Origin of the sequence: Ectopseudomonas khazarica (assembly GCF_017915135.1) — a bacterium.
GTDB lineage: Bacteria > Pseudomonadota > Gammaproteobacteria > Pseudomonadales > Pseudomonadaceae > Aquipseudomonas > Aquipseudomonas khazarica.
Genome location: NZ_CP068551.1, coordinates 1,026,266 through 1,478,411, shown reverse-complemented (window position 1 = coordinate 1,478,411; position 452,146 = coordinate 1,026,266). Strand labels below are relative to the sequence as shown.

At 65.0% G+C, this 452,146-nt stretch carries 416 protein-coding genes, 4 tRNA genes, 2 other RNA genes and 9 pseudogenes (2 of these 431 cut by a window edge); 205 read left to right on the top strand and 226 right to left on the bottom strand.

The genetic code is table 11. The features are described 5' to 3' along the window. A protein-coding gene (gene gap, locus JLK41_RS06810; RefSeq protein WP_175253154.1) for a type I glyceraldehyde-3-phosphate dehydrogenase crosses the window boundary here: on the top strand, positions 1-157 show its end. Its footprint begins 845 nt before the window's first position; 157 of the gene's 1,002 nt are visible here — the last part of the coding sequence; its start codon lies beyond the left edge, outside the window; its stop codon occupies positions 155-157. 13 nt (positions 158-170) lie between these two features. Further along, positions 171-635 carry a methylglyoxal synthase gene (locus tag JLK41_RS06805; protein ID WP_134677377.1) on the top strand — a complete coding sequence of 155 codons (465 nt, stop codon included), beginning with the start codon at positions 171-173 and terminating at the stop codon, positions 633-635. 8 nt (positions 636-643) lie between these two features. On the opposite strand, the gene arfB is transcribed toward JLK41_RS06805, so the two are convergent. Then, on the bottom strand, positions 644-1,057 hold the full coding sequence (arfB, locus tag JLK41_RS06800; protein WP_037047351.1) for an alternative ribosome rescue aminoacyl-tRNA hydrolase ArfB: 414 nt from the start codon (positions 1,055-1,057) through the stop codon (positions 644-646). A 131-nt stretch (positions 1,058-1,188) separates the two neighbouring features. On the opposite strand from arfB, the gene JLK41_RS06795 reads away from it, so the two are divergent. Both JLK41_RS06795 and JLK41_RS06790 read left to right on the top strand, forming a co-directional pair. Further along, complete coding sequence (locus JLK41_RS06795; RefSeq protein ID WP_210390644.1) at positions 1,189-2,253, top strand: metal-dependent hydrolase; 1,065 nt, start codon at positions 1,189-1,191, stop codon at positions 2,251-2,253. A 45-nt stretch (positions 2,254-2,298) separates the two neighbouring features. Continuing rightward, positions 2,299-4,134: an ABC transporter ATP-binding protein gene (locus JLK41_RS06790; protein WP_210390643.1), complete on the top strand. Its 1,836-nt coding sequence runs from the start codon at positions 2,299-2,301 to the stop codon at positions 4,132-4,134. Between the two features lie 210 nt (positions 4,135-4,344). Here the strand turns inward: JLK41_RS06790 and JLK41_RS06785 are convergent, their stop codons facing one another. Further along, positions 4,345-5,670 carry a DEAD/DEAH box helicase gene (locus tag JLK41_RS06785; RefSeq protein WP_037047343.1) on the bottom strand — a complete coding sequence of 442 codons (1,326 nt, stop codon included), beginning with the start codon at positions 5,668-5,670 and terminating at the stop codon, positions 4,345-4,347. 186 nt (positions 5,671-5,856) lie between these two features. On the opposite strand from JLK41_RS06785, the gene JLK41_RS06780 reads away from it, so the two are divergent. Both JLK41_RS06780 and JLK41_RS06775 read left to right on the top strand, forming a co-directional pair. Then, the gene (locus JLK41_RS06780; RefSeq protein ID WP_210390642.1) at positions 5,857-6,288 is read left to right on the top strand and encodes an anti-virulence regulator CigR family protein; all 432 of its coding nucleotides are present in this window, start codon (positions 5,857-5,859) and stop codon (positions 6,286-6,288) included. A 98-nt stretch (positions 6,289-6,386) separates the two neighbouring features. Continuing rightward, positions 6,387-6,956 carry a dihydrofolate reductase family protein gene (locus tag JLK41_RS06775; protein WP_037047338.1) on the top strand — a complete coding sequence of 190 codons (570 nt, stop codon included), beginning with the start codon at positions 6,387-6,389 and terminating at the stop codon, positions 6,954-6,956. Between the two features lie 5 nt (positions 6,957-6,961). Here JLK41_RS06775 and rarD read toward each other — a convergent pair whose 3' ends face one another. From rarD to JLK41_RS06755, 4 genes are all read right to left on the bottom strand, one after another. Next, positions 6,962-7,849 (bottom strand): EamA family transporter RarD, encoded by an 888-nt coding sequence (gene rarD / locus JLK41_RS06770; RefSeq protein ID WP_037047335.1) that lies wholly within the window; start codon positions 7,847-7,849, stop codon positions 6,962-6,964. Next, entirely contained in the window at positions 7,849-8,712 is an 864-nt protein-coding gene (locus JLK41_RS06765; RefSeq protein ID WP_210390641.1) for a carboxylate/amino acid/amine transporter, read from the bottom strand. Before JLK41_RS06765 ends, rarD begins: the two co-directional genes overlap by 1 nt. Before the next feature lie 159 nt (positions 8,713-8,871). Next, positions 8,872-9,471, bottom strand: a complete 600-nt coding sequence (locus tag JLK41_RS06760; RefSeq protein WP_175253149.1) for an FMN-dependent NADH-azoreductase — start codon at positions 9,469-9,471, stop codon at positions 8,872-8,874. A 135-nt stretch (positions 9,472-9,606) separates the two neighbouring features. Beyond that, entirely contained in the window at positions 9,607-9,921 is a 315-nt protein-coding gene (locus JLK41_RS06755; RefSeq protein ID WP_037047329.1) for a hypothetical protein, read from the bottom strand. Positions 9,922-9,995: 74 nt separating this feature from the next. Here JLK41_RS06755 and JLK41_RS06750 point away from each other — a divergent pair, with 74 nt between their 5' ends. The 3 genes from JLK41_RS06750 to JLK41_RS06740 are packed head-to-tail and all read left to right on the top strand — an operon-like array spanning position 9,996 to position 12,299. After that, positions 9,996-10,922, top strand: coding sequence for a PA3225 family LysR-type transcriptional regulator (locus JLK41_RS06750; protein WP_037047327.1), 927 nt, complete (start codon positions 9,996-9,998; stop codon positions 10,920-10,922). A gap of 10 nt (positions 10,923-10,932) precedes the next feature. Beyond that, positions 10,933-11,739, top strand: coding sequence for an alpha/beta fold hydrolase (locus JLK41_RS06745; RefSeq protein ID WP_175253148.1), 807 nt, complete (start codon positions 10,933-10,935; stop codon positions 11,737-11,739). A 5-nt stretch (positions 11,740-11,744) separates the two neighbouring features. Then, positions 11,745-12,299 (top strand): peptidylprolyl isomerase, encoded by a 555-nt coding sequence (locus JLK41_RS06740; RefSeq protein ID WP_037047323.1) that lies wholly within the window; start codon positions 11,745-11,747, stop codon positions 12,297-12,299. A 57-nt stretch (positions 12,300-12,356) separates the two neighbouring features. On the opposite strand, the gene fpr is transcribed toward JLK41_RS06740, so the two are convergent. Continuing rightward, positions 12,357-13,136: a ferredoxin-NADP reductase gene (gene fpr / locus JLK41_RS06735; RefSeq protein WP_037047321.1), complete on the bottom strand. Its 780-nt coding sequence runs from the start codon at positions 13,134-13,136 to the stop codon at positions 12,357-12,359. A 114-nt stretch (positions 13,137-13,250) separates the two neighbouring features. Here fpr and JLK41_RS06730 point away from each other — a divergent pair, with 114 nt between their 5' ends. After that, a complete protein-coding gene (locus JLK41_RS06730) occupies positions 13,251-14,177 on the top strand; it encodes a LysR family transcriptional regulator (RefSeq protein ID WP_037047319.1) in 927 nt (308 codons plus the stop codon). Positions 14,178-14,189: 12 nt separating this feature from the next. On the opposite strand, the gene erdR is transcribed toward JLK41_RS06730, so the two are convergent. Further along, complete coding sequence (gene erdR / locus JLK41_RS06725; protein ID WP_037047317.1) at positions 14,190-14,837, bottom strand: response regulator transcription factor ErdR; 648 nt, start codon at positions 14,835-14,837, stop codon at positions 14,190-14,192. Positions 14,838-15,040: 203 nt separating this feature from the next. On the opposite strand from erdR, the gene JLK41_RS06720 reads away from it, so the two are divergent. Beyond that, on the top strand, positions 15,041-15,967 hold the full coding sequence (locus JLK41_RS06720; RefSeq protein ID WP_210390640.1) for a DMT family transporter: 927 nt from the start codon (positions 15,041-15,043) through the stop codon (positions 15,965-15,967). Here JLK41_RS06720 and JLK41_RS06715 read toward each other — a convergent pair. Beyond that, complete coding sequence (locus tag JLK41_RS06715; RefSeq protein WP_210390639.1) at positions 15,927-16,649, bottom strand: tRNA-uridine aminocarboxypropyltransferase; 723 nt, start codon at positions 16,647-16,649, stop codon at positions 15,927-15,929. The genes JLK41_RS06720 and JLK41_RS06715 overlap by 41 nt on opposite strands. Before the next feature lie 544 nt (positions 16,650-17,193). On the opposite strand from JLK41_RS06715, the gene JLK41_RS06710 reads away from it, so the two are divergent. Then, complete coding sequence (locus tag JLK41_RS06710) at positions 17,194-17,595, top strand: quorum-sensing-regulated virulence factor family protein (protein WP_037047310.1); 402 nt, start codon at positions 17,194-17,196, stop codon at positions 17,593-17,595. Positions 17,596-17,608: 13 nt separating this feature from the next. Here the strand turns inward: JLK41_RS06710 and JLK41_RS06705 are convergent, their stop codons facing one another. Beyond that, entirely contained in the window at positions 17,609-17,803 is a 195-nt protein-coding gene (locus tag JLK41_RS06705; RefSeq protein WP_037047308.1) for a hypothetical protein, read from the bottom strand. 314 nt (positions 17,804-18,117) lie between these two features. Here JLK41_RS06705 and JLK41_RS06700 point away from each other — a divergent pair, with 314 nt between their 5' ends. Then, entirely contained in the window at positions 18,118-19,521 is a 1,404-nt protein-coding gene (locus tag JLK41_RS06700; RefSeq protein ID WP_047592718.1) for an MBL fold metallo-hydrolase RNA specificity domain-containing protein, read from the top strand. Between the two features lie 82 nt (positions 19,522-19,603). After that, a complete protein-coding gene (locus JLK41_RS06695) occupies positions 19,604-20,683 on the top strand; it encodes an LOG family protein (RefSeq protein ID WP_210390638.1) in 1,080 nt (359 codons plus the stop codon). A 73-nt stretch (positions 20,684-20,756) separates the two neighbouring features. Here the strand turns inward: JLK41_RS06695 and nadA are convergent, their stop codons facing one another. The 16 genes from nadA to aspS form a co-directional block, all read right to left on the bottom strand. Continuing rightward, the gene (gene nadA / locus JLK41_RS06690) at positions 20,757-21,815 is read right to left on the bottom strand and encodes a quinolinate synthase NadA (protein ID WP_210390637.1); all 1,059 of its coding nucleotides are present in this window, start codon (positions 21,813-21,815) and stop codon (positions 20,757-20,759) included. A gap of 141 nt (positions 21,816-21,956) precedes the next feature. After that, a tRNA-Lys gene (locus JLK41_RS06685) sits at positions 21,957-22,032 on the bottom strand. 58 nt (positions 22,033-22,090) lie between these two features. Continuing rightward, the gene (gene queC, locus JLK41_RS06680; protein WP_210390636.1) at positions 22,091-22,765 is read right to left on the bottom strand and encodes a 7-cyano-7-deazaguanine synthase QueC; all 675 of its coding nucleotides are present in this window, start codon (positions 22,763-22,765) and stop codon (positions 22,091-22,093) included. Positions 22,766-22,767: 2 nt separating this feature from the next. After that, complete coding sequence (queE, locus tag JLK41_RS06675; RefSeq protein ID WP_210390635.1) at positions 22,768-23,415, bottom strand: 7-carboxy-7-deazaguanine synthase QueE; 648 nt, start codon at positions 23,413-23,415, stop codon at positions 22,768-22,770. Positions 23,416-23,636: 221 nt separating this feature from the next. Continuing rightward, the gene (gene ybgF / locus JLK41_RS06670) at positions 23,637-24,446 is read right to left on the bottom strand and encodes a tol-pal system protein YbgF (RefSeq protein ID WP_210390634.1); all 810 of its coding nucleotides are present in this window, start codon (positions 24,444-24,446) and stop codon (positions 23,637-23,639) included. Positions 24,447-24,452: 6 nt separating this feature from the next. After that, the gene (gene pal / locus JLK41_RS06665) at positions 24,453-24,950 is read right to left on the bottom strand and encodes a peptidoglycan-associated lipoprotein Pal (RefSeq protein WP_037047296.1); all 498 of its coding nucleotides are present in this window, start codon (positions 24,948-24,950) and stop codon (positions 24,453-24,455) included. A gap of 55 nt (positions 24,951-25,005) precedes the next feature. After that, positions 25,006-26,304, bottom strand: coding sequence for a Tol-Pal system beta propeller repeat protein TolB (gene tolB, locus JLK41_RS06660; protein ID WP_179553686.1), 1,299 nt, complete (start codon positions 26,302-26,304; stop codon positions 25,006-25,008). 5 nt (positions 26,305-26,309) lie between these two features. Continuing rightward, positions 26,310-27,284, bottom strand: coding sequence for a cell envelope integrity protein TolA (tolA, locus tag JLK41_RS06655; RefSeq protein ID WP_155294661.1), 975 nt, complete (start codon positions 27,282-27,284; stop codon positions 26,310-26,312). Then, positions 27,281-27,733 (bottom strand): protein TolR, encoded by a 453-nt coding sequence (tolR, locus tag JLK41_RS06650; RefSeq protein WP_037047288.1) that lies wholly within the window; start codon positions 27,731-27,733, stop codon positions 27,281-27,283. The genes tolA and tolR overlap by 4 nt, the downstream gene beginning before the upstream one ends. 15 nt (positions 27,734-27,748) lie before the next feature. Beyond that, positions 27,749-28,444 carry a protein TolQ gene (gene tolQ / locus JLK41_RS06645; protein ID WP_037047286.1) on the bottom strand — a complete coding sequence of 232 codons (696 nt, stop codon included), beginning with the start codon at positions 28,442-28,444 and terminating at the stop codon, positions 27,749-27,751. 20 nt (positions 28,445-28,464) lie between these two features. Beyond that, a complete protein-coding gene (gene ybgC / locus JLK41_RS06640; RefSeq protein WP_037047284.1) occupies positions 28,465-28,899 on the bottom strand; it encodes a tol-pal system-associated acyl-CoA thioesterase in 435 nt (144 codons plus the stop codon). Between the two features lie 53 nt (positions 28,900-28,952). Continuing rightward, positions 28,953-30,005 carry a Holliday junction branch migration DNA helicase RuvB gene (ruvB, locus tag JLK41_RS06635; RefSeq protein ID WP_037047282.1) on the bottom strand — a complete coding sequence of 351 codons (1,053 nt, stop codon included), beginning with the start codon at positions 30,003-30,005 and terminating at the stop codon, positions 28,953-28,955. An 84-nt stretch (positions 30,006-30,089) separates the two neighbouring features. Next, on the bottom strand, positions 30,090-30,695 hold the full coding sequence (gene ruvA, locus JLK41_RS06630) for a Holliday junction branch migration protein RuvA (protein ID WP_134677349.1): 606 nt from the start codon (positions 30,693-30,695) through the stop codon (positions 30,090-30,092). An 18-nt stretch (positions 30,696-30,713) separates the two neighbouring features. Next, positions 30,714-31,238 carry a crossover junction endodeoxyribonuclease RuvC gene (gene ruvC / locus JLK41_RS06625; RefSeq protein ID WP_210390633.1) on the bottom strand — a complete coding sequence of 175 codons (525 nt, stop codon included), beginning with the start codon at positions 31,236-31,238 and terminating at the stop codon, positions 30,714-30,716. Positions 31,239-31,387: 149 nt separating this feature from the next. Further along, the gene (locus tag JLK41_RS06620; RefSeq protein ID WP_037047274.1) at positions 31,388-32,137 is read right to left on the bottom strand and encodes a YebC/PmpR family DNA-binding transcriptional regulator; all 750 of its coding nucleotides are present in this window, start codon (positions 32,135-32,137) and stop codon (positions 31,388-31,390) included. Between the two features lie 169 nt (positions 32,138-32,306). After that, positions 32,307-34,082 (bottom strand): aspartate--tRNA ligase, encoded by a 1,776-nt coding sequence (gene aspS, locus JLK41_RS06615; protein WP_210390632.1) that lies wholly within the window; start codon positions 34,080-34,082, stop codon positions 32,307-32,309. A gap of 192 nt (positions 34,083-34,274) precedes the next feature. Here aspS and JLK41_RS06610 point away from each other — a divergent pair, with 192 nt between their 5' ends. The 4 genes from JLK41_RS06610 (at position 34,275) to JLK41_RS25535 (ending at position 38,148) form a co-directional block, all read left to right on the top strand. Continuing rightward, positions 34,275-35,393 (top strand): HD domain-containing phosphohydrolase, encoded by a 1,119-nt coding sequence (locus JLK41_RS06610; protein ID WP_037047269.1) that lies wholly within the window; start codon positions 34,275-34,277, stop codon positions 35,391-35,393. 341 nt (positions 35,394-35,734) lie between these two features. Continuing rightward, on the top strand, positions 35,735-36,205 hold the full coding sequence (locus JLK41_RS06605) for a Dps family protein (RefSeq protein WP_037047267.1): 471 nt from the start codon (positions 35,735-35,737) through the stop codon (positions 36,203-36,205). A gap of 96 nt (positions 36,206-36,301) precedes the next feature. Then, a complete protein-coding gene (locus JLK41_RS06600; RefSeq protein ID WP_197738824.1) occupies positions 36,302-37,369 on the top strand; it encodes a GGDEF domain-containing protein in 1,068 nt (355 codons plus the stop codon). 173 nt (positions 37,370-37,542) lie between these two features. Next, entirely contained in the window at positions 37,543-38,148 is a 606-nt protein-coding gene (locus JLK41_RS25535; protein ID WP_037047261.1) for a cold-shock protein, read from the top strand. 40 nt (positions 38,149-38,188) lie between these two features. Here JLK41_RS25535 and JLK41_RS06590 read toward each other — a convergent pair whose 3' ends face one another. Further along, on the bottom strand, positions 38,189-38,395 hold the full coding sequence (locus JLK41_RS06590; protein WP_037047258.1) for a SlyX family protein: 207 nt from the start codon (positions 38,393-38,395) through the stop codon (positions 38,189-38,191). Beyond that, entirely contained in the window at positions 38,392-38,823 is a 432-nt protein-coding gene (locus JLK41_RS06585; protein ID WP_175253139.1) for an HIT family protein, read from the bottom strand. Before JLK41_RS06585 ends, JLK41_RS06590 begins: the two co-directional genes overlap by 4 nt. Before the next feature lie 655 nt (positions 38,824-39,478). Between JLK41_RS06585 and JLK41_RS06580 the strand changes: the two genes are divergently transcribed. Further along, positions 39,479-40,732, top strand: coding sequence for an OprD family porin (locus tag JLK41_RS06580; RefSeq protein ID WP_047592689.1), 1,254 nt, complete (start codon positions 39,479-39,481; stop codon positions 40,730-40,732). Positions 40,733-40,801: 69 nt separating this feature from the next. On the opposite strand, the gene JLK41_RS06575 is transcribed toward JLK41_RS06580, so the two are convergent. Then, a complete protein-coding gene (locus JLK41_RS06575) occupies positions 40,802-41,209 on the bottom strand; it encodes a PaaI family thioesterase (protein ID WP_134677430.1) in 408 nt (135 codons plus the stop codon). A gap of 143 nt (positions 41,210-41,352) precedes the next feature. Between JLK41_RS06575 and JLK41_RS06570 the strand changes: the two genes are divergently transcribed. Together JLK41_RS06570 and JLK41_RS06565 are read left to right on the top strand one after the other, a co-directional pair. Then, complete coding sequence (locus tag JLK41_RS06570; RefSeq protein WP_037047250.1) at positions 41,353-43,068, top strand: proline--tRNA ligase; 1,716 nt, start codon at positions 41,353-41,355, stop codon at positions 43,066-43,068. Positions 43,069-43,088: 20 nt separating this feature from the next. Then, entirely contained in the window at positions 43,089-44,045 is a 957-nt protein-coding gene (locus tag JLK41_RS06565) for a hypothetical protein (protein WP_037047249.1), read from the top strand. A 26-nt stretch (positions 44,046-44,071) separates the two neighbouring features. Here the strand turns inward: JLK41_RS06565 and JLK41_RS06560 are convergent, their stop codons facing one another. After that, complete coding sequence (locus JLK41_RS06560) at positions 44,072-44,893, bottom strand: aldo/keto reductase (protein WP_210390631.1); 822 nt, start codon at positions 44,891-44,893, stop codon at positions 44,072-44,074. Between the two features lie 64 nt (positions 44,894-44,957). Then, positions 44,958-45,638, bottom strand: coding sequence for a class I SAM-dependent methyltransferase (locus tag JLK41_RS06555; protein WP_037047246.1), 681 nt, complete (start codon positions 45,636-45,638; stop codon positions 44,958-44,960). 171 nt (positions 45,639-45,809) lie between these two features. Between JLK41_RS06555 and JLK41_RS06550 the strand changes: the two genes are divergently transcribed. Both JLK41_RS06550 and JLK41_RS06545 read left to right on the top strand, forming a co-directional pair. After that, positions 45,810-48,908 carry a transglycosylase domain-containing protein gene (locus JLK41_RS06550; RefSeq protein ID WP_210390630.1) on the top strand — a complete coding sequence of 1,033 codons (3,099 nt, stop codon included), beginning with the start codon at positions 45,810-45,812 and terminating at the stop codon, positions 48,906-48,908. A gap of 95 nt (positions 48,909-49,003) precedes the next feature. Continuing rightward, positions 49,004-49,888, top strand: coding sequence for an alpha/beta hydrolase (locus JLK41_RS06545; RefSeq protein WP_210390629.1), 885 nt, complete (start codon positions 49,004-49,006; stop codon positions 49,886-49,888). 6 nt (positions 49,889-49,894) lie between these two features. Here JLK41_RS06545 and JLK41_RS06540 read toward each other — a convergent pair whose 3' ends face one another. The 3 genes from JLK41_RS06540 to JLK41_RS06530 form a co-directional block, all read right to left on the bottom strand. Next, complete coding sequence (locus JLK41_RS06540; protein ID WP_037047239.1) at positions 49,895-50,107, bottom strand: VF530 family protein; 213 nt, start codon at positions 50,105-50,107, stop codon at positions 49,895-49,897. Between the two features lie 103 nt (positions 50,108-50,210). After that, positions 50,211-51,695, bottom strand: a complete 1,485-nt coding sequence (putP, locus tag JLK41_RS06535; RefSeq protein WP_037047237.1) for a sodium/proline symporter PutP — start codon at positions 51,693-51,695, stop codon at positions 50,211-50,213. A gap of 410 nt (positions 51,696-52,105) precedes the next feature. Next, entirely contained in the window at positions 52,106-53,239 is a 1,134-nt protein-coding gene (locus tag JLK41_RS06530; RefSeq protein WP_210390628.1) for a GNAT family N-acetyltransferase, read from the bottom strand. Between the two features lie 103 nt (positions 53,240-53,342). On the opposite strand from JLK41_RS06530, the gene JLK41_RS06525 reads away from it, so the two are divergent. Beyond that, positions 53,343-53,948, top strand: coding sequence for an inorganic diphosphatase (locus JLK41_RS06525; RefSeq protein WP_210390627.1), 606 nt, complete (start codon positions 53,343-53,345; stop codon positions 53,946-53,948). Positions 53,949-54,004: 56 nt separating this feature from the next. Here the strand turns inward: JLK41_RS06525 and JLK41_RS06520 are convergent, their stop codons facing one another. The 8 genes and pseudogenes from JLK41_RS06520 to JLK41_RS06490 form a co-directional block, all read right to left on the bottom strand. Continuing rightward, positions 54,005-54,934, bottom strand: coding sequence for a ParB/Srx family N-terminal domain-containing protein (locus tag JLK41_RS06520; RefSeq protein WP_175253134.1), 930 nt, complete (start codon positions 54,932-54,934; stop codon positions 54,005-54,007). Positions 54,935-55,020: 86 nt separating this feature from the next. Then, on the bottom strand, positions 55,021-56,112 hold the full coding sequence (locus JLK41_RS06515) for an OprO/OprP family phosphate-selective porin (protein WP_416359243.1): 1,092 nt from the start codon (positions 56,110-56,112) through the stop codon (positions 55,021-55,023). Beyond that, a pseudogene (locus JLK41_RS25530) lies at positions 56,112-56,319 on the bottom strand (porin); the annotation flags it as partial. The gene JLK41_RS06515 and the pseudogene JLK41_RS25530, both read right to left, overlap by 1 nt. Positions 56,320-56,478: 159 nt before the next feature. Further along, complete coding sequence (locus tag JLK41_RS06510; RefSeq protein WP_210390626.1) at positions 56,479-56,811, bottom strand: YnfA family protein; 333 nt, start codon at positions 56,809-56,811, stop codon at positions 56,479-56,481. A gap of 9 nt (positions 56,812-56,820) precedes the next feature. Continuing rightward, the gene (locus JLK41_RS06505) at positions 56,821-57,249 is read right to left on the bottom strand and encodes a hypothetical protein (protein WP_037047227.1); all 429 of its coding nucleotides are present in this window, start codon (positions 57,247-57,249) and stop codon (positions 56,821-56,823) included. 72 nt (positions 57,250-57,321) lie between these two features. Next, positions 57,322-58,455 (bottom strand): MFS transporter, encoded by a 1,134-nt coding sequence (locus JLK41_RS06500; RefSeq protein WP_037047224.1) that lies wholly within the window; start codon positions 58,453-58,455, stop codon positions 57,322-57,324. Between the two features lie 130 nt (positions 58,456-58,585). Then, entirely contained in the window at positions 58,586-59,398 is an 813-nt protein-coding gene (locus tag JLK41_RS06495) for an SDR family oxidoreductase (RefSeq protein WP_037047221.1), read from the bottom strand. 119 nt (positions 59,399-59,517) lie between these two features. Then, positions 59,518-59,847, bottom strand: coding sequence for a DHCW motif cupin fold protein (locus JLK41_RS06490; protein WP_037047219.1), 330 nt, complete (start codon positions 59,845-59,847; stop codon positions 59,518-59,520). A 198-nt stretch (positions 59,848-60,045) separates the two neighbouring features. On the opposite strand from JLK41_RS06490, the gene JLK41_RS06485 reads away from it, so the two are divergent. From JLK41_RS06485 to JLK41_RS06470, 4 genes are all read left to right on the top strand, one after another. Continuing rightward, positions 60,046-60,267 carry a DUF2061 domain-containing protein gene (locus tag JLK41_RS06485; protein ID WP_037047218.1) on the top strand — a complete coding sequence of 74 codons (222 nt, stop codon included), beginning with the start codon at positions 60,046-60,048 and terminating at the stop codon, positions 60,265-60,267. 169 nt (positions 60,268-60,436) lie between these two features. After that, entirely contained in the window at positions 60,437-61,735 is a 1,299-nt protein-coding gene (locus JLK41_RS06480; RefSeq protein ID WP_037047207.1) for a type 1 periplasmic-binding domain-containing protein, read from the top strand. Beyond that, positions 61,728-62,495 carry an MlaA family lipoprotein gene (locus tag JLK41_RS06475; protein WP_210390625.1) on the top strand — a complete coding sequence of 256 codons (768 nt, stop codon included), beginning with the start codon at positions 61,728-61,730 and terminating at the stop codon, positions 62,493-62,495. Before JLK41_RS06480 ends, JLK41_RS06475 begins: the two co-directional genes overlap by 8 nt. Positions 62,496-62,611: 116 nt before the next feature. Beyond that, entirely contained in the window at positions 62,612-63,466 is an 855-nt protein-coding gene (locus tag JLK41_RS06470; protein ID WP_210390624.1) for a pirin family protein, read from the top strand. Between the two features lie 6 nt (positions 63,467-63,472). On the opposite strand, the gene JLK41_RS06465 is transcribed toward JLK41_RS06470, so the two are convergent. Both JLK41_RS06465 and JLK41_RS06460 read right to left on the bottom strand, forming a co-directional pair. After that, positions 63,473-64,654 (bottom strand): patatin-like phospholipase family protein, encoded by a 1,182-nt coding sequence (locus JLK41_RS06465; RefSeq protein ID WP_037047201.1) that lies wholly within the window; start codon positions 64,652-64,654, stop codon positions 63,473-63,475. 35 nt (positions 64,655-64,689) lie between these two features. After that, positions 64,690-65,622 carry a lipid A biosynthesis lauroyl acyltransferase gene (locus JLK41_RS06460; RefSeq protein WP_047592658.1) on the bottom strand — a complete coding sequence of 311 codons (933 nt, stop codon included), beginning with the start codon at positions 65,620-65,622 and terminating at the stop codon, positions 64,690-64,692. A gap of 202 nt (positions 65,623-65,824) precedes the next feature. Between JLK41_RS06460 and minC the strand changes: the two genes are divergently transcribed. From minC to lpcA, 7 genes are all read left to right on the top strand, one after another. Beyond that, entirely contained in the window at positions 65,825-66,553 is a 729-nt protein-coding gene (gene minC, locus JLK41_RS06455; protein WP_210390623.1) for a septum site-determining protein MinC, read from the top strand. Between the two features lie 100 nt (positions 66,554-66,653). Further along, complete coding sequence (gene minD / locus JLK41_RS06450) at positions 66,654-67,469, top strand: septum site-determining protein MinD (protein ID WP_037047179.1); 816 nt, start codon at positions 66,654-66,656, stop codon at positions 67,467-67,469. Then, positions 67,466-67,720 (top strand): cell division topological specificity factor MinE, encoded by a 255-nt coding sequence (gene minE / locus JLK41_RS06445; RefSeq protein ID WP_037047177.1) that lies wholly within the window; start codon positions 67,466-67,468, stop codon positions 67,718-67,720. The genes minD and minE overlap by 4 nt, the downstream gene beginning before the upstream one ends. Before the next feature lie 110 nt (positions 67,721-67,830). Further along, positions 67,831-68,496, top strand: a complete 666-nt coding sequence (locus tag JLK41_RS06440) for an RluA family pseudouridine synthase (protein ID WP_269319939.1) — start codon at positions 67,831-67,833, stop codon at positions 68,494-68,496. Positions 68,497-68,507: 11 nt separating this feature from the next. Then, on the top strand, positions 68,508-69,092 hold the full coding sequence (locus JLK41_RS06435; RefSeq protein ID WP_175253129.1) for a class I SAM-dependent methyltransferase: 585 nt from the start codon (positions 68,508-68,510) through the stop codon (positions 69,090-69,092). A 100-nt stretch (positions 69,093-69,192) separates the two neighbouring features. Continuing rightward, positions 69,193-70,482 carry a M18 family aminopeptidase gene (locus tag JLK41_RS06430; protein WP_037047172.1) on the top strand — a complete coding sequence of 430 codons (1,290 nt, stop codon included), beginning with the start codon at positions 69,193-69,195 and terminating at the stop codon, positions 70,480-70,482. Positions 70,483-70,648: 166 nt separating this feature from the next. Next, positions 70,649-71,236 (top strand): D-sedoheptulose 7-phosphate isomerase, encoded by a 588-nt coding sequence (gene lpcA / locus JLK41_RS06425; RefSeq protein WP_037047170.1) that lies wholly within the window; start codon positions 70,649-70,651, stop codon positions 71,234-71,236. Between the two features lie 82 nt (positions 71,237-71,318). Here the strand turns inward: lpcA and JLK41_RS06420 are convergent, their stop codons facing one another. Further along, entirely contained in the window at positions 71,319-72,068 is a 750-nt protein-coding gene (locus JLK41_RS06420; protein ID WP_134677311.1) for an AraC family transcriptional regulator, read from the bottom strand. A 250-nt stretch (positions 72,069-72,318) separates the two neighbouring features. Between JLK41_RS06420 and JLK41_RS06415 the strand changes: the two genes are divergently transcribed. From JLK41_RS06415 to JLK41_RS06405, 3 genes are all read left to right on the top strand, one after another. Beyond that, positions 72,319-73,023, top strand: coding sequence for a hypothetical protein (locus tag JLK41_RS06415; protein ID WP_210390622.1), 705 nt, complete (start codon positions 72,319-72,321; stop codon positions 73,021-73,023). Between the two features lie 61 nt (positions 73,024-73,084). Beyond that, entirely contained in the window at positions 73,085-75,481 is a 2,397-nt protein-coding gene (gene lon / locus JLK41_RS06410) for an endopeptidase La (RefSeq protein WP_210390621.1), read from the top strand. 126 nt (positions 75,482-75,607) lie between these two features. Then, positions 75,608-76,000 carry a protease inhibitor I42 family protein gene (locus tag JLK41_RS06405; RefSeq protein ID WP_037047429.1) on the top strand — a complete coding sequence of 131 codons (393 nt, stop codon included), beginning with the start codon at positions 75,608-75,610 and terminating at the stop codon, positions 75,998-76,000. Positions 76,001-76,270: 270 nt separating this feature from the next. On the opposite strand, the gene JLK41_RS06400 is transcribed toward JLK41_RS06405, so the two are convergent. From JLK41_RS06400 to kdgD, 8 genes are all read right to left on the bottom strand, one after another. Continuing rightward, a complete protein-coding gene (locus JLK41_RS06400) occupies positions 76,271-77,032 on the bottom strand; it encodes an ABC transporter permease (protein WP_037047162.1) in 762 nt (253 codons plus the stop codon). Beyond that, positions 77,029-77,958 (bottom strand): ABC transporter ATP-binding protein, encoded by a 930-nt coding sequence (locus tag JLK41_RS06395; protein WP_047591735.1) that lies wholly within the window; start codon positions 77,956-77,958, stop codon positions 77,029-77,031. Before JLK41_RS06395 ends, JLK41_RS06400 begins: the two co-directional genes overlap by 4 nt. Positions 77,959-78,197: 239 nt before the next feature. Then, a complete protein-coding gene (locus tag JLK41_RS06390) occupies positions 78,198-79,136 on the bottom strand; it encodes a 2-hydroxyacid dehydrogenase (protein WP_210390620.1) in 939 nt (312 codons plus the stop codon). 58 nt (positions 79,137-79,194) lie between these two features. After that, positions 79,195-80,613, bottom strand: coding sequence for an FAD-binding oxidoreductase (locus tag JLK41_RS06385; RefSeq protein WP_210390619.1), 1,419 nt, complete (start codon positions 80,611-80,613; stop codon positions 79,195-79,197). 1 nt (position 80,614) lies between these two features. Further along, the gene (gene garD, locus JLK41_RS06380) at positions 80,615-82,171 is read right to left on the bottom strand and encodes a galactarate dehydratase (RefSeq protein ID WP_210390618.1); all 1,557 of its coding nucleotides are present in this window, start codon (positions 82,169-82,171) and stop codon (positions 80,615-80,617) included. Positions 82,172-82,194: 23 nt separating this feature from the next. After that, entirely contained in the window at positions 82,195-83,520 is a 1,326-nt protein-coding gene (locus JLK41_RS06375; protein WP_210390617.1) for an MFS transporter, read from the bottom strand. Positions 83,521-83,575: 55 nt separating this feature from the next. Continuing rightward, positions 83,576-84,925, bottom strand: coding sequence for a glucarate dehydratase (gene gudD / locus JLK41_RS06370; protein ID WP_037047144.1), 1,350 nt, complete (start codon positions 84,923-84,925; stop codon positions 83,576-83,578). 99 nt (positions 84,926-85,024) lie between these two features. Continuing rightward, on the bottom strand, positions 85,025-85,936 hold the full coding sequence (gene kdgD / locus JLK41_RS06365; RefSeq protein WP_037047142.1) for a 5-dehydro-4-deoxyglucarate dehydratase: 912 nt from the start codon (positions 85,934-85,936) through the stop codon (positions 85,025-85,027). A gap of 546 nt (positions 85,937-86,482) precedes the next feature. Between kdgD and JLK41_RS06360 the strand changes: the two genes are divergently transcribed. The 4 genes from JLK41_RS06360 (at position 86,483) to JLK41_RS06345 (ending at position 90,995) form a co-directional block, all read left to right on the top strand. Next, on the top strand, positions 86,483-87,877 hold the full coding sequence (locus tag JLK41_RS06360; protein WP_047588759.1) for an enolase C-terminal domain-like protein: 1,395 nt from the start codon (positions 86,483-86,485) through the stop codon (positions 87,875-87,877). Between the two features lie 34 nt (positions 87,878-87,911). After that, the gene (locus JLK41_RS06355; RefSeq protein WP_037047135.1) at positions 87,912-88,889 is read left to right on the top strand and encodes a tripartite tricarboxylate transporter substrate binding protein; all 978 of its coding nucleotides are present in this window, start codon (positions 87,912-87,914) and stop codon (positions 88,887-88,889) included. A gap of 66 nt (positions 88,890-88,955) precedes the next feature. Continuing rightward, positions 88,956-89,465, top strand: a complete 510-nt coding sequence (locus tag JLK41_RS06350; protein ID WP_210390616.1) for a tripartite tricarboxylate transporter TctB family protein — start codon at positions 88,956-88,958, stop codon at positions 89,463-89,465. Positions 89,466-89,474: 9 nt separating this feature from the next. Then, entirely contained in the window at positions 89,475-90,995 is a 1,521-nt protein-coding gene (locus JLK41_RS06345) for a tripartite tricarboxylate transporter permease (protein WP_047588753.1), read from the top strand. A gap of 57 nt (positions 90,996-91,052) precedes the next feature. Here JLK41_RS06345 and JLK41_RS06340 read toward each other — a convergent pair whose 3' ends face one another. Further along, positions 91,053-92,198 (bottom strand): L-talarate/galactarate dehydratase, encoded by a 1,146-nt coding sequence (locus JLK41_RS06340; protein WP_210390615.1) that lies wholly within the window; start codon positions 92,196-92,198, stop codon positions 91,053-91,055. A gap of 113 nt (positions 92,199-92,311) precedes the next feature. Between JLK41_RS06340 and JLK41_RS06335 the strand changes: the two genes are divergently transcribed. After that, on the top strand, positions 92,312-93,217 hold the full coding sequence (locus JLK41_RS06335) for a LysR family transcriptional regulator (protein WP_210390614.1): 906 nt from the start codon (positions 92,312-92,314) through the stop codon (positions 93,215-93,217). Positions 93,218-93,220: 3 nt separating this feature from the next. Here the strand turns inward: JLK41_RS06335 and JLK41_RS06330 are convergent, their stop codons facing one another. Then, on the bottom strand, positions 93,221-94,375 hold the full coding sequence (locus JLK41_RS06330) for an L-talarate/galactarate dehydratase (protein ID WP_210390613.1): 1,155 nt from the start codon (positions 94,373-94,375) through the stop codon (positions 93,221-93,223). A gap of 309 nt (positions 94,376-94,684) precedes the next feature. Between JLK41_RS06330 and JLK41_RS06325 the strand changes: the two genes are divergently transcribed. The 4 genes from JLK41_RS06325 (at position 94,685) to JLK41_RS06310 (ending at position 101,265) form a co-directional block, all read left to right on the top strand. Next, positions 94,685-96,310 (top strand): methyl-accepting chemotaxis protein, encoded by a 1,626-nt coding sequence (locus tag JLK41_RS06325; RefSeq protein ID WP_210390612.1) that lies wholly within the window; start codon positions 94,685-94,687, stop codon positions 96,308-96,310. Between the two features lie 145 nt (positions 96,311-96,455). Then, a complete protein-coding gene (locus JLK41_RS06320) occupies positions 96,456-97,613 on the top strand; it encodes an efflux RND transporter periplasmic adaptor subunit (RefSeq protein ID WP_047588743.1) in 1,158 nt (385 codons plus the stop codon). Between the two features lie 194 nt (positions 97,614-97,807). Further along, positions 97,808-100,867: a multidrug efflux RND transporter permease subunit gene (locus JLK41_RS06315; protein ID WP_037047114.1), complete on the top strand. Its 3,060-nt coding sequence runs from the start codon at positions 97,808-97,810 to the stop codon at positions 100,865-100,867. Positions 100,868-101,037: 170 nt separating this feature from the next. Then, positions 101,038-101,265: a PA4570 family protein gene (locus JLK41_RS06310; protein WP_037047109.1), complete on the top strand. Its 228-nt coding sequence runs from the start codon at positions 101,038-101,040 to the stop codon at positions 101,263-101,265. 160 nt (positions 101,266-101,425) lie between these two features. On the opposite strand, the gene bamJ is transcribed toward JLK41_RS06310, so the two are convergent. Beyond that, positions 101,426-102,055, bottom strand: a complete 630-nt coding sequence (gene bamJ, locus JLK41_RS06305) for a BamJ family beta-barrel-assembly machinery protein (protein WP_047588739.1) — start codon at positions 102,053-102,055, stop codon at positions 101,426-101,428. 210 nt (positions 102,056-102,265) lie between these two features. Between bamJ and JLK41_RS06300 the strand changes: the two genes are divergently transcribed. The 3 genes from JLK41_RS06300 (at position 102,266) to JLK41_RS06290 (ending at position 107,502) form a co-directional block, all read left to right on the top strand. After that, positions 102,266-104,755: an ATP-binding protein gene (locus JLK41_RS06300; protein WP_210390611.1), complete on the top strand. Its 2,490-nt coding sequence runs from the start codon at positions 102,266-102,268 to the stop codon at positions 104,753-104,755. Continuing rightward, positions 104,745-105,815: an HD domain-containing phosphohydrolase gene (locus tag JLK41_RS06295; protein ID WP_210390610.1), complete on the top strand. Its 1,071-nt coding sequence runs from the start codon at positions 104,745-104,747 to the stop codon at positions 105,813-105,815. The genes JLK41_RS06300 and JLK41_RS06295 overlap by 11 nt, the downstream gene beginning before the upstream one ends. 61 nt (positions 105,816-105,876) lie before the next feature. Next, positions 105,877-107,502, top strand: a complete 1,626-nt coding sequence (locus tag JLK41_RS06290) for a methyl-accepting chemotaxis protein (RefSeq protein ID WP_210390609.1) — start codon at positions 105,877-105,879, stop codon at positions 107,500-107,502. Here JLK41_RS06290 and JLK41_RS06285 read toward each other — a convergent pair. The 6 genes from JLK41_RS06285 to JLK41_RS06260 all read right to left on the bottom strand — a co-directional run bounded on the left by JLK41_RS06285 (position 107,493) and on the right by JLK41_RS06260 (position 113,260). After that, positions 107,493-107,639 carry a DUF2256 domain-containing protein gene (locus JLK41_RS06285; RefSeq protein WP_081876413.1) on the bottom strand — a complete coding sequence of 49 codons (147 nt, stop codon included), beginning with the start codon at positions 107,637-107,639 and terminating at the stop codon, positions 107,493-107,495. The two genes, JLK41_RS06290 and JLK41_RS06285, sit on opposite strands and share 10 nt — an antisense overlap. After that, a complete protein-coding gene (locus tag JLK41_RS06280) occupies positions 107,636-109,195 on the bottom strand; it encodes a cryptochrome/photolyase family protein (RefSeq protein WP_244976481.1) in 1,560 nt (519 codons plus the stop codon). Before JLK41_RS06280 ends, JLK41_RS06285 begins: the two co-directional genes overlap by 4 nt. Further along, positions 109,192-109,494: a DUF6482 family protein gene (locus JLK41_RS06275; protein ID WP_037047088.1), complete on the bottom strand. Its 303-nt coding sequence runs from the start codon at positions 109,492-109,494 to the stop codon at positions 109,192-109,194. Before JLK41_RS06275 ends, JLK41_RS06280 begins: the two co-directional genes overlap by 4 nt. Before the next feature lie 128 nt (positions 109,495-109,622). Continuing rightward, positions 109,623-110,120 carry a TIGR00645 family protein gene (locus JLK41_RS06270; RefSeq protein WP_037047085.1) on the bottom strand — a complete coding sequence of 166 codons (498 nt, stop codon included), beginning with the start codon at positions 110,118-110,120 and terminating at the stop codon, positions 109,623-109,625. Between the two features lie 129 nt (positions 110,121-110,249). Continuing rightward, positions 110,250-110,603: a PA4575 family protein gene (locus JLK41_RS06265; protein ID WP_150608517.1), complete on the bottom strand. Its 354-nt coding sequence runs from the start codon at positions 110,601-110,603 to the stop codon at positions 110,250-110,252. A gap of 164 nt (positions 110,604-110,767) precedes the next feature. Then, on the bottom strand, positions 110,768-113,260 hold the full coding sequence (locus JLK41_RS06260) for a Lon protease family protein (RefSeq protein ID WP_037047080.1): 2,493 nt from the start codon (positions 113,258-113,260) through the stop codon (positions 110,768-110,770). A gap of 183 nt (positions 113,261-113,443) precedes the next feature. Between JLK41_RS06260 and JLK41_RS06255 the strand changes: the two genes are divergently transcribed. Beyond that, entirely contained in the window at positions 113,444-115,084 is a 1,641-nt protein-coding gene (locus JLK41_RS06255; protein ID WP_175253117.1) for a cation:proton antiporter, read from the top strand. Here JLK41_RS06255 and JLK41_RS06250 read toward each other — a convergent pair. Continuing rightward, on the bottom strand, positions 115,077-115,388 hold the full coding sequence (locus JLK41_RS06250; protein ID WP_037047077.1) for a TraR/DksA family transcriptional regulator: 312 nt from the start codon (positions 115,386-115,388) through the stop codon (positions 115,077-115,079). The two genes, JLK41_RS06255 and JLK41_RS06250, sit on opposite strands and share 8 nt — an antisense overlap. Before the next feature lie 166 nt (positions 115,389-115,554). Here JLK41_RS06250 and JLK41_RS06245 point away from each other — a divergent pair, with 166 nt between their 5' ends. Next, complete coding sequence (locus JLK41_RS06245) at positions 115,555-117,387, top strand: Lnb N-terminal periplasmic domain-containing protein (protein WP_483400362.1); 1,833 nt, start codon at positions 115,555-115,557, stop codon at positions 117,385-117,387. Here JLK41_RS06245 and rtcR read toward each other — a convergent pair. Then, on the bottom strand, positions 117,381-118,982 hold the full coding sequence (gene rtcR / locus JLK41_RS06240) for an RNA repair transcriptional activator RtcR (protein ID WP_134677271.1): 1,602 nt from the start codon (positions 118,980-118,982) through the stop codon (positions 117,381-117,383). The two genes, JLK41_RS06245 and rtcR, sit on opposite strands and share 7 nt — an antisense overlap. A 219-nt stretch (positions 118,983-119,201) precedes the next feature. Here rtcR and JLK41_RS06235 point away from each other — a divergent pair, with 219 nt between their 5' ends. The 6 genes from JLK41_RS06235 to JLK41_RS06210 all read left to right on the top strand — a co-directional run bounded on the left by JLK41_RS06235 (position 119,202) and on the right by JLK41_RS06210 (position 126,214). Further along, on the top strand, positions 119,202-120,752 hold the full coding sequence (locus tag JLK41_RS06235; protein ID WP_210390607.1) for a vWA domain-containing protein: 1,551 nt from the start codon (positions 119,202-119,204) through the stop codon (positions 120,750-120,752). A gap of 678 nt (positions 120,753-121,430) precedes the next feature. Then, the gene (locus JLK41_RS06230; RefSeq protein WP_134677267.1) at positions 121,431-122,657 is read left to right on the top strand and encodes an RtcB family protein; all 1,227 of its coding nucleotides are present in this window, start codon (positions 121,431-121,433) and stop codon (positions 122,655-122,657) included. Between the two features lie 4 nt (positions 122,658-122,661). Continuing rightward, positions 122,662-124,005, top strand: coding sequence for a PBS lyase (locus JLK41_RS06225; RefSeq protein WP_210390606.1), 1,344 nt, complete (start codon positions 122,662-122,664; stop codon positions 124,003-124,005). A gap of 20 nt (positions 124,006-124,025) precedes the next feature. After that, positions 124,026-124,814 (top strand): nucleotidyltransferase domain-containing protein, encoded by a 789-nt coding sequence (locus tag JLK41_RS06220; protein WP_210391198.1) that lies wholly within the window; start codon positions 124,026-124,028, stop codon positions 124,812-124,814. Positions 124,815-124,867: 53 nt separating this feature from the next. Further along, entirely contained in the window at positions 124,868-125,890 is a 1,023-nt protein-coding gene (gene rtcA, locus JLK41_RS06215) for an RNA 3'-terminal phosphate cyclase (RefSeq protein ID WP_150608507.1), read from the top strand. A 78-nt stretch (positions 125,891-125,968) separates the two neighbouring features. Then, positions 125,969-126,214: a hypothetical protein gene (locus JLK41_RS06210; protein ID WP_037047057.1), complete on the top strand. Its 246-nt coding sequence runs from the start codon at positions 125,969-125,971 to the stop codon at positions 126,212-126,214. A 27-nt stretch (positions 126,215-126,241) separates the two neighbouring features. Here the strand turns inward: JLK41_RS06210 and JLK41_RS06205 are convergent, their stop codons facing one another. Beyond that, positions 126,242-129,157 carry a hybrid sensor histidine kinase/response regulator gene (locus JLK41_RS06205; protein WP_210390605.1) on the bottom strand — a complete coding sequence of 972 codons (2,916 nt, stop codon included), beginning with the start codon at positions 129,155-129,157 and terminating at the stop codon, positions 126,242-126,244. Between the two features lie 130 nt (positions 129,158-129,287). Between JLK41_RS06205 and ssrA the strand changes: the two genes are divergently transcribed. Both ssrA and JLK41_RS06195 read left to right on the top strand, forming a co-directional pair. Then, positions 129,288-129,644, top strand: a transfer-messenger RNA (tmRNA) gene (gene ssrA / locus JLK41_RS06200). A 150-nt stretch (positions 129,645-129,794) separates the two neighbouring features. Further along, positions 129,795-130,370 carry a hypothetical protein gene (locus JLK41_RS06195; RefSeq protein WP_210390604.1) on the top strand — a complete coding sequence of 192 codons (576 nt, stop codon included), beginning with the start codon at positions 129,795-129,797 and terminating at the stop codon, positions 130,368-130,370. Here the strand turns inward: JLK41_RS06195 and JLK41_RS06190 are convergent. After that, positions 130,345-130,716, bottom strand: a pseudogene (locus JLK41_RS06190) (tyrosine-type recombinase/integrase); the annotation flags it as partial. The gene JLK41_RS06195 and the pseudogene JLK41_RS06190 overlap by 26 nt on opposite strands. On the opposite strand from JLK41_RS06190, the pseudogene JLK41_RS06185 reads away from it, so the two are divergent. Further along, positions 130,712-131,257 (top strand): annotated as a pseudogene (locus JLK41_RS06185) (IS3 family transposase); the annotation flags it as partial. The pseudogenes JLK41_RS06190 and JLK41_RS06185 sit on opposite strands and share 5 nt — an antisense overlap. 32 nt (positions 131,258-131,289) lie before the next feature. Here JLK41_RS06185 and JLK41_RS06180 read toward each other — a convergent pair. After that, complete coding sequence (locus tag JLK41_RS06180; RefSeq protein WP_081876412.1) at positions 131,290-133,032, bottom strand: peptidase inhibitor family I36 protein; 1,743 nt, start codon at positions 133,030-133,032, stop codon at positions 131,290-131,292. A gap of 214 nt (positions 133,033-133,246) precedes the next feature. Between JLK41_RS06180 and JLK41_RS06175 the strand changes: the two are divergent. Next, positions 133,247-133,825: pseudogene (locus JLK41_RS06175) on the top strand (IS3 family transposase); the annotation flags it as partial. 132 nt (positions 133,826-133,957) lie between these two features. On the opposite strand, the gene JLK41_RS06170 reads toward JLK41_RS06175, so the two are convergent. Together JLK41_RS06170 and JLK41_RS06165 are read right to left on the bottom strand one after the other, a co-directional pair. Then, positions 133,958-134,893 (bottom strand): p-hydroxyphenylacetate 3-hydroxylase reductase component, encoded by a 936-nt coding sequence (locus JLK41_RS06170; RefSeq protein ID WP_210390603.1) that lies wholly within the window; start codon positions 134,891-134,893, stop codon positions 133,958-133,960. 69 nt (positions 134,894-134,962) lie between these two features. Further along, positions 134,963-136,135, bottom strand: coding sequence for a p-hydroxyphenylacetate 3-hydroxylase oxygenase component (locus tag JLK41_RS06165; protein ID WP_210391197.1), 1,173 nt, complete (start codon positions 136,133-136,135; stop codon positions 134,963-134,965). Between the two features lie 265 nt (positions 136,136-136,400). Between JLK41_RS06165 and JLK41_RS06160 the strand changes: the two genes are divergently transcribed. Continuing rightward, positions 136,401-137,615 carry an MFS transporter gene (locus JLK41_RS06160; RefSeq protein WP_210390602.1) on the top strand — a complete coding sequence of 405 codons (1,215 nt, stop codon included), beginning with the start codon at positions 136,401-136,403 and terminating at the stop codon, positions 137,613-137,615. 71 nt (positions 137,616-137,686) lie between these two features. Here JLK41_RS06160 and JLK41_RS06155 read toward each other — a convergent pair whose 3' ends face one another. The 4 genes from JLK41_RS06155 to JLK41_RS06140 form a co-directional block, all read right to left on the bottom strand. Further along, complete coding sequence (locus JLK41_RS06155) at positions 137,687-138,865, bottom strand: Bcr/CflA family multidrug efflux MFS transporter (RefSeq protein ID WP_210390601.1); 1,179 nt, start codon at positions 138,863-138,865, stop codon at positions 137,687-137,689. A 61-nt stretch (positions 138,866-138,926) separates the two neighbouring features. After that, positions 138,927-140,249 carry a TRAP transporter large permease gene (locus tag JLK41_RS06150; RefSeq protein ID WP_210390600.1) on the bottom strand — a complete coding sequence of 441 codons (1,323 nt, stop codon included), beginning with the start codon at positions 140,247-140,249 and terminating at the stop codon, positions 138,927-138,929. Further along, positions 140,246-140,779 carry a TRAP transporter small permease gene (locus JLK41_RS06145; RefSeq protein ID WP_210390599.1) on the bottom strand — a complete coding sequence of 178 codons (534 nt, stop codon included), beginning with the start codon at positions 140,777-140,779 and terminating at the stop codon, positions 140,246-140,248. Before JLK41_RS06145 ends, JLK41_RS06150 begins: the two co-directional genes overlap by 4 nt. Before the next feature lie 8 nt (positions 140,780-140,787). Beyond that, a complete protein-coding gene (locus JLK41_RS06140) occupies positions 140,788-141,810 on the bottom strand; it encodes a TRAP transporter substrate-binding protein (protein WP_179553627.1) in 1,023 nt (340 codons plus the stop codon). 381 nt (positions 141,811-142,191) lie between these two features. On the opposite strand from JLK41_RS06140, the gene JLK41_RS06135 reads away from it, so the two are divergent. Then, complete coding sequence (locus JLK41_RS06135) at positions 142,192-143,406, top strand: OprD family porin (RefSeq protein WP_244976480.1); 1,215 nt, start codon at positions 142,192-142,194, stop codon at positions 143,404-143,406. 167 nt (positions 143,407-143,573) lie between these two features. Here the strand turns inward: JLK41_RS06135 and hpaA are convergent, their stop codons facing one another. Then, positions 143,574-144,479, bottom strand: a complete 906-nt coding sequence (gene hpaA / locus JLK41_RS06130) for a 4-hydroxyphenylacetate catabolism regulatory protein HpaA (protein ID WP_210390597.1) — start codon at positions 144,477-144,479, stop codon at positions 143,574-143,576. Positions 144,480-144,489: 10 nt separating this feature from the next. Next, entirely contained in the window at positions 144,490-144,912 is a 423-nt protein-coding gene (gene hpaR / locus JLK41_RS06125; protein WP_179553624.1) for a homoprotocatechuate degradation operon regulator HpaR, read from the bottom strand. 319 nt (positions 144,913-145,231) lie between these two features. Here hpaR (JLK41_RS06125) and JLK41_RS06120 point away from each other — a divergent pair, with 319 nt between their 5' ends. From JLK41_RS06120 to JLK41_RS06080, 9 genes are all read left to right on the top strand, one after another. After that, on the top strand, positions 145,232-145,879 hold the full coding sequence (locus JLK41_RS06120; RefSeq protein WP_210390596.1) for a fumarylacetoacetate hydrolase family protein: 648 nt from the start codon (positions 145,232-145,234) through the stop codon (positions 145,877-145,879). A gap of 10 nt (positions 145,880-145,889) precedes the next feature. Continuing rightward, positions 145,890-146,657: a fumarylacetoacetate hydrolase family protein gene (locus JLK41_RS06115; RefSeq protein WP_210390595.1), complete on the top strand. Its 768-nt coding sequence runs from the start codon at positions 145,890-145,892 to the stop codon at positions 146,655-146,657. Positions 146,658-146,677: 20 nt separating this feature from the next. Beyond that, the gene (gene hpaE / locus JLK41_RS06110; RefSeq protein ID WP_210390594.1) at positions 146,678-148,138 is read left to right on the top strand and encodes a 5-carboxymethyl-2-hydroxymuconate semialdehyde dehydrogenase; all 1,461 of its coding nucleotides are present in this window, start codon (positions 146,678-146,680) and stop codon (positions 148,136-148,138) included. 190 nt (positions 148,139-148,328) lie between these two features. After that, positions 148,329-149,252 carry a 3,4-dihydroxyphenylacetate 2,3-dioxygenase gene (hpaD, locus tag JLK41_RS06105; RefSeq protein WP_210390593.1) on the top strand — a complete coding sequence of 308 codons (924 nt, stop codon included), beginning with the start codon at positions 148,329-148,331 and terminating at the stop codon, positions 149,250-149,252. A gap of 83 nt (positions 149,253-149,335) precedes the next feature. Further along, positions 149,336-149,740 carry a 5-carboxymethyl-2-hydroxymuconate Delta-isomerase gene (locus JLK41_RS06100; protein ID WP_179553619.1) on the top strand — a complete coding sequence of 135 codons (405 nt, stop codon included), beginning with the start codon at positions 149,336-149,338 and terminating at the stop codon, positions 149,738-149,740. An 84-nt stretch (positions 149,741-149,824) separates the two neighbouring features. Then, positions 149,825-150,628: a 2-oxo-hept-4-ene-1,7-dioate hydratase gene (hpaH, locus tag JLK41_RS06095; RefSeq protein WP_179553618.1), complete on the top strand. Its 804-nt coding sequence runs from the start codon at positions 149,825-149,827 to the stop codon at positions 150,626-150,628. 89 nt (positions 150,629-150,717) lie between these two features. After that, entirely contained in the window at positions 150,718-151,521 is an 804-nt protein-coding gene (gene hpaI, locus JLK41_RS06090; RefSeq protein ID WP_210390592.1) for a 4-hydroxy-2-oxoheptanedioate aldolase, read from the top strand. Between the two features lie 31 nt (positions 151,522-151,552). Beyond that, positions 151,553-153,007: an NAD-dependent succinate-semialdehyde dehydrogenase gene (locus JLK41_RS06085; protein ID WP_210390591.1), complete on the top strand. Its 1,455-nt coding sequence runs from the start codon at positions 151,553-151,555 to the stop codon at positions 153,005-153,007. A gap of 147 nt (positions 153,008-153,154) precedes the next feature. Then, positions 153,155-153,694 carry a hypothetical protein gene (locus tag JLK41_RS06080; protein ID WP_210390590.1) on the top strand — a complete coding sequence of 180 codons (540 nt, stop codon included), beginning with the start codon at positions 153,155-153,157 and terminating at the stop codon, positions 153,692-153,694. A gap of 96 nt (positions 153,695-153,790) precedes the next feature. Here JLK41_RS06080 and hpaR (JLK41_RS06075) read toward each other — a convergent pair whose 3' ends face one another. Both hpaR (JLK41_RS06075) and JLK41_RS06070 read right to left on the bottom strand, forming a co-directional pair. Next, positions 153,791-154,213, bottom strand: a complete 423-nt coding sequence (gene hpaR, locus JLK41_RS06075; protein ID WP_210390589.1) for a homoprotocatechuate degradation operon regulator HpaR — start codon at positions 154,211-154,213, stop codon at positions 153,791-153,793. Between the two features lie 35 nt (positions 154,214-154,248). Beyond that, on the bottom strand, positions 154,249-155,325 hold the full coding sequence (locus tag JLK41_RS06070) for an extracellular solute-binding protein (protein ID WP_210390588.1): 1,077 nt from the start codon (positions 155,323-155,325) through the stop codon (positions 154,249-154,251). Between the two features lie 165 nt (positions 155,326-155,490). Here JLK41_RS06070 and JLK41_RS06065 point away from each other — a divergent pair, with 165 nt between their 5' ends. From JLK41_RS06065 to JLK41_RS06050, 4 genes and pseudogenes are all read left to right on the top strand, one after another. Beyond that, the gene (locus JLK41_RS06065; RefSeq protein ID WP_210390587.1) at positions 155,491-155,949 is read left to right on the top strand and encodes a GlcG/HbpS family heme-binding protein; all 459 of its coding nucleotides are present in this window, start codon (positions 155,491-155,493) and stop codon (positions 155,947-155,949) included. Between the two features lie 89 nt (positions 155,950-156,038). Beyond that, the gene (locus JLK41_RS06060; RefSeq protein ID WP_210390586.1) at positions 156,039-157,337 is read left to right on the top strand and encodes an NAD(P)/FAD-dependent oxidoreductase; all 1,299 of its coding nucleotides are present in this window, start codon (positions 156,039-156,041) and stop codon (positions 157,335-157,337) included. Between the two features lie 55 nt (positions 157,338-157,392). After that, a complete protein-coding gene (locus JLK41_RS06055; protein WP_210390585.1) occupies positions 157,393-157,758 on the top strand; it encodes a cupin domain-containing protein in 366 nt (121 codons plus the stop codon). Positions 157,759-157,814: 56 nt separating this feature from the next. Further along, positions 157,815-158,475, top strand: a pseudogene (locus JLK41_RS06050) (helix-turn-helix transcriptional regulator). A gap of 160 nt (positions 158,476-158,635) precedes the next feature. Here the strand turns inward: JLK41_RS06050 and JLK41_RS06045 are convergent. Beyond that, positions 158,636-159,238 carry a TetR/AcrR family transcriptional regulator gene (locus JLK41_RS06045; RefSeq protein ID WP_342357366.1) on the bottom strand — a complete coding sequence of 201 codons (603 nt, stop codon included), beginning with the start codon at positions 159,236-159,238 and terminating at the stop codon, positions 158,636-158,638. A 49-nt stretch (positions 159,239-159,287) separates the two neighbouring features. Then, positions 159,288-160,634 (bottom strand): annotated as a pseudogene (locus JLK41_RS25525) (methyl-accepting chemotaxis protein); the annotation flags it as partial. Positions 160,635-161,300: 666 nt separating this feature from the next. On the opposite strand from JLK41_RS25525, the gene JLK41_RS06035 reads away from it, so the two are divergent. The 3 genes from JLK41_RS06035 to JLK41_RS06025 are packed head-to-tail and all read left to right on the top strand — an operon-like array spanning position 161,301 to position 163,670. Further along, positions 161,301-162,119 (top strand): molybdenum cofactor biosynthesis F family protein, encoded by an 819-nt coding sequence (locus JLK41_RS06035; protein ID WP_210390583.1) that lies wholly within the window; start codon positions 161,301-161,303, stop codon positions 162,117-162,119. Next, positions 162,112-162,900, top strand: a complete 789-nt coding sequence (locus tag JLK41_RS06030) for an SDR family NAD(P)-dependent oxidoreductase (RefSeq protein ID WP_210390582.1) — start codon at positions 162,112-162,114, stop codon at positions 162,898-162,900. Before JLK41_RS06035 ends, JLK41_RS06030 begins: the two co-directional genes overlap by 8 nt. After that, positions 162,900-163,670: an SDR family oxidoreductase gene (locus JLK41_RS06025; RefSeq protein WP_210390581.1), complete on the top strand. Its 771-nt coding sequence runs from the start codon at positions 162,900-162,902 to the stop codon at positions 163,668-163,670. The genes JLK41_RS06030 and JLK41_RS06025 overlap by 1 nt, the downstream gene beginning before the upstream one ends. Positions 163,671-163,809: 139 nt before the next feature. Here JLK41_RS06025 and feaR read toward each other — a convergent pair whose 3' ends face one another. The 3 genes from feaR to JLK41_RS06010 form a co-directional block, all read right to left on the bottom strand. Then, entirely contained in the window at positions 163,810-164,766 is a 957-nt protein-coding gene (feaR, locus tag JLK41_RS06020) for a transcriptional regulator FeaR (RefSeq protein ID WP_210390580.1), read from the bottom strand. A gap of 313 nt (positions 164,767-165,079) precedes the next feature. Continuing rightward, positions 165,080-165,667, bottom strand: a complete 588-nt coding sequence (locus JLK41_RS06015) for a DUF3156 family protein (protein WP_210390579.1) — start codon at positions 165,665-165,667, stop codon at positions 165,080-165,082. Then, positions 165,648-167,147 (bottom strand): APC family permease, encoded by a 1,500-nt coding sequence (locus tag JLK41_RS06010; protein WP_210390578.1) that lies wholly within the window; start codon positions 167,145-167,147, stop codon positions 165,648-165,650. Before JLK41_RS06010 ends, JLK41_RS06015 begins: the two co-directional genes overlap by 20 nt. A gap of 376 nt (positions 167,148-167,523) precedes the next feature. Here JLK41_RS06010 and JLK41_RS06005 point away from each other — a divergent pair, with 376 nt between their 5' ends. Next, positions 167,524-168,852, top strand: coding sequence for an alginate export family protein (locus tag JLK41_RS06005; protein ID WP_210390577.1), 1,329 nt, complete (start codon positions 167,524-167,526; stop codon positions 168,850-168,852). A gap of 352 nt (positions 168,853-169,204) precedes the next feature. Beyond that, positions 169,205-170,701 (top strand): aldehyde dehydrogenase family protein, encoded by a 1,497-nt coding sequence (locus tag JLK41_RS06000; RefSeq protein ID WP_210390576.1) that lies wholly within the window; start codon positions 169,205-169,207, stop codon positions 170,699-170,701. A gap of 553 nt (positions 170,702-171,254) precedes the next feature. On the opposite strand, the pseudogene JLK41_RS05995 reads toward JLK41_RS06000, so the two are convergent. The 4 genes and pseudogenes from JLK41_RS05995 to JLK41_RS05980 form a co-directional block, all read right to left on the bottom strand. Continuing rightward, positions 171,255-171,533: pseudogene (locus tag JLK41_RS05995) on the bottom strand (hypothetical protein); the annotation flags it as partial. 197 nt (positions 171,534-171,730) lie between these two features. After that, positions 171,731-172,285: a YbhB/YbcL family Raf kinase inhibitor-like protein gene (locus JLK41_RS05990; protein ID WP_210390575.1), complete on the bottom strand. Its 555-nt coding sequence runs from the start codon at positions 172,283-172,285 to the stop codon at positions 171,731-171,733. A 60-nt stretch (positions 172,286-172,345) separates the two neighbouring features. Further along, positions 172,346-173,179, bottom strand: a complete 834-nt coding sequence (locus tag JLK41_RS05985) for a helix-turn-helix transcriptional regulator (protein ID WP_210390574.1) — start codon at positions 173,177-173,179, stop codon at positions 172,346-172,348. 206 nt (positions 173,180-173,385) lie between these two features. Next, on the bottom strand, positions 173,386-174,282 hold the full coding sequence (locus JLK41_RS05980; protein WP_134677693.1) for a LysR family transcriptional regulator: 897 nt from the start codon (positions 174,280-174,282) through the stop codon (positions 173,386-173,388). Between the two features lie 96 nt (positions 174,283-174,378). Here JLK41_RS05980 and JLK41_RS05975 point away from each other — a divergent pair, with 96 nt between their 5' ends. Genes JLK41_RS05975 through JLK41_RS05955 form a run of 5 tightly spaced genes read left to right on the top strand, consistent with a single transcriptional unit; the run spans position 174,379 to position 178,016 of the window. Beyond that, the gene (locus JLK41_RS05975) at positions 174,379-175,050 is read left to right on the top strand and encodes an SDR family oxidoreductase (protein ID WP_175253086.1); all 672 of its coding nucleotides are present in this window, start codon (positions 174,379-174,381) and stop codon (positions 175,048-175,050) included. Between the two features lie 18 nt (positions 175,051-175,068). Further along, entirely contained in the window at positions 175,069-176,187 is a 1,119-nt protein-coding gene (locus JLK41_RS05970) for an alkene reductase (protein ID WP_210390573.1), read from the top strand. Then, complete coding sequence (locus JLK41_RS05965) at positions 176,184-176,678, top strand: VOC family protein (protein ID WP_210390572.1); 495 nt, start codon at positions 176,184-176,186, stop codon at positions 176,676-176,678. The genes JLK41_RS05970 and JLK41_RS05965 overlap by 4 nt, the downstream gene beginning before the upstream one ends. A gap of 36 nt (positions 176,679-176,714) precedes the next feature. Continuing rightward, a complete protein-coding gene (locus JLK41_RS05960; protein WP_210390571.1) occupies positions 176,715-177,521 on the top strand; it encodes a glycine betaine ABC transporter substrate-binding protein in 807 nt (268 codons plus the stop codon). 24 nt (positions 177,522-177,545) lie between these two features. After that, positions 177,546-178,016 carry an Atu1372/SO_1960 family protein gene (locus JLK41_RS05955; RefSeq protein WP_134677697.1) on the top strand — a complete coding sequence of 157 codons (471 nt, stop codon included), beginning with the start codon at positions 177,546-177,548 and terminating at the stop codon, positions 178,014-178,016. 219 nt (positions 178,017-178,235) lie between these two features. On the opposite strand, the gene JLK41_RS05950 is transcribed toward JLK41_RS05955, so the two are convergent. From JLK41_RS05950 to JLK41_RS05915, 8 genes are all read right to left on the bottom strand, one after another. After that, positions 178,236-178,619 (bottom strand): hypothetical protein, encoded by a 384-nt coding sequence (locus JLK41_RS05950; protein WP_210390570.1) that lies wholly within the window; start codon positions 178,617-178,619, stop codon positions 178,236-178,238. A gap of 129 nt (positions 178,620-178,748) precedes the next feature. Beyond that, the gene (gene cml / locus JLK41_RS05945; protein WP_210390569.1) at positions 178,749-179,954 is read right to left on the bottom strand and encodes a CmlA/FloR family chloramphenicol efflux MFS transporter; all 1,206 of its coding nucleotides are present in this window, start codon (positions 179,952-179,954) and stop codon (positions 178,749-178,751) included. Positions 179,955-180,184: 230 nt separating this feature from the next. Then, positions 180,185-180,931, bottom strand: coding sequence for an SDR family NAD(P)-dependent oxidoreductase (locus JLK41_RS05940; protein WP_244976479.1), 747 nt, complete (start codon positions 180,929-180,931; stop codon positions 180,185-180,187). 2 nt (positions 180,932-180,933) lie between these two features. Continuing rightward, positions 180,934-181,749: an ABC transporter permease gene (locus tag JLK41_RS05935; RefSeq protein ID WP_134677701.1), complete on the bottom strand. Its 816-nt coding sequence runs from the start codon at positions 181,747-181,749 to the stop codon at positions 180,934-180,936. A gap of 13 nt (positions 181,750-181,762) precedes the next feature. After that, entirely contained in the window at positions 181,763-183,028 is a 1,266-nt protein-coding gene (locus tag JLK41_RS05930) for an ABC transporter permease (protein ID WP_210390567.1), read from the bottom strand. Positions 183,029-183,106: 78 nt separating this feature from the next. Next, positions 183,107-184,231 carry an ABC transporter substrate-binding protein gene (locus JLK41_RS05925; RefSeq protein WP_244976478.1) on the bottom strand — a complete coding sequence of 375 codons (1,125 nt, stop codon included), beginning with the start codon at positions 184,229-184,231 and terminating at the stop codon, positions 183,107-183,109. Positions 184,232-184,310: 79 nt separating this feature from the next. Continuing rightward, positions 184,311-185,414 (bottom strand): ABC transporter ATP-binding protein, encoded by a 1,104-nt coding sequence (locus JLK41_RS05920; protein WP_134677704.1) that lies wholly within the window; start codon positions 185,412-185,414, stop codon positions 184,311-184,313. Beyond that, positions 185,411-186,799 (bottom strand): aminotransferase, encoded by a 1,389-nt coding sequence (locus JLK41_RS05915; RefSeq protein ID WP_210390566.1) that lies wholly within the window; start codon positions 186,797-186,799, stop codon positions 185,411-185,413. Before JLK41_RS05915 ends, JLK41_RS05920 begins: the two co-directional genes overlap by 4 nt. Before the next feature lie 199 nt (positions 186,800-186,998). Between JLK41_RS05915 and JLK41_RS05910 the strand changes: the two genes are divergently transcribed. The 5 genes from JLK41_RS05910 (at position 186,999) to JLK41_RS05890 (ending at position 192,850) form a co-directional block, all read left to right on the top strand. Continuing rightward, a complete protein-coding gene (locus JLK41_RS05910) occupies positions 186,999-187,883 on the top strand; it encodes a transketolase (protein ID WP_210390565.1) in 885 nt (294 codons plus the stop codon). Then, positions 187,880-188,878: a transketolase family protein gene (locus JLK41_RS05905; protein ID WP_210390564.1), complete on the top strand. Its 999-nt coding sequence runs from the start codon at positions 187,880-187,882 to the stop codon at positions 188,876-188,878. Before JLK41_RS05910 ends, JLK41_RS05905 begins: the two co-directional genes overlap by 4 nt. After that, positions 188,868-190,160, top strand: coding sequence for an aspartate aminotransferase family protein (locus JLK41_RS05900; RefSeq protein WP_150608418.1), 1,293 nt, complete (start codon positions 188,868-188,870; stop codon positions 190,158-190,160). Before JLK41_RS05905 ends, JLK41_RS05900 begins: the two co-directional genes overlap by 11 nt. Before the next feature lie 107 nt (positions 190,161-190,267). Beyond that, on the top strand, positions 190,268-190,945 hold the full coding sequence (locus JLK41_RS05895) for a GntR family transcriptional regulator (RefSeq protein WP_134677709.1): 678 nt from the start codon (positions 190,268-190,270) through the stop codon (positions 190,943-190,945). An 84-nt stretch (positions 190,946-191,029) separates the two neighbouring features. After that, a complete protein-coding gene (locus JLK41_RS05890) occupies positions 191,030-192,850 on the top strand; it encodes an ABC transporter ATP-binding protein/permease (RefSeq protein ID WP_210390563.1) in 1,821 nt (606 codons plus the stop codon). Between the two features lie 286 nt (positions 192,851-193,136). Here JLK41_RS05890 and JLK41_RS05885 read toward each other — a convergent pair whose 3' ends face one another. The 19 genes from JLK41_RS05885 to JLK41_RS05795 form a co-directional block, all read right to left on the bottom strand. Further along, positions 193,137-193,457, bottom strand: coding sequence for a DUF2149 domain-containing protein (locus tag JLK41_RS05885; protein WP_134677711.1), 321 nt, complete (start codon positions 193,455-193,457; stop codon positions 193,137-193,139). Continuing rightward, positions 193,457-193,933, bottom strand: a complete 477-nt coding sequence (locus JLK41_RS05880; protein WP_134677712.1) for a MotA/TolQ/ExbB proton channel family protein — start codon at positions 193,931-193,933, stop codon at positions 193,457-193,459. Before JLK41_RS05880 ends, JLK41_RS05885 begins: the two co-directional genes overlap by 1 nt. Further along, positions 193,930-197,784: a cobaltochelatase subunit CobN gene (cobN, locus tag JLK41_RS05875; RefSeq protein WP_210390562.1), complete on the bottom strand. Its 3,855-nt coding sequence runs from the start codon at positions 197,782-197,784 to the stop codon at positions 193,930-193,932. Before cobN ends, JLK41_RS05880 begins: the two co-directional genes overlap by 4 nt. Then, complete coding sequence (locus JLK41_RS05870; protein WP_210390561.1) at positions 197,784-199,739, bottom strand: TonB-dependent receptor domain-containing protein; 1,956 nt, start codon at positions 199,737-199,739, stop codon at positions 197,784-197,786. The genes cobN and JLK41_RS05870 overlap by 1 nt, the downstream gene beginning before the upstream one ends. 539 nt (positions 199,740-200,278) lie before the next feature. Next, positions 200,279-201,325, bottom strand: a complete 1,047-nt coding sequence (locus JLK41_RS05865; RefSeq protein ID WP_210390560.1) for a 3-ketosteroid-9-alpha-monooxygenase, oxygenase component — start codon at positions 201,323-201,325, stop codon at positions 200,279-200,281. A gap of 265 nt (positions 201,326-201,590) precedes the next feature. After that, the gene (locus tag JLK41_RS05860; RefSeq protein ID WP_210390559.1) at positions 201,591-202,832 is read right to left on the bottom strand and encodes a helix-turn-helix transcriptional regulator; all 1,242 of its coding nucleotides are present in this window, start codon (positions 202,830-202,832) and stop codon (positions 201,591-201,593) included. Between the two features lie 641 nt (positions 202,833-203,473). Then, complete coding sequence (locus tag JLK41_RS05855) at positions 203,474-204,676, bottom strand: acetyl-CoA C-acyltransferase (protein ID WP_210390558.1); 1,203 nt, start codon at positions 204,674-204,676, stop codon at positions 203,474-203,476. 8 nt (positions 204,677-204,684) lie between these two features. Further along, positions 204,685-205,155: a MaoC family dehydratase gene (locus JLK41_RS05850; protein ID WP_150608407.1), complete on the bottom strand. Its 471-nt coding sequence runs from the start codon at positions 205,153-205,155 to the stop codon at positions 204,685-204,687. 10 nt (positions 205,156-205,165) lie between these two features. Next, on the bottom strand, positions 205,166-205,951 hold the full coding sequence (locus JLK41_RS05845; RefSeq protein WP_150608405.1) for an SDR family oxidoreductase: 786 nt from the start codon (positions 205,949-205,951) through the stop codon (positions 205,166-205,168). A 149-nt stretch (positions 205,952-206,100) separates the two neighbouring features. After that, positions 206,101-206,985, bottom strand: coding sequence for an SDR family oxidoreductase (locus JLK41_RS05840; RefSeq protein WP_210390557.1), 885 nt, complete (start codon positions 206,983-206,985; stop codon positions 206,101-206,103). A 45-nt stretch (positions 206,986-207,030) separates the two neighbouring features. Beyond that, entirely contained in the window at positions 207,031-208,182 is a 1,152-nt protein-coding gene (locus JLK41_RS05835; RefSeq protein ID WP_210390556.1) for an acetyl-CoA C-acetyltransferase, read from the bottom strand. A gap of 3 nt (positions 208,183-208,185) precedes the next feature. Continuing rightward, entirely contained in the window at positions 208,186-209,235 is a 1,050-nt protein-coding gene (locus JLK41_RS05830; protein ID WP_150608399.1) for an acyl-CoA dehydrogenase family protein, read from the bottom strand. A gap of 10 nt (positions 209,236-209,245) precedes the next feature. Continuing rightward, complete coding sequence (locus JLK41_RS05825) at positions 209,246-210,412, bottom strand: acyl-CoA dehydrogenase family protein (protein WP_210390555.1); 1,167 nt, start codon at positions 210,410-210,412, stop codon at positions 209,246-209,248. A gap of 8 nt (positions 210,413-210,420) precedes the next feature. Next, positions 210,421-211,173: an enoyl-CoA hydratase family protein gene (locus JLK41_RS05820; RefSeq protein ID WP_210390554.1), complete on the bottom strand. Its 753-nt coding sequence runs from the start codon at positions 211,171-211,173 to the stop codon at positions 210,421-210,423. Continuing rightward, entirely contained in the window at positions 211,170-212,273 is a 1,104-nt protein-coding gene (locus JLK41_RS05815) for an NAD(P)H-dependent flavin oxidoreductase (protein WP_150608393.1), read from the bottom strand. Before JLK41_RS05815 ends, JLK41_RS05820 begins: the two co-directional genes overlap by 4 nt. Beyond that, entirely contained in the window at positions 212,270-213,166 is an 897-nt protein-coding gene (locus JLK41_RS05810; RefSeq protein WP_210390553.1) for an enoyl-CoA hydratase, read from the bottom strand. The genes JLK41_RS05815 and JLK41_RS05810 overlap by 4 nt, the downstream gene beginning before the upstream one ends. After that, the gene (locus JLK41_RS05805; protein WP_210390552.1) at positions 213,159-213,977 is read right to left on the bottom strand and encodes a CoA-transferase subunit beta; all 819 of its coding nucleotides are present in this window, start codon (positions 213,975-213,977) and stop codon (positions 213,159-213,161) included. The genes JLK41_RS05810 and JLK41_RS05805 overlap by 8 nt, the downstream gene beginning before the upstream one ends. A 10-nt stretch (positions 213,978-213,987) precedes the next feature. Beyond that, positions 213,988-214,866, bottom strand: a complete 879-nt coding sequence (locus JLK41_RS05800) for a CoA transferase subunit A (RefSeq protein WP_210390551.1) — start codon at positions 214,864-214,866, stop codon at positions 213,988-213,990. 9 nt (positions 214,867-214,875) lie between these two features. Beyond that, entirely contained in the window at positions 214,876-215,769 is an 894-nt protein-coding gene (locus JLK41_RS05795; protein WP_210390550.1) for a VOC family protein, read from the bottom strand. Positions 215,770-215,948: 179 nt separating this feature from the next. Here JLK41_RS05795 and JLK41_RS05790 point away from each other — a divergent pair, with 179 nt between their 5' ends. Both JLK41_RS05790 and JLK41_RS05785 read left to right on the top strand, forming a co-directional pair. Then, complete coding sequence (locus JLK41_RS05790) at positions 215,949-217,109, top strand: acyl-CoA dehydrogenase family protein (protein ID WP_210390549.1); 1,161 nt, start codon at positions 215,949-215,951, stop codon at positions 217,107-217,109. Beyond that, positions 217,106-218,299 (top strand): acyl-CoA dehydrogenase family protein, encoded by a 1,194-nt coding sequence (locus tag JLK41_RS05785; protein WP_210390548.1) that lies wholly within the window; start codon positions 217,106-217,108, stop codon positions 218,297-218,299. The genes JLK41_RS05790 and JLK41_RS05785 overlap by 4 nt, the downstream gene beginning before the upstream one ends. Positions 218,300-218,458: 159 nt before the next feature. Here JLK41_RS05785 and JLK41_RS05780 read toward each other — a convergent pair whose 3' ends face one another. The 9 genes from JLK41_RS05780 to JLK41_RS05740 form a co-directional block, all read right to left on the bottom strand. Beyond that, positions 218,459-219,523 carry an alkene reductase gene (locus JLK41_RS05780; protein WP_210390547.1) on the bottom strand — a complete coding sequence of 355 codons (1,065 nt, stop codon included), beginning with the start codon at positions 219,521-219,523 and terminating at the stop codon, positions 218,459-218,461. 111 nt (positions 219,524-219,634) lie between these two features. Beyond that, complete coding sequence (locus JLK41_RS05775) at positions 219,635-220,264, bottom strand: nuclear transport factor 2 family protein (protein WP_210390546.1); 630 nt, start codon at positions 220,262-220,264, stop codon at positions 219,635-219,637. Between the two features lie 7 nt (positions 220,265-220,271). Then, entirely contained in the window at positions 220,272-221,045 is a 774-nt protein-coding gene (locus JLK41_RS05770; protein ID WP_150608374.1) for an SDR family NAD(P)-dependent oxidoreductase, read from the bottom strand. 16 nt (positions 221,046-221,061) lie between these two features. Further along, positions 221,062-221,796: an SDR family NAD(P)-dependent oxidoreductase gene (locus JLK41_RS05765; protein WP_210390545.1), complete on the bottom strand. Its 735-nt coding sequence runs from the start codon at positions 221,794-221,796 to the stop codon at positions 221,062-221,064. A gap of 123 nt (positions 221,797-221,919) precedes the next feature. Beyond that, entirely contained in the window at positions 221,920-222,696 is a 777-nt protein-coding gene (locus JLK41_RS05760; protein WP_210390544.1) for an SDR family oxidoreductase, read from the bottom strand. A gap of 74 nt (positions 222,697-222,770) precedes the next feature. Further along, positions 222,771-224,318, bottom strand: coding sequence for a FadD3 family acyl-CoA ligase (locus JLK41_RS05755; RefSeq protein WP_425321856.1), 1,548 nt, complete (start codon positions 224,316-224,318; stop codon positions 222,771-222,773). An 82-nt stretch (positions 224,319-224,400) separates the two neighbouring features. Then, entirely contained in the window at positions 224,401-225,423 is a 1,023-nt protein-coding gene (locus tag JLK41_RS05750; protein ID WP_210390542.1) for a ferredoxin--NADP reductase, read from the bottom strand. Positions 225,424-225,437: 14 nt separating this feature from the next. Further along, positions 225,438-227,201: an FAD-dependent oxidoreductase gene (locus JLK41_RS05745; protein ID WP_210390541.1), complete on the bottom strand. Its 1,764-nt coding sequence runs from the start codon at positions 227,199-227,201 to the stop codon at positions 225,438-225,440. An 82-nt stretch (positions 227,202-227,283) separates the two neighbouring features. After that, a complete protein-coding gene (locus JLK41_RS05740) occupies positions 227,284-228,471 on the bottom strand; it encodes an acyl-CoA dehydrogenase family protein (RefSeq protein ID WP_210390540.1) in 1,188 nt (395 codons plus the stop codon). Positions 228,472-228,673: 202 nt separating this feature from the next. Here JLK41_RS05740 and JLK41_RS05735 point away from each other — a divergent pair, with 202 nt between their 5' ends. From JLK41_RS05735 to JLK41_RS05725, 3 genes are all read left to right on the top strand, one after another. After that, complete coding sequence (locus JLK41_RS05735; protein ID WP_210390539.1) at positions 228,674-229,651, top strand: flavin reductase; 978 nt, start codon at positions 228,674-228,676, stop codon at positions 229,649-229,651. 124 nt (positions 229,652-229,775) lie between these two features. After that, complete coding sequence (locus JLK41_RS05730; RefSeq protein ID WP_210390538.1) at positions 229,776-231,974, top strand: OsmC domain/YcaO domain-containing protein; 2,199 nt, start codon at positions 229,776-229,778, stop codon at positions 231,972-231,974. 2 nt (positions 231,975-231,976) lie between these two features. Then, the gene (locus tag JLK41_RS05725) at positions 231,977-232,567 is read left to right on the top strand and encodes a nucleotidyltransferase family protein (protein WP_210390537.1); all 591 of its coding nucleotides are present in this window, start codon (positions 231,977-231,979) and stop codon (positions 232,565-232,567) included. Positions 232,568-232,571: 4 nt separating this feature from the next. On the opposite strand, the gene JLK41_RS05720 is transcribed toward JLK41_RS05725, so the two are convergent. Then, positions 232,572-233,489 (bottom strand): LysR family transcriptional regulator, encoded by a 918-nt coding sequence (locus JLK41_RS05720; protein ID WP_037047036.1) that lies wholly within the window; start codon positions 233,487-233,489, stop codon positions 232,572-232,574. A gap of 130 nt (positions 233,490-233,619) precedes the next feature. On the opposite strand from JLK41_RS05720, the gene JLK41_RS05715 reads away from it, so the two are divergent. Then, complete coding sequence (locus JLK41_RS05715) at positions 233,620-234,870, top strand: cation:dicarboxylate symporter family transporter (RefSeq protein ID WP_210390536.1); 1,251 nt, start codon at positions 233,620-233,622, stop codon at positions 234,868-234,870. Positions 234,871-234,886: 16 nt separating this feature from the next. Here JLK41_RS05715 and JLK41_RS05710 read toward each other — a convergent pair whose 3' ends face one another. The 4 genes from JLK41_RS05710 to JLK41_RS05695 form a co-directional block, all read right to left on the bottom strand. After that, on the bottom strand, positions 234,887-235,372 hold the full coding sequence (locus tag JLK41_RS05710) for a hypothetical protein (protein WP_210390535.1): 486 nt from the start codon (positions 235,370-235,372) through the stop codon (positions 234,887-234,889). Positions 235,373-235,468: 96 nt separating this feature from the next. Beyond that, positions 235,469-237,058, bottom strand: coding sequence for an argininosuccinate lyase (locus tag JLK41_RS05705; protein WP_210390534.1), 1,590 nt, complete (start codon positions 237,056-237,058; stop codon positions 235,469-235,471). A 59-nt stretch (positions 237,059-237,117) separates the two neighbouring features. Beyond that, positions 237,118-238,359: an OprD family porin gene (locus JLK41_RS05700; RefSeq protein ID WP_210391195.1), complete on the bottom strand. Its 1,242-nt coding sequence runs from the start codon at positions 238,357-238,359 to the stop codon at positions 237,118-237,120. A 138-nt stretch (positions 238,360-238,497) separates the two neighbouring features. Beyond that, positions 238,498-239,385: a LysR family transcriptional regulator gene (locus JLK41_RS05695; RefSeq protein ID WP_037047027.1), complete on the bottom strand. Its 888-nt coding sequence runs from the start codon at positions 239,383-239,385 to the stop codon at positions 238,498-238,500. A gap of 119 nt (positions 239,386-239,504) precedes the next feature. Between JLK41_RS05695 and JLK41_RS05690 the strand changes: the two genes are divergently transcribed. From JLK41_RS05690 to JLK41_RS05675, 4 genes are all read left to right on the top strand, one after another. Continuing rightward, positions 239,505-240,203 (top strand): CoA transferase subunit A, encoded by a 699-nt coding sequence (locus JLK41_RS05690; RefSeq protein ID WP_037047024.1) that lies wholly within the window; start codon positions 239,505-239,507, stop codon positions 240,201-240,203. Positions 240,204-240,356: 153 nt separating this feature from the next. Beyond that, positions 240,357-241,013, top strand: coding sequence for a CoA transferase subunit B (locus JLK41_RS05685; RefSeq protein WP_037047022.1), 657 nt, complete (start codon positions 240,357-240,359; stop codon positions 241,011-241,013). 147 nt (positions 241,014-241,160) lie between these two features. Continuing rightward, positions 241,161-242,339 (top strand): acetyl-CoA C-acetyltransferase, encoded by a 1,179-nt coding sequence (locus JLK41_RS05680; protein ID WP_037047020.1) that lies wholly within the window; start codon positions 241,161-241,163, stop codon positions 242,337-242,339. 344 nt (positions 242,340-242,683) lie between these two features. Next, positions 242,684-244,027, top strand: coding sequence for a short-chain fatty acid transporter (locus JLK41_RS05675; RefSeq protein ID WP_037047010.1), 1,344 nt, complete (start codon positions 242,684-242,686; stop codon positions 244,025-244,027). A gap of 97 nt (positions 244,028-244,124) precedes the next feature. Here JLK41_RS05675 and JLK41_RS05670 read toward each other — a convergent pair whose 3' ends face one another. The 3 genes from JLK41_RS05670 to JLK41_RS05660 form a co-directional block, all read right to left on the bottom strand. Beyond that, complete coding sequence (locus tag JLK41_RS05670; RefSeq protein WP_210390533.1) at positions 244,125-246,737, bottom strand: LuxR C-terminal-related transcriptional regulator; 2,613 nt, start codon at positions 246,735-246,737, stop codon at positions 244,125-244,127. Between the two features lie 168 nt (positions 246,738-246,905). Beyond that, positions 246,906-248,273, bottom strand: a complete 1,368-nt coding sequence (locus JLK41_RS05665; RefSeq protein ID WP_037047415.1) for a DUF1329 domain-containing protein — start codon at positions 248,271-248,273, stop codon at positions 246,906-246,908. Between the two features lie 27 nt (positions 248,274-248,300). Then, a complete protein-coding gene (locus JLK41_RS05660; RefSeq protein ID WP_037047005.1) occupies positions 248,301-250,094 on the bottom strand; it encodes a DUF1302 domain-containing protein in 1,794 nt (597 codons plus the stop codon). A gap of 240 nt (positions 250,095-250,334) precedes the next feature. Here JLK41_RS05660 and JLK41_RS05655 point away from each other — a divergent pair, with 240 nt between their 5' ends. Continuing rightward, positions 250,335-250,616 (top strand): hypothetical protein, encoded by a 282-nt coding sequence (locus tag JLK41_RS05655; protein WP_037047003.1) that lies wholly within the window; start codon positions 250,335-250,337, stop codon positions 250,614-250,616. 6 nt (positions 250,617-250,622) lie between these two features. Here JLK41_RS05655 and JLK41_RS05650 read toward each other — a convergent pair whose 3' ends face one another. From JLK41_RS05650 to JLK41_RS05630, 5 genes are all read right to left on the bottom strand, one after another. After that, the gene (locus JLK41_RS05650) at positions 250,623-251,777 is read right to left on the bottom strand and encodes a phospholipase D-like domain-containing protein (protein ID WP_244976476.1); all 1,155 of its coding nucleotides are present in this window, start codon (positions 251,775-251,777) and stop codon (positions 250,623-250,625) included. Between the two features lie 246 nt (positions 251,778-252,023). Next, a complete protein-coding gene (locus JLK41_RS05645; protein WP_037046999.1) occupies positions 252,024-252,344 on the bottom strand; it encodes a hypothetical protein in 321 nt (106 codons plus the stop codon). Beyond that, on the bottom strand, positions 252,341-253,459 hold the full coding sequence (locus tag JLK41_RS05640; protein ID WP_210390532.1) for a serine hydrolase domain-containing protein: 1,119 nt from the start codon (positions 253,457-253,459) through the stop codon (positions 252,341-252,343). Before JLK41_RS05640 ends, JLK41_RS05645 begins: the two co-directional genes overlap by 4 nt. 84 nt (positions 253,460-253,543) lie before the next feature. Continuing rightward, complete coding sequence (locus tag JLK41_RS05635) at positions 253,544-254,329, bottom strand: oxygen-binding di-iron domain-containing protein (protein ID WP_037046995.1); 786 nt, start codon at positions 254,327-254,329, stop codon at positions 253,544-253,546. Between the two features lie 66 nt (positions 254,330-254,395). Continuing rightward, positions 254,396-255,286 carry an acyl-CoA dehydrogenase middle domain-containing protein gene (locus JLK41_RS05630; RefSeq protein ID WP_037046993.1) on the bottom strand — a complete coding sequence of 297 codons (891 nt, stop codon included), beginning with the start codon at positions 255,284-255,286 and terminating at the stop codon, positions 254,396-254,398. 146 nt (positions 255,287-255,432) lie between these two features. Between JLK41_RS05630 and olsB the strand changes: the two genes are divergently transcribed. Beyond that, positions 255,433-256,164, top strand: coding sequence for an L-ornithine N(alpha)-acyltransferase (gene olsB / locus JLK41_RS05625; RefSeq protein WP_037046991.1), 732 nt, complete (start codon positions 255,433-255,435; stop codon positions 256,162-256,164). A gap of 116 nt (positions 256,165-256,280) precedes the next feature. Beyond that, entirely contained in the window at positions 256,281-257,054 is a 774-nt protein-coding gene (locus tag JLK41_RS05620) for a lysophospholipid acyltransferase family protein (protein WP_134677725.1), read from the top strand. 10 nt (positions 257,055-257,064) lie between these two features. Here the strand turns inward: JLK41_RS05620 and JLK41_RS05615 are convergent, their stop codons facing one another. Next, the gene (locus JLK41_RS05615; RefSeq protein ID WP_037046986.1) at positions 257,065-257,913 is read right to left on the bottom strand and encodes a universal stress protein; all 849 of its coding nucleotides are present in this window, start codon (positions 257,911-257,913) and stop codon (positions 257,065-257,067) included. A 175-nt stretch (positions 257,914-258,088) separates the two neighbouring features. On the opposite strand from JLK41_RS05615, the gene JLK41_RS05610 reads away from it, so the two are divergent. Next, positions 258,089-260,806, top strand: a complete 2,718-nt coding sequence (locus tag JLK41_RS05610; RefSeq protein WP_210390531.1) for a cation-transporting P-type ATPase — start codon at positions 258,089-258,091, stop codon at positions 260,804-260,806. 60 nt (positions 260,807-260,866) lie between these two features. On the opposite strand, the gene JLK41_RS05605 is transcribed toward JLK41_RS05610, so the two are convergent. Beyond that, positions 260,867-261,451 carry an acyl carrier protein phosphodiesterase gene (locus JLK41_RS05605; protein ID WP_037046980.1) on the bottom strand — a complete coding sequence of 195 codons (585 nt, stop codon included), beginning with the start codon at positions 261,449-261,451 and terminating at the stop codon, positions 260,867-260,869. 126 nt (positions 261,452-261,577) lie between these two features. Here JLK41_RS05605 and JLK41_RS05600 point away from each other — a divergent pair, with 126 nt between their 5' ends. Then, positions 261,578-261,880, top strand: coding sequence for an ArsR/SmtB family transcription factor (locus tag JLK41_RS05600; protein ID WP_037047412.1), 303 nt, complete (start codon positions 261,578-261,580; stop codon positions 261,878-261,880). A gap of 16 nt (positions 261,881-261,896) precedes the next feature. After that, on the top strand, positions 261,897-262,946 hold the full coding sequence (locus JLK41_RS05595) for an alkene reductase (protein WP_037046977.1): 1,050 nt from the start codon (positions 261,897-261,899) through the stop codon (positions 262,944-262,946). A 105-nt stretch (positions 262,947-263,051) separates the two neighbouring features. Here the strand turns inward: JLK41_RS05595 and JLK41_RS05590 are convergent, their stop codons facing one another. After that, complete coding sequence (locus JLK41_RS05590; RefSeq protein WP_210390530.1) at positions 263,052-263,900, bottom strand: ATPase; 849 nt, start codon at positions 263,898-263,900, stop codon at positions 263,052-263,054. Positions 263,901-264,402: 502 nt separating this feature from the next. On the opposite strand from JLK41_RS05590, the gene JLK41_RS05585 reads away from it, so the two are divergent. Further along, positions 264,403-264,690, top strand: a complete 288-nt coding sequence (locus JLK41_RS05585) for a hypothetical protein (protein WP_210390529.1) — start codon at positions 264,403-264,405, stop codon at positions 264,688-264,690. Here the strand turns inward: JLK41_RS05585 and JLK41_RS05580 are convergent. Together JLK41_RS05580 and JLK41_RS05575 are read right to left on the bottom strand one after the other, a co-directional pair. Beyond that, entirely contained in the window at positions 264,681-265,679 is a 999-nt protein-coding gene (locus JLK41_RS05580; RefSeq protein ID WP_210390528.1) for an NAD-dependent epimerase/dehydratase family protein, read from the bottom strand. The two genes, JLK41_RS05585 and JLK41_RS05580, sit on opposite strands and share 10 nt — an antisense overlap. A 105-nt stretch (positions 265,680-265,784) precedes the next feature. Next, positions 265,785-266,684 (bottom strand): LysR family transcriptional regulator ArgP, encoded by a 900-nt coding sequence (locus JLK41_RS05575; RefSeq protein ID WP_037046962.1) that lies wholly within the window; start codon positions 266,682-266,684, stop codon positions 265,785-265,787. 93 nt (positions 266,685-266,777) lie between these two features. Between JLK41_RS05575 and JLK41_RS05570 the strand changes: the two genes are divergently transcribed. The 11 genes from JLK41_RS05570 to JLK41_RS05520 all read left to right on the top strand — a co-directional run bounded on the left by JLK41_RS05570 (position 266,778) and on the right by JLK41_RS05520 (position 279,336). Beyond that, positions 266,778-267,191: an ACT domain-containing protein gene (locus JLK41_RS05570; protein ID WP_047587431.1), complete on the top strand. Its 414-nt coding sequence runs from the start codon at positions 266,778-266,780 to the stop codon at positions 267,189-267,191. Beyond that, positions 267,191-267,793: a LysE/ArgO family amino acid transporter gene (locus tag JLK41_RS05565; RefSeq protein WP_134677732.1), complete on the top strand. Its 603-nt coding sequence runs from the start codon at positions 267,191-267,193 to the stop codon at positions 267,791-267,793. The genes JLK41_RS05570 and JLK41_RS05565 overlap by 1 nt, the downstream gene beginning before the upstream one ends. Positions 267,794-267,833: 40 nt before the next feature. Beyond that, positions 267,834-268,790 carry a LysR family transcriptional regulator gene (locus JLK41_RS05560; RefSeq protein WP_037046953.1) on the top strand — a complete coding sequence of 319 codons (957 nt, stop codon included), beginning with the start codon at positions 267,834-267,836 and terminating at the stop codon, positions 268,788-268,790. 89 nt (positions 268,791-268,879) lie between these two features. Beyond that, entirely contained in the window at positions 268,880-269,065 is a 186-nt protein-coding gene (locus tag JLK41_RS05555) for a hypothetical protein (protein WP_037046951.1), read from the top strand. Positions 269,066-269,174: 109 nt separating this feature from the next. Then, on the top strand, positions 269,175-269,402 hold the full coding sequence (locus tag JLK41_RS05550; RefSeq protein ID WP_037046949.1) for a DUF2790 domain-containing protein: 228 nt from the start codon (positions 269,175-269,177) through the stop codon (positions 269,400-269,402). A 400-nt stretch (positions 269,403-269,802) separates the two neighbouring features. Then, a complete protein-coding gene (gene putA, locus JLK41_RS05545; RefSeq protein ID WP_210390527.1) occupies positions 269,803-273,738 on the top strand; it encodes a trifunctional transcriptional regulator/proline dehydrogenase/L-glutamate gamma-semialdehyde dehydrogenase in 3,936 nt (1,311 codons plus the stop codon). Positions 273,739-274,173: 435 nt separating this feature from the next. Then, complete coding sequence (arcD, locus tag JLK41_RS05540; RefSeq protein WP_134677736.1) at positions 274,174-275,601, top strand: arginine-ornithine antiporter; 1,428 nt, start codon at positions 274,174-274,176, stop codon at positions 275,599-275,601. A gap of 16 nt (positions 275,602-275,617) precedes the next feature. After that, positions 275,618-276,868 carry an arginine deiminase gene (gene arcA, locus JLK41_RS05535; RefSeq protein WP_037046944.1) on the top strand — a complete coding sequence of 417 codons (1,251 nt, stop codon included), beginning with the start codon at positions 275,618-275,620 and terminating at the stop codon, positions 276,866-276,868. 63 nt (positions 276,869-276,931) lie between these two features. Continuing rightward, the gene (locus tag JLK41_RS05530) at positions 276,932-277,942 is read left to right on the top strand and encodes an ornithine carbamoyltransferase (protein WP_037046943.1); all 1,011 of its coding nucleotides are present in this window, start codon (positions 276,932-276,934) and stop codon (positions 277,940-277,942) included. 87 nt (positions 277,943-278,029) lie between these two features. Then, a complete protein-coding gene (arcC, locus tag JLK41_RS05525; RefSeq protein ID WP_037046941.1) occupies positions 278,030-278,956 on the top strand; it encodes a carbamate kinase in 927 nt (308 codons plus the stop codon). A gap of 14 nt (positions 278,957-278,970) precedes the next feature. Then, on the top strand, positions 278,971-279,336 hold the full coding sequence (locus JLK41_RS05520) for a DUF5064 family protein (protein ID WP_037046939.1): 366 nt from the start codon (positions 278,971-278,973) through the stop codon (positions 279,334-279,336). A 57-nt stretch (positions 279,337-279,393) separates the two neighbouring features. Here the strand turns inward: JLK41_RS05520 and lpdA are convergent, their stop codons facing one another. Both lpdA and JLK41_RS05510 read right to left on the bottom strand, forming a co-directional pair. Then, positions 279,394-280,794 carry a dihydrolipoyl dehydrogenase gene (gene lpdA, locus JLK41_RS05515; RefSeq protein ID WP_210390526.1) on the bottom strand — a complete coding sequence of 467 codons (1,401 nt, stop codon included), beginning with the start codon at positions 280,792-280,794 and terminating at the stop codon, positions 279,394-279,396. A gap of 15 nt (positions 280,795-280,809) precedes the next feature. After that, positions 280,810-282,009 carry an MFS transporter gene (locus JLK41_RS05510; protein ID WP_210390525.1) on the bottom strand — a complete coding sequence of 400 codons (1,200 nt, stop codon included), beginning with the start codon at positions 282,007-282,009 and terminating at the stop codon, positions 280,810-280,812. A 95-nt stretch (positions 282,010-282,104) separates the two neighbouring features. Between JLK41_RS05510 and JLK41_RS05505 the strand changes: the two genes are divergently transcribed. Together JLK41_RS05505 and JLK41_RS05500 are read left to right on the top strand one after the other, a co-directional pair. Beyond that, complete coding sequence (locus JLK41_RS05505) at positions 282,105-282,674, top strand: PaaI family thioesterase (protein ID WP_037046936.1); 570 nt, start codon at positions 282,105-282,107, stop codon at positions 282,672-282,674. A 29-nt stretch (positions 282,675-282,703) separates the two neighbouring features. Continuing rightward, entirely contained in the window at positions 282,704-283,276 is a 573-nt protein-coding gene (locus JLK41_RS05500; RefSeq protein WP_134677741.1) for a TetR/AcrR family transcriptional regulator, read from the top strand. Between the two features lie 39 nt (positions 283,277-283,315). On the opposite strand, the gene JLK41_RS05495 is transcribed toward JLK41_RS05500, so the two are convergent. After that, the gene (locus JLK41_RS05495; protein ID WP_150608323.1) at positions 283,316-284,110 is read right to left on the bottom strand and encodes an SDR family NAD(P)-dependent oxidoreductase; all 795 of its coding nucleotides are present in this window, start codon (positions 284,108-284,110) and stop codon (positions 283,316-283,318) included. 433 nt (positions 284,111-284,543) lie between these two features. Here JLK41_RS05495 and JLK41_RS05490 point away from each other — a divergent pair, with 433 nt between their 5' ends. The 3 genes from JLK41_RS05490 to JLK41_RS05480 all read left to right on the top strand — a co-directional run bounded on the left by JLK41_RS05490 (position 284,544) and on the right by JLK41_RS05480 (position 286,846). After that, positions 284,544-285,350, top strand: a complete 807-nt coding sequence (locus JLK41_RS05490; protein WP_210390524.1) for an outer membrane protein OmpK — start codon at positions 284,544-284,546, stop codon at positions 285,348-285,350. Positions 285,351-285,471: 121 nt separating this feature from the next. After that, entirely contained in the window at positions 285,472-286,317 is an 846-nt protein-coding gene (locus JLK41_RS05485; RefSeq protein ID WP_210390523.1) for an EamA family transporter, read from the top strand. Positions 286,318-286,372: 55 nt separating this feature from the next. Then, positions 286,373-286,846, top strand: a complete 474-nt coding sequence (locus JLK41_RS05480; RefSeq protein ID WP_037046928.1) for an LEA/WHy family protein — start codon at positions 286,373-286,375, stop codon at positions 286,844-286,846. 22 nt (positions 286,847-286,868) lie between these two features. Here the strand turns inward: JLK41_RS05480 and JLK41_RS05475 are convergent, their stop codons facing one another. Continuing rightward, positions 286,869-287,663, bottom strand: a complete 795-nt coding sequence (locus tag JLK41_RS05475; protein ID WP_175253059.1) for a gamma-glutamyl-gamma-aminobutyrate hydrolase family protein — start codon at positions 287,661-287,663, stop codon at positions 286,869-286,871. Between the two features lie 467 nt (positions 287,664-288,130). Here JLK41_RS05475 and JLK41_RS05470 point away from each other — a divergent pair, with 467 nt between their 5' ends. Continuing rightward, complete coding sequence (locus JLK41_RS05470; protein ID WP_037046925.1) at positions 288,131-288,472, top strand: zinc ribbon domain-containing protein YjdM; 342 nt, start codon at positions 288,131-288,133, stop codon at positions 288,470-288,472. A 63-nt stretch (positions 288,473-288,535) separates the two neighbouring features. Further along, positions 288,536-289,258, top strand: a complete 723-nt coding sequence (locus JLK41_RS05465; protein ID WP_210390522.1) for a substrate-binding periplasmic protein — start codon at positions 288,536-288,538, stop codon at positions 289,256-289,258. Between the two features lie 4 nt (positions 289,259-289,262). On the opposite strand, the gene JLK41_RS05460 is transcribed toward JLK41_RS05465, so the two are convergent. From JLK41_RS05460 to JLK41_RS05445, 4 genes are all read right to left on the bottom strand, one after another. Further along, the gene (locus JLK41_RS05460) at positions 289,263-290,012 is read right to left on the bottom strand and encodes a hypothetical protein (protein WP_052178397.1); all 750 of its coding nucleotides are present in this window, start codon (positions 290,010-290,012) and stop codon (positions 289,263-289,265) included. 142 nt (positions 290,013-290,154) lie between these two features. Further along, entirely contained in the window at positions 290,155-291,486 is a 1,332-nt protein-coding gene (locus tag JLK41_RS05455; RefSeq protein WP_037046921.1) for a spinster family MFS transporter, read from the bottom strand. 196 nt (positions 291,487-291,682) lie between these two features. After that, positions 291,683-292,705 (bottom strand): ferrochelatase, encoded by a 1,023-nt coding sequence (gene hemH / locus JLK41_RS05450; RefSeq protein ID WP_210390521.1) that lies wholly within the window; start codon positions 292,703-292,705, stop codon positions 291,683-291,685. Between the two features lie 12 nt (positions 292,706-292,717). Continuing rightward, positions 292,718-293,620, bottom strand: coding sequence for a TIGR01777 family oxidoreductase (locus tag JLK41_RS05445; RefSeq protein WP_037047408.1), 903 nt, complete (start codon positions 293,618-293,620; stop codon positions 292,718-292,720). Between the two features lie 191 nt (positions 293,621-293,811). On the opposite strand from JLK41_RS05445, the gene JLK41_RS05440 reads away from it, so the two are divergent. The 11 genes and pseudogenes from JLK41_RS05440 (at position 293,812) to JLK41_RS05390 (ending at position 303,565) form a co-directional block, all read left to right on the top strand. After that, complete coding sequence (locus tag JLK41_RS05440) at positions 293,812-294,798, top strand: NAD(P)/FAD-dependent oxidoreductase (RefSeq protein ID WP_175253057.1); 987 nt, start codon at positions 293,812-293,814, stop codon at positions 294,796-294,798. Then, positions 294,795-295,025: pseudogene (locus tag JLK41_RS05435) on the top strand (TIGR02450 family Trp-rich protein). The gene JLK41_RS05440 and the pseudogene JLK41_RS05435 overlap by 4 nt, the downstream one beginning before the upstream one ends. 139 nt (positions 295,026-295,164) lie before the next feature. Next, complete coding sequence (locus tag JLK41_RS05430) at positions 295,165-296,115, top strand: YbgA family protein (protein WP_175253056.1); 951 nt, start codon at positions 295,165-295,167, stop codon at positions 296,113-296,115. 4 nt (positions 296,116-296,119) lie between these two features. After that, positions 296,120-297,076, top strand: a complete 957-nt coding sequence (locus JLK41_RS05425; RefSeq protein ID WP_037046911.1) for a MerR family transcriptional regulator — start codon at positions 296,120-296,122, stop codon at positions 297,074-297,076. Next, on the top strand, positions 297,064-298,500 hold the full coding sequence (gene phrB / locus JLK41_RS05420; protein ID WP_037046910.1) for a deoxyribodipyrimidine photo-lyase: 1,437 nt from the start codon (positions 297,064-297,066) through the stop codon (positions 298,498-298,500). The genes JLK41_RS05425 and phrB overlap by 13 nt, the downstream gene beginning before the upstream one ends. Further along, complete coding sequence (locus tag JLK41_RS05415) at positions 298,497-298,919, top strand: nuclear transport factor 2 family protein (protein WP_210390520.1); 423 nt, start codon at positions 298,497-298,499, stop codon at positions 298,917-298,919. Before phrB ends, JLK41_RS05415 begins: the two co-directional genes overlap by 4 nt. Next, positions 298,916-299,671 carry an SDR family NAD(P)-dependent oxidoreductase gene (locus JLK41_RS05410; protein ID WP_210390519.1) on the top strand — a complete coding sequence of 252 codons (756 nt, stop codon included), beginning with the start codon at positions 298,916-298,918 and terminating at the stop codon, positions 299,669-299,671. Before JLK41_RS05415 ends, JLK41_RS05410 begins: the two co-directional genes overlap by 4 nt. Then, entirely contained in the window at positions 299,668-300,915 is a 1,248-nt protein-coding gene (locus tag JLK41_RS05405) for an NAD(P)/FAD-dependent oxidoreductase (RefSeq protein WP_210390518.1), read from the top strand. Before JLK41_RS05410 ends, JLK41_RS05405 begins: the two co-directional genes overlap by 4 nt. Further along, on the top strand, positions 300,915-301,715 hold the full coding sequence (locus tag JLK41_RS05400) for a DUF1365 domain-containing protein (RefSeq protein ID WP_210390517.1): 801 nt from the start codon (positions 300,915-300,917) through the stop codon (positions 301,713-301,715). The genes JLK41_RS05405 and JLK41_RS05400 overlap by 1 nt, the downstream gene beginning before the upstream one ends. After that, positions 301,702-302,994, top strand: coding sequence for an SAM-dependent methyltransferase (locus JLK41_RS05395; RefSeq protein ID WP_210390516.1), 1,293 nt, complete (start codon positions 301,702-301,704; stop codon positions 302,992-302,994). Before JLK41_RS05400 ends, JLK41_RS05395 begins: the two co-directional genes overlap by 14 nt. Before the next feature lie 40 nt (positions 302,995-303,034). Then, positions 303,035-303,565: a DUF2878 domain-containing protein gene (locus JLK41_RS05390; RefSeq protein ID WP_210390515.1), complete on the top strand. Its 531-nt coding sequence runs from the start codon at positions 303,035-303,037 to the stop codon at positions 303,563-303,565. 61 nt (positions 303,566-303,626) lie between these two features. Here the strand turns inward: JLK41_RS05390 and JLK41_RS05385 are convergent, their stop codons facing one another. From JLK41_RS05385 to hemA, 6 genes are all read right to left on the bottom strand, one after another. Further along, a complete protein-coding gene (locus JLK41_RS05385) occupies positions 303,627-304,142 on the bottom strand; it encodes an acyloxyacyl hydrolase (protein WP_210390514.1) in 516 nt (171 codons plus the stop codon). A gap of 95 nt (positions 304,143-304,237) precedes the next feature. After that, a complete protein-coding gene (gene murI / locus JLK41_RS05380) occupies positions 304,238-305,029 on the bottom strand; it encodes a glutamate racemase (protein ID WP_210390513.1) in 792 nt (263 codons plus the stop codon). Further along, entirely contained in the window at positions 305,019-305,771 is a 753-nt protein-coding gene (locus tag JLK41_RS05375; protein ID WP_210391193.1) for a molybdopterin-synthase adenylyltransferase MoeB, read from the bottom strand. The genes murI and JLK41_RS05375 overlap by 11 nt, the downstream gene beginning before the upstream one ends. Positions 305,772-305,775: 4 nt before the next feature. Next, positions 305,776-306,609 (bottom strand): peptide chain release factor N(5)-glutamine methyltransferase, encoded by an 834-nt coding sequence (prmC, locus tag JLK41_RS05370; protein WP_210390512.1) that lies wholly within the window; start codon positions 306,607-306,609, stop codon positions 305,776-305,778. Positions 306,610-306,831: 222 nt separating this feature from the next. Beyond that, positions 306,832-307,914 (bottom strand): peptide chain release factor 1, encoded by a 1,083-nt coding sequence (gene prfA / locus JLK41_RS05365; protein ID WP_047587912.1) that lies wholly within the window; start codon positions 307,912-307,914, stop codon positions 306,832-306,834. Beyond that, positions 307,911-309,191, bottom strand: coding sequence for a glutamyl-tRNA reductase (hemA, locus tag JLK41_RS05360; protein WP_037046886.1), 1,281 nt, complete (start codon positions 309,189-309,191; stop codon positions 307,911-307,913). The genes prfA and hemA overlap by 4 nt, the downstream gene beginning before the upstream one ends. A 391-nt stretch (positions 309,192-309,582) precedes the next feature. Here hemA and JLK41_RS05355 point away from each other — a divergent pair, with 391 nt between their 5' ends. The 9 genes from JLK41_RS05355 to ychF all read left to right on the top strand — a co-directional run bounded on the left by JLK41_RS05355 (position 309,583) and on the right by ychF (position 316,714). Continuing rightward, positions 309,583-311,310 (top strand): tetratricopeptide repeat protein, encoded by a 1,728-nt coding sequence (locus JLK41_RS05355; RefSeq protein WP_210390511.1) that lies wholly within the window; start codon positions 309,583-309,585, stop codon positions 311,308-311,310. Further along, the gene (lolB, locus tag JLK41_RS05350) at positions 311,307-311,924 is read left to right on the top strand and encodes a lipoprotein insertase outer membrane protein LolB (protein ID WP_037046882.1); all 618 of its coding nucleotides are present in this window, start codon (positions 311,307-311,309) and stop codon (positions 311,922-311,924) included. The genes JLK41_RS05355 and lolB overlap by 4 nt, the downstream gene beginning before the upstream one ends. A gap of 204 nt (positions 311,925-312,128) precedes the next feature. Then, positions 312,129-312,998 carry a 4-(cytidine 5'-diphospho)-2-C-methyl-D-erythritol kinase gene (gene ispE, locus JLK41_RS05345; RefSeq protein ID WP_152488012.1) on the top strand — a complete coding sequence of 290 codons (870 nt, stop codon included), beginning with the start codon at positions 312,129-312,131 and terminating at the stop codon, positions 312,996-312,998. Positions 312,999-313,024: 26 nt separating this feature from the next. Then, a tRNA-Gln gene (locus JLK41_RS05340) sits at positions 313,025-313,099 on the top strand. A 56-nt stretch (positions 313,100-313,155) separates the two neighbouring features. Continuing rightward, positions 313,156-313,230: transfer RNA gene (locus tag JLK41_RS05335), tRNA-Gln, on the top strand. A 46-nt stretch (positions 313,231-313,276) separates the two neighbouring features. Continuing rightward, complete coding sequence (locus JLK41_RS05330) at positions 313,277-314,218, top strand: ribose-phosphate pyrophosphokinase (protein ID WP_037046880.1); 942 nt, start codon at positions 313,277-313,279, stop codon at positions 314,216-314,218. A gap of 105 nt (positions 314,219-314,323) precedes the next feature. After that, complete coding sequence (locus JLK41_RS05325) at positions 314,324-314,935, top strand: 50S ribosomal protein L25/general stress protein Ctc (protein ID WP_037046878.1); 612 nt, start codon at positions 314,324-314,326, stop codon at positions 314,933-314,935. 63 nt (positions 314,936-314,998) lie between these two features. After that, a complete protein-coding gene (gene pth / locus JLK41_RS05320; protein WP_037046876.1) occupies positions 314,999-315,589 on the top strand; it encodes an aminoacyl-tRNA hydrolase in 591 nt (196 codons plus the stop codon). A 24-nt stretch (positions 315,590-315,613) separates the two neighbouring features. Further along, on the top strand, positions 315,614-316,714 hold the full coding sequence (gene ychF, locus JLK41_RS05315) for a redox-regulated ATPase YchF (RefSeq protein ID WP_037046873.1): 1,101 nt from the start codon (positions 315,614-315,616) through the stop codon (positions 316,712-316,714). 69 nt (positions 316,715-316,783) lie between these two features. Here the strand turns inward: ychF and JLK41_RS05310 are convergent, their stop codons facing one another. From JLK41_RS05310 to JLK41_RS05300, 3 genes are all read right to left on the bottom strand, one after another. Continuing rightward, positions 316,784-317,170 carry a carboxymuconolactone decarboxylase family protein gene (locus tag JLK41_RS05310; protein WP_210390510.1) on the bottom strand — a complete coding sequence of 129 codons (387 nt, stop codon included), beginning with the start codon at positions 317,168-317,170 and terminating at the stop codon, positions 316,784-316,786. Continuing rightward, positions 317,118-317,573 carry a MerR family transcriptional regulator gene (locus JLK41_RS05305; protein ID WP_210390509.1) on the bottom strand — a complete coding sequence of 152 codons (456 nt, stop codon included), beginning with the start codon at positions 317,571-317,573 and terminating at the stop codon, positions 317,118-317,120. Before JLK41_RS05305 ends, JLK41_RS05310 begins: the two co-directional genes overlap by 53 nt. A 110-nt stretch (positions 317,574-317,683) precedes the next feature. After that, positions 317,684-318,436: a class I SAM-dependent methyltransferase gene (locus tag JLK41_RS05300; RefSeq protein WP_210390508.1), complete on the bottom strand. Its 753-nt coding sequence runs from the start codon at positions 318,434-318,436 to the stop codon at positions 317,684-317,686. 117 nt (positions 318,437-318,553) lie between these two features. Here JLK41_RS05300 and JLK41_RS05295 point away from each other — a divergent pair, with 117 nt between their 5' ends. The 3 genes from JLK41_RS05295 (at position 318,554) to JLK41_RS05285 (ending at position 319,570) form a co-directional block, all read left to right on the top strand. Then, positions 318,554-318,700, top strand: a complete 147-nt coding sequence (locus tag JLK41_RS05295; RefSeq protein WP_167519212.1) for a hypothetical protein — start codon at positions 318,554-318,556, stop codon at positions 318,698-318,700. A 103-nt stretch (positions 318,701-318,803) separates the two neighbouring features. Further along, positions 318,804-318,974 (top strand): YhfG family protein, encoded by a 171-nt coding sequence (locus JLK41_RS05290; RefSeq protein ID WP_150608285.1) that lies wholly within the window; start codon positions 318,804-318,806, stop codon positions 318,972-318,974. Beyond that, positions 318,974-319,570: a putative adenosine monophosphate-protein transferase Fic gene (locus JLK41_RS05285; protein ID WP_210390507.1), complete on the top strand. Its 597-nt coding sequence runs from the start codon at positions 318,974-318,976 to the stop codon at positions 319,568-319,570. The genes JLK41_RS05290 and JLK41_RS05285 overlap by 1 nt, the downstream gene beginning before the upstream one ends. A gap of 79 nt (positions 319,571-319,649) precedes the next feature. Here the strand turns inward: JLK41_RS05285 and JLK41_RS05280 are convergent. Then, positions 319,650-319,726, bottom strand: a tRNA-Met gene (locus tag JLK41_RS05280). Between JLK41_RS05280 and JLK41_RS25520 the strand changes: the two genes are divergently transcribed. Together JLK41_RS25520 and JLK41_RS05270 are read left to right on the top strand one after the other, a co-directional pair. After that, the gene (locus JLK41_RS25520) at positions 319,694-320,128 is read left to right on the top strand and encodes a hypothetical protein (RefSeq protein WP_210391272.1); all 435 of its coding nucleotides are present in this window, start codon (positions 319,694-319,696) and stop codon (positions 320,126-320,128) included. The two genes, JLK41_RS05280 and JLK41_RS25520, sit on opposite strands and share 33 nt — an antisense overlap. Positions 320,129-320,155: 27 nt before the next feature. Next, complete coding sequence (locus JLK41_RS05270) at positions 320,156-320,602, top strand: hypothetical protein (protein WP_037046856.1); 447 nt, start codon at positions 320,156-320,158, stop codon at positions 320,600-320,602. 55 nt (positions 320,603-320,657) lie between these two features. Here the strand turns inward: JLK41_RS05270 and JLK41_RS05265 are convergent, their stop codons facing one another. Together JLK41_RS05265 and JLK41_RS05260 are read right to left on the bottom strand one after the other, a co-directional pair. Next, positions 320,658-321,572, bottom strand: coding sequence for a DMT family transporter (locus JLK41_RS05265; RefSeq protein ID WP_037046854.1), 915 nt, complete (start codon positions 321,570-321,572; stop codon positions 320,658-320,660). Positions 321,573-321,792: 220 nt separating this feature from the next. Then, the gene (locus JLK41_RS05260) at positions 321,793-323,709 is read right to left on the bottom strand and encodes a bifunctional metallophosphatase/5'-nucleotidase (RefSeq protein ID WP_210390506.1); all 1,917 of its coding nucleotides are present in this window, start codon (positions 323,707-323,709) and stop codon (positions 321,793-321,795) included. Between the two features lie 173 nt (positions 323,710-323,882). Between JLK41_RS05260 and JLK41_RS05255 the strand changes: the two genes are divergently transcribed. Further along, positions 323,883-324,047 (top strand): hypothetical protein, encoded by a 165-nt coding sequence (locus tag JLK41_RS05255; protein WP_003459472.1) that lies wholly within the window; start codon positions 323,883-323,885, stop codon positions 324,045-324,047. A gap of 174 nt (positions 324,048-324,221) precedes the next feature. Here JLK41_RS05255 and moaE read toward each other — a convergent pair whose 3' ends face one another. The 5 genes from moaE to JLK41_RS05230 all read right to left on the bottom strand — a co-directional run bounded on the left by moaE (position 324,222) and on the right by JLK41_RS05230 (position 327,291). Further along, positions 324,222-324,674: a molybdopterin synthase catalytic subunit MoaE gene (moaE, locus tag JLK41_RS05250; RefSeq protein ID WP_037046848.1), complete on the bottom strand. Its 453-nt coding sequence runs from the start codon at positions 324,672-324,674 to the stop codon at positions 324,222-324,224. Between the two features lie 74 nt (positions 324,675-324,748). After that, entirely contained in the window at positions 324,749-324,991 is a 243-nt protein-coding gene (locus tag JLK41_RS05245; protein WP_037046846.1) for a MoaD/ThiS family protein, read from the bottom strand. Then, the gene (gene moaC, locus JLK41_RS05240) at positions 324,988-325,464 is read right to left on the bottom strand and encodes a cyclic pyranopterin monophosphate synthase MoaC (RefSeq protein ID WP_134677770.1); all 477 of its coding nucleotides are present in this window, start codon (positions 325,462-325,464) and stop codon (positions 324,988-324,990) included. Before moaC ends, JLK41_RS05245 begins: the two co-directional genes overlap by 4 nt. A 188-nt stretch (positions 325,465-325,652) precedes the next feature. Then, a complete protein-coding gene (locus JLK41_RS05235) occupies positions 325,653-327,044 on the bottom strand; it encodes a PhoH family protein (RefSeq protein ID WP_037046840.1) in 1,392 nt (463 codons plus the stop codon). Continuing rightward, positions 327,037-327,291 carry a hypothetical protein gene (locus JLK41_RS05230; RefSeq protein WP_134677771.1) on the bottom strand — a complete coding sequence of 85 codons (255 nt, stop codon included), beginning with the start codon at positions 327,289-327,291 and terminating at the stop codon, positions 327,037-327,039. The genes JLK41_RS05235 and JLK41_RS05230 overlap by 8 nt, the downstream gene beginning before the upstream one ends. 278 nt (positions 327,292-327,569) lie before the next feature. Here JLK41_RS05230 and yaaA point away from each other — a divergent pair, with 278 nt between their 5' ends. The 17 genes from yaaA to JLK41_RS05145 all read left to right on the top strand — a co-directional run bounded on the left by yaaA (position 327,570) and on the right by JLK41_RS05145 (position 348,012). After that, positions 327,570-328,349, top strand: coding sequence for a peroxide stress protein YaaA (gene yaaA, locus JLK41_RS05225; RefSeq protein WP_210390505.1), 780 nt, complete (start codon positions 327,570-327,572; stop codon positions 328,347-328,349). A gap of 702 nt (positions 328,350-329,051) precedes the next feature. Beyond that, a complete protein-coding gene (algD, locus tag JLK41_RS05220; protein WP_037047397.1) occupies positions 329,052-330,362 on the top strand; it encodes a GDP-mannose 6-dehydrogenase in 1,311 nt (436 codons plus the stop codon). 48 nt (positions 330,363-330,410) lie between these two features. Then, positions 330,411-331,892 (top strand): glycosyltransferase family 2 protein, encoded by a 1,482-nt coding sequence (alg8, locus tag JLK41_RS05215; protein WP_210390504.1) that lies wholly within the window; start codon positions 330,411-330,413, stop codon positions 331,890-331,892. Positions 331,893-331,918: 26 nt separating this feature from the next. Continuing rightward, positions 331,919-333,082, top strand: a complete 1,164-nt coding sequence (locus JLK41_RS05210; protein ID WP_210390503.1) for an alginate biosynthesis protein Alg44 — start codon at positions 331,919-331,921, stop codon at positions 333,080-333,082. Between the two features lie 10 nt (positions 333,083-333,092). Next, positions 333,093-334,469, top strand: a complete 1,377-nt coding sequence (gene algK / locus JLK41_RS05205; RefSeq protein ID WP_210390502.1) for an alginate biosynthesis TPR repeat lipoprotein AlgK — start codon at positions 333,093-333,095, stop codon at positions 334,467-334,469. A 14-nt stretch (positions 334,470-334,483) separates the two neighbouring features. Beyond that, complete coding sequence (locus JLK41_RS05200; protein WP_134678144.1) at positions 334,484-335,929, top strand: alginate export family protein; 1,446 nt, start codon at positions 334,484-334,486, stop codon at positions 335,927-335,929. 11 nt (positions 335,930-335,940) lie between these two features. After that, the gene (gene algG / locus JLK41_RS05195) at positions 335,941-337,473 is read left to right on the top strand and encodes a mannuronan 5-epimerase AlgG (protein ID WP_150608252.1); all 1,533 of its coding nucleotides are present in this window, start codon (positions 335,941-335,943) and stop codon (positions 337,471-337,473) included. An 11-nt stretch (positions 337,474-337,484) separates the two neighbouring features. Next, complete coding sequence (locus JLK41_RS05190; RefSeq protein WP_280527695.1) at positions 337,485-338,915, top strand: alginate O-acetyltransferase; 1,431 nt, start codon at positions 337,485-337,487, stop codon at positions 338,913-338,915. 10 nt (positions 338,916-338,925) lie between these two features. Then, positions 338,926-339,999, top strand: a complete 1,074-nt coding sequence (locus JLK41_RS05185) for a mannuronate-specific alginate lyase (protein WP_134678105.1) — start codon at positions 338,926-338,928, stop codon at positions 339,997-339,999. Between the two features lie 128 nt (positions 340,000-340,127). Continuing rightward, entirely contained in the window at positions 340,128-341,579 is a 1,452-nt protein-coding gene (locus tag JLK41_RS05180) for an MBOAT family O-acyltransferase (RefSeq protein ID WP_210390500.1), read from the top strand. A 13-nt stretch (positions 341,580-341,592) separates the two neighbouring features. Continuing rightward, positions 341,593-342,726 carry an alginate O-acetyltransferase gene (locus JLK41_RS05175; protein WP_210390499.1) on the top strand — a complete coding sequence of 378 codons (1,134 nt, stop codon included), beginning with the start codon at positions 341,593-341,595 and terminating at the stop codon, positions 342,724-342,726. A 25-nt stretch (positions 342,727-342,751) separates the two neighbouring features. Further along, entirely contained in the window at positions 342,752-343,402 is a 651-nt protein-coding gene (locus tag JLK41_RS05170) for an alginate O-acetyltransferase AlgF (protein ID WP_210390498.1), read from the top strand. A gap of 102 nt (positions 343,403-343,504) precedes the next feature. Beyond that, a complete protein-coding gene (locus JLK41_RS05165) occupies positions 343,505-344,935 on the top strand; it encodes a mannose-1-phosphate guanylyltransferase/mannose-6-phosphate isomerase (protein ID WP_037046805.1) in 1,431 nt (476 codons plus the stop codon). A gap of 124 nt (positions 344,936-345,059) precedes the next feature. Continuing rightward, positions 345,060-345,524: a hypothetical protein gene (locus JLK41_RS05160; RefSeq protein WP_037046803.1), complete on the top strand. Its 465-nt coding sequence runs from the start codon at positions 345,060-345,062 to the stop codon at positions 345,522-345,524. Positions 345,525-345,613: 89 nt separating this feature from the next. Beyond that, complete coding sequence (locus JLK41_RS05155) at positions 345,614-346,444, top strand: SDR family oxidoreductase (protein WP_210390497.1); 831 nt, start codon at positions 345,614-345,616, stop codon at positions 346,442-346,444. Then, positions 346,441-346,812 carry a hypothetical protein gene (locus JLK41_RS05150; protein WP_037046790.1) on the top strand — a complete coding sequence of 124 codons (372 nt, stop codon included), beginning with the start codon at positions 346,441-346,443 and terminating at the stop codon, positions 346,810-346,812. Before JLK41_RS05155 ends, JLK41_RS05150 begins: the two co-directional genes overlap by 4 nt. Before the next feature lie 18 nt (positions 346,813-346,830). Further along, on the top strand, positions 346,831-348,012 hold the full coding sequence (locus JLK41_RS05145; protein ID WP_134678111.1) for an AAA family ATPase: 1,182 nt from the start codon (positions 346,831-346,833) through the stop codon (positions 348,010-348,012). Between the two features lie 73 nt (positions 348,013-348,085). On the opposite strand, the gene trxB is transcribed toward JLK41_RS05145, so the two are convergent. Further along, positions 348,086-349,033: a thioredoxin-disulfide reductase gene (gene trxB, locus JLK41_RS05140; protein ID WP_037046785.1), complete on the bottom strand. Its 948-nt coding sequence runs from the start codon at positions 349,031-349,033 to the stop codon at positions 348,086-348,088. Positions 349,034-349,273: 240 nt separating this feature from the next. Between trxB and JLK41_RS05135 the strand changes: the two genes are divergently transcribed. After that, entirely contained in the window at positions 349,274-351,241 is a 1,968-nt protein-coding gene (locus tag JLK41_RS05135) for a sensor domain-containing diguanylate cyclase (protein WP_150608235.1), read from the top strand. Between the two features lie 68 nt (positions 351,242-351,309). Then, positions 351,310-352,074, top strand: coding sequence for a sulfate transporter CysZ (gene cysZ, locus JLK41_RS05130; RefSeq protein ID WP_037046781.1), 765 nt, complete (start codon positions 351,310-351,312; stop codon positions 352,072-352,074). Here cysZ and JLK41_RS05125 read toward each other — a convergent pair. Continuing rightward, positions 352,048-353,157 carry a sterol desaturase/SRPBCC family protein gene (locus JLK41_RS05125; RefSeq protein WP_210390496.1) on the bottom strand — a complete coding sequence of 370 codons (1,110 nt, stop codon included), beginning with the start codon at positions 353,155-353,157 and terminating at the stop codon, positions 352,048-352,050. The two genes, cysZ and JLK41_RS05125, sit on opposite strands and share 27 nt — an antisense overlap. 79 nt (positions 353,158-353,236) lie before the next feature. Here JLK41_RS05125 and bsrA point away from each other — a divergent pair, with 79 nt between their 5' ends. After that, positions 353,237-354,139, top strand: a complete 903-nt coding sequence (gene bsrA / locus JLK41_RS05120) for a LysR family transcriptional regulator BsrA (protein ID WP_210390495.1) — start codon at positions 353,237-353,239, stop codon at positions 354,137-354,139. A gap of 34 nt (positions 354,140-354,173) precedes the next feature. Continuing rightward, the gene (locus tag JLK41_RS05115) at positions 354,174-355,400 is read left to right on the top strand and encodes a glycosyltransferase family 4 protein (RefSeq protein ID WP_210390494.1); all 1,227 of its coding nucleotides are present in this window, start codon (positions 354,174-354,176) and stop codon (positions 355,398-355,400) included. Positions 355,401-355,683: 283 nt separating this feature from the next. Here the strand turns inward: JLK41_RS05115 and JLK41_RS05110 are convergent, their stop codons facing one another. The 4 genes from JLK41_RS05110 to rluD all read right to left on the bottom strand — a co-directional run bounded on the left by JLK41_RS05110 (position 355,684) and on the right by rluD (position 359,410). After that, entirely contained in the window at positions 355,684-356,793 is a 1,110-nt protein-coding gene (locus tag JLK41_RS05110; protein WP_134678116.1) for an NADH:flavin oxidoreductase, read from the bottom strand. A 27-nt stretch (positions 356,794-356,820) separates the two neighbouring features. Beyond that, positions 356,821-357,411 (bottom strand): TetR/AcrR family transcriptional regulator, encoded by a 591-nt coding sequence (locus tag JLK41_RS05105; RefSeq protein ID WP_231499282.1) that lies wholly within the window; start codon positions 357,409-357,411, stop codon positions 356,821-356,823. Positions 357,412-357,707: 296 nt separating this feature from the next. Further along, positions 357,708-358,439, bottom strand: coding sequence for a peptidoglycan editing factor PgeF (gene pgeF / locus JLK41_RS05100; RefSeq protein WP_152487974.1), 732 nt, complete (start codon positions 358,437-358,439; stop codon positions 357,708-357,710). Next, entirely contained in the window at positions 358,436-359,410 is a 975-nt protein-coding gene (rluD, locus tag JLK41_RS05095) for a 23S rRNA pseudouridine(1911/1915/1917) synthase RluD (RefSeq protein WP_047590232.1), read from the bottom strand. The genes pgeF and rluD overlap by 4 nt, the downstream gene beginning before the upstream one ends. A 272-nt stretch (positions 359,411-359,682) precedes the next feature. Between rluD and JLK41_RS05090 the strand changes: the two genes are divergently transcribed. The 4 genes from JLK41_RS05090 (at position 359,683) to JLK41_RS05075 (ending at position 363,975) form a co-directional block, all read left to right on the top strand. Continuing rightward, complete coding sequence (locus tag JLK41_RS05090; protein ID WP_134678118.1) at positions 359,683-360,675, top strand: outer membrane protein assembly factor BamD; 993 nt, start codon at positions 359,683-359,685, stop codon at positions 360,673-360,675. A gap of 138 nt (positions 360,676-360,813) precedes the next feature. Beyond that, the gene (locus tag JLK41_RS05085; RefSeq protein WP_047590238.1) at positions 360,814-361,050 is read left to right on the top strand and encodes a PP0621 family protein; all 237 of its coding nucleotides are present in this window, start codon (positions 360,814-360,816) and stop codon (positions 361,048-361,050) included. 7 nt (positions 361,051-361,057) lie between these two features. Continuing rightward, on the top strand, positions 361,058-362,632 hold the full coding sequence (locus JLK41_RS05080; protein ID WP_210390493.1) for a sensor histidine kinase: 1,575 nt from the start codon (positions 361,058-361,060) through the stop codon (positions 362,630-362,632). A 2-nt stretch (positions 362,633-362,634) separates the two neighbouring features. After that, positions 362,635-363,975 carry a sigma-54-dependent transcriptional regulator gene (locus JLK41_RS05075; RefSeq protein ID WP_134678120.1) on the top strand — a complete coding sequence of 447 codons (1,341 nt, stop codon included), beginning with the start codon at positions 362,635-362,637 and terminating at the stop codon, positions 363,973-363,975. Positions 363,976-364,011: 36 nt separating this feature from the next. On the opposite strand, the gene thiO is transcribed toward JLK41_RS05075, so the two are convergent. Further along, positions 364,012-365,088, bottom strand: a complete 1,077-nt coding sequence (gene thiO / locus JLK41_RS05070) for a glycine oxidase ThiO (protein WP_425321839.1) — start codon at positions 365,086-365,088, stop codon at positions 364,012-364,014. 129 nt (positions 365,089-365,217) lie between these two features. On the opposite strand from thiO, the gene JLK41_RS05065 reads away from it, so the two are divergent. The 7 genes from JLK41_RS05065 to JLK41_RS05035 all read left to right on the top strand — a co-directional run bounded on the left by JLK41_RS05065 (position 365,218) and on the right by JLK41_RS05035 (position 373,776). Then, entirely contained in the window at positions 365,218-365,709 is a 492-nt protein-coding gene (locus JLK41_RS05065) for a GspH/FimT family protein (RefSeq protein ID WP_210391192.1), read from the top strand. A gap of 84 nt (positions 365,710-365,793) precedes the next feature. Then, entirely contained in the window at positions 365,794-366,357 is a 564-nt protein-coding gene (locus JLK41_RS05060; RefSeq protein WP_425321838.1) for a GspH/FimT family pseudopilin, read from the top strand. Then, positions 366,344-366,889: a type IV pilus modification protein PilV gene (gene pilV, locus JLK41_RS05055; protein ID WP_210391190.1), complete on the top strand. Its 546-nt coding sequence runs from the start codon at positions 366,344-366,346 to the stop codon at positions 366,887-366,889. The genes JLK41_RS05060 and pilV overlap by 14 nt, the downstream gene beginning before the upstream one ends. 9 nt (positions 366,890-366,898) lie before the next feature. Beyond that, positions 366,899-367,768 (top strand): prepilin-type N-terminal cleavage/methylation domain-containing protein, encoded by an 870-nt coding sequence (locus JLK41_RS05050; protein ID WP_210390491.1) that lies wholly within the window; start codon positions 366,899-366,901, stop codon positions 367,766-367,768. Beyond that, entirely contained in the window at positions 367,765-368,277 is a 513-nt protein-coding gene (locus tag JLK41_RS05045; protein WP_210390490.1) for a pilus assembly PilX family protein, read from the top strand. Before JLK41_RS05050 ends, JLK41_RS05045 begins: the two co-directional genes overlap by 4 nt. 13 nt (positions 368,278-368,290) lie before the next feature. Further along, positions 368,291-373,360 carry a PilC/PilY family type IV pilus protein gene (locus JLK41_RS05040; protein WP_210390489.1) on the top strand — a complete coding sequence of 1,690 codons (5,070 nt, stop codon included), beginning with the start codon at positions 368,291-368,293 and terminating at the stop codon, positions 373,358-373,360. Beyond that, the gene (locus JLK41_RS05035) at positions 373,357-373,776 is read left to right on the top strand and encodes a type IV pilin protein (protein WP_210390488.1); all 420 of its coding nucleotides are present in this window, start codon (positions 373,357-373,359) and stop codon (positions 373,774-373,776) included. Before JLK41_RS05040 ends, JLK41_RS05035 begins: the two co-directional genes overlap by 4 nt. 129 nt (positions 373,777-373,905) lie before the next feature. Here the strand turns inward: JLK41_RS05035 and ispH are convergent, their stop codons facing one another. From ispH to murJ, 6 genes are all read right to left on the bottom strand, one after another. Further along, the gene (gene ispH / locus JLK41_RS05030) at positions 373,906-374,850 is read right to left on the bottom strand and encodes a 4-hydroxy-3-methylbut-2-enyl diphosphate reductase (RefSeq protein ID WP_175253027.1); all 945 of its coding nucleotides are present in this window, start codon (positions 374,848-374,850) and stop codon (positions 373,906-373,908) included. Between the two features lie 138 nt (positions 374,851-374,988). Then, the gene (locus JLK41_RS05025; protein ID WP_134678128.1) at positions 374,989-375,426 is read right to left on the bottom strand and encodes an FKBP-type peptidyl-prolyl cis-trans isomerase; all 438 of its coding nucleotides are present in this window, start codon (positions 375,424-375,426) and stop codon (positions 374,989-374,991) included. Continuing rightward, complete coding sequence (lspA, locus tag JLK41_RS05020; RefSeq protein ID WP_150608206.1) at positions 375,423-375,932, bottom strand: signal peptidase II; 510 nt, start codon at positions 375,930-375,932, stop codon at positions 375,423-375,425. The genes JLK41_RS05025 and lspA overlap by 4 nt, the downstream gene beginning before the upstream one ends. Further along, on the bottom strand, positions 375,925-378,759 hold the full coding sequence (ileS, locus tag JLK41_RS05015) for an isoleucine--tRNA ligase (RefSeq protein WP_210390487.1): 2,835 nt from the start codon (positions 378,757-378,759) through the stop codon (positions 375,925-375,927). The genes lspA and ileS overlap by 8 nt, the downstream gene beginning before the upstream one ends. Then, the gene (ribF, locus tag JLK41_RS05010; protein ID WP_037046723.1) at positions 378,756-379,706 is read right to left on the bottom strand and encodes a bifunctional riboflavin kinase/FAD synthetase; all 951 of its coding nucleotides are present in this window, start codon (positions 379,704-379,706) and stop codon (positions 378,756-378,758) included. The genes ileS and ribF overlap by 4 nt, the downstream gene beginning before the upstream one ends. A 61-nt stretch (positions 379,707-379,767) precedes the next feature. Beyond that, positions 379,768-381,303 (bottom strand): murein biosynthesis integral membrane protein MurJ, encoded by a 1,536-nt coding sequence (gene murJ / locus JLK41_RS05005; protein WP_210390486.1) that lies wholly within the window; start codon positions 381,301-381,303, stop codon positions 379,768-379,770. Positions 381,304-381,493: 190 nt separating this feature from the next. Here murJ and rpsT point away from each other — a divergent pair, with 190 nt between their 5' ends. Continuing rightward, complete coding sequence (gene rpsT / locus JLK41_RS05000) at positions 381,494-381,772, top strand: 30S ribosomal protein S20 (RefSeq protein ID WP_003243036.1); 279 nt, start codon at positions 381,494-381,496, stop codon at positions 381,770-381,772. Positions 381,773-381,894: 122 nt separating this feature from the next. Here rpsT and JLK41_RS04995 read toward each other — a convergent pair whose 3' ends face one another. Next, a complete protein-coding gene (locus JLK41_RS04995) occupies positions 381,895-382,182 on the bottom strand; it encodes a PA4642 family protein (protein WP_037046718.1) in 288 nt (95 codons plus the stop codon). Between the two features lie 172 nt (positions 382,183-382,354). On the opposite strand from JLK41_RS04995, the gene dauA reads away from it, so the two are divergent. Further along, positions 382,355-384,085, top strand: a complete 1,731-nt coding sequence (dauA, locus tag JLK41_RS04990; RefSeq protein WP_210390485.1) for a C4-dicarboxylic acid transporter DauA — start codon at positions 382,355-382,357, stop codon at positions 384,083-384,085. A gap of 35 nt (positions 384,086-384,120) precedes the next feature. On the opposite strand, the gene JLK41_RS04985 is transcribed toward dauA, so the two are convergent. Next, positions 384,121-384,678: a hypoxanthine-guanine phosphoribosyltransferase gene (locus tag JLK41_RS04985; protein ID WP_210390484.1), complete on the bottom strand. Its 558-nt coding sequence runs from the start codon at positions 384,676-384,678 to the stop codon at positions 384,121-384,123. A gap of 239 nt (positions 384,679-384,917) precedes the next feature. Here JLK41_RS04985 and upp point away from each other — a divergent pair, with 239 nt between their 5' ends. After that, complete coding sequence (gene upp, locus JLK41_RS04980) at positions 384,918-385,556, top strand: uracil phosphoribosyltransferase (RefSeq protein ID WP_037046710.1); 639 nt, start codon at positions 384,918-384,920, stop codon at positions 385,554-385,556. Position 385,557: 1 nt separating this feature from the next. Continuing rightward, on the top strand, positions 385,558-386,820 hold the full coding sequence (locus tag JLK41_RS04975) for a uracil-xanthine permease family protein (RefSeq protein ID WP_037046707.1): 1,263 nt from the start codon (positions 385,558-385,560) through the stop codon (positions 386,818-386,820). A 68-nt stretch (positions 386,821-386,888) separates the two neighbouring features. Here the strand turns inward: JLK41_RS04975 and JLK41_RS04970 are convergent, their stop codons facing one another. After that, positions 386,889-387,902, bottom strand: coding sequence for a DUF481 domain-containing protein (locus JLK41_RS04970; protein WP_134678131.1), 1,014 nt, complete (start codon positions 387,900-387,902; stop codon positions 386,889-386,891). A 164-nt stretch (positions 387,903-388,066) separates the two neighbouring features. Beyond that, on the bottom strand, positions 388,067-389,059 hold the full coding sequence (locus JLK41_RS04965; RefSeq protein WP_210390483.1) for a DUF481 domain-containing protein: 993 nt from the start codon (positions 389,057-389,059) through the stop codon (positions 388,067-388,069). Between the two features lie 16 nt (positions 389,060-389,075). Between JLK41_RS04965 and JLK41_RS04960 the strand changes: the two genes are divergently transcribed. Further along, positions 389,076-389,450: an MGMT family protein gene (locus JLK41_RS04960; RefSeq protein ID WP_047590291.1), complete on the top strand. Its 375-nt coding sequence runs from the start codon at positions 389,076-389,078 to the stop codon at positions 389,448-389,450. Positions 389,451-389,493: 43 nt separating this feature from the next. Beyond that, entirely contained in the window at positions 389,494-391,290 is a 1,797-nt protein-coding gene (locus tag JLK41_RS04955; protein ID WP_210390482.1) for an AmpG family muropeptide MFS transporter, read from the top strand. Between the two features lie 57 nt (positions 391,291-391,347). Here the strand turns inward: JLK41_RS04955 and JLK41_RS04950 are convergent, their stop codons facing one another. Both JLK41_RS04950 and JLK41_RS04945 read right to left on the bottom strand, forming a co-directional pair. Next, complete coding sequence (locus tag JLK41_RS04950; protein ID WP_037046694.1) at positions 391,348-392,175, bottom strand: mechanosensitive ion channel family protein; 828 nt, start codon at positions 392,173-392,175, stop codon at positions 391,348-391,350. 103 nt (positions 392,176-392,278) lie between these two features. Beyond that, the gene (locus JLK41_RS04945) at positions 392,279-392,758 is read right to left on the bottom strand and encodes a YajQ family cyclic di-GMP-binding protein (RefSeq protein WP_037046692.1); all 480 of its coding nucleotides are present in this window, start codon (positions 392,756-392,758) and stop codon (positions 392,279-392,281) included. Positions 392,759-392,894: 136 nt separating this feature from the next. Here JLK41_RS04945 and JLK41_RS04940 point away from each other — a divergent pair. From JLK41_RS04940 to JLK41_RS04925, 4 genes and pseudogenes are all read left to right on the top strand, one after another. Further along, positions 392,895-393,860 (top strand): annotated as a pseudogene (locus JLK41_RS04940) (GGDEF domain-containing response regulator); the annotation flags it as partial. Then, positions 393,857-394,768 (top strand): putative 2-dehydropantoate 2-reductase, encoded by a 912-nt coding sequence (locus JLK41_RS04935; protein WP_210390481.1) that lies wholly within the window; start codon positions 393,857-393,859, stop codon positions 394,766-394,768. The pseudogene JLK41_RS04940 and the gene JLK41_RS04935, both read left to right, overlap by 4 nt. 100 nt (positions 394,769-394,868) lie before the next feature. Continuing rightward, the gene (locus JLK41_RS04930) at positions 394,869-396,887 is read left to right on the top strand and encodes a HAMP domain-containing sensor histidine kinase (RefSeq protein ID WP_210390480.1); all 2,019 of its coding nucleotides are present in this window, start codon (positions 394,869-394,871) and stop codon (positions 396,885-396,887) included. A 3-nt stretch (positions 396,888-396,890) separates the two neighbouring features. Beyond that, positions 396,891-397,466, top strand: coding sequence for a cob(I)yrinic acid a,c-diamide adenosyltransferase (locus JLK41_RS04925; RefSeq protein WP_210390479.1), 576 nt, complete (start codon positions 396,891-396,893; stop codon positions 397,464-397,466). 7 nt (positions 397,467-397,473) lie between these two features. On the opposite strand, the gene JLK41_RS04920 is transcribed toward JLK41_RS04925, so the two are convergent. The 5 genes from JLK41_RS04920 to JLK41_RS04900 all read right to left on the bottom strand — a co-directional run bounded on the left by JLK41_RS04920 (position 397,474) and on the right by JLK41_RS04900 (position 404,489). Then, on the bottom strand, positions 397,474-398,424 hold the full coding sequence (locus JLK41_RS04920; protein ID WP_037046680.1) for a Nudix family hydrolase: 951 nt from the start codon (positions 398,422-398,424) through the stop codon (positions 397,474-397,476). Further along, entirely contained in the window at positions 398,421-399,053 is a 633-nt protein-coding gene (locus JLK41_RS04915; protein ID WP_134678138.1) for a glutathione S-transferase family protein, read from the bottom strand. The genes JLK41_RS04920 and JLK41_RS04915 overlap by 4 nt, the downstream gene beginning before the upstream one ends. Positions 399,054-399,232: 179 nt before the next feature. Next, complete coding sequence (gene argJ / locus JLK41_RS04910; RefSeq protein WP_037046674.1) at positions 399,233-400,450, bottom strand: bifunctional glutamate N-acetyltransferase/amino-acid acetyltransferase ArgJ; 1,218 nt, start codon at positions 400,448-400,450, stop codon at positions 399,233-399,235. A 140-nt stretch (positions 400,451-400,590) separates the two neighbouring features. Continuing rightward, a complete protein-coding gene (gene secA, locus JLK41_RS04905) occupies positions 400,591-403,326 on the bottom strand; it encodes a preprotein translocase subunit SecA (RefSeq protein ID WP_210390478.1) in 2,736 nt (911 codons plus the stop codon). Between the two features lie 242 nt (positions 403,327-403,568). Then, entirely contained in the window at positions 403,569-404,489 is a 921-nt protein-coding gene (locus JLK41_RS04900; protein WP_210390477.1) for a M23 family metallopeptidase, read from the bottom strand. 76 nt (positions 404,490-404,565) lie between these two features. Between JLK41_RS04900 and JLK41_RS04895 the strand changes: the two genes are divergently transcribed. Further along, positions 404,566-405,024: a DUF721 domain-containing protein gene (locus JLK41_RS04895; RefSeq protein ID WP_037046666.1), complete on the top strand. Its 459-nt coding sequence runs from the start codon at positions 404,566-404,568 to the stop codon at positions 405,022-405,024. Positions 405,025-405,031: 7 nt separating this feature from the next. Here the strand turns inward: JLK41_RS04895 and JLK41_RS04890 are convergent, their stop codons facing one another. Continuing rightward, a complete protein-coding gene (locus JLK41_RS04890; protein ID WP_210390476.1) occupies positions 405,032-406,396 on the bottom strand; it encodes a DUF1329 domain-containing protein in 1,365 nt (454 codons plus the stop codon). Between the two features lie 14 nt (positions 406,397-406,410). Beyond that, on the bottom strand, positions 406,411-408,210 hold the full coding sequence (locus JLK41_RS04885; protein WP_210390475.1) for a DUF1302 domain-containing protein: 1,800 nt from the start codon (positions 408,208-408,210) through the stop codon (positions 406,411-406,413). A 172-nt stretch (positions 408,211-408,382) separates the two neighbouring features. Between JLK41_RS04885 and JLK41_RS04880 the strand changes: the two genes are divergently transcribed. Beyond that, complete coding sequence (locus tag JLK41_RS04880) at positions 408,383-409,417, top strand: AraC family transcriptional regulator (RefSeq protein ID WP_175253014.1); 1,035 nt, start codon at positions 408,383-408,385, stop codon at positions 409,415-409,417. 9 nt (positions 409,418-409,426) lie between these two features. On the opposite strand, the gene JLK41_RS04875 is transcribed toward JLK41_RS04880, so the two are convergent. The 21 genes from JLK41_RS04875 to rsmI form a co-directional block, all read right to left on the bottom strand. Further along, on the bottom strand, positions 409,427-410,641 hold the full coding sequence (locus tag JLK41_RS04875) for a DSD1 family PLP-dependent enzyme (RefSeq protein ID WP_210391189.1): 1,215 nt from the start codon (positions 410,639-410,641) through the stop codon (positions 409,427-409,429). A gap of 72 nt (positions 410,642-410,713) precedes the next feature. Then, entirely contained in the window at positions 410,714-412,108 is a 1,395-nt protein-coding gene (locus JLK41_RS04870) for a D-arabinono-1,4-lactone oxidase (protein WP_210390474.1), read from the bottom strand. 1 nt (position 412,109) lies between these two features. Beyond that, positions 412,110-412,448, bottom strand: a complete 339-nt coding sequence (locus JLK41_RS04865; RefSeq protein WP_167494349.1) for a c-type cytochrome — start codon at positions 412,446-412,448, stop codon at positions 412,110-412,112. Positions 412,449-412,742: 294 nt separating this feature from the next. Continuing rightward, positions 412,743-413,654, bottom strand: coding sequence for a UDP-3-O-acyl-N-acetylglucosamine deacetylase (lpxC, locus tag JLK41_RS04860; protein WP_037046645.1), 912 nt, complete (start codon positions 413,652-413,654; stop codon positions 412,743-412,745). 111 nt (positions 413,655-413,765) lie between these two features. Next, positions 413,766-414,962, bottom strand: coding sequence for a cell division protein FtsZ (gene ftsZ, locus JLK41_RS04855; protein ID WP_037046642.1), 1,197 nt, complete (start codon positions 414,960-414,962; stop codon positions 413,766-413,768). Positions 414,963-415,004: 42 nt separating this feature from the next. After that, positions 415,005-416,252 (bottom strand): cell division protein FtsA, encoded by a 1,248-nt coding sequence (ftsA, locus tag JLK41_RS04850; protein ID WP_037046640.1) that lies wholly within the window; start codon positions 416,250-416,252, stop codon positions 415,005-415,007. A gap of 16 nt (positions 416,253-416,268) precedes the next feature. Then, positions 416,269-417,135, bottom strand: a complete 867-nt coding sequence (locus JLK41_RS04845) for a cell division protein FtsQ/DivIB (RefSeq protein ID WP_037046638.1) — start codon at positions 417,133-417,135, stop codon at positions 416,269-416,271. A gap of 3 nt (positions 417,136-417,138) precedes the next feature. Then, a complete protein-coding gene (locus JLK41_RS04840) occupies positions 417,139-418,080 on the bottom strand; it encodes a D-alanine--D-alanine ligase (protein WP_210390473.1) in 942 nt (313 codons plus the stop codon). Then, positions 418,077-419,519 carry a UDP-N-acetylmuramate--L-alanine ligase gene (gene murC / locus JLK41_RS04835; protein ID WP_037046634.1) on the bottom strand — a complete coding sequence of 481 codons (1,443 nt, stop codon included), beginning with the start codon at positions 419,517-419,519 and terminating at the stop codon, positions 418,077-418,079. The genes JLK41_RS04840 and murC overlap by 4 nt, the downstream gene beginning before the upstream one ends. Further along, positions 419,512-420,582 (bottom strand): undecaprenyldiphospho-muramoylpentapeptide beta-N-acetylglucosaminyltransferase, encoded by a 1,071-nt coding sequence (gene murG / locus JLK41_RS04830; protein ID WP_210390472.1) that lies wholly within the window; start codon positions 420,580-420,582, stop codon positions 419,512-419,514. The genes murC and murG overlap by 8 nt, the downstream gene beginning before the upstream one ends. Then, positions 420,572-421,789, bottom strand: a complete 1,218-nt coding sequence (gene ftsW, locus JLK41_RS04825) for a putative lipid II flippase FtsW (protein WP_047587023.1) — start codon at positions 421,787-421,789, stop codon at positions 420,572-420,574. Before ftsW ends, murG begins: the two co-directional genes overlap by 11 nt. Beyond that, positions 421,789-423,141, bottom strand: coding sequence for a UDP-N-acetylmuramoyl-L-alanine--D-glutamate ligase (gene murD / locus JLK41_RS04820; protein ID WP_394346202.1), 1,353 nt, complete (start codon positions 423,139-423,141; stop codon positions 421,789-421,791). The genes ftsW and murD overlap by 1 nt, the downstream gene beginning before the upstream one ends. Beyond that, positions 423,142-424,224, bottom strand: a complete 1,083-nt coding sequence (mraY, locus tag JLK41_RS04815; RefSeq protein ID WP_037046623.1) for a phospho-N-acetylmuramoyl-pentapeptide-transferase — start codon at positions 424,222-424,224, stop codon at positions 423,142-423,144. Beyond that, complete coding sequence (locus JLK41_RS04810) at positions 424,225-425,595, bottom strand: UDP-N-acetylmuramoyl-tripeptide--D-alanyl-D-alanine ligase (RefSeq protein ID WP_210390471.1); 1,371 nt, start codon at positions 425,593-425,595, stop codon at positions 424,225-424,227. Next, on the bottom strand, positions 425,588-427,051 hold the full coding sequence (locus JLK41_RS04805; protein ID WP_210390470.1) for a UDP-N-acetylmuramoyl-L-alanyl-D-glutamate--2,6-diaminopimelate ligase: 1,464 nt from the start codon (positions 427,049-427,051) through the stop codon (positions 425,588-425,590). Before JLK41_RS04805 ends, JLK41_RS04810 begins: the two co-directional genes overlap by 8 nt. Further along, the gene (locus JLK41_RS04800) at positions 427,051-428,778 is read right to left on the bottom strand and encodes a peptidoglycan D,D-transpeptidase FtsI family protein (RefSeq protein ID WP_037046615.1); all 1,728 of its coding nucleotides are present in this window, start codon (positions 428,776-428,778) and stop codon (positions 427,051-427,053) included. The genes JLK41_RS04805 and JLK41_RS04800 overlap by 1 nt, the downstream gene beginning before the upstream one ends. Next, on the bottom strand, positions 428,775-429,068 hold the full coding sequence (ftsL, locus tag JLK41_RS04795; protein WP_037046613.1) for a cell division protein FtsL: 294 nt from the start codon (positions 429,066-429,068) through the stop codon (positions 428,775-428,777). The genes JLK41_RS04800 and ftsL overlap by 4 nt, the downstream gene beginning before the upstream one ends. Next, complete coding sequence (gene rsmH / locus JLK41_RS04790) at positions 429,065-430,009, bottom strand: 16S rRNA (cytosine(1402)-N(4))-methyltransferase RsmH (RefSeq protein ID WP_210390469.1); 945 nt, start codon at positions 430,007-430,009, stop codon at positions 429,065-429,067. Before rsmH ends, ftsL begins: the two co-directional genes overlap by 4 nt. Positions 430,010-430,011: 2 nt before the next feature. Then, a complete protein-coding gene (gene mraZ / locus JLK41_RS04785; protein WP_047587012.1) occupies positions 430,012-430,467 on the bottom strand; it encodes a division/cell wall cluster transcriptional repressor MraZ in 456 nt (151 codons plus the stop codon). Between the two features lie 308 nt (positions 430,468-430,775). Continuing rightward, positions 430,776-431,134: RNase P RNA component class A (rnpB, locus tag JLK41_RS04780), an RNA gene on the bottom strand. Between the two features lie 47 nt (positions 431,135-431,181). Continuing rightward, on the bottom strand, positions 431,182-432,081 hold the full coding sequence (gene rsmI / locus JLK41_RS04775; protein ID WP_210390468.1) for a 16S rRNA (cytidine(1402)-2'-O)-methyltransferase: 900 nt from the start codon (positions 432,079-432,081) through the stop codon (positions 431,182-431,184). 89 nt (positions 432,082-432,170) lie between these two features. Here rsmI and JLK41_RS04770 point away from each other — a divergent pair, with 89 nt between their 5' ends. From JLK41_RS04770 to JLK41_RS04755, 4 genes are read left to right on the top strand one after another with little or no spacing between them, the layout of a single operon-like run. Then, a complete protein-coding gene (locus tag JLK41_RS04770) occupies positions 432,171-433,979 on the top strand; it encodes a penicillin-binding protein activator (protein WP_037046604.1) in 1,809 nt (602 codons plus the stop codon). Continuing rightward, entirely contained in the window at positions 433,976-434,335 is a 360-nt protein-coding gene (locus JLK41_RS04765) for a YraN family protein (protein ID WP_210390467.1), read from the top strand. Before JLK41_RS04770 ends, JLK41_RS04765 begins: the two co-directional genes overlap by 4 nt. Positions 434,336-434,360: 25 nt before the next feature. Beyond that, entirely contained in the window at positions 434,361-434,954 is a 594-nt protein-coding gene (locus JLK41_RS04760; protein ID WP_037046600.1) for a phosphoheptose isomerase, read from the top strand. Next, a complete protein-coding gene (locus JLK41_RS04755) occupies positions 434,951-435,484 on the top strand; it encodes a BON domain-containing protein (protein ID WP_150608168.1) in 534 nt (177 codons plus the stop codon). The genes JLK41_RS04760 and JLK41_RS04755 overlap by 4 nt, the downstream gene beginning before the upstream one ends. A gap of 105 nt (positions 435,485-435,589) precedes the next feature. On the opposite strand, the gene JLK41_RS04750 is transcribed toward JLK41_RS04755, so the two are convergent. The 7 genes from JLK41_RS04750 to rplM form a co-directional block, all read right to left on the bottom strand. Then, positions 435,590-436,003, bottom strand: a complete 414-nt coding sequence (locus tag JLK41_RS04750; protein WP_037046595.1) for a ClpXP protease specificity-enhancing factor — start codon at positions 436,001-436,003, stop codon at positions 435,590-435,592. A 13-nt stretch (positions 436,004-436,016) separates the two neighbouring features. Continuing rightward, positions 436,017-436,634: a glutathione S-transferase N-terminal domain-containing protein gene (locus JLK41_RS04745; protein ID WP_152487941.1), complete on the bottom strand. Its 618-nt coding sequence runs from the start codon at positions 436,632-436,634 to the stop codon at positions 436,017-436,019. A 231-nt stretch (positions 436,635-436,865) separates the two neighbouring features. After that, a complete protein-coding gene (locus tag JLK41_RS04740) occupies positions 436,866-437,645 on the bottom strand; it encodes a cytochrome c1 (protein WP_037046590.1) in 780 nt (259 codons plus the stop codon). Beyond that, entirely contained in the window at positions 437,645-438,856 is a 1,212-nt protein-coding gene (locus JLK41_RS04735) for a cytochrome b (RefSeq protein ID WP_037046589.1), read from the bottom strand. Before JLK41_RS04735 ends, JLK41_RS04740 begins: the two co-directional genes overlap by 1 nt. Further along, positions 438,856-439,449, bottom strand: coding sequence for a ubiquinol-cytochrome c reductase iron-sulfur subunit (petA, locus tag JLK41_RS04730; RefSeq protein WP_037046587.1), 594 nt, complete (start codon positions 439,447-439,449; stop codon positions 438,856-438,858). The genes JLK41_RS04735 and petA overlap by 1 nt, the downstream gene beginning before the upstream one ends. A 254-nt stretch (positions 439,450-439,703) precedes the next feature. Continuing rightward, the gene (gene rpsI, locus JLK41_RS04725) at positions 439,704-440,096 is read right to left on the bottom strand and encodes a 30S ribosomal protein S9 (protein WP_037046585.1); all 393 of its coding nucleotides are present in this window, start codon (positions 440,094-440,096) and stop codon (positions 439,704-439,706) included. A 14-nt stretch (positions 440,097-440,110) separates the two neighbouring features. Then, positions 440,111-440,539, bottom strand: coding sequence for a 50S ribosomal protein L13 (gene rplM / locus JLK41_RS04720; protein ID WP_003242947.1), 429 nt, complete (start codon positions 440,537-440,539; stop codon positions 440,111-440,113). Positions 440,540-440,785: 246 nt separating this feature from the next. Between rplM and JLK41_RS04715 the strand changes: the two genes are divergently transcribed. Beyond that, positions 440,786-441,823 (top strand): NADP(H)-dependent aldo-keto reductase, encoded by a 1,038-nt coding sequence (locus tag JLK41_RS04715; protein WP_210390466.1) that lies wholly within the window; start codon positions 440,786-440,788, stop codon positions 441,821-441,823. A gap of 122 nt (positions 441,824-441,945) precedes the next feature. Here JLK41_RS04715 and JLK41_RS04710 read toward each other — a convergent pair whose 3' ends face one another. Further along, a complete protein-coding gene (locus tag JLK41_RS04710) occupies positions 441,946-443,085 on the bottom strand; it encodes an acyl-CoA dehydrogenase family protein (RefSeq protein WP_037046579.1) in 1,140 nt (379 codons plus the stop codon). 143 nt (positions 443,086-443,228) lie between these two features. Between JLK41_RS04710 and JLK41_RS04705 the strand changes: the two genes are divergently transcribed. Both JLK41_RS04705 and JLK41_RS04700 read left to right on the top strand, forming a co-directional pair. Continuing rightward, positions 443,229-444,236: a GlxA family transcriptional regulator gene (locus tag JLK41_RS04705; RefSeq protein ID WP_037046576.1), complete on the top strand. Its 1,008-nt coding sequence runs from the start codon at positions 443,229-443,231 to the stop codon at positions 444,234-444,236. Positions 444,237-444,366: 130 nt separating this feature from the next. Further along, positions 444,367-445,329 carry a hypothetical protein gene (locus JLK41_RS04700; RefSeq protein ID WP_047586991.1) on the top strand — a complete coding sequence of 321 codons (963 nt, stop codon included), beginning with the start codon at positions 444,367-444,369 and terminating at the stop codon, positions 445,327-445,329. Between the two features lie 80 nt (positions 445,330-445,409). Here JLK41_RS04700 and zapE read toward each other — a convergent pair whose 3' ends face one another. From zapE to JLK41_RS04685, 3 genes are all read right to left on the bottom strand, one after another. Continuing rightward, complete coding sequence (gene zapE, locus JLK41_RS04695) at positions 445,410-446,504, bottom strand: cell division protein ZapE (protein WP_047586989.1); 1,095 nt, start codon at positions 446,502-446,504, stop codon at positions 445,410-445,412. A 249-nt stretch (positions 446,505-446,753) separates the two neighbouring features. Continuing rightward, a complete protein-coding gene (locus JLK41_RS04690; protein WP_210390465.1) occupies positions 446,754-448,100 on the bottom strand; it encodes a tryptophan--tRNA ligase in 1,347 nt (448 codons plus the stop codon). A 38-nt stretch (positions 448,101-448,138) separates the two neighbouring features. Continuing rightward, positions 448,139-448,768, bottom strand: a complete 630-nt coding sequence (locus JLK41_RS04685) for an alpha/beta hydrolase (protein ID WP_210390464.1) — start codon at positions 448,766-448,768, stop codon at positions 448,139-448,141. 265 nt (positions 448,769-449,033) lie between these two features. Here JLK41_RS04685 and JLK41_RS04680 point away from each other — a divergent pair, with 265 nt between their 5' ends. Then, positions 449,034-449,465, top strand: a complete 432-nt coding sequence (locus JLK41_RS04680) for a Z-ring associated ZapG family protein (RefSeq protein ID WP_037046561.1) — start codon at positions 449,034-449,036, stop codon at positions 449,463-449,465. Between the two features lie 195 nt (positions 449,466-449,660). Here the strand turns inward: JLK41_RS04680 and cysN are convergent, their stop codons facing one another. The 3 genes in view from cysN to cysD are tightly spaced (at most 49 nt apart) and all read right to left on the bottom strand, a layout consistent with a single transcriptional unit that may run on beyond the window. After that, positions 449,661-451,556 (bottom strand): sulfate adenylyltransferase subunit CysN, encoded by a 1,896-nt coding sequence (gene cysN, locus JLK41_RS04675; RefSeq protein ID WP_037046557.1) that lies wholly within the window; start codon positions 451,554-451,556, stop codon positions 449,661-449,663. 49 nt (positions 451,557-451,605) lie between these two features. Beyond that, complete coding sequence (locus JLK41_RS04670) at positions 451,606-451,947, bottom strand: four helix bundle protein (RefSeq protein WP_047586983.1); 342 nt, start codon at positions 451,945-451,947, stop codon at positions 451,606-451,608. A gap of 48 nt (positions 451,948-451,995) precedes the next feature. Beyond that, a protein-coding gene (cysD, locus tag JLK41_RS04665) for a sulfate adenylyltransferase subunit CysD (protein WP_037046552.1) crosses the window boundary here: on the bottom strand, positions 451,996-452,146 show its 3' end. 767 nt of this gene lie beyond the right edge of the window; only the last 151 of its 918 coding nucleotides appear in the window; its start codon lies beyond the right edge, outside the window; the stop codon is at positions 451,996-451,998.

Sequence of the window (452,146 nt, the reverse complement as noted above, 5' to 3'; positions counted from 1 at the left end):
CTGCGACTTCAACCACAATCCGCTGTCGTCGATCTTCGATGCCAACCACACTAAGGTCAGCGGCCGGCTGCTCAAGGTCATGGCCTGGTATGACAACGAGTGGGGCTTCTCCAACCGCATGCTGGACAACTGCCTGCTCCTGGCGCGCATGAACTGAAAGAGGAGGTCCGATGAGCCGCATCAGCTTCACCCAGGCGACCTTGCCCGCTCGCAAGCGCATCGCCCTGGTCGCCCACGACCACTGCAAGAGCTTCCTTCTCGACTGGTGCGAGCGCCAGCGCGAGCGGCTGCGCCAGCACCAGCTGCTGGCGACCGGCACCACGGGCCTGCTGCTGGGCCAGCGCCTGGAGCTGCCGGTGGAAAGCATGATCAGCGGCCCGCTGGGCGGTGACCAGCAGATCGGCGCACGCATCGCCGAGCAGCGTGTGGACATGCTGGTGTTCTTCTGGGACCCGTTCGAACCGCAGCCGCACGACCCCGACATCAAGGCCCTGTTGCGCGTCGCTGCGGTGTGGAACATTCCGGTGGCGTGCAACGAGAGCAGCGCCGACTACCTGCTCAGCAGCAGCCTGATGGAGCGCGAGCACAGCTACCGCATTCCCGACTACCAGACCTATCTGGCCGGACGCAGCTGAGCAACGCGCTAGAAATCCACCTTGCCGCGCCCCGCCTTGATCGCCCCACGCTTGCTCTTGCCATCGAGGCGGCGCTTCTTCGAACCCAGCGTCGGCTTGGTCGGGCGGCGCTTCTTGTCCACCTTGACCGCACTGCGGATGAGTTCGAGCAGTCGCTCCAGCGCATCGGCGCGGTTCTGTTCCTGGGTGCGGTACTGCTGCGCCTTGATGATCACCACGCCGTCTGCGGTGACGCGGCTGTCGGCAAGCCCCAGCAGGCGTTCCTTGTAGAACGGCGGCAGTGACGAAGCCTGACTGTCGAAGCGCAGGTGCACAGCACTGGACACCTTGTTGACGTTCTGCCCGCCGGCGCCCTGGGCGCGAATGGCGGTCAGCTCGATTTCATCGAGCGGGAGGTGGACGCTGTTGGACAGGATCAGCATGAGCAGGGTTTCTGGATGAACATGCGCATCAGGATACCTCTGCGGTCTGTAATCTTTGCTTGAAATTTCCCCACGCCACGCCGGCAGCACCTCGGCTAACGTAGCGGCCTCTACTCTTGCGGAAGCACACGATGGACTCCATAACCCAGGCGGTACTCGGCGCCAGCATCCAGGGCGCACTGCTCGGCCGCTGGCAGGGACGCAAGGCTCTGCTCTACGGCGCCATGCTCGCCACCGTACCCGATCTGGACGTGATCATGGAGTACGGCGACGCGGTGGCCAACATGACCTACCACCGTGGTTTCAGCCACTCGCTGTTCGTGCTCAGCGGCTTCGCCCTGCTGCTGACCTGGCTGGCCAGGCGCTTTCGGCCTCATCCCGGTTACTCGGCCCAGCGCCTGCTGCTGACCCTGTGGCTGGTGCTCGTCACCCACCCGCTGCTGGATGCCTTCACCAGCTATGGCACGCAGCTGTTCTGGCCGCTGATGCCGACACCCACGGCCTGGTCCAGCCTGTTCATCATCGACCCGCTGTATACCGTGCCGCTGATCACGGCCGTGGTCATCAGCCTGCTCACCGGCCTACGCGAGCAGAGCTGGCGCGTGCCCGCCGTCGCCCTGGCCCTGTCGACGCTGTACATCGGTTTCAGCCTGACCGGCAAGTTCATGGCCGAACAGCGCGTGGAGCAGGAACTGGCGCGCCAGGGCATCCAGGCAGAACGCCTGTTCGTCACCCCGACGCCGTTCAACACCCTCCTCTGGCGGGTGATCGTGCTCGACGGCGAGGACTACCACGAGGCCCTGGTCGGCTGGCTCGACGACGACACGCCGCACCTGCAGCGCCTGCCACGCGGTACGCAGCTGCGCGAACAGCTCGCGGGCTCGGCCATGCACGAGCGCCTGGACTGGTTCACCGGTGGCGTGCTGCGCTATGACCAGGTCGGCGATCACCTGATCGTCACCGACCTGCGCCTGGGCATGACCGGGTTCCATCCGTTCCGCTTCGATTTCGCCCACCTGCGCGACGGTCGCTGGCAGCTACAGGAACACATCGCACGCCTGCCCTTCGAACGCGGGGAGATCGAGCACCTGAACCTGCTGCTCAAGCGCATCTGGCAACCCGAGCTGGACGTGCCGCTGCTGGCCTGGGCCAGCGAACTGCAGAAACCACTTTTGACTGAGACTCGCTCGCACTAAGGGCGTACTATCGGCGTCCCTCCATGTCGAGGCAGGATGCCTGCAATGTTGTTTCGCCGCTTCGAGTCGTTGATCGACGTCTTCAAACCCAGCCCGGACATCGCGCCACCGCCGGGTATGCTGCGCTTCTACGGCCACTACCTGAAACAGGTGTGGCCGCTGATGGTCGCGGTGCTGATCGTGGGCTTCTTCGCCGCCGTGATCGAGGTGGCGCTGTTCAGCTTCCTCGGCCAGCTGATCGACATGGCGCAGGCCAGCACGGATGCCGGCAGCTTCTTCGCCGAACACCGCGACGCACTGCTGTGGATGCTGCTGGTGGCGCTGGTCATCCGCCCCCTGGTGTTCGGCCTGCACAACCTGCTCACGCACCAGGCGGTCAACCCCGGGCTGACCAACCTGATCCGCTGGCAGAACCACCGCTACGTACTCAAGCAGAGCCTGAGCTTCTTCCAGAACGACTTCGCCGGTCGCGTCGCCCAGCGCGTGATGCAGACAGGCCCGTCGCTGCGCGACTCGGCCATGCAGGTGATCGACGCGCTGTGGCACGTGGTGGTCTACGCCGGCAGCGCGCTGTACCTGTTCGCCGCCGCCGACCTGCGCCTGGTGCTGCCGCTGGCTCTGTGGATCGTCGGCTACAGCGCCGCGCTGTGGTACTTCGTGCCACGCATCAAGGCACGCTCGGCCGCCGCCTCGGCCGCGCGCTCCAAGGTGATGGGGCGCGTGGTCGATGGCTACAGCAACATCGCCACGCTCAAGCTGTTCGCCCACTCGCAGGAAGAGGAAAGCTACGCACGCGAAGCCATGCAGGACCTGCTCGACAAGTTCCGCCTGCAGTCGCGCACCATCACCGCCCTGGACTTTCTCATCACCTGCCTCAATGGCGTGCTGATCGTCGGCACCGGTGCCCTGGCGCTGTGGCTGTGGAGCCAGGCGCTGATCAGCACCGGCGCCATCGCCCTGGCGCTCGGCCTGGTGATCCGCATCAACAACATGGCCGAATGGATCATGTGGGTGGTCAACGGCATCTTCGAGAACGTCGGCACCGTGCAGGACGGCATGCAGACCATCGTCCAGCCGCGCCAGGTCGCCGACCGCGAGAATGCCACGCCGATTCAGGTGCCGCACGGCGGCGTGCGCTTCGAGAACATCCACTTTCACTACGGCAAGCGCGGCGGGGTGATCAGCGGCCTGGACATCGACATCCGCCCCGGCGAGAAGATCGGCCTGGTCGGCCCGTCGGGGGCCGGCAAGTCGACCCTGGTCAATCTGCTGCTGCGCCTCTACGACCTGGAGAGCGGACGCATCCTGATCGACGGCCAGGACATCGGCACGGTGACCCAGGAAAGCCTGCGCGCGCATATCGGCGTCGTGACCCAGGACACCTCCCTGCTGCACCGCTCGATCCGCGACAACCTGCGCTACGGCAAGCCCGATGCCAGTGACGACGAGCTCTGGGAGGCAGTACGCAAGGCGCGCGCCGACAGCTTCATCCCGACGCTCGACGACAGCCAGGGCGGGCGCGGCATGGACGCCCAGGTGGGCGAGCGCGGCGTCAAGCTCTCGGGCGGCCAGCGCCAGCGCATCGCCATTGCCCGCGTGCTGCTCAAGGACGCACCGATCCTGGTGCTGGACGAAGCCACCTCGGCGCTCGATTCGGAAGTGGAGGCGGCCATCCAGGAAAGCCTGGACAGCCTGATGCAGGGCAAGACAGTGATCGCCATCGCCCACCGCCTGTCGACCATCGCGCGCATGGACCGCCTGGTGGTGATCGACAAAGGACAGGTCATCGAAACCGGCAGCCACGCCGAGCTGATCGCCCATGGCGGCCTGTATGCGCGCCTGTGGCAGCACCAGACTGGCGGTTTCGTCGGCGTCGAATAAACACGAGGACAGGCCGCAGGATGGATGACGCTCTTCTCATCCACCATTGCGCTCACCGCTCGGTGGACGGGTGGAGCGTCGTCCACCCTACGGAATCACCCCGCCGCCGGCTGCTGCACACGACACAAACGTAGGGTGGATGACGCTCTTTTCATCCACCATTGCACTCACCGCCCGGTGGACGGGTGAAGCGTCGTCCACCCTACGGAATCACTCCGCGGCCGGCTTCTTGCGCTTGAGCGGTGCGCTGCCGTCGGCGCTGACCAGCGCGGAGGGTTTGCCCGCCGGGCGCGGGCCGCTCTTGCGCTTGGGCGCGGCGGCTTTCTTCGGCTCTTTCTTCTCGGCCTTTTTCTTCTTGCTGCCGGCGGCCTTGCCCGAGGCCTTGAGGTTCTTCGGCCCCTGGTAGACGCCCTTGAGTTCCTTGACGGTGCGGCGCTCGAAACGCTGCTTGAGGTAGCGCTCGATGCTCGACATCAGGTTCCAGTCGTTGTGGCAGATCAGCGACACCGCCAGGCCCTCGCCACCGGCACGCCCGGTGCGGCCGATGCGGTGCACGTACTCGTCACCGGAACGCGGCATGTCGAAGTTGATCACCAGGTCCAGGCCATCGACGTCCAGACCGCGTGCCGCCACGTCGGTGGCGACCAGGACCTTGACCGCGCCCTGGCGCAGGCGCTCGATGGCCAGCTTGCGGTCCTTCTGGTCCTTCTCGCCATGCAGCACGAAGGCCTTGACCCCGGCCGCCACCAGCTTGCCGTAGAGGCGATCGGCCTGCACCCGGGTATTGGTGAAGACGATGGCCTTGTCATAGGTCTCGTTGGCCAGCAGCCAGTCGACGAGCTGCTCCTTGTGGTAGTTGTGGTCGGCGGTGATGATCTGCTGACGGGTGCCTTCGTTGAGCTGGCTGACGCTGTTGAGCATCAGGTGCTGCGGCTGCTTGAGCACCTTGGCGACCATCTCCCGCAGCCCGTTGCCACCGGTGGTAGCGGAGAACAGCAGGGTCTGGTGCGGCCCGCAGGACTCGGCCAGACGCTGGGCGTCCTCGGCGAAGCCCATGTCGAGCATGCGGTCGGCTTCATCGAACACCAGCACCTCGACCTCATCCAGCGGCAGGTTGCCGGCATTGGCATGTTCGATCAGACGGCCAGGCGTGCCGATGAGGATGTCGATCTTGCGCATCAGTGCGGCCTGCACCTTGAAGTCCTCGCCGCCGGTAACCAGTCCGGCCTTGAGGAAGGTGAACTGGGCGAAGCGCTCGACCTCCTTGAGCGTCTGCTGCGCCAGCTCACGGGTTGGCAGCAGGATCAGCGCACGGATGCTCAGGCGCTGCTTCGAGTTGCCATCGCCGAGCAGGCGGTTGAGCAGTGGCAGGACGAAAGCGGCGGTCTTGCCGCTGCCGGTCTGGGCGATCACTCGCAGGTCCTTGCCCTCCAGCGCAGGAGGAATCGCTGCGGCCTGTACCGGCGTCGGCTCGACGAATTTAAGCTCGGCCACGGCTTTCAGCAGGCGTTCATGCAGGGCGAATTGGGCAAACACGGGGGCACTACCTCGAGAAATCGACAAAACGGTGCATAGCCTAACGGTTTCCGGCGTCCGGGCCGAATTTCTTTGCACTCGGCCAACGATAGTCGATGCGTTCGCCGCTACGCTTTCCTACCGGCGGGTGGAACCGAGCGCACCCGCCGGGAGTCAGATTGATATCACTCCAGAGGAGTCTCTCTCATGTTCATGAAGCCTCACTCAGCGGTAGCCTTGAGCCTCTGCGCGCTGCTGGCGGCCTCCCCGGTCCTCGCCAGCCCGCCACCGGGCAAGGGTAAGCAGGCTCACCAAGGCCAGCAGGGTCAGCAGGGTCAGCAGGAAGACGTGCGGATCGACCTGCGCGGCCCGAGCGTCGATATCGGCCGGGTGCGTATCGTCCTCGGCGACAACCGCCAGTTGATCGGCCCGACCTCGTCCCTGCCACCCGGCATCGCCAAGAACCTGGCTCGCGGCAAGCCGCTGCCGCCGGGCATCGCCAAGAACTTCGACAGCCGCCTGAACGCGCGCCTGCCGCACTACGATGGCTACGAATGGAAGCAGATCGGTACCGACGTGGTGCTGGTGGCGGTCGCGACGGGCATCGTCTACGAAATCCTGCGTAACGTGCTGGACTGAGTGGTCTTCCGACGGTCTGCCGACAAGCGGTATGGCCACTGACGAACTTGTCTCCACGGCATCGCTCAAATCGTCAGATGGCCAGCCGAGAACGCACCATGAGCCCGTCACTGATCTATCACGTCACCTCCAGCCTGGACGGCTACATCGCCCGCCCCGATGGCCACATCGACTGGTTCGCTTCGCTGCGCCAGGCCGATGAGGAGTACAGCTTCCAGTACTTCTACTCCGGCATCGATGCGTTGCTGATGGGCCGCGGCACCTATGAGGCGCTGCTCAAGCGCGGCGGTGCCTGGCCCTACCCCGGCAAGCCCTGCGTGGTGCTCACCCGCCTGCCCCTGCCACGCGCCTCGGATGAGGTGCAACTGACCCACTGCACCCCCGCTCAAGCGGTCGCCGCCCTGGGGGAAGCCGGCTTCCAGCGTGTCTGGCTGGTCGGTGGCAGCCTGCTGGCGGGCAGTTGCTACACCGCCGGGCTGATCGACGAAGTGGTGATCAACCTGGTGCCCCACCTCCTCGGCGCCGGCATTCCGCTGCTGGCGACGGGCATGGAGCGCAGCCTCACGCTCAGCGATCAGCGCCGCTTCAACAGCGGCACCCTGCAGGTGCACTACAAGGTGCAGAACCCCGCCTCGCAGCAGTCGCCCTCGCGCATCAACGCGGCCTGATCACCTCAGGCCGGCGTTTTGCGCAGCAGACGCGCGCTGTCCCAACCGACCAGCAATACGGCTGCCCAGATCGGCAGGTAGGTCAGCCATTGCCCGGCATCGAAGGTCTCCCCCAGCACCAGCAGCGCGACGGCGAACAGCAGCACCGGCTCGACATAGCTGAGAATGCCGAACAGCCCCAGCGGCAACAGCCGGCTCGCCGCCATCATCGCGGCGAAGGCCAGGGTGCCGATCAGCGCCATGCCCGGTACCAGCAACCACAGCGCAGGCCGATTGGCAAAGGCATCCACGGGGCCATGGGCGACGATCAGCCAGATCGCCAGCGGCGCCAGCAGCAACATCTCGAGCACGAAGCCGGACAGCGCATCGAAACGCATCCAGCGGCGCAACATCATGTAGGGCGGGTAGCCGAGCGCGGTCACCAGCGTCAGCCAGGAAAACGCCTGGGTGCGCCAGAGCTCATGCAGCACGCCGAGCACGGCGCAGGTCACCGCCAGTCGCTGCAACGGGCGCAGGCGCTCGCCGTAGAACACCCGCCCGGTCAGCACCAGGGCAAGCGGCAGCAGGAAGTAGCCCATGGATACTTCCAGCATGTGGCCGGCCAACGGCGCCCAGACGAACAGCCCCCACTGCACGCCGATCAGCGCCGCAGCCACGGGGCAGGCAGCGAGCAGCAGCGGCTCGCGGCGCAGACGCACGAACGTCTCGCGCAGCAGCGCGGTCTGCCGGGCCAGCAGCACCAGCAGCAACACCAGCGGAATGGACCAGAGCACGCGCTGCGCGAACACCTGTATGCCGTCCAGCGGCGTCAGCCATTGCACGTAGCCGGGCAGCACGGAGAACAGCACCGAGGCGCCGACGGACAGCGCCACACCGCGCCCGGAAAGCTGCATCAGCCAATCCTCGCCGGCCTGCGCCCCAGGCCCGCCACCGGCAGTGACAGGGCGATGACCGCGCCACCGATGGCCAGGCGCAGCAGATCGGCGTCATGGTTCCAGATCAGCAGGTTGACCAGCAGGCCGGCCGGCACCAGGGCGTTGTTCATCACCGCCAGGGTGCCGCCGTCGACCAGGCTGGCGCCCTTGTTCCACCAGTACAGACCCAGGCCGGAGGCGACCACGCCGAGCCAGCCGAGCACGCCCCATTGCAAGGCGCTGCTCGGCAGCCGCTCGCCATTGCCCAGCAGCAGGAAGGCCGGCAACGCGATCAGCAAGGCGCCGAGGTAGAAGAAGCCGAAACGCCGGTACTGCGGCTCGCTCGAGGGAAACTTCAGCAGCAGGTGCTTGTACAGCACCTGGCCGGCGGCGAAGGTGAAGTTGGCCACCTGCAGCAGCAGGAAGCCCAGCAGGAAGCTGCTGCTGATCCCGTCATAGCGGATGATCCCGGCGCCCAGCACGGCCACCAGGGCGGCGAGCAGCGCCCAGGGGTTGAAGCGGCGGTTGAGCGCATCCTCGATCAGCGTCACGTGCAACGGCGTGAGGATGGTGAACAGCAGCACCTCCGGCACCGTCAGCACCGAGAAGCTGAGGTACAGGCAGACGTAGGTGATGCCGAACTGCAGCGCACCGATCACCAGCATGCTGCGCACGAAGGCCGGAGCGTGACCGCGCCAGCGGGTCAGCGGCAGGAACAGCAGGCCGGCGATGACGATGCGCGTCAGCACCGCGAAATAGCTGTCGACCCGACCGGCCAGGTACTCGCCGATCAGACTGAAGGAAAAGGCCCACAGCAGGGTCACTATCAGCAGATATCGCACAGCCACCTCCGAAGGAAGGCGGCGACCTTAGCGCGTTCGCCGGCAGCGGACAATGCATGCCCGGCCAGCGAGCGGCCGGCCATGCAAAAAAGCCGGCTACCTCGTAGCGAAGCGACCGGCGCAACACGCCCGTGGGCGGGCGCTCAGGAGAGAGTGGGATCAGGCGACCTCGGCCACCTTGGCCCTGGCCTGGGCCAGGCCCTTTTCGCTGAACTCGGCACCCAGGTTCAGGCCTTCGGCGTGGATGAACTGCACGTCATGGATACCGATGAAGGCCAGCGCCTGGCGCAGGTAGGGCTCCTGGTGATCCAGCGCACTGCCGGCATAGATACCGCCGCGGGCAGTCAGCACGAAGGCGCGCTTGCCGGTCAGCAGGCCCTGCGGGCCGGTCTCGGTGTACTTGAAGGTGACGCCGGCGCGCAGCACGTGGTCCAGCCAGGCTTTCAGGGTGCTGGGGATGGCGAAGTTGTACATCGGCGCCGCCAGCACCAGCACATCGGCTGCCAGCACTTCGTCGGTGAGCAGATTGGAGCGCGCCAGGGCGGCCTTCTCCGCCTCGCTCTGCTGCTCGCTCGGCGTCATCCAGCCGCCCAGCAGCGTGGCGTCGAGGTGCGGCACCGGGTCAACGGCCAGGTCGCGAACCTGGATCTGGTCGGCCGGGTGAGCGGCCTGCCAGTTGGTGATGAATTGCTGGGTCAGCTCACGGGAGACCGAACCTTGTTGGCGGGCGCTGCTTTCGATCACGAGAATACGGGACATACCTGAGGCTCCATCGAGGTGGGTAGGAATCGATGGAGCACAGACTAGGTCCACAACATTCGATTAAAAAGCGCAAATATCCGCTTACATATATCGACAAAGTTGATTTATGGATGGGCCGGGTCTAGGCTCTGGTTACTTCAGGCCACAGGTCAGGTCGACCCGCAGGCGAATCACGCTGCGGCTGAACTTCACCGTCATGTTGTTGCTGGCCCCCGGTGTCAGCACGGCTCGCCGCGTACGTGGCGCTTCCGGGCCGTTGCGGAACACGGCGCTGCATTCTGCTTCACTCTCGCCGTAGTTGTAGAGCACCAGCGCTGCCATGTTGTGATCGATTTCCTGAGTGGTGGCCGATACCTCGGCGCCGTTCAGCTGTTTCTCCACATCGATCGGATAGGCGTGGGCAGCCAGGGGCAGCAGGGCGAACAACAGGCAGAAGATTTTTTTCATCGGTGCTCTCCATCATCGGAGCGCCAGTGTAGGTCGAGATCGCCGGCGATGACAGCCGGTAACAGGACAGTGTCATGAAAGCTCCCCGTGTAACCCTGGACCAGTGGCGTACCTTGCAGGCGGTGGTCGACCAGGGCGGTTTCGCCCAGGCCGCCGAGGTGCTGCATCGCTCGCAATCGTCGGTGAGCTATACCGTGGCGCGCATGCAGGAGCAGCTCGGCGTGCCGTTGCTGCGCATCGACGGGCGTAAGGCGGTGCTGACCGAGGCCGGCGACGTCCTGCTGCGCCGCTCGCGGCAGCTGGTCAAGCAGGCCAGCCAGCTGGAAGACCTGGCCCACCACATGGAACAGGGCTGGGAGGCCGAGGTGCGCCTGGTGGTCGACGCCGCGTATCCGACGGCGAACATCGTCCGCGCGCTGACCGCCTTCATGCCGCAGAGCCGTGGCTGCCGCGTACGCCTGCGCGAGGAAGTGCTGTCCGGGGTCGAGGAAGTGCTGCTGGAAGGCACCGCCGACCTGGCCATCAGCGCCCTGAACATCACCGGCCACCTGGGCATCGAACTCGGCGAAGTGGAATTCGTCGCCGTGGCCAACCCCGAGCACCCCCTGCATCGCCTGCAACGGGAACTGAGCTTCCAGGACCTCGAGGGCCAGATGCAGGTGGTGACCCGCGACAGCGGTCGCCTGCAGCCACGCGACGCCGGCTGGCTCGGCGCGGAACAACGCTGGACCGTGGGCAGCCTGCCAACCGCGCGGACCTTCGTCAGCAGCGGCCTGGGCTTTGCCTGGCTGCCGCGCCACCTGATCGCGCGTGAACTGCAGGAGGGCCTGCTCAAGCCCCTGCCGCTGGCCCAGGGCGGCCTGCGCAAGCCTCGCTTCTTTCTCTACAGCAACAAGGACCGGGTCCTGGGCCCGGCCACGCAGATTCTCATCGAACTGATCAAGAACTTCGACGCCGCGCCGCTGGACGCTCCGTTCGCCGCGCCGCAGTCCAGCCACTGAGAGCCGCCCCATGCCCTACTTCGACAACGATGGCTGCCAGCTGCACTACGAGGACTACGGTCACGGTACGCCGCTGCTGCTGGTGCACGGCCTGGGTTCGAGTACGCGCGACTGGGAGTACCAGATTCCTGCCCTCAGCCCGCACTACCGGGTCATCGCCCTCGACGTGCGCGGGCATGGCCGCTCGGACAAGCCGCGCGAGGCCTATAAGATCGCCGACTTCGCCGACGACGTGGCCGCGCTGATCGAACACCTGCAACTGCCCGCCGTGCACCTGGTGGGCATTTCCATGGGCGGCATGATCGGCTTCCAGCTCGGCGTCGACCGCCCCGAGCTGCTGCGCAGCCTGACCATCGTCAACAGCGCCCCCGAGGTGAAGGCCAGGAGTGCACGGGACTGGCTGGAGGTCGGCAAACGCTGGACGCTGTCCCGCCTGCTCAGCCTGGACAGCATCGCCAAGGCCCTCGCCAAGCTGCTGTTCCCCAGACCGGAGCAGGCCGACCTGCGGCGCAAGGTGGAGGAACGCTGGCCACAGAACGACAAGCGCGCCTACCTCGCCAGTCTCGACGCGATCATCGGCTGGGGCGTGCGGGAACGCCTCGCACGCATCACCTGTCCTACGCTGGTCATCACCGCGGACCGCGACTACACCCCGGTTGAACGCAAGCGCGAATACGTGGCAGAAATGCCTGACGCGCGCCTGCTGGTGATCGAAAATTCGCGCCACGCCACACCACTGGATCAACCTGAACGCTTCAATAGCGCCCTGCTCGCCTTTCTCGGTGAAGCAGACACCACTGCCAACAAGGAAAACTGACCATCATGCTCAAGCAACTCGTTATCGCCGCCGGCGCCCTGCTGCTGTCGACCAGCCTGCTGGCTGCGGAAAACCCCAAGGTACTGCTGACCACCAGCATGGGCGAAATCGAAGTGGAACTGGCCGCCGACAAGGCGCCGATCAGCACGCAGAACTTTCTCAAGTACGTGGACAGCGGCTACTACAACGGCACCCAGTTCCATCGTGTGATTCCCGGCTTCATGATCCAGGGCGGCGGCTTCGATGCCGAGCTGCGCCAGAAGGACACCGACGCACCGATCAAGAACGAGGCCGACAACGGCCTGCACAACGTGCGCGGCACCCTGGCGATGGCCCGCACCCAGGTACGCGACTCGGCCACCAGCCAGTTCTTCATCAACCACAAGGACAACGCCTTCCTCGACCACGGCTCGCGTGACTTCGGCTATGCCGTGTTCGGCAAGGTGACCCGTGGCATGGAGGTGGTCGACAAGATCGCCCAGGTGCCGACCGGCAACCGCGGCATGCACCAGAACGTCCCCCGCGAGCCGGTGCTGATCATCGACGCCAAGCGCCTGTAAGCCGCGCACCAACGAAAAAGCCGCCCGATGGGCGGCTTTTTCGTTTGCCAGAGGCGCTTACTTCTCGACGAAGGCGCGCTCGATCAGGTAGTCACCCGGCTCACGCATGCGCGGGGAGATCTTCAGGCCGAAGCTGTCGAGCACTTCGGCGGTCTCGTCGAGCATGCTCGGGCTGCCGCAGATCATGGCGCGGTCGTCCTGTGGGTTGATCGGCGGCAGGCCGATGTCGGCGAACAGCTTGCCGCTGCGCATCAGGTCGGTCAGGCGGCCCTGGTTCTCGAACGGCTCGCGGGTGACGGTGGGGTAATAGATCAGCTTGTCACGCAGGGCCTCGCCGAAGAATTCGTTCTGCGGCAGGTGCTCGGTGATGAACTCGCGATACGCCACTTCGTTCACGTAGCGCACGCCGTGCACCAGGATCACCTTCTCGAAACGCTCATAGGTTTCCGGGTCCTGGATCACGCTCATGAACGGCGCCAGGCCAGTGCCGGTGCTGAGCAGGTACAGGTGCTTGCCAGGGTTCAGGTCATCGAGCACCAGCGTGCCGGTAGGCTTCTTGCTGATGATGATCTCGTCGCCTTCCTTGAGGTGCTGCAGCTGCGAGGTCAGCGGACCGTCGGGCACCTTGATGCTGAAGAACTCCAGGTGCTCTTCCCAGTTCGGGCTGGCGATGGAGTAGGCACGCATCAGCGGGCGACCATTGTCCTGCTGCAGGCCGATCATCACGAACTGGCCATTTTCGAAGCGCAGGCCCGGATCGCGGGTGCACTTGAAGCTGAACAGCGTATCGTTCCAGTGGTGGACGCTGAGCACGCGCTCGACGTTCATATTGCTCATGATGATCTTTCCTCGGGAAGCACAGCGCCTTCGGCGCGATTGCGCGGCATTTTATTCGCGGCAACAATATCTGTTAAGTGGATTATCAAGATATAGGTTATCGGTTATATCGATATGCGATTTACTCTCAGACAACTCCAGGTATTCGTCGCGGTCGCCCAGCAGGAGAGCGTCTCGCGCGCGGCGCAGTCACTGGCGCTCTCGCAGTCCGCCACCAGCACCTCACTGACCGAGCTCGAACGCCAGTCCGACTGCCAGCTGTTCGACCGCGCCGGCAAGCGCCTGGCGCTCAATGCCCTGGGGCGCCAGCTGCTGCCGCAGGCGGTGGCGCTGCTCGAACAGGCACGCGAGATCGAACGCCTGCTGGGCGGCAAGAGCGGCTACGGCTCGCTCAACGTCGGCGCCACGCTGACCGTGGGCAACTACCTGGCCACCCTGCTGATCGGCAGCTTCATGCAGCAGCACCCGGAGTGCCGAGTGAAGCTGCAGGTGCACAACACCGCCCACGTGGTACAGCAGATCGCCCACTACGAGCTGGACCTGGGCCTGATCGAAGGCCACTGCCAGCACCCGGATATCGAGGTGCAGCCCTGGGTCGAGGATGAACTGGTGGTGTTCTGCGCACCGCAGCACCCGCTGGCGGCACGTGGCACGGCGAGCCTGGAGGAACTGACCTGCGAGGCGTGGATTCTGCGCGAGCAGGGCTCGGGCACCCGGCTGACCTTCGATCAGGCCATGCGTCATCACCCGCGCAAGCTGAATATCCGCCTGGAGCTGGAGCACACCGAGGCGATCAAGCGCGCCGTGGAGTCCGGCCTGGGCATCGGCTGCATCTCACGTCTGGCCCTGCGCGACGCCTTTCGGCGCGGCAGCCTGATGCCGGTGGAGACACCCGAGCTCGATCTGCGCCGGCAGTTCTATTTCATCTGGCACAAGCAGAAGTATCAGACGGCCGCCATGCGTGACTTTCTCGAGCAGTGCCGCGCGCTGACCGCCGGGGTGGCCCGCAGCGACCAGATCGTGCTGCCGGCCATCGTCTGAGCCTGGGGCCCGTCAGCCTGGAATCGACTCCATCTGCTGCAGCAGCAGCGCCGCCTGGGTGCGCGTGCGCACGCCGAGCTTGCGGAAGATCGCCGTGACATGCGCCTTGACCGTCGCCTCGGAGACGTTCAGTTCGTAGGCGATCTGCTTGTTCAGCAGGCCTTCGCAGACCATGGTCAGGACCCGGAACTGTTGCGGGGTCAGGCTGGCGAGCCCGGCACTGGCGGCCTTGGCCTCCTCGGAAACCGGGGCGCTCTCCTCGGCCATCGGCGGCCACCAGGTATCGCCGTCGAGCACCTGGCGCACGGCCAGCTGCAGGGTCTCCAGCGGGCTGGACTTGGGAATGAAACCGCTGGCACCGAACTCGCGGGAGCGGTTGACCACCGAGGCTTCCTCCTGTGCGGAGATCATCACCACCGGAATCTGCGGGTATTGCCCGCGCAGCAGGACCAGGCCGGAGAAACCGTAGGCACCCGGCATATTGAGGTCGAGCAGAACCAGATCCCAATCACTCTTGTCGGCCAGGCAGGCCTCCAGCTCAGCGATGCTGGCAGCCTCCACCAGGCGCACATCCGGCCCCAGCCCCAGGGTCAGTGCTTGTTGCAGCGCGCTGCGAAACAGCGGGTGGTCATCGGCAATCAGGATTTCATAGGCGGCCATCGGCAGATCCTGCTCTTGTTATGAGTGGCACTGAGGTGAGTATGACAGTGCTTATTGGCTGACGACCCGCTCAAGACTGTTCATCCATCACGACAGACTCCCCACTCGGACCGACGGCGGCGCCCAGCATGCCGAGCTGTGACGGGGTGGTCAAGTTCAATGCTTTGCGGCAGGATGCGCAGCTTTCCTGCCGAGAAGCTCCGATGCGAAGCCAAGCCCTGCGCGCCGACCTGTTGATGCTGATTACCGCGATGATCTGGGGCAGCGCCTTCGTCGCCCAGCGACTGGGCATGGATAACATCGGCCCCTTCCTTTATACCGGCCTGCGCTTCGCCCTCGCCTGCCTGGCCCTGCTCCCGGTACTGATGCTGCTGCAACGCCGCCAGAAACGCCCCGCCGCCCCCTTGAATCGCAACCTGCTGCTGGGGGGCATCGTCATGGGCCTGGCCCTGTCGCTGGGCATCAACCTGCAGCAGGTCGGCCTGCTGTTCACCACGGTGACCAACTCAGGCTTCATCACCGGGCTCTACGTGATCGTGGTGCCGATTCTCGGTCTGCTGATCGGCCAGCGCAGCAGTGCCGGTATCTGGCTGGGCGCCAGCCTCGCCGTGGTCGGCATGTTCCTGCTCAGCGTCGGCGAGGGTTTCACCGTGGCCTCCGGCGACTGGCTGCAACTGGCCGGTGCCTTCGTCTGGGGTATTCACGTGCTGCTGGTGGGCTTCTTCGCCAGCCGCCATGACCCGTTGCGCCTGGCGCTGATCCAGTTCATCACCTGCGCGGTGATCAGCCTGCTGCTGGCCCTGGTGTTCGAGACGGCCACGCTGGACGGCATCCTCGCGGCCGCCCCGGCCATCGTCTATGGCGGCTTGTTCGGCGTCGCGGTGGGCTTCACCTTGCAGGTGGTCGCGCAGCAACATGCGATCGCCTCGCATGCGGCGATCATCCTGTCCCTCGAGGCGGTGTTCGCCGCCATCGCCGGCGCCCTGCTGCTGGGCGAGATGCTGGCGCCACGCGGTTACCTGGGGTGTGCCCTGATGTTCGGCGGCATGCTGCTGGCCCAGTTGTGGCCGAAGCCGCTGCCGGCCGCGCTCAGCGATAGCCCTGCAGGCGCTGATGCAACGCGTCATTGAGGTCGAGCGGCAAGCGCCGCTTGGCTGCCAGGTAGTGCTGACTGAAGGCATCCAGGTAATCGCCCAGGGCCTCGCCCGCGCGCGAGTCGCCGGCCAGCTCCAGGCACATGGCCGCCACTTCGGCGGTGCACAGGTGCTCGCCGCGCGTGGAGCGACGCAGGCGATAGCGTGACAGCTGCGCCGGGGTCAGGCTGAGTACCGGCAACGCGTCCAGGTAGGGGCTCTTGCGAAACATCTTGCGGGCTTCGGTCCAGGTGGCATCGAGCAGCACGAACAACGGCCGCTTGCCGGGCGTCAGCTGCACCTCCTCCACCACGCGCTGCGGCGCCACGTACTCGCCGGGAAAGACCAGGTAAGGCTGCCACTGCGGGTCGGCCAGCAGCGCGAGCAGCGCCGGCTCCACCGCCGTGCGCGTCCAGCCGAAGGCATGGGTTTCGGGCACCACGTCGGCGATCAGCCAGCCCGTGTTGCTCGGTTTGAGCGCCTCGATGTCATGCATCACCAGGCACATGGCGGCATTCGCCTGCACCTGCGGACGCCAGGCGCACAGGCAGTAGTCCGGCTGCACACGGCAATGCGGGCAACGCTCGGCACGGGAACCGCGCGCGACGAAGGGTTTCAGGCTGCGTGCCAGGCGTTCTGCACGCAGGCGGGCAACGGCATGTGGGGCGGGATGGCTCATGAAGGCGACAACGGCGAAAGGGGGCGCAAGTCTAGCACCACACATCCCCCTGGTCCTTCAGAAGCGCGGCGGCAATGCCAGCCCGACAACAGCTGCACTCGCTGCGTCAGCGGCCTCCCGTTGCCGATACGATGCACACTCTGTCCTGGCGGTCAGCGTCGGGCAAGAGAGTGATCAGACCGGGTATCGCCTGTGCCACTGGATCGAAGGACCAGTCGTCCCAGCGCCATTGGCATGCGCAGGAGCGTGCACCTCCCACGACTGCGAACCAAGGCGATAACCGCGGCCTGTACCTGCGCGGTAGACTATCGAGCATCGCGTGCGCTGGCCCGACGCCTCATTCGTGACGCCCTACGGACAAGCCGACGCAGGCGACATCCAACGACGATGAAACGCCAGGTCGAGACGTGCAGGTCCAGGCGGTTGCTCGCGACGACGAACGCCAGTCTGTGATCGCCGGCCATGCGACCACAAACGGGTTCTCGCGAACATTCGTGCGGGGGCCCTGTCCAACCCTCGTCCAAGCTTTCAGGAGTCACACCCCATGTTGCGTTACATCCTTCCCGCTCTCGCGCTCAGCCTGATGCTGCCGACCGCCCAGGCCGCTTCGCTGAAGGAAATGGAATTGACCCGGACACTGGAACAGGTCGCCCGGCAGAGCAGCGAAGGCACGCCACGCGCGATCAACGAAGACATTCTCGACCAGGGCTATACGGTGGAAGGTCACACGCTGATCAACCACCTCAGCGTGCGTCCGGCGCATGCCGCGCAGATGCGTGGCAACCCGGACACCGTTCGCTCGCAACTGGCGGCGAGCGTCTGCCGCAACCCGGGCTATCGCAAGCTGCTGGCCGATGGCGCGCAGCTGCGCTACCAGTTCAGCGAATACCGCAGCAACCGCCCGGTCACCGTCGAGGTCTTCGACAAGAGCGACTGCGGTATCTGAGCGAACGCCTCGCTCAGCCCCTCTCCGCTCGGCGCTGCGCGTCATCCGCACGCAGCTCGGCGAGCAGTGCCTCCATGTAGCGCGAGCGACGCACACCGCCCTCCAGACGTCGCAAGCACTCGTCCTCGAGGCTCAGCTGGTTGGTGCGTGCTGCCTGCTGCAGCATGTCGTAGAGCTCCGCCTCGACCTGCAGAATCAAACTGGGCATACCTGCCCCCTCCCTTCCTGTTTACCTCACAGCAGACTCGACGCCGGCAGCGAGGGTTCCCCTTCCCTGCCCTGGTCGCCTGCACCCGGCGCGAGCGTCGCTACGCAGCAGCCGCACAGATGAATCGGCCCTGCATCCAACAAGTAAATCAGACGGCCGAACGCAGCCCGGCCACTCGGACGAACGGCAGCCCGGCGGGATGACTATGCTGAGTGAAGGTAACGCTGCGCGCCCGGACGTCGGCTGATCTGCGTCAACCCTAGCCACGCGCAGAGCCGGCAGACTCGAGCCATCACCACGACAAGGATAGAACCATGGCCCTGCTCACCTTCATCGGCGCGATCCAGCAAGTCACCGGCTCCTGCTACCTAGTGGAAAGCCGCGACGGCGCCAGGGTACTGCTCGAATGCGGCATGCATCAGGGCCGCCGCCAGGAGCAGGAACAGAACCACAGCCGCTTTCCGTTCGACCCCAGCAGCCTGGATGCCGTGGTCATCTCCCACGCCCACCTCGATCACAGCGGCCTGCTTCCGCGCCTGGTGGCGGAGGGTTACCGCGGCCCGATCCACGCCACCGAAGCCAGCTGCGAACTGCTCGAACTGATGCTGCTGGACGCCGCCTTCCTCCAGGAAAAGGACGCCGAGTGGGAAAACCGCTGGCGGGCGCGCCAGGGCAAGCCTGCCGTTCAACCGCTGTACACCCAGGCCAACGCGGAGCAGGCGCTCAGCCAGCGGCGGCCGCATGCCTACGGCGAAGCGGTCGAGGTCGCCAAGGGCATAACGGTGACCTTTCACAATGCCGGGCACATTCTCGGCTCGGCGATCGTCGAGATGCAGGTGGAGGATCATCACCTGCAGCGCCACCTGGTGTTCTCCGGCGACCTGGGCAACACCTGCTCGCCGCTGATGCAGGCGCCTGCGCAACTGAACCGGGCGGACGTGCTGCTGATGGAGTCGACCTACGGCGACCGTGACCACCGCTGCAGCGAGGACACCCTGGAAGAACTGGCCGCGATCCTGCAGCAGGCACACAACGAAGGGGGTAACGTCCTGATTCCCTCGTTCGCGGTCGGCCGCACCCAGGACCTGATCTACTACCTCGGGCGCTTCTACCAGGAGGGCCGTCTGCCGCAGCAGGCGGTGTTCCTCGACAGCCCCATGGCCATTCGCGCCAACGCCATCTACAGCCGCTTCCACGACCAGTTCGCCGCTCCGGATCGGGCGGCACTGGCGGCCAAGGGGGTGAAACGCATCGAGGACTGGCTGCCCGTGCTGCGCTGCACGCCGACGGCCGAGGAATCGATGGCGATCAACCGGATCAAGAGCGGCGCGATCATCATCGCCGGTGCCGGCATGTGCAATGGCGGGCGCATCGTCCATCACTTCAAGCACAACCTCTGGCGCGAGAACTGTCACCTGATCTTCCCCGGCTTCCAGGCCAAGGGCACGCTCGGCCGCCTGATCGTGGAGGGCGCCGAGACGGTCAAGGTGCTGCACCAGCGCATCGCGGTAAAAGCCAGAGTACATACCCTCGGCGGCTTCTCCGCCCACGCCGGGCAGTCGCAGCTGCTCGACTGGGCCAGCCAGTTCGAGCACCACCCGGAGCTGTACCTGGTGCACGGTGAACTGGAGAAGATGCAGGCGCTGCAGCAAGCCCTGCGCGAACGGCTGAACTGGATCGCCAACATTCCCGAACCCGGCGAGCAGATCGCCCTGTAGCACCGACAGCGAAACGCCAACCTGGCTGTGGCAAGCTGTGGGCATGTGAACCGGGAACCCGCCGGACCAGAGGAGAACCTGCATGCCTTATGAACCGGATGACTATCTGTCGCGTCACGTCCAGACCAGCGAAGTCGACCTGAGCAGCAGGGTCGACGAACTGGTGGCACTGGCCGCGCCAGGCAACAGCCCCAACCTGCCGCTGTACCGGGAGATGTTCACTACCGTGATCCACATGGCCCAGGCGGATCGCAACCGCTGGGACGCCAAGATCATGCTGCAGACGCTGCGCGAGATGGAGCATGCCTTCGGCGTGCTGGAGCAACTGAAGAGGCGCCGCAAGGTCACGGTATTCGGCTCGGCACGCACCCCTGCCGATCATCCGCTGTATCAGCAGGCTCGCGAACTGGGCGCCTTGCTGGCGCGACGCGACCTGATGGTGATCACTGGCGCCGGTGGCGGCATCATGGCGGCGGCCCACGAAGGTGCCGGTAGCGAGAACAGCCTGGGCTTCAACATCACCCTGCCCTTCGAGCAGACGGCCAATGCCACGGTGCGCGGCAGCCACCAGTTGCTGTCGTTCCACTTCTTCTTCCTGCGCAAGCTGTTCTTCGTCAAGGAGGCGGACGGCCTGGTCCTCTGCCCGGGCGGCTTCGGCACGCTCGACGAAGCCCTGGAAGTGCTGACGCTGATCCAGACCGGCAAGAGCCCACTGGTCCCCGTGGTGCTGCTCGACCAGCCGGGGGGCAGCTACTGGAAAGACGCGCTGGGCTTCATTCGCCGCCAGCTCGAAGGCAATGGCTACATCCTGCCCACGGACCTGAACCTGCTGCACCTGGTCCACAGCGCCGAGGAAGCGGTAGACGAGATCGCGCGGTTCTACCGCAACTTCCACTCCAGCCGCTGGCTGAAGGACCGCTTCGTGATTCGCCTCAACCACCCGCTGAGTGACGCGGCACTGGCGCAGCTGCACGACAGTTTCGCCGGGCTGTACAAGGAAGGCGGCTTCGTTCAGCAGCCGTACTGCGAGCAGGAGCGCGACGAGCCGGAACTCTGCCACCTGACTCGTCTGGCCTTCGCCTTCAACGGCCGGGACTACGGGCGCTTGCGCGCGCTGCTGGACTTCGTCAACGAGCCGGCGAACTGGGCATCACACCCGTAGCGCGGATGCAATCCGGGTGACACACAGCAAAAAGCCCAGCATTGGCTGGGCTTTTTTCGTTGGCAGCGCAGGCTCAGGCGTTGCCTGCCACCTTCATGCGCGCCGCCTGGGTGAAATCGAGCATGCGCTTGAGCGGCTTGATCGCCTTGGGAATCAGCGCCGGGTCGACATGAATCTCCCCGGAACCTTCGCGCAGCCCGGTCAGCACACGCTCCAGGGTGTTCATCGCCATCCACGGACAATGCGCGCAGCTGCGGCAGGCCGCGCCATTGCCGGCCGTGGGCGCCTCGATGAAGGTCTTGTCGGGGCACAGCTGCTGCATCTTGTAGAAGATGCCGCGGTCGGTGGCGACGATGAAGGTGGAGTTCGGCAGGGTCTGCGCGGCCTTGATCAGCTGGCTGGTGGAACCCACCGCATCGGCCAGCTCGACCACGTTCTGCGGCGATTCGGGGTGCACCAGGATGGCGGCATCCGGATACAGCGCCTTCATGTCCAGCAGCTGCTTGGACTTGAATTCCTCGTGGACGATACAGGCACCGTCCCAGAGCAGCATGTCGGCGCCGGTTTCGCGCTGGATGTAGTTGCCCAGGTGCTTGTCCGGCGCCCAGATGATGGTCTCGCCGTTATCCATCAGGCTCTCGACGATTTCCAGCGCGCAGCTGGAGGTCACCACCCAGTCGGCACGCGCCTTCACCGCTGCCGACGTGTTGGCGTAGACCACCACGGTGCGCTCCGGGTGCTGGTCGCAGAACGCGCTGAACTCGTCTACCGGGCAACCCAGGTCGAGCGAGCAGGTCGCCTCCAGCGTCGGCATCAGCACGCGTTTTTCCGGATTGAGGATCTTCGCCGTCTCGCCCATGAACTTGACCCCGGCCACCACCACGGTCTGCGCCGGATGCTGATTGCCGAAACGGGCCATCTCCAGCGAGTCGGAGACGCAGCCCCCGGTCTCCTCGGCCAGCGCCTGGATCACCGGGTCGCAGTAGTAGTGCGCCACCAGTACGGAGTTCTGCTTCTTCAGCTCGGCGGCGATCTCACGGCGATAGAAGGCCTCCTCTTCGGCCGTCAGCGGCTTGGGCTGCTTGGCATCGAGGTGGGCCTGAACCAGAAGGCGTTCGGAAATCTGCGACATATCTCAAACCTGTGGCGCTCGTACGCGAGCCGCGAGTATACACCCTGCTCTGCGCAGCCACTGCCACAGTCAGGACACGGACCTGGCCGGGGGCTTTTTCAGGGCAAAAAAAAGCCAGTCTTGCGACTGGCTTTTGCGATTTGGTGGGTCGTGTAGGATTCGAACCTACGACCAATTGGTTAAAAGCCAACTGCTCTACCAACTGAGCTAACGACCCAACGCGAGGCGCATGATACTGATTTAATTCAGGAAATCAACACTCTGCGAAAAATTTTTCAGAAATAGCGGGTAGCGTCGGGCACACCGGCCGCAACGAAACCGGCCGCACGCAGCCGGCAGCTGTCGCACTTGCCGCAGGCTCGGCCGTCGTCATCGGCCTGGTAACAGGACACGGTCAGCGCATAATCCACACCCAGGCGCATGCCGGCCTGGATGATCTCGCCCTTGCTCATCTGCTGCAGCGGAGCGCGAATGCTGAAGCCCTGCCCCTCTACGCCGGCCTTGGTGGCCAGGTTGGCCATGCGCTCGAAGGCCTCGACGAACTCGGGCCGGCAATCGGGATAGCCGGAATAATCCACGGCGTTGACGCCGATGAAGATGTCGCGTGCTCCGAGCACCTCGGCCCAGCCCAGGGCAAGCGCCAGGAATACCGTGTTGCGCGCCGGCACATAGGTGGCCGGGATGCCCTCGGTCGGTGATTCGGGCACGGCGATGCTGTTGTCCGTCAGAGCCGAACCACCGATGCCGTTGAGATTGAGGCCGATGACCTTGTGCTCGACGACGCCCAGCTGCCGCGCCACGCGCTCGGCCGCCTGCAGCTCGGCGCGATGACGTTGCCCATAGTCGAAACTCATGCTGTAGCAGCTGTAGCCCTCGGCCTTGGCCATGGCCACCACCGTGGCCGAATCCAGGCCGCCGGAGAGAAGAATTACCGCGTTCTTGTCATTCATGCTCAATGTCCCGGCTCGTCGTTCCAGAGAATCTTGTGCAGCTGCAGCTGCAGGCGTACCGGCAGGTTGTCCGTCACTATCCAGTCAGCCAGCGCACGCGCATCGACCTGCTTGTGGCTGGGCGAGAACAGCACCTCGCCGGCACGCGCTGCCAGGTCGTGCTGGATCAGCCTGGATACCGCCCAGTCGTAGTCCTCACGCGAGCAGATGACGAACTTGACCTGATCGCTGCGCGTCAGCCATTCAATGTTCTCGTAGCGATTGCGCTGCACCTCGGCCGAACCCGGAGTCTTCAGGTCGAGCACCTTGCTCACCCGCGGGTCGACGGCCGAGACATCGAGCGCGCCGCTGGTTTCCAGCGACACCTCGTAGCCGGCGTCACAGAGTTGCTGCAGCAGCGGCAGGCAGTTGGGCTGGGCCAGCGGTTCACCCCCGGTGACGCAGACATAACGCGGTTTGTAGGCCGCGACCTGGGCCAGGATGCTGTCCAGGCTGACGACTTCGCCGCCACTGAAGGCATAGGCGGTGTCGCAGTACTGACAGCGCAGGGGGCAGCCGGTCAGGCGCACGAATACCGTCGGCAGGCCGGCGGTACGCGTCTCGCCCTGCAGCGAGTAGAAAATCTCGGTGATGCGCAGGGTTGCTTGCATAAATAGCCACGGGCGTGATGACGAAACAGGCCATCCGCCTCCGTTGCGGGAAAGACGATGGATACAGGCAGTAAAGCCCGATCCGGCAATGGCGCCAGCGCAGGAACATCAGCCGAGCTGAAACCCCGCGCGCGACGCGCCGCGCATTCTAAAGGAAGTCGCTCGCGCAGATAAGCAAAACCCGCGACAAGCGCGGGTTCGTGGCCAAGCGATGGTGCGCCTTACAGACGCTGCAGGTCGCGCTTCGCCAGTTGTGCGGCAGAGCTGCCCGGATACTGGGCGATCACCTGCTGGAGAATGCCCCGTGCCTTGTCGTTGTTGCCCAGGCGACGCTCGACGTCGGCCAGCTTGAACAGCGAATCCGGCACCTTGGAATGGCTGGGGTAGGCCTGGCTGACCTTGGCGAAGGCCTTGCCGGCAGCCTGCAGGTCACCCTTGGCCAGGTTCACTTCACCCAGCCAGTACTGCGCGTTGCCGGCGTACTGGCTGTTGGGGTAACGATTGAGGAACGCCGTGAATGCCTGCGACGCCTTGTCGAAATCCTTGGCCTTGATCAGGTCGAAGGCAGCGTCGTAGTAGAGCTTTTCCTTGGCTGGATCGGCCGCCTCGGTGCTGCCCTGCTGCTGAGCGGCAGGCGGCGTCGGGGCGTCGTTGGCGTTCACCGCGCCATCGGCAGAATTCTTTGCGGGAGTACCACCGGCAGCGGCGCCGGAGGAAAGGCGTTGATCCAGATCCTGGTAACGCTCCAGGCCTTCCCGTTTGAGGCGCTGGATTTCATTCTGCTGTTCTTCCAGCATGCCACGCAGCTGGGCGATCTCCTGCTGCATCTGCTGCAGCTGATTGAACAGCATGCCCTGCGCCGATACCTGGGCACCTGCCCCGGTACCGGCGGAGGCGCCGGCCGTACCATAACCCGCCGGTGGATAGCTGCTGCCTTGCATGGAGCTGCTTTCCAGCACGGGAACTTCCGCCATTGCCACGAGTGGCAAGGCGAGCGTCAGAACGGTCAGAGTACGGCGGCACTTAAGCATGGCAAATTACTTGCGCAGCTCTACGCGACGGTTCTGAGCCCAGGATTGCTCGTCGTTGCCAGTGGCAACCGGACGCTCTTCACCGTAGGAAACCAGCTCCAGCTGAGCCGGGGAAACGCCCTGCAGAACCAGGTAGCGCTGAACGGCCTTGGCGCGACGCTCGCCCAGAGCCATGTTGTACTCGCGGGTACCGCGCTCGTCAGCGTGGCCTTCCAGAACGACGCGGTTGCCGTTGGCTTTCAGGTCCTTGGCGTGTACGTCCAGAGCGCGCATGGCTTCGGCTTTCAGGTCGGAGCTGTCGTACTCGAAGTAGAAGGTGGTGATAGCGCGCAGGGCCGCTTCTTCGCTCAGGCTGCCGTCGACAGCACCGGTGTTGGCGCCGTAGCCAGCGTTCGGGTCTACTGCGCCTTCGCCAGCAGCGTCACCGCCTTTGGAGGAGCAACCTACAGCAACGGCGAGAGCCAGGGACAGCGCAGCAAACTTACCGAATTTCAGCATTTCCATCATGTAACTCCTAATGAACCCCAGTTGTGTTAAGCAAGATTGGTGAAGCGCCGCATCAGTTCAGGTAAGGGGACCAAGAAGGCTCTCGAACTTCGCCTTGAGCGGTAGGAAGAGGGAGCCTCACGCGTCCATTGGTGGACGCCAACATCAAGACTCCCCGGCCCTGCTGGCGGGTGGCGTAGATTAGCATGGCGCCATTTGGCGCAACAGTGGGCGACTCATCCAAACTTGTGTCGGAGAGTATGCGCAGACGGTTGGTTTCAAGGTCCTGGGCGGCGACCTTGAACACGGTGAAACCGTCTTGGCGATGAATCATGACCAGCGTCTTCTCGTCAGCCGACAATTTCGGGTTGGCGTTGTAGTTACCGACGAAGGTGACTCGTTCTACCGCACCGGAATTGATGTTGGTTTTATAGATCTGCGGCTTACCCGCACGATCCGAGGTGAAGTACAGGGTCTGACCGTCCTTGCCCCAGAAAGGTTCGGTATCGATGGCATAATGATTCGTCACGCGGCGAATCTGCCGGCTGCCCATGTCCATCACGTAGATTTCCGGGTTGCCATCCTTGGACAGCACGAACGCCAGGCGTGCACCGTCCGGCGACCAGGCCGGCGCGCCATTGAGGCCTTCGAAGTTGGTGATCTGCTCGCGGCGACCGGTATCGATGTGCTGCACGAAGATGCGCGGACGACGCTGTTCGAACGACACATAGGCGATACGACGACCGTCGGGCGCGAAGGACGGCGACAGGATCGGTTCACGCGATTGCAGCAGGGTCACCGCGCGCGCACCGTCGTAGTCGGAGCGCTGCAGGGTGTAGCGGGTGTTGTTGGTGCCCATGCGCTCGGCAGTGACGTAGAGCAGACGAGTCGAGAACGCACCCTTGACGCCGGTGAGTTTCTCGAACGACTGATCGGCGATGTAGTGCGCCATGTCGCGCAGCTGATCGGTGCCACCGCCGACGTTACCGGTCACCACCTGCTGTTCGGTGTTGACGTTGAACAGCGCGTACTGCACCTGCAGGCGTCCACCGTTGGGCACGATGTTGCCGACCAGCACGTACTGCGCGCCGAGGGCCTTCCAGTCGCGATAGATGACTTCGCTGGCCTGGGTCGGCAGGCTGATCATGTTCTGCCGCGGAATCGGCTCGAAGTAACCGGAGTTGCGCAGGTCGTTGCCGATGATCTCGGCCATGTCCTGGGGCAGGACGTTGCCGCCCTGCCAGCCGAAGGGAACTACAGCGATCGGTGTGGCTCTCTCGGCACCACCAACGATCATGAGTGGATCGGCTGCCTGGACGCTGCCGACCAGCATGACCAGCCCCAGCAGGGCGATACGAATCAGGGTATTCACAGAGCTCAATCCTCCGGTTTGAAAATGACGCGGCGCTGCCTGTACAGACGATCGAAGGTAGCGCGATCCAATTGTTGTATCTCGGGAATACGACCAACGTTACGCACGGCGGCCACCGCCGAACTGTCGAAGGCGGCATCGCCGCTGGAGCGCGACACGCTGGCATTGGTGACGGTGCCATCGGGCAGCATCTGGATCAGCAGTTCGACACTCATACCGCGACGCGCCGACATCGGACGCTGCCAGTTCTCGGTAATCAGCTTGATGATCAGATCGTCGAGGTTGCCCGCGACCTGGTCACCATGGGTTTCGGCTAGCGCTTGCTGGTTCTGCACGTTGTCCGACAGCAAGTCGGCCAGCGCCGCCGCCTTCTGATCTTCTGCTGCCTTGCGCCTGGCCGCTTCGGCCTTACGCTTGGCGTCTTCTTCCGCTTTCCTCTTCGCAGCTTCAGCGGCCGCCTTCTTCTTGGCCTCCTCCGCCGCTTTTTTCTTCGCGTCTTCAGCGGCCTTTTTCTTGGCATCCTCGGCGGCTTTCTTCTTTGCTTCTTCCTCGGCGCGTTTCTTGGCGATATCCGCCTGACGCTTCTGCTCGGCGGCTTTCTCGGCCTCGGCCTTCTTCGCAGCTTCGGCCTTGGCCGCCTCAGCTTTGGCCTGCTCGGCCTTCTTTTGTTCCTCAGCCTTCTTGGCTGCGGCGACTTTCTGCTCCTCGGCCTTCTTCTGCTCCAGACGCTCCGTCTCGAACTGCGGCGCCGAGGTCTTCTGCGCCTCGCCCGCCACCTTCTGCGTGGTCTGGGTGGTGGCCTGGCTCTGCGACTTCAGCTGATACAGCGTAGCCTGCACCACCGGACGCGCCGGCGGCAGCTCCGGGCTGAAGGCGAAGCTGACGAACAGCATGGCGAACATCAGGACGTGCAGCCCCACGGCCCAGACGATGGGCCAGAAGTAGCTTTCCGATTGCGAACGCTCGGTTTGCTGCATCAGGGGGCCTCGGTAATCAATCCGACGTTACCGACGTCGGCCTGTTGCAGACCGCCCATGGCCGCCATCACGGTGCCGTAGTCCACCGCCTTGTCACCACGCACGAAGACCTGCACCTGCTTACCCTGGCGACGGTTCTCGGCAATGATCGCCGTGACGGCCTGGGTCATCTGCTCGAGCGTGGAGGCGCGCTCCTGCTCGGTGTCGACGTCCACTTCGCTGCCCATGTTCCAGTAGTAGGTCTTGTCGGCCTTGATGGAAATGGTCAGCACCTGGGCGTCGTTGTCCTGCGGCAGCACTTCGCTGCTGACCTTCGGCAGGTCGACCTTGACGCCCTGGTTGAGCATCGGTGCAGTCACCATGAAGATGACCAGCAGCACCAACATCACGTCGATGTAGGGCACCACGTTCATCTCGGCGACCGGTTTGCGTCTGTTGCGAATTCTCGCCATGGCTGAAACCTGCCCTTAGTCTTCCGAGGTGTGCACTTTGCGGTGCAGGATGGCCTGGAACTCGTCGGCGAAGGTGTAGTAGCGGCCGATCAGCATCTCGCCGCGCGCCGAGAAACGGTTGTAGGCGATGACCGCAGGAATCGCGGCGAACAGGCCGATGGCCGTGGCGATCAGTGCCTCGGCGATACCCGGAGCGACGGTGGCCAGGGTGGCCTGTTGCACCTGGGCCAGGCCACGGAAGGAGTTCATGATGCCCCATACGGTACCGAACAGGCCGATGTAGGGGCTGGTGGAACCGACGGTGGCGAGGAACGGCAGCGCGGTTTCCAGCTTCTCCTCCTCACGCGAGATGGCCACGCGCATGGCGCGCGAAACGCCATCCATCACGGCGTCCGGGTCGACACCCTGCTGCTGACGCAGGCGCGAGAACTCCTTGAAGCCGGCGCGGAAGATCTGCTCCAGGCCCGAGTCCGGATCCGGGTTGCTGCCCGCCTGGCGATAGAGCTTGGACAGGTCGATGCCGGACCAGAAGCGGTCCTCGAAGTTGTCCAGCGCACGCTTGGCGGCACGCAGGGCACTGCTGCGCTGGAAGATCATGACCCAGGAAATGACCGAGGCGGCCACCAGGGTAAGCATCACCAGCTGGACCACCAGGCTGGCATTGCTGATCAGACTCCACATCGACATATGGTCAACGGCGTTAGCTTCCACGCTTACTCTCCTGCTGCAATTTAAGTCCGCGCCTGCGTCCCGGCGAACGCGTGTCGCAGGGTTTCGGGGATGGCCCGGGGTTTCAAGTTGTCGGCGCGCACACAGGCCACCAGGAACTGCCCTTCGCAGAGCAGCGCATCATCCGCAGCCCGCCTGACCTGTTGACGAAAACGCAGGCTGGCACGGTTCAATTCGATCACATCGGCGCTGATCAGCAGCTCGTCATCCAGGCGGGCCGGGGCGTGGTAACGCGCCTCGGCCGAATGCACGACGAACAACAGGCCCTCACCGGCCAGCGTCGACTGGGCATAACCCAGCTCACGCAGGCGCTCGGTGCGAGCCCGCTCCATGAATTTGAGGTAGTTGACGTAGTAGACGATACCGCCGGCGTCGGTGTCTTCGTAATAGACCCGACAGCGGTGGCTGAACGGCTGCACTCCGTTTGGCGCGCGCATACTCTATTCCTCGGCCTTTCGCTTGCCAATCCGGCCTGGTAACAATTTTTTCGTCATTCGTCGCCCGCCGTGAACAGGTCGGTGGCAGGCGGCTCGGCCTGGCGTGACGGCGTGTTGAGACCGAAGTGCTGGTAGGCATGCCGCGTCACCACACGCCCGCGCGGGGTACGCATCATGTAGCCCTGCTGGATGAGATAGGGTTCGAGCACATCCTCGATGGTGTGGCGTTCCTCGCCGATGGCTGCCGCCAGGCTGTCGAGCCCGACCGGGCCGCCGTCGAACTTCTCGATCATCGCCAGCAGCAAGCGACGGTCGGAGTGATCGAAGCCACGTTCGTCGACATCCAGCAGGTTCAGCGCCTGGTCGGCGATCAGCTGGGAGATCTGCCCGGAACCGCGCACTTCGGCGAAGTCACGCACCCGGCGCAGCAGGCGGTTGGCGATGCGCGGCGTGCCCCGGGCGCGGCGGGCAATCTCGTAGGCCCCCTTGGCCTCGATGGGCAGCCCCAGGATACCGGCGGAGCGCGAGACGATGGTGGCCAGGTCGTCGACGCCGTAGAACTCCAGGCGCTGGACGATGCCGAAACGGTCACGCAACGGGTTGGTCAGCATGCCGGCACGGGTCGTGGCGCCGACCAGGGTGAACGGCGGCAGATCCAGCTTGATCGAACGTGCGGCCGGGCCCTCGCCGATCATGATGTCGAGCTGGAAATCCTCCATGGCCGGGTACAGCACTTCCTCGACCACCGGTGACAGACGGTGAATCTCGTCGATGAACAGCACATCGCCGCTTTCCAGGTTGGTCAGCAGCGCCGCCAGATCACCCGGACGCTCCAGTACCGGGCCCGAGGTGCTCTTGATCGAACTGCCCATCTCCTGGGCGATGATGTTGGCCAGGGTGGTCTTGCCCAGGCCGGGCGGACCGAAGATCAGGGTATGGTCGAGCGCTTCCGCCCGCCCCCGCGCAGCCTGGATGAACAACGCCATCTGCTCGCGCACGACGGGCTGCCCGGTGTAGTCGGCCAGCCGCAGCGGCCGAATGGCGCGGTCCTGCTGCTCTTCACGCTCGCGCGGGCTGGAGGTGATCAGGCGATCGGCTTCGATCATCGAGGTGTTCCACTAAGAGTCCATTGAATTGCGGTGCAGCGTTTTCCAGCGGAAAGCCGGTGGATGAAAACGGCGTCATTCAGCCTACGCCATGCCGCGCAGTGCGCGTCGGATCAAATCTTCGCTGCTCATACCATCCTCCTTGACGGCGGCAACCGCTCGACTGGCTTCCTGCGGCTTGTAACCGAGGGAAATCAGCGCGCTGACCGCATCGTTCTCCGCGCTTGAGACTGCCTGGGCCAGTTGAGGTTCCACCACCAGGGGCGCAATGGCGGGGATCGACTCCCACGCCTTGAAGCGATCCTTGAGCTCCACCAGCAGGCGCTCGGCAGTCTTCTTGCCAACGCCGGGCACCTTGGTCAACGCCGCCGTGTCCTGCGCTTGCACACAGCGCACCAACTCGTCGACCTCCAGCCCCGACATCAGCGCCAGCGCCAGCTTGGGGCCGACGCCATTGAGGCGAATCAACTCGCGGAACAGCTCGCGATCACGCTTTTCATAGAAACCGTAGAGCAGATGCGCGTCCTCACGCACCACCAGATGCGTGTGCAGGGTCACCGTCTCACCCTGCGCCGGCAGACGATAAAGGGTCGTCATCGGTACTTCCAGTTCGTAACCGACGCCATTCACATCCAGAAGCAAATGCGGCGGCTGTTTCTCCGCCAGGGTGCCGCGCAAACGTCCGATCACCAGAGATTCCTTAACAGGTTATAAACGAAGACGACCGCCGCGCCGCTTGGCGCTGGCCAGCCCATGGGAAATGAGACTTTGCCGGTGGTGGGCATGGCACAAGGCAATGCCCAGGGCGTCGGAGGCGTCGATCTGCGGTTTCTGCACCAGCTTGAGCAGGTGCATGACCATCATCTGCACCTGCTGCTTGTCGGCTGCTCCGGTGCCGACCACGGCCTGCTTGACCTGCGTGGCGGTGTACTCGCTGATTTCCAGCCCCGCTTCGGCGGCCGCGACGATGGCCGCACCGCGCGCCTGACCGAGCTTGAGCGCCGAGTCGGCGTTACGCGCCATGAACACCTGCTCGATGCCCATGGTCATGGGCCCGTAGGTGGCGATGACCTCGCTGACGCCACGAAAGACGATCTGCAGGCGCTCGGCCAGCGCCCCGTTGCCGGTACGGATGCAGCCGGAAGCCACGTATTCGCACCCCCGTCCGGTGTCGCGTATCACGCCATAGCCGGTGATGCGCGAGCCGGGGTCGATGCCAAGGATCAGGGTCATGTCAGCAACTGTCTATTTATCCAGTTCGCGAGTATACGGCGCGACCCCGGCGCCGTCATCCGCCGGCCCCGTGAAAAGCCGATGGCCCGACAAAAAAGCCGGAAACGCTGTGCACGCTTCCGGCTTTCTGACCAGCACGAACGGGCAGCTCAGCCAAGCTGCTCCATGATCTCGTCCGCGACCTCGGCGTTGTGGTAGACGTTCTGCACGTCGTCCAGATCTTCGAGCATGTCGATCAGCTTGAAGACCTTCTGCGCGGTCTCCAGGTCATCGATCGGCGCACTGATCGAGGGAATCATGGCGATTTCCGCCTCTTCACCCTTGAAGCCCGCAGCCCCCAGCGCCTCGATCACGGCATGGAACTCGCTGAAGCTGGTCGACACCAGCGCGGCGCCCTCCTCGCCCATTTCCACGTCATCGGCGCCGGCCTCGAGCGCGGCTTCCATCAGTTCATCCTCGTCCACACCCGCAGCGAAGCTGATCTGCCCCTTGCGCTCGAACATGTAGGCCACGGAACCATCGGTGCCGAGGTTGCCACCGCACTTGCTGAAGGCATGACGGACTTCGGCGGCGGTCCGGTTGCGGTTGTCGGTCATCACCTCGACGATGATCGCCACGCCACTGGGCGCGTAGCCCTCGTAGCTGAACTCGACGACGTTGTCGGCTTCGTTGTTGCCGGCACCACGGGCGATGGCGCGGTCGATGACGTCACGCGACATGTTGTTGGTCAGCGCCTTGTCCACGGCCAGGCGCAGACGCGGGTTATCGGCAGGAATCGGGCCACCGTGCTTGGCGGCCACGGTCAGCTCGCGAATCAGCTTGGTGAAGATCTTGCCGCGCTTAGCGTCCTGACGCCCCTTGCGGTGCTTGATGTTGGCCCATTTGGAATGACCAGCCATAACTCACTCCATCTTTTTCAAAACAAACTACAACCGGCACAAGCCGAGATGAGAACCGTCGCGAGCTTAGGTCAGGCAAGACGGGAAGAGGTGAGAAAGCGCAGTTTGCTGAAGCAAATGAGCATTTCGAACCTCTTTCCAACGCAGCATGACCAAGCGCAGCAGGTTATCACTCGGCTTTGGGTTGCTCGCGCAGGCGGATGTGTAGCTCGCGCAGCGACTTGGCGTCCACCAGCCCCGGTGCCTGGGTCATGACGCAGGCCGCGCTCTGGGTTTTCGGGAAGGCGATCACTTCGCGGATCGACTGCGCACCGGTCATCAGCATCACCAGGCGATCCAGGCCGAAGGCCAGGCCACCGTGGGGCGGCGCACCGAACTTCAGCGCATCGAGGAGGAAGCCGAACTTCTCTTCCTGCTCCGCTTCGCTGATGCCCAGCACCTCGAAGACGGCCTGCTGCATCTTCTTGTCGTGGATACGGATCGAACCGCCACCCAGTTCGGTACCGTTGAGCACCATGTCATAGGCGCGCGACAGCGCGGCGCCCGGGTTGGCCTTGAGCTCTTCCGGGCTGCAGTTGGGCGAGGTGAACGGGTGGTGCATGGCGGTCAGGCTGCCATCGTCGTTTTCCTCGAACATCGGGAAGTCGACGACCCACAGCGGCGCCCACTCGCAGGTCAGCAGGTTCAGGTCGTGACCCAGCTTGATACGCAGCGCGCCCAGCGCCTCGGAGACGATCTTGGCCTTGTCGGCGCCGAAGAACACGATATCGCCGTCGACGGCACCGACGCGATCGAGGATCACGTTGATGTTGTCCAGCGGGATGTTCTTGACGATCGGCGACTGCAGGCCTTCGACACCGGCGGCACGCTCGTTGACCTTGATGTAGGCCAGGCCCTTGGCGCCGTAGATGCCGACGAACTTGGTGTAGTCGTCGATCTGCTTGCGCGGCATGCTCGCCCCGCCCGGTACGCGCAGCGCGGTGACGCGGCACTTCGGATCGTTGGCCGGGCCGGCGAAGACCTTGAATTCGACGTCCTTGAGCTGGTCCTCGACATCCACCAGCTCCATCGGGATGCGCAGGTCCGGCTTGTCCGAACCGAAGCGACGCATGGCCTCGGCCAGGGTCATGTGCGGCAGCGTGTCGAACTCGACGTCCAGCACTTCCTTGAACAGGTTGCGCACCATGGTCTCGGTGATGTCCATGATGTCTTTTTCATCGAGGAAGCTGGTCTCGATGTCGATCTGGGTGAATTCCGGCTGACGGTCGGCACGCAGATCTTCGTCGCGGAAGCACTTGGCGATCTGGTAGTAACGGTCGAAGCCGGCGACCATCAGCAGCTGCTTGAACAGCTGCGGCGACTGCGGCAGGGCGAAGAAGCTGCCGGCGTGGGTGCGGCTCGGCACCAGGTAGTCGCGTGCACCTTCCGGCGTGGCGCGGGTCAGGATCGGCGTTTCCACGTCGAGGAAGCCGTTGTCATCGAGGTAACGGCGGATGCTCGAGGTGATGCGCGAACGCAGCTTGAGCTTCTCGGCCATTTCCGGACGACGCAGGTCGATGAAACGGTAGCGCAGGCGGGTTTCCTCGCCCACGTCGGTGTACTCGTTGAGCGGGAACGGCGGGGTTTCCGCTTCGTTGAGGACCTCCAGCTCGTAACCCAGCACTTCGATGGCGCCACTGGCCATGTTGGCGTTGCGCGCGCCTTCCGGACGCAGACGCACCTTGCCGGTGATCTTCACCACGTATTCGCTGCGCACGCGGTCGGCCTTGGCGAAGGTCTCGGCACGATCCGGATCGAACACCACCTGGGCCAGGCCTTCACGGTCACGGATATCGAGGAAGATCACCCCGCCATGGTCGCGACGACGGTGTACCCAGCCGCAAAGGGTGATTTCCTGGCCATCCAGGCTCTCGTTCAACTGGCCGCAATAGTGGCTGCGCATCATGATCGTGTTTCGCTTCTCTAAGGTCTGGGATAGGTCAGGCAGCCCCCAACGCCTTGGGCAGGAGCCACATCGCGGCGAACGTCCACGCCGCGCTTCGATAAAGAGCGGGATTATATAGCGTAAATCGCCGAGACGCAGCCGCCCGGCAAGAGCCTTCTATAATGAACGGGGCCGCCACCGTGGAGAATCACCATGGCCACGCCCCACCACACCGATTTGTCCAGCGACCTGCTGGAAGACTTCCGGCTCGACGCTGCGGAGCAGTTCCCGCGTTGCGAGCAGCTGCTGATCGAGCTGGAGCAGGCTCCGAGGAGCACGGAGCGGCTGCGCGAGCTGTTTCGCCTGATACATACGCTCAAGGGCAATCTCGGTTACGTCGACCTCAACCAGCTGATGCCATTGCCGCAGGCGATGGAAGACGTGCTCGACGCCCTGCGTTCGGGGCGCCTGAGCTTCGACAGCCTGCTGGGCGACATCCTCCTGCTCTGCCTCGATCACCTGCGCGCCCTGGTGGACCAGGCACTCGGCGGAGCGGACGCGCCCCTGAGCGCGGCCCAGCTCGATGCGCTGTGCCAGGCCCTGCACGCCCTGGCCATGGCGCCCGCCGGGCAACAGACCGAGGTGCGCCGCGAGCTGTTGCTGCACATGGACCCGAGCACCCGCCTGCAAGCGCCCGAGGCCGCCGAACCCAGCCAGACCGAAGCGCTGCTGGTTCGCCACGGCATCGCCATCCACCCCGACCTGCAGTTCTTCTGCGCCCTCACCGAGGCCGCCGAGCAACGCTCCAGCTACTGGCAGGGACGCAACCTGCGCCTGCTCGAACTGGCACTCAGCATGAACGCGGCCGGCGCCAACGCGGAACGCCCCGAGCAACTGGCAGCGGCCGTGTGCCTGCATGACCTCGGCATGGCCTTCCTGCCCCTGGATCTGCTGCACAAGCAAAGCCACTTCAGCCGCGAGGAGCGGCGCCTGATGCAAGGCCACCCGCGCCTGGCCAGCGAACTGCTCAAGCGCATGCCCGACTGGGCTGCGGCCATGGAGATCGTTCTGCAGCACCAGGAACATGCGGACGGCAGCGGCTACCCCAAGGGGCTGCGGGAAATGGAGATCACCCCAGGCGCACTGATCCTGCACATCGTCGACACCTTCGATGCACGCACCCACGAACGCGCACATCAGACCCTGAGCAAGCGTCCGCTACTGCGCGCCATTCTCGAGATCAACAACCTCGCCGGCCAGCAGTTCAGCCGTCACTGGGTGGAGGTGTTCAATCGCACGCTGCAACAGCGCCCCGGCCTGGCGCACCCCTGATCGCCGGGGCAGAGCCATAGTGCTGTTCACATGAGAAGTGGTCGGACGCGATCAGCCCCCACGCCCCCCCCCTTGGGGAGAGGGGGAAACCGGCCGTTTTGCGGCAGTTTCAGCCCTCTCCCCCAGCTCCTCTCCCATAAATGGGCAAGGGGAGCCAAAAATGAACAGCATCAGGTGCAGAACCAGGCCATTTGGTCATAAGAAATGAACTGTGCGCGCTCGATAGCTTCTAAACATCGCTTTCATTGACAGAAGCCAAGATTATTCTCGAATCGCGCATGTTAGGCTCGTCCCAACATTGCGGAACAGACTTCCCCAGGCCACCTGAAAGGAGAAAGATCATGGAAATCAACATCGGAATCGCTGAACAGGATCGCGCCGCCATCGCCGAAGGCCTCTCGCGCCTGCTGGCCGACACCTACACTCTGTACCTGAAGACCCACAACTTTCACTGGAACGTCACAGGCCCGATGTTCAACACCCTGCACCTGATGTTCGAGGGGCAGTACACCGAACTGGCCCTGGCAGTGGATGCGATCGCCGAGCGTATTCGCGCACTGGGCTTCCCGGCCCCTGGCACCTATGCCGCCTACGCCCGCCTCTCCTCGATCAAGGAAGAGGAAGGCGTTCCCAGCGCGCAAGAGATGATCAAGCTGCTGGTACAGGGTCAGGAAGCCGTCGTACGCACCGCACGCAACATCTTCCCGCTGCTGGACAAGGTCAGCGACGAACCCACCGCCGACCTGCTGACCCAGCGCATGCAGGTGCACGAGAAAACCGCCTGGATGCTGCGTAGCCTGCTGGCTGCCTGAACATCCCTGAGGCCCGGTAATCCGGGCCTTTTCATTAGGCACGCCGCCTCGCTCTGATCTATGCTCTGGCCAATCGCCAATGAGTTCCCGCGCCCCATGAGTCAACCAAGCAGACCGCCAAGCATCATCGAGCTGTATCCGGAGGAAACCCGCAAGGCGGCTTCGCTGCTGAAGCAGGCCGTACCCCTGATGATGCGCCACGACATACCGCCGAACCCGGTGCACTATGCGCTGTGGTACACCTACAGCCGGGGCAGCGAACCGGAACTCAATCGGCGCATGGACAAGGCGGTGGAAGACTTCGATGTCTTCCCGACGGAGACCGCAAGCCGGCTGTTCCGCGACTACATCATCCGCGGCGAGCTGGAAGAGGCACGTGCCGGCCAGCAGCAGGTGATCGAACTGGTCGACGACATCGAAGACGACGTCTCGCACAGCGTCATCGGCAGCCAGCACTACCAGCAGAGCCTGAGCCAGGGCCTCAGCGCCCTGCAGGAACCGATCATCGACGACCTGCCCAGCGTCCTCAACGACCTGCAGGAAAGCACCCAGCTGATGCAGGATCAGCAGGAGAAATTCCTCTATCGCCTGCGCGCCGCGCAACAGGAGATCACCCATCTGCGTGGCCAGCTGGAGCGCGCGCACATGGCCGCGACGCTGGACAGCCTGACACGCGTCTTCAACCGCCACGCCTTCACCCGCCTGCTGGAGCGCGCCCTCGCGGAGTCCCAGCAGGGCCTGGCGCTGGTGATCCTGGATATCGATCACTTCAAGCAGTTCAACGACCAGTACGGCCACCCGCTCGGCGACCGGGTGTTGCAGCATGTCGGCCAACTCCTGCGCGACCTGCTGCCTCCCGGCGCCTTTGCGGCGCGCTACGGTGGCGAGGAGTTCTGCGTGGTACTGCGCGACTGCAAGGGTTTCAGCGAAGTGATCGAGTTCGCCGAACAGCTGCGCAACAAAATCCAGTCGCTGCGCATCAAGGTCAGGCGTACCGACCAGGTCCTGGACAGCATCACCGCGTCGTTCGGCTGCGCGATGGCCGAGGCGGAAGACGACTTCGAGTCGCTGCTGACCCGAGCGGACGATGCGCTCTATCAAGCCAAGCGCAGCGGCCGCAACCAGGTCCACCCCGCCAAGAGCGAAACAATGCTAAGCGCTTGATTTGAGAAGCCCCCGCCTTTGCTGTTAAATAGGACGGCACGCCGCATTATCACCCTGCGGCGGCGCCGACCTTGCTCCACAGGCGCCCAGGATGACCGTTCGACTGGCCATCCACAGCGTGCGCTCCCTCCGCAACACCTTGAGTCATCATTCAATCAGTGAGTTCGTCCAACATGTTGAAGATTGCCCATTTCGTGACAGGGTTTGCCGCCCTGCTGCTGTCTGCCGTTCCCGGTTTTTCCAGTGCGTTCCTCGCCACACCCGATGCCATCTATCTGACCCTGATCGGCCTGCTCAACCTGCTTGCCGCAGCGCAACAGAACACGCCTGCCCCGCGCCAGCAACTGGCCAACCTGTCATCGGCACTGCTGATCCTGGCGGCCGTGGTGCAGAGCCTGATCCTGCTCGCCCCGCTACCCAACATCGGCGGCCAGCCGGCGATCTGGCTGCCGCTGCTGACCATCGGCATCGCGGTAGCCTTCCAACTGACCGCCCAGCTGAACCCGCAACCGCGTGACAGCCAGCCACGCGCCGTCGCACAGCACAGCGCCAGCCAGGAAGACCGCGAGACCGGCACGGTGAAGTGGTTCAACACCTCCAAGGGCTTTGGCTTCATCTCCCGCGACTCGGGTGAGGATATCTTCGTGCACTTTCGCGCCATTCGCGGTGAAGGCCACCGCGTCCTGATCGAAGGCCAGCGCGTGGAGTTCTCGGTGATGCAGCGCGACAAAGGCCTGCAGGCAGAAGATGTGATCGCTGCCGCGCCCTCACGGCGCTGAAGACGACAAGAAAAAGCCCGGGAAACCGGGCTTTTTCATATCAGTAGTGCGGTGGCGGCGCTTCGTCCTCGGCAATGCCGACCTGGCCGTTCAACTCCTCCTGGCGACGCGCCAGCGCTGTCAGTTGCAGCTGCATGCGCTCGATGCGCCTGTTCTGCTCGACCAGCTCGTCGCTCAGCGCCTGGATGGTGTCGTCCTGGAAGGCCAAACGACTTTCCAGCTCCATGATTCTGGCTTCCAGGCTCATACCAGGCCTCCGGCAAACTGGAAGTCCTCGGTCAACACCAGACGCAACTTGTCGATGATCTGGCGTATCTGCGCGTCCTCGTAAGGCCTGGCCGGCTGCCGCCCCCAGACGGGTGCCGGCCACGCCGCGTCATCACGCCGCCGCACGATGACGTGCATGTGCAGCTGGCTGACCACGTTACCCAGCGTCGCCACATTCATCTTGTCGGCGGCGAAGGTATCCTTGAGGGTCTCGGCCAACAACGAAGTCTCCTGCCACAACTGACGCTGATCGGCGCCATCAAGCTGAAAGATCTCGCTGACCTCTTCACGCCGGGGCACGAGAATGAACCAGGGGTAGCTGGCGTCGTTCATCAACAGCAAGCGACAGAGAGGAAAGTCTCCGACCAGCAGGCAGTCCTGCTGAAGACGTGAATCCAGGGTGAACATGATGTTTTCCTCCTTTACCCGACCCTATCAAGCTTAGCGCCAGCCACACCCGGCGCGATGGCGCGCAGCATACGCAGGGTAGCGCGACAATTCACCCGCCAGCGTCGCACCAGTACAAGGCACGTCACAGGCACCCGCACCGTCGGCGTGCACCATTTTGTTTCCTCCCGTAATACCTCGCCTCAAGCGTTACCGCGACGCCTCACCACAGTGCACCCTTCACAGCGGGAGAAAACCCCGCAACCGCCCACGGAGGCCACGGGCAAGCCCACAGAATGCAACGCCCACGCAGCCGCACGTGGGGTTCGCACCGGGAAATCAGGTTTTTGCAGAATCCCTGGCGTTTTGAGCACGACTTTTGCTAACTGTCAGAGCAATGCCCGGCACGCCGTGCAGTCGATCAATAACAGCGGTACCAGGCAACCCAGAACCGCGAGAGCGTCGGCATAACGCAACGCACGTGAAGATCTACAGATTTGCGACATCCTTCATTACGCCATGCGACACCGTTCTGAACGAACCCGCAATGAATAGACTGCAACTATCGCCATAATTGGCTGCGTGCTATAAGTTACCGCCGACACAAAAAGAAAGAGCCGCCCATACAATAAAATAGTGGGCAGCGCAACTCTTCCAAACCCAAGGAGCAATCACGATGCAAGTGATGAAGTGGAGCGTAATCGCCCTGGCAGTCGCCGCGGGCACTTCCCAGATGGCAGTGGCATCCAGCCAGTCCGAGTCGAACGGTTTCATCGAAGATAGCAGCTTCAACATCTTCAACCGTGCCCTGTACATGAACCGTGACTTCCGTTCTGGCGGTGTTCAACGCAACGCTCAGAGCTACCGCGAAGAAACCGGTCTGGGCATCCGTCTGCTGTTCGAATCCGGCTTCACCCAAGGCACCGTAGGCGTCGGCTTCGACGCTCACTCCCTGAGCAGCATCAAGCTCGACGGCGGCCGCGGTCACCGTGGCAATGGCCTGTTCGACCAAGCTGGCGACGGCCACAGCGAAGACACCCAGACTGAAGTTGGCGGCGCTATCAAGTTCCGTATTTCCGATACCGTTCTGAAGTACGGTAATCAGGAAGTAGCCAGCCCGGTATTCTCCACCGACGACAGCCGCCTGCTGCCGGAAGTTGCTACCGGTACTCTGGTCACCAGCAATGAAATCGCCGGCCTGGAACTGACTGCTGGTCGCTTCACCGCGATGAGCAGCCAGGTCAGCACCGACCGCGACACCTTCGGCCTGAAGGAAATCAACATCCTCGGCGCCAGCTACAGCATCACCGACGATCTGAGTGCTGCCCTGCACTACTCCGACGCCGATGACAACTTCAAGAAATATTACGTCAACCTGAACTACAACCTGCCGCTGGCAGATGATCAGGCACTGAACTTCGACCTGAACGGCTACCGCACTCGCGGTCAAGGCAAAGAGCTGCTGGGCGAGATGGACAACAACATCTGGAGCCTGGCAGCCGCCTACTCCATGGGCGCCCACAAGTTCACCGTTGCGCACCAGCGTTCCAGCGGCGACACCGGCTATCGCTATGGCGATATCGATGGTGGCGGCACCATCTGGCTGTCCAACTCGGTTCAGTACTCCGACTTCAACGCCAAGGACGAAACCTCCTGGCAGGTGCGTTATGACATCAACATGGCCTCCTACGGCGTGCCGGGCCTGAGCTTCATGACCCGCTACATCGTCGGTGACAACATCGATGTCGGCAGCGGCTCCGACGCTCAAGAGCGCGAGCTGGACATCGAAGCCAAGTACGTGATCCAGGACGGCGCAGCGAAGGACCTGTCCTTCCGTATCCGTAATGCGTTCTACCGTGCAGACAACGACTACGGCGGCGACATCAATGACTTCCGCCTGATCGTCGAATACCCGCTGAGCGTTCTGTAACGACTGCGTGATTCGACAACAAAGAAACCCGGCCTAGGCCGGGTTTCTTTTTATGGGCAGGATGCTGCGTCAGATCGGCAACGCATATGTCCCGGTCACGTGAGCCACCAGCTCAGCCTCGTTCCCCGCCGAATACAGCGAAACCTCACAGACGGCCTGGCGCCGGCTCAGGCGCAGGATGCTCGCCTCGGCCAGCAGGTCCACCGGCTGAGGTTTGACCAGGAAGTTGATGTTGAGATTGGAGGTCACCGCCATCTCCACGCGCCCCAGACGCCCCAATACCACGGCGTACATCGCCGCATCGCCCAGCGCCATGATGGTCGGCCCCGACAAGGTACCGCCCGGACGCACCAATTTGGCATGAAAGGGAACCCGTGCCAGTACCCCCGCCTCGTCGAGCCGGTCGATACGCAGGTCGATGTCCTCGGCCATGGGCAACCCGGCCCGAATCAATGTCTGAACCTCACGCGCAGTCAGTCCCACAGCATCGCCCTCCTGGATTAACGCAGCGCCGCACCCAATGCCGGTCGCAGTACCTGCAACCGTCCTGTACGCCACTGTATAGGCACCGTACAATGCCGGCCTATTCCAAGCCCTAGCAACCGACAGAACAGCCAAACATGCGTACCAGTCAGTTCCTGCTCTCGACCCTGAAAGAAACTCCCTCCGATGCCGTGGTGATCAGCCACCAGCTGATGCTGCGTGCCGGCATGATCCGCAAACTGGCCTCCGGCCTGTACACCTGGCTGCCGATGGGCCTGCGCGTGCTGCGCAAGGTTGAGAACGTGGTGCGCGAGGAAATGAATGCCGCCGGCGCGCTGGAAGTGCTGATGCCGGCCATCCAGCCCGCCGAACTGTGGCAGGAATCCGGTCGCTGGGTGCAGTACGGCCCGGAGCTGCTGCGGGTTCATGACCGTCATGACCGCGAGTTCTGCGTCGGCCCGACCCACGAGGAAGTGATCACCGATCTGGCGCGCAACGAGCTGAACAGCTACAAGCAGCTGCCGATCAACTTCTACCAGATCCAGACCAAGTTCCGTGACGAGATTCGTCCGCGCTTCGGCCTGATGCGCGGCCGCGAGTTCATCATGAAGGACGCCTACTCCTTCCATGCCGACCAGGCGTCGCTGCAGGAAACCTACGACCGCATGCACCAGGCGTACTGCAACGTGTTCAGCCGCCTGGGCCTGGACTACCGTCCGGTGCAGGCCGACACCGGCTCCATTGGCGGCACCGGCTCGCACGAGTTCCACGTGCTGGCCGAATCCGGTGAGGACGACATCGCGTTCAGCACCGTCTCCGACTATGCCGCCAACATCGAGAAGGCCGAGGCCGTGCCGCGTGAAAGCGCGCGCGGCGCCGCGACCGAGGAAATGCGCCTGGTCGATACCCCGGACACCAAGACCATCGAGGCGCTGGTCAACGGTTTCGGCCTGGCCATCGAAAAGACCATCAAGACCCTGGTGGTGCACGCCGCCGAGGAAGGCAAGCTGATCGCGCTGGTGGTACGTGGTGACCACGAGCTGAACGAGATCAAGGCCGCCAACCTGGAACTCGTTGCCAGCCCCCTGCAGATGGCCAGCGAGGCCGAGATTCGTGCCGCCATCGGCGCCGGCCCCGGCTCGCTGGGCCCGGTCAACCTGCCGATTCCCTGCGTGATCGACCGCAGTGTCGCCCTGATGAGCGACTTCGCCTCGGGCGCCAATATCGAGGACAAGCACTACTTCGGCGTCAACTGGGAGCGTGACCTGCCCCTGCCCGCCGTCGCCGACCTGCGCAACGTCCTCGCGGGCGACCCCAGCCCGGACGGCCAGGGCACCCTGGAGATCAAGCGCGGCATCGAGGTCGGGCACATCTTCCAGCTGGGCACCAAGTACAGCGAAGCGATGAACTGCCAGGTACTCGGCGAGAACGGCAAGCCGGTGACCCTGAGCATGGGCTGCTACGGCATTGGCGTATCGCGCGTCGTGGCCGCCGCCATCGAGCAGAACTTCGACGAGCGCGGCATCCGCTGGAATGACGCCCTGGCGCCCTTCCACATCGCCCTGGTACCGCTGCGCTACGAAACCGAGCAGGTGCGCGAAGCCACCGACAAGCTGTATGCGCAACTTACCGCAGCGGGCTTCGAGGTGCTGCTCGACGATCGCGACAAGAAGACCAGCCCCGGCATCAAGTTCGCCGACATGGAGCTGATCGGCATCCCGCATCGCGTGGTGGTCAGCGATCGCGGCCTGGCAGAGGGCAACCTCGAGTACAAGAGCCGCGCCGAAACCGAGCCGCAAGCCGTACCGCTGGCGGAAATCCTGTCCTTCCTGCAAGCCCGTATCAGCCGCTGATCACGTAGCACCGAGACATCATGCACACGAGCAACAACCTTCGCCTGACTGGCGCCGCACTGTGCGGCGCCCTCTTTCTCAGCGGCTGCGCCAACCAGCTCCCCCAGCGCAGCGAGCATGAGGAGCGTATCGAGCGCAAACTGCTGGATCACCAGTTGCAGATCGATACGGGCGAGCCCAAGGTGCTGGAGCTGCCGCAACGGCGTATCCGCGTGCATGACCAGAAGAGCTACGAAGTGACCGCATTCGAGGTCACGCGCCGTTACGACCGCTATACGCCCTATCAGCCCTGGCGCGAGCTTTACGAGGTGCCGGTGGGGGCCGTCGCGGTCGTGGCCGGCGTCGGCGCCAACGTGCTCAACGTGGTGCTGCTCGGCAGCCTGCCGGAAACCGCGACCCGCGACTGGATCAGCTACGGCATGGCGGGCCTGAATCCGTTCATGAACGTGGAATCCAACGGCCGTGCCGAGCAGAACCTGGCGAGCATCGAGGAGCTGCAGCGCGATCGGCGCATGGAGTACACCAACCTGCCCTGGGCCGAGAGAGCGGTACAGGTCCAGGCCGGGGAGCAACGCTTCGAGCTGCTTACCGACAGCACCGGCGTGCTGCGTCTCAACCTGCTGGACAGCCCGTTCACCGAGCAGGACATCACGCGACTGAACCTGTTGCAGCTGAGCGTCGAGGAACGGCTGGGCGACGACCTGGCCCGCGCCGAAACGACCCTGATGGTCAGCCACACCCTGCGCGGCAAGCTGCGCGAGGCGCACGACCTGATCTTCGACGACCTCGAAGGCGACGATGTCGCCCAGTGGGTGCACCGGGTCAAACGCCTTTCCGATCTGGGCCTGGAGGAAGAAGCCAGCGAGCTGGAGCAGAGCCTGATCGAACTGACCCGCAACGACCCCGAGCTGCAGGATGCCTTCCTCAAGGCTCTGCTCAAGGATGCCGGGCGTCTGGCCGCCGACCCGGCCAACTGAGCACCGGTCTGCCCCGCTCCGGGGCGCTAGACCATCTCCAGCGGACGCTTGCGCTGCGGCGGCGCGAAGGCCGCATCCAGCGACTCCAGGTCGTGCGTATCGAGGACAATGGCAGCCGCCGCCGCATTGTCGCGCAGGTGCGCGCTGCCAACCGCCTTGGGAATGGCGATCACCCCGTCCTGCCTGAGTGTCCAGGCCAGCGCCACCTGGGCCGGCGTCACCCCATGCCGCTTGGCGACCGCGCACAACGCAGGCGCCTGCAGCAACGCCCCAGCCTGGCTCAGCGGGCAGTAGGCCATCAACGGCATCGCAGCACGCTGCTGCCAGGGCAGCAGGTCATATTCGATGCCGCGTGCCTCGAGGTTGTACAGCACCTGATTGGTGCTGCAGCCCGGCTGATCCAGCTCCAGCAGATCGTCCAGGTCGAAGTTGGAAACACCCCAGGCGCCGATCTTGCCCTGTTCGCGCAAGCGCTCGAAGCCTGCCACGGTTTCCGCCAGCGGATAACGACCACGCCAGTGCAGCAGATACAGGTCGATACGTTCGCAACCAAGGCGCTTGAGGCTGCGCTCGCAGGCCGCCTGCACACCGTCCAGGCTGGCATTGTGCGGGTACACCTTGCTGACCAGGAACACCTCGTCACGACGCCCGGCAATGGCTTCTCCCACTACCTGCTCGGCACCACCCTCGCCATACATCTCGGCGCTGTCGATCAGCGTCATGCCCAGATCCAGCCCCTCACGCAGCGACGCGACCTCGCGCGCACGCTGCTGCCGGTCTTCCCCCATGCGCCAGGTGCCCTGCCCGATCACCGGCACCTGGGTACCAGCCAGTTCAATCTTGCGCATCGACAGATCCTCGAGTGATTGAGCGCGGCTCACTGCCGCGCCATGGCCGACGAACGTGGCCGGTTCAGAGTGGCTTGAGCAGAAGCAGCAGGGAAACCGGCTGGACGCTTTCGGGGTGCAGAGGTTCCTGCAGCCATTCCAGGCGCCAGCCGGTCTCGCCGAACAGCGTCAGCCAGGATTGCAAGGTGCGGAAGAACCAGGGCATGGGCGCCTGGAAGCCCTCGCCAAAACCGGCGAAGTCCTCCACCCGCCAGCCATCCTGGTAGGGTTCGCCATGGCTGGCGCGCCAGGGGTGCAAGGTCTGAATCAGCAGGCTGCCGCCAGGTGCGAGCAGGGCATGCAGGCTCTGCAACACCGGCTGCAGGGGCTCCTCCAGCAAGGCGAAATTGCACACCAGCACCTCGAAACGCCCGAGCTGCTCGGCATGCTGATCCAACTCGGCATAGCCACAGACACGGTACTGGCTGCGCCCGTCGCAGGCGGCACGAGCGGCTTCGATCAGGGGTGCCGAAGCATCCACGCCGACCGGCTCGATGCCATGTTCAGCCAGCCCCCGGCACAGCCAACCCTCGCCGCAACCGATGTCCAGCACACGCCTGGGCTGCAGCGCCAGCACCGCCTGGATGATGGCGGCATCGGTGACCAGGCGACGGCTCTCGATGCGCTGCTCGCGCACAGCGGCAGCCCAGGCATCGGCGTTGGCCTGCCAGCTCTGCTGAAGCTGTTCTCGATGGTCGCGCTGCATGCGGGGCCCCCTACATCTTGCGTTGCAGCGAGTCTAGCAGCCCTGTTGGCGGAGCAATACCGCAGGCGCCATCGACTAAGCTGTAGTGCATGAGTGGCGACGAACGCAGTGCTGCCGGCACGCGAGCACTGGTGCAGTTCACATGAGGCCGACAGGCCGGGCCGGTGGTATATGGGCGCGTCATGGCAATCCAACCCGCAGCACGGTGTCCTGGTCCGCTCGCCCGACCTGCAGGACTCGCCTGGTGCGCCGACCAGCAAGCGTCGCTGGCGCACCTACCTCTATCTCCTGCTGACCTTGCTGGTGCTGCTCGGCACGGCGCTGCTGGTATACGAGTCGCGCAGCGCGCACTTCCAGTCACGCGAGCTGAGCCGCTATGCGGCCAGCCTCGGCTACCAGGTCGAACCCGGCCCCAGCGAACGCATCGTCTACCCGTCCGATGGGCCGTTCGACAAGCGCCAGGGCTATACCTACCTGCCGCTGATGCTGGAGCGCCTGCAGCAGCGCGACTACCTGATCAGCGAGCAGTCGCGTTTCTCCGACGCACTGCTGGCCTACACCCGCCGCGGACTCTTCCCGCCGTTCGCCGAGAAGAGCCAGAGTGGCCTGAGCATCAGTGACTGCCGTGGCAGCCCCTTCTACACATTTCTCTATCCGCGCCAGGGCTATGCCGATTTCGCCAGCATTCCGCCCCTGGTGGTGAACAGCCTGCTGTTCATCGAGAACCGTCACCTGCTCGACCACGCGCAACCGCTGGCCAACCCGGCGGTGGACTGGCCACGCTTCGCCATTGCCGCACTGTCCCAGGTGGGCAAGGTGCTCGACCTTCAGGACCAGTCGGCCGGCGGCAGTACGCTGGCAACCCAGCTGGAGAAGTACCGTCACTCCCCGGACGGGCTGACCCTGTCCGCCGGGGAAAAACTGCGGCAGATGATTTCCGCCAGCGTGCGCGCCTACCAGCAGGGCCCGCAGACGCTGGAGACGCGCCAGCGCATCGTGCGCGACTACCTCAACAGCGTGCCGCTCTCCGCCGCGCCAGGCCATGGCGAGGTGCACGGCCTGGCGGACGGCTTGCGCATCTGGTACGGCGCGGACTTCGAACGCATCAATGCCCTGCTCGATCCCGCCCGCTCGACCGAGGCCAGCCTCGCCGAACGTGGCCTGGCGCTGCGCCAGGTGTTGTCGCTGATGATCGCCCAGCGCCGCCCGTCCTATTACCTGGCCCAGGGCCGGCACGACCTGGAGGACCTGACCGAGAGCCACATCCGCCTGCTGGCCAGTGGCGGGCTGATCGACCATGACCTGCTGGACGCCGCCCTGGGCCAGCGCCTGGTCTATCGGGACTGGCAACTAGAGCCCAACCTGCGCGTGCAGGAGAACGACAAAGGCATCAGCGTCGCCCGCTCGCGCCTCTCCAACCTGCTGGGCATGCCGTTCTACGACCTCGACCGCCTCGACCTCGCCGCCAGCAGCACCCTGCAGTACGACCTGCAGCAGCAGGTCAGCCACTACCTGCAGCAGCTGGCCGAACCGCAGTTCGCCGGGCAGATCGGCCTGTTCGGCGAGCGCCTGCTGTCCCCGGAGAAGACTGCAGAGGTGCGCTACAGCTTCACCCTGTTCGAGCGCACCGCAACTGGCAGTCGGGTGCGGGTGCAGACCGACAGTACCGACCAGCCGTTCGATATCAACGAGGGCAGCAAGCTCGAACTGGGCTCGACCGCCAAGCTGCGCGTGCTGGCCACCTACCTGGAGATCATCGCCGAACTGCATCGGCAGCACGCAGGCAAGACCCCGGCCGAGTTGCGTGAGGTGGACATCGCCCGCCAGGATCACCTGAGCCGCTGGGCGGTCGACTACCTGCAGGCCAACCCGCAGGCGGATCTGGCCGGCATGCTGCAGGCGGCGCTGGAGCGGCGCTACTCGGCCAATCCCAACGAACGCTTCTTCACCGGAGGCGGCCTGCACAGCTTCGGCAACTTCCGCCGCGAGGACAATGGCCGCAACCCGACCCTGCGCGAGGCCCTGCGCGAGTCGATCAACCTGCCCTTCGTGCGCCTGATGCGTGATCTGGTGCGCTACAGCACCTACCAGAACAGCGCCGAGTTGCTCAAGGACGACAAGGACCCGCGCCGCCTGAAATACCTGCAGCGCTTCGCCGACCGCGAAGGACGCACCTTCCTCCTGCGTTTCTGGCGCAAGTACCAGGGCCAGCCCGAGCAACAGCGCCTGGAGACCTTCATCAGCGGCCTGCGCCAGACCTCGGTGCGCCTCGCCGCCGTGCACCGCTATCTGCTGCCGCACGCCGACGAGGCCAGCTTCGCCGCGTTCCTGCGCGCCCAGCTGCCGCAGGAACGGCTCAGCGAGCAGCGCATCACGCGCCTCTACCAGGACTACGGGCCTGGCGCCTACAGCCTCCCCGACCAGGGCTACATCGCCCGTGTGCACCCGCTGGAGCTGTGGCTGCTGGGCTACCTGATCGACCACCCGCAGGCCAGTTTCAACGACGCCGTCGCCGCCAGCGTCGACGAGCGCCAGGAAGTCTACGGCTGGCTGCTGCGCAGCCGCCACAAGAGCGCGCGCGACAGTCGCATCCGCATCATGCTGGAAGTCGAAGCCTTCTCCGACATCCATCGCCGCTGGCAGAACCTGGGCTACCCCTTCCAGCATCTGGTGCCGTCGCTGGCCACCGCGCTGGGCAGTTCCGGGGATCGGCCGGCAGCGCTGGCAGAGCTGATGGGCATCATCCTCAACGACGGCATTCGCCAGCCCGTCCTGCGCATCGATGCGCTGCACTTCGCCGCCGACACGCCCTACGAAACCCGCGTCGAGCGCGACACCCGGGGCGGCAGGCGGGTGATGGCCTCCGAAGTCGCCGCCGCGTTGCGCGACGCCCTGTCCCAGGTGGTGGAGGGAGGCACCGCACGCCGGCTGCAGGGCAGCTTCCAGTTGCAGGACGGCCACAGCCTGACGCTCGGCGGCAAGACCGGCACCGGCGACAACCGTGTCGAGAGCGTTGGCGCCGGCGGCCGGGTGATCAGCTCACGGGCGATGAACCGCACGGCCACCTTCGTGTTCTTCCTCGGCCCGCGCCATTACGGCACGCTCACCGCCTTCGTGCCGGGGCGCGAAGCCGAGCGCTTCACCTTCACCTCGGCGCTGCCGGTGCAGGTGCTCAAGGGCATGGCGCCGATACTCGCGCCCTATCTGGAGCCAGGCAGCGCGACCGGATGCCAGGCGCCCCTGAGCGCCCCTCAGATCAGTTGGCGGTAACACCTGGTAACCAGCGCGGGGGCAGGCGCAGGAAACCCGGCAGCGCCTGTGCAGTCCATGGCAGCACCAGCGTTTTTCTTTCGTGAGTGTCGCCCATGCCCCTGTCCTGGCTGGCCCTGCTGCGCCGTCGTCGCCTGAGCCTGATCATCCTCGCGTGCCTGCTGGCATTGCTGCCGATAGGCTGCGCCAAACTGGAGCAGACCGAGCGCGAACTGGTGTTCCGTATCGAGCCGGGCACCGCCCGCTGGTTCAATGGCCTGCCGGCCGGGCTCGAGGACGTGCAACTGCAATCCCCCGAGCTGACGGCCGAGGAAAGCCTGCATGCCTGGTGGTGGCCCGCCAGCCGGCAGGACGCGCCAGCCCTGCTCTATCTGCACGGCTCTCGCTGGAACCTGACAGGCCAGCTGTTTCGCATCGAGCAGTTGCATGCCATGGGATTCTCGGTGCTGGCCGTGGACTACCGCGGTTTCGGTCAGAGTCGTGGCGCGCTGCCCTCCGAGCGTAGCGTCTACCAGGACACCGCGATCGCCTGGCAGCACCTGGCTCGCCTGCAACCCGAGCCGGGCAAGCGCTTCATCTACGGCCACTCCCTCGGTGGCGCCGTGGCCGTCAACCTGGCCCATGAACTGGCCAGTGAACACAGCAGCGCACAAGCCGGCGGGCTGATCGTCGAATCCAGCTTCACCAACCTGGGCGACATCGCCGCTGCAGTCACCCATACCTCGCTGCCCGTGCGCTGGCTGCTGTCGCAGGATTTCGACTCGCTCGGCAAGATTGGCGCAGTCGGTGTGCCGGTGCTGATCGCCCACGGTCGTGATGATCGCTACGTGCCGTCGCGCTTCAGCGAGGAGCTGTTCGCCGCGGCCAGTGAACCCAAGCAACTGCTGCTGATCGACGGCGCCAACCACAACAACGGCCTGCGCATGGCCGGTGCGAACTACCGTCAGGCGCTGCAGACGCTTGGCCTGTCGCCCAACTGAGCGGACTCAGGACTTGAACTGCTGGAGGTAGAGCTGCTCGACCTTGGCACGGGCCCAGGGCGTCTTGCGCAGGAAGGCCAGGCTCGACTTGATGCTGGGCTCATGCTTGAAACAGCGCACATCGATCTGCCGCGCCAGGCCATCCCAGCCCAGGCGTTCCACCAATGCGCCGAGAATCGCCTGCAGGGTCAGGCCGTGGAGAGGATCGTTGCTGGTCATGCGGACATCCGTTGCGAAATGGCAGGCGCCTACCTTAACGCCAGCGCAAAGAAAAAGGCGATGACTGTCTGCCAGTCATCGCCTTCGGCTACAGCCAGCGCACTTACGCCGACTTGTATTCCTTCTCGGCCTCATCGAAGCGGCTGAGCATCGACTGGCTCGGGGCCTGACCGATGCGGCTGAAGATCACGATCGCCAGGGTGGCGAGGATGAAGCCCGGGATGATCTCGTACAGCCCCATGCCAATCCAGTTCTTCCACACGATCACGGTGGTGGCACCAACCAGCATGCCGGCCAGCGCGCCATTGCGCGTCATGCCTTTCCACAGCAGCGAGAGGATCACCACCGGACCGAAAGCGGCACCGAAGCCGGCCCAGGCGTAGGACACCAGGCCAAGTACGCGGTTTTCCGGGTTGGCCGCCAGAGCGATGGCGACCAGCGCGACCAGCAGGACCATGCCGCGGCCGACCCAGACCAGCTCGGACTGCGAAGCGCCCTTGCGCAGGAATGCCTTGTAGAAGTCCTCGGTCAGCGCACTGGAGCACACCAGCAGCTGGCAACTCAGGGTGCTCATCACCGCTGCCAGGATGGCGGACAGCAGGATACCGGCGATCCAGGGGTTGAACAGCAGCTTGGACAGCTCGATGAAGACGCGCTCCGGGTTCTCGCCGACCGGGCCGGCCAGTTCAGGATGCGCGGAGAAGTAGGCGATGCCGAAGAAACCGACGGCCACGGCACCGGCCAGGGTCAGGATCATCCAGGTCATGGAGATGCGACGGGCAGCCGGGATCGACTTGACCGAGTCGGCGGCCATGAAGCGCGCCAGGATGTGCGGCTGGCCGAAGTAGCCCAGGCCCCAGGCCATCAGCGAGATCACGCCGATGAAGGTGGCGCCCTTGAGCATGTCGAAGTGGCTCGGGTCGACCGCCTCGATGGCGGTCATCGCCGGATCGAAGCCACCGGTGCCGATCAGCACGAATACCGGGGTCAGGATCAGGGCGAAGATCATCAGGGTGGCCTGCACGGTGTCGGTCCAGCTCACCGCCAGGAAGCCACCGATGAAGGTGTAGGCGATGGTCGCTGCGGCACCGGCCCACAGGGCGGTTTCGTAGCTCATGCCGAAGGTGCTTTCGAACAGACGGGCGCCAGCCACCACGCCGGAGGCGCAGTAGATGGTGAAGAACACCAGGATGACCACTGCCGAGAAGATGCGCAGGATGCGGCTGTTGTCTTCGAAGCGATTGGTGAAGTAGTCCGGCAGGGTCAGGGCGTTGCCATTGTGCTCGGTCTGCACGCGCAGGCGACCGGCGACGAACAGCCAGTTGAGGTAGGCACCGATGACCAGGCCGATGGCAATCCAGCTTTCGGAAATACCGGCAACGAAGATCGCGCCCGGCAGGCCCATGAGCAGCCAGCCGCTCATGTCGGAGGCACCTGCGGACAGCGCGGTCACGAAGCTGCCGAGGCTGCGACCACCCAGGATGTAATCGGAAAGGTTCTTGGTACGCAGATAGGCGATCAGGCCGATCAGTACCATGGCTGCGATGTACACCACGAAGGTGACGAGCATTGGAGTACTAGCTGTCATTGGGGGGCTCCCCTCTCGTTTGTTGTTCTCGGGCACCGAACCCTGAAGGCATGCTGCATCCACCTGTGCGGATGCGGGCTTCGGTCTCTTTTCCTCGTCACACCGATGCCGGGTGAGCACGACCAGGAAGCATCCTTCCCGATCTCCCAGGCTGACGCCTGCGGCCACCGAATCGCGTCACGACCGTACTGCAATCACGCAATGCCCTGGCTAAGGGTCTAGCCCAGCAACGCTGGTCTGACCAATACATAAGGGTAAAAACGGTCGTAACGAAAGTGAAGGGCGGAATTTAGTGGCAGAACCGAACGGGCTTCTTGCCGAAAGCTCTGGAGTTTTTGCAGAAACCTACGCCCCGGGGAACTTCCGGCGAACGGCAGCTGCATGCCCGCCGGCACTACCTGAGCGACTGGTCAACTCTCGCCAGCATGGCGAAACGGCAGGTAGCTGCATGCTTCTTCCGCGTAGGACAGCACGCCGGAACGCTCCTGCACGAGGAAGTCGGTGACGGCAGCACGCAGCCCCGGATGGCAGAGATAGTGCCAGGAACGCGTGATGACCGGTTCGAAACCACGGATCAGCTTGTGCTCCCCTTGCGCGCCGGCATCGAAGCGCCGCAAGCCTTCGGCGATGGCCTGCTCCATGCCCTGATAGAAGCAGGTTTCGAAATGCAGCCGGTCGAACTCGGCCAGGCAGCCCCAGTAGCGGCCATAGAAGGTATCCCCGTCCACCAGGCTGAATGCCATGGCCACCGGCCGACCGCGCAACTGCGCGAACACCAGGCGAATCATCTCCGGCATGCGCTCGGCCAGCAGGCTGAAGAAGGCCCGCGTCAGATAGGGTGCCTGCCCCCGAACGTGATAGGTGTTGGCGTAGCAGTGGTAGACGAAGTCCCACTCCTGCTCGCTCAGCTCATGGCCCAGGCGTCGGTCGAACTCGATGCCCTGCCCCGCGACCTGCTCACGTTCCTTGCGCAGCTGCTTGCGCTTGCGCGAGCTGAGCGCGTCGAGAAAGTCCTGAAAGTCACGGTAACCGCGATTGTTCCAGTGGAACTGGCAACCCAGGCGTTCCAGCCAGCCGTCACGGCCGCTCAGCAACGCATCGCATGCCGGGCTGGTGAAGTTGATGTGCAGGCTCGACAACCCCTGCGCCTCCAGCTCGGCCGTCAGCTCATCGAGCATCGCGCCCGCACAGCGGGGCTCCCCCAGCAGCCGCGCACCGGCAACCGGCGAGAACGGCACGGCGCCCAGCAACTTCGGGTAATAGGCGATCCCGGCGCGCCGACAGGCATCGGCCCAGGCGTGGTCGAACACGTACTCGCCATAGGAATGCCGCTTCAGATAGGCCGGCAACGCCGCCCTCACCTGCCCCTGGTCATCGCACCAGAGACGATGTGACGGCTGCCAGCCAGTGTCGCCCCCGACACTGCCGCTGTCTTCGAGAGCGCTGTGAAATGCATGCCGCAGAAACGGCTGAGCACCGGGCAGCAGGGCGTCCCAGGTATCGGCGGAGAGCGCGTGAAGTGAATCGAGGGTGGTGACGGGCATGACAACGAATCCCAGAAGCGAGGTTGCAATATATCTCTAACAATGCGCCCGCAATATGAGAAGGCCAACCTTTATAACCTTCAGCTCTGCAAAGGAGTCATCCATGCAAAAGTCCCTTCTCGCCCTTGGCGTCGCCATGCTTCTCGGTAGCGGTGCCGCACTCGCGCAGCAGTCGATCACCCACCCGTTTCACGCGAGCCAGGCGAAGGATGCTCCGAACAACGTTCACATGGCGGTGGAAATTCCCGCGGGCAGCTTCACCAAGTATGAGATCAACGAGGAAGGCCTGGTGTTCGTCGACCGCTTCCAGTCGATGCCGGTCGTCTACCCAGCCAACTATGGCTCTCTGTCTCGCACCCTGGGTGGCGACAATGACCCGCTGGATGGCCTGGTACTGACTCGTGAGCCGTTGCACCCGGGCGTGCTGATCAAGTTCCGCCCCATCGGCTACCTGAAGATGATCGACGGCGGCGAGCACGACGAGAAGATCATCGGCGTCCCCAGCAGCGATATCGACCCGACCTACGACAACATCAAGGACATCGGCGACCTGCCGGCCATCGAGCGCCAGCGCATCGAGGCGTTCTTCCGCGTCTACAAGCAGTTGCCGGAAGGCCGCAAGAAAGTCGAGCTGAATGGCTATGGCAATGCCGCCGAAGCGCGGCAGATGATCCAGACGGCGCTGGACAACTACAAGAAGCATAACTGAGCCGAGCAAGCGCAGAAGAAAGCCCGGCCCAGTGCCGGGCTTTTTCGTTACAGGCCTCAGCTTCCCTCGGCCAGCGCCTTCTTGTAACGGGTGGCATAGTTCAGTTTGCGTCCAGCGACCTTGTTCAGCTCCTTGCGGTCGATGGACGAGTAACCGCCCAGTTCGCGCGCCTTAAAGCCGCTGTCACCGACGATCTCGTCCGGGGCCAGGGCCACCATCTTCTTCGCGGCGGCCTCGACGGCGTCCCGGTAATCGCCACGATCACTCAGGTCATAACCTTCCAGCGGCATCACCGAGCGCAGCCAGTTACCCCAGTAGAACTCGAGAAACTCGGGGGCCACCTCTCCGGAACGCGGCTTGTCGTAAGCGACCTCGCGGGTGAAGTACACCAGCGCACGATAAGGGTCGTTGGCCAAGTGCTGGAGCCCCAGCTGGGCAGGTATCTGCTGCGGGTCGATGCTTCGCCCATTGCCATCCTTGAGCCATACCTTGCGTGCCTGCGCCATGCGCTGCCAGAAGCTGGCCATGTCTGCACTGTCGCTGAAGTTGTCGGTAACGCGCACCCACATGTTCAGGTCGGCGCCAGCATCGGGATACTCCATCAGCACGGTGAAGGTGTGATGGCCATCGGTCAGGAACAGTTTGCCCTGCGGACCGATCACGACGGTTTTCATCTCGCTGCTGCGAGTGCCTACCGCGTTCTGGCAGCTGAAGCTGTCCGGTTTGTGCAGGTCTGCATCGCCAGGCACCCTGGCGCTCTCGCCCTGGCCGTTGGCCTCGCAGTACTCATCGAACAGCTTGTTGCGCTCATTGGCGAAGCGCCCGAGCTTATAGAAAATCTGGTCATAGCCCACTGCTGCCTGAGTCGGATGCAAGGACGTCAGCGGCACCTGGAGCAATTCGCCCGGTTTGGCCGCACTGTAATCCTGCGCCAGGGCAATGGCGCTGAAACCGATCGATAGCAGCAGAGCGGTAGTCTTACGCATAGCGCTTTTCCATCAACACAAAGGAATAAAAAAGCCCCGCGAAACGCGGGGCTCGAATCAGGAGCAACACTTCAAGGGAGTGAAGCTTAGAAGACGTACTGCAGACGACCTACGATGGCCTTACCGTCGTCCTGTACATCTTCGCCGTTGACTTGGCTGGAGGTATCCAGGTTGTCGACCTCATAGTCGACGTAGTTCAGGCTCACGCGCACCGCCGGGTTCACGAAGTAGTTCACACCCAGGACCATGGCCTTGGTTTCGAACTCCTTGCTGGCGTCATCAGCCACCAGACCGGCGATACCCAGGTTGGCCGGGATAGCATTGGCGTCAGAGTCGACGGTGGAGCTTTCGTAACGGGCAAAGATTTCCCAGGAGCCGTTCATGTTGTCCGGCTTGTCCCACTTGCCATCGGCAGCCTTGTACTGACGCACGCCGTTGAACATGTAGGAAACCTGACCGTAGTAGCCGTTGATATCGACGTCGGAGTTGGCACCACCAGCGGTTTCACCGCTGATCTGGCGCTGGAAGTACTCGGCCTGGGCACGGAAGGCACCGAACTGCGCGCCGGACTCCAGAACCCACTCGTTGTCTTTGTCTGCAACGGTGACGTCACCCAGGGTCAGGCGGAAGTCATTGTCGCTGCGGATGCCCATGCGGGTACGTGCGCGTGCACGTTCGTCATCGGCTTCGGAGTTGTGGTAGTTGGCCGCCAGGTGGATGACATCGGTGCCGTTGAGGTACGGCGCCCAGTGGGCACGCAGGGTGTAACCGTAGAGCTCGTTGTTGTCGTCGCTCTCGTACTTGTCTTCGTAGGTGGCGACCTGAGCCATCAGACCGTAGTTATCGCCGGAGTGCTTGATGTTCACACCGAACTGAGTGTCCTCGTCACCGTTCAGGTAGTCGTACATGAACGGACGCTCGATGGCGGTAATCCAGGACGAACTGGTGGTGTTTTCCAGACCGTAGTCCACACCGAAGCGGCCAACGGTGATCTTGGCGAAGTCCAGGCCCTTGTACGCGATGAAAGCACGGTCGACGCTGGTGTCGTCGTACTCGTCGTAGCTGACACGCAGGCCCCAGTCCCAATCGCTGTAGGCAGTGCCTTCCAGACCGAACTCACCACGACGGATGAAGGTGTTGAAGGTATCGTCGAACGGCTGGTTCTGATCGGCAGCCATCAGACCATCGAAGTTGGTGGCATCCCACTGCAGCTTGCCGCTCAGCTTGAAGCTGAACGCCTTGTCGGTGGTAGCGACTTCCAGGCCACCTTTGGTCTTGATCACGAGGTCGGCGCCGTCAGTGGTAACAGTACCGGCGAAAGCCTGGGCGGAGACGGCCAGAGCCAGAGCGCTGGCTGCGAAACCGGCGAAGTGCTTACGGATCATCGAGGATTCCCCTGTTGAACTTTAAGTGTTGAAAACACCCGAGCGATGGGCTCGTTCGTGTTAGGGGGAATCTTGGCGGGGGGTTATTTCAGCTCAGTTGCCGATATATAAAGATTTGATTACAGCGGAACTTTTTTACTTCCACTGCTTATAAGCGGATCAGGGGCCCTGGATGCGCGGCCCGAGCAGGATGATCGCGGCACCCGCCAGGCACAGCGCCGCCCCCAGCCAGTCGCTGAGTAGCGGCCGACTCTTCTCGACCAGTGCCAGCCACGCCAGCGAGGCGACGATGTACACGCCGCCATAGACCGCATAGGCGCGCCCGGCGAAGGCGGCTTCGACGCGGGTCAGCAACAGGCCGAACAGTGCCAGGCTGAGCAGCCCCGGCACTATCCACCAGGCACTGCGGTCGAGCCGCAGCCACATCCAGAAGGCGTAGCAGCCCGCGATCTCGAACGCGGCTGCGAGCAGGAACCACAGGTAATTGATCATCGCCCCAGCCTAGCCGCGCAAGGCGCCTTCGCGCTCCCAGGCACAACGCACGCGCAGGGAACCCTCCTGCGGGCTGTGAAAGCCACTGTCGGACTCCCAGCGGAAGGTGTGCATACCGTTGAGCTCGGTTTCCAGATGGACCACCGCGCTGGCCCAGTACAGACGCTTGAGCAGCGCCTCGAAGGCCTCGATCCACAGGTTCCATTCGTACTCCACCGCGCCGTAGCTGGCGCCGAAGTGGATCACCTGGGTCTGATAGAGCCCCGCCCCCGGCAGTTCGCAGAAGGAGAACATCTCGCGACCGAGAAACGGCCAGAGTTCACCGGCCGGCAGTTCGGCGAGCACGCCGTGGTTGGTTTCACGACGCAAGCGACGTAGCTCGGGATCATCCGAGGGCCAGTCGCGGATACAGCCATAGACGATGGATTCTGACTCCACACCGGCACTCCTGAATAAGCAGAAAGCCTTCTAACACAGCCTGCCAGGGCAAGAAAGGAACTGGCGCGAATTCTAGCGTTGCTGACGTCGACCGCGCCCGAGCAGCCAGGCCATCAGGATCATCACCAGGGCCAGGGCCGTGAGCACCATGAACGGCAACTGGTAGCTGCCGGACAGGTCCCGCGCCAGACCGGTGAGAATCGGCGTCAGGCAGCCGAGACCATATCCGGTGAAGAGCATCATCGCAGTCCAGCGGCTGACCGCCAGCGGCGAGCCTGCCTCGTACAGCGGCAACACCAGCGACAGGGCGAAGGAGCCACCCAGGGAGAAACCCATGATCACCGCCCACAGTTCCGGCACCACGCGTGGCAGGAAGGTGATCATCGCCAGACAGCTGCAGGTGATCACGCCGCAGGCCAGCAACAGCTGATAGCGTGCGTCGTAGCGCTGCGCCAGCCAGGGCAGCAGGAAGGAGCTGGGCAGGCCCATCAGCATGATGAAGCTCAGCAGCGAGTTGCTGTGCAGCATGCTCAGGCCCGCTTCGTGGTAGCGTGCCACGGCCCAGGTCGCGATGGCGTAGAACAGACCGGCCTGAATCGCGAAGAAGCCGCTGATCAGCCAGGCGCGCGGCTGTCGCCAAGGCAGCCCGCCGCCTTCGCTTTCCTCCGTGCTGCCGCTCTGGTTGGGCAGGCACAGCCAGAGCATCACCCCAAGCAGCGCCGGCAGCGCCCATATGGCCAGCCCCAGGTGCCAGGCGTCACCGAACAGCTGCGTCGCCGGCGCAGTCAGCACGGCACCACCGGCGCCGCCGATGGCCATGCCCAGCGAGTACCAGCCCACCACACGGCTCATCTGACCGGCGAAATGGCGCTTGATGAAACCGGACAGCAAGGGCCCGGCGACCGCAATGGCGGCGCCCAGGGCAATGGCACTGCCGATCAGCACGGCGCTCTGGTGCGCGGCCAGACGGGCCAGCAGGGCCAGGCCGATCAGGGCCAGGCAGAGCATGATGGTGCGCTCCAGCCCCCAGCGCACGGCCAGACGGGGTGCCAGCGGGGCCAACAGGCCCATACACAGCACCGGCAGTGCCGTGGTCAGGCTGATGAAACCGCGACTGAGCGACAGTTCGTCGGCGATGCGTTCGATGAGAGGCGCGAGGGAGGTGATGCCGGGGCGCAAATTGATCGCCGCCAGCACCAGGGCCATCAACAACAGGGCCCGAGAGGCTGGTTTCACGGAGTATCCAAGGTCAGGGCGGCAGGCAGGCCGGGGGCGTCACCCTACCCCCGCAGACCTTGCCAGGCAAGCCTGCAGGGGCAAATAACTGACCTGTTGGTCAGCTGACGGATCGGGCCTTGCCGCGCATCTTCTCGGCCATGCCGGCCATCTCGTCGTAGAGCGCCTGCGGGTTCTTCTGCTTCAGCGCCCAGGCCATGCGCCCCATCTCGTGCGGCAGGATCATGAAGCTGCCCTTGGCCAGCTCGTCATGGATGTAGCCGGCGATGTCCGCCGCGCTGATCGGCGAGCTTTCCAGCAGCTTGCCGACCTGGGCCTTCATTGCCGGGGTCGGGCCACGGAAGGAATCCAGCAGGTTGGTCTGGAAGAATGACGGGCAGACCACATGCACGCCGATCTCCTGCTGCCGCAACTCCACCAGCAGGCTCTCCGACAGCGCCACCACGCCGGCCTTGGCCACGTTGTAGTTGCTCATCGCCGGCCCCTGCATCAGTGCCGCCATCGAGGCGATATTGACGATCTTGCCCTTGCTCTTCTCCAGCAGCGGCAGAAACGCCTTGCAGCCCTTGACCACGCCCATCAGGTTGATCGAGATCTGCCAGTCCCAGTCCTCCAGCGACAGCTCGCTGAAGAAGCCACCGGAAGCCACCCCCGCATTGTTGACGATGATGTCGATGCCGCCGAACTGCTCGTCGCAGGCCTGCGCCAGTGCCGTCAGCTGGCTGTAGTCACGCACGTCGCAGCGGCGCGTGAAGCCGTCGCCGCCGGCCTCGCGCACCAGCTTGAGGGTTTCCGCCAGGCCAGCCTCGTTGACGTCCGCCAGCGCCAGGCGCCAGCCATCGCGAGCCCAGCGCAAGGCAATCTCGCGCCCCAGGCCGGAACCGGCCCCCGTGATCATCATGCGGTTTTGCATAGCGAACCTGCCTTACATGTCCTGTGGGAATGCCAGAGAGTGTAGCGAGGAAGACCGGGGACACCGCCCTCCATCAGACTCATGAATAGGCAAGGCAAATTGCCACGGCGGGCGAGGGTTCAGTCGACCACGAACAGCCGTGCGCCCTGTTCGGTGAAGGAACGGTGCGCTTCGGCGTCGTCAGCCACCTGGTAGCTCATCCCCGGACGCAGCACGAAGACGCGGCCATCCTCCAGCTCGGTGTGCAGCTCGCCCTCCAGACACAGCAGCACATGGCCCTTGCGGCACCAGTGGTCGGCCAGATAGCCCGGCGAGTACTCGACCATGCGCACCCGCACTTCGCCAAACTGGCAGGTTCTCCAGCGCGCGAGACCGGTTTCGCCCGGGTGCTCGGTTGGCGTGACGGCGGACCAGTCGGTGATGCCGAAGGCGATATCGCGGATGTGCATGAACCGGGACTCCCTGTGATGAAGAGCGGCACTCTAGCGCGCCGCAGGCAAGCGGGAGAAGTGAATAGACGGCCGCTTTCACACGAGAAGCTTTCATGTGCGCAGGCTATCGAGGCCATGGACACAGCGCATTTCACCGGGCACCCGCGGCGTACTAACCTGAGCCTCATCGGTAAATGATTCTCATCGAGGTGCGCCATGCTCAAGACCCTGACCTTCACCATCATGCACTTCTGCATCGCCTTCGGCGTGGCCTACCTGTTGACCGGCAGCATCGCGGTCAGCGGCCTGGTGGCTGCAGTGGAGCCGCTGTGCAACTCGGTCGGTTTCTACTTCCACGAGAAAGTCTGGGCACGCCTGGAGCAACGCAAGCGCGAGGACTCGATTCCCAAGCACGCCTGGTTGCATCACCACGCGTGACGCCGGCATCCGCCTACCCCGAGGGCGACACCCGCAGGCGACGAAAAGGACGCTGGACAGACCGACTCGATGTATCTTGTTGACGGCAACGTGGCACTTTGCCCGACTTGCTGCTGTCATAAGCGAGCGCTTCAATCCCGATGTTCGCTTATTAAAAGGGACTTACCACATGCCCAGCCTTGCCCGACTCGCCGCCCTGCTCGGCGGCCTGGTCTTCTGTGTCTCCGCGACGGCCGCCGATGTGGACGCGCAAAGCTACGGCTATCCGCTGGCCAACCCGTTCGAGGCGACCATCGCCACCACACCGCCCGAACTGCGCCCTGCCCTGCCGGATGACCGTGACATCGACCAGAGCGACTACTCGGTTCGCCTGCGCCCGGACCGGGAGTTCGAACTGCTGGACAACTTCTGGCCGGTGACCAAGCTGCAATACCGCCTGGCCGAGCAGAAGGGCCGCGCGCCGCTGATCTTCATCATCTCCGGTACCGGCGCCAGCTACGCCAGCAGCATCACCGAGTACCTGAAGAAGCTGTTCTATGGCGCCGGCTTCCATGTCGTGCAGCTCTCCTCGCCAACCAGCTACGACTTCATGGCCGCCGCCTCGCGCTTCGCCACGCCAGGCTACAGCCCGGACGATGCCGACGACCTGTACCGGGCGATGCAGGCGGTGCGCGCCCAGCACCCGAAGCTGCAAGTCAGCGAATACCTGCTCACCGGCTACAGCCTCGGTGCGCTGCATGCCGCCTTCGTCAGCCAGATCGACGAAACCCGCCGCGCCTTCAACTTCAAGCGCGTGCTGCTGCTCAACCCGCCGGTGAACCTCTACACCTCGGTGAGCAACCTCGACAAGCTGGTGCAGACCCGGGTGCAGGGCATCGACAACAGCACCAACTTCTATGAACTGGTGCTGGGCAAGCTGACCCGCTACTTCAACGACAAGGGCTACCTCGACATCAACGAGGCGATGCTCTACGACTTCCAGCAATCCAAGGAGAAGCTCTCCGACGAGCAGATGGCCATGCTCATCGGCACCTCGTTCCGCTTCTCTTCCGCCGATATCGTCTTCACCTCGGACCTGCTCAACCGGCGCGGGCTGATCACCCCGCGCGACTACCGCATCACCGAAAGCACCAGCCTCACCCCGTTCTTCCAGCTGGCGCTGCGCTGCGACTTCGATTGCTACATCGCCGAACAACTGATGCCCATGTGGCGTGCCCGCTACGACGGCGGCAGCCTCAACCAGCTGATCGAACAGAGCAGTCTCTATGCCCTCGAGGACTACCTCAGCGGCAGCGACAAGATCGCCGTGATGCACAACGCCGACGACCTGATTCTCGGCAAAGGCGACATCGGTTTCCTGCGGCGCACCTTCGGCGAGCGCCTGACCCTGTACCCGCATGGCGGGCACTGCGGCAACCTCAATTACCGCGTCAACAGCGACGCCATGCTGGAGTTCTTCCGTGGCTAAGCACAGCACCCTGATCATCGCCCTGCTGCTGGCCAGTGCACACGCCTGGGCCGGCGAGGTCGACGCCGACGGCTTCACCAACCCGCTGCAGGACCTGAAATTCAACCCCGGACTGGACCAGCAGGAGTTCGAACGCGCCTCCAGCGACGCACTGCGGGTCTATGACCCGCTGGAACCCTGGAACCGTCGCGTCTACCACTTCAACTACCGTTTCGATCAGTGGGTGTTCCTGCCGGTCGTCAAAGGCTACCGCTACGTCACCCCGAACCTGGTGCAGAGCGGCGTGCACAACTTCTTCAGCAACCTGGGGGAGATCCCGACCCTGGCCAACAGCCTGCTGCAGTTGAAGGGGCAGCGGGCGATGAACAGCACGGCACGGCTGCTGTTCAACACCATCATCGGCGTGGGTGGCATCTGGGATCCGGCCACGATGATGGGGCTGCCGCGCCAGGAAGAAGACTTTGGCCAGACGCTGGGCCACTACGGAGTAGCCGCGGGCCCCTACCTGATGCTGCCACTGCTGGGCCCCTCCAACCTGCGTGACACCGCCGGGCTGACGGTGGACTACAGCCTGGCGAGCACGGTCAACTATCTCGGCGTGGTCGATGCCAGCCTGAGCGAGGCGCTGCCCATCGCGATACGCGCCGTCGATGAGAGGGCCAACACCAGCTTCCGCTACGGCCAGCTCAACTCGCCATTCGAGTACGAGAAGATCCGCTACTTCTACCATGAGTCGCGCAAACTCAAGATCGCCGACTGAGATACCCGCGCCAAACATCGATCAGTTCGATATTTAGCGCGGGAAAATTGCGACCATCGATCGACATGATCGGCATAGCATGGGCTCATTCCTCGCCTCGAACGGAGCCCATTGCCATGACCCAACAGCGCCGCATCATCAGCATCCAGCCAGGCCAGCCGGCCTCCGACGGCGCCGGCGTGCGCCTCAACCGCGTGATCGGCGGACCTGGCCTGGAGCGCTTCGACCCGTTCCTCATGCTCGACGAATTCGCCACCGACAATCCCGACGACTACATCGCCGGCTTCCCCCCTCATCCGCACCGTGGCTTCGAGACCATCACCTACATGCTCGAGGGGCGCATGCGCCATGAGGATCACCTCGGCAACGTCGGCCTGCTGGGCAGCGGCGGCGTGCAGTGGATGACCGCTGCACGCGGCATCATCCACAGCGAAATGCCCGAGCAGGAGTCCGGCGCCATGCGCGGCTTCCAGCTGTGGCTCAACCTGCCAGCCAGGGACAAGCTGGGCGAAGCCGGCTACCGTGACATTCCGGCCGCCGATATTCCACGCCTCGTCACCCGCACCGGCGTGGAGGTGGTGGTGATCGCGGGCGAGTTCGACGATGGCGAACAGCGCCAGGTCGGCGCCGTGCAGCGCCCGCATACCCAGCCCCAGCTGTTCGACCTGCGCCTGGCGCCCGGCAGCCAGGTCGCACCGCGCCTGACCGATGGCCAACGGGTGATGCTGTACGTCTACGAAGGTCAGCTGCAGCTCGCCGCTGCCAGCGCGCAGACGGTCGGCGCCGGTCGCCTGATACGCCTGTCCGACGAAGGCCAGCTGCAACTGGCCAGTGCCCAGGGTGCGGGGGTGTTGCTGATCGCGGGCACGCCACTGAACGAGCCCATCGTGCAGTACGGTCCGTTCGTGATGAACAGTCGCGAAGAGATCGAACAGGCGTTGCGCGACTTCCGTGACGGCGTGCTGGCGTAACGCGCGTCAGGCGGACTGCGTCAGCTCGGTGAGGCCGAGGAAGCGACTCAGCTCGGCCTTGCGCGCCATGGCGTCCTGGTAGCCCAGTTCGATCAGTTCGCTGCAGTAGCCGGGCTCGAACAACAGGTAGCTGAGCACCCCGGCGCCGCTGGTCTTGGTCGCCCCCGGACCACGCAGAAACAGGCGCAGCGCGCGGGGCAGCTCACGCTGGTGGCGCGCCGCGATCTGATCCAGCGGCTGGCTCGGGGCGATCACCAGCACGTCTACCGGGTTCAGCCCCAGGCCCCTGGGCCGAAGCTCGGGCGGCACCAGTTCGCTCATCTGGTTGAGCCGTTCGAGTAGTTCGATATCGGTTTCCAGGTTGTCGATGAAGGTGCTGTTGAGCATGTGCCCGCCGATCTGCGCCAGGCTCGGTGGCCGGTTGCTGGAGACCCGTGGTGCCGGCGCCTCCGATTCGCCCTGGGTATTGCCGCTGACACCGATCACCAGCACCCGGCTGGCGCCCAGGTGCAATGCTGGGCTGATGGGCGCCGCCTGCCGCACAGCGCCGTCGCCGAAGTACTCACGGTGGATTCTCACCGGCGGGAAGATTAGCGGGATCGACGCACTGGCCAGCAGATGTTCGAGATTCAGGCGGGTGGGAATGCCGACACGGCGATGGCGGAACCAGGGGTCGATGGTCGCCCGCCCCTGGTAGAAGGTCACCGCCTGGCCACTTTCGTAGCCGAATGCCGTGACGGCGATCGCCCGCAAGCGGCGATGGCGCACCGCGGCGGCGATGCCGGAGAAATCCAGTTCACGGGCCAGCAACTCGCGCAACGGGGAGCTGTCGAGCAGCGCCACCGGGATGTCGCGCCCGATACCCAGCAGGCTGTGCCCCACGAAGCGCGCAGCCTGGCGCAGCACGCCCGGCCAGTCGCTGCGGTACACCATCCGCGTATGAAAGCCCTGCCAGACCGAGGTGAGACGGCGCACCGCCTCACCGAACTGCAACGCACCGCAGGCCAGGCTGACCGCATTGATCGCCCCCGCCGAGGTACCGACGATGACCGGAAAGGGGTTGTGCGAGGCGTCCGGCAGCAGATCGGCAATGGCCGACAGCACACCCACCTGATAGGCCGCCCGCGCCCCGCCACCGGAAAGAATCAGCCCGGTAACGGGCTCGTGAGGGTGGGCAATGACGGTCATCGGGCGGTCCTGTTTTTCGTTGCAGTATAGATGGGCTACTTGCGCGTCCCGTACAGCTTCGGTTCGCCCTCGGGACGCGTCTTGAAGCGTCGGTGTGCCCACAGGTACTGCTCGGGGCAGGCACTGACGACCTGCTCGATCCACTGGTTGATGCGCAGGCAATCGGCCTCTTCGCTGTCCCCGGGGAAATCGGCCAGCGGCGGGTGGATCACCAGGCGATAACCGCTGCCATCGGCCAGGCGCTGCTGGGTGAAAGGCACCACGCGTGCCTTGCCCAGGCGCGCGAACTTGGTGGTGGCCGTGACCGTGGCGGCCGGTATGCCGAACAGCGGCACGAAGATGCTCTGCTTGCGCCCGTAGTCCTGGTCCGGCGCGTACCAGATGGCTCGGCCGGCACGCAGCACCTTGAGCATGGCGCGAATGTCCTCGCGCTCGATGGCCGTGGCGTCGCGGTTGTGCCGCTCACGTCCACGGCGCTGGATGAAATCGAACAGCGGGTTGTCGTGCTCGCGGTACATGCCGTCGATGGTGTGCTGCTGGCCCAGCAGCGCCGCACCGATCTCCAGGGTGGTGAAGTGCACCGCCATGAGGATCACGCCCTGCCCGGCGGCCTGCGCCTGCTGCAGGTGCTCCAGCCCCTCGACATGTGCCAGGCGGGCCAGGCGCGATCGGGGCCACCACCAGCTCATGGCCATCTCGAAGAAGGCGATGCCGGTGGAGGCGAAGTTCTCGCGCAGCAGCCGCTCGCGTTCGGCCGCGCTCTTGCCCGGGAAACACAGCTGCAGGTTGCGCTCGGCGATCTGCCGGCGCGGGCCGGCCAGGCGGAACATCAGCCAGCCCAGCAGACGCCCGAGCTGCAGTTGCAGGCGATAGGGCAACTGCACCACCAGCCACAGCACGCCGAGACCCAGCCACAGTGGCCAGAAGCGCGGGTGCAGAAAGTAGGCGCGAAAGCGGGGGCGTTCCATGTAGCGGGTCCGGTCACAGGCAGGGCCGCGCATTCTACCCCACTTTGCCGGCCTGACTCGCCAACCAGCCGCACGCCATGCGAACGCTGTCAGGGTTTGCCGGTCAATGTCCTGCAACCGGCCTTCGAGTTGCGGTGCGCAGTCGATACCGCTATAAGTCCGGCAACCTTTCGTAGTGCTGCAGAAGTCTCCTCTTTCGACCATGAGCCAAGCCGATCTCCTCGCCCAAGACCCCGTATTCCAGTTCAAGGGCAGCATGCTGGCCATCACCGTGATGGAGCTGGCCCACAACGACCTTGAACGCCTCGACGCCCAACTGACGGAAAAGGTCGCCCAGGCCCCGGCGTTCTTCAGCAACACCCCGCTGGTCCTGGCGCTGGACAAGCTGCCCGAAGGCGAAGGGCAGCTGGACCTGGCCGAACTGATGGCCGTGTGCCGTCGCCACGGCCTGCGCACCCTGGCCATCCGCGCCTCCCGCGAGAGCGACGTGGCCGCCGCCGAAGCCCTGGACCTGCCGGTGCTGCCGCCGTCCGGCGCGCGCGAACGCCCGCTCGACCCGGCGCCGAAGAAGGTGGAAGAGAAACCCGCCGAGCCCGAGCACAAGCCCAGCCGCATCGTCACCACACCGGTGCGCGGCGGGCAGCAGATCTATGCCCAGGGTGCGGACCTGATCGTCCTCGCCCCGGTCAGCGCCGGGGCGGAACTTCTCGCCGATGGCAACATCCATGTTTACGCGCCCATGCGCGGCCGCGCCCTGGCAGGTATAAAGGGCAACGCCAAGGCACGCATATTCTGTCAACAGATGGGCGCCGAAATGCTGTCGATCGCCGGCCATTACAAGGTCGCCGAAGACCTGCGACGTGACCCGCTGTGGGGGGATGCCGTCCAGGTCAGCCTGTCGGGTGACGTGTTGAACATCACCCGCCTTTAACGGATACTGCGGCCATTTTCCAGGGACACAGAAAGGGCATCTGGAAGCCTTAAATGGCCACGGATTCCCGCGTTATCTTCTTTTTTTGGGGTGAATCACCTTGGCCAAGATCCTCGTAGTCACTTCCGGCAAGGGTGGCGTCGGTAAAACCACCACCAGCGCTGCCATCGGCACCGGCCTCGCCCTGCGCGGGCACAAGACCGTCATCGTCGACTTCGACGTCGGTCTGCGTAACCTCGACCTGATCATGGGCTGCGAACGCCGCGTGGTGTACGACTTCGTCAACGTCGTCAACGGCGAAGCCACCCTCACCCAGGCCCTGATCAAGGACAAGCGCCTGGAAAACCTCTACGTGCTGGCCGCCAGCCAGACCCGTGACAAGGACGCGCTGACCCAGGAAGGCGTCGAGAAGGTCATCGCCGAGCTGTCGGAGAACTTCGAATACGTGGTCTGCGACTCGCCAGCCGGTATCGAGAAAGGCGCGCACCTGGCGATGTACTTCGCCGACGAAGCCATCGTCGTGACCAACCCGGAAGTGTCCTCGGTACGTGACTCCGACCGCATGCTCGGCCTGCTGGCGAGCAAGTCGCGCCGCGCCGAGAAAGGCGAGGAGCCGATCAAGGAGCACCTGCTGCTGACCCGCTACAACCCCGAGCGCGTGACCAAGGGCGAAATGCTCGGCGTCGAGGACGTCGAGGAAATCCTCGCCATCCGCCTGCTCGGCGTCATTCCCGAGTCGCAGGCCGTGCTCAAGGCTTCCAACCAGGGTATCCCGGTCATCCTCGACGACCAGAGCGATGCCGGCCAGGCTTACAGCGACGCTGTCGACCGCCTGCTGGGCAAGGACATGCCGCATCGCTTCCTCGATGTGAAGAAGCAGGGCTTCCTGCAGCGCCTATTTGGAGGTCGAGAATGAATATTTTCGACTTCTTGCGTTCGCGCAAGAAGGAAACCACAGCATCCATCGCCAAGGAACGCCTGCAGATCATCGTGGCCCACGAACGTGGCCAGCGCAGCCAGCCCGACTACCTGCCTGCCCTGCAGCAGGAGCTGGTCGCGGTGATCCGCAAGTACGTCAACATCGACCAGAAGGACGTGCAGGTCGCTCTGGAAGACCAGGGCAGCTGCTCGATCCTGGAACTGAACATCACCCTGCCGGATCGTTGATCGACACCGGCGGCGATCACGGCGGCTTCGGCCGCCGTGTTCATTTGTAGCAACACGCACCTGCACGAGCGCATCATCTGCGTCGCTTGCGCAGGCCAGACACATCGCGAATCCGTTCGCTCCGACACCAGCCACAGCCCATGCCGCTAAGCCAGATCGAAATCATTCACCAGGACGCCGCCCTGCTGGTGATCAACAAGCCCACCCTGCTGCTGTCGGTGCCTGGCCGAGCCGAGGACAACAAGGACTGCCTGGTCACCCGCCTGCAGGAAAATGGCTACCCCGAGGCACGCATCGTCCATCGGCTGGACTGGGAAACCTCCGGGATCATCGTGCTGGCGCGCGACGCCGACAGCCACCGCGAGCTGTCGCGGCAGTTCCACGACCGTGAGACCGAGAAGGCCTATACCGCACTGTGCTGGGGCCAGCCCACGGCCGACAGTGGCAGCATCGACCTGCCCCTGCGCTACGACCCACCGACCAAGCCGCGCCATGTCGTCGACCACGAACTGGGCAAGCACGCCCTGACCCACTGGCGCATTCTCGAGCGCTGTGGCGACTGGTGCCGGGTGGAGCTGACGCCGATCACCGGGCGCTCGCACCAGCTGCGCGTGCACATGCTGTCCATCGGCCACCCGCTGCTCGGCGACCGCCTCTATGCGCACGAACAGGCCCTCGCCGCCCACGAGCGCCTGTGCCTGCACGCCAGCATGCTCGCCCTCACCCACCCGCAAAGCGGCGAGCGCATGCGCTTCGAGTGCCCGGCGCCGTTCTGAGCCGCCGACGAATGAGTGACAAGCGCTATTACGACCGCACCCAAGGGGCTCCCGCCTGGCCGGCACTGCTGATGGCGCTGGATGCAAGCACCAGAACGACAGGATTTGCCATCGATCTGGGCTGTGGTGCCGGCCGCGATACGCTAGAACTGTTGCGCCGGGGTTGGGAAGTTCTGGCCATAGATCGCGAAAAACAGGCCATTGCGCGTCTGTGCCAACAGCTACAGACAGATCAAGCGCCACGACTGCAGACTCTCTGCGAACACTTTGAGCATTGTGAACTGCCGCCAGCCGACCTGATCAACAGCGCCTTCGCCTTGCCTTTCTGCCATCCCAAGGAGTTTCCCCATCTTTGGCAACGCATAAGCCACGCTTTAAAGCATGACGGTCTGTTCTGCGGTAACTTCTTCGGCCCTGACGACGACTGGGCGAGCGCTGATCTGAGCATTCTCGACAAACAGTCCGTAGAGAACCTCTTTGCCGGCTGGGAACTGCTCCATTTCGAGGAAATTAACCGTCAAGGAAGCACCGCTCGTGGCCACACCAAGCACTGGCATCTGTTCTCGGTCGTAGCGCGCCGAAAGTACGCCAGATAGCCGTGCTGGATAGACGCCAACTATCGCCCCAAACGAGTGCATAGCCGGCACAGCGCGATGCAAATTGGTTAAACTGCGCCATCGCTGTCTGGAGCCATGCATGCGCGAAGAACTCAATATCGGGCTGATCGACTTTCTCAACGCCTCTCCCACGCCTTTCCACGCGACCACCAGCCTGGCCATGCGCCTGGAAGCGGCCGGTTATCGCCACCTGGACGAACGCGCGACCTGGCATCTCGAGACCGGCGGCCGCTACTACGTGACCCGCAACGACTCGTCGCTCATCGCCTTCAAGCTGGGCAAGCGCCCGGCCCTCGAAGGCGGCCTGCGCCTGGTCGGCGCCCATACCGACAGCCCCTGCCTGCGGGTGAAACCCAGCCCGGAGCTGCAGCGCCAGGGCTACTTCCAGCTCGGCGTGGAGGTCTATGGCGGCGCTCTGCTCGCACCCTGGTTCGACCGCGACCTGTCGCTGGCCGGCCGCGTCACTTACCGGCGCGACGGCAAGGTGGAAAGCCAGCTGATCGACTTCTACCAGCCGATCGCCGTGATCCCCAACCTGGCCATCCACCTCAACCGCGAGGCCAACCAGGGCTGGGCGATCAACCCGCAGACCGAGCTGCCACCGATTCTCGCCCAGCTCGCCAGCAGCGAGACCGCCGACTTCCGCGCCCTGCTCGCCGAACAGCTGGCCATGGAGCATGACTTCAACCCGGACGCGGTACTCGACTACGAGCTGAGTTTCTACGACACCCAGAGCGCCGCCGTCGTCGGCCTCAACCAGGACTTCATCGCCAGCGCGCGCCTGGACAACCTGCTGTCGTGCTACGCCGGTCTGCAGGCGCTGATCGACTCCAGCGACGAAGAAACCTGCGTACTGGTGTGCACCGATCACGAAGAGGTCGGCTCCTGCTCGGCCTGTGGCGCCGACGGCCCCTTCCTCGAACAGGTACTGCGCCGCGTCCTGCCGACAGGCGAGGGTTTCGTCCGCACCATCCAGCGCTCGCTGCTGGTCTCGGCCGACAACGCCCATGGCGTACACCCGAACTACGCCGACAAGCACGACGGCAACCACGGCCCGAAACTCAACGCCGGCCCGGTGATCAAGATCAACAGCAACCAGCGCTACGCCACCAACAGCGAGACCGCCGGTTTCTTCCGCCACCTGTGCCTGGAGAACGAAGTACCGGTGCAGAGCTTCGTGGTGCGCAGCGACATGGGCTGCGGCTCGACCATCGGCCCGATCACCGCCAGCCAGCTGGGCGTGCGTACGGTCGATATCGGCCTGCCCACCTTCGCCATGCACTCGGTTCGCGAACTCGCCGGCAGCCATGACCTGGATCACCTGGTGAAGGTCCTGACCGCGTTCTACTCGAGCCCCGAGCTGCCCTGAACACCTGTTGAAATCCGCTGCGCTTCAGCCCTGCCGTGTTGCAACCGGCTGGAGCGCCAGCCTGGTCGAAATGCCCATTTACAACGCGTAAACTCCGCTTTCTCGCCAGCTTTCGCCTTGCATGGCTCTGGCTCGCGAAACTGCCAAAGAGGTTCCAAGACCTGCCATGATCGAACATATCCGCAACAGCCTGCAGGAAGCCCAGCGCGCGCTGGAAGCCTTCCTCGGCAACGAACAGACCCTGGCCAACATCCAGCGTGCTGCCGAGCTGCTGGTCGAGAGCTTCGAGCACAAGGGCAAGGCCTTCTCCTGCGGCAATGGCGGCTCGATGTGCGACGCCATGCACTTCGCCGAGGAGCTGACCGGACGCTACCGCAGGAACCGCCCCGGCATCGCCGCCGTGTCGATCAGCGACCCCAGCCACATCAGCTGCGTGGCCAATGACTTCGGCTACGACTTCATCTTCTCGCGCTACATCGAGTCGCACGGCCGCGAAGGCGACGTGCTGATCGCCATCAGCACCAGCGGCAAGAGCCCCAACGTGGTCAAGGCTGCCGAAGCCGCCAAGGCGCTCGGCGTGAAGGTGATCGCCCTGACCGGCAAGCCCGGCTCGCTGCTGGAAGGCCTGGCCGACGTGTGCATCTGCGCCCCCGGCGGCGACTTCGCCGACCGCGTGCAGGAACTGCACATCAAGGTGCTGCACATCCTCATCGAGCTGATCGAACGCAAACTGAGCCCGCAGAACTACGCCTGAGCAAGCCCCGGCGTGTCGTCATTCCCGCCCAGGCGGGCGTGACGACGGCGGTTGCAGACTGTTGCTCAGGCGTTATCGCACTCTAAGCCGCACGTACCCGCTTGGGCGTCAGCCCCAGGTAGCGGCGCATCGCAGTGGTCAGGGCGCTCTGGCTGGAGAAGCCGCACTCTTCGGCGACCCGTACCAGCGGCAGGTTGCTCTCGCGCAGCAGGCGGGCAGCCCGGTCGAGACGGGTCTTGAGCAGGTACTGGTGCGGGGTGAGGCCGACGCTGTCCTTGAACTGCGCATGGAAGTGGCTCGGACTCAGGCACATCACCTGGGCCAGCTCGGCAACGCTGATGCGCCGCGCCAGGTGCTCGCCGATGTAGTGATCGAGGCGCTGCAGGTCCAGCGCGCCCTGCGCCGGACGACGCTGTTCGCCGAACAGCCGCAGGTGCAGCGCACGCAGCAGCACGCCGCCGATCGAACGCGCCAGGATCGAGTCGCTGCCGTAGCGCTCCAGCTCGGAGCCGGCGTAATTGAGCAGGTTCTGGAAGTCGACATCGAGCGCCGGGTAGCAGGGTTTCTCGAACAGGCGGTGAAGCAGTTCGAGGTCCTCGCTGGGCGTGTCCTGCTCGTCCAGGTCGAGAATCAGCATGCGATTCTCGCCCATGCCGGCGAACTGGTGAGCCGCATCCCCGGGCACCAGGCAGGCACGCATGCGGCAGACCTCCCCACCACGGCCACCGACCTCGAATTCGGCACGACCGACCAGGGACATCACCAGCTGATGATGATCATGGGCATGTTCATGGGCCTGTTCATCCAGGCGGATCACACGGGCTTGCAACATAACGGCAGACTGACAGCACGAAACAAGGGTTGCACTTTACTCTTTTCCGCAAGAAAACGCCGCAACCACCCATCAGCAACAGGGTTGCACCTTTAGCAACCCAGGCACCATCAGGCACCTCGGTGCGGTCGCCTGCTCCATTTCCGTGCAGTGCGACAGGCGCGTACTGCCGGAATCCGCCCCCCTCTGCGGCTGGCAGGGGAGTTGCTTCATCGAAGGATGAACCTGCACGCCGCCCTCACGAGCCTCCATGAGTCATGCCGCCCTCTTCGCCGTCGCCCTGTTGATCACCCTGTTGGCATTGAGCTTCTGGCTGACCCAGCGCCAGGAGGCCCGCCAGCAGTCGGCACGCCTGCAGCAGCACAGGCAGGTCGCGCAGCGCTGTCTGGACCTGCTCCAGGCACTGCAGCTGCATCGCGGGCTGGGAGCCATGCAGGGTGCCGGGAACCTCGAGCAGCGCACGCGAGTGGCCCGGCAGCTCGACGACCTGTGGCTGAACTGGCCCGGCGCCAGCCTGCAGCTGCCAGCCCTGCAGCAGGACTGGCCGCAGCTACGGCGCAAGCCCGGCGACTTCGACGCGCATTGCCGCCTGATCGAAGCCCTGCTGGCGGTGATCGAACAGCTCGAAGACCGCCTCTATCGCCACGACCAGCCTGCCATCCGCGGCCTGGGCGAAGCCTGCCGCTCGCTCGAGGACCTCTCTCGTCTGCGCGGCCTGGCGGTTCGCGCAGCGAGCTACGAGCGCTGTCCGCCGGGGCTGCAGATGCAGCTGCGCTTTCTCTGCGAGCGCCTGCTGAGCCAGAAGCAAGCGCCGCCGTTGCAAGCCCTGATCGAGCGCCTGCAGACCGGGCTGATCGAGTCCTCTCAGGTGCAACTGAGCCCGGATGACTGCTTCGCCCTGCTCACGCCGTTGATCGAACAACGCCTGCAGGGTATTCGCCTGGGCCTGGATTGAAGCGTTGAAAACCTGCAGCTGCCGCCCCATGTAGCAAGCAACGTGCAAGCAAAGGTGCTCCATGAACGATCAGGACATCCACCCCGAAGCAGTCGACGAAACCGTACAGCCTGGCGCGACCGGCCTGGTTCTGCCCGCGCAGCGACTGCCGGACAAGCTCTACATCATCCCCATCAACAACCGCCCGTTCTTCCCGGCGCAGGTCCTGCCGGTGATGGTCAACGAGCACCCATGGGGGCGCACGCTCAAGCGCGTGGAGAATACCGAGCACAAATCCCTGGCGGTGTTCTACGTCGACACGCCGCCCGACGAGCACGGCGAGTTCGACCTCGACAGCCTGCCGGAGCATGGCACGCTGGTGCGCCTGCACCATGTCAGCGAGGAAGGCGGCAAGCTGCAGTTCGTCGCCCAGGGCCTGACCCGCGTGCGCATTCGTGGCTGGCTCAGCCGCCGTGGCCCGTACCTGGCCGAGGTGGAGTACCCGCAGGCGCCTGCCGATCCGCGCGACGAGGTCAAGGCCTACGCCATGGCGCTGATCAACGCGATCAAGGAGCTGCTGCCGCTCAACCCGCTGTACAGCGAAGAATTGAAGAACTACCTCAATCGCTTCAGCCCCAACGAGCCGTCGCCGCTCACCGACTTCGCCGCCGCCCTGACCACCGCTTCCGGCCATGAGTTGCAGGAGGTGCTGGACACCGTGCCCATGCTCAAGCGCATGGAGAAGGTGCTGCCGCTGCTGCGCAAGGAGGTCGAGGTCGGCCGCCTGCAGAAGGAGCTGTCGGCCGAGGTCAACAAGCAGATCGGCGAGCGTCAGCGCGAGTTCTTCCTCAAGGAACAGCTGAAGCTGATCCAGCAGGAGCTGGGCATCAGCAAGGACGACAAGAGCGCCGACCGCGAAGAGTTTCTCGCCCGCCTGGAAGGCAAGACCCTGACGGCCGCCGCGCAGAAGCGCATCGACGAAGAACTGAACAAGCTGTCGATCCTGGAGGCCGGCTCTCCGGAGTATGCCGTCACCCGCAACTACCTCGACTGGGCCACCGCCCTGCCCTGGGGCATCCAGGGCCAGGACAAGCTCGACCTCGGTCACGCGCGCAAGGTGCTGGACAAGCACCACGCCGGCATGGACGACATCAAGCAGCGCATCACCGAGTTTCTCGCGGTCGGCGCCTTCAAGGGCGAGATCGCCGGCTCCATCGTGCTGCTGGTCGGCCCGCCCGGCGTGGGCAAGACCAGCATCGGCAAGTCCATCGCCGAATCCCTCGGCCGGCCGTTCTACCGCTTCTCGCTGGGCGGCATGCGCGACGAGGCCGAGATCAAGGGCCACCGCCGCACCTACATCGGCGCCATGCCCGGCAAGCTGGTCCAGGCCCTCAAGGAAGCCGAGGTGATGAACCCGGTGATCATGCTCGACGAGATCGACAAGATGGGCACCAGCTACCAGGGCGACCCGGCCTCGGCACTGCTGGAAACGCTGGACCCGGAGCAGAACGTCGAATTCCTCGATCACTACCTGGACCTGCGCCTGGACCTGTCCAAGGTGCTGTTCGTCTGCACCGCCAACACCCTCGACTCGATTCCCGGGCCGCTGCTCGACCGCATGGAGGTGATCCGCCTGTCCGGCTACATCACCGAGGAAAAGCTGGCCATCGCCAAGCGCCACCTGTGGCCGAAGCAGCTGGAAAAGGCCGGCGTACCGAAATCACGCCTGGGCATCAGCGATGCCGCCCTGCGCGCGGTGATCGAGGGCTACGCCCGTGAAGCCGGCGTGCGCCAGCTGGAGAAGCAGCTGGGCAAGCTGGTGCGCAAATCCGTGGTGAAACTGCTGGACGACCCCGAGGCGAAGATCCGCATCGGCGCCAAGGACCTGGAAGAGGCCCTCGGCATGCCGGTATTCCGCAACGAGCGGGTACTGGCGGGTACCGGGGTGATCACCGGGCTGGCCTGGACCAGCATGGGTGGCGCCACCCTGCCGATCGAGGCGACGCGTATCCACACCCTCAATCGCGGCTTCAAGCTCACCGGGCAGCTCGGCGACGTCATGAGGGAGTCGGCGGAGATCGCCTACAGCTACGTCAGCTCGCACCTGAAGCAGTTCGGCGGCGACCCGAGCTTCTTCGACCAGGCCTTCGTCCACCTGCACGTGCCGGAAGGCGCCACGCCCAAGGACGGTCCCAGCGCAGGGATCACCATGGCCAGCGCCCTGCTCTCCCTGGCACGTGATCAGGCGCCGAAGAAAGGCGTGGCCATGACCGGTGAGCTGACCCTCACCGGCCAGGTCCTGCCGATCGGCGGTGTGCGCGAGAAGGTCATCGCGGCGCGCCGGCAGAAGCTGCATGAGCTGATCCTGCCGGAAGCCAACCGCGGCAGCTACGAAGAGCTGCCCGACTACCTCAAGGAAGGCCTGACGGTGCACTTCGCCAGACGCTTTGGCGACGTGGCCAAGGTGCTTTTCGAATAGCCGCTGGCGGCCAGCTTCAAGCTGCAGGAAAGAGCGGCGCGCGCTTCGGCTTGTCGCGTGCAACCTGTAGCTTGAGGCTTGCTCGTGCGGCTATGCTGAGCCAGGTTTCATCGATTGGAGTTCATCATGCACGCCCCCTTGCGCCTGCTCACCCTGTCCGCCCTGGCACTGCTCACGGCCTGCGCCCATCAGTCCGGCACGCTGGAGCTGAAGAAGGATCGGCAGTGCCCACTGACGCTGACCAAGGGCCAGTTGCTGATTCTCAGCCTGCCCAGCAACCCCACCACCGGCTTCCGCTGGATGCTGCGCGACACGGCGACGAACGTGCTGCAAAGCCTTGGCCCGGAGGTTTACACCAACCCGGAGGATGCCGGTCTGGTGGGCGCAGGCGGTATCTCCACCTGGCGCTTCAGCGCCCGTGAGCCGGGCGAGGGACGCCTGCTGCTGACCTACCAGCAGCCCTGGGAGCCGAGCGTACCGCCCGCGGATACCTTCGACTGCGAACTGCGGGTGAAGTGAGACAGACGACTGCTCAGGCTGGATCGCGCCTTGTCGATCCGGCCTGGCGGTGGATGTGAAAAGCGACATCCACCCCACGCCATCTGTGAGAGGGCTTCAGCCGCGACGACTCGTAGGGCGGGTGCAACCCGCCACCTATTCATGGCGGGTTTCAGCCGCCCTACCGGCTGAACATGGGCAGGGCATGATGCCCTCGCGCCCTCGTTTCGCGGCTGCAGCCGCTCCTACAGTTTGAGGCTCGCACGACGTTAGCCGAGCACAGGCGCGGCATCAGCTCTTGAGGCGGTAACCGCTCTTGAAGATCCAGCCCACCAGGGCGATGCACAGCAGCAGGAAGCCCAGCACCATCGCCAGGCTGACGCCGACGTTGACGTCGGACACCCCGTAGAAGCTCCAGCGGAACGCACTGATCAGGTACACCACCGGATTGAACAGGGTCACCGTCTGCCAGGTCGGCGGCAACATGCTGATGGAGTAGAAGGCGCCGCCCAGGAAGGTCAGCGGCGTGACGATCAGCGCCGGCACGATCTGCAGCTTCTCCCAGCCATCGGCCCAGACGCCGATGATGAAGCCGAACAGGCTGAAGGTCAGCGCCGTGAGCAGCAGAAACGCCACCATCCACAGCGGGTGCTGGATCTCGAAGTCGACGAACAGCCGTGCGGTGATCAGGATCACCACGCCGAGGATCACCGACTTGGTCGCCGCCGCACCGACGTAGCCGATGAGAATCTCCAGGTAGGAGACGGGCGCCGAGAGAATCTCGTAGATGCTCCCCGAGTACTTGGGCATGTAGATGCCGAACGAGGCGTTGGAGATGCTCTCGGTCAGCAGCGCCAGCATGATCAGCCCGGGAATGATGAAGGCGCCGTAGCTCACGCCCTGCACCTGGGTCATGCTCGAGCCGATGGCCGAGCCGAACACCACGAAGTACAGCGACGTGCTGATCACCGGGGTGGCGATGCTCTGCAGCAGGGTGCGCCAGGTGCGCGCCAGCTCGAACAGGTAGATGGCCTTGATGGCATACAGGTTCATGCGCGCGCCTCCTTGATCAGACCGACGAAGATCTCCTCCAGCGAGCTCTGGCTCGACTGCAGGTCCTTGAAATCGATGCCGTGCTGCGCCAGATCACGCAGCAGTTCGGCGATGCCGGTGTTTTCGTGCTGGGCATCGAAGGTGTACACCAGCGCATGGCCCTGGTCCGCCAGTTCCAGGCCGTAGCGCGCCAGCTCCGCCGGCACGCAGGACAGCGGCTGCTGCAGTTGCAGGGTCAGCTGCTTCTTGCCCAGCTTGTGCATCAGCACCTGCTTGTCCTCCACCAGCACGATCCTTCCGGCACTGATCACCCCGATGCGATCGGCCATTTCCTCGGCCTCCTCGATGTAGTGGGTGGTCAGGATGATGGTCACGCCGCGCTCGCGCAGGCGCCGCACCATGTTCCACATATCGCGACGCAACTCGACGTCGACACCGGCGGTGGGCTCGTCGAGAAAGAGGATCTGCGGCTCATGGGAGAGCGCCTTGGCGATCATCACCCGGCGCTTCATGCCGCCAGACAGCTCCATGATCTTGGCGTTGCGCTTGTCCCACAGCGAGAGGTCCTTGAGCAGCTGCTCCAGGTAAGCCGGATCGGGCTTCTTGCCGAACAGGCCACGGCTGAACTTGACCGTGGCCCACACGGTTTCGAACACGTCGCTGACCAGTTCCTGCGGCACCAGGCCGATCTGCGAGCGGGCCGCACGGTAGTCGCGGACGATGTCCTTGCCGCCGACCAGCACCCTGCCCTCGCCGGGGTTGACGATGCCGCAGATGATGCTGATCAGGGTGGTCTTGCCGGCACCGTTGGGGCCGAGCAAGGCGAAGATCTCGCCCTGGCGAATGTCCAGGTCGATGCCCTGCAGGGCCGGGTGGCCCGATGCATAGGTCTTGTTCAATTGTTCGATGGTAATGACCGACTGCACGGTGACTGATCCCTTGCCTGCGGAAAACACCGCAGTCTACAGGGCTTGTGCGGCCCGATCATCGCGCGGCATGAAAAACGGCGCACTTGTGGTGCGCCGGGATGCAGCAGGAGAGGAAAGAAACGATCGCCGCGCTTGTGGCGCGGCAACGATAGGCCAGGCAGCGATTGCCAACCCGGCGTATTCAGAACCGCAGGGCGGGTGAAACCCGCCGCCCTGGTCGGCGGGTTGCACCCGCTCTACAACGGAGTCAGCAGCGTGCCGGTGTCGATATAAGCACGCAGGTTGTCCAGCACCAGGTCGGCCATCTGCTGGCGTGTCTCGACACTGGCACTGCCGACGTGCGGCAGCAGTACCACGTTGTCCAGCTCGCGCAGTGCCGCCGGCACCTGGGGTTCCTGCTCGTAGACGTCCAGACCGGCCCCGGCGATCACATTGTTCTGCAAGGCGTCGATCAGCGCCGGTTCGTCCACCACCGAACCACGCGCCACGTTGATCAGGAAACCCTCGCTGCCCAGCGCCGCGAGCACCGCCGCGTCGATCAGGTGATGGGTCGCCTTGCCACCGGGGCAGGTCAGTACCAGGAAGTCCGCCCAGCGCGCCAGCGCCAGCAGATCCGGCTCGTGCTGGTAGCTGCTGCCCGCGACCGGGCGCCGGTTGTGGTAGCGCACCGACATGGAGAAGCCCGACGCCCGCAAGGCCACCGCCTCGCCGATGCGCCCCATGCCGACGATGCCCAGACGCTTGCCACTGACCCGCCGCCCCAGCGGGAACGCCGCACCGTTCCAGGCACCGCTGCGGGTAAAACGGTCGGACTCGCTCAGGCGCCGGGCGCTGTCGAGCATCAGGCCGAAGGCCAGGTCGGCGACACAGTCGTTGAGCACATCCGGGGTGGTGCTGATGGCGATGCCGCGATCACGCAGCAGCTCCAGCGGATAGGGGTCGTAGCCAACGCCGAAGCTGCTGATCACCTCGAGATTGGGCAGCAGCGCCAGCTGCTCGGCGCTGCAGCCGAAGCGCGCCGACGACACCAGGTAGCGAAACCGCTCGCCCTGCTCACGCAGGAAGGCCAGCGGATCGGCCTGCTGCCACAGCGCGCTGACCTCGTACCGCTCGGCCAGCTCACGATTGAAACGCTCGCTCAGCGGCGCGACTTGCAACACTCGGACCTTGCTCATGATGCCTCCTCTCTCGTCGGTCTGTGGACGCCGTCAGCGGCGTGGATATCGGTCGGGTTCACAACAGCTTGCCCGGGTTCATCAGCCCGGCGGGATCGAGTGCCTGCTTGATGCTGCGCATCAGCTCCAGTTCGAGCGGCGCCTTGTAGTGCTGCGCCGCCGCACGCTTGGATTGCCCCAGGCCATGCTCGGCACTGATGCTGCCGTCATCCTCCAGGGTCGAGTCATAGATCACCCGCATGATCGCCTCGGCCTGGGCCTTGAAGGGCACATCGTCACTACCGGGCGGCTTGCTGATGTTGTAATGCAGGTTGCCGTCGCCAACGTGACCGTAGGCCACGACGCGCACGCCGGGAAAGGCCTGCTGCAGCGCCCGGTCGGTACGCGCGATGAAGTCGGGGATGCGGCTGACCGGCACGCTGATGTCGTGCTTGAGGCTCGGCCCCTCGTGGTTCTGCGCCTCGGAAATGCCTTCGCGCAGCGCCCACAGGGCCTCGACCTGGGCCTGGCTGCCGGCGACCACGGCGTCGAGCACCAGCGCCTGTTCGAAGGCTTCGCCCAGGCCCTGCTCCAGCAGGTCGTTCAACGCGGCATCGGGCTGGGTGTCGCTCAGTTCGATCAGGACGTACCAGGGATGCCCTTCGGCGAAGGGATCGCTGGCGCCCGCGACATGGCGCAGGACGAACTCCAGGCTTTGCCGCGACATCAGCTCGAAGCCGGTCAGGCGGTCGCCGCACAGCCCGCGCATCTGCCCGAGCAACGCCACGGCTGCCTGCGGACTGGGCAGTGCGACCCAGGCGGTGGTCAGGCTGCGCAGCGCCGGGAACAGCTTGAGCACGGCAGCCGTGATGATGCCGAGCGTGCCTTCGCTGCCGATGAACAGCTGCTTGAGGTCGTAGCCGGTATTGTCCTTGCGCAGGCCGCGCAGACCATCCCAGATGCGTCCGTCAGGCAGCACCACCTCCAGGCCGAGCGCCAGGTCGCGCATGTTGCCGTAGCGCAGCACGGCCGTGCCGCCGGCGTTGGTCGCCAGGTTGCCGCCGACCGTGCAGCTGCCTTCGGCGCCCAGCGACAGCGGGAACAGACGACCGACCTCGGCTGCCGCGTCCTGCAGCTGTTGCAGGATCACGCCGGCCTCGACGGTGATGGTGGCGTTGGCCACATCCACCTCGCGGATGCGCTTCAGACGGGTCAGCGACAGCACCATCTGCGCCCCCGACGCATCCGGAATCGAGCCGCCACACAGGCCGGTATTGCCGCCCTGCGGCACCAGCGCGACGCCGGCCTGCGCGCACAGGCGAACCGCCGCCGCGACCTCCTCGGTCGTGCCCGGGCGCAACACCGCCGCAGCCTGGCCACGGTAGGCGTTGCGCCAGTCGCTGAGGTAGCTCTGCATGCGCTCGGCATCGGTGATCAGGCCGGCCTCGCCCAGTGCGTCGTACAGGGCCGGGAGCAGGTCTTCGGGAAGTCGTGTCATCTCAGGTCACCGGCGCCGGGTTGAAGAGCACCAGGTCATTGTGCAGGCGCAGGCGCTCGGCACAGGCCTGCTTGCGGCCACTGGCAATGTCCAGGTAGAGCTGGAAGATGTACCAGCCCATCTGTTCCAGGGTCATGCGTCCGGAGAGGATCTGCCCGGCGTCGACGTCGATCAGGTCGGGCCAGCGCTCGGCCAGCTGGGTGCGCGTGGCCACCTTGATCACCGGCACCATGGACAGCCCGTAGGGCGTGCCGCGCCCGGTGGTGAAGATATGCAGGTTCATCCCCGCCGCCAGCTGCAGCGTACCGCAGATGAAGTCGCTGGCCGGCGTGGCGCAGAACCACAGGCCTTTGCCGCGAATGCGCTCGCCCGGCGCGACCACCCCGGCAATCGGGCTGTTGCCGGACTTGGCGATCGAGCCCATGGCCTTCTCGACGATGTTGTTCAGCCCGCCCTTCTTGTTGCCCGGTGTGGTGTTGGCGCTGCGGTCGGCCATGCCGCGCTGCAGGTAGCGGTCGTACCAGTCCATCTCGCGGATCAGCGCATCGGCCACCTCGACGCTGGCGGCACGCGGAGTGAGCAGATGGATACCGTCACGCACCTCGGTGTTCTCGCTGAACATCACCGTGGCACCGGCGCGCACCAGCAGGTCGGCGGCCACGCCCAGCGCCGGGTTGGCGGTGATGCCGGAGAAGGCGTCGCTGCCGCCGCACTGCATGCCCACCACCAGCTCGCTCGCGGGCACCGTTTCGCGGCGGCGCAGGTCGAGGACCTGCAGGCGCGCCTCGATCATGTCCATGATCTGCTCGACCATGCCGGCGAAGCCGCTGCCGGAGTCCTGCAGGCGGAACAGCCAGTCCTCCTCGTCCATGCCGTTGGTCAGCAGGTCGCCATCCATCAGCTGGCTGGCCTGCAGCTTCTCGCAGCCGAGGCTGATCACCAGCGCCTGGCCAGCGAAGTTGGGATTGCGGCTGATGTTGTACAGGGTGCGGATCGGCACCACGGCATCCGGCGCATTGATCGCCACCCCGCAGCCATAGCTGTGCGACAGCGCCACCACGTCATCGACGTTGGGGTACCTGGGCAGGAGTTCCCGGCGCACCCGCTCGACCACGTGATCGAGCACGCCGACCACGCACTGCACGGTGGTGGTCACACCGAGGATGTTACGGGTGCCGACACTGCCGTCCGGGTTACGGAAGCCCTCGAAGGTGTAGCCTTCCAGCGGCTCGCCGGGTGCGGCCTTGATGGTCGCCTTGGGCAGGTTGTCGAGCAGCGGCGGCTCGGGCATGCGCAGCACCTGCTCGGTGACCCAGCTGCCAGCGGCGATGGGCTCGAGGGCATAGCCGATGACCTCGCCGTAGCGCACCACCTCGGCGCCTTCGGCGATGTCCTGCAGCGCCACCTTGTGGCTCTGCGGAATGCCGCAGGTGGCCGTCAGGCCATCGTCGAAGCGGCCGCCGGCGGCCACACCCTGGTCGTTGACCACCACGCCGACGTTGTCGCTCGGGTGCAGGCGGATGTAACGGGGCGAATCCTGATGGGGAATCAACTGCATGGATGGGTTCTCCTGTTTTGCGCTCAGGCCGCCGCGCTGCGGCCATCGGCCGGCAGCTCGAGCCTGTGAATACGACCGACGATAAGGGTAAAGCCGACAACCGCGAGCAGGGCATTGGCGCCGACGTACAGCAGCGCGCCGTCGAACGAGCCGGTGAGGCTGACCAGGTAGCCGATGATGATCGGCGTGGTGATCGCCGCCAGGTTGCCGAAGGTGTTGAACAGCCCGCCGCACAGGCCGAGGATCTGCCGGGGCGCGGTGTCGGCGACCAGCGTCCAGCCCAGCGAGCCCAGGCCCTTGCCGAAGAAGGCCAGGGTCATCAGCGCCACCACCGCAGCGTCGCTCTCGGCGAAGATGCACAGCACCAGGCTGCACGACAGGAGCAGGCCGAACACGCTGGGCAGCTTGCGCGCCAGGGTCAGCGAATGGCCACGGCGCAGCAGGCCGTCGGACAGCAGCCCGCCGAGCACGCCGCCGATGCAGCCACTGATGGCCGGCACCGCGGCGGCGAAACCGGCACCGACGATGCTCATGCCGCGAGCCTGGATCAGGTACACCGGAAACCAGGTGAGGAAGAAATAGGTGATGGCGTTGTTGCAGTACTGCCCCAGGTAGATGCCGAGCAGGGTGCGCTGGGTCAGCAACAGGCGCAGGTGACGCCACTGCGGGCCGCCGGCACCACTGCGCTGATCGAGGTCGACCAGCGCCCCGCCCTGCTCCAGCAGCTGCAGCTCCGCCGCGCCCAGCAGCGGATGCTCGCGCGGGACGTAGAGGTTCTTCAGCCACAGCAGCGACAGCGCCAGGCCCAGGCAGCCGAGAATGATGAAGACGAATTGCCAGCCGAGGGCCTGCACCACCCAGCCCATCAGCGGCGCGAACAGGGCCGTGGCGGCGTACTGCGCCGAACCGGCGATGGCCGTGGCGGTGGCGCGCTCGGCCGAAGGGAACCAGGACGCCGTGACCCGGGCGTTGCCCGGAAAGCACGGCGCGCCGGCGAACCCAACCAGCAGGCGCAGGAGGAACAGACTGCTGACGGCCCAGGTGGTCGGCAACCAGCCGACGAAACCCTGCAGCAGGGTCAGCAGCGACCAGGCGAACAGTGCCAGGGTGTAGACCGGCTTGGTGCCGAAACGGTCGAACAGCCAGCCACCGGGAATCTGCCCGATCACATAGGCCCAGCCGAACGCCGAGAAGATATAGCCGAGGGCTACCGCATCGATACCCAGGCCGGCCTGCAGGGCAGTACCGGCAATGGACAGGCTGGAGCGGTCGGCAAAGGTGACCGTGGTCACCAGGAACAGCATCAGCAGGATGCGGTAACGCACCCGGCCGGATTGGGCGGCTTGCATCTGGACGACTCGCGGCAGGCTGGCAAAGCCCGGCCTCGGGGCCGGGCCTGCCGATTCAACGCACCAGGCAGGGCTTCTTGTTGTTGAAGCTCCAGCCCGGAATCAGGTACTGCATGGCGCTGGCGTCGTCGCGCGAGCCCAGGCCCCTGGCCTGGTACAGCTCGTGCGCCTGCGCCAGCGCATCCCAGTCCAGCTCCACGCCCAGGCCTGGGGCCTTCGGCACCTGTACCAGGCCACCTTCGATGCGCAGCGGGTTGCGCGTCAGGTGCTGGCCGTCCTGCCAGATCCAGTGGGTGTCGATGGCCGTGACGCGTCCTGGCGCCGCAGCGGCGACGTGGGTGAACATGGCCAGGGAGATGTCGAAGTGATTGTTGGAGTGCGAGCCCCAGGTCAGTCCCCAGTCGTTGCACATCTGCGCCACGCGCACGGAACCGGCCATGGTCCAGAAATGCGGGTCGGCCAGGGGGATGTCCACCGATTGCAGGGAGATGGTGTGGCCCATCTGCCGCCAGTCGGTGGCGATCATGTTGGTCGCGGTCGGCAGGCCGGTGGCGCGACGGAACTCGGCCATCACCTCCCGTCCGCTGTAGCCGTTCTCGGCGCCACAGGGGTCCTCGGCATAGGCCAGCACACCATGCAGGTCACGACACAGGGCAATGGCCTCGTCCAGCGACCAGCCGCCGTTGGGGTCGAGGGTCACACGCGCCTCCGGGAAGCGCGCCGCCAGGGCGCGAATCGCCTCGACCTCGGCCTCGCCATGGAGCACGCCGCCCTTGAGCTTGAAATCGTTGAAGCCATAGCGGGCGTGCGCGGCCTCGGCCTGACGGACGATGGTCTCCGGGGTCAGCGCGGTCTGGTTGCGCACACGGAACCATTCGTCATCGGCCTCGGCCTCGTCGCGGTAGCCGAGATCGGTCTTGCCCTTGTCACCGACGAAGAACAGGTAGCCGAGCATCTCCACCGCATCGCGCTGCTGGCCCTCGCCGAGCAGCGCCGCCACCGGCACGCCGAGGTGCTGGCCGAGCAGGTCGAGCAACGCCGACTCCAGCGCGGTGACCGCATGGATGGTGATGCGCAGGTCGAAGGTCTGCAGGCCACGGCCACCGCTGTCGCGGTCGGCGAAGGCACGGCGCACCTGGTTGAGCAATGCGTTGTAGTTGCCGACCGGCTGGCCGACGAGCAGCGCGCGGGCGTCTTCGAGGGTCTTGCGAATGCCCTCGCCGCCGGGGACTTCGCCGACACCGACGTGACCGGCACTGTCCTTGAGAATGAGGATGTTGCGGGTGAAATACGGACCATGGGCACCGCTCAGGTTGAGCAGCATGCTGTCCTGACCGGCGACCGGTACGACTTGCAGCTCGGTGATCAGCGGGGTGCCGATGGCGGCAGGCGTCTGTGAATTCATCAAGGTTACCCTGTTGTTCTTATGGGGTTCGACGAACAGCGGGCCGTTGCCCCGTCGAGGGGACAACGGCATGCGGGGGCCCTAGGGCACTCGTGGCGCTTACTGCGCGCCTTGCGCTTCGATCAGCTTGGCCAGCGCCTCGTATTCTTCCGGCAGCAGGTCGGTCAGCGGCGCACGCACCGGGCCGGCATCGTAGCCGACGATCTTGGCACCGGCCTTGACGATGCTCACGGCGTAACCGGCACGGCGGTTGCGGATATCCAGGTACGGCAGGAAGAAGTCATCGATCAGCTTGCCGACAGTGGCGTGGTCATCGGCGGCAATCGCCTTGTAGAAGGCCATCGCGGTTTTCGGGATGAAGTTGAACACCGCCGAGGAATAGACCGGCACACCCAGGGCCTTGTAGGCAGCGGCATAGACTTCGGCTGTCGGCAGGCCGCCGAGGTAGGTCAGGCGCTCGCCCAGGCGGCGACGGATCGACACCATCAGCTCGATGTCACCCAGACCATCCTTGTAGCCGATCAGGTTCGGGCAGCGCTCGGCGACCTGCTCCAGCAGGCTGGCATTGAGGCGGCAGACGTTACGGTTGTAGACCACCACGCCGATGTTCACCGACTTGCACACCTGCTCGACATGAGCGGCGACGCCCTCCTGCGAGGCTTCGGTCAGGTAGTGCGGCAACAGCAGCAGCCCCTTGGCGCCCAGGCGCTCGGCTTCCTGAGCCATCTGGATGGCCACGCGGGTCGGGCCACCGACACCCGCGAGGATCGGCACGCTCTTCTCGCAGGTATCCACGGCCGTCTTGATCACAGCGCTGTACTCGCTCGGCGCCAGGGAAAAGAACTCGCCGGTGCCACCGGCAGCGAACAGGGCGGATGCACCATAGGGTGCCAGCCACTCCAGGCGGCGCACGTAGCCCGCCTGATGGAAATCACCGGCAGCATCGAAGTCGGTCACGGGGAAAGACAGCAGACCGGAGGAGAGGATGGACTTAAGTTCTTGTGGATTCATTATGCGAACACCCTGTAAAGCGAGTTGTGAGGAATGACGTCAGCCGCAGCTGTAGAGATACGTTATCGTACAACAACAAAAAAAACACCAGTTTTTATACCCTCCGTTCGTCGCACATCCCGGCGCCATTTCCCTCATCCCCGGAAAAACCTGCCCTAGACGGCAAAGCCAGACGTAAACAGGTCCCGACCAAGAGGTCAAGGCAGATGGCAACGCAATCATCGAGACGCATGAGGAGCGTTGACAGGCCAGGAACAGGCTGGTACTAATTTCACCAAGTCATACGACAACCTATGACATTCCAATAAAAACAAGCGAGGCCCGGGTCATGTCATCGACCGTCACTGCCGCTCACCTCCCCTGCGCCAGCGTCTGCGTTGCAGCCAGCGATTGCCCGCAGCGTACGTCCCAAGCCGGCTTCGCGGCCATCTTCGCCCCTGCTCTCACGCCTTGCAGCCCTGCGCCCCTGCCGGCCGCGCTGCTCGACTGAACCGCCCCCTTGCCATAGCGGCCGAGGGCCGCGCCCAGTTCGGAGCCCCTGCCAAGATGTACGAAGCCTCCTCCACCAGCACGCCACATGTCATCGAGATGCAGGTCATTCCTGTTGCCGGCCATGACAGCATGCTGCTCAACCTGTGCGGCGCTCACGCCCCCTATTTCACGCGCAACCTGGTGCTGCTCAGGGACAACGCAGGCCGTGTCGGTTGTGGTGAAGTCCCTGGCGGCGAAGGTATCCGCCAGGCGCTGGAGCGCTGCCGCGAGCTGGTGATCGGCCAGCCGGTCGGGCGCTACAACCGCGTGCTCAATCGCCTGCGCCAGGCGATCGCCGGGCCGGGCAAAGGGCCGCAGACCACCCAGCACCAGGTCACCTCGGAATCCGAAGCACGGGTGCTGAAGCAGCCCCACGAAATCAACCTGCGCCTGGACAACGTGATCACCGCCGTCGAGGCGGCCCTGCTCGACCTGCTCGGCCAGCATCTCGACGTCCCCGTCGCCGAGCTGCTCGGCAGCGGTCAGCAGCGCGACCGCGTGCCGATGCTGGCGTACCTCTTCTACATAGGCGAGCGCCAGCGTACCGACCTGCCCTACCTCAGCGGCCAGGGTTCGAGCGATGACTGGTACCACCTGCGCCACCAGGCCGCGCTGACACCCGAGGCGATCGCCCGCCTGGCCGAAGCCGCGCATGCCCGCTATGGCTTCAACGACTTCAAGCTCAAGGGCGGCGTGATGCACGGCGCCGAAGAGATGGACGCCATCCGCGCGATCAAGGCGCGCTTCCCGGATGCGCGCGTGACCCTCGACCCCAATGGCGCCTGGTCGCTGGAGCAAGCCATCGCCCTGTGCCAGGGCCAGGGTCATGTGCTGGCCTATGCCGAAGACCCCTGCGGGCCGGAGAACGGTTACTCGGGCCGCGAAGTGATGGCCGAGTTCAAGCGCGCCACCGGCATTCCCACCGCCACCAACATGGTCGCCACCGACTGGCGCCAGATGGGCCACTCGCTGCGCCTCGAAGCCGTCGACATCCCGCTGGCCGACCCGCACTTCTGGACCATGCAGGGCGCCGTGCGCCTCGGCCAGGTGTGCGAGGAATTCGGCCTGACCTGGGGCTCGCACTCCAACAACCATTTCGACATTTCCCTGGCCATGTTCACCCATGCGGCAGCCGCCGTACCGGGCCGCGTCACCGCCATCGACACGCACTGGATCTGGCAGGAAGGCAGCGAGCGCCTGACCCGTGAACCCTTGCAGATCGTCGCGGGTCAGGTGGAGGTCCCCGACAAGCCCGGCCTCGGCATCGAGCCGGACATGGAGCGGATCATGGCCGCCCACGAGCTTTACAAGAAAGTGGCCAATGGCGCGCGTGACGACGCCATGGCCATGCAGTACCTGGTTCCGGGTTGGCAATACGACCCGAAACGTCCCAGCCTCGGCCGCAACTGACTCAAGCGGCTTTCATCCACACCGGAGTATTCCAATGAAAAAAACATTCCGCGCCTCCCTCCTTTCTGCCCTGGTCGGCATCGGTGCCCTGGTCACCCACGCCGCGACGTTCGCCGATGAGGTCAACTGGCCGACTCGTCCGATCCAGGTGGTGGTCATCGCCAACCCCGGCGGCGACACCGACTTCAATGCCCGCACCATGGCCAAGTACTTCAACCAGATCACCGGCAAGACCATGGTCGTGACCAACGTCGCCGGTGGTGGTGGCACCCTGGCCGCCGAACAGGTCAAGGGCGCCGCAGCGGATGGCAACACCATTCTCTTCACCCACCCGGGCCAGCTGATCGTCAACGAAGTGGCCGGGCTCACCGAAGACAGCTACGAGACCTTCGACATCGCCTGCATCGCCGGCGTCGACAAGAGCACTGTGTTCGTCGCCTCCAAGCAGTCCGGCGTGACCAGCATGCAGGACCTGGTCGACAAGTCGAAAGCCAACCCCGGCAGCATCACCTACGGCACCGAGATGGGCAGCTTCTCGCACATCCAGGGCCTGATGCTGGAGAAACTGACTGGCGCCAAGCTGAAGATGGTCGACGGCGGCACCGTGTCCGACCGCGTGGTCGGTATGCTCGGCGGCCGCCTGGACATGGGCGCGATCACCTACGGTTCGGTGCAGGACTACGTCAAAGGTGGCCAGATGGTCGCCCTGGGCCAGCCCAACGCCGAGCGCAACGCCATGCTGGGCGAGGTGCCGACCCTCAAGGAGCAGGGCCTCGACATCACCATGGACAAGCCCTACGTGGTCGCCTTCCCGAAAGGCACCGACCCGGCCATCGTCAAGAAGATGTCCGACCTGATGAAACAGATCACCGAAGTGCCCGCGTACGCCGAGGACCTGAAGAAGTTCAAACAGCCGGTATCCTACTTCGCCACCGAGGATGCGAAAGCGATCCTGGCCAAGACCCGCGAAGACTTCATGCAGTTCAAGGATGACCTGCGCAAGGCCAAGTAAGCCCTAACGCAACACCGGCCCGTGTCGATCCGGCCGGTGTTGCACCTCAGAACATCGAGGTACGCGATGAACACCCTGAACAAGAAAGAACTGCTCATTGGCGTCGCCATGCTCGGCGCCAGCCTGGCCTATCTGGTGATGGCCAAACAGCTGCCAGGCCATGAAGGTGTGGACGCCGCCACCGTTCCCACCCTCCTGGCCGGATTCCTGTCGCTGCTGGGCGTCATGCAACTGATCAGTGCCTTTTCCAGCAAACCCCGTGTGGCAGGCGAAACGCCAAGCCAGCCTGCGGGCAAGAACGAAGAGCCGGCACCCGGCATCATCGAACCCAAGACCGTCATCAAGACCCTGCTGCTGATCCTGGGCTACATCGCCCTGCTCGGCCCCGTGGGCTTTCCGCTGATGACCGTGGTCTACCTCTACCTGCAGTTCATCGTGCTGACTCCGGTGAACCAGAAGATTCGCCACCTGAGCTACCTGCTGATTGCCGTGATCAGCTCCGCCGCCATTTTCCTGCTGTTCCGCGAGGCCTTCGACCTGATGCTGCCCGCTGGCCTGCTGAACAACTTCCTCTGAGGATCGACCATGCTCGAATTACTCCAGCAAGGCTTCGGTGCCGTCTTCTCCATCCATATCCTGATGCTGATGGCCGTTGGCGTGGCCATGGGCATCGTCTTCGGTGCCGTACCGGGGCTGTCCGCCACCATGGCGGTGGCGCTGTGCCTGCCGCTGACCTTCACCATGGGACCGCAGGCGGGCCTTTCGCTGCTGGTGGCGCTGTTCATCGGGGCGACGTCGGGCGGCCTGATCTCGGCGATCCTGCTGAAGATTCCCGGAACGCCCTCCTCCATCGCCACGGTGTTCGACGGCGGCCCGCTGATGGAGAAAGGCGAAGGGGTCAAGGCTCTCGGTGTCGGCATCGTCTTCTCCTTTCTCGGCACCATCTTCAGCATCGTCGCGCTGATGTTCATCGCGCCGCAGCTGGCCAAGGTGGCGCTGAGTTTCGGCCCGCACGAATACTTCGCCATCGCCGTGTTCTCGCTGACCCTGATCGCCACCCTGTCGGCCGGTTCCATGGTCAAGGGCCTGTTCGCCGGCGCCCTGGGGATCGCCGTCTCCACGGTCGGCATTGCCCCCGTGGAGGCCATCCGCCGCTTCACCTTCGGCATCAATGAACTCAACGGTGGCTTTTCCATGCTCACCGTGATGATCGGCATGTTCGCCGTGGCCGAGATCATCAAGCTTGCCGAGAGCGGTCGCCATGCGGTGCAGGGCAAGGCCAGGTCGGTGAGCATGAAGAACATCAAGGGCTTCGGTTTCTCGCTCAAGGAGTTCCGCGAGCAACTGCCCAACGCCGCCCGCTCCGGAGCGATCGGCCTGGGCATCGGCATCCTCCCCGGCATCGGCGCCGGCACCTCCAACCTGGTGTCCTACATCATCGCCAAGAAGCGCGCCAAGGATGGTGATACCTACGGCAAGGGCAACATCGGCGGCGTGGTGGCCAGCGAAACGGCCAACAATGCCGGGGTCGGTGGCGCCATGATGCCACTGATGACCCTGGGCATCCCCGGCGACACCGTGACCGCGATCATGCTCGGCGGCTTCCTGATCCACGGCATCCAGCCCGGTCCGCTGCTGTTCATCAGCCAGGGGCCGCTGGTGTACACCATCTTCGCCGCGCTGATCGTCGCCACCTGCATGATGCTGTTCATGGAGTTCTACGGCCTGCGCCTGTTCATCAAGCTGCTCGACGTGCCCAAGCACATCCTCCTGCCGATCATCCTGGTGCTCTGCGTGGTCGGTGCCTTCGGCCTGTCCAGCCGCCTGTTCGACGTCTGGTCGATCCTGCTGTTCGGCCTGCTCGGCTACGGCTTCGTCAAGGCCGGCATGCCGGCGGCGCCGTTCATCATCGGCTTCATCCTCGGGCCGATGGCGGAGACCAACCTGCGCCGGGGCCTGATGCTGTCGGACGGCAACTTCGCCGACTTCTTCACCAACCCCATCGCCGGCACCTTCCTCGGCCTGGCCCTGGCATTCGTGCTCTGGCAGGTGTTCAGCGCGCTGCGCCCGAAGCCCAGCGCGATCAACGAGATCCTCCGCACCTGACGCCTGCGAGGGGCACAGAAGGGGTCGCCGACGCGGGTTGGCGACCCCTTCTGTCGTTCAGCGGCGCTGCCCGAAAGCCTGTTGCGCCAGCGTCCAGCCGGCGACCCGCTCACTGAGCGTCAGCCCCAGCCCCGGGCGCATCGGCACCTGCATGCAGCCATCGGCGATCTGCAGACGCTCCTCGAACAGCGGCTCCAGCCATTCGAAGTGCTCGACCCAGGTGGCGTGCTCGTAGGCGGCCGCCAGGTGGATGTGGATCTCCATGACGAAATGCGGCGCCATGACCATGCCGCGCCGGCGCGCCGCCTCGGCCACCTGCAGGAATGGCGTGATCCCACCGACACGCGGGGCGTCGTGCATGATCACGTCCACCGCGCCCTGCTCGACGTAGGCACAGGCCTCGGCCGCGCTGCTGAGCATCTCGCCGCTGCCAACCGGCGTGACCAGCTGCGCCGCCAGCGCGGCATGCCCCGCCAGATCGTGGGCGTCCAGCGGCTCCTCGATCCACACCAGGTTCAGCTCCTCCAGCGCCTTGCCCATGCGCAGCGCCGTGGTGCGGTCCCACTGCTGGTTGACGTCGACCATCAGCGCGACGTCATCGCCCAGCGCCTGGCGCAAGGCCTGCACGCGGCGCAGGTCTGCGGCCTGGTCCGGCTGGCCGACCTTGAGCTTGACCCCACCGATGCCGCGCGCCAGCGACTGGCCGGCACGCTCGATGACTTCCTCGATGGGGGCCTGCAGGTAGCCTCCGGAGGTGTTGTAGCAAGGCACCGCCTCTCGCTGGGCGCCGAGCAGCTTGGCCAGCGGCAGCCCCGCACGGCGCGCCTTGAGATCCCACAACGCGCTGTCGAACGCCGCGATGGTCTGCACCGCCAGGCCGCTGCGACCGATGGAGGCACTGGCCCAGCTCAGCTTGCTCCACAGCCGGGCGATATCGTTGGGGTCCTCGCCGATCAGCAGCGGCGCCAGTTCCAGCGCCTGTGCGTACTGCGCCGGGCCGCCGGTACGCAGGGTGTAGGTGAACCCCAGGCCCTGCTGGCCCTGTTCCGTCTGCAGCTCGACGAACAGCAGGCTGACAGCCGCCAGCGGCAACTGGCGCCCGGTGGACACCTTGGCATCGCTCACGGCCCGCGCCAGTGGCAGTTCGACGGAACGCAGACCGACCCAGCACACGGGGTCGGGGGTGTAACGCTCGATACTCATCCTCTTCTCCTCGATCAGGGCCGGCAAGGTAGCGCCGGCCCGTCGATGATGGACGCGAGAATTGATACAGGTCTAATCTACTTACCCACTCCATTGATACCCGAATTAGATCAATGTTCGACCTGTCCCAGCTGCGCTGCTTCACCACCCTGGCGGCGGAACTGAACTTCCGCCGCGCCGCCGAACGCCTGCACATGACCCAGCCACCGCTGAGCCGGCAGATCCAGCTGCTCGAGCATCAGCTCGGCGTCAGCCTGTTCACCCGCAGCACCCGCTCGGTGGCGCTGACGGCGGCTGGCCGGGCCTTCTTCGTCGAAGCCCAGGCCCTGCTCGACCAGGCCCACCGTGCGGCACAGAGCACCCGCCTGGCGGCCATCGGCGAAAGCGGTTCGCTGAACATCAGCTTCGTCGCCAGTGCGGTCTACGACCTGCTGCCGCACGCCGTGAGTTGCGCCAGGCGCGAGCGCCCCGGCGTGGAAATCGCCTTGCTGGAGATGAGCACCTTCGAGCAGGTGCAGGCCCTGCGCGCCCGCCGCGTCGACCTGGCCATCGTGCGGGCGCCCCTGCAACAGCCCGGCCTGAACAGCGAATGCCTGCTGCGCGAACCCTTCGTCCTGGCCGTGCCGGCCGAGCATCCCCTGGCCCACGCACGGCAACCGAAGGTGCAGATGCTGCATGAGCAGCCGTTCATTCTTTATGCCCATACCGCATGGCAGCCGTTCAACGAACTGCATACCGGCCTGTTCCGGGCCAGCGGTATCCAGCCGCAGTTCGTCCAGTCGCTGGGCTCGACCCTGGCCATCCTGTCGCTGGTCAACGCTGGCATGGGGCTGGCACTGGTGCCGCGCAGCGCCAGCGCCATTCGCTTCGCACAGGTGCGTTTTCGCGACCTGGCGCTGCCCGCCGGAATCTGCGGCGAACTGCACCTGGCCTGGCGCGACGACAATGACAACCCCGCGCTGCCCGCCGTGCTCGAGGCCGTGCGCCAGGCAGCGCGCGACCTCCATCCGCAAACCTGAGCCTCAGGCGCGCTGGCCGACCTCGGCCTGCTGCACCGTCCAGCCCGCGACCTGCTCGCTGAGGCTCAGCCCCAGCCCCGGACGGCTCGGCACCCGCATGCGCCCGTCCTGGATCTCCAGGCGCTCGTTGAACAGCGGCTCCAGCCACTCGAAGTGCTCGACCCAGGGCTCGCGGACATGGGTGGCCGCCAGGTGCACGTGCAGTTCCATGGCGAAGTGCGGCGCCAGGCTCATGCCGGCCTGCTCGGCCAGCGTCTGTATGCGCAGGTAGGGGGTGATGCCGCCGACGCGCGGCGCATCGGGCATGAGGAAGTCGGCACCACGCTGGCGGATGAACTCCCAGTGCTCGGCCGGGCTGGTGAGCATCTCGCCGGTGGCGATCGGCGTATCGAACTGACGCACCAGCTCGGCATGACCTTCGGCGTCGTAGCAATCCAGCGGCTCCTCGATCCAGATCAGGTCGAAGGGTTCGAGGCGGCGGCACATGCGACGGGCCAGCGGCCGGTCCCACTGCTGGTTGGCATCGACCATCAGCGGGAAGCTCTCGCCCAGGTGCTCGCGCACCGTGCTGACGCGGTGGATGTCCAGCACCCAGTCGGGCTGGCCGACCTTGAGCTTGATGCCGCCGATGCCCTTCTCGCGGGAGAGCTCGGTGTTCTTCAGCAACTGCTCGAGCGGCGTATGCAGGAAACCGCCGGAGGTGTTGTAGCAGCGCACCGAGTCACGCTGCGCGCCCAGCAGACGCGCCAGCGACAGGCCGGCGCGACGCGCCTTGAGGTCCCACAGGGCGACGTCGAAGGCGCCGATGGCCTGCGTCGCCAGCCCGCTGCGGCCGACCGAGGCGCCGGCCCAGCAGAGCTTGTCCCAGAGCCTGGCGATATCACTGGGGTTCTCGCCGATCAGGTTCGGCGCCACTTCCAGGGCGTGGGCGAACTGGCCGGGACCACCGGCGCGCTTGGAGTAGCTGAAACCCAGGCCGCGATGACCGTCGCGGGTTTCGATCTCGGCGATCAGGATGGCGATCTCGGTCATCGGCTTCTGCCGTCCGGTGAGCACCTTGGCATCGCTGATCGGGTTGGCCAGCGGCAGCGCCACGGAGCGCAGGTTCAGCCAGGTGATACGGTCGTCGTCGGCATGTGGAATGGAGCGTTCGGTCATTGCGTGTTCCTCGTGCTGGACCCCGGCGCCCCGGATGGGCCGCCAGAAAATGGGCAACCCGAGCCAGATTATAATGATTGCGCAATCATTCAAGCGCCCGTCAGAGCAGCTCCTGACGGCCTGCTCTGACCCGGGTCGACGCAACAATCCGATGAAAGCAAAGTGCCATCTCAAAATGACCTGTCTATACTCCAGCCATCGGCCTCCCTCAGGCCGGTACGACGCCAGGAGAGAGGGATATCCATAAGACTGACATCTGCGACCGTCAGGCTGGCAAACCCCAACGCTAGACCTCCGAGGCATGCCACCATGTTTCTGCAAAAATCTCTGCGCGCGCAGATTCTCGCCCTGCTCGGCGGCAGCCTGGCGCTGATCCTCATCACTGCCCTGGCCTGTTTCAGCTTTCTCTCCAACGGCATTCATTCCTACCGTGGCCTGCTCGATGGCCCGGTGGAGTCCTCGCGCCTGATCGACTCCGCCAACGTCGAGTTCAAGATCCAGGTGCAGGAATGGAAGAACGTGCTCCTGCGTGGTCAGGACAGCGCCAACCTGCAACGCTACTGGAGCCAGTTCGAAGAACAGGAGCGCAAGGTGCAGGACATCCTCGGCAAACTGGTTCAGGTAGCCGCTGCCGACCCGGCCCTGCAGCAGCAGGTCGAACGCCTGCGCAGCGAGCACCAGGCACTCGGCGCCAACTACCGCAAGGGCCGTGACGCCTTCGTCGCTGCCGGTGCCGATGCCAAGGCCGGCGACGCGGCGGTCAAGGGCATCGACCGCGATGCCAGCGACCAGATGACCGCGCTGGTCGAGCAACTGCGGCAGAACAGCCTGAGCCAGGCCGAACAGATCAACAGCAGCGCCACTCGCACCATTCTCAGCGGCACCATCGTGATGCTCGGCGCCGCCCTGGTCATCGCGGTGTTCAGCCTGTGGCTGGTCAACCGCAACCTGATCATCCCCATTCGCCATCTGATCGGTCACGTCGACCAGCTCAGCCACGGCCAGTTCGGACAACGTGTGGAGAGCACCCGCCAGGATGAACTGGGGCTGCTCGCACGTGCCGCCAACAAGTTGCGTGATTTCCTCGCCAGCACCACCGAGCGCCTGCACCACAGCACGCAGAACCTCGACAACGCCAGCAGCGAGTTGAACGCCATCGCCTCGCGCATGACCGAAGGCGTCAGCGAGCAGTTCGAGCGTACCGATCAGGTCGCCACGGCCATGCACGAGATGTCCGCTACCGCGCAGGAGGTGGCCCGCCACGCTGCCGACGCCGCCCATGCGGCCAACGATGCCGACGACTCCGCACGCCAGGGCGGCGCGGTGATGCAATCGACCATCGCCACCATCACCGACATCCGTGGCGAAATCGCCAGTACCGCCGAGGTGATCCGCCGCCTGGAGAACGACAGCGGCCGTATCGGCAAGGTGCTCGAAGTGATCCGCGGGATTGCCGAACAGACCAACCTGCTGGCCCTCAACGCTGCCATCGAGGCCGCCCGTGCCGGCGAGCAGGGTCGCGGCTTCGCGGTGGTCGCCGACGAGGTGCGTCACCTGGCCCAGCGCACGGCCGAGTCCACGGCGGAGATCAACCAGATCATCGACACCGTGCAGACCGGGGCGCTGAATGCGGTGCGCGCCATCGAGAGCGGCCAGCAGCGCAGCGAACAGGGGGTGACCCAGGTCACCGAGGCCGGCGCCATGCTGCAGCGCATCACCGACGCGGTGGAGGCGATCCGTGACATGAACCATCAGATCGCCACCGCCGCCGAGGAGCAGACCTCGGTGGCCGAGGACATCTCGCGCAACCTCACCGAGCTGACCGCCATCGCCAGCGCCAACCAGGACAACGTCGAGCGCACGCAGATGGCCAGTCACAACCTGCGCGAAATGTCCGGGGAACTGGGCGACGTCACCCGCCGCCTGGGCTCCTGAGCCCTTCCCGCATGCCGGCGCAGGGATGCGCCGGCCAACTGTTCGAGCAAACTTGACGAGACGCTTTGACAGCGGCGGTATCTGGCACTAAGGTCCCCTTCTTGCCTATTCCCAGGCCTCCCCCTGCTCGCCAAGGAAACGGAATATGTTGCTCCGTCGCATGCTCATCATGCTCGGCGTCGTACTGCTCGTGGTACTCGCCCTCGCCGCCTACAAAGGCTTCTCCATCTACCAGCAGATCCAGATGTTCTCGGCCCCGCAGCCGGCCATCAGCGTGTCCGCAGCGCATGCCGAAGAGCAGCCGTGGCAAGGCCGCCTGCCCGCCATCGGCACCCTCAAGGCATTCCAGGGCGTCGACCTTGCCGCAGAAGTGGAAGGCATCGTGCGCGACGTGATGTTCGAGTCCGGGCAGAAAGTGACCCAGGGCCAGCCGCTGATCCAGCTCGACAGCGAAGTGGAGCGCGCCAGCCTGGCCACAGCCGAGGCCGAACGCAGCCTGGCGCAGGTCGAGTTCGAGCGCGGACGCAGCCTGGTCAGCCGGCAGAACATCTCCAAGAGCGAGTTCGACCGCCTGTCCTCGACCTTGCAGAAGGCCAGCGCCAGCGTCGCCCAGTTCAAGGCGCAGCTGGAGAAGAAGCGCATCAGTGCGCCATTCGCCGGCACCATCGGCATCCGTCAGGTCGACACCGGCGACTACCTCTCGCCAGGCGCCACCATCGCCACCCTGCAGGACCTGTCACGCCTGCATGTCGACTTCTTCCTCCCGGAGCAGCGTGCGCCGCAGCTGCAGGTCGGTCAGCCGGTCAAGCTGAGCGTCGCCGCCTATCCGGGGCAGTCCTTCGACGGTCGCATCAGCGCGATCAACCCCAAGGTGGAGAACGAGACGCGCAACCTGCAGGTGCGTGCCACGCTGAACAACCCGGACGAGAAACTGCTGCCGGGCATGTTCGCCAACCTGGAAGTGCTGCTGCCGGATGACCAGCCGCGCGTCGTGGTCCCGGAAACCGCCATCACCTACACCCTGTACGGCAACTCGGTGTACGTCATCGCCGAGAAGAAGGGCGAGGACGGCGAACCGGTCAAGGATGCCGACGGCACCACGCAACTGGCCGTCGAGCGCCGCTTCGTCGAGACCGGCGAGCGCCGTGACGGTCGCGTGGTGGTCAGCAAGGGCCTGCAGGCCGGCGAGCAGGTGGTCACCTCCGGCCAGCTCAAGCTGGACAACGGTGCCCACGTGGCCATCGTCGACGACCAGGCGCAGCAGCTCGGGACAGACGAACCGGCTGACGCCACCGCGCAGTGACTTCGTCTCCGTTGTAATGCTGTTCGATTGAGCGTGCGTCGCGCCGGGCCCCTCCGCGGAGGGACCCGGTGAGGGGAACCGGGGAGCGCCACGATGCTCCCGCACCCCGGCCCCGCCCCCACGAACGGGGAGCGGCGCAGAACGTGCGCAACTGTTGATAGACAGGCCGCCGCAGGGCGGCCAAGGAAACCCTTATGGCTTTTACCGATCCCTTCATCCGCCGCCCGGTGCTGGCCACCGTGGTCAGCCTGCTGATCGTCCTGCTCGGTTTCCAGGCGTTCAGCAAGCTGGTCATCCGCCAGTACCCGCAGATGGAGAATGCCCTGATCACGGTGACCACCTCCTACCCCGGAGCCAACGCCGAGACCATCCAGGGCTACATCACCCAGCCCCTGCAGCAGAGCCTGGCCAGCGCCGAAGGCATCGACTACATGACCTCGTCGAGCCAGCAGAACCTGTCCACGATCTCCATCTACGCGCGTATCGGCGCCAACAGCGACCGCCTGTTCACCGAACTGCTGGCCAAGGCCAACGAGGTGAAGAACCAGCTGCCGCAGGATGCCGAGGACCCGGTGCTGTCGAAAGAGGCCGCCGACGCCTCGGCGCTGATGTACGTCAGCTTCTACAGCGACGAGCTGTCCAACCCGCAGATCACCGACTACCTGTCGCGCGTGATCCAGCCCAAGCTGGCCACCCTGCCCGGCATGGCCGAGGCGCAGATCCTCGGCAACCAGGTATTCGCCATGCGCCTGTGGCTGGACCCGGTGAAGATGGCTGCCTATGGCGTTACCGCCGGCGACCTCAACAGCGCGGTGCGCAAGTACAACTTCCTCTCCGCCGCCGGCGAGGTGAAGGGCCAGTACGTGGTCACCAGCATCAACGCCAGCACCGATCTGAAGTCGGTCGACGCCTTCGGTGCCATCCCGGTGAAGACGGTCGGCGACACCCGCGTGCTGGTGCGTGACATCGCCCGCGTTGAGATGGGCGCGGCCAACTACGACTCGATCAGCTCCTTCGATGGCATCCCCTCGGTGTACATCGCCATCAAGGGCACCCCCAGCGCCAACCCGCTGGACGTGATCAAGGAAGTGCGCAAGGCCCTGCCCGAGCTGGAAGCGCAGCTACCGCCGAACCTCAAGGTGGCCATCGCCTACGACGCCACCCAGTTCATCCAGGCCTCCATCGACGAAGTGGTGAAGACCCTGGCCGAGGCCGTGCTGATCGTCATCGTCGTGGTGTTCCTGTTCCTCGGCGCCTTCCGCTCGGTCCTGATCCCGGTGGTGACCATTCCGCTGTCGATGATCGGCGTGCTGTTCTTCATGCAGCTGATGGGCTACTCGATCAACCTGCTGACTCTGCTGGCCATGGTGCTGGCCATCGGCCTGGTGGTGGACGACGCCATCGTCGTGGTGGAGAACATCCACCGCCACATCGAGGAAGGCAAGACCCCCTTCGATGCCGCCATCGAGGGCGCCCGCGAGATCGCCGTGCCGGTGATCTCGATGACCATCACCCTGGCCGCCGTGTATGCGCCGATCGGCTTCCTCGAAGGCCTGACGGGGGCACTGTTCAAGGAATTCGCCCTGACCCTGGCCGGTGCGGTGATCATCTCCGGCATCGTCGCCCTGACCCTGTCGCCGATGATGTGCGCCAAGCTGCTGCGCCACGAGGAAAACCCCTCAGGCCTGGCCCATCGCCTGGACATGATCTTCGACAAGCTCAAGCAGCGTTACCAGAAGATGCTGCACGGCACCCTCAACACCCGTCCGGTGGTGGTGGTGTTCGGCCTGATCGTCATGGCGCTGATCCCGGTACTGCTCAGCTTCACCCAGAGCGAACTGGCGCCCGAGGAAGATCAGGGCATCGTGTTCCTCTTCGCCAACGCACCGCAGCCGACCAACCTCGACTACGTCAACGCCTACACCAACCAGTTCGTGGAGATCTTCAAGACCTTCCCCGAGTACTACTCGTCGTTCCAGATCAACGGCTTCGACGGTGTGCAGTCGGGCATCGGCGGCTTCCTGCTGACGCCCTGGGACGAGCGCGACCGCACGCAGATGGAGATTCTTCCCGAGGTGCAGGCCAAGCTTAACCATATCCCCGGCCTGCAGATCTTCGGCTTCAACCTGCCGTCGCTGCCGGGTACCGGTGAAGGCCTGCCGTTCCAGTTCGTGATCAACACGCCGAACGACTACGAGTCGCTGCTGCAAGTGGCCGAGCGGGTCAAGGCGCGCGCACAGGAGTCGGGCAAGTTCGCCTTCCTCAACATCGACCTGGCCTTCGACAAGCCGGAGATCGTGGTCGACATCGACCGCGAGAAGGCCGCGCAGATGGGCGTGTCCATGGAGGACCTCGGCAGCACCCTGGCCAGCCTGCTCGGCGAAGGCGAGATCAACCGCTTCACCATCGACGGCCGCAGCTACAAGGTGATCGCCCAGGTCGAGCGCGCCTACCGCGAGAATCCGGGCTGGCTGGACAACTACTACGTGCGCAGCGAGAGCGGCAGCATGGTCCCGCTGGGTACGCTGATCACCCTCAGCGATCGCGCCCGACCGACCAAGCTCAAGCAGTTCCAGCAGCTCAACTCGGCAATCATCGAGGGCGTGGCCATCGTCAGCCAGGGCGAGGCCATCGACACCATCACCGCCATCGCCCGGGAAGAAGCGCCACGCGGCTACAGCTTCGACTACGCCGGTGCCTCGCGTCAGTACATCCAGGAAGGCAGCGCGCTGTTCGTCACCTTCGCCCTGGCGCTGGCGATCATCTTCCTGGTGCTGGCGGCGCAGTTCGAAAGCTTCCGTGACCCTCTGGTGATCCTGGTGACCGTGCCGCTGTCGATCTGCGGCGCGCTGATCCCGATCTTCCTCGGTTTCTCGACGATGAACATCTACACCCAGGTGGGCCTGGTGACGCTGATCGGCCTGATCAGCAAGCACGGCATCCTCATCGTCGAGTTCGCCAACCAGCTGCGCCACGAGAAGGGCCTGCCCCTGCGCGAGGCCATCGAGGAGGCCGCGGCGATCCGCCTGCGCCCGGTCCTGATGACCACTGCCGCGATGGTCTTCGGCATGCTGCCGCTGATCTTCGCCACCGGTGCCGGTGCGGTGAGCCGCTTCGACATCGGCCTGGTGATCGCCACCGGCATGAGCGTCGGCACCCTGTTCACCCTGTTCGTCCTGCCCTGCGTCTACAGCCTGCTGGCCAAGCCGGACGCGCAGCCACAGGCGCAGGCCGAGGCCTCGCCCGCTCACTGATCGCCCCGTGGAGGGCTCCGGCTGCGCCTGTCGCGGCCGGAGCCTTCCCAGCGGCGCCCCTGCCAGCCAGCTGCTGATTCACCCAACCGACAGAAGGTCGCAATTAATCCTTGCTATTTGCGTAATAGGAATTATTCTCAGTTACGTAAAGACGGCCAAGGAGAACTGCCATGACCTACCTGATCGATGCCTGGCTGGATCGGCCACATCCCTACCTGCGTATCCTCAACCGCCAGACCGGCGAAGTCTGCGCCGTGCTGGAAGAAGATGCGCTGGACGAGCTGCGTGACCAGGGTGACCTGGACCTGCACGAACTGAGTTCGAGCGAGCCCATCGTGCTCAAGGAGTTGGTGCGCAGCCTGTTCCTGTTCTGCTATGCCAGGGCCTTGCGCCCCTGAGCGACACGTCGAGCGCCAGCCCTGGCGCCAAAACGCAAACGGGGCGCCCTGTCACCAGGGCGCCCCGTTTCGTTGCAGCCGCGCAGGATGGACGACGTTTCACCCTTGCACCGTGATCACGATGCAAGGCTAACGCCAGCGACCCGCCTGCGGATGGCGCTTACAGGATGTCGAGCAGCTCGACGTCGAACACCAGCACGCTGTGCGGCGGGATGCTACCGACGCCCTGGGCGCCATAGGCCAGCTCGCTCGGCACGTGCAGGCGCCACTTGCTGCCGGTACCCATCAGTTGCAGGGCCTCGACCCAGCCCGGAATCACGCCGCCCACCGGGAATTCAGCCGGCTGGCCACGCTCGTAGGAGCTGTCGAACACGGTGCCGTCGATCAGGGTGCCGTGGTAATGGGTACGCACCTGGTCCTCGGCCGACGGCTTGGCGCCCTCGCCCGCCACCAGTACTTCGTACTGCAGGCCGGACGGCAATACGGTCACGCCTTCACGCTTGGCGTTCTCGGTCAGGTAGGCACGGCCTTCGCCTGCAGCCGCTTCGGCCTTGGCAGCGGCTTCGGCCTGCATGATCTCGCGGATGACCTTGAAGCTGGCCCCCAGCTCGGCCTCGGAAACGCGACTGGCCTGGCCGGAGAAGGCATCGGTCAGACCGGCGAGGATGGCCTGCAGGTCGACGCCCGGCGGCGGGTTGTCGCGCAGCTGACCACCGAGTTGACGACCGATGCCGTAACTGACGCGGCCCTCGTCGGAGGACAGATCGGGGCTGAAGGTGAATTCGGACATGAAAAGGCTCCGCTTGGGGCTACAAAAAGGTCGGCCAGCCTAGCACAGAACAGGATTCGACCGGACGCCGCGCCAGCCTGCCGAACGCAAATGGCCCGCTCGCCCTCGGTGCCACGCATTTGCTACTACCTTTAGCTAAGCCTCACTTAAGAAAAGGACAGATATCATATTGATATCATTCGTTCGCTTCCCCGCGCAGGAGAGTGCGTCATGCAAGATAGCTCTCGCGTCAGTCTTCGGACATGGATATGGCGTGCTTTCGCTCAAACGGCCCTGATCCCGCTGATCCTGGTGGAAACCGTACTCATCAGCGTCTATCTGATCAGCAACGTCTCCATTCGTGATGCGCAGATGTCCCACCTGCGCGAGACCGCACTCAACGACCTGCAAAGCGCGGCCGAACAGGAAGCCCATCTGTTCGAAAGCGAACTGGGCCATATCTCGCGGCTGACATCCACCTACGCGGCGCTGACCCAGCAGACCCTGCACGACCAGCGACCTGTCGCCCCGGCCGAACTGGCCGTCACACCCAGTGGCGTGCGCTACAGCGCCGAGGATGACGGCGGCTCGGCGTCCTTCTACTCCAACGTCACGCCGCTGCAGCAGCAGGACCTGAGCAAGGTCGCCCGGCTCGCCCAGCTCGACCCGCTGATGCGCGAAACGGTGCGGCAGAATCCGCTGGTCGCCAGCATCTACTTCAACAGCTGGGACAGCTACAACCGCATCTACCCCTGGTTCGACACGTCGCAGCAATACCCTCACGACATGGTCATCCCGGACTTCAACTTCTATTACCTGGCGGACGCCGCGCACAACCCCGAGCGCAAGGTCGAGCTGACCGACATCTACCTCGACCCGGCAGGCCAGGGCTGGATGCTCTCCGCCATCGCCCCGGTGTTTCGGGGCGACTTCCTCGAGGGAGTGGTCGGCCTGGACGTCACCGTGAGCAAGTTGCTCGAACATATCCAGGGCCTGGACGTGCCCTGGGGCGGCTACGCGGTGATCGTCAGCAACGAGATGAACATCATGGCCTTGCCTCCGGCCGGTGAAACGGACTTTGGCCTCAGCGAGCTGACCACGCACTCCTACGATGACGCCATCAGCTCGGAGCTGTTCAAGCCGGAAGATTTCAACCTGCTGAAGCGCAACGACACCATGGCCCTGGCGAAAAGCATCGGCGAGCGCAGCAATGGTGTCCTCGCCATGTCGCTTGATGGCCAGCCCAAGCTGGTGGCCTGGGCCAGTATCCCGGCGACGGGCTGGCACCTGCTGGCGATCGTCGACGAGAGCGTGGTGTTCAGCCAGACCAATGCCCTGGCCAGCCACTACCGCGACATCGGCTACCTGCTGATCGCCGGCCTGGTGCTGTTCTACCTGGTGTTCTTCGCCTTCATGTGGGGCCGCGCCCGCAAGCTGACCGAGCGGCTACGCCAGCCCATCGGCGGCATCGTCACCATGCTCCGTGAAATCGGCCAGGGCAACTGGAAGCCGAAGCGCCCGGCGACCACCATCGCCGAGCTGGAAACCATCATCGACGACGTCGAATCCATGGGCCAGCAACTGGAGCGCAATGCCACCCAGCTGCAGCGCGCCACCCATGAAGCGCAGGAGGCCAGCCTGGCCAAGAGCCAGTTCATCTCCAGCATGAGCCATGAGCTGCGCACCCCGCTCAATGCCATTCAGGGCTTCGCCCAGCTGATGCGCATGCAACAGGCACCGCAAGACGTCCAGGAGACCGACTACCTGGAAGAGATTCTGCTGGCCAGCCGTCACCTCAACCAGCTGGTCGGGGACATTCTCGACTGGTCCAGCCTGCAGAGCGATCAACCGCGCCTGGAGTTGCGGAAGGTCGACGCCGTCGAGCTGATGCACGAGTGCGCGGACCTGGTCGCCCCGGAAGTCGAAGCACGCGGCCTGAGCCTGCAGGTGTCACTGCCGAGCGAGCCCCTGCCGGTGCTGGCCGATCAGCGGCGCCTGCGCCAGGTGCTGTTGAACCTGCTCTCCAATGCGATCAAGTACACCCCCGCCGGAAGCATCACCCTGAGCTGCCAGGCCCGGGATGAACAGGTCCGACTGATGGTCAGCGACACCGGCATGGGCATCGCCAGCGAGCTGCAACCGTTGCTGTTCGAACCGTTCCAGCGCCTCGGTCAGGAGAACGGCGCCATCCAGGGCACCGGGATCGGCCTCTCGCTGTGCAAGGAGTACGCCGCCCTGATGAACGGCGAGATGGGCCTGGAAAGCCAGCCCGAGCAGGGCAGCCGCTTCTGGATCAGCCTGCCCCGCTACAGGGAGTCCGAGCGCAGCGCCACGGAGCAGCCGCACAAGGCCAGGGCCCGCGTCTATCACGGCGACCTGGATGAGCGTAACCGCGAACTCGTCAGCCTGGCGCTGTCGGACTCCGACCTGCTGCAGTTCGACGATGGCCGCGAACTGCTGACGGCATTGCGCGCCCAGCGCCCCGACGTGCTGCTGCTGAGCGTGGACATGCACGGCCTGGACGGGCGCGAACTGCTGCGCACGCTGCACCAGAGCCCCGAGCTGGCAGACCTGCCGGTCGTGCTGCTGAGCCGTGAGGACCAGCTCGAGGAGCTGGTGGGGCTCGGCGTCAGTGCCCTGCTCGCCGTACCCATCGACCCCAACGAGCTTTACCAGCTGGTCCGAGACCTGACTGGCCAGGAGGCACCGCATGCTCTCTAAGGACTTCCAGCAATCACGGGTGGTCATCGTCGACGATGTGGTCGCCAACAGCCGCCTGCTCGAATCCAGCCTGAAGGCCTTCGGCCTGCGCAACACCATCAGCTTCTCGGATTCCGCCGCTGCGCTGGAATGGCTGCAGCACAACCCCTGGAGCCTGCTGCTGCTCGACCTGGACATGCCCGCCCCCAACGGCTTCGATATCCTGCGCGCCTTGTCCGGTCGCGACCGCAGCACCAATCCGATCATCATCATCACCGCCCTCAGCGATACGGCCAGCCGGCGTACCGGCCTGGAGCTGGGCGCCAACGACTACCTGAGCAAGCCGGTCGACCTGCCCGAGATGATCCTGCGCGTGCGCAACAGCCTGCAGATGAACCAGGCGACCCTGGCCCTGCACGAAGCCAACCGCACCCTGGAACAACGCGTGCGCGAGCGCACCGCGCAACTGACCCTGAGCTACGGCGCGGTGGTGCGTACCCTGTCGCGCGCAGCGGCCTACCGTGACAACGAGACCGGCAACCACATCATGCGCATCGGCGAGTCCGCCGCGCTGATCGCCCAGGCCCACGGCATGGACCCGCATTGGGTCGAGCTGATCCGCCAGGCGGCACCCATGCACGACGTCGGCAAGATCGGCATAGCCGACGAGATCCTGCTCAAGCCCGGCAGGCTCAACGATGACGAGCGGCAGCTGATGCAGCAGCACCCGCAGATCGGCCACGCCATTCTTTCCGACCAGCACGCCTCGGAACTGACCGCCCTGGCAGCAGAGATCGCCCTGAGCCACCACGAGAAATGGGACGGCAGCGGCTATCCTGAAGGTCTGAAAGGCGAGGCGATACCACTCTCCGGGCGCATCGTCGCCATCTGCGACGTCTACGACGCCCTGCGCATGGCGCGCCCCTACAAGGCTCCCTGGCCACGGGAGAAGGCGCAGGCCTTCATCCGTGAACAGTCGGGCAAGCACTTCGACCCGGCCCTGGTCGCCATCGTCGAGGGGCTGTACGAGCAGATAGAGGCCCTGCAGCAGGACCTCAGCGACGCGCCACAGGCGAAATGACCTTCGCGGACCAGGCCAGGCAAGGCCTGGCCACCGCCATCACAACTCGGGTACCGCCAGCATGAACTTCAGATCCATCTCCATCGCCCCACGCGCCGCAATAGGGTTTGGCTTGATTGCGTTACTGGTGTTCGCGCTGGGGGGCTTCGCCCTGCAGCAGATGCGCAGCATGCATGCCCACTCCAGCGAGGTCGAGGACAACTGGATACCCAGCCTCAATACCCTCGGCGACGTCACCCAGGACGTCCTGCGCCTGCGTGCACTGACCCTGCGCATGGCGTTGAGCGAAGACGCCCAGCAGTTGCAGGCGAGCATGCCGCTGGCCGACGAGTTGCTCGCCGACCTGGAGCAGGCCCAGCAACGCTACGAAACCCTGATCAGCTCGAGCGAGGAGCGCGCCCAGTTCGATCGCTTCAAGGCCGCGGAAGCCAGTTATCTCGCCCTGCGCAAGCAACTCGTCGAGGACCTGCGCCAGGGTGACCGGCAGAAGGCTCACAACGTACTTGGCGGCAGTTTCAACGAGCAGTCCGACGCCATGGTCGCAGCCCTCAACGCCCTGATCGCGCTGAACCGCCAGGGCGCGTCAGCGGCGGCACAATCCTCCGGCGCCGTGTACAGCCATGCCCTGCGCGGCACCGTGCTGGCCATGGCCCTGGCGGCCATCGCCACGGCGATCCTCGCGACGCTGCTGACGCGCAGCATCGTCAGGCCGTTGGCCGAGGCCGTGCAGGTGGCCGACTCGGTGGCGGGCGGCAATCTGACCCTGAGCTTCGACACCCGGGGCAACGACGAACCGGCCAGGCTGCTGCTGGCCCTGAAGAGCATGCAAGGCAACCTGCGCGGCACCATCGAACAGATCGCCGATGCCTCCGACCAGCTGGCCTCCGCCGCCGAACAACTCAGCGCCGTGACCGAGAACACGGCGCTCAATCTGCACCAGCAGAGCCAGGAGATCGACCAGGCCGCCACGGCCGTCACCGAGATGAGCACGGCGGTGGACGAGGTGGCGCGCAACGCCGCCAGTGCCTCGGCAAGCGCCAACGCGTCGGGCCAGGTCGCCCAGCAGGGCAGCGAACGCATCGCCCAGACGCTGTCGTCGATCAGCCAGCTGGCCAGCAATGTGGATGGCACCTCGAGCGATTTCGGTGAGCTGGCCGACAAGATTCGCGGCATCAGCAAGGTGCTGGATGTGATTCGCGGCATCGCCGAACAGACCAACCTGCTCGCCCTCAACGCCGCCATCGAGGCCGCGCGTGCCGGCGAGGCGGGCCGTGGCTTCGCCGTGGTCGCCGACGAGGTCCGCGCGCTGGCGCACAAGACCGGCCAGTCGACGCGGGAAATCGAAACCATGATCGGCACCGTGCAGAACGATACCGAGCGTGCGCTGCATGCCATGGAGTCGAGCAACGGCCTGGCCCAGCACACTCTCGATATCGCCCAGGGCGCCGGCAGCGCGCTGCAGCAGATCATCCAGTCGATCGCCGAGATCGGCGAGCGCAGCCTGGTGATCGCCAGCGCGACCGAAGAGCAGGCCCACGTCGCCCGCGAGGTGGACCGCAACCTGGTCAACATCCGCGACCTGTCGCTGCAGAACTCGGCCGGCTCGGAACAGACCAGCACCGCCAGCCGCGCCCTGTCGAACCTGGCGGCCGATATGCAGGGCATGGTCGCGCGTTTTCAGGTCTGAACCGCAGAGCGGCGTGCACGGCGGCAGCGCTCGGAGCAGTAGCGCACCTCGTCCCAGCAGCGTGCCCACTTCTTGCGCCAGGTGAAGGGCAGGCCGCAGCATGCGCACAGCTTCACCGGCAGCTCACCCTTCTTCACAGCATTTCTCCGGCATCCAGCCGCGCCAGCAGGCGTTCCCCCCAGTCCCAGAGCGCCTGTTGCCGGGCGTCGTCCATGCGCGCCAGGTTACGGTAGACCATGCCCATGCGCGGGTTGCGCTGCAGGGGGTCGCGGTGACGCATGAGGAAGTGCCAGTACAGCGCATTGAACGGACAGGCCGACTCACCGGTGCTCTCGCTCACCTTGTAACTGCAACCCTGGCAGTGATCGGACATGCGCTTGATGTACTGACCACTGGCGCAGTAGGGCTTGGAGCCGAGGTAGCCGCCATCGGCGTGCATCACCATGCCCAGGGTATTGGGCAACTCGACCCAGTCGAAGGCGTCCATGTACACCGCCAGGTACCAGTCACAGATGGCCTTGGGCGCGATGCCGGCGAGCAGGGCGAAGTTGCCGGTGAGCATCAGCCGCTGGATGTGGTGTGCATAGGCGTGCCGCAGGGTCTGGCCGATCGCCTGACGCATACAGTTCATGCGCGTCTCGCCGGTCCAGTAGAACGCCGGCAACGCACGCGAGTTGCCGAATGCATTGCCTTCGGCATAGTCGGGCATGCGCAGCCAGTAGATGCCGCGCACGTACTCGCGCCAGCCGATCAGCTGGCGAATGAAGCCCTCGGCCGCGTTCAGCGGCACATCCCCTGCGCGGTAGGCCGCCTCGACCTCGGCGCAGATCCGTCGCAGGTCGAGCAGGCCGATGTTCAATGCGGCACTGATGCGCGAGTGAAAGAGAAACGGCTGGTCGTCGGCCATGGCGTCCTGGTAATCGCCGAAGTCGGCGAGGCCCCGGACGAGGAAGTGCTGCCAGAGACGCTCGGCCTGTTCTGCCGTCACCGGATAGTCGAAGCCGTCCAGGCTGCCGTAATGGTCGGGGAAGCGCTGCGCCACCAGCGCCAGCACCTCACGGCTGATGGCGTCCGGCTCGATCCGTAACGGCGCGGGCGGCTGCACCTCGCGCGGCAACGCCTTGCGGTTGTCTGCGTCGAAGTTCCAGGCGCCGCCCTCGGGCGTGCCGTCGGGGTTGAGCAGCAGGCCATTGCGGCGACGCATCTCACGGTAGAAGTACTCCATGCGCAGCTGCTTGCGTCCCTGCGCCCAGTCGGCGAAGGCCTCCCGGCTGCAGAGAAAGCGCGAGTCGGCATGCCAGTGGATCGGCACGCCGCAGTGGCGCAGCGCCTGCTCCAGACGCCAGTCGCCGCATTCGGTCAGGTGCACTTCGGCAGGATCGAGCTGCTGCGTCCAGCGCAGCAGCTCGCCCGGCAGCGAGCCACTGTTGTCCACATCGTCCAGGGTCACGTAATGCACCTGCAGCCCCTGCTCGCGCAACTGCTCGGCGAAATGGCGCATGGCGCTGAAGATCAGGGCGATCTTCTGCGGGTGGTGCGGCACATGGCTGGCCTCCTCCATTACCTCGGCCAGCAGCAGGTGATCGCGCTGCGGGTCGATGTCCTGCAACGCACCGAGGCCCGGCGTCAGCTGGTCCCCCAGGATCAGCACCAGCCGGCGCACACCCGGCTCGCGCGTGAACGAGGCAGTCACCAACTGGAACGGAAGGCGATGGGCACGCGCAGGCTGTTGTCAGCCGACGGCATGCCGCACATCTCGTCGTGCACCGAACTGTGCACCAGGAAGAAGGGCAGCGCCGGCATTTCCTGCAGGACGTCCCGTGCGTGCTCGACCGAGCGCAGGTTCAGCGTGCTGCCGCGCGGGTCGAGAATCGGATGGCTGCGGCCGTCCATCTGCGCTTCGAGCAGATAGATACCGCCCTCCAGGGAAATCAGGTTCAGTTCATCGATACGCCCGGCCTGGGCGTGGATAGACAGGTCATGCAGATTCATCAGGTCGGCCTCCTGGTTAAACTATACAAGAACCTATACAAAATTGATTCTTGTACAACATAGGAAAAACTCAAACCTGAAAAGCAGACCGCCCGTCATGTTCGGACGGGCGGTCGGGGGCGTGCGGGTCAGTCGTGCTTGGGCTTGGTCAGCTTGTCCAGATAGCCCATGGCGAAGGCGGATGCGACGAACGTCATGTGAATGATCACGTACCACTTCAGCTTCTCGTTCTCGATCTGCTGGGCATCCATGAACATGCGCAACAGGTGAATCGAGGAGATCGCCACGATGGAGGCGGCAACCTTCATCTTCAGCGAGCTGGAGTCCATCTTGCCCAGCCAGTCGAGTTTCTCCTTGCCTTCATCGATGTCCAGCTGCGAGACGAAGTTCTCGTAGCCGGAGATCATCACCATCACCAGCAGGCCGCCGACCAGTGCCATGTCGATCAGCGACAGCAGCACCAGGATGAGCTCCGACTCGCTCTTCTCGAACACGTGCGGAAGGATGTGGAAGATTTCCTGGAAGAACTTCAGCGACAGGGCCAGCAGCGCGAGCGACAGGCCGAAGTAGATAGGCGCCAGCAACCAGCGCGAGGCATACATCGCGTTTTCGAGTAAGCGTTCCATGTGTGGCTCACAGAAGGAAAAGAAAAACGGCGGCGAGTATAACCAGCAGCCGGCCGCAGCAGAAGCATCGGTGAAATTGTGGATAACCCTCTGGACCGGGGCCTGGGCAGCCCTGGGGGGCGCTGCCGCTCAGCTCTGCCCGTCGGTCTCGGGATGGCGCTGGAAGGACCCTGGCAGGCTGTAGCGCTCACCGTTGACGCGGCGCAGCTCGGCCTGCAGGTGCACGCGCCAGATCGGCGGTTCGCTGCACTCGACATATCCCTGCACGAACAGGCTCTCGGCGATCGCTTCGAGCACGTCTTCGGCGACGAAAGGCCCATGGAACGGGCCCTGGGCCCGGATCGCAGAAGGTTGCGCCCCCGACATCCCGGCAGCGCAGAGCAACGTCCAACGTCCGTTGTCTCCTGCCAGTGGCCTGATGATGCATTCGATGCGGGTCACCAGGCCCAGGCATTGGCGGGTAAGGCAGAGGCTGCGCGACATGACGACGACCCTCGCAGAATCCAGACCTCAGCCTACACCCCGAACGCTTGCACTGTGAAGCCAAAGTTATTCACTCAATCTGTGGATAACTCTGTGCATGACGGGTGAGCAAGATGCCTGGGGCAGCTACCTCAGGCGATCCGGGACAGTCGTGCAAGATTCGATCAGCTGGCGCCGCCCTCCTCCTCGCCCTTCTTGCGTCGGGGTGCCTTGGCCGGTTTGGCGGCCTCGGCCTTGGCCTTCTCGACCTTGGCTTTCTCGGCCTCGACCGGCTTGCTCTCTTCCTCCAGGCCGATCTCGGCGATATCGCGCAGGCGCTCGACCACCCGGGCGTTGACGCTGCCCTTGGGGAAACGGCCCTTCTCGTCGGGGTGCCCGGCCGGCTCGCCGACCAGCAGGCTCAGGGCCTCGTCGACATGGCGCACGGCGTAGACGTTGAACTGGCCGGCGCGCACCGCCTGCAGCACGCGCTCGTCGAGCATCAGGTTGGCGACGTTGGAATGCGGGATGATCACCCCCTGCTCGCCCGTCAGGCCACGCGCTTCGCAGAGCCGGAAGAAGCCCTCGATCTTCTCGTTGACCCCGCCGACCGCCTGCACTTCGCCGAACTGGTTGATCGAACCGGTGATGGCGAAGCACTGCTTGAGCGGCGTGCGCGACAGCGCGGAGATCAGCGTGCACACCTCGCCCAGCGAAGCGCTGTCGCCATCGACGTAGCCATAGGACTGCTCCAGGGCGATGCTCGCGGAAATCTCCAGCGGGAATTCCTGGGCATAGCGACTGCCGAGAAAGCCGGTGAGGATCATCACCCCCTTGGAGTGGATCGACTGGCCGAGGCTCACCTCGCGTTCGATATCGACGATGCCGCTGCCGCCGGGGTAGACGGTGGCGGAAATACGCGCCGGCACGCCGAAGTCCGAGTCGCCGACGGCCAGCACGGTGAGGCCGTTGCACTTGCCCACGGCAGCGCCACTGGTGTCGATGAGGATGATGCCGGCCAGCATGTCATCGATGATCCGCGCCGAGACCCGGCCGGTGCGGGTCGCCTTGGCCTTCAGCGCACGCTCGATATGGCCGACCTCGGTGATGCTTTCACCGGCCAGCTGACGGATGAAGTCGGCCTCGCTGACCAGCTGGAACAGATCGCCGATCCGCGCCGACAGGCGCCCCTGGTGCTCGGCCAGGCGCGCACTGTAGGTGGCCAGGCGTGCCACGGCCGCGCCGGTGAGCGGCGCCATGCCCTCTTCCGAGGTGCGGGTCTTCATCAACTGGGCGAACTGCTCCAGGCTGTCCTCGGCCAGCGGGATGTCCTCGTCGAAGTCGACCAGCACACGGAACATCTCCTGGAAGTCCGGATCGTGATCCTGCAGCGCGTAATAGAGCTGGCGCGAGCCGATGATCACCACCTTGAGCTGCAGCGGGATGACCTGCGGGTTGAGGGTCACGGTGGCAATGCGACCCAGGTCGCCCAGCGGCGACTCCATCTTCAGCTGGCGCGAATGCAGGGCACGCTTCAGCGCCTCCCAGACGAAGGGCTCGCCGAGCAGCTTCTCCGCCTCGACCACCAGGTAGCCGCCGTTGGCCCGGTGCAGGGCGCCTGGACGCAGCTGCCGATAGCTGGTGTACAGCGCCCCCTGGTCGGAGCTGTATTCGATACGGCCGAACAGGTTGTCGTAGGTCGGGTGCGACTCGAACACCACCGGCGCGCCGCCATTGGCGTGATGGCCGACCACCAGGCTCGGGCAGTACATCTCTTCCAGCAGCTTGCGCAGCTGCGGGTCGGCCTTGTCCACATCCACCAGCTGCTCGACCGCGGTCTTCAGCAGGTTGACCTGCATGGCCTGCAGGTAGGCGCAGACACCGGCGTTCTCCGCGTACTTCTCCGACAGCGGCGCCAGCAGCGGCTGCAGGGCCACGGTGATGGTCTCTTCGTTGAGCTGGCGCAGCAGGTTGCTCGATTCGCGCTTCCATTGCGGCAGGCTCGCCAGTTCTTCGTTCAGGCGCTCTTCCAGCTCGGCGATATCGGCGTGGAAGCGCTCGCGGTCGGCCTCCGGCAGCTGGGCGAACTCGGCTTCGTCCAGCGCCTTGCCGTCCGCCATCGGGGTGAAGGCGATGTTGCTGCTGTCGCGGTACAGTGCCACGCCCTTCTCCAGCGCCAGGCGTTCGATCACGTCCAGCGCCTGGTCGTAGCGCTTGTTGAAGCCACGGTCGATGGCGCTCTTCTTCTGCTGGTAGGTCGGCGTCTCGAACACCGCCGGGAAGGTGGCCAGCAGGTTGTCGATCAGCTGATTGATATCGGCGATGAAATCGCCGGCAGTGCCGGCAGGCAGCTCCAGGGCGCGCGGCTCGCGTGGCTCGTCGAAGTGGTTGACGTAGACGCGGTCGGCCGGGGTGTCCATGCGCTTGGCTTCCGCCTTGAGGTAGCGCTGGACGAAGGAGAAGCGCCCGGTACCCGGCTCGCCCATGACGAACACGTTGTAGCCCGGGCGCGGCATGGCCACGCCGAACTGCAGGGCCTCGACCGCGCGCGCCTGGCCCAGCACGCCGCGGAAGGGTTCGAGATCATCGGTACTGTCGAAATTGAACTGCTCGGGGGCGAAGGGGCGGGTCAGTGATTCGGGGGCAAGGCGCAAAGCATCGAGGCTACGCTTGGACATTGGCGATCCTTATAGCGGGCGGAGTCTTCCGCAAAACATGGGGTGATTCTGGGCCTGTGGCGCGAAGAGGATCAAGGCTTGATTCAAGGCAATGCGCAAAAACGGTGCTGCGATAAGCTGCCACGCATTGCCCCACCAAGCCTGCGCCATCGACAGGCAGCCCCACCACAAGGAACCTTGCCTATGAGTGCCTTTCAGGAAATCGCCGCCCTGCTCAGCCTGTCCGCGCTGCTCGGCATGCTCGCCGTGAAGCTGCGCCAGCCGCTGATCATCGCCTACATCCTGGTCGGCATTCTCGCCGGCCCGGCGGTGATGAACCTGTCGGGCGATCACAGTTCCATCAGCCTGCTGTCGGAAATCGGCATCACCGTGCTGCTGTTCGTCGTCGGTCTCAAGCTGGACATGCACCTGGTACGCACCCTGGGTGCGGTGGCCCTGGCCACGGGCCTGGGGCAGCTGGCCTTCACCATCCTCGCCGGCCTGGCCCTGTGCCGCCTGCTGGGCCTGGACTGGACGAGCGCCGGCTACGTCGCCGTCGCGCTGACCTTCTCCAGCACCATCATCATCGTCAAGCTGCTGTCGGACAAAGGCGAGATCGACTCGCTGCACGGGCGCATCGCCATGGGTTTCCTCATCGTGCAGGACATCGCCGTGGTGCTGGCGATGCTGGTGATCAGCCTGTACCAGCCGGCCAGTGGCGAGCACACGGGCCTGTCACCGCTGGCCCTGATCGGCGCGCTGCTGGCCAGCCTGCTGGTGCTCTATCTGCTGATGCGCTTCGCCCTGCCCCGCCTGCTGACCCCCATGGCCCGCTCCCCCGAGCTGCTGATGCTGGTGGCGATCGCCTGGGGCACGCTGCTGGCGGGCGGTGCCGAGGCACTTGGCCTGTCCAAGGAGCTGGGCGCGTTCATCGCCGGTTTCTGCCTGGCCTCCACGCCGCTGCGCGAGGCGATCGCCAGCCGCCTGACCAGCCTGCGCGACTTCCTCCTGCTGTTCTTCTTCCTGCACCTGGGCATCCAGCTGGACTTTTCCTACCTGCACCAGCAGATCGGCAGCGCCGTGCTGCTGTCGCTGTTCGTGCTGATCGGCAACCCCCTGATCGTCATGGCCATCATGGGCGCCATGGGCTACCGCAAGCGCACCGGTTTCATGGCCGGCCTGACGGTGGCGCAGATCAGCGAGTTCTCCATCATCTTCGTCGCCATGGGCATCAGCCTCGGCCACGTGGGCGGAGCGGCACTGGGACTGACGACCTTGGTGGGAATCATCACCATCACCCTGTCCACCTACATGATTCTCTACTCGCAACCGCTGTTCGAACGCCTGTCTCCCTGGCTCGGGCTGTTCGAGCGAAAAGTCGCCCACCGCGAGAATGCCGAGGACAACGCCCCCGCCCAGGCACAGCCGGAAGTCATCGTCTACGGCCTCGGTCGCTACGGGCGCGAGCTGGCGCACCGCCTGCAGGAGGGTGGCCTGCGCGTGCTGGGCGTGGACTTCGACCCACAGGCGCTGGCCAGCGCCCGCCAGGCCGGCCTGGCCGTGTGCTACGGCGATGCCGAGGACGCCGACTTCATCGCCCACCTGCCCCTGCAGCAGGCCCGCGCGCTGGTCAGCACCATCCCCCAGCGCGAGGTCAACGCATTGCTGCTGCGCGCCGCGCGCAGTGCCGGCTTTCGCGGCAGCGTGACCCTCAGCGCCTTCCGCGAAGGCGACCTGGAAGCCTTCAATCGCGCCGGCGCGGCCAGCGTCCTGCAACCCTACATCGACGCCGCCGACTCGGCCGCCCGGCGTCTGCTGCAGGAAGTCGAGGCGCCGCTCAGTTGAACTCGGCGCAGTGCAGGCAGTACTCGGCGACCGGCATGGCGGCCAGGCGCGCCGCATCGATCGGCTCGCCACAACACAGGCATTCGCCATAGCGCCCTTCGGCCAGCCGCTGCTGCGCCTGGCGCACCCGCACCAGGCCCTGCTCGGCCTCGGCCAGCAGGGCCTCCAGCACTTCATCGTTCTGCCGTTGCTGCGCCTGCTCGGCGAAATCGGCCGAATGGGTGCGCCCCAGATCGCGGCGAATCGCCTCGGCGCGGGTCGTATAGTCGCGCTGCAGCGCGTCCAGCACATCTCGATGAGCCATGAGCCCTGTCTCCTTGGGAGTGAGGAATCGCCAGTGTGATCCGCCACGCACGGCGCAAGACTGACGCCGATCAGCACTTGCGCGAAATGCGTTCATCGACTGCCTTGACACCCAGCGCATGGCTGACCAAAGCTCGGCCATCCTCATAAGCAGAAGAACAGTGCCCTTGAAACGGATATTCGCCGTCATCGCCCTGAGTCTCAGCCTGCCCCTGCATGCCACCAGCCTCGAACGACTGGCTGATGATCCCTACTGGATCGCCCTGGGCCATTACGAAACCGGCAAACTCGGTGGCTGGCGCAGCTACGTCGACGACGACGATTTCTTTCTCGCGGAACACGGCGCCAGCGACCCGGCAGCCGAGCTCCAGGCGACCGTCAAGGCGCTGTACCAGCCCGCCGAGCTGGGCGACCGCCACCCGCAGTGCGTCTACCCGGCGCGTACGCGCTGGCTCAAGGCGCAGCTGCAACTGAACGACCTGCCCACCCCGGACTGCGCCGAGTACCGCACGTGGATCGCCGACGTGAACCCACACAGCACGGTGCTGGTGTTCCCGGCGGCCTACCTGAACAGCCCGTCGTCGATGTTCGGTCATACCCTGCTGCGCATCGACCAGCCCGACATCGACAGCCACAACACCGCCTTGCTCAGCTACGCGCTGAACTTCGGGGCCTTCATCGAAGGCAACGACAACAGCATCCTCTATGCCTGGCGCGGGCTGATGGGGGGTTACCCCGGCCTGTTCGCCCTGGTGCCGTACCGCGAGAAACTCAGCGAGTACAACCGCCTGGAGAACCGTGACCTGTGGGAGTACCGGCTCAACCTGACGCCGGAGGAAACCACGCGCATGGTCGAGCACGTCTGGGAACTCAAGCAGATCCGCTTCGACTACTTCTTCTTCGACGAGAACTGCTCCTACCGCCTGCTGGAACTGCTGGAAATCGCCCGCCCCGGCATCGAGCTGACCGAGCACTTCCCGCTCACCGCCATCCCCACCGACACCGTGCGCGCGGTCAAGGACGCCGGGCTGATCGAGCGCATCGACTATCGCCCGTCGCGTGAACGCGAGCTGCAGGAGCGTGCCGCCCCGCTGGACGCCGACGAGCAGGCCTGGGTACTGCGCCTGAGCCAGGACCCGGCGCAACTGGACGCCGCCGCCTTCACCGCCCTGCCTGCCGAGCGCCGCGCCCTGATGCAGGATGCGGCCTTCCGCCTGGTGCGCTACCACGCCAACGACGAAGAGCGCAGCAGCAACGCCCAGCGCAGCTTCCAGCTGCTCGGCGCCATCAGCCGCAATCCACCGCCGGCACTGGACGTCGAGCGCCCACCGCTGCCCGAGGAAGGCCACGAATCGCGGACCTGGCAGTTGGCCGGCGGCAGCCGGGACGATCGCGCCTTCGCCGAGTACGGCCTGCGCATGGCCTACCACGACCTGAACGACAACCTCGACGGTTTCCCGCTCGGCGCACAGATCGAGATTCTCCAGCTCAAGCTGCGTCAGTACGAGAACAACCACTGGCAGCTGCAGCGCCTGGACCTGGCCAACATCCGCTCGCTGACTCCGCGCAACGCCTTGCTGCAACCGCTCTCCTGGCAGGTCGGTGGCGGGCTGGAGCGGGTGCTGGGTGAAGACGGCGATACTCCGCTGGTCGGTCATCTCAGTGGCGGTGCAGGCGCCAGCTGGCAACTGCACGACGACCTGCTCGGCTTCGCCCTCGGCACCGCGCGCCTGGAATACAACGAGGACTTCGCCGCCGTCATCGCCCCCGCGCTGGGCTTCAACACCGGCCTGCTCTGGCGCAACCCCATGGGCAACCTGACCCTGGAGGCGGCTGGCGACTTTTTCCACAACGGAGAGGTGCGCCGCCGCCTGTCACTCAACCAGCAGTGGGAAGTCTCGCGCAACCTCGGCCTGCGCCTGAGCGCCCAGCGTGAGTTCAGCCAACTCGCCAGCCCGGTCAACGAGGTGAAGCTGGAGCTGCGCTGGTATCACTACTGACGCAGCGCCTGCCAATCCAGGCCGAAGCGCGCCAGGTACTTGCGCAGACGGTCGGCATCGTTGGGTTGCGCCTTGGCCAGGCGTGATACCTGATACAGGCGTCTGCCCGCTTCCGACAGGCTGTCGGCCTGGCGGCACACCTCGATCACCGCCTGCAGCTGCAGACGGTCGAACAGATCGAGGCCGGCAGCCTGCTCCCCGAGCAGGTCGCCCAGCGCGTCCTGCTGCTGGGCCAGCCCCCAGGCCCGCCGCAGCCGCGTGATTTCCTCCTCGACCTGCGCCTCGTCGATACGCCCGCTGTCGGCCAGGGTGGCCATGCGCGTGATCGAGGCCGACAGCTCGCGGAAGTTGCCCTGCCAGGCCGCCTCGCCCGAGCTGGCAAACGCCAGGTAGCGGCGCCGTGCCTCCAGGTTGAAGCGCACCATGCGCCCCTGCTCGCGAGCATGACGCTCCAGCTCGAAGTCGATGTTCGGTTCGATGTCCTCACGCCGCCCGGCCAGGCCCGGCAGCTCGAAGGTCCACAGGTTGATGCGGGCGTAGAGGTCCTCACGGAACAGGCCCTCGGCGACCCGCGTACGCAGGTCGCGGTGCGTGCCGGCGATCAGCAGAAAGTCGCTGCTTACCTCCTTGTCCGAGCCCATCGGGAAGAAGCGTTTTTCCTCGATGGCCTTGAGCAGCATGGCCTGCTCGTCGAGACCCAGCTCGCCGATCTCGTCGAGGAACAGCATGCCGCCATCGGCCGCGCGCAGCAGGCCGTCGCGGGCGTTCTGCGCACCGGTGAAGGCGCCCTTGATATGGCCGAACAGCGCCGACATCGCGCCATCGCCGCGCAAGGTGGCGCAGTTGACCTCGACGAAACGTCCCTCGACCAGATGGCGACTGCGCTTGAGTTCGTACACGCGGCGGGCGAGGAACGACTTGCCGGCACCGGTCGGGCCGATCAGCAGCATCGGCGCCGATGAGCGCAACGCGACCCGTTCGATCTGCTCGATGCTGCGGTTGAAGGCGTCATTGCGCGTGGCGATGCCGGACTTGAGGAAGGCCAGGCTTTCCAGGCGCTTGCTCTGAAAACGCGAGGCGATGCGGTCATAGCGCGACAGGTCGAGGTCGATCAGTGCATGGGTGCCGGTGACCTGCGCCGCCTCATCACGCTTGCGCGCCGGTGAGGTCTGCACCAGGCGCGCCGGCAGATAACGCGCCTCGGTCAGCAGGAACCAGCAGATCTGGGCCACGTGGGTACCGGTGGTGATGTGCACCAGGTAGTCCTCGTGCTCGGTATCGAAGGCATAACCACTGGTGAAGTCATGCAGTGCGCCATACACCTCCTCGAAATCCCAGGGGTTGCGCAGGTGCATCGGCTGCAGACGCACCTCGGTCTCCGGGGAAATCTGCTGGATGTCGGCGCGGATGCGCTCGGCCAGGCTGAGGTCGCGTGCATCGGTACCGTGAATCAGCTCCAGGCGATCGATCAGCAGATCGGCCTGCTGACACAGACCGATGCTCGGCCGCCACTTGTTCCAGCGGTTGGCGCCCTTGCCGACCCGATCCAGGGTCGCGCCGATGAAACCGATGGCGACCGTGCGCTTGCCATTCATATCCGCCGCCTCAGAAACTATCTATAAAGATAAACAACGATATCATCAGATATTAAAATTGCAGAACGCGCTGTCGAAAGCTTTTCCCTTACGAGCAATAAAATAAAATTAAATCCTTACAAATCAATTAGTTGAAAATTAATCACAACCAACCAACAAAACCTGGCACAGCCGCTGCAATAGTCCTGGCACAACGGATAAACACAGCGAGACGCCACGATGGCCAACTTCAATCTGTTCAACACCCGGGCCGCGCAACTGCCGGCCAGCGACACCCTGAATCAGCAGCAGGCACCGGCTTATGCCTACACGCCCAAGCACAAGCTGGCTCAGCTCGCCGTCACCGGCTGCCTGAACCAGACCTTCTACGCCGATGCTGAAACGCAGCTGGCCGAAGTGCTGAAGCTGGTCGCCGAACTCGACGCCCGCTACGTGGCCAAGGCCGCACTGTACGCCCGCAAGAAAGGCCACATGAAAGACATGCCGGCCCTGCTGCTGGCAGCCCTGGCCGCCCAGCGCTCGAGCCTGGTGCCGGCGCTGTTCGAGCAGGTGGTGGACAACGGCAAGATGCTGCGCACCTTCGTGCAGATCCTGCGCAGCGGCGTGACCGGACGCAAATCGCTCGGCTCGCAGCCCAAGCGCCTGGTGCAGAACTGGCTGAACGCGGCCAGCGAACGCCAGCTGCTGCAGGCGGCGATCGGCAACCAGCCGTCACTGGCGGACGTGGTGAAGATGGTTCACCCCAAGCCGAGCGAAGCCTGGCGCGAAGCCTTCTTCGCCTGGCTGATCGGCAAGCCGGCCGATGCCGCCGCCCTGCCGCCGCTGACCCGTGCCCTGCTGGCCTTCCGCAGCGGCGCCAGCAGCGAGCTGCCGGACGTGCCGTTCCAGCTGCTCGGCAACGAGACGCTGAACGCCGAGCAATGGGCTGAGCTGGCCGGACGGATGGGCTGGCAGGCTCTGCGCATGAACCTCAACACCCTGCTGCGCCATGGCGCACTGGCGGTCGAGGGTTGCGCAGAGCGGGTCGCAAAGCGCCTGGCTGACACCGAAGCCGTGGCCAAGGCACGGGTTTACCCGTACCAGCTGCTGGCCGCCTACCGCATGACCGGCGACGGTGTGCCGCTGGCCGTGCACGAGGCGCTGCAGGATGCCCTGGAGCTGTCGCTGGCCAACGTGCCGGCGCTGAGCGGCCATGTGGTGGTGTGCCCGGACGTGTCCGGCTCGATGCACAGCCCCGTGACCGGCTACCGCCAGGGCGCGACCACGGCGGTGCGCTGCATCGATGTCGCGGCGCTGGTGGCGGCGGCCATCCTGCGCAAGCAACCGCGTGCTCAGGTACTGCCGTTCGAGAACAAGGTGGTGAAGGTGGCGCTCAACCCGCGTGACAGCGTGATGAGCAACGCGCAGAAGCTGGCGGCGGTCGGCGGTGGCGGCACCAGCTGCTCCGCGCCGCTCAAGCAACTGGCCGACGCCAAGGCCAAGGTGGACACACTGGTTCTGGTTTCCGACAACGAATCCTGGATCGACGCCCGCCGCCATGGTGCCACCGAAACCCTGCGGCAGTGGGAACGGATCAAGCACATCAACCCGCAAGCGCGGCTGATCTGCATCGATCTGCAGCCCTACGGCACCACGCAGGCGGCGGACCGCAAGGACATCCTGAATGTCGGCGGCTTCAGCGACGCGGTGTTCGATGTGCTGGCACAGTTCGCCAGCGGCCGCTTCGGCGCCGGCCACTGGGTCGACGCCATCGAGCAGATGGAGTTATGACAACGCGCCCGGCCCATTGCGGCCGGGCACACAGATCAACGATTTCGAGCGCATTCGAATGCCGATGGGACTACATCCAAGACGTCTCATCACACCCTTGTCGACTGCGCACGAAGGCACGAATGCCAGTGGCTGTACATTGGTTATGCCGGGTTCGATACCGGCCCGTGGCAACACGGAACAGTCACTCATCTTGTCGTGCCACCTGATTCAGAGTTTTGCGACGAATGCCGGTGGAACTACACCCTTCCACGGTCGAGATGCGGGTTCGAATCCCGTCGACTCCATCACTGCGGGGTCGTAGTTCAATGGCAGAACACGAAAACGTTTCACCACACCTTGTCGTCGCATCTTTTTTGGCCCGCCACGGCGGGCCGGCAGCGAATGCCACGGGTACTACATTGGGTCGCGGGTTCGAATCCCGCCAGCCGCAAGGCTGTAGCTCAGCCGGTAGAGCAAATGTGCCCGTTATCTCGTCGCTGCGCGGAGGCCCGGCCTCCACTTTTTTGACTGACCCGGCGAATGCCGGTGGAACTACAGAACGTGAAGGTTGCGGGTTCGACTCCCGCCCCGGCAACGGGTAGCTCAATGGGATAGAGCGGCGCGCATGTTTCACCACCTCTAGTCGCCGCACTGCACACACGCCGGATGACCGGCACGAATGACGAGTGAATGACGATGCAAACCAAGACTTACAACCTGCTGGAAGTGGCCAACGGCAAGCCGATCAAGCTGTGGACGCAAGGCGTCCCGGTCGAGGAGGACGCCAAGCAGCAGTTGATGAATACGGCGAAGATGCCGTTCATCTTCAAGCACCTGGCGGTGATGCCGGATGTGCACCTGGGTAAGGGCTCGACCATCGGCAGCGTGATCCCCACGGTCGGCGCGATCATCCCGGCGGCCGTTGGTGTGGATATCGGTTGCGGCATGATCGCCGCGCGCACCACGCTGATGGCCCACGACCTGCCGGATAACCTGGCCGGCCTGCGCGCCGCCATCGAGAAGGCCGTGCCGCACGGCCGTACTTCCGGGCGCGGCGCCCGCGATAAAGGTGCCTGGGAGAACGTGCCGGAGCTGACCGACCACGCCTGGTCGGCGCTGAGCGAGCGCTTCAAGCTGATCACCGACAAGCACCCGAAGCTGGAGAAGACCAACAACCGCAAACACCTGGGAACCCTGGGAACCGGCAACCACTTCATCGAGGTCTGCCTGGATGAAGCCAACCGCGTGTGGTTCATGTTGCACAGCGGATCACGCGGCGTGGGTAACGCCATCGGTAACCTGTTCATCGAACTGGCCCAGGCCGATATGCGTCAGCACATCGCCAACCTGCCGCACCGCGACCTGGCCTACTTCGAAGAAGGCAGCCAGCACTTCAACGACTACGTGGAAGCCGTGGGCTGGGCGCAGGACTTCGCCAAGCAGAACCGCGCACTGATGATGCACGCGGTGATCGCGGCGGCACGAGGCGTGATCAGCAAGCCGTTCGATGTGGCGCTGGAAGCGGTGAACTGCCACCACAACTACGTGCAGAAGGAGCGCCACTTCGGCGAAGAGGTGCTGGTAACGCGAAAAGGTGCGGTGTCGGCGAAGAAGGGTGAGCTGGGGATCATCCCCGGCTCCATGGGGGCCAAGAGCTTCATCGTGCGCGGCCTGGGGAACGAGGAAGCGTTCTGCTCCTGCAGCCACGGCGCCGGCCGAACCATGAGCCGTACCAAGGCGAAGAAGCTGTTCACCGTGGACGACCAGATCAAGGCCACGGCTCACGTCGAATGCCGAAAGGACGCCGACGTGATCGACGAAATCCCGATGGCCTACAAGGACATCGACCAGGTAATGGACGCCCAGCGCGAGCTGGTGGAAGTGATGCATACCCTGCGACAGGTGGTATGCGTGAAAGGATAGGAAAATGAAGTACCTGAACGACTGGCTGGAGCGGCTGACAAGCCGCGCCCCGGCCGCAGATTACGGGGAGAACTGGCGTCTGCAGGAAGCGCAGAGTGCCCTGCGCCAGGGCCACGCAGAGGGCGACTGGGCAAGACTGAGCGGCCACCGCAATGGCCTGGTGCGCGAGGCCGCCGTACGCGAACTCGGCGAGCAACCCTCGCCCGAGGCGTTGACGGCGCTGCTCGAACGCCTCAACGACTGGGTGCCGCAGATACGTACCCTGGCCAAGGCGGCGCTGCAGCGCTACCTCACCAGCGGGCACGCCGCCGAGTTGCTGTACGCCCTGCCCCAGCTGATGGCACTGGCCGGGCGCCAGCGTGACGACCATGCTCCGACCCTGGCCGCCGCCCGCCTGGCACTGCAGGCCGACTCGGTGCGCAGCCAGGTGGAAGCCGCCTTCGCCAGCAGCCAGGGGCAGGCGGCGCGTTTTCTCTTCGCGCTGCTGCTCGAAGTCAGCGACAACCCTGCCCGGCTGCTGGAGCGAGCCCTGGCACACCGCGAAATGACCGTGCGCCAGCAAGCGGTGCTGGCCTGCCAGGCTCTGCCGGATGAACAGGCCGTCGCACTGTTGCAAGAAGCCCTGCACACACCTGGCGCCAGCGTACGGGTAAAGGCCATGCATGCCCTGCTGCAGCGCCTCGACGACCCACGCGAACTGCTGCGTCGTGCACTGCTCGATGCCTCGCCCGCCATGCGCAGTCTGGCGCTCTGGGCGGCGCCGCGCTGGCAACTGGACGCCCGCCAGGTACTGAGCGGCCGTCTGCAACAAGCGCTGCCAGAAAGCAAGCGCGAGTGGCTCATGGTCCTCGGCCTGGCCGCCGACCTGGATACGCGCCTGGCGGACGACTGGCTGCAAGCCGCTCTGCGCGCCCCGCAAAGCAGCGTGCGCCTGGCCGCCGTCAGCGCCCTCGGCGACACACAGTTGAACGAGCAACTGGCCGCTCTCGATGACCCGGCAGACAAGGTCTTCGCCATGGCCGTGCGCAGACTCAGCCAGCAGCCCTGGTCAGCGATGGCCGAGGCACTGGATGCCCGCCTCGACCGCCAGCAGCTGTCGCCCGCGCGCCACAGTGCACTGATGCACCTGCGCCCGCGCTGGCAGCAACTGGCTTACCTGCTGCGCCGCCTGGACAGCCGCGAGGCTGACCAGCACTGGCTGGAGCAGATCGCCCAGTGGTGCCAGCGGCAAGGGCTGATGGTCGACCCGAGCACAGGCCGAGAGGAACGCATGCAACTGCTGGAGCGACTGCAAACACTGGAACGGCACGGCCAGCTGCCGCCAGGTTGCTACGCACGCCTGGCATGAAGGACATAAGGATGAATGAGATGAACCTGCAACAGCGCCATCCGCTCAGCGACGCCATGCGCGCACGGGTGCTGGAAGAACTTGAGCGCATAGAACGCGAGCACAACGTCAAGGTGCTGTATGCCTGCGAGTCGGGCAGCCGCGCCTGGGGCTTCGCCTCGCCCGACAGCGACTACGACGTACGCTTCGTCTACGTGGAAAAACCGGACTGGTTCGTCCAGGTCGACACACCGCGCGACGTGATCGAGCGGCCGCTGGACGACGAATTGGACGTCAGCGGCTGGGAGCTGCGCAAGACCCTCGGCCTGCTGCGCAAATCCAACCCGACGCTGCTGGAATGGCTCGACTCACCGCTGGTGTATCGCCAGGAAGACGACGACACGGCGCGCCTGCGCGAACTGGCCGACCTGTTCTACAGCCCGCCGGCGGCGCGTCATCACTACCTGTCGATGGCCAGGAAGAATTTTCGCGGCTACCTGCAGGACGAGACGGTACGCTTCAAGAAGTACTTCTACGTGCTGCGCCCGCTGCTTGCCGTACGCTGGATCGACCAGGGCCGCGGCCGCCCGCCGATGACCTTCGCCGACCTGCTGCAGACGGTGGACGACCGCGCCCTGCTGGCGGAAGTCGGGGAGTTGCTGGCGCTCAAGCGCAGTGCTGACGAGTCGGCCTACGGCCCACGTCGCCCGGCCCTGCATGCGTTTATCGAAGCGCAGCTGGAGCAGACGGTAGCGAGCCTGCCACGCACCCGAGCGGACGATAGCGTGCTCGATACCTACCTGCGTGAGACGGTCGAGCGATACGCCTGAATGATCATGCCCTCGCGCTACAAGGGCATGATCAGCGAACACAAGGACACAACATGAACACGGATTTCCTCGAACTGGACGGCGCCATCGGTGGCGGCCAGATTCTGCGCAGCGCGCTGAGCCTGTCGATGCTCACCGGCCAGCCGTTTCGTATCCACAACATCCGCGCCAAGCGCAGCCGGCCGGGCTTGCTGCGCCAGCATCTGACCGCAGTGAATGCCGCCGCGCAGATCTGCTCGGCCAACACCTGCGGTGTCGAACTTGGCTCACAGAGCCTGAGCTTCGTACCGGGGCCGATTCGCGGCGGCGATTACCGCTTCGCCATCGGCACCGCCGGCAGCTGCAGCCTGGTGCTGCAGACGCTGCTGCCCGCCCTGCTGCAGGCCGACGCGCCGAGCCGCATCCACCTCAGCGGCGGCACGCACAACCCGCTGGCACCGCCTTTCGAATTTCTCGCGCACAGCTGGCTGCCACTGCTGCAGCGCATGGGCGCACAGGTCGAACTGCAGCTGCTGCGCCATGGCTTCGTGCCGGCCGGCGGCGGTGAACTGGCCCTGCAGATCACCCCTGGCACCCTGCAACCGCTGCACCTGCGCGGCCCCGGCGAACGCCTCGGCCAGCAGGCACGGGCACTGCTGGCCGACGTGCCGGGACATGTGGCCGAGCGCGAACTGGCGAGGGTCGGCAAGCGCCTGAAATGGCCGGCCGAAGACCTCAAGGGGGTGTGGCTGGAGCGAGACATCGGCCCCGGCAACATACTGCTGCTGGAGGTCACCTGCAGTGATGTCACCGCCGTGTTCAGCAGCGTCGGACAGACCAGCGTGCGCGCCGAACAGGTGGCCGACCAGGCCATCGAACAGGCGCGCACCTGGCTCGGCAGCGGCGCCGCCGTCGAGGAGCACCTGGCCGACCAGTTGTTGCTGCCACTGGCCATGGCAGGTGCCGGCAGTTTCACCACGCCTCACGTCAGCGAACACCTGAGCAGCAACATCGAGGTCATCCAGCGCTTCCTGGATATCGATATCCGCTGCTGCAAGTCGGAGCGCAACGTGCAAGTACAGGTGCTGCGACGCTGACCACGTTGCTGTCGACAATCAGCCACTGGCCCAGGCTCTCCTATACTGAGATTCCCGCCCCCTTCCAGGAGAGCCATCATGCGCCGCACGCTCATGTTTCTCGTCGCTGCACTGATCAGCCTGCCGCTCTGGGCCATGCACTGCCCTCAGGACATGGCCAAGATCGATGCCCTGTTGCAAAGCGAACCGCCGACCGACCCCGAGGTACTGGCCAAGGTGAAGGAGTTGCGCGCCGAGGGCGAAGCCCTGCACAAGGCGGGCGATCACGCCGAATCGGTCAAGGTGCTGGGCGAAGCGCTGGATCTGCTGTCCGCCAGCGAGTGACACCCCTGGGAGCGATGCTTGAGCCTGCTAGAAACCGCTGTATAGCAGGCTCAACGCCAACTGACGCACTTCCTGCAGGTCCACCGGTTTGCTCAGGCAGGCCGCGGCGCCACGCGCCCGGGCGTCCTCGAACAGCCGCTCATCGGCCACCGCACTGATCACGATCACCGGTATGTTGCGCAACCTCGGTTCCAGGCGCATGGCATCCAGCACGTCCAGGCCACTGCCGTCCGGCAGGTCGATATCCAGCAGCACTAGCGCCGGTTCGCTCTCCTGCAATACGGCCAACGCACTCTTGCAGGAGCTGACGCCGCGAACCTCGGCGAACTCCCGCAACGAGGCCTGCAGAATCCGCATGCAGGCCGGGTGATCTTCGACGCACAACACCTGAACCAGACTCTGCACGGTCTGAGGCGCGGCCTCATGGCTCTCGTCGCCCAGCGCGTCCGGGCTGGCCGCGCTGGGCAGGTCGAGCCAGAAGCAGCTGCCGACGCCCGGCTCGCTGCGCAGGCCGATCTCGCCATCCATCAGGGTGGCCAGCTCGCGGCAGAGCACCAGCCCGATACCGGTACCGGGAATGTTCGAGCTCTCACGCCCCAGTCGCTGGAACGGCTGGAACAGTTGCGCCTGCTGTTCGCTCGACAACCCCGGGCCGGTGTCGTCGACCCACAGCCGCACGCAGTCGGCGCGCACCTCGTACCCCATGCGAATCATCCCGCGCGGGCTGTTGTACTTGATCGCATTGGAGAGCAGGTTGAGCAGAATCTGCCGTACGCGCCGCGGGTCGCCCTGCACGAACAGGGGCGGGTCCGCCGGTTCCATGACCTGCAGGTGCAGCTGTTTCTGCTGCACCTCCGGCTGCACCAGCTCGGCACAGCCACTGAGCAGCGTACCGATGTCGATCGCCTGCAGCTGCAGCTGCTGACGCCGACTCTCGATACTGGACAGGTCGAGGATGTCGTCGACCAGCGAGGTGAGATGGCGACTGGCGCTGACGATTTCCCGCGAATAGTCGGTCTCCAGGCGGGCATCCGCCTTGTCCTGCGCCTCCATCTCGATCAGTTGGGCAAAGCCATGGATGGCGTTGAGCGGCGTGCGCAGCTCATGGCTCATGCTCGACAGGAAGCGACTCTTGGCCTGGCTGGCCGCAAGCGCCTCCAGGCTGGCATGCCGCAACTCCTCCTGAACCTGCTTGAGCCGGGTGATATCGACATGCGTCCCCGCGATGCGCAGCGGCCAGCCGCTCTCGTCCCGGGCCAGGACCTTGCCCCGGCTGAGCAGCCAGAGGTATTCGCCACGGCAGTCCAGGTAGCGGTATTCGGCATCGAAATGCTCATCGCCATTGTCGGCGAACTGCTTGCGCAGGTGCCGCAGGCGCTCGAGGTCATCCGGGTGCACACGCTGGTTGAACTCGCTCAGCGTCAGGTGCGTGCCACCCAGGCCGAAGCGGCGAACGAAGCGCTCGCTAAGCTCGATGGTCAGGGCCCGGCTATCGATTTCCCAGAGGCTTTCCGTGGTGCTGTCGAGCACCAGCTGCAGGATGCTCTGGGCTTCGAGCCGCTCCTGCTCGCTGGCCTTGAGCTGCTTGCCGGCCCGCTGCATGGCATCGGCGAGGCGCCGCACTTCATGGATGTGGCTGTCCGGCGCGACGGGCAGATCCCTGCCCTCACCCAGGCGGGTCGCCATGTCGACGATGCCGGAGATGGGCTTGGCCAACTGATCGCTCAGATGCCGCGAACGCAGCCACATCAGTGCGAAGAACAACAGATAGAAGGCCAGCAGCCCGGCGATCAGCAGGTAACCGATCTGCATGTAACGCTCGGACAACTGGTTGGTATCGTGAAACACCTGCTCCTCGTCCACCACCAGCAGCAGGCGCCAGCCGGTCTGCGGAATCTCGCTCCAGGCCACCAGCTGGCTACGCCCGCCCAGCAAGACCTCCTGCACGCCACCTGGGCCCTCGCTCATCGCCTCCAGCAGCGGCGCCATGCCATCGCGCTTGGCCAGGTTGAAATCCTCAGGCTTGAGTACCTCGCGACGCACCGCCTCCTCGTAGGAGTATTGGGTCAGCTCGCGCAGGCCGAAGTCCAGCTCACCCGCTTCGGGGAGCGCCATGATGTTGTAGTCATGGCTGACCAGCATCGCATAGCCCCGCCAGGGCACGTTGAGCTCGGCGATCTCGCTCAGCACCTGGCCGACCGTGACATCCAGCCCCACGACACCTTCGAGAAAGCTCTCGCGGTAGACCGGGGCGATGACCGACATCGTCCAGCCCAGGCCCGCCGGGTCCAGATACACGTCGGTCCATACCACCTTGCGCTCGGGGTTGTGCTTGGCGTCGGCAAGGTAATAGAAGTTGTAATCGGGTATCACCATGTCGTGGGGATACTGCGCCGGCGTGTCGAACCAGGGATAGATACGGTTGTAGCTGTCCCAGCTGTTGAAATACAGCGCCGCCACCAGCGGGTTGGCGTGCCGGATCGAACGCATCAGTGGATCCACCTGCGACAGGCGCATGACCTTGGCGTGGTCCTGTTGCGCCAACGGCGTGCTGTTGGCGTAGAACGAAGCAGCCCGACCATCGTCACTGCGGGTATAGAACACCCCGGAGTCGGTCAGCGCATGGCGCGCCCGTTCGAGGTCATCGGCCTGGAAACGGCTATCGAGCAGCGCATCATGCGTCGCATCGCGATAGACCTGCAGCAGCGACTCGATGGAGCGCAGGCGACCATCGATGATCTGCCCTTCGCGCAACGCGGCGCTGGCCAGGTCCTTGACCGCCGTTTCCTGCAGGTGGCTGATCTGCGCATCACGAATGGCCTGATTGCTCAGCAGGTACACCGCAATCAGCACCGACTCCACCAGAATCAGCGGGATCAGCGCGCTTTGCACGAACGCTCGCCAGATCCACTGACGCAGAGGGTGGCGGCTAGAACTCGGCATTGCGGCTCCTTTCCATGGGCAGGCAGGCGGATGCGGGAGGCCATCATAGCGTCCTGAGATGGAATCCGCAGTCGACGCCGAGGAACCTTTACCGTACACTCCGCGTCGTAGATGTAACCACGAAGGTTTTGGGGCCGATTAGGATTCGACGCCGGTAGCGAAACTTGAGGGGCATGCCGAGTAGGTGACAGTTCTCGTAAATCCGCTGCCACAATTTGATAGTTGCCAACGACGACAACTACGCCCTGGCCGCCTAAGGGCGCCAGCTGACCCTAGGGGATGCCTGTAAACCCGAAGATCTGGTCAGTCATATAGAACAGGATCGCCGCCAAGTTCGCTGCAGACGTAACGGCTAAAACTCATGCAGCTCGCTCCAAGCACCCTGCCACTCGGGCGGCGCGGAGTTAACTCAGTAGAGATGGCTAAGCATGTAGAACCGATAGCGGAGAGCTGGCGGACGGGGGTTCAAATCCCCCCGGCTCCACCAATTGAAACAAGCATAAACCCCTGATTTTCCTAGAGAATTTCAGGGGTTTTGTGTTTTCAGGGGCAGTAACTGTCCCGAAAGTGTCACAAGAGCCACAACGCCTGCTCAATGCTCAGGAACAGCACACCCCGAACTCAAAAGGACTTGTTCATGACTCTCCGACTCAGCCAACTGGCGCCTCACGCAAAGACAGCTCTCGTTGTGATCAGCGGGATAGCTGCAGCGATCACATTCTACTGGCAGTTCCACCCATGGCTGACAGAGAAAACGAACAACCCAGCATTCTATGGGCGCTGGTTGAGTGAATACGAATACCCCAATGGTCCAGGCAGAGTGAACATTCGCGGGGTAATGGAGTACCTAGAAAACGGTACGTTTCGGTACAGCGGGCTAATGACTGTGAAGCTTCCTGACGTGAAAGGCCAGGTCATCTACAGAATCTCAAGCGCTGGAGAATGGGACGGGAACGACGAGCGAGTAATCATCAAACTGAGCGATTCAAAAAGCGCTCTGGAGATGGTCGAGACTGACAAACTAAAGGTCAGCGGCGCCCAGTACACCAAGCTGATGGGAGAACCGCCGAAGTTCGCAGAAATCCCCCAGGGCACGCCTGAGCACTTCCAAGTGCACTTGATCGAACCCAACCGGATAACGTTGAGCGCGAGCGATCTGGATGGCAACCCAGTAACCTTCGATATGCTCAGGACTCCAAAGCGTATCCTCTGACAGAAGCCAACGGATTCAGCTTCACCGCTTCCGCCAGATACTCCTGCGCCAAGTGCGCATAGCGCATGGCCATGGCCATGGCCAAGCTGGAGTGGCCCAGGATTTTCCGTAGCGTGAGGATGTTCCCGCCCTTCTGCATGAAGTGGCTGGCGAAGGTGTGGCGGAGTGCGTGGCTGGCCTGCCCTTTCGGCAGCACAATGCCGGATCGGCTCAACGCTCGACGAAACGACGTGATAGCGCCAGTGAACTGGCCATGACGTTTTCAGTGGTCACGAATGAACGCTTCCAGCTCGGGCTGGATCGGCACGCTTCGTACCTTGCTGGATTTGGTCTTGCTGTAGGTGACGGCACCGAATCGGCTGGAGCGTCAGTTCAATGTCAGCGAGCCGAACAAGGTCTGGGTCACCGATATCACCTACATCCGCACCTATGAGGGCTGGCTGTATTTGGCGGTGGTGCTCGATCTGTTCTCTCGGCAGGTCATTGGTTGGTCGATGAAACCTCGCATGAGCAGCAGCCTGGCCATTGATGCACTGCTGATGGCCGTCTGGCGACGTAAACCGAAGCAGGAAGTAATGATCTACTCCAACCAGGGCCGTCAATTCAGCAGCTCGGATTGGCAGAGTTTTCTCAGAGCCAACAATCTTGTTGGCAGCATGAGTCGCCGCTGCAACTGTCATGACAATGCGGTCGCCGAAAGCTTCTTCCAGTTGCTCAAGCGTGAACGGATCAAGCGCAGGATCTATGGCAATCGGGATGAGGCGCGAAGCAATGTGTTCGATTACATCGAGATGTTTTACAACCCCAAGCGGCGACATGGTGTCGCCGAGAAGCTGTCGCCAATAGAGTTCGAGCGACGTTATTTTCTGAGGCAAGACGGTCTCTAGAAAAACCGGGGCTATTCAACTGCCCGTATTGGTTAGCCGTTGTTGGTCGCCTCGATGATGATATTGACGTTGAGCTTGGCAATATCCGGCAAGGTGGCCCTGGCCTGGTTATTGTCGTTGCTACCGAAGTCCATCCCCGCCAGTTGGCTGGCCAGGGAGTCTGCCACCGCCTGACCCAGGTCGCTGATGGGGGCGTCCGCCGTGCTGTAGATCGGCTCACCGAGGATGTTGCTGAAGTCGCTGTCATCGGTGACGTGGAACTGGATGGAGGCCTGGGCAAAGACGGCGCACGGGCCAAAGGCCGTGGCCATGAAGCCCACCATCAGAATGACGTGGTCGTCATAGATGCTGTGCACGAAATCTACCTTGCAGGTGACCAGCATCCCGGCGTTTTGCCGCATCACCGACAGCTCCTGATACCAAGTCCGGTAGCTATAGTCCCCTTTGCGGTACTCCAGACTCTGGTTGAGCTCCCCTGTGGTCCCCTTCCACTGCTGCCAGTTGCCTCCCAGCATGCGGGCTACAGCCTGGTGGTCGAAATTGATCGGGGTGCCGCCACCAGACTCACTGTTCGCCACCGCCAGGCAGGCCCGCACTATGGTGTGGCAGGACACAGGTATCATGTAGAAACGGCCACCGTCGCTTTCGCTGAGATTGGCTATCACCTGGCAGATTTTGTTGAAGGTTTTGCAGGCGGCGTCGAAGGTTTCGACGAACTCGTTGGCGGCCGCTTCCGAAATACCGGCAGATTCCAAAGCGCCCAAGGCGCCCAGCACTTCAGCACCGATATCCACCGTTTTTATCACCCAGGACGGCACCTGGTAGGCCGAGCCGGCCTGCCAGTCCTGGCTCACTTGGACCAGCTCACGATTGGTGTTGAAGGTCAGCACAAGGTTGGTATGGTCGTCGGTGGAGGCGGAAATGATATGGTCAATCTGGATGGCCGCCGCCATGGTGTCGACATCGGGATAGTCCACCACAGGATCGTAGATGCGGTACTGGGCGTCCTGGGTGCGATAACCGATGGCATTGCCGTTTAGGGTGCTGTCGCTGTAGTTGTCGAGATAAAGGGATTTGAAAAGGGACTCGTCCAGCCCGAGAAACCAGGATGCGGGTTCACTGGTCGAGTAAAAGCAGCGAAAACTCTGGAGTTGGTTGCTCCAGTTACCGACACTCCCCCTTTTTGCGCTGGCGAGATCGCGGTATTCGGTGCTGGGATGGACCTTGAGCACCTCACCTCTGTAGTCCGGCTGGTCGTAGACCTCCAGCCAGGCATTGGTGCCGGTGGCCAGAGAGCTGATGTTGTTCTTCAAGTCACGGTTGGTGCCGTTGGTGCCGTATTGGCAATTGTTGAGATCCCCGGCGTAGTTGGTTCCACGGTAGATCTTGCAGTCACCCTCGAAATCAGTGTTCTCTGCGAAGATGATTTCGCCGTCTTGCAGGTCCAACTCGGGGCGGGTGGCACCACTGGCCCAGAAGCTGGGCTTATGGTCGTACATCACGAAACTGGATATCTGGTTATCCCAGTTACCATTGCCTCGGTTGGTGTGGACTTTAGTCAAATCGTAAATTCTAGTATTGGGGCCAAGTTGCATGGCATCGCCATCGAAGCTCTTGCCCTGGTAGACGATAAGCCAGGTTTCGGAGCCAGTTTCTATCGAGCTGACGCCACTGATGTCGGGGCTGCTTTGGGCCTGGGGTCCCGTATAGGTGGGCTGCAGCGCGTCCTTGTATTCTTGGCTTTTGTAAAAAGTGACGAACGTGGACGTAGACATGGTTCTCACCTCCGCTTTGTGAACGAGACAGCCCCCGGCAGCGGGAGCGACTTCCGGTTGCCCTGTCCAAATGGGCCTTTTAAGCCTAGATCCAGTTGTTGAAATTGCTACTTACTGATGCGATTAAATGGGTAGGTTCGGTAGGGTTCTACCCCGTTAGCACGGACACTTTCGAGTAAGCTCACGCCGAGCTGAAGGAGTGTTCATGAAGCGCAAGAGGCGTGGCTTTGGCCGGATAGCCACTGGCCGTCCGGCAGGCGTAAGGAATCTGCTGAAGCGCGACTTCTCTGCCCTAGAACTGGAACGCAAATGGGGCACGGATATCACGGAAATCGCCTCCTTGGAGGGCAAACTGTTCCTGTGCGTGGTGATCGACCTGTACAGCAAGCTGGTGATTGGCTGGTCGATGCATCACCGCCAGGATCGGCAAATGGTGATCCGAGCGGTGGAACTGGCGATCTGGCAACGCCAGGGTGACTGGTCAGTGATCCTGCATTCGGATCGCGGTAGCCAATTCACCAGTGCTGACTACCAGCGCTTTCTGAATCGCAACACGCTGGTCTTCAGCATGAGTGCAGTCGGGCATTGCGGCGACAACGCTGCCTGTGAAGGCTTCTTCGGTCAGCTCAAACGGTAGCGTGTTGCCCATCAGTCGTATCGAACTCGTGATGAAGCACGGGCGGATCTCTTCGACTACATCGAGCAGTTTCATAACCCACGAATGCGTCGTAAAGTCGCCCGGCAAGATCTGAAATTTTCAGCCCTTTTCAAACCGTCCGTGGAAATAGGGTAGAACCCTGAGCCGGTTATACAAAAATTCGGACACCCTCCTCACACTGTAAAGAAAAAGGCCTGCTCACATGCAGGTCTTTCCTAGACCGGTCCAACTGTCACATCCCTGCGAAGCGCTCAGCGCCTGGCCACGTCAGCCCAGTGCAATAACACGCTTGAGCATCGATCTGAACAGATCGACCTGCTCGGCGCTGTAACCTGCGAAGACCTTGTCCTGCTGGGTCTTGGCGATATGCCAGAGGATGTCGGCCTGTTCCAGGCCTCCAGCGCTCAGGACGTAGGCACCTTCGCAGCCCTCCACCAGGCCTTTGCGCTGAAGGTTGCGGATCGATTCTTCGATTTCGCGCGTCGGCATCGCGACCTGCGCCTGCAGCTCACTCATGCCCAGCGAAGCATCGCCCTCGAGCACCATGAGCATGCGCGCCTCGCTGGTGCGCAGGCCTGTCGCCAGTTGTCGTGGCTGATAGTCGCTCTGGTAGCTGCGCACGGCCTGGGTCATCAGGTAGAAGAGGTTTTCCCCCAAGCGCCCCTGGAAGGCGGTCTTGCTGACGCTTTCGCTTTTCCTGAGCAGACGCGGGTGCGGCAGTACCGAAGAGTAGGCCCCCTGGTGATACAGCAGAGGGGCACGGCCGAAATCGTCGAAGGCCACCACCTTGCCAAGCAGAATCCAGTGATCACCACCGTCGATCTGCTGATGCAGTTCGCACTGAAAACGCGCCGCACAGTCGGCGAACAGCGGCGCGCCACCGGCGCCCTCCTCGACCTCGATACCCGCGAACTTGTCGTCGCTGGAACGGGCGAACTGATTGGACAGATCGATCTGATCGGCCGCCAGAACATTCACGGCAAAATGGCTGGCGGTATTGAATACGTCATAGCTGCTGGAGCGCTTGTCGATGCTCCAGAGGATCAGCGCCGGCTCGAGAGAAACCGAATTGAAGCTGTTGGCGGTCACCCCGACACGCTGCCCGTTGGCTGCGGAGGTCATGATGGTCACCCCCGTGGCGAAGTTACCCAGGGCACGGCGAAAGGCACGCGGGTCGAAGCCCGCTTCTTGTTGAATGCTCATGATGTTCCTCTGTGCCGGGGCATGCCCGGCAAATGGATTCGCGAAAGTTGAAGGCTCAGCGGGGCCGAGTCAGACCATGCTCGGGTCCGGCTCCAGGCCCATCAGCTCCCGACCGAGGATCTGCGCGCAGACGTCGTAATCGGTGTAGGCATGCGCCCCGGTCATGTGCGAATCGCGGAACAGTCGCTGCATCTCGTTGCTATCGAACCAGCTGGTGCCGCCGGCCGCCTCGAACAGGCGATCCACCGCCTGGATGCACATTTTCACCGCGTAGGCCTGGTTGGTGCGCCAGAAGGCCAGGGTACGACTGTCCGGGTACTGATGGCGCTCGCCGTGTTCGGCATGTTCAAGCCAGGTCTTTTCCAGGAAGGCGCGGGCGGCGGAAATCTGATGATTGGATTCAGCCAGGCGCATCAGCGCGGGGGTTGCAGTACCGACACTGACGCCGGTGTATGCGCGCACTCGGTTCCTGGTCTTCTCGGCATAGACCAGCAGCATGCGCTCGGCGATACCCAGGCTGATGGCGGCAAAGCCACTGGCAAAATACGGCCGGTAGGGTGCGTAGAAAATCTTGCTGTCGGGATACAGGCCATAGCCGGCCGAGCGCCCCTCCATCATGTCCTTGGCCGCTTCGATCCGGTGCTCGGGAATGAATACGTCCCGCAGGATCAGGGTCTTGGTACCGCTGGCCTTCATGCCGGCAACGTACCAGTCGTCTCGGATCTCATACTCGCTGCGCGGCACTACGCCGAAGCAATAGACTGGCGGCTCACCGTCCCCGGCGGGTCGGCGGAAACCTACGATGGCCCACTCGGCATGATCACAGCCGCTGCTCCAACCCAGTTCGCCGTTGAGGATGATGCCCCCCTCGACGTTCTGTGCCTTGCCAAAGGGGGCGACGCTGCTGCTCGCGGTCGCATCACGGTCCTCCCCCCAGACATCTTCCTGCAATTGGCGAGAAAACATGGCCATCTGGTGGCTATGGGTGCACAGCAGGCTGAATGCCCAGGCCGTGCCGCCACAGGCACCGGCCAACGCCGCCACACAGTCGGCAAACTCGGGCAGGGAGATTTCCAGGCCACCGTAGGCCTTGGGCTGGAAGGCACGATGCATGCCGATGCCCTTGAGCATGGCGATGTTCTCGGCAGGGACCTTGCGATCCCTTTCCGCCTGGGCAGCATTGGCAGCAATGGCCGGGAGGATTTCCTGCAGGGCATCGAGCAGAGGATTTGGCTTTTTCATTGTAGGGGCCTTTCTTGTTAGAGATTCGTTCGCTTTGCTCATGACTGACGCGACATGAGTCGAGCTGCGCACTGTGGCGGCTGTACGAGGAGGATTATGCGCAGGCCCAGCGATGGCCAAAATGGACGTTACGGTCTGTTGATTGCACTTTTCATGGGAACTCTCGCCATTCAGGCCGGAGAATTCGTAGCGCAGCACAATTTGTTAACAACATAACGAAAAAGCTATTATCCACCGTCTCTTCCCGCCTCGGATACACCTCGCCATGCGTCGCTGGCCCAACGCCTTGCGTGCCCTGCATCATCGCAATTTCCGCCTGTACTTCAGCGGCCACGCCATTTCCACGTTGGGCACCTGGGTGCAACAGGTCGCCTTGTCCTGGCTGATCTACCGGCTGACCGACTCGGTCGCCCTGCTCGGGCTGACCACCTTCGCCGCGCTGTTGCCGCAGTTGCTGGTCGGCCCGTTCGCCGGAGCCTGGATCGATCGCCACGACAAGCGCCGCCTGCTGATTCTGGTCGAGGGTGCATTGGCCCTGCAGGCGCTGACACTGGCAGCGCTGACAGCCAGTGAGCTGATCAGCCCTGCGCTGATCGTGGCCATGGCGGCCTTGCTCGGCATCCTCAATGCCGTGGACACGCCCTTGCGCCAGTCGCTGTTGAGCCAGTTCGTCAATGATCGCGCGGACCTGCCCAATGCACTGGCGCTCAATGCCATGCTGTTCACCCTGTCGCGCTTCATCGGCCCGCCCCTGGCCGGCCTGCTGCTGGGTTTTGTCAGCGAGGCGGTATGCTTCGCCCTCAATGCGGCCTCCTATCTGGCCCTGATGATCGGCCTGACCTGCGTACGCCTGGCACCCTCACCGCGCGCCAGTGGCTCGTTTCGCAATGTCTTCGGCGAAGGACTGCGCTATGTCCTGGGCAACCCGCCCGTACAGCGCCTGATGCTCAGCGTGCTGGCGGTCAACCTGACTGCGTCCAGCTACGTCGTGCTGCTGCCGGTCTTCGCCCGCGATATCTTCGGCGGTGATGCCACCACCCTGGGCTGGCTGTGGGGCGCAGCCGGTCTCGGCTCGCTGGGCTCGAGCATGTTGCTGGCCGGCAGGAACACCACTGCCACCCTGCCCGGCCTGATCCTCGCCTCGATTGCCATCAGCGCCCTGGCCATGCTGATACTGGCCAGCAGCACACTGCCCTGGCTGTCGCTGATTGCCATGGCGCTGCTGGGCTTCGGCATCACCATCAACAATGTCGGCACCAACATCATTCTGCAGAGCAATGCACCCGAGGCTCTGCGCGGCCGGGTCGTGGCCTTGTACACCTCGACCCGTTTCGGTTTCGACGCCATCGGCGGGCTGCTGGCCGGCCTGCTCGCCGCCCGCCTGGGAGCCCCCTGGGTATTGGCCGGAGCAGGCAGCCTGCTGCTGATCTACTGGGGCTGGGCGCTGTATCAGCAACGCCAGGTGCTGGCCAGTCGCTGAGACAGGCGAGGTACCGGGCATAAGCGCGGCTCGCGGCTGAAGCCGCGCCTACAGCGAGCAGCAATGCTCCACTAGTCGAGTCGGCTCAGCCAATAGGCCAGCAACACGCCCACTCCAGCCAACCCGACCACCAGTCCCATCGGCCAGGGCGTACCGTCATACAAGACGCCCACCAGGGCACTGCAGAGGGTCCCCACGGCGAACTGCGATGCCACCGCCAGGCCAGCCGCCGCGCCGGCCTGGCGCGGAAAGATGGCCATCAGACAGGCCAGGCAGTTGGCACCGAGCATGCCGGTAACACTGACGTACAGCAGCACGCACAGCGCCAAAGCCGTCAAACCACCCACGCCCAGGGCGGTGCAGGCCAGCAGCGCCAGCCCGGACAACACTGCAACACCGGCACCCAGGCCAAGCATGCGCTGTGCACCGAGCCGCCCCACCAGGCGGGCATTGGCAAAACTCATGCTCATGATGCCGGCGATATTCAGGCCGAACAGCCAGGCATATTGCTGCGGGGAAATGCCGAAGTACTGGATGTAGACGAAGGGCGATGCAGTGATGAAGGCGAACATGCCGCCGAACGCCAGGCCCATGCACAGGATGTAACCCAGTGCCCGCGGCTGCCGGGCGATCTCGCCATAGGCACGGAATGCGGCAAACGCCGAGGAGCCACGCGCCTCGAGCGGGTGGGTTTCCGGCACGCGCCGGGCCACCAGCACCAGACACAGAGCGGCGAATCCCAGCAGGAAGACGAAGATGACCCGCCAGCCATCGAACATGATCAGGTAGCTGCCGATGAGCGGCGCCAGCAGGGTGGCAATCATCGTCACCTGCTGCATCAGCGACAGTACCCGCGCCGCATCGTCGAGTGGGAACAGGTCACGCACGATCACCCGCGCCAGCACCGAGGCCGACGCCCCACCGAGCGCCTGCAGCAGGCGCCAGACCAGCAGTTGCTCCGCCGTGGCGGCCAGCGCGCAGCCCAGGCTGGCCAGCAGGTACAGACAGATACCGCCAAGCAGCAGGCGACGCCTGCCATAACGATCCGAGAGTGGTCCATAGAACAGCATGCCCAGGCTGAATCCGGCCAGGAACAGGCCGATGCTCAGTTGCACCTGCCGCTCGCTCGCCCCCAGGTCGCTGGCAATCAGCGGCAGGCTGGGCAGGTACATGTCGATCGACAAGGGCCCGAACGCCACCAGTGCCGCGAGCAGGACGATCAGGCGACGCGGTTTATCGACGAAGGACATACGGGCTCCTGCAAACGATGAAAAAAAGCCGCCCGCAGGCGGCCAAGTCGCACAGTGGAGATCAGAGCGAAAGCAACCACAGGCAAAGCCCGGGGAAGGCCACCAGCAGCACGATGCGCAGCAGGTCGGAACAGAGGAATGGAATAACCCCGCGCGCCATATCCATCAGCGGCACATCGCCTGCCGTGCGCTGCACGATCAGCAGGTTCATGCCCATGGGCGGGGTGACCAGACCGATCTCCACCACCATCAGGGCGAGAATGCCGAACCAGATCGACTTGTCCACCTGGCTCATGCCGAAGAAGTCCAGGCCAATGATCACCGGGTAGAAGATCGGGATGGTCAGCAGGATCATCGCCAGCGAATCCATGACCATGCCCAGCACCAGGTACAGCACCAGGATGGCGACCAGCACCAGCATCGGCTCCATGCCGCTGGCCAGTACCCAGGCGGCCAGTTCGGCCGGCATCTGCGTCAGCGCCAAGCCGGAATTGAGCAGGTCGGCGCCGAGCAGCACGAGGAAGATCATCGCCGTGGTTTCCGCCGTGCCCAGCAGGCTCGCGCGAACACCGGCCCAGCGCATGCCGCCCTGGAACACCGCGAGCAGACCGCAGGCCGCAGCGCCGATGGAGGCCGCTTCGGTCGGGTTCGACCAGCCCCCGTAGATACCGATGATCACCACGAGGAACACGCCGATCACCGGCACCACGCTGGCGAAGGCCTTGAGCCGTTCGGCTGCGCTGGCCTTGGCCTGCTCGTGCTCGCCGTGCCCTTCGCGAGCAACCATGATGCGCAGCACCAGCATGTAGCCCACCACGGCCATCAGCCCTGGAACCACGGCAGCCACGAACAGGCTGGCGATCGACTCCTGGGTCAGCACCGCATAGATGATCAGCGGCACCGACGGCGGAATCAGAATACCCAGTGTCCCGCCGGCTGCCACGGTGGCCGTGGCCAGGCGCCCGGAGTAGTTGTAGCGACGCAGTTCAGGCAGGGCGACATGGCTCATGGTCGCCGAGGTTGCCAACGACGAGCCGCAGATTGCGCCGAAGCCGGCGCAGGCACCGATCGCCGACATGCCCATGCCGCCGCGCCAGTGCCCGATAAAGGCTGAAGCGCAGCGAAAGATGGAGCGCGACAACCCACCATGGGTGGCGAACTGGCCCATCAGCACAAACAGCGGAATCACCGCCAGGTCATAGTTGGACAGGCGCGAGTAGACCAGGTTGTTGAGGGTGAACAGCAGCGCCGACAGATCGCCGTCATTGACCGCCCAGAAGCAGGCCACGCCACCAACCATCATGGTGATGCCGATGTGCACGCGCAGCACCAGCAGGATCATGGTGATGGCCAGCGCGATCAGGCCGAGACTCAGACCGCTCATGGACGACCTCCGGGACGCTGATACAGCTCGAAGACACGCGCCAGAGCGCACATGGCCAGCAGCAACAGACTGGGCACGATGAACAGCAGGGGAATCCACAACGGAATCGACAGCAGCGTGGAAACGTCGCCGTACTCCCGGCTGTCGAGTGCCTGCAGCCCCGTGCGCCAGGCCAGCAGCAGCGCCACCAGCAGGCAAGCGAGATGGGCGAAGGTATCCAGCAGACGCCGCAACGCAGGGGAAACGGCCAGGGTGAAGGCATCCACCTTGATATGCGCACCGCGCAGCTCGCATAGCGGCAAGAAGGCTGCAATGGCGATGGCAGCGCCAATTTCCATCAACTCGATATCACCGCGAATGGGTGCAGACAGCAGCTTGCGGCCGACAATGGAAACCAGCGACATACCGATGAGTAACAGCAGCAGCAACCCACCGCCCAGCGCAAAGCCCTGCGCCGGATAGTACAGGGCACGGTACAGACGACCATGCCCTGCGGGCGAACTGCCGTCGAAGGACAGCGACTCGTTCATGATCAGGACTACCGATTACCAGCGGCCAGGTTGCGGACGCCGTCGATCAGCGCCTTTCCGTCGAGGTTCTTGCCATTGGCTTCACCGATCCATTGCTCGATGGCACTGGCCGACGCCTTCTGCATCTCTGCATAGGCAGCGGGTTCGATGCGGGCCAGAGCGGCCTCTGGAGCCGCAGACTCGGCAGCTTCCGTGGCCTTGTCCCAGGCCTCGGCAAAGCGCTCGGACAACGCCTTGCCGCTGTTACGCTCGATGATGGCCTGCAGGTCCGCCGGCAGAGCATCGAACCTGCGCTGGTTCATCAGCATGGTCAGCACGGTATAGCCGAACGCCGGTTGCCCTTCCGGGGTGACACTGTGGAACTGGGTGACTTCATCCAGCTTGGTCGCCGGCACCACTTCCCAGGCGGCCAGCGCACCGTCGACCACGCCCTTGGAAATGGCCTCGGTCATCTGCGCCGGCGGCATGCTCACCGGGGTGGCACCCAGGCTCTCGATGGTTTTTGCCGCAGTACGACTGGAAGCACGCAGCTTCAGGCCATTGAGGTCGGCCAGGGTATTCACCCGCTTGCCACGGGTATGCAGGCTCATGCCGCCATCGCCATGCACCACCAGCACCTTGTAGCCCTTGAAATCATCCTTGGCGTACTGCTCGTAGTAATCCCAGATGATCGCGTTACCGGCCTTGCCGCCATAGGGCAGGACGAAGGGCAGCTCCAGCGCCTCGACCCGCGGGAACTTCCCGGCGGAATAAGCCGGCGCCGTCCAGACGATATCCGCCACGCCATTGCGTGCCATGTCCGCCAGCTTCGCCGGGGTGCCGCCCAGTTGCATCGACGGGTAGATCTGACACTGGATACGGCCAGCCGACTCCTTTTCCAGCTGGGCACACCAGGGCTCGATGATGTTGGCCTGAGCATTGGACGTGGAGGGAAGGAAATGAGCGACCTTCAGCTTGACCGTCTGCGCCTGAGCGCAGGAGGCGGCAGCAGTCAGTGCCACACACAGAAAGGCGGAGTAAAGGGATTTCATGCGGTAGCTCCATTTTGTTGTTGTAACCATGCGCACGCAGTACGACGCCGGTCTGGGTGAAGCGCTATTACGTTAATAAGCTAATAAATTTACGAACAATGTCAATCACTACCGGTGCCGAACACCGCTTCGGTGACGACCAGCGAAGGTCAAAAATCATTGATTTATCGTTTATTTTCAACGAATTGAACACCTACAAAGCAGTAAACCACTCGCCATGAAAGGCCATGGAAAATTGAGCCTTATTGTTAACATATTAATTTGGTGCTAGGTTCATTTCGCCATTCCTGCTTCGCGGCAGCGGTATGGCGGGCACTTAACATAGCCTCAGAGATAACAACAATGACTCGAAAAGCACCTTCACTCCCCCTGCTCTCCTGCATGCTCGCAGGCTCCTGGATCGTCAGCGGCAATGCCCTCGCCGCCTTGCTCGACGACAGCAAAGCCAGCCTCGAACTGCGCAACATGTACCTCAACCGCGACTACCGTGAGCCAGGCACCGCCACCTCCTACGGCGAAGTGTGGGCCCAGGGGTTCATCGCACGCCTGGAATCCGGCTACAGCGAAGGCACGGTTGGCTTCGGTGCCGACGTGATCGGCATGCTCGGTTTACGTCTGGACTCCGGCAAAGGCCGGGTCAACGGCGCCAGCGGCGGTGGCGGCATCGGCATGCTGCCGCTGGAAAGCGATGGCAGTCCGGTGGATGACTACAGCGAACTGGGCGTGACGGCCAAGGCCCGTATATCCAAGAGCACCCTGCACCTGGGCACCCTGCAGCCCATGTTGCCGGTCGTGCAATACAACTACACCCGCCTGCTGCCCGGAACCTACAGCGGCGGTCTGCTCACCTCGCAGGAAATCGAGGGACTGACCCTGCATGCCGGTCGCCTTACCGAGTACAACCTGCGCGACCAGAGCCACCGTCAGGACTTCCCCAACGACATCGACAGCTTCGACCTGCTCGGTGGCAGCTACGCCGTCAATCCACAGTTGACCGCCAGCTACTACTACGGCCGCTATGACAACACCTACAAGCAGCATTTCGCAGGCCTGGTCCATAACCTGCCGCTGGCTGAAGGGCTGAACCTGCGCAGCGACCTGCGCTATTTCCAGACCGATTACGATGCCAGCGGCGTTGGCAGGAACCACTTCCTCAACGGCATATTCACCCTGAGCGCCGGCGCGCATAAGTTCGCTGCCGGCTTCCAGCGCATGTCCGGTGAGTCGGTGCTCGGCGTGATCACCGGTTCCGATCCGTACAGCACCAACCTGTCGACCTACTGGACCTTCAACCGGCAGAACGAAGATGCCTGGCAACTGCGCTACGACTACGACTTCGTCGGCCTGGGCATTCCCGGCCTGACCTTCATGACCCGCTATATCAGCGGTTACGACATCGAAAGCAGCGCCGGCAACAATGGCAAAGAGTGGGAACGCAACAGCGACCTGGTCTACACCTTCCAGGACAGCACCCTGAAGGGCTTGCGCGTACACCTGCGCAACGTGACCTACCGTGCCGGGCAGGTCACAGGCCCGGGCGCCGTGGATATCGACGAGAACCGCGTGATCGTCAGCTACACCCTGCCCCTGCTGTAACCTCGTGCGTGCCCGGCGACGGCCGGGCACGCACGCAGCCGCGTACATCAGCCCTCGAATGAATCCGTGTCAGGGCACTCGGGAGCATGTGGCCTGCGCTGCGCCAACCGGCTACTGGATTGACATGCGGACCAGATGCGAGCCGGCTACGCCCTGCTGCGCAGCCTTCAGATGCCGTCAGCCCGGCTACGCAAGCGGTATTCGCCCGGCGTGACGCCGGCATGCCGGGAGAAGAAGCGACTGAAGTAGGCCGGGTCCTTGAACCCCAGCTGGTAGCAGATCTCGTTGACACTGCAGGCGGTAAACAGCAGCAGGCGCTTGGCCTCCTGCATCAGGCGCTCGAACACCAGGCGCTTGGACGGCATGTCGGCGATACGCCGGCAGACATCGTTGAGGCGTGCCTCGGTCACCCCTAGCAGGCGCCCATAATCGGCCAGGGGCAGATGCTGCAGGTAATGCGCCTCGACCAGTTGATTGAAGCGCTGGAAGATGTGCATGTCCTCGCGCCGCGCCGGCTGCGCTGACAGGGAACGCTCCGACAGACGCAGCAGACCGATGAAGATCAGCCGCGTCAACGCCTGCAAGGCCGTTTCGCGCCCTGGCCGGGCAGCGGAAAACTCGCCGCGCAACTGGTCGAACAGTAGATTCAAGCGCAGCACTTCATCGCGATACGCCTCTCCCAGCTCACCGATTGCCACACAGATCGGCGCGAGCTGCGCGCCCGGAGCCAGCCCGACCACCTCCTGCAACAGCGGCCAGACCAGCTGCTGGCGCACGGTGATCACATGGCCATCGCTGGCAGCCTCGGTGACGAACGCATGGGCGATGGTCGGCGGCGTGAGAAAGAACATCGGTCCCTGCTGCACGTAGCGCTGGTCGTCGAGGTAGACGCGCACGCTGCCACTCTTGACGTAATGCACCTGGAAGAACCGATCGTGCCGGTGCACCGGCATGTTGCGCCCGAAGAAGTCCGCCAGCTTGCCCAGCGCTTCGTAATGCACTTCGGAATCGGCATAGCGCTGGTCATAGACCTGGCCGATGTCGATATTGGGGATCGGCGGGCGGCTCGCCATCACATGCGCTTCAGGGCTTGATCTGCTTGAGCTCGTTGAGCAGGCCGAACAGTTGCTGGAGCTTCTCCGCGCCGAACTGCTCGAGGATACGCTGGTAGTTGCGCTCCATGTCCTCGCTCATCGACACGAAGCACTGCTGCCCCTGCTCGGTCAGGCCGACGAAGACACGACGCTGATCCTGCGCCGACTTCCAGCGCCGCACCACACCATCGCGCTCCATCCGCGACAGCACGCCGGTCATGCTCGGCTTGAGGATGCAGGCCTGGCTGGCCAACTGATGGATCTCCATTTCTCCGGATTGCCGCAGGATCCGAATGATCCGCCATTGCTGCTCGGTCAATCCGTGCTGGTTCAGCGAAGGACGGAAAAAGCCCATGGCCGCTTCGCGCGCCTGCAGCAGGGTAAGAGTCAGTGAGGGACGTGGGGCAGCCATGGACGAGTCGATTCTCCGGCGGTGTCAGAAATAGATAGGAATTTAAGCAATTTCTGCCCAGCCGACGCAAACACCAGTGAGTCACACGCGTCGGCCTGGCAAGCCAAGTCAAGCACATTGGCAGCCCCAGACAATAAATGACGGGCGAAGCGCCGTTTAATGAGCACACAGCCGAGACTCGACAGGAAGCATGACTTGACCAAAGTTAATATGTTAACTATAAAATTAGCATGTTAACGATTTACCGGTACCGAACCGATAGTTCGGCACCACTGCCTTTATGCACTGGGAGCTTCCCAGAACGATCCAGGAGTGAAGCATGCGTCACGCCGCTAGCGACATCGCCACAGGCACTCTGTTCGGCATCGCGCTGAACTACCAAGGGCTGCTGCAAAGCCGGCTGGCCGAGTTCAACGAGCCGCCCTATCAGAAGCCGCCGGTCAAGCCGGTGCTGTTCATCAAGACCCCCAATACCCGCAATGGTGATGGCCAGGCCGTGTTCATGCCGGCCGGCGAACGCCTGCAGCCGGGGCCTGCCCTGGGCGTGGTGATCGGCAAGACCGCCAGTCGCGTCAGCGAAGCCGAGGCGATGAAGCATGTCGCCGGCTACCTGATCGTCAATGAATTCAGCCTGCCGGAAGACAGCTATTACCGCCCGGCCGTCAAGGCCAAATGCCGTGACGGTTTCTGCGCCCTGAGCAGCGACGTGGTCGCGCTGAGCAACCCGCACAACCTGACCCTGACCCTGCTGGTCAACGGCGAAGTGCGCCAGGAAAACAGCACGGCCAACTTCGTGCGCAGCATCCTGCAACTGATCACCGAACTCAGCGAGTTCATGACCCTGCATGAAGGCGACGTGCTGATCACCGGCACCCCGGAAGGCCGCGTCGACGTGCAGCCCGGCGATGAAGTCGTGGTGGAAATCAGTGGCCTGGGCCGGCTGACCAACACCATCGTCGCGGAATAAGGAGAGCACCATGAAACACGCCCGCATCCGCTACCAGAATGAAATTCACGCCGTCACCGTCGAGACAGACAACGCCGTGCGCCTGGCCGATGGTCGCCTGCTCGCCGAAGCCGATGTCGAGTGGCTGCCACCTGCCGAAGGCAGCATGTTCGCCCTCGGCCTGAACTACGCCGACCACGCCGCCGAGCTGGCCTTCAAGGCGCCGACCGAACCGCTGGCGTTCATCAAGTCGCCGGGCACCTATACCGGCCACAACCAGATCACCTGGCGCCCCGACAACGTCAAGTACATGCACTACGAGTGCGAACTGGTCGCCGTGATCGGCAAGCCGGCGAAGAACGTCAAGCGCGAGGACGCCCTCGAGTACCTGGTGGGCTACACCGTTTGCAACGACTACGCGATCCGCGACTACCTGGAGAATTACTACCGGCCCAACCTGCGGGTGAAGAACCGTGACTGCACCACTCCGGTCGGCCCGTGGATCGTCGATGCAGCCGAAGTGCCGGACCCGTCCAGGCTCAGGCTGCGCACCTGGATCAACGGCGAGTTGAAACAGGAAGGCAGCACCGCCGACATGATCTTCGACATCCCCTATCTCATCGAATACTTCTCCAGCTTCATGACCCTGCAGCCGGGCGACATGATCGCCACCGGCACGCCGGAAGGCCTGGCCGACGTGGTGCCGGGCGATGAAGTGGTGGTGGAAGTGGAAGGCGTTGGCCGCCTGGTCAACCGCATCGTCAGCGAATCCGAATTCTTCGCCGCCCGCGGCCGATAACACGCACAAGGTACAGAATCATGATCAAGCACTGGATCAACGGCAAGGAAGTCGAGAGCAAAGAGACTTTCACCAACTACAACCCCGCCACCACCGAAGCCATTGGCGAAGTCGCCAGCGGTGGGGCCGAGGAAATCGACCTGGCCGTGGCCGCCGCCAAGGCAGCCTTCCCCAAGTGGGCCAACACCCCGGCCAAGGAACGCGCCAGGCTGATGCGCAAGCTGGGTGAGCTGATCGACCAGAACGTGCCCAAGCTGGCCGAGCTGGAAACCCTCGACACCGGCCTGCCCATTCACCAGACCCGGAATGTGCTGATCCCGCGTGCCTCGCACAACTTCGACTTCTTCGCCGAAGTCTGCACGCGCATGGACGGCCACAGCTATCCGGTCGACGACCAGATGCTCAACTACACCCTGTACCAGCCGGTCGGCGTATGCGGCCTGGTGTCGCCATGGAACGTGCCGTTCATGACCGCCACCTGGAAGACCGCACCGTGCCTGGCACTGGGCAACACCGCGGTACTGAAGATGAGCGAGCTGTCGCCACTGACGGCCAACGAGCTGGGCCGCCTGGCCCTGGAGGCCGGCATTCCGCCGGGCGTGCTCAACGTGGTCCAGGGCTATGGCGCCACCGCCGGCGATGCGCTGGTGCGTCACCCGGACGTACGCGCCATCTCCTTCACTGGCGGCACCGCCACCGGGCGCAGGATCATGCAGACCGCTGGCCTGAAGAAATACTCGATGGAGCTGGGCGGCAAGAGCCCGGTGCTGATCTTCGACGACGCCGACCTCGACCGCGCCCTCGATGCCGCGCTGTTCACCATCTTCTCGCTGAACGGTGAGCGCTGCACCGCCGGTTCGCGCATCTTCATCCAGGAAAGCGTCTACGACCAGTTCGTCGCCGAGTTCGCCGCACGCGCCAAACGCCTGATCGTCGGCGACCCGACCGACCCGAAGACCCAGGTCGGTTCGATGATCACCCAGGCGCACTACGACAAGGTCACCGGCTACATCAGGATCGGCATCGAGGAAGGCGCCAATCTGGTCGCTGGCGGCCTGGAGCGTCCGGCTGGCCTGCCCGCGCATCTGGCCAGGGGTCAGTTCATCCAGCCGACCGTATTCGCCGACGTCGACAACCGCATGCGCATTGCCCAGGAAGAAATCTTCGGCCCGGTGGCCTGCCTGATCAAGTTCAAGGACGAAGCCGAAGCCCTGCGCCTGGCCAACGACACCGAGTACGGCCTGGCGTCCTACATCTGGACCCAGGATATAGGCAAGGCCCATCGCCTGGCGCGCGGCATCGAGGCCGGCATGGTCTTCATCAACAGCCAGAACGTACGCGACCTGCGCCAGCCGTTCGGTGGCGTGAAGGGCTCGGGTACCGGCCGTGAAGGCGGCGAGTACAGCTTCGAGGTATTCGCCGAGATCAAGAACGTGTGCATTTCCATGGGCAACCACCACATTCCGCGCTGGGGCCTCTGAAAAGCCGTTCGCACCTGAGCGACCGTTGCCTTAGCCTCGACGGTCTGCACACGCGACGAATGCGCGGATCGCATCCCCCTCCGCTGGAGGGGGATGCGGACGACGCAACGAAGATTTTGCCGGACGTGCGAACAACCACAATCAAGCACGAAAGCGCCGTTGCAACGGACTTTCCAGCAGGAGAATCACCATGGGCAAACTCGCTCTGGCTGCCAAGATCACCCACGTCCCCTCGATGTACATCTCCGAGTTCCCCGGCCCGCGCCAGGGGTTCCGTCAGGCGGCCATCGACGGCCACATCGAGATCAGCAAGCGCTGCCGCGAGCTGGGCGTGGACACCATCGTGGTGTTCGACACCCACTGGCTGGTCAACGCCGGCTACCACATCAACTGCGGACCGCACTTCAAGGGTCTGTACACCAGCAACGAGCTGCCGCACTTCATCAGCAACATGCCGTACGAGTTCCCGGGCAACCCCGAACTGGGCAAGATCCTCGCCGCCGAGTGCAACCGCATGGGCGTGGAGACCATGGCCCACGACGCCACCACCCTGGCGCCGGAGTACGGCACCCTGGTGCCGATGCGCTACATGAACCAAGACCAGCACTTCAAGGTGGTTTCGGTCTCCTCGCTGTGCACCTCGCACTACCTCAATGACAGCGCCCGCCTCGGCTGGGCCATGCGCAAGGCAGTGGAAGAGCACTACGACGGTACCGTGGCATTTCTCGCCAGCGGCTCGCTGTCGCACCGCTTCGCACAGAACGGCCAGGCACCGGAGTTCGCCACCCGGATCTGGAGCCCGTTCCTGGAGACGCTCGACCAGCGCGTGATCCAGATGTGGCAGAACGGCGAATGGCAAGACTTCTGCGCCATGCTCCCGGAGTACGCCGCCAAGGGCCACGGTGAAGGCTTCATGCACGACACCGCCAAGTTGCTCGGGGCGCTGGGCTGGTCGAACTACGACGGCCAGGTGGAAGTGCTCACTCCCTACTTCGCCGCCTCCGGCACCGGGCAGATCAACGCCATCTTCCCGGTCACCGCGCAGGACGGTTCGGCCATTCCCGCGCCGAGCGCCTCCCAACCGGCCAGCGTGCCTTCGACCAGCCGACTGTAACCCCGAGCGGGAGCGGCTGCCGCCACGACAGACGACTGACTGAAGCCCGACTGAACCGCTCCTGCCTTTGCGAGGACACTGCAATGCCCCACCTGGTGCTGCTGTACACCCCGGACCTGGAAAGCCAGGCCGACATTCCCGGCCTGTGCCGCGCGCTGGCCGACAGCATGCTCGAACAGCGCGACGAAAGCGGCAAGGCCGTGTTCCCCACTGGCGGCACCCGTGTGCTGGCCTACCCCGCCACGCACAGTGCCGTGGCCGACGGCAAGGGCGACTACGGCTTTCTCTACGCCAACCTGCGCATGGGCGCCGGCCGCAGCGCGGCCGTGCACAAGCAGGTTGGCGACAGCCTGCTGGCGACCTTGCGTCAGTACCTGGATGCCCTGCAGCAGCAGCGCCCGATCGGTCTCACGCTGCAGATCGACGAAAGCTCCGGCCAGGTCTACGACGGCAAACACAGCAGTCTGCACCCGCTGTTCAACACCTAACCCGCGCCCTCCCTGCGCGACTCGACACCACTGCCGCGTATCTGCCCGAGGCACTGCGCGCCTACCGCTCAAGAGAGATCCGCCATGCTCGACTCGACCCTCATCCAGCAGGCTGCCGCCCGCCTCGACGCCGCCGAGCGCTCGCGCCAGCAGGTTCGCCAGTTCTCCCTGGACCACCCCGCGATCACCATCGAGGATGCCTACGCCATCCAGCGCGCCTGGGTCGCGCAGAAGATCAGGGACGGACGCAAGCTGGTCGGCCACAAGATCGGCCTGACCTCGCGCGCCATGCAGGTGTCGTCGAACATCAGCGAACCGGACTACGGCGCGCTGCTCGATGACATGCTGTTCGATGAAGGCAGCGACATCCCCTTCGAGCGCTTCATCGTGCCGCGCGTGGAAGTGGAACTGGCGTTCATCCTCGGCAAGCCGCTGAAAGGCCCGAACGTGACGATCTTCGACGTGCTCGACGCCACCGAGTGGGTGATTCCGGCGCTGGAGATCATCGACGCGCGCATCCAGCAGCTCGACCCGGAGACCCAGGTCACGCGCAAGGTGTTCGATACCATCTCCGACAACGCCGCCAACGCCGGCGTGGTCATGGGTGGCCGTGCCGTGCGCCCGACCGAGATCGACCTGCGCAAGGTGCCGGCGGTGCTCTACCGCAACGGCGTGATCGAGGAGTCCGGGGTATCCGCCGCGGTACTCAACCACCCGGCCAAGGGCGTGGCCTGGCTGGCCAACAAGCTGGCGCCGTACGACGTCACCCTGGAGCCGGGCCAGATCATCCTCGGCGGCTCGTTCACCCGTCCGGTGGCGGCCAATCCGGGCGATACCTTCCACGTCGACTACGACATGCTCGGCAGCATCGCCTGCCGGTTTATCTAAGCCACAAGCGGCAAGCTTCAAGCCACAAGAACAGCAGCGTTCGCTTGCCGCTTGAAGCTTGTGCCTTGCAGCTCTCCGAAGGAGCCCCCATGGACATGCCCATCAACACCTTCAAGCAACGCCTGCAATCGGGCGAGGCGCAGATCGGCCTGTGGCTCGGCCTGGCCGATCCGTACTGCGCGGAGCTGGCGGCCAACGCCGGCTTCGACTGGCTGCTGATCGACGGCGAACACGCGCCCAACGACCTGCGCGGCCTGCTCGGCCAGTTGCAGGCCGTGGCGCCGTACGCCTCTCGGCCGGTGATCCGCCCGGTGATCGGCGACACCGCGTTGATCAAGCAGATTCTCGACATTGGCGCACAAACCCTGCTGGTGCCGATGGTAGAGAGCGCCGAGCAAGCCCGTGAGCTGGTGCGCGCCATGCATTATCCGCCGAGCGGCGTGCGTGGTGTCGGCAGCGCCCTGGCGCGTGCCTCGCGCTGGAACAGCATCCCCGGCTACCTGGACCAGGCTGACGCGCAGATGTGCCTGCTGGTGCAGATCGAGAACCTCGACGGCCTGGCCAGGCTCGATGAGATCGTCGCCGTCGATGGCGTCGATGGCGTGTTCATCGGCCCGGCTGACCTCAGTGCCTCCATGGGCCATCGCGGCAACCCCGGCCACCCCGACGTGCAAGCCGCCATCGAAGACGCCATCGTGCGTATCGGCAAGGCCGGCAAGGCCGCCGGCATCCTCAGTGCCGATCAGAGCCTGGCCCGTCGCTATATCGAACTGGGCGCCAGATTCGTCGCCGTAGGCGTCGACACCACCGTACTGATGCGCGGCCTGCAGACCCTGGCCAGCGCCTTCAAGGATGCTCCGGCACCGTCCACCAGTGGCGGCGGCGTTTACTGACCCGCCCCGCCAGCATTTGCAAGAGAACGACATGAAACTCACCGATCTGAACCTGCTGCGCGAACAGGCCTATATCGATGGCCAATGGGTCGAGGCGGACAACGCAACGCGCTTCGCCGTGACCAACCCGGCCAATGGCGAACTGATCGCCGACGTGGCCGCCGTCGGCCAGGCAGAGACCGCCCGCGCCATTGCCGCGGCGAAAGCGGCCCTGCCCGCCTGGCGCGAGAAGACCGCCAAGGAACGCAGCGCCATCCTGCGCAACTGGTACAACCTGATCATGGCCAACCAGGAAGACCTGGCCCGCCTGCTCAGCTGGGAACAGGGCAAGCCGCTGGCCGAAAGCCGTGGCGAGATCGCCTATGGCGCCAGCTTCATCGAGTGGTTCGCCGAAGAAGCCAAGCGTGTCTACGGCGACGTCATCCCGCATGACAAGCAAGGCCGTCGCCTGGTGGTGATCAAGCAGGCCATTGGCGTGGTCGCGGCGATCACCCCGTGGAACTTCCCCAACGCCATGATCACCCGCAAGGTCGGCCCGGCCCTGGCCGCCGGCTGCACCGTGGTGCTCAAGCCCGCTTCGGAAACCCCGCTGTCGGCCCTGGCCCTGGCGGTACTGGGCGAACGCGCCGGCATCCCGGCTGGCGTGCTGAACATCGTCCCCGGCAATGACTCGCGCGCCATTGGCAGCGAGCTGACCGGCAACCCGGACGTGGCCAAGCTGTCCTTCACCGGCTCCACCGGCATCGGCAAACTGCTGATGGCGCAATGCGCCGAAACCATCAAGAAAGTGTCACTGGAACTGGGCGGCAATGCGCCGTTCATCGTCTTCGACGATGCCGATCTGGATGCCGCCGTGCAGGGCGCCATCGGCTCCAAGTTCCGCAACAGCGGGCAGACCTGCGTGTGCACCAACCGTCTGCTGGTGCAGAACGGCGTGTACGACGAGTTCAGCCAGCGCCTGGTCGAGGCCGTGAATGCCCTGAAAGTCGCTCCGGCGGGTGAGGACGGCGCCCAGCAGGGCCCGCTGATCAACGCCAAGGCCGTGGCCAAGGTCGAAGAGCATATCCAGGACGCCGTGAGCAAAGGCGCCAAGGTGCTCGCCGGTGGCAAGCCGCATGCGCTTGGCGGCAGCTTCTTCGAGCCCACCGTGCTCGGCGACGTCACCCCCGAGATGCTGGTCGCACGCGACGAAACCTTCGGCCCGCTGGCACCGATCTTCCGCTTCGACAGCGAGGCCGAGGCCATCGCCATGGCCAACGACACCGAGTTCGGCCTCGCCTCCTACCTGTACACCCGCGATCTGGGTCGCGCCTGGCGCGTCAGCGAAGCGCTGGAATACGGCATGGTCGGTGTCAACGAAGGGCTGATCTCCACCGAGGTCGCGCCGTTCGGCGGCATCAAGCAGTCGGGCCTGGGCCGTGAAGGCTCGCACTACGGTATCGACGACTATATCGAGCAGAAATACATGTGCCTGGGTATCTCCTGAGCCCCGCCACACCATGCTGGCTTGTCACCCTTATGGCCCCTGACCGGGCCATTTTTTTGAGTGCTCGGCTGCACGCCGCGTCAATCCGAGCTAGCAGTCCGATCCTGTGCCCATCACACGGCACCCACCATGTCTTACGAGAACCACATGCCCCGCTCCCGCACGCTACTCGCTCCCCTGCTCTGCCTGCTCGGTTTGGCGAACGCCGCCCAGGCCGAAGACAGTGTCTATCGCCAGGCGCTGGACAAGGAGTTGGCCAACCGCGCCGTCGCTCGCCAGGTGGTGCCACAACTGGCCGAACGGCATATCGGCACGGCGCAGGGCGAATTCTGGCAAGCCTATGCCGAGCTGGAAGCCATGCAGCACGCACGCTATGCCGACGAAGCCAGCCGCCAGAGCCTGCGCAATGAGCACCGCGGCGGCCTCAAGGCCGGCGCCTCGCTGGCTTTCGCCCGGTTGTTCAACGCGACGTTCATCAAGATGCTGGCCGGCGCGACCGAGCGCTATCTGGCAGAGCTCGAAGCCCTGCCGGCTCAAGACGACAGCGCCAGCCAGCACTTCTGGGACTATGTGATCGAACAGGAGCGCGCCCAGGTGAATGCCCTGGCACTGGCGGCCGAGAGCGATTTCCAGGGGGCGACGGCCGTGTTGGCGAACTTCAGCCGGCAACGGCTGCAGAGCGAGTGACGAGCATCGCGACCGCCTGAGTCGCAGGGCGGACAGCGCTTCAGCCGTCCACCTTCCCAGGAGGGGTCATGCTGGACAGCAAGAACCTCGCCCACCCTAGGGCTTCACTCCGCGCAACTCGCGCAGCAGCTCCAGCAAGGTCGCCAGTTTCTCCTCACCCATCTGCTGCTGGATACGCTGGTAGTTCTTCTCCATTTCGACGCTCATCGAGGCGAAACACTGCTCGCCTTGTTCCGTCAGGCTGACCAGCACTCGCCGCTGGTCCTCGAGCATCCTGCGCCGCCCGACGAGGCCATCACGCTGCAGCCGTGCCAGCACGCCGCTCATGCTCGGTTTGAGGATGCAGGCCAGACGCGCCAACTGGTGATTCTCCAGCTCGCCCTGCTGACGCAGGATGCGGATCACCCGCCATTGCTGCTCGGTAAGGTCGTGCAGGTTGAGTTGCGGACGGAAAAACCGCATCGCCGTTTCACGGGCTTGCAGCAGGGTCAGAGTCAGGGAAGGACGAGGACTTGGCATGTTCGCGCTGAATGATCGGCTACGGAGCTGTTCAATTATCTGTCGCTGGCACAGCATGGGATGGTCTTCTTCAGGTCGCCCCAGAAGTGATCCAGGGCTTCTTTCTGCTGCGCGGAAAGGTTCTCCAGCATGTACACGCGGCGGCGCTCGTCAGTACCCAGCACCTGCATCGGCCGCTCCGTGGCGAGGTCCTGGTGGACCTGCAGCTCTGGCTTGAGCGGCGAGTAGAAGTAGGTCACCCGCGCGTTGCGAATCGCCTGTTCAGGCTGCAGCAGGTAATCCATGAAGCGGTAGGCCAGGTCAGGGTTGCCGGCATTGGCCGGGATCGCCAGGCTGTCGATGAAGGCCACCGCACCCTCCTCCGGCACCTGAAAACGCAACTGGGGATTGCGCTGCGCCGCAGTCAGCGCATGCCCGGCCCAGGCCATCGCCACGCACAGACGGCGCTCGCCCAGCGCCTTGATATAGCTTTCGTTATCCAGCGCATCCAACTGCGGCCCGATCTTCAGCAACGGCTGCAAGCTGCGCTCGATCTGCCGCGGGCCATACTGCGGCAAATTGCGCCCACGGTAGTTGAACCAGAGCGAGGCGGTCTCTTCCGGCGCATCCAGCATGCTCAGGCCACAACCGCGCAGGCGCGAGGCCTGGCGCTCACTGAACAGCAGGCTCCAGCTGTTGGGCAGCGGCCCGCCATAGCTGGCTTCGGCGCGTTGCGGGTCGATGGCCAGACCGACCACGCCCCACAGGTAAGGCAGCGCATAACGATCAGCCGACTCGACACCCGCCAGCATGGCCAGCAAGCCAGGCGCGATGTTTTGCCGATTGGGCAGGCGTGCCATCTCCAGCGGGCGCAGCTGGCCACTGCGAATCAAGCGTCCCAACTGGAAATGGGACGGGACTATCACGTCATAGGGCGTAGCCGAAGCCAGTGCCGCGTCCAGTTCTTCGGCAGCCGTGAATGTCTGGTAATCGACGCGAATCCCGGTCTGCCGTGCGAAATCCGCCAGCACCTGGGGATCGATGTAGTTCTTCCAGTTGAGCACACGCAGAGCCTCCTGAGCCTGCGCCTGAGCGCACAACAACAGGATCAGCAATGCAGCTAGCAACCTCATGGTGACACTCCTTGGCGAGAGGTGGATCACCATTAGATCCCTGCGCCTGGGGACGATGCATGCGCGAGCCTGCCAGGCACTTGTCCAGGGCTGACATCACGGCAGGCATTGATTGCCGCGATTCATTAAGCTGTTCATGATCTCTCATCCTGCCTGGACATCACCATGAACGATCTGCTTCGCCACACCCCCAGCCTGAGCCTTGCCCTGGCCATGTCAGCGTTGCAGGCCGCACTGCAGCACGCCCAGAACGCTGGCGTGAACGTCAGCATCGCCGTGGTCGATGGCGCCGGCCATCTGCTGCACATGGCGCACATGGACGGCGCGCCGCTGCTGAGCCGCGACATCGCCCTGAACAAGGCACGCACGGCCGTCAGCTTCGGCCTGGCCACGCACGCCTGGCAGGAACGCCTGCAACGCTGCTCCCCAGCGGTACGCCAGGGCCTGCCCTTGCAACCGGGGCTGGCCCTGTTCGGCGGCGGCGAACCGTTTCGGCACGCCGGGCAGATCATCGGCGCCATCGGCATTTCCGGTGCATCCGAAGCGCTCGACAGTGCATGCGCCGGCGCGGCGCTGGCGCGGGTCGCGCAGTTGCTCGAGCGTGTCAGTCCGGATCAAAACTAACGGCAGGCAGGAACAAGACGCTCCCAGGGTGGCAGGCACTACTATCACCGCAACACACAGGACTTCCTTTCCGTCTTCAGGCAGCAGTCATGATCAATATCGAAACGCCGACCTACTACACGGCCACCAAGAAGTACGACCTCAGCTTCCCTTCGCTGGATCAGGACCTGGAAGCGGACGTCGTGGTGATCGGCGGTGGCTTCTCCGGCATCAACACCGCACTGGAGCTGGCCGAAAAAGGCATCACCAATATCGTCGTGCTGGAAGGACGCTACCTTGGCTTCGGTGGCACCGGGCGCAACGGTGGGCAGATCATGGCCGGTATCGGTCACGACCTGGAAAAGATCAAGAAGGACGTGGGCGAGGCCGGCCTGCGGCAGATCTTCGAAATCAGCGACATGGGCGCCGACATCATCAAGGGGCGTATCGCCAGGTACGACATCGATGCCGATTTCTGCCACGGCTACGGCTACATGGGTTTCAACGCCCGCCAGGAGAAAACCCTGCGCGCCTGGGAGAAGGAGTTCAAATCCCTGGGTTCGCCCCACGAAATTCGCTTCCTCGGCGGTTCCGAGGTCAAGCAGATCATCGGCTCCGATGCCTACAGCAGCGCCCTGCTGCACATGGGTGGCGGCCACGTGCACTCGCTCAACCTGCTGCTCGGCGAAGCCACGGCACTGGCCAGCTACGGGGTGAAGATCTTCGAATACAGCCCGGCCCTGGAAGTGCAGTATGGCGAGCGCATCACCGTGCGCACCGGCAAGGGTTCGGTCAAGGCCAGCAAACTGCTGTGGGCCTGCGACAGCTTCCTCAACAAGCTGGAGCCGGAACTGCATCGCAGCACCATCAACACCTATGCCTTCCAGATGATGACCGAGCCGCTGTCGGATGAGCTGATCCAGCGCATCAGCCCGATTCGCGGTGCCTATAGCGACATTCGCCCAGTCATCGATTACTACCGCGTGACCAACGAGAACCGCCTGCTGTTCGGCGCCGCCACGCCGCTGGTCGAGCACATCCCCGGCGACCTCAAGGCCTGGAACCGCAACCTGATGCTGAAGATCTTCCCTTACCTCAAGGACGTGAAGATCGACCTGGCCTGGGGCGGACCGATGGCCTGCAGCGCCAACCTGTTCCCGCAGATCGGCAGCCTGCCGGGCCGCCCCAACGCCTTCTTCGTACAGGGCTACTCGGGCTTCGGCGTGACCCCCAGCCACATCATCTGCAAGGTGCTGGCCGAGGGCATGAGCGAAGGGTCGGCGCGCTACGACCTGATCAGCTCGGTCAAGCGCGGCAGCATCATCGGCAAGGACCAGCTGCGCCCGCTGCTGCTCACCGGCGGCAAGACCTGGCACCAGATTTCCGGCTACTGGAATGGCCGCCGTTAACGACACCCCGGCGCCAGACGCGGCGCCCTCGCTTACCTCTCAAGGAGTTACTGCCATGTCCCTCACTGCCATCACCAACGGCATCACCCTCGACCAGCTGGATGCCTGGGGCACCGTGGCCGATCTCGGCTCGGAAATCCTCGAAGGCGAGGTCAAGTGCTTCGGCAAGATGACCGCCGGCGCCCCGACCGATCCGGTCAGCGCCGCCTACTTCGGCACCACCAAGGGCAAGTTCCGCATGACCTACCCGTTCAACGAACAGGCCACCGTGGTCACCGGCGAAGTCGTCCTGACCGACGAGTCCACCGGCCAGGCGAGCCGCTTCAAGGCCGGTGATACCTGGTTCGTGACCAAGGGCACACCGGTCCTGTGGGAAATCGTCAGCGACAGTTTCGTCAAGCACTACTACGCCGTCGCCTGATGCGTGCGGGCGGCGGCCCTGCCGTCGCCCCACGCCGCTCATTGCCCGAGGCCACGATGAACCCCGTCACCTACCAGAGTCTCGGCCAGCACTGCCTCAGCGCCTTCCAGCATTTCGTCCCGGCCTCCCTGGCCGCCTTCTACCGCATCGATGCCAACCTGCAGGCCTGCGACTTTCAACTGCGTGGCATGCAGCCGCCGATGCACGCCGCCTACCTCAATGGCTATCGCGATCTCGACCCGCTCAGCCCCCAGGCCTGCGCAGCATCCGGTCTGCCGGTGATGTCCCTGGAGCAGGGCCTGCGTCGCCAGCCGGCCGCCAGCGGCCAGCTGTACCAGGGTTTTCTCCGGCGCTATGCGGTGATCGACGTGGTCGAAGTGATCGCCCATGTCGATGAACGCCCGGTAGTAGGTATCTCGCTGCTGCGCCACGCCGACCAGGGGCCCGTTCAGTGCGCATGAACTGCAGGGCCTGCTGCCCTTGCACGGGCTGATGCAGATGGCCGTGCAAGGCCTGCCCGACGCACAGGATCGCCTGCTGCAGCTGACCCCGCGTGAACGGCAGATCGCCCTGCTGCTACGCGACGGCGCCAGCAACAAGGAACTGGCGCGCGAACTCGGGATCGGCCTGCCCACGGTGAAGACCCACTTGCTCAACCTGTTTCGCAAACAGGCGGTGAGTAACCGTACCGAGCTGGTTGCCGCCCTCTTCATCTGACGCAGAAGTACAGGGCCACAGGGCCACAGGGCCACACGCCGGCCGCTCGCCCTGCGCAACGCGGCGGGCAGCAGCTGAAAAAAGCGCGGCATGGGCATCTCGCTCACCACAACAACCGCCACGTCATTGCAGCGCATCAACGATGCAGGCCCACAGCGGCTCAGTATTCGGTGGCCAGCGACATCGAATCGCCCAGCAGACCAAACAGCGCCTCGCTGCGCCGCACGCAGGTATCGGGGCTGGCGTAGAACAGTTCCACATGCAGGCTGTCGATGATGCCCAGGTACGCCTCGGCGTAGCCCGTTACCCGCTCGTCATCACGCCGAGCCCAGGCGTACCGCTCCCGCAGCGAGTCGCTGAAGGCATCGCGAAGCCGCGCCAGATAGGCCTCGTAGCCGGAGCCGACGGCGCTGCGCAAGTCCGCAGGCGGCAGGAACGCCGTACGCAACAGAAAACGCAGATGCGCAGAGCGTACGTAGCGACAAGGAAGACGCAGGGCGTATACCTTGCCGACGATCTCGTCACTGCTCGCCTCATCAGCAAAACAGCCGGCGACATGCTCCAGTTCCTGGGCCAGAGCCAGCTCGAAGACCTGGTGGAACAGCGCATCCTTGCTGGCGAAATGCGCATACAGCGAGGCCTTGCGCATGCCCGCCAGCAGGGCGATCTCGTTGAGCGACGAAGCGTCATAGCCATGCTCGGCAAAATGACCGACGGCCATGGCACAGATGTTCGCGGCGGAGGGGGTCAGAGCTTTCGGCAAAACAGTCTCCAGCAGTCCTTACGCGCTCGCGCTGTGACGAGCGGGAGTGTCACTCTGTGCGGGCGGCCAACGCCGCAGCGCCGGGCACGTCTGCAGGCAAACCCGGCAGTACCCCGGTGAAGACTTCACCTTGCCAGGCCAGTTCGATCTCCCGGTGCCGAGCGCTGCCCTGGAACTGCGCGATGAACGCATCGACCTTGGCCAGCAACGCGGTATTCTCGCTTCGTGCCGCCACGCCGACGCTGTAGCACCACTGGCGCTCGCCGATGGCGCCGGGCAACAGCTCGATTCGCCCATGCCAGCGGCTTTGCCGGTTGTTCGCCGCCCAGTGGTAGATCGGCCGCTCGACCACGAAGGCATCGACCACCCCCTCGGCCAGGGCATCGTGAATTCGGCTCTGATCGGAGAACACCAGCAGATTGGCCAGTTCGACGCGAGCGCCCGGCTGACGCTGATTGGCCGACCAGCGCACACCAAGGCGGGCCAGGGTTTCCAGCACCAGCGGGTCGTTGCCACAGCCCAGCACACGCCCCTGCAGGTCGGCCAGGCTGCGAATGCCCGTCTCGCCGCAACGCCTGGCCATGATCAGCGGTGCCACGCTGTAGGGCTGGGAAAAGGCTACCCCCTCGAACACCGGCAAGGCCGGCAGCGCACTCCACATCAGATCAGCCGGTGGCTCGCCAAGCCGCTGGCCAAAATCCAGTGCCGACAGACACTGCTCCCAGCTGTGCTCGACGAACTCGACCTCGACACCCAGCCACTGGCCGAAGGCGCGCACATAGTCGGCATCCAGCCCGCGCAACGGCTCACCGGGTACGCTGCGAAACGACAAGCCGATGAAAGCCGGCTCGATGGCCACGCGAATGCATCCGCGCTGCAGGATCGTCGTCAGTGCATCATGGCCCGGCTCGACGGCGACATGCTGACTACGCAGCAGCCGTTGCAGGCCGACATCACCCTCCTCCAGCGTGGCCGCCTCCTGCCCGAGCCGGGCCGCGCGCTCGGCCAGCTCGGTCAGGCCATCCAGACGCTGCCGCAACTGCGGCACGCTCTCCAGGATCACCCGGTTGGTCTGCTGCAACCCGTCGACATTCTCCGACACGGTGCTGAACAGGCCGTCCATCTGTTCAAGCGACAGATTGAGCTGCTGGGTCAGCATCACGAAGCGCCCCTGGCTGTGCGCAGACACCGCCAGCATGCGCCGCTGCAGATCGCTCAGGTCCATGCGCGCCGTGGCATCCTGGGCACTGAGCAAGGTGCGCTGAGCCAGGCGCCTGACCTCATCGGCGACCACCGCAAAGCCGCGCCCGGCTTCGCCGGCACGAGCCGATTCGATGGCCGCGTTGAGTGCCAGCAGGTTGACCTGCTTGGCGATGTCGCCGATATCGTGCAGCACCGCGATCACCTCTTCCGACTTGGCCGTGACCTGTACCGCGACCTCGTCCAGCTGCAGGCGGATATCGCCCTCGGCCTGTTGCAACTGTTCGCTCAAGGCATGCTGCATGGCCACGGCCAGCGACCGGCTGTCGCGCATGTGCTGCGCCGAGTCGCCCAGCGCCCGAGCCATCTGCTGGCCACGCCGGTCGATTTCCACACAGGCCTGACGTCCACTCGACAAGCCACTGGCAGTGGCTCGTTGCAAGCTGGTGAGCAGTTGCAGCAGACGTGAACACAGCCATGAGCTCAGGACGCGGGTAGCAGTTGGCTGCTCCGGCTCGGGCTGGATGACCAGCGTCATCGGCGACTCTTGCGCTGGCCGGGAAAACCAGTGTTTGAACATGCGTGTGCCACTCCAGAATACGGCGCAAGGCGAACCTGCGACCTGACGGACATTCTCTGGCGACACTCTTACCTGCTGGCCGGCAGGCAGGCATGCACCTGCCTGCCAACGTTCTTGACCTTGTCTGCCGGGAGCGGCGCGAAACACTTGGCGCCGCCACGAGGCGGTACAGCCTGCGCCCTGCCTACGCTCGGGAAACGGCTCAACCATCCGGCTGATACCCGGCTCAGAAGACGCGGTGCAGCATGCGGACATTCCACTCACCACAACAGGAACATCCCCATGAGTACCTCCGACTGGATTACCGTTGGCGCCCTGGCCGACGGCTTCGCCCCTGGCGCCTTCATCCTGCCGCAGCTCGCCGAGCTGGCCGGCCAGCGCTTCAACCTGTTCTTCGAGAATGGCTGGGAAATCGACCACCGCTTCGACGCCGAGCAACTGCACTGGGTCGCCGCCGATGGTCACTCCCAGGGCAGCGCCCCCTACCGAGCCACCTCGGTGCGCGATGGCATCTACCTGGTCGACTTCATCAAGCATGAAGGCGGCAAGGACCATTCGATCAGCCTGGTGCTCGACACCCTGAGCCAGTCGTTCACCGCCGTGATCGGCACCCTGCCCAAGGCCGAGGAAACCCGCGAAGGCCTGTATGAGCGCGCCCTGGCCGGCAAGTCCCTGACCGGCGTGCAAGCCTGCTTCCATCACGGCAGCCTGGACAAACCCTGGCAACCCGGCAGCTGCCCACACGCAGTAACCCGCGAGCTGATCGGTCTGCGCAACCGCTATCGCTACAGCCCGACCGAGGTCTACGAGCACATCTACCTCAACGACGACTACTACAGCTGGCAGTGCCTGAAGGGCGTCGAGAAGGGCCTGTGCGACACCGACCGCTGCCATTACTACAAGATCGCCGACGCGCTGTACCTGTTCGTCTGGCGCGAAAAGATCGTGCCGACCCTGGGCCTGGTGATGATCGACCTGAAGAACCACCGCAGCGACGGCAAGATCTTCGGCTACGCCGGCGACCGCTTCGACGCGCTGTCCAACTTCCCGGTGTCCTCGTACTGCGACCTGCTCAATCGCACGGAGTACGGCGATGACTAGGACTGTCGTCATCACCGGCGCCGGCACAGGAATCGGCGAGGCCTGCGCCCACCGCCTGGCGGCCGAGGGCGCCGACCTGGTGCTGATCGGCCGGCGCGCCGAACCGCTGCAACGGGTGGCTGCCGCAACCGGCGGTCTGGTACTGGTCGGCGATGCTGCCGACAGCAGCACCTGGGATGGCTTCATCGCCACTATCCGCGCTCGCTTCGCAAGGATCGACGCCCTGCTGTGCTGCGCCGGCGGCCATGGCCTGGGCAGCGCCGGCGAGACCAGCGACGCGAGTTGGCAATCGGCACTGCGCAGCAACCTCGACAGCGCCTTCCACAGCGCCCGTGCCTGCCTGCCGCTGTTGCTCGAGCGGCGCGGCAGCATCGTTCTGCTGGGCTCCATCGCCTCACTCGCCGCCGGCCCCGAGGTGTGCGGCTACACCACCGCCAAGCACGCGCTGCTCGGCCTCAATCGCTCGCTGGCGCGGGACTATGGCCCACACGGCGTGCGGGTCAACTGCATCTGCCCCGGCTGGGTACGCACACCGATGGCCGACGAGGAAATGCAGGCGCTGATGCAGCACTACGGCGACGATCTCGACGCGGCCTACGCCCGTGTCACTGCCGACGTGCCGCTGCGGCGCGCTGCCAGCGCCGGGGAGATCGCCAACGTCTGCCGTTTCCTGATCAGCGACGAGGCTTCGATCATCACCGGCGCGACCATCGTCGCCGATGGTGGCTCGAGCGTGGTCGACGTACCGACGCTGGCCTACGCCCACCTGGGAGGTGCCTGATGGCCACGGTCTTCGACTACAGCGGGCAGACGGTACTGGTCACTGGCGGCGCCCAGGGTATCGGCCGCGGCATCGTCGAAGCGTTCGCCGCCAGCGGTGCCCAGGTACTGATCGCCGACCTGCGTCTGGACACCGCCCAGGCACTGGCCGACGAACTGAACGCACGCGACCTGAGCGCCGAGGCAGTGGGCATCGACCTGGCTGATCGCGAAGCCATCACCACTCTGTTCGCCAGCCTGCCGCGCCTGGACGTGCTGGTGCACAACGCCGGCTACTTTCCGCTGACAGCGTTTGCCGACATCACCCCGCAGGTTCTCGAACGCACGCTGGCGGTCAACCTCAGCGCACTGTTCTGGCTGAGCCAGGGCGCACTGCCGCTGTTCAGCCGCCAGGGCGGCGGCAACGTGCTGGTGACCTCCTCGGTAACCGGGCCGCGGGTGGCCTATCCGGGGTTGAGCCACTACGCCGCGTCCAAGGCCGGGGTCAATGGCTTCATCCGCAGTGCTGCGCTGGAGCTGGCGCCGCTGGGTGTCCGCGTCAATGGCGTGGAGCCGGGGATGATCCGCACCCCGGCGATGGACAACCTCGGCGACAGCCTGCTCAGTGCGCGCATCGCCGCCAGCGTACCGCTGGGGCGTCTGGGCGAGCCGCAGGACATTGCCGGCGCCATGCTGTTTCTCGCCTCCGAGCATGCCTGCTATGTCACCGGCCAGACCCTCGTCGTCGATGGCGGCGCCACCCTGCAGGAGACACTGGCAGCATCGAGCTGAAAACCGCAACCGGCAAACAGAAGCCCCTGCACCTGACGGTGACAGGGGCTTTCACTCGATCGAGTCGGTCCCGACGACAACACGACACCGTGCAGGCAGCGTCACACACGAGGCGCCGCGTTGCTCATCGACTCGGCTCTCAAACAGCGCCGACAGCCTCGGTCAGCGCCATGGCGCGGTAGTCCTTCGGCGACAGCTCGAAGTGCTTCTTGAATGCCCTGCTGAAATGCGCCGAATCGGTGAAGCCCCACTTGTAGGCGATGGAGGTGATCGACTCACCCTTGAGGAAAGGATTGGACAGGTCATCGGCACTGCGCTTGAGGCGCGAACGCTGAATGTAGCGACAAACGCTGTCGCCCTGCTCCTCGAACAGGCGGTACAGGTGGCGTACCGAGATGTTCAGGCGCGACGCCAGGCCAACGGGATTGAGGTTGGGCTGGCTCAGCGAATCGTCGATGATCTTCTGCACGTAGCTGCGCAGGTTGTTGCCGTGCAACAGCTCGGCGGAAAGGGGTTTGTCGTGCGTGCTCGACAAGGCGGGCGCCAACAGGGAAATGAACGCCGTCCGCAGCGCCTCGCCTTCGACACCGTCGTCATGCTCGCTCTCCGGCTCACGGCACAGCTGGTCTACCAGCATGTGCAGCATCTTGCCGCTGGAACAGGTCGCACTGACCTTGCCGAACTTGTTGTCCTTGAGCACCCGATCGACCTCGTTGCGCGGCAGCGACAACGAAGCATGTTCGATCAGACCGAACGGGGTGATCTCGCAGGAGCCGACCGAGTCCATCAGCAGCAGATCGCCGGGCGCCAGCTGAATGTTCGTACCGTTCTGGGAAATCTGTGAAAAGCCGCTGCGCTGGCTGACCAGGAAGCAACTCTGATCGTTGTCATGATCGGGCTTGATGGAGTGACGGGCGATCAGCCCGGCATTGGTACGTAAGTGAGCCATGGGCAAACCGGCATGGCACTGCAGGGAGATTTCGCCGATGAACAGCGATCGATTGAATGCCATCTGGGTCTCGAACTGACCACAGATCGCCTGCAAGGAGGCCTTCCAGCTTTCAAGGCCCTCTTGGGCCAGGGTTTGGCCATTCATACGCACCTCCACGGATGCTGTCTTGTTTTTGTTGCGCAATAGTTAACATGTTATCTATAGAGGCGCAACCATGAAACTTCTTGGCTTTATCAATGCAGATTAGGTGCCAACAATCCGTTCAGGAACATATTCATTTATTCATGCGCACGGATTGCATGAAGCGGCCTGAAAACAACCGATAAACCCGTGCAAGCCGCGAAACAGGGCGATTTCCAGGACGACCAACGCCAAGCACCCAGGCACCGACAGCGCCCTGCTCAGGTCAGCAGGAAAGGCATGCGCCCGTTCGGTGCAGCAGCAGCCAAACAGGCCTTCAGCAGGTGCGCAGCAGGCGCTGCAAGATGATGAACGCATTGATCAGGCAATCACGCTGCTCATCATTGAGACGGATGTAGCGCCGGAAGTTGGGCATCCGGTTGACCACCTCGCTGGCGGCCATATGCTCCAGCCTGACCTGCCAGCCAGCGGCCTGGCGCTCGATCGACAGCCGCTTGAAATCCAGTGGCATCAGCACCTGGCGCAAAGCCTCGTCGCCCAGCAGGCCGCGCTCCAGCGCGGCCAGTTCAGCGGCATCGCCCTGGCGCCGTTTGCACGCCAGTCCGCTACGGGTCAGCGCGCCGCTATGGCGTAGCTCGACATGCAATGCAGCGGCAGCGGGTGCCGGCACATGCAGGACGAAGTCAGTCAGCACCAGGTGCATGAGCAACTCGCTTTGCGTGCGCTCGACCACCTCGAACTCCAGCTCGCAGCCGGGAACGCCAAAGCGTCCCCGCGCACCGCCATCCAGCGCCTCGAATGACAGGCCGGCGAGATTGCGCCGCACCTGCTCCAGGGTCGCCCCCGGCCGATAGCCGGAGGGCAGCCGCTGCTTGCCGAACAGCTCAGACAGTCTTGGCAACATGGAAACCCGACTCTACGCCGTGTACACCCGGCTCATGGTTGAACTCTTTTTCCAGAATCTCTTCCACCGGCACCGGGCGGAAGGGATTGACCTTCTGCACCACCAGGGTCCAGAACAGCGCATAGGCTGCAGTGATCCCGAGCATGAGGGCGAAGGGCACATAGACGGCACTCGGTTCGATGCCGGGTGGCGCGATGAACCAAATGCCCAGCAGCATACCGACAGTGGAGACGATCTGCGGTAACGGAAAGAACGGCGACTTGTAGGCACGCGGCAGATCCGGACGGCGGATGCGCAGGAGCACCACCGAGAGGGTCACCAGCAGGTATGCCGTGGCCCAGGCGCACACCGCAGCGAGGATCAGCGGCAGCATGCTGTCGGCATTGCCCCCCAGCCACCAGGCGTGCAGGCAGGGAATCGCCGCCACGACGGCGATGCACACCACAGGTGTCTTGAAGCGCGGGTGCAGGTAAGCGAAGACCCTCGGCAACGCGCCATCGACCGCCATGCCGTAGAGAATGCGCGGCACCCCGGCCATCAGCGTATTGATGGTGGCCGCGCCGGCGAACAGGAAGCCGATGCCCAGCCAGATCGGACCGATGTCGCCCATCACCTGTTGGGCGAACTGCGGAATCGCCATCGGCGTGTCCAGCAGGTGCACGCCCGCTGCTTCATCGAGCAGGACATTTTCCACCTGACGCTTCATCGCCGCACCGTAGATGAACATGCAGCTCCCCACCCCCAGCAGGCCGACTGCCATGGCCCGCGGCAGGACCCAGGCGGAGCGTTTGAGATCGGGTGCCAGCGGGGTCACGAACTCGCAGCCGACGAACATGAACATGGCCATGCCCACCAGCGACAGAATGGTGATCAGGTCGGTGCCCACCAGCGAGGCACCGAACAGCCCATCCAGCTCCACCGCCGGTGCAGCGATCAGACCACCGATGCCGAACACCATCAGGGTGCTCCACATCACGGCGGTGAGTATCACTTCGGCCTTGCTGAACACGCTGATGCCGAAGGCATTGAGGACGCCGAATCCGATCACGAAGACGACACCCAGCAGCCAGGCACCCCCTGCCGATTCGGCCAGCGTATTGAGGTGCTCGAAGTTCACCAGCGCCATCACCCCGGCCAGGATGGTCTCGGCCGTACCGGCGAAGACATGCACGATAAGGTAAGCCGACAGGGTACCGGTGATGGCGAAGAAACGCCCCATGCCGGCCGAGATATAGTCATACACCGAGCCGGTGGTCGGCATCAGCGACGCCGCCTCGGCAAAGGTGGTCGACTGCGCGAGCATCATCAGCATGGCGATGACCATGGCCATGGCGAAGGCGCTGCCGCCGATGCCAAAACCCATGGTGGCGGTGAGAATGACCGGACTGGCCATGATCAGGCCGACGGTACTGGCCAGCGCGGTCGGGAAACCAACCGTTCCGCGAGCCAGGTGCTCATTGAGCTTAGCGTTGATCGACATCGTGGGAACCTCGAAAGCAGATATTCTGGTTATTAGTCATGCCGGCACCCCATCGATGCCGTTCCGCTGGATCGCCGGCACAGCCGTCAACCCCTTCCCTATACACACCCGATACAAGGCCCTCGGGTGGACAGTCGACAACACTTTGCGCCCCCACACGGAGCCAGTCTTGCCCCTGGCTGCCGCCTTTCTTGTTGCTGCCTGACATGCCCTCCCCAGCTGGCTGACGCGATCAAAAGCCCTGGCAGGGACGGACAAGACTTGCCCTCGTCACGAGGTGACTAATAGCCCGTCGCGCCAAAGTCTAGCGCTCGGCGCCTCTCTCGGAGCCTCAGAAGCTCCGGATCACCGACACGAGAAACAGGGGAGCACACCCATGGCACATTCCACCCGTCGTCCACCACTGGCCCAGGCCATCGGTCTGAGCCTGGCGCTGCTGAGCGCCAGCCAGATCAGCTGTGCCTATGAACTCTATGCTGACGACGATACCCACCTGAACGCCGACTTTCTCGCCGTCTATGGCTGGATGAACAGTCGCAAGAACTACGATGGCACGCCAGGTGGTTCGAGCTGGCGCGAAGGCTTCATCAAGTACGGTTTCAGTGGCGACCAGCGCCTGGGCGACTCGGGCACGCTCTACGGCGCCTTCAACCTGGTCAGCTCCGGCACCTGGGGCGACGGTGATGCAGCCGGCAACACGGATGGCCGCGAGCGCACCACCAAGATCGAAGACGCCTACCTGGGCTGGCGTTCCGGCGACCTGTTCCCGCTACTGGGTACCGATGGCGTGGATGCCTCTTTCGGCCGCCAGGTGATCACGCTCGGCAGCGGCTTCCTGCTCAACGACGACGGCCCCAACCTGGGCAACGGCCCCGCCGACGGCGCGCTGGACCGTGGCGGGGCCTACTACATCGCCGCCCGTCACGCCTTCGACCGCACCGCCCTGCTGAAACTGGGTGGTCAGGACGGCCTGCATGGCAGCGCCTTCTGGTTGAAATCCGACAACCGCGCCCAGGCGGAAACCTCGCTGGCTGGCGGTACGCTGGACTACAGCGGGAAAGCAGGCACCCTGGGGCTGACCTACATTCATGGCCTGGGTGTGACCGATCAATGGGCCAGCGACTTCCAGCAACAACGCGATGGCATGGACATCTACAGCCTGCGTGGCGAAGGGGATGGCGGCATCGAGAATGCCAGCTTCGCCTTCGAATACGCCTGGCAGGACAAGGATGCCGGTGCCGAGAAGGCCTGGTATGCCGAGGCCGGCTATACCTTCGCCGACATCGCCTGGTCGCCCAAGATCACCTACCGCTACAGCCGTTACTCCGAAGGCTGGGATTCGCTGTTCAACGGTTTCAGCACGGGTTACGGCACCTGGTTCCAGGGCGAAGTGGCCTCCAACTATGCCGGCCCGTTCAACAGCAACACCGGTATCCACCATGTCGGTTTCAAGGTCACGCCGCTGGAGAACCTGACCCTCGGTGCGCTGTACTTCGACTTCAACACCCTGAAGAAAAGCGACGCGCTGAACCTCGACGCCCGCGAGCTGGACCTGTACGCCGAATGGGCGGTCACCGACCACCTGATCATCAGCCCGTTGATCGGCCTCTACCAGCCGAAGAAGGATGAAAGCAACGGTGGCAACCAGGTCGGCGGCAATGGCACCAACGTCTACAGCCAGTTGACCGTGGCCGTTCCGTTCTAAGCCACCCCATGCTCCGCAGAACGCCGCTCGCCCTCGACGCAAGCGGCGTTTCCTGTTTCTTGCGGCCATAAAAAAAACCGCCGGCAAATGCGCGGCGGTACAAGCATGCAGTGTGATGAAGATCGCTGCCGCAACTCCCCAACAGCAGCAACGCCACTATTGCGCAGGCGACCCAGCCCAGGCTTGCACCACGCTGCCAAGGCTGTTGCACGCCGCTGCCAACGCGTCTGCGTGCAGGCACAGTCATGCCATTGCGGCAGGCACAGTCAAGTCATTGCCCCAGGCTGTCTTTAAGCTGGAAAGGTGCGCGCCCTTGGCGCTCGTCACTCTAATCCTGCCTCTGGAGCACTGCATGAGCAGCCTGATCGAAACCCTTCCCAGCGTCGCGGCCTTCCTCACCCGTTCGCACGCGTCCTTCATCGACGGTGAACAGCGCCAGCCACTCAACGGCCATCATCGCGACCTCCACAACCCGGCCACAGGCAGCGTGCTGAGCAGCACCCTGCAGGCCGATGCCGGACAGGTCGAGGCCATCGTGCAATCGGCTCATCGCGCCTTCAAATCGGGGGGCTGGACGGGCCTGGCGCCCGCCGAGCGCGAGCGCATCCTGCTGCGTTTCGCCGATGTGGTGGAGGCTCATGGCGAGGAACTGGCGCAGCTGGAAACCCTCAACCAGGGCAAGTCGATTCACCTGGCACGCGCCGTCGAAGTCGGCGCCTCGCTCAACTACATGCGCTACATGGCCGGCTGGGCGACCAAGATCGAAGGTCAGACCCTCGACGTCTCCATCCCGGTGCCGGCCGGTGCGCGCTTCAATGCCTACACCCGGCGTGAAGCGGTCGGGGTGATCGCCGGCATCGTGCCCTGGAACTTCCCGCTGATGATCGCCCTGTGGAAGATCATGCCGGCGCTGGCCTGCGGCAACACCATCATCATCAAACCGGCTGACGAAACCCCGCTGACTGCACTGCGCCTGGCCGAACTGGCCATCGAAGCCGGCATACCCGCAGGCGTGTTCAACGTCCTGGTGGGCAAGGGTTCGCAAGCCGGTTCCGCGCTGGTTGCGCATCCGCTGGTAAGCAAGGTGTCGTTCACCGGTTCCACCGCCGTCGGCAAGCAGGTCGGCGTCGCCGCGCTGCAGAACATGACGCGTTTCACCCTCGAACTGGGCGGCAAGAACCCCATGCTGGTGCTGGCCGACGCCGACATCGACAAGGCCGTGGCCGGCGCCATCGGTGGTGGCCTGCTCAACCAGGGGCAGGTCTGTGCCGCTGCATCGCGCCTGTACGTGCATGCCAGCCGCTACACGGATTTCGTCGAGGCGCTGAGCGCCCAGGTCGCAGCGCTCAAGGTCGGTGCCGGCATGGACGCCGAGGCGCAGATCAACGCTCTGGTTTCGCGCAAGCAGCAGGACAGCGTACTGAACTACCTCGGCATCGCCCGCCAGGAAGGCGCGCGTTTCACCACCGGTGGCGGACAGCCCGATCTGCCGGGCTACTTCGTGCAACCGACCGTGCTTGCCGACGTGCAGCAGACGATGACTGCCACACAGGAGGAAATCTTCGGCCCGGTGTTGTCGGTGCTGTCGTTCGACGACATCGACCAGGCCGTCGCCATGGCCAACGACAGCCGCTACGGCCTGACCGCCAGCATCTGGAGCAACGACCTCGGCCGCGTGATGGACCTGATCCCGCGTATCGAGGCCGGTACCCTGTGGGTCAACAACCACGTACCGGTCGACCCCAACATGCCGTTCGGTGGGTACAAGCAGTCAGGCATCGGCCGTGAGTTCGGCAAGGCCGCCATCGAAGGCTTCACCGAAAGCAAATCGGTGTGCATCACCTACTGATGCGCACCATGCAGCCCGCCTCGGTCGCGGGCTGCATCCCGGATGTGGACTTGAACCCGGGCACGCACTGCGCCACAACGAATACCGAGGAAGCCTCAGCCTGTTCTGTTGCGCCTCTGGCACCAGGAGAAATCCACCTCAGCCTGGGCGCTGAGAACAGCGCAAGATCGCGCCCGATCACTCCTCGCGGACAAGACCCTGCTGGTGAGCTACACCATCAATCCGCAGGGCTTCTTCTGAACCACAAACGGCACGCCCACCTGGCCAACATGGCCTGGCTCGCTGCGCGTAGAGAGCAGGCTCAGAGCTTGCCCTCCGAACCGCTGTAGCGGGTGCCCTGAACATTGCCATCCGCATCTGAGAGGCAGGACCAGTGAGCGTCTGCCCCCGGAACCCTGACCATCACCCCGATGCCCGCTTCGGCACTCATGACATCGATGACCGACAACGAGCTCTGGGCCACCCCCGTGGTTTTCGCAACAGCCGCCAGACACGCCTGCTCGGCCTTGCTTGGCTCCTTGCTGGGGACCACGCCAGACGATGCCGAGGCATCCTGACAGACACCATGAACGCCGTGTTTCGCTGTATAGGAAACACTCATGCTCTGATCCGGGTTCTGCATGAGCGAGATGGTGACGCCGTCATGTGAGGCCTCGTAATAGCTGTCGCTGAATTTCTTCAGCTTGGCTTCCTTGCCATTCACATAGACGGGGCCGCCTTGATCGGCATGCACCTCGATCGAACCGGGGCAGCTGTAGTTCAACAGAGGAATTCCGGCTTGCGCCATGCCGGAAGCAAGCAGTGCGATACTCGCGACAAGATGAATGTTCATGGGATTGGCGTCGTCCTCGGCAGGGATTGGAGCAATTGAAATCCAGCCTCTCCAAACGTCGGAAATCATTCTCGAGCCAGGCTGGATCCACCCTCAGGAATCTAGCATGGAATCGATCCAGCCCGACGCCAGCCGGCAAATGGCGAGCTGCGGCAGCGGCCGGACCGTTCTGCGCAACCCCGTGTACAGCCCTTCGCTCAACGTCCGTAAGTGGCCGTCACGCTCGCACTGGCCAGCTTGTTGAAATGCACGAGGAAGCCGATCAGCGCCGGCGAGGCGTTCGCCAATGGCGGCTCCAGCTTTTCCACCTTCAACGCATGCACGGTGAACACATAGCGGTGCGGTTTGTCCCCCTGCGGCGGGCAGGCGCCGCCAAAACCGGCCGTGCCGTAGTCGCTGACGCCCTCTACCGCTCCCTCCGGCAGCGCTTGGCCAGCCTTCCGGCCAACGCCCTCAGGCAGCGACGAGGTGCTTGCCGGCAGGTCATAGAGAACCCAATGCCACCAGCCCGACCCTGTGGGTGCATCCGGGTCGTAAGCGGTAACCACGAAGCTTGTCGTCCCGGCTGGCGCGCCACTCCATGACAACGCCGGCGAAAGATTGTCACCACTACAGCCGAAGCCGCTGTATACGTGCCGTTCGGACAGGGTTCCCCCATCCGCGAACGACGAACTGGTCAGCGTGAAGTCTGCAGCCCTGACCAATGCAGGCAGGCAGACGAAAGCAAGAGCGACAGCAATCACAGGGCGCATCGGAGAGATTCCTTGACAGTATTCGACGGCGGCAATGATCCCGCCGCGTAACCTGCCCCGCTACGCCAAACGCTCCAGATGCGCGCCATTCTGCGCCAAGCGCTGACGCATCACCGAGGGCGCGAACCCCCAGCGTGCCTGGAAGGCCGCGCTGAAGCGGCTGTGTGACTCCCAACCACAATGCAGGGCGATGTCGTTGATGGAGCGCTGGGTGCTCTGCAGCAGGACCAGAGCGGTTTCCAGGCGCACCTCGCGGACCAGCCCGGCGAGGGTGAATCCCGACCCGGCGAGGCGTCGGCGCAGCGTCGAGGCGCTGGCATGGAAAACCTCGGCGAGACGTTCGATTCTCCAGTCCTCTTCAGGCCGCAGAGCGATGAGCCGGCGGATACGCTCCGCCCAGGAAATCTGCTCGACGGGCTTGAGACGCACGCCACGCTCACCCAGAACAAGCAACAGTTCGATCACCCGGTGACGCTGCAGCACAGGAGAAACCGTCGCCGCCTCCAGGGCCAGCGCAGTGCGCTCGATGACCTCGCTCAGTTCACCGTCAAGGTCCATGGTCCTGGCTGCGGACAGCTCGTCCCGCACCGGCGGCAGGATGGCCGCAACCGCCCTGACAGGTTCGTCGGAAAAGGCCAAGGCCAGCGCCTCGTAACACGACTCGTCAGCAGGATCGTTGAGCACGTCCCACTGGGTTCCCCGTGCCAGCACCACCACTTCATTCTTCGATACGCTGAGAGTCCCGGTTGGTGCGATGAGCGCCTTGCGACCACGGCGCACCAGCACCAGGAGGTCCTCGCGGATCGACAGGGTTCTCACACGATGCCTGGCGCTGCTGGCAATGCGAATGACCTGAGCCGGCGCGGAAGCGATATCAGTAACGGGAGTGGACACGAGGGACAGTTCCTTTTCGGTTGGTTTCGCCACCATCGGCTGTCGCAGCCGCGCTGTGCCTCGGAAGGCAGTGGTCACATGCACATCACGCAGGGCGGGCGGCACCGGGCTTCGTCTGAAGGGCTGTTCGCGCTGCCAATCTACTGGGTGTGCCGTCGGAAAGCCAAGCCAGGGCACTTGTCTACTCTGGCAACGGCACGCTCTGGCTAGGTTCTGTCATCGGCGGCAAGCTCCGTGGCGATCGCCTCGATCAGCGCGCGTACGCGGCGCGGCTGGCTGCGCGTCCCCGGGTAGACGATCTGCAGGGCCGTACGTGCCGCACTGTATGGCGCCAGGACTTCGATCAGCCGTCCGCCATCAAGGTCGGCCTGCACGTCCCATACCGATTTCAGGCACAGACCATGGCCCTGCAGCGCCCAGCGCCTGACCAGTTCGCCATGGTTGGCCATGCGCCGGCTGCGGACGGCGACCGAGTAGGGCTTGCCGTCGACGAGAAACGACCACTGGTGATCACTGTTGATGCCGAAACGCATGACGATGCAGTCATGCCCGTGCAGTTCATCGGGGTGCAACGGCACACCCATGCGCTCGAGGTAGCCGGGCGCGGCGCATACGACGCGCCGGTTCTCGCCGATGGGTTTGACCTTCAGGCTGCTGTCGGCCAGCGTGCCGTAGCGCACGGCAAAATCGAGGCCCTGGCTGACCAGGTCGACGAAGCCGTCGGTGAGGTTGAGCTCGACGCTGACCTCGCGGTGCTGGTCGAGAAAGCGGTCGACAATCGGCACGATGCGCGCCTGTCCCAGATCGACCGGAGCACTCAAGCGCACCGGCCCACTCAGGCTCTGCGCACCAAGACGCACCCGGCTGTCCAGTTCCTCCGCTTCGGCCAGCAGGCGGCGGGCACCCTCGGCCAGCGTCCGGCCTTCGTCCGTCAGGCTGATCGAGCGCGTAGTGCGGGTCAGCAACGCCACGCCATAGTGCGATTCCAGTGCGGCCAGCCGTTCGGACACCGAGGCGGGCGAGAGCCCCAGCTCACGCCCGGCGGCAGAAAGCCCGCCTTTCTCGATGATCAGCAGGAACAGCTCCAGGTGGTTGAGCATCATTCGTAATATCCGAAATATCTTTTCGATTCTTGCTGGATTTTAAGCCTTCAGCACAAAGCATAAGGTACCCCCATCGTTCATCGAAGGGGAAGCACCGTGAACTTCACCGAGCAAAGCACCAGCGTCATCGTCGGCGGCCATACGGGTATCGGTCGGGCACTTGCGGATGCACTCCGTGAGCGCCCGGGTCGGGTGCTGGTGGCCAGCCGCCGCAGCGGCCTGGATGTCACCGACCCGAGCGCCGTGGAGCGCTACTTCGAGGCCATCGGCACTATCGACCACCTGATCTTCACCGCCGGATCACAAGCGCCGGGCGGGCAACTGCTCGACATGGACCTGAGCACGGCGAGGGCCGCCTTCGACACCAAGTTCTGGGGCAGCCTGGCCGTGGCCAAGGCAGGCGCCCGGTACCTGCGCGCCGGTGGCAGCCTGACGCTGACGAGCGGCTTCCTGGCACGCCGCGCCGTGCCCGGCACCTTCGTCAAGACGGCGATGAACGCAGCGCTCGAAGCCGTCGCCAAGGTGCTGGCACGTGAGCTGGCGCCATTACGGGTGAACGTCGTCAGCCCCGGCCTGACCGACAGCGAAGCCTATGCCGGCATGGCAGAGGACGCACGCCTGGCCATGCTGCAACGCGCCGCCAACAACCTGCCGGTCGGCCGCGTCGGCAGGCCGCAAGACCTGGCCCAGGGCTACCTGCTGGCCATCGACAACCCTTTCATGACAGGTGCGGTCATCGATATCGATGGCGGCGCACTCATCAACTGATCCCACGGAGAAAACTCCATGTCCGACTCTCGCAAACTCTTCGACCCGGTCCGCGTTGGCAACCTGGAACTGGCCAACCGCCTGGTGATGGCACCGATGACACGCGCGCGCAGCACGCAGCCCGGTGACGTACCCAACGCCCTCAATGCCAGCTACTACGCGCAGCGTGCCAGCGCCGGGCTGATCGTCTCGGAGGCCACGCAGATCTCGCCACAGGGCAAGGGCTATTCGTTCACCCCCGGCATCCACAGTGCCGAGCAGGTGGAAGGCTGGCGCCTGGTGACCCGTGCCGTGCACCAGGCCGGGGGGCGCATCTACCTGCAGCTCTGGCACGTCGGGCGCATGTCGCACCCGGACTTCCATGACGGGCAGCTTCCGGTCGCGCCCTCGTCCGTCGCCTTCGACGGCGCGATCTGGAAAGTCGACCCGGCCACCGGCGAGGGCGGCATGCACCCCTGCCCCATCCCGCGAGCACTCGAGCGCGAGGAAATACAGGCAATCGTCGAGGACTACCGCGTCGCCGCCAGGCACGCCATTGCCGCCGGCTTCGACGGTGTCGAGGTACACGCGGCCAATGGCTACCTGATCGACCAGTTCCTGCGCACCACCTCCAACCTGCGCAGCGACGAGTACGGCGGCTCGCGGGAAAATCGCCTGCGCTTTCTGCGTCAGGTGATCGACGCCGTGGCCGACGAAGTCGGCGCCGAGCGCACCGCCATTCGCCTGGCTCCGTTCCTCACCGCGCGTGGCATGGCCTGCCCGGACATCCTGCCGACCATCCTCGATGCGGCCAGCTACCTGGACGCCAGGCAGATCGCCTACCTGCACCTGGTCGAGGCCGACTGGGACGACGCCCCCGAGTTCACCGAGGCGTTTCGCCAGGACATCCGCCAGCGTTTCCGCGGCCCGATCATCGTCGCCGGCAAATACGATCAGGCACGCGCCGAGTGGGTGCTGGGCAAGGGCTATGCCGATCTGGTGGCCTTCGGCCGCCCGTTCATCGCCAACCCCGACCTGCCCCGCCGCTATGCCGAGAACCTGCCGCTGGCTGACTTCGAGCCGAGCAGCCTGTTCGGTGGCGATGCGCGCGGCTACAGCGACTATCCCGCGTCGCCGGTCCAGGAGCAGGCGCTGTGAGCCCGCAGGCCCACGACCAGGGCGCCGGCCTGCCGGCGGGCAACCTGCTGGGGCTCGATCACTTCACCCTGCGTACCAGCCGCCTGGAGCAGACGGTCGAGTTCTTCACCCGGGTGATCGGCTTGAGCGACGGTCCGCGACCGGCGTTTCGCTTCCCCGGACGCTGGCTGTACGTCGGCGCCCATCCGGTGCTGCATCTCGTCGCCGTGACCGCCGACGACCGCCAGCTGCACGCCTACCTGGGCGAGCAGGAGGGTGCCGACGGCAGTGGCTGCGTCGACCATATCTCGCTGCGCGGCACGCACCTGGCCGAGACGCAGCAGCACCTGCTCAGTCTCGGCCAGAGGTTTCGCGAGCGCATCGTGCCGCAGATCGGCGAGCACCAGCTGTTTCTCGAGGACCCCAACGGCGTGACCATCGAGCTGATCTTTCCCTACCGCCCGGAGAACGCCGTGCTGGGCGAAGCCATGCCGCGACCGGACATCGGCTGATGTGATGAGCCGCCGTGGCGGCAAGGAGCACCTTGAATGATCCACCTGGGCATCACCGACCTGACCTTCCACCACGCCACCGGCGCCGTGGTCGCTGCGCTGCTCGAACACCTGGGGTACTCGGTGCGCTGCAGCCATGCGCCGCACGAGGAAAACTTCGAACGCCTGCGCCAGGGCCAGATCGACATGCTGGCCTCGGCCTGGCTGCCGTCCAGCCACGGCCTGTACCTTGAGCAGGTGCAGCAGAGCGTGGCCACCCGCGAGCTGGGCCTGCACTACCAGCCCTATGCCCTGTGGGGCGTGCCGGACTACGTGCCGCAGAGCGAGGTCGCCGAGATCGCAGACCTGCTGCGCCCGGCCGTGCGCGCACGAATGACGCCGGTGATCCAGGGCATCGGCCCTGGCGCCGGAATCACCCGTTTCTCGCAACAGATAATGCAGGCCTATGGCCTGACCGACGCCGGCTACCGCTTCCTCACCGGCACGCAGGCGCAATGCATCGAGGCCATCGAGACCGCCATCGCCGAACGTCGCTGGGCGGTGGTGCCGCTGTGGCAACCACAGTTTCTGCATGCACAGCATCGCCTGCGCGAACTGCATGAGCCGCTGGGCCTGCTCGGCGGCATCGACCGCGCGGTGCTGCTGGCCCGAGAGGACCGTCTGCAGCACTTCAGCCCGCAGCACCTGCAGGTGCTGGACAACATCCGCCTGAGCAATGCCCAGGTCGCGGAGCTCGACCTCGCCATCAACCGTGGTGGCCTGCAGCCGCAAGCCGCCGCGCAGGCCTGGCTGGCCGCCAACCCACGCACATTCGGCCAATGGCTGGAGCCGATCGACGGCTGAGCCGTCCCATCAGAGGAACGACCCATGCACGACACCCCCGAAACACGCCTGGCCACACTCGGCCTGCAACTGCCCGAGCCCGCGCCGGCGCTCGGCAACTACCTGCCCTGGTGCATCGCCGGCGATACCTTCATGACCTCGGGGCAGTTTCCCTGGTTCGCCGGCGGCGTCAGGTATCGCGGCCAGCTGGGCCGCGACCTGGACCTCGAACAGGGTTACGCGGCCTGCTCGCTGGCGGCGCTCAACGCCATCGCGCAGCTCAAGCAGGCGCTCGGCGAACTGTCGCGGGTGCGCCAGATCGTGCGCCTCGAAGGGGTGCTGAACGTAGCCGAGGGAGAGACCGAACACCCCAAGGCGCTGGATGGCGCCTCCGACCTGATCACCCGCGTATTCGACCGCCAGGGACAGCACACCCGGATGATCTGGACCAATCCGGTGATGCCGATGGACAGCGTGTGCATGGTCTATCTGTTCGCCAGGGTCGAGCCGCACTGACCCGTTCCACCTCTGACGCCGCCTCAGCATCTGACCAAGGCGCCTGCCAGGCCTGCTCCCCCGCTCGGAGCAGGCAACGCTCCCCCCTATCGACTGGCGCCAAGAGCCCGGGCAACCCGCGCGGCCAGCCACAGCGAAGTCCGGCTGATCCAGCGCAGTCGCCTGCTCATGAGGGAAAGGTTCAGACGCCAGGACGCTGGCCGCACCTGTGGCAGCGCGCTAGTCGAGATTCCACGGGCCTATCGTCACCCCGATGCTGTCATCACCGCAGTCGAGCGGGAATTGCTCGCCGCGCCGCAGGAAGTTCTGCTGCTCTCGCCGGCAGCGCTCGGCATCTCGTTTCACCATCTGTTCAAGACCGCTATTGCCCGTCATCAGCTGATGGCGCGCATCAGGCTCCTTGACGGTAATCCAGGGTTGGGGGTCCCTGATGTTGAACTTCTCCGCAGGCGGATCAGCCTGCACTGACGTTTCGCCCTCGACAGCAGGCAGCTCCTCAGGCTTCACACTGTAACGGCTGAAGATCGAGTCATCGGGCAAATCAGTGGCCAGCGCATTACCCGCCAGCAGCAACAGGACACTTCCCCAGGAACGACAATTCATCACACACCTCACAACAACTTCTATCCATTCATCACTCAGCTTCGAGTGAGCGTAATCAGGCACCGCCCTCACCCCCTCCAGGTCGATTCATGCAACGCCGGCAATGCACGAATCAACCTCAGGGCCGAATCAGCTCCGCCCGCTGCTGCGCCCAGGGCGCCGGTGCAGAGACAGACCGAGTGTTATCGCCGCCATGAGCATGCAATACACCGCGATCGGCCACGCGCTAGCAGCTGGCGTCAGCAAGATGATGAGCGTGCCAATCCCGCCCAGGAGGACACCGCCCAGGCAGAAGTAAACCGCTGTGGCAGTGCCGGCGATATGATCGAGCCCACGCAAAGCACCATTGGGGCCGACAGAAACCGCCGCAGAGATTCCCACGCCTATGAGCCACATCGGGCCAATGAAGCCCATGACCGACTCCCGGATCAGTGATTCTCCAGCAACCAGCAGCAGGGCACCAGCGATGAGACAGCCCATCCCCGCGCGAAGAATGACGATTTCCCCGACACGCCGCACCAGCCGCCCGATCACCTGAGCCGCGATCATCATCACGATTGCGACCGTGCCGAACACCAGGCTGAACTCGAACGCAGACAGCTGCTGTCGCTCCATCATCACCCAGGGGGCGACCGAGAAGAAGACGAAGAAACTGCCCATCCCGGCACTGTAGCCGAGGGTATAAAGCAAGAACCCGAAGGACTTCAGAGGCACGAACAACTGCCGCCAACTCAGGCTGCCCGTTCTGGCTCGCCGGGTCTCGGGCCAGAGCAGCCAGGCTGAAACGACCGCCCCGAGCATGGCGACAGCGAGCACCAGGAAGATCGCCCGCCACCCCAGCCATGCCGCGACCGACGTCCCCAGCAATGGTCCCAGCGCGGGCACCATCGCCAGCATGGAGCCCAGCAAGCCATAGATGACGCTGCCCTCGGGACGCTTGGCATAGACGTCGCGCACGGTGGCAAATACCGCGACCAGACAAGCCGATGCCCCGGCCGCCTGGAGCGTACGCAGCGCCAGGAATGCCGCAGGCGACGAGGCCAGGGCGAGCCCGACCGAGGCCAGGAGGTAGGTCATGCCACCGAGCAACAGCACGGGGCGTCTGCCGAAATGGTCGGACAGCGGCCCGACTATCAACTGGCCCGCCCCCAGCACGACCAGATAAACCGTCAGGGTCAACTGAATGGTACTGGCGCTGGCATTCAGCGCCTGGGCCATCGAGGGGATAACGGGCAGATACATGTCCATCCCCAGCGACGCGATCAGGTCGAAGGGGGACAACAGAAGCAGCGTGACGGCGAGAGAGTATCGCCAGGTAAGATCTTTTGAGTGCACGAAGCCATCTCCTTGAGCGAGAGGTTTGGCTGCGGTCTCATCATGTAAAGAAGCCAGAAGAGCGCCGCAACAACCGGAAAGAAAGGTTGCTGCGGCTTACTTGACGGCTTGCTTGGCGGTTCTCATTGGCGTTCATTCCCGATGCGATGGGCTAGCGTATCACCGCCCAATCGAGCGGTGAAGCACGAGCCGCAGCGCTCGGCAGCCCCATCGCGCTCGAGTTGAACGGCTCAGACCACTGGCGGAATCCTGGGTGTGAGCAACCCTGCGGTTTCACCGCCATCGATGGTGAGCGAGGTGCCATTGACATAACTGGACGCGGGAGAAAGCAGCCAGACGATCGCGTTGGCCACCTCGTCAGGCCGGGCCAGTCTGGCGGCAGGAATGCGCGCGCTCAACGCCGCCACCTTGCCGGCATCCGCGACGACACCACTCATCATGCGCGTGGCAATCTGCCCTGGACACACGGCGTTGAAGCGCACCTGCGCGCCATACTCCAGGGCCAGTGCCTGGGTCAGGCCCAACAACGCCGCCTTGCTTGCACAGTATGTGGCGAGCCCCTGCTCCCCCGTCTTGCCGGCGATCGACGAGACGTTCACGACCGCCCCGCTGCCCTTCTGCAGGCCGGGCAGCGCATGCTTGATGAAGAAGAAGGCGGAGCGCGTGTTGACTGCGAACATGGCGTCCCACTCTTGCTGCGTGGTTTCGTGAAATGCCTTGCGCCCTGCCATGCCTGCATTGTTGACCAGCCCGCTGAGTGCTCCATCACCAAGCTCCAGCGCCTTGGCCACGACCGCCGCGCAGTCTTCCTCGTTGCGCACGTCGCCAGGGACGAACGTGCTCGCTGGCAGGCGTTCTTGCAATGCCGCCCCGGCCTCTGCGTCGCGGCCGCTGAACACCACCTTGCAACCCTGACCGGCCAGCAACTCGACGGTCGCGGCGCCGATGCCATGGGTGCCACCTGTGACGATGTACATAATCATGATTTCCGTTGGTTGTTGCGCTGAGCGCGCAAGGTGAGGAAGGTCGTGCTCAGAAGGCCGGCAATACCGACGACGAGCAAGAAGGTCGACATGGCCAGAATCGACGGATCGATGGTGTCGCGGATGCCGTCGAACATCTGCCGGGGCAAGGTCCGCTGGCTTGGTCCGCCGATGAACAGCGTTACCACGATTTCATCGAACGAGGTCATGAAGGCGAACAGCGCACCGGACACGATGCCGGGCGCGATGATCGGAACGGCGATGCCCACGAACGCGCGCGCAGGGCTCGCGCCGGCCATGGCCGCGGCTTTCAGCAATGTCATGTCGAACCCCTGGAGGCTGGCCGCCACGCTGATCAACACGAACGGGGTGGCCAGCACGGTATGCGCGAGAATCAGCCCCGTCATCGTTCCCGTCAGGCCCAGCTGGCCGAACAGAAAGTACATGCCCAGCCCGGAAATGACCGGCGGGAAGATCATGGGCGAGATCAGCAGGCCGAGCAGACCGCCCGGCACAGGCAGGTTGCGTCTGGCAAAGGCCAGCGCGGCCAGGGTCCCCAGTACCGTGGCCAGGGCGGTCGAGGTCGCCCCGACTACGAGGCTGTTGCTCAGCGCACTCATCCATGGGCCACTGGTGAAGACGCGCTCGTACCATTGCAGGGAAAACCCTGGCAACGGGTACGACAGAAATGAGCCGCTGCTGAACGAGATCGGCACGACCGCCAGCAAGGGGCCGATCATGAACAGGCTCATCAGCAGACCGAACGACAGATGCGCTTTGCGCATGATCGAAGCAAGCAAAAAATGACGCATGGCAATGGCTCCCCTAACGCAATCCGGCGATCTGACGGATGCCGACCAGGCGCGCCGCCAACAGATAGATGACCATGACGCACAGAATCAGCACCAGTCCGAGCGCCGAGGCCATGCCCCAGTTGACGGTCGTGTTGGTGTAGAAGGCAATGAAGTAACCAAGCATCTGCTCACGGGCGCTGCCCACCAGCGTGGGGGTCACGTAGTAACCGGCGGCCACGATGAAGGTCAGCAAGGTGCCGGAGCCAATGCCGGTGAGGGTCATCGGCAGATAGACATGGATGAACCCGCGCAACGGGTGCGCACCCAGCGATGCCGAGGCCCGCATGAAGTGCGGCGGGATGCTCTTCATGACGCTGTACAGCGGCAGCACACTGAACGGCAGCAGGATATGGACCATGACGATGTACACCCCCGGCAGGTTGAAGATCATCGCGATGGGCTGATCGATCAGTCCCGCGTGCAGGAGCAAGGTATTGACGATGCCCTTTTGCTGCAGCACTACGATCCAGGACGTTGTCCTGGCGAGCAGTGACGTCCAGAACGGCAGCATCACGGCGAGGAGCAGCAGGATCTGCATCGGACGGGGCGCGCTGACCATCAGGGCGGCGAAGGGAAAGCCCAGCACCAGGCAGAGCAAGGACACCACCAGGGCGATTTTCAGCGTCTTCAGGATCAGGCTGACGTACACACGCTGATTCTCGTCAGCCAGTGCGACGCCCTCAGCGGTCTGCTTGAGGTCGACGGCCGCCAGCAGGTAGTAGGGTGTGTATGCCGGTGAGGCACGCTGGAAGTCGCTCCAGAACTTCGCGGAAATCCAGCGCGGATCGATAGCCGCCAAGCGTGCCTGTGCACTGCTCGCTGTCGAGGAAGGGTCTCTCTTGTAGTGACGCGCAGTCTTCATGACCAGCGCACGATAGCCACTGTTCTCGTAGTTCAGGCGTCGCGCCGCTTCGCCGATGACGGCAATGCTCGGTGCCTGGAGAAAATCCTGCTCGAGGGCGATGAAAACCCCTTCCGCAGGAACGGCGTGCGGCGTCACGCTCTTCTGTTCCTCCAGCGCCGCCAGCGTGCGGGGGAACGCCTGAATCACTTCCGGGTTGCTGACGGCCCGGTACAGCATCATGCCAATCGGCAGCGCGAAGAAAACGGCGGTGTAGGCCAGCAGCGGCAGCACCAGCAAGACGGAGAAAACCTGCTTGCGTCGACTGGAACGCTGATGCGCGGCTACCAGCGCGACAGCTTCTGCCGGCGCTGCAGCGGTCGAGGATATGGACATAGTCAAACTTACCTTGCGCGAATGCGTCTGAGCGGTGCCATCGCCGTGACGGCCGATGGCACGTTCGTCAAGCCAGGGTTACTGCGCAACCCAGCGGGTGAAGCGAGCCATCAGGTCTTCTTCGTAGTTGACCCAGAACGGGGTATCCAGCAACAAGGCGTCCTTCATGTTGGCCGGGGCATTGGGCAGCGTCTGCACGGTTCTGGCATCCAGCGCGGCACTGGCCTTGCTGTTGACGATTCCATAGGGAATGGCATGGGCAAAGTCCTCCTGGGCCTGGCGGCTAAGGATGAAATCGAGAAGCCGGTAACTCTGCTCCAGGTTCGGCGTGTCCTTGATGATCGTCCAGTAGTCCATGCTGTAGAGCTGCTGCTGCCAGATCAGCGGAAACTGACTGCCCTGCTGATTGGCGATGGCGATCCGCCCGTTGTAGGCCGCCGTCATGGCCAGATCACCGGCAGCCATCCACTCCAGAGGCTGCGCGCCGGTTTCCCACCATTGAATGTAGGGTTTGATCTCGTCCAGCTTGGCGAACGCACGATCCTGGCCTTGCTGGGTGGCCAGCACCTTGTAGACGTCCTGCGGCGCCACGCCGTCCGCCATCAAGGCAATTTCCAGGGTCATGCGTGCCTGTTTGCGCAAGCCGCGCTTGCCTGGCCACTTCTGCACATTCCAGAAATCCGCCCAGCTTTTCGGGCCGTCAGCAGCGAACTTCTTCTGGTCATAGGTCATCACCTCGGACCAGACGAAAGCGCCGACACCGCAGGTCGAGAACGCTTCGGGGTCTACCTCGGGCGCATTCTTGAGTCGCTTGAGATCGAGTTCCTCGAGCAGCCCCTGCTCACAGGCCAGCTCCATCTCGTTCTGATCCATCTGCACCAGATCCCAGGTGGGGTTCCCGGACTCGACCATGGCCTTCTGTTTGGCCAAGCCACCGCCGTAGGTGTCCTGGACGATCGGCAGGCCGCTTTGCGCGGTGAAAGGTTTGAAGTAGGCCTTGTCGAAGGCCTCCTGCGTGACGCCCCCGAAACCGACGGCCGTGAGGTCGCGAGCTTGAGCGATGGTGCTGATTGCACTCACGAAAAGGACAGTGACGAACTGTTTCTTCAACGATGACATGATGCTGTTCTCCTGCGGAGCTAGAGCGGGTTGTGCCAACAAGGCGGAAATTGGGCAGGAGATGTGCTCAGGTCGAGCGATCAAAACTGGACATGCGATAACCCTCTTGTTGTTGTAGGTGGGTGGTGCTTCGGGTGGTGCGGTGTAACCGGGTGTGGATTTCTCAGCTTGCCGCGAAGATGTGGGCGTCCTGCGGCCTCCAGGTGAAGCCGATGCGCTGACCATCACGCAGTGCCCTGACCGCCGCGTCGTTCGGGGTCTTGACGATCACCGTTTCGCCATTGGCCAACCTGAGGTGCACGCGCAGGTGATCCCCCAGGTAGACACGATCGGCGAGCGTTGCCTGGTAACGCGATTCGTCGCCGTGACACAGGCGGATGTTCTCGGGACGGATCAGCAGATCGACCCGCTGGGTGAGCGCCTGAGGCGCTCCAGCCGCCATGCCGCGCACGACGAAACCGGCCTCCAGGGCGACGTCGAGCTGAGCGCCCTGGCGCTCCAGCGGTCGGCCTCGCAGCACGTTGTTTTCACCGATGAAGGTGGCGACATAAGGATTTTCCGGACGCTCATAGAGCGAAGTCGGGTCGCCGATCTGGGCGATGTCCCCCTGATGGAAGACGGCGACACGGTCCGACATGGTCAGTGCTTCGCCCTGGTCGTGGGTGACGTAAACCACGGTCACCCCCAGATGCCGGTGCAGCTGCTTGATCTCGTACTGCATGTGCTCACGCAGGTTCTTGTCCAACGCCCCCAGGGGCTCATCCATCAGGATGACCTGTGGCTCGAAAACCATGGCGCGGGCCAGTGCCACACGCTGCTGCTGGCCGCCGGAGAGCTCGGCAGGACGGCGAGCCTGCATCCCGTGCAACTGCACCATGTCGATGGCGCGCTTTACCTTCTGCTCGATCTCGCTGCGGCCAAGGCCCCGCATCTTCAGCGGATAGGCCAGGTTCTCAGCGACGCTCATGTGCGGGAACAACGCGTAGTTCTGGAACACCATGCCCATGCCGCGCTGGTGGGCCGGGACGTTCTGGATCGGTTTGCCGCCCATGCGGATCTCGCCACGGGTTGGCGTTTCGAAGCCGGCCAGCATCATCAACGTGGTGGTCTTTCCTGAGCCTGACGCACCGAGCAGCGTCAGGAACTCGCCCTGCGCGATGCTCAGATTGAGGTCCTGGATGACCAGGTTCTTGCCGTCGTAGCTCTTCTGCACGTGGCATAGCTCGATCAGCGGCGACTGATCAGGGAACTGCGAGACACTGTTCATGGGCGTTGTCCGTTGGCGTGGTAGACCTCATCGAGCGCGGCGCGCAGGCGCGCAACCATTTCGCGGATCTGCTCCGCATCGATGATGTAGGGCGGCGCCAGGGCGATGGCGTCCCCCATGTTGCGAACGATCAGGGCATGCCGGCGAGCGGCGAGCTCGACCTGCGCGCCGATGGCCAGACGGGCCGGGAATGACGCCCGCGAGGCTTTGTCCTCGACCAGCTCCAGCCCGGCGACCAGGCCGATACCGCGTATCTCGCCGATCAGCGGGTGGTCGAGCAGGGGCGAAAGGCACTGATGCAGCTCGCGTCCCATCGCGGCCGTATGCAGTGGCACGTTCATCTCGCGATAGATGTCCAGCGCTTCCAGCGCGACGGCTGCCGCGACCGGATGTCCCGAGTAGGTGAAGCCATGGCCGAAGCCATCCAGCTCACTGCTCTGCTCCTCCAGCACGGCATAGACCGCCGCGCTGACGAGCACACAGGAAATCGGCTGGTAGCCTGCGGACAGGCTCTTGGCACAGGCCATCAGGTCAGGCGTGAAGCCCATCGTCTGGTGCCCGAACCACTGCCCCGTCCGGCCGAAGCCGCAGATGATTTCATCGGCCAGCATGAGGATGTCATGGCGTGCCAGCAGCGCCTGGACTGCGGCGAAGTAGCCCGCCGGCGGAACGATGACGCCCCCCGCGCCCATGATGGGTTCACTGATGAAAGCGGCAATGTTCTGAGGCCCCTCGGCCTCGATGCGCTTCTCCAGCTGGTTGACCAGGCGCACACAGAACTCGGCCTCGGACTCACCCGCTTGTCCATTGCGGTAATGGTGCGGGCAATCGACATGGATCACCCCGTCAAGCGGCAGGCCAAAGGCCGCGTGCATGTTGGGCAAACCGGACAGGGACGCACCCATGACAGTGGAACCATGGAAGCCTCTCTGGTGGGCAATCACCTTGTGCTTCTGCGGATTGCCCCTGGCCCGGTGGTAGGCCCAGGCCATCTTGATCATCGAATCGTTGGCTTCGGAGCCGGAGCAGGCAAAGAACACCTTCGCCTCGGGCATCTTCGCCAGCTCGCAGATGCGCTCGGCCAGGCGCGCAGTCACCGCCGGCACCCGATGGTTGAAGGTGTGGTAGTAGGGCAGCGTCTCCAGCTGGCGCTGTGCGGCGCCGGCCAGACGCCGGTTGGAAAAACCCAGGCTCGCACACCACAGGCCCGACATCCCTTCGATGTATGCCTGGCCATGCTCATCGATCACATGCACCCCGTCTCCTCGCTCGATCACCAGCGGTCCCTGCCGCTGGTGCCGGCGCATGTTGGTTTGCGAGTGCAAGTGATAGCGCCTGTCGACCTGGGCAATGGTGCTTGTCGGGGGCGTGTGCAGTGACGGCATCGCAGTGATCTCCACGCTAACAGATAACTTATAAATTATGCATTGCATATCCGACGCAGGACTCGACCTGCTTGGCCTGGCTGTCCCGCTGTGGAAAAAAGTACAACCCACCGCTTGTTCATGCAATATATATCTTATAAGTTATTTGAAGAACGTCGTTAACCGACCGTCCCCACAACAACAACCAGGAACTGCAGCCATGCCGATTGCGCCTTCCGCTCACACAGCGCCTCCACCGGACCTGATCCCAGAACAGATCGCCTACCTCCAGGAGCGCGCGCAGTTCGTGCGTCTCGAAACAGTGCGACTGATCTCGATTGCCAAGGTCGGCCACTACACATCGGTCTTTTCCTGCGCGGAGATCTTTGCCGCGCTGTACTACGACGCCATGCGCCTGCGCCATGGCGAGCCCAAGTGGGACGGGCGAGACCGATTCCTGATGGGCAAGGGGCACGCCGCAGTCGGCCTGTACCCGATCCTGGTCGACTGGGGGTTCTTCGATAAATCCGTGCTGGATGGCTACACCCGCCTGGGCAATCCGCTGGGTGATCACCCGGACATGCGCAAGGTGGCGGGCGTGGATTTCAGCTCCGGTTCCATCGGCCACGCACTGTCTGGCGGTTTTGGCATGGCCATGGGTGCACGCCTGCAAGACCAGGCATTCGACGTCTACGTGCTGCTGGGCGATGGCGAGATGCACGAAGGCCAGGTGTGGGAAGCCGCAATGGCTGCAGCGCACTACAAGACCTCCAACCTGATCGCGATCATCGATCGCAATGGCTATCAGCTCGACGGCAAGGTCGACGACATCATTGCCATCGAGCCGCTAGGTGACAAATGGCGGGCCTTCGGCTGGGAGGTGCACGAAGTGGATGGTCACGACGTCGCCGCTGTCGCCCGCCTGCTGCGCCAGCTGAAAGCGGATGAGCAACGCGAGAAGCCGGTATGCGTGATTGCCAAGACCGTGAAGGGCAAGGGCGTCGAGTACATGGAAACCGAGCCGGGCTGGCATCTCGGCTGGCTCGCAGAAGAGGACGAGCGCCTGGCCATCGAAGAAATCAAAGCCCGAGGAGGTGTGCAATGAACGCTCCAGTAAGCCCGGACAGCTGGCAGTACCGTCAGATCAATGCCCGTGCCCCCGGTTTGAACTACCTCTCCAACGGCCTGATCGATCTCGTCGCCGCCGGCCACAAGATCGCGGTGGGCACCGCCGACCTGCAGTATTCCAACGGTTTGAATCGGTTCGCCGAAAAGCACCCGGAGCTGTTCATTCAGTTTGGTATCTCCGAGCAGAACATGGTCACCGCCGCAGCCGGGATCGCCACTACTGGCAGCATGCCCTTCGTGGCCACGTTCGCCTCGTTCCTGGCGCTGCTGTGCTGCGAGCAGATCCGCATGGACGTGGCCTACTCGGCGCTGCCGGTGCGACTGATCGGCCACCACGCCGGCATCAGCCTCGGGTTCTACGGCACCTCGCACCACGCCACAGAGGACCTGGCGATCACCCGTGGCATTGCCGACCTCACGGTGGTCGCGCCGGCTGATGGTCCGCAGTTGGCCGCCGCGATTCGTGCATCGATCCATCATCCACAGCCCATCTACTTCCGCATTGGCCGAGGGCAGGAGCCGAATGTCTATGCGGACGACGTCGTCTTCGAGTTCGGCAAGGCCATCGTCCATGCCCAGGGGCACGACCTGACGCTGATTGCCACGGGCAGCATGCTGCATCCCACACTGTCAGCGGCCGAGGCCTTGCGCGCCAGCGGGCTTGCGGTCGGGGTGATCGACATGCACACCATCAAGCCGCTCGATCGCGAGGCCGTGCTGCACGCCGCGCGTCAGTGCCCATTGTTGATCACGGTCGAGGAGCACAACGTGCTGGGCGGCCTTGGCGGGGCTGTCGCGGAAGTGCTCGCCGATGTCGGCCAGGGTACCCGCCTGGTACGCCATGGGATCCATGACGAATACAGCCTGATCGCACCGCCTACCCACCTGTACCGGCACTACCGGCTCGATGCGGCCGGAATTGAGGCCGTCGCGCGCGAGGCACTGGCCAAAGGGGGCAAGCATGAGCGTTGATCTCAATGTCGCACTGAGCGAACGCGCCCGGCAGGTCCTGCCGGGCGGGCACCTCAGCCCCAGTCGCAAGCTGGGACAACCCTATGCCTTCGTGCGTGCCGAGGGTGCGTACCTGTACGACGCCAACGGCCAGCGCTACACCGACTATCACTGCGGTTTCGGCGCTCATGTGCTGGGCCACGGTATCGCGTCCATTCGCGACCGGGTCTTCGAAGTCAGTCAGCGCATAGACCTGATTGGTGCCGGAATCATCGACCTGGAAGTGGAAGCCGCCGAGGCGCTGGTGCGCCTGATTCCCTGTGCGGAGCAGGTCGCCTTCTGCAACAGCGGGTCCGAGGCGACCTACCATGCCCTGCGCCTGGCGCGCGCGGTGACCGGGGCGCAGCGGATCATCAAGTTCCAGGGTGGTTATCACGGCTGGCATGACTATGTCGCCATGAATGGCCAGAGTGCCGCGGAAAAGCTGGACGGCTACGACCCCATGTCGGACGGCATACTGTTCGATGCTGCACGCCATACCGTCATTCTTCCGTACAACGATGCCGACGCCGTGGAGCACTACCTCAAGGCCAACCCCGGCCAGGTCGCGGCCATCATCGTCGAGCCGATCGCGCACAACATGGGCGCGGTCACCGCTACGCGGGAGTTCCTCCAGGCACTGCGGCTGCTCAGCAGCGAACATGGGGTGATCCTGATCTTTGATGAGGTGATCACCGGTTTTCGCCATGCCCTCGGGGGCTATCAGGCACTGATCGGTGTCACACCGGATCTGGCGACCTTCGGCAAGGCAGCCTCGTCCGGCTATCCGGTCGGCTTCGTGGCCGGACGCCGGGACCTCCTCGAACGCGTCGGCCGCAGTGGCGAACGTGGCGTGTTCATGGGCGGGACGTTCAACGGCACACCCTCCACACTGGCGGCCGTACTGGCGACAATCGACGCACTTTCGCAGCAGGGTGTCTACGAGCGCTTGTTCGCCCTGGGCGATTACCTGCGCAGTCAGCTGGACGGGATCATCGAACGACTGGGCATCGAGGCCCAGAGCGCCGGATTCGGCTCCGTGTGGCTGCTGTATTTCTTCAGCGGGCCGTACCGCCAGTATCGCGACCTGCTCGCCAACGATGACGAGCTGGATCTGGCGCTGCGCCGGCGCCTCATCGAACAGCGGCAGATCTTCCAGCCCCTGCAGCTGAAACGCCTGTACCTGTCGGCCAGCCACACCCGGGAAATCGTTGACGATACGCTGGGGCTGATCGAGGACAATCTGCGCAGCCTGCGTCGCTGACGTGGCATCGCTCAGGCAGGACGCCGACGGCGGATAAATCATCTGGCAATAGGTTATATTTTATAAATGGTGCGAAACGCACCATTTATGGATCAATGGAGTCAGACGTGCAGATTCAACCGCTGGAACAAGGAAATTTGTCGGCCCGGGCTTACTACTCGATTCGCGAAGGGCTGATTGCCGGCAACTTCAAGCCTGGTGAGCGTCTGGTCATGCAGGATCTTGCCGAGCGCCTGGGCACGAGCGTGACGCCCGTGCGCGAGGCATGCCTGCGTCTGGTCAGCGAGCGCGGCCTGGAACTGCGCTCAGGCCGCTTTGCTATCGTGCCCACGCTGACGCTGAGTCGCTATATCGAGGTTCGCACCATCCGCATTGCCCTGGAAGGCCTGGCCGCCGAGTTGGCGACCCGCCACGTCACAGCCGAGAGCCTGGCAACGCTGGAAACGCTGCACGCCAGATTCGAAGAGGCCGAGCAGCAGAACGACGCCGTCGCCGCCATGCAGTACAACCGAGAATTTCATTTCACGCTGTACCGGCTGTCCGGCATGGAGATGCTGACCGCGCAGATCGAGGGGCTGTGGGTTTCCATGGGTCCTATCTTGAATCTGTTCTACAGCAAGGGGCACAACACCTACCTCGGCGCCAGTGCTCATCTGACGCTCATGGATGCCCTGCGCGAGAAGAAGCCCGCCAAGGCGCGCAAGGCAATCGCGGACGACATCCTGGGGGCCAGCGACAGCATCATCGAATTCATCGACGGCCGCGAAAGGACCGAACAGCGTTAATCCGCCCGTCCATGTGACCCGGCACCTGTCCAGCCCACGCCCTGGGCCTGAGACATCTCATTCTCATCCTCACGGATCTACCTTATGGATATGGATTGGAGTCAGGCCCTGCAAGAGAGCCTGAGTTGGCTTGCAGTGGCGACTGTCGTCACCTTCATCGTGTTCGCCGGAGCCTCGGCCCTGGCCATTCGCTGGACCCGCTGGGGTCGTCAGTTCTGGCAGATAGCCGGCCCCTACCTGAGCCCGCGAAACAGCTGGAAACCCTTGCTGGTGTTCGCCGTGCTGTTGGTACTGGCGCTGTTCGCGGTGCGCATGAACGTGCTCTTCTCATTCTGGTACAACGGCTTCTACAGCGCGCTGCAGGCCCTGGATCAGAAGGCGTTCTGGTTTCTCCTCGGCGTCTTCGCGGTCCTGGCGACCATCCATGTGCTGCGTGCCCTGTTCAACTACTACGTGACCCAGGCCTTCAGCATCCGCTGGCGGATCTGGCTCACCGAGCGCCTCACCGCCGACTGGATGAACGGCGACGCCTACTATCGCGGGCAGTTCCTCGACACCCCGGTGGATAACCCCGATCAGCGCATCGAGCTGGATGTAAATGCCTTCGTCAACTACTCGGTGAGCCTCAGCCTCGGTGCCGTCAGCGCACTGGTATCGCTGGTCGCCTTCACCGGCATTCTCTGGGGCCTGTCGGCGCCACTCAGCGTCGCCGGCGTGGAAATCCCCCGGGCGATGGTGTTCGCCGTCTATATCTACGTGATCATCGCCACCTGGATCGCCTTCCGCCTCGGTCGGCCGCTGATCCGCCTGAACTTCCTCAACGAGAAGCTGACCGCGAACTTCCGCTACGCCCTGATGCGCCTGCGCGAGTACGCGGAGAACGTAGCCTTCTACCAGGGCTCGGCCATCGAGCGTGGCACCCTGCTCGGCCGCTTCTCGGCACTCATCGGCAATGTCTGGGCACTGGTCTACCGCAGTCTGAAGTTCGACGGCTTCAACCTCGCCGTGAGCCAGGTGGCAGTGGTCTTCCCCTTCATCCTGCAGGCACCGCGCTTCTTCAGCGGCGCGATCAAGCTGGGCGACGTGATGCAGACTTCCCAGGCCTTCGGCCAGGTGCAGGACTCGCTGTCATTCTTCCGCTCCTCCTATGACACCTTCGCCCAGTATCGCGCCACCCTCGACCGTCTCACCGGCTTCCTCGACGCCAACCAGCAATCGCGCGAGCTGCCAAGCGTGACGCGAATCGCCCAGAGCGAGGCGCTGGACATCGTCGGCATGCAGGTGCAGCGCCCCGACGGCCATCACCTGTTGCAGGACCTGAATCTCAACCTGCGACCCGGCCAGGCCCTGCTGATCAAGGGCCCATCCGGCAGCGGCAAGACCACCCTGCTGCGCGCCCTGGCCGGCCTGTGGCCCTACGCCGAAGGTGAGGTGCACTGCCCTGCGGGCAGCGACGCGCTGTTCCTTGCCCAGCGTCCCTACCTGCCGCTGGGTGACCTGCGCAGCGCCATTGCCTACCCCGCCAGCAGCCTGCCTGGAGACGACGAGCGCCTGCAGCAGGCCCTGCGCCAGGTCAATCTGGCCCACCTGACAGACCGACTGGACCTGAGCAACGATTGGTCGCGCATTCTCTCGATCGGTGAACAGCAACGCCTGGCCTTCGCCCGCGTACTGGTCAACCGGCCGCGCATCGTGTTCCTCGACGAATCCACCTCGGCCATGGACGAAGGCCTGGAGCATGCCCTCTATTCGCTGCTGCGCCGCGAGATGAGCGACAGCGTGCTGGTCAGCGTCGGCCACCGCGCCACCCTGTCCAGGTTCCATACGCACCGCCTGGAACTGGACGGACAAGGCGCCTGGTCGCTGACCGAGCAGGCTGCGCACGAGCCGCCTGCCTTGAGTTGAGTACGCGGATGCTGGCATGCCATTGGCCAAGCGGCCGATCATGCATGCAGCAGGAAGCCAGTGCCCGCATCGACAGTGCTGGCTACGCTGGGGCGCTGCCCCCTCGTAGCCTGACGAGCGCCTTGAAAGCGGGTGAGCCAGAGGCAGGCGGACCGCGCCCAGGCCTGTCGTCGAACCGTCGTGGCGAGGAGCCCATGGCCGGCCCACTCATCAACGACACGAGCGCCGACCGACCCGGGCTGACAGCTCAAGCAGCGCAAGCCTGCATACCCCGTGGGACAGCCGTCTACTCGGCTCTCTCCTGCTCTGGCACATAGATCATCCGGCCGTCTGCAAGGCGATAGGTCACACCGGCCTTGGTGCCCTGCCCTTCGCCGATACTGCCATTGGATTCGTAGCGCTTAAGTTCCTCGCCATCTTTGACCAGCATGCGCATGTCGGCTTCACCGGGGTTTTCGATGACCACGACCTTGTCCTGGCTGAAGGGATTGAGCGGGTTCTGCACGATGACCACCAGCAGGATGCCTATAACGACCAGAAACAGGTCGATCAGGTTGACCATCGAGATGATCGGGTCGTCCGCCTCGTCATGTTCGAGAAAGCGCATCAGGCCTGCTCCCACGCACGCTCGATGCTACGAAGTTCCTGCAGCAGCCAACGACGGCGAACGGTAAGGATGAAGAAGGTGATGCTGGCGCTGAGCAGGGCGACGATCACCGAGGAGAACGCCACCACCATGTTCTCGCCAATGCCCTGAGCGTCGTTGCGGGTCAGCGCCAGTAGTGCAGGCCCCATCGGAATCATGGTGGCCACCAGGCCAAGCATCGGTGCACTGCGCGAGGTAATCCGCAGCCACTCCAGCTGCTTCATGATCCAGAGTTCAAGATCATCGCTGCTGCCGCCATGTTGCTCGTACCACCTGGCCAGCCTCGACTGGTAGCGAGCACGGTGACGTTGCCAGGCTTCCAGCGCGAAAGCGCCCAGAGCAAAGCAGGCATAAGCCAGCGACGCCAGGATCAAGAGCATGACGGGAACGAGGAAAAGCCGGGTGATTTCGTAGATGCTGGTTTCTAGACCGTTCATAACGCAGGTTCCGTCATTCGAGAATTTGTAAGACCCTGCCGAATGGCACCGGCCATGAAGCAGGCAAACAGCAGGGCGAAGCCGAGCCACAACAGCCACCGAGGTTGCTCATCGCCCTGGGCGGGCATCACCTCCTCGAGCACCTGACCGCTGACAACCTGAGCGGCAGCCCCTGCATCCGACGACGGAGTGTTCTGACCAGGGCTATGCAGGCCGAAACCTGCGGCCAGCTGTTCGCTGAACTGCCGGGTAAGCGCTTCCCCAACCTCACCCGCCTCTGTACTTGCCAACTGCTGACGGCGCTCGACCAGCTCGCGGCGGGTCTGCTCGCTGGCATCCCAGTAGCCTTTGCGGATGGCCTCGAGCATGCGCTCGATGAGTTGAGCCTGAGCCGTTGGGTTGTGCTGCTCGAACCAGGCGTCGAGACCAAGCTCGCGCTTGTCCATGACGTAGGTGTCATGAATCGCCTGCCACTGATCATCACGCACCATGGTGCGATCGGTGGCCTGCCAGCCCCACAGGTTATTCACCAGGTTGAGCATCTCCAGCGTGCCGGCGTAGCCCTCCTTCTGCATCTCACCGATCCACTGCGGATTCAGGTAGCGACCACGCAGCTCGGTCGCGAGGAACCGGGCGGCGCCCGTGGTGCGCGGCTCGCTCTTACGCAGATCGGCTATGTACAGCACCGGACTGCGGCCATCGAGATGCCGCACCGCAGCCGAGAGACCACCGAGAAACTCGAAGGGGTGATCGGTGGACAGCAGCCCATTGAGTTCGGACGAACGTGACATCACGGCAGCCTCAACCCCCTTGAGCTGCTCGGCGAACAGATTGCCGCCCTCCAGCTTCACACCCCAGGCTTGCGCACCGTACCCATATTGCAGGCGCTGCAAAAACTGCTGGCCGAGCGCCGCATCGTCATCCCATTTCGTCGAGTCCAGGGCCAGCTTGGAAACGCCGGTACCATAGTCGCCCGGTTCGTTGCCGAACACGCGCAAACGTGACAGCTGCTGCGCCTGTTCGGCGGACACACCCTGCGCCTGCAAGCGCACGGCCAGCGCCCGGCTGTTCGCGGCGATGACATTCCCAGGCTCGTCCAGCTCAGCCAGACGATCGGCCGCATCGGCGAGCAGGCGCATGAAGCCGTCGAACTGATCCCGGTACAGGCTGGTGACCTGCAAGACGGCGTCGATACGTGGTCGTCCCAGTTCGCCGGCGGGAATGATATCCAGCGCCACGACCCGGCCACCGTCATCCCACACCGGGCGAAGGCCCATGGCATGCAGCACCTGGCTCTCGACGATGCCCAGGTGCCTCAACGCCTCCGACGACCACAGGCTGAACGCCAGCTTCTGCGGCGCCTGCCCCTCATGGTCCGCGCGGTACTGGCCGATCAGCTGCGCCAACGCCTCCTCACCCGCCGCATAGGCCGCCCGTGTCGGCACCTTGTCAGCCTCGAAGGCATAGAGGTTGCGGCCACTCGGCACATCGGGCTTGCGGACCGGGTCGCCGCCCGCCCCCGGCGCGACGAAAGCGCCGGACAGTCCTGCCAACAGTGCTTCCAGTTCCTGCGTATCGGCAAGCTGTCGATCCAGTTCGATGCCCCTGTCGATCAGCTCACGCAGTTCGACAGACTCGATCGTCTCCACGGCCACGCCATCCCTGAGATAACGCTGCAGGGTTCGGTAAGGCAGTGAGTTCTGCAGTTCACGGTAGTCGCTGGCGAATACCTCGCCGGGGTCGAGCCCCAGCGCCTGGTAGTACGCCTTACCCAGCTGCTGCATCACCGTGCTCAGCCGATGTTCGGCCGATGCCGGCTCACCGAAGGTATGTAACCCAAGCGGCGTGGCGCCGCGTGCAAGTTCGTGCAGGTGATCATGCAGGACGGCGAAGAATGCCGGGAAATCCGCACGCATCGACGCCTCATCCCAACCCAGGTCGGTCTGCATGTCCATGGCCACGACCGCCGTCCATATCTGCTCGGCGGTTTGCTCGCGTACGGCGCCTTCGTCCAGCTGTTGGTACTCGTGGATCGTCTGGTGCAGATCGCGCAGCTCGTCATAGAGGCCGGCCGGAGCGAAGGCCGGCGTCTGATGGCTGATGGTGACGGCACGCCCCCTGCGCCTGGCCTGAATGGCCTCGCCGATGTTGTCCTGGATATAGGGATAGAAGACCGGCAGGTCGCCGACGGCGAGAAAAGGATAATCATCGGCGGACAAGCCGCGATCCTTTCCTGGCAGCCACTCCTGTGTGCCGTGGGTGCCGAAGTGGATCAGCGCATCGGCGCCGAAGCGCTCGCGCACCAGCTGGTAAGCCGCCATGTAGAGATGGTCCGGCGGCACCTTGCTGTCGTGGTAGGCCTCGCCTGGCCGCCCCGCTCTCGGTGGCTGGGGTAAAAGCAGCAACGTGCCCAGGTGCAAGGCCGGGATCACGAACTGCATGACGCCATCGACCTCGCGCAGTGCCCAGTGTTGCGCCGGCTCGCCCCAACGGGCGGTCAGCGCATCGCGCGTCGCCAGCGGCAGGCGCGCGAACCAGGCCTGGTAATCCTTCAGTGGCAGCGTGTCGGCCAGCCCCTCGCGCAGCAGTTCATCCAGGGTTGCCGGGCGGTAGTAACCCGCCAGCAGGCGTTGAGCGGCATCGATCAGATCGGCCTCCGACGTCGCGGGCACCTCGTATCCCGCGCGGCTCAGGGCCGCACTCAACGCGGCCAGGCTGGCGGGCACGTTGAGGTGAGACGCAGCGACATTCCGTTCGCCGTCCGGGTGATTCCAGAACATCAGCGCGAGTCGTTTGTCCTGCGCTGGCAACTGACGCAGGCGAATCAGCCGATCCAGCTTGTCGAGCAGCGCTTCGGCCTGACCGGGCATGAGCCTCGGTTCCCCCTCCTCCAGTGCGCTGATCACCAGCGGATCGCTCATGCCCCAGCTTTCCGGAACGCTGAGAAAGGCCGACGCCGCGCGTGCCTCCATGCCACTGCTCTGAGCCTGCCACTGCTGCTCGCTACCGCCGCGATGAGCGAATGTCTGCAGCACCGGCACACCGAGTTGCAGGAACTCCTGCTTTCGCGCCGGACCGTTCTGCATGTGCTGGAGATTCACCAATGCCTGCAGGTCGGCAGTGGCGAATAGCTCACCAAGCGCATGCGGGTTGGCATCATCGAACCAGAACAGCAGCGGCAACTGCCCATGTCGTTCGCTGCGTTCGATGAGCTCGTCGATGGCCTGCAACTGGGCATCGGCAATGGCACCGCGGTGAATGGCGAACGCCACCCGTGGCGCGGTTGGCTGCCAGCGTTCACGCCCCCACTCGAGATAGTCATCGAGCGTGGCGAATGGCGACGGCGCATCAGGATGATAGAAGCCGGTTTTCGGCAGTTCGACAGGAGCCGGTAAATCATCGAAAGGCAGACCCGCCTTCCTGCGCTGAGTCAGCGTGAACAGTTGTTTGAGGTTGGTCTCACCCCCATTGCCGTAGTAGGCGATCAGGCGTATCGCCAGCGGCGGCGGCAGGTTGCCATAGGCCGGCGGACCGCCACCGACGCGAATCCAGGGCACGGGCAAACGTTCCAGTACGTCGCCCAAACGCTGCTGCACTGCCTGCAGGTCGGACGGACGCGGCGTGTCCATGATCAGCAGATCGACCGCCGCCAGCCACTCACCATCAGGTGCCTGTTCGGCACCACTGCGCAGGCTGGAAAATTCGACGCCCTGCTGCTTCGCCCAGGCAGCGAGACGCGCATGCTTGCCGGCCAGCACGAAGTCGCTGCTGAGCATGCGTACCTGTGCAGGCTCGGCAGCGGCCTGCAGGCTCCAGCTCAGGCAGCAGAGCAGAAGGATCAGGCCGCGCATCAGAACGTGGCAACCAGGCCGACGTGATAGGTGCGCCCGGGCTCGGCATAGACGAAGCGCTCACTCTGATCCGCCAGGCGTTCGTCACCGATGTTCTCGATACCGCCGCGCAGCGTCAGGTTACTGCTCAGCTTCTGGCTCATTTCCAGATGCCACAGGCTGTACGCCGGCAGCGAGTAGGCCACGTTGCTGCTGTAGGTCAGCTGGCTTCCAATGTACTCGGTGCGCAACTGAGCCTCGAAGGTGGACGTCGGCTGCCATTGCAGCACGCTGTTGGCAAGATGTCGGGAGCGGTCTCCCAGGCGCTGCCCGAGCGTGCGGTTGCGCGCATCCAGATAGGTGTAATTGAGCTTCCAGCTCAGCGTGCTGCTCAGATCCACCCCTGCGCCCAACTCGACACCGCGGATACGGGCCTTGTCCACGTTCTCGTAGTTACGCAGCTCACGCCCACGCACACCGCAGCTGGCTACGCAGACCGTCTGGATCAGATCCTCCACGTCATTCTCGAAGAGCATGCCGCTCAGCGACCAGCCCCGTGCCTGGTAATCCGCGCCCAGCTCATAGGACGTATTGGTTTCCGGCTGCAGATCGGGGTTGCCGACGATGGTGAATCGACCGCCGCCGCCGACGGCAGAGTAGCCCGGCGACAACTGTTTCAGGCTTGGCGCCTTGAAGCCTTTGCCGACGCCAGCGCGCAGGGTCAGCTGATCGTCGAGATGGTGCAGCAGGTAGACACGCGGGCTGTTCTCCCAGCCGAACTGCTCGTGCTTGTCGAAGCGGCTACCCAGTGTCAGCGACCAAGCGGGACTGAAAGCGATCTCGTCTTGCAGGAAGACCGCGCGATGCAGTGCCTCATCCTCGCCCCGAGCGTTGACCGAACGATCCTCCAGTTCCTCCTTGCGCCACTCGCCACCAAGGGTCACCCGATGCATATCGAGCAACGGCACACTCAGATTGCCGTCCACCACGCTGTCGATCAGGCGCTGCGGGCTGCTGGGGACTACCCCGCCACTGCGGGAGTTCTTGCGCTCCAGCTGATTGCGATAGGCACGCAACTGACTGCTGCCCCACAGCCAATCGCCAGAATGCGCCAACGACCAGCGTTCCCGTTCGATGATGTCAGTGGACTCGTAGTCCCTCGATGCGCCGCCACCCGTTTCGCTATTGCGCCAACGCCGCTCGCGTCCGCTTTCGTATCCGAAGTCGATGCGCTGCGCGTCGTCCGGCGTCCAGCTCAGCGTTGCACCGCCGCTGTTGCCGTTACGACCTTCCAGTTCGGAAAGATTGCGACTGTCGAAGTCCGGCGTTTCCTGTTGACGCTGGCTCTCGGCATTGAGTGCCAGCCCCAGCACACCCGGCAACAGGGGCCCGCTGACATACCCTCCCGCCTGGTGCATTTGCCCACCCAAGCCATCCTCACGAACGCCACCCTCGACGAAACCACTACCCAGCCAGGTGTCGGTCGCCTTGCGCGTGATCACGTTGACCACGCCACCCAGCGCTTCGGAACCGTAGAGTGAAGACATCGGGCCACGTACCACCTCGATGCGTTCGATGGCCTCGACCGGCACCCAGCCCAGGTCGAAATCGGAGTGGGCAATGGCTCCGGCTGATGGACTGATGCGCTTGCCGTCGATGAGCACCAGGCTGTGCTCGCTGGACATGCCGCGAATGCTGATCCCCCGGCGACTCATACCGATGCCGTTGAACTGCAAGCCTTCGCTTCCACGCAGTGCGTCCTCGAGATCTCGCACGGGGCGCCTGCTCAGATCCTCAGCAGTGATGACAGCGACACTGGCCGGCACATCCTTCAGCGCACGCTTGGTACTGGTGGCGCTGACCACCGTTGGTTCCAGCATCAGCACCTCGGCCTGACCGCCAAGCGGTAAAAAGCTGAATGCAAGCAACGACAAAGAACGGCGCGGCGCAAAGCGACGCATCTTCAAGACTGGCATAGCGAACCTTCCAACGGGCAGATCTGCGATCTGAGTGGCGATTGTTGTGAGACAGGGTGAGGCAAAAGGCTGTAAATGCAGCCCAATAGAAATGAAATGTTATTTCATAACATTATCACGGTCAAAATATACTCACCCAAACCAACCGAGCCCGCCGTGCCCGACGCTCAGCCCTCAACATCTGCCTGAGGAAAAGGGCCTATTGGGGCTGACTTACCACGACCAAACCGGCCTTCAAGGAAATCATGCGAGGTACCGCGGATTGACTTCCTCCTTTCGAGTCTGAGCCTGAAAGAAGGCCGACACTGGGTCGTAATCCTGTTCACATAGCAAGTGGCCGGACGCGACTAGTCCCCTCACCCCTGTGGGGAGAGCGTTAGGGCGGGCCGCGTCCGGAGAGGGGGACATTGGCAGTTTTGCGGCATTTTCAGCCCTCTCCCCCAGCCCCTCTCCCATAAATGGGAGAGGGGAGCCAAACCTGTGCAACCTTGAATACACAGCATTACGACACTGGTCCGGCCCCTTCAGGTATGCCCCGCTCAGGCCTTGCCCAGGTCCACGGTGACGATCTCGCGGCGTTCGGCCATGCTGGCCGGAACCTTGTCCTCGTCCGTGAAGAACTGCTGGTACCACTCGCGCAGCTGGTAGACCGGGCCGTCGGTCTCGGCCAGTACCGGTTTGTCGATGCGAACCTTGTTCTTCCAGATCGCCACATCCTGATAGAAGGAGTCGCGGTTGCCGTTGACATAGCCCAGCGCCACCTGGCGATTCTGTTCCTCGGTGTAACCCGGTACACGCTTGACCATGCAGCCGAAGCGCAGCAGGAAGCTGTTGGGTGTGATCGGCACATGGCTGTTGAGCAGCACGGCATGGATCTGCTGGCCGCCGAAGTCAGAACTGATGCGCGTGAAATGCGTCGCCGGACCGTAGTAGGCGGAATCGGCTTCCAGTCCGCCGCCCAGGAACTGCGAGTCACCGCGAAAGCGCTGGTGGCCGATGTGGCCTTCGAAAACATTGGAGAAGTGGACGGCAGGCGTACTGTGGACCGGCCCGAAGTGCTGGGCATCGACCAGGTTGTCGACCAGCTCGCGTGGGTTGGTCTCGATCAGCATGGTGTCGATGTTCCATTCATGGATCCATTCGTCACTGTCCATTTCCGCCAGGTGCGGAATGACGACGCCATCGCGCGGTGGATTCCCCTCTGGGTTGTTCCACACGAACAGCAGATTGTTTTCCTCGCAGGTCAGCCAGCTCCTGGTCCTGGCCTTTGGCGGAATGCGCTTGCAGTAGGGAATCTCCACGCACTTGCCGCCAGCATCGTATTGCCAGTGGTGGAACGGACAGACCACGCGATCATTCTCGACGGTGCCCTGGGACAGGTCGGCGCCCATGTGCGGGCAGAAAGCGTCAAGGATGTTGATCCTGCCGTCACGGCTGGCGAAGGCCACCAGGCGCGTGCCGAAAACATCCAACGTGTGCGGCTTGCCATTCCGGTATTGCTCGGCATCACCCAGGCAGTGCCAGCCACGGGCATAACGGTATGACTCCAGAGCGTTCTCTACCTTGATCTCGGCGAGTTTCGTCATGGCTATTGTTCCTCTCAAGGCACTCACGGAATGAGTTCACTTCGCCCTGAGTTCCCCTGCAGAGCACAAGTGATGGCTACCTGAGCATCTTCAGGCAAGGCGTCGCGCCTCTCATCCTCCGCACGGACTAGTACGGCCAGGAGCATCCGCATTACCGCGTTGGCCTGCAGCGAATGGATTCCGGGCCGAAACGCCGCGCCGCGGCCTGCGCGGACCACGGAACGAGGAAGGCTACGGATCGCGGAGAATCTCCGCCAATAGCAGATCAGACGCTGGAAAGTCGTCGTTCGGGGTGGCTACTGACCGGTCCGCCGGCGCGCGCGACCGCTTGTGGCTGAGTCAGCGCAACCACGCTGTTGAGCATGATTCGCACCAGCTCGGTTTGCCGGCGCACACCGGTTTTCGAGAAGATCGAGCGCAGATGGGCTCGGGCCGTGTTGCGCCGTATGTTGAGCGCTTCGGCCGCCTCCTCCAGCGACAGACCGTTGACCAGCTCCAGCGCCAGCGCCGTCTCTGCTGGCGTCAGGTTGAACAACTGCTTGGTCACGATACTGCTGGCCTGGGACTTGCCGACGGCGTCGCGGATGTACACCACCGCCGTGGGCCGCCCCTTGCCCTCGACCAGTTCCTGAGAGGGTATGGTCTCGACCACCAGGCCGAAACTCACCTGCCCGGATGGTCGTGAAATGGACATCGCCTCAGCCCTGCCCTCGCCATCCACCCCCTGGCGCAATGCAGCGCTGCGCAGCACCCGCTGCAGCTCTCGGTTGTCACTTGGATAGGTCGCTTCCAGACGCCCGCCCACCAGCTTCAGACCGTCATTGCTGCTGAGGATTTCCTGAGCGACCGGATTGAGCTCCAGGACCATGTTGTTCTCATCCAGCACCATGGTAGCGACCGACAGGCGCCCGATCGCCTGAGAGTACATGCTGCCCAGCGAGGCGCTGCGATCAAGCTGCGAATAGACATGAACCGCACGGCGAATATGCGGCAGAAACAGTTCGCAGAGCTTGCGTTCGTCCTCGGAGAACCGCGGGCTGGATTGCGGACGGCAGATACGGAAGCGCAACAGCCCACCACCGGGGGTGGTGATGTTCGCCATGAGCGAGTGGAACACGTTGTGGGGCTGGCAATAGAGCAGGTAGAAGGCCGAACGCACCCACTCACTGTCGCTCATCAGGTCGGCAATGGTGAACACCTGATTGGGCGTCAGATTGCTGAAAGGGGCTGACTCGTCGTGATAGCTGATGAACAGCAGTTCACCGTCGGGACCGCCTACGCCCTCGACCTCGCCCGCGACGATCATCGGCGCCAGCTCAGGCTCGTCAGGCGCACGCATGATCAAAGCCACATAATTGGCCTGGAACAGTTGCCTGACCAGATTCAAGGCTTGGCCCAGACTACGAGGATCGAAAGCAGCCTCGTACATGCTGCTGATGATCCGGTCGTACTGGACGACACTGAGTCCAACTCTTTCCAGCGTCTGGTCTTGCGTCTCGGAGCTCATAGTCACACCTCACAGAGCAGGTCCTGCCTGTCTTTTTATTTTTCTCAAACGTTCCGGCCAACAGGCTCCAGCACCTCTCGAAACGATTGCGCACACAAGCTCACTCGTCCTCCCTAGTCTCTACCTGCAAAGCCGATGATCGACAGACAAAAACGACAGATGGCCTCGTGGCAATCCAGGCAATGACTGCTGACCGCCAGCACTGCATTCAGCATAGGCCCGCGGTGCAGATGCCATCGCTGACGCCACCCGTTCTCGCTCGTCAGTTAGCGCAGGGACGTCCAGAAGGTGCCGACCTGTTCAGGCACGGGTGGGGATGGGAAGCGCTGCAAGGGGACGCTGGCGGGAGGGCCTGACAGCGCCGCCGACGTAACGCTATCGGGAAGCGACTGGTCGCGCGCCGTGACCAGGCAGATGGCGGCAACCGGCACGAACAGGGCCACGGCTCTGGCCCAGCGGACGCGAAGAGATAACGGGCTACGGGGGGCAGTGAACATAGCAATACCTCTATCTTTCTTGTTCTGCCCGCCCGGCGGCTGTGACACCGGCAAACGGGGATGACTCGATATTCGGACCAGGTAACGCCACCGGCATCGTCCAAATGGATTAGACGACGCTGGGCTGATCTCGGGCGTACGCAGTCATGGCAACTCGAACAGACCGGCAGCCCCCATGCCGCCGCCAATGCACATCGACACCACGACATAACGGGCACCCCGCCGGCGTCCCTCCAGCAGCGCATGACCAACCATCCGCGAACCGGACATGCCGAACGGATGGCCGATGGCGATGGCCCCGCCGTTGACGTTCAGGCGGTCATTGGCAATCCCCAGTGCATCACGGCAGTACAGCACCTGACAGGCGAACGCTTCATTGATCTCCCACAGGTCGATGTCCGCGACGCTCAAGCCGAAGCGCCTGAGCAACCTGGGTACGGCATGCACCGGGCCGATGCCCATCTCCTCCGGCGCACAGCCGGCGACGGCTATGCCACGGTAGATCCCTAGCGGCGTCAGGCCACGGCAGCGGGCTTCATCGGCACTCATCAGCAGGCAGGCACTGGCACCATCGGAGAACTGCGAGGCGTTGCCAGCGGTGACGAACTCGCCCTGCCCCACCCACTTGCCGTCCTTCCACACCGGCTTGAGCGCGGCCAGATCCTCGAGCGTGGTACTCGGGCGGTTGCACTCGTCGCGCTCGACCAGCATCGTTTCATGGCCACTCGGGTTGCCCTGCTTGTCGAAGCACAGCTTGTCGGCGTGCAGCGGCACGATTTCCTCGGCGAAACGTCCGCCCTGCTGGGCCGCCGCCGTGCGCTGCTGACTCTGCAGGGCATACTCGTCCTGCGCAGCGCGGCTGATGGCGTAGCGGCGCGAGACGATCTCGGCCGTTTCGATCATCGGGATATAGGCACTCGGCATCACCTCGAGCACCGCCTGGGACTGCGCACGATAGGTGTTCTTGTGTGGCGTCTGGGTCAGCGACAGCGACTCCACTCCCCCGGCGATGGCGATATCCAGCTCGCCGCTGAGAATGCTCCCGGCCGCCACGCCGATCGCCATCAACCCGGACGCGCACATGCGGTCCAGTGCCATGCCCGGCACACTGTGCGGCAGGCCGGCGGTGTAGGCACACAGGCGGCCGATGTTGTACGCCTGGGTGCCCTGCTGCACCGCCGCGCCCATGATCACATCGCCGACCGCAGCGCCCTCGACGCCGGCGCGTTCGAGCACGGCCCGTACCACATGGCCACCGAGCACCGGCGCCTCGGTGTCGTTGAACGAACCACGAAAGGATTTGGCCAGCGCGGTACGCGCAGTGGCGACGATAACGGCTTCAGTCATCAGGGCTCTCACTCGGGAATGGGGTTGAAGGTGTAGCGGCTGAGGGTGTCGACCACACAGCCCGGGCGCTCGCTGCCCTCGATCTCGACGGTGATGCGCACCAGGAACTGCACGGCGGCGCCAACCCGCTCGGCCCCCAGCACCTCGCCACGCCCGCGCACCCGCGCGCCGACCCTGACCGCTGCGGGAAAGCGCGTGCGCTCGCTGCCGTAGTTCACCCCCATCGCCAGGTTCTCGATGCGCATCAGCTGCGGCATGAACAGGTTGGCCAGCGACAGGGTCAGGTAGCCATGCGCGATACAGGCACCGAACGGGCCCTCGGCGGCGCGCTGCGGGTCCACGTGAATCCACTGGTGATCGCCGGTGGCCTCGGCGAACAGGTCGATCCGCTCCTGGGTGACGGTGATCCACTCGCTGTGGCCCAACTGCATCCCGACAGCGCCCAGCATCTGCTCCGCACTCTTGAATACCTTGCTCATCCGCGCCTCCTCAGGCGTGCTGCGAACTGACCGAAAGCACTTCGCCCACCAGGTACGAGGCGTAGTCACTGGCCAGAAAGATCATCACGTTGGCGACTTCCCAGACCTCCGCCGCACGGCCGAAGGCCTCACGGCTGGCCAGTTGTTCCAGCAGTTCCTGGCTGGAGGCTTTCTTGAGGAAGTCATGCAGGGCGATGGACGGCGCCACGGCATTGATACGCACGCCGTGCTCGGCGGCTTCGACCGCGCTGCAGCGGGTCAGCGCCATCACCCCGGCCTTGGCGGCGGCGTAGTGGGCCTGCTCCTTCTGCGCCCGCCAGCCAAGTACCGAGGCGTTGTTGACGATGGCGCCAGCGCCGCGTTTCTCCATGTGCGGCAGCATCGCGCGGGTCATGCGGAAGGTCCCGTTGAGGGTCACGTCGATCACTCGCAGCCAGTCGTCATCGCTCATCGCGCTGAGCCGTTTCTGCCCGCCGAGCCCGGCGTTGTTGATCAGTACATCGACACCCTCCAGGGCCTGCTCGGCAGCGCTCACCAGGGCCTGCACCTCGTCCTCCACCGCCACATTGCACAGCTGCCCATGGATGGCCTGCAGACCGGTCTCCGCCTTGAGGCGCGCGACCGCCTCTTCCAGGCGACGCGGATGGATATCGGAAATCATCAGGGCACGGCAGCCTTCCTCGGCGCAGCGCCTGGCGGCGGCATAGCCGATGCCGGCGCCTGCCGCTGCGGTGATCAGCACCGACTTGCCAGCCAGCAGCTGGTGGCCCGGAACGTAGGGGGGAGCGTGTTTCACGGCAAGACCTCGGCAGTAGACGACATGCGAGCAGATTTAACGGCCCCGCCTTGCCCCGCGCATCGTCAAAACGGACGGTACGCCAGCGGAAAACGAGGCCTTGCGAACAGCCCTCGGGGCGGTCTTGCGAAGGTTCGAGCGCGGCCGGATCAGCTGCCGTAGACCTTCTGCGCCGGCACCTCGAGCGCCAGCAGCTGGGCCATGGCCTGGCCGATCTCCGCAGGAGCCCAGCGCGCGCCCTTGTCCACCCCGGCGGTGCTGCGCCAGCCGTCGGCGATGGAAATCCGCCCGCCTTCGGACTCGAACACACGACCGGTGACATGCGCGGCCGCCTCATGGGCCAGCCAGGCCAGCAGACTGGACACGTTCTCCGGTGCCCAGTAATCGAAGCTGCCATCCGCCGGCGCGGCCATGCGCGCGGCCATGGATTCGACGGCGCTGGTCATACCGGTACGTGCAGCCGGTGCCACGGCGTTGGCCGTGATGCCATAGCGTCCCAGCTCGGCCGCCTGGTTGAGCGTCAGCGCGGCGATACCGGCCTTGGCCGCAGCGTAGTTGGACTGGCCGATGGAACCCTGCAGACCGGCACCTGAGGTGGTGTTGATGATGCGCGCGTTGACCGCCTTGCCGGCCTTGGACAGGTCGCGCCAGTAGTGCACGGCGTGCGCACTGATGCAGAAGTGTCCCTTGAGGTGCACGCTCATGATCGCGTCCCACTCGGCCTCGGTCATCGAGGCGAACATGCGGTCGCGGTTGATGCCGGCGTTGTTGACCACCACGTGCAGGCCGCCGAAACAGTCGATGGCCTGCTTCACCGCGTTTTCACTGTCGCCGTAGTGGGTGATGTCGGAGGCGTTGGCCACCGCCTGGCCACCGGCGGCGATGATCTCCGCGACCACCGCCCGCGCCGCGGCCAGGTTGATGTCGTTGACCACCACGCAGGCGCCCTCGCCAGCGAACACCCGTGCATGGGCGGCGCCCAGGCCAGCGCCTGCGCCGGTGATGATCGCCACCCGGCCGTTCAGGATTCCCATCTTCAATTCTCCCGGATTCGTCGCGGCAGGTTCTGCCAGAAGCCCTTACAGGCGTTCGATGATCGTCACGTTGGCCAGCCCGCCGCCTTCGCACATCGCCTGCAGGCCGTAACGACCACCGCTGCGCTCCAGTTCGTGCAGCAGCGTGGTCATCAGCCGCGCGCCCGTGGCGCCGAGCGGATGCCCCAGCGCGATGCCGCCGCCATTGACGTTGGTCCTGGCGGGGTCGCAGTTCAGCTCCTTGGCCCAGGCCATGACCACCGAGGCGAAGGCCTCGTTGATTTCCACCAGGTCGATCTCGGCCATGCGCATGCCGGCCTTCTTCAGCGCGTGGCGGGTCGCCTCGATTGGCGCCGTCAGGTGCCAGATCGGATCGTCACCGCGCACGCTGAGGTGGTGAATGCGCGCCCGAGGTGTCAGACCATAGCGCTCGAGCGCGGCATCCGAGACCACCAGCAAGGCAGCCGACGCATCGCAGGTCTGGCTGGATACCGCCGCCGTGATGCTCGGGAAGCTCGGATCGACCGGTTCCAGGCTGGCCATCTTTTCCAGCGTGGTGACACGCGGCGTCTCGTCCTGGCTCAGGCCTTCGCAGGCCAGCACCTCGCGCGCGAAATGACCGGCCTCGATAGCCGCCAGGGCACGGCGGTGGCTTTCCAGCGCGAAGCCTTCCATGTCGGCGCGGCTGATCTGCCAGTGATCGGCGATGCGCTGAGCAGCGTAGAACTGGCTGACCGGCTGATCAGCGAAACGGGCACGCCAGCCGGCGCTGCCGGAGAACGGGTCAGGGAAGCCCAGCGGCTGGCCGGCGAGCATGGCGGAGGAGATCGGGATCTGGGTCATGGTCTGCACGCCACCGACCGCGACGACGTCCTGAGTGCCGCTCATCACGGCCTGCGCAGCGAAGTGCAAGGCCTGCTGCGATGAGCCGCACTGGCGATCCACCGTGGTACCAGGCACACACAGCGGCAGGCCGGCAGCCAGCCAGCTGGTGCGCGCGATATTGGCAGCCTGCGCACCGATGGTGTCGACGCAGCCGAAGATCACATCATCGTATTCATCGGCTGGAATGGCGTTGCGCTCGACCAGCGCCTTGAGCACATGCGCGCCGAGATCGATGGCGTGCACATGAGCCAGACTGCCCTTGCGCTTGCCGGTGGGCGTGCGCAAGGCATCGACGATATAGGCCTGGGTCATGACTCACTCCTCGAAAGTACTGCCCGGCAGCAATGGCGCGCCAAGCAGGTGCTGGTCGACGCGGGTCTTGTGCAGGGCTCGATCGCCCCAGGCGTTGTCCAGTGCCCAGGCGCGCTTCATGAACATCTGCAGGTCCACTTCCCAGGTGTAACCCATGGCGCCGTGCACCTGAATGCCGTGCCGCGCCGCCATCCAGCTGGCCTCGCAGCAGGTCAGACGGGCGTGGGAGATGCGCACGTCGACATCCGCCTCGTCCCTGGCCAGGGCATGGGCGGCGCGGTACAGCACCGGCTTGGCGAACTCGATCCGGGCCGCCACGTCGGCCAGCTGGTGCTTGACCGCCTGGAAGCTGCCGATCGGCTTGCCGAACTGCTTGCGCTGGGACACGTAGTCGACCGACAGATCGAGCATGCGCTGCGCCAGCCCCACCAGCTGCCCGGCCACCGACAGCGCGCCCCGGTTCAGGGTCTGCGCCCACAGCACAGCGCCCACGCCAGCACCGGCGATGCGCGTCTCGGCGCTTGGCGTCCACTTCACGTCGTACAGACGACGCGAGACATCGATGCTGCGATTGGCCTGCAACTCCACCTGATCAGGGCGCAGCGCATGGACTTCGTCGTCATGCGCCAGCAGCAGCAGGTCGGCCATGTGCGCGTCGGCCACCCAGGGGTTGACCGGGTGGCCGACGGCCACGCGGATACTCCCCGCGGCGATCTGCGCCAGCCAGTGATCGCTCTGCCCGCTGGCAGGCAGGCCGCTGAGCAGACCCGCAGCGAGGTAGGCGGTATCGCCCAGCGAATCCGGAATGGCGTAGTAGCCCAGCTCCTGGGTCATCAACGCCCAGGCCATGTCATCCATGCCCAGACCACCGCAGGCTTCCGGCACGGACAGCGCGGTCAGGCCCTGCTCGGCAATCTTGCCGCGCAGATCCGGGCTGCGGCCTGCATCGGTTTCCCAGATTTCACGGAGCATCTCCGGCGCCGCCTCGGTCATCAGAAAGCGGCTGATGGCGCCGCGAAACGCCAGTTGATCTTCGGTAAAGGTGAAGTTCATCGCCCGCTCCTCACTTCGGCAGGCCGAGCATGCGCTCGGCGATGATGTTGCGCTGGATCTCGTTGGTGCCGGCATAGATCGGACCGGCCTGGGCGAACAGGAAGCCCTCCAGCCAGCCGCCCTCGTCAGCGCTCAGCAGCGGCGCGCCGCCGCGCAACTCGCCACGGGCACCGAGGATGCGCATGGCGGTCTCGTTGATCAGCAGGTCCAGCTCGGACCAGACGATCTTGTTGATGCTGGATTCGGCGCCGATCTTCTCGCCCCGGCTCAGCCGCCCCACGGTGTGGTAGGCACCCAGGCAGTAGGCCTCGGCGCCCATCCAGGCCCGCGCCACCGCATCGCGAATGCTCGGGTCGCGGTCGGCCAGCGCCTTGTTGCGGCGATACAGCTCGACCAGGCGCCTGGCGCTGGACTGGAAGCGCGCCGGCGAGCGCAGCAGCAGGCCGCGCTCGAAGCCGGCCGTGGCCATCGCCACATGCCAGCCTTCGCCTTCGTCGCCGATGCGATTGGCCGCAGGCACGCGCACGTCATCGAAGAAGATCTCGGCGAAGGCATCCTGGCCATCCAGGGCCTTGATCGGGCGAATGCACACACCGCGAGCATCCAGCGGCACCATCAGGAAACTCAGACCGTGGTGACGGCTGGACGCGGGATCGCTGCGGAACAGACCGAAGGCCATGTCGGCGAAGCTGGCCCGGGTCGACCAGGTCTTCTGGCCGTTGAGTACGTAGTGGTCGCCGTCACGGATCGCCCTGGCGCTGATCGCGGCCATATCGGAGCCGGCGTTCGGCTCGGACCAGGCCTGAGCCCACATGATCTCGCTGGAGGCGGTACGCGGCAGGAAGTCACGCTTCTGCTCGTCGCTGCCGAACTCCATCAGGGTCGGCCCCAGCAGCAGCTGGCCGTTGATGTTGACGCGCATCGGCGCACCGGCACCGTAATACTCTTCCTCGAAGATCAGCCACTCGATCAGGTCGCAACCGCGCCCCCCCAGGTGCTCGGGCCACATGACCATCGAATAGCGCGCCTCGAACAGCTTGCCTTCCCAGGCGCGGTGCTGTTCGAAGCCTTCGCGGGTGTCGTAGCTGAGCAGCTTCTGCTCGGGCAGGTTGGCGGCGAGCCAGTCGCGCACTTCGGCGCGAAAGGCCTTTTGCTTGGGGCTGTAGATCAGGTCCATGGAATGCCTCAGAACTTTGCTTGGCGTTTTTCGACGAAGGCGCGGCGGGTTTCTGCCGAGTCGGCCTCGCTGTAGGCCTGCAGGGTGAAGCCCTGCTCCCAGCGGTACTTGTCTTCCAGGTTGCCGTCCTCGATGCCGTTGAGGGCTTCCTTGGCGATGCGGATCATCGACGGGCTCTTGGCGGCGATCCTCGCGGCGATTTCCAGGGCTGCGTCGCGCAGGCGCTCACGCGGCACCACGCGTTCGATGAAACCGTAGCGTTCGGCCTCGCGCGCAGCGATCCTGTCGCCGGTGAAGAACAGGTAACGCACCTTCTGGACCGGGAACAGGCGCTGCAGGTGAGCCCCGCCGCCCATCGCACCGCGATCGACCTCGGGCAGGGCGAAGCTGGCACACTCGGAGGCCACGACGATGTCGGCCGCGCCGGTGATGCCGATGCCACCGCCGAGGACGAAACCATGCACCGCGACGATCACCGGCACCGGACAGCGGTGCACGGCCTTGAAGGTCTCGTAGTTGCCGCGGTTGACCTCGACGATCAGCTCCGGGTGCTGCTCCAGCTCCTTGATATCGACACCGGCGCAGAAGCCACGGCCTTCGGCGCGCAGGACGATGACACGGATCTGCGAGTCGGCGCCGAGGATGTTGAGGGTATCGGCCAGGTCCTGCCACTCGTGGCTGTCCAGCGCATTGACCGGTGGTTTGTCGATGACCAGTTCGGCCACGCCCTTGTCGACGCGGGTGGTAAAGGCATTGCTCATTGGCGGACTCCTGCACGTTCGAACGTGGGCTGGGCGTGGCGCTGGTACAGCTCGGCGAGGCAGGCCTCGGCCTGCGCGACGATCTCGGAAATGATGGTTTCGCAGCTGGCCAGCTGGTCGATGGCCGCCGCCACCTGGCCAGAGGGCAGGATGCCCTCGTCCGGCCGGCCGTCCTGCATGGAGCGTTTCAGCAGTACCGGCTGGTTGGCCGCCATGACGGCCTGCGCCAGCGCCTCCGGCTCCTCCCTGAGCACCTTGAGCAGCACCGCGAGCATGTGCGCGCCGCTCATGCCGGTCTGCTGCTTCCAGCTCCAGGCACTGCGCAGGGCGATCAGCAGGCGGCCCAGGCCGCTGGCGTTCTCCAGGCGATTGATGAACGCGTTGTCGATCATGCGGTGGCGCATGCCGTCGACGGCCAGGGTCACGCGAACCTGCTGTGGATCCTTGACCCGGAGGTAGCGCTCCAGGGTGCTGGCCGGTGTCGGTGACTCCCGGCTCATGAGAAAACGCGTGCCCATGGCGATGCCGCAGGCACCGGCAGCCAATGCCGCGGCCAGGCCACGTCCGGTGGCAAAGCCCCCGGCGGCGATCACCGGCACGTCGACCGCGTCGAGCACCTGCGGCAGCAGGATGGAGCTGGGCACGCCACCGGTGTGGCCGCCGCCCTCGCCGCCCTGGACGGTGATCAGGTCGGCGCCCATCTGCACCGCCTTGATCGCATGCTTGGCCGCACCGACGGTGGGGATGCAGAGTATTCCGGCATCCTTGAAGCGCTGCACGGTGCCGGCATCCGGGCCGCGGCCATAGCTGACCGCCTTGAGGCCGAAGTCGATGGCCAGGTCCACGCAATCGGCGGCGTTCTCCTGGAACATGTGGAAGTTCAGGCCGAAATTGCGGCTGCCGGTGGCGGCGATGACCCGTTCGATCTCGCTGCGGGTCTGCGCCGTGTTCAGCGTGGCCGCGGCGAGAAAGCCAAAGCCACCGGCACGCGTGGTGCCGATCACCAGGTTGGCATCGGCCACCCAGCCCATGGCCGTCTGCACCACCGGGTAACGGCAGCCCAGACGCCGGGTCAGTTCGCTCTGCAGCCAGGCGCTCATCCGGCCTCTCCTGCGGACTTCCTGTTCGCCGCGACCATGGTCCTGGCGTCATAGCCGCCCAGCTTGTCGCCAGACACCAGCTCATTGTGGGTGTGGGCGAAGTGGTGCCAGGCGAACACCGCGTCCATGGCCGTGCGCTTGCCGGCCAGGTCCTCGACGTGGTTGATCGCCTGCTTGGTCAATGCCAGGCCCATACGCGGCTGCCTGGCGATCCGGCCCGCCAGCTCGTAGGTGGTGGCCTCCAGCTCGGCACGCGGCACCACCCGATTGACCATGCCCACGTCGTAGGCACGGCCTGCCGACATGCGATCGCCGGTCATGAGAAATTCCTTGGCGATGCGCGGGTTCATCTCGTAGGGATGCGCGAAGTACTCCACCCCCGGGATGCCCATCCGCACCACCGGGTCCTGGAAGAAGGCGTCGTCGCTGGCCACGATCAGGTCACAGACCCAGGCCAGCATCAGCCCACCGGCGACGCAGGCGCCCTGGACCATGGCGATGGTCGGCTTGGGCAGCTCGCGCCAGCGCCGGCACATGCCCAGGTAGACCTCCTGCTCGCGCACGTAGAGGAACTCGCCACCGGGCTTGTTGCTGTGGTCCCAGAGCAGCTGGGTGCGCTCGAACACCTTGTTGATGTCGCGCCCCGGTGTGCCGATATCGTGCCCGGCGGAGAAGTGCTTGCCCTCGCCGCGCAGGACGATGACCTTGACCGCGTCGTCATTGACCGCGCGCTTGAAGGCCTCGTCCAGGGCGTAGGTCATCTGCGAGTTCTGCACATTGCCGAAGGTGCTGCGGTTCATGCTCACGCTGGCGATCCCATCGGCCACGGCATAGCTCACCGGGCTGTCGGTCTCGTAGACGCTGCTATCCACCCGCTCGATAAATTCACTCATCTGTCGCTCCCGATCGGGCCTGGCGAATGCCCGGCGGATTGCCCTTGAGCTGCTTGCTGCGCAAGTCGTGCGGGTCGAGGCGGCGGATCAGCGCCAGCTGCTCTTCCGTCGGGTGCGGGGTCTCGCCCATGTTCGGCGCCTCGCGCAACGGGAAACCGGTGTTTTCCTGGACCTGCTCGAAGCTCACGCCCGGATGCAGGCTCAAGACCTGCGCGGCGTTGTCCGGGCCGTTGAAATCCATCACGCACAGGTCGCTGAGGACGATACCGAGCGCCATCAGCGTGCGATTCATGCCCGGCGGCCAGCGCGCGGGGTCGAGGCCGACGCCGGAGACCATGTCCACCTCGTGCACCAGGGCACGCAGCGAGTGGCTGGGCAGGAAGAAGGAGTTGCGGTGGTTGATGCTGTTGCCCGGCAGGCCGCGCACACCGAGCATGGCGATCTTCGGCTGGTGATAGTCGGGGCCGACGACGGACAGGTTGCTCTGGCCGAAGCGGTCGACCTGGGTCGGGCCAATCATGGCGTGACGCCGCCCTCCCCAGACACACTCGAAGACCCGCTCGAAGCCCATGTAACCGGAGTACTTCGGCACATGCTCGCCACGCGGGCCGAGCGGAATCGGCTCTTCGACCAGAAAGCACTCGCTGTCCGTCATCAGCAGTTCCGGGCTGTGGGTCAGCTTGGCCAGACTGGCCCCCAGGCGCGGCAGCACGCCCAGCCCCGAGGCCAGCACCTCGCCATTGCCGCGCCAGGCTTCGCTGGCCGCGACAATCAGCAGTTCAGCGAGAGAAAACTCCTTGGCAACACTCATGGCGCTCTCCTCAGAACTGCGGTTGGGCAAGGCTGGACAGGCGCTCGGCGCCACCGTTCCTGGCCTGGTAATCGGCCTCGCTGACGTGCACGAACTCGTCCATGTAGGCGGCCCAGCCGTTGTCGCCCTCGGCCGACTCGGCGTAGCGCTTCATGTGCGCCAGGTCCCAGCCGTAGTCCGGGGCGCAGGTGGTCGGGTGCGCACCGAAGGGAGCATGCACCACACCAGTGACCAGGTAGCGCTCGAACAGGTTGAAGCGCGCCTGCTCGGCGGTCAGCTCGAAGCGATCGCGAAGGCGCTCGCAGGACACCACGCACTGCGCCGAGGCACGGGCCATCAGGTGGTCGAAGTAGGCGTCGTTGCCAGTGGTCAGGGTGTTGCCCAGGCGATCGGCTTCGTTGACATGCAGGAAGCTGATGTCCAGGTTCAGCGCCGGCATCGCCAGCAGCACCTCGCCGTCGGCGTAGGGCGAGGTGATGGTCCTGATCTCCGGGTTCAAGCGGGTGACATCGGTAGCCAGCCCGCAACGGGTCGGCAGGAACGGCAGGCGCATGCCGGCAGCACGCAAGCCCCACTGGAGCATGCCCTCGTCCAGTTCCATCAGCTCCCTGAGCTGACCGCTCTGGCGGCATTTGCGGAACCAGGGCTCGAGCGGAATGGCATCCAGGGTGGCGAAGCCGAAGACCAACTTTCTCACCTTGCCGGCGGCGCACAGCATGCCCATCTCCGGGCCGCCGTAGCCGACCACGGTGAGGTCCTTGACGTCAGAGCGCAGGATCTCGCGGACGATGCTCATCGGCTTGCGCCGCGGCCCCCAGCCACCAAAACCGACCGTCATGCCATCGCGCAGCAGCGCCACGGCCTGCCGGGTTGTCAGCTGTTTGTTCATGTCGATTCCTTACTGCTGGCGCCCGACCGAGAAGTCGTGCCCCCAGATGCTGACGCGGGTGAACTCGAGGACGCTGTGCGCCGTCCAGTCCAGTTGCAGGCCACCGAAGCCGTACTCCAGATCGAAGCCGGACGGGGTCTGCATGTAGAAACTGGTCATGCGATCGTTGAGGTGCTGGCCCAGCGTCGCCGACAGCGGGGTGCCCTGGGCCAGCATGCGGTCATGGGCACGACCGACCTCGGTCATCGAATCCACTTCGACCATCGCGTGCACGCAACCGCTGGCCACCGGGTACTCGGCGAACGCCAGGCTGTGATGGCGCGCATTGGCGCAATGCAGGAAGTGGATGCGCACCGCCGGAGCATCGGGGGCCGGACGGAAGTTGAAGATGTCGGAGAGCCGGAAGCCCAGCACATCGCGGGCGAACGCCAGGGTTTCGTCGAAGTTCGGCGCGGGCAACACGGTGTGGCCCAGGCCCATGTCGCCGGTGACGAAGCGCGGCACCCCCTGCGGCGAAACGAACGGCTGGCAGTCGGAGCGATGCCCCCAGCACAGCTCATGGCGATTGCCGGACGGGTCGATGACCACGGCCAGTGCCTGCACACCGCGCTGCTCGATCTCCTCTGCGCTGCCCAGCACGTAGGTCACCGCGCGCGCCTCCAGCACCTGCAGGGCATGGCTGAAGGCAGCGGCGCTGGCCAGCTCCCATCCCGAGGCCAGGTAGCGGCGCTCGTCGCCCTCGACGATGAGCATGCGAAACGGACGCTCGTCCATCTTCACATACAGGCCACCTTGCGGCGCTGAGCTCACCGGCATGCCGAGCACATCCTCGGCGTAGCGCCGCCAGTCGCTCAAGTTGCCGACCTGAGCCACGAAGTAACTCAGCCCGAGGATCTCGATCATGTCCCTGCTCCTGAAGTGGTCGTTGCATGACAGGGGCCATTGTGCGAAGCGCCCTGCGCCGCTTCATCGTCCGTTGAGACTAAGGCCGAGGCCTTGCCTGCTAGTCCTTTTTGGGGATTCGCCGGCGCGGACGCCCGGGCAGACTCATGAGCGATAGAGGTCGACTCCAGGAGCCTGCAATGGACTTCGCGTTCAGCGACGAGCAATTGATGATTCAGCAAAGCGCCGCCAGCTTTCTCGCCAAGGCGTCCGCCTCAGCGGCCGTGCGCCAGGCCATGCTCAGCGCGGAGGGTTTCTGTCCCGTGGTCTGGCGCCAGATCGCCCAGGAGCTGTACTGGCCAGCGCTGATCGTCCCGGAGCAGTACGGCGGTCTTGGCCTGGGCTTTGTCGAACAGGCCATTCTGCTCGAGCAGATGGGCCGTCACCTGCTCTGCGCGCCGTTCCTCTCCAGCGCCTGTCTGGCCACTCCGGCCCTGTTGCTGGGCAGCAACGAAGCGCTGCGCGAACAGCTGTTGCCGGAGCTGGCAGCGGGCAGCCTGCGCGCCACCCTCGCCTACCAGCACGCACGCGGCGACTGGCGCCAGGCCCGGCAGCCGCAGGCACACGCGCAGAACGACGGCTGGCGGCTCAGCGGCCAGTACGACGCCGTTCTGGATGGCGCGCAGGCCGATCTGCTGCTGATCGCCTGCCAGCTGGACGATGAGCGCCTCAGCCTGTTCGCCGTTGCTGCCGACCAGGCCGGCATCAGCCGTGAGACGCTGCCGACGATGGACCAGACCCGCCGCCTGGCGCGCATCCGGCTCGACGACGTGCCGCTCAGGGCCGAGCAGTGCCTGAACCCGGCGGGCAACGCCGCCGAGCTGCTGGACAAGGCGCTGCAGATCGGTGCCATCGCCCTGGCCTGCGAGCAGGTCGGTGGCGCCCAGCAGAGCCTGGACCTGACCCTCGCCTACATCGCCGAGCGCAAGCAGTTCAACCGCTCCATCGCCAGTTTCCAGGCCATCAAGCATCGCTGCGCCGATCTCATGCTGGCCATCGAGAACGCCCGTTCAGCGGCCTACTACGCCGCCTGCGTGGCCCATGAGGCGCTGGCGGCGGAAGGCGACGCCGGGCTCGCCGGCGAGCTCGGCGAAGCGGCGGCCATCGCCAAGAGCGAAGCCAGCGAGGCCTTCATGCGCAGCGCCGGCGAGTCGATCCAGCTGCACGGCGGGGTCGGCTTCACCTGGGAATATGACCCCCACCTGTATTTCAAACGCGCCCGCGCCAGCGAGCAGATGCTGGGCAACCCCAGCTGGCACCGCGAGCGCCTGGCCACCCTGATCCTGGAGTCACAGCCATGAAAATCGGATTCAGCCCCGAGGATGAAGCCTTCCGCGCGGAGGTCGCCAGCTGGCTCGACGAGCATCTGCAAGGCCCCTTCGCCATCCTGCGCTTCCGCGGTGGCCCGGGGGACGAGCACGCCTACCCCGAGGAGCGCAAGGCCTGGGAACGGGAAATGGCCAAGGGCGGCTGGATCGGCCTGGGCTGGCCCAGGGCCCTGGGCGGACGCGAACTGTCGATCAGCCAGCAAGTGATCTTCCATGAGGAGTATGCCCGCGCCGGCGGCCCCGGCCGCATGGGCCACATCGGCGAAGGCCTGATCGGCCCGACGCTGATCGCCATGGGCAGCCCCGCGCAGCAGCAGCGCTTCCTGCCCGGCATTCTCAAGGGCGAGGAATTCTGGTGCCAGGGCTACTCGGAGCCGAGCGCAGGCTCCGACCTGGCGGGCGTCAAGACCCGCGCCCAGTTCGACGCCGAGGGCCGCAACTGGCTGATCAACGGGCAGAAGGTGTGGACCTCGCTGGCCCATGAGGCGCAATGGTGCTTCGTGCTGGCGCGCACCGAACCCGGCAGCGTCGGCCACCACGGCCTGAGCTTCCTGCTGGTGCCGATGGATCAGCCGGGCATCGAGGTCCAGCCGATCCAGCAACTCACCGGCACCAGCGAGTTCAACGAAGTGTTCTTCGCCGATGCCGTCAGCGCAGCGGAACACATCATCGGCCAGCCCGGCGACGGCTGGAAGGTGGCCATGGCCCTGCTCGGCTTCGAGCGGGGCGTTTCCACCCTCGGCCAGCAGATGCTGTTCCGGAACGAACTGGACGAGGTGATCCGCCTGGCCAAGGCCAACGGCGCCGCCCGGGACGCGCTGATTCGTCAGCGCCTGGCCCAGGCCTGGTCAGGTCTCAAGGTGCTGCGCTACAACTCGCTGCGCATGCTCTCCGGCCCCCAGGATGGCAGCCTGCGCCGCGAGGCGATGATCTACAAGCTGGCCTGGTCGACCTGGCACCTGGAACTGGGCAAGCTGGCCATGGACGTGCTCGGCGACCAGGCCGAACTGCTCGAGACGGCGCCTTACGGCCTGTCACGCCTGCAGTCGCTGTTTCTGTTCACCCGCTCCGACACGATCTATGGCGGCAGCAACGAAATCCAGCGCAACATCATCGCCGAGCGCGCCCTGGGCATGCCGCGCGAGCCCCGCGTGCAGGCCTGAACCAAGCCCGCCTCGGCGGCGATCAGTCCCCTCTCCCCCAGCCCCTCTCCCATGAATGGGAGAGGGGAGCCAAACCAGTGCAAGCTTGAATGAACAACATTACGCCTCGGCGAGTTCGACGGCGCGCGATGCCGGCAGCAGCCGCGCTGCGCTCGGGCCTCAGTCGCGCCAGGCCGGATAGTCGCTGTAACCCCGAGCCCCGGTGCTGTACAGCGTCTTGCGGTCGAAGCTCGCCAGTGGCCGCTGATGGCGCAGGCGCTCGACCAGATCCGGGTTGGCGATGAAGTGACGGGCGAACGACACCGCCGCCCCGGCGCCCATCTGCAGCGCGCGCTCGGCGGACACCGCATCGAAACCCTCGTTGAGAATCAGCGGCGCACTGCTGTGTGCGCGCGCCAGGGCGAAGGCATCCAGCTCGGGGAGCGGCGAACGCATGATGTGCAGGTAGGCCAGGCGCAACGGTTCCACCGCATCGATCAGGGCCGCTGCGACAGCCGCCGGATCATCGTCCTGGATGTCGTTGTACGGGTTGCCCGGACACAGGCGGTAGCCCACGCGCCCGGCGCCGATGGCTCCGGCCATGGCCGCCAGTACCTCGGCCGGGAAGCGCACGCGGTTCGCCAGCGAGCCGCCATATCGGTCGGTGCGCCGGTTGCTGGCGCTGGCCATGAACTGCATCGGCAGGTAGCCACTGGTACCGTGCAGCTCGACGCCATCGAACCCCGCCTCGCGGGCAAGGATCGCCGCCTGACGGTAATCGTCGATCACCGCCTGCACCTCCTCGCTGCTCAGCGCATGCGGCGTATCGGTATCGACCAGGCCGGCCGCATCACTGAACACCTGGGTATGCGCACGCAATGCAGAGGGCGCGACGGTGCGGGCCGCGGCCGGTTTGTTGCAGTGGCTGGCGACGCGCCCGACATGCATCAGCTGCAGCACGATCTGCCCGCCCTCGCCATACACCGCATCCGTCACCGTGCGCCAGGCTGCCACCTGCTCGGCGTTGTAGATCGCCGGCGTACGGCAGTAGCCGAGGCCGTCGGCGGACGGCGCGGTCCCTTCGGCGACGATCAGCCCGGCGCTGGCACGCTGGCGGTAGTAATCGACCATCTCGGCGCTGGGCACTGCGTGCGGGCCGGCACGACTGCGCGTCATCGGTGCCATGACGATGCGGTTGGCCAGGCGCAGCTCGCCCAGTTGCTGAGGTTGAAACAGCAGGCTCATGCTTGCGGCTCCCAGGCTGAGGCTCCGCAGACCACGGCGCCGGTGAAGAAAAACCCTCCTGCCCATGGACCAGCCAGCACGGGAAGAAGGGCGGAAAGGGTCAGCGGCGACTCAGCGCACGCGGATCTTCGGGTCGCTGGCATCACGCCGCATGGCCGCGAGGAAGCCCTCCAGCGGCGCCGGCTCAGCCACCTCGGGCAGCTCGTCCTTGTGCGGACGATCGGCCCAGAAGGCATCCCAGCTCGGAAACAGCTGATGAAAGCTCCCGCCATAGGGCTCACGCCCCGGCCAGCGCATCTTCAGGCCACCGATCGGCGGCTTGTTGAGGTCGCTGGCGTACCAGTAGCAGGGCAGGCGGCGGCGAAAGTACCAGCGCCCATCGATGCGCTCATAGTCGTCCCAGTAGAGCATCTGCATGATCACCCACTCGGGGCCGGTCTCATGCTCGTTCTTCGAATAGACCACGCCGATGGCATGGTCCGGGTCCTTGAACTCGATGATGTGCTGTCCCAGATGATGGGCGGTGCCGTGGAACTGCCCGCGCAGGGTGTCATCCAGCCAGGCCTTCAGGTGCGCACGGCCGACCTTGTCGCGACCGACCCGCACGTCCGCGGCGAAGCAGTTGGCCATCGCGTCCAGATCACGCATGTCCAGTGACAGCGCGTACTTGCCGGCCAGCTGACGAATCGCATCCAGCGACTCCAGGCGGTCGAGGCGCGCCAGCAGTGTCTGATCGCTCATCGCGGCCTCACTCGAACACGGTGTACAGATCGGAACTGCGACCGCCATCGACGTTGAGGCAGGCGCCGGTGACGTAGGAGGCTTCGTCCGAGGCCAGGAACAGAATCGCGTTGGCCAGTTCGACCGGCTTGCCGACGCGCTGCATCGGGATCAGCTTCTCGACGTTGGCGCGGGCCTTTTCGTTGTTGATCATGTCGGCCATGGCCGGCGTATCGACCGCCCCCGGAATCACCACGTTGCAGCGGATGCCGTAAGGCGCGCACTCGCTGGCCACCGCGCGGCTGAAGTTGTTCACCGCAGCCTTGGCAGCCGAGTAACCACTCATCCAGGCGGTGCCGAACTGGCCACAGATGGACGAGATATTGACGATACTGCCGCCACCACTTTGCTTCATCAGGCCCACGGCGGTGCGGGTGCCCCAGAAGGTGCCGTCGACCGTGGTGGTGAAGTTGGCGCGCCAGTTCTCGGTGGACATGCTGTCGACACCGCCCCAGGTGAAGCCCATGGCGTTGTTGACCAGGATGTCCAGGCGACCATGACGCTGCGCGGTGGCTTCGATGGCGCCCACACAGGCCTGCTCGTCGCTGACATCGGCAACCGCCACCTCGGCCTGGCCACCGGCCGCCCTGATCGTTCGCCAGACATCCTCCAGCGCATCCGGGCGACGGCCGCAGAGGACCACGAGCGCACCCTCCTCGGCGAAACGGATGGCGGTGGCCGCGCCGATGCCCGAGCTGGCACCGGTGATGAAGGCGATCTTGCCCCGCAGACGTTGCGTCATTGCGTGTTCTCCTGGATCAGATGAAGGACATGCCGCCGTTCACGGCGATGTTCTGCCCGGTGATGAAGCTGGCACCGTCGCTGGCGAGGAACACCGCCACACGCGCGATCTCGTCGGCTTCGCAGAGGCGTCCCAGCGGCACGGCCTTGAGCAGCTCGGCGACCATTTCGTCGGGGATGCTGGCCAGCATCTGGGTGTTGGTCGGCCCCGGTACCAGGGTGTTGACGCGGATGCCCTGAGCGGCCAGTTCACGCGCAATGCCTCGCGTCAGGCCCATGACGCCAGCCTTGGAGGCGCAGTAGTGGTTGGGCCCTTCGCCGTTCAGCGCAGAGGTGCTGGACATGTTGATGATGCAGCCGCCCTCGCCGGTCTTGAGGATCAGCCTGGCGCCCTCGCGGGCGCCGAAGAAGGTGCCGGTCAGGTTCACGCCGATGACCCGCTGCCAGCTCTCGTCCGGGGTTTCCAGGAAGCTGTCGAGGCTGCCGACGCCCGCGTTGTTGACCACGATGTGCAGGCCGCCGAACACGCGCTCGGCTTCACCGACGGCAGCCGTGACCGAGGCGCTGTCAGCGACGTTGCAGGCCACCGCCAGCACCTTGTCGCCGAACTCGGCCACGGCTTGCTGCAGGGTCTGCAGATCGATGTCGGCGGCCACCACGCGCGCACCTTCGGCAACGAAGCTGCGCACGATGGCCAGCCCCATGCCCTGCCCCGCCCCGGTGACGAACGCCACCTTGTTCTGCAGCTTCATGCTGTTCTCCTGCCTGCTGCTGAGTTCATGACGCGGGCCGCGAATGGCACGACCGGCTGGCCTGCATGATCGAGTGGCCACACGCCGGAGACATCGTCCGATGGGACTAAAGCGGCTCGCGACTCAGGCGTTGGCGGCAGCCAGGAACGCAGGGCGCTCACCGCCGCCATGCAGCAGCAGGTTGCAGCCACTGGCATAGCTGGCCAGCGGCGAGGCGATATAGACACAGGCCGCACCGATGTCCTCGGGGTTGGCCAGGCGCCCGGCCGGAATGGTGGCACTGACGGCGGCGATGCCAGCCTCGTCGCCATAGTGCTGGTGCGACTGCTCGGTGCGTACCAGGCCCGGGCTGACCGTGACCACGCGGACCTTCGGCGCCCACTCCACGGCCAGGGAACTCGCCAGCGACAGGATGCCGGCCTTGGCCGCACCGTAGACGGCAGTCAGCGGCGACGGGCGCAACGCGCTGATGCTGCCGATGAACAGGATCACGCCGCCCTCGGCCTGCTCCTGCATGATCGCGTTGGCCTGCTGCGCCACATTCAGCGGGGCGATCAGGTTCAGGCGGATGATGCTTTCGCTGAAGCGTGGCGAAACGCTGGCCGCCTCGGCAGGCGGGCTGCCACCGGCATTGTTGACGACCACGTCGAGGCGCCCGAAGTCGCCAAGCACCTGGGCGAACAGACGCTGCAGCGACGCCACCTCGCGCACATCAGCGACCACGAAGCGAGCACTGCGGCCGTCGACCTGCGGCAGCTGCTCCGGCGCACTGCGGCCACACACCACCACCTGCGCACCGGCGGCGAGAAAGCTGCGACTGATGCCCGCCCCGACCCCCTTGGCCCCGCCCGTGATCAGCACCACCTTGCCGTGATAATTCAGGCCCGTCCGAATATCCATGAGCAGCTCCCCTTGCGATCTGGCCTGACTCTAGGCGCTTGTCGGCACTGCCTCGTCGTCTGAACGGACGATGATCACCCCACCGCAACGGCGGCGCGCAGCCGGTTCTTGTCCACCTTGTTCGACGGATTGAGCGGTAGCGCGTCGAGAAAGTGCACGAAGCGCGGCACCTTGTAGTTGGCCATGCGCTCGCGGCTCCAGGCGATCAGTTCCGCTTCGTCCAGCTGCGCCCCGACGCGTCGCACCACACAGGCACAGCCGACCTCGCCCATCCGGGAGTCCGGCACACCGATCACCGCCACCTGGGCGATCGCCGGGTGTTCCAGCAAGCCGGCCTCGATCTCCGCCGGGTAGCAGTTGAAACCACCCACGATGAACATGTCCTTGAGCCGATCGGTGATGCGCAGGTTGCCGGCTTCGTCCAGGCTGCCGACGTCGCCGGTATGCAGCCAGCCCTCGTCATCGATGGCTTCGCAGGTCGCCTCGGGGTTCTGGAAGTAGCCCTGCATGACATGGAAGCCACGCAGGCAGATCTCCCCGCAGGCACCGGTCGCGACGGCACGGTTGCCGGCATCGCGAATGCTCACCTCGGTGCCGGCAATCGGCTGGCCGCTGGTGCCGGCGATGACCCGCGCATCGGCTTGCGGATCGCAGATGGTGGCCAGGCCACCGCACTCGGTCAGGCCATAGGCGGTGGTCACCACGCGAAAGCCCAGCTCCTCGCGCATGCGCTGGATCAGCACCTCCGGGATGGCTGAGGCACCGGTCACCGCCACCCGCAGCGATGACAGGTCCGTCTGCGTCAGCTGCGGATGCGCCAGCATCGACAGGTACAGGGTCGGCGGGCCGGGCAGCACGCTGATGCGCTCCTCGGCGATGCGCCGGAACACCGCCTCGGCATCGAATACCGGGTGCGGCAGGATGGTCGCGCCGGCCAGCAGGCAGGTCATCCAGCCGGCCTTGTAGCCAAAGGCGTGGAAGAACGGATTGACGATCAGATAACGGTCGCCCGGCACCAGCCCCAGCACCTTGCCGAACTCGCGAAAGGCCCGGGTGACCTGGCCGTGGGCACTCATCACGCCCTTGGGCTTGCCGGTGGTGCCGGAGGTGAACAACAGGTCGCTCAGGTGCTCGGGGGTCAGCGATTCGGCCCGTTGCCGGGCGATGCTTTCCTCGACGTGGCGCCCGCTGGCGAGAAACTCGCCCCAGCTCAGCGTGTCAGGCAGCGCCGGGGACTGGTCGCCGAAGACCACCTGGCACGCCAGCCCCTGCGGGCGACAGGGCGCCAGCAGCGCCGGGTAGTCGACACCGAGGAACTCACCCTGAACGAACAGGATGCGCGCGCCGCTGCGTTCGAGCACATCGGCCGCCTCCGGGCCCTTCATGCGGGTGTTGACCGGCACCAGCACCGCCCCCGCGCACTGGATGCCCAGCGCGGCGATGATCCACTGACGACCGTTCGGCGCCCACACGGCGACCCTGTCACCTGGCTCGATAGCGCAGGCGATCAGGGCCCGCGATACCTCCAGCACCTGGCCCGGCAGCTCGGCGTAGTCGATGACCCCGCCCTCGTCCTCGATGGCGGGTCGGCCGGCATGCACACGCGCAGCATCGAACAGCATGGCCGGAATCGAGCTGGCAGACGCCACCTCAGGCGCCGGCATCGTGATGGTCTGGGTCATTGCAACAGGCTCGGCTGACGAATCATTCAGGAAAGCGGATATGCAGCACATCGCTGGTCGGCACCGCCTGGCAGCAGAGGATCCAGCCCTCGGCCAGTTCGGTGGCGTCCAGCACATCGTTGACCAGCAACTGCGCACTGCCCTGTTCCAGGGTGCACATGCACGAGGCGCAGCCGCCGACGCGACAGGAACTGGGCGGCTTGAGGCCGGCACGCTCCATGGCCTGCAGCAGGGTTTCGCCGCGCTGGCAGTCCAGCTCGTGGTGCGCGCCGTCGAGCGCCACGCGCACCTGCGCGGCGACCACCGTGTCGATGCTGACCAAGGGCTGGCTCTCCCCCTCGCCGGGCAAGGAGACGAAGCGCTCGATGTGGATACGTCCCCTGGGCACGCGCAACAGCTGCAACGCATGGCTGGCGGCGTCCATGAACGGTCCGGGGCCACAGATGAAAGCCTCGGCATGGGCCAGCGGACGGGCCAGTTCGGCCAGTTGCTCGACCTGCGGGATACCCTGCAGCGAGTCCAGCCAATGCACCACCTGCAGACGCGACGGATGAGCGCTGGCCAGAGCCTTGAGCACATCCCGGAAGATCACCGAATCCTGATCGCGGTTGGCGTAGATCAGCAGAATGCGTCCCTGGCCGACCAGCAGCGCCGAGCGCAGGATCGACAGCAGGGGCGTGACGCCGCTGCCGCCGCCGAACAGCAGCAGATCGCCATTCAGGTCACGGGGCACGAAGACCCCACTCGGGGCCATCACCTGCAACTCGTCGCCGGCCTCGACCGCATCGCACAGCCAGTTCGAGGCGCGCCCGTCGACCACACGCTTGATGGTCACCCGCAACGGTTCGTCGGCCAGCGGTGTGCTCGAGAGCGAGTAGCAGCGCGGCAGCCAGCCATCGTCATGCGGCACGCGCAGGGTCAGAAACTGTCCGGGCTGATAGCGGAATTGCTCAGCCAGCTCGGCCGGTACATCGAATACCAGGGAACGGGCATCGGCCGTTTCCTCGATCACCTGCTTCACGCGCAGCACCCTGTAGTCACTCATGGATCGCCGCTCGCTCATCTCGTGCCTTCGCTCAGGCCCGCAGCAGCCATCCCCTGCCCCGGGTTCCATACCTGCTGCGCGGCCAGGTGGCGGGCGGCGATGTAGGCGAAGGTCATGGCCGGGCCCAGGGTACCGCCAGCCCCCGGATAGGTGGTGCCCATCACCGATGCCGAGGCGTTGCCGATGGCATACAGACCGGCAATCGGCTGACCGTTTTCATGCAGCACCTGGGCATGCTCGTTGGTGAGCAGCCCGCCCTTGGTCCCGATGTCGCCGGCATCGATGCGCATGGCATAGAACGGTGCCTTGCGCAGCGGCGCCAGGCAGGGGTTGGGCTTGACGTTGACGTCCCCGTAATAGCGATCGAAGACATTGCCGCCACGGCCGAAGTCGCGGTCGTTGCCGTCCTGGGCAAAGCCGTTGAGCCGCTCGACGCTGGCCTGCAGGACGCCCGCATCCATGCCGAGCCGGGCGGCCAGTTGCGCCAGCGTATCGGCCTTGTAGTAGAGGTTGTCGAGCCACTGCGCCGGGAGGCGGCTGTCCGGCATGATCTGCGCGGGCATCAACGGGCCCATGGCGTAGTGGAAGCGAAAATGTGCGTCGAAGATCACCCAGGCCGACAGCTGCTCGGGGCCCTTGCCTCGGTTGTTGCGGTACATGGCATCGACGAATTCCAGATAGGGCGCCGCCTCGTTGACGAAGCGCCGGCCCTGCTGGTTGACCACGATCGCGCCAGGAAACGCGCGCTCGACGAACAGCGGCCGCGCCTTCTCTTCGCCCGGCACGGAGATCGTCGGCGTCCACCAGCACCAGTCCATCAGGTCGGTCGCGGCCCCCTGCGCCTGCGCCGCCCGCAATGCGGTGCCGGTGTTGTTGCCCGGCGGCGTGGCACTCCACTCGCGGCGGCTCGGCTTCGGCAGATAGCGATCACGCAGAGCCTGGTTCTGTTCGAAGCCGCCACTGGCGAGGATCACCCCGAGTCGGGCGCCGATCAGCTGCTCCTGGCCGTCACGCATGAGCTTGACGCCGACGACGCGGCCGTCCTCGACCTGCAGGTCCTGAACGTCGCAGCCGAGCCACAGCGGCACGTCGCGATCCATCAGCGAGCGTCGCAGCGAGGCCACCAGCGAGCCGCCCAGCGCCGTACGCCGGTCCAGCTCGCTCTTGCGTCGCCACTTGAAGTCGAGCCTGTAGCGCAGCAGCAACCCCAGCACCATCAGACGCCAGCCGAAGCTGCGCGACATGGCCCTGTGCGCTTGCCGCGCGGTCCATGAGACCTTGCCCATCAGCAGGGTGGTGATCGAAGCCGGCCGCATGTTGTGGAATTCCTCTTCGAGCACGCTGGCATCGAAGATCTCCGGGTCCAGCGAGCGACCGCCGGGCAGCGAACCGGGTAGATGCGGGTAGTAATCGGGGTACTTCTCGGCCACGGCATAGCGCACGTGACTGCAGGCTTCCAGCTCACGCAGCATCTTCGGCGCCTGTTCCAGGTAGGTGCGCAGACGCTTATCGGCGACGCGCTCGCCTACTGCGGCCTTGAGGTAGGTCCAGGCCTTCTCCGGGCTGTCGTTACCGCCCTTGGCAGTGAAATGATGGTTGTTCGGAATCCAGATGCCGCCACCGGAAATGGCCGAGGTGCCGCCGAACTGCTGGCTCTTCTCCAGGACCAGCACGGAGAGCCCCTGATCGGCGGCGAACACCGCTGCCGTCATGGCCCCCGCCCCGGAACCCACGATGATGACGTCATAGCTGGTCTGTGGCTGTTCGTGAATGCTCATTGTTGTGATGCCTTGGCCGAAGGGAAACACCGGCAACCACGGCTGCCGTCTTGCCGCGGGCCTGGCGATCCAGGCCCGCGGCTCACACGAAGGGGTCCGGATTGGGCAGCCCCAGCTGCACCGCACCGTAGCTACGGCCATAGGCCATGTAGTTGTTGGCGATATGCCCGCGCGCCTGATGCAGGTCGCGGAAGATGCGCGCCACCGGATTGCTGTCGTAGAGCCCGGAGGCGGCCATGTTGCGCAGCAGCTCGCTGACCTTCTCGGCACAGATGTTGGTGACGTAGGAGGACTGATAGCGGTACTGCAGACGCATCTCGACATCCGGGTACTCGCCCGCCTCGGCCAGCGCCAGCAGTTGCGCGTAGTTGCGCATCAGCACCAGCTTGAGGCTGTCCACGGTGTTCAGCGCGTCGGCCACGGCGATCTGCGCCATCGGGTCCTCGGCGGTCCTGGCGCCATGCTTGCCGACATGCTGCGCGGCACTGGCGCAGTACTCGTTGATCGCCCCCTGCAACGCACCGATGGCCGCTGTGGACACCGCACGGGCGAAGACCTGGGCGAAGGGAATGGCGTAGATCGGGCTGGTGTTGAGGCGTCGCCCCGGCGTGGCCTCCAGGGTCGAGTTGTTGGTGCGCTGGACACGATGCGCCGGGACGAACACGTCCTCGACCACGATGTCGTGGCTGCCCGTGCCACGCAGGCCCAGTACCTCCCAGTTGTGCTCGATGCGGTAGTCGCTTCTGGGCAGCAGGAACGTACCGTGCTCGGCCGGCATGTCAGCGTCCGCCGGCAGGATGCCCCCCAGAAAGCACCAGCTGCAGTGCTCGCTGCCGCTGGAGAAGCCCCAGCGCCCGCTGATGCGATAGCCGCCCTCGACCGGCGTCACCTTCGCCACCGGCATGTAGGTCGAGGAAATCAGCGTGTCGCTACCCTGTTCCCACACGTCGCGCTGCGCCTCCACCGGAAAGCGGGCCAGCTGCCAGGGGTGCACGCCGATCACACCATAGATCCAGGCAGTGGACATGCAGCCTTCGGCAAGCGTCATCTGGATCTCGAAGAAGGTGCGCGGATCGACCTCGTAACCACCGAAGGCCTTGGGCTGCAGCACACGAAAGAGCCCCAGCGCCTGCATCTCCATCACGGTCTCGACCGGCACCTTGAAGTCACGCTCGGCCTTGGCCGCACGCGCCTTGAGCTTGGGCACGAGGCCGCGTGCACGATCGATCAGTTCGAGTTCCACAGGCGTCTTTTCTCGCATGCCAGTCATCCGTCGGCTCTCTCTTGGTAGGGCGCAGTTGCGCGGGCCTGGACAGATGATCGGCTGCCGCCGGGCGTTGCTCATCGTCAAAGTGGACTATTCGGGCGTTGCCCCGGGCCTTGGCGAAACTGCCACTAGTCCATTGAGACGATGTTGATGCCGTCAGCGCTCTCGATACTGCAATCATGAAACCCTGCTCAACGAGCCCGACATGACCGCACATCGATGCTTCGACCCCCAGGCCTTCCGCACGGCCCTGGGCACGTTCACGACCGGCGTGACCATCATCACCAGCTGTAGCGAAGAGGGCGAAGTGGTCGGCATCACCGCCAACAGCTTCAACTCGGTGTCCCTCAATCCGCCGATGGTGCTGTGGAGCCTGGCCAAGAGCGCGCGCAGCCTGCAGACCTTCAGCAAGGCCAGGCACTGGAACGTGCATGTGCTTTCCACCGAGCAGGAAGAGCTGTCCGGACGCTTCGCCCGCCAGGGTGAAGACAAGTTCGCCGGCGTCCGCCTGGATAACGGCCTCAGCAACGCCCCCCTGCTGCAGGACTGCACCGCGCGCTTCCAGTGCCGCACCGCCTTCCAGTACGAAGGCGGCGACCATGTGATCTTCGTCGGGGAGGTGCTCGCCTTCGATCACAGCGAGCGTGCCCCGCTGGCCTTCCAGCGTGGCCAGTACGCCCTGACCACGCGCAAGCCACGTGAAGAGCTGCGCCTGGGCTGCGAGCCACCACCGGAGTGCAGCTACACCGAGGACCTGCTCGGCTACCTGCTCGGCCGCTCGCACTATCAACTGCTGCACGCGCTGCGCCGTCAGCTGCAGTCACGACAGCTCGACGAGCATGCCTTCTTCGTGCTGTCGGTACTGTGCATCCGCGACGGCCTGAGCCTGGATGAGCTCAACGCCTTCGTCTCCTACACCGGCAAGCCCGTGCAGACCACGACGCTGCTGTTTCTCGAGCGCCAGGGGCTCATCGCGAGCGAACGCAAGGGCGACGAGACGCTGTACGTGCTGACGGCCAAGGGCCGGGAGTGCTCGCTGGAGGAAATAGCCCTGGCCAAGGCGGTCGAGGAGGACGTCTCCTCGCGCCTGGGCAGCGGCGATGTCGAGGCGCTGAAAGTACTGCTCAAGCGCCTGATCGCCAGCACCGACTGTGGCGTGCCCGATCTCTGGGGGCCTCGCTGAGGCCAGGGGCTTCACCGTCCATCGCGCATGCACCGCGCATCGAACCATCCGCTCGCCGATACAGACTTCCCCCGGAAAACCCGGATAATGGCGGCCATTTCGTTTCGCTCGCTGGTGCTGCCCCATGGAAATCAAGGTCAACTTTCTCGACAACCTTCGCCTCGAAGCCAAGTTCGATGACTTCACGGTGATCGCCGATCAGCCGATCCGCTACAAGGGCGACGGCTCGGCGCCGGGACCGTTCGACTACTTCCTCGCCTCCTCGGCGTTGTGCGCGGCCTATTTCGTCAAGCTGTACTGCCAAACGCGGGACATCCCCACCGAGCACATCCGCCTGTCGCAGAACAACATCGTCGACCCGGAGAACCGCTACGCGCAGATCTTCAAGATCCAGGTCGAACTGCCGGCCGACATTTCCGAGAAGGACCGCCAGGGCATCCTGCGCTCCATCGACCGCTGCACGGTGAAGAAGGTGGTGCAGCAGGGCCCCGAGTTCATCATCGAGGAAGTCGACAACCTCGACGCGGACGCCCAGGCGCTGCTGATGCCGCTGTCCGACAGCACGACCTACATTCCGGGCAAGGACCTGCCGCTGGAACAGACCATCGCCAACATGTCGGGCATCCTCGCCGACCTGGGGATGAAGATCGAGATCGCCTCCTGGCGCAACATCGTGCCCAACGTCTGGTCGCTGCATATCCGTGATGCGCAGTCGAACCTGTGCTTCACCAACGGCAAGGGCGCGAGCAAGGAGAGTGCCCTGGCGTCGGCGCTGGGCGAGTTCATCGAACGGCTCAACTGCAACTTCTTCTACAACGACCAGTTCTGGGGCGAAGACATCGCCAATGCCGCGTTCGTCCACTACCCCGACGAGCGCTGGTTCAAGCCGGGGCCGAAGGATGCACTGCCGGCCGAGATCCTCGACGAGCACTGCCTGGCCATCTACAACCCGGATGGCGAGCTGCGCGGCTCGCACCTGTTCGACACCAACTCGGGCAACAGCGCACGCGGCATCTGCTCGCTGCCCTTCGTGCGCCAGAGCGACGGCGAGACGGTGTACTTCCCGTCCAACCTGATCGAGAACCTGTACCTGTCCAACGGCATGAGCGCCGGCAACACCCTGGCCGAAGCGCAGGTGCAGTGCCTGTCGGAAATCTTCGAGCGCGCGGTCAAGCGCGAGATCCTGGAGAACGAACTGGCCCTGCCGGACGTGCCGCAGGAGGTGCTGGCCAAGTACCCGGGCATCGTCGCCGGCATCCAGGGCCTCGAAGAACAAGGCTTCCCGGTGCTGGTCAAGGACGCCTCCCTGGGCGGCGAGTTCCCGGTGATGTGCGTGACCCTGATGAACCCGCGCACCGGTGGCGTGTTCGCCTCCTTCGGCGCCCACCCGAGCCTGGAAGTGGCGCTGGAGCGCAGCCTCACCGAGCTGCTGCAGGGGCGCAGCTTCGAGGGGCTGAACGACCTGCCGCAGCCAACCTTCGACAGCCTGGCACTGACCGAACCGAACAACTTCGTCGAGCACTTCATCGACTCCAGCGGCGTGGTGTCCTGGCGCTTCTTCAGCGCCAGGAGCGACTTCGAGTTCGTCGAGTGGGACTTCTCCGGCGAAGGCTCGGAGTCCAACGAACAGGAAGCCGCCACCCTGTTCGGCATCCTCGAAGACCTGGGCAAGGAGGTCTACATGGCCACCTACGACGACCTCGGCGCCAACGCCTGTCGCATCCTGGTGCCGGGCTATTCGGAAATCTACCCGGTGGAAGACCTGGTCTGGGACAACACCAACAAGGCGCTGCTGTTCCGCAAGGACATCCTCAACCTGCATGCCCTGAGCGACCGTGAACTCAAGTCGCTGCTGCGCAACCTCAACAACAGCGAGGTCGACGACTACACCGACATCAGCACGCTGATCGGCATCGAGTTCGACGACAACACGGTCTGGGGCCAGCTGACCATTCTCGAACTGAAGCTGCTGATCAACCTGGCGATGAACAAGTACGACGATGCCAAGGAACTGGTGGAGATGTTCCTGCAATACAACGACAACACCGTCGAACGCGGGTTGTTCTACCAGGCCGTCAATGCCGTGCTGGAGATCCAGCTGGACGACGAACTGGAGCTGGCCGACTACGAGCACAACCTGCGCCGCATGTTCGGCAGCGAACGCATGGATGCGGTGATCGGCTCAGTGCAGGGCAGCGTGCGTTTCCATGGCCTGACCCCGACCAGCATGCAGCTCGAAGGGCTGGACAAGCACCTGCGCCTGATCGACAGCTACAAGAAGCTGCACGCCGCTCGCGCCAGGGCGGCCGGGCTGGCCGGCTGAACATGCGCGCCGAACGCGTCGCGGCGCTGATGCTGGCGGCCGGCTACAGCCGCCGCTTCGGCAGCGACAAACGTCGCCAGCTGCTCGCCGACGGCCGCTCGCTGCTCGCCGCCAGCCTCGCCCTGCCCTGCGCCCGGCTGGACGAGGTCTGGCTGGTGCTGCGCCCGGACGAAGCCGTGGCGCAGCTGGGCCTGTCCGATCGCGTCAGGCTGGTGCAGCACCCGAGCACGACCCAAGGCATGGGCCACAGCCTGGCGGCCGGCATCGCGCGACTGCAGGCCGAATCGTCCGCGCAGGCCGTGGCGATCTTTCTCGCCGACATGCCGCTGATCCGACGGGACAGCCTGGATGCCCTGCTGGCGCAGGCCAGCGCGAGCAGCATCGTGCAACCCAGCTATCGCGGCAGCCGCGGCCACCCGGTACTGATCGGCCGCGACTTCTGGCCACAGCTTGCCGCACTGAGCGGCGATGCCGGCGCACGCAGGGTGCTGCAGCGCAACGCCGAGGCCGTGCAGATCGTCGAACTGGACGACCCCGGCGTGCTGCAGGACGTCGATACCCGCGAAGACTGGCAACAGCTGCCGCCACCCTGAACCTTCAGTGCGCTTCCTTGCGGTACTCCGCGCCCAGCTCACGGGCCAGGGCAATGAAATTGACGACCTGCGGCGACTGGTGCAGCTCACGGCAGACCAGGGTGATCGGCGCGACCAGACGAGGCCTGGCATCACGAATCGAGCGATACGCCACGCTGTGCTCGTGAAAACCGCGCATCGACGCAGGCACCACTGACACGCCGGCGCCGGCGGCCACCAGGCTGACATTGGTCAGCATGCGCTCCACCTCGAACGCCACCTGCGGCTCGAACCCGGCACTGCGGCACGCCTGCAGGAAATTGGCGTACATCCCCGGCGCACCGGGACGACGCACCAGGATCAATGGCTCGTCGACGAGGTCCTTGAGCGACACGGCGCCAGCACGCTCAAGCAACCGATGTCCGACCGGCAGGACGAGCACCAGCTCCTCGTTGAGCAGGCGGTGGTAGCTGACGCCCTCCGGGCTGGCCACGGGAGCGCGCAGGATGCCGACATCCACCCGCTCGCTCAGCACGTTGTCGGTCAGCAGTTTCGCGCTGCCCTCGTTCAGCGCAATGTCCACCCCTGGATAGCGTTCGCGATAACGCCGGATGATCCTCGGGATCAATGGATGCGACGCAGCGGAGCTGGTGAACCCCAGCCTCAGGCTGCCTTCGATGCCCTGCGCGGCCCGCGCAGCCTTGAGTCCACCCTGCTGGACCCGCTGGAGGATGTCCCGTGCTTCCTTCAGGAAGACCTCGCCGCCCACCGTCAGATCGACACCCTTGGCATGGCGGATGAACAGCTCGAATCCCAGCTCAGCCTCCAACGCACGGATCTGCTGGCTCAGCGGCGGTTGCTGCATGTTCAGGCGCGTAGCCGCGCGGGTAAAGTGACGCTCCTCGGCAACCATGACGAAGTAGCGCAGGTGACGAAGCTCCATGAGATGACTCACCGTGAGACAGAGTGGACAGCAGGGCCGAACGATACCGAATCGCGCGACCGATGGGGTAGGATGAGGCCTCTGCTGGAGCGATCACAGCAGACACCCATAACGATAAAAACAGAGTGTCATGATTCACCGACTTGCCCGTTCCGCTATTGCTCAGCTGCTGATGGCCGTCCTGCTCGGCGGTATTCTCGGTGTCTGCGATCCAGCTCTGGCAATCCAGATGAAACCGCTCAGCGAGCTGTTTCTTGGCATCATTGCCTGGGTGACGCCGCCGGTGATGTTCATCCTGCTCTGTTCCAGCGTCGCCAGGCTCGTCGGCCACCCTGGCAGCGCGACACTGGCATTGAAGACCTTGGGCTACTGGCAGCTGATGTCCATGCTGTCACTGAGCTGCGGCATCCTGTTGGCGCTGCTGTTGCAGCCTGGCAGCGGTGGCGTCTCCCTGTCACCCACAGCGGTGGACAGCCAAACCGGTACGGACGTGATTGCGCAGCTACCCGCCCTGGTGCTGCAGACGCTCGAGCAGAGTCTGATTCTCAAGGTGCTGCTTGCCGCGCTGGTCTGCGGCTACCTGCTGGGGCTCTCGGGCCGAGCGGGTACGCCACTGCAGCGATACCTGGATCAGGGCGTCTCGCTGATCTTCGGACTGATGCGAGGCATCGTGCGCTTCGCCCCACTGGCCGCCTTCGCGGCCATCGCCTTCACCATCGGCAAGTACGGCATGACAGCCGCCATTCCGCTGTTGAAGTTCATCGCTACCCTGTACCTGGCCAGCCTCCTGTATGTCGCTCTGGTAATGGGCCTGGCGCTGCGCCTGCTCGGGTTGCGCCTGTGGCGCCTGATCCTCCACGTCAAAGAAGAACTGCTGCTGGTCGCCGCCACCGGTTCATCGGTAGCGGCTCTGCCGAAGCTGCTCGAGAAACTCGAAACGGCTGGGTGCAGCAGCCATGTCGCACGCCTGCTGCTGACCGGCGGCTACAGCTTCAACCTCAACGGTTCGAATCTCTACCTGAGCGTGGCCATGATGTTCCTCGCACAGATGGCAGGAACCGATCTCAGCGCTCAGCAGCTCCTGCTGCTCCTGTTCGTCAGTCTGTTCACCTCGTTGGGAGCGACCAGCGTCGCCGGCTCGGCTTTCGTCATCCTGACCGCCACACTGAGCGCTCTGCAGTTCGCCCCGCTGGAGCTGCTGGGTGTCCTGATTGGCGTCGAACGCCTGATGAAGTGCCGCTCGCTGACCAATGTCCTGGGCAACTGCGTGGCCTGTCTGTTCATCAGCAAATGCCACGGTGCGCTGAATGTCGAGCAGGCTCGGTGCGTAATCGGCCGGCACCGCCAGCAGCGAAGCGCCCTGACGCTGAACGAGAAGTGACGCCCTGCCGCGCGGACTATTCGCTTGCCTGCTGCAGCCGATAGCGCAGCCTGAGCCGACCTGGACCTCCGGCACTGCGTGCAGCATGGCGCCGCAGCAGTTCGGCCCCGGCCCCCTGGCCGACCAGGTCGACAACCTGCAGATCGGCAAGAGCTGGATGATCTGCGAGATAGCGCAACAGACCGTCGACAACCGATAAAGCGCGTACGCCTCTGCGGGCATATCCGGAGCGCGCTCCCCTGGCCCAGTCGTCCGTCTGCCAGGCCGGCATGTCGGAGCGTACCCTGGGGTCGCCAGGTTCAAGAAAGACAGGCGCCATCAGCAGTGTCTCATCGCCCAGGAACGACTCCCCGTCGGGCGCCGGGCCGAACAGGATGACCGCCCGGCTCAGACCCACTGGCAGGTTGTAGAGATCTGCATTGGCGCCTACCAGGATGGTGAAGCTGACCCCATCGCCACGCAGCCGCATGAACTGCGTCGACAGCTTGCTCCTGGGCTCCACCGGGGCGCTCCCCGAGCACCACAAGGCGCCGCTACCGAGCATCGATAGCAGCGCCGCCAGCCGGAGCAGGTGACGCCTGCGCACGGACCGAGACGATCAGCGCGCGAGGCGGTCGAACGCCTTGTCCAGACGCTGCTCCGCATCGACCAGTCGCTGGCGATGCTCGCTCATCCAGCCCTGATCGCTCTTCAGGGTCTTCTGCGCCGCCGCGAGCATGCGCTTGACCTCGGCAGGTTGCGGCCCCCCCGTGCCCCTGCGGGTCTCCACCATGGTGCGTGGCGACAGCGCGGCACGGAACTCGGACTCACTCAGCGGCAACCGCTGCTCCTGCCACTTGTACTTCTGCGCCGCCTTGCTGAACAGCGCCTGCGCATCCGCGTAGGGAAAGGTCTTCGGCAGCAAGCCTTCCTTGCGCGCCTGCCCGACGATCATGGAGGCGAAGCTGTGTCCTATGCGAAACGGCACCTTGTGCTCACGCTCGAGAGTGTCGGCCAGTTCCATCGACGTGGTCCAATCGTTGTCCAGTTCTTCCAGGGCGCGCTCGGGGTTGATCACCAGGGCATCGAGTACCGAATCCAGACGCTTGAACATCTGCGTGGCCGACTCGAACAGGCCGAGCTCGTCGAACGCGATCTTGTAGTCGGTCATGCCGGTCGTGACATTGTGCGCACGGATCGACGTGGCGCCGGCCAGTCCGACGACGTTGGACGCCGACTCGCGGGTGCGCATCAACAGGCCCGGGTTGCGCTTCTGCGGCATGGCGCTGCTGGTATAGGTTGCCCCCTCCTCGAGCAGCAACCAGGGGCGGGTCTGGTGGTACTGGGTATGAATGTCACCGATCAGCGCGCCCACGCGAATCGCTGACGAGGACGCGATACCGGCAGCCTCCAGCGGGATGTCGAAGGTCGATACCTGGCTGGAGTCCAGCGAGTTTTCGCGTACGCCATCGAAACCGAGCAGGCTCGCCAGGCGCTCTCGATTGAGCGGCCAGCCCGAGTTGGCCAGGACTGCGGTGCCCATCGGGCTGAGGTTGAGACGCCCGTAGAGTTCGTGAATGCGCTGGGCGTCACGCTGGAATGCCGCTTCGAACGCCAGTAGATAGTGCGCGTAGCTGATCGGCATGGCCTGCACACCATTGGTATAGGCAGGAATCAGCGTGTCGACATTGTCGCCGGCGATTCTCAGCAGGCGTTCGCGCACGCTGTTGAGTCCGTCGCTGAAATCCAGCACCTGGGCGCGCAGCACCGCCAGGCGATAGGTCGCGTACATGTCCTGCCGACTGCGCCCGGAATGGATCAGCGATGCCTCGGGACCGATCTTGTCGATCATGATCTTCTCGACCTGCAACACATCGCTGGGGCGCTTGCCATCGGCCTGCCCAGCCTGATCGATGACATGCTGCACGCCACCGGCAATACGCTTGCCCTGCGGGGCACTGACGATGCCTTCCTCGGTGAGCATGACGATGGAGGCCTTGTTGATGCGGTTCATCCAGGCGAACTGGCTTTCGTAGGCACCGCCTTTCAGCGCACGTTTGTCGGTACTCGCGCCGATCCTGGCGGCCTGCTCGGCACACTCGGCAGTGGTGTTGCAGGGGACGTCGGCGGTATTGGCGGCCTGGAGGCTGAGCGGCAGGAACAACGCGGCGCTGATGGCCAGGTGCAACAGGGTCTTGTGGGTCTTCATGCATGAATCCTCGCGAATGCACCGGGCCGCAGCGGGCCCGGTATCTGGCAGAAAAGGGATCAGAACAGCGGCAGGGTGTAGCTGAAGATCAGGCGGTTCTGATCGATGTCGTTACCGCCGTTGCTGCGATAGGTACCGTTCCGCCATTTGACGCCGAAGTTCTTCAGCGGGCCGTTCTGCACGACATAGGCAATGTCGGTGTTGCGCTCCCACTCCTTGCCCTCACGACCGCCGGCGCGTTCGAAGTTGTCGCCGCTGATGTAGCGGGTCATGAAGGTCAGGCCCGGCAGCCCCAGCGCGGCGAAGTCGTAGTCGTAACGCACCTGCCAGGAGCGCTCCTCGGGGCTGGCAAAATCCGCCGAGATCATCACGTAGTTGACCAGGAAGGAGTTGGTGCCTTCGATATGCGGAAAGCCCGTATCGCCACTCATCTTCTGATACGCCACACCGAACGAGTGGCTGTTGAGGTTGTAGGTGAACCTGGCACCGACGGCCGTGTTGTCGACGTTGCTGTTGCCATCATGGGTGGAGCGGGCATAGCGAATGTCACTGTCGAACGAATGCCCGTCCCTGATGGGCAGGTGATGACGCAGGCTGACGATGTGTTGCTTGTAGTTCTGCTCCAGGTGCCCGTAGTTGTAGGCGGTATTCAGCTGCTTGGACCACTTGTAGCTGGCCCCTGCGAAATTGAATTCGTCGCTGGCCTGGCCACCTCGGATGCCCTTGCCGGCGACCAGCATGTCATCACTGGCACTGGAGTTGCGCAGGCTGTTCTGCGTCAGTTGGCCAACGTCCAGCGTCAGCCCGTCGATTTCTCGGGATTGCAGCTGTGCGCCCCGGAAGGTCTGCGGCAGCAGACGAGAATCACTGGGCAGGACCGTCGGCAGTTTCGGGATCAAGGTACCGACATGCAGCGTGCTCTTGGAGATGCGCGCCTTGGCGGTAAAACCCAACTGGCTGTAATCATCGGGGGCCTTGTCGTCGCCCACCGGCAGCAGGCCGGTACCCTGGCGATCAGGACCGGAGTCGAGCTTCAGGCCAAGCAGGCCCAGCGCATCGACACCGAAGCCTATCGGCCCCTCGGTGAAGCCGGACTGATAGTTGAGCAGAAACCCTTGTGTCCACTCGTCCCGCTTGGACTGGCTGGCGCCGTCCTGGCGAAAGTCATGGTTCATGTAGAAGTTGCGTAACTCGACGGAGGCCTTGCTGTCTTCGAAGAAGGCGGCGCTGGCGACGATGGGAAAGGCAAGGGAGCTGCCCACTGCGAGGAGTGCGGGCAGGCGCGAGGTAGGTCGTATCATTTTCATGCCTCGATTCATTGTTTTTGTTAGCGACCAGGCAACTGGCAAGAGGATGCTAAAGACAACGAATAGAGATTAAAAATATATAAATAGTCTCGACCTGATACTTACAAAATATGCACAACCCCCTCCCCCATCTCAGTCCAAGCGAGCGGTCGTCATCAGCACCTCGCTCAACGCCTGCGCCGCGCTGGACAACTGATGCCCGGCCAGGTGCAACAGACCCACACGGCGCGAGACCTGCGGCTCGCTGAGCGGCAGGCAGCGGGCGCCCAGGTCTTCCATCTGCTGGCGACACAGCTGCGGCACCGCGCTGACGCCCAGGCCTTCGGCGACCATGCGTCCGACCGTCACCAGCTGGTGGCTCTCGAACGCCACCGGCAGCTTGCCATGCCGGGCGATCACGCTGTCTTCCAGCAGCAGGCGGACTGCCGAGGGCCGCTGCAGGGTGATGAAGGGCTGCTCCAGCAACTGCGCCCAGGTCAGCGCGGACTGCCCGGCCAGTTCACTGCCGGCCGGCACCACGGCGACGAAGCGGTCGTCGTACAGTGCGGTGAACTGCAGGCCGTCGAGGGTCGCCGGCTCGAAGGCGATACCCAGTTCGACACGGCCATCGCGCACCATCTCCATCACCTGCTCGTTGATCACGTCATGCACCGCCACGTTGACCCGCGGATAGGCATCGCGGAACGCGCGCAACGCCGCCGGCAGGCGGTTGCCGGCGAACGACGGCATGGCCGCCACCGCCACCTTGCCCATCTGCAGGGTGAAGTGCTGGCGCAGCAGGTCCTCGGCGTTGTCCCAGTCGGCCAGCAGGCGCACGGCGATCGGCAGCAAGGTCTCGCCTTCGGGGGTCAGCGCCACGCTGCGGGTGGTGCGTACCAGCAACTGGCCGCCCAGGGACTGCTCCAGGTTCTTGATCGCCAGGCTCAGCGCCGGCTGCGACAGGTGCAGGCGCTCGCAGGCCTGGGCGAAGCTCAGGCTCTGCGCCACGGCGAGAAAGGCGCGTAGCTGCTTGACGGTCATTGATTTATTTACCGGATCAATCAAGAGGAAAAACAAACTTAACAAATAAGCCCGCAGCGATGAAGCTTGGACACAGCCTGGCAGTGCTCCTGCCCCACAACAACAAGAGGCAGCCTCGAATGAGCGGACTCGACAAACGCGTCGGCAGCTATGAAGAAGCCCTGCACGGCCTGCAGGACGGCATGACCGTACTGGCCGGCGGCTTCGGCCTGTGCGGCATCCCCGAGAACCTGATCGCGGAGATCCGTCGCCGTGGCGTGCGCGACCTCACCGTGGTCTCCAACAACTGCGGTGTCGACGGCTTCGGTCTCGGCGTGCTGCTGGAAGACCGGCAGATCCGCAAGATGATCGCCTCCTACGTCGGCGAGAACGCCCTGTTCGAACAGCAGCTGCTCAGCGGCGAGCTGGAAGTCGAACTCACCCCGCAAGGCACCCTGGCCGAGAAGCTGCGCGCCGGTGGCGCCGGCATTCCTGCCTTCTTCACCGCCACGGGTTACGGCACGCCGGTCGCCGAGGGCAAGGAAGCGCGCGAGATCGACGGCCGTCACTACATCCTCGAACCGGCCATCACCGGCGACTTCGCCATCGTCAAGGGCTGGAAGGCCGACCATTTCGGCAACGTGGTCTACCGCCACACCGCGCAGAACTTCAACCCGGTGGTCGCCAGTGCCGGCCGCATCACCGTGGTCGAGGTGGAAGAGATCGTGGAACCCGGCGAACTCGACCCGACGCAGATTCACACCCCCGGCATCTACGTCGACCGGCTGATCTGCGGCACCTTCGAGAAACGTATCGAAAAACGCACCCTGCGCAGCTAGCAGGTTGCTGAACAACGTCAGCGAGACAGCCGAGACAAGGCAGGAACAGGCAGGCAAGCGCAGTTCACGCGCAGTGAATCAGCACCTTGAGCCCGTTTTCAACGCCGTCGGCCACGCAGGCAGTTCTTCAGCAGCCGCCAAGAGGATAAGAGCATGGCACTAACCCGTGAACAAATGGCCCAGCGCGTCGCCCGCGAGCTGCAGGATGGTTTCTACGTCAACCTGGGCATCGGCATTCCCACCCTGGTGGCCAACTACGTGCCCGAGGGCATGCAGGTGATGCTGCAATCGGAAAACGGTCTGCTCGGCATGGGCGCCTTTCCGAGCGAGGACGAAGTCGACGCCGACATGATCAATGCCGGCAAGCAGACGGTCACCGCCGTCAAGGGCGCGGCGATCTTCGACTCGGCGCAATCCTTCGCCATGATCCGTGGCGGCCACGTCGACCTGACCGTGCTCGGCGCCTTCGAGGTGGACGTGCGCGGCAACATCGCCTCATGGATGATCCCCGGCAAGCTGGTCAAGGGCATGGGCGGCGCCATGGACCTGGTGGCCGGTGCCGACAACATCATCGTCACCATGACCCACGCCTCCAAGGACGGCGAGTCCAAGCTGCTGGAACACTGCAGCCTGCCGCTGACCGGTTGCGGCTGCATCCGCAAGGTGCTGACCGACCTGGCCTACCTGGAGATCGAGGACAACGCGTTCGTCCTGCGCGAGCGAGCCCCGGGGGTCAGCGTCGAGGAAATCGTCGCCAAGACCGCCGGCAAGCTGATCGTCCCCGAACACGTGCCGGAAATGAGCTTCTAAGTTGTCTACCGTTCCGTAGGCGCCACCACGCACGGCGTCTACGGAACGTTTTTCTACATGGCGGGAGGCACTTCAGCGGCGAGCCTGTCTCGTCGCGGCTCAGCCCCTCCCACGCTACGCGGCCCATCAGCCGAGAGGAGTCACCCCATGCAAGACGTCGTCATCGTCGCCGCCACCCGTACCGCCATCGGCAGTTTCCAGGGCAGCCTGGCCGAAGTCCCCGCCCCCGAGCTCGGTGCCATCGTCATCAGGCGCCTGCTGGAGCAGACCGGCCTCGACGCCGCCCAGGTCGATGAAGTGATCCTCGGCCAGGTGCTCACCGCAGGTTCCGGGCAGAACCCCGCACGCCAGGCTGCGATCCGCGCCGGCCTGCCGCACGCCGTGCCGGCGATGACCCTGAACAAGGTCTGCGGCTCGGGCCTGAAAGCCCTGCACCTGGCGACCCAGGCCATCCGCTGCGGCGACGCCGAGGTGGTGATCGCCGGCGGCATGGAGAACATGAGCCTGTCGCCCTACGTATTGCCCAAGGCCCGTACCGGCCTGCGCATGGGCCATGCGCAGATGCTCGACAGCATGATCGTCGACGGTCTGTGGGACGCCTTCAACGACTACCACATGGGTATCACTGCCGAGAACCTGGTGGAGAAATACGCTATCAGCCGTGAAGCCCAGGATGCCTTCGCCGCCGCCTCGCAACAGAAAGCCGTGGCCGCCATCGAAGCCGGTCGTTTCGATGCCGAGATCACCCCGGTGCTGATCCCGCAGCGCAAGGGCGACCCGCTCGCCTTCGCCCGTGACGAGCAGCCACGCGCCGGGACCACCGCCGACAGCCTGGCCAAGCTCAAGCCCGCCTTCAAGAAGGACGGCAGCGTCACCGCCGGCAATGCCTCCAGCCTCAACGACGGTGCCGCTGCGGTGCTGCTGATGAGCGCCGCCAAGGCGCAGACACTGGGGCTGCCGGTGCTGGCGAAGATCGCCGGCTACGCCAACGCCGGCGTCGATCCGGCGATCATGGGTATCGCCCCGGTATCCGCCACTCGCCGCTGCCTGGACAAGGCCGGCTGGAGCCTGGCCGACCTGGACCTGATCGAAGCCAACGAAGCGTTCGCTGCACAGGCGCTGGCGGTGGGCCAGGAGCTGGGCTGGGATGCCGACAAGGTCAACGTCAATGGCGGCGCCATCGCCCTTGGCCACCCCATCGGTGCTTCGGGTTGCCGCGTGCTGGTCAGCCTGCTGCACGAGATGATCCGCCGCGACGCCAGGAAAGGCCTGGCCACCCTGTGTATCGGTGGCGGTCAGGGCGTGGCGCTGGCCATCGAGCGCTGACCCGCAGGGTGGATCACACCCTGCAGACTGCAACAGCGTGGCCCGGATGCGATCCGGGGAGGACCTCCCGGCCTGCATCCGGGCTACGTCAAACAGCTCGGCCTCGTGCCGGGCTTTGTCATATCCACTGCAACGCCCAGGCGAAGCCAACCCCAGAGTGCCTGGTCAAAGCCCCAGAACATGTTCGAAGCCTCGCGAGCGGGAGGCATGCAAGGCAAAACAGGCGAAGAAGCGGAGTTTACGAGCAGTAGATGAGCATTCTGAGCAGGTTCTAAGCCCGCAGGCCCGACGCGCAGCAGGTTTTCAACAGGCTCTTACACAACCATAAGAAAGAGGCGTCCCCCATGTTCAACACCCTCACTCGCATGAGCGTGAGCCTGGTACAGAAGTACCTGCCCTCACCTTTCGTGTTCTCCGCATTGCTCACCCTGGGCGTGCTGCTGGCCGGCATCTTCTCTACCGGCCAGTCGCTGCCGGCCATGGTGCAACACTGGAGCGGCGGCTTCTGGACCCTGCTCGGCTTCGCCATGCAGATGGCCCTGATCTTCGTCACCGGCCACGCCCTGGCCAGCGCCCCGATCATCAACCGCCAGCTCGACCGTCTGGCCGGCGTCGCCCGCACACCAGGACAGGCAATCGTCATGGTCACCCTGGTGGCGCTGCTCGGCTGCTGGGTCAACTGGGGTTTCGGCCTGGTGATCGGCGCCGTGTTCGCCCGCGCCCTGGCGCGCAAGGTGGATGGCGTCGACTACCCGCTGCTGGTGGCCTCGGCCTACTCGGGCTTCCTGGTCTGGCACGGCGGCCTGGCCGGTTCGATCCCGCTGTCGATGGCCACGGGTGGACCGGACCTGGCGCGGATCACCGCCGGCATCCTGACCGAGCCGGTGAGCATCGCCGAGACCCTGTTCAGCCCGCTGAACCTGACCATCGTCGCCCTGCTGGTGATCGGCCTGCCGCTGCTCAACCGCGCCATGCACCCGCGCCAGGGGGCCAAGGTGGCCGACCCGGCCAAGCTGGTGGAATCCCGTGCCGAACTGCCGGCGCGTGAAACCCCGGCACAGCGCCTGGACGACAGCCGCATTCTCGGCCTGGCCCTGGTGGCCATGGCGGGCATCTACCTGTTCAACCACTTCGCCAACAAGGGCTTCGTCCTCGGCCTGGACGTGGTGATCGCGATCTTCCTGTTCTGCGGCCTGCTGATGCACGGCACCCCGGAGCGCTACATGCGCGCCGTGGATGAGAGCGTGCGCGGCATCGGCGGCATCGTCCTGCTGTTCCCCTTCTACGCCGGGATCATGGGCATGATGATGGGTGCCAATGCCGACGGTATCTCCCTTGGCCGGCAGATCACCGAGACCTTCATCTCCTGGTCGTCGGCCGACACCTTCCCGCTGCTGGCCTTCCTCAGCGCGGGCGTGGTCAACGTGTTCGTGCCGTCCGGCGGTGGCCAATGGGCCGTGCAGGGACCGATCATGCTGCCGGCCGCCCAGGCCCTGGGCGTATCCCCGACCGTGACCGCCATGGCGATCGCCTGGGGCGATGCCTGGACCAACATGATCCAGCCGTTCTGGGCCCTGCCGCTGCTCGGCATCGTCGGCCTCGGCGCCCGTGACATCATGGGCTACTGCCTGATCATGCTGCTGTACTCCGGCGTGGTGATCTGCGGCGCCTTCTACTTCATCGGCTGAGCCTTCAGCCTGGTTCCGGCTCGCGATCGGCGCTCCCCGACACCTCGCGAGCTGGAGCATTGCGAGCCTGCTTCTAGCGCAGCAGGCTGTGCCGAACTCAATCGCCCATCAGCCCCTGCGCCTTGGCCATCGCCACGGCCTGCGTGCGTCGTTGCACGCCGAGCTTGACGTTGATCCGCCGGGCATGGGTCTTGACCGTGTGCAGCGAGATGAACAGGCGATCGGCGATCTCCTGGTTCGACAGCCCCTGGGCGATCAGCTGCAGCACCGCCAGCTCGCGCGAGCTGAGCAGCGCGGTTCCGGCACTGGCCGGCTCATCGACCGCGGGTGCCGGCTCGAACAGGCGCTGATACAGGCTGCTGCCCGCCTCCCCCGGCAACACCCGCTCCAGCCATTGCGCCTGACGCTGCTGCAGTTCCTGCAACGGCCGTAGCAGACGCAGCTGCCGCGCCTCATCGATCGCGACCCGCAGCAGGGCCTCGGCCGCACTCTCCTGCTGCTGGTGCAGCAGGCACTCCACCAGGGCGATCCGGCACTCGCAGGCCAGGCTGCGGTGGCCGGACAGCTGGCATTCGTCGAGCAGCAGGCGCAGCGCATGCTCGGCGGCGGCCCGATGGCCGAGCAACAGGTCGCTGACCGCCAGGTGCAGACGCAGGCGCGGCAGCAGATCGTAGAAACCCGAGGGCGCCAACTGCTGGCGTTGCTGCAGCTGCTGCAAGGTCTGGGTGAACACCTCGCGTGCCCTGCCGACCTGGTCCTGGCGCAACAGCAGGCGGCCACTCTGCAACAGCAGCACGCCGCGATAGCGCACCTCGGGCACATGCGACCACTGCATGGCCCGCTCGGCCTTCTGCAACCACTGGTAGGCCTCTTCCAGGTCGCCGCGCGACTCGGCCAGCTCCAGCAAGCCCAGATAACCGGAAATGGTGTAGGCGTCCCCGCAATACTCGGCCTCCTGCAGCCCGTGGCGGTAGGCGAGCTGTGCGGCCTCCTCGAGGCCCTGGCGCGCCAGCAGGCTGGCCCGCAACAGCAGCAGACGCCCGACCACCGGGCTGTGACTGAAACCGTCACGCAGCAGCGCCAGCGACTGCTCGGCCAGCTCCGCGGCGCGCCCGGCCTCGCCCTGCATTTCCAGCAGCAGGCAGTGATCGGTGTTGAGCAGTGCCTCGTAGATCAGGCTGCCATGCAGCCGCGCCAGGCGCAGGCCTTCGTCCAGTGCCTGCTGCGCCTGGTCCAGGGCATTCTCCGCAAGATACTGCTGGGCCAGCGCCTGGTAGCACAGGATGCGCTGCGACCAGCCGCTCTCGTCCAGCGCCTGCAACGCCTCCAGGCAGTGCTGGCGGGCGTCGCGGCGGCCGCACTGGCGCGCCAGCACGCCACTGAGGGCCTGCCACTGGGCCAGCAGCTTGCGCTGGCGCCGGGCATCGGGCTGCGGCAGGAAATGCGTCAGCGCCTGGGTACACTCAGCGGCCTCGTCGAAGCGTGCGCAGATGATCAGCGCCCAGGCCTGCAGCACGATCAGCCGCGGCGAACTGGCGAACAACCAGGCAGGCAGCTCCTCACGCCACTGCAGGAACTGCGCGACCGAGTGCCCCTGCAGCAGCTGCTCCTGGCTGAAGCGCTGCAGGTAATTGACCGCCACTTCGATCTGCCCGGCCTGCAGCGCGTGCTCGACCGCCTCGCGAATGTCGCCATGCTGGGCGAACCACTGGCAGGCCCGCACGTGTACCGAGGCCGACAGCGGTGCGCCCGGCAACTGCCGCAGTACCTGCGCCAGCGGGTGCCAGAGGCGAAACCAGCTGCCGCTGCTGTCCAGGCTACGCAGGAACAGCTGGCGCCGCTGCAACCCGTGCAGCAGGTCGCTGCCGCGCCCCTCCAGCAGGTGTTCGCAGAGCGAGGCGGAGAAGCGCGGCAACAGTGCCAGGGCGTGCAGGTCACCGAGCAGCTCCCCGTCCAGCTCGGCGAGCACCTCGCGCTGCACGTAGTCGCGCAGCAGCGGACACCCCGACTGCAGGCGCTGGCGGAGCGCTGCTTCATCGGCATCGAGCAGCAGCAGACGAATCGCCGCCAGCCAGCCTTCGCTGAACTGCAGCAGGGCCTGGCGCAGATCGTCGGGCAGTGGCAACTGCAGGGTCGCCAGCAACTCGTCCAGGGCTTCGCCATCCAGCGCCAGATCCTCGCCCTGCAGCTCGAGCAGGTCACCCTGCAACAGCAGGCGCGGCAGGTTCCAGCCCGGGGTACGGCGGCACGCGACCCACCAGGTCACCTGCGCGGGCGCGGCGGCGAACAGCCGGTCGAGGCAGGCATCGAGTTCGCCATCCTCGGCGCGCGGGTAATCGTCGATGAATATCCACAGGCGGCCGCTGCGCTGGTGCAACAGTTCGAGCAACGCGGCTTCGCTGTGCTCGTCGGCCGCCAACGGCTGCTGCAGGGCCGCAGCCAGGCGCTTGCACAATTGCGCGGCGCTCAGTGCACGGCCGCCCAGGTCGAGCCAGAACGGTTCGATCGTGGCGGGTGTCATGCGCGCGCACTGGCCGAGCAACACGCTCTTGCCCGCACCAGCCGGGGCGCACAGCAGGCGCAGGCGCGATTCACTGGCCAGCAGGCGTTGCACCAGGGCGGGACGAGGCACCACGCAAGGTGGCAGCCGGGGCAGGTCGACAGGTCGCGCCTGCAGCGCACCCTGACGGGCGATGGCGAGGGTAGGCATGGCAGCGGTTCTCTCTGTTGTCATTGTTGAACCACTCGCAGATGGTACCCCGCCCATCTGCCTTGGCCACCCCATGACGCTTATGGGGCGAGATTCACGCAACCGTGGCCCGATGCAAAAAAGCCGGTGTCACGGGCAGTGACACCGGCTCGCTCAAGGCAGTCCCGCTCAGCGCACGCCGGCGTTACGCAGGGCCGCAGGCGTGAAGTCCTTGGCCGAGGCCTGGGTGCCGTACTGCACCGCGGTCTTCTCCTCGTTGGCCATGCCGATGGCGATGTAGCGCCCGGCGATGATGTCGTACAGCGCCTCGAACGCGTAGACCGGAACCTTCTGCGCATAGTGCTGCATGAGCATGGCCTCGCCGACGCGCCACAGCTGGCCACGCCCGTCGTAGTGCTCGGACAGGGCGATCTGCCAGGAGTCCTCGTCCACGTAGAAGCGGCGCTTGGCGTAGATGTTGCGCTCGCCCGCCTTGAGCGTCGCCTCCACTTCCCAGACCCGGTGCAGCTCGTAGCGGATCAGGTCCTGATTGACATGGCCGGCCTTGAGGATGTCCTCGTACTTCACCTGAGGCGTGGCCACGCGGTAGTTGTTGTAGGGGATCAGCATTTCGCGCTTGCCCACCAGTTTCCAGTCGTAACGATCCGGAGCACCGTTGAACATGTCGAAGTTGTCCGAGGTACGCAGGCCGTCAGCGGCAGTACCCGGACCGTCGTACGCCACCTGCGGCGCACGGCGCACGCGGCGCTGTCCGGCGTTGTACAGCCAGGCCATGCGTGGTTCCTTCACCTGATCCAGCGAGTCGTGCACCAGCAGCACGTTACCGGCCAGGCGCGACGGCGCGGTGACCCGCTGCTTGAAGAACAGCAGCGCGTTCTCCGCCTTGTCCGGGTCGATGTCCGGGATATTCTCGGGGAAGGCCACCTCGTCCTCGAAATGCACCAGGGTGTAGGCCCCGTTGGTCTGCGGCGACGCCTGCACGATGCTGCGCTTGAGGTTGCCGCCGCGATAGCGGGTGATGTGGTTCCACACCACTTCCAGACCGTTCTGCGGGATCGGGAAGGCGTAGTAGCGGCTGTCGGTGAAGTTGACCAGACCGTTGCCGCCATCGCGCAGGCCGGTCTTCAGCGCGCTGGTCCTGGCCGCGGCGTAGATGCTGTCGGGCAGCGCCGAGCTGCGGTGGGTCGGGTACACCGCCATGCGGTAGCTTTCCGGGTAGCGTTTGAACATCGCCAGTTGCCCGGCAGACAGCTGCTCGCGGTACTGCTCCAGGTTCTGCGCGGTGATGGTGAACAGCGGCTGCTCGCTGGCGTAGGGGTCACTGAGAAAACCGTTCGCGTCGACCTGCCCGGCATCGCTGGCCAGGCCACCGTTCCAGGCGGGGATGCTGCCGGCGGCGTTGCCGGCCATCTCCGCGCCCAGCGGCGTCAGGCTGCTACCGAGCTTGGCCGCCTCATCCGCACTGACCGCCGCCAGCACGCTGCCGGCCAGCAGGCTCAGGGAAAGTGCGCCGAGCATCTTCAGGGTTGTATTCATCTGCATTCCTCAACTGGTCCTGATGGCCTAGAAGCTCACGCCGAAGCTGAGCGCCAGGAAGTCGCGGTCCACCGCGACGTTGTAATCCCCGCCGAAGAAGTCGGTGTACGACAGGCTGGCGGTGTAGGTATTGCGGTAGTCGGCGTCGATACCGATGCTCACGGCCTTGGCACCCTCGTTGAACAGGCCGTTGGGGCCGTAGCCGTCGACGTCGTGCGACCAGGAGATGTTCGGCTTGAGGTTCACCCCGGCGATGGCGTTGCTGTACTCCCAGATGCCGCGCACGCGGTAGCCCCAGGAGGTGCGGGTGACGAAGCCATGGGTGTCGCCACGGAAACCGTAGGCGCCGAACAGCGAGTCACGCCCGTAGCGCAGGTCTTCGCGGCTCTCCAGACCACCGACGTGGGCCATGCCGACCTCGCCCACCAGGGTGAAGCGTCCGGCGCCCATCACCTGATCGAAGAAGTGGGTGAAGGTGGTCTGTAGCTGGGTGACCTCCTTGCGCCGGTAACCGATGTTGTCCTGCCCTGCCCCGGCCGAGACCGGCGCGGTGCCGGGCGCGATGGGGTTGAGCAGGCTCAGGGTCATGTCGGTGGTGTTGATCTGCAGCGGCATGTTCGGCCGATAGCTGACCTCGCCGCTCCAGGCGGTGCCGGTCGGCAGGGTGGTGGCGAAGCTCAGGCCGTAGAGGCGAATGTCTTCCGGGTACTCCAGGAAGTACTTGCCGTTGCCCAGCATCACGCTCTGCGCGAGACCAGCCCCCGAACCGGGAGAGATGCCATTGGCGGTGGCGATGATGTTGGGCAGCGCGGCCAGCGTCGCCAGGCTGGCATTCTGCGTGCCGACGATGGGTGTGCGGCTGTGATAGTTCATGAAGTACGCGCCGTACTCGGTCTCGTCACCCAGCCAGCGCAGGGCCACGCCCCACTGGCCGCTGTCACGCGCATCGCGATCTCCCGCACGCGGCAGGATCACCCCTTCGGAATCCACCTGAAAACCCTGGCCGAAGGCCGCTGCCACCGGTTGCAGCGGCGCGATGGCCGGCGAACCGATGTGATAGCCGCTGTCGCAACCGTCGGCGGCGACGTCGGCGGTGGAGAAGAAGGTGCCGCAGTTGTCGATCACCGTCTGGTCCCACTCCAGCTGGTAGAACGCCTCCATGCTCAGCTGGTCGCTCAGGCTCTGCGACAGGTAGAACATGTTGACCGGGATCAGGCCTTCCTTGAGCTCGGCCCCCGGCCGGCGGAAGGCGGCCACGTCGATGGGGTTGATCGAGTTGATGCTGTTGCCGATGAAGGTGCTCTCACCCCAGCTCACCACCTGTTTGCCGAGCCGCACGGTGCCAGGCAGGTCACCGATCGTGTAGTTGTGGTAGACGAAGGCGTCGAGAATCTCGGCGCCGGCGGACTTGGCGCCTTCCTTGCGATTGTGCTCGTCGATGTCCTTGAACAGACGGCTCTCGTCCTTGAGTTCGAAGTCGTACCAGTACTTGCCACGCACGAAGACGCCGGTGTCGCGATAGCGCAGCTCCAGGTCATGGGTGCCCTTGAAGATCTTCGAGAAGGTCTCGCCCTTCTTGAAGTTCAGGCGACCGTCGTCGCCGGTCTGCGCCTGCCCCTGACCGCCGTTGTTCGGCCCGATCAGGTCGCGGTCCGGGCTGCGCATCGACCAGCTGGCGCCGATCGACAGCGAGCTGTCGAACTGTCCTTCGATCTCGCCGATGTTGAAGGTGACGGCCTGCGCCTGCGCGGCGAAACCGACGGCGACGGCCAAAGCCAAGGTGTGCGGCTGGAATAGTCCGGGCCCTGTTGTTCTTGTCATGCGGGTCTCCTGAAGTGGGGTACAGCTGCAGGGAACCCTACGCAGCGACCGCGACCCGGTTAAGCGCACCAAGGAGGGATTTCATCTGTCGCTCGAAAGGATGAATGGCGCCCTGCAACGGGCCTGTGCGCGGTGACCCAAGCGCGATGAATGACGGACCATCAAGGGGACGGGGAACTTTCCCCCGGGCGGCCGAGCAGGCATGCTGCGCACCTACGCATCACGGGAGCGACACGATTCATGGAGATACTGCTGAAACTCTGCGCCTCGCTGGCCCTCGCCATGGGCGCGATCTTCGCCTTCCTGCCCGGCGCGTTCGGCCTGCTCAACTTTCGCAACGAACAGCGCCAGGCCTGGCTCAAGCACCTGGCAACGCTGAGCTGGTGGCTGCTGCTGCTCGCCCATCCGCTCGCGCTGTACCAGCTGTGGCAGGCCGATACCCCCTATCGCTGGCTGTTGCTGCCGGTGGGCCTGCACCTGCTGTTCTTCGGTGTGTTCGGGCGCAACGTCAGCACGCGCTGAAGCGCTTCAGCGCCAGCGGTCCAGCAGGTTCACCGCCAGCCGATCCAGCCAGCCCCACAGGCGTTGCTGGGCGCGACGCCACCAGGGCCTCTGCTGCCAGTCGTCGAGGGTGATCTCGCGGCTGACGGCAAAATCCTCGATGAAGCACGCCGCCACCGCCTGGGTGAAGCCCGGATCGAGTGCCTCGACGTTGGCGTCGAGGTTGAAACGCAGGTTCCAGTGATCGAAGTTGCACGATCCGACACTGACCCAGTCGTCCACCAGGACCATCTTCAGGTGCAGGAAACGGGGCTGGTATTCGAAGATGCGCACGCCTGCCTTGAGCAGCTTGGGGTAGTAGCGCTGGCCGGCGAAACGCACCGGCGGGTGATCGGTGTGGCGGCCGGCCAGCAGCAGGCGCACCTCGACGCCGCGCGCCGCCGCACGGCGCAGCGCTCGACGAATCTTCCAGGTGGGCAGGAAGTACGGCGTGGCCAGCCAGACGCGCTGGCGGGCCCCTCGCAGCGCCCGTAGCAGGGACAGCAGGATGTCACGGTGCTGGGCGGCATCGGCGTAGGCCACGCGGCCCAGGCCGAGCCCCGCCGGCGGGCAGTCCGGCAGGCTCAGCGCCAGCGGCTGGTGCTGCGGACGCCAGGCGAAGCGCGCCCGCCACTGGTGCTCGAACAACTGCTGCCAGTCGCCCACCAGCGGCCCTTCGATCTCCACCATGGCTTCGTGCCAGGGGCTGCGCGACTCGCTGGGCAACCAGAATTCGTCGGTGGCGCCCGTGCCGCCGACATAGGCCAGGCGGCCATCCACCAGCACCAGCTTGCGATGATCCCGATGAAAGTTGCGCACACCACGACGCCAACGCAGCGGGTTGTACCAGCGCAGCGCCACCCCGGCAGCCAGCAGGCGCTCACGCGCCGGCGCGGACAACCCCGCCGCACCGTAGGCATCGAACAGGCCACGCACCTGCACGCCACGGGCAGCGGCCCGGCACAGCGCATCGACCAGGCGCTCGCTGCACTGGCCATCCTCGATCAGGTACAGCTCCACCTCCACCTGCTGCGCGGCCGCGGCGATCGCGGCCAGCATGCGCGGAAAGAACACCGCGCCATCGAGCAGCAGTTCGAAACGGTTGCCCGCCCGCCAGGGGTAGATGGTGCCGCGCGACGCCACGCTCAGCGCCCCCGGCCGCAGGGCAGGATGCTTGGCCCCTGTGGCAAGAGGAACGCCCGCAGCGCCCCGTTACAGGCGGTGACGACAGGCAATGAGGGGAACGGCGAATGGCGCATGAGGGCTCGGAAAACGGCATGACCGGTCGGCCACGATAGCCGCCATGGGCCGCCTTGCAAAGCCCGCGCGCCCGCGCCTCGCCGTCCGCTGGCGCAGTCCCTGGAGCGCGCCGTCAGTCCGCGTCAGGCGTCACTCGTTGGGCAGCAGCTGGCAGCCCTGGCGCGCGCCCAGCCACGCGGCGCTGTGGGTACGCCCCAGGCCGCTGGCGGTCACGCGCCTGGCGTCTTCGTCGTCGAGCAGACTGCTGATCGGCACGTACTGCTGCACGTAGCCTTCGCAATAGGCCGCCGGATTGCCGCTGACGTAACGGCAGGAGCAGTACTCCTTGGCCGTGTAGGCGCCGATGATGTCGGGGAAGGCCGCCAGATGCTGGCGATTCGCCCAGGCCCAGGCCAGCAGCACGAGAAGCAGCAGGACCAGCACGCTGAGCAGCGGATGACGACGGATCATGGCTGTACCTCCGCGGCGAAGGCCGCCTGCACGCGCTTGAGCAATTCGTTGTGCTGGAAGCTGCCGTCGCGGTCATCGGCATAGCGCACCACCACCAGGTTCTCCTTCGGCAGCACGTACAGGCCCTGCCCCCAGTGTCCCAGAGCGGCGAGCGTATCGCTCGGTGCGTCCGGCCACGGTCGCGGCCGGCCCGGCAGCTCGGGGTTGAGCCACCACTGGCCGCCGGGTACGGCATCACCCGGAGCGACCCCCTGCGCCATGTAGGCGGCGAAGGGCGTGGAAACGAAATCGACCCAGGCCGACGGCAGCAGCTGCCGCTCGCCCCAGCGCCCGCCGCGCTGCATGAGCAGGCCGATGCGCGCCAGGTCACGGGCGGTCATGTAGGCGTAGGACGAGGCGATGAAGGTCCCGCTGGCATCGCGTTCCCATGCCGCGCTGGTGATGCCCAGCGGCTCGAACAGCGCGGTCCAGGGATAGTCGGCGTAGGCCTGCTGCCCGAGCATGCCGCGCAGGGTGGCGGCCAGGACATTGCTGTCGCCGCTGGAATAGCGGAAGCGCGTACCGGGCGCGGCGTCGGCCGCATGCGCAGCGGCGAACGCAGCCATGTCGCCACGCCCCCGGGTGTAGAGCATGGCCACCACCGACGACTTCAGCGGCGCGTATTCGTAGTCCTCCTGCCAGTCCAGACCCGAGGCCCAGTTGAGCAGGTGTCCCATCTTGATCTGCGGGTGCTCGGCCATCGCCGGGTAGTACTGCGCGGCCGCTGCATCGAGCCTGAAACGTCCCTCGCCATAGGCCACGCCGAGCACGGTGGCGAAGACGCTCTTGGCCATCGACCAGCTCAGGTGCGCGGTCTGCGCCGTGGTCGGTTCGGCGTAGCGCTCGTAGACGATGCGGCCATCGCGCACCACCAGCAGCGCGTCGGTACGAATGCCCGTGCGCTGGGCATCGTCACGTTCGGGGAAGGCATAGCGCTCCAGCTCGGCGAGGGCTGGCGTCTGCGCCGCAGACTGCACCTGCCAGTCGGGTTGCGGCCAGTTTTCCGCGTGGGCGGCGCCGGCAAGCAGGCTGAAGCCGAGCGTCAGGCTCAGGCGGCGAAGAGAACGGATCGACATGGCGGGCCTCGGTTTAATGACCGAGGCGCACCCTAGCATGCCGGCCACGACAGCTTGAAGCGCCTATTGCGCCATCTGCTGTACTCATCGGGGCAGGCAGTAATCCTCGGGGCCCATCAGGTCGAGGCCACACTCGAGGTTCTCGATCCAGTAGAGGAAGGCGCTGATCATCTCCGCCCCCACGAAAGGCCGGCCGTGCTGCGGCACGATCATCGCCACATCCATCTCGCGCACCATCGCCGCCCACAGGCGACAGGCCTTGTTGCCGGCCATGTAGCGACGGTGGAAGCCCTCCATGTTCGGCACATGGTTGACGAAGTCACGCACCGGCGTGGCGTCGTCGACCATCGACGCGCCCATGTCGCCGGAGAAGAGGATCTTGCTCACCGGGTCATACAGCTGGAAGTTGCCCACCGAGTGGAGGAAGTGCGCGGGCACCGCCTTGAGCTTGCACTTGCCCAGCGGAATGCTCTGGCCACGGTCCGGCAACGCGATGATGCGGTCGTAGGTATTGATGCCACGGCTCAGGGCCAGGTAATTGGCCGTCAGGTGCGGCAGGAAGCGGGCCCACAGCTTGGAGCAGATGACCCGTGCGCTGGTGTGCAGCAGCCACTTGTCCAGGGACGCGATGATGTCCGGGTCCTGGTGCGAGGCGAAGATGTAGGTCAGGTCCTGCACGCTGATGTGCTTGGACAGCTCCAGCGACAAGGGGGTGTACGTCAGGTCACCGCCCGGATCGAGCAGCAGGTACTGCTCGTTGTCGGTGATCAGGAACTGGTTGGATTGCACGCCCTCGCCGCTGACCAGGTCATCGAACATCAGGCATTGGTGGCTGCCGTTATCGAACAGCACGATGGGCTCGCGGCGCATGGAAACCTCTCGGAAAAAACGCGAGGCCACATTAATCCCATGCCCAGGGGCCGGCACTGATATGGATCAACAGCCGGCGACAATCCGTCGCGCTTTCTCCAGGCGCTTGCTGCGCGCCGCCTCGGCAATGCGCAGCAGGCCCTGGTCGCGCTGCCACAGCCCGGCCCAGTGCGCCGGGCCGGCGGCCAGCGCCGCATCCAGTTCGCCGGCCAATGCCTGCTGCTCGGCGAACAGGCCGGCCAGCAACAGGTGCGTAGTGGCCGCATTGGGCGCCTGCCGCGCCACCTCGGCGCAACCGGCCAGCAAGGCCTGCAGACGCAGCAGCAGGGGTTCGGGCCAGGCGCATTCACGCCCCACGCCGGACAGCCACGCGGCCACGGCGGTCAGCACGTGCAGATCCTCCAGGGTGCGGAAGGGTTTGACGTAGTCGTCCCAGCCATCGCCGGCCAGACGCTCGCCCTGCGCCTGATCCAGGTGCAGGCGGGCATGACCGATGTCGGGCATCAGCGGCAGCGCCGGCAAGGCTTCGATGCGTACACCCGGTGCGCCCTGGCGAACCACGCCGAGGGCCAGGCGCGGCGATTCGTCCGCCGCCTCCTCGCGCGCGGCCACCAGCAGCCAGTCGGCGCACTCGGCGGCGGTGACGAAGTCCTTGCGGCCACTGACGTAGAGGCCGTAGATGCGCGTGCTCATGTCCGCCGGGCGGGTGCTGCGGTTCTCCGTCACGCACAGGGCGCCGGCCGTCCACGGCGCCGCGGGCCAGAGCACCCGCAGCGCCGCCTGGTAGCCGGCAAGAAAGGCCAGGCCCGGCGTGGCCGCGCGCAGGCCGCCGACCAGCGCCAGCTCGAACGGTGCCGGCGTCCCCCCCAGGCTGGCCAGCAAGCGGCCATACCAGTCCTCCAGGCCCTGCTCCGCAGACAGACGCTCGACAGGCTGAAACAGGCTCGACCAGGGCATCGCAGATCTCCTTCGGCAGCGCCTCGGGCGCCGTCACATAAGCATCAAAAAAGCGTCACGGTGATGACACCACACCGACCTAGCCTGAGCTTGCCCAACAAGATCGACCGGCTGCAAGTAGCCAGCCGGCACACGGAGGATCAGGCATGACTCAAACCGCTCGCCGTCTGCAGGCCGAACGCCTGCAAGGCCCCGCCGCCCTGCGTGAAGCTCAGGCCTTGCGCTACCGCGTGTTCAGCGCGGAATTCGACGCCAAGCTCAACGGTGCCGAACTGGGTCTGGACATGGACGACTACGACATTCACTGCCGCCATATCGGTGTGCGCGACATGCAGAGCGGCGAGCTGGTGGCCACCACCCGCCTGCTCGATCACCAGGCCGCTGCCGGCCTGGGCCGCTATTACAGCGAGGAAGAATTCGCCCTGCACGGCCTGACCAGGCTGGAAGGTCCGGTACTGGAGATCGGCCGTACCTGCGTCGACAGCGCCTACCGCAACGGCGCCACCATCGCCGTGCTCTGGGGCGAGCTGGCCGAGGTCCTCAACGAGGGCGGCTACCGCTACCTGATGGGCTGCGCCAGCATTCCCATGCAGGACGGCGGCATCCAGGCGCAGGCGATCATGCAACGCCTGCGCGAGCGCTACCTGTGCACCGAGCACCTGCGCGCCGAACCCAAGCACCCGCTGCCGCAGCTGGACCTGCCGGGCAACGTCATCGCCGAGATGCCGCCGCTGCTCAAGGCTTACATGCGCCTGGGCGCGAAGATCTGCGGCGAGCCCTGCTGGGACCGCGACTTCCAGGTGGCCGACGTGTTCATCCTGCTCAAGCGCGACGAGCTGTGCCCGCGCTACGCCCGCCACTTCAAGGCCGCGGTCTGAAACGCGCTGGCGGCGGCGCGCCCTGCCCGCCGTCGCCGGCAGACAATCCGGCCGGCCATCGCCAAACGCCGTCATCCGTGGATAATGCCGGCACTCGTTTTCAAGCGGAGGCCTCGATGGCCAAACTGCGTCTTTCCCTGCGCCTCTTTCATCTGGCCCTGGTGATCGCCTTCGGTGCACTGCTGGCCGGCGTCGTCAGCCTGTGCGAGCGCGTCGCCCGGCATGACCTGATGCCCTTGCGGCAACGCCTGACCCGCTGGTTTCTCGCGCGCCTGGGCGGCGCCCTGCCCTTTCGCGTGACGGTCGCCGGCGAGCTGCCCGCGCAGCCGATGCTGTGGGTGGCCAACCACGTGTCCTGGACCGATATCCCGCTGCTCGGCGCCCTGCAGCCGATTTCCTTCCTGTCCAAGGCGGAAGTGCGTGCCTGGCCGGTGGCCGGCTGGCTGGCGCACAAGGCCGGCACCCTGTTCATCCGCCGCGGCTCGGGCGACAGCAACCTGATCGGCCAGCAGATCGGTCGTCACCTGCAGCAGGGTCACAACCTGCTGATATTCCCCGAGGGCACCACCACCGACGGCCTGGCCGTGCGCACCTTCCATGGCCGCCTGCTGAGCAGCGCCATCGACAGCGGCGTCGCCCTGCAGCCCGTGGCGATCCGCTACCTGCGCGCCGGCCAGCCCTGCCCGGTGGCGCCGTTCATCGGCGACGACGACATGCTTTCGCACCTGCTGCGCCTGCTTTCCAGCCCGGCGGGCGAAGTCGAGATCCGTCTCCTCGAGCCGATCCCCAGTGCCGCGCGCAGCCGCAACGAACTGGCGCGCCACAGCCAGGCGATCATCGCCAGCGCCCTGCAGGCGGACCTGCCACTGGGTCAGGCCGAAGCGGCCTGACCCGACACCCTCAGGCGGCTGGCGGAACGATCAGCGCGTCGCTGTCGATCGTCGCCAGCAGGCGGTTGGCCACGCTGCCCAGGAAGAAACGCGAAACGCCCTCGCGCGCATGCGTGCCGAGCACCAGCAGATCGCCGCCGGACTGGCGCAGGGCGTCGCCGACCACGCCCTCGGGCGAACCGATCTGTACCAGCAGGCGTTCGTGATCGAGGTTCACCCCGACTTCGGCCAGCCGCTCGCTCACCTGCTGACGCTGCACGTCCCGCTGGTCCTCCAGCACCTCGGCGCTGATCCCGACCTCCATCACCGCACCGGCGGCCACCGGCTCGACCGCGCTGGCGACATGCAGCTGCTCAGGCACCAGCAGGCCCAGCTCACGCGCGCGCACCAGGGCCTGTTGCGCGGTCCGCGAGTGGTCCATCGCCAGCACCGCATGGCGGTATGCATGCGTCACCGGGCCGTTGACCCGCAGCACCGGCAGATGGCTGCTGCGCACCACCCGCTCGAGCGTGGTGCCGGAGAAGAAATCACGCAGCGGTGATTTGCGATGCGCCCCCACCACCAGCAGGTCGGCGCCCATGCCCTGGGCACTCTCGACGATGACCACGTCCGGCTCGCCGGTGCCGACCAGCACCTGCGGGCGGCAACCCGCCTGCTCGGCCAGTCGCTGCGCCTGGCTCTGCAACAGGGTCTCGGCCTGCTGCACCTGGCGCTGGACGATCTCGACCGGCGCGTCGTCATCGATCACATGCAGCAGGCACCACTCGCCACCGCCCTGCTGACGGATCAGTTGCACGGCGCGCTGCACCGCATGCGCCGAGCGCTCGGACAGGTCGGTCGCTACCAGAATCTTGATCATCTCGTTTCCTCCATGCGTTTAACACCGAGTTACATTCAAGCCTCTCCTGACCCGCCACTCGTTGATGCAAGTCAGGTCGGGGGCGGTAAAGCCAACTAGGGTATCCCTGACGATTCGCTCGGCCGAGGAATGCGCCAGCCAGCTACCGCCCGGCCCACCGCAGGAGACACGCCCCATGGGCAACCGCCCCTCTGAACATAGTGACCGCGCCTGGCACGAATTGACTGCACAGCAGGCCCTCGATGCGCTGCACAGCACGCCGGGCGGGCTCGACAGCGAGCAGGCCCGGGCGCGCCTGCAGCAGCACGGCGCCAACCGCCTGCCGCCCCCGCAGAAGCGCGGCCCGCTGCTGCGCCTGCTCTACCAGTTCCACAACGTGCTGCTGTACCTGATGCTGGGCGCCGCGCTGATTGCCGCCCTGCTCGGCCACTGGGTCGACACGGCGGTGATCCTGGCGGCGGTGCTGATCAACGTGGTCATCGGCTTCATCCAGGAGGGCAAGGCCGAGAATGCCCTGAACGCCATCCGCGACATGCTCTCGCCGCACGCCATGGTGCGCCGGGACGGCGAGCGCCACGAGATCGATGCCGAGCAGCTGGTTCCCGGCGACGTGGTGCTGCTGGTCTCCGGCGACAAGGTGCCGGCCGACCTGCGCCTGCTCAGCGTGAAGAACCTGCTGGTGGAAGAAGCGGCGCTGACCGGCGAATCGGTACCGGTGGAAAAGTCCGTGGCGCACTGCCGCCAGGACGCCGCCCTGGGCGATCGCCGCTGCATGGCCTACTCCGGCACCCTGGTCAGCAGCGGCCAGGCCAGCGGGCTGGTGGTCGCCACCGGCGCGGACACCGAGCTGGGCCGCATCGGCGCCATGCTGCAACAGGTACAGGCGCTGTCCACGCCGCTGCTGCGGCAGATCGAGCAGTTCAGCCGCTGGCTGGCGGTGATCATCCTGGTCCTCGCCCTGGCCACCTTCATCCTCGGCACGTTCTGGCACGGGCAGAACCCCGGTGACATGTTCATGATGGTGGTGGCGCTGACCGCCTCGGCGATCCCCGAGGGCCTGCCGGCCATCATGACGGTGATCCTCGCGCTCGGCGTCCAGCGCATGGCCGGGCAGAACGCCATCGTGCGGCGCCTGCCGGCCGTGGAGACCCTGGGCTCGGTGACGGTGATCTGCTCGGACAAGACCGGCACCCTGACCCGCAACGAGATGACCGTGCAGCGCGTGGTCAGTGCCGAGCGTGTCCTCGACGTCAGCGGTGTCGGCTATGCGCCGGAAGGCGCCTTCCATCTGGACGGCCAGCTGCAGGAACCCGACCACGCCCTGCTGGAAACGGCGCGTGCGGCGCAGCTGTGCAACGACGCCCACCTGCAGCAGGACGCGCATGGCCACTGGCGGCTGCACGGCGACCCCACCGAAGGCGCGTTGCTGACCCTGGCGCTCAAAAGCGGCCTCGACATCCAGGCGCTGCAGGCGCAACTGCCACGCAGCGATGCGATTCCGTTCGAATCCGAGCATCGCTTCATGGCCACCCTGCATCACGACCATGCCGGCCAGGGCCTGGTCTACCTCAAGGGCGCCCCCGAGCGCCTGCTGGACATGTGCGCCAGCCAGCGCCTGGCCGATGGCAGCGATGCCCCGCTGGACGCCGACTACTGGCGACGCCAGGCCACCGATCTGGCCGCCCGTGGCCTGCGCCTGCTGGCCCTGGCCAGCAAACCGGCGGCGGCCAGCCAGCGCACCCTGAACTTCAGCGACGTGGAGACGGGCCTGACCCTGCTGGCGCTGGTCGGCATCATCGACCCGCCGCGAGAGGAAGCCATCGCCGCCGTCGCCGAATGCCAGCAGGCCGGCATCCGGGTGAAGATGATCACCGGCGACCACGCCGAAACCGCGCGCGCCATCGGCGCCCAGCTGGGCATCGGCATCGGCCTGCCGGCGATGACCGGCGCCGAGCTGGAGCTGCTCGACGACCGCCGCCTGCGGGAGGTGCTACCCGGCGTGGAAGTCTTCGCCCGGGCCAGCCCCGAGCACAAGCTGCGCCTGGTACAGGCCATGCAGGACAGCGGTGAGGTGGTGGCGATGACCGGTGACGGCGTCAACGATGCCCCGGCGCTGAAACGCGCCGACGTCGGCGTCGCCATGGGCCACAAGGGTACGGAGGCGGCCAAGGAGGCCGCCGAGGTGGTGCTCGCCGACGACAACTTCGCCACCATCGCCGGCGCCGTGCGCGAAGGCCGGGCGATCTACGACAACCTGAAGAAATTCATCCTCTTCGCCCTGCCGACCAACGGCGGCCAGGCGCTGATCGTGATCTTCGCCATCCTGTTCCAGGCCGTGCTGCCGCTGACCCCGGCCCAGGTGCTGTGGATCAACATGGTCACCTCCTGCACCCTGGGGCTGGCCCTGGCCTTCGAGCCCAGCGAGCGCGGGCTGATGCAGCGCGCCCCGCGCGCCCCCGACGAGCCGCTGCTGTCGGCCTTCTTCGTCTGGCGCGTGCTGATGGTCTCGGTGCTCATCGCCAGCGCCGGCATCGGCCTGTTCCTCTGGGAGCTGGAACTCGGCAATAGCGTGGAAAGTGCCCGCACCATCGCGGTCAACGCCGTGGTGATGTGCGAAATCTTCTACCTGTTCAACAGCCGCAGCCTGCTTGGCCCGGTGCTCAGCCGCGAGGGGCTGCTGGGCAACCCGGCCGTGCCGCTGACCATCGCCCTCTGCCTGGTGCTGCAACTGCTGTTCACCTACGCGCCGCCGCTGCAGGGCGTGTTCGGCTCCGAGAGCATGAGTGCCGACGAATGGCTGCGGGTGCTGCTCGCCGGGGTGACGCTGTTCGTCGTCGCGGAACTGGAGAAATGCCTGGTGCGGCGCTGCGGCCTGCATGCCCGGGCGACCTGAGCGGCGGATGCATCGCCAAGCGCTGCGCCTGGCCGCCTGGGAGGCACTTGTGCGGCGACGCTAGCGCACAGCGTTCAGCTCGGCCTCGGCAAAGGCCATCAGCTCGGGGTAGAAGGCACGAAAGTCGTCGCTGAGCGGCACGTACAGCCGCTCCAGCTCGACCAGGCTGCCGTCGAGCAACTGCGGTCGTGAAAGACGCCGCTGCATGCCGGCAATCACCTGCTCGAGCACGGCGAACTCGCGATAGCTGCCGAGCCAGTCCTGCGCCGCCATGCGCGGCGCCATCAGCGCCAGACGTCCCGGCAGCGCCGGCTCGGCGGCCAGTACCCGGTACACCTGCCCGGTGAACTGCTGCAGCGGCTGTTCGGCGTAGTCCTGCCAGTCGCGCGCCAGGCAGTGGTCGAAGAACAGGTCCAGCAGCATGCCCGCCATGCGCCGTCGCTCGAGCGGGAAGCGCGCCCGTGCGCGCGCCTGCAGCGGATGGCTGTCGGTGAACGCATCGATACGCCGATGCAGGCGGATGGCGGCTTCGATATCGGCGGGCCACTGGCCGTTCAGCGGCCCTTTGACGAAGTCGCCATACAGGCTGCCGAGCAGTTGCGCTCGCGTGTCGCCACCCAGGTGCAGATGAGCCAGATAGTTCATGCCACGAGCTTAGCGCCAGACGCCGGACAATCGAAGCCGTCGATGGCGACTATCGGGACAATCGATCTGTATATCGACTCGAAGCGATATAAGGTTCGCCACATGACGATACACACCGACAGCGCCATGGACATCGACCTCGACGCCATCATCAAGGCCCTCGCCCACCCCGTACGCCGCGACATTCTCGACTGGCTGAAGGAGCCCGAGCGCCACTTCCCCGAGCAGGAGCACCCGCTGGAAATCGGCGTGTGCGCCGGCAAGATCTTCCTGCGCACGGGGCTGTCGCAATCCACCGTCTCCGCCCATCTGACCACCCTGCAACGCGCCGGTCTGGTGACCAGCCGCAAGGTCGGCCAGTGGCACTTCTTCAAACGCAACGACGAGCTGATCCAGGCCTTCGTCGAGCGTCTCGGCCAACAACTCTGAACCCGGAGGTAACACCATGCCCACTCTGTTCGACCCTATCCAGATCGGTGATCTGCAACTGGCCAACCGCATCATCATGGCCCCCCTGACCCGCTGCCGCGCCGACGAAGGCCGCGTCCCCAACGCGCTGATGGCCGAGTACTACGTGCAGCGTGCCTCGGCCGGCCTGATCATCAGCGAAGCCACCGCCGTCACGCCGATGGGCGTCGGCTACCCGAACACCCCCGGCATCTGGTCCGACGAGCAGATCCGTGGCTGGAGCAACATCACCCACGCCGTGCACGCCAACGGCGGCAAGATCGTGCTGCAGCTGTGGCACGTGGGTCGCATCTCCGACCCGATCTACCTCGATGGCGAGCTGCCGGTAGCGCCGAGCGCCATCCAGCCGGCGGGCCACGTCAGCCTGGTGCGTCCGCTGAAGAACTTCGTCACCCCGCGTGCCCTGGAAACCGAAGAGATCGCCGATATCGTCGAGGCCTACCGTCAGGGTGCCGAGAACGCCATGGCTGCCGGCTTCGACGGCGTGGAAATCCACGGCGCCAATGGTTATCTGCTCGACCAGTTCCTGCAGAGCAGCACCAACCAGCGTACCGACCGCTATGGCGGCAGCCTGGAAAACCGTGCCCGTCTGCTGCTGGAAGTGACCGACGCCGCCATCTCCGTCTGGGGTGCAGGCCGCGTCGGCGTGCACCTGGCGCCGCGTGCCGACGCCCACGACATGGGCGACGCGAACCGCGCCGAGACCTTCGGTTATGTCGCCCGTGAGCTGGGCAAGCGCGGCATCGCCTTCATCTGCGCCCGCGAGAAGGAAGACGACGACAGCCTGACGCCGCAGCTGAAGCAGGCATTCGGCGGCGTGTTCATCGCCAACGAGCGCTTCACCAAGGACCAGGCCAACGCCTGGCTGGCCGACGGCAAGGCCGACGCGGTGGCCTTCGGTGTGCCGTTCATCGCCAACCCGGACCTGCCGGCACGCCTGGAGCAGGATGCCGCCCTCAACGAGCCGCACCCGGACACCTTCTACGGCTCCGGCCCGGTCGGCTACATCGACTACCCGCGCCTGTAATCGCCAGCCAGGCCCCTCCCACGGCGTGACACCTGTGGCAGGGGCCTGGCCCGCGACCAAGAAAAACGCCCCGCAATGCGGGGCGTTCGTTCATCCGGCGTAGCCTCAGCGCCGATCGATCTGCTGCTGCAGGTTGACCATCTGGCTCTGCAGCGTATTGATGTTGCGCGTCATCTGCGCGCGGAAAGCATCGAACTCGGCGGTGTTCGGGCCGGCGCTGGCAGCCGGACGATTGTCCAGCTCGCTGCGCAGTACCAGCAGGTCCTGCTCCAGGCTGCGAATGGCCTGGCTCGGGTCACCCTGCTTCTGCAGCGTCTGAACGTCGCCAGCGAGGCTCTTGATACGGCTGTCGAGCTTGTCCAGCGCCGCCTGCGTCGCCTTGGCATCGCCCTGCGCCGCCTTCAGTGCCGCCTGCTCGCTGGCCAGCGCCTGCACCCGCTTGTCGAGCTCGGCACTGGCGCCAATGCCGCTCTTCAGCTCGCTGCCCAGTTGCTCGACGCGCTTGTCCAGCGCGACCTGTGCCGTCGCGCCCTGCTGCTGTTGCTTGGCCAGTTCGGCCAGGCGGTTTTCCAGTTGCTTGACCTGCAACTTGAGCGCCTCGCTGCCGCTGGTGACGCTGGACTCGGTGGCCACCACCTTGCCGGAAATGTCCTGGATGCGTCCGGCAGCTTCCTCGCTGATGCGCGCGAAGCTTTCCTGGGTCGCCACCAGGCGCTGCTCCATCAGGCCGATCTGCTGCAGGCTCCACCAGCCCAGCCCGGCCAGGGCGAAGCTCAGCGCACCGACCAGTGCCCACAGCGGCCCGGTGCTGGCGCCCTTCACCACCGGCGCCTTGGCGCTGCTGGGGCGGGGGCTGCGCGGCGCGGGTTCGTCATGCAGGTCGGCGTAATCCTCGCGGCGCTCGGGGGTCAGGCTGGGCAGGTTGTCGAGCTCGTCGTTGGCGTCGTTGCGCATGGTCAAACCTATGGGGGAAAGGGGTGAACGAAACTGCCGCGCAGTATACCGATTCGCCACTGGCGCATCAGCGCCGCGCCAGGGAGGTGCGCGGCGCACCGACGAAGGGCGCGACAGGGCCATCGACCCGGCCACGGCCCAGCAGTTCCGCGAAATTTGAACTGGTACGCACTTTGCTTTTCCAGTTGTCGTGGGCACGCCGACCCGGTGTCGCTCACAAGCCAGCAGGCGGCCTGAAAGTTCTGCAAAGCACGAAAAGGAGTCGGTTCCAGGTTCTGGCGAGCCAGAGCGATGCAAGGCGCAGACAGATGAGCTGGCGCCGTTCACCAACAGTGACGGCAGCCTGACGTTCCAGCCTGTTTGCAACGCGGCAACGCCCACGCTCGATCGACCGCGAACGGACTCGACGCAGTGTCCCAGCCAGAGGACGAGGGCTGGCGCGATCACGGATGGCGACGGACGCCGCAGACCGTGATCCTTCAACCAACCGGGGGAAGTGGCAATGGAACTGAACAAAGAAGTACTGGACTGCATGAAGACACTGCGTCGCCGACTGCGCGACGAGCTGGCGGTCGACATCCGCCTGAGCCAGAGCGATGTCATCAGCGCCATGCTCGACGGCAGCCTGCAGTCCAACGACGAGGAAACCCGCCGCCTGGGCCAGCGCCTGGCCGAGCTGTCCGATCAGCCACGGCGGGCCACCGTCACCCCGCTGGCCACCGTCGAAGTGCCGGTCAGCGAAGCGACCGGCTCCGTGCGCATCTACCGCGGCCAGCGCATCTACGCCTGATCGCCACACTGCACCTGCCACCAGGTGCAGAACTCATCCAGCGCATCCCACAGGCTCGCCGTCGGCTGGTAGTCGAGGAACTCACGTGCGCGATCGATGTTCAGCGAGAAGTCCCTGGCCATCACCGCCACGCCGAGACGAAACAGGCCCGGCTCGGGCCGGCCCGGCAGTATCCGGCAAATACCCTCGTTGAGCGAGGCGGCGGCATGGGCCAGGGCGAACGGCATGTGCCGCGTGACCGGCGGCAGCTCCAGCCGGCGCAGCACGTAGTTGACCACGTCCCACAGCGGCACCGGCGTACCGTTGCTGATGTTGTAAACCTGCCCCAGCGCCGGGCCGCTGACCTGCAGCGCGCTGAGCAAGGCTGCGTTGAGGTTGTGCACGCTGGTGAAGTCGACCTTGTTCAGGCCATTGCCGATGATCGCCAGACGGCCCTTGCGCTGCATGCCGATCAGTCGCGGGAAGATGCTGGTGTCACCGGCGCCGGTGACGAAGCGCGGGCGCAGGGCGATCACCTCCAGGCCGAATTCCTGGGCGCCGAACACCTGCTGCTCGGCCAGGTACTTGGTCTTGCCGTAATGATCGGAAAAACGCTTGGGCACCTGCTCTTCGCGGATATCGACGTGGGCGCGCCCGTCGAAGTAGATCGACGGTGAGGACAGGTGCACCAGGCGCCGTACCTTCTGCTTGAGGCAGGCCTCGATGACGTTCTCGGTCACCGTCACGTTGGCCTGGTGAAAGTGCGCATAGTCGCCCCAGACGCCCACCGCGCCCGCACAGTGCACCACCGCCTCGACATCCCGACACAATGTCCGCGCCAGCTCGGCATCGCCCAGGTCGCCCTGGACGAACTCGGCGCCACGCTTGATCAGGTGCTGCACGCCATCCGCACGCCGGCCGTTGACCCGCACCGTCAGGCCCTGTTCGAGCGCGAAACGAGCGAAACGCCCACCGATGAAACCGCTCGCGCCGGTGACCAGAATCCTCATCGCATCCCCCTGTCGTTCTTGTGTTTGCCGCACTCTAGCAGCGCCAACCCGGCGTCGCCCTGTCGCAGGCGGCCAGAACAGCGACCTGCCAGGCCGCGCACGGCGTCAACGCCCGGCCGGCGTCACCAGCACGGTGGCCGCCGCACGCTGCAGCTGTTGCGTGAGCCCGGCCAGGAGCTCGCCACCGTTGCGCCAGTGATGCCAGTACAGCGGCACATCGATGCAGCGCTCGGGCAACAGGTCCACCAGCCTGCCGCTGGCCAGCTCCTCGCGTACCTGCAACTGCGGCACCAGGCCCCAGCCCAGGCCGGCCTCGGCCATGCGCACGAACCCCTCCGAGGACGGACACAGGTGATAGGCGAACGCACCGCTGACGCCCAGCTCGGCCAGGTAGCGATGCTGCAACTGGTCGTCCGGCCCATAGACGATAGCCGGTGCGCGGGCCAGCGCAGCTGGGCTGACGCCCGAGGAGAAATGCCGGGAGATGAACGCCGGGCTGGCCAGGGCACGGTAGCGCATCGCCCCGAGGGCCAGGCTGCGCGCCCCGGCCACGGGACGTTCGGCGGCGCACACGCAACCGGCCACCTCGCCGGCACGCATGCGCTTGAGGCCGACGTCCTGGTCCTCCACCACCAGGTCCATCAGCACCCGCTGGCTGGCGCAGAACTCGGTGGTGGCCGCCGCCCACCAGGTGGCCAGGCTGTCGGCGTTGATGGCGATCCGCAGGCGCTCGGGAGCGCTCTGCTCGTCCAGCCCGGGGACCTGGCCCTGCAGGTCGCGTTCGAGCAGGCGCACCTGCTGCACGTGGTTGAGCAGACGGCGGCCGATCTCGGTGGGCGCAGGCGGCAGCGCGCGCACCAGCACCGGCTGGCCGACCCGCGCCTCGAGCAGCTTGATGCGCTGCGACACGGCCGACTGCGACAGCCCCAGCACCTGCGCGGCGCGCTCGAAACCGGCCTGCTCCACCACTGCGGCCAGGGCCGCCAGAAGTTTGTAATCGAACAATCGATTTTCCTAATGCCTGATCAGTAATATTTGTTTCTCTTATACATCCAGGCTCAGCAGAATCGCCAGCATTCACTCGATCAGGAGCCCGCCATGTCCGGCGAAACCAACCTCGCGCGACTGCTGCAGAGCATGACGCCGCACCTCAACCCCGGTCAGTACGTATTCTGCTGCGTCGCCGCCGATCACGACTGCAGCGCCCTGCGCCCGCTGGCCAGCGTGCAGGAAGCCGAAGGCCTGACCCTGGTGCTGCCACGGGAAAGCGCCGATGCCCACGGCCTGAGCTACGACTACGTCGCGGCCTGGATCACCCTGCAAGTGCATTCGTCGCTGGCGGCGGTGGGCCTGACCGCATCCTTCTCCGCCGCCCTGGCGCAGGCCGGCATCAGTTGCAACGTGGTCGCCGGCTTTCACCACGACCACCTCTTCGTGCCCAGCGAACGCGCCGAACGGGCACTGTCCACCCTGCGCGCCCTGGCGGCGTCCTCCCTGCCGGAATCCGCCTGATGTGGCAGAGCTATAGCAACGGCCTGCTGGTCGCCATCGGTCTGATCATGGCCATCGGCGCGCAGAACGCCTTCGTCCTGGCGCAGAGCCTGCGCCGCGAGCATCACCTGCCGGTGGCGGCCCTGTGCATCCTCTGCGATGCGCTGCTGGTCGCGGCCGGGGTCTTCGGCCTGGCCACCCTGCTGGCACAGAGCCCGACGCTGCTGGCCATCGCCCGCTGGGGCGGTGCGGCCTTCCTGATCTGGTACGCCAGCCAGGCGCTGCTGCGCGCCGTACGACCGCAGGCGCTGCAGGCCAGCGGCAGCGAGCCGCGCTCGTTGCGCGCGGTGATGCTCGCGGCGCTGGCGGTCACCCTGCTCAACCCGCACGTCTACCTCGACACGGTGCTGCTGATCGGTTCGCTGGGCGCCCAGCAGCCCCAGCCTGGCGCCTATGCAGCCGGCGCCGCCAGTGCCTCGCTGCTGTGGTTCAGCGCGCTGGCGCTCGGCGCGGCGTGGCTCGCCCCCTGGCTGGCCCGCCCGCTGACCTGGCGCCTGATCGACCTGGGGGTCGCGGCGATGATGTTCGCGGTGGCGGCACAACTGATCCTCGGCGCGCTGTAATCGCGCATAATGCCCCTGGCTCATTACGCCAGGAGCAACAATGGATACCTTGCATGGCATGCGCGTGTTCGTTCAGGTGGTCGAACGCGGCAGCTTCACCGCCGCGGCGCAGGCACTCGACCTGTCCACGGCACAGGTGTCACGGCTGATCGCCGACCTGGAGCAGCACCTGCAGGCGCGCCTGTTGCAGCGCACCACGCGGCGCCTGGCCCTGACCGAAACCGGCGAACGCTACCTGGAGCGCTGCCGGCAGATCCTCGAGCAGGTCGACGAGGCCGACGCCGAAGCCCGCGGCGCTCATCAGACCCCCAGCGGTCGCCTGCGCGTGCACACCATGACCGGCCTCGGCCTGCAGCACGTCACCCCGCTGATCGCCCGCTACGCCGAACACCACCCCCAGGTCGTGGTGGAGCTGACCCTGGCCCAGCGCACCCCCGACCTGCTCGAAGACGGCCACGACGTGACCATCGCCTTCGCCCGTGACCTGCCGGACTCGCAACTGGTCGCGCAGCACCTCGGGGCGATCCACAGCGTGATCTGCGCAGCCCCCAGCTACCTGGCCCAGTACGGCATCCCCGAGCAGCCGCAGGACCTGCAACGGCACCGTCACCTGCGCCTGACCGACCCGCTGTATCGCGGTCAGTGGGATTTCGGTGACGAACAGCTGGAGGCCCTGCCGAGCGAATGCTTTCAGGTCAACGTCGCCGAGGCACTGGTCAAGGCCGCCCAGGCCGGCATGGGTTTCTGCCTGTTGCCGTCCTTCGTGGCCAGCCAGCCGCTGCGCGAGGGACGCCTGCTGCGCATCCTCCCGCAACACCGCCTGCGCGCGCTGAACATCTACGCGATCTATCCGTCGCGGCGCTTCCTGGATGCCAAGACCCGCACCTGGGTCGAATTCCTCAAGGCCGAACTGCCGCCTCTGCTGCAGGGCGACGAGGCCATACTGGACGATCCGCAGCACTGGGCGACGGCGGAGAAATTGTTGCGCAAGGGGTAAGGGTCATTCACCCGGAACGCGCTTTTTCGCCTGTGCACGCCTCATTAGGATGACTTCGAACCCACGAAGAATCCCACGAGGATCACCCCATGAAAAACCTTATGACTGCCGCCGCCCTCTCCCTCAGCACCCTGCTCGCCGCCCAGACCTGCCTGGCCGAAGAGTCGCCCGCCTTCATCGCTCACCAACAGGCGCAACTGCAACAGCAGCACGAGGCGAATGCCGAGCGCCACGCGCAATCGACCCACGCGCAGCAGGCCGACCAGCAGGGCTGAAGTCCCAACCCTCCTGGCGCTGGCCTCCTCCCCTGCTCCTGGCCAGCGCCCCTCGGGCCGGCACGCCGGCCCTCTTTAGCACCACCTTCAGTACCCTATCGAGGTCATCATGAAAGCGATCGCCTGCCTGCTGGCGCTGGGTTGCAGCATCGACCTGGCCCAGGCCGAAACGGCCGAGCACTATCACTACGGCATGCAACTGGATATCGCCCGGATCATCAGCCAGACCCTGCCCCAGGGTTGCGACGTCGGCGAAGCCCGCCTGGTCTACCTGGACTCCCAGGGCGAGCGACACACGCTGATCTATCAGCGCATCGGTGAAAACTGCAACGGCTGACCCTCCCTCCCGCAACGGGCACACGCAGCCCGTCACCCCGCCCCGGCAAACTCATCAGCGCGGTCTACCCTGAAAGAACGGCAGCCCTGCCGAACGGGTACAACCCTGGTTGCACCTGAAGCAGGCCGACCCGCGCTCGCCCGGCTGCCAGGCCACGACTCAGGGCGCGTCGCTGCGTGCACCCTTGAGGTGCAAGAGCAGCGGGCCCTGACGTTCGTCGCCGCGGAGCATTTATTGGTTGCACCTGGTTGCACCTTGCATATTCTCAGGTTTAATCTCCCGCAGCTTTTCTGTTGCCCGCCATCCCTGGCAGCAACCCTTCGGGCCGTCGCAGGCGACGTCAAAGATTGCCCAGGCAATTTTTCTACCGTGCATAACCTGATAACAAGTAGGACTCCTCATGGCTACCACCACCCTTGGCGTAAAACTCGACGATGCCACCCGCGAGCGCTTGAAGAAGGCCGCCCAGCAGATCGACCGCACTCCGCACTGGATGATCAAGCAGGCAATCTTCAACTACCTGGAGCAGGTCGAGAGTGGTCTGACGCCCGCCGAGCATGCCGGCCTGGCCGCAGCCGCCGGTGAGGAAGCCCTGGAGTCGCTGAGCGAACAAGGCCTGCAGGTGTTCCTCGACTTCGCCGAGAGCATCCTGCCGCAGTCGGTGCTGCGCGCCGCCATCACCAGCGCCTACCGCCGCCCGGAAACCGAAGTGGTGCCCATGCTGCTGGAGCAGGCGCGCCTGACCAGGGAGCAGGCCGAGGCCTCGCAGAAGCTGGCCCTCAGCATCGCCGAGAAGTTGCGCAAGCAGAAGAACGCCAGCGGCCGCCAGGGCCTGGTGCAGGGCCTGCTGCAGGAGTTCTCGCTGTCGTCGCAGGAAGGCGTGGCGCTGATGTGCCTGGCCGAAGCACTGCTGCGCATCCCGGACAAGGCCACCCGTGACGCCCTGATCCGCGACAAGATCGCCAACGGCAACTGGAGCCAGCACCTGGGCCAGAGTCCGTCGATGTTCGTCAACGCGGCGAGCTGGGGCCTGCTGATCACCGGCAAGCTGGTCTCCACCCATAACGAAGCGGGCATGACCTCGGCGCTCAACCGCATCATCGGCAAGAGCGGCGAGCCGGTGATCCGCAAGGGCGTGGACATGGCCATGCGCCTGATGGGCGAGCAGTTCGTCACCGGCGAGACCATCGCCGAAGCCCTGGCCAACGCCGCCACCCTGGAAAGCAAGGGCTTCCGCTACTCCTACGACATGCTCGGCGAAGCCGCGCTGACCGAAGAAGACGCCAAGCGCTACCTGGCCTCCTACGAGCAAGCCATCCATGCCATCGGCAAGGCCTCGCATGGCCGTGGCATCTACGAAGGCCCGGGCATCTCGATCAAGCTCTCGGCCCTGCACCCGCGCTACAGCCGCGCCCAGTACGAGCGCGTGATGGAGGAGCTGTACCCGACTCTGCTGAGCCTGACCCAGCTGGCCAAGCAGTACGACATCGGCATCAACATCGACGCCGAGGAAGCCGACCGCCTGGAGCTGTCGCTGGACCTGCTCGAGCGCCTGTGCTTCGAGCCGAGCCTCGCCGGCTGGAACGGCATCGGTTTCGTCATCCAGGCCTACCAGAAGCGCTGCCCGTACGTGATCGACTACGTCATCGACCTGGCCAAGCGCAGCCGCCACCGCCTGATGATCCGCCTGGTCAAGGGCGCCTACTGGGACAGCGAGATCAAGCTGGCCCAGGTCAACGGCCTGGAAGGCTACCCGGTGTACACCCGCAAGCCGTACACCGACGTGTCCTACATCGCCTGCGCACGCAAGCTGCTGGCCGCGCCGGAAGCCATCTACCCGCAGTTCGCCACGCACAACGCCCACTCGCTGTCGGCCATCTACAACCTGGCCGGGCAGAACTACTACCCGGGCCAGTACGAGTTCCAGTGCCTGCACGGCATGGGCGAGCCGCTGTACGAGCAGGTGGTCGGCAAGCTTGCCGATGGCAAGCTGAACCGTCCGTGCCGTATCTACGCGCCGGTGGGCAGCCACGAGACCCTGCTCGCCTACCTGGTACGCCGCCTGCTGGAAAACGGCGCCAACACCAGCTTCGTCAACCGCATCGCCGACCACAGCATCTCGCTGAAAGACCTGGTGCTGGACCCGGTGGTCCAGGTCGAGCAGATGGCCGCCCAGGAAGGCACCATCGGCCTGCCGCACCCGCGCATCCCTATGCCGCGTGACCTGTACGGCCAGCAACGCCTCAACTCCTCCGGCCTCGACCTGGCCAACGAACACCGCCTCGGCTCGCTGTCCTCGGCACTGCTGTCGACCGTCAACCACAGCTACCTGGCCGAGCCGATGCTGGGCTGCGATGGCGCAGCCCCGGGCGAGCCGGAGCCGGTACGCAACCCGGCCGACCACCGCGACCTGGTCGGCCACGTGCGCGAAGCCAGCATCGCCGACGTCGACAGCGCCATCCTCTGCGCCATGGCCAGCGGGCAGATCTGGCAGTCCACTCTGCCGGCCGAGCGCGCCACCGTGCTGGAGCGCGCCGCCGACCTGATGGAAGCCGAGCTGCAGCAACTGATGGGCCTGCTGGTGCGCGAGTCCGGCAAGACCTTCGCCAACGCCATCGCCGAAGTGCGCGAGGCCGTGGATTTCCTGCGCTACTACGCGATCCAGGCGCGCAGCTTCGGCAACGACAGCCACCGCCCGCTGGGCCCGGTGGTGTGCATCAGCCCGTGGAACTTCCCCCTGGCCATTTTCAGCGGCCAGGTCGCTGCGGCGCTGGCCGCCGGCAACACCGTGCTGGCCAAGCCGGCCGAGCAGACCCCGCTGGTCGCCGCCCAGGCCGTGCGCATCCTCCTCGAGGCCGGCGTGCCTGCAGGTGCCGTGCAGCTGCTGCCGGGCCGTGGCGAAACCGTCGGTGCGCGCCTGGTGGGTGACGAGCGCGTGCGTGGCGTGATGTTCACCGGCTCCACCGAAGTCGCCGGCATCCTCCAGCGCAACATCGCCGGCCGCCTGGATGCCCAGGGCCGTACCATTCCGCTGATCGCCGAGACCGGCGGCCTCAACGCCATGATCGTCGACTCCTCGGCACTGACCGAGCAGGTGGTGATGGACGTGGTGGCTTCCGCCTTCGACAGCGCCGGCCAGCGCTGCTCGGCCCTGCGCGTGCTGTGCGTGCAGGATGACGTCGCCGACCGCGTGCTGACCATGCTCAAGGGCGCCATGGCCGAGTACAGCCTGGGCAACCCGGAGCGCCTGAACACCGACATCGGCCCGGTGATCGACGCCGAAGCCAAGGCGGGCATCGAGACCCACATCCAGAAGCTGCGCGAGAAAGGCCGCAAGGTCACCCAGCTGGCGCGCGCCAACGGCGAAGAGATCAAGCGCGGCACCTTCGTCGTGCCGACCCTGATCGAGCTGGACAGCTTCGACGAAATGAAGCGCGAGATCTTCGGCCCGGTGCTGCACGTGGTGCGCTACCAGCGCGCCGACCTCGGCAAGCTGCTGCAGCAGATCAACGACAGCGGCTACGGCCTGACCCTCGGCGTGCACACGCGCATCGACGAAACCATCGCCCAGGTGGTGGGCACGGCCAAGGTCGGCAACCTGTACGTCAACCGCAACATGGTCGGCGCCGTGGTCGGCGTGCAGCCGTTCGGCGGCGAAGGCCTGTCCGGCACCGGCCCGAAAGCCGGCGGCCCGCTGTACCTGTACCGCCTGCTGTCGACCCGTCCGCAGGAAGCCGTCGCCCAGTACCTGCAACAGGCCGACGTGCAGACCCTGCCCGCGCCGAGCGAGCTGGACAAGCTGCGCGCCGCCTTCGCCGAGTGGGCGGGCCAGCAGGAGCCGGCCATCGCCGCCCTGTTCGAGCAGTACCGCAGCCTGTCGCAGAGCTACAGCAGCCACCTGCTGACCGGCCCGACCGGCGAGCGCAACAGCTACACCCTGCTGCCGCGCGAGCAGGTACTCAACCTCGCCGACGAGCGCGGCGACCTGCTGGCCCAGCTGGCCGCCACCCTGGCGGTCGGCAGCCGGGCGATCTGGCTGGAAAGCCAGCGCGCGCTGTACAGCGAACTGCCGAAGGAGGTGCAGAAGCACATCCAGCTGGTGGCCGACTGGAACAGCATCGACGTGGAGCTGGATGCCATCCTGCACCATGGCGATTCCGACCAGCTGCGCGCGGTGAGCGAGCAGGCTGCGCAGCGCAAGGGCGCCATCATCGGCGTGCACGGCCTGAACAAGGGCGAGACCGACATCGCGCTGGAGCGCCTGCTGGTCGAACACGCCCTGAGCGTCAACACCGCGGCGGCGGGTGGCAACGCCAGCCTGATGACCATCGGCTGATCGCCGGCGTCATCACCGAGTCGCACCGTGGAAAGCCTGCTGAAAGCTTTCCACGGCATGCTGCAACCACGGCGCGACTACCTGCAGGGGCTACCCGCCCGGCGCCGTGTTCCTTCCCGATAGGCCTCCGGGCCCGCGTACGCCTACCCGGCAAACGCACCAGGCGGGGTCACCCACCCCGCCTGCCCTCCCCACGCATGCGAAAAGTTTTCATTTCGCCATCATTGCGCTGTCAAGAAAACTGACTAGTGTCTGATCAGGCTGACGCCTGCAAAGCGTCGCACCGAGCTGCAGTCCTGCCTCGTCGCACGTGCTCGACAACGCCTGAAACAGGGATGTGCGTTGACGAACCTGGTCCATTGATTCAAGTCAGGATGCTGTGCTCGTCAAACGCGCTCAATACCAATGTCCCCACGTGACATGGAGGTAATTGAGATGTCTGATTCGACGCAAAAACTCCGCCTCGGCGCCCTGATCGCGCTGGTGGTCGGCTCCATGGTCGGTGGCGGTATCTTTTCCCTGCCGCAGAACATCGCCGCCAGCGCCAGCGCCGGTGCCACCCTGATCGGCTGGCTGATCACCGGGGTCGGCATGCTCACCCTGGCATTCGTCTTCCAGACCCTGGCCAACCGCAAGCCCGAACTCGACGGCGGGGTGTACGCCTACGCCAAGGCCGGTTTCGGCGACTACATGGGTTTCTCCTCGGCCTGGGGCTACTGGATCAGTGCCTGGATCGGCAACGTCAGCTACATGGTGCTGCTGTTCTCCACCCTCGGCTACTTCTTCCCGGTGTTCGGCGAGGGCAACACCCTGCCGGCGGTGATCTGCGCCTCGATCCTGCTGTGGCTGCTGCACTTCCTGGTGCTGCGTGGCATCAAGGAAGCGGCCTTCATCAACACCGTCACCACCATCGCCAAGATGCTGCCGCTGGCGCTGTTCATCATCATCGCCGCCATCGCCTTCAAGCTCGACGTGTTCACCAGTGACTTCTGGGGACGCGGCAACAGCGACCTGGGCAGCGTGATGGACCAGGTGCGCAACATGATGCTGGTCACCGTCTGGGTGTTCATCGGCATCGAGGGGGCGAGCATCTTCTCGGCCCGCGCCGAGAAGCGCAGCGACGTCGGCAAGGCCACGGTGATCGGCTTCGTCGGCGTGCTCCTGCTGCTGGTCCTGGTCAACATCCTGTCGCAGGGCATCATGGCCCAGGCCGAGCTGGCCGGGCTGAAGAACCCGTCGATGGCCGGCGTGCTGGAGCAGGTGGTCGGCCCCTGGGGTGCGCAGCTGATTTCCATCGGCCTGATCGTCTCCCTGGCCGGAGCGCTGCTGTCGTGGACACTGCTGTGCGCCGAGATTCTCTTCGCCAGCGCCCGCGACCACACCATGCCGGAGTTCCTGCGCAAGGAGAACGCCAACCACGTTCCGGCCAACGCGCTGTGGCTGTCCAACGGGCTGATCCAGCTGTTCCTGATCATCACCCTGTTCAACGCCTCCACCTACCTCAGCCTGCTGTACCTGGCCACCTCGATGATCCTGGTGCCCTACTTCTGGTCCAGCGCCTACGCGGTACTGCTGGCCGTGCGTGGCGAGACCTACGAGAACGCCGCCGGCGAGCGCAACAAGGACCTGCTGATCGCCCTGGTTTCCACCCTGTACGCGGTCTGGCTGCTGTACGCCGCCGGCGTGCAGTACCTGCTGCTCTCGGCCCTGCTCTACGCCCCAGGCGCGATTCTCTTCGCCAAGGCCAAGCACGAACTGGGACAACCCATTTTCACCGGCGTCGAGAAGCTGATCCTCGTCGCCGTACTGATCGGTGCCGCCATTGCAGCCTACGGGCTCTACGACGGTTTCCTGAGTCTCTAGGAGAAGGAGTTCTTTCATGAGCAAGAAACCCCTCGGCGTTCATTCCGAAGCCGGCAAACTGCACAAGGTAATGGTCTGCTCACCGGGCCTGGCGCACCTGCGCCTGACCCCGGCCAACTGCGACGAACTGCTGTTCGACGACGTGATCTGGGTATCGCAGGCCAAGCGCGACCACTTCGATTTCATGACCAAGATGCGCGAACGGGGCGTCGACGTCGTGGAAATGCACAACCTGCTGGAAGAGACCATCAGCAACCCCGAAGCGCTGAAGTGGATTCTCGACCGCAAGATCACCGCCAACAGCGTCGGCCTCGGCCTGCTCAGCGAAGTGCGCGATTTCGTCGAAGGCCTGGAGCATCGGCGCATCGCCGAGTTCCTCATCGGTGGCGTCTCCGGCGCCGACCTGGCCAGGCACAAGAACTCCGAGGCGGCGAAGATGTTCAACGCCTACCTCGGCGAGTCCAGCTTCATCTTCCCGCCGCTGCCCAACACCCAGTTCACCCGCGACACCACCTGCTGGATCTACGGCGGCGTCACGCTCAACCCCATGCACTGGCCGGCACGCCGCCAGGAAACCCTGCTGGCCAGCGCCATCTACAAGTTCCACCCGGACTTCGCCGGCGAACAGTTCGACATCTGGTATGGCGACCCGGACAAGGACCACGGCTCGGCCACCCTGGAAGGCGGCGACGTCATGCCCATCGGCAACGGCACCGTGCTGATCGGCATGGGTGAGCGCACCTCGCACCAGGCCATCGGTCAGGTCGCCCGCGCGCTGTTCGCCAAGGGCGCGGCGGACAAGGTGGTGGTGGCCGGGCTCGGCAAGTCCCGCGCCGCCATGCACCTGGACACCGTGTTCAGCTTCTGCGACCGCGACCTGGTGACCATCTTCCCGGAAGTGGCCAACTCGATCGTGCCCTTCACCCTGCGTCCGGACGAGAGCCGCCCTGGCGGAGTCGACGTGCGCCGCGAGGAAAAATCCTTCCTCGACGTGGTCGCCGAATCGCTCGGCCTCAAGCAACTGCGCGTGGTGGAGACCGGTGGCGACGCCTATGAAGCCGAACGCGAGCAATGGGACGACGGCAACAACGTGGTCTGCCTGGAGCCCGGCGTGGTCATCGGCTACGACCGCAACACCTACACCAACACCCTGCTGCGCAAGGCCGGGGTCGAGGTCATCACCATCAGCGCCAGCGAACTCGGGCGCGGCCGTGGCGGCGGCCACTGCATGACCTGCCCGATCATCCGCGACCCCATCGATTACTGATCGAGCCGGCCCCGGCGGCCATCCGCCACCGGGGCGTTCGACCGCCCACAAGGAGAGAGAACCATGGCTTTCAACATGCACAACCGCAACCTGCTCAGCCTGATGCACCACAGCACCCGGGAGCTGCGCTACCTGCTCGACCTCTCGCGCGATCTCAAGCGCGCCAAGTACACCGGCACCGAGCAGCGACACCTGCAGCGCAAGAACATCGCGCTGATATTCGAGAAAACCTCCACCCGCACCCGCTGCGCCTTCGAGGTGGCCGCCTACGACCAGGGCGCCAACGTCACCTACATCGACCCCAACTCCTCGCAGATCGGTCACAAGGAAAGCATGAAGGACACCGCCCGCGTGCTCGGGCGCATGTACGACGCCATCGAGTACCGCGGCTTCCACCAGGAGATCGTCGAGGAGCTGGCGCAGCATGCCGGCGTGCCGGTGTTCAACGGCCTCACCGACGAATACCACCCGACGCAGATGCTCGCCGACGTGCTGACCATGCGCGAGCACAGCGACAAGCCGCTGCATGACATCGCCTACGCCTACCTGGGCGATGCACGCAACAACATGGGCAACTCGCTGCTGCTGATCGGCGCCAAGCTCGGCATGGACGTGCGCATCGCCGCTCCCAAGGCCCTGTGGCCGAGCGACGAGCACGTCGCCGCCTGCAAGCGCTTCGCGGAAGAGAGCGGCGCGCGCCTGCTGCTCACCGAAGACCCGAAGGAAGCGGTCAAGGGCGTGGACTTCGTGCACACCGACGTGTGGGTGTCCATGGGTGAACCGGTGGAGGCCTGGGGCGAGCGCATCGAGGAGCTGCTGCCCTATCAGGTCAACGCCGAGATCATGAAGGCCGCGGGCAATCCACGGGTCAAGTTCATGCATTGCCTGCCGGCCTTCCACAACAGCGAGACCAAGGTCGGCAAGCAGATCGCCGAGCAGTACCCGCACCTGAAGAACGGCATCGAGGTCACCGAAGAGGTCTTCGAGTCGCCGTGGAACATCGCCTTCGAGCAGGCGGAAAACCGCATGCACACGATCAAGGCGATCCTGGTCGCGACCCTGGCGGATATCTGACAAATGGCACCTGCAGGATCGGGCTTGCCAGCAAGCCCGATCCTGCGCAAAGCCGGGCGCCCAGGCGCCTGGACCAAGGAGAACAGTATGCGACTCGTCATCGCTCTGGGCGGTAACGCCCTGCTTCGTCGCGGCGAAGCCATGACTGCGCAAAACCAGCGTGACAACGTGCGCGTTGCCTGCCAGCAGATCGCCAAGGTCGCTCCCGGCGTCGAGCTGGTGATCGCCCACGGCAACGGTCCGCAGGTTGGCCTGCTGGCCTTGCAAGGCAACGCCTTCGACGCCGCCAACCCGTACCCGCTGGACGTGCTCGGCGCCGAGACCGAGGGCATGATCGGCTACATGATCGAACAGGAGCTGGGCAACCTGCTGCCCTTCGAGGTGCCCTTCGCCACCATCCTCACCCAGGTCGAGGTGGACAGCGCCGACCCGGCGTTCAAGCACCCGACCAAGCCCATCGGCCCGGTCTATGCCCGGGAGGAGGCCGAGCGCCTGGCCGCCGAGAAAGGCTGGAGCATTGCCCCGGATGGCGACAAGTTCCGCCGCGTGGTGGCCAGCCCGCGGCCGCAGCGCATCTTCGAGATCCGCCCGATCAAGTGGCTGCTGGAAAAAGGCAGCGTGGTGATCTGCGCCGGCGGCGGCGGCATCCCGACCATGTACGACGGCGACCAGCTGCGCGGCGTCGAGGCGGTGATCGACAAGGACCTGTGCTCGGCGCTGCTGGCCGAACAGCTGAATGCCGACCTGCTGGTGATCGCCACCGACGTGGACGGCGCCTACGTCGACTGGGGCAAGCCGAGCCAGAAGGCCATCGCCGAAGCCCATCCCGATGCGCTCGAAGACCTCGGTTTCGCCGCCGGCTCCATGGGGCCGAAGGTACAGGCCGCCTGCGAGTTCGCCCGCAACACCGGCTGCGTCGCGGTGATCGGCTCGCTGGAAAACATCGAGGCCATCGTCCAGGGCCGCTCCGGCACACGCATCAGCATGGCCTGCGACGGCATCGTCCATCGCTGAAGGAGGACCGCAGCATGTTCACCCCCGGCCACCTGCACCGTGACAACCTCGACCGCCCCGACGCCTTGCGCCACATCCCGCCGTTCTCGGTCGACTTCTACTACGAAGTACGCCAGGACCCGCAACAGGGACCGATGCTGCACATGCGCCTGGCCGGCAACGTACGCGGCAAGCCGTTCGAGGAGGAGTTCGAACTGCACCGCGACGTGGCCTTCAATTTCGCCAGCGTGGCCACCCGCGCCGCCGCCCGCCATGGCCTGCCCATCAACGCCAGCCCGGTGATGCGCGGCCACGACGAGTACGACAAGGTGTTCGCCGACATCCGCGCCAAGCTGCACACCCGGCCAGGCGAACCGGTCAACCTCGACCACGTGCTCTGACGCCCCCTCGGGCACCGGCGCGGCGTCCCAAGGGGGCAGCGCACTCGGCGATAGGCGTCACGCCTGCATCGTCCAGCCGTGCACGCCCATCGCGGCCTGGCGCCCGGCTTCCGAGCGGGTCGGGTGCGGGTGGCAGGTCAGGGCGATGTCCTCGGCCGAGGCGGAGAACTCCATGGCGACGCAGTACTCGCCGATCAGCTCGCCAACGCTCGGGCCGATCATGTGCACGCCGAGAATCTGGTCGGTGTCGGCATCGGCGATGATCTTCACGAAACCTTCGGTCTCGTGGTTGATCTTCGCCCGGCTGTTGGCACTGAAAGGGAACTTGCCGACCTTGTACGCACGCCCCTCGGCCTTCAGTTCCTCCTCGCCCTTGCCGACGCAGGCCACTTCCGGACGGGTGTAGATCACCCCGGGGATCACCCCGTAGTTGACCTCGGCCGCATGCCCGGCGATGCGCTCGATGCAGGCCACCGCCTCGTCCTCGGCCTTGTGCGCCAGCATCGGCCCGGAGGTGACATCACCGATCACCCAGACACCGGGCACAGCGCTGTGCTGCCTGTCGTTGCCGAGCATGCCGCGCTGGTCGGTAGCGAGCCCCACGCTCTCCAGCCCCAGGCCACGGGTGTAGGGGCGGCGACCGATGGCCACCAGCACGTAGTCGGCGTCCAGGGTCTCCTGCACCCCGCCGGCAGCCGGCTGCAGACTCAGGCTCACGCCGCGCTTGTCCGAACGGGCCGCCGTGACCTTGGTGCCGAGCTTGAAGCTCATGCCCTGCTTGCCCAGGGTGCGCTGCAGCGTCCTGGCGGTCTCGCCGTCCAGGCCGGGGCAGATGCGATCGAGGTATTCCACCACCGTGACCTGACTGCCCAGGCGACGCCATACCGAGCCCAGCTCCAGGCCGATCACCCCGGCACCGATCACCACCAGGTGCCGGGGCACCTCGGGCAGCGACAAGGCGCCGGTGGAATCGAGGATGCGCTGGTTGTCGATCTCGACGCCCGGCAACGGCGTCGGCTCGGAACCGCTGGCGATGACGATGTTCGTCGTCTCGAGCAGGCGCTCGCCGCCCTCGTGCAACCTGACCTGTACCCGTCCGGGGCCGTCGATGCGCGCCCAGCCCTTGACCCATTCCACCTTGTTCTTGCGAAACAGGAATTCCACGCCCTTGGTCAGCGCTTCGACGCTGTCGGCCTTCTGTTTCATCATCTGCTTGAGGTTGAGCGTCGGCGTGACCTCCACGCCCAGGGCACTCAGTTCGCCGGCGGCCGCCGCTTCGTATAGCTCCGAGGCATGCAGCAGCGCCTTCGAGGGCATGCAGCCGACATTCAGGCAGGTGCCTCCCAGGGTTTCGCGCCCCTCCACGCACGCCACCTTCAACCCCAGTTGCCCGGCACGGATGGCCGCGTTGTAGCCGCCAGGGCCGGCGCCGATGATGACTACGTCATAGCTGCTCATAGCTTGTTCCTCGGATCAGGGAAGTTTGCCGGCCAGCGCAGTCGTGACGACCGGACGTGCCCGCAAGAGATGGAAGAGTAGAAACGCCAGGCCAGCGAACAGTGCATTCAAGGCAACCATAGGCCAGGCCGAGCCATCCTGCAGGGCCCCCAGCAGCAACCCGGCCAGGGTCGCACCGGCCATCTGCGAAAACCCCATCAGCCCCGCCGCCAGCCCTGCGCGCTGCGGGTTGGGAATCACCGCACCGGCCACGGCGGCGGGCAGCAGCATGCCGCCACCCAGCGTCACCAGCACCTGAGGCAGCGACAGCCCCAGCAGCGACAGACCGAACGCCAGGTAGATCAGCAGCGTCAGCAAGGCGCCCACCAGCACCAGGCCGACGCCGATGCCCACCACCCGCAGCGGCCCCAGGCGCTGCACGTTGCGCAGGGTGAACAGCGCGCCGCCGAGCAGGCCGGAAACGATCAGGGCGAAGGTCAGGCCGTACTGCGCGGCGCTCAGCCCGAGCAGACCGATGTAGACCGACGACGAGCCGGCCACCACGACGAACATCGCGCCGTAAGTACAGGCGATGGTCAGCCCCAGCGCGCGGCAACTCGGCAGCACCTGCAGGTAACTGGCCAGCAGGCCCCTGAGGCGGCCGGCCTGCGGGTCCCGCTGCAGATGGGTCTCGCGGTAGCTGAACAGGGTCGACAGCAACGCCAGGCCGCCCAGCCCCAGGGTGGCCAGCAGCGGTGCGCGCCACCCGCCGTACTGGGTCAGCAGGCCGCCGATCACCGGCGACAGGACGATGGCGGCGAACATCCCCAACACCGTCAGCGCCAGGGCCGGCCCCGCCTGCTCCTGCCACACGTCGCGGACGATGGCGCGTGCCAGCACCAGCGCCGCGCAGGCGCCCAGGCCCTGCAGTACGCGCATGCCGATCAGCACCTGGATGTCTGGCGCCAGCAGCATGCCCAGGGTCGCCAGCAGGTACAGGCTCAGCCCAGCGAGCAGCACCGGCCTGCGCCCCAGCCGGTCGGACAGTGGCCCCATCAGCAGCTGGCCCAGGCCGAAGGCCGCGACGAACAGCGAGAGCGCCAGCAGGCTGCTGCCGGGCTCGGCGTGCAAGCCACGCTCCAGCTCACCCAGCGCGGGGATCAGCAACTGCGTGGAGGTCTCCCCCAATGCCGTGAGCAGCATGAGGATGAGCAACAGAATGCGGGAAGACTGCATGGCAAGGCTCCGAGTGACAACGACTGGCGGCTATTTATATTTCGACCATAATATGAAACATTGAATGTCGTCCATCATATTTATCAGGAGTCGTCATGACCGCTTCATCCCGAGATGCCCGCCTCGCCACCTGGATCGCCGAAGAACAGGCGCTGCGCAGCCAGCTCGCCGCCCCTGGCACGCTGAGCCTGGCCGAAGTCGCCGCGATGGCGCCGATGGATTTCTTCGACGGCATCGGCCGTGGTGACCTGCCCTCGCCGCCGATCAACGCCGTGCTCGGCTTCACCCCCGTGCACTGGGCCAATGGCCTGTTCGTCTTCCAGGGCGCGCCCGACCCTAGCCACTACAACCCACTGGGCAGCGTGCATGGCGGCTACATCGCCACCCTGCTCGACTCCTGCATGGGTTGCGCCGTGCATACGCTGCTCAAGCCGGGCCAGGGCTACACCACCGCCGACCTGCGGGTGAGCTACATTCGCGCCTTGCGCAGCGAAGCCGGTCCGGTGCGCGCCGAAGGTCGCATCATCCATGTCGGCCGCTCCACCGCCCTGGCCGAAGGGCGCCTGTACGATGTCGACGAGCGCCTCTACGCCGTCGCGTCCACCACCTGCCTGATCCTCGACATGAACACGGCGCGCCAGAGCGACGACGCGCGTGTAAGATGACAGCCAGCATCTGAAACACGGGACAGCCCATGCGCTATTCGGAAGATCACAAGGCCAAGACCCATCAACGCATCATCGAGGAAGCCGCCCTGCGCTTTCGCCGTGACGGCGTGGGGGCAACCGGCCTGCAACCGCTGATGAAGGCGCTGGGCCTCACCCATGGCGGCTTCTACGCCCACTTCAAGTCCAAGGACGAGCTGGTGGAAACCGCTCTGCAGCACGCCGTGCAGACCCTGGCGAGCAGCCTGCAGCAGGCACCTGAGGAAAGCGGCTCGCCGCTGCGACGGCTCATCCAGCGCTACCTGTCCGATGCCCATCGCGCCAACCCGGGCGCCGGCTGCCCACTGCCGACCATGTCCGCGGAGCTGGGGCAACGCGGTGAGCCGAGCACGACCACCGACGCGATGGTGCTCAACCGCCTGGCGCTGATCGAGCAGGGTCTGGACGGTGACGACGCCGCAGACGAAAGCGTGCTGCTGCTCTCGGCCATGGTCGGCGCGCTGCTGCTGTCGCGCAGCGTCAAGGACCCGGAACTGTCCGACCGTCTGCTGCACACCACGCGCGCGAAGCTGCTGGAAAAGGCCGCCAGCCCGAGCGAATGAGGCTTGGCCGGGCGCCAGTCCGACACCCGGCCACCCCCGTCACTTGTAGCGTGCAGCCGCCTGGTTGTGCGAAAGATTCGGCCCCAGCGCCGCGCGGGCGCTGACGAAGGCATCCCAGTCGGCCGCATCGGGCAGTGAAGGGATGGTCACCAGTTCCTGCTGATCGAAGCCGGCCAGTGCCGCATCGACCATCTCCCCCACCTCCATGATCATCGACGGCGGCAGTGCCGAGGCGTCGGTGCCACTGCGTTCCCAGATCTCGGTGCGGGTCACGCCCGGCATCACCGCCTGCAGCTGAACGCCAGCGCCGCGCAGCTCGCCCGCCAGGGTCTGCGTCAGGCTCAGCACATAGGCCTTGGTCGCGCTGTAGACGGCGTTGAACATCTCCGGCGCCAACGCCACCACCGAGCCCAGGTTGATGATGCCGCCACGCCCGGCTGCGGAGAAATTGGCCGCTGCGGCGGCCGCCAGACGGGTCAGCGCGACCACGTTCAGCTGGATCATGGTTTCCGCCTGGTCCAGATCAGCAGCGGCCAGCGTGCCGTTCATGGCCACCCCGGCGTTGTTCACCAGCAGCGTGATGCGCGAGTCCTCACGCAGACGCTGCTCCACCGCGAGCACGTCGCTCTTGCGCGTCAGGTCGGCGGGCATGACCTCGACCGCAACCCCGTACTCGGCCCCCAGGCGCCTGGCCAGGTCATCGAGGCGCTGGGCGTCGCGCGCCACCAGCAGCAGGTCATGGCCGCGACGCGCCAGGCGCTCGGCATAGGTGGCGCCGATGCCTGAAGAGGCGCCGGTGATCAGGGCGGTTCCGCGAGTGGCCGGGGTATTCATGGTGCATCTCCTAGGTGTGTGATGAGCGAGAGGAGAGCCTCTCATCTTTTAGATTACGATCATAATTTAATATTTATATTAAGACCATAATCAAGCTAATCAAGCACATCCCGGCCAACGCACCACAGCGTCCGCCAGACGGTCGCGCACCAAGTTATGGCCTTTTTTGTCTTCTCGGTCAGAAAACGGTGCAGAGAAAACCCTCGAACGCCCCCGGAAACCACGTCTATCCGATTGATTTGAAAAAGGGTATTGCCAGACACGAGAATTGGCGCCGTTTTTGCTATGACAGCACCAGCCTGACCAAGCGGACAGGTTCACGAAGTACCGGGAGCGCCCCTTGATGTCGCGACAGGACGCCCCGGACGCGGTCCGCTGGATCGGGCAGGCCAGAAAAAATCATAACGACACGTCTCAACCACCAGGAGCTTCCATGAATCGCACCCTTTCTTCGCTGCTCGTCGCGGGCGGCATGCTGGCGGGCGGCCAGGCCATCGCCGGTGACCTGCTGCAGTGGCAGAACAACAGCCTGACCTACCTCTACGGCCAGGACTTCAAGATCGACCCGGAGATCCAGCAGACCGTCACCTTCGAGCACGCCAGCGGCTGGAGCTTCGGTGACCTGTTCCTGTTCGTCGACGTGATCAAGTACAACACCGATGCGACCAACGGCGCGGGTGATGGCCACACTTTCTACGGCGAATTCAGCCCGCGTTTTTCCCTGGGCAAGATTAGTGGCGCCGACCTCTCCTTCGGCCCGATCAAGGATGTGCTGATCTCCACCACCTACGAGTTCGGCGAGGATGATGTCGATGCCTATCTGATCGGCCCGGCGGTCGACCTCGATATTCCCGGCTTCGACTACTTCCAGCTCAACACCTACCTGCGCACCCCGGATGGCGATCGCGCCGGCAGCAACGTCTGGCAGATCACCCCGGTGTGGAGCTACACCATTGGCGTGGGCGAATCGGACATCGTCATCGATGGCTTCATGGACTGGGTGGTGGACAACGACAGCAACCGCCGCGGCGACTACCACGCCAACCTGCACTTCAACCCGCAGATCAAATACGACCTGGGCAAGGCGCTGAAGTGGGGCGAGAAGCAGCTGTACGTCGGCATCGAGTACGACTACTGGAAGAACAAGTACGGCATCAAGGATGGCGGCTACGTCAGCAACAACTTCGTCGGCCCGACCGACCAGAACACCGCCAGCCTGCTGGTCAAGGCGCACTTCTAGAGCGCACGCTCGTGCGAGCCAGGCCAAGGTCGCAGGGATTTGCGACCTTCCGCCAATGCACGCCACCGCCCTGACGTGCTTAGCTGCCTGACATCACCCGCCGTTGCGACAAGGATGGACGATGTCACCGCGCACCCTGCTGCTCACCGCTCTTGCCATGCTGGCGTTCGCCGGCAACTCGTTGCTGTGCCGCCTGGCCCTGCGTGAAACGGCCATCGACGCCGCCAGCTTCACTGCCGTCCGCCTGCTGGCCGGTGCATGCATGCTGTGGCTGCTGCTGCAACTGCGCCAGAACCGGCAAGCCCCGGCTGGCAGCTGGGCCGGCGCCGTGGCGCTGTTCACCTATGCGGCTGCGTTCTCCTTCGCCTACCTGCAGCTGGACACCGGCGTCGGCGCCCTGCTGCTGTTCGGCGCAGTGCAGTTGAGCATGCTGTTGTGGGGGTTGCTGCGCGGCGAACGCCTGGGCCTTTGCGCCAGTCTCGGCACCGCGCTGGCCACGGCCGGCCTGCTCGCCCTGCTGCTGCCCGGTGCCAGCGCACCACCACTGCTGGCGGCCTTGCTGATGCTACTGGCCGGGGTCGCCTGGGGCGCCTACTCGCTGCTCGGACGCGGCCAGGGCAACCCGCTGGCGGTGACGGCCGGCAACTTCCTGCGGGCCACGCCCCTGGCGTTGCTGCTGGCGCTGGCCGTGCTGCCGCAGTTGAACTGGGATGGGCCGGGGCTGTTCTACGCGCTGCTGTCCGGCGCCCTGACCTCCGGCGTCGGCTACGCCATCTGGTACAGCGCCTTGCCCGGCCTGCACGCCAGCCAGGCCGCCACCGTGCAACTCAGCGTGCCGATTCTCGCCGCCCTCGGCGGCAGCCTGTTGCTCGGCGAAGCGCTGACCCTGCGCCTGCTGCTCAGCGCCGTTGCCGTGCTGGGCGGTATCGCGCTGGTGCTGAGTGCGCGGCAACGCGCCGGGAGCTAATGCCGCGCCCGGTGGTCTTCTATCCTGAACGCATTCACGTCCAGAGAAGATCGCCATGCCCCGTCTGCTCCGCCTTTGCCTGATCACCCTGCTCGCCGCCGCCCTGGGCGCCTGCGCCAGCCTCGGCAATCATGATCCGCTACGGGTCGACCTGGTCGGCCTGGAACCGCTGCCAGGCCAGGGCCTGGAGGTCCGCTTCGCAGTCAAGCTGCGGGTGCAGAACCCCAATGACAGCGCCGTGAGCTTCAACGGCATGGCCCTGGATCTGGATGTGAACGGCCAGCCGCTGGCCAGCGGCGTCAGCGACCAGAGCGGCAGCGTGCCGCGCTTCGGTGAGACGGTACTGAGCGTACCGGTGAGCATTTCAGCGTTTTCGGTGATGCGCCAGGCCTGGGGTGCGGCCGGCTACCGCCCCGGCCAGGAAGTGCCTTACGTGCTGCGTGGCAAACTGGCCGACGGCCTGTTCGGTACCCGCCGCTTCAGTGACAGCGGGACCCTGAACTGGCCACAGCCGCCAGGCGCCTACTGAGGCAGGCGCCGAGGGGCTGGTCTCAGGCAGCCTGGCGGCTGCTGCGAGCGGCGACGCGGCGCTGACAGGCTTCACCGAAGGCCTGGAAGATCTTCACCGAATCGGGGTTCTGCGCGGCCTGCCACTCCGGATGCCACTGCACCGCGAACAGGAACGGCGACAGGCTGGGCGCGTGGATCGCCTCGACCAGGCCGTCCTCGGCAGTCGCCAGCACCTCGACGCCCTTGCCCAGCTTGCGAATGGCCTGGCCGTGCAGGGAGTTGACCTGAATCTCGTCCTTGCCCATCAGCTCGGCGAACCAGCTGCCGGCGACCGGGCGCACGCCATGGCTCGGCGCGTACTGCACGTCGACCGGGTCGTCGGGATTCTCCCGGTGGTCGTTGAAACCGGGCTCGGCATAGACCTTCTGGTAGATGTCGCCGCCCAGCGCGACGTTGATTTCCTGCATGCCACGGCAGATGGCGAAGATCGGCAGGCTACGGGCGATGGCGGCATGAATCAGCGGCAGGTCGAACAGGTCGCGATCACGGTCCTGGGTCTTGTTCGGCGTCTCGTTTTCCTGGCCGTAGAGCGCCGGGTCGATGTTGCTGCCGGCACCGGTCAGGTACACGCCGTCGGCCATGTCCAGATACTGTTCGAGATCATCGGTACCGCAGCAGGTGGGCACCAGTACCGGCACGCAACCGGAAAAGTCGACCAGCGGCTGGATGTATTTGTGAGTCATTACCTGGTAGTCGTGGCCCTTGCGCTCTTGAGTGCCCATGGACATCAACACGACGGGTTTGCGGGGGGTGTTGCGGATCTTGTTGTCGGACATACGTCACCTTGGGACAGGCCGGGCCTGTCGTTGCTGTGCAGACCGATACCAGCGGAACGTCTCCGCTGTCGTACCCATGGCCTGTTTGGCTAACCCCGTGCCCCAAGGCTCGTCCTGAGTCTGAGTGCCGCCATCCGACGGCGGCTCGAACCGGGTCCACTCGCGCCTGAGCGGGGCGATGACACAACTACCCGTTACCCGGTTCGGCAGCGGAATCTGCTGCCAGTCTGCCCGAGCCGTAAAATATGTCAAACAAAAGTGAGCAAAATCATTCACCCTGGCAGTTATCCACCGGCCGCGAAGTGCCCTGAAGAAGCCGAATAACGGCGCACACAAGGTCGTGAGCCGCGAATCGAAAGTCCAATATTTTAAACACCCGCATCTCGACGGTTCAGCGCCCCAGAGCGGCGTTCGCGGACAAAACCCTATATAATCTGCGGTTTCTCCACACTCACCGAGGACCTCCCTTGACCGCCCTGCCACCCTGCCCCAAGTGCAACTCCGAATACACCTACGAAGACGGCGATCAGTTGGTCTGCCCCGAATGCGCCCATGAGTGGAAAGCCGGCGAGAACGCCGACGCGGGCGATGACGTGCGCGTGATCAAGGACTCGGTGGGCAACCCGCTGCAGGATGGCGACAGCGTCACCGTGATCAAGGACCTCAAGGTCAAGGGCTCGTCGCTGGTGGTCAAGGTGGGCACCAAGGTGAAGAACATCCGCCTGGTCGACGGCGATCACGACATCGACTGCAAGATCGACGGCATTGGCGCGATGAAGCTCAAGTCCGAGTTCGTGCGCAAGGTCTGAGCGACTACCCTCCTCGCAGAAATTGGCTAGCCTGAATACAGGTCCGCCACGAGGAAACCCGCCATGCGCAATCTGCTGCTCACTCTCCTGGTGCTGGCTGCACCCGTGGTAGCGGAGCCATGGCGTGTGGTGGGCGACGAGCAGTTCGCCCCCTACAGCTTCGTCACCATCGACGATGAGACGCCCCGCGGGCTGGATGTCGAACTGGTCGATGCGGTGCTGCGCGAGGCGCAGGTGCCGTACGAAATCCGCCTGTACCCCTGGGAACGGGTCAAGCGCATGCTCGACCGTGGCGACGTGCAGATGGCCTTTCAGTTCGCCGGCACCCCGCAGCGGCAGCAGCAGTACCTGCTGGTCGGCCCGCTGCGCAGCGGCTCCACCGTGTTCATGACCACCGCCAAGACCGCCATCGAAGACTGGCAGGACCTCGACGATCTGTCGCCCTACGTGATCGGGCAGGTGCGCGGCTATGCCTACGAAGAGAAGTTCGACCGCGCGGCGCTGTCCCGCGACACCAGTGCGCAGAACCCGCGCCAGCTGGTGTCGATGCTACTGGCCGGACGCATCGACATCATCGTCGGCGATCATGCCCAGCTGCTGTATTTCGTGCGTGAGCAGCGCGCCCAGGAGCAGGTACGGGTCCTGCCGCGCGCGCTGATCCAGATGCCCCGCTTCGTCGCCTTCACCAAAGGCGATACCGAACATGCGCGGCAGTTCTCCGAGGCGCTGGTGCGCCTGCGCGAAGCCGGCACACTGGAGCAGATCCAGCAACGCTGGATGCAGTGAAGCGCTACTGCACCGGCAGGAAATTCAGCAGGAACAGACTCTGCGCATAGTTGGCCCCCATGCGCCGATAGCGCTCCTCGAGCACATGGGTCAGCAGATCGAGGCGCGCCACCATCTTGCCGAACTCCACCGCGTAGCTGAGGTTGCTGCCCTGTTGCGATATCTCGTTGGACAGCAGCAGTGGTCGCCCGGCGGCATCTCGGCGGTTGCTCAGCATCCAGGCGGCCTTCTCGAGATTGCGCGCGGCGTTATGGATGAACTGCGCATCGAAACTGTCGGTCAGGTAGAACTCGGTGCGCCCGCCATGGGCAGTCACCAGCATGCTGCCGATGGCATAGGTGAAGGCCGCCACCCGATCCCCCTGGAACGCCGGACTGAGCGAGTAGTCCAGCGCGGCGACGTCGCGTCGCCCGCCCAGCGTCGGCCAGTCCTGGTTGTATTCGATGGCGTGCTGGATCGCGCGCTCGGCGGCGGCGGCGTCAGGGAAGGCACTCTTGCGCCACTCTCGCGGGTTGCGCAGATAGAGCTTGTTCATCAGGCGGTACAGGCTGTTGAGGTTGTTGCGCATGGCCAGAGTGGCCATGCGGTCGACATCGCTCTGCAACAGTTCGGCCGGCTTCAGCGGGCTGCGTTTGTAGACGATGGAATCGTTGTCCAGACGGCCGCTGCACCCCCCCAGCAGCAACAGCAAAGCCAGCCCCGGTACACACCACCGTTGCCAATAGGCTGCACTGTTCGTTGGCCTCGTTCCCATCCTGAGTTTCCCTGGCTGGCCTGCGCCGGAGTAGCACGAGCATCACTCAGAACCTCAGTAAAGCGCAAAAATTCCGTCCAGCCTGTGCCCTGGCGCATAAAGCGTGCCGAAGTCCCCTCGGCACGCCCGGAAAAACACCGCCTCAGGCGGGACTGGCTGCCCACTGCTCCAGGCGCACCACGCTCTCGCGATAGGGTTTGAGGCTCTTGGCCAGCAGGGTGATCGACATCAGCACCGCGAGGGTGGTGACGATCAGCAGCGAGTAGCGCAACGCAGCGTCGTCGGCGAAGACGAAATCGGTCACCAGCGCCACGGCGGTGGGCCCCACGCCCAGGCCGAACAGGGTGATGACGAACAGGTAGATGGCCGAGGCCTGGCCGCGCATCGAGTTCGGCATGATCTCCTGAATCGCCGCCGGGGCGACGCCGAACGGCATGCTCAGGCAGAACACCGTCGGCGCCATCAGCACACTGGCCCAGAAGGCACTGTCCATCAGCGGAAACAGCACCACCATCGGCAAGGCGCCCAGTGCGGCATAGAGACCGACGCGCATGTTGGCGTCACTGCGCCCGCGCTTGGCCATCCAGTCCGCCAGGCGTCCACCGAAGACGATCCCCAGGCAGCCGAACACCGCGACGATACTGCCGTAGACGATGCCGACCTGGCTGGCATCCCAGCCATAGGTGCGGATGTAGAACGTCGGCACCCAGGCCGCGCTGCCGTAGCCTGCGAACGCCAGGCCGGCAAAGCCGAAGTTGTGCAGCAACACGGTCCGCCGGTTGGCGCGAATGTAGCGCCCGACCTCGCTGAGCGGCACCGCCACGCCAGCGCCGGCACCGCGTCGTGCTGGCTCCTTGACCGCCATCATCAGCAGGGTGAAGGTCACCCCGGCAGCGCCGAGGATGAGGAAGATCAGCTGCCACGGACGCACTTCGCCCAGCAGCGGCAAGGTCACCTCGCCCTGCGCCGAGGCCAGCTGGATGACCAGGCCACCGACCAGGAAGGCCAGCCCCGAGCCCAGGTAGACCCCCATCGAATAGACGCTGATCGCCGTGGCGCGGCGCTCGGCGGGAAAGCTGTCGGCGATCAGCGAATAGGCGGCAGGCGACAGTGCCGCCTCGCCGACACCGACGCCGATACGGCAGAGCAGGAACTGCCAGTACATCCTGGCCATGCCGCAGGCAGCCGTGGCCGCGCTCCAGAACAGGATGCCCACGGCGATCAGGCCACGGCGGCTGCGGGTGTCAGCCACACGACCCAGCGGAATGCCGCAGACGGTATAGAACAGGGCGAAGGACAACCCCATCAGCAGGCTCATCTGCGTGTCGTTGATCGCCAGATCGCGGCGGATGGGCTCGACCAGCAGGTTGAGAATCTGCCGATCGACGAAGGACAGGACGTACGCCACCATCAGGATGGCGACAGTGACCCAGGCGCGGGTACTGGAGGGATAGCCGTTATTGTTGTTATGCACGGACGCTCTCCTCGGCACCGCGTGACGCGATGCGCGGCGGTTGAATAGAGGCGCCAGCTTAGGACGATATAAAGAGCGGTGAGTATCGCCCGAAGGTGTTATCAGATCGGCGAATGCTTCATACCCGCCGAGGCGAATGGTCCGATCAGGCACGCCGCGCCTGCAGCCGACACGGCGTTGCCAGCTGAGCGGAGGCTCAGATCATCAGGGGCGCCCGTTCGCACAAGGTCTTCAGCGCCGCGACCCAATCCGGGTGGTCATTCAGGCAGGGCACCAGTTGCAGGCTCTCGCCGCCGGCCTCGACGAACTGCTCGCGGCCACGGTCGCCGATCTCTTCGAGGGTCTCGATGCAGTCGGCGACGAAGGCCGGGCACATCACCAGCAGCTTCTTCACGCCCTGCGCGGCCAGTTCGTCGAGCCGGGTCTCGGTATAGGGTTCGATCCATTTCGCCCGACCCAGGCGCGACTGGAAGCTCACCGACCACTGCTCCGGGCGCAGGCCCATGCGCTCGGCGAACAGCTCGGCACTGCGCAGGCACTGGGCGCGATAACAATGCGCGAGCACCTGCGGCGACGCCGTGCGGCAGCAGTCGTCACCTTTCAGGCAGTGACCACTCGGGTCGAGCTTGTGCAGGTGACGCTCGGGCAGACCGTGGAAACTCAGCAGCAGGTGATCGAAGCCCTGCTGCAGATGCGGCTTGGCGCTGGCGACCAGGGCATCGAGGTACTCGGGCTGGTCATAGAACGGCGGCAGGCTGGACAGGCGCAGGTCGAGACCGCGCTCGCGCACCACCCGCCGGACCTCTTCGATCACCGTGGTGGTGGTGCTGTCGGCGAACTGCGGGTACAGCGGCGCCAGGGTGACCTGGCGAATGCCCTGCGCAGCCAGGCGCTGCAGGGTCGACTCGATGGACGGCTGGCCATAACGCATGGCCAGTTCGACCGGGCCGTGCGTCCAGTGCGCCTTCATCGCTTCCTGCAGGCGACGGCTGAGCACGATCAGCGGCGAACCCTCATCCCACCAGATCGAGGCATAGGCATGCGCCGAGGCCGCCGGGCGCTTGATCAGGATCATCGACACCAGCAGGCGACGCAGCGGCCAGGGCAGATCGACCACATAGGGGTCCATCAGGAACTGGTTCAGGTAGCGGCGGACATCGGCTACTTCGGTAGACGCGGGCGAACCCAGGTTAACCAGCAACAATGCGTGATCGGTCATGCGAAATCCTAGTCATTGATGGCTCAGCAGGTCGACCAGAGCCACATCCAGATGGGTGAAACGAAAACTGAAGCCCGCCTCGAGCAGACGCCTCGGCAACGCACGCTGGCCGCCAAGCAGCAGCTCGGACATCTCCCCGAGCGCGGCACGCAGGACGAACGCCGGCGCCGGCAACAGGGTCGGGCGGCTCAGTGCCTGGCCCAGCGCCCTGGTGAACTCGGCGTTGCGCGCCGGGATGGGCGCGCAGGCATTATAAGGACCGCGGGCGTCAGCGTGCTGCAAGAGAAAATCGATCAGGGCGATTTGATCGGCGATATGGATCCAGGGCATCCATTGCCGGCCATCGCCAAGCCGGCCGCCGACGCCCAGGCGAAACGGCAGGAGCAGGCGCTTGAGCATGCCACCATCGGCACTCAGCACCAGACCGGTGCGCAGCAGCACCACTCGCATGCCCAGTGCCTCGGCACGCAGCGCGGTTTCCTCCCAGGCACCGCACAGCTGTGCAGCGAAGTCCTCGGTGACCGGCTGGGCGCTCTCGTCCAGCTCGCGCTCGCCGCCGTTGCCGTACCAGCCCACCGCCGAACCCGACAACAGCACGGCGGGACGCTGCTCGCGAGCCTGCAGCCACGCCAGCAGCTGTTCGCTGAGGCCAATACGGCTGGCCCACAGCAGCGCCTTGCGCTTGCTGCTCCAGGGACGGTCGGCGATCGGCGCGCCGGCCAGGTTGATCACCGCATCCAGGGGCTCCTCGCCCAGCTCCTCGAGGCGGGCGATGCCGCGGACATCCGCGCCGCAGAGCGCCGCGACCTTGCCCGGCTGGCGGCTCCAGACGGTGAGACGGTGACCCTGTTCGGTCCAGTGGGCGCACAACGCACGACCGATCAGGCCGGTACCGCCGGTCAGCAGGATATGCATGGCATCGTCCTCGCATGGCATTGGAAGAAACTTCGCCTTTAGTCTGGTTTATGACGCGCACAGGTGCCGCGTTTGTCCTAAACCTAAAGCAAGGGAGCAGCACTTTCGGCGACAGCTGTACATGAAAACATTCTTGTATAGCTTTTGTCCAAACCGTAGCCTGTAATGCATTCAGCGCTGACGAGGTAACCATGAACGCACCCATCGCCATCATCGGCACCGGTATCGCAGGGCTTTCCGCCGCCCAGGCCCTGCATGCCGCCGGGCTAGAGATCGAACTGTTCGACAAGAGCCGTGGCAGCGGTGGGCGCATGGCCAGCAAGCGCAGCGATGCCGGCAGCCTGGACCTCGGCGCCCAGTACTTCACCGCGCGTGACCGGCGCTTCGTCGAAGTGGTCCAGCAGTGGCAGGCCCGTGGCTGGGTCGCGGAATGGACCCCGGGCCTTTACAACGCCCGCGATGGCCTGCTCAGCGCCTCGCCGGACGAACAGCTGCGCTGGGTCGGCAGCCCGCGCATGAGTGCCATCACCCGCGCCCTGCTCGGCGCGCTGCCGGTGAAGTTCAGCTGCCGCATCACCGAAGTCTTTCGCGGTGATCGCTACTGGAGCCTGCAGGATGCCGAGGGCAACAGTCACGGCCCCTACAGCCACGTCATCATCGCCACGCCGGCGCCACAGGCCAGTGCCCTGCTGGCCGCGGCGCCGAAGCTCGCCGGGGCTGCCGCCAGCGTGATCATGGAGCCGACCTGGGCCGTGGCCCTGGGCTTCGACACGCCACTGGATACGCGCGTCGAAGGCTGCTTCGTGCAGGACAGTCCGCTCGACTGGCTGGCGCGCAACCGCAGCAAACCCGGTCGCGACAATCGCCTGGACACCTGGGTGCTGCACGCCAGCAGCGCCTGGAGCCGGCAGCACCTGGACCTGCCCAGGGAAGCCGTGATCGAACAGCTGCACGGCGCCTTCGCCGAGCTGATCGGCTGCGCCGTACCGCCACCGAGCTTCACCCTCGCCCACCGCTGGCTCTACGCGCGCCCGGCGCAGACGCACCAGTGGGGAGCGCTGGCCGATGCCGACCTGGGCCTGTACGCCTGCGGCGACTGGTGCCTGTCCGGCCGGGTCGAAGGAGCCTGGCTCAGCGGCCAGGACGTCGCCCGGCGGCTGCTCGAACACCTGCAATGAGCCCAGCCGAAAAGCGCCGGCTCAACCCACGCAAGCTGCTGCTGTCGAAATGGACGGCCGTGCAGCCGCGCAATCGCGAGCGCCATTTCCTGGTCACCGAACTGATTCGCGACGAAGACGACAACGTCCTCGCGGTCGAACTGTAGGCGGTGCTCACGCGCCGCAGCCAGCACCTCGACTGGCGGCAGTTGCAGGATACAGAGCGCTGGCTGCAAGGCTGGCGCTGATAGCTGTCAGCGCATCATCAGCCGCGACCAATAGCGATACAAAAGCTGTACAAAGAATTTGACTTGTACAACAACACCTCTAAGATAAACAGAAATTATACACGGACAGCCTTGTGTACAAGATCTTGGAGGTCTGGTCATGCACGCGAGCAAAGCCAAGCTGGGGATAAGCGCCTGCCTGCTGGGGGCCGAGGTCCGCTACAACGGCGGCCACAAGCTTTCACGCCTGTGCAGCCGCAGCCTGACCGAACACTTCGATTTCATCCCGGTGTGCCCGGAGGTCGGCATCGGCATGCCGATTCCGCGCGAGCCGATCCGCCTGGTCGGCGATCCGCAGGCACCGCGTGCGGTCGGCACGGTCGACCGTTCACGTGACGTCACCGACGCCCTGGCGGCCTACGCCGAGCGGATGGCCAGCGAGCTGCAGGGCATCAGCGGTTACATCTTCATGCAGCAGTCGCCGTCCTGTGGTCTGGAGCGGGTCAAGGTGTACCAGGAGGGCGGGCGCCCCAGCGAACCGGGACGTGGCATCTTTGCCGCCGCGTTCTGCGCACGCCACCCGGACCTGCCGGTGGAGGAAGACGGGCGCCTCAACGACCCGGTGCTGCGCGAAAACTTCATCACCCGCGTCTACGCCCACGCCGAATGGCAGCGCCTGCTGCAACAGGGCCTGACACGGCGCGCCCTGATCGCCTTCCACTCGCGCTACAAATACCTGCTCATGGCCACCGACCCCATGCGCTACAAGTCGCTCGGCCGCCTGCTCGGCCGGCTCGCCGACTATGACCTCGCCGACCTGGCGCCGCAGTACTTCAGCGAGCTGATGAGCGCACTGAAGAAATGCGCCACCCGTGGCACCCACAGCAACGTCCTGCAGCACCTGAGCGGCTACCTCAAGCGCGCCCTGAGCGCCGACGAGAAGCAGGAAATGCAGCAGCTGATCGGCCAGTACCGCGACGGCATCGTGCCCCTGGTAGTGCCGCTGACGCTGCTCAAGCATCACTTCCGCCGCCATCCGGACCGCTACATCGCCGAGCAGGCCTACCTGCAGCCGCACCCCGAGCCACTCAGCCTGCGCAACGCGTTGTAGCACCATGAGCCACGAACGCAGCGCCGCTGCAGACAGCGGCCAGGACTATCGCCAGGCACTCGACGAGGGCTACCTGCCGATTCGCGAAGTGGCGCGCAGCACCGGCGTCAATGCCGTGACCCTGCGTGCCTGGGAGCGGCGCTACGGGCTGATCGTGCCCTACCGCACGCCCAAGGGTCATCGCCTCTACTCGCCGGCCAATCTCGAACGCATCCACGCCATCCTCGCCTGGCTGGCACGCGGCGTCGCGGTGGGGCAGGTCAAGGCCCTGCTCGACCATGGCCAGCAACCCCAGGCCGCCGGCAACGACAACTGGTCGCGCCAGCGCAGCGAGCTGCTGGGCTGCATCGCCGAGTTCAACGAACGGCGTCTGGACGAACGCTTCAACGCCGCGCTGGCGCTGTACCCGGTCAGCACCCTGGCAGGACAGCTGCTCTGGCCACTGCTCGGCGACCTGCGCCAGCGCTGGCAGGGCCAGTTCTGCGCCCGCGCCGAGCAGGTGTTCTTTCTCTCCTGGCTGCGCAGCAAGCTGGCCACCCGCATCTATCACAGCAACCGCCAGGTCGGCGGCGCCCCGCTGCTGCTGGTCAACCTGGGCGAGGCGCCCATGGAGCCGGGCCTGTGGCTGTGCGCCTGGCTGGCCAGCGCCAGCGACTGCCCGGTGGAAATCTTCGACTGGCCGCTGCCGTACAGCGAACTGCTCACCGCGCTCGAGCACATCGCCCCTCGCGCGCTGCTGCTGTACGCCGAGCAGGCCCTGGACGGTGTGCAGGTGCGCCGCCAGCTGCCACGCCTGGCCGAACAATGTCCGGTGCCGCTGCTGATCGCCGGCCCCGCCACTCACATCCATCGCGACGCCCTGAGCGAACTGCAGTCGGCCAGTGATCCGCTGGCCGCCCACGCCTGGCTGCTGCGCCACGGCCTGCTCGGCATGCACGAGGTAACCCCATGCAACGACTGATGTGGTTGCGCAGCGACCTGCGCACCCAGGACAACACCGCTCTCAGCGAGGCCATGCTGAGTGGTCCGACCATCGCCCTGTACCTGATCACTCCGCAGCAGTGGCAGCGCCACGACGACGCGCCGTGCAAGGTGGACTTCTGGCTGCGCAACCTGGCCGAGCTGCAGCGCGCGCTGGCCAGGCTCAACGTGCCGCTGCTGATACGCCACTGCGCGGACTGGGGCGACGCCCCCGCCCAGCTCGCCGAGGTCTGCCACCAGCACAACGTCTGCGCCGTCCACGTCAACGAGGAATACGGCGTCAACGAGAGCCTGCGCGACCAGCAGGTCGCCGCCTACCTCAGGCAGCAGGACATCGCCTGGCACAGCCACCTCGACCAGCTGTTCTTCCGGCCCGGCAGCGTGCTGACCCGCTCCGGCGGCTACTTCCAGGTCTACAGCCAGTTCCGCAAGGTCTGCTACGAGCGCCTGCACAGTGCCCTGCCCGCCTGCATCGCGCCGCTCAAGGCGCAGGCGCCACTGGCCATCGCCAGCGATCCGATTCCCGAGGCGGTCGCCGGTTTCACCACGCCCGGCGCCAGCCTGCGCGAGCTGTGGCCGGCCGGCGAGGACGCGGCCCAGCAACGCCTGCAGCGCTTCGCCGATGAACAGGTGAGCGAATACGATCGCCAGCGCGACTTCCCGGCCCAGCCCGGCACCAGCCAGCTGTCGGCCTACCTGGCCGCCGGCGTGCTGTCGCCGCGCCAGTGCCTGCATGCCGCCCTGTCCGCCAACCAGGGCGAGTTCGACAGCGGCAACCCCGGCGCCGTCACCTGGATCAACGAGCTGCTCTGGCGCGAGTTCTACAAGCACATCCTGGTCGGCTACCCGCGCGTCTCGCGCCATCGCGCCTTCCGCCTGGAAACCGAGGCCCTGCGCTGGCGTGACGCCCCGCAGGAGCTGGCCGCCTGGCAGGAAGGGCGCACCGGCCTGCCGCTCATCGATGCCGCCATGCGCCAGTTGCAAGCGACCGGCTGGATGCACAACCGCCTGCGCATGGTCGTGGCCATGTTCCTGACCAAGAACCTGCTGATCGACTGGCGCGAGGGCGAGCGCTTCTTCATGCGCCAACTGATCGACGGTGACCTCGCCGCGAACAACGGCGGCTGGCAGTGGAGCGCCTCCACCGGAACCGACGCCGCGCCGTACTTCCGCATCTTCAACCCCATCAGCCAGTCGCAGAAGTTCGACCCCGACGGCCATTTCATTCGCCACTGGCTGCCGGAGCTGGCCTCGCTGAACAAGCGCGACATCCATGACCCGGCGGCACTCGGAGGTCTGTTCGCCCCCTCCGGCTACCCACGGCCGATCGTCGACCTGTCGCGCTCGCGTGAACGTGCGCTGAGCGCCTTCAAGGACCTCAATGCGCGGGAAGTGCCGGCATGAGCGAGTTCCTGCGTGGTTTCGCCGAGCGCTTCGCCGCGCTGGACAAGGACAGCCTCGACCAGCTGGACGAGCTGTACAGCGACGACGTGCGGTTCCAGGACCCGCTGCACGAGGTACAGGGCCTCGGCGCCGTGCGCCGCTACTTCGCCGAGCTGTATGCCAACGTCGACGCGCTGCACTTCGAATTCCACGGTTTCGATCAGGTCGCCGACGGCGAGGGCTACCTGCGCTGGACCATGCGCTATCACCACCCACGCCTGCGCGGCGGCGAGGAGATCGCGGTGGCGGGCTGTTCGCACCTGCTCTGGCGCGAACGCGTGTATCGGCACCGTGATTACTTCGATGCCGGCGCCCTGCTCTACGAACACCTGCCGCTGCTCGGTGGCGTGATCGCCTGGTTGAAACGGAGGCTGGCATGAAACGCATCTGGCTGACCGGGGCGAGCAGCGGCATCGGCGCCGCCCTGGCCGAGGAACTGTTGCGCGGCGGCCATCGCCTGGCGCTGAGCGCCCGCAGCCAGGCGCCATTGCAGGCATTGGCGGCGCGCTACGGCGAGCAGGTGCTGGTAGTTCCTGGCGATCTGACCGACGCCGGGCAGGTGCGCGCCATCGGCGCCGCCATCGCCCGGCACTGGGGCGCACTGGATTGCGCGATTCTCAATGCCGGCACCTGCGAGTACATCGACGCGCGCCAGTTCGAGGCGGCGATGATCGAACGCGTGGTCAGCGCCAACCTGTTCTCCGCCAGCCACTGCATCGAGGCGGCGCTGCCACTGCTGCGCCAGGGCCACCGCCCACACCTGGTCGGCGTCGGCAGCTCGGTCACCTACCTGGCGCTGCCACGCTCGGAGGCCTATGGCGCATCCAAGGCGGCGCTGCGCTACCTGCTGCAGAGCCTGCGTGTCGATCTGGCGGCGGAAGGCATCGATGTCACCCTGGTCAGCCCGGGCTTCGTCGACACCCCGCTGACGCAGCAGAACGACTTCCCCATGCCCATGCGCTGGCCGGTCGAACGCGCCGCCCGGCACATCGCCGCGCGTCTGCAGCGACGCCCGCACGAGATCGCCTTTCCCACCCCCTTCATCGCCGCACTGCGACTGCTCGGCAGCCTGCCCAGCAGCTTGCAGCTGGCCATCGGCCGCCGCCTGGCACGCAACGAGGACACCCCATGAAGATCGCCATCGTCGGCAGCGGCATCGCCGGGCTGACCTGTGCCTACCTGCTCAACCGCAAGCACGACATCCAGGTGTTCGAGGCCAGCGACTGGATCGGTGGCCACACCCACACCGTCGATGTGCAGGTGGAAGGTCGTCGCTATGCCATCGACACCGGCTTCATCGTCTTCAACGACTGGACCTACCCCAATTTCATTCGCCTGCTCGGGCAGGTCGGTGTGGCGTTCAAGCCTACCGAGATGAGCTTCTCGGTCAGCGACCCGAGCAGCGGCGTGGAATACAACGGTCACGACCTCAACAGCCTGTTCGCCCAGCGCAGCAACCTATGGTCGCCGGCGTTCTGGGGCATGCTGCGCGACATCCTGCGCTTCAATCGGCAGTCGCTGGAAGACCTCGCCAGCGACCGTATCGACGCCGACACCACGCTCGGCCAGTACCTGCAACGCAACGGCTACGGGCGGCGCTTCATCGAGCACTACATCGTGCCCATGGGCTCGGCGATCTGGTCGATGTCGCTGGCCGACATGCTCGGTTTCCCGCTGCAGTTCTTCGTGCGTTTCTGCAAGAACCACGGCCTGCTCTCGGTCAGCGAACGCCCGACCTGGCAGGTGATCGAGGGTGGTTCGCGCAGCTACGTGGCGCCGTTGACCGCCAGCTTCGCCGAACGCATCCGCCTCAACTGCCCGGTCAGCCGGGTGGTGCGCGACGACAGCGGCGTGACCCTGCACAGCGCGGCCGGCGAGGAGCGCTTCGACAAGGTGGTGTTCGCCTGCCACAGCGACCAGGCCCTGGCCCTGCTCGACCAGGCCAGCACGGCGGAACGGGATATCCTCGGCGCCCTGCCTTACGCCAGCAACGACGTGGTCCTGCACACCGACACCCGCCTGCTGCCCGAGCGCGAACTGGCCTGGGCCAGCTGGAACTATCGCCTGGGCGGGCCGAGCGACCAGCCGGCCGCCGTGACCTACAACATGAACATCCTGCAGGGTATCGACAGCGCGACCACCTTCTGCGTCAGCCTCAACCAGAGCGCCGCCATCGATCCGGGCAAGATCCTCGCCCGCTTCCGCTATGCCCACCCGCAGTACAGCCTGGCCGGCACCGCCGCCCAGGCCCGCTGGCAGGAACTGCAGGGCGCGCAGCACAGCTACTTCTGTGGCGCCTACTGGGCCAATGGCTTCCACGAGGACGGCGTGGTCAGCGCACTGCGTGTGGCCCGCGCCTTCGGAGAGACGCTGTGATGCACAGCGCCCTGTACAGTGGCTGGGTGCAGCATCGCCGCTTCGCCCCGCGCGCCCATGCCTTCCGCTACCGCATGGGCCTGCTGTACCTCGACCTGGACGAGCAGGCGCAGCTGTTCGCCCTCTCGCCGCTGGCCGGCTCGGGCCGCTGCGCGCCCTTCGCCTTCCGCGAGCGCGACTACCTGCCCGTGTTCACCCGCCAGGGCATGGCCCTGCACGAAGCGGTGCGCAACCTGGTGCAGGAGGCGCTGGGCGTTCGCCCGCAAGGGCGCATCTGCGTGCTGACGCAGCCGCGCAGCTGGGGCCTGGCCTTCAATCCGGTCAGCCTCTTCTACTGCCATGACGACGACGATCGTCTGCTGGCGATTCTCTGCGAGGTCAGCAACACCCCCTGGCGCGAGCGCTATCACTACGTGGTACCCGCCAGCGCCGACGGCCACCAGCGCATTCGCGTGGCCAAGGCCTTCCATGTCTCGCCCTTCCTGCCACGCGACCTGGAATACCGCATGAGCTTCAGCCCGGTCGGCGAACGCCTCGGCCTGCACATGGCCGACTGGCAAGGCGAGCGCAAGCTGTTCGACGCCAGCCTCAGCCTGCACCGCCAGGCCCTCGACCGCGCCGGCCTGCACCGCTACCTGCTGGGCTTCCCCTGGATGACCGGCAAGACCCTCGCCGCCATCTACTGGCAGGCGCTGCGCCTGTTGCTCAAGCGCATGCCGATTTTCGACCACACGCCTGCGGAAGGCCGCTTCCGCGCTGCCCGCCCCCAAGTGAAGGACATGCCCCATGAAAAGCTCTAGCCTGATCGCCAGCAGAAGCCTGCTCCGCAGCGGCAACGGCATCGGTGCCGGTCTGCTGCGGCGTGCCGTATTGCGCCAGCTGGCCAACCTGCGACACGGCCTGCTGCTGGTTCATGAGGGCAGCGAGGTGCTGCACTTCGGCACGCCGCAGAGCAGCCAACGAGCCGAGATCCGGGTCAACGATCCGGCAGTCTGGGGCCTGGTCGCCGGCAATGGCTCGATCGGCGCCGGCGAGGCCTACATCCATGGCTACTGGAGCACCCCGGACCTCACCGCGGTGGTGCGCATCTTCGTCGCCAATCTCGACGTCCTCGACGCCATGGAAAGCGGCCTGGCACGCCTGGGACGACCGCTGATCCAGGGCCTGCACTGGCTCAATCGCAACACCCGGCAGGGTTCGCGGCGCAACATCGCGGCGCACTACGACCTGGGCAACGACCTGTTCGAGCAGTTTCTCGACCCGACCATGATGTACTCCGCTGCGATGTTCCTGCACGGCGACGACAGCCTGCAGCAGGCGCAGCTCAACAAGCTGCAGCGCATCTGCGAGAAGCTCGCGCTGCAACCGTCCGACCACCTGCTGGAGATCGGCACCGGCTGGGGCAGCATGGCCATCTACGCCGCCAGCCAGTATGGCTGCAGGGTGACCACCACCACCCTGTCGCGCGAGCAGTACGCCTACACCGAACGACGCATCCGCGAGCAGGGCCTGGAGGATCGCGTCACCCTGCTGCTGGAGGACTACCGCGACCTCGAGGGCCAGTACGACAAGCTGGTCTCGATCGAGATGATCGAAGCCGTCGGCCATCGTTTCCTGCCCACCTACTTCGAGCAATGCGCGCGCCTGCTCAAGCCCGAGGGGCTGATGCTGCTGCAGGCCATCACCATTCGCGACCAGCGCTACGAGCAGGCCCGCCAGTCGGTGGACTTCATCCAGCGCTACATCTTCCCCGGCGGCGCCCTGCCGTCGATGCACAAGATGCTGGAAGTGATCAGCCGCCACACCGACCTCAACCTGCATCACATGGAGGACTTCGGCCTGCACTACGCGCGCACCCTGCGCCTGTGGCGCGAGAACCTGAGCCAGGCACGCCAGCGCCTGGAGCAACTGGGCTACGACGACTACTTCTACCGCCTGTGGGAGTTCTACCTGTGCTACTGCGAGGGCGGCTTCCTCGAGCGCACCATCGGCACCGCGCAACTGCTGCTGGCCAAGCCCGGCGCCCGGCCGCTGCCGCAGTACGTGCAGCCCTCGACGTTGGCCTGGACGAACAACTGACCTAGACTGCCCGGCCCGAACGCACCCCAGGAACCCGCCGATGCCCCGCCTGCTTGCCAATGCCCTTCTGTTCCAGCTCGGCTGGCTGGTCTGCGTGTTCGCCGGCGACAGCCCCTGGCTGCTGGCCGTGGCAGCGATCATCGCGGTGCATCTGCTCTGGGTCAGCAGCTGGGCCGCCGAAGGCAAACTGCTGCTCAGCGTGTTCCTCGCAGGCAGTGCGCTGGACAGCTTCCTGCTCAACCTCGGCGTCTTCGATTTCGGCGAGCCACGCCAGTTGATTCCGCTGTGGCTGGCGCTGCTGTGGCTGTTGCTGGCCAGCACCCTCAACCACTGCCTGGCCTGGACCGCCCAGCCCTGGTGGCGCGGCAGCCTGCTCGGCGCGCTGGCCGCGCCCCTGTCGTACTACGCCGGCGCCCGGCTCGCGGGGGTCACGCTGCCGCTGGGCACCGGGCCGACCCTGGCCATCCTGGCGCTGACCTGGGCCATCGTGATGCCGGTGCTGCATGGTTTCGCCCGACTGTATCGGGCGCAATACGAACAACAGCTGCGCAGCCGGCGCAGCGCGCCCTAGCGGTTCCCCCTGAAGCGAAAAGGCCGGGCATCTGCCCGGCCTTTTCGTCTGCAGCGCAGGCTCAGAAGCTCATGCGGTAATGCAGGGTGTAGGCTTCGGCGCCATCGTTCGGCTGCTTGAGGCCGGCGTTGGAGTAGTGCAGCGCACGCAGGCCGATCTCCTGACCGGAGAAACGCAGACCGACGCCGATGCGGTCCTCGAACTGGAAGGAGGAGCCCAGCTCGTTACTCTCCAGCTCGGTGCTGGAGAAGGCGGCCACACCGATACCCGCTTCGATGTAGGGACGCACGCTCTGCCCGGCGAACTCGTAGACGAATACCGGCGCGAAGGACAGGCTGTGGTTGCTCGCCGTGTCGTCGCCATCCCAGTAGGTATACCCCAGGTCCCAGTAGCCGGTCAGGCGGCCAACGCTGCTCTCGAGCCAGCTCTTGTCCCAGTCCCACTGTGCACCCAGGCGGTACACCATGGTCGAATCCCCACTCTGGCCGATGGCGGCGGTGACATCCGCTGCCTGTGCAGCCCCCATCATTCCCAACGACAGCGCCGCGCTTGCAGCTAAGGCGTACAACTTCTTCATGAGTCATTCCTTTAAGTAGCGAGAGTTCATCAGGCTCGTTACAAAAATATAGAACTAATCGACATGAAGGGAGGGAAGAGGCGAAAAATTCACATTCACTGCAAGGAAAGGATCTCGGCCGTTTCACCAAGCAGAATCGGCAAGACCCGGGAAAGTTGCGCGGTATCGCCACTGCTCCAGTAACGGCTCGGCTGCGCCGTTTCGGTCGCCGCCAGATCGTGCTGAAGCAGCAGCCGCTGCAGCTGGCGCGCCACCGCGGCCCCGGTATCGATCAGCGTCACCGCGGGCGGCAGCAGTGTGGTCAGCAACGGCCGCAGGAAGGGGTAGTGGGTGCAGCCGAGGATCAGCGTGTCGCAGCCTTCGTCCAGCAGGGGCGTCACGTAACGCTGCAGCAGCTCGCGCGTGGCCGCTGCCTGCAACTCGCCCGCCTCGATGCATTCGACCAGCCCCGGACAGGGCTGCGTGACCACCCGCACATCGCCGGCAAAACGGTCGAGCAGCGCGGCGAACCTGGCGCTCTTCAGCGTACCGGTGGTTGCCAGTACGCCGACCACTCCGCTGCGGGTCGCCGCCGCGGCCGGCTTTACCGCCGGTTCCATGCCGACGATGGGCAACTGCGGATAACGCTCGCGCAGGTCAGCGGCGGCAGCGGCAGTGGCAGTGTTGCAGGCCAGCACCAGCGCCTTGGCGCCCTGTGCCAGCAGATGCTCGGTGATCTGCACGCAGCGCTCGCGGATGTACTCCGGGCTCTTCTCGCCATAGGGCACATGGCCGCTGTCGGCAACGTACAGCAGCGACTCGTTCGGCAGCAGCTGGCGGATCTCGCGCAGCACGGACAGGCCGCCGACGCCCGAGTCGAATACCCCGATCGGCGCGTTACTGGGCATCGCCACAGACACCGCAAGCAGGATCGCGCTTGACCCGCAGCTCACGAAAGCGCGTACCCAGCGCGTCGATCAACAACAGGCGCCCCACCAGCGGCTCGCCGAATCCCGCCAGCAGCTTGAGCGCCTCCAGCGCCTGCAGGCTACCCACCAGCCCGACCAGCGGGCCCACCACCCCGGCCTCGCTGCAGGTCAGCTCGGCTTCGCTGCCATGCCCGTAGAGGCAGTGGTAGCACGGGCTGCCCGCATTGCGCGGGTCGAACACCGACAGCTGGCCCTCCAGGCGAATCGCCGCGCCGGAGACCAGCGGCTTGCCCGCCGCCACGCAGGCGACGTTGACCGCCTCGCGGGTGGAGAAGTTGTCCGAGCAGTCCAGCACCAGGTCGACAGCCTGCACCGCAGCCGCCAGCGAATCGGCATCCAGCGCCTGACGGTGCGGTACCAGGCTGACCTGCGGGTTGATCGCCGCCAGCCGCGCCATGGCCGAATCCACCTTGGCCTGGCCGATGCTGGCGGTGTCGTGGGCGATCTGCCGCTGCAGGTTGGTCAGGTCCACCGTGTCGAAGTCGGCCAGGTGCAACTCGCCGACGCCGGCAGCAGCCAGGTACAGGGCCACGGGCGAGCCCAGCCCGCCCATGCCGACGATCAGCACACGGCCCTGCTTGAGGCGCAGCTGCCCCTCCACGTCGATCTGTTTCAGCAGAATCTGCCGGCTGTAACGCAGCAGCTCATCATCGCTCAGCATCTGATCACTCATGGTCGAAACGTCCCAAACTGATGCGCTCGTGCCCGCCCAGGTCACGTCGGCTGTGTGCCTCGCTGAACCCCGCCGTGGCGAGCAGCTCACGCACGGCCTCGGCCTGGTCGAAGCCGTGCTCCAGCAACAGCCAGCCGCCGGCCAGCAGGTACTGCGGCGCGGCCTGGATGATCGCACGAATATCGTCCAGCCCGTCGGCCCCGGCCACCAGCGCACTGCTCGGCTCGAAGCGCACATCGCCCTGATTCAGGTGGCGGTCGTCGGCGCGGATATAGGGTGGGTTGCTCAGAATCAGCCCGTAGCGCTGCCCGGACAGGGCGGAGAACCAGTGGCTGTGCAGGAAGCGGACGTTGTCCAGTTGCAGACGCTGACGGTTGCGCTCGGCCAGGGCCACGGCGTCCTCGACGCGATCGACACCGGTAACCTGCCAGCCCGGCCGCTCGCTGGCCAGGGCCAGGGCAATGGCGCCGGTGCCGGTGCCGAGATCCAGCGCCGCCAGTGGCGTGGCCGGCAGCAGCGCGAGCGCGCTCTCCACCAGCAGCTCGGTGTCCGGGCGCGGAATCAGGGTATGCGGCGCGACCTCCAGGTCCAGGCTCCAGAAGCCCTGATGGCCAAGGATGTAGGCCACCGGTTCACCCTGGCGACGGCGCTGCAGGTGGCTCCGGAACAGGCCCAGCTGATCGGCGTCCAGCTCGCGCTCCGGCCAGGTACGCAGATAGCTGCGCGGTTTGCCCAGCGCGGCGGCCAGCAGCAGCTCGGCGTCCAGCCGTGGCGTGGGCGAGTCAGGCAGCTCGGCGGTGTTGAGCAGGGATTCGATGGTGGACATGCGTTAAGCCTCGAGCGGCAAGCTTCAGCGACAAGATGACCCGCACTCGGCGGCGTGTGCCTTGCGGTTCTCTCCTGGATGGATCGGGGCGCCTGTCACGCCTGCTCGAGCCACCGCGTGGAAGGGTGGATGAAAAAAGCCTCATCCAGCCCTGGGGTTCATCCATGCGTCCCGGATTGCATCCGGCGATCCGGCGAATTCAGCTCGCGGCTCGTCGCTGCCCTAGTCGCCCAGCGCCGCCAGCTGGTCGGCCTGGTACTCGGCCAGCAACGGCTCGATCACCGCCTCCACGCTGCCGGCAATCACTTCGTTGAGCGAATACAGGGTCAGGTTGATACGGTGGTCGGTGACCCGCCCCTGCGGAAAGTTGTAGGTGCGGATGCGCTCGGAGCGGTCGCCGGAGCCGACCAACAGCTTGCGCGTGTCGGACATTTCCTTGTGCGCGGCGGCGTCCTGCTGGTCCTGCAGCTTGGCCGCCAGCCAGGCCATGGCCTTGGCGCGGTTCTTGTGCTGCGAACGTTCTTCCTGGCACTCCACCACCGTGCCGGTGGGAATGTGGGTGATGCGGATCGCCGAGTCGGTGGTGTTGACGTGCTGGCCACCCGCGCCGGAGCTGCGGTAGGTATCGACGCGCAGGTCGGCCGGGTTGATCTCGATGGCGGCCTGCTCATCCGGTTCCGGCAACACCGCCACGGTGCAGGCGGAGGTGTGGATACGGCCCTGGGATTCGGTCTCCGGCACGCGCTGCACGCGGTGCGCACCGGACTCGAACTTGAGCTTGGCGTAGACGTTGTCACCCTCGACGCGGGCGATCACTTCCTTGAAGCCGCCGTGCTCGCCCTCGTTGGCCGACAGCACCTCGACCCGCCAGCCCTGCTTCTCGGCATAACGCGAATACATGCGGAACAGGTCGCCGGAGAAGATCGCCGCCTCGTCGCCACCGGTGCCGGCGCGGATTTCCAGATAGACGTTGCGCCCGTCGTTGGGGTCCTTCGGCAGCAACATACGCTGCAGGCGGTCCTCCAGCTCGACCAGCGCCTCACGGGCCTGGGCGACTTCCTCCTCGGCCATCTCGCGCAGGTCCGGGTCGCTGTCCTTGAGCAGCGCCTGAGCACCTTCGAGGTCGGACTGCACCTTGCGCAGCTCGCGGAAGGTGGCGATTACCGGCTCGATCTCGGCATATTCCTTGGAGTACGCCCGAAACTGGCTCTGCTTGGCGATCACCTCGGCGTCGCCGAGCAGCGCCGTGAGCTCCTCGAAACGATCGCTGAGGTTGTCCAGCTTGTTCAACAGTGAAGCTTTCATTGCAGACCTTTGTCCTGCGGCGCGCTCTCGTCGAGGGCGAACAATTCCTGGGCCAGGCTGAGCGCGTCGATGCGCCCCTCGGCGGTAAGTTTCTTCATGCGCACGCTGGGCGCGTGCAGCAGCTTGTTGGTCAGGCCGCGCGCCAGTTGCGCCAGCACGTCTTCGGGATTGCTGCCGTTGACCAACATGCGCTGGGCCTTGGCCAGCTCTTCGTCGCGCAGGCGCTCGGCCTGCTGGCGGTAGGCCTTGAGCACATCCACCGCGGCCAGCTCGCGCAGGCGCTGCATGAAATCGTCGGTACCGGCGGCGACCAGCTCCTCGGCCGCCTGTGCCGCGCCCTGACGGCTCTTGAGGTTTTCCTCGATGACCTCGTGCAGGTCATCGACGGTATAGAGGTAGACGTCATCCAGCTCGCCCACCTGTGGCTCGATATCGCGCGGCACGGCGATGTCGACCATGAAGATCGGCTTGTGCTTGCGCTTCTTCAGCGCACTCTCCACGGCGCCCTTGCCGAGGATCGGCAGCTGGCTGGCCGTGGAACTGATGACGATGTCACTGTGCGCCAGCTCGTCGGGGATGTCCGAGAGCAGCACCGCATGGGCGCCGAACTGCTCGGCCAGCTGGCTGGCACGCTCCAGCGTGCGGTTGGCGACGACGATGCGCTTGATGCCCTGGTCGTACAGGTGCCGCGCCACCAGGCTGATGGTCTCGCCGGCACCGATCAGCAGCGCCTGGCTGCGGTGCAGGTCGGCGAAGATCTGCTTGGCCAGGCTGACCGCCGCGAAGGCCACGGAAACCGGATTCTCGCCGATGGCGGTGTCGGTGCGCACGGTCTTGGCGGTGCTGAAGGTGGCCTGGAACAGACGCCCCAGCAACGGCCCGACGGTGCCGGCCTCGCGGGCCACGGCATAGGCGGACTTGAGCTGGCCGAGAATCTGCGGCTCGCCGAGGACCATCGAGTCCAGCCCGCAGGCCACGCGCATCATGTGACGCACGGCGGCGTCGTCACTGTGCACGTAGGCACAGGCTCGCAATTCGTCGATGCTCAGGCGGTGATAGCTGGCCAGCCATTGCAGCACTTCGTCGCTGCTCAGCTGATCCTGCTCCAGGTACAGCTCGCTGCGGTTGCAGGTCGAGAGGATCGCCGCCTCGCGGCTGGGCGTCAGCCGGCACAGCTGCTGCAATGCCTCGACCAGTTGCTCCGGGGTGAAAGCAACGCGCTCACGCACCTCTACCGAGGCGGTCTTGTGGTTGATACCGAGGGCGATGAAGGCCATGCAGAGTCGCTGAGGGGCAATACGGAAGCCGGCAATTGTCCTACTTCGCCCCCGAGAGAACAACTACCGCGACCTATTGTCCCAATAGACAGTTCGCCGCATCGTCCTGGCCAGTGGGCTTGCTCCAAGGCTTGTGTCATGATGCCGCGAACGTCGCAGGGCACGAGCCGGCATGGCCGTCGCCCCGGAATAACGCACGACAAGGTGCCTGGGTCCGTTCCCGTTTCATCGCGCGCCGCATTTGCCGCGCAACTCGAAGAGACGGGCCGGTTTTGCCGCGAGACTGCATTACTCGATGACTCATTTGGACGACCAAACTTCGCCTCTCGTGCCTTGCCTCGCGCCCAAACCAGCTCCGTCGCGGCCGCGAACGAAACGGAAACAAACCCTGATGACCAGACCCCTCGCGTTAGTCACTGCAATTGCCCTTCTCAGCGGCTGCCAAACCTTCGCCCCCAGCGAGCCTGACGGCACGCCGCCGGTGCAGGAAGCCGACCAGAGCACCCAGCTTAAGCCGGAAGAATACGGCTCGTTCAGCCAGGAAACCCTGTTCGCCCTGCTCACCGCCGAACTGGCGGGGCAGCGCAATCGCTTCGATATCGCCCTGGGCAACTACGTGCAGCAGGCCAACGCCACCGGCGACCCCGCGGTCGCCGAGCGCGCCTTCCGCATCGCCGAGTACCTCGGCGCCGAGCAGGCCGCACTGGACAGCGCACTGATCTGGGCGAAGAACGCGCCGCAGAACATCGACGCACAACGCGCGGCGGCCGTGCAGCTGGCTCGCGCCGGCCGCTATGACGAATCCATGACCTACATGGAGCAGGTGCTGCAGCGCCAGGGCGATACCCACTTCGATTTCCTCGCGCTGTCCGCCGCGGAAACCGACCCGGACACCCGCGCCGGCCTGCTGCAAGGCTTCGACCGGCTGCTGAGCAAGAACCCGGACAACAGCCAGCTGCTGTTCGGCAAGGCCATCCTCCTGCAACAGGACGGCCGCGCCGAAGAAGCCCTGGAGCTGCTCGAGGAACGCCCCGGCAGCGCCAAGGAAGTTTCTCCGCTGCTGCTGCGCGCCCGCCTGCTGCAGAGTCTGGGACGTGGCGAGGAAGCGCTGCCCCTGCTGCAGAAAGGCATCCGCGAGAACCCCGACGACAAGCGCCTGCGCCTGACCTATGCACGCCTGCTGGTCGAGCAGGACCGCCTCGACGACGCCAAGGGCGAGTTCTCCAAGCTGGTGCAGGAAAATCCCAACGACGACGACCTGCGCTTCTCCCTGGCGCTGGTGTGCCTGGAAGCCGAAGCCTGGGAAGAAGCCATCGTCTACCTGGAAGAGCTGGTCGAACGGCGCAGCCATGTCGACGCGGCGCACTACAACCTGGGCCGTGCCTACGAAGAGCTGGAGGACAGCGACAGCGCCCTGCAGGAGTACGGCATGGTCGGCCCCAGCAACGACTACCTGCCGGCCCAGCAACGCCAGGCCGAGCTGCTGTTCAACCAGCAGCGCAACGACGACGCCAGCCGTCGCCTGGCCGAAGCGCGCGAGGCGCAGCCCGACTACGCCATCCAGCTGTACCTGATCGAAGCCGAGGGGCTGAGCAACCATGACCAGGTCGACTCGGCCTGGCAGGTGATCAACCAGGGACTCGAGCAGTTTCCCGACGACCTCAACCTGCTCTATACCCGTGCCATGCTGGCGGAGAAGCGCGACGACCTGGCCCAACTGGAACACGACCTGCGCTACATCCTCGAGCGCGAGCCGGATCACGCCATGGCGCTCAATGCCCTCGGCTACACCCTGGCCGACCGCACCACGCGCTATCAGGAAGCCCACGACCTGATCGAGAAGGCCCACCAGCTCAACCCGGACGACCCGGCCATCCTCGACAGCCTCGGCTGGGTCAACTATCGCCTGGGTAACCTGGAGGAAGCCGAGCGCTTCCTGCGCCTGGCGCTGAAGAAATTCCCCGACCACGAGGTTGCCGCCCACCTTGGCGAAGTGCTCTGGGCCCGGGGCAAGCAGCGCGAGGCCCGCAGCGTCTGGCGCGAGGCCCTGGCCGAGACACCTGACAGCCCCATCCTGCGCGACACCCTCTCGCGCCTGACCGGTTCCGAGACGCCCTGATGCTTCGTCACCTTCTTGTTTTCAGCCTTATCGCCCTGCTCGCCGGCTGCGCCGGCCTCACCTCGCACGAAGCGCTGGAAGGCCAGGGCGACCCGGCGCAGTGGAAAGCCCATAAACAGCAGATCAGCCAGCTCGACGGCTGGCAGATCAACGGCAAGATCGGCATTCGTGCGCCCAGCGACTCGGGCAGCGCCACGCTGTTCTGGCTGCAACGCCAGGACTACTACGATATCCGCCTGTCCGGCCCGCTCGGTGGCGGCGCCGCCCGTCTGACCGGCCGCCCGGGCGACATCCTGCTGGAAGTGTCCAACCGCGGCCGCTATCGCGCCGAATCGCCGGAAGCCCTGCTGCGTGAACAGCTGCGCCTGGACCTGCCGGTCTCCAACCTGCTCTGGTGGATTCGCGGCCTGCCGGCCCCGGAAAGCCGCAGCCGCATCACCCTCGACGGCGAAAGCCACCTGGCCCGCCTGGAGCAGGACGGCTGGCGAGTGGAGTATCAGCGCTACACCGAACAGAACGGCTACGCCCTGCCCGAGCGCCTGAAGCTCTACGGCCAGGACCTGGAGGTCACCCTGGTGATCAAGGACTGGCAGCCGCGTCAGTTGGGGCAGTAAGCCCGCACCCCAACCTTGCGAGAGGGGCCTAAGCCGCGACAGCGTTGGCGATGGCTCAGCGTTTCGGCTGGGCATTTCGCGGCTAAAGCCGCTCCTACAGGGGCTGCGGTCTTTGCAGGAGCGGCTTTAGTCGCGATGCGCCTGCCGACGCATTTCCCGCATACAATCGCCACCTATTCTCGCGACGACGCCCCTGCTCCGACCATGACCGCCATCCCTGCCCACGCCGAACTCACCCTGCCCGCTCCCGCCAAGCTCAACCTGATGCTGCATATCCTCGGCCGCCGCGCCGACGGCTACCACGAGCTGCAGACCCTGTTCCAGTTTCTCGAGCATGGCGACGAGCTTGGCTTCAGCCTGCGCCAGGATGGCGAGATTCGCCTGCACACCCCCATCGAAGGCGTTGCGCACGACAGCAACCTGATCGTGCGCGCCGCCAAGCGGCTGCAGGAAGCCAGCGGTACATCACTGGGCGCCGACATCTGGCTGGACAAGCGCCTGCCCATGGGCGGCGGCATCGGTGGCGGCAGCTCGGATGCCGCCACCACCCTGCTCGGCCTCGACCACCTGTGGCACACGCAACTGGGCGAGGATCGCCTGGCCGAGCTGGGCCTGGCACTGGGCGCCGACGTACCGGTATTCGTGCGCGGCCGCGCCGCCTTCGCCGAGGGCGTTGGCGAGTGCCTGACGCCCGTGGAGCTGGACGAACCCTGGTTCCTCGTCGCGGTGCCGCAAGTCTTTGTAAGCACAGCAGAAGTTTTCGGCTCGCCCGAGTTGACACGGGATACGCCGCCCATTAAAGTTCGCAGCCTTCTTGCGGGGGGTGGTCGAAACGACTGCCAGCCGGTTGTAGAGAAGCGTTACCCAGAAGTTCGTAACGCTTTGATCTTGTTGAACAAATTCGTTTCAGCTAGATTGACCGGCACTGGAGCTTGTGTATTTGGGAGCTTCCCAAATCGGGACGATGCTGATAAAGTCGCCCGCCAACTTCCAGGCACTCTGCCGAGCTTTGTCGCTCAAGGTCGCAACATTTCGATGCTGCACCGCAGGCTCCAAGCATTGGCCAAGAAGTGAATGCTCAGCATTCGGTTATACGATACAGGGGCGTCGCCAAGCGGTAAGGCACCAGGTTTTGATCCTGGCATGCGTTGGTTCGAATCCAGCCGCCCCTGCCATAATCTCCCCAGGGAGGCATCGAAAACCGCATCCGACAGCATTCGACACAGAATATAGGGGCGTCGCCAAGCGGTAAGGCACCAGGTTTTGATCCTGGCATGCGTTGGTTCGAATCCAGCCGCCCCTGCCATTTTCCATACCCATCCAGGTATACCCCCAGCCGGCAGGTACTGCGCGTGTCCAAGATGATGGTCTTCACGGGGAACGCAAACCCCGATCTGGCGCGACGGATCGTTCGTCAGCTGCACATTCCCCTCGGCGATGCTTCGGTCGGACGTTTCTCCGACGGCGAAGTCATGATCGAAATCAACGAGAACGTCCGCGGCAAGGACGTATTCCTGATTCAGCCGACCTGTGCACCCACCAACGACAACCTGATGGAATTGGTGGTGATGGCTGATGCCTTCCGTCGTTCCTCGGCTACCCGCATCACCGCGGTCATCCCCTACTTCGGTTACGCCCGCCAGGATCGCCGTCCGCGCTCCGCCCGTGTGGCGATCAGTGCCAAGGTCGTGGCTGACATGCTCACCGTGGTCGGTATCGACCGCGTACTGACCGTGGACCTGCATGCCGATCAGATTCAGGGCTTCTTCGACATCCCGGTGGACAACATCTACGGTTCCCCGGTCCTGGTCGACGACATCGAAGACCAGCGCTTCGACAACCTGATGATCGTCTCCCCGGACATCGGCGGCGTCGTCCGCGCACGCGCCGTGGCCAAGAGCCTGGGCGTCGACCTGGCCATCATCGACAAGCGTCGTGAGAAGGCCAACCAGTCCGAAGTGATGCACATCATCGGTGACGTCGAAGGTCGTACCTGCATCCTGGTCGACGACATGGTCGATACCGCCGGCACCCTGTGCCACGCGGCCAAGGCCCTGAAAGATCGTGGTGCCGCCAAGGTCTACGCCTACTGCACCCACCCGGTGCTGTCGGGCCGCGCCATCGAGAACATCGAGAATTCCTCGCTGGACGAGCTGGTGGTGACCAACACCATCCCGCTGTCCGCTGCGGCACAGTCCTGCTCGCGCATTCGCCAGCTCGACATCGCCCCGGTCGTCGCCGAAGCGGTTCGCCGCATCAGCAACGAAGAATCGATCAGCGCGATGTTCCGCTAAGGAACCCGCTGACGTTAAGCGCCCCGCCTCGTGCGGGGCTTTTTGCCCTACCGCCCAAGGCTGGTCGCAAGCCTGCAGGCGGTTTGGTTATTTTGGAGAAGTGAAATGACTGTTGAATTTGCCCTGAATGCCGAAGTGCGTTCCGACCTGGGGAAAGGTGCGAGCCGCCGCCTGCGTCGTAACGTGTCCATGGTGCCTGCCGTGATCTACGGCGGCGAGAAAGCCCCGGCCTCCATCAGCCTGCTGGCCAAAGACCTGGCCAAGCTGCTGGAAAACGAAGCGGCTTTCAGCCACGTTCTGACCCTGGACGTTGCCGGCACCAAAGAAAGCGTTCTGATCAAAGCCCTGCAGCGCCACCCGGCCAAAGGCTTCGTTCTGCACGCTGACTTCGTTCGCGTCGTTGCCGGCCAGAAGCTGAGCGCCCACGTACCGCTGCACTTCATCAACGAAGCGACTGCCGTAGGCGTCAAGCAGCAAGGTGGCGAGATCTCCCACACCATCAGCGAAGTCGAAGTTTCCTGCCTGCCGAAAGACCTGCCGGAATTCATCGAAGTCGACATGGCTGCCGTGGAAGTGGGCCAGACCGTACACATGTCCGACCTGAAGCTGCCGAAAGGCGTTGAGCTGGTTGCTCTGGCTCACGGTAACGACCTGGCTGTCTCCAACATTCACGCCTCCCGCGTGAAGGCTGAAGACGAAGAAAGCGCTGCCGAGTAATCGCAGTGCGGAACCCGCCCGGCATGCGATCACGCCGGGCGATTTCCTCGAAAGGGCTCCTGTATGACTGCCGTACAACTGATCGTTGGCCTGGGTAACCCCGGCCCCGAATACGACCAGACCCGGCACAATGCAGGGGCCCTTTTCGTTGAGCGCGTGGCGGAAAGCCAGCGCGTCAACCTCAGCGTCGATCGCAAGTATTTCGGCCTGGTGGGCAAGTTCAACCACCAGGGGCGCGAAGTTCGTCTGCTCATCCCCACCACCTACATGAACCGCAGCGGCCAGTCCGTGGCGGCCCTGGCCAATTTCTTCAAGATCAAACCCGAAGAGATTCTGGTGGCCCACGACGAACTCGACATGCCACCCGGCGTCGCCAAGCTCAAGCAGGGCGGCGGCCACGGCGGGCACAACGGCCTGCGCGATATCATCGCCCAGCTCGGCAACCAGAATAACTTCCATCGCCTGCGGCTCGGCATCGGCCACCCTGGACACGCCAGCCTGGTTTCCGGCTACGTGCTCGGACGCGCGCCACGCAGCGAACAGGAACTGCTCGACCAGAGCATCGACTTCGCCTTGGACGTCCTGCCGGAAATACTCGCCGGCGACTGGACCGTGGCCATGCGCAAATTGCATAGCCAGAAGGCCACCAAGTAACCACCTTTTACCGAGGGTCACCCCATGGGATTCAACTGCGGCATCGTCGGCCTGCCCAACGTCGGCAAGTCCACCCTGTTCAACGCCCTCACCAAGTCCGGCATCGCCGCAGAGAACTTCCCCTTCTGCACCATCGAGCCGAACAGCGGCATCGTGCCCATGCCCGACCCGCGTCTGGATGCCCTGGCCGAGATCGTCAAGCCGGAAAAGGTCATCCCCACCACCATGGAGTTCGTCGACATCGCCGGCCTCGTGGCCGGCGCCTCCAAGGGTGAAGGCCTGGGCAACAAGTTCCTCGCCAACATCCGCGAGACCGACGCCATCGCCCACGTCGTGCGCTGCTTCGAAGACGAGAACGTCATCCACGTCGCCAACAGCGTCGACCCCAAGCGTGACATCGAGATCATCGACCTCGAACTGATCATGGCCGACCTCGACAGCTGCGAGAAGCAACTGCAGCGCGTGGCGCGCAGTGCCAAGGGCGGTGACAAGGAGGCCGTGGCGCAGAAGGCCCTGCTGGAAAAACTCATCCCCCACTTCACCGAAGGCAAGCCGGCGCGCAGCCTGCTGAAGAGCCTGGGTGACGACGAGAAGCGCCTGGCCAAGACCTTCCACCTGCTCACCACCAAGCCGGTGATGTACATCGCCAACGTCGCCGAAGACGGCTTCGAGAACAACCCGCACCTCGACGTGGTGAAAGCCATCGCCGAAGAGGAAGGCGCCATCGTCGTACCGGTGTGCAACAAGATCGAAGCCGAGATCGCCGAGCTGGACGATCTGGAAGAGATGCAGATGTTCCTCGAAACCATGGGCATGGAAGAGCCAGGCCTGAACCGCGTGATCCGCGCCGGCTACGCCCTGCTCAACCTGCAGACCTACTTCACCGCCGGGGTGAAGGAAGTGCGCGCCTGGACCGTCCGCGTCGGCGCTACCGCGCCGCAGGCTGCCGCGGTGATCCACACCGATTTCGAGAAAGGCTTCATCCGCGCCGAAGTGGTCGCCTACGACGACTTCATCGCCTACAAGGGCGAAGGCGGTGCCAAGGAAGCCGGCAAGTGGCGCCTGGAAGGCAAGGACTACATCGTCAAGGACGGTGACGTGATGCACTTCCGCTTCAACGTCTGAGCCTGCCCCGCTCCCTCGAAGCCCCCAGCGGATCCACGCCGCTGGGGGCTTCGCGCTTATGGCCCGGCGTCAGGCCGCCTCAGAGCGCAGCTCGAACACCTCCCGCGCCACCGCCAGGCCATTGAGTGCAGCGGGAAAGCCGGCATACACCGCCATCTGCATCATCGTCTCGACGATCTCGGTACGGCTGACACCGACGTTCAGCGCGCCATGCACATGCACCTTCAGCTGTGGCGCAGCATTGCCAAGGGCGGTCAGCGCCGCCACCACGGCGATCTCCCGGCTTTTCAGGTCCAGCCCCGGCCGCGAGTAGATATCGCCGAACGGGAATTCCACCAGGTAGCGCGCGAAATCCGGGGCGATGCCAGCCAGACTCTCCACCACCCGCTCGCCGGCCTCGCCGTCAATCTCCTTCAGCCTGGCCAGCCCCCGCTGGTACCGACTTTCGTTGCTCATGCTCGTTGCCCCTCTCGGTTGATGACTCCGGCGCCAGGCGCTGCTCGCACGAGCGGTAGTGCTCGATCTTCGCTTGCAGCGCATCGGCGGCGCAGCGCATCGCTTCGATCTCGGCCAGAACCTCCGCGAGGTGTTCTTCCAGCATCTGGCGACGCGCCGGCACCGTCGGGTCTCCGGCGCCCCTCAGCGCCGCGAACGCCTGCATCTTGCCGATCGGCATGCGGGTCGTGCGCAGGCGCAGCAGGAACTCGATCCAGGCCATGTTCGAAGGCGCATAACGGCGCTGTCCACTCGCCGTGCGGCCCACCGGACCGATCAGCCCGATGCGTTCGTAATAGCGCAGGGTATGGGCTGTCAGCCCGGTGCGGCGGGCGACTTCGTCGATGCTCAGATGAGGTTCCATGGGGCGATCCTAAAAGTTCGAGCGCGCTCTAAGTCAATCCCTTTCGGTATCCACGTCAAGCACCGAGCAACGCCCGGTAGCCCAACCGACCCGCGTGGCAGCGCCCCGGGTTAACGCCGCGCTTCGATCAGGTGCCGGGTCGAATACGCCACGAATGGCCGCCCACCACGCATCTGCTCATCGAGGGCGAGCAATACATCGTGGTACTTGCGTGTGGAGAAGTCAGGTACCCACCACACGCACTTGCGCAGAATCCAGACCACCGCCCCGACGTCGCTGAACAACAGACGACAGCGCTCGACACGCAGATCCGTCACGTTCAGCCCGGCTGCCTGCGCGGCGGCCGCCTCGTCCTGCGGATCGCGCTGACGTCGCTGCTGTGGAAGCGGCCCGAGGAAGCGCTCGATCAGATCGAACGCCGAAGCCGCACCGACATGCTGCGCGAAATAGCATCCGCCCGGCTTGAGCACACGATGGATCTCTGCCCAGTTCGGGGACACGGGATGACGCGATGTGACGAGCTCGAAGGACGCGTCCGCAAACGGCAGCACGCTGTCCGCCGCCGTGGTTTCCACCACCTGCACGCCACGCTCGCTCAGGTGCTCACGGGCCTTGCGGGCGTTGGGCGGCCACGCCTCCGTGGCACACATTCGCGGAGGAAAGCGCGGCACCTCGCCCAGCACCTCACCGCCACCTGTGTCCAGATCAAGCGCCGACTCCACCTGCGCCAAGCGCTGCGCCAGCAACCTGGAATACCCCCAGGAGGGACGCTCCTCGCTGGCTCGCCCCGCCAGCCACCCGAAGCCCCAACCACTCACATCGGCCGCTTCAGCTTCAGCCACCAGTTCATCAAAGGATTTCATTCAGCGCACATCACACAGATCGAAGAAAAAGGAACCGTCCGGTCGCGCACGCACACCGTGGACAACGGTCATCAGCGCTTCTATTCTGCCGGGCTTTCGCCATCAAGGATGAAGCAAATGAAAAACCTGCTCCTGCTGCTCGCCGTCGCCGCCGGCGGCTATTACCTCTATACCGAGCACTTCGCGGCCACTGCCATCGATGCTGCTAGCTACCAGACCCTGCTGCAAAAGGTAGAAGCCACAAGCGTCGGTCTCGATGTGTAGTGGTCTACTACAGCCTTCACCCATTCGCCACTGGCGTTACTGCAAGACGCTACCTAGGGGCTTCCGCTATAATGAGCGGCGTCATGCAAGAGAGGTAGCCGCCATGCCAAGCCCATCCCTGCAGGCCAAGAAGGCTTATTGCGCCAAGGCACGTCAGTCCAACTACGCCGCCAGCCTGCGCCTGGAAGGTTTTCAGGTCACTGCCGCCGATGCTGAGCGCAAGCTCCCCACACGTGAAACCGCACTGAGCGAGCTACGTTCCCGGCAGGCCTGATGCGCGACAAATACGGCACAGGCCAGGACCCTCACTGCTATCCAGGCTCACCAGTTCTCCGCAACCGTCTCGGCCTGACCAATGACGAAGCGCTCGATGAAGCAGAGCGCACCCTCTCCGAGATTGCAGCCAGCAAGATCGACTTCGACCTTCCTCCCTACGATCTTTCCTATCTCCAGCAGATTCACCGACAGCTGTTTGCTGACGTCTACGACTGGGCCGGAGAGCTGCGTACCGTCGATATCTCCAAGGGCAGCACGCACTTCTGCAACCTCACTCGCATCGAGGTCGAATCAGCCAAGCTGTTCAAGCAGCTAGCCGATGCGGACTGGTTTGAAGGGCTGTCTCGCACTGAGCTGGTTACAGCAGCAGCCGAACTCTATGGCGATCTGAACATGATCCACCCTTTCCGTGAGGGTAACGGTCGGGCACAGCGAATCCTGTTCGAGCACATCGTCATCAACGCGGGCTATGAGATCAGTTGGTGGGCAGTCGAAGAAGAGGAATGGATCCAGGCGAACATAGACGCCGTGATCTGCGACTACCGGGCAATGACTGAGATCTTCGAACGCTGTGTCGGCAAGCCTATCGTCTAGGCAGGGACAAGAAAGGGACCGCTCGGGGACACCGGCCCAATAAAAAAGGGGTTAGCTTGCGCTAACCCCTTGATATATATGGTGGCTACACCGGGACTTGAACCTGGGACATCAGCATTATGAATGCTGCGCTCTAACCGACTGAGCTATGTAGCCAACGTGGCGCGCATTTTCCGCGTCTCGCTGGCAGCTGTCAACCCCAGATCATCGATAAATTTACGCTTTATCAAGTGGTTAGGCCTCGCAGGCAACGGTACGTTCGACGGCTCGCTGCAGGCTCTGTGTCACACCTCTCGAACCCTTGGCGCAATGGCCGGGATCAATGCTTGCCATCCCCTGTCGGCCTGTTCATCCTGCCTCATCCATTTCCCAACGAGCCCTGTCATGACGCCCATCCAGAATATCGGCCTGGCGCTATTCGTTCTGCTGTCCATCGGCATTGCCATCGGACACAGGACCGAGTGTGCCGATGGCCGCGTGGTGGAAACCTATCTGGCCAAGGGGCTGGCTTCGCAGGTGCTGGGGCATGATCTTTGCGAGCAATCGCAGCAGCCCTGAACCTATCCCTCATTAAGGAATGATGTGATGAAAAAGCTCGCCTTGCTTGTCAGCTGCAGCCTTCTGGGCGCCTGCGCCAATCTGGGTTCGCAGCCTCCGGTGCCGGTGACCTCGCCACTGGTGCAGGCGTTCCGCGATATCTGCCTGCAAACCGCCCCGAGCTTTGCCGAGGCGCATCGCGTGGCGCGTCAGCATGGCATCACCGAGATGACCGACATGGGCTTCGCCACGGTCGGCTTCAATGCAGACAAGAGCCTGGGTATCCAGGTGAAGGTCAGTCACGAGTGCGTGGTGACCGGGGAATCGCAACAGGACGACACGCTGACGAGCCAGATGCTCAGCGCAGCTGCGGTGAATGCCGGCACCACGGTACCTCGCAAGGCACCCGTGAAGATGGTGATCGCCGGGCAGCGCTTCATCCTGATGCATGATCGCCAAGATGGTGAGGCCTTCGTGATGCTCAAGCCGGACTGACACGCTGCCTGCCTCTGCGCGCACGGAATGCCCCCAGCATCTGGGCGCTGATTCCTCAGGCACGCCTGCCAGGGCGCGTGGCCAGAAGCAGGCCGCCGAAGATCATCGCCGCGCCCAGCCAGTGGTAGAGCTGCAGACTTTCGTTCAGCAGCACCCATCCCAGCAGCGCGGTGAACACCGGCATCAGGTAGTTGGTCAGCGCAGCCTTGGCAGCACCGATCACGCGGATGCCGTGGTTCCAGGCCAGGTAAGCCAGCAACGAGGCGAATACGGCGGTGTAGGCGACCGCAGAGAGATTGGCGGTATTCAGCGCCAGCTGTGCACCCTGGCTCAGTTCATACAGGTAGAACGGCAGGATCAGCGGCACGCCAAGCATGATGAACACCCCCAGCAGCGCCAGTGGCGGAATCGGCTGCAGGTAGCTGGCCCAGCGCCGCAGCAGCAGCGAGTACAGCGCCCAGTCGACCACTGCCAGCAGCATGATCAGGTCGCCCTGATTGAACGACAGGCTGGCCAGGCGGCTCCATTGGCCCTGGCTGATCAGCACCGCCAGGCCGATCACCGCCACCAGCATGCCCCACCAGGCACGTCGCGCCGGCCATTCGTTGAGCAGCAGCCCGGCGCCGATGAACGTCACCAGCGGCAGGCAGGTGTTGACCAGCGAAATATTGATCGCCGCCGTGGTCTGCGCCGCGCTGTAGAGCAGCGAGTTATAGCCGGCGATCCCCAGCCCCCCGAGCACCAGCAGGCGCCACCCGGCATGGCCCACAGCAGCGCGATGGCGCCACAGCGGCATGGCGACGAAGGGCAGCAGCAGCGCCAACGCCAGGCACCAGCGCCAGAACGCCAGGGTGAACGGCGCGATTTCCCCGGCGAAGGCACGTGCGACCAGGGCATTGCCGGACCAGCAGAGGTTGGCCAGCAGCAGGCCGAACAGCGCCAGCGGGCGCGAGTGATTGAGTGCAGTCATGAGGCAAGCGCCAGGGTGATGACGAGGAATGCGTCGCCTGGTCGTGTGCGGTCAGCGAGCGAACGGTGCTGAGCGATCATTGCATAGCTTCCGAATCAGGCGGCTTTGCACCATACGGAGGCAGGCAATGCTTGGCAAGGTTGCAGGGTGACCGAGCCAGGTACGCACCCGGGGCATGCGCGTCGAAATCGACAGCCCATGGGCGGGTGCGTGCTCCCCCTCAATACCAGCGACGCAGCAGGCGCATCAGCAACCCGAGAATCAGCAGCACGCCCAGCAGGACAACGGCGCTGGCGCCCCACTGCATCGGGCCGGCAAGACGGAACATCTCGCGCGGATCCAGGCTGGGTGCGCGAACCATGCGCGCCTCGGCCGCCGCGCCAGTGGTGGGAATGTCGGCCAGGCCGTCGCCATCGAGATCCGGCAGGCTACGAATATGGTCGAGCAGTGCCTGCCACTCCTTGAGTTCCTGCACGCCGGGTGTGTTCGGCTCCTGGTCGACGATGGCGTCCTCGATGCGCGGCAACGGACGGCCTGCGGCATCCTTGGGGATCACGTCGAGCAGGCCCTTGGTCAGGTCCGGTACCAGCCAGGTGAAGCTGCCGACGTAGCTGGTGGCCCCGATGCTGTAGAGGCGCGTGTCGTCGAGATCGAGGTCGCGATACCCCTTGACCGGGTCACCGATCTCGATACGGCTGACCCGATCGAACGGCACACGCCAGGGGTTGTAGGTGAAGCGAACGCCGGAAACCCGTGGGTAGTAGCTGTCACTGTCGCGCAACTGGTAAGCGAGCAGCAGCACTTCCAGCAGGGATTTGATCTCGCGAGCGCTGACGTAGGCCTTGATCATCGGGTAGCCCGGTTCGTCATCGAACTGGCCGATGCCCAGCGGGGCGATGCGGAACAGGTCAGAGACGTCCTGCACGCCATGCCGGCCCTTGATCAGGTCATCGCGGATGGTGCCGTTGCCGGTGAAGGCCAGGTCGGCATCGACCGCATGGCGCAGTGCGTCGGTCACCAGGTTGGCCAGGGTGTGATCGCTGAAGTCACGTCCCAGGCGCTGATCGACCTTGGCCAGCGGCTGGTCGAAGCGGTAGCCCCTGGGGTTGAGCATGCGCTCGCTGACCACCTGCTTGAAGTCCTCGACCTGGGCGGTGATCACTGCGTCACCGGCGATGCGGTCATCGATCGGATGCAGGCGGTAGTCGCGTACCTGCGTCACACCGTCGTCGCCAAGCGTCATGCGCAGTTCACCGAGGTACTGGATCTCCGAGCCGGCCTGCACCACCGGAGTATGCCCGTTGACCAGCACCGGCTGCGGCAGCGCCACGTGCGAGTGGCCGCCGACGACGATATCGATGCCCGGCACCTGCTCGACCAGCTCCACGTCCTCGCCGCGCCAGCTGCCGTCGGCCTGTTGCGTGACACCCATGTGCGACAGCAGGATGACCACCTCGGCCCCCTCCTCGCGCAGTTTGGCCACGGTTTCCCTGGCGGTGGCGACCGGGTCGGCGAACGTCAGCGGCTGGATCATCGGGCTGACCGCCACGGCATTGTTGCCGAGCAAGCCGAACAGGCCGAAACGGATGCCGCCACGCTCGATCAGCTTGTACGGCAGGATGCGTCCGGCCTCGAAGTGCGCCTGCAGGCTGTCGTCGGCCTTGCTCGCCGGGTCGAAACGCATGTTGCTCGACAGCAGGGGCAGCAACGCGTCGCCCTCCACCTTGTGCGCGGCGCTGATCATCGCGGCCAGGCCTGCAGGGCGGAAGTCGAACTCGTGGTTGCCGATCACCGCCGCGTCGTAGCCCAGCTCGCTCATCAGGCGCAGCTCGCTGCCCATCTCGCGGGAGATGGTGTGAAACAGCGTGCCCATGGTGAAGTCGCCACCATCGAGCAACAGCACCGGGTCCTCACCGGCGGCGCTGCGGCGTTGCTGCAACAGCGTGGCCAGGCGGGCGACGCCGCCCACCGTCTCGTCATCGTTCAGCGTTGCCGGGCTGTATTCGTTGTTGGGACCGAAACCGAGCAGCCGCGACTGCCAGTCGTTGCTGTGCAGGATGGTGAAGCTGCGCTCGGCAGCGAACAGCGGCGTAGCGCTCAGCACGCCGGCGAGCAGGAGGGAGGAAAGCAGGCGCATGGACGATCCTTGACGATGACTGCGCACAGTATGGGGCAGCGCCCGACGCCAGGCAGCGACCAATCGGGACGCAGCTTGTCGCCAATGGTGTCAGGCATTCGTTGCCACAGATCAGCAACGCTCGCGGAGGGAAGGACTAATCTGTAATCAGGACTGCGAAGTGGAGAAGAACAATGGACCACTATCACCTGATGCTGATGCTGCTGATCGGCGGTTTTCTGCTGTTGGGCGTCGGTTTCAACTTTCGCGAGCACGAATGGGGCGTTCGCGTACTCGGCCTTGGCGTGCTGCTGATGCTGGTGCCGATCGCGCTACGGGTACACCTGGCGCTGGCGTGAACGCGCGCGTGCGGGAGCCGGCTTGCGGGCGATCCGCCCGAGGTATCGCCGGCACCCCGGTGCCTGCGTGAAATGGGTTTTCGCCACTACGAGAGACAGCGCGCTGGGAAAGTCAGCGCCGCTGAATGCTGGTTTTACAGGCGCAGAAGCAGGTCGTGCACCGCAGGCGACGCTCTATTGCTTCCAACGCTCGGCGGCGCTCTGGTCGCTGCAGCGACCCTCCACCCAGCGCGGCCCTTCACTGGTGTCTTCCTTCTTCCAGAACGGTGCACGGGTCTTCAGATAATCCATGACGAAGTTGCAGGCGTCGAACGCGGCCTGGCGATGGGCGCTGCTGGTGCCGACGAAGACGATGGGCTCGCCCGGTTCCAGGCGGCCAACGCGATGGATGATCTCGATACCCAAAAGCGGCCAGCGCTCGCGGGCCTCGTCGGCGATCCTGGCCAGGGCCTTTTCGGTCATGCCGGGGAAGTGCTCGAGGAGCATGCCCCCCACCTCACGGCCGTCATTGAAATCGCGCACGTAGCCCACGAACGTGACCACGGCGCCGATGCCGAGGTTGGCGGCATGCAGCGCGTTGAGTTCACTCCCCGGATCGAACGGCTGGCTGTGTACGCGGATGGTCATGAGTGAGGTATCCAGGTCGGGAGCGGCCTGCACGCAGGCCGCTGCTTTATAGGTGTACGCCACGAAGCGCTTGTTCAGCCGCCCGTCACGGTGGGGAAGAAGGCCACTTCATCGCCCTCGGCAAGCGGCTCGTCGAGGCTGCACAGCTCCTGATTGCGCGCACACATCAGGTTCTGTTCACCCAGCACGTCCCACTCGCCCCCACGCGCCAGCAGGTGCAGGCGCAGGTCGTCGAGCGTGGCGAAATCGCCGCTGAGCTGTTCGTCGTCGCGGCCCAGGGCCTCGCGATAGCGGGCGAAGTACTGCACGCGAATCATGCTTGTTCCTCCAGCTGGTAATGACCGCTCTTGCCGCCGAGTTTTTCCAGCAGGCGCACCTGCTCGATGACCATGCCACGATCCACGGCCTTGCACATGTCGTAGATGGTCAGCGCGGCGACGCTGGCGGCCGTCAGTGCCTCCATCTCGACACCGGTCTGCCCCGACAGTTTGCACCGCGCGGTGATGTGCACGGCATCGTCGCCCTCCGCGCTCAGCTCGACCTTGACGCCGGTGAGCATCAGCGGATGGCACAGGGGGATCAGGTCGCTGGTTTTCTTCGCCGCCTGGATACCGGCTATACGCGCCACGGCGAACACGTCACCCTTGGGGTGCTCGCCGGCGACGATCATCTGCAGGGTGGCGGGCAGCATGCGCACACGCGCCTCGGCGGTGGCTTCACGAAAGGTGGTCGCCTTGTCGGTGACATCGACCATGTGCGCACGGCCTTGGGAATCGAGGTGGGTCAGCACGGGAAAGCTCCTGGCGGGAATCGGTCGATTGTAAACCCGCAGGTCAGGATTTGGCAGGCATGTCGTAGCGGGGATGAACGCGCAGGTGATCCGCGAATATCGTGGCTGTAGCCGCACCTACGACTCCCGCCCGATAAAAACGCCCCTGTTCTTGCGAACAGGGGCGCGAATGGCTGCCCGCCCAAAGGTTACATGTGGCTTTCCGCGTACTCCGCGAGGATCGAGCGCGGCACGCCTTGCAGGGTGATGTGAACGCCGTGAGGGAAATCCTTGAAGCGTTCGGTGAGGTAGGTCAGCCCCGAGCTGGGCGCCGACAGGTATGGCGTATCGATCTGCGCCAGGTTGCCCAGGCACACCACCTTCGAGCCACTGCCCGCACGCGTGATGATGGTCTTCATCTGGTGCGGCGTGAGGTTCTGGCACTCGTCGATGAGGATCAGGCTCTGCTGGAAGCTGCGCCCGCGGATGTAGTTGAGCGATTTGAACTGCAGCGGCACCTTCTGCAGGATGTAGTCGACGCTGCCATGGGTGCTTTCGTCCTCCATGTGCAGGGCCTCGAGGTTATCGGTGATGGCGCCGAGCCAGGGCTCCATCTTCTCCGCCTCGGTACCGGGCAGGAAGCCGATCTCCTGGTCCAGCCCCTGCACGCTGCGGGTAGCGATGATGCGCCGGTAACGCTTGCTGACCATGGTCTGCTCGATGGCCGCCGCCAGCGCCAGGATGGTCTTGCCCGAACCGGCGGCACCGGACAGGTTGACCAGGTGAATGTCCGGGTCGAGCAGCGCGAACAGCGCCAGGGCCTGGTGAATGTCGCGCGGCTTGAGCCCCCAGGCTTCCTGATGCAGCAGCGGCTCCTGGTGCATGTCGAGGATCACCAGTTCGTCGCCCTTGATGGCCTTGATCCAGCCGACGAAACCCTGCTCATCGAGAATGAACTCGTTGACGTGCACGGCAGGCAGGTTGTCGGTGAGCTGCACGCGATGCCAGGTGCGGCCATGATCCTGGCGGGTGTCGACCTTGCTCACACGCTCCCAGAACGAGCCGGGCAGGTCGTGGTATCCCTTCGACAGCAGGGAGACGTCATCGACCAGCTGGTCGGTGTGATAGTCCTCGGCGTCAATGCCACAGGCACGCGCCTTCAGGCGCATGTTGATGTCCTTGGTCACCAGCACCACGGACAACCCGGGATTACGTGTCTTCAGCTCCACCAGCTGGTTGATGATCTTGTTGTCGTTGAGGTTCTCCGGCAGCCAGGTCACCGGCGCCGCGCTCTTGCTCATGAGAATGGAAAGACGCCCGCAGGGGCCGCTCTTGCCGCGCTGTATGGGTACACCGTATTCGACGTCTTCGGGCTCGGCTCCGGCGAGGATCTGGTCGATCAGACGGATCGCCTGGCGACATTCGGCGGCGACACCATGCTTGCCGGATTTCAGCTTGTCGAGCTCTTCCAGCACCGTCATCGGAATGGCGACGTGGTGTTCTTCGAAGTTCAGCAGGGCATTGGGATCGTGAATCAGGACGTTGGTGTCGAGGGCGTAGAGGGTTGGAGCGGTGGGCTTGGAGCGTCCGTGGTCATCCATACTCGGTCACCTTCTTGTCGTAGCCGGGCGACGCAAAACCAGGGTCGGTGCTGCGCCGGACAGAGACCGCCGATTTTTCAGATCGGGGCCGAAAGGTGGCAAGCAAGGTGAGGGCCAATGGCCGCCACCTGTCTGCAGGTTTCGGCGGTCTTGCTTTTTTATTACCCCAATTCGCATGACAGAAAAATGTTTTTTTCTCGAACCCGGGGTTTATTTGTCGGTGCGACAGATAGCGCTTGGCGCTCACGCAGGACACCGTTAAAGTCCTAAGTCCTAAGTCCTACCCGGCCTTCTGCGCCGAATCGCCGCACCCTCATGCAGCATCCCCCGCGCCAATGCGGTGCAGCGCTGGTCTTCACGCATGCGTCCCTCTGCTTCCCTCCGCCGGCAACCCATGCCGACAGGATCACCAGCACGCCGATGCCTGAGCAGGTGTCGACGCGGTCGCGGTCAATCGCCCCGATAGGTGGTCTTGCCGATCCCCGACCTCTAGAATCGTCGCCACGCTTTCTGGAGACCCTGCCCATGCTGATGGTGATTTCACCGGCCAAGACCCTCGACTACGAGACGCCACCCGCCACCCCGCGCTTCACCCAACCCGAGCACCTCGACCACGCCCAGGAACTGATCGCCCAGCTGCGCGAGTTCAGCCCGGCCCAGATCGCCGAGCTGATGGGCCTGTCGGACAAGCTCGCCGGTCTCAACGCCGCGCGCTTCGGCAGCTGGGAACGTCCGTTCAACCCCTCCAACGCCAAGCAGGCGCTGCTGGCGTTCAAGGGTGATGTCTACACCGGCCTGAATGCCGAAGACCTCTCCGAGGAGGACTTCGATTTCGCCCAGGCCCACCTGCGCATGCTGTCCGGCCTGTATGGCGTGCTGCGGCCACTGGACCTGATGCAGGCCTATCGCCTGGAAATGGGCACCAAGCTGGTCAATGGCCGAGGCAAGGACCTCTATGCCTTCTGGGGCGAACGCATCAGCGGCTGGCTGAACGAAGCGCTGCAGGCCCAGGGCGACGACGTGCTGCTCAACCTGGCGTCCAACGAATACTTCGGCGCGGTCAAGCGCAAGGCGTTGAACGCACGCATCATCGACACCGAGTTCAAGGACCTGAAGAACGGCCAGTACAAGATCATCAGTTTCTACGCCAAGAAAGCACGCGGCCTGATGGCCCGCTACGTGATCAAGGAACGCCTGAACGACCCCGAAGGCCTGAAGGACTTCAACTATCAGGGCTACCGCTACTCGGCCGAACAGTCCCAGGCCGACAAGCTGGTTTTCTTGCGCGACCAGCCCCAGGACTGAACCCGACCTGGCCGCCCGTGCACCGCCTATCGGCTGGTGCGCGGGCTCCGCATCCGCCCCGCGCACCTCGTCCTCACCTATCCCCCGCCATATCCCCGCCCCGATTCCTGCACGCGGCAAAGATTCCCCGGCACGGCGTTGCGCATGCAGAAACCTGCTTGGCATCACAGTTTCAGCTCGTCCCAACTTTCCAGCGAACTTATCACGCTGTTTAGTTATCGGATAGTTTCGAATTAATTAAATCGCGATGTGCCATCATGCATTTTGCAAACTTGCTACTATATTGCGATCAATTAGCCGTTCAGCTCCGGTTCAGCATCAGGACGAACGGTAGGAACTATCGGAAAGCGCCACGACTCATACAGCCCGTAACACATTTCAATACATAACTTTCTTTGTCACTGAACCTGCCTGATTGCGAATTAACTTTCGCCGGACAGATTCGCCCAAACGAAAGTTCCTGTATTCAACAGGGAGATTCACGAACCCGCCAAAGCACTGAAACAGAGGCCTCCCGCGAGGCGCAAGCGACAACATCAAAGGGCCACTTTCCTATAAAGGCCCGTACTTGGCACCACTTCCGGTGCCCCACTCTACTTATGCCTGAATGAACTTGCCGCTGTAATGAACAGCAAGTTCACGGACGCGTTTTGGCCATAAGGCCAGTATTTGAAACTGCATCATACGGACGAGGTGAATACCATGCGAATCAGTATCTTCGGTTTGGGTTATGTAGGGGCCGTGTGTGCCGGCTGTTTGTCAGCTCGCGGCCATGACGTGATTGGCGTGGATATTTCCGCGCACAAGATCGACCTGATCAACAACGGCAAGTCGCCCATCGTCGAACCGGGCCTGGAAGAACTGCTGCAACAGGGTCTGCGTCAGGGCCGCCTGCGCGGCACCACCGATGTCGCTGCAGCCGTACTGGAAAGCGATGTGTCGTTCATCTGCGTCGGTACGCCGAGCAAGAAGAACGGCGACCTGGAGCTGAACTATATCGAAGGCGTGTGCCGCGAGATCGGCATGGCCATGCGCGACAAGGGCGAGCGCCACACCGTGGTGGTACGCAGCACCGTACTGCCGGGCACCGCGAAGAACGTGGTGCTGCCGATCCTCGAGGACTGCTCGGGCAAGAAGGCCGGCGTCGACTTCGGCCTGGCGGTGAACCCCGAGTTCCTCCGCGAGAGCACCGCGATCAAGGACTACGACTTCCCGCCGATGACCGTCATCGGCGAGCTGGACCGCGCCTCCGGCGACCTGCTGGAAAGCATCTACAGCGAGCTGGACGCACCGGTCATCCGCAAGGACATCGAAGTCGCCGAGATGATCAAGTACACCTGCAACGTCTGGCACGCCGCCAAGGTCACCTTCGCCAACGAGATCGGCAACATCGCCAAGGCCGTCGGCGTCGATGGTCGCGAGGTGATGGACGTGGTCTGCCAGGACCACAAGCTCAACCTCTCTCGCTACTACATGAAGCCCGGCTTCGCCTTCGGCGGCTCCTGCCTGCCCAAGGATGTGCGCGCCCTGAACTACCGTGCCGGCAGCCTGGACGTGGAGGCGCCGCTGATCGGCTCGCTGATGCGCAGCAACGCCGCCCAGGTGCAGAAGGCCTTCGACATCATCTCCAGTCATGACTCGCGCAAGGTCGCCCTGCTCGGCCTGAGCTTCAAGGCCGGCACCGATGACCTGCGCGAAAGCCCGCAGGTGGAGCTGGCGGAAATGCTCATCGGCAAGGGCTTCGACCTGAGCATCTACGACCGCAACGTCGAGTACGCCCGCGTTCACGGCGCCAACAAGGACTACATCGAGTCGAAGATCCCGCACGTCTCCTCGCTGCTCAACAGCGACCTGGAAGACGTGGTGGCGAAGGCCGACATCATCGTCCTGGGCAACAGCGACGAGCGCTTCGCCAAACTGGCCGAGCAGGCGCCGAGCGGCAAGCGCGTGATCGACCTGGTGGGCTTCATGCCCCACGCCAGTAATGGCGTGGCCGAAGGGATCTGCTGGTAAGGGCCTGGCGTGCCCGCGTGCCATGCACGCGGGCACCGAGAGACACATATGGACAAGTTCAAGAACGGCCTCAACGAAGCCAGCGGCTGGCTGCTCTATCTCAGCCTGCTGATGCTCCTGGCCCTGGCGTTGCCACGCACGGTGTTCGACCCCGAATCGCGGGACTTCCTCCTGCTCATCGGCATCGTCGGCATCTGGCGCTACTCCATGGGCGCCATGCACTTCGTGCGCGGCTGCCTGTTCCTTTATCTGGTCTACCCCTGGTATCGCCGCAAGGTGCTCAAGCTGGGCAAGGCGGCGGACCCTTCGCATGTCTTCCTGATGGTCACCAGCTTTCGCATCGACGCGCTGACCACCGCCATGGTCTACCGCTCGGTGATTCGCGAAGCCATCGACTGCGGCTACCCGACCACCGTGGTGTGCTCGATCGTCGAGCTCTCCGACGAGCTGCTGATCAAGAACCTCTGGGCGCAGGCCGAGCCCCCCGAGCACGTCAAGCTGGACATCGTGCGCATCCCCGGCACCGGCAAGCGTGATGGCCTGGCTCACGGTTTCCGCGCCATCTCCCGGCAGATGCCGGACGAGCATGCGGTCGCGGCGGTGATCGACGGCGACACCGTGCTCGACCCGGGCGTGGTCAGGAAATGCGTACCCTGGTTCAAGCTGTTCCCCAACGTCGGCGGCCTGACCACCAACGAGTTCTGCGAGGTGCGCGGCAGCTACCTGATGAGCGAATGGCACAAGCTGCGCTTCGCCCAACGCCACCTCAACATGTGCTCGATGGCACTCTCCAAGCGCGTGCTGACCATGACCGGCCGCATGTCGGTGTTCCGCGCCAGCGTGGTGACCAACCCCGAGTTCATCACCGACGTCGAGAGCGATCACCTGGAACACTGGCGCCTGGGGCGTTTCCGCTTCCTCACCGGCGACGACAAATCCAGCTGGTTCAGCCTGATGCGCCTGGGCTACGACACCTTCTACGTGCCCGACGCCAGCATCAACACGGTCGAACACCCGCCGGAGAAGAGCTTCATCAAGGCCAGCCGCAAGCTGATGTTCCGCTGGTACGGCAACAACCTGCGGCAGAACTCGCGCGCCCTGCGCCTGGGTGTGAAGCGCCTCGGTGCCTTCACCAGCCTGGTGCTGTTCGATCAGCGGGTATCGATGTGGACCTGCATCCTCGGCCTGTGCGTGGCGCTCATCGCCAGCATCAAGTACAGCCTGATGTACCTGCTGATCTACCTGCTGTGGATCGGCAGCACGCGCCTGATCCTGACCCTGCTGCTGATGCTCTCCGGGCATCGCATCGGCCCGGCCTACCCGGTCCTTCTCTATTACAACCAGATCGTCGGTGCGCTGGTGAAGATCTACGTGTTCTTCCGCCTCGACCAGCAGTCCTGGACCCGTCAACCGACCAAGTTGAACCGTGGCCTGTCCAGCTTCGCCAGCTGGTTCAACAGCTGGTCGTCACGCGCCATGACCTTCTCTGCCGCCTCCGTCTTCATCGCCGCGCTGCTGGCGCTGGTGTGACCGTACTCGAATAGGAATTAGCCACCATGAACTCTGTCGCCAATCTCAACGTCGTCCATGAGTCCGAAGCCCAGCGCCAGCACGCCCGCGTCAAGCTGCCCGGGCGCCTGCGCTACAGCAATGCCCAGCGCGAGCGCATCGACGCGCGCCTGCAGGATGTCTCCGCGGGTGGTTTCAGCTTCACCAGCGAGAACGCCACGCACAAGGTCGGCGACTTCCATCGCGGCCAGCTGCAGTTCCAGCTCGACAGCCTGGTCCTGGGCCTGGACATCGAGTTCCAGGTCACCTCGGTGCAGCCCGAGCACAACCGCGTCGGCTGCCAGTTCCACGGCCTCGGCGCCCGCGAGACGGCCGCCCTGCGCCACCTGATCAGCGCCCACCTGGCCGGCGAGCTGGTCAATGTCGGCGAAGTGCTGCACATCCTCCAGCGCGACAACTTCACCAAGGCGCGCAAGAACGGTTCCGGCAGCGGCATGGGCATGTTCGGCCGCCTGCGTGCGGTCACCTTCAGTGGCGCCATCTTCCTCATCGGCCTGGCCGCCTTCGGCTACATCGGCAAGTCGATCTACGGCCTGTACTTCGTCACCCATGCCCAGTCGGCGCAGATCAGCCTGCCGGCGCTGCAGGTGACCATGCCGCGCGAGGGCAGCGTGCAGAGCCTGGCTCAGCCTGACGGGATGATCGAGAAAGGCGCGCCGATCGCCACCTTCACCACCAGCATGCTGGAGATGCTCAAGGGCCACCTGGGCGACGACCAGCTCGAGCCGAGCCAGATCGAGGCGCTGTTCGCCCGCGAGATGCAGGGCACCCTGACCAGCCCGTGCAACTGCAAGATCGCCCGTCAGCTGGTCGCGGACGGCCAGTTCGCCAGCAAGGGCGACGTGATCTTCGAGCTGGTGCCGCAGGATGGCGTGGCCACCGTCAGCGCCAGCTTCCCCTACCGCCACCTGGAGCAGGCCCGCCCAGGCACGCCGGTGACCTTCAAGGTCGCGGGTGAAGCGCAGTCGCGGCGCGGCGAGATCGTCAGCAGCAGCCTGCACGACGGCGGCCTGAGCTCGGACATCCGCGTGGTGATCAAGCCGCAGGACACCCTGCCCGCCAGCCTCGCCGGACAGCCGGTGGATGTGGTCATCGACCGTGGCCCGTCGCTGAGCTGGCTGGTCGATCGCGCCGTCGCCGCAGGTCGCTGAGGAGATCGCCGTGAGCATGCTCCTTCTTCGCCCCGCCCTGCTCGGTTTGGCCGTCGGCGCCACGCTGGCCGGTTGCGCCGGCCTGCCGGACGAGCGCCTGGCCCGTGAAGCCCTGCACAGCGGCGACCAGCAGACTGCCGAATGGCATTTCCGTCAACTCGCCGAGATGGGCTACAGCGACGCGCAGATCGGCCTGGCCGATATCTACGCGGCCGGCGGCCAGGACCAGGATCTGGATGAGGCCGAGCGCATCTATCGCCAGGCCCTGGACGGTTCGCCTCGGGCCAAGGCACGCCTCGGCAAGCTGCTGGCACGCAAGCCCGGCAGCAGCCTGGCCGAGCGCCAGGAAGCCGCCGAGCTGCTGGAAAGCGCCAGCCGCGCCGGCGAGCCGAGCGCGCTGCTGCCGCTGACCGAACTCTACCTGTTCTACCCACAGGACTTTCCCGCCATGAACATCGCGCAACGTATCCAAGACTGGCGCCAGGAAGGCCGGCCGCAGGCCGAGCTGGCGCAGATTCTCCTGTACCGCACCGATGGCACCTACGACCAGCACCTGGGCGAGATCGAACGCATCTGCCAGGCCCGCCTGGCCAGCAACGACGCCTGCTATGCGGAACTGGCGACCGTGTACCAGAAGCAGAATCGCGAAGACGACCGCGAAGCGCTGCTCGAGCAGCTGCTGGCCGGCTACCGCACGGGCACTGTCTCGCCCAACCAGGTCGAGTCCGTGGCCCAGGTGCTCAGCGATGCCGAGCTCGGCCAGCCGCAGCCGCAACGTGCCCAGGACCTGCTCGAAACCATCGCCCCGGACTACCCGGCGGCCTGGGTCAGCCTGGCGCGTCTGCTCTACGACTACCCGGCGCAGGGCGATACCGAGACCCTGCTCGGCTACCTGGACAAGGGCCGCGAAGCCGCCCTGCCGCGCGCCGAGCTGTTGCTGGGGCGCCTGTACTACGAAGGCAAGCTGCTGCCGAAAGAACCGCACAAGGCCGAGCAGCACCTGCGCAAGGCCGCGCCCAGCGAGCCCAGCGCCAACTACTACCTGGGACAGCTCTACCTGCGTGGCTACCTCGGCGAGGTCTACGCCCAGCAGGCCCTGGACCACCTGCTCAGCGCCGCCCGCGCCGGCCAGCTCAGCGCCGATTTCGCCCTGGCGCAGATGTTCAGCCAGGGCCGTGGCGTCAAGCCCAACCCGGTCAACGCCTACGTCTTCAGCCAGCTGGCCCTGCCGCGCAACACGCCGCCGACCTTCGAGCTGGCGCACGCGGTGGCCGAGAGCCTGACCCCAGCGCAACTGGCCGAGGGCCAGCGCCTGCTGCGCGAGGAGCGCGATGCTCGTGGCATCGTCCTGCAGCAGCAGGCCGCCCTGCAGGTCAGCCAGCCATGAACAAGGATGCCCGCATGCAGCTAAACCGTATCGTCAGTCAACTGGGACTGGGCGCCAGCCTGCTGGCAGCCAGCACCGCCCCCGTCTGGGCAGCGGATGCAACGAAGAATTTCGGCCTGGACGTGAAGATCACCGCGCAATCGGAAGACGACCGCGACCTGGGCACCCGCAGCGGCGGTGACGTCAACGGCCTCGGCCTCGACGTTCGGCCCTGGGTCTACGGCGAACGTGGCAACTGGAGCGCCTTCGCCATGGGCCAGGCGGTGACCGCCACCGATACCATCGAGACCGACCCGTTGCAGGACGATGGCGAAACCAGCGAGCAAGGCAACGACGCACGTCAGCCGGACAAGAGCTACCTGGCGCTGCGCGAATTCTGGGTCGACTACGCCGGCCTCACCGCGTACCCCGGCGAGCACCTGCGCGTCGGGCGCCAGCGCCTGCGCAGTGACGAAGGCAGCTGGTGGGACACCAATATCGAGGCCGTCAACTGGCGCTTCGACACCACCCTGCTGCAAGCCACCGTCGGTGTCGCCGAGCGCTTCTCCGACTACCGCACCGACCTCGACGACCTGGCGCCCGAAGACGAGGATCGCCAGCACGTCTTCGCCGGCCTCGACTACCAGTGGACGCCCGGCCATCGCATCGGCGCCAAGCTGCACCACAGCCGCGACGACGGCCACCTGGCCAACCCCGGCGAGCGCATCGACGAGCTGAGCAAGCGCTACACCGGCGACCTCACCTGGTTCGGCGTGCACGCCGACGGCGGCTTCTTCGAGCGCAACTCGCGCAACCGCCTCAACTACTGGGCGCAGTTGACCTGGCTGCAGGGCGACACCGACCAGCTGCAACAGCAGGTGGTCGGCGACGAGCGCCTGGCCACCGGCTCGCGCAGCCAGGACGTCGACGCCTGGGCAATCGACCTGGGCCTGCGCTACAGCCTCGATGACAACTGGAAGGTCGGCGCTGCCTACGCCCGTGGCAGCGGCGGTGGCGATGACGATACCTCGCACCAGTTCATGCAGACCGGCCTGCAGAGCAACCGTGCCAACTTCACCGGCGTCGAATCGCGCCTGCACCGCTACGGCGAGGCCTTCCGCGGCGAGCTCTCCAACCTGCAGGTGGCCAGTGCATTCAGCTCCTTGCAGCTGGGCGAGGACTACGACGCCAGCGTCGTCTACCACCGTTTCTGGCGCGTCGATGACGATCAGGACGTCGGTGACAGCGGCATCACCGCGCCGCTGCAAGCCGGCGAGAAAGACATCGGCCAGGAAGTCGACCTGGTGCTCACCCGCTATTTCAAGCAGGGCCTGCTGCCGGCCGCCGTGGCCGAACAGCTGGACGAGCGCTCGGCACTGGTACGCCTGCGCGCCGGCGTGTTCCTGCCCGGCGATGCCTATGGCAGCGGCACCGACTCGGTGATGCACCGCGCCTTCGTCGACTTCATCTGGCGCTTCTGAGGGATCGGACCATGCAACCCAACGGCTTAGCCCTACCCCTGCTGCTCGGTGCGCTGTGCCTCGGCGTGCCGCTGGCCCAGGCCAACCCGCAGCACCACCAGTTCGACTACCGCGTGCGCAGCGCTCCGGCCGAGGAGCTGCACATGGAAACGCCCAAGCTGCCGGACCTGTCCGGCTACACCAAGGACGCCGTGCTGGCGAAGATTCCGCGCGGGCACAAGGGCAAGGTGGTGGTGCGGCGCATGCTGCGCCAGGACGCACTGAAGGACTTCACCGGGGGCAACGAGCGCCTGCGCGAATGGATCGAGCGCCAGCAAGGCATGCCCCACGCGATCTTCATCGAAGGCGGCCTGGTCACCGCCCAGGACCTGGCCGAGGCGCTGCCCGACAGCCAGTTCGCCGAGCAGGCACCGGGCGTGTACATCGCCCGCCTGCCCATCGTCGTCGCCGCGGGCGCCGCGCTGCACGTCGGCAAGGAAACCCGCGAGCTGCGCCTGTCGCAGGAACGCGGCGCGTTCCTGGTCAACGACGGCCTGATGTTCCTCACCGACACCCGCGTCACCGCCTGGCGCGAGGCGGACAACGGCCCGGCGACCTTCCGCGAGGCCAAGGAGTTTCGCCCCTTCCTGGTGTCCTGGGGCGGCAGCGAGCTGTACATCGCCAGCAGCGTGCTGACCAGCCTGGGCTACGACAACTCCAAGTCCTACGGCGTGTCGATCACCCAGTACACGCCGAACATGCACGAGCGCCTGCAGCGTGCAGAGCCGACCGGCTGGCTGATCGACTCGGAGTTCGTCGACCACTGGTACGGCTTCTACTGCTACGAAGCGCAGAACGTGGTGATCAAGGGCAACACCTACCGCGACAACATCGTCTACGGCATCGACCCGCACGACCGCTCGCACGGCCTGATCATCGCCGAGAACACCGTGTTCGGTACCAAGAAGAAGCACGGCATCATCATCTCGCGCGAGGTCAACGACAGCTGGATCATCAACAACGAGAGCTACGACAACAAACTCTCCGGGGTGGTGATCGACCGCAGCAGCGTGCGCAACCTGATCGCCTACAACCGCGTGCACGGCAACCATTCCGACGGCATCACGCTGTACGAGAGCGGCGACAACTTGCTGTGGGGCAACCAGGTGCTGCGCAACCGGCGCCACGGCATCCGCATCCGCAACAGCGAGAACATCCGCCTCTACGACAACCTGTCGGCGATGAACCAGCTGACCGGCGTGTACGGCCACATCAAGGACCTGAGCAACACCGACCGCGACCTGGAGCTCGACCCGTTCGACACCAAGATCTCGATGATCATCGTCGGCGGCACCCTGGCCGGCAACGGCTCCAGCCCGATCAACATCGACTCGCCGCTTTCCGTCGAGATGTACCGCGTGAAGATGCTCGCGCCGAGCAAGGCCAGCGGCATCCAGCTGGCCGGGATTCTCGGCGAGAAGCAGGACGAGATTCTCGACCTCATGGTGCGCCAGCGCCTGCCCGTGCTGATCGACCCGATCGAGCCCGAGAAACTGACCAATTGATGAGGCCAAAGATGACACCATCGCCCTTCAAACTCCTCTCCCTGAGCATGGCCTGCGCCCTGGCCAGTACGGCGCTGCAAGCCGAAGAGCGGCAGGCGCCGCAGTATCAGGTCGAGGACTGCTGCTCGCTGTGCCCAGCAGCGCACGACGCCAGCCGCTACACCAGCAACTACATGAAGAACTTCGTCACCCTGCTCGATGCCGACGAAGGCTGGCTGTTCCGTAGCGTGGAAGACCTGCGCACCGAGTTCGGCACCAGCGAGGTCGGCTATCGCCGCCTCAAGGAACTGCGCGACGGCCTCAAGCAGCGCGGCGTCGAGCTGGTGGTGGTCTACCAACCGACCCGTGGCCTGGTCAATCGCGACAAGCTGCGCCCCGCCGACTACCAGCGCTTCGACTACGACAAGGCCCTGCGCAACTACCGCCAGGCCCTCAACCGTTTCGAGCAGCTGGGGATCTGGGTCCCCGACCTGAGCGGCCTCACCGACGAACACAGCGAGCAGGACTTCTACTTCCGCCGCGACCAGCACTGGACCCCCTATGGCGCCGAGCGCACTGCGCGCCTGGTGGCCGAAACGATCAAGCGCATTCCCGGCTTCGAGGACATCCCACGCAAGGAATTCGTCACCCAGCGCGTCGGCCTGATGGGCAAGACCGGCACCATGCAGAACGTCGCCAGCCAGCTGTGCGGCACCGGCTACGCGGTGCAGTACGTCGACCAGTTCATCACCGAACCCAAGGACGCCAGCGACGGCGACGCCCTGTTCGGCGACGAGAGCAGCCCGAGGATCACCCTGGTCGGCACCAGCCACAGCGGCAAGAACTACAACTTCGGCGGTTTCCTCGAAGAGTACCTGGGCACCGACGTGCTCAACGCTGCCTTTCCGGGCGGTGGCCTGGAAGGCGCGATGCTCGAATACCTGGGCAGCGAGTCGTTCCAGAACGACCCGCCGCAGATTCTCATCTGGGAGTTCTCGCCGCTGTACGACCTGGCCTCGGACAAGATCCACCGTCAGCTGATGGCCACCCTGAACAACGGCTGCGCAGGCCAGACCGAGCTGCTCAGCAGCGAGAAGCGCCTGCATCCCGGCAGCAACGAGGTGCTGGTCAACGGCAAGAACAAGCTGCTGACCCTGGCCGGCAATCGCCACCAGCTCGACCTGCGTTTCAGCGATCCGTCGGTCAAGCGCGTCGACGCCACCATCTGGTACCTCAACGGCCGCCGCGAGCAGATCAAGCTGGAGAAGCCCAACACCGTCGATACCGACGGACGCTTCGCCGTCGAACTGCGTGACGAGCCGGGCTGGGGCGACGAGAACTTCTTCGCCCTGGAAATCGAGAAGCCCGCAGACAGCGACGACGACCTGAAAGTCCAGGCCAGCCTGTGTCAGCGCCCGACTGGCGCCGCCCAGCAGGTTGCCCGGCACGGCGCGGACGACTGAGGAGGCCACCATGCCCATGCGACTCGCCCCACTCACGCTCATGAGCCTGCTGCTCAGCGCCCCGGCCTTCGCCGCGCTGCAACCGCCGCCCGGCTACCACGCCGCCGTCGGCCAGCGCGGCGGCGAAGCGCCCAGCTGCCAGGCCGTGCCCCGTCCCTATACCGGCGACCTGCAGTTCACCAGCAAGTACGAAGGCTCGAACAGCGCGCGCGCCACGCTCAACCGCAAGGCCGAGAAAAACTTCCGCGAGCAGACCGCGAACATCACCCGTCTGGAGAAGGAAGCCGGACGGATGATCACTTACTACATGCGCACCGGTCAGCAGGGCCACCTGGACTGCGCCGTCGAGTGGCTCGACCAGTGGGCCAGCGCCGATGCCCTGGAGTCCGAGCAGTTCAACCACACCGGCAAGTCGATGCGCAAATGGGCGCTGGGCAGCCTCGCCGGCGCCTGGCTGCGCCTGAAGTTCTCCGAGTCGCAGCCGCTGGCGGCCTACCCGCAGCAGAGCGCGCGCATCGAGGCCTGGTTCACCCGCCTGGCCGAGCACACGGTGCGTGAATGGAGCGGCCTGCCGCTGCGCAAGATCAACAACCACAGCTACTGGGCCGCCTGGTCGGTGATGGCGGTGGCCGTCATCGCCGATCGCCGCGACCTGTTCGACTGGTCGGTGGAGCAGTTCCGCGTCGCCGCCGGCCAGGTCGATGCCGACGGCTACCTGGCCAACGAGATGCGTCGCAGCCAGCGCGCCCTGGCGTACCACAACTACGCCCTGCCGCCGCTGGCGATGATCGCCGCATTCGCCCAGGCCAACGATGTCGACCTGCGCGACGCCAATCACGGCGCCCTGCAACGCCTGGCCGAACGGGTGCTGCAAGGTGCCCGCGACCCCGCTGCCTTTGCCCGTCGCAGCGGCGCCGAGCAGGACATGGCAGAGCTGCACAAGGACTACAAGTACGCCTGGCTGGCGCCTTACTGCAGCCTCTATGCCTGTGACGAGCAGACCCGCGAGTTGAACCAGGAGAGGGGGCCGTTCAACAGCTTCCGCCTCGGCGGCGAGGTGACGCAGGTGTTCGAAAAGCCCTAGAGGCGGCTTGCCGGCGATGCTTTCAGAAGCCGATCGCCGGCAAGCCGGCTCCTACACGTAGCAAAACAAACCCTCCGCTCGCGGGGGGAAAGGGGGGCGCTGCCCCGGCTGTTCACGGAGAAGCACGGATGGTCTTTTCATCCAACGTATTTCTGTTCCTGTTCCTGCCGATCTTCCTCGGCCTGTACTACCTGTGCCCGAACCGCGGGCGCAACCTGCTGATCCTGATCGGCAGCTACACCTTCTACGCCTGGTGGCGGGTGGACTTCCTCCTGCTGTTCGCCGCCGTGACGCTGTGGAACTACCTCTTCGGCCTGCGTATCCAGGCGCATGCCGGCACCCAGGCAGCGCGCCGCTGGGTGGCCGTGGGGGTGATCGGCAACCTGGCCACCCTGGGCTATTTCAAGTACGCCAACTTCGGCGTGGCCAACATCAATGCCCTGCTGGAAGCCGCCGGCATGCAGCCGTTCGTGCTGACCCAGGTGATCCTGCCGATCGGTATTTCCTTCTACATCTTCCAGTCGATCAGCTACCTGATCGACGTGTACCGCAAGGACACCGAACCCACGCGCAACCTGATCAACTTCGCCGCGTTCATCGCCCTGTTCCCGCAGCTGATCGCCGGCCCCGTGCTGCGCTACAAGGACCTGGCCGACCAGTTCACCGACCGCACGCACAGCCTGGACAAGTTCTCCGAAGGCGCCACGCGCTTCATGCAGGGCTTCGTCAAGAAGGTATTCATCGCCGACAGCCTGGCACCGCTGGTCGACCACTGCTTCGCGCTGGACAACCCGACCACCGGCGAGGCCTGGCTGGGCATGGTCGCCTACACCGCGCAGCTGTACTTCGACTTCTCCGGCTACAGCGACATGGCCATCGGCCTGGGCCTGATGATGGGCTTCCGCTTCATGGAAAACTTCAACCAGCCCTACATCAGCCAGTCGATCACCGAATTCTGGCGACGCTGGCACATCAGCCTGTCCACCTGGCTGCGCGACTACCTGTACGTACCGCTGGGGGGCAACCGCCACGGCACCTTCAACACCTACCGCAACCTGTTCCTGACCATGCTGCTGGGCGGTTTCTGGCATGGCGCGAACTGGACCTTCCTGATCTGGGGCGCCTGGCACGGCACCTGGCTGGCCATCGAGCGCGCACTGGGCGTGAAGGCCGCGGCCACCCAGTTCAACCTGTTCAAGTGGGCCTTCACCCTGCTGCTGGTGATGCTCGGCTGGGTGATCTTCCGCGCCGAGAACCTCGAGGTCGCCGGGCGCATGTACGCCGCCCTGTTCGCCTTCGACGACTGGCACCTGAGCGAGCTGACCCTGGCGCGCATCACCGGCCTGCAGATGAGCACGCTGCTCCTGGCCTGGGTGGTGATCGCCCTGTGCGGCGCCCGGCAGTTCCTCGCCGGCCGTCGCCACGCGCCGGGGATGACCCTGGCCGGCACCGGCGCTGCCCTGCAGGCCGTGGACCTGCGCACGGTCGCCCTGCGTGGCGCGCTGCTCCTGCTGTTCTGCGCCTCGCTGCTCAAGCTCTCGGCGCAGAGCTACTCCCCCTTCCTCTACTTCCAGTTCTGAACGGAGGCCGATGATGAACCGCCCCATCAAGACGCTCTACGTCGTACTGTTCAGCCTGCTCCTGCTGCCCGTCAGCCTGCTCGCGCTGGCCAACCTCGCCGACTACCGCATGCCGGCCAAGTCCAGCGTGCTGGATGGCGGCCTGGCCAAGAGCATCGAGCAGCACTACGACGAGCAGTTCCCCCTGAAGCAGGCTGGCATCAACCTGTGGGCAGCGCTGGAGTACCTGGCCTTCGGCGAAGGGCGCAGCGGCCTGGTGATCGGTGACGGCGGCTGGCTGTACTCGGACGAGGAGTTCGACCCGGTGCCCGACGCCCAGCGCCAGATGCGCGACAACCTGGCGCTGATCCGGGGCGTGCAGCGCCAGCTGGAACAACGCGACATCCACCTGGTGCTGGCCATCCTCCCGGCCAAGACCCGCCTGTATCCGGAACACACCGGCGAGCACCACCCGAGTGCCCTGCAGACCAGCCTCTACCCGCGCTTCCACCGCGCCGTGCGCAATGCCGGAATCGCCGCGCCCGACCTGCTCGGCCCGCTGCTGGCCGGCAAGGGCAAGGCGCAGATGTTCCTGCGTACCGATACCCACTGGACGCCCCAGGGCGCCGATGTCACCGCACGCGCCCTGAGCGACGTGGTGCGCAGCGCGGTGCAGCTGCGTGGCGAACCCCAGAGGTTCGTGACCGAGACCGTCGAGACCCGCGCGCACCAGGGCGACCTGACCCGCTTCCTGCCCCTGGCGCCGCTGTTCGAAAGCCTGTTGCCGCGAGCCGATCAGCTGCAACAGCGCGAAACCCACAGCGCCCAGGCCAGCAGCGACGACCTGTTCGCCGACAGCGACATGCCGGTGGCCCTGGTCGGCACCAGCTACAGCGCCAACCCGGCCTGGAACTTCGCCGGCGCGCTGCGCCAGCACCTGCAGCGTGACCTCGGCAACTACGCCGAGGAAGGCGAAGGCCCGCTGGTGCCGATGCTCAAGTACCTGCAGAGCGAGGAATTCGCGGACAACCCGCCGCAGCTGGTGATCTGGGAGTTCCCCGAGCGCTACCTGCCGATGACCAGCGATTTCACCGACTTCGACCCGCAATGGCTCGCCGCCCTCAAGGCGGGCGGCGAGCGCCAGGGGCTGGCTGCGGCCAGCCACTGATTCATCCCCCAAGGAGGACTATCCAATGACCAAACCAACCACCCTGCGCCGCTTCACCCTGGGTACCTGCGCGCTGGCCCTCGGCCTCGGCATGCTGCAGGCACACGCCGCCGATGACGGTGCGCTCTACGGGCCCAAGGCGCCCAAGGGCTCGGCCTTCGTCCGTGCGTACAACGCCAGCAGCGCCGAACTCGATGTCAGCGTCGGCCAGACCCAGCTCAAGCAGATCTCGCCGCTGGGCTCCAGCGACTTCAAGTTCCTCCCGGCGGGCAGCTACCAGGCTCAGGTCGGCACTGCGCAGATGCCGGTGCAGCTGCAACCCGAGCACTACTACACCCTGGTCAGCCAGAGCGGCGCCAAGCCGCGCCTGGTCGAGGAGCCGCCCTTCAGCAGCCGGCAGAAAGCCATGCTGCGCGTGCAGAACCTCAGCGACAGCACCCTCAGCCTGAAGACCGCCGACGGCAAGACCGCCGTGGTCGCCGACGTCGCACCCGATGGCCGTGGCGACCGCGAGATCAACCCGGTGAAGGTCGGCCTGGCGCTGTTCGAAGGCGAGCGCAAGGTCGCCGACCTCAAGCCGGTCACGCTGGAGCGCGGCGAGGTGGTCAGCCTGTTCGTCACCGGCGCCCAGGGCAAGTTGTCGCCGGTCTGGGTCAAGCGCCCCATCGATGGCTGAGGCCATCCACGGCTTCTGCAGAACAAGGAAAACGGCGGGTACACGTCGCACCGACACGACACGGGCAAACCACTTGATCAATCGTTCAGGAGAGACACAACCATGACCCCTATCATCCTTTCCGGTGGCAGCGGCTCGCGACTCTGGCCTCTTTCGCGCAAGCTGTACCCCAAGCAGTTCCTCGCCCTGACCGGTGAGCAGACGCTGTTCCAGCAAACCCTGCAGCGCCTGTCCATCGAAGGCATGCAGCCTCCGGTGCTGGTGTCCAACCAGGAACACCGCTTCATCGTCCAGGAGCAGCTGGAGCAGATCGGCCAGCAGGCGCAATTGCTGCTGCTCGAACCCTTCGGCCGCAACACCGCGCCGGCCGTGGCCATGGCAGCCCTGCAACTGCTGGCCGAAGGTCGCGACGAGCTGATGCTGGTGCTGCCGGCCGACCATGTGCTGGATGACCAGCAAGCCTTCCGCCAGGCGCTGGCGCTGGCCACCGTGGCCGCCGAGAAAGGCGAGATGGTGCTGTTCGGCGTACCGGCCAACCGCCCGGAGACCGGCTACGGCTACATCCTCGGCGAGACCGACGGCGAGCTGCCGGACGGCGTCGCACGGGTCTCCAGCTTCGTCGAGAAACCCGACGCCAAGCGTGCCTCCGAGTACGTCGAGAGCGGCAACTACTACTGGAACAGCGGCATGTTCCTGTTCCGCGCCAGCCGCTTCCTGGAAGAGCTCAAGCAGCATGACGTGGATATCTACGACACCTGCCTGCTGGCCCTGGAGCGCAGCCAGCGCGAGGGCGAGCAGATCGCCATCGACCCGGCCACCTTCGCCTGCTGCCCGGACAACTCCATCGACTACGCGGTAATGGAAAAGACCGATCGCGCCTGCGTGGTGCCGTTGTCGGCAGGCTGGAACGACGTCGGCAGCTGGTCGTCGATCTGGGAAGTGCACGACAAGGACGCCGCCGGCAACGTGGTCAGCGGCGACGTGCTGCTGGAAGACAGCCGCAACTGCCTGGTGCACGGCAACGGCAAGCTGGTGTCGGTGCTCGGCCTGGACGACATCGTCGTGGTGGAGACCAAGGACGCCACGATGGTGGCGCACAAGGACCGCGTGCAGGACGTCAAGAAGCTGGTCGGCAAGCTCGACGCGCAAGGCCGCAGCGAAACCCAGAACCACTGTGCCGTCTACCGCCCCTGGGGCTCGTACGACTCGGTGGACATGGGCGGTCGCTTCCAGGTCAAGCACATCACCGTCAAGCCGGGGGCGCAGCTGTCGCTGCAGATGCACCACCACCGCGCCGAACACTGGATCGTGGTATCCGGCACGGCCCGCGTGACCTGCGACGACCGCGAGTTCCTGCTCACCGAGAACCAGTCCACCTATATCCCGATGACCTCGGTGCATCGCCTGTCCAACCCGGGCAAGATCCCGCTGGAGATCATCGAGGTGCAGTCCGGCACCTACCTGGGCGAAGACGACATCGAGCGCCTGGAGGATGTCTACGGCCGCAGCGACGCGGTGGCGGCACATGGCTAGGTAAGCGCCCCACGCAGGAGCCGGCCTGCCGGCTCCTGCGCACATCCCCGGTAACGCCTCGGCGGTTACCCGTGCGACGACAGCTTGTGTACGATGAGCGCAGACTTCAATCAGGGCTGTTCTCATGCTGTTCGGTGTCGCACTCGTCATTACCTGGCTGATCCTGCTGATCCGCTATCCGGGCAAGGCCTTGCCGGTTTCCATGGCGGCGCTGCTCGGGCTCGGCCTGGTCGCCACCTGGGTGCTCTGGCAGGAAAGCCGCGACGAGCGCTACCTCGCCCACCTCGAACTGCGCCTGAACTACGACCCGCAGCGCTGCCCCGCCGACCGCCCGCTGGCCATCGCACTCAGGAACGGCAGCGACGCCGCCCTGCTCGAGCTGCGCTGGGAGGTCGCCGCCTACCGCCCCGGCAACGCCACCAACCTGGCCCAACGCCTGTACGAGTCGCCACGCTACAGCGGCCCGGGTGAACTGCTGCCGGGCGCCAGCTGGAACGACTGCCTGCCCGTGCCCGATCTGCGCAGCGGTTATCGCCCGTCCACGCTGGAGTTTCGCGCCGAGCGCCTGCAGGGCAAGTTCGTCCCATGAACGCAGAAACACCGGCAGCGGACGTTGGCCATGACTGCGGCCGTGGCTGCTAAGCTGCAGCCCCATTCGCGTCTCAGGGAGTCCCGCGCATGCCTCAACCCAGCGTCCTCATCACCGGCTGCTCCAGCGGCATCGGCCGCGCCCTGGCCGATGCCTTCAAGGCCGGCGGCTATGCCGTCTGGGCCACGGCGCGCAAGGCGTCCGACCTGGCCGAACTGCAACAGGCCGGTTTTCATGCGGTAGCACTCGACGTCAACGATGGCCAGGTTCTGCAGCAGTTGGCCGAGCGCCTGGGCGAGGAGATCGGCGGCCTCGACGTCCTGATCAACAACGCCGGCTATGGCGCCATGGGCCCGCTGCTCGACGGTGGCGTGGACGCCATGCGCCAGCAGTTCGAGACCAACGTGTTCGCCATCGTCGGCGTCACCCGTGCGTTCTTCCCCCTGTTGCGCCGCAGTCGTGGCCTGGTGGTGAACATCGGCAGCGTGTCGGCCATCCTGGTCACCCCTTTCGCCGGCGCTTACTGCGCCTCCAAGGCGGCGGTGCATGCCCTGAGCGATGCGCTGCGCATGGAACTGGCGCCCTTCGCCATCGAGGTGATGGAAGTGCAGCCCGGCGCCATCGCCTCCAGTTTCGGCGCCAGCGCCAGCCAGCAGGCCGAAGCACTGATTCGCGAGGATTCGCCCTGGTGGCCATTGCGCGAGGGCATTCGCGCGCGCGCCAGGGCCTCGCAGGACAACCCGACCCCGGCCAGCGATTTTGCCGCGCACCTGTTCGCCGCCGTCCAGCGCGACAAGCGCCCGCGCCTGCTGCGCCTGGGCAACGGCAGCCGCGCCTTGCCCCTGCTCGCCGCGCTGTTGCCGCGCGCGCTGCTGCAACGGCTGCTGAGCAAACGCTTCGGCCTGGCCAAGGCGCTATGAGCGAACCCCTGCACCTGCGCTACTACGCCGCTGCCGGCGTGATCACGGCTGTGTTGCTCAACCTGCTGCTGCGCACCTTCGTGCGCCTCGGCGGGATGATCACCACCCTGCTGATTGCCGCCGCCATCGCCGCCGGCCTGGCGCTGGTGTTCCACTGGCGCCAGGGGCGTGCGCCCAGCAACGCGGAGCGCTGGCGCTTCACGGCGCTTTATGGCGGCGTACTGGGGCTGCTCTACCTGGGTCTGCTGGGCATGATGTACCTGCAGGACACACCCAGCCCCATGGGCCTGTTTCTCTTCAGCCTGCACTACCTGTGCTACCCGCTGCTGGCCTGGTGGGCCTTTGCGCCGCGCCATGGCCGCCGATAACCCGTCAGGACGACACTCATGCTGCACACCCTCGCCGTTGCCAATTACCGCTCGATCAACCGCCTGATCCTGCCGCTGGGGCGGCTCAACCTGATCACGGGCGCCAATGGCAGCGGCAAGTCCAACCTGTATCGCGCCCTGCGCCTGCTGGCGGAGACCGCGCAAGGCGGCGTGGTCAACGCCCTGGCCCGTGAAGGTGGCCTGGAGTCGAGTTTCTGGGCCGGGCCGGAGAAGGTGTCCCGGCGCATGCGCAATGGCGAGGTAGCCGTGCAGGGCGGCCCGCGACAGGGCGCCATGCGCCTGCGCCTAGGGTTCGTCGGGGATGATTTCGGCTACAGCATCGCCCTGGGCCTTCCCGAGTCGAACTCGGGTGAGGATCGCACCACGCCCAGCGCCTTCGCCCTCGACCCGGAGATCAAGCGCGAGTGCATCTGGGCCGGTGCCAGCTACCGACCGGCGTCGCTGCTGGTGGATCGCGCCGGCCCCATGGTGCGCATGCGTGAGGGCCGCAGCTGGGAGGTACTGGCCCAGCACCTCCCGAACTACGACAGCCTGTTCGATCAGATCGGCAACGACCCCGGTTGCCCGGAAGTCTTCCAGCTCCGGGAAACCATACGCCGCTGGCGCTTCTACGATCATTTCCGCAGCGACGCCGACGCGCCGGCACGGCAGCCACAGCTGGGCACACGCACGCCGGTGCTGCATCACGATGGCCGCGACCTGGCCGCAGCCCTGCAGACCATCCGCGAGATCGGTGACCCCGCCGCACTGGACGCCGCCATCGACGACGCCTTCCCCGGCAGTCGCCTGCGCATCGACTTCCAGGCCGGCGGGCGCTTCGTCGTCGAGCTGCACCAGGAGGGCCTGCTGCGCCCGCTGGGAGCCGCCGAACTGTCCGATGGCACGTTGCGCTACCTGCTGCTGGTCGCCGCCCTGCTCACGCCACGGCCACCCTCGCTGATGGTGCTCAACGAGCCGGAAACCAGCCTGCACCCGGACCTGCTGCCTGCGCTCGGGCGCCTGATCATCGCCGCCTCGCGGCAGACCCAGGTATGGGTCGTGTCCCACGCCAGCCGCTTGATCGCCACGCTCAGGGAAAGCCCCGAGTGCAACATCCTGGAGCTGGACAAGCAGCTCGGCCAGACCTGCATCCGCGGCCAGGGCATGCTGGACGAGCCGCCATGGCACTGGCCGGACTGAGCAGCCCGAGCGCAGCCCCGCAGGAGCTTGTGGGCCGGCGCCTGCGACGACCGCGAGCAACGCGGTTAAGGCCTCACAGCCCGTCGAGATAGCGTTCCACGTCCAGCGCGGCCATGCAGCCGGCACCGGCCGAGGTGATCGCCTGGCGATAGACCGAGTCGGCCACGTCACCAGCGGCGAACACGCCGGCGACGCTGGTCGCGGTGGCATTGCCCGCACGACCGCCGTCGACCACCAGGTAGCCATCCTGCAAGGCCAGCTGGCCGTCGAACAGGCCGGTATTGGGGGTATGCCCGATGGCCACGAACAGACCGTCCACACTCAGCTCGCGGTACGCGCCGCCGTATTGCTTCAGGCGCACGCCGGTGACGCCACTGGCATCGCCCAGCACCTCGTCGACCTCGGCATTGAGCTGCAACTCGATCTTGCCCTCGGCGATGCGCGCACGCAGCTTGTCCTGGAGGATTTTCTCCGCCCGGAAGGTATCGCGGCGGTGGATGAGCGTCACCTTGCTGGCGATGTTGGCCAGGTACAGCGCCTCCTCGACGGCCGTGTTACCACCACCGACCACCGCCACCTCGCGACCGCGATAGAAGAAGCCGTCGCAGGTGGCGCAGGCCGACACGCCGCGCCCCATGAAGGCCTCCTCGCTGGGCAGGCCCAGGTAACGCGCACTGGCGCCCGTGGCGATGATCAGCGCGTCGCAGCTGTAGGTAGCGCTGTCGCCCACCAGGGTGAAGGGCTTGCCAGCCAGATCCACGGCATTGATATGGTCGAAGACGATCTCGGTCTCGAACCGCTCGGCATGCTCCTGCATGCGCTGCATCAGGGCCGGACCGGTCAGCCCGTGGGGGTCGCCAGGCCAGTTGTCCACTTCGGTGGTGGTGGTCAGCTGCCCACCCGCCTGGATGCCGGTGATCAGCAACGGCTTGAGATTGGCCCGCGCGGCGTACACGGCGGCGCTGTAACCGGCCGGACCGGAACCCAGGATGATGACGCGGGCGTGACGAACGCTGGACATCGCTAACTCCTCGCCGACCCGTCGCGCCGGCTGCAATAAAAAGGGGACTTTCGAAGCGCTAGGGGAAGGCTTGTGAAGAGTGAAAGCCCCGCGAAAGTGAAGGTGCGGCCCAGACTATCGGGCAGCCTGAACGGGCGGAAATACCTATCGCCAATGCCCCGGATAGAGAGGCGCTATCGTTCATGCACGGCCCCGGAGCCTCACTATACTGAGGCTGTAGCGACGAGGACGAAAACCCCGATGAGCCTGCGCAAACGCCTGTTTTCACTCTTTGCGCCGCTGCTGGTAGTGACCCTTCTGATCGTCCAGCTCCTGTCGGACCACCTGCTGCTGCGCCGTTTCGACCAGCAGGACGAACAGAACCTCCAGGACGCGGCCAGCAAGGCACAACAGATCCTGTTCGACCACATCGAGCAGGCCGCGCAGTTGCTGCGCAGTTACAGCTGGTGGGACCAGAGCTACGCGGTCGCCCAGGCGCGCAGCCCGGTGGAACGCTACCTGGAGGAAGACCTCGACGACACCGAGCTGGACAACTACGACTTCGACTTCATGGTCATGTTCGATGCCCAGGGGCGCCTGCTGCTGGAGCGCTGGGGCACGTTCGACACCCGCGAACTGCTGGTGCTGGGTCCGGGCGGCGAACCGAGCCGTGAAGACCTGCGTAACGACGTGTACGCACGCAGCGCGGCGACAGGCATCCTCGACGCCAAGGGCGATCCGCGCTTCACCACGGCGCAGTTCCTGCTGGTCCATGGCGTGCCCACCCTGCTGCTGAGCAGTGCCGTCACCGACAGCGACGGCACTGCGCCGGCGGCCGGCGCCTTTATCGCCGGACGCTTCTTCACCACGTCGCGCATGACTTCACTGGCGCACCAGTTCGTCGGCCAGGTCGCCTTCATCCCCGCCGTGGCCGACACGGCGGGCTGGCAGCCCAGGCACGAGGCCCCCCTCGGCGCCGAAGTCAGCCCCCGCGAGCTGCTGTCCGACAAACGGCAGAGCATCCTGCTGCAGCTCGACAACCCGTGGCAGGCACCCGAGCTGGCCCTGCGCATCACCACCGAGCGCAGCAACTACAACGGGGCGCACGACGCCTTGCACTTCTTCCTGGCGATCAGCTTCGTCATCGTTCTCGGTGCTGCCCTAGTTGTCTACATGGGCCTGGAGTTTTGGCTGCTCAGGCGCCTGGAGGTGCTCAATCGGGAGATCGACGGTATCGGCGAGCAGACCCGGCTGCCGAAGCTGGCGGACCTCGGCAGGGATGAGCTGGGGCAGCTGGGCAGCGCCCTCAACAGCATGCTCGAGCGCCTGGAGCAGAGCGAACAACGTGACCGCGCCATTCTTGAGTCGATCCAGGACGGCTACTTCGAGGTGGACGAACACGGCCAGGTCCAGCGCATCAACGGCGCCATGGTGAAGATTCTCGGCTACAGCAGCGAGGAACTGCTGGGCCGCCCCTTCACCCAGCTGCTGCTGCGTGGCCATACGGCAACGGCCCTGCAGTACTTCCAGAACGCCCGCGATGACAGCAGCCTGCGCACCCTCTGCACGCCGATGCGGCGTCACGACGGCACCCTCGGTGACTTCGAGGCGCGCCTGTCGGTGATACAGGACACCGACGGCACCTTCCGTGGGTATCGCGGCATCCTCCGGGATGTGAGTGCCCAGGCCTCGCAGCGGCGCAAGCTGCACACCCTGGCCTATCACGACACCCTGACCGGGCTGGGCAATCGCAAGGCCTTTCTCGAACACCTGCCGCAGCAGATCGCCGAGGCCCAGAGCCAGGGCAAGCAACTGGCGCTGTTCTTCATCGACCTGGATCACTTCAAGCAGGTCAACGACCGTTTCGGCCATGATGCCGGCGACGAGCTGCTGCGCGCCATTGCCCTGCGCCTGCAGCACGCCCTGCGCCAGCCGGACCAGCTCTATCGCCTCGGCGGCGACGAGTTCACCCTGCTGGTCTCCAACGCCAGCGCCGAAACCGCACGGATCGTCGGTGAGCGCCTGATCGCCGCACTGCGCAAACCCTTCGACATCGCCGGTACATGCATCGACTTCGTGACCCTGAGCATCGGCATCGCCCTGTGCCCGCTCGATGGCCAGGACGCGGTCACGCTGACCAAGGCGGCCGACAGCGCGATGTACCTGGCCAAGCGCCAACGCAGCCACATCGTGATCGGGCCGGCGACGCAAGGCACCCCGCAGGAGTGAGTGACTGAACTTTCACCCGCGCGCTGAAATCGGTATGGTCGCGCCCATTGACCACTCCGGAGTCTTCCATGCCCGCCGCCCCCGTACTGTCCGGCCCGCAATACCTGCGTGAAGGACTGAAACTCATCCTCAGCCCCGGCCTGCGCCTGTTCGTGCTGCTGCCGCTGGCGGTGAACCTGCTCCTGTTCGCCACGCTGATCGGCTTCGCCGTGCAGCAGTTCAGCGGCTGGGTCGACACCTTCATGCCCAACCTGCCGAGCTGGCTGAGCTTTCTGCAGTACATCCTCTGGCCACTGTTCGTGGTACTGGTGCTGCTGATGGTGTTCTTCACCTTCACCATGCTGGCCAACATCATCGCGGCGCCGTTCAACGGTTTCCTCGCGGAGAAGGTGGAGGTGGTCGCCCGTGGCCAGGACCACTTCCCGCCGTTCAGCTGGGCCGAACTGGCGGCCATGGTGCCGCGCACCATGGGCCGCGAGATGCGCAAGCTGGGCTACTTCCTGCCGCGTGCCATCGGCCTGCTGATCCTCAGCTTCATCCCCCTGGTCAACCTCGTGGCCGCACCGCTGTGGCTGCTGTTCGGTGTGTGGATGATGGCGATCCAGTACATCGACTACCCCGCCGACAACAACAAGATGAGCTGGCAGGACATGCTCGCCTGGCTGCGCGAGAAGCGCTGGCAGAGCCTGAGCTTCGGCGGCATCACCTACGCCGCGCTGCTGGTGCCGGGGCTGAACATTCTGATGATGCCAGCAGCGGTGGCAGGGGCGACGCTGTTCTGGGTACGCGAGCGCGGCGAGCAGGCATCAGCGGCTGGCCAGGACCTCACGTAATGCCTGCATGGAGGCCTGCGACTCGCGCTCGATGCGCCGGCGCATGAACAGGCCGTTGAGCAGTCGCATCGGCCAGCCCTCGAAACCGTACTCGAGGGTGCGCACGAACTCGCAGCCCCCTTGCTCCTCCACGCAGGCGTAGGTCAGCAGCAGGTGCAGGCCATGTTCGCCACGGGCACTGGCCTGCCAGCACCGGCCCGGCTGATGGTCGAGCACGTCCCAGCGCAGATGCCCGGTGCGCCCACCCGCATGGATGTCTTCCTCGAACCGCTCACCGGCGAGCAACGCGCCCTCGCGACCGTAGATGCGCAGTGACGACGGGTGCCAGTCCGGCCAGTGAACCGGCGCGGCGGCGTAGCCCAGTACCTGCTCGGCGGGTAACGCGACACGGATGCGATGCTGCTGGCGGTTCTGCTGGTGAATCGCCTCGGGCTCCCAGTGCAGGGTGCCGTAGAGCCAGTCCATCAGCGGATGGACGATGCCGAAGTTGCGCGCATGCATCAGCTCGCGACGGTGGTGCAGCGCATGCAGGCGGCGCATCTGGCGAATCCACGGCAGGCGCGAGAGCGGGTGCTCGGCGGGCAGGTGCTCGCAGGCATGCACCACTTCGTAGCTCATGTAGCCCAGCAGCATGCTGCCGGCGAACAAGGCGGCGAGATTGCCATCGAGCCGGGACAGCAGCCACCAGAGCGCGAACAGGGGCAGGCTGTAGAGCACGATCAGCCAGGCCGGGAACAGAATCACGCGCCAGTCGCGCGCGGTCTCGTAGGGCATCAGCGTCTCGACGAAGAAGCTGTGGTGGTCGCCCGTGTGGCGCTTGTAGAAGAGCCGGCCGAAGCGCGTCCGGTTGTGACCGAGGCGCCTGTGCACCTGGTACTCGCCCCAGCTGAAGAACACCAGCGTCGCGGGTACCAGCAGCCACTGCCAGGGCGCCACGGCCTCCAGCGAGCGCCACAGCAGGCCGATGCAGAGCAGGCCGTACGCCAGCACGAACGCGGCATGCAGCCAGGGGCTGTACAGCGGATGGATGGCAGCCCGGTAGTCGCTGCGAAAAGCCTGGGCATTGTCGTTGTTGTAGGCCATGGCGCTCTCCTGTGGATTGACAACAGTCTAGGTCCGGCCAAATCATTCGAATAATGGATATTCTGAAAGAGCATTATCCTTGATAACGAATTTGCGCCAGCTCGACCTCAACCTGCTGCTGGTCTTCGACGCGCTGATGCAGGAAGGCAACCTGACCCGTGCAGCCCTGCGTCTGCACCTGAGCCAGTCGACCGTGAGCAATGCCCTCGCCCGCCTGCGCCAGCAGCTGGGCGAGGAGCTGTTCCAGCGCACCGCCCGTGGCATGACGCCGACAGCGCGAGCCCTGGCGCTCTATCCACCGGTCCGCCAGGCGTTGCACCTGTTGCAGTCCGGCCTCGGTCCGGCGGAGCCCTTCGCTACCGATGCGCCGCATGTCTTCAATCTGTCGCTCAACGACTACGCCCAGGCGGCGCTACTGCCGACGCTGCAAGCGCACCTGGCGGACGTCGCGCCGCAGGTGGAGCTGGTGGCACAGGGCGACGATGCCGACAGCATGCTCGCGCGCCTGGAGAGCGGCACCCTGGACCTGGCCATCGACTACCTGCACCTCGACTCGCCCGACCTGCAGTACGCCCCGTTGCGCGAGGAGACGCTGGTAGTGATCGGCCGCAAGGACCACCCGGCATTCATCGGCAGCCTCAGCCTCACGGACTACCAACAGGCCCGCCATGCGATCGTCACGCCACGCGCCGGACGCGGCTCGCCGCTGGAGATCGTGCTCGGCTCCGCCAGGGTCAGACGCCAGGCTGCCCTGCACCTGCCCAACTACCTGCCGATTCCCGCCATCGTCGCCCAGACCGACCTGCTTGGCACGGTGCCGGAGCGCCTGGCCGCCAGCTTCGCGCCGATCTTCGGCTTGCGCGTCGCGCCCCTGCCGCTGGATATGCCTGCGGTGCAGATCAGCCTGATCTGGCATCGCCATCGCCAGCACGACCCGGCGCACATCTGGCTGCGCGACCAGCTGCACGGCCTGCGCCTCTGACACACAAGCGTCATCCGAGCGTCATGTTCACTACATGACCCGCGCAGAGACTGCGTACATGAACGCACCGTCCCTGCACATCGCGCTGATCAGCGAAACCTTCCCGCCGGAGATCAACGGCGTCGCCAACACCCTCGGGCGCCTGGTCGATGGCCTGCGCGGCCTTGGCCATCGCGTGCAGCTGATACGTCCGCGCCAGGAGGCCGATCAGGCCACGACGGCCGACGCCGACCTGCTGCTCACGCGCGGCTGGCCGCTGCCGGGCTACCCCGGCCTGCAATGGGGCCAGTCCTCGCTGCACAAACTGCTGCGGCGCTGGAAACGCCAGCGCCCGGACGTGCTCTACATCGCCACCGAAGGTCCGCTGGGGCTCTCCGCGCTGCGCGCGGCCAGGCGCCTGGCGATCCCGGTGGTCAGCGGCTTCCACACCAACTTCCAGCAATACACCGGTCACTACGGCGTCGGCCTGCTGACCCGGGCGATGACCAACTACCTGCGCTGGTTCCACAACCGCACACAGATGACCCTGGTGCCGAGTGTCGGCCAGAAGGTCGAGCTGGAACGCCGCGACTTCGAGCGCCTGGCGCTGCTCGCCCGCGGGGTCGACAGCCAGCTGTTCCACCCGGGGCGACGCTGCGATGCGCTGCGCGAAAGCTGGGGCCTGGGGCCGGACGACCTGGCGGTGCTGCATGTCGGTCGCCTGGCGGCGGAGAAGAACCTGGGGCTGCTGGTGAAGGCCTTTCAGGCGCTGCGACTCAAGCACCCGCACAGGCACATGCGCCTGATCCTGGTCGGCGACGGGCCACTGCGCGCCAGCCTCCAGGCACAGCTGCCGGATGCCCTGTTCTGCGGCCTGCAACGCGGCGAGACGCTGGCGAAGCACTACGCCTGCGGCGACCTGTTCCTGTTTCCCAGCCTCTCGGAAACCTTCGGCAACGTGGTACTGGAAGCCCTCGCCTCGAGCCTGGCCGTGGTGGCGTTCGATCAGGCCGCAGCCGCCCAGCACATCCATCACGGGCACAACGGCATGCTCGCGCGGCCCGCCGACGAGGCCGGCTTCTGCGACGCAGCCTACGAACTGCTGGAGGACGCCGAGACCCTGCGCGGCATACGCCTGAATGCCCGCCGGCATGCCAGCCATCTCAGCTGGGAGGGCATCGTGGCACTGTTCGAACAGCACTTGCGCAACGCCATGCAGCCACGGGCGGAAATCAGCGTGAATGCGCAACTGGCTCCTGGGGCAGGCGACAACCGCCCGTGAGGGCAACCGGCGGATCGCACGTTGCCCGCCTGCAGACGCAGAAAAGCCCCGATGTGCCGCAATGCTGTTCACACCAGAAGTGGTCGGACGCGATCAGTCCCCTCGCCCCCCTTGGGGAGAGGGGAAAACTGGCAGTTCTGCGGCATTTTCAGCCCTCTCCCCCAGCCCCTCTCCCATAAATGGGAGAGGGGAGCCAAACGCGTGCAACCTTAGATGAACAGCAATACCGACGTGCCGGGGCCGAAAACTGGGCGTCGGATTACGACGCCCAGTTCACAGGGGCTCAGACCAGGGTGGTCAGCGCATCCCGGCTGAATGGCAGGATGTCCTGCTCGCGCCCTTCGCGGACCTTCAGCGCCCAGTCCGGGTCGACCAGCAGCGCGCGGCCCACGGCCACCAGGTCGAATTCCTCCTTGCTCAGGCGCTCGAGCAGGTTCTCGATGCTGGCAGGCTCGGCGACCTTGTCGGTCTTGACCATGAACTGCAGGAACTCGCCGTCCAGGCCGACGCTGCCGACGGTGATGGTCGGTTTGCCGGTGAGCTTGCGCGTCCAGCCCGCCAGGTTGAGGTCGCTGCCCGCGAACTCCGGCTCCCAGAAACGACGGGTCGAGCAATGGAAGATGTCCACGCCAGCCTCGGACAACGGCTTGAGGAAGGCCTCCAGCTCTTCCGGGGTCTGCACCAGGCGTGCGCTGTAGTCCTGCTGCTTCCACTGCGAGAAACGCAGGATGATCGGGAAGTCCGGGCCGACCGCCGCACGGACGGCCTGAATCAGCTCGATGGCGAAACGCGAGCGCGCCGCCAGGTCGCCGCCGTACTGATCGCTACGCTGGTTGCTGCCTTCCCAGAAGAACTGGTCGATCAGGTAACCATGGGCACCATGGATCTCCACACCGTCCATGCCGATGGCCTTGGCATCGCGTGCGGCCTGGGCGAAGGCGGCGATCACCTCGTCGATATCGGCCTGGGTCATGCCGTGCACGACCACCTGGCCGTCCTTGACCTTCTCCATCGGACCGTAGCCGGGAACGGCGGCATCCGGCTCGGTGCCCAGGCGGCGTACGTTACCGACGTGCCAGAGCTGCGGGACGATCTTGCCGCCCTCGGCATGCACCGCGTCGACGACCTGTTTCCAGCCGGCCAGGGCATCTTCACCGTAGAAACGCGGCACGTTCGGGTAGCCATTGGCGGCCTGGTGGCCGACGGTGGTGCCTTCGGTGACGATCAGGCCCACGCCCGCCGCCGCGCGGCGACGGTAGTACTCGATGACCTTGGCGTTGGGCACGCCGCCCGGCGAGAAGGAGCGGGTCATCGGCGCCATGACCACACGGGTCGGTAGCTCGAGGTTTCCGAGACGGAACGGGGCGAACAGGGCTTGAACGGGAGCGCTCATGATCTTTCCTCTGCGATTTGACGGTTATCAGGCCTGCAGCAAGCGCTCCAGGCGGGTGACGAAAGCTTCCAGCGGTTGCAGGCTGTGCCGGACCTTGAGGCGCGCGAGCACGCCCTGCCAGGCATCGCTGATGAAGGTGGCGAGATTGCCGCAGTCCTCGTCGGCCGGCAGTTCACCGGCGGCCTGCGCCTGTTCCAGGCAGCCGCGCAGGATGTCCACCGAAGCCTGCTGGATGGCCGCGACCTCGGCGCCGATGGCCGGCAACATCTCGCTCATCTCGAAACTCAGGCTGCCGATGAAGCAGTGATACTGCGGCGTGTCCTGGCGCGCGAAATGCGCCAGCAGCTCACGGTAATAGCCGAGGATGCGCGCACGCGGGCTCAGTGACGGGTCACTCAGCGCCTGGGCGTAGCGCTGCAGACGCGGGCGGTAGATGAACGCCAGCGCCTGCAGGGCGAAGTCTTCCTTGCTGGCGAAATAGTGATAGAAGCTGCCCTTGGGAATGCCGGCAGCCTGAACGATCTCCAGCACACCGGTACCGTGATAGCCGCGACGGGTCATCACCGCCGAGCCCTTGCTCAGGATCAGGTCACGCTTGTCGAGTCGAATGCTGTTCATGGCGCCGAGCATATGACCGGTCGTCTCGCTCGGCCCAGCACTATTGATGATGGTGATCAAGGGCTAGAACGAAAGCCTGCCTGGACAGCCTTTTCGAACCCGATACCACGCTGGACCGATGAGGCGTATCCACTAGCGACGAAGTAATGACGAACCTGCAGGAGCGGCTTCAGCCGCGAAATGCATCGCGGCTGAAGCCGCTCCTACGGTCCGCACAGACCGCTCTGCCAGTTTTTCCGGATGAGATTGGACGAACGCTGTTCTGCTGGACCGACAAGGCGCGATCCCCCCTGCGCTCAGGGCTGCAGCCAGATCAGCGAGGCGAAACGCCCGGTGCGGGCGCTGCGGCGATAGGAATAGAAACGCGCGTCGTTGTAGGTGCACAGCCCGCCACCGAACACCGCGTTGACGCCAATGGCCGCCAGACGGATGCGCGCCAGCTGGTAGATGTCGGCCATGAACTTCCCGGCGTTGGCACCGGGCACGAAGGCGGCGGCCGCCTCGCCATGCTGCTGCACGAAGGCGTCGCGCACTTCGCCACCGACCTCGAAGGCCGCCGGACCGATGGCCGGACCGAGCCACACCAGCAACTCCTGCGGTGCGACGTTCAGCGCCTGCACGGTTGCCTCGAGCACGCCGCCTGCCAGCCCGCGCCAGCCGGCATGGGCCGCGGCAACCCGGCTACCGGCGCGGTCGCAGAACAGCGCCGGCAGGCAGTCGGCGGTCATCGCCGTACAGGCGATACCAGGTTGTTCGGTCCAGTTGCCATCGGCTTCGATGACCCTTGTCGGGTCCGCCTCGGCCACGACGATGCCATGCACCTGGCGCAGCCAGGCCGGTTGGCAACCCAGGGTTGCGAGCAGATGGCGCCGATTGGCCAGCACCGCAGCCGGGTCGTCATCGACATGATCACCGAGGTTCAGGCTGTCGAACGGCGCCTGGCTGAAACCGCCATTGCGGGTGGTGACACAGGCCCGCACGCTGGCGGGCGCCGGCCAGTCCGGGCGCAGCCAGTCGTGGGCCGTCACCCGACGAACGCCTCGCGGTCCTGGCGCAGCAGGGTCAGCAGCCAGACCAGGTCATCCGGCAGCGCCGACTCCCACTTCATGCGCTTGCCGGTGGCCGGGTGATCCAGTTCGAGAAAGCGCGCATGCAGGGCCTGGCGGGGAAATTCCTTGAGGCTCTGCACCAGGCTCGGGCTGGCCGCCGGCGGGATGCGGAAACGCCCGGCATAGACCGGGTCGCCCACCAGCGGATAGCCGACGTGGCTCATGTGCACACGAATCTGGTGGGTGCGCCCGGTTTCCAGCTTGACCCGCACATGGGTGTGCGAACGGTAACGCTCCAGCACCCGATAGTGGGTGATCGCCGGCTTGCCGCCGTCGGTCACCGCCATGCGCTGGCGCTGGCTGGAACTGCGCCCGATGGGGGCATCGATGGTGCCACCCGCGGTGATCACACCCACACTGATGCATTCGTAGATACGGCTGACGGTACGCTTCTGCAGCTGCTCCACCAGGTTGGTCTGCGCCTGCAGCGTCTTGGCCACCACCATCAGCCCGGTGGTGTCCTTGTCCAGGCGATGGACGATGCCGGCGCGCGGCACGTTGACGATGTCCGGCACGTGATGCAGCAGGGCGTTGAGCAAGGTGCCATCGGCATGCCCGGCGGCCGGATGCACCACCAGCCCTGCCGGCTTGTCGATCACCAGCAGGTGCTCGTCCTCGTAGACGATATCCAGCTCGATATCCTGAGCCACCCACTCGCCCTGCGCTTCCTGCTCGGCATCGAGCACCAGGCTCGAGCCCGCATGCACGGTGTCACGCGGACGCGCCACGGCGCCATCGACGGTCAGGCGTCCTTCCTTGATCCAGGTGGAAAGGCGCGAGCGCGAGTACTCGCCGAACAGCTGCGCGGCCACCTGGTCGAGGCGTTGGCCGCCCTGTTCGAAAGGGACGACGGCCTGGAGTTGGATCAGTTGCTTGTCTATAGAGGTCATCTTCAGAAACCGTTCAAAAATCTGCTGCGCGTCTGCCCTGCTGCGTTGAAAACAGGCTCGGATGCTCATTTACGGCGCGTAAACTCCGCGTCCTCACCTTGCATTGTTCCAGCTCGCGAAACGTTGAACAGGCTCTTGGGCAACGGCGGGAGCCTGGCCTTTGGTTTCGGCGACAGGCTTGTGGTTAAATACGGCGTCTTTGCCCCAGGGTTTTCCGGGGGCGTTCATCATAACAGGACGGCCGCGCGGCCGTCACAGGGACGCAAGCCGCCATGCAAGTGAAACACCTGCTGCTGATCGCCATCCTCGCCCTTACCGCCGCCTGCTCCTCCAAGCAGCCGGAGGTCGATGAAAACCTCAGCGAGGTGGAGCTGTACCAGCAGGCCCAGGCCGACCTGGACAACCGCAGCTACACCCAGGCCACGGCCAAACTGAAGGCGCTGGAATCGCGCTATCCGTTCGGCCGCTACGCCGAGCAGGCCCAGCTCGAGCTGATCTACGCCTACTACAAGAATGCCGAACCGGAAGCGGCCAAGTCGGCGGCCGAGCGCTTCATTCGCCTGCACCCGCAGCATGCCAACGTCGACTACGCCTACTACCTCAAGGGGCTGGCTTCGTTCGACCAGGACCGTGGCCTGCTGGCGCGCTTCCTGCCGCTGGACATGACCAAGCGTGACCCCGGCGCGGCGCGCGACTCCTACAACGAGTTCGCCCAGCTCACCAGCCGCTACCCGACCAGCCGCTATGCCCCGGACGCCAAGCAGCGCATGATCTACCTGCGCAACCTGCTGGCCGCCTACGAAGTGCACGTCGCCCACTACTACCTAACCCGTCAGGCCTACGTCGCCGCCGCCAACCGTGGTCGCTACGTGGTGGAAAACTTCCAGGAAACCCCGTCGGTCGGCGATGGCCTGGCGATCATGACCGAGGCGTACCAGCGCCTGTCCCTGGACGACCTGGCCGCCAGCAGCCTGGAAACCCTCAAGCTCAACTACCCGGATCATCCGAGCCTGGAAAGCGGCGAATTCGTGCCGCTTGAAGAAGAGTCCGACAACCGTTCCTGGCTGGCCAAGGCGACCCTCGGCCTGATCGAAACCGATACGCCGCTGCCGCCGGGCGAAACCCGTGCGAGCCAGGACGTCATCCGCCAGTACGAAGAAGCCGAACAGCAGATTCCGAGCGAACTGCAGCAGGATGCCAAGACCGGCGAAACCGAGAAGAAGCGCTCGTTCTGGAGCTACCTGACCTTCGGCCTGTTCGACTGACCGACAGGTCATGCGAGAAGGGAGGCCATGGCCTCCCTTTTTATTGCCTGGAAACAGCTCACAGGCTACTCCCCTGCCACTGTGCCGATGCCATCAGCTTGGCTAAACTGGCGGCTTTGAACGGATAAAGAGCACGATATGGGCCTGTTTCGCCTGCTGTTCTGGGTCGCCATCATCTTCGCCGGGATCTGGGTCTGGCGTCGCTTCATCAGCAACGCCAAAAAAACCAGGCCCCGTGAGGACGCGGCAGCGCCCATGGTGCGTTGCGCCCACTGCGGGGTGCACATTCCCAAGACTCAGGCGCTGAGCCAGGACCAGCAGTGGTACTGCAGCCAGGCCCACCTCGAACAAGGCCCTCGTACCGGTGATCGCTGAGACAGGCATGCAGGATGGAGCCCAGGGGCGACGCATCCTCCGGCTCTATCATTTCTATCGCCTGATCATCGGCTTGGTGCTGGTGCTGCTGATCTCCAGCAATCTCGACGAACAACTGCTGGATGTCGTGCACATCGGCCTGTTTCGCACCGGCAGCTGGGTCTACCTGATCCTGAACATCTTCATCGCGGTGCTGGTGCAAAGACCCAAGCACCTGGCGCAGCTGTTCAGCCTGGCCCTGGTCGACGTGATCCTTCTCTCCGCGCTGTTCTATGCGGCCGGGGGCACCCCAAGCGGCATCGGCAACCTGCTGGTGGTCGCGGTGGCAATCGCCAACATCCTGCTGCGCGGGCGCATCGGCCTGCTGATCGCCGCCGTCGCCGCCATCGCGCTGATCTACCTGACCTTCTACCTGAGCCTCAGCCGACCCGCTGCCGTCGCCCAGTATGTCCAGGCTGGCGCACTGGGTGCGTTGTGCTTCGCTGGCGCACTCTTCATCCAGGGCATCACCCGTCGCCTGCAGTTGAGCGAGACCCTCGCCGAGCAGCGCGCAGCCGACGTGGCCAATCTGGAGGAGCTCAACGAGCAGATCATCCAGCGCATGCGCACCGGCATCCTGGTCCTGGACACCCAGCACCGGGTGCTGCTGGCCAACCAGGGCGCGACGCAGTTGCTCGGACGTGGCGAACTCAGCGGCAAGATCATCGATCCGCACTGCCCCGAACTGCTCAAGCGCCTGCAGCAGTGGCTGCACAACCCGAGCATGCGCCCGGACAGCCTGCAGGCGCAGGTCGACGGCCCGGTGCTGCAGCCCAGCTTCATCTCCCTGCAGCGCGGTGAGCAGCAGCACACCCTGGTGTTTCTCGACGATATTTCGCAAATCGCCCAGCAGGCGCAGCAGCTCAAGCTGGCCTCGCTCGGCCGCCTGACGGCGGGCATCGCCCACGAAATACGCAACCCGCTCGGCGCCATCAGCCACGCCGCGCAGTTGCTGCAGGAGTCGGAAGACCTGCAAGGCCCGGATCAGCGTCTGGCGCAGATCATCCAGGATCATTCCAAGCGCATGAACCTGGTGATCGAGAACGTGCTGCAACTGTCGCGCCGGCGCCAGGCCGAACCGCAGCTGCTCGACCTGAAGTACTGGCTGCACCGCTTCGCCAGCGAGTTCCGCAGCTCGGCGCCAAGCGACCGACAGATCCACCTGGAGACCCGGGGCGGCAGCCTGCAGACGCGCATGGACCCTCACCAGCTGACCCAGGTACTGACCAATCTGGTGCAGAACGGCCTGCGCTATAGTGCTCAGCAGCACCGCCTCGGCCAGGTCTGGCTGCAGCTGTTCCGCGACGAGAAGAGCGACCTGCCGGTGCTCGAAGTGCTCGACGATGGCCCCGGCGTCTCTGCGGAGCAGGAGCAGCACATCTTCGAGCCGTTCTTCACCACCGAGAACAAGGGAACCGGGCTTGGCCTGTATATTTCCCGTGAACTGTGCCAGAGCAATCAGGCCCGCCTCGACTACAAACCTCGCGAGGGTGGCGGCAGCTGCTTCCGCATCACCTTCGCCCACCCGCGCAAACTGAGCTGACCATGACCCGCCAGAGAGCCCTAATCGTCGACGACGAACCCGATATCCGCGAACTGCTGGAAATCACCCTCGGACGGATGAAGCTGGACACCCGTAGCGCGCGCAACGTCAAGGAGGCGCGCGAGTGGCTGGCACGCGAGCCCTTCGACCTGTGCCTCACCGACATGCGCCTGCCGGACGGCACCGGCCTCGATCTGGTGCAGCACATCCAGCAGCGCCACCCGCAGGTACCGGTGGCGATGATCACCGCCTACGGCAGCCTGGACACGGCGATCAACGCCCTCAAGGCCGGCGCCTTCGACTTCGTCACCAAACCGGTCGACCTCGCCCGCCTGCGCGAGCTGGTCGCCGCCGCGCTGCGCATCCGCTCCCCGGAAGGTGACGAGGCGCCGGTCGACAGCCGCCTGCTGGGCGACTCGCCACCGATGAAGTCGCTACGCAAACAGATTCAGAAACTCTCGCGCAGCCAGGCGCCGGTTTATATCAGTGGCGAATCCGGCAGCGGCAAGGAGCTTGTCGCGCGCCTGATCCATGAACAGGGGCCGCGCATGGAGCACCCCTTCGTGCCGGTCAACTGCGGCGCGATCCCCTCGGAGCTGATGGAAAGCGAATTCTTCGGCCACAAGAAAGGCAGCTTCACCGGCGCCATCGAAGACAAACAGGGCCTGTTCCAGGCGGCCAATGGCGGCACGCTGTTCCTCGATGAAGTGGCGGACCTGCCGCTGCCGATGCAGGTCAAGCTGCTGCGCGCGATTCAGGAAAAGGCCGTGCGCGCGGTCGGCGGTCAGCAGGAAGTGGTGGTCGACGTACGCATCCTCTGCGCCACCCACAAGGACCTGGCCGCCGAAGTCGCCGCCGGGCGCTTCCGCCAGGATCTCTACTACCGTCTCAACGTCATCGAGCTGCGCGTGCCGTCCCTGCGCGAGCGCCGCGAGGATATCGCACAGCTGGCCGAGGTCATGCTCGCGCGCCTGGCGGAGGGCTCCGGCCTGGCCGCGGCCAAGCTGCAACCCGACGCGCTGGAGAAGCTCAAGAACTATCGCTTTCCCGGTAACGTGCGCGAACTGGAGAACATGCTCGAGCGCGCCTACACACTGTGCGAAGACGACCAGATCAGGCCGTCTGACCTGCGCCTGGCCGACGCCAGCGCCCCCACTGGCGAAGTCGGCGAGGCCTGCCTGGCGCAGATCGACAACCTCGAGGACTACCTCGAGGAAATCGAGCGCAAGCTGATCATGCAGGCCCTGGAGGAAACCCGCTGGAACCGTACGGCAGCGGCGGAACGCCTGGGCCTGACCTTCCGCTCGATGCGCTACCGCCTGAAGAAGCTGGGTATCGACTGACGAGACGGGCCTGCGTTGTCATGCAGGCCCTTTCATCTACTGCAGGCGCGCGGCAGGCGCATAAGGCGCCGGATCGATGATCGGTTCGCGACCGAGCATCAGGTCGGCCAGCAACTGACAGGACGCCGGCGCCAGCACCAGCCCGTTGCGGAAATGCCCGCAGTTGAGCCACAACCCCGGGTGCGAGGCCAGTTCGCCGATGAACGGGATGCCTTCCGGCGAGCCCGGTCGCAACCCCGCCCAATGCCCGACCACCTCGGCATCCCTGAGCGCAGGCAGCAGCTCCTCGGCGGAGGCCTTGAGACTTTCCAGCGCGTCAGCGGTCGGCGTCTTGTCGAAACCTGCGTACTCGAGCGTGCTACCGACCAGGACGTGCCCGTCGCGCCGCGGGATCGCATAACGCCCCCTGGCCAGCACCATGCTCGGCAGAAAGTCACCGGCGCACTTGTAGAGGATCATCTGCCCTTTCACCGGCTCGACCGGCAAGCGCAGGCCCAGCGTCGCGAGCAGCTCGCCACTCCAGGCACCGGCAGCGAGCACCACTCGTTCGGCACGCACCTCACCCTCAGCGGTCGTCACCCCGCGCACGCGTCCGCCTTCGTGAACGAAGCCGCTCACCGGACAATGCTCGCGCACCTCCACGTTGGGCATTGCCGCCAGGGCTGCGCGCAGCGCCTTGACTAGCCGGGGGTTACGCACGTTGGCCACACCCGACATATGAATGGCGCGGGAGAACCCCGGTCCCAGCACCGGTACCCGCCGGTACGCCTGATCGATGTCCACCGACAGCAGAGGACGCCCCTGACGCCCGGCCCACACCAGCGCCTCGGCCTCGTCATCCATGTCCAGCCAGTACAACCCGGTGACATGCACCTCGGGGTCGATGCCCGTTTCATCCAGCAAGCGCTGTCCGAACCCCGGATAGAAGTCCTGCGACCAGTGCGCCAACGCCGTGACCGCGGCACTGTAGCGCCAGGGATACAGCGGCGAAACGATCCCGCCGCCGGCCCAGGAAGATTCACGCCCGATATTGCCGGCCTCCACCAGCGTCACCGCCCTGCCCTCCCGCGCCACCATCAGGGTCGAGAGAAGACCGATTGCACCAGCACCCACTACCAGAACGTCAGGACCCAACACACACCTCACTCAGCAGAATAACTTGACAACGCGGCACCAGAGGTTATATCGGAAGACTCGGTCAGGAAGACCGGGCTCATTTGGTGCAACGGATGCACATCGTTCATGAAAACATCACATCAGAAAGCGCACAGCCTCGTCGAGCTGCTTGTCGTCGTGGCCTTACTGGGCATTGTGATCACCCTGTCCAGCCCCTCCCTTCTCCGCCTCATAGAGCAAAACCGGGAACGCGCGTTGCGCGAGGAACTATTGGCCCACCTTAATTTTACCCGCTCCCAGGCTATCCTTTCGCAACGCCCGCACCTGATCTGCGGCTCCAGCAACGGAACGACCTGCGACGGCAACTGGAACGGTCACTGGCTCGTTATGAGCGCACGGGACCAGCTGCTGCTCAGGCGATTCACACCGCCCCGGAACAGTCAGCTGTGCTGGCGTGGCTTTGGCCTGCGCAGCAGAATCCTGTTCCAGGCCAACGGCATGAGCAGTGCCAGCAACGGTCGCTTCTCGATCTGCGGCGCTCAGCAATCAAGCTGGCAGATCGTACTCAACCGCCAGGGTCGACTCCGGGTCAGGGTCGGTGACCGATCATACCGGTAGTTGTACCAATCATCCCTCCTATGAAGACATGCACGGACGAAGCAGGCAGCATTTGACTGCCTCTTACTATCCAGAAGCCACGCCATGCCCATTACCTTGCGACCTCGACTCGCTGACACGTGCAACCCCGGCGGACGCAGACACGCGGGATTCACCCTGATTGAGCTGATGATCATCGTCCTCATCATCGGCATCTTCGCGTTGATAGCCATCCCGAGCTTCACCCAGCTCGTGGCCAACGACCGGACCCAGTCGCAGAACAATGAACTGCTGTCCTTGCTGCAGTTCGCGCGCAGCACCGCAGTGGAGCAGCGTCGACAGATCAAGGTTTGCCAGGATCAGGATGTCTGGAGTGTGAAAGCCGACTGCGAGGAATCGACCGAAGCACTGCGCAGCATGACGCTCAGTGGAGGAGCCAGCGTCAGCGCCAGCAGCAGTGAACTGACGTTCCACTACAACGGCACCGGGCAGAGCGCCTCCTTGCTGACCTGCCATGATGGTGACTTCGCCAACGGCTACACCATCGATGTCCAGGCCAGCGGCAGAGCCCGCAGTTGGGCACGTGGCAAGAATGGCCCATCGTCCGACGACAAGATGACGACCTGCACAGTCCAGTCCGGAGGAGACGATGATGATGGCGAAGACTGAGAAAGGATTCAGCATGATCGAGGTCCTGGTCACACTGCTGCTGGTCAGTGTCGGCGTGCTTGGCATGGTTGCCATGCAGACCCGGACCATTCAGTACACCCAAGACTCCGTTCAACGTAATGTTGCCATGACCCTGGCCAACGACCTGGCGGAAATGATGCGTGCCATGCCGACAGGCCTGCCCGAGTCTTCAGGATTCTACAAAGCGGCTGATGCAGACTTCCCGGACAAACCTGACGAATGCGCGCCGCTGCCGAGTGCCGCCAGCGCCCAGCTGGCCTGCTGGGCGGACAAGGTCCAGAAGATGCTGCCGGTGGAAGCCGCCACGGCCGATGGTGACAGCCTGCTCAAGAGCGATTTCCATGTCTGCCGCACCGATACCGCCAACACCTGTACCAATACCGGCAGCGCCGTCGAAATCCAGATTGCCTGGCGGACCAAGGCCGGCGAGTGTCTGGATCCTGACCAGGACCCGAGCGACGCAGACACGGACATGACCATCTGCCGCTATCGCCTGCGCACGCAGATATAGGGAACCCATATGACATACCAACGCTCGCAGTCCGGCCTGTCGATGGTCGAACTCCTGGTGGCCCTGGCGATCAGCAGCTTCCTGATCCTCGGCGTCACCCAGGTCTATATCGATAACAAGCGCAGCTACTCCTTTCAGCAGAGCCAGACAGAAAATCTGGAAAGTGGCCGCTACGCCTTGCTCGTACTGCAGCAGGAGCTGACCAAGGCCGGTTATCGGCGGCGCCCCGACGAAGGAACCGACATCGCATTCCCCGCCGTAGGCGACCTGGCAGGCTGCGGGGCCTTCTCGCTAGGTCAGGCAATCAAGCGCACGGCATTCAACTCGCTCTGCATTCGCTATGAGCCACGCAATCACCTCGAGCGCAATTGCCTGGGCGAGTTGCCCGTGACCGCAGCCGACCTTGAGGAGGCCCCCTATACCAGCTCCGATGAAATCATCATCGAGCGCCTGTACTTTGCCAAGGACGATGATGAAGATGGCGAAGCCGGCGCTCTGATGTGCACCCGCGTCCATACCACTCGGGCGGGCGCCACACTCGACGGACGCGAAGCCCAGAGCGGAGAACTGGTATCGGGGCTGGCCGATCTTCGCTATGAATTCGGCACAGGCACGGCTGCCGATCCTCGCAGCATTACCCAGTACACCTCGGCGAGCACCACGCTGCCCATTCTCGCCGTGCGCCACACAGCCCTGATGCGTAGCGCTGGCGCACGCCTGCGCGATTCGATCGATGCCGCCACGGCGCTGACCACCTGGCAAGACATGGTCGAAGTGGAAGACGACGATGAAGTCTTGGCAGCCTTGAAGGCTGACGACAGTGGCCAGCTCTATCAAATATCCCAAAGCAACGTGATGCTCAGGAATCTGATGCCATGACTCAAAACCTGCCTCGAAACCAACGCGGCGCGGCCCTGTTCGTCGCACTGATCATGCTGCTGGTCATCACCCTGCTCGCACTTTCCGGCGCACGGGAAAGCACTCTGGAAGGTCGTATCACCGGCAACCTCGTCGAACAGCAGAAGCTGACCAACAATGGAGAGGGCGGTCTTCGCCAGGGCGAGAGAGCGCTCACCGCGCCGCCCAAGCCACATGAGCAGGCTTGCAACGACCTCTATTGCTTCCTCAGCCAGGAGGCCGTGTATGGCACCGATTTCGACAGTGCGCTGGACTACGTCCCGGTCTCCGGTGACAGCACGCAGTCAGTCAAGTGGTATGCCGTAACAGCCCCCTCCGGCTCGACGGAAGGCCAGGCGGAAAACCCCGAGTACGGCAACATGATGCTGGGTATCGGAACCTTTCGCTATGAAATCAACGTGGAAAGCACCAACTCGGTGACCGGCCATAGCGCACGCCTGCGCTCCACCACCGCCAAAGTCTTCAACTGAGGGATACCCAAGCATGCGCAACTCCACCTTCCTTCAGAACAGCGCAATCGCGCTGACTGCAGTTGTCCTGGGTAGCCCGCTAGCCGCGCTGGCAGGCCTGAACAGCCCCTCACAATCGCCGCTGTTCGTCAGCGACTCGAGCACGCCGCTCAACATGCTGGTGATGGGGCGTGACCACAAGCTCTACTACGAAGCCTACAACGACGCCTCCGACCTCAATGGCGATGGCGTGATCGACACGGGCTACAAGGGGTATCTCGGCACCGACCAGGGCGGTATAGACTATTTCGGTTACTTCAACTCGAACGTCTGCTACACCTACACCGACGGCACGTTCGTCCCGACCGGCGTCGCTACCAACAAGACCTGCGCCGATCAGTGGAGCGGGGATTTCCTCAACTACCTGGCCACCTCGCGAATGGACGCGCTGCGCAAGGTGCTGTACGGCGGCTACCGGGTCACCGACACCACCTCCCAGACCCTGCTGCAAGGTGCCTACATCCCCAATGACGCCCACGCCTGGGGCAAGGAGTACAACAGTGTCGCCGTCGATGGCTACGACATTGCCAGCTATACGCCACTGACCTCCCCCCCCAATGGCCATCGCCATCTGTTCGCAGTGGTGTCCTTGACCCAGGACACCGGGATTCCGCAACTTCGCGTCCTGACCAATACCTCCTTCCGTATCTGGAACTGGGTCTCCAAGGAGCGTCCGGTAGCCATGGATAAATGCGTCAACAGCAGCGGAGGTACCGTCTTGTGCACTTCGGGTGGTTCCTCGGCCTCCGGCTGGGCGCTGGTACCGGCCGACGTGCTGAGCAACGTGACCGTCACCACCTGGAAAGACAGCACCGCCAGCCCAAGCAACCAGAGCCAGATGGACAGTCTGTTCGACAACCATCGCAACAGGGACCGCTGCGGCAGCGGCCCGGCCGCACAGATCTACAAGGGCACCAACGGCAACCCGTTCAGTGGTAACGGCTGCACCGACGACAATTACCACAGCCTGATCACCGCGACCTTCACACCACCCAGCACCGGCAACTACAGTTTCGCCGTCGATGGCGACGATGCCGTCGACTTCTTCGTTAACAGTACGCGGGTCGCCGACTGGTACAACGGCCACGGCAGCAGCAACTCCGACAGCAGCCTCAACAGCCACTCCGGTAGCATTTCGCTGATCGGGGGGCAGGCCTACTCCCTCACCTTCCGTCATGAGGAAGGCAGTGGTGGCGACAACTGGGGGCTCTACTGGAAACTGCCGGACAGTGCCCCGAGCACCATGACCGACTACAACGTGCGGGTCGAGGTCTGCCCACCCGGCGACACGACGTTGCGCGAGAGCACCTGCAAGGTGTACGGCAGTGGCGCGGTAAAACCGACCGGGATCCTGCATGACTTCGGTGAGACCAACCGAATGCACTTCGGCCTGCTCACCGGCTCCTACGCCAAGAACATGAGCGGCGGTACGCTGCGCACCAACATGGGCAGTTTCCTGCGTGAACTGGACCCCTATACCGGTCAGTTCTGTGCATCCAGCGCCAGCTATTGCGACAACGCCATCAACAACCCGGCGCCGCTGCGCAACGGAATCGTCGCCACCATCAACAAGCTACGCATCTATGACTACAGATACAATGACAACACGTATGGATGCGGCTGGATCACCACCAGCCCGATGTCGCAAAGCAGCAACTGCTACATGTGGGGCAATCCGGTTGCCGAGATGATGTATGAGACGCTGCGTTACTTTGCCGGAGCCAGCGGCGCGACAGCGGCCTACGACTACTCGAGCGGGCCCGACCAGACCCTCGGGCTGCCCAAGCCTACCTGGGTAGCCCCTTACTCCGCTGGCGGGAACGATGGCAACGGCTATCCGGCCTGCTCGGTTCCAGCCATGACGGTGATCAGCGACATCAATCCGTCCTATGACGTCAAGGTGCCCGGCGGCAAGACATCCTGGCAAGCCAACGGCCAGGCCTTCTCCAACGCAGCCGACCCGGAGTCGCTGAGTGGCCTGAACGTCTCCACCGAGACCGACGCCATCGGCGTGGCCGAAGGACTGACCGGCAAGCAGATCTTCATCGGCGAATCCAATGGCGTCGCCGACAGCGCGCCGACCGCCAAGACGATCAATGGCCTGTCCAGCGTACGCGGCCTCTCGCCCGAGGAGCCGAGCAAGCAAGGCACCTACTACTCTGCGGGTGTCGCTCGCTTTGCTGCCACCAACCCGGTCGGCGGCGACAAGGCGCTGCAAACCTATGCGGTCGCCTTGGCCTCGCCGCTGCCGAAGATCGACTTCCCGGTCGGCAACCAGCGCATCACGCTGGTCCCCTTCGCCAAGTCGGTTGCAGGTAGCGGCATTAGCAATACTGCAGATTTCCAGCCAACCGACCAGATCGTCGACTTCTACGTACAGGACATCGCCAATACCGACCCGGAGGGCAGTGACAGGAACCTGGATCTGAATGGGGGCCGTCCCTATGCCGTGTTCCGTATCAACTACGAGGACGTCGAGCAGGGCGCAGACCATGACATGGACGCCATCGCTCGCTATACCTTGTCGGTGACCGAGGCTGGCGAACTGCAGGTCGATCTCTTCTCCGAGTATGCAGCCGGCGGCATCTCGCAGCACATGGGCTACGTGATCTCGGGCACCGGCGCCGAAACGGACGGTATCTACCTGGAGATCTGCGACCTGCGTGACGGCACGGTCAATAGCGGCGACCGTGGCAACTGCGAAGCCCAGACCCGTTATCGACTGAACACGCCGCCGGGCCGCCCGGCCGGCTGGTGTACCGTCAGCACCAACTACAACAGCGCCGAGTGCGCCGGCCTGCCACCCAGCGCTACGCGGACCTTCACCCCGTCCGCCAGCGCCGGCAATGCCGAGTTGCTCAAGAGCCCGCTGTGGTATGCCGCCAAATACGGTATGCCGGAGCGCGACCCGGCAGACATAAGTGGCGACCCGGACAACTACTTCCTGGTCACCAACGCCCTGACCCTCAAAGAGCAACTGACCAAGGCGTTCAACAATATCGGTCAATCCAACAACTCGGTGACCAGCCCGGGCGTCGACGAGAAGTTCAATGCCACGAGTAACGAGTCAGACGGCAGGTCCATCTACCGGACCGACTACAAGGTCGAGACCTGGAGTGGCGACCTGATCAAGGAAAGCGTCGACGAGTCAGGCAACCTGACCCAGGACTGGAGCGCCTCGGCGAAGCTGACCGCTGCGGGTCGCAACATTCGCATGGCCGCCACCGACGGCACACTGCAGGACCTGACCTGGAACAACCTGGCTGACCGCGAAGCGCACAACAATGCCGAGCAACTGGTCGACCTGCAGGCCGCGATGGCCACCGACCTGCTCACCGGCAGCCCTGCGACCAGGGATGACTCGGACCAGCTCAGCGCCACTGCCCTCCAGTTGGGGCAGGATCGACTGGCCTTCGTCAAAGGCACACCGAATGCCAACTTCCGCCGCCGCGACTCGCTGCTGGGCGACATCATCAACTCCAGCCCGGTCTCGGTCGGTGGCGCACAGTACCTAACCTACCTGGCCGAGAGCATCGAACCGAGTGGCGACTACGCCGAGTTTGCCGAGACCCAGAAGAGCCGCAGCAAGCGTATCTATATCGGTGCCAACGATGGCATGCTGCATGCGTTCGATGACAACGGCGTCGAGCAGTTCGCCTTCGTCCCCACGGCGGTGATTCCGGAGCTGTACCGCTTGACCGACCCTGACTTCAACGAAGAGGGGGGCGCCCACAAGTTCTATGTCGATGGCACCCCGGTGGTTCGTGACGTCTACATCAACGGTGGATGGCGCACGGTACTCGTTGGCACCCTGCGGGCTGGCGGCCGCTCGCTCTTCGCACTCGACATCACCGATCCGAATGCCATCAGCCTGCTCTGGGAGTTCAATCTGGGCGATGACATTCCGGCAGACGCTCCGGCGAACACGCCCAGCGACATGGGCTACAGCTTCCCCACCCCCACTGTCGCCAAGCTCCATAGCGACCAGTGGGCCGTCGTCACCGGCAACGGCTACGACAGTCCCAGCGGTCGCGCCGTACTGCTGCTGATCGATATTGCCGACGGCACCCTGATCAAGAAGCTGCCCACCAAGGAAACCGATACCGACAATGGCCTGTCCAGTGTCAGGGTCGCGGACAACAACAGCGATGGCTTTGCCGACTATGTCTACGCCGGCGACCTGAAGGGCAATCTCTGGCGTTTCGACCTGATCGACACGAGCAAGGCGAATCCGTTCGAGCGGGGCAGCGCCAGTGTCAGCGACTTCAAGGTCTCCTACGACGGCACGCCGCTGTACCTCGCCCGCAGTGCCAGCGACGAGATCCAGTCCATCACCGCGCCGCCTTCGCTGGTTCGCCACCCGAGCATGAATGGCTATATCGTGATGTTCGGCACCGGGCGCTATTTCCGTGATGCGGACAAGAGCAGTGAAGAGAACGCACTGGTCCAGACGCTGTATGGCATCTGGGACATGAAGACCAGGGGCGAGGAAACCGCAGCAGCCCCGGACATTGATCGACTGGATCTGCAGGCGCAGAGCATCACTGTACAGAACGCCACCTTCCAGAACGGAGACACAACCATCTCTCGGCAGGTACGCACGCTGAGCAACAATCCCCTGAGCTGGTTCAACGGCAGCAGTGGCAAGTATGGCTGGTATCTCGACCTCAAGACTGGCAACAGTGGCGACGGCGAGCGTATCGTCAACGAGATGTTCGCGCGTGGCCAGGTGCTGTTCGCCGGAACCATCACGCCCTCCGTTGATCCCTGCGCGGCCGATCTGAAAGGCTGGACGTATGGCATCAACCCCTTCACCGGCGGGCGAACCAACTTCGCCGTGTTCGACCTGAACAACGATGGAGTGGTAGGTGCCAGCGACAACTATCAGGGTGCGAGTGTGTCGGGTATCCCAACCTCGGCTGGCGGATTCACGCTGAGTGACAACAGGCTGTTCAGCACCGATGGCAGCCCCATCGTCGTAAACTTCGGTCCGACCGTTTCGGGCCGGCAGAACTGGCAAATTCTTCCGGAGAATGACGAATGAGCTTCAAGACAGCAGCAGGCTTTACCTTGCTGGAAGTCATGATTACCGTGGTGATAGTCGCGATCCTGGCCGCCATCGCCTATCCGAGTTATCAGGAGTACGTGCTGAGGAGCAATCGCTCGGAAGGCATGGCGCTGCTCAATGATGCGGCCGCCCGACAGGAGCGCTACTACGCTCAAACCAACCGCTATGTCACCAGCACTGCCGATTCGGCGAAGCTGGGATTGGCCAGTACCACGTCCTCGACCGGCAAGTATCAGCTCAGTATTGCTGGCAACGGCGGCGGCTATACGCTGACCGCCACGCCTCAAGGCGTGCAGACGCGTGATACCAAATGCGCAAACCTGACGCTCAACGCCCAAGGGGTGAAAGGCAAAAGTGGCAGCAGCAGCAGCGTTGACGACTGCTGGCGTTAGGGCCCAGAAAGTCGTCACCTGAAGAAGCGCGCGGGCTTGCCGAGCGCAAACGCGCATCGGCAAGCACTGGTGATTTTCTACGGAGTAACGAAAAAGACGGCCTCAGGGCCGTCTTTTTCCTAGCAGCGACTATAGCGCCTTAACCCTCAACTCCTTCGGCATGGAGAACGTCACGTTCTCCGGCCGCCCTTCCAGTTCGCACTCCCCTTCTGCGCCCCAGGCGCGGAGCTGTTCCACCACGCCGCGCACCAGGACTTCCGGGGCAGAGGCGCCAGCAGTGATACCCACCCCCGCCACACCGTCAAACCACTCGGACTTGAGGTCTTCGGCGCCGTCGATGAGGTAGGCCGGCGTGCCCATGCGCTCGGCCAGTTCGCGCAGGCGATTGGAGTTGGAGCTGTTCGGGCTGCCGACCACCAGCAGCACATCGCACTCGCTGGCGAGCTGCTTGACCGCGTCCTGGCGGTTCTGCGTGGCATAGCAGATGTCGTCCTTGCGCGGCCCGCCAATGGCAGGGAACCTGGCGCGCAGGGCGTCGATCACCTTGCTGGTATCGTCCATCGACAAGGTGGTCTGGGTCACGAACGCCAGGTTCTGCGGGTCGCGTACCTGTAATTCGGCGACGTCCGCCTCGTCCTCCACCAGGTAGATGGCGCCACCGTTGCTGGCGTCGTACTGGCCCATGGTGCCCTCGACTTCCGGGTGTCCTTCGTGGCCGATGAGGATGCACTCGCGACCTTCACGGCTGTAGCGCACCACTTCCATGTGCACCTTGGTCACCAGCGGGCAGGTGGCGTCGAATACCTTGAGACCACGATTCGCCGCCTCGTCGCGCACCGCCTTGGAAACACCGTGCGCACTGAAGATGACGATGACGTCGTCCGGCACCTGATCCAGTTCCTCGACGAACACCGCGCCACGGGCGCGCAGGTCCTCGACCACGAACTTGTTGTGCACCACTTCATGGCGCACGTAGATCGGCGGACCGAATACCTCCAGGGCACGGTTGACGATCTCGATGGCGCGGTCGACACCGGCGCAGAAGCCACGGGGATTGGCGAGTTTGATATGCATACAAGGCGTCTCGCGATAAAACGAAGGATCGGCACAAGGCACTTGAGTGATCCCGAAAGTCGCAGCCTGCGCGGAATACGCGCAGGCTGCAAGAAGAGCTCGCGGCTGAAGCCGCTCCTACAGGGTCAGCACGACCGGTTAGAGCGCTTTGACCTCGATGATTTCCACATCGAACTGCAGCACCTTGCCAGCCAGCGGGTGGTTGAAGTCGATGGTCACCTGAGCGTCGTCGAAGGCTTTGACTACACCCGGCAGCTCGGTATTGGCGGCGTCGTTGAAGATCACCAGCAAGCCCTCGGACAACTCCATGCCCTCGAACTGGCTGCGCGGCATGACCTGCACGTTCTGCGGGTTGGGCTGGCCGAAGCCCTGCTCCGGCTGGACCTGCACGCTGCGCTTGTCGCCGGCCTTGAAGCCGTACAGCGCCTGCTCGAAGCCCGGCAACAGGTTGCCATCACCGACCTTGAAGGTGGCCGGCTGCTTGTCGAACGTGCTGTCGACCACATCGCCGTTTTCCAGCTTGAGGGCGAAATGCAGGGTGACCTCGCGATCCGGGCCGATGCGTACGTCGCTCATTGCGCAGCCTCCTTCGTGGACTTGTCGCTCTTGAACATATCCAGTGCCAGCAGGATGGCGCCGAGGGTGATGAAGGTGTCGGCCAGGTTGAACGCCGGGAAGAACCAGCGGTTCTGCCAGTGCACCAGGATGAAATCGACCACATGACCGAGCACGACGCGGTCGTACAGGTTACCCAGCGCACCGCCCAGGACCATGGCCAGTGCCACGGCGAGGAGGGTTTCGTGGCGCTTGAGACGCTTGACCCAGACCACCAGCACGACGCTGACCACGATGGCGATGGCGGCGAAGAACCAGCGCTGCCAGCCGTCGGCATCCGCCAGGAAACTGAATGCCGCGCCGGTGTTGTAGGCCAGGGTCCAGTCGAAGTAGTCAGGGATGACCTGAATACGCTGGTACATGCTCAGACTGCCTTCGAAGAAGTCCTTGCTGACCCGGTCGACGACCAGGATCAGCACGCTCAGCAGCAGCCAGGGCAAGTGCCCGAAACGCGAAGACTCAGGCATGCTTGCGCACCTCGCCGTCACCCTCGATGTTGCTCACGCAGCGGCTGCACAGTTCCGGATGCGCGGCGTGGCTGCCGACGTCGGCACGCAGGTGCCAGCAACGACCGCACTTGGCATGCGCGGACTTGACGATCTTCAGCTTCAGGCCCGGCACCTCGGTGCTGACGGCATCGGCCGGCGCATCCGCCAGGGGCGCGGTGGTGGCAGCGGAGGTGATCAGTGCGAAGCGCAGCTCGTCGCCGAGCTTGGCCAGATCGCCGCTCAGGGCGTCGTCGCTGAACAGGGTGACCTCAGCCTGCAGGCTGGCGCCGATGGTCTTGCTCGCACGCATGGCCTCCAGTTCCTTGTTGACCGCGCCCTTGACGTCCATCACGCGCTGCCAATAGGCCTGATCCAGCTCGAAGCCTTGCGGCAGACGCGCCAGGTTCTCGTACCAGGTGGCCAGCATCACCGACTCGGCGCGCTCACCCGGCAGGAACTGCCAGATTTCCTCGGCGGTGAACGCCAGGATCGGCGCCACCCAGCGCACCAGCGCCTCGCAGATGTGGAACAGCGCGCTCTGGCAGGAGCGACGCGCCACGCTGTCGGCCGCCGTGGTGTACTGGCGGTCCTTGATGATGTCCAGGTAGAAGCCGCCCAGCTCCTGCACGCAGAAGTTGTGCACCTTGGAGTAGACGTTCCAGAAGCGGTACTCGCCGTAGGCCTCGGTCAGCTCGTCCTGCAGGCGCGCGGTGGCGTCCACCGCCCAGCGGTCGAGGTCGAGCATCTGCTCGGGTTGCAGCAGGTCCCTGGCCGGGTCGAAACCGTTGAGGTTGGCCAGCATGAAGCGCGCGGTGTTACGGATGCGGCGGTAGGCATCGGCACTGCGCTGCAGGATCTGGTCGGAAACGGCCATCTCGCCGGAGTAGTCGGTCGATGCTACCCACAGGCGCAGGATGTCGGCGCCCATGCTGTCGATCACCTTCTGCGGCGCAACCACGTTGCCCAGCGACTTGGACTGCTTGCGGCCCTGCTCGTCTACGGTGAAGCCGTGGGTCAGCAGTTCCTTGTACGGCGCGTGGCCGTCGATGGCGCAGCCGGTCAGCAGGGAGGAATGGAACCAGCCGCGGTGCTGGTCGGAACCTTCCAGATAGAGGTCGGCCACCGGACCGCTGCGGTGCGCCAGGTCGGCGTGGGAGCCGCGCAGCACGTGCCAGTGGGTGGTGCCGGAGTCGAACCACACGTCCAGGGTGTCGCGGCTCTTGTCGTACTGCTCGGCCTCGGCGCCCAGCAGCTCGGCGGCGTCGAGCTTGAACCAGGCTTCGATGCCCTCCTGCTCGACGCGCCCCGCCACCTCTTCCATCAGTTCGACGGTGCGCGGGTGCAGCTCGCCGCTCTCCTTGTGGGTGAAGAACGGGATCGGCACGCCCCAGTTGCGCTGACGCGAGATGCACCAGTCCGGGCGCCCGGCGATCATGCTGTGCAGGCGCGCCTGGCCCCAGGCCGGGACGAATTTGGTTTGTTCGATGGCCGCCAGCGAGCGCTCACGCAGGGTGCCGCCCTCTTTCGGCTGGCTGTCCATGCCGACGAACCACTGCGCGGTGGCGCGGTAGATCAACGGCGTCTTGTGGCGCCAGCAGTGCATGTAGCTGTGGCTGATGGTGGCGTGCTTGAGCAGCGCACCGGCTTCTTCGAGCTTGCTGACGATGGCCGGGTTGGCCTTCCAGATGAACTGGCCGCCGAAGAACGGCAGCGACTCGGCGTACACGCCGTTGCTCTGCACCGGGTTGAGGATGTCATCGTTGCTCATGCCGTACGCCTTGCAGGTACGGAAGTCGTCCTCGCCGTAGGCGGGTGCGGAGTGAACGATACCGGTACCGGCGCCCAGCTCGACGTAGTCGGCCAGGTACACCGGCGACAGACGCTCGTACAGCGGGTGGCGGAAGTTGATCAGGTTCAGCGCCGCGCCCGGCGCGGTGGCCACCACCTCGCCCTGCAGGTCGTAGCGCTGCAGGCAGCTTTCCACCATTTCCTCGGCCAGCAGCAGCAGGCGGTCACCGACGTCGACCAGGGCGTAGGTGAATTCCGGATGCACGTTCAGCGCCTGGTTGGCCGGGATGGTCCAGGGCGTGGTGGTCCAGATGACGATGGCGGCCGGCTTGCTCAGGCTGGCCAGACCGAAGGCGGCGGCCAGCTTGTCGGCATCGGCGACCGGGAAGGCAACGTCGATGGCTTCGGACTTCTTGTCCATGTACTCGACTTCGGCCTCGGCCAGCGCCGAGCCACAGTCGAAGCAGAAGTTGACCGGCTTGAGGCCCTTGAACACGAAACCGTTCTTGACCATCTCGGCCAGGGCGCGGATCTCGCCGGCCTCGTTGGCGAAGTTCATGGTCAGGTAGGGGTTGTCCCAGTCACCCAGCACGCCAAGGCGGACGAAACCGGCCTTCTGCTCTTCCACCTGCTCGGCGGCATAGGCACGGCAGCGCTCGCGGGTCAGGTCGGCCGGCTGGTTCTTGCCGAAGGTGGTCTCGACCTTGTGCTCGATCGGCAGGCCATGGCAGTCCCAGCCCGGCACGTACGGCGCGTCGAAGCCGGCCATGGTCTTGGAACGGGTGATGATGTCCTTGAGGATCTTGTTCAGCGCGTGGCCGATGTGAATGCTGCCGTTGGCGTAGGGGGGGCCGTCGTGCAGGATGAACTTCGGACGCCCTTCACCCGCCTTGCGCAGCTTCTCGTACAGGCCAATATCAATCCAGCGCTGCAGGGTCTGCGGCTCGCGTTGCGGCAGGCCAGCCTTCATCGGGAAGGGGGTGTCGGGCAGGTTCAGCGTGGCTTTGTAATCGGTCATGTCGGACTCTTCATCAGCGGGTGGCTCTGCCAATATTCACGGGCAGTTGCAATATCGGCGGCAATTGCCGCCTTCAAAGCCTCCAGCGAGGCGAAACGCTGCTCATCACGCAGCTTGTGGTGGAAAGCCACCGAGAGGCGCCGGCCATACAGATCGCCGGCAAAATCCAGAAGGTGTACTTCCAGATGGGCGCTACCGTCACCGGCAACGCTGGGGCGCACGCCAATATTGGCGACGCCTGGTTGAATCACGCCATCGACGTCACAGCTCACCAGATAGACGCCGGTCAGCGGCACCTTGCGCCGCTTGAGCTGGATATTGGCAGTGGGGGCATTCAGCTGGCGACCGAGCTTCTGTCCGTGCAGCACCCGCCCGACGATGCGAAACGGCCGCCCCAGCAGGGCTTCGGCCAGTTCGAAATCACCATCGGCCAGCGCCTGGCGCACGCGTGTGCTGCTGACCCGGCCACCGCGCACCTCGACCGTGGTCGAGGCATCGACGCTGAAGCCATGACGCTGGCCAGCCGCCTTGAGAAATTCGAAATCGCCGGCCCGGTCGCAACCAAAGCGGAAATCGTCGCCGATCTCCAGGTCCCTGACCTTGAGCCCGTCGACCAGCACGCGCTGCACGAACTCGGCCGCCGACAACTCCCGCAGCCGGCGATTGAAGGCCAGGCACAGCACCATGTCGACGCCTTCCGCGGCCAGCAGGGCAAGCTTGTCACGCAGGCGGGTCAGGCGCGCCGGAGCGGTATCCGGGCCGAAGAATTCTCGCGGCTGCGGCTCGAAGATCACCACGCAACTGGGCACGGCCAACTCCGCGGCACGCTCACGCAGGCGCGCCAGAATGGCCTGGTGCCCACGATGAACGCCGTCGAAATTACCGATGGTGACCACACAGCCCCGCGCCTGGGACTGCAGGTTATGAAGACCTCGAACCAGCTGCATAGCACGCTTCTTGTTCACAAAGTGGCCGATTATACGCACAGCACGCCATGCACAACAGGCGTCAAAGCGCCCGTCGGGCAAAGTCGCGCAGACGAAATCCCAGCAGCAGCAACATGCCGAAGTAGGTGATCAGGCCGGCGACCACCAGCCCCGCGAGGCGCAACAGGCGCAGCGGCATCTCGCCATCGGCCCAGGCCGGCATGACCTGCAGCAAGCCCAGCAGCACCGCGACCATGGCCACCACTGCCAGCACCAGCTTGAACAGGAACAGCCCCCAGCCGGGCAACGGGCGGAAGATGTCGGCGCGGCGCAGCTGCCAGTACAGCAGGCCGGCGTTGAGGCAGGCCGCCAGGCTGATCGCCAGCGCCAGGCCGGCGTGCGCCAGCGGGCCGACCAGCGCCAGGTTCATCAGCTGGGTGAAGAGCAGCGTCACCACGGCAATCTTCACCGGCGTCTTGATGTTCTGCTGCGCGTAGAAGCCGGGCGCGAGAATCTTCACCAGGATGATGCCGAGCAGCCCGATGGAATAGGCGATCAGCGCCTGCTGGGTCATCAGCGCATCGGTGGCGCTGAACTTGCCGTACTGAAACAGCGACACGGTCAACGGCTCGGCCAGCACCGCCAGCGCCAGCGCACTGGGCAGCACCAGCAGGAAGCACAGGCGCAGGCCCCAGTCGAGCAGGCGCCGGTACTCCTCACGGTCGCGACTGGCGTAGGTCTTGGACAGCGCCGGCAGGAGGATGGTCCCCAGCGCCACGCCCAGCACCCCGGAGGGCAGCTCCATCAGGCGATCGGCGTAGTACATCCAGGACACCGAGCCGGCCACCAGGAACGAGGCGAAGATAGTGTTGATGATCAGCGAGATCTGGCTCACCGAGACGCCGAAGATCGCCGGCCCCATCTGTTTCAGCACCCGCCACACGCCGAGGTCGGAGAAATTCAGCCGCGGCAGGACCAGCATGCCGATCCGTTTCAGGTGCGGAAGCTGCCAGACCAGTTGCGCCACGCCACCAGCCAGCACCGCCCAGCCGAGCGCCATGATCGGCGGGTCGAAATAGGGGGTCAGGAACAGCGCGAAGACGATCATGCTGACGTTGAGCAGGGTCGGCACGAAGGCCGGCACCGAGAAGCGGTTCCAGGTATTGAGGATGGCGCCGGCCAGCGAGGACAGGGAAATCAGCAATATATAAGGAAAGGTCACCCGCAACAGATCGACGGTCAGCCCGAAGCGCTCGCCGTCCTCGGCGAAGCCCGGCGCCGAGGCCCAGACGATCCAGGGGGCGGCCAGTACGCCGATGGCGGTCACCAGCGCCAGCACCAGCGTCAGCAGGCCGGAGACATAGGCGACGAAGGTGCGCGTGGCCTCCTCGCCCTGCTGCATCTTGTACTCCGCCAGGATGGGTACGAAGGCCTGGGAGAACGCGCCCTCGGCGAAGATGCGACGCAGCAGGTTGGGCAGCTTGAAGGCCACGACGAAGGCGTCCGACGCCACACCGGCACCGAAGGTGCGGGCGATGATGGTGTCACGCACGAAGCCCAGCACGCGGGAAACCATGGTCAGAGAGCTGACGGCAGCCAGGGATTTGAGCAGATTCATGGAGGTCAGGGCTTTTCCGAACGGCGGCGAACGTGGACAATCCGCCGCTCGCAAAAGCGTCGAGTGTAGCGAGCCACCGCTGGTCAGGCCAGCGGCGAAAAGCACCCGCGGACTTGACAGCCGATAGTCATGTCGGCATGATTCGCGGCCTTAATTTGTGTAAACCCCCCAGTTTTCGAGGAGCTTGACGGTGGCCAACTCACCTTCTGCCAAAAAACGCGCCAAACAGGCTGAGAAGCGCCGTAGCCATAACGCCAGCCTGCGCTCGATGGTCCGTACCTACATCAAGAACGTGGTCAAGGCTATTGCTGCCAAGGATCTCGAGCTTGCCAAGACCGCTTACACCGCAGCCGTTCCGGTCATCGACCGCATGGCTGACAAAGGCATCATCCACAAGAACAAAGCCGCTCGTCACAAGAGCCGCCTGAACGCGCACATCAAGGCGCTGGGCGAAGCTGCTGCCGCCTGATCGCGACAGGTTCTTGAAAAACCGGCCCCTGTGGCCGGTTTTTTATTGCCCCGGATTCCTGCTCCGCAGGCCATAAAAAATGCCCGCGCTCCCAGGGAGGCGGGCATTTTTCTGCAAGACCCTCAGCCGCGCGCGGCCTTGATCACCTCGATGTAAGGCTCGGCATTGCGCTGGTCCTGGATCAGCGCAACGAAGTCGTTGCCCTGCGCATCCGTCGCGGCGAGATCATGGCCGGCGGCCACGAAGAAGCCCACGAAGCGCTCGAAGTCATCGACACGCAGGCCACGGTAGGCCTTGACCAGCTTGTGCAGCGACGGCGGCGTGGCGTCCGCCGGTTCCACCGCAAGGAACAGCTTGATCGAGTCATCGCTGATTTCTTCGCCAATCACCTGCTTCTTGTCTTTACGCATCGCCTGCTCCCGCCAGCATTACAGAGGGCCGGCAGTGTACCGCCGAGCCGGGCGCCGCTCAACGCGCAGCCGGACACGCTAACACCGGCACGACTGCCGCAACAGCCGACCTAGGTCATACCGCGCCCGGCATCCTGGCTCTTATAATGCGCCAAGCCACCCTGGAGCCAGTATGTCACGTCAATCGTTACCGCTGTTCGCCGCCTGGCGCCAGACCCGGCGCGCCGGTTATTCGTGGAAGGCCCTGCGTGGCGACCTGAGCGCCGGCCTGACGGTCGGTATCATCGCCATTCCCCTAGCCATGGCGCTGGCCATCGCCGTGGGCGTGGCGCCCCAGCACGGCCTCTACACCGTCCTGATCGCGGCGCCGCTGATCGCCCTGTGCGGTGGCTCGCGCTTCAACATCTGCGGCCCCACGGCCGCCTTCGTGGTGATCCTCCTGCCGATCACCCAGCAGTACGGCCTGGGCGGCCTGCTGCTGTGCACGATGCTCGCCGGAGCCATTCTGATCGCCCTGGGACTGCTGCGCGCCGGACGCCTGATCGAGTTCGTGCCCTACCCGGTGACACTGGGTTTTACCGCCGGCATCGGCATCGTCATCGCCATCCTGCAGATCAAGGACCTGTTCGGCCTGCACCTGGCCAGCACACCCCATCACCTGCTGGAACAACTGAAGCTGCTGGCGCAGGCCCTGCCCGGCCTGCAACCGGGCGACAGCCTGGTCGGCGCAGCGGCCCTGGCAACGCTGCTGATCTGGCCGCGCCTGGTGCCGAAAGTCCCCGCGCACCTGGTCGCCCTGGCGCTTGGCGCACTACTGGCCATTGCCCTGGAACAGCTCGGGCTGCCCGTGGCGACACTCGGCGAGCGCTTCAGCTATCAGCTCGATGGCGTCGAATACCCCGGCATCCCGCCGTTCCTGCCGGACCTGGCCCTGCCCTGGAACCTGCCCGGCGCCGACGGCCAACCCCTGACGCTGTCCTTCGAACTGATCCGCCAGCTGCTGGCCCCGGCATTCGCCATCGCCATGCTGGGCGCCATCGAATCGCTGCTCTGCGCCGTGGTCGCCGACGGCATGACCGGCAGCAAGCACGACCCCAATGCCGAACTGATCGGCCAGGGGTTGGGTAACCTGGCCGCGCCCTTCTTCGGCGGCATCACCGCTACTGCCGCCATCGCCCGCACCGCTGCCAACGTGCGCGCCGGTGCCTTCTCGCCCCTGGCCGCCCTAGTGCATGCCGGTGTGGTGCTGGCGGCGATCCTGCTGCTGGCGCCGCTGTTCAGCTACCTGCCGATGGCGGCGCTGGCGGCGTTGCTGCTGATGGTGGCGTGGAACATGAGCGAGCCGCAGCATGTCCTGCACACCCTGCGCATCGCGCCGCGCAGCGATGTGCTGGTGCTGCTCGTCTGCCTGGTGCTGACGGTACTGTTCGACATGGTGCTGGCCGTGGGCGTCGGCCTGCTGCTGGCCGCCGGGCTGTTCATCAAGCGCATGAGCGAACTGACCGACACCGCGAGCCTCAACCGTCAGCAGCGCCAGGTCCTGCAGGACCTGCCCGAGCACGTGCTGGCGTACGCCATCCGTGGCCCGCTGTTCTTCGGTGCGGCGGAAAAGGCGCTGAGCGTGCTGCGCCGCTTCACGCCGGGGGTGCGCATCGTGATCGTCGACATCACCGCCGTACCGCTGCTGGACATGACGGCCCTGGCCGCACTGGACAACGTCCTGCGCGACTATCGGCAGCAGAACGTGGCGCTGATCCTCAGCGGCGCGACGGCTCAGGTGCGCCTGCAGCTGCGTCGCGCCGGGGTGCTGCGCCGCGAAGGCGAACTGGCCTACGTGCGCGACCTGGCACAGGCGCGCGCGAAGGCGTTGCGCTGGTTGGGGGAAAAACCTCAGGAAGCCTAGGCGCGCATGGCACACGCCCAAAGCGGGGCAGCGGCTTACAGGCCCTTGACCGCGAAAATGCCGGCAGCGTTGCGCCAGTATCCCTTGTAGTCCATGCCGTAGCCGAAGATGTAGCGGTCGATGCACTGCAGGCCGACGTAGTTGGCCTTCAGGTCCGGGCGCGCCTTGCGGTCATGCTCCTTGTCGATCAACACCGCAGTGTACACGGCACGGGCACCGGCATGGTGGCAGAAGTCGATGATGGCGCCGAGGGTATGCCCCTCGTCGAGGATGTCGTCGATGATCAGCACGTCGCGGTCGATGAACGAGACTTCCGGCTTGGCCTTCCAGAACAGTTCGCCACCGCTGGTTTCATTGCGGTAACGGGTCGCGTGCAGGTAGGACGCCTCGAGCGGGAAGTTCAGCTTGGGCAGCAGCTTGCCGGAGAAGATCAGCCCGCCGTTCATCACGCAGAACACCACCGGGTTGCTCTCGGCCAGTTCGGCATTGATCTGGCCGGCGACCTTGTCGATGGCCGCTTCGACCTGGGCGTCGGTGAACAGGCAGTCGGCTTCCGCCATGACTTGGCGGATGTGCGCGAGATCGGCGGACATGATGGCGTTCTCTCTTGATCGGGCTGATGAGTGGCGCTGAACAGCCTGAAAGCTGATCGAGTCGTCAAATAAAAGCGGGCAAAGGTACAGACCTGGACAGCGCTTGCCAAGTCTCGCCTGACCAGCGTAGCCCATGCAGGACGCCGTGTGCCGTGACCCGCAAGTCACCCACCACTTGGCACGAGCAATGCTTTAATCTAACGCGATTTTTCCCAGAGCCCCGTTGGAGATCCCAGCCCATGCCCACTCGCGAGATCCGCCATCCGCTGATCCGTCACAAGATCGGCCTGATGCGCCGCGCCGATATCAGCACCAAGAATTTCCGTGAGCTGGCCCAGGAAGTGGGCGCCCTGCTGACCTACGAGGCGACCAACGACCTGCCGCTGGAAGCCTACGAGATCGAAGGCTGGGCGGGCGCCGTGCAGGTCGAGAAGATCGCCGGCAAGAAGATCACCGTCGTGCCGATCCTGCGCGCCGGCATCGGCATGCTCGACGGCGTGCTCAGCCTGATTCCCGGTGCCAAGGTCAGTGCCGTGGGCGTGGCGCGCAACGAGCAGACGCTCGAGGCGCACACCTACCTGGAGAAGCTCGCACCGGAGATCGACTCGCGCCTGGCCCTGATCATCGACCCGATGCTGGCCACCGGCGGCTCCATGGTCGCCACCATCGACCTGCTGAAGAAAGCCGGTTGCAAGGACATCCGCGCCATGGTCCTGGTCGCTGCACCCGAGGGCATCGAAGCGGTCGAGAAGGCGCATCCCGATGTGACCATCTTCACCGCCTCCATCGACCAGTGCCTGAACGAACACGGCTACATCATCCCGGGCCTGGGCGATGCGGGCGACAAGATTTTCGGCACCAAGCAGAAGGACGCCTGACATGTCGCAGACGGAATTCAACGATCCGCTGTGGCGCCAGGGCATCTCCGGCGCACAGATGCTCTTCGTGGCTTTCGGCGCGCTGGTACTGATGCCGCTGATCACCGGCATGGACCCCAACGTCGCGCTGTTCACCGCTGGCATCGGCACCCTGCTGTTCCAGCTGGTGACCAAACGCCAGGTGCCGGTGTTCCTCGCCTCCAGCTTCGCCTTCATCGCACCGATCCTGGCCGCCAAGGGCGAGTTCGGCCTGCCGGCCGTGATGGGCGGGATCATCGCTGCGGGCCTGGTCTACATCCTGCTGTCGGTGGTGGTCAAACTGCGCGGCCCGAGCTTCATCGACCGCCTGCTGCCGCCGGTGGTGATCGCACCGGTGATCATCTCCATCGGCCTGGCGCTGTCGCCGGTCGCGGTGAACATGGCCATGGGCAAGGCCGGTGACGGCAGCGTGGAACTGGTGCCGTACCAGACCGCCATGCTGATCTCGATGCCGGCGCTGATCACCACCGTGCTGGTCGCCGTGCTCGGCCGTGGCATCTTCCGTCTGGTACCGATTCTCGCCGGCATCGCCGTTGGCTGCTCGATTGCCGCCCTGCTCGGCGTGATCGACAGCAGCGCCGTGAGCCAGGCCGCCTGGATCGCCATGCCCAACTTCATCGCGCCGGAGCTGCACTGGGGCGCCATCCTGTACATGGTGCCGGTCGCGCTGGCACCGGCCATCGAGCACATCGGCGGCGTGGTGGCTATCGGTAACGTCACCGGCAAGAACTTCGTGAAGAAGCCCGGCCTGCACCGCACCCTTCTCGGCGACGGCCTGGCCACCTCGGCCGCCGGCCTGTTCGGTGGCCCGCCCAACACCACCTACGCCGAAGTGACCGGCGCGGTGATGCTGACCAAGAGCTACAACCCGAAGATCATGACCTGGGCCGCCGTGTTCGCTATCGCCCTGGCCTTCATCGGCAAGTTCGGCGTGGCCCTGCAGAGCATTCCGGTGCCGGTGATGGGCGGCATCCTCTGCCTGCTGTTCGGCTCCATCGCGGTGGTGGGCCTGAACACCCTGATCCGCCATCAGGTCGACCTGTCCGAAGCACGCAACCTGATCATCGTCTCGGTGACCCTGGTCTTCGGCATCGGCGGCATGGTCATCGGCGGCCAGGAGTTCGCCCTGTCGGGAATTTCCCTGTGCGCCATCAGCGCGCTGCTGCTCAACCTGCTGCTCCCTGGCGGTGCCGGCTGGCGCAACCGCGACCTCGAAGACGCGTGACCCCGCCGTAAAGAAAAGCCCGCGACCAGGTCGCGGGCTTTTTCGTTGCAGCGGGCTCGCGACGGGTCTTACCAGCCGACGCCGAAGCCCAGGGTATAGCGGGTCTCGTCCAGGTCGCCTTCGGCGCCGCTGACGATGTCCTTTTCCGCCTTCATGTTCAGCGATGCCCAGTCGGTGACCTTGTAGCGCAGGCCGACCTCGGCATCCAGGCTGTATTCGGCGGCGCCATTGAGTGGCCGGCCGACCTCGCCGACGCTGAACAGCTGGACGGTCTTGCCGACCAGGTAGCGGTTGTAATCCCATTTCACGCTCAGCGCGTAGAAGCGGTCCTGCTCACCATTGCTGTAGCGGTAGTCGCTGCGGTTGGCCAGGGTGGCGACGGAGAAGGCACCCAGCTCGTCATCCCAGAACTGGTAACCCGGACCCGTACCGATGGTGCGCTGACGCTCGACCTCCTCGACGCGGTCGCGCTTGTACTCGAAGCGCCCCTGCCAGAACAGCTTCTCGTTGAGGAAGCGGTCCAGCGCGTACTCCGCACTCCAGTTGTCGGTGCTGACCACACCGTCCTTCAACTCACGGTTGTAGTCGGCCAGCGCGTTGTGCCGCCAGCGTCCGTGGCGCGCCTGGGTCTTGATATCAACGTCATAGTCGTCGGAGTCGCGCTCGCCACGTTTGTAGTCCAGGCCGAGGTCGACGTTGCCCTTCCAGACGAAATCCTCCACCAGCGGCTTGGGCTTCATGATCTGCTCGATCTGCGCCAGCTCGACGGTCTTCGGCGCCTCGCCGTTGGCCAGGGTCACCTTGCCCGGCTCGGCGGCCAACAGCGACTTGGCTCGTTCCCCCTCGAGCGGGCCGAGCTTGACCAGCAGCTCGTGGTCACTTTCCAGGGTGGCGATCTTCTTCCAGTCCAGCGGAATGGAACCGCCGTAGTCGGTCTGCAGCAGCAGCCGGCTGCCGTCGAAGACGCGGATGGTGCCGGTGAGGCGGTCACCGTTCTTCAACCAGACGGTATCGGCGAAGGAAGCGGAACTGCACAGAGCGATGCTCAGGCCAAGCAGGGACAGCGATGTAGAGCGAGACATAGGTTGGGCAAGGGCGTTGGTGGGCGAAGGCCGGGCATTATCCGCAAGCCCGGCGACAGAGCAACAGCTGACCGACCGGAATACCCAGAGTTCAGCTTTATCTGCCGGGCGGCGTTCCGTTGGGCGGCACTCAGTCGGGCGGCGTTCCGCTGGGCGGCACGCCGTCACCAACCCACGCCGATACCGATCAGATAGTGTCGATCGGCAACCGTCCTGCCCTGGCCACGCACCTGATCGAGTTCGTACAGCAGCGACAGGCGCGCCCACTGGTTGACGCGGTAGCGCAGGCCGAACTCGCTATCGAGCACGTAGTCGATCTCGTCGATATGCGGAACCTGCAACTCGGCATTGGCGTAGAACTCGAAGCGGGTCCCCCACAGCAGGCGCTTGTAGTCCAGTTCCAGCGAGCTGGTATTGAATGCCAGGTCGTCGACATCCGACTCCAGGCGCACCCGGTTGAACTGGGCGATCAGATCGAAGCGGCCGAGCTCGTCGTCCCAGAAGCGATACCCGGGGCCCGTGCCGACGATGCGCTGCCGCTGGATGGACTCGAACTCGTCCTCGCTCTGCTCGATGCCACCTCGCCAGAACCAGTGCTGGGTGAAGAAGCGGTCGAGGTCGTATTCCAGCTCCCAGTTGTCCTCGACCTTTCTGTCGTTCTTGGTCTCGTGCTCCAGTTCGCCACTGAGCACATGGCGCCAACGCCCGTGCTCCACGCGGGTGTTGCCCTTGAGCTTCCATTCATCGACATCGTTCTGGTTGCGCTTCATGTCCAGCTTGGCGTCGAGGTTGCCCTCCCAGACGTTATCCTCCAGCAACGGTCGTGGCGGCACCAGGCGGGTGATCTGCGCCAGCGGCAGGGTGTATTCCCGCGCCCCCTGCACCCGGACCATTCCGCTGCCGGCGGCCGCCAACCTTTCGCTGTGCTCGTTGTCGAAACCGCTGCGACGCACCAATAGGGGCTTGTCCGAACTCAGGGTGTCGATATCCTTCCAGTCGATGAGCACCTGGCCGGCATAGCGGGTCTTGAGCGCCAGCTTGCCGCCGTCGAGCAGGATGATTTCACCGCTGAGGCGGTCGCCATTGTTCAACCACACGGTGTCGGCCCAGGCCGGAGCAGCCAGGGCAATCAGGAAGCAGGCAAGCAGTACGCGCATGATAAGGACGAGTCTCATGGGTAAAACGAAACCGCCAGAGTCTGCATGGCCGGGATCACCACCGGCAAGCGCGGAGGCGCGTCGCGAGGCACTGTATCTGGTGCTGGCGCAGATTCCGCAGGGCAAGGTCGTCAGCTACGGCGAGCTGGCTCAGCTGGCCGGCCTGGGCCGCGCAGCGCGCTGGGTCGGTCGCACGCTGAGCCAGCTGCCCGAAGGTACGCGCCTGCCCTGGCACCGCGTGATCGCCGCGGGCGGACGTCTGAGCCTGGCCGCCGGCAGCCCGTCGGGCGCCGAGCAGCGCGCGCGCCTGCGTGCGGAAGGCATCAGCATCCTGAACGAACGTGTGGATATGCGCCGCCACGGCTGGCGCCCGATGGAGCGCAGCAGTTAGAGTGCGCCCTACCAACCTCCCCCCCGACCCAGACTCGAGCCTGATGCCACGCAAATCCTGGCGAGAAGCCCTCGCGACCTACGCCAACCCCGCCACCCTGGCCCTGCTGCTTCTCGGCTTCGCTGCCGGCCTGCCCTACATGCTGGTGTTCTCGACCCTGTCGGTGTGGCTGCGCGAGGCCGGTGTGGCGCGTGAAACCATCGGTTTCGCCAGCCTGATCGGCCTGGCCTATGCCTTCAAGTGGGTCTGGGCGCCGATGCTCGACCAGTGGCGCCTGCCGTTGCTGGGCAAGCTGGGACGACGCCGTTCCTGGCTGGTGCTGGCGCAGGGCCTGGTCGCCATTGGCCTGGTCGGCATGGCCAACTTCGACCCGCAGACGCACCTGTCGTCGCTGATCGCCCTGGCCGTGCTGGTCGCCTTCGCCTCGGCCACCCAGGACATCGCCGTCGATGCCTATCGCCTGGAGATCCTCGGTGACGAACACCAGGCAGCCCTGGCGGCCGCCTACATGACCGGCTATCGCGTCGCCGCACTGCTGGCGACGGCGGGCGCGCTGTACTTCGCCGAGGGCTTCGGCTCGACGGCGGAGAACTACCGCTTCGGCGCCTGGACCGGCACCTACCTGGTCTTCGGCCTGCTGATGCTCCCCGGCCTGCTGACCTCCATCTGGATGCGCGAGCCACCAGCACCGCCACACATCCACGCGGCTCCGCCCAAGCATGGTTTCTTCCACCAGTTGCTGGCGATCGCGGCGGTCATCGTGCTGGTGATTGCCGTACCGACGATGTTCATCCAGTTCTACCAGAGCGACCTGGTGGCCATGCTGCTGGGTGAGGTCAGTGCGCAGGAGCTGCTCTACAACGACCGCGCCTTCCTCCGTGCCATGCTCTACAGCACGCTGGCCTGCGTCTGTGCGTCGGGGCTGTTCTGGGGCGGCCTGGCGCCGGTGCTGAAGACCGCTGCGGCGAAGTACGGCTTCTTCCATCAGTTGCTGTCCGTACTGCTGCTGATCATCCTGCTGATCTCCGTGCCGGCGATGCTCACGCAGTACTACGAAAGCGACCTGATTCTGCTGCTCCAGGGACAGATGAGCCTGCAGGAGCTGCTGTACTACGATCGCGCCTTCCTGCGCGCCCTGCTCTACACCCTGCTCACCGGCCTCTCCATCTCCAGCCTGTTCTGGGGCGGCATGGCCCCGGTGCTGACGCCGGTCAACGACTTCATCCTGCGCTATCGCTGGCAGGCCCTGCTGCTGCTCAGCCTGATCGCCACCTATCGCCTGTCCGACACGGTGATGGGGGTGATGGCCAACGTCTTCTACATCGACCAGGGCTTCAGCAAGGAACAGATCGCCAGCGTCAGCAAGGTCTTCGGCCTGGTGATGACCCTGCTCGGCGCGGGCGCCGGCGGACTGCTGATCGTACGCTTCGGCATCATGCCGATCCTGCTGATGGGCGCGGCGGCCTCGGCAGCCACCAACCTGCTGTTCATGATGCTGGTCGGCATGGGCCCGCACCTGAACATGCTGATCGTCACCATCAGCTGCGACAACTTCAGCGCCGGCCTGGCCACCTCGGCCTTCGTCGCCTACCTGTCGAGCCTGACCAACCTGAAGTTCTCCGCGACCCAGTACGCGCTGCTCAGCTCCATCATGCTGCTGCTGCCGCGCCTGATCGGCGGCTACTCCGGGGTGATGGTCGAGCACCTGGGGTATGCGCAGTTCTTCTTCGCCACCGCGCTGATGGGCATACCGACGCTGATCCTGATCCTGATCCAGTGGCGACGCGACAAGCGCCAGCCGCAGGTCGCCGCGACGCCGGCGAACGCGGAACAGGCCTGACAGCCAGGCAAAAAGAAGCCCCGGACCTGCCGGGGCTTCTTCGTTGCGGCGGCTGCCTCACTCGGCCTTGGCCAGGTGCACCACGCGCTGCGGGAAGGGAATGCCGATCCCGGCCTCGGTCAGGCGCTCCTTGGCCAGCTCGGTGAAGGAGAAGGTCACCGGCCAGAAATCGCCGGTCGCCACCCAGACGCGCAGCGACAGGTTCACCGCGCTGTCGCCCAGCCCGGTGACGAATACGACGGGCTCAGGATCGAGGTGTACGCGCGGGTCCTTGGCGATCTCCAGCAGCACCTCACGGGCGCGCTTGATATCGCTGGAGTAGTCGATACCGACGTTGATGTCGGCACGCCGCCGCGGTTCACGCGAATAGTTGGTGATGTGGCCGTTGGACAGGTTGCCATTGGGCACGATCACCACCTTGTTGTCGGCGGTCTTCAGCGTGGTGTGGAAGATCTGGATGTTGTCGACGCTCCCGGAAACGCCCTGCGCCTCGATCCAGTCGCCGGCACGGAAGGGCCGGAACAGCATGATCAGCACGCCGCCGGCGAAGTTCGCCAGGCTGCCCTGCAGCGCCAGACCGATGGCCAGGCCGGCGGCACCGATCATGGCGATGAACGAGGTGGTCTCCACGCCGACCATCGAAGCCACGCTGATCAGCAGCAGAATGCGCAGGACGATACGCACCAGGCTGCCGATGAAGCTGCCCAGGGCACGGTCCACGTTACGCGCCTCGAGAATCCGCCCGATGCTGGCAGTGAGCTTGCTGATCAGCCACCAGCCGATCAGCAGGGTAATTACCGCCAGAGTCAGCTTGCCGCTGTACTCCAGCACGACTGGCAGCCAGGCCTCTGACAGCTTGACCAGTTCGTCGACGTTCATCTCCATGGAGGGCTCCTGTTTCCTGTGCATGAAACGAAACCGCCATGGCATGCCATGGCGGTCAAAGTGCTATCAACCTAGGGTGCGACGCCCGAGGGCCGCAAAAGGTTCAATCGCGGAAGTTGTTGTACTGCAGCGGCATGCCGAACTCGTGACCACGCAGCAAGGCGATGGCTTCCTGCAGGTCGTCGCGCTTCTTGCCGGTGACCCGCACCTGCTCGCCCTGGATGGCGGCCTGCACCTTGAGCTTGGCATCCTTGATATGGGCGACGATCTTCTTCGCCAGCTCCTTGTCGATGCCCTCGCGGAAGGTCACTTCCTGCTTCATCACCTTGCCGGAGGCGTAGGGGTCCTTGGTTTCCATGCACTGGCAGTCGATCTTGCGCTTGATCAGGCTGTTGCGCACGATGTCGAGCACCTGCTCCAGCATGAACTCGGCCTCGGCCGTGATGGTGAGGGTCTTGTCCTTGCTTTCGATGCTGCATTTGCCACGCAGGTCGAAACGGCGTTCGAGTTCCTTGGTGGCGTTGTCGACCGCGTTGGTCAGTTCGTGTTTGTCCAGTTCAGACACGACGTCGAACGAAGGCATGAGTAGGCTCCTGATGGACGGCGCGATACTCTTCACGGAGTGAACGCGCCTGACTTGACGATAACTAAGACGCGCCCATTATAACCAGACTGATACACGCCGCTTGGCGTCCTTCCTATCTGCCTACGAGCCAGCCCCAATGCCAAACCCCCATCTCAGCATCCTGGTGGTGGATGATGCCAAGTTTTCCAGTGCCATGATCGGCCGCGCGCTCAGCCAGGCCGGCTACCAGGACGTGCGCTTCGCCAGCAGCGCCACCGAGGCCCTGCAGTTGCTCGAACAACGCCCGGCCAGCGTGCTCCTGGCCGACTGGCTGATGCCCGAGATCGATGGCCTGGAACTCACCGCGCGGGTGCGCCAGCTGGACGAGACCGCCGATCACTACACCTACATCATCCTGCTCACCGGCAAGGAAGGCGAAAACGTCCTGGGCGAGGCCTTCGACCGGGGTGTCGACGACTTCATCAGCAAGGCCGCGATGAACGAGCAACTGGTGCCCCGCGTCTACGCTGCGGACCGCCTGTGCAACACCCTGCAGCGCCTGCTGCATGAGAACCGCATGCTGACGCAGAACATCGCCAGCCTGGAACGACGCAACCTGATCGACCCCCTCACCGGCCTGGGCAACCCTCGCTACCTGCGCCAGAAGCTCACCGACAGCCTGCGCCAGGTCGAGTCGCGCGGCGGTGCGGTGTGCTACCTGCTGATCGGCCTGCAGGAGGCCAGCCAGCTGCGCAGCCGCTACGGCGACCGCTTCTTCAACGAACTGCTGCACGGCGTGGCGCGACGCCTGCAGCAGCTGGTCAGGCCGCTGGACGTGCTGACCCGCCTGGACGACAACCACTTCGGCCTGATCACCCTGCTCGAAGACCTCCACGAATGCTCGCCCAGCAGCTTCAAGCGGCTGCACGAAGGCCTGAACCTCAAGGCCTTCAAGACCAGCGAAGGCTTCATCACCCTGAAAGCCGGCATCAGCCTGGTCGGCCTGGACGCCAAGGCCCTGCCCACCACCCCCGAGCAGCTGCTCCAGCACGCGGAAACACTCCTGGCCGATTCCTACGCCAGCGGTCGGGTCGCCGCCGTGCGCCTGCCGCTGCCGTGACCTGGCACATCCTCGGCGCAGGCAGCCTGGGCAGTCTCTGGGCCACGCGCCTGGCCCGCGCCGGCCTGCCGGTCCGCCTCATCCTGCGCAGCCCGCAACGCCTGGCGGCCTATCGCGCTGCAGGCGGCCTGACCCTGATCGAGGCGGGCCAGCGCAGCCAGTACGCGATTCCCGCCGAGCTGGCAGAGGCCGACACGCCGATTCATCGCCTGCTCCTGGCCTGCAAGGCCTACGACGCCGAACCCGCAGTGGCGAGCATCGCCTCGCGCCTGGCAGCGGACGCCGAGCTGCTGTTGCTGCAGAACGGCCTGGGCAGCCAGGATGCCGTGGCGCAGCGCCTGCCCCGGCAGCGCTGCCTGTTCGTGTCCAGCACCGAGGGCGCGTTCCGCCCCGCCGACTTCCAGGTCGTGTTCGCCGGCAATGGCCACAACTGGCTGGGCGATCCGCGCGCCCCTCTGCCGCCCACCTGGCTGGACGAGCTGCAGCGTGCCGGCATCGCCCACCAATGGAGCCCGGACATCCTCACCCGGTTGTGGCGCAAGCTGGCGCTCAACTGTGCGATCAACCCGCTGAGCGTGCTGCATGACTGCCCCAACGGGGGGCTGAGCGAGCACCCCGCCGAAGTGGCTGCGCTCTGCGCGGAACTGACCGAGCTGCTGCAGTGCTGCGGTCAACCGGCGGCGGCGCAGGACCTGCACACCGAGGTGCAACGGGTGATCAGCGCCACGGCGGCGAACTACTCCTCCATGCATCAGGACGTGGCCCAGGGCCGCCGCACCGAGATCACCTACCTGCTGGGCCATGCCTGCGCAGCCGCACAGCGGCACGCCCTGCACCTGCCGCACCTGAGCCACCTGCAGCAGCGCCTGCTGCGGCACCTGCGCGAGCGCGGGCTGCCGCTGGACTGAGTGCCAGGTGAGTGCAACCCGCCACTCACCCCGGCCTGACGTGGCAATGCCCCGGCAGCCGCGTTAACCTGCCGCTTCCATCCGCGACCACGACACGCCCATGAGACTGCGCCAACGCCTCGACAACCTGCCGGTCGGCCGCAAACTGCTCGCGGCGCTGCTGGTGTTGCTCGCGGCGGTCCTGCTGGTCGCCAACCTGGCCTTCATCAGCGCCGCCTACTGGATCACCCAGGAGAGCATGGCGCCTCAGGCCCTGCACACGCTCGCCCGGCTCATAGCCAGCCCGGCGCTGAGCAAGGAGGCCTTGCACTCGCCCGCCTCCGCCCAGGCGCTGCTCAAGCGCCTGGATGAATACGCGCCGCTGCGCGCCGCCGTGATCTACGACAGCAACGGCACCAGCCTGGCGCAGCTGCAACGCGGGGAAAAACTGCAGTTGCCGGAGCAGCTGAGCGAACTGCAGAACTGGCGCAACACCGCCTTCCGCACCAACCTGCTGGTGGACCTGCCACACCCCAGCGGGCGCCCTGGCGCACTGCTCCTGGTCGCCTCCAGCGAGCTGCCCGGGGCGTTCTACACCGGCACCCTGACCGCAAGCCTGGTGATCCTGGCCTTCAGCGTGCTGCTCTGGCTGCTGGTGGCCAAGCAGATCAGGCGCCTGGTGACCAAACCGATCCGTCGCCTCGAGGAACTGTCACGCCAGGTGACCCGCGAAGAGAACTACGCCCTGCGCGCCACCCGCGGCAACCGCGACGAGATCGGCAGCCTGGCCGAAGCCTTCAACACCATGCTGATGCGCATGGAGGCACGCGAGCAGCAGCTCAGGCGTGCCCGCGACGATGCCCAGCAAGCCTTCGACCAGGCGCAGAGCCTGGCCGAGGAAACCCGTCACTCCAACCGCAAGCTGGAGCTGGAAGTCCAGGTGCGCGGCAAGATAGAGAAGAAGCTAACCGGCTTCCAGAACTACCTCAACAGCATCATCGACTCCATGCCCTCGGCGCTGATCGCCCTGGACGACATGCTCTACGTCACCCAGTGGAATCAGGAGGCCAGCGCGCTGTCCGGCACGCGCCTGGATGAGGCGCTGAACCAGCCGGTATTCCTCGCCTTCCCGCCGCTCAAGCCGTTTCTCGCGCAGCTCAAGCGAACCGCCGAACAGCACAAGGTGGAAAAGATCGAGCGCGTCACCTGGCACAAGGACGAGGAACCACGCCACTACGCCCTGACCTTCTATCCGCTGATGGGCAGCGCCGGCCGTGGCGTGGTGATCCGCATCGACGACATCACCCAGCGCCTGGCGCTGGAGGAAATGATGGTGCAGTCGGAGAAGATGCTCTCCGTCGGCGGCCTGGCAGCGGGCATGGCACACGAGATCAACAACCCGCTCGGCGCCATCCTGCACAACGTGCAGAACATCCGCCGGCGCCTGTCCGCCGACCTGGAGAAGAACATCGAGCGGGCCGAGCAGGCCGGCGTCAGCCTGGAGGCCATCCAGCACTACATGGATGCGCGGGAAATCCCCCGCCTGCTCGACGGCATCCAGCACGCCGGGCAGCGCGCCGCCAAGATCGTCAGCCACATGCTCAGTTTCAGCCGGCGCAGTGATCGTCAGCTGTCGCCCTGCGAGCTGCCGGCGCTGATCGACCAGGCGCTGGAGATCGCCGGCAACGACTTCGACCTGGCCGACGGCTTCGACTTCAAGACCCTGCAGATCGAACGCCACTTCGAAGCCGGCCTGGGCCCGATAGCGGGCACCGCCAACGAACTGGAGCAGGTGCTGCTCAATCTGCTGAAGAACGCCGCGCAGGCCATTCACCAGCGCGACGACGACAGCGAGCCGGGGCGCATCATCCTGCGCACCCGGCAGACCGGGCAATGGGCGGAAGTGCAGGTGGAGGACAACGGTACGGGCATGAGCGAGGTGGTGCGCAAGCGCATCTTCGAGCCCTTCTTCACCACCAAGGAAGTCGGCCAGGGCACGGGCCTCGGGCTGGCCGTGTCCTATTTCATCATCACCAACAACCACAAGGGGCAGATGGAGGTGCATTCCACGCTGGGCCAGGGTACCTGCTTCACCCTGCGCCTGCCGCTGGCCACCCTGCTCGACAGTACAGGACACTGAACCATGGGTTTCCGCCTCTCCAAGATCTACACCCGCACCGGCGACCAGGGAGAAACCGGCCTGGCCGATGGCCGTCGGGTCGGCAAGGACCATCCGCGCATCGAGGCCATCGGCGAGCTGGACAGCTGCAACAGCCAGCTTGGCCTGCTGCTGACCGAACTGGACGAGGCGAGCGCCACCTGGCCCGGCCTGCGGGAGGTCAGCGATGCGCTGCGCCCGTGCCAGCATCGCCTGTTCGACCTTGGCGGTGAACTGGCGATGCCCGACTACCAGGCCCTGCAGCAGGAGGAAGTGGAGCGCCTGGAAGTGGTGATCGACCGCTGGAACGAGGAAGTCGGCCCACTGCAGAACTTCATCCTACCCGGCGGCTCGCGCCTGATCGCCCAGGCCCACGTCTGCCGCAGCTTCGCCCGCAGCAGCGAACGCCGCTGCCAGCACCTCAACGCCGTGGAGCCGCTGCGCGCCGTCGGCCTGGCCTACGTCAACCGGCTGTCCGACCTGCTGTTCGTCGCTGCGCGCCTGATCGCCAGGCGCCAGGGCATCGCCGAGGTCCTCTGGCAGGCTGCCGAAAAGCCCTGAACCGCGACTACAGGGCGGCGTCTGGCCAGAACGCGCGGATACCGGCGACACCCTGCGCGCCGACCTGCCAGGCGCGCTCGATATCGCTCGGGCCAACGCCCCCCAGCAGATAGGCCGGCAGGTTGCAGCCCGCGAGCAGCTCGCTGGCGGCGTCCCAGCCCAGGGGTTGTGCCTCGGGGTGGGTGGCGGTGGCCTGTACCGGCGACAGGGTGACGAAATCCACCCCCATCTGCGCGGCCAACGCCAGTTCCTCGGCGGCGTGGCAGGATGCAGCCAGCCAGCGCTGTTCCGGGAAAGGCCGCCCACCTGCCGCATACTTGCGCAGCTGTTCGGCCGTCAGGTGCCAGCCGGCAGCGGGGAAGTCTCCCAGCCACTCCAGCGGCCCCTTGAGCATCAGTTGCGCCTTGCCTGCGCACAGCCCCTGCACGTCCACCGCCAGGTCGCGGTACTGCGGGTCGAACATGTTCGGCGCGCGCAGCTGGATCAGCCGTACACCGGCGTCCAGGGCCTTGCGTACACCGGCGAGCAGCTCGGCGGACTGCAGCCCGTCCGGGGTGATCAGGTAGCGCTCAGGCAAGCGTGCAGCGGCGACTATCGGCGTGTTGGCAGCGGGAAACTCGTACTCCAGCAACTGCCGCTCGCTGACCCAGGCCAGCGGCTGTCCCTCGGCACCGTGGGGCTCGCCGGTGAACGCCGTGACCTCCCAGACATCCAGCAAAACCTGCTTGTCCGGGTAGTCATGGCGAATCTGGATCAGCGGACGGCTGGCCGTCGGGCGGATCGCCAACTCCTCTTCCAGCTCGCGAGCCAGGGCCACGCTCACCGCCTCGCCCGCTTCCACCTTGCCGCCGGGAAACTCCCACAGGCCACCCTGATGCTTGTCCTCGGGGCGCCTGGCGATCAGGATGCGCCCATCGACGCCCCGAATCACCGCTGCCGCGACATGCACACGCTTCACCGCTTTACCTCCTGCAATGCTGCCTGGTACCAGCGCTGAAACGCTGGCCAGCGATAGATGGTTTCGACATAGGCCGCCGCCGCTGTCGGCAGGGCCACATGGTAACTGCGCAAACGCGCGGCGACCGGCGCATAGAAGGCGTCGGCGATGCTGGCCGGGCCGAACAGGTAGTTGCCCTTGGCCGCGAAGCGCTCGCGACAGCCCGCCCAGATCGCGCAGATGCGATCGATATCGGCCTGGGCGTCGTCCGCCAACTCGGTCAGCGCCTGGTCGCGTGCAAGGTCCATCGGCAGCTGGCTGCGCAGGGCGATGAAGCCACTGTGCATCTCCGCGCAGACGCTGCGCGCCAACGCCCGGGCCTGGCGCTCCGCCGGCCACAGCTGAGCCTCGGGGTAGCTTTCGGCCAGGTATTCGGCAATCGCCAGGGAGTCCCACACCGGCCCCTGCTCGGTGATCAGCACCGGCACCTTGCCGGTGGGCGAATGGCGCAACAGTTGCGCACGGCTGTCCGGCTGGTACAGGCGCACCAGCACCTCGTCGCAAACCGCACCCGACAGATCCACCGCCAGCGCGGCGCGCAGCGACCAGGAGGAGTAGTTCTTGTCGCCGATCACCAGTTGCATTGCCATATCGCGTCTCCCGAGCATTCCATCGTTGAAGTCAGCCGACGTTAAGAGCCCGCTCGCCCAATAGCAAATTCCCGCGCGTCATGGCCTCATGAGGCGCGGGAATAGCTGGAGAACGACGGGCGAGGGACGAAACACCCAGGCGGTTGCCGCCTAGGGTCTGACGCTCATCGCTGCCTCTGTCAGGTCCGATATTCGGCGTTGATCTTCACGTACTCGTGAGACAGGTCGGTGGTCCAGATCGTCTCGCTGCAGGCACCACGGCCGAGCTCGATACGGATGCTGATCTCCTCCTGGGCCATCACCGCCGCGCCCTGCTCTTCGGTGTAGGTGGTCGCACGGCAGCCCTTGCTGGCGATGCAGACCTCGCCCAGGAACACGTCGATCTTGCTCACGTCCAGTTGCGGCACGCCGGCATAGCCCACCGCCGCGAGGATGCGCCCCCAGTTCGGGTCGGAGGCGAACAGTGCGGTCTTGATCAGCGGCGAATGCGCCACGGCATAGGCCACGTCCAGGCATTCCTGGTGCGTGCCGCCACCGTTGACCTGCACGGTGACGAACTTGGTCGCCCCCTCGCCGTCACGCACGATGGCCTGGGCCACTTCCATGAACACCTCGAATACCGCCTGCTTGAGCTTGCTGAACAGCTCGCCGGAAGCCTCGGTGATTTCCGCCAGCGCGGCCTGGCCGGTGGCGATCAGCATGCAGCAGTCGTTGGTGGAGGTATCGCCGTCGATGGTGATGCGGTTGAACGACTTGTTCGCCGCATCGCGCACCAGGTCCTGCAGCACACCCTGGGCGACCTGTGCGTCGGTCGCGATGTAGCCGAGCATGGTGGCCATGTTCGGACGAATCATGCCGGCGCCCTTGGAGATGCCGGTGACGGTCACCGTCACGCCGTCATGGGAGAACTGGCGGCTGGCCCCCTTGGGCAGGGTATCGGTGGTCATGATGCCGGTGGCGGCGGCTTCCCAGTTGTCCGCCTTGAGATCGTCGAGAGCAGCCTGCAGGGCGGACTCGATCTTCTCCACCGGCAGCGGCTCGCCGATCACGCCGGTGGAGAACGGCAGCACCGCGTTCTCCGTGACGCCTGCCAGTTCGGCCAGGCGCGCGCAGGCACGACGGGCACGGGCCAGACCATCGGCACCGGTGCCGGCGTTGGCGTTGCCGGTGTTGGTCAGCAGGTAACGCACCTCGCCGCCCAGGCGCTCGCGGGTGACCAGCACCGGCGCCGCGCAGAAGGCATTGGTGGTGGTGACCCCGGCGATCCGCGAACCTTCGGCACAGCGCATCACCACCACATCCTTGCGCCCCGGTCGCTTGATGCCGGCAGAGGCAATGCCCAGTTCGAAGCCGGGAACCGGATGCAGGGTAGACAGCGGGCCAAGACCAACAGCCATGAGATGCGCTCCTTCAAATAGATGGTGATCGCCTCGGCGACCGAATGAGATGGTAAAACGCCGCGAACGGTCGAACCGTTCGCGGCGCTGTCAGGGCGCTGGCAGCATAGCCGAAGCGCCCGCTACTGCAAGCAGTCGGATCAGCCAATCTGACCGTGGCAGTGCTTGTACTTCTTGCCCGAACCGCAGGGGCACGGCTCGTTGCGCCCGACCTTCTGCTCGCTGCGCACCGGAGCGGAGGCCACCGCGACATCGCCCTCTTCGGCGTTGCCTTCGTCAGCGGCCAGCGCCGACGCATCGGCGTGCTGGAACTGCATGCGCTCGGCCATGGCCTCGGCCTCGCGACGCAGGCGGGCTTCCTCTTCCGCCGGGTCCTCGCGGCGCACCTGGACGTGGCAGAGCACACGGATGGTGTCGCGCTTGATCGACTCCAGCAGCTCCTGGAACAGGGCGAAGGACTCGCGCTTGTATTCCTGCTTGGGGTTCTTCTGCGCGTAACCACGCAGGTGGATGCCGTGACGCAGGTGATCCATGGTGGACAGGTGGTCCTTCCACAGGTCATCGAGCACACGCAGCAGAATCTGCTTCTCGAAGGTGCGCAGCGCTTCGGCGCTGGCCTGGGTTTCCTTCTCGTTGTAGGCGGTGATCAGCTCGGCGAGGATGCGCTCGCGCAGGGTTTCCTCGTACAGCTTGTCGTCTTCGTCCAGCCATTGCTGGATTGGCAGCTGGATGCCGAAATCGCTCTGCAGCGTCGACTCCAGACCTGCGATATCCCACTGTTCCGGCATCGACTGCGGCGGAATATGGCCGTTGATGGCGGCGGTCAGCACTTCCTCGCGGAACTCGGCGATGGTGTCGCCAACGTTCTCGGCAGCCAGCAGGCTGTTGCGCATGTGGTAGATCACCTTGCGCTGCTCGTTGGCTACGTCGTCGAACTCGAGCAGCTGCTTGCGCATATCGAAGTTGCGGCCTTCGACCTTGCGCTGGGCCTTCTCGATGGCATTGGTGACCATGCGGTGCTCGATGGCCTCGCCGGACTGCATGCCGAGGGCCTTCATGAAGTTCTTCACCCGGTCGGAGGCGAAGATGCGCATCAGGTTGTCTTCCAGCGACAGGTAGAAGCGGCTGGAGCCCGGGTCACCCTGGCGACCGGCACGGCCACGCAGCTGGTTATCGATACGACGCGACTCGTGGCGCTCGGAGGCGATCACGTGCAGGCCGCCGGCTTCGATCACCTGCTGGTGGCGCTTCTGCCACTCGGCCTTGATCTGCGCGACCTGCTCGTCGGTCGGGTTCTCCAGTGCCGCGACTTCCACTTCCCAGTTGCCACCGAGGAGGATGTCGGTACCGCGACCGGCCATGTTGGTGGCGATGGTCAGCGCACCTGGGCGGCCGGCCTGGGCGATGATCTCGGCTTCCTTGTCGTGGAACTTGGCGTTGAGCACCTTGTGCTCGATGCCTTCCTCGTTCAGCAGCTGGCTGACGTACTCGGAGGTCTCGATGGTCGCGGTGCCGACCAGGATCGGCCGGCCCTGGGCCTGGCAGTCCTTGATGTCGGCGATGATCGCCTGGTACTTCTCTTCCTGGGTCAGGTAGACCAGGTCGTTGAAGTCCTTGCGCGCGATCGGCTTGTTGGTCGGGATCACCATCACGTCCAGGCCATAGATCTGGCGGAACTCGAACGCCTCGGTATCGGCCGTACCGGTCATGCCGGACAGCTTGTTGTACAGGCGGAAATAGTTCTGGAAGGTGGTCGAAGCCAGCGTCTGGCTCTCGGCCTGGATGTTCACCCCTTCCTTGGCCTCAATGGCCTGGTGCAGGCCTTCGGACAGGCGACGCCCCGGCATGGTACGGCCGGTGTGCTCGTCGATCAGGATCACCTGGCCGTTCTGCACGATGTATTCGACGTTGCGGTGGAACAGCGTGTGCGCGCGCAGGCTGGCGTAGACGTGGGTCAGCAGGCCCAGGTTGTGCGCGGAGTACAGGCTTTCACCCTCGGCCAGCAGGCCGGCGGCGGTGAGCATTTCCTCGACGTACTGGTGCCCCGCCTCGTTCAGCTCGACCTGGCGCGACTTCTCGTCGACCTTGTAGTGACCTTCCTGGGTCACCACGCCCTCTTCTTCCTCGATGTGCTGCTTGAGGCGCGGGACCAGCTTGTTGATCTCGATGTACAGCTTGGAGCTGTCTTCGGCCTGGCCGGAGATGATCAGCGGGGTACGGGCTTCGTCGATGAGGATGGAGTCGACTTCGTCGATCACGGCGAAATTCAGCTCGCGCTGGAACTTGTCTTCCAGGCTGAACGCCATGTTGTCGCGCAGGTAGTCGAAACCGAATTCGTTGTTGGTGCCATAGGTGATGTCGGCGGCGTAGGCGGCGCGCTTGTCTTCCGGCGGCTGGAACGGGGTGACGATGCCCACGCTCAGGCCGAGGAATTCGTACAGCGGACGCATCCAGTTGGCGTCGCGGCGAGCCAGGTATTCGTTGACCGTGACCACGTGCACGCCCTTGCCGGACAGTGCGTTGAGATAGACGGCCAGGGTGCCGACGAGGGTCTTGCCCTCACCGGTACGCATCTCGGCGATCTTGCCCTCGTGCAGGGTCATGCCGCCGATCAGCTGCACGTCGAAATGGCGCATGCCCATGACCCGCTTGCCGGCCTCCCGGGCCACGGCGAAGGCTTCGGGCAGCAGTTGGTCGAGGGTTTCGCCCTTGGCCAGACGGGCCCTGAACTCTTCGGTCTTGCTCCGCAGTTGATCATCCGAAAGGGCGATCATCTGTTCTTCAAGGACGTTGACGGATTGCACCGCCTTGAGCATGCGTTTGACTTCACGCTCATTTTTGCTTCCGAAAAGTTTTTTCAACAGGGGCGCAAACATATCGACAGGGCTTCCGGCGAATGGATTGAGGTCGGCGCAAATCGCGACCTGGCAGCCAGCATGGCTGCGGGCGAAGGGAGCATTCTACCCGGAAAAGCCGGGGAGGAAAGTGACGTTGTCAGCCGATCGCTACCGCGTGACGGCACAGACGGCACAGGTCCCCGGGCCAGCCCGGGAACACGGCCTGGCCCCATAGATGGGGACGATTGCGAACAATTCAAGAGAGGGCAGGCGCGGCTCGATCACTCGACGCCACTGGTGCGCGCGATGTACAGCGCCGGGTTGACCTGACGGCCGTCCTTGCTGACTTCGAAATGCACGTGATAGCCCGTGGAACGGCCACTGCGACCGACCTTGGCGATGGTCTGACCGCGCTGCACCAAGTCACCGATCTGCACGGTGTTGCTCTGGTTGTGCGCGTAGAGGGTGACGTAACCGTCGGCGTGGCTGATCTCCACCACATTGCCGTAGCCGTTCTTCTTGCCGGAGAAGGTGACGATGCCGGCGGCCACCGACATCACGTCGCTACCCGGCTTGGAGGCGAAGTCGATGCCCTTGTGCACGCTGACCCGCCCGGTCAGCGGATGGATGCGGCTGCCGAACGGCGACGACACGTAGCCCTGCAGAACGGGACGACCGGAAAGGGTCTCGGCCTCGTTCAGGCGGCGCTCGCCGAACAACTGCTCGAGCACCTCCAGTTGCTGCTCGCGGCTGTCCACGCGCAGCGCCAGCTCATCCAGCGCATTCATGAACGGCGGCGGCGAATAGGCCGAGGCGCCGAGCGCATCTTCCGCGCCACCCTGACCAACGCTGAGGGAGAAATCGAATTCGCCGGCATCCAGTTCGGCCAGCTCGGTGAGGCGCTCGCCCAGGGCATCGAGACGCGTCAGTCGTGCCTGCAGCTCCGCCACATGCGCGGCGAAGGCGTCCAGCTGACGCTGCGCGTCCTGGCGCACCGCGCCAACCTGCTTGCGCTGCTGATCCAGCGCCTCGACCAGCGACGTGTCGACCACCGGTTCCGCGGTCAACCACTTGGCACCCAGCGCGGCGCCGGCGCCCAGGCTCAGTGCCAACGCCAGGAAAGCGGCCAGCAACAGCCAGCGCAGATCCAGGTTGATCGTTCGCGCCGAACCATGGCGGCTATTGAGTAGGATGATTTGCATGGCTTCCCCTCTCGCGGAGCACTATCGGCAGCACGCTCTGCTACCATGACCGCTCTGCAACCTAAGGCCTCCTGCCATGACGTTTCGTCCCTTGCCGGCCCAGGCACCCGCTACGCTGCTACGCGAAGCCAAGCCCCTGAAAGCGCTGTTCGGTCAGGCCCAACGCCTGACCAACCTGCAGCGTCTTGTGGAAAGCCAGCTACAACCGGCGGCCCGGGAACACTGTCATGTAGCGTCCTGGCGTGACGGCTGTCTGCTATTGATCGTGACCGATGGCCACTGGGCAACACGCCTGCGTTATCAGCAAAGAAGGCTGCAACGACAACTACAGGCACTCGAAGAATTCGCGACCTTAACGAAAATACTGTTCAAGGTGCAACCTTCGACAGGTCCGAATCGTGGAACCGTTCGCAGCGTTCGCCTGTCCAATAGCGCCGCACAGAGTATCCAGGCGACGGCCGAGGGCATCAGCGACCCCAGCCTGAAGGCCGCCCTTGAGCGCCTGGCCAGCCGCAGCGACAGCCAGACGCCCTGACCCGGAACTACTGCGTACCCTTGCGCCGCAGGCTGGCCGGGGTGAAGTAACTCGCCGGCGGCGGCGACAGATGGTACTGGCGCGGCGCCTTCTCGTTGTTGCGCAGACCGATCACCGTATAGCTGCGGGCGATGAGGTCGTGGTAGACGATGTTCACCGGGGCGATGACCGGCACCTCGTAGGCATTCTTGGTGAACGCCAGGTTGACGTGCCACAGCTCGCCACGGGCGTCGTAGTTCTCCACCATCAGGGCATACCAGCTGTCTTCGTCGAGGTAGAAGCGGCGCTTGGCGTGCACGTGGCGCTGACCCGGACGCAGGGTCGCCTCGACCACCCACACGCGGTGCATCTCCCAGCGGGTCAGGTCGCTGTTGAGGTGGCCCGGCTTGACCAGCTCAGCGGCGTCCATGCCCGGCTTCTCCATGGCGTAGTTGTGGTACGGCACCAGCAGCGAACGCTTGCCGACCAGCTTCCAGTCGTAGCGGTCGGTGGCACCGTTGTACATGTCGGTGTCATCGGCGTAGATGCCATCGATCGGCATGTCGTAGGCCAGGGTCGGCGCACGCCGCACACGGCGCTGGCCGGGGTTGTAGATCCACGCCGAGCGCGGTTCGGCGACCTGGTCGATGGGCTCGTGCACCAGCAGCGCGCGGCCCACGTCGCGTGACGGCGGCAGCAGTTCGCTGGCGAAATAGTAGAGACGATTGCCCAGGCTCCCGGCGTCCTTCTTCGGGTCGTAGTAGCTGGACAGCAGCTGGATGCGCTCGCGCAACAGCGAGTAGCTGCCGCTGGTGGTGACCTGCGCGGTCACCGCCACCTCGTCGGTGTAGCGCGCCTGCCAGCGGGCGATGTGGTTCCAGATCGCCTCGCGGCCATCGGCCGGGATCGGGAACGGAATGCCGCCATAGGCGCCCACCAGGCCGTAGCCGGAGTCGCTCAGTTCGGCCTGCTGCGCATTGACGGCGGTGTTGCGGTAGATGTCCTCCGGTGCGGAAAAGCTGCGGTGGCTGGGGTAGACCGGCAGCTTGAAGGTCTGCGGATAGGCCTTGAGCAGCGCCTTGACGCCGTCGCTGAGGTTGTCCGCGTCGGCCTGCATGGTGCTGGCGTCGATCACCCGCAGCGGCGTTTCCTCGGCATAGGGATCGACGTGGAAGCTGCCCGGGCCGCCATAACCGGCTGGCGGCTGCGTCATGCCACCGGTCCACTGCGGGATGCCCTTGGCCGCATCGCCCTGGCGCTCGGCGCCGAAGGGGGTCAGCGTGCCCTGCAGTTGCGCCGCCTGTTCGGTACTTACCCTGGCCTGGGCCGCCAGGGGCAGCAGCAGGCCGAGGGAAAACAGGACCGTACAGGTCCGTAGAAGGATTCTGGTCATTGCGGGTCCTGCCATCAGAAGGAGTAGGAGACGTTGAGCGCGAGGTGATCGCGGTCGATCAGCGCGTTGTCCTTGCGTGCGCCCCAGAACGAGGTGTAGGACAGCTTGCCGGCCAGCTTCTGGCCGTACCTGGCACCCAGTTCGACGGTGGCGGACTTGCGCCCCTGGATGAAGTTCTCGTTGAGCGCCGGCGAGGTGCCGGACACGTCCTGGCGGAAGGTGATCGCCGGCATCAGGTCGAAGTTCGGCGTCACGTCCTGGACCAGACCGGAGAGGTTCACCGTGTAGCCCCAGGCGAAGCTGTCCAGGTACGCGTAGTTAAGCGTGTCGAGCAGGCCGCCCGGCACATGGTTGAAGGCCGCCTCGGCCAGTACTACCAGGTCGTCCAGGCCGGCGCTGGGACCGAAGGCGTGGATCGCGGAGATCGAACCGGTGTACAGCTCGTGGCGCTTGTACAGGTCGATGCTGCGGCGTGGGTCATTGGCCGAACCGTCGCCGAACTCGCCCAGGTCGATGCTCCCGCCACTGGCACCGCCGGCGCCGAGGGCGCTCCCGGCCAGTTGCTCCAGCTCGTAGGTCATCGACGGTTCCAGCGGCGCGTTGGGCCGATAGGTCAGCTCGCCTGCCAGGCTGGTGTCGCCGATGGTGCCGGACACGCTGAGGCCGAACAGGCGGATGTCCTCGGGGTAGACGAAGTCGTAGTAGGTGCTGTCGAGCATGGCCAGGCCGTCCACCAGCGGCACCGAGGCCGGGTCGAGCAGCTTGGTCAGGCCGCACAGGTCGGCGAAGCGCCCGCCGCTGCCGGCGCTGCAGGCCATGGACTGGCCCTTCTGCACACGCAGGAACGGCACCTTGCTGTGGTAGTTGAGGTAGTAGAGGCTGAACTCGGTGTTGTTCCACTGCTCCACCAGGTAGCGCAGGGCCAGGCCGTACTGGCCGTCGTCGCGGGCGTCGTGCTCACGGCCATAGCGGGCGCCGGCGACGATGCCGTTCTCGCCATTGAGCCCCGGGGCCAGCTCGGCCAGCGCCCCCAGCTCGCTGCGCAGGTCCACCAGTACGCCGTTGCTGCCCTTGCCGAAGTAGTCCTGGTTATTGAGGAAGGCACCGGTGGGGATCATCTCGTGACCCTTCCACTCCAGCCCGTAGAAGGTCTCGACGTTGAGCGCGTCGGTCAGGCCGAACTGCGCGGAGACCATGTTGGTCGGCAGCAGCGCGTCCTTGAGGCTGGCGTTGGGCAGCACCACGCGGCCGATGTCCACCGGGTTGATCACGTTGAGACCGTCGGCATAGAAGATGCCCTCGCCCCAGTTGATCACCTGGCGACCGAGTCGCACGCTGACCGGCATCTCGCCCAAGTAGCGGTTGGTATAGAGGTAGGCATCGAGCAGGCGCGCGCGATGGCCGGCGCGGTTTTTCAGGTCCGAGGGGTAGCGCTTGTCGCTGTCGGTGTTGTGGGTAGCGAAGCCATCACCGCTGGGCGCGTGGTCCATGATCTGGGTGTCGTACCAGGCGGTACCGCGGACGAACAGGCCGTCCTGCTCGGTGCGCACGTGCAGCTCGGAGGTCAGCTTGAATTCGTTGGAGACGAACCCCTTGCCGTAGTACTCGCTGCCGTCGTTGTTGTTGATGAAGACGTTCTGCCCAGCGCGCGTGATGTGCTCGGGCGAACCGGTGCGGTACACCGATGTGAATTCGACGACGCTCTCGAGCGAGGTCATCAGATCGGGACCGGTCTCGATTTCAAAAGCCTGCAGCTGCGTCCCCCACAACCCCAGCCCCACCGCCAATGCCAACTTGTTTTTGTTGTATGACATATGCACCTCCTGAGTCCCGATGAAACTAACGGCAACCAAAAAGCCGGCATGGGGCCAGAACGGACAAAAAGGAGGGCTCAAGAGGCCTGTCACATTTTCAAACACTTTCATCGCGCGCCATTTGCGGCACACTGCCAGGCAGCCATCTTCGGGCAGTGAGGGATGCACAGGCATGAAACCCATCGTCGATCCGCGCTATTCGGAAGCCTCGGCACCGCCGCTGATTTCCCGCTTCCTGCTGCAGCACGCGGTCGCCTGCGGGCATGACCCGGAACTGCTGTGCCGTGGCCTGGGCTTCGCCCCGGAGGATCTGAAGCGGCCGGACTATCGCCTGTCCTTCCGCCAGAGCTACAGACTGGTGCGGCGTGCCCTTCAGGTGCTGGGCGACAACGGCCTGGGGCTGACGGTCGGCAGCCGGCAGACGCCGGTGTCCTGGGGGCTGGCCGGCCTGGCCATGCTGGCCTGCCCGGACCTGGGCACGGCACTGGACCTGGGGCTGCGCTACCAGTGGCACATCGGCAGCCTGCTCGACTATCACATCGAAATCGTGGACGACCAGGTGCTGTTCTACGCCACCCCGCGCTTCTTCGACCCTGAGGTGGCCGTGTTCTACCTGGAGGAAGCCTTCGCCAGCAGCCTGGCCATCGTGCGTTTCCTCACCGGCGCGGACCTGGTCGCCAGCCACATCGAGGTGCAATACCCCGCCCCGCCCCACGCGCAGCGCTACGCGGAACTGTTCCGCTGCCCGGTGCGTTTCGCCTGCGAGCACAACCGGATGCAGTTCCCGGCCGCCTGGCTGCAACTGCCGCTGCCGACCCGCGACGACTATGCGGCGGCCGAGGCGTGCATGCTGCTGGACAGCGCGGGCCGGCACGAACAGGGACTGAGCGACCTGATCGAGACCATTGAGCGCGAGGTGCGCAAGCGCCTCGAGTCACCGCCGTCGCTGAGCCAGCTGGCCAGCCAGTTGAACCTGAGCGAGCGCACCCTGCGCCGGCGCATCGGCGAGGCGGGCCTGAGCTATCACGCAATCGTCGACGAACTGCGCCGGACGCGGGCGCTGCAACTGCTCGGCCAGCGCGACAACCGGTTGATCGACGTGGCCTGCGCCACCGGTTTCAGCGATGTGCGCAACTTCCGCCGCGCCTTCAAGCGCTGGACCGGCGTGACCCCGCGCACGGCCAAACAGCGCATCGCCCAGGAATGACCGCGCCCCTCAGGACTCCTGATACACCGGCCAGCGCTCGACGATGCGACCACCGCGCAGCGCCAGCAGGTCGCCGAACTGCAGCAACACCGACTCGCTCTGGGTCGGCCGCAGGAACACCTGGTCCTCCACCCCCAGCGCCACTGCCGGCGAGCCGTTGACCAGTTCCTGGTTCGAGCTGCGCCCGAACACTTCACTCAATTGCAGCCCGGCGGGCGAGGCGAAGTCGGCCTGCCAGTTGCCGCCATAGATGAAGAAGGTTTCGCGCTGGTTGACGTCCCACCAGGAGAACAGCTGCGACTTCTCGTCCAGCGCCGGGATGCGCAGCGCCCCGGTACGCTTGAGCACCGGCGTGGCGATGTACACCGCAGGCACATGCTCGGCCAGCGACGGCAGATCGTAGTGGCTGGGCTTGAGCAGGCCGGTGCCGACGGCCACCTCGGTGCTCAGCGACTCGCCCTCGTGGGCACGGTAGCTGGGGCTGCCGGCGGTGTTCAGGGTCAGGCCCTCGCGCCACAGCGCGGGGAAGCGCTGGCGGGTGAAGTCCACATGCCCCTGGTACAGCGCCATCACCTTGGCCAGCAGTTCGTCCTGGGTGCCGAGCAGCTCCGGCAGGTTCATGCCGACGAACGGGTCGTAGCCCATGAAGCCGGCGAACTCCAGATGCTGCGGGTTATCCGCGATCAGTTGCAGCAACTGCCCCAGCACCTGGGTGTCGTGCACGCCACCACGGTGCAGGCCGACATCCAGTTCGATGTTGATGCGCAACCGCGTGCCCAGGCCCTGGGCCAGCGCCAGGTATTGCCCCAGCCGCTCGGGGCTATCGATCAGCCACTGCAACTGGCGGGCAGGGTCGAACGGTCCGCGGTGGCGCTCGTAGAACAGCTGCGCCGAGCGTACCGGCAGCGGCTTGCCGAGCAGGATATCGGCCTCGGGGAAAAGCCGCGCATCGTGATTCAGGAACGGCTGGTGGAAGGACATCAGCCGCCGGGTGTCCAGGCGCTCACCGATGTAGCGCAGCAGGCCGGGAGCCGGCAGGGATTTCTCCACCAGGCGCAGTTGCTTGCCGCTGCGTGCGAGCGACTGCCGGACCACCTCGATGTTGTGGTCGAGCCGGTCAAGGTCGATCAGCAGCGCCGGGCGCATCGGGCCGTTGGCCTTGAGCTCCTGGTTCAGCGCCTGGAAGTAGGCGTCATGCGGCTGGCCATGGTCGCGCGGCCGCAGCCAGGCAGCGGCCAGCAAGCCACCGGCAGCGAGGCCGGCCAGTACGAAAGAACGTCGCTTCATCGTGGTTCCTCAGGCAAGACCGAAGATGCCGGCCAGGTGCGCGTTGACGAAGCGGCCGTGCGGGTCCAGCGCCTGGCGCACCTCGGTGAATGCCTGCCAGCGCGGGTACAGCGCCTGCAGCTGGCGCGCGCCCAGGCTGTGCAGCTTGCCCCAGTGCGGACGGCCCTGGTATTTCCAGAAGATCGGCTCGATCGCGGCAAAGAAGTTGTGGTGATCCATCGCGTAGTGCTGATGCACCGAGATCGAGCAGCTGTCGCGGCCCTCGAACATGCTCAGGGGAATGTCGTCGGCCTTGACGTAGCGGTACTCAATGGGGAACCAGGTGCGCAGGTTGCCCTCGTCGATGCGCTTGAGGATCTCGCGCAGGCAGGCCGGACCCAGCTCGGCCGGCACCGAGTACTCCATCTCGTTGAAGCGCACGTTGCGCACGTTGGCGAAGACTTCGTAGGAGTCGTCCACCCGGTCCTCGAAGCTGGCCAGGTGGCGCATGTTGTTCAGCAGGCTGCGGCGCAGGTCGGGGAAGTCGCTCAGGTACTTGTCCAGCCCCTCGATCAGGCCGACGAAGCCGTTGCCACCCTCCTCCTCCGGCGACAAGGGCGGCGTCTCCGGGTCCTCGGTCTCGTTCAGCGCCACCGACAGCGCGTAGTCGGAGTGCGTGACCACCAGCATCTCCCAGTGCTGGTTGTCGCGCGTGAGGTTGTCGATATCCTCCAGCAGCTCCTCGGTCCTGGCGATCCACTGGCGCTCGCGCAGGCGATAGGCGTGGCGGTTCTGCAGGCGCACGCGGGTAACCACCCCCAGCGCACCGAGCGACACCCGTGCGGCATCGAACAGCGCAGGATTGTTGTCGCGGCTGCAATCGAGCACGTCGCCAGCCGCACTGACCAGCTGCAGGCCACAGACCTGGGCGGAATAGGAGCCGAAGTCGACGCCGGTGCCGTGGGTCGAGGTGGCGATCGCCCCGGCCAGGGTCTGGTAGTCGATGTCGGCCATGTTGACCAGCGCCTGGCCGACCTCCTTGAGCGGCGCACCCATCTGCGACATCAGCGTGCCACCGGCGAATTCGGCCTGCAGGCTCTGCGCATCATGCTCCAACAACCCGGAGAAGTGGCTGAGCGACAACAGGGTGCCGTCGGTGGGAACCAGCGCGCTGAAGGAATGCCCCGAGCCGACCGGGCGGATCTTGCCCGGCGCCTGGCGAATGGCCTGGATCAGCTCGTCCAGGTTCTTCGGCGCCAGTCTTTCCAGCGGCAGGCAGCTCTGCGCGCCGGACCAGTTGCGCCAGGGGATCGGCCGCGAGGCGAGCGACGATTCGGCCCAGAGCGGACGGCCCGGCAGCGCCAGCAGGGCGCCCAGCAGGCTGGCGCGCTGCAGCAGTTGACGGCGGGAGAACGGCTGGCCCATGTCAGCGGCCCTCCGTCGCGGCGGTCGACATGAACGCGATCAGCGCCTGGAACTCCTCCGCCGAGCACTGCATGCACAACCCCATCGGCGGCATGCCCTGGAACCCGCTGATGCTGTGCTCCAGCAGGGTGTCCATGCCCTTGGCCAGACGCGGCGCCCAGGCCTGAGCATCGCCGGTCAGCGGCGCACCGGCAGCCGGGCTGGCATGGCATTGCTGGCAACTGGTGGCATACAACTGCGCCAGCGCTGCGTCCGCCGGCACGGCATCCGCTCGCACCTGCGGCCCGGCTTCCTCGCCACAGCCGCCCAGCGCCAGGCAGGCAACGCACAGCGCAGCCATCCCCTTCCAACCCAACAGCCCTGCCCGCATGCTCGCCTCCCGACGTCTTTGCTCACTCGATGGCGCCACACTAAAGCAGCCCCCCGCGACGCATGAGGGCCCAAACGGCCAGCGAACAACCGGGAAACGGCCAAGGCGGGCGGCCGCAGGGAACGGGCAAACAAGGTTTCACGGCGCTGCCGTTCACGGGCAAACCGGCTCACGCAGTGCCCGGAACACGATGAGCCGCTCAGGAGCGGCCATAAAAAAGGCCACCCGAAGGTGGCCTCAATTGCAGCTAGGAAGAGAGTTCGCTTACACGGCCGCAACCGGGCGCATGTAAGAGATTGGCGCAAGCGTGGCGTCCTCGAAGGTCACCATCTCCCAGGCATCGGTCTGTTCGATCAGGGTGCGCAGCAAACGGTTGTTCAGTGCGTGACCGGACTTGAAGCCCTTGAACTCGCCAATCAGGCTGTTACCCAGCAGGTAAAGGTCGCCGATGGCATCGAGAATCTTGTGTTTGACGAACTCGTCCTCGTAACGCAGGCCGTCTTCGTTGAGCACACGATATTCGTCGACCACGATGGCGTTTTCCACGCTGCCACCGAGTGCCAGGTTCTGCGAACGCAGGAACTCGATGTCACGCATGAAGCCGAAGGTGCGGGCCCGGCTGACTTCCTTGACGAAAGACGTGCTGGAGAAATCCACACTGGCGCTCTGCGTGCGATTGCGGAACACGGGGTGATCGAAGTCGATCTCGAAACTCACCTTGAAACCGTCGAAAGGCACGAAGGTGGCGCGCTTGTCGCCCTCCACCACCGTGACCTCACGCAGGATGCGGATGAACTTCTTAGGCGCTTCCTGCTCCTGCAGGCCAGCGGATTGAATCAGGAATACGAAAGGACCAGCGCTACCATCCATGATCGGCACTTCGGACGCGGAGAGCTCGACGTAGGCGTTATCGATGCCCAGGCCTGCCATGGCCGAAAGCAGGTGCTCTACCGTATCCACCTTGACATCACCATTGATCAACGTGGTCGACATGGTGGTTTCACCGACATTCCCGGCCGATGCGCGGATTTCCACGACTGGGTCGAGATCGGTGCGACGGAACACGATGCCAGTGTCCACCGGTGCCGGCTTCAGGGTCAGGTAAACCTTTTCCCCCGAATGCAGGCCAACGCCGGTGGCACGGATAATGTTCTTCAGGGTGCGTTGTCTGATCATGGCTTGGCCGCTATATCGCTAGTTGCGAACTGTTTTCAACAATGGTCGGAAATGATAGCAGAACCGACCTTTGCTGAACACCAATCACTTTCATACTCCTGATAAGTTTCATCAATCAGCCTGACGACGCAGGAACGCCGGAATATCCAGGTAATCGAGATCGTCCTGGGTATTGAGCTTGGCTGCGGTAGCCGCGCCGCTGTGGCTCTGACGCTGCACGGTCGGACGCTCGTAGTCCTTGTAGTTGACCGACTGCTCGCTGCGCGGCTGTTGCGCGGCAGGCTGCTGGGCAACCGGCTGGCTGACGGCGACCTGCACGGTGTTGTCGATCACCTTGACCGGCTTCTCCATGCGCGCGCCCAGACCGGTGGCGACCACGGTGACGTGCAGTTCGTCGCGCATGTCGGCGTCGATCACGGTACCGACCTTGACGGTGGCCTGCTCGGACGCGAACTGCTCGATGATGTTACCCACGTCGGAGTACTCGCCCAGCGACAGGTCCGGACCTGCGGTGATGTTGACCAGGATGCCGCGAGCGCCCTGCAGGTTGACGTCTTCCAGCAGCGGGTTGCGGATCGCCGCCTCGGTGGCTTCACGCGCACGGTTCGGACCGCTGGCGCAGCCGGTGCCCATCATCGCCATGCCCATCTCGCTCATCACGGTCTTCACGTCGGCGAAGTCGACGTTGATCATGCCCGGACGCTTGATGATGTCGGAGATACCGCGCACGGCGCCGGCCAGCACGTCATCGGCCTTGGCGAAGGCGGACAGCAGGCTGGCATCCTTGCCCAGGATGGTCAGCAGCTTCTCGTTGGGAATGGTGATCAGCGAATCGACGCTCTCGGCCAGCGCGCGGATGCCCTCGTCGGCAATCACCATGCGCTTCTTGCCTTCGAACGGGAACGGACGGGTGACCACGGCCACGGTCAGGATACCCATCTCCTTGGCCACTTCGGCGATCACCGGAGCAGCGCCGGTACCGGTACCACCGCCCATGCCGGTGGTGATGAACACCATGTCGGTGCCCTGCAGCACTTCGGCGATGCGCTCGCGGTCTTCCAGCGCGGCCTGACGACCGACCTCCGGATTGGCACCAGCACCCAGGCCCTTGGTCACGCCCGGGCCGAGCTGCAGCACGGTGCGCGCACCGATGTTCTTCAGCGCCTGCGCATCGGTGTTGGCGCAGATGAACTCGACGCCCTCGATGTTGCTGACGGCCATGTGATTGACCGCGTTGCCGCCGCCACCACCGACACCGATGACCTTGATCACCGCACTTTGTGGAATGTTGTCTACTAGTTCGAACATGATCCCTCTCCTTCCTTTCTAGTTGTAACGCCTACTGCAAATTTAGAAATTGCCTTGGACCCAGCGCTTGATGCGCTCGAGTACCGGGGTCTTGCTTTCGTCCTGGTAAGGACTGCCCACCGACATGGAAATGCCGTCGTGCTGCTTCTGCAGCCCGTACAGCAGCAAGCCCACACCGGTGGAATAAATCGGGTTGCGCACGACATCGGCCATGCCCTTGACGCTGTGCGGCACGCCCAGGCGCACCGGCATGTGGAAGATTTCCTCGGCCAGTTCGACCGCGCCTTCCATCTTCGCCGTGCCACCGGTCATGACGATGCCGGCCGGAATCAGGTCTTCGTAGCCGCTGCGACGCAGCTCGGCCTGGATCAGGGTGAACAGCTCGTCGTAACGCGGCTCGACCACCTCGGCCAGGGACTGGCGCGACAGGTCGCGCGGCGGACGATCACCGACGCTCGGCACCTTGATGGTTTCGCCGGCACCGGCCAGCTTGGCCAGGGCGCAGGCATAACGAATCTTGATTTCCTCGGCGTACTGGGTCGGCGTACGCAGGGCCATGGCGATGTCGTTGGTGACCTGATCGCCGGCGATCGGAATCACGGCGGTATGGCGGATGGCGCCTTCGGTGAAGATGGCGATATCGGTAGTGCCGCCACCGATGTCCACCAGGCACACGCCCAGCTCCTTCTCGTCCTCGGTCAGCACCGAATACGCGGATGCAAGCTGCTCGAGGATGATGTCGTCGACCTCGAGGCCGCAGCGACGCACGCACTTTTCGATGTTCTGCGCGGCGTTCACGGCACAGGTGACCACGTGCACCTTGGCCTCCAGACGCACGCCGGACATGCCCAGCGGTTCGCGCACGCCCTCCTGGTTGTCGATCACATAGTCCTGCGCCAGGGTGTGCAGCACCCGCTGGTCCGCCGGAATGGCGACGGCCTGCGCGGCGTCGAGCACGCGTTCGATATCGGCGCCGCTGACCTCGCGATCGCGGATGGCGACGATGCCGTGGCTGTTCAGGCTGCGGATGTGGTTGCCGGCCACGCCGACGAACGCCGAGTGGATACGGCAGCCGGCCATCAGCTGGGCTTCTTCCACCGCGCGCTGGATCGATGCCACGGTGGACTCGATGTTGACCACCACGCCCTTTTTCAGCCCGCGCGACGGATGGGTGCCGATGCCGACGATCTCCAGCTGGCCGTCGGCCGTCACCTCGCCCACCAGCGCCACCACCTTGGAGGTGCCGATGTCCAGGCCAACGATCATCTTGCCGCTATGCGCGCTACTCATTTAATCCTGCCTCTTCTCAATTCACTTTCTGCTCGGCCGCAGCCGGCTCCACCGGCTCACGCCAGGCCACGGCCAGGCCGTTGGCATAACGCAGGTCGATGCGCGCGATCTTCGCGCTCTGGTCTTTCAGTTCCCGCTCGTAGATGGCGGCGAACCGACGCATCTTTTCCACCACGTGGTCCCGTCCCAGCAGGATGTCGATACGCTGCCCGCTGGCATTCTCGGTCGCCGAGAGGAACCAGCTGCCCCGCTCGCGCAACTGCAGCCCGACCACGGTGAAGCCCATCGGCCGCAGCAGCTGGCTGAGCATCTGGTACTGCTGCATCACCTTGGTCTGCGCACGCTTGGGCCCGGACAACTGCGGCAGGTGCTGGTAGTTGTCCACCTCCTGCGGGGCAAAGGCCTGACCCAGGTTGTTGAGCAGCGCCTCGTCGCCCCAGCGGGCGATGGGCAGTTGTTCTTCCAGGCGCACGTCGATCTGGTCCGGCCAGACGCGGCGCACCTCGGCATGGGCGATCCAGGGCATGCGCTCCAGTTCCTCGCGCATGCCGCGCAGATCGACGCTGAAGAAGTTCGCAGCGATGAACGGGGCGATGCGGCGCTGCACGGCCTGCTGACTGACATAGGCCAGGTCGCCCTGCACGCTGATGCGCGCAATCGGGCGGTCGGCATAGGGCAGCAGGCGCTGCGCACCCTCGTATGCACCGAAACCCAGGCCGAGCAGCAGCAGCGGCCAGAGCAGACGGCCCATCCAGGCGAAGTCCGGCTTGGGCATGCGCAGGCGCATCGGCTCCTTGGCCACCAGACGGCTGGCGCCACGCGGCGCGGGCTTGCCGCGCTGCGGAGCCCTCAGCGAGTCCTGATGACGCAGAGCGATACTCATCGCTTAACCCCTCGCCTCGACGCTGTCAGCCAGGATCGCCAGCACCAGCTGCTGGAAATCCAGGCCGGCTGCGCGCGCGGCCATCGGCACCAGGCTGTGATCGGTCATGCCCGGTACGGTGTTCACTTCCAGCAGCCAGAACTGGCCGCTGGCATCCTGCATCACATCGGCGCGCGCCCAGCCCTGGGTACCCACGGCGTCACAGGCGCGCGCGGTCAGGTCCTTCAGCTCGGCTTCCTTCTCGGCGGACAAGCCGCAGGGAATGCGGTACTGGGTGTCATCGGCCAGGTACTTGGCGTCGTAGTCGTAGAAGCTGTGCGGGGTGCCCAGGCCAATCGGCGGCAGCACTTCGCCACGCAGCACGGCGATGGTGTATTCCGGACCGGCGATCCACTGCTCGACCAGCACCTGGCTGTCGTAGCGGGCGGCATCCTGCCAGGCCGCGAGCAGCGCCTGGGCACTGTCCACCTTGGCCATGCCGATGCTCGACCCTTCGTGGGCCGGTTTGACGATCAGCGGGAAGCCCAGCTCGGCCGCAGCGGCCTCGCAGTCGGCCGGCGAAGTCAGCACGGCGTGGCGCGGCGTCGGCAGGCCGAGGCTGTGCCAGACCTGCTTGGTGCGCAGCTTGTCCATGGCCAGGGCAGAGGCGAGGATGCCGCTGCCGGTATAGGGAATGCCGGCACACTCGAGCAGGCCCTGCATGGAGCCATCCTCACCGCCGCGACCGTGCAGCACGATGAAGGCGCGGTCGATCTTCTCGCGGCCCAGACGCTGCAGGAAGTCATCCCCCACATCGATGCCGAAGGCGTCCACACCGGCGGCCTGCAGGGCACCGAGCACGGCGTTGCCGGACTTGAGCGAGACCTCGCGCTCGGCGCTCTTGCCGCCGAACAGTACGGCGACGCGGCCGAAGGCCTTGGGGTCGAGGGTACTGTGCAGACTCATTTCGACTCCCCAACGAACAGCGGGTGCTTGATCAGTTGCGGCGCCACTGCGCCGATATCGCCGGCGCCCTGGCACAGCAGGATGTCGCCGGCACGCAGCAGCGGCTTGAGCAGCGGCGCCAGATCGACGCCACGCTCGACGTAGATCGGATCGAGCTGGCCACGCTGCCGAATGCTGTGGCACAGCTGGCGGCTGTCGGCGCCTGGAATGGGTTCCTCGCCGGCCGGGTAGACTTCCACCAGCAGCAGCACGTTGGCCTCACCGAGCACTTGCACGAAGTCGTCGTACAGATCACGGGTGCGGCTGTAGCGGTGCGGCTGGTAGACCATCACCAGGCGGCGCTCCGGCCAGCCACCACGCACGGCCTTGATCACCGCGGCGACTTCGCGCGGATGGTGGCCGTAGTCGTCCACCAGCATCACGCTACCGCCGTCGACCGGCAGTTCGCCGTAGACCTGGAAGCGCCGGCCGACACCCTGGAAGCCCGACAGACCGGCGACGATGGCCGCATCATCGATGCCTTCGTCGCTGGCGATGGCGATGGTGGCCAGGGCATTGAGCACGTTGTGATTGCCCGGCATGTTGACCGACACGTCGAGCGGCTCGCAGTCCGGACGCAGCACGGTGAAATGGGTCCGCATGCCTTCCTGGCGCACGTTGATGGCGCGCACATCGGCATCCTCGGAGAAGCCGTAGGTCACGGTCGGACGACCGATCTGCGGCAGCAGCTCACGCACCACCGGGTCGTCGACGCAGAGCACGGCCAGACCGTAGAACGGCAGGTTGTGCAGGAACTCGACGAAGGTCTTCTTCAGTTTGTTGAAGTCGCCGCCATAGGTGCTCATGTGGTCGGCATCGATATTGGTGACCACCGAGACCATCGGCTGCAGGTGCAGGAAGCTGGCGTCGCTCTCGTCCGCCTCGGCGATCAGGAAGCGGCTGGAGCCGAGCTGGGCGTTGGTCCCGGCCGCGTTCAGGCGGCCGCCGATGACGAAGGTCGGGTCCAGGCCACCGGCAGCGAACACCGAGGCCAGCAGGCTGGTGGTAGTGGTCTTGCCATGGGTACCGGCCACGGCGATGCCATGGCGGTAGCGCATCAGCTCGGCCAGCATCTCGGCACGCGGCACCACCGGGATGCGCCGGTCCAGAGCGGTAGCGACTTCCGGGTTGCTGGTGTTGACGGCGCTGGATACCACCAGCACATCGGCCTGCTCGGCGTTCTCGGCACGATGGCCGATGAAGATCTGCGCGCCGAACTTCTCCAGGCGCTCGGTCACTGGCGAGGCCTTGAGGTCCGAGCCGGACACTTCGTACCCCAGGTTCAGCAGCACCTCGGCGATACCGCACATGCCCACACCGCCGATACCGACGAAATGGATGCGGCGGATACGGCGCATGCGCCGCACTTCGGCTTTGACGGCAGCGGGAGACTTAGCCACGGATCACCTCCTGGCAGATGTCGACCACCGTACGGGTGGCATCGGGCTTGGCCAGGCGCCGCGCGGTAGCGCCCATGACGTTGAGTTTTTCCAGGTGCATCAGAACCTCGGTGAGCTGCGCGGCGAGCTCGCCTGCGTCAGTGGCATGTTGCGGAAGGAGGACAGCAGCGCCCTCCTTCGCCAGGTATTCGGCGTTGCGGCTCTGGTGGTCGTCGATCGCATGCGGCAGCGGCACGAGGAACGACGGCAGGCCAGCGGCGGCGAGTTCACTGACGGTCAGTGCGCCGGCACGGCAGACCACCAGGTCGGCCCAGCCATAGGCACGCGCCATGTCCTTGATGAACGGCGCGACCTCGGCTTCGACCGCAGCATCGCGATAACGCTCCGCAGTGATTTCCGCGTGTTGCTTGCCAGCCTGGTGGAACACCTGCGGACGCACGTCGGCAGCGACCTTGGCCAGCGCGGCAGGCAGCAACTTGTTCAGCGGTTCGGCGCCCAGGCTACCGCCCAGCACCAGCAATTTCGGCTTGCGCCCGGCCAGCGGCTCGCGCGGGGTTTCCAGGAACAGCTCCTCACGCACCGGGTTACCCGTGGTGCGCCGCCTGTCGGAGGCCTTGAAGGTGTTCGGGAAGGCCTCGCAGATGCGCGCGGCGATGTGCGCGAGCAGGCGATTGGCGGTACCGGCGACGGCATTCTGCTCATGGATGACCAGCGGCACGCCGGCCATGCGCGCGGCCAGGCCGCCCGGCCCGGTCAGGTAGCCACCCATGCCGAGCACGCACACCGGCTGCAGCTCGCGCACGATGCGGCGTGCCTGCAGCAGCGCACGCAGCAACTGGAACGGCGCCTTGAGCAGGGACAGCTTGCCCTTGCCGCGCAGCCCGCTGACATCGATCAGGTGCAGCGGCAGGTCGGCCTGCGGCACCAGTTCGTTCTCGATGCCACGCGGCGTCCCCAGCCAGTGCACGCTGTAGCCGCGCGCCTGGAATTCGCGCGCGCAAGCCAGCGCCGGGAACACGTGCCCGCCGGTGCCGCCCGCCATGATCAGGACATTACCGCGCATGGGCGACCTCCTCGCTCGGTTCGACGAAGTCGTCTTCGCTGAACTCGATATCCTCGTTGCCCAATACGTTGCGCCGCTCCCACTCGATACGCAGCAGCACCGCCAGGCTGACGCAGCAGATCACCAGCGACGAACCGCCGTAGCTGAGGAACGGCAGGGTCAGGCCCTTGGTCGGCAGCAGGCCGGTGTTCACCCCGATGTTGATCAGGAACTGACCGATCCACAGGAACGACAGCCCGTACGCCACGTAGGCGGAAAAGAACTGCTTGGCCTTCTCGGCCCACAGGCCGATGTACAGGCCGCGCACGCAGACGAAGACGAACAGCGCCAGGGTCACCAGCGAACCGACCAGCCCCAGCTCCTCGGCCAGTACCGAGAAGACGAAGTCGGTATGCGCCTCGGGCAGGTAGAACTGCTTCTGGATGCTGTTGCCCAGGCCGACGCCGAACCATTCGCCACGGCCGAAGGCGATCAGCGCCTGGGTCAGCTGGTAACCGGAGCCGTACTGGTCGGCCCAGGGGTCGGTGAAGGTGATCAGACGCTGCAGGCGGTATTCCTGGGTCTGCACCAGCACGAACACGGCCCCCACGGCCAGCGCCACCATCAGGCCGAAACGCAGCAGGCCGACGCCGCCGAGGAACAGCATGGCCATGGCCGAGCCCATCATCACCACGGTGGCACCGAAGTCCGGCTCCAGCAGCAGCAGGCCGGCCATCGGCAGCAGCACCACGAACGGCTTGAAGAAGCCCATCCAGCTCTCGCGCACCTCTTCCTGGCGCCGCACCAGGTAGCCGGCCAGGTAGACCACGACGAAGACCTTGGCGATCTCCGATGGCTGTACGTTGAACGCGCCGAAACCGATCCAGCGCCGCGCACCGTTGACCTCGCGGCCGATACCGGGAATCAGCACCAGCACCAGCAAGCCGATGGCTGCCAGCAACAGGATCCAGCCGTAGCGCTGCCAGAAACTCATCGGGATCATCAGCACCACGCCGGCGGCGCCCAGGCCGATGGCCAGGTACACCAGGTGACGGATCATGTGGTACAGCGGGTTGCCGGACATCGCCGCCGCCACCTCCGAAGAGGCCGAGGTGATCATCACCAGCCCCAGACCGAGCAGGCCCAGGCAGCCGGCCAGCATCGGGAAGTCGACATCGAAGCCGCGACCGAACAGCGGTGAGGGACGAACGCGCAGGAAGCCCAGCATCAGTGCAGTCCCCCCACGGCCTGGGCGAACAGGCGCCCGCGTTCCTCGAAGTTCTTGAACATGTCCAGGCTGGCGCAGGCAGGCGACAGCAGCACGGCATCGCCGGCCTCGGCCAGCTCGCAGCCACGCTGCACCGCTTCCTCGAGAGTTTTGACCCTCACCAGCGGCGCAGCGTCGCCCAGGCTTTCGGCGAGCCGCTCGGCATCACGCCCCAGCAGCACCACGGCGCGGCAGAAACGCGCGACCGGCTGTTTCAGGGCGGAGAAATCGGCACCTTTGCCGTCACCACCGGCGATCAGCACCAGCTTGCCGGCGATGTCCGCGCCCAGGCCTTCGATGGCGGCCAGGGCGGCACCGACGTTGGTGGCCTTGGAGTCGTCGTAGTAGTTCACCCCGGCGCGCTCACCGACCCACTGGCAGCGATGCGGCAGGCCGGCGAACGTGCGCAGGGTGGCAAGCATCGCCTCCATCGGCAGGCCCGCGGCATGACCGAGCGCCAGCGCCGCCAGGGCGTTGGACTGGTTGTGCGCGCCGCGAATCTTCAACTCGCTGACCGGCAGCAGTGCGTCGAAGCGGAACGCCAGGGCCTTCTCGCCATTTTCCTCGAGCAGACCGAAGCGCTTGAAGTCGGGTTTGCCCAGGCCGAATTCCCAGCAGGTCACCTGGTCGGCGATCAGCGGCCGCGAGAGGGCATCGTCACGGTTGATCACCACCTGACGCGCGCCACGGAAGATCCGGTGCTTGGCCAGGTGATAGGCCGGCAGCCCGCTGTAGCGGTCCATGTGGTCTTCGCTGATGTTCAGGCAGGTGGCCACTTCGGCATTGAGCTGGTCGGTGGTCTCCAGCTGGAAGCTGGACAGTTCGAGCACGTACAGCTCGACATCGTCGGCCAGCAGATCCAGCGCCGGGGTGCCGAGGTTGCCACCCACCGCGACCCGCTTGCCGGCCGCCGCCGCCATCTCGCCGACCAGGGTGGTGACGGTGCTCTTGGCGTTGGAACCGGTGATGGCGATGATCGGCGCCTTGGCATGGCGGGCGAACAGGTCGATGTCACCGGACAGCTTGACCCCGCGCGCCGCGGCTTCGGCCAGCGCCGGGGTGGCCACGGCCAGGCCCGGGCTCACGTACAGCTCCGAGGCGCGGCTGAGAAAATCCGCGTCCAGCTCGCCGCAGCGCACTTCCACCTGCGGGTAGTCGCGCTTGAGCGTTTCCAGCTCCGGCGGATTCGCGCGCGTGTCGGCCACGGCAAAGCGCACGCCCTGCTGCGCCAGGAAGCGCACCAGGGACATGCCGCTCTTGCCGAGGCCGACAACGATGCGGAATTGGTCGGAAGCGATCAACGACACGCGCAATTACCTCAGTTTCAACGTGGCCAGGCCGATCAGCACGAGAATCACCGTGATGATCCAGAAACGGACGATCACGCGCGGCTCGGGCCAGCCCTTGAGTTCGAAGTGGTGATGAATCGGCGCCATGCGGAACACACGCTTGCCGGTCAGCTTGAAGCTGGCGACCTGGATGATCACCGACAGGGTTTCCATGACGAACACGCCGCCCATGATGAACAGCACGACCTCCTGGCGAACGATCACGGCGATGGTGCCCAGTGCGGCGCCGAGCGCCAGCGCGCCGACATCGCCCATGAACACCTGCGCCGGGTAGGTGTTGAACCAGAGGAAGCCGAGGCCGGCGCCGACCAGCGCCGCGCAGAACACGATCAGCTCGCCCGAACCCGGCACATAGGGAATCAGCAGGTACTCGGCGAAATTCACGTTGCCCGACAGGTAGCAGAAGATGCCCAGCGCACCGCCGACCATCACGGTCGGCAGAATGGCCAGGCCGTCGAGGCCGTCGGTGAGGTTGACCGCGTTGCTCGAACCGACGATGACGAAGTAGGTCAGCACCACGAAACCGATGCCCAAGGGGATGCTCACGTCCTTCAGCAGCGGCAGGATCAGGGTGGTTTCCACCGGGTTCTGCGCCGTCATATAAAGGAAGAAGGCCGCGCCCAGGCCGAACACCGACTGCCAGAAGTACTTCCAGCGACTCGGCAGGCCACGCGAGTTCTTTTCGATCACCTTGCGGTAGTCATCGACCCAGCCGATGGCACCGAACAGCAGGGTCACGGCCAGCACCACCCACACGTAGCGGTTGGACAGGTCGGCCCAGAGCAGGGTGCTGACCGCGATCGCGGTGAGGATCAGCGCGCCGCCCATGGTCGGCGTGCCCTTCTTCGACAGGTGCGACTGCGGGCCATCGTTGCGCACGGCCTGGCCGATCTGGCGCACCTGCAGGGTGCGGATCATCCACGGACCGAGCCACAGCGACAGCGCCAGGGCGGTCAGTACGCCGAGGATGCCGCGCAGGGTCAGGTACTGAAAGACCGCGAAGCCCTTGTGGAACTGTTGCAGGTACTCCGCCAGCAGCAGCAGCATTTAGTGACTCTCCCCAGATACGTCGCACAGCGCCGCCACGACCTTGTCCATGGCTGCGCTGCGTGAACCCTTGATTAGTAATGTGCTGCCGGCCTGTTCGGCACGAAGCGCTTCGATCAGTTCGGCCTGATCGGAGAAATGGCGACCCTTGGCGCCAAACTCTTCAACCGCATGGCGCATCAGTGGGCCGATGGCATACAGCGCGTCGACCTTGCCGGCGGCATGGCGACCCACATCGCGGTGGCCCTGCTCGGCCCACGCGCCCAGCTCGCCCATGTCGCCCAGCACCAGAACGGTGCGACCGGAGAAGGCGGCGAGTATGTCCACCGCCGCACACATCGACACGGGGTTGGCGTTGTAGCTGTCGTCGATCACCCGCACACCGTTCGACGCCAGTTGCGCGACGGCGCGCCCCTTGACCGGTTGCAGGCCCTGCAGCCCCTCGACCATGGCAGCCAGCGGCATGCCCAGGGCATGGGCGGCGGCGCAGGCGGCCAGGGCGTTGGCGACGTTATGCTCGCCCAGCAGGTTGAGCTGGATGCGTGCGCTGCCCAGCGGACTGCGCAGGATGAACCCCGCGCAACCGCGCTCGTCGCGGGTCAGCTCACTGCCATGGAAATCGGCACGGGTGTCACGCAGGGCGAAACTCAGCACCTGGCGCCCCGCCGCGCGGCGCTGCCAGGTGACGAACGCCTTGTCATCGAGATTGAGCACCGCCACGCCGTCCTGTGCCAGTCCCTCGAGAATCTCGCCCTTGGCTTCGACGATCTTTTCCGGGCCACCGAACTCGCCGACATGAGCGTTGCCGGCATTGTTGATGATGGCCACGTGAGGCCGGGTCAGGCTGACGGTGTAGGCGATCTCGCCGACATGGTTGGCGCCCAGTTCGATCACACCGGCGCGATGCTCCGGCGCCAGTTCGAGCAAGGTCAGCGGCGCACCAAGGTCATTGTTGAGGTTGCCGCGGGTGGCCAGCACCGCGCCGTCCAGGCCGGCACGCAGGATGGCCGCGAGCATTTCCTTGACGCTGGTCTTGCCGCTGGAGCCGGTCACGGCCGCCAGCGGCCCGCTGAACGCCTGACGATTGAGCGCGCCCAGCTGACCGAGGGCCATGCGGGTGTCGGCGACCAGCAACTGCGGCAGCGGCGCACCCGCCACTTCGCGCTCGACCAGCGCGGCGACGGCGCCCTTGGCGGCGACTTCCGCCAGATAGTCATGACCGTCGAAGCGCGGCCCGGTCAGCGCCACGAACAGCTGACCGGCGGCGATGCTGCGGCTATCGGTGCCGACGGCGGAGAAGGCGACATCGGCGCCGATCACACGACCATCCAGATCACCCGCGACGTCGCTGAGCAGCCAGGGCTTAAGCATGAGCCGCCTCCCAGGCCGCCAGGGCCTTGTTCGCTTCGCTGAGGTCCGAGAACGGCTGACGCACGCCCATGATTTCCTGGTAATCCTCGTGGCCCTTGCCGGCCAGCACCAGCACATCGGCGGCATCGGCCTGGGCAATCAGCCTGGCGATGGCGTCGCCACGACCGTGAACGAACTGCACCGCCTCCGGCGCGGCGAAACCGGCGCGGATATCCTCGATGATCTGTGCCGGGTCCTCGGTGCGCGGATTGTCGTCGGTCACCCAGACCACGTCCGCCAGGCGCTCGGCCACGGCGGCCATCAGCGGGCGCTTGCCGCGATCACGGTCACCGCCACAGCCGAACAGGCAGACCAGGCGCCCTTCGACATGCGGGCGCATGGCTTGCAGCACCTTTTCCAGGGCATCCGGCGTGTGCGCGTAGTCGACCACCACCAGCGGTTTGTCGGCGCCACCGAGTCGCTGCATGCGGCCAACCGGCCCCTGCAGCTGCGGCAGCACCTTGAGAATCTCGTCGAGCGCGTAGTCCATGCCGAGCAGGGCACCGACCACGGCGAGCAGGTTGCTCAGGTTGAAACGACCGAGCAGGCTGCTGCGCAGCACGCCTTCGCCACGGGGCGTGAGCAGGCGCGCACGCACGCCGTGATCGTCGAACTGCGCGTCGCTGCAATAGAGGTAGGCGGTACTGTCTTCCAGGCTGTAGCCGATCAGACGCGACTCGTGCGCCTGCGCAGCCAGCTCACGACCGAAGGCGTCATCGAGGTTGAGCACCCGGCAACTCAGGTTCGGCCAGGTGAACAGCCTGGCCTTGGCAGCGCCGTAGGCCTCCATGCTGCCGTGATAGTCGAGGTGGTCACGCGACAGGTTGGTGAACACCGCGACATCGAATTCCAGCGCGGCGACCCGCCCCTGGTCCAGGCCATGGGAGGACACCTCCATGGCGACGGCGCGCGCACCGGCCTGCTTGAGCGAGGCCAGGGTCGCCTGTACACCGACCGGATCGGGCGTGGTGTGCTTGCCCTGCTCCAGCGCACCATGGAAACCGTTACCCAGGGTACCGACGATGCCACACGGCTGGCCGAGCAGGTCGAGGGCCTGCGCCAGCAACTGGCTGACACTGGTCTTGCCATTGGTGCCCGTGATGCCGACCAGGTGCAGGCCACGGCTCGGCTCGCCATAGAAGCGTCCGGCGATGGCCGAGAGCTGGCCAGACAGGCCCTTGACCGGCACCAGCACGGCGCTCTCGGCATGCATCTCGGCAGCGCCCTCGGCCTCGTAGGCGACCGCAGCCGCGCCGCGCGCGATCGCATCGACGATATGTACACGGCCATCCTGCTGGGTGCCGGGCACGGCCAGGAACAGATCACCCGGACGCACCTTGCGGCTGTCCAGCGTCAGCTCACGAATCAGCACGCTGCCATTGGCGGCCGGCAACAGTTGATTGAGCGGCATGGGCATCAGTTGCGCCCTCCCTGTGCGACAGCGACGGACTTCTGCGCCTCGGTGGGCAGGTTATCCGGCGCGATATTCATCAAGCGCAGCGATCCGGCCATCACGCGGCTGAACACCGGCGCAGAGATCAGGCCGCCGTAATAGGCGCCCTTGCCAGGTTCGTCGATGACCACCACCAGAGCGATGCGCGGGTCCTGAGCCGGGGCGAAGCCGGCGAACAGCGAACGGTAGGAGTTGGCCCGGTAGCCCTTGCTGCCGACACTGGTCTTGCGTGCGGTACCGCTCTTGCCGGCCACGTGATAGCCGGGTACCTGAGCGCGGAACACGCCTCGCGGCGCTTCGATGACCTGCTGCATCATGCCCCGTACGGTCTTGGCCACTTCGCCCGGCACCACCTGCGTCGCGTGCGGCTTGTCGTCCACGCGGATCATCGACAGCGGCGTCATGCCACCGCCATTGGCCAGCGCGGAGTAGGCGTGCGCCAGTTGCACGGCGGTTACCGAAAGGCCATAGCCGTAGGACAGCGTGGCAGTTTCCGCCTCGCGCCACTGGCGATGGTTGGGCAGGTTGCCCACCCGTTCACCGGGGAAGCCCAGGCCGGTATCGCGACCGAAGCCGAGGTCGCTGAACACCCGGTACAGCTGCTCACCGCCGACATCGAAGGCGACCTTGCTCATGCCCACGTTACTGGAGTTGATCAGGATGCCGGTCAGGTCCAGCGCCGGCCCCTGGGTACGGGACACGTCACGAATGGTGTAGCGACCGATCTGCAGCGTACCGTTGCCGACCTGGACGATATCGCTGGGCTTCCAGCGACCGGTCTCCAGCGCCGCGGCCATCGACAGCGGCTTGATCGTCGAGCCGGGCTCGAAGACATCGATCATGGCACGATTGCGCATGGCTGCCGGGGTCAGATTGCGCCGGTTATTCGGGTTGTAGGTGGGGTGGTTGACCATGGCCAGCACCTCGCCGGTCTTCACGTCGACCATCACCAGGCTGCCGGCCTTGGCATCGTTCTCCAGCAGGGCATTGCGCAGCTCGCGATGAGCCAGGTACTGCAGGCGCAGGTCGATGGACAAGGCCAGGGCCTTGCCAGCCTTGGCGTTCTGCACCACCTGCACGTCCTTGATCAGCTTGCCGCGGCGGTCCTTGAGCACCTGGCGCTTGCCCGGCACGCCGGCCAGCCAGTCCTCGTAGGCCAACTCCATGCCTTCACGACCACGGTCGTCGATGTCGGTGAAGCCGACCACATGGGCGGCGACCTCGCCGGCCGGGTAGAAACGACGGAATTCCTCGATGGCGTAGACGCCAGGCACCTTCAGGTCGAGCACGCCCTGGCCCTTTTCAGGGGTCAGGCCGCGCACCAGGTACATGAACTCGCGATCCTTGTTCTGTTCCAGACGCTCGGCGAAGCTCTTCGGCTCCTGCCCCAGCGCCGCAGCCAGAGCCGGCCATTGTTCGCGCCCGGCCTGCAGTTCCTTGCCGTTGGCCCACAGGGTGGTCACGGGGGTACTGACGGCCAGCGGCTCGCCATTACGGTCAGTGATCAGGCCACGGTGCGCGGGAATCGGAATGTGCCGCACGCTGCGCGCATCACCGTGCGCCTTGAGGAAATCGTGATCGAGCACCTGCAGGTCGAGCATGCGCCAGGCGATGGCCGCGACCATCAGGGCGAGCAGCGCCAGCACCAGGCGGAAACGCCAGGGGTAGAGCGCGCCTTCGAGACCGATCATGGTCGCACCATGCGCACGGCGGCGGGATCGGGGATGTGCATCTTCAACTGCTCGCTGGCCAGCGCCTCGATGCGGTTGTGTGCAGTCCAGGTGCTCTGCTCGAGAATCAGTCGGCCCCACTCGGCCTGCGCCTTGTCGCGCACGCTCAACTGGCCGTACAGCTCGTTGAGCAGCAGACGATTCCAGTGCGCGCTGTACGACACCGCCACGGCAGAAACCAGCACGCCGATGAACAGCAGCAGCATCAGGAAGCTGCCGCCGGGCATGGACTTGATGAGCCGGCGGTTCACCGCAACTTCTCCGCGATGCGCATCACGGCACTGCGTGAACGCGGATTGGCCTTGAGCTCCTCGTCGCTGGCATAGACCGGCTTGCCGATCAGCTTCAGACGCGGCTCGAAGGCCTTGGGAATGATCGGCAGGTCACGCGGCAGCTTGTCCGCCTCGCCCTTGGCCTGGCGCCTCATGAACTGTTTGACGATGCGGTCTTCCAGCGAGTGGAAGCTGATCACCACCAGGCGACCACCGACTTCGAGCGACTCCAGCGCCGCCTCGAGGCCACGCTCGAGATCACCGAGTTCGTTGTTGACGAAGATGCGGATGCCCTGGAAGGCGCGCGTCGCCGGATTCTTGCCCTTCTCCCAGGCAGGGTTGGCCTCGGTCAGGACCTTCGCCAGATCGGCGGTGCGGGTGAACGGCTGCTCGACTCGGCGCTGCACCACGGCGCGGGCCATGCGCTTGGCGAAACGCTCCTCGCCATAGTCCTTGAATACCCGGGCGATCTCGTCTTCGTCGGCGCGGGCAATCCAGTCCGCCGCGCTGACGCCGGCGTCGGGATTCATGCGCATGTCCAGCGGCCCGTCATTGAGGAAGCTGAAGCCACGCTCGGGATCGTCGAGCTGCGGCGACGACACGCCGAGGTCCAGCAGGATGCCCGAGACCTGGCCGCCGAGGCCGCGGACAACAGCCTCATCGCCAAGTTCCGCAAAACTGCGCTGCACAACGACAAAGCGGCCGTCTTCGGCCGCCAGTGCTTCCCCGGTAGCTATTGCCAGGGGATCTTTATCGAATCCCAACAACCGCCCATCTGGCCCGAGCTTCTGCAGGATCAATCGGCTGTGCCCGCCCCGACCGAAGGTGCCGTCCATATAGCAACCGTCGCCGCGCACGGCGAGTCCCTCGACGGCCTCGTCGAGCAGCACGGTGATATGGCGGTAGTTGGTATCGGTCATGGTCACAGGATCAGGTCACGCAAATCATCGGAAAGAGCACCCGGCTGCTTGATGGCAGCGAGATCGGCCTCGGCTACGGCATTCCAGGAATCTTCATCCCAGAGCTGGAATTTGTTCAGCTGACCCACGAGCATCGCTCGCTTGTCCAGCTTGGCGTACTCGCGCAAACGCGGCGGTACCAGGAAGCGGCCACTGGCGTCGAGCTCGAGGTCGACGGCATTGCCGATCAGCAGACGCTGCAGGCGGCGGTTCTCTTCACGGAAGGAGGCCAGCTCGCGCAGCTTGTTCTCGATCAGCTCCCATTCGGCCAGTGGATAAACGCAAAGACAGGGGTCGACGGCATCGATGGTCACGATCAGCTGGCCACCACAACGCGCAACGAGCTCGTCACGATACCGACTCGGCATCGCGAGGCGCCCTTTGGCGTCGAGACTGATGGCGTTAGCTCCGCGAAACACGGCTGCGCTTCCCCTGTAATTAGCTTTCCATGCCCAAAAAAACCCACTTCATGCCACTTCCCACCACTTGCGCACACTATAGGAATGGGCACGCCCCACCGTCAAGGCACGCCAGAAGGGAAAAATCCTTACAGGACGGAGATTTAGCGAACGAAAGCGAGGAGAAAAGCGATGCAGGAAGGCGGATTCGGCAGGCAAAATTCAGCCACAGCAGCAAGCTGAAATTCGAACTTAAAGTAATTTCTTAAGAGTAAGACTATTTCGGTATCAGACGAGCGGGAGATAGAAGTACAACGAGAGGAAGAAAGGAGGAGAGTCGATCTGTAAGCCGGGTTCTGTCGAGGACAGTCATTCCTCTACGGCGTACATCACTGCACGCCTTTAGCAACCTACCCGGTTCCAGCGCGGGCCACGCCAATGGAACCCTATTTGGTCTTGCTCCGAGTGGGGTTTACCTAGCCACGGACTGTTACCAGCCGTGCGGTGCGCTCTTACCGCACCTTTTCACCCTTACCGGCGCCGAAGCGCTTAGGCGGTTATTTTCTGCGGCACTTTCCGTAGGCTCACGCCCCCCAGGCGTTACCTGGCACTCCGCCCTATGGAGCCCGGACTTTCCTCCCCCCCGCATCGCGGAACGAAACGAGGCAGCGACTGTCCGATCGACTCTCCGCCGCCAAGGTTACCGACAGGCGCCCTCGAGAACAAGCTCGGCGCTCAGCCTTGACGCTGCAATGCCACCTGATAGAGCAGGTTCTTGCGCACCCCGGTGATCTCGGCCGCCAGCGCTGCCGCGCGCTTGAGCGGCATTTCCGCCAGGAGCAGATCGAGCACCCGCAGCGCGTCCGCGTTCACCGCCTCTTCACCTTCCGGCGCCTGCCAGCCTGCCACCAGCACCACGCACTCGCCGCGCTGCTGATTACTGTCCGCCGCGACCCAGCCGCACAACTCGGCCAGCGGCAAGCCCTTGAGCGTCTCGAAGGTCTTGGTCAGCTCACGCGCCAGCAATGCCGGACGCTCCTCACCGAAGACACTGCGCATATCCTCCAGGCACTCGAGAATCCGGTGCGGCGCCTCGTAGAAGATCAGCGTGCGCGGCTCCTCGCGTACCTGCTCGAGACGCGCGCGGCGTCCAGCGGCCTTCGCCGGCAGGAAGCCCTCGAAGATGAAACGGTCGGATGGCAGCCCGGCCGCCGACAGCGCGGCGATCAGCGCACAGGCTCCCGGCACCGGCACCACCGGATAGCCGGCAGCGCGTACCTGGCGCACCAGGTGGTAGCCCGGATCGGAAATCAGCGGCGTGCCCGCATCGGAGATCAGCGCCACATCCTCGCCCGCCTGCAGACGCGCGAGAAAGCGCCCGCCCTGCTCGCGCTCGTTATGCTCGTGGCAGGCCGCCAGCGGCGTCTCGATGCCGAAGTGCTGCAGCAGGCGCACGGAGTGCCGGGTGTCCTCGGCAGCAATCAGCGCCACCTCACGCAGGATGCGCAGTGCCCGCGCACTGATGTCGTCCAGGTTGCCAATCGGCGTGGCGACCACATAAAGAGTGCCGGGCTGGACGCTGGTGACGACGGACTGACTCACGGGTAACACCTCGTTAATTGAAAGAGCGCTCATTCTAGCCGCTTCCGACCCAGCGGCATCGCACCATCCTTGGCGCTTGGGTACAATCGCCGCTTGTTTTGCTCAAGTATCAGGATGACCCGATGATCGCTAGTCTGCGCCCTCTTTCCGCCATCTTCCTGGCCGGCATGCTTGCGGCATGCGCCAGTTCGCCCAACAACGGCCTGGGTGAACTGCCACGCACGCCCAAGGCCAGCATTGAGCAGATGCTGCAACAGGCGGCCGAGAGCAAGCCCGAACAAGCCGCCCTGCTGCGCCTGTCCGCAGCCGACCAGGCCTATCGCCAGAACGATGTGGCCGGCTCCGCGCGCATTCTCGAACAGATCGACCTTGCCAGCCTGCAACCCGCCCAGCAGATGTTCGCCAGCACCCTGAACGCGGAACTGGCGATGGCGCGCAAACAGCCCAAGAGCGCCCTGAAGGCCCTGCGTCATCCCAGCCTCGAGCGCCTGAGCGAACTGCCCGTCGAACAGCAGATCCGCACCCAGCTGGTACGCGCTCGCGCACTGGAAGCCGACGGCCAGGCACTGGCCGCCGCCCGCGAGCGCGTCTTCATCGCGCCCCTGCTGAGCGGTCAGCAGGCCCAGGACAATCACGAGAAGATCTGGGAGCTGGTCGCCAACCTGCCGGAGCAGACCTCCGCTGGCGGCGACGCCGACCTGGCCGGCTGGCTGGCACTGGCCCGCGTGACCAAGGGCGCGGCAACGCTCGAACAACAGCAGGACGCCATCGACCAGTGGGTCGCGCAGAACCCGCAGCACCCGGCGGCGATGCAGCTCCCGGAGGCACTGGTGAAACTGCGCGAGCTGGCCAGCCAGCCCCTGACCCGCATCGCCCTGCTGCTGCCGCAGGAAGGCCAGCTGGCCAGCGTGGCCCGCGCCCTGCGCGACGGCTTCCTCGCGGCTCACTACGAGGCGCAGCAGGCCGGGCAGAATCCCCCGGACGTGAAACTCTACGACAGCGCCCGCATCGGTTCGCTGGACGCCTTCTACCAGCAGGCACAGGCCGACGGCGTGCAACTGGTGGTCGGCCCTCTGGAGAAGCCGCTGGTCAAGCAGCTCAGCGATCGCGAGCAGCTGCCGATCACCACACTGGCCCTCAACTACAGCGACGCAGGCCAGGAAGGCCCTGTGCAGCTGTTCCAGTTCGGCCTCGCCGCCGAGGACGAAGCGCGCGAAGTCTCGCGCCGCGCCTGGAGCGACGGCATGCGCCGCGCCGTGGCCCTGGTACCGGCCGGCGAATGGGGCGACCGCGTGCTGGACGCCTTCCGCCAGAGCTGGCAGGCCCAGGGCGGCACCCTGATCGCCGCCGAGCACGTGGACCAGCCCGTCGAGCTGGCACGCCAGATCGCCGACCTGTTCCAGCTGCGCGAGAGCGAAGCACGCGCCCGCCGCCTGCAGAACACCCTGGGCAGCAGCGTCGACGCCCTGCCGGCACGCCGCCAGGACATCGACTTCATCTTCCTCGCCGCGACACCGCAGCAGGCGCAGCAGATCAAGCCAACCCTGGCCTTCCAGTACGCCGGCGACGTACCGGTCTATGCCACCTCCCACCTGTTCACCGGCACCCACAGCCAGGCCCAGTACCAGGACCTCGAAGGCATCCGCTTCTGCGAGACCCCATGGCTGCTGGACGCCCACGCACCGCTGCGCCAGGAAGTCACCCAGCAGTGGCCGCAGGCCGGCGGCAGCCTCGGCCGCCTGTACGCGATGGGTGTCGACGCCTATCGCCTGGCGCCACGCCTGGGCCAGCTCAAGGCCCTGCCGGAGTCGCGCATCGATGGTCTTTCCGGCACCCTCAGCCTCAACCAGGCCCAGCGTGTGGAACGCCAGCTGCCCTGGGCAGAGTTCCGCGGCGGCCAGGTCCAGCGCCTTCCCGAAAGCCTCAATTGAGCGCCCACAACGACCTGGGACGAGCCGCCGAACAGGCGGCCCGTCAGCATCTGGAACGTAATGGCCTGCGCCTGATCGAAGAGAACTGGAGCTGTCGCCGTGGCGAGCTTGATCTGGTCATGCTCGACGGCGATACAGTAGTATTCGTCGAAGTCCGCGCCCGCCGCCACAGTGCCTGGGGCGGCGCCCTGGAGAGCATCGATGCGCGCAAGCGTGGCAAGTTGGTCATCGCCGCCGAGCTCTTCCTCCAGCAGGAATCCCGCTGGGCCCGCCACCCCTGCCGCTTCGACGTGGTCGCCATCAGTACCGATGGCGCCACTCGCCTCGACTGGATCAAGAACGCCTTCGATGCCTGATGGCCGTACACTCAAGGTTTAACCGATGGACATGCAATCCCGAATCTGCCAGCTCTTCCAAGCCAGCATCGACACCAAGCAGCAGGCCATGGAAGTCCTCGCACCCTACATCGAGCACGCCAGCCTGGTCATGGTCCAGGCGCTGCTCAACGAGGGCAAGATTCTTTCCTGCGGCAACGGCGGCTCGGCCGGTGACGCCCAGCACTTTTCCTCCGAACTGCTCAACCGCTTCGAGCGCGAACGCCCGAGCCTGCCCGCCGTGGCCCTGACCACCGACAGCTCGACCATCACCTCGATCGCCAACGACTACAGCTACAACGAGATTTTCTCCAAGCAGATCCGCGCACTGGGCCAGCCGGGTGACGTGCTCCTGGCGATTTCCACCAGCGGCAACTCAGCAAATGTCATCCAGGCCATTCAAGCTGCGCATGATCGCGAGATGACCGTGGTCGCCCTGACTGGCCGCGACGGCGGCGGCATGGCATCGCTGCTGCTGCCGGAGGATGTGGAAATCCGCGTTCCAGCCAAAGTTACCGCACGCATCCAGGAGGTCCACCTGCTGACCATCCACTGCCTGTGCGACCTGATCGACAGTCAATTGTTTGGGAGTGAAGAATGAAGCGTTTCGCCCTGATCCTGGCCACCCTGGCCGTCACCCTGAGCCTGGCAGCCTGCGGCAGCCGCAGCATCGGCAACAAGATCGATGACCAGTTCCTCGGCCCGGACGTCGCCTCCAGCATCAGCAATGCGCACGCCGACCTGTCCAGCCCCACCTCGCGCATCGTCGTCACCGCCTACAACGGCGTGATCCTGATCGCCGGCCAGACGCCCCGCAGCGAGCTGAAGGACCTGGCTGCCCAGCGCGCGCGCAATGTCCAGGGCGTGAAGAAGGTGTACAACGAGCTGCAGGTCCAGCAGCCGGCCTCGCTGCTGGCGCGCAGCAACGACTCCCTGCTCACCAGCAAGATCAAGACGCAGATGCTCGCCGACAGCAACGTGCCGAGCACCAAGATTAAGGTCATCACCGAAAACGGTATCGTCTACCTGCTCGGCGTGGTCAATCGCAGCGAAGCAAACGCAGCGACCGCCGTGGTCCAGAGCGTATCGGGCGTGCAGAAGGTGGTGCGCCTGTTCGAGTACACCAACTGAGACAGCGGCAAGCCGGCAGCCTCGAGCTGCAAGCAAAGAAAACGGGCGCCCCAGGGCGCCCGTTTTCATTTCCACCTCGCAGCTCGCCGGTGGCGTGCAGCTGCTTCACTTCACCACTTTCAGGCTCGGCCGACCACTCGGGCGCGGCGGTTCGCCACCGGACGGACCATCATCATCCGGGCCCGGCTCGTCGGCAGCACCGGCAAGCGGCGGCTCCATGTCGAACACCATGCCCTGCCCGTTCTCCCGCGCATAGATCGCCAGGATGGCCGCTGACGGGATGTAGAGGCTGTGCGCCACACCGCCGAAGCGCCCTTCGAAGCTGACCGCCTCGTTGTCCATGTGCAGGTGACGCACCGCACTGGGCGATGCGTTGAGCACGATCTGCCCGTCACTGGCGAACCCCGGAGGCACCTGCACCCCCGGATACTCGGCATTGACCAGCAGGTGCGGCGTGCAATCGTTATCGACGATCCACTCGTACAGCGCGCGGACCAGATAGGGACGACTGGAATTCATGTGATCCTCCTTCTCAGCGCATTGCGCGCTCGACAGCGGAAAGACTGGCCTGAAAGGCCTCACGGGCAAACTGGCGCTCCATGTAGTCGAGCAGCGGCTTGGCCGGACGCGGCAACTCGATGCCCAGCAACGGCAAACGCCAGAGGATGGGCAGCAGGCAGCAATCCACCAGGCTCAGCTCGTCACTGAGGAAGAACGCCTTGTCAGCGAACAGTGGCGAGACGCCCGTCAGGCTCTCGCGGAGCTCCTTGCGCGCCAGCTGGCGCTCCGCCTCCTTGCTGCGCTTGTCGAGAATGCGGTCGACCAGCGCACACCAGTCACGCTGGATACGGTGCATCAGCAGACGACTGTTGGCGCGCGCGACCGGATACACCGGCAGCAGCGGCGGGTGCGGATAACGCTCGTCCAGATACTCCATCACCACGGACGATTCGTACAGCGCCAGGTCGCGATCGACCAGCGTCGGCAGACTGCCGTAGGGGTTGAGCTCCGCGAGCTTGGGCGGGCAGCGGCCCTGCTCGACATCGATGATCTCGACGCTGACACCTTTCTCGGCGAGCACCAGACGCACGCGATGGGAATAGTGGTCGGCGGGGTCGGAGTAGCAGGTCAACCTGTTGGTCACCGCCATGGCGATCCTCCTCGCTTTTATTGGATGTTCCAGAAACACGGAAATTGTCTGCGGCACTTCCGACATCGCCGCCAGCAGCGCAGAGCGCGCCTGACATGACGAAGACGGAAAACGCCTCGAGCAACTCTTGATTCGCTGGCCGCCACCAAACAAGGCGGCACCAGGATGCTAAAGCACAAAAACCTGCGCGCCCATCAGGGCGCGCAGGTTCGAGACGGAACCCGGAACGACTTAGTGCACGTCCTTCCAGTACTCACGCTTGAGCAGGTAGGCGAACACGAAGAAGAACGCCAGGTACAGCAGCACGTAGGTGCCGATGCGCTGAGACTTCAGCTTGACCGGGTTGGCCGAGTAGGCCAGGAAGGTCACCAGGTTCTTGATCTTCTCGTCGAACTCGGCCTCGCTCAGGGTGCCGGTGTTCGGCTCCACGGTCAGCTGATCACAGGCTTCGTGAGTGATCGGCGCGCCGGTCAGCGGGTCGTACTGCTTCTTGCCATCGGTGACCACCTGAACCTGCTTGCAACCGATGACCTGGTTACCCTGCAGGCCGACCAGCACGTTCGGCATGCCCACGTTCGGGAACACCTTGTTGTTGGCGCCCAGCGGACGGGTCGGGTCGGCGTAGAAGCTGCGCAGGTAGGTGTACAACCAGTCGTTGCCACGCACGCGAGCCACCAGGGTCAGGTCGGGCGGAGCCGCACCGAACCACACCTTGGCGTCGTCGGGCTTCATGCCGATCTTCATGTGGTCGCCGATCTTGGCGCCGCTGAATACCAGGTTCTCCAGCATGATTTCGTGCGGCACGCCGAGGTCATCGGCAACCCGCTCGTAACGCTGAAACTTGGCCGAGTGGCAGCCCATGCAGTAGTTGGCGAAGGTACGCGCACCATCTTGCATGGCAGCCTTGTCGGTCAGGTCGATGTCGACCTTGTCCAGGTGCACGTTGCCACCGGCCGCGAAGCCCAGGGCCGGCAGTGCAGCGAAAACAAATGCAGCAAATAGCTTTTTCATCAGCCCGTCACCCTTTCCGGAACCGGTTTGGTCTTTTCCATCCTGGTGTAGAACGGCATCAGGATGAAGTACGCGAAGTACAGGATGGTGCACACCTGCGACAGCAGGGTACGACCCGGGGTCGGTGCCAATACACCCAGTACGCCGAGGATGACGAAGGAAATGCAGAACACCACCAGCCAGATCTTGCTCATCCAGCCCTTGTAACGCATGGACTTGACCGGGCTACGGTCCAGCCACGGCAGGACGAACAGCACGGCGATCGCAGCACCCATGGCGATGACACCCATCAGCTTGTCCGGCACGGCGCGCAGGATGGCGTAGAAGGGCGTGAAGTACCAAACCGGGGCGATGTGCTCAGGCGTCTTGAACGGGTTGGCCGCTTCGAAGTTGGGCTTCTCGAGGAAGTAACCACCCATCTCCGGGAAGAAGAACACCACGAAGCAGAACACGAACAGGAAGACCACCACACCGACGATGTCTTTCACGGTGTAGTAAGGGTGGAAGGCGATACCGTCGAGCGGCACACCGTTCTCGTCCTTCTTCTTCTTGATGTCGACGCCATCCGGGTTGTTCGAACCGACTTCGTGCAGCGCCAGGATGTGCAGCACGACCAGGCCGAGCAGGACGATCGGCAGGGCGATCACGTGCAGGGCGAAGAAGCGGTTCAGGGTGATGCCGGAAATCAGGTAGTCACCACGGATCCACTGGGTCAGGTCATCGCCGATCACCGGAATCGCACCGAACAGCGAAATGATCACCTGGGCGCCCCAGTAGGACATCTGGCCCCACGGCAGCAGGTAGCCCATGAAGGCCTCGGCCATCAGGCAGAGGTAGATCAGCATGCCGAAGATCCACACCAGCTCACGCGGCTTCTGGTAGGAGCCGTAGAGCAGACCGCGGAACATGTGCAGGTAGACCACCACGAAGAACGCCGAAGCGCCGGTGGAGTGCAGGTAGCGGATGATCCAGCCGTACTCCACGTCACGCATGATGTACTCGACGGACGCGAAGGCTTCCTCGGCGGACGGGGTGAAGCTCATGGTCAGCCAGACACCGGTGAGGATCTGGTTGACCAGAACCAGCAGCGCCAGCGAGCCAAAGAAGTAGAAGAAGTTGAAGTTCTTCGGGGCGTAGTACTTGGAGAGATGGTCTTCCCACATCTTGGTGGCGGGGAAGCGCGCATCCACCCATTCCATGAATTTGCTCATCAGGCCTTCTCCTGGTCCACACCGATGATGATCACATCATCCGTCTCGTAGCTATGCGGCGGTACCGGCAGGTTCAGCGGAGCCGGCTGGGCCTTGTAGACGCGCCCGGCGAGGTCGTAACGAGAACCGTGGCAGGGGCAGAAGTAGCCACCGACCCAATCGGCGCCCAGATCGGCAGGCGCCACTTCCGGACGGAAGGACGGCGAGCAGCCCAGGTGGGTGCACAGACCGACCACGACCAGCAGCTCCGGCTTGATCGAGCGAACAGTCGGGTCCACGTAGGTCGGCTGTACCGACGCCTGGGACTCCGGATCTGCCATGCGATCGTGGATCTTGGTGAGGTTACCCAGGATCTCCTCGGTACGGCGGACGATGAACACCGGCTGACCGCGCCACTCAGCAACCATCTGCTGGCCAGCCTCGATCTTGCTGACGTTCACCTTCACCGGTGCACCGGCCGCCTTGGCCTTGGCACTGGGGAACCATGACCCCACGAACGGAGTCGCAGCACCTACCGCTCCTGCCGCGCCCACCACAGAGGTGGCCGCAACCAGAAAGCGACGTCGGCCTGCATTCACGCCGTCATTGCTCATTCAGTCGTCTCCCATCAGCTTTGTGGCCTGTTGTTCAGGCCTCTACTAAGTAAAAATCGGGCCGCGCAAAAAATTCGCCAAATGGTAAAGAAAAGCCCCTTTTCTGACAAGGTAATTACCCCGGAAGAGGCTGGCGAAAGCCTTGACGCGCGCGGCCTGCGGGTATGCGGCACGTTGTCGCAGCACTTTGCCACCCCCAAAAAAAACGCCCAGCTCCGTAAGGAAACTGGGCGCTTTTGGAAGCGTAGTAGCGATTAACGCTTCGAGTACTGCGGACGCTTACGCGCTTTGCGCAGACCGACTTTCTTACGCTCGACTTCACGGGCGTCACGAGTGACGTAACCGGCTTTACGCAGCGGGCTGCGCAGGGTCTCGTCGTACTCGATCAGAGCGCGGGTGATGCCGTGACGGATGGCACCGGCTTGACCGCTGACACCACCACCGGCAACGGTGACGAAGATGTCGAACTTCTCGACGGTCTCGGTCAGCTCCAGCGGCTGACGCACGACCATGCGAGCGGTCTCGCGGCCGAAGAACACGTCCAGGCTGCGGTTGTTGATCGAGATGTTACCAGTGCCCGGACGCAGGAATACGCGCGCGGTTGCGGTCTTGCGACGGCCAGTGCCGTAGTTTTGAGTCGCCGACATAATGAACTATTCCGTTAAATCTTCAGTTCTTGGGGCTGCTGAGCGGTGTGCGGGTGAGCGGCACCCTTGTACACTTTCAGCTTACGGTACATGTCGCGACCCAGCGGGTTCTTCGGCAGCATGCCTTTGACCGCGGTCTCGATCACGCGCTCAGGGGCACGAGCGATCAGCTTCTCGAAGTTGATCTCTTTGATGCCGCCCGGGAAACCGGAGTGGGAGTAGTACTTCTTGTCGCTGGCTTTGGCGCCGGTTACACGCACCTGCTCGGCATTGATCACGACGATGTAGTCGCCGGTATCAACGTGCGGGGTGTACTCAGGCTTGTGCTTGCCACGCAGACGGCTCGCGATTTCGGTGGCCAGACGACCCAGGGTCTGACCAGCAGCATCAACGACGAACCAATCGCGTTTTACTGTTTCCGGTTTAGCAGTAAAAGTTTTCATTCTTTATAGCCTCAGGGGCCGCCCAGCAAAAATAGACGGCGGATCTTACTGGTTAGTGCGTACTTTGACAAGTCAAAGGCAGCCGCATACGGACGCTATCGGGGGCTCGGGTCAGCGCGTCCACAGTACGGCAAGATTCTTCGGCAGGCGGCGCATCACTTCCACCGCAGAAAGAGGTGCCGGATTATCCTGATTGCGAAAAAAATTTCAACCTGATTGTATGACTCTTTTGCCAAGGAGCACCCCATGGAATACCGCAAGCTGGGCCGAACCGATCTCGATGTCAGCGCACTGTGCCTGGGCACCATGACCTGGGGCGAGCAGAACAGCGAGGCCGAAGGCCATGCCCAGATCGAACGCGCCAAGGCCGGCGGCATCAACTTCATCGATACCGCCGAGATGTACCCGGTACCGCCGCGAGCCGAGACCTACAGCAAGACGGAGCAGATCATCGGCAGCTACTTCCAGCAGCGCGGCGACCGCGCCGACTGGATCCTGGCCAGCAAGATCGCCGGCCCCGGCAATGGCATCAGCCACATTCGCGACGGCCAGCTGAAATTCGATCGCCAGCACATCGTCGCGGCCCTGGACGCCAGCCTGAAGCGCCTGCGCACCGACTGGATCGACCTCTATCAGCTGCACTGGCCAGAACGCCCGACCAACTTCTTCGGCCAGCTGGGCTATCGCCACCAGGACAGCGACTTCACGCCCCTGGAAGAAACCCTCGCTGTGCTCGACGAGCAGGTCAAGGCCGGCAAGATCCGCCACATCGGCCTGTCCAACGAAACGCCCTGGGGCACCATGAAGTTCCTGCAACTGGCCGAGAGCCGTGGCTGGCCGCGCGCCGTGTCGATCCAGAACCCCTACAACCTGCTCAACCGCAGCTTCGAAGTGGGCCTGGCCGAGGTCGCGATTCGCGAGCAGTGCGGGCTGCTGGCCTACTCACCACTGGCGTTCGGCATGCTCAGCGGCAAGTACGAGGGCGGCGCGCGCCCCGAGGGTGCGCGCATCAGCCTGTTCAGTCGCTTCGCCCGCTACACCAACCCGCAGTCGGAGGCGGCCTGCTCGCGCTACGTCGCACTGGCCCGCGAGCATGGCCTCGATCCCGCGCAGATGGCCCTGGCCTTCGTCACCGCGCAACCTTTCGTGACCAGCAACATCATCGGCGCCACCAGCCTGGAACAGCTGGAGAGCAACCTGGCCAGCGCCGAGCTGAACCTCTCCGCCGAGGTGCTGGCCGGTATCGAGGCGATCCACAAGGCGCAACCCAACCCGGCGCCATAACAACAAGCGGCAAGCTGCAAGCTGCAAGCTGCAAGCTGCAAGCTAAAAACCAGTGCGCGGGCGCAAGCTCAACCTGCATCTGCTTTTCCTTGGAGCTTGCCGCTTGAGGCTTGCAGCAGCTCTCAGACCAGCGAGCGGGCGATGATTTCCTTCATGATCTCGTTGGTCCCGGCGTAGATGCGCTGCACCCGCGCATCAGCCCAGGCACGCGCCACCGGGTACTCCCACATGAAGCCGTAGCCGCCGTGCAACTGCACGCACTCGTCGAGCACCTTGCACTGCAGATCGGTGCCCCAGTATTTCAACATCGCGGCGGTCGGCACGTCGAGCTTGCCCTGCAGGTGCAACTCCAGGCAGCGATCGACGAACACGCGCCCGACCTGGATCTCCGTGGCCATCTCGGCCAGCTTGAAGCGGGTGTTCTGGAAGTCGGCGACCGCCTTGCCGAACGCCTTGCGCTCACGGGTGTAGTCCAGCGTCCAGTTCAGGGCAGCCTCGGCCGAGGCCAGGGCGCCGATGCCGACGGTCAGGCGCTCCTGCGGCAATTCCTGCATCAGGTAGGCGAAACCCATGCCCGGCTGGCCCAGCAGGTTTTCCCTGGGCACGCGCACGTCCTGGAAGAACAGCTCCGAGGTGTCCTGCGCCTTCATGCCGACCTTCTCCAGGCGCTTGCCCTTGGAGAAACCGGGCGTATTGGCCTCGACCAGGAACAGGCTGGTGCCCTTCGCTCCGGCCTTGGGATCGGTCTTGGCCACCACGATGACCAGATCGGCCAGCCAGCCGTTGGTGATGAAGGTCTTCGAGCCATTGATCACGTACTCATCACCGTCCAGCACCGCAGTGGTCTTCACGCCCTGCAGGTCGGAGCCGGCCCCCGGCTCGGTCATGGCGATGGCGGTGACCATCTCGCCGCTCACCAGCTTGGGCAGGTAGTGCTGCTTCTGCGCCTCGCTGCCGTAATGCAGGATGTAAGGCGCGACGATGTCCGAGTGCAGGGAGAAGCCGATGCCGGTCAGCCCCAGGCGACCGATCTCCTCGATCACCACGGTGCTGTAGAGGAAGTCGGCAGCCATGCCGCCGTACTCCTCGGGAATGTGCGAACAGAGCATGCCGGCCTCCCCCGCCTTGTTCCACAGCGCGCGGTCGATGTGGCCATCCTTCTCCCATTGCTGATGGAAGGGCACGGCCTCCTGCTCGAGGAACTTGCGTACGCTGTCGCGAAACAATTCATGGTCGGAGCTGAATATCGTTCTGGGGATCATGGCGCTACCTGTGTCTGGCTCGGGCAAAAATCTGGCCTCGACTTTAGCCAAGCAAACGCTTGGTTACACTGGACACAAGCGCCAAAAAATAAGACGATCCAGCCGCTGCTTGACCACTTAGCCTTGAACAAGAACAACGAACCATGGTTATTCCACAGCCGCGTGCGGCCTTGCACCGCGTCAGCATTCTCGCCACCGATGGCGTATTCGCCTCCACCCTCATGCAGGCCAAGGACTTTTTCCACATGGCCGGCATTCGCCATGCCCGCCAACAGGGACTGGGCCACGAACCCCCTTTCGAGATTCACCTGGTGAGCCCGGACGGTCTGCCGGTGAACAGCTTCAGCAAGGTGCAGGTCCCGGTGGACGGCGGCCTGGATGCCTGCGACGTGATCATCCTGCCCGCCTTCTGGGACGACTTCGACGCGCTCAGCCGCCGTTATCCACAGGTGCTGGAGTGGCTCAGGCGTCAGCATGCGGCCGGCAGCGCAATCTGCGGCGAAGCCAGCGGCGTGTTCTGGATGGCCGAGGCCGGCCTGCTCGACGGCAAGGAAGCGACCACCTACTGGCGCTTCTTTCGCGAGTTCGCCGAACGCTTCCCCAAGGTGCTGCTCAACCAGGACAAACACCTGTCCGACGCCGACAATCTCTACTGCGCCAGCGGCGTCACCTCGGCATGCGACCTCTACATCTATCTGATCGAGCGCTACTGCGGCACGGGCGTGGCGCAGGGCGTGGCACGCGACATCCTCTACGAAGTGCAGCGCAGCTATACCCCCGGGCGCATCGGTTTCGGCGGGCAGAAACTGCACCAGGACGTCACGGTGCTGCAGATCCAGCACTGGCTGGAGGAGCACTACGCCGACAAGTTCCGCTTCGAGGACGTCGCCCGCGAACACGGCATGAGCATTCGCAACTTCATGCGCCGCTTCCAGGGCGCCACCGGCGACAAACCCCTGCATTACCTGCAACGCCTGCGCATCGAGACGGCGAAGAGCCTGCTCTCCGCCACCCGCAAGAGCATCAAGACCATCAGCTACGAGGTCGGTTACGACGACGCCAGCTTCTTCGCCCGCCTGTTCCGCCAGCACACCGAGCTGTCGCCGAACCAGTACCGCCGCCAGTTCCAGCAGAAGGACAAGCAGGACTGAGGTACGTCCAGCGGCAGCGCAACGCCTGCTGGCTGGACGGCAAAACGCCAGCCCACCCTTGGTTAGGTTGGCGCCCTGCCATGGCGCCCTATGATCGGTCGGTGCACATAACAACAACAGGTTCACCGCCATGCGCCGTCTATTGATTGCCCTGCTTGCCACCGCCAGCCTGAGCGCTGCCGCAGCCGACAACTGGAAACCCTTCCCGCTCGACCAGAGCGCCTACGACTACAGCGGCGACAAGCTGCGCCAGGCCTGGCCGCAGCTGACTCGCGGCTTCGGCGACTATCCCTTCCCCGATGCCGACTGGGTAGTGACCATGGCCACGAGCTATCCGCAGGCGCTGGAGAAGACCGTCGCCGCCGGCACCGGCTTCACCGGCAAGCCGGAGGAGGCCGAACGCTATGCGCAGCAGCTACAGGACGTGTGGCGCCTGATGTTCCGTGGCGATTTCGCCCTGGCCAAGGAGCAGGGCCTGGCCCTCGGCGTCGGCGGGCAGATCCCGGCGATGTTCGCCCAGGTCATCTATGCCATGTTCCTGGTGCCGGAGCAGGCCGAGAAGCACCGCCTGCTGGAAGAAGTGATCGCCTACACCGACGAGGCTGGGGACCTGGTGCAGGCGGACACCGTCGCCCAGTTCGGCCGCGTCTACGCCAAGGCGCGCCTGGGCGAGGAACTGTCGGTACCGGTCGTGCTCAAGCGCGGCTACACCTCGCAGATCCCGGAGGAACTCAAGGCACTGCTGGCCAAGCAGCCGCAGCAGCCCTTCGCGCTGGCCCTGTATGGCGGCTATGAAGCCGGGGTGATTCGCAAGGTGGGCAAGCTGGTCGGCCGGATGACCTACGGCGTCAGCGCGGACAACATGGAGAAGTACTTCCGGCGCAGCTTCCAGGCCCGCGACGACCTGCCCATCGGCCACTACGAATACGCCAACGCACTGACCTACGTGTACGGCGACGATGAAGAGCAGAAGGTCATCGAACACCTCAGGCTCGCCGCGGCGATCAAGCCGATCAACGCCATGGAAGCGCTGGAAGTGGCCCACGCGCAGAAGCTGCTGGCTCAACACCAGCACAAGCTGGCTAAAAACTGACCGACTGGCGCCAGCAGGCGCTGCATCGGCACGAACGAAAAAGGCGACCTTGTGGGTCGCCTTTTTCGTTTCGCCATTCCTCAGGGCCGGTGTGGGCGCGAGAGGAACTCGTGCGACTGCATCTCCAGCAGACGGCTCAGCGTGCGCTGGAACTCGAAACTCAGGCGACCGCCGGTGTACAGATCCTTGAGCTCCACCTCGGCGGAGATGATCAGCTTGACGTTGCGGTCGTAAAACTCGTCCACCAGGTTGATGAAGCGGCGCGCCATGTCGTCCTTGGCCACGCTCATCTGCTCGACGTTGGCGAGGATCACCGCATGGAAGATCTTGCCCAGCTCGATGTAGTCGTTCTGGCTGCGCGGGCCGTCGCACAGCTCGCGGAACTCGAACCAGGCCACGTCCTCGCAGACGCGCACGGCATTGATGGCGCGGTTCTCGATCATCAGCGCCTCGTTCTCGACCATGTGCGTGCAGTCAGGCAGCAGGCTCTGGAAGCTCTTGCGCAGGCTTTCCTCGGCGGCCACTCCCAGCGGGAAGTGGAACAGCTCGGCCTGCTCCAGCGCGCGCAGGCGATAGTCGACGCCGCTGTCGACGTTGACGATGTCGGTGTGCTGCTTGAGCAGGGCAATGGCCGGCAGGAAGCGCGCCCGCTGCAGACCGTCACGGTACAGGCCGTCCGGCACGATGTTGGAGGTCGCCACCAGGGACACGCCGTTCTTGAACAGCTCCTCCAGCAGGGTCGCCAGGATCATCGCGTCGGTGATGTCGCTGACGAAGAATTCGTCGAAGCAGATCACCCGCGCCTCGTCGGCGAAGCGCTTGCCGATGATGGTCAGCGGATTCTTCTCGCCCTTGAGGGTCTTCATTTCCTCGTGCACGCGCTTCATGAAGCGGTGGAAGTGGGTGCGCATCTTCTGCTCGAAGGGCAACGCATCGAAGAAGGTGTCGACCAGATAGGTCTTGCCGCGCCCTACCCCGCCCCAGAAGTACAGGCCCTTGACCGGCCCCTGCGGCTTCTTGCCGAACAGCTTGCCCAGCAGCCCGCCCTTGCCCTGGTCGGACGCGACCAGGTCGTCGTACAGACGCTGCAGGTGGCGAACGGCATTTTCCTGGGCCGCATCATGGAAGAAGTCGGGCCGTTTGAGATCGGCCTGATAACGCTCGAGGGGAGTCATGATTCGTTAGAGCCTGTTCAAAGTCTGCTGCGCGTCGGGTCTGTCGCGTGAGAAGCAAGCCCGGAATGCCCATGTACGCCCGTACAGGGTGCTTCCTCGCCTGCTTCTGGCTCGCGAGCCTGCAAGCAGGCGCTCGGCCGGGCAAGTAAAAACGGGGGCGTCACTTTAGCGACGCCCCCGTGGATTGGCAATCCGTGCACGTCGGACGGATGCGTGACGCCCCCGCGTTCACGGGAGCGCGAGCCCCGATCAGTCCTGCGGCGCCAGCGCCTCGCGCAAACGCTGGATGGCGGCCTCAAGGGCCTGCGCATCGGCGAACTCGGGGCTACTCGCCACGCTCTCGCCATCGATCCAGACCGAGAAGAACAGGCCGTCTGCGCGCACATCCAGCGCTTCGCCAGCCTGCAGGCGCTTGCCGACCATGCCGGACGACTTGCCATCGGCAAACGACTTCGACAGCAACAGCTGCTCGCCATCGGCGTCCAGCAGGCGGAAACGGAAACTGCCGTCATCATCGCGGAAGCTGACGAAACGCGCGCTCTTGGCCGCTTTCTTCTTCTCGCTGCCGGCTGCCTGCACCTGCTCGCGGAACGAACGCAGGCCAACCGCTTCGCGCAGTTCGCCGAGGAACGGCGTGGCGATGCGGCGCGCCTTGGCGGCACCGGCGAGGAGAATGTCCTCGAGGTCGGCGGGCCTGGCGATCAGCGCGTTGTAGCGCTCGCGGGCCTCGCCCAGCTCGCCTTCCAGCAGCTGGTACAGACGGCTCTTCGCCTCGCCCCAGGCCAGCCCGGCCTCCAGCTCGGCGCGGAACTCGGCCTGCTGGGTGGAGGATGCAAAGGCCTGGTACAGGGTGAACAGGTGCGAGCCGTCGGCATCCTTGGGCTCGCCCGGCAGCCTGGAGTCGGTGACGATGCGTGCGATCGCCTCCTTGAGCTGCTTGCTGGTACCGAACAACGGGATGGTGTTGTCGTAGCTCTTGCTCATCTTGCGGCCATCGAGACCGGGCAAGGTGGCGACTTCTTCCTCGATCACCGCCTCCGGCAGGACGAACAGGTCCTTGCCCTTGCCGAACAGGTGGTTAAAGCGCTGACCGATGTCACGTGCCATCTCCACGTGCTGGATCTGATCGCGACCGACTGGCACCTTCTGCGCGTTGAACATGAGGATGTCCGCCGCCATCAGTACCGGGTAGCTGAACAGGCCCATGGTCACGCCGGCGTCCGGGTCTTCGCCGGCCTCGACATTCTTGTCCACCGATGCCTTGTAGGCATGGGCGCGGTTGAGCAGGCCCTTGCCGGCGACGCAGGTGAGCAGCCAGCACAGCTCGGGGATCTCGGGGATGTCCGACTGGCGATAGAAGGTCGCCTTGTCCACATCCAGGCCCAGTGCCAGCCAGGTGGCCGCGATTTCCAGGCGCGAACGCTGGATGCGCGCGGGATCGTCACACTTGATCAGCGCGTGATAGTCGGCGAGGAAGTAGAACGAGTCGGCATCCGCGGCGCGACTGGCGACGATGGCCGGGCGAATGGCGCCGGCGTAGTTGCCCAGGTGCGGCGTGCCGGTGGTGGTGATACCGGTGAGGATACGGGTGGTCATAGTGATTCGCTTGTCTTGCTGCAATGACTAGGCGGGGCTCAGAGACGAGGCAGAAGGAGGTCCTTCAGATCGGTCAGCTTGCCATGGAAGAAGTGGCCGCATTCTGCCACTTTCAGCAGTTCATGGGCACGCCCGAGATTGGCCGACCAGTCGTAGACCACCTGTGGTTCCACCACTTCATCCGCCTCTGGCTGGATCACCACCAGCGGGCACTGGCTCGCCGGGGGCGTATCGCCGCCGAGGCGATGCACGGCGGGCGCCACCATGAACAGCTTGCTGGGTGTCCGTTCCTGAGCCTCCAATCGTGCGCCTAGGGCCGCCGCGACGAAACCGCCGAAGGAAAACCCCAGCAGGGTGATGGGCAGGTCCGGGTAGCGTTCCTGCAGCCAGGCAGCGACCGCCTCGGCATCGTCCACCTCGCCGGCGCCCATGTCATGGCTACCTGCGCTGGCACCGACGCCACGGTAGTTGAAACGCAGGGTGTGATAGCCACAATCGCGTGCCGTGCGCTGCAGGGTAGACACCACCTTGTTGAGCATGGTCCCGCCCTGCACCGGATTGGGGTGGCAGACCAGGGCAATGCCACGGGCGTCAGGCACTTCCAGCAGAAGGGCTTCGAGCTGGCCCACCGGGCCGGGAATGAAAATGGGGGTTTCGCGACTGAGCAACACTGAACTCCGTGACCCCGCAACGGGTCGACTCGTCTAGCAAACTGCCTGTGCGGCAAATGAACCTGTTCAGCGTCTCGCGAGCCGGAGCAATGCAAGGCCAAAACAGGGGAGGAAGCGCAGTGTACTGATGTACATGAGCATTCCGAACCGGTTTTTACCGCAGCAGTGCCGACGCGCAGTAGACTCCGAGCAGGTTCTGGTCGTATACAGCACAGGCTCAAGCCGCTAACGTAAAGCAAAGCCGTTTTGAGAGGAAGGACTCGTGGAACAGACACTTGCAGCCTGGTTGGTACCCGCCCTGACCCTGGTGGTCGGCATCGCCGTGGGCTTTCTGCTCGCCCGCCTGGCGCCCAACGCCGCACCTGGCCGCACACAGCGGCAGATGGATGAGATGCAGGCACGCTTCGAGGCCTACCAGAACGAAGTGGTGACCCACTTCAACACCACTGCCAGCCTGGTGAAGAAACTCACCCAGAGCTACCAGGATGTGCAGGAACACCTGTCCGACGGTGCGAACCGCCTGGCCCTGGACGAGCTGACCCGTCAGCGCCTGCTGGCCACGCTGAACAGCGCGGAAAATGCCGAGAAGCGCGAGCGCCTGACGCCGCCGAAGAACTACGAAATGCCCAAGGACTACGCGCCGAAGAACGACGGCCCGGGCATGCTGGACGAGAGCTACGGCCTGAAGAAGTAACCCGCCAGCGAGATACGAAAAGCCCCGCATCGCGGGGCTTTTTATTGGCTGCGATGACACGACCAAAACAGCTGGCGGTCGGCGTGCCCACCCGCTCTCGCAGCGGCTGCCGCGTTACGGGCCATCGCGACGCCCTGCTCCCTGACGAAAAAGGCCCCGCACATCTGGCGGGGCCTTTCGTTCAGCAGAGGACGATCAGATCGCGCCGCGACTGCGCAGCAGCTCCAGCACCGCCTTGACGCCCTGCTCGATCGACTGCGACTGGGTGTCGATCACCAGGTCGGCATCCAGCGGTACGTCGTAGGGGAAGCCCTCGCCGGGGATGTTGTCGCCACCAGCCGCGTACAGCCCCTGCGGGTCACGCTCGGCGCAGATCTGCGGCGAAGCCTGCACGTAGACGGTCAGCGCACGCTCGCGACCAATTAGCGCCTTGGCCTGCTCACGCCCTTCGGCATCCGGAGCGACGAAGGCGGCCAGCGCGATCATCCCGGCCTCGTTGAACTGACGCGCCACATGCGCGGCGCGACGCCAGTTCTCGGCACGCCCGGCACGATCCTGCGGCAGCCCTTTGTTCAGGTCATGGCGCAGGTTCTGCCCGTCGAGGACGAACACACCACGGCCCATGTCGAACAGCTTGCGCTCCACCGCGTACGCCAGGGTGCTCTTGCCTGCACCGGAGAGGCCGGTGAACAGCACGGTAGCTGGCTGCTGACCGAAGCGCGAGGCGCGCTCCTCGGTCGACACATGCGCCAGGCGACCGTGCTGACCGCCGCCATGAGCGACCGGCTCGGCGATGATCATGCCGGCACCAACGGTGCCGTTGGTCAGTCGATCGATGACGATGAACGCGCCGGTGGTGCGGTTGTGCTCGTAGCCATCGAGGGCGATCGGGGCATCCAGCGCCACCTTGACCCGGCCGATCTCGTTGAGCTTCAGCTCGCTGGCCGCGCCCTGCTCCAGGGTGTTCACGTCGACACGGTGCACGATGCTCGGGATCGAGCCTGGCACGTAGCTGGTGGCGCGCTTGATGTCGTACTTCTTGCCCGGCAGCATCGGCTCTTCGCCCATCCAGACCAGCATGGCCTCGAAGCCGTCGGTGACCTGCGGACGATTGTCGGCGTGCACCAGCATGTCGCCGCGCGACACGTCGATCTCGTCTTCCAGGGTCAGGGTGATGGCCTGGCCCGGACCGGCCTGCTCCAGCTCACCTTCATAGGTGACGATGGACTTGACCCGGCTGGTCTTGCCCGACGGCAGCGCCAGGACTTCATCGCCCTTGCGCACGATGCCGCTGGCCAGGGTGCCGGCGAAGCCACGGAAGTTCAGGTTGGGGCGGTTGACGTACTGCACCGGGAAGCGCAGGTCGTCGAAATTGCGGTCACCGGAGACTTCCACGGTCTCGAGGATCTCCATCAGCGACTGGCCGGTGTACCACGGCGAGCGCTCGGACTTGTTGACCACGTTGTCGCCCTTGAGCGCCGACATCGGTACGAACTCGAGGGTGCTCGGGCGCAGGTTGATCTTCTCGGCGAACGACAGGTAGTCGGCCTTGATCTGCTCGAACACGCCCTGATCGAAGTCCTTCAGGTCCATCTTGTTAACGGCGACCACGATGTGCTTGATGCCCAGCAAGGAGGCGATGAAGCTGTGGCGCTTGGTCTGGGTCTGCACGCCGTAGCGGGCGTCGATGAGGATGATCGCCAGGTCGCAGGTCGAGGCACCGGTGGCCATGTTGCGCGTGTACTGCTCATGACCGGGGGTGTCGGCGATGATGAACTTGCGCTTGGCGGTGCTGAAGTAGCGGTAGGCCACGTCGATGGTGATGCCCTGCTCGCGCTCGGCCTGCAGGCCATCGACCAGCAGCGCCAGGTCGATATCGTCGCCGGTGGTGCCGACCTTCTTCGAATCCTTGGTGATGGCTTCCAGATGGTCTTCGTAGATCATCTTGGAATCGTGCAGCAAGCGACCGATCAGCGTGCTCTTGCCGTCGTCGACGTTACCGCAGGTGAGAAAACGCAGCAGTTCCTTGCGTTCGTGCTGAGCCAGGTACGCGAGGATGTCCTGGCTGATCAAATCGGATTGGTGACTCATCTTTCTTGGCTCCAAGCTGCAAGCTTCAAGCGGCAAGCCAAACCGGTGGCTAACCTGAGATTCTGTTGATCAACCCGCTGAGCATTCTGGAAAGCTCTCGGGTTTCTGATACCCACTGTGTCGCAAGCGCATCGGGGATGTAGCCTATTTCACTGCCGATGATCAGCTGGGTGCGCAACTCCGCGCATGATCCTTTGGCAATGCGCAGGTAATGACACTTTTCCCTGTCACTACCTCGTTCCATTCCCTCGGCGATATTGCTGGGAATCGACAACGCTGAACGCCCCAACTGATCGCGAAAGCCAAAATCACGGCAACCCTGAAGCCCTAAGAAGACTTGCACGGCCAGTGACTTCGACCTTTGCCAAACCTCCAGCTTCTCGAAATCCATTTCCCCTTGCTCCATTCCACTTGAAGCTTGTTGCTTGCCACTTGTGGCTTAGAAATAGCCCTGACGTTTCTTCTCTTCCATCGAACCGGCCTGGTCGTGGTCGATGACCCGGCCCTGGCGTTCGCTGGTCTTGGTCAGGAGCATCTCCTGGATGATGTCCGGCAGGGTCGCCGCCGTGGACTCCACCGCGCCGGTCAGC

Excerpts from the sequence above, each read along its gene's own strand:
- JLK41_RS06805 (WP_134677377.1), top strand. The coding sequence starts at position 171 with ATGAGCCGCATCAGCTTCACCCAGGCGACCTTGCCCGCTCGCAAGCGC.
- arfB (WP_037047351.1), bottom strand. The coding sequence starts at position 1,057 with ATGCTGATCCTGTCCAACAGCGTCCACCTCCCGCTCGATGAAATCGAG.
- JLK41_RS06795 (WP_210390644.1), top strand. The coding sequence starts at position 1,189 with ATGGACTCCATAACCCAGGCGGTACTCGGCGCCAGCATCCAGGGCGCA.
- JLK41_RS06790 (WP_210390643.1), top strand. The coding sequence starts at position 2,299 with ATGTTGTTTCGCCGCTTCGAGTCGTTGATCGACGTCTTCAAACCCAGC.
- JLK41_RS06780 (WP_210390642.1), top strand. The coding sequence starts at position 5,857 with ATGTTCATGAAGCCTCACTCAGCGGTAGCCTTGAGCCTCTGCGCGCTG.
- JLK41_RS06775 (WP_037047338.1), top strand. The coding sequence starts at position 6,387 with ATGAGCCCGTCACTGATCTATCACGTCACCTCCAGCCTGGACGGCTAC.
- rarD (WP_037047335.1), bottom strand. The coding sequence starts at position 7,849 with ATGCAGCTTTCCGGGCGCGGTGTGGCGCTGTCCGTCGGCGCCTCGGTG.
- JLK41_RS06760 (WP_175253149.1), bottom strand. The coding sequence starts at position 9,471 with ATGTCCCGTATTCTCGTGATCGAAAGCAGCGCCCGCCAACAAGGTTCG.
- JLK41_RS06755 (WP_037047329.1), bottom strand. The coding sequence starts at position 9,921 with ATGAAAAAAATCTTCTGCCTGTTGTTCGCCCTGCTGCCCCTGGCTGCC.
- JLK41_RS06750 (WP_037047327.1), top strand. The coding sequence starts at position 9,996 with ATGAAAGCTCCCCGTGTAACCCTGGACCAGTGGCGTACCTTGCAGGCG.
- JLK41_RS06745 (WP_175253148.1), top strand. The coding sequence starts at position 10,933 with ATGCCCTACTTCGACAACGATGGCTGCCAGCTGCACTACGAGGACTAC.
- JLK41_RS06740 (WP_037047323.1), top strand. The coding sequence starts at position 11,745 with ATGCTCAAGCAACTCGTTATCGCCGCCGGCGCCCTGCTGCTGTCGACC.
- fpr (WP_037047321.1), bottom strand. The coding sequence starts at position 13,136 with ATGAGCAATATGAACGTCGAGCGCGTGCTCAGCGTCCACCACTGGAAC.
- JLK41_RS06730 (WP_037047319.1), top strand. The coding sequence starts at position 13,251 with ATGCGATTTACTCTCAGACAACTCCAGGTATTCGTCGCGGTCGCCCAG.
- erdR (WP_037047317.1), bottom strand. The coding sequence starts at position 14,837 with ATGGCCGCCTATGAAATCCTGATTGCCGATGACCACCCGCTGTTTCGC.
- JLK41_RS06720 (WP_210390640.1), top strand. The coding sequence starts at position 15,041 with ATGCGAAGCCAAGCCCTGCGCGCCGACCTGTTGATGCTGATTACCGCG.
- JLK41_RS06715 (WP_210390639.1), bottom strand. The coding sequence starts at position 16,649 with ATGAGCCATCCCGCCCCACATGCCGTTGCCCGCCTGCGTGCAGAACGC.
- JLK41_RS06710 (WP_037047310.1), top strand. The coding sequence starts at position 17,194 with ATGTTGCGTTACATCCTTCCCGCTCTCGCGCTCAGCCTGATGCTGCCG.
- JLK41_RS06705 (WP_037047308.1), bottom strand. The coding sequence starts at position 17,803 with ATGCCCAGTTTGATTCTGCAGGTCGAGGCGGAGCTCTACGACATGCTG.
- JLK41_RS06700 (WP_047592718.1), top strand. The coding sequence starts at position 18,118 with ATGGCCCTGCTCACCTTCATCGGCGCGATCCAGCAAGTCACCGGCTCC.
- JLK41_RS06695 (WP_210390638.1), top strand. The coding sequence starts at position 19,604 with ATGCCTTATGAACCGGATGACTATCTGTCGCGTCACGTCCAGACCAGC.
- nadA (WP_210390637.1), bottom strand. The coding sequence starts at position 21,815 with ATGTCGCAGATTTCCGAACGCCTTCTGGTTCAGGCCCACCTCGATGCC.
- queC (WP_210390636.1), bottom strand. The coding sequence starts at position 22,765 with ATGAATGACAAGAACGCGGTAATTCTTCTCTCCGGCGGCCTGGATTCG.
- queE (WP_210390635.1), bottom strand. The coding sequence starts at position 23,415 with ATGCAAGCAACCCTGCGCATCACCGAGATTTTCTACTCGCTGCAGGGC.
- ybgF (WP_210390634.1), bottom strand. The coding sequence starts at position 24,446 with ATGCTTAAGTGCCGCCGTACTCTGACCGTTCTGACGCTCGCCTTGCCA.
- pal (WP_037047296.1), bottom strand. The coding sequence starts at position 24,950 with ATGGAAATGCTGAAATTCGGTAAGTTTGCTGCGCTGTCCCTGGCTCTC.
- tolR (WP_037047288.1), bottom strand. The coding sequence starts at position 27,733 with ATGGCGAGAATTCGCAACAGACGCAAACCGGTCGCCGAGATGAACGTG.
- ybgC (WP_037047284.1), bottom strand. The coding sequence starts at position 28,899 with ATGCGCGCGCCAAACGGAGTGCAGCCGTTCAGCCACCGCTGTCGGGTC.
- ruvB (WP_037047282.1), bottom strand. The coding sequence starts at position 30,005 with ATGATCGAAGCCGATCGCCTGATCACCTCCAGCCCGCGCGAGCGTGAA.
- ruvC (WP_210390633.1), bottom strand. The coding sequence starts at position 31,238 with ATGACCCTGATCCTTGGCATCGACCCCGGCTCGCGCATCACCGGCTAT.
- JLK41_RS06620 (WP_037047274.1), bottom strand. The coding sequence starts at position 32,137 with ATGGCTGGTCATTCCAAATGGGCCAACATCAAGCACCGCAAGGGGCGT.
- aspS (WP_210390632.1), bottom strand. The coding sequence starts at position 34,082 with ATGATGCGCAGCCACTATTGCGGCCAGTTGAACGAGAGCCTGGATGGC.
- JLK41_RS06610 (WP_037047269.1), top strand. The coding sequence starts at position 34,275 with ATGGCCACGCCCCACCACACCGATTTGTCCAGCGACCTGCTGGAAGAC.
- JLK41_RS06605 (WP_037047267.1), top strand. The coding sequence starts at position 35,735 with ATGGAAATCAACATCGGAATCGCTGAACAGGATCGCGCCGCCATCGCC.
- JLK41_RS06600 (WP_197738824.1), top strand. The coding sequence starts at position 36,302 with ATGAGTCAACCAAGCAGACCGCCAAGCATCATCGAGCTGTATCCGGAG.
- JLK41_RS25535 (WP_037047261.1), top strand. The coding sequence starts at position 37,543 with ATGTTGAAGATTGCCCATTTCGTGACAGGGTTTGCCGCCCTGCTGCTG.
- JLK41_RS06590 (WP_037047258.1), bottom strand. The coding sequence starts at position 38,395 with ATGAGCCTGGAAGCCAGAATCATGGAGCTGGAAAGTCGTTTGGCCTTC.
- JLK41_RS06585 (WP_175253139.1), bottom strand. The coding sequence starts at position 38,823 with ATGTTCACCCTGGATTCACGTCTTCAGCAGGACTGCCTGCTGGTCGGA.
- JLK41_RS06580 (WP_047592689.1), top strand. The coding sequence starts at position 39,479 with ATGCAAGTGATGAAGTGGAGCGTAATCGCCCTGGCAGTCGCCGCGGGC.
- JLK41_RS06570 (WP_037047250.1), top strand. The coding sequence starts at position 41,353 with ATGCGTACCAGTCAGTTCCTGCTCTCGACCCTGAAAGAAACTCCCTCC.
- JLK41_RS06565 (WP_037047249.1), top strand. The coding sequence starts at position 43,089 with ATGCACACGAGCAACAACCTTCGCCTGACTGGCGCCGCACTGTGCGGC.
- JLK41_RS06560 (WP_210390631.1), bottom strand. The coding sequence starts at position 44,893 with ATGCGCAAGATTGAACTGGCTGGTACCCAGGTGCCGGTGATCGGGCAG.
- JLK41_RS06555 (WP_037047246.1), bottom strand. The coding sequence starts at position 45,638 with ATGCAGCGCGACCATCGAGAACAGCTTCAGCAGAGCTGGCAGGCCAAC.
- JLK41_RS06550 (WP_210390630.1), top strand. The coding sequence starts at position 45,810 with ATGGGCGCGTCATGGCAATCCAACCCGCAGCACGGTGTCCTGGTCCGC.
- JLK41_RS06545 (WP_210390629.1), top strand. The coding sequence starts at position 49,004 with ATGCCCCTGTCCTGGCTGGCCCTGCTGCGCCGTCGTCGCCTGAGCCTG.
- JLK41_RS06540 (WP_037047239.1), bottom strand. The coding sequence starts at position 50,107 with ATGACCAGCAACGATCCTCTCCACGGCCTGACCCTGCAGGCGATTCTC.
- putP (WP_037047237.1), bottom strand. The coding sequence starts at position 51,695 with ATGACAGCTAGTACTCCAATGCTCGTCACCTTCGTGGTGTACATCGCA.
- JLK41_RS06530 (WP_210390628.1), bottom strand. The coding sequence starts at position 53,239 with ATGCCCGTCACCACCCTCGATTCACTTCACGCGCTCTCCGCCGATACC.
- JLK41_RS06525 (WP_210390627.1), top strand. The coding sequence starts at position 53,343 with ATGCAAAAGTCCCTTCTCGCCCTTGGCGTCGCCATGCTTCTCGGTAGC.
- JLK41_RS06520 (WP_175253134.1), bottom strand. The coding sequence starts at position 54,934 with ATGCGTAAGACTACCGCTCTGCTGCTATCGATCGGTTTCAGCGCCATT.
- JLK41_RS06515 (WP_416359243.1), bottom strand. The coding sequence starts at position 56,112 with ATGGCTGCCGATCAGAACCAGCCGTTCGACGATACCTTCAACACCTTC.
- JLK41_RS06510 (WP_210390626.1), bottom strand. The coding sequence starts at position 56,811 with ATGATCAATTACCTGTGGTTCCTGCTCGCAGCCGCGTTCGAGATCGCG.
- JLK41_RS06500 (WP_037047224.1), bottom strand. The coding sequence starts at position 58,455 with ATGGCCCTGGTGCTGGCGGCGATCAATTTGCGCCCCGGCATCACCTCC.
- JLK41_RS06495 (WP_037047221.1), bottom strand. The coding sequence starts at position 59,398 with ATGCAAAACCGCATGATGATCACGGGGGCCGGTTCCGGCCTGGGGCGC.
- JLK41_RS06490 (WP_037047219.1), bottom strand. The coding sequence starts at position 59,847 with ATGCACATCCGCGATATCGCCTTCGGCATCACCGACTGGTCCGCCGTC.
- JLK41_RS06485 (WP_037047218.1), top strand. The coding sequence starts at position 60,046 with ATGCTCAAGACCCTGACCTTCACCATCATGCACTTCTGCATCGCCTTC.
- JLK41_RS06480 (WP_037047207.1), top strand. The coding sequence starts at position 60,437 with ATGCCCAGCCTTGCCCGACTCGCCGCCCTGCTCGGCGGCCTGGTCTTC.
- JLK41_RS06470 (WP_210390624.1), top strand. The coding sequence starts at position 62,612 with ATGACCCAACAGCGCCGCATCATCAGCATCCAGCCAGGCCAGCCGGCC.
- JLK41_RS06465 (WP_037047201.1), bottom strand. The coding sequence starts at position 64,654 with ATGACCGTCATTGCCCACCCTCACGAGCCCGTTACCGGGCTGATTCTT.
- JLK41_RS06460 (WP_047592658.1), bottom strand. The coding sequence starts at position 65,622 with ATGGAACGCCCCCGCTTTCGCGCCTACTTTCTGCACCCGCGCTTCTGG.
- minC (WP_210390623.1), top strand. The coding sequence starts at position 65,825 with ATGAGCCAAGCCGATCTCCTCGCCCAAGACCCCGTATTCCAGTTCAAG.
- minE (WP_037047177.1), top strand. The coding sequence starts at position 67,466 with ATGAATATTTTCGACTTCTTGCGTTCGCGCAAGAAGGAAACCACAGCA.
- JLK41_RS06435 (WP_175253129.1), top strand. The coding sequence starts at position 68,508 with ATGAGTGACAAGCGCTATTACGACCGCACCCAAGGGGCTCCCGCCTGG.
- JLK41_RS06430 (WP_037047172.1), top strand. The coding sequence starts at position 69,193 with ATGCGCGAAGAACTCAATATCGGGCTGATCGACTTTCTCAACGCCTCT.
- lpcA (WP_037047170.1), top strand. The coding sequence starts at position 70,649 with ATGATCGAACATATCCGCAACAGCCTGCAGGAAGCCCAGCGCGCGCTG.
- JLK41_RS06420 (WP_134677311.1), bottom strand. The coding sequence starts at position 72,068 with ATGTTGCAAGCCCGTGTGATCCGCCTGGATGAACAGGCCCATGAACAT.
- JLK41_RS06415 (WP_210390622.1), top strand. The coding sequence starts at position 72,319 with ATGAGTCATGCCGCCCTCTTCGCCGTCGCCCTGTTGATCACCCTGTTG.
- lon (WP_210390621.1), top strand. The coding sequence starts at position 73,085 with ATGAACGATCAGGACATCCACCCCGAAGCAGTCGACGAAACCGTACAG.
- JLK41_RS06405 (WP_037047429.1), top strand. The coding sequence starts at position 75,608 with ATGCACGCCCCCTTGCGCCTGCTCACCCTGTCCGCCCTGGCACTGCTC.
- JLK41_RS06400 (WP_037047162.1), bottom strand. The coding sequence starts at position 77,032 with ATGAACCTGTATGCCATCAAGGCCATCTACCTGTTCGAGCTGGCGCGC.
- JLK41_RS06390 (WP_210390620.1), bottom strand. The coding sequence starts at position 79,136 with ATGAGCAAGGTCCGAGTGTTGCAAGTCGCGCCGCTGAGCGAGCGTTTC.
- JLK41_RS06385 (WP_210390619.1), bottom strand. The coding sequence starts at position 80,613 with ATGACACGACTTCCCGAAGACCTGCTCCCGGCCCTGTACGACGCACTG.
- garD (WP_210390618.1), bottom strand. The coding sequence starts at position 82,171 with ATGCAGTTGATTCCCCATCAGGATTCGCCCCGTTACATCCGCCTGCAC.
- JLK41_RS06375 (WP_210390617.1), bottom strand. The coding sequence starts at position 83,520 with ATGCAAGCCGCCCAATCCGGCCGGGTGCGTTACCGCATCCTGCTGATG.
- gudD (WP_037047144.1), bottom strand. The coding sequence starts at position 84,925 with ATGAATTCACAGACGCCTGCCGCCATCGGCACCCCGCTGATCACCGAG.
- kdgD (WP_037047142.1), bottom strand. The coding sequence starts at position 85,936 with ATGAATCCACAAGAACTTAAGTCCATCCTCTCCTCCGGTCTGCTGTCT.
- JLK41_RS06360 (WP_047588759.1), top strand. The coding sequence starts at position 86,483 with ATGTACGAAGCCTCCTCCACCAGCACGCCACATGTCATCGAGATGCAG.
- JLK41_RS06355 (WP_037047135.1), top strand. The coding sequence starts at position 87,912 with ATGAAAAAAACATTCCGCGCCTCCCTCCTTTCTGCCCTGGTCGGCATC.
- JLK41_RS06350 (WP_210390616.1), top strand. The coding sequence starts at position 88,956 with ATGAACACCCTGAACAAGAAAGAACTGCTCATTGGCGTCGCCATGCTC.
- JLK41_RS06345 (WP_047588753.1), top strand. The coding sequence starts at position 89,475 with ATGCTCGAATTACTCCAGCAAGGCTTCGGTGCCGTCTTCTCCATCCAT.
- JLK41_RS06340 (WP_210390615.1), bottom strand. The coding sequence starts at position 92,198 with ATGAGTATCGAGCGTTACACCCCCGACCCCGTGTGCTGGGTCGGTCTG.
- JLK41_RS06335 (WP_210390614.1), top strand. The coding sequence starts at position 92,312 with ATGTTCGACCTGTCCCAGCTGCGCTGCTTCACCACCCTGGCGGCGGAA.
- JLK41_RS06330 (WP_210390613.1), bottom strand. The coding sequence starts at position 94,375 with ATGACCGAACGCTCCATTCCACATGCCGACGACGACCGTATCACCTGG.
- JLK41_RS06325 (WP_210390612.1), top strand. The coding sequence starts at position 94,685 with ATGTTTCTGCAAAAATCTCTGCGCGCGCAGATTCTCGCCCTGCTCGGC.
- JLK41_RS06320 (WP_047588743.1), top strand. The coding sequence starts at position 96,456 with ATGTTGCTCCGTCGCATGCTCATCATGCTCGGCGTCGTACTGCTCGTG.
- JLK41_RS06315 (WP_037047114.1), top strand. The coding sequence starts at position 97,808 with ATGGCTTTTACCGATCCCTTCATCCGCCGCCCGGTGCTGGCCACCGTG.
- JLK41_RS06310 (WP_037047109.1), top strand. The coding sequence starts at position 101,038 with ATGACCTACCTGATCGATGCCTGGCTGGATCGGCCACATCCCTACCTG.
- bamJ (WP_047588739.1), bottom strand. The coding sequence starts at position 102,055 with ATGTCCGAATTCACCTTCAGCCCCGATCTGTCCTCCGACGAGGGCCGC.
- JLK41_RS06300 (WP_210390611.1), top strand. The coding sequence starts at position 102,266 with ATGCAAGATAGCTCTCGCGTCAGTCTTCGGACATGGATATGGCGTGCT.
- JLK41_RS06295 (WP_210390610.1), top strand. The coding sequence starts at position 104,745 with ATGCTCTCTAAGGACTTCCAGCAATCACGGGTGGTCATCGTCGACGAT.
- JLK41_RS06290 (WP_210390609.1), top strand. The coding sequence starts at position 105,877 with ATGAACTTCAGATCCATCTCCATCGCCCCACGCGCCGCAATAGGGTTT.
- JLK41_RS06275 (WP_037047088.1), bottom strand. The coding sequence starts at position 109,494 with ATGAATCTGCATGACCTGTCTATCCACGCCCAGGCCGGGCGTATCGAT.
- JLK41_RS06270 (WP_037047085.1), bottom strand. The coding sequence starts at position 110,120 with ATGGAACGCTTACTCGAAAACGCGATGTATGCCTCGCGCTGGTTGCTG.
- JLK41_RS06265 (WP_150608517.1), bottom strand. The coding sequence starts at position 110,603 with ATGTCGCGCAGCCTCTGCCTTACCCGCCAATGCCTGGGCCTGGTGACC.
- JLK41_RS06260 (WP_037047080.1), bottom strand. The coding sequence starts at position 113,260 with ATGTCCAAGCGTAGCCTCGATGCTTTGCGCCTTGCCCCCGAATCACTG.
- JLK41_RS06255 (WP_175253117.1), top strand. The coding sequence starts at position 113,444 with ATGAGTGCCTTTCAGGAAATCGCCGCCCTGCTCAGCCTGTCCGCGCTG.
- JLK41_RS06250 (WP_037047077.1), bottom strand. The coding sequence starts at position 115,388 with ATGGCTCATCGAGATGTGCTGGACGCGCTGCAGCGCGACTATACGACC.
- rtcR (WP_134677271.1), bottom strand. The coding sequence starts at position 118,982 with ATGAATGGCAAGCGCACGGTCGCCATCGGTTTCATCGGCGCGACCCTG.
- JLK41_RS06235 (WP_210390607.1), top strand. The coding sequence starts at position 119,202 with ATGGCCAACTTCAATCTGTTCAACACCCGGGCCGCGCAACTGCCGGCC.
- JLK41_RS06230 (WP_134677267.1), top strand. The coding sequence starts at position 121,431 with ATGCAAACCAAGACTTACAACCTGCTGGAAGTGGCCAACGGCAAGCCG.
- JLK41_RS06225 (WP_210390606.1), top strand. The coding sequence starts at position 122,662 with ATGAAGTACCTGAACGACTGGCTGGAGCGGCTGACAAGCCGCGCCCCG.
- JLK41_RS06220 (WP_210391198.1), top strand. The coding sequence starts at position 124,026 with ATGAACCTGCAACAGCGCCATCCGCTCAGCGACGCCATGCGCGCACGG.
- rtcA (WP_150608507.1), top strand. The coding sequence starts at position 124,868 with ATGAACACGGATTTCCTCGAACTGGACGGCGCCATCGGTGGCGGCCAG.
- JLK41_RS06210 (WP_037047057.1), top strand. The coding sequence starts at position 125,969 with ATGCGCCGCACGCTCATGTTTCTCGTCGCTGCACTGATCAGCCTGCCG.
- JLK41_RS06205 (WP_210390605.1), bottom strand. The coding sequence starts at position 129,157 with ATGCCGAGTTCTAGCCGCCACCCTCTGCGTCAGTGGATCTGGCGAGCG.
- JLK41_RS06195 (WP_210390604.1), top strand. The coding sequence starts at position 129,795 with ATGACTCTCCGACTCAGCCAACTGGCGCCTCACGCAAAGACAGCTCTC.
- JLK41_RS06180 (WP_081876412.1), bottom strand. The coding sequence starts at position 133,032 with ATGTCTACGTCCACGTTCGTCACTTTTTACAAAAGCCAAGAATACAAG.
- JLK41_RS06170 (WP_210390603.1), bottom strand. The coding sequence starts at position 134,893 with ATGAGCATTCAACAAGAAGCGGGCTTCGACCCGCGTGCCTTTCGCCGT.
- JLK41_RS06165 (WP_210391197.1), bottom strand. The coding sequence starts at position 136,135 with ATGAAAAAGCCAAATCCTCTGCTCGATGCCCTGCAGGAAATCCTCCCG.
- JLK41_RS06160 (WP_210390602.1), top strand. The coding sequence starts at position 136,401 with ATGCGTCGCTGGCCCAACGCCTTGCGTGCCCTGCATCATCGCAATTTC.
- JLK41_RS06155 (WP_210390601.1), bottom strand. The coding sequence starts at position 138,865 with ATGTCCTTCGTCGATAAACCGCGTCGCCTGATCGTCCTGCTCGCGGCA.
- JLK41_RS06150 (WP_210390600.1), bottom strand. The coding sequence starts at position 140,249 with ATGAGCGGTCTGAGTCTCGGCCTGATCGCGCTGGCCATCACCATGATC.
- JLK41_RS06145 (WP_210390599.1), bottom strand. The coding sequence starts at position 140,779 with ATGAACGAGTCGCTGTCCTTCGACGGCAGTTCGCCCGCAGGGCATGGT.
- JLK41_RS06140 (WP_179553627.1), bottom strand. The coding sequence starts at position 141,810 with ATGAAATCCCTTTACTCCGCCTTTCTGTGTGTGGCACTGACTGCTGCC.
- JLK41_RS06135 (WP_244976480.1), top strand. The coding sequence starts at position 142,192 with ATGCTCGCAGGCTCCTGGATCGTCAGCGGCAATGCCCTCGCCGCCTTG.
- hpaA (WP_210390597.1), bottom strand. The coding sequence starts at position 144,479 with ATGGCGAGCCGCCCGCCGATCCCCAATATCGACATCGGCCAGGTCTAT.
- hpaR (WP_179553624.1), bottom strand. The coding sequence starts at position 144,912 with ATGGCTGCCCCACGTCCCTCACTGACTCTTACCCTGCTGCAGGCGCGC.
- JLK41_RS06120 (WP_210390596.1), top strand. The coding sequence starts at position 145,232 with ATGCGTCACGCCGCTAGCGACATCGCCACAGGCACTCTGTTCGGCATC.
- JLK41_RS06115 (WP_210390595.1), top strand. The coding sequence starts at position 145,890 with ATGAAACACGCCCGCATCCGCTACCAGAATGAAATTCACGCCGTCACC.
- hpaE (WP_210390594.1), top strand. The coding sequence starts at position 146,678 with ATGATCAAGCACTGGATCAACGGCAAGGAAGTCGAGAGCAAAGAGACT.
- hpaD (WP_210390593.1), top strand. The coding sequence starts at position 148,329 with ATGGGCAAACTCGCTCTGGCTGCCAAGATCACCCACGTCCCCTCGATG.
- JLK41_RS06100 (WP_179553619.1), top strand. The coding sequence starts at position 149,336 with ATGCCCCACCTGGTGCTGCTGTACACCCCGGACCTGGAAAGCCAGGCC.
- hpaH (WP_179553618.1), top strand. The coding sequence starts at position 149,825 with ATGCTCGACTCGACCCTCATCCAGCAGGCTGCCGCCCGCCTCGACGCC.
- hpaI (WP_210390592.1), top strand. The coding sequence starts at position 150,718 with ATGGACATGCCCATCAACACCTTCAAGCAACGCCTGCAATCGGGCGAG.
- JLK41_RS06085 (WP_210390591.1), top strand. The coding sequence starts at position 151,553 with ATGAAACTCACCGATCTGAACCTGCTGCGCGAACAGGCCTATATCGAT.
- JLK41_RS06080 (WP_210390590.1), top strand. The coding sequence starts at position 153,155 with ATGCCCCGCTCCCGCACGCTACTCGCTCCCCTGCTCTGCCTGCTCGGT.
- hpaR (WP_210390589.1), bottom strand. The coding sequence starts at position 154,213 with ATGCCAAGTCCTCGTCCTTCCCTGACTCTGACCCTGCTGCAAGCCCGT.
- JLK41_RS06070 (WP_210390588.1), bottom strand. The coding sequence starts at position 155,325 with ATGAGGTTGCTAGCTGCATTGCTGATCCTGTTGTTGTGCGCTCAGGCG.
- JLK41_RS06065 (WP_210390587.1), top strand. The coding sequence starts at position 155,491 with ATGAACGATCTGCTTCGCCACACCCCCAGCCTGAGCCTTGCCCTGGCC.
- JLK41_RS06060 (WP_210390586.1), top strand. The coding sequence starts at position 156,039 with ATGATCAATATCGAAACGCCGACCTACTACACGGCCACCAAGAAGTAC.
- JLK41_RS06055 (WP_210390585.1), top strand. The coding sequence starts at position 157,393 with ATGTCCCTCACTGCCATCACCAACGGCATCACCCTCGACCAGCTGGAT.
- JLK41_RS06035 (WP_210390583.1), top strand. The coding sequence starts at position 161,301 with ATGAGTACCTCCGACTGGATTACCGTTGGCGCCCTGGCCGACGGCTTC.
- JLK41_RS06030 (WP_210390582.1), top strand. The coding sequence starts at position 162,112 with ATGACTAGGACTGTCGTCATCACCGGCGCCGGCACAGGAATCGGCGAG.
- JLK41_RS06025 (WP_210390581.1), top strand. The coding sequence starts at position 162,900 with ATGGCCACGGTCTTCGACTACAGCGGGCAGACGGTACTGGTCACTGGC.
- feaR (WP_210390580.1), bottom strand. The coding sequence starts at position 164,766 with ATGAATGGCCAAACCCTGGCCCAAGAGGGCCTTGAAAGCTGGAAGGCC.
- JLK41_RS06015 (WP_210390579.1), bottom strand. The coding sequence starts at position 165,667 with ATGTTGCCAAGACTGTCTGAGCTGTTCGGCAAGCAGCGGCTGCCCTCC.
- JLK41_RS06010 (WP_210390578.1), bottom strand. The coding sequence starts at position 167,147 with ATGTCGATCAACGCTAAGCTCAATGAGCACCTGGCTCGCGGAACGGTT.
- JLK41_RS06005 (WP_210390577.1), top strand. The coding sequence starts at position 167,524 with ATGGCACATTCCACCCGTCGTCCACCACTGGCCCAGGCCATCGGTCTG.
- JLK41_RS06000 (WP_210390576.1), top strand. The coding sequence starts at position 169,205 with ATGAGCAGCCTGATCGAAACCCTTCCCAGCGTCGCGGCCTTCCTCACC.
- JLK41_RS05990 (WP_210390575.1), bottom strand. The coding sequence starts at position 172,285 with ATGCGCCCTGTGATTGCTGTCGCTCTTGCTTTCGTCTGCCTGCCTGCA.
- JLK41_RS05980 (WP_134677693.1), bottom strand. The coding sequence starts at position 174,282 with ATGATGCTCAACCACCTGGAGCTGTTCCTGCTGATCATCGAGAAAGGC.
- JLK41_RS05970 (WP_210390573.1), top strand. The coding sequence starts at position 175,069 with ATGTCCGACTCTCGCAAACTCTTCGACCCGGTCCGCGTTGGCAACCTG.
- JLK41_RS05960 (WP_210390571.1), top strand. The coding sequence starts at position 176,715 with ATGATCCACCTGGGCATCACCGACCTGACCTTCCACCACGCCACCGGC.
- JLK41_RS05955 (WP_134677697.1), top strand. The coding sequence starts at position 177,546 with ATGCACGACACCCCCGAAACACGCCTGGCCACACTCGGCCTGCAACTG.
- JLK41_RS05950 (WP_210390570.1), bottom strand. The coding sequence starts at position 178,619 with ATGAATTGTCGTTCCTGGGGAAGTGTCCTGTTGCTGCTGGCGGGTAAT.
- JLK41_RS05940 (WP_244976479.1), bottom strand. The coding sequence starts at position 180,931 with ATGTACATCGTCACAGGTGGCACCCATGGCATCGGCGCCGCGACCGTC.
- JLK41_RS05935 (WP_134677701.1), bottom strand. The coding sequence starts at position 181,749 with ATGCGTCATTTTTTGCTTGCTTCGATCATGCGCAAAGCGCATCTGTCG.
- JLK41_RS05930 (WP_210390567.1), bottom strand. The coding sequence starts at position 183,028 with ATGTCCATATCCTCGACCGCTGCAGCGCCGGCAGAAGCTGTCGCGCTG.
- JLK41_RS05920 (WP_134677704.1), bottom strand. The coding sequence starts at position 185,414 with ATGAACAGTGTCTCGCAGTTCCCTGATCAGTCGCCGCTGATCGAGCTA.
- JLK41_RS05915 (WP_210390566.1), bottom strand. The coding sequence starts at position 186,799 with ATGCCGTCACTGCACACGCCCCCGACAAGCACCATTGCCCAGGTCGAC.
- JLK41_RS05910 (WP_210390565.1), top strand. The coding sequence starts at position 186,999 with ATGCCGATTGCGCCTTCCGCTCACACAGCGCCTCCACCGGACCTGATC.
- JLK41_RS05905 (WP_210390564.1), top strand. The coding sequence starts at position 187,880 with ATGAACGCTCCAGTAAGCCCGGACAGCTGGCAGTACCGTCAGATCAAT.
- JLK41_RS05900 (WP_150608418.1), top strand. The coding sequence starts at position 188,868 with ATGAGCGTTGATCTCAATGTCGCACTGAGCGAACGCGCCCGGCAGGTC.
- JLK41_RS05890 (WP_210390563.1), top strand. The coding sequence starts at position 191,030 with ATGGATATGGATTGGAGTCAGGCCCTGCAAGAGAGCCTGAGTTGGCTT.
- JLK41_RS05885 (WP_134677711.1), bottom strand. The coding sequence starts at position 193,457 with ATGCGCTTTCTCGAACATGACGAGGCGGACGACCCGATCATCTCGATG.
- JLK41_RS05880 (WP_134677712.1), bottom strand. The coding sequence starts at position 193,933 with ATGAACGGTCTAGAAACCAGCATCTACGAAATCACCCGGCTTTTCCTC.
- cobN (WP_210390562.1), bottom strand. The coding sequence starts at position 197,784 with ATGCGCGGCCTGATCCTTCTGCTCTGCTGCCTGAGCTGGAGCCTGCAG.
- JLK41_RS05870 (WP_210390561.1), bottom strand. The coding sequence starts at position 199,739 with ATGCCAGTCTTGAAGATGCGTCGCTTTGCGCCGCGCCGTTCTTTGTCG.
- JLK41_RS05865 (WP_210390560.1), bottom strand. The coding sequence starts at position 201,325 with ATGACGAAACTCGCCGAGATCAAGGTAGAGAACGCTCTGGAGTCATAC.
- JLK41_RS05860 (WP_210390559.1), bottom strand. The coding sequence starts at position 202,832 with ATGAGCTCCGAGACGCAAGACCAGACGCTGGAAAGAGTTGGACTCAGT.
- JLK41_RS05855 (WP_210390558.1), bottom strand. The coding sequence starts at position 204,676 with ATGACTGAAGCCGTTATCGTCGCCACTGCGCGTACCGCGCTGGCCAAA.
- JLK41_RS05850 (WP_150608407.1), bottom strand. The coding sequence starts at position 205,155 with ATGAGCAAGGTATTCAAGAGTGCGGAGCAGATGCTGGGCGCTGTCGGG.
- JLK41_RS05840 (WP_210390557.1), bottom strand. The coding sequence starts at position 206,985 with ATGGGAATCCTGAACGGCCGGGTGGCGATCATCACCGGCGCAGGCGCT.
- JLK41_RS05835 (WP_210390556.1), bottom strand. The coding sequence starts at position 208,182 with ATGACCCAGGCCTATATCGTCGATGCCTTGCGCACGCCCACCGGCAAG.
- JLK41_RS05830 (WP_150608399.1), bottom strand. The coding sequence starts at position 209,235 with ATGAACTTCACCTTTACCGAAGATCAACTGGCGTTTCGCGGCGCCATC.
- JLK41_RS05825 (WP_210390555.1), bottom strand. The coding sequence starts at position 210,412 with ATGGACCTGATCTACAGCCCCAAGCAAAAGGCCTTTCGCGCCGAAGTG.
- JLK41_RS05820 (WP_210390554.1), bottom strand. The coding sequence starts at position 211,173 with ATGAGCAATGCCTTTACCACCCGCGTCGACAAGGGCGTGGCCGAACTG.
- JLK41_RS05815 (WP_150608393.1), bottom strand. The coding sequence starts at position 212,273 with ATGAGCGCCTGGCTGCAGAGCGAACTGACCCGGCGTCTGGGCTGCCGT.
- JLK41_RS05810 (WP_210390553.1), bottom strand. The coding sequence starts at position 213,166 with ATGAGTGAATTTATCGAGCGGGTGGATAGCAGCGTCTACGAGACCGAC.
- JLK41_RS05805 (WP_210390552.1), bottom strand. The coding sequence starts at position 213,977 with ATGAGTGTTGCCAAGGAGTTTTCTCTCGCTGAACTGCTGATTGTCGCG.
- JLK41_RS05800 (WP_210390551.1), bottom strand. The coding sequence starts at position 214,866 with ATGAACAAACAGCTGACAACCCGGCAGGCCGTGGCGCTGCTGCGCGAT.
- JLK41_RS05795 (WP_210390550.1), bottom strand. The coding sequence starts at position 215,769 with ATGATCGAGATCCTCGGGCTGAGTTACTTCGTGGCTCAGGTCGGCAAC.
- JLK41_RS05790 (WP_210390549.1), top strand. The coding sequence starts at position 215,949 with ATGGACTTCGCGTTCAGCGACGAGCAATTGATGATTCAGCAAAGCGCC.
- JLK41_RS05785 (WP_210390548.1), top strand. The coding sequence starts at position 217,106 with ATGAAAATCGGATTCAGCCCCGAGGATGAAGCCTTCCGCGCGGAGGTC.
- JLK41_RS05780 (WP_210390547.1), bottom strand. The coding sequence starts at position 219,523 with ATGAGCCTGCTGTTTCAACCTCAGCAACTGGGCGAGCTGCGCCTGGCC.
- JLK41_RS05775 (WP_210390546.1), bottom strand. The coding sequence starts at position 220,264 with ATGAGCGATCAGACACTGCTGGCGCGCCTCGACCGCCTGGAGTCGCTG.
- JLK41_RS05770 (WP_150608374.1), bottom strand. The coding sequence starts at position 221,045 with ATGACGCAACGTCTGCGGGGCAAGATCGCCTTCATCACCGGTGCCAGC.
- JLK41_RS05765 (WP_210390545.1), bottom strand. The coding sequence starts at position 221,796 with ATGAAGCTGCAGAACAAGGTGGCGTTCGTCACCGGGGCGGGGCAGGGC.
- JLK41_RS05760 (WP_210390544.1), bottom strand. The coding sequence starts at position 222,696 with ATGGATATTCGGACGGGCCTGAATTATCACGGCAAGGTGGTGCTGATC.
- JLK41_RS05755 (WP_425321856.1), bottom strand. The coding sequence starts at position 224,318 with ATGCTGTTCGATGCTGCGCGTGTGCATGCCGGCCGACCCGCCATCGAG.
- JLK41_RS05750 (WP_210390542.1), bottom strand. The coding sequence starts at position 225,423 with ATGAGTGACTACAGGGTGCTGCGCGTGAAGCAGGTGATCGAGGAAACG.
- JLK41_RS05745 (WP_210390541.1), bottom strand. The coding sequence starts at position 227,201 with ATGAGCATTCACGAACAGCCACAGACCAGCTATGACGTCATCATCGTG.
- JLK41_RS05740 (WP_210390540.1), bottom strand. The coding sequence starts at position 228,471 with ATGACTGGCATGCGAGAAAAGACGCCTGTGGAACTCGAACTGATCGAT.
- JLK41_RS05735 (WP_210390539.1), top strand. The coding sequence starts at position 228,674 with ATGACCGCACATCGATGCTTCGACCCCCAGGCCTTCCGCACGGCCCTG.
- JLK41_RS05730 (WP_210390538.1), top strand. The coding sequence starts at position 229,776 with ATGGAAATCAAGGTCAACTTTCTCGACAACCTTCGCCTCGAAGCCAAG.
- JLK41_RS05725 (WP_210390537.1), top strand. The coding sequence starts at position 231,977 with ATGCGCGCCGAACGCGTCGCGGCGCTGATGCTGGCGGCCGGCTACAGC.
- JLK41_RS05720 (WP_037047036.1), bottom strand. The coding sequence starts at position 233,489 with ATGGAGCTTCGTCACCTGCGCTACTTCGTCATGGTTGCCGAGGAGCGT.
- JLK41_RS05715 (WP_210390536.1), top strand. The coding sequence starts at position 233,620 with ATGATTCACCGACTTGCCCGTTCCGCTATTGCTCAGCTGCTGATGGCC.
- JLK41_RS05705 (WP_210390534.1), bottom strand. The coding sequence starts at position 237,058 with ATGAAGACCCACAAGACCCTGTTGCACCTGGCCATCAGCGCCGCGTTG.
- JLK41_RS05700 (WP_210391195.1), bottom strand. The coding sequence starts at position 238,359 with ATGATACGACCTACCTCGCGCCTGCCCGCACTCCTCGCAGTGGGCAGC.
- JLK41_RS05695 (WP_037047027.1), bottom strand. The coding sequence starts at position 239,385 with ATGACCGTCAAGCAGCTACGCGCCTTTCTCGCCGTGGCGCAGAGCCTG.
- JLK41_RS05690 (WP_037047024.1), top strand. The coding sequence starts at position 239,505 with ATGAGCGGACTCGACAAACGCGTCGGCAGCTATGAAGAAGCCCTGCAC.
- JLK41_RS05685 (WP_037047022.1), top strand. The coding sequence starts at position 240,357 with ATGGCACTAACCCGTGAACAAATGGCCCAGCGCGTCGCCCGCGAGCTG.
- JLK41_RS05680 (WP_037047020.1), top strand. The coding sequence starts at position 241,161 with ATGCAAGACGTCGTCATCGTCGCCGCCACCCGTACCGCCATCGGCAGT.
- JLK41_RS05675 (WP_037047010.1), top strand. The coding sequence starts at position 242,684 with ATGTTCAACACCCTCACTCGCATGAGCGTGAGCCTGGTACAGAAGTAC.
- JLK41_RS05670 (WP_210390533.1), bottom strand. The coding sequence starts at position 246,737 with ATGCCTACCCTCGCCATCGCCCGTCAGGGTGCGCTGCAGGCGCGACCT.
- JLK41_RS05665 (WP_037047415.1), bottom strand. The coding sequence starts at position 248,273 with ATGAATACAACCCTGAAGATGCTCGGCGCACTTTCCCTGAGCCTGCTG.
- JLK41_RS05660 (WP_037047005.1), bottom strand. The coding sequence starts at position 250,094 with ATGACAAGAACAACAGGGCCCGGACTATTCCAGCCGCACACCTTGGCT.
- JLK41_RS05655 (WP_037047003.1), top strand. The coding sequence starts at position 250,335 with ATGGAGATACTGCTGAAACTCTGCGCCTCGCTGGCCCTCGCCATGGGC.
- JLK41_RS05645 (WP_037046999.1), bottom strand. The coding sequence starts at position 252,344 with ATGATCCGTCGTCATCCGCTGCTCAGCGTGCTGGTCCTGCTGCTTCTC.
- JLK41_RS05640 (WP_210390532.1), bottom strand. The coding sequence starts at position 253,459 with ATGTCGATCCGTTCTCTTCGCCGCCTGAGCCTGACGCTCGGCTTCAGC.
- JLK41_RS05635 (WP_037046995.1), bottom strand. The coding sequence starts at position 254,329 with ATGCGCCGCGAGCCCATCGTGCTGTTCGATAACGGCAGCCACCAATGC.
- JLK41_RS05630 (WP_037046993.1), bottom strand. The coding sequence starts at position 255,286 with ATGCCCTGGTCGAGCCTGTTTCAGCCTGTCGAGCGTCTGTCTGCGGAG.
- olsB (WP_037046991.1), top strand. The coding sequence starts at position 255,433 with ATGACTCAAACCGCTCGCCGTCTGCAGGCCGAACGCCTGCAAGGCCCC.
- JLK41_RS05620 (WP_134677725.1), top strand. The coding sequence starts at position 256,281 with ATGGCCAAACTGCGTCTTTCCCTGCGCCTCTTTCATCTGGCCCTGGTG.
- JLK41_RS05615 (WP_037046986.1), bottom strand. The coding sequence starts at position 257,913 with ATGATCAAGATTCTGGTAGCGACCGACCTGTCCGAGCGCTCGGCGCAT.
- JLK41_RS05610 (WP_210390531.1), top strand. The coding sequence starts at position 258,089 with ATGGGCAACCGCCCCTCTGAACATAGTGACCGCGCCTGGCACGAATTG.
- JLK41_RS05605 (WP_037046980.1), bottom strand. The coding sequence starts at position 261,451 with ATGAACTATCTGGCTCATCTGCACCTGGGTGGCGACACGCGAGCGCAA.
- JLK41_RS05600 (WP_037047412.1), top strand. The coding sequence starts at position 261,578 with ATGGACATCGACCTCGACGCCATCATCAAGGCCCTCGCCCACCCCGTA.
- JLK41_RS05595 (WP_037046977.1), top strand. The coding sequence starts at position 261,897 with ATGCCCACTCTGTTCGACCCTATCCAGATCGGTGATCTGCAACTGGCC.
- JLK41_RS05590 (WP_210390530.1), bottom strand. The coding sequence starts at position 263,900 with ATGCGCAACGACGCCAACGACGAGCTCGACAACCTGCCCAGCCTGACC.
- JLK41_RS05585 (WP_210390529.1), top strand. The coding sequence starts at position 264,403 with ATGGAACTGAACAAAGAAGTACTGGACTGCATGAAGACACTGCGTCGC.
- JLK41_RS05580 (WP_210390528.1), bottom strand. The coding sequence starts at position 265,679 with ATGAGGATTCTGGTCACCGGCGCGAGCGGTTTCATCGGTGGGCGTTTC.
- JLK41_RS05570 (WP_047587431.1), top strand. The coding sequence starts at position 266,778 with ATGTCCGGCGAAACCAACCTCGCGCGACTGCTGCAGAGCATGACGCCG.
- JLK41_RS05565 (WP_134677732.1), top strand. The coding sequence starts at position 267,191 with ATGTGGCAGAGCTATAGCAACGGCCTGCTGGTCGCCATCGGTCTGATC.
- JLK41_RS05560 (WP_037046953.1), top strand. The coding sequence starts at position 267,834 with ATGGATACCTTGCATGGCATGCGCGTGTTCGTTCAGGTGGTCGAACGC.
- JLK41_RS05555 (WP_037046951.1), top strand. The coding sequence starts at position 268,880 with ATGAAAAACCTTATGACTGCCGCCGCCCTCTCCCTCAGCACCCTGCTC.
- JLK41_RS05550 (WP_037046949.1), top strand. The coding sequence starts at position 269,175 with ATGAAAGCGATCGCCTGCCTGCTGGCGCTGGGTTGCAGCATCGACCTG.
- putA (WP_210390527.1), top strand. The coding sequence starts at position 269,803 with ATGGCTACCACCACCCTTGGCGTAAAACTCGACGATGCCACCCGCGAG.
- arcD (WP_134677736.1), top strand. The coding sequence starts at position 274,174 with ATGTCTGATTCGACGCAAAAACTCCGCCTCGGCGCCCTGATCGCGCTG.
- arcA (WP_037046944.1), top strand. The coding sequence starts at position 275,618 with ATGAGCAAGAAACCCCTCGGCGTTCATTCCGAAGCCGGCAAACTGCAC.
- JLK41_RS05530 (WP_037046943.1), top strand. The coding sequence starts at position 276,932 with ATGGCTTTCAACATGCACAACCGCAACCTGCTCAGCCTGATGCACCAC.
- arcC (WP_037046941.1), top strand. The coding sequence starts at position 278,030 with ATGCGACTCGTCATCGCTCTGGGCGGTAACGCCCTGCTTCGTCGCGGC.
- JLK41_RS05520 (WP_037046939.1), top strand. The coding sequence starts at position 278,971 with ATGTTCACCCCCGGCCACCTGCACCGTGACAACCTCGACCGCCCCGAC.
- lpdA (WP_210390526.1), bottom strand. The coding sequence starts at position 280,794 with ATGAGCAGCTATGACGTAGTCATCATCGGCGCCGGCCCTGGCGGCTAC.
- JLK41_RS05510 (WP_210390525.1), bottom strand. The coding sequence starts at position 282,009 with ATGCAGTCTTCCCGCATTCTGTTGCTCATCCTCATGCTGCTCACGGCA.
- JLK41_RS05505 (WP_037046936.1), top strand. The coding sequence starts at position 282,105 with ATGACCGCTTCATCCCGAGATGCCCGCCTCGCCACCTGGATCGCCGAA.
- JLK41_RS05500 (WP_134677741.1), top strand. The coding sequence starts at position 282,704 with ATGCGCTATTCGGAAGATCACAAGGCCAAGACCCATCAACGCATCATC.
- JLK41_RS05495 (WP_150608323.1), bottom strand. The coding sequence starts at position 284,110 with ATGAATACCCCGGCCACTCGCGGAACCGCCCTGATCACCGGCGCCTCT.
- JLK41_RS05490 (WP_210390524.1), top strand. The coding sequence starts at position 284,544 with ATGAATCGCACCCTTTCTTCGCTGCTCGTCGCGGGCGGCATGCTGGCG.
- JLK41_RS05485 (WP_210390523.1), top strand. The coding sequence starts at position 285,472 with ATGTCACCGCGCACCCTGCTGCTCACCGCTCTTGCCATGCTGGCGTTC.
- JLK41_RS05480 (WP_037046928.1), top strand. The coding sequence starts at position 286,373 with ATGCCCCGTCTGCTCCGCCTTTGCCTGATCACCCTGCTCGCCGCCGCC.
- JLK41_RS05475 (WP_175253059.1), bottom strand. The coding sequence starts at position 287,663 with ATGTCCGACAACAAGATCCGCAACACCCCCCGCAAACCCGTCGTGTTG.
- JLK41_RS05465 (WP_210390522.1), top strand. The coding sequence starts at position 288,536 with ATGCGCAATCTGCTGCTCACTCTCCTGGTGCTGGCTGCACCCGTGGTA.
- JLK41_RS05460 (WP_052178397.1), bottom strand. The coding sequence starts at position 290,012 with ATGGGAACGAGGCCAACGAACAGTGCAGCCTATTGGCAACGGTGGTGT.
- hemH (WP_210390521.1), bottom strand. The coding sequence starts at position 292,705 with ATGACCGATCACGCATTGTTGCTGGTTAACCTGGGTTCGCCCGCGTCT.
- JLK41_RS05445 (WP_037047408.1), bottom strand. The coding sequence starts at position 293,620 with ATGCATATCCTGCTGACCGGCGGTACCGGCCTGATCGGTCGTGCGTTG.
- JLK41_RS05440 (WP_175253057.1), top strand. The coding sequence starts at position 293,812 with ATGAACGCACCCATCGCCATCATCGGCACCGGTATCGCAGGGCTTTCC.
- JLK41_RS05430 (WP_175253056.1), top strand. The coding sequence starts at position 295,165 with ATGCACGCGAGCAAAGCCAAGCTGGGGATAAGCGCCTGCCTGCTGGGG.
- JLK41_RS05425 (WP_037046911.1), top strand. The coding sequence starts at position 296,120 with ATGAGCCACGAACGCAGCGCCGCTGCAGACAGCGGCCAGGACTATCGC.
- phrB (WP_037046910.1), top strand. The coding sequence starts at position 297,064 with ATGCAACGACTGATGTGGTTGCGCAGCGACCTGCGCACCCAGGACAAC.
- JLK41_RS05415 (WP_210390520.1), top strand. The coding sequence starts at position 298,497 with ATGAGCGAGTTCCTGCGTGGTTTCGCCGAGCGCTTCGCCGCGCTGGAC.
- JLK41_RS05410 (WP_210390519.1), top strand. The coding sequence starts at position 298,916 with ATGAAACGCATCTGGCTGACCGGGGCGAGCAGCGGCATCGGCGCCGCC.
- JLK41_RS05405 (WP_210390518.1), top strand. The coding sequence starts at position 299,668 with ATGAAGATCGCCATCGTCGGCAGCGGCATCGCCGGGCTGACCTGTGCC.
- JLK41_RS05400 (WP_210390517.1), top strand. The coding sequence starts at position 300,915 with ATGCACAGCGCCCTGTACAGTGGCTGGGTGCAGCATCGCCGCTTCGCC.
- JLK41_RS05395 (WP_210390516.1), top strand. The coding sequence starts at position 301,702 with ATGAAAAGCTCTAGCCTGATCGCCAGCAGAAGCCTGCTCCGCAGCGGC.
- JLK41_RS05390 (WP_210390515.1), top strand. The coding sequence starts at position 303,035 with ATGCCCCGCCTGCTTGCCAATGCCCTTCTGTTCCAGCTCGGCTGGCTG.
- JLK41_RS05385 (WP_210390514.1), bottom strand. The coding sequence starts at position 304,142 with ATGAAGAAGTTGTACGCCTTAGCTGCAAGCGCGGCGCTGTCGTTGGGA.
- murI (WP_210390513.1), bottom strand. The coding sequence starts at position 305,029 with ATGCCCAGTAACGCGCCGATCGGGGTATTCGACTCGGGCGTCGGCGGC.
- JLK41_RS05375 (WP_210391193.1), bottom strand. The coding sequence starts at position 305,771 with ATGCTGAGCGATGATGAGCTGCTGCGTTACAGCCGGCAGATTCTGCTG.
- prmC (WP_210390512.1), bottom strand. The coding sequence starts at position 306,609 with ATGTCCACCATCGAATCCCTGCTCAACACCGCCGAGCTGCCTGACTCG.
- prfA (WP_047587912.1), bottom strand. The coding sequence starts at position 307,914 with ATGAAAGCTTCACTGTTGAACAAGCTGGACAACCTCAGCGATCGTTTC.
- hemA (WP_037046886.1), bottom strand. The coding sequence starts at position 309,191 with ATGGCCTTCATCGCCCTCGGTATCAACCACAAGACCGCCTCGGTAGAG.
- JLK41_RS05355 (WP_210390511.1), top strand. The coding sequence starts at position 309,583 with ATGACCAGACCCCTCGCGTTAGTCACTGCAATTGCCCTTCTCAGCGGC.
- ispE (WP_152488012.1), top strand. The coding sequence starts at position 312,129 with ATGACCGCCATCCCTGCCCACGCCGAACTCACCCTGCCCGCTCCCGCC.
- JLK41_RS05325 (WP_037046878.1), top strand. The coding sequence starts at position 314,324 with ATGACTGTTGAATTTGCCCTGAATGCCGAAGTGCGTTCCGACCTGGGG.
- pth (WP_037046876.1), top strand. The coding sequence starts at position 314,999 with ATGACTGCCGTACAACTGATCGTTGGCCTGGGTAACCCCGGCCCCGAA.
- ychF (WP_037046873.1), top strand. The coding sequence starts at position 315,614 with ATGGGATTCAACTGCGGCATCGTCGGCCTGCCCAACGTCGGCAAGTCC.
- JLK41_RS05310 (WP_210390510.1), bottom strand. The coding sequence starts at position 317,170 with ATGAGCAACGAAAGTCGGTACCAGCGGGGGCTGGCCAGGCTGAAGGAG.
- JLK41_RS05305 (WP_210390509.1), bottom strand. The coding sequence starts at position 317,573 with ATGGAACCTCATCTGAGCATCGACGAAGTCGCCCGCCGCACCGGGCTG.
- JLK41_RS05300 (WP_210390508.1), bottom strand. The coding sequence starts at position 318,436 with ATGAAATCCTTTGATGAACTGGTGGCTGAAGCTGAAGCGGCCGATGTG.
- JLK41_RS05295 (WP_167519212.1), top strand. The coding sequence starts at position 318,554 with ATGAAAAACCTGCTCCTGCTGCTCGCCGTCGCCGCCGGCGGCTATTAC.
- JLK41_RS05290 (WP_150608285.1), top strand. The coding sequence starts at position 318,804 with ATGCCAAGCCCATCCCTGCAGGCCAAGAAGGCTTATTGCGCCAAGGCA.
- JLK41_RS05285 (WP_210390507.1), top strand. The coding sequence starts at position 318,974 with ATGCGCGACAAATACGGCACAGGCCAGGACCCTCACTGCTATCCAGGC.
- JLK41_RS25520 (WP_210391272.1), top strand. The coding sequence starts at position 319,694 with ATGCTGCGCTCTAACCGACTGAGCTATGTAGCCAACGTGGCGCGCATT.
- JLK41_RS05270 (WP_037046856.1), top strand. The coding sequence starts at position 320,156 with ATGAAAAAGCTCGCCTTGCTTGTCAGCTGCAGCCTTCTGGGCGCCTGC.
- JLK41_RS05265 (WP_037046854.1), bottom strand. The coding sequence starts at position 321,572 with ATGACTGCACTCAATCACTCGCGCCCGCTGGCGCTGTTCGGCCTGCTG.
- JLK41_RS05260 (WP_210390506.1), bottom strand. The coding sequence starts at position 323,709 with ATGCGCCTGCTTTCCTCCCTCCTGCTCGCCGGCGTGCTGAGCGCTACG.
- JLK41_RS05255 (WP_003459472.1), top strand. The coding sequence starts at position 323,883 with ATGGACCACTATCACCTGATGCTGATGCTGCTGATCGGCGGTTTTCTG.
- moaE (WP_037046848.1), bottom strand. The coding sequence starts at position 324,674 with ATGACCATCCGCGTACACAGCCAGCCGTTCGATCCGGGGAGTGAACTC.
- JLK41_RS05245 (WP_037046846.1), bottom strand. The coding sequence starts at position 324,991 with ATGATTCGCGTGCAGTACTTCGCCCGCTATCGCGAGGCCCTGGGCCGC.
- JLK41_RS05235 (WP_037046840.1), bottom strand. The coding sequence starts at position 327,044 with ATGGATGACCACGGACGCTCCAAGCCCACCGCTCCAACCCTCTACGCC.
- yaaA (WP_210390505.1), top strand. The coding sequence starts at position 327,570 with ATGCTGATGGTGATTTCACCGGCCAAGACCCTCGACTACGAGACGCCA.
- algD (WP_037047397.1), top strand. The coding sequence starts at position 329,052 with ATGCGAATCAGTATCTTCGGTTTGGGTTATGTAGGGGCCGTGTGTGCC.
- alg8 (WP_210390504.1), top strand. The coding sequence starts at position 330,411 with ATGGACAAGTTCAAGAACGGCCTCAACGAAGCCAGCGGCTGGCTGCTC.
- JLK41_RS05210 (WP_210390503.1), top strand. The coding sequence starts at position 331,919 with ATGAACTCTGTCGCCAATCTCAACGTCGTCCATGAGTCCGAAGCCCAG.
- JLK41_RS05200 (WP_134678144.1), top strand. The coding sequence starts at position 334,484 with ATGCAGCTAAACCGTATCGTCAGTCAACTGGGACTGGGCGCCAGCCTG.
- algG (WP_150608252.1), top strand. The coding sequence starts at position 335,941 with ATGCAACCCAACGGCTTAGCCCTACCCCTGCTGCTCGGTGCGCTGTGC.
- JLK41_RS05190 (WP_280527695.1), top strand. The coding sequence starts at position 337,485 with ATGACACCATCGCCCTTCAAACTCCTCTCCCTGAGCATGGCCTGCGCC.
- JLK41_RS05185 (WP_134678105.1), top strand. The coding sequence starts at position 338,926 with ATGCCCATGCGACTCGCCCCACTCACGCTCATGAGCCTGCTGCTCAGC.
- JLK41_RS05180 (WP_210390500.1), top strand. The coding sequence starts at position 340,128 with ATGGTCTTTTCATCCAACGTATTTCTGTTCCTGTTCCTGCCGATCTTC.
- JLK41_RS05175 (WP_210390499.1), top strand. The coding sequence starts at position 341,593 with ATGAACCGCCCCATCAAGACGCTCTACGTCGTACTGTTCAGCCTGCTC.
- JLK41_RS05170 (WP_210390498.1), top strand. The coding sequence starts at position 342,752 with ATGACCAAACCAACCACCCTGCGCCGCTTCACCCTGGGTACCTGCGCG.
- JLK41_RS05165 (WP_037046805.1), top strand. The coding sequence starts at position 343,505 with ATGACCCCTATCATCCTTTCCGGTGGCAGCGGCTCGCGACTCTGGCCT.
- JLK41_RS05160 (WP_037046803.1), top strand. The coding sequence starts at position 345,060 with ATGCTGTTCGGTGTCGCACTCGTCATTACCTGGCTGATCCTGCTGATC.
- JLK41_RS05155 (WP_210390497.1), top strand. The coding sequence starts at position 345,614 with ATGCCTCAACCCAGCGTCCTCATCACCGGCTGCTCCAGCGGCATCGGC.
- JLK41_RS05150 (WP_037046790.1), top strand. The coding sequence starts at position 346,441 with ATGAGCGAACCCCTGCACCTGCGCTACTACGCCGCTGCCGGCGTGATC.
- JLK41_RS05145 (WP_134678111.1), top strand. The coding sequence starts at position 346,831 with ATGCTGCACACCCTCGCCGTTGCCAATTACCGCTCGATCAACCGCCTG.
- trxB (WP_037046785.1), bottom strand. The coding sequence starts at position 349,033 with ATGTCCAGCGTTCGTCACGCCCGCGTCATCATCCTGGGTTCCGGTCCG.
- JLK41_RS05135 (WP_150608235.1), top strand. The coding sequence starts at position 349,274 with ATGAGCCTGCGCAAACGCCTGTTTTCACTCTTTGCGCCGCTGCTGGTA.
- cysZ (WP_037046781.1), top strand. The coding sequence starts at position 351,310 with ATGCCCGCCGCCCCCGTACTGTCCGGCCCGCAATACCTGCGTGAAGGA.
- JLK41_RS05125 (WP_210390496.1), bottom strand. The coding sequence starts at position 353,157 with ATGGCCTACAACAACGACAATGCCCAGGCTTTTCGCAGCGACTACCGG.
- JLK41_RS05115 (WP_210390494.1), top strand. The coding sequence starts at position 354,174 with ATGACCCGCGCAGAGACTGCGTACATGAACGCACCGTCCCTGCACATC.
- JLK41_RS05110 (WP_134678116.1), bottom strand. The coding sequence starts at position 356,793 with ATGAGCGCTCCCGTTCAAGCCCTGTTCGCCCCGTTCCGTCTCGGAAAC.
- JLK41_RS05105 (WP_231499282.1), bottom strand. The coding sequence starts at position 357,411 with ATGAACAGCATTCGACTCGACAAGCGTGACCTGATCCTGAGCAAGGGC.
- rluD (WP_047590232.1), bottom strand. The coding sequence starts at position 359,410 with ATGACCTCTATAGACAAGCAACTGATCCAACTCCAGGCCGTCGTCCCT.
- JLK41_RS05090 (WP_134678118.1), top strand. The coding sequence starts at position 359,683 with ATGCAAGTGAAACACCTGCTGCTGATCGCCATCCTCGCCCTTACCGCC.
- JLK41_RS05085 (WP_047590238.1), top strand. The coding sequence starts at position 360,814 with ATGGGCCTGTTTCGCCTGCTGTTCTGGGTCGCCATCATCTTCGCCGGG.
- JLK41_RS05080 (WP_210390493.1), top strand. The coding sequence starts at position 361,058 with ATGCAGGATGGAGCCCAGGGGCGACGCATCCTCCGGCTCTATCATTTC.
- JLK41_RS05075 (WP_134678120.1), top strand. The coding sequence starts at position 362,635 with ATGACCCGCCAGAGAGCCCTAATCGTCGACGACGAACCCGATATCCGC.
- JLK41_RS05065 (WP_210391192.1), top strand. The coding sequence starts at position 365,218 with ATGAAAACATCACATCAGAAAGCGCACAGCCTCGTCGAGCTGCTTGTC.
- JLK41_RS05060 (WP_425321838.1), top strand. The coding sequence starts at position 365,794 with ATGCCCATTACCTTGCGACCTCGACTCGCTGACACGTGCAACCCCGGC.
- pilV (WP_210391190.1), top strand. The coding sequence starts at position 366,344 with ATGGCGAAGACTGAGAAAGGATTCAGCATGATCGAGGTCCTGGTCACA.
- JLK41_RS05050 (WP_210390491.1), top strand. The coding sequence starts at position 366,899 with ATGACATACCAACGCTCGCAGTCCGGCCTGTCGATGGTCGAACTCCTG.
- JLK41_RS05045 (WP_210390490.1), top strand. The coding sequence starts at position 367,765 with ATGACTCAAAACCTGCCTCGAAACCAACGCGGCGCGGCCCTGTTCGTC.
- JLK41_RS05040 (WP_210390489.1), top strand. The coding sequence starts at position 368,291 with ATGCGCAACTCCACCTTCCTTCAGAACAGCGCAATCGCGCTGACTGCA.
- JLK41_RS05035 (WP_210390488.1), top strand. The coding sequence starts at position 373,357 with ATGAGCTTCAAGACAGCAGCAGGCTTTACCTTGCTGGAAGTCATGATT.
- ispH (WP_175253027.1), bottom strand. The coding sequence starts at position 374,850 with ATGCATATCAAACTCGCCAATCCCCGTGGCTTCTGCGCCGGTGTCGAC.
- JLK41_RS05025 (WP_134678128.1), bottom strand. The coding sequence starts at position 375,426 with ATGAGCGACGTACGCATCGGCCCGGATCGCGAGGTCACCCTGCATTTC.
- lspA (WP_150608206.1), bottom strand. The coding sequence starts at position 375,932 with ATGCCTGAGTCTTCGCGTTTCGGGCACTTGCCCTGGCTGCTGCTGAGC.
- ileS (WP_210390487.1), bottom strand. The coding sequence starts at position 378,759 with ATGACCGATTACAAAGCCACGCTGAACCTGCCCGACACCCCCTTCCCG.
- ribF (WP_037046723.1), bottom strand. The coding sequence starts at position 379,706 with ATGCAGCTGGTTCGAGGTCTTCATAACCTGCAGTCCCAGGCGCGGGGC.
- murJ (WP_210390486.1), bottom strand. The coding sequence starts at position 381,303 with ATGAATCTGCTCAAATCCCTGGCTGCCGTCAGCTCTCTGACCATGGTT.
- JLK41_RS04995 (WP_037046718.1), bottom strand. The coding sequence starts at position 382,182 with ATGCGTAAAGACAAGAAGCAGGTGATTGGCGAAGAAATCAGCGATGAC.
- dauA (WP_210390485.1), top strand. The coding sequence starts at position 382,355 with ATGTCACGTCAATCGTTACCGCTGTTCGCCGCCTGGCGCCAGACCCGG.
- JLK41_RS04985 (WP_210390484.1), bottom strand. The coding sequence starts at position 384,678 with ATGTCCGCCGATCTCGCGCACATCCGCCAAGTCATGGCGGAAGCCGAC.
- upp (WP_037046710.1), top strand. The coding sequence starts at position 384,918 with ATGCCCACTCGCGAGATCCGCCATCCGCTGATCCGTCACAAGATCGGC.
- JLK41_RS04975 (WP_037046707.1), top strand. The coding sequence starts at position 385,558 with ATGTCGCAGACGGAATTCAACGATCCGCTGTGGCGCCAGGGCATCTCC.
- JLK41_RS04970 (WP_134678131.1), bottom strand. The coding sequence starts at position 387,902 with ATGTCTCGCTCTACATCGCTGTCCCTGCTTGGCCTGAGCATCGCTCTG.
- JLK41_RS04965 (WP_210390483.1), bottom strand. The coding sequence starts at position 389,059 with ATGCGCGTACTGCTTGCCTGCTTCCTGATTGCCCTGGCTGCTCCGGCC.
- JLK41_RS04960 (WP_047590291.1), top strand. The coding sequence starts at position 389,076 with ATGGGTAAAACGAAACCGCCAGAGTCTGCATGGCCGGGATCACCACCG.
- JLK41_RS04955 (WP_210390482.1), top strand. The coding sequence starts at position 389,494 with ATGCCACGCAAATCCTGGCGAGAAGCCCTCGCGACCTACGCCAACCCC.
- JLK41_RS04950 (WP_037046694.1), bottom strand. The coding sequence starts at position 392,175 with ATGGAGATGAACGTCGACGAACTGGTCAAGCTGTCAGAGGCCTGGCTG.
- JLK41_RS04945 (WP_037046692.1), bottom strand. The coding sequence starts at position 392,758 with ATGCCTTCGTTCGACGTCGTGTCTGAACTGGACAAACACGAACTGACC.
- JLK41_RS04930 (WP_210390480.1), top strand. The coding sequence starts at position 394,869 with ATGAGACTGCGCCAACGCCTCGACAACCTGCCGGTCGGCCGCAAACTG.
- JLK41_RS04925 (WP_210390479.1), top strand. The coding sequence starts at position 396,891 with ATGGGTTTCCGCCTCTCCAAGATCTACACCCGCACCGGCGACCAGGGA.
- JLK41_RS04915 (WP_134678138.1), bottom strand. The coding sequence starts at position 399,053 with ATGGCAATGCAACTGGTGATCGGCGACAAGAACTACTCCTCCTGGTCG.
- argJ (WP_037046674.1), bottom strand. The coding sequence starts at position 400,450 with ATGGCTGTTGGTCTTGGCCCGCTGTCTACCCTGCATCCGGTTCCCGGC.
- secA (WP_210390478.1), bottom strand. The coding sequence starts at position 403,326 with ATGTTTGCGCCCCTGTTGAAAAAACTTTTCGGAAGCAAAAATGAGCGT.
- JLK41_RS04900 (WP_210390477.1), bottom strand. The coding sequence starts at position 404,489 with ATGCAAATCATCCTACTCAATAGCCGCCATGGTTCGGCGCGAACGATC.
- JLK41_RS04895 (WP_037046666.1), top strand. The coding sequence starts at position 404,566 with ATGACGTTTCGTCCCTTGCCGGCCCAGGCACCCGCTACGCTGCTACGC.
- JLK41_RS04890 (WP_210390476.1), bottom strand. The coding sequence starts at position 406,396 with ATGACCAGAATCCTTCTACGGACCTGTACGGTCCTGTTTTCCCTCGGC.
- JLK41_RS04885 (WP_210390475.1), bottom strand. The coding sequence starts at position 408,210 with ATGTCATACAACAAAAACAAGTTGGCATTGGCGGTGGGGCTGGGGTTG.
- JLK41_RS04880 (WP_175253014.1), top strand. The coding sequence starts at position 408,383 with ATGAAACCCATCGTCGATCCGCGCTATTCGGAAGCCTCGGCACCGCCG.
- JLK41_RS04870 (WP_210390474.1), bottom strand. The coding sequence starts at position 412,108 with ATGGGCCAGCCGTTCTCCCGCCGTCAACTGCTGCAGCGCGCCAGCCTG.
- JLK41_RS04865 (WP_167494349.1), bottom strand. The coding sequence starts at position 412,448 with ATGGCTGCGCTGTGCGTTGCCTGCCTGGCGCTGGGCGGCTGTGGCGAG.
- lpxC (WP_037046645.1), bottom strand. The coding sequence starts at position 413,654 with ATGATCAGACAACGCACCCTGAAGAACATTATCCGTGCCACCGGCGTT.
- ftsZ (WP_037046642.1), bottom strand. The coding sequence starts at position 414,962 with ATGTTCGAACTAGTAGACAACATTCCACAAAGTGCGGTGATCAAGGTC.
- ftsA (WP_037046640.1), bottom strand. The coding sequence starts at position 416,252 with ATGAGTAGCGCGCATAGCGGCAAGATGATCGTTGGCCTGGACATCGGC.
- JLK41_RS04845 (WP_037046638.1), bottom strand. The coding sequence starts at position 417,135 with ATGAGTATCGCTCTGCGTCATCAGGACTCGCTGAGGGCTCCGCAGCGC.
- JLK41_RS04840 (WP_210390473.1), bottom strand. The coding sequence starts at position 418,080 with ATGAGTCTGCACAGTACCCTCGACCCCAAGGCCTTCGGCCGCGTCGCC.
- murG (WP_210390472.1), bottom strand. The coding sequence starts at position 420,582 with ATGCGCGGTAATGTCCTGATCATGGCGGGCGGCACCGGCGGGCACGTG.
- ftsW (WP_047587023.1), bottom strand. The coding sequence starts at position 421,789 with ATGCTGGGCTTCCTGCGCGTTCGTCCCTCACCGCTGTTCGGTCGCGGC.
- mraY (WP_037046623.1), bottom strand. The coding sequence starts at position 424,224 with ATGCTGCTGCTGCTGGCGGAGTACCTGCAACAGTTCCACAAGGGCTTC.
- JLK41_RS04810 (WP_210390471.1), bottom strand. The coding sequence starts at position 425,595 with ATGCTTAAGCCCTGGCTGCTCAGCGACGTCGCGGGTGATCTGGATGGT.
- JLK41_RS04805 (WP_210390470.1), bottom strand. The coding sequence starts at position 427,051 with ATGCCCATGCCGCTCAATCAACTGTTGCCGGCCGCCAATGGCAGCGTG.
- JLK41_RS04800 (WP_037046615.1), bottom strand. The coding sequence starts at position 428,778 with ATGATCGGTCTCGAAGGCGCGCTCTACCCCTGGCGTTTCCGCCTGGTG.
- rsmH (WP_210390469.1), bottom strand. The coding sequence starts at position 430,009 with ATGACCGATACCAACTACCGCCATATCACCGTGCTGCTCGACGAGGCC.
- rsmI (WP_210390468.1), bottom strand. The coding sequence starts at position 432,081 with ATGAGCGCTCTTTCAATTAACGAGGTGTTACCCGTGAGTCAGTCCGTC.
- JLK41_RS04770 (WP_037046604.1), top strand. The coding sequence starts at position 432,171 with ATGATCGCTAGTCTGCGCCCTCTTTCCGCCATCTTCCTGGCCGGCATG.
- JLK41_RS04760 (WP_037046600.1), top strand. The coding sequence starts at position 434,361 with ATGGACATGCAATCCCGAATCTGCCAGCTCTTCCAAGCCAGCATCGAC.
- JLK41_RS04755 (WP_150608168.1), top strand. The coding sequence starts at position 434,951 with ATGAAGCGTTTCGCCCTGATCCTGGCCACCCTGGCCGTCACCCTGAGC.
- JLK41_RS04750 (WP_037046595.1), bottom strand. The coding sequence starts at position 436,003 with ATGAATTCCAGTCGTCCCTATCTGGTCCGCGCGCTGTACGAGTGGATC.
- JLK41_RS04745 (WP_152487941.1), bottom strand. The coding sequence starts at position 436,634 with ATGGCGGTGACCAACAGGTTGACCTGCTACTCCGACCCCGCCGACCAC.
- JLK41_RS04740 (WP_037046590.1), bottom strand. The coding sequence starts at position 437,645 with ATGAAAAAGCTATTTGCTGCATTTGTTTTCGCTGCACTGCCGGCCCTG.
- JLK41_RS04735 (WP_037046589.1), bottom strand. The coding sequence starts at position 438,856 with ATGAGCAAATTCATGGAATGGGTGGATGCGCGCTTCCCCGCCACCAAG.
- petA (WP_037046587.1), bottom strand. The coding sequence starts at position 439,449 with ATGAGCAATGACGGCGTGAATGCAGGCCGACGTCGCTTTCTGGTTGCG.
- rpsI (WP_037046585.1), bottom strand. The coding sequence starts at position 440,096 with ATGTCGGCGACTCAAAACTACGGCACTGGCCGTCGCAAGACCGCAACC.
- rplM (WP_003242947.1), bottom strand. The coding sequence starts at position 440,539 with ATGAAAACTTTTACTGCTAAACCGGAAACAGTAAAACGCGATTGGTTC.
- JLK41_RS04715 (WP_210390466.1), top strand. The coding sequence starts at position 440,786 with ATGGAATACCGCAAGCTGGGCCGAACCGATCTCGATGTCAGCGCACTG.
- JLK41_RS04710 (WP_037046579.1), bottom strand. The coding sequence starts at position 443,085 with ATGATCCCCAGAACGATATTCAGCTCCGACCATGAATTGTTTCGCGAC.
- JLK41_RS04705 (WP_037046576.1), top strand. The coding sequence starts at position 443,229 with ATGGTTATTCCACAGCCGCGTGCGGCCTTGCACCGCGTCAGCATTCTC.
- JLK41_RS04700 (WP_047586991.1), top strand. The coding sequence starts at position 444,367 with ATGCGCCGTCTATTGATTGCCCTGCTTGCCACCGCCAGCCTGAGCGCT.
- zapE (WP_047586989.1), bottom strand. The coding sequence starts at position 446,504 with ATGACTCCCCTCGAGCGTTATCAGGCCGATCTCAAACGGCCCGACTTC.
- JLK41_RS04690 (WP_210390465.1), bottom strand. The coding sequence starts at position 448,100 with ATGACCACCCGTATCCTCACCGGTATCACCACCACCGGCACGCCGCAC.
- cysN (WP_037046557.1), bottom strand. The coding sequence starts at position 451,556 with ATGAGTCACCAATCCGATTTGATCAGCCAGGACATCCTCGCGTACCTG.
- JLK41_RS04670 (WP_047586983.1), bottom strand. The coding sequence starts at position 451,947 with ATGGATTTCGAGAAGCTGGAGGTTTGGCAAAGGTCGAAGTCACTGGCC.